The sequence below is a fragment of the Clostridiales bacterium genome, assembly GCA_017569285.1.
Classification (GTDB): domain Bacteria; phylum Bacillota; class Clostridia; order Christensenellales; family Aristaeellaceae; genus Aristaeella.
Genome location: CP069419.1, coordinates 1,786,585 through 2,247,957 on the forward strand (window position 1 = coordinate 1,786,585; position 461,373 = coordinate 2,247,957).

The window sequence follows — 461,373 nt, forward strand, 5'->3', positions numbered from 1 at the left end:
AGTACCTGTCTGCCTGGGCAGAACATGAACCCACCCTGACGAAGAGCATTCCTGAGCTGATGGCCACCCTGGCTGCCAACCTGGAGACGATCGCCCGGAACTTCGAAGAGGCAGACCGGACCTGATTTTCCTGACATCGAAGGAAAAATGTCGGGAAACAGTTCAATTATATTGATGGCCGGAGATGATTCTCCGGCCATTAATTATTCTGTTTCCGGGGCTCAATTGTCAGGTAGTGTCTTCTTAACAACTCCAGCAGACACTGCTTTTTCTGCAGGTGTTTTTTCATTTGCTGCATAGCGACTGTCTAAGTATAACTAATGATTGCATAGACTTACGACAGAGGGTTCCGGACGGCTGGTAAAAGCTGTCCGTTGGCAAGCCTGCCCACAACATTGACATTTGAAATGAAAAATGATAAATTCATAATGATAAGCAGATCGTGAGCCATTGATTCTGCATTGGTTTCTGTCAAAAGTGAAAAAAATCCTGAAAAGGAAAGAATTAGCAGGCATTCAATTTCTGGTCATTGGTTATTCTGTCATATGAAGCAGCAGCTGCCACTGTTCCGGGATGGCTTTTCAGATACAACCCGGATGATGCAGGATTGCTTCTCTTCAGATGCCGGAACAATATCCTGTATCTGAGAAGAAATTAAACGATGAAAGGCGCTTGTGTTTATAGCTGATTCACATGGGTTTGCTGCTTCGGATGTTTAAAAGCATCTGGATTCAGAATACCTGGTATTTTGAATGGATATGGTACCACGGAATTGAGTACTGATATCGCGATTTGAAAACAGATAGGGGATGAATACATATGGCGTCATATGAAGGATGGTCTCGTGATGCCCTTGAGAACTTAATGAGCGGTGTTTTGAGGAAGCAGAACAATGCCGGAGGTAAAAGAGACCGACTGCAGAAGGCCTACAATTCCCTGAAAAGCCCGAAAAGCACCATCAAGGATTACCGGAGCCTGGATGAAGGGGAAAAACTGGTTGAAAAGCACGGAGTATGGAAGGGCGACCTGAAAAAGAAATTCAACAAGGATATGGGCCAGATTACCGAACGGGTGAAAAAGACGTATAACCGGATGGATGAATACCATGATGACATCCAGGACGAGATCAATCGGGCGCAGAGGGAATCTAACCAGTATATTCCGATTCTGACAGATATAAAAACAGCGCTTACAAAACTGACTAACTGAATAAGGGGGAGTCAGCAGATGGCTGGCAATGTGCATTCAATCATTGCAGTACATAACGGGGCTTTGAATGGAATAATCATTGCCCTGAAACGTATTGAACTGGATGGAAAACTGGATAACATCAAACAAAAAAGCGAGTTCCTCGGTGGATCGCTTATAGGCTATGTGGCCAATGCTGCTGTCAGCGGCGCGGTATTTCATGCGCTTGGCGGATCCAGTCTGAATGCGGGAACGAATTTGGCCACCGGAGTGCTGGAAAGCGCAAGATCAGCGCTTGGTGTTTTGCCGACCGTTACCGGATATGCGGAGAGGATGGAAAGGCTTACGAAGCTGATGGGAGTCTTTGGCACAACGGTGCAGCGGGATATCGCAAGAATCCGGACGGTTGCCGAAGGGCTTGAAAACGCGGATAAAACCTAAGTGTGCATGAACGACCGACATTTCGATTGGAAATGGCAGGGTGTGGGAATATGAGTGAGTATCGGGTCGATATGACATCTCTCAGGGATCAAAACACGAAATATTATTCGTCCAGCGGAAAAATGCAGGAGGACGGCGCGGAATTCATGAGTGCGGTAGGCGCACTTTGGAGCAGTAAGTGCTTTGAGGGAAAAGCGGCTACGAAAATCCATGACTATATGGATGCCACCTATCAGAATTCAATCGATCTGATCGGACAGACCATGCAGCTGATTGCCTCGAATTTTACAGCCTATGTCGGGAAATACACTGCCATGGATGAAGATTATGGCGCAATCATCCATACCATGGTACTGAAGGATATTGCCGGTGAACTGAAAGATAAATTAAAGAAGGATTTCGAGAATTCAAACGGAACGTTTGTTACAACCAGTACCAACTTGCTTAATTCCGGCGATATGAGGGACAGTTACGATTCCGGAAAGGGATCGGAACTGGTGACAAAAACAGAAGAACTGATTAAGCAGGTTGAGAAATGGGAACAGGATATCCGAACCATTGAAGAAGTTGATTACAAAAACGAATTCTCGGAAATTGACGCTTGCCTTGACAAGCTGGAAAGTATGCTGCAGTTCCAGCTGGACGGGGATCCGGAGAAGTTCAACAAAGCCGGATACCAGGCAAAACTGAACGATGCGGGGAGCGCGTTCCTGGCCCTGGCGGATAAAACCCAGCAGAAAGAAAAGCAGATAGAAACAGCGCTGGAAACGCTGCAAAAGCAGGAAGAAACCAAACAGGCTGATATACAGCGGGAAAAGGAAGAACGGCAAAAGAAAGCTGCATTCTGGGGCTTTGTAACCGACGTGGTCTGCACCGTGGTTACCGTAGCGGCTACGGCAACACTTGGTCCGGTCGGCACCGTGGTAACCGGCGCGATTACCGGAGCGGTCAAGAGTGCGATTCATGAAGGCCTGGATCAGTGGGCGGAAACCGGCGCGAGTTTTGGCAAGCTGGACTGGGGCAAGATTGCGCTTAAGGGTGCGATCGGAGGTGCAGCCGGTGCGGCGACTTCCTTCATTGGGGTAAAGGCAGACGGCGCATTAAGGGGACTGGCTGGATCCGCACTGAAACAGGCCGGGAAGAAGCTGGCGATCAATACGATCAAAGGGGTTGCAGAGACAGGTGTATCCCATCTGGAAACTGGCCTGAATACACTGGTGGATTCCAGGTATGCCGGCAAGAGCTGGAAGGATTCATTCAAGGATGCCGGAAAGGCTGCTGTTTCGGACCTGGGGAAAGACCTGGTCACATCGGTCGGATCCAACATGCTGGATTTCGGAACCGGCCGGATGAAGGATGGATTCCTCAAATCAACGATAAAAGTTGGTGGAAACGCAGTGGTCGGAGCAACGGCATACAGTTTAGAATGTGCTGTGAATCCCGACAAAAAGTGGGATAAGATGGAAATGTGGGGTGCAGCCGCAGAAAGCGGATTCAGCTCGCTGACCAACGAATTGGGTGATGCTCTTGGAAACAAGACAGGATACAAGCAATGGATCAAGAGCAGTGACGGGAACAAGGCGGGCCAGTATATTTCCACGGCACTGACCGGCGGGTTTACGAATGTCATCTCTTCCAGCGGCAGCAAGCTGTTCGGCACATTTGTCAGCGAAGGTGTGGACGGAGTCAAGGAAAAGCTTTCGGACGATGATTTCTACTATTCAATGGGAAAGGATTTTGTCAAGGGCGGAAGCAAGAACGTTGCCGGAAAATACAAGGCCGACCATACGGGCGGCAAGACAAAAACGGTAAAAACAGAGACGCGCACAGATGAAAAAACCGGTGAAAAGTATGAAGTGAAAACAGAACGGATTTATTATGACAAAGACAGGACATATAAATACGTTGAAAAGGAAACTGAGACCAGAACCGTGACCGGAGAAGGCAGAGCGCAGACGAAGGAAGGAAAGATCACATACCGGGAGAACGGCGAAGTTGTCGGCGAAGGAGAAGTAAGATCTTCTGTAGACGCGAAGACGAAGAAAGAAACGGTTGAATATGAGCGGTCCAGCTATGACTATGGCAAGGGCGATGCAGCCGCCGGTCACACATATACCAAAACTGTTACGGATGAGAACGGGAATGTAACGAAAAAGGAATATTCAACCAACAGTACCCGCGGGAAGTATTCAACAAAGGAAGAAAATATCACAAAGAACGAAGACGGGTCCTCGGTCAAGGAAACGCATAAGACATCCAAAGAATACGATGAGAAGGACCCGAGCTTCGGGAAACATACGACAACGGACGAAAAAACCACAACGTATAAAGATGAGCGCCGGGTTAAGGAGACTGAGAAGAGAACCCGGGAAGAAGATCAGACAATTACCGGAAGAGGCCGCGTGAAGACAGAATACTCAGAGTCAACCACGGAACGGGATGCCGGGAAGGTTCGGGAAAAAACAACCTATGGCAAGGAAACCGAAACGGTTCAGAAAACAAGAAGCAGCAACCCGAACAGCGGATGGGAAACTACGAAGGAATCTCATAAGACAGGCCGGACAGAATATCAGTGATCATAAAAAGCGGAATGGATTCAATTGAAGCGAACCTCAATAATCATAAAGGAGTGACTTGTTATGGCACGGATCAATTATCTTCCCCTGGGCAGCGTGGTATTACTGAATGGCGGTTCTCAGAAACTGATTATCATCGGTCGGGCGCTCAGCGTTACGCGCGGCGGAAAAGAATTCTATTTTGATTATGGCGGAGTGCTTCATCCGCAGGGCCTGATCAATAATGAGATGGCGTACTTCAACCATGATGACATTCATACGGTATACTTCACCGGGTACAACGATGAGGGAACACGGGACCTGACAGAGGTCATCAATGACTATGTGGAGAGTCATCCGGACCTGAATCGCTGTACAATCGAAGAGTGGGAAGAGGCCGGAGCAGCAGAAGAATAACCGGAGGCAGAAAAACCGCGGGAAACCACGGTTTTTTTGTTTGCAGTTATAATATTGAAGGATGCAAAATCAAGCTCGGTCTGACGGAAAACACCGAAAAATGGACTGGCTTGTCGAGGACGAATAATACCGGGTGGAAATACAGCCGGAATCATGGGAAAAAGCCGCCTGAACATTGACATTCAACGGGAAAGATGGTAGAGTTTTAACGATTAAGAAGATTGCGGGTTGAGGTGCTTTCTTTTTTATTCAGCCCGTGCCAAACCTGAAAAATAAAATAATACCTGAAGAGGGGAAAACCATGGCAAACATTCATTTCTGCCCATTGGGCAGCATTGTGATACTGAATGACAGCGACCGTAAATTTGTGGTGATGGCCCGTGGGCTCAATGTCCGTCGTCACAATAAGGTTTTCTTCTTTGATTATGGCGGCGTTCCGTATCCGGAAGGTCTGACCGGCGACCAGATGATGTATTTCAATCATAACGGGATCAAAAAAATCGTATTCCGCGGATATGAAGACAAAGATGATAAGACCATACAGGATGCCCTGAACCGTTTCCTGGCGGAGCATCCGAATATTGAACGTGCCGACGCTCAAAACTGGTGAATAACCTGCGAACGGAGGATATAAGTGAATGTTCTGGAAAAAAGAAGAAGCCCCTTATGAACCGATTGTCCAGGTTCAGAAGAAGTTTGTTCCCGCGCTGTATATCTGCGGGATGAACACGCCGGAATGTACGCAGCTGCTGATTGACAAAGAGACATTCACGATCGGAAGCGGCCGGGACAATGACGGCGTGCTGGAATTCCCGGGGCTTGGACTGAGCCGGCAGCACTGCCGGATTGAATGCGGAGATGACGGGTATACGCTGACAGACCTGAAATCAACCAACGGCACCTATGTGAACGGGAAACGACTGCTTCCGGGGGTCGAGACTTCCATCAAAAGCGGTGACCAGATCCGGCTGGGTATGTCGGTATTCACCGTGGAGGAAATCATTCAGGAGGATATCTGACATGAATACGTCCATCGTTGTATTGCATCTGCCGGACGGGAGCATACGGGATGTGGAGATCCCGATGGATATCAGTGCTGAACAGCTGATCAACGCGCTTCATCAGGGCCTTGGGCTGACGGGAAGAAAACCGGCAGCCCTGCGGGCGGAAAACCCAATCGCGTATCTGAGCGGAAACACCAAGGTAGCAGATTACGGAATTCATAACGGAACCGCACTGTACTATTAAAGGAGCAGCCTGGAAATGAAACAGATACGATGGACGATCGCAACGCCTGATACAGAGACATCATTTACGCTGCCGCAGCCCTGCCGTCTGTTTACAATCGGCAGGGACCGGACGGATATTGCCGTTTACAGCAAAGCCGGTGTAAAGCTGACCTGTATGGTATCCGAAGAGCAGGTTGTACTCCGGGGTGAGGGCGAAACCCGGATTCAGAACGGGGACGGGGAAGCCCAGACGCTGACGGTTTTCGATGATACAACGGTGACTGTGACTCACCGGGATGCCGGCACAGTGTTTACGCTGACTGTGACATTTGCGGAAGAAGATCAGCCGGTGTATGACAGGCGGATTGAACTGCTGGACGGAACGCATTCATTTGGCAGCGACCTGGACGCAACGGTGACTGTACCGACAATCGGGCAGGGCCAGACGGCGTTTTTCCTGATTCATGAAAACGATCATACATTCATTCAGCCCGGAGATGTTCCGCTTGGCGTATATGTCAACGAGAGCCGGGTAATGGAAGGCCAGCAGGTTGAGCTGAATCCGTATGATTTTATCTTTACGGCAGGAAGTACGTTTGTGTATACCGGGAACCGGATGCTGATGACCACGAATGACATCCAGGTGAATGCCCTGAACTACCGGGACCGGACGGATTCCATCAGCCACCTGGAATATCCGCATATGATCCGGACCAGCCGGTATCACTATGTGATTCCGTCCGAAGAAATTGAAGTGCTGGATCCGCCGAAGCTGCAGGACAAGGGAAAACAGAATATCCTGATGACGCTGATGCCGCTGATTGCCATGGTGGCCCTGGTGCTGGTGATGAACCGGACCGGCGGCGGCGCGGGGTCCATGCTGATGAGCGTTGGCATGATGGGTGTCGGTGCGATTACAAGTGTTTATACAATTCTGCGGGACAAGAAAGAATACCGGGAAAAGGCCGCGAAGCGCCTGACGGACTATTCCGAATACCTGCAGGAGCGGGAAACATATATCCAGGCCTGCCGGGAAGATGAACGGGAAGTGATGAAGAATATCTACATCAGCCCGGAACAGGAACTGCAGAATGTACGGGAATTTTCCCCGGAGCTGTTTGACCGTACAGCTGCGGATGAAGATTTCCTGCATATCCGGCTGGGATACGGCCGGCTGCTCAGCAGGCGCCAGGTCAAACGGACGCCGCATAAGGAACTGAGCGAACAGGATCAAATGATCCATGAGCCGGAACGGCTGCAGGAAAAATACCGCTATAATGATAACCTGCCGGGTGTGATCGATGCAACGAAAGCGAACGCGATCGGCGTCCTGGGAGACATGACCAGCCTTCGCGAGACCATGAATATCGCGACGCTGGACCTGGTTACCCGGCACCTGCCGGAGGATGTGGAGCTCTACCTGCTTTGCGACCGGGATTTTGATGACCAGCTGAATGCCTACCGGATGCTGCCCCATGTCTGGAACGGCCAGATGAACCGACGGAATATCGCCAATGACATGGAAAGCCGCAACCTGATGCTGGAGGAGCTTTACAAGCGCCTTGCGGATCGGGAGGCTTCAGAAGGAGCGGCGGGATCCTGGATCGTGATTTATGTGCATTCCGACAGTGAAGTGATGCAGCACCCGCTGATGAAGTTTATTCCCCGGGCGGCGGAGCTTCACGTGGTGTTTGTTTTCTGGTCCGAACAGCGGGAAGACCAGCCGATTGGCTGTACGGTAATGGTCCGCTTGTTCAATAACCAGATGGGCGGGGTTATTGTCGACATGTATGACAAGAATCCGGACCAGCCGTTCCAGTACCAGGCAGTGCCGGATGAGGTGCTGGAAGAAGTCGGGCGGCATCTGTCGCCGGTATATGTCAGTGAGATCAGCCTGGCCAGCCAGCTGACCGATAAATATACCCTGTATGATACGCTGAAGATCAGCGAACCGAAAGCAGAACAGGTGCTGGAGAACTGGAAGGCGCATTCTCCCCAGAAATCGCTTTCGGTACCAATCGGCATTGCCAGCAACAATGCCCTGCAGTACCTGGACCTGCATGAAAAAGCCCATGGACCGCACGGACTTGTGGCAGGTACAACCGGTTCGGGTAAGAGCGAGGTCATCATCAGCTACCTGATGTCCCTGTGCTGGCATTTCTCTCCGGAAGATGTGAATATTGTGGTGATTGACTTTAAGGGCGGCGGTATGGGCAACCAGCTGGAAGGCCTGCCGCACCTGACGAGCGTGATTACCAACCTGGGAGCGGGTGAATTACTGCGTTCCCTGGCGTCCATCAAAGCGGAACTGATTGTACGCCAACAGATGCTGGCAGACGCCAAGGTCGGCAATATCAGCGATTACACCCGGGAGTATAAGGCCGGACGGCTGGAAAAGCCGCTGCCGCATCTGCTGCTGGTGGTGGATGAGTTTGCTGAACTGAAGGCGCAGCAGCCGGAGTTCATGGATGAGCTGATTTCTGCGGCCCGTATCGGCCGAAGCCTGGGGGTGCACCTGATTCTTTCCACCCAGAAGCCCCATGGTGTTGTGAACGACCAGATCCTGAGCAATATGGACTTCCGGATGTGCCTGCGTGTGCAGACCCGGGAGGACTCCAACGAAATGCTGGAATCCCCGCTGGCGGCGGAAATCCGGGAGCCGGGCCGCGCTTACATTAAAGTGAACCGGGCGGAGATGTTCCAGCTGTTCCAGTCTGGCTACAGCGGCGGTTCCATCGCGACGACCGGGGACAAGCAGAATGCGTTCCAGGTGAACGAAGTATCGCTGACCGGCCGCCGGAAGATCCTGTTCCGGTATGCTCCGCCGAAGAAGAGCGAGGACGAAAAGGCGAAAATCATTACCCAGTTCATGACGGTGCGGGAAGCGATTATCGACGCGTACAAGCAGTCCGGGATTGCGGAACCCCGGAAGCTTTGCCTGCCTCCGCTTCCGAGCGAAAAGGAATGGGAGCCCGCTGAAACGGAATCCAGGTACCAGGTGCCCATTGGCCTGGTGGATATTCCGTCTGTCCAGATCCAGGTCCCCCTGACGGTTGACCTGACGGGCAAAAACCTGATGATTGTCGGCGGAAGCCAGATGGGTAAGACGACCATGCTGCAGACGATCATCCGGGCTGCGGCTGAAAACATGACTTCCAAAGAGGTCGGCTTCTATGTGATGGACTTCAACTCCGGTGTCTTCAAAACCATGGAGAAGCTGAGTGTGATCGGCGGTGTGGTGACACTGGATGATGAAGAACGGATGAAGAACCTGATCAAGATGCTCCGCACGGAGATCGCGGTCCGGAAGGAAAAACTGCTTGAGGCCAGCGTGCTGACATTCCCGGCGTATCTGGAAACAGGTGCGGATGACATGTCGGCAATGGTGCTGATGATCGACAACTTTGTCGTCTTCAAGGAAGTATATGATGAAAAATATGGCGGAGAACTCCTGCAGATTCTCCGGGACGGTCCGGCAGTCGGACTGTCGGTGATTGTGACAACCGCCCAGGCAAGCGCGCTGGGATATAAACGGATCTGCTACTTTGATAACCGGATTGCTTTCCATTGCTCGGATACATCTGAATACAGCTCCGCACTGGAAGGATGCCGGCGGACACTGCCGGAAATCCCCGGCCGTGTTTTGCTGCGCATGAACAAGGAACTGGTGGAGGCGCAGGTGTACCAGCCGTTTGCCGGCGAGAATGATCAGGAGAGATCCGCCGACAGCAAGCGGTTTATCAGTGAACACTCCGCGGGAGAACGGACCCAGATGATTCCGGAGATTCCGACTGTGCTGACTCCGGATGTGGTGACGGGAATGTTCGGAAGCAAGTACGGCGGCCAGAGCATTCCTTATGCGCTGAGCTACAGCGAAGTCGAGCCCATGTGGCTGGATATGACAGCTGATTTTGAAATCTCCCTGATCGGCACACCCAAGGTGGGCAATGGCGACAAGACGATGCTGCGCTTCCTGATGGAATATGCCGTCAAGTATCCGGATGCGATCAATATCCGGGTGGTGGACGGATATGAGAAGGCGTTGCGGCAGTACAGTGAAGCGGACAATATTACGTATTCACTGGAAGCCGCGGACGCTCCGGTGTTCGTGGGTGAAGTTGCGGAGATTGCCCGCGACCGGTTTGACCAGGTGGATGACAACGGAATGGGTATCCTGGATGACATGCCGGCGGAGGTTGTGGTTCTGAATTCAATGGAAGCAATCACCGCTGTTTCCGAGGATAAGGAAGCGATGCGCCAGTTTGAGCGGATGAGCCAGAGATACCGGCGGATGAGGATCTTCTTCGTATTTGCCGGAATTGACAATAAGGCGGTTTCCTACAGCGGACCGGAGCTGCTGAAGCATATCCGTGATACACGCCAGGCAATTATCTTTGAAAATGCAGGTCAGATCAAATTCTTTGATATCGGGCTGATGGAAATCCGCGCCAATGCGGAAAAACTCGGCCGGGATGATGCGTTCTTCGTATCTGAGGAAAAACTGCAGCGTATCCGCCTGGTTTCACCGGGGTCACAGGAATAACAGGAGGGAAAGGACATGGCTGACGATTTCACCGCAATCGAAAAACAGTTTGGTTCTGTGTTTGGATCCTGGCATATCGTCCGGATTATCGGCCGGGGAAGCTACGGGACGGTATATGAGGTCCAGAAGGAGTCCGGAGGGCTGGTTGACAAAGCCGCCATCAAGCATGTTTCTTTTCCGCTGGACCAGCAGGACCTGCGGAGAATCTGCGAGGAGGTCGGAACGACCAACGAAGCGGTGATCCGGGATTATGTGTTCCAGTCTGTAAAGGAATACCGCGGTGAATATGAATTCATGCGGGAGCTGAAAGGCCAGACGCATATTGTTTCCTGTGAAGATTTCCAGGTGCTGGAAAAGGCAGATATGCCCGGATACGATATTTTTATCCGGATGGAACTGCTGGAAACAGTCGCGAACCGGGCAATGGCCGGCCGGATGACCCAGGATGAAGTGGTCCGGATGGGAATTGATATCTGCCAGGCACTGGAGCTGATTGCCAAAAAGAATATTATCCACCGGGATATTAAGCCTGAGAATATATTTGTCAATGAAAACGGCGACTATAAACTGGGAGACTTTGGATCCGCGCGCAGCCTGGGCGGGCTGAAATCTGTTGTTACCGCCAAAGGTACGCCGGCATATATGGCTCCGGAAATCATGCAGATGAAGGAAGCCGGTGCATATACGGATATCTATTCACTCGGCCTGGTGATGTACCGTTACACAAACGGAAACCGGCTGCCGTTTATGGAAAGCCTGGCCAGTACGACTATGCGGCGGGATGAAGCAGCAAGCAAGCGGATCAGCGGTGAAAAGATTCCGGCGCCGGCGGATGCAGACCCGGCACTGGCCCGGATTATCCTGAAGGCATGTGAATATAAACCGGAAGACCGGTATCAGCAGGCGGTGGAGCTCCGCGAAGCACTGGAAAGATTCCAGCGGGGTGAAACGGAAGAACCCCCGAAACCCGTGAAAGGGATACTGGGCCGGACGACTTCTGTCCGCCCCACCGTTATCAATGCAGACAGGATAGCAAAAGACGGGAATTCTCTGCATTCCATCGGTTCTGAGGGGACACGGAAAACCGTGCTGACCCCGGAAGAGATTGCAGCGATCGAAGCGATGGAGAAAAAAAGGGAGGAAGAAAGAAGACTGCAGGAACTGCTGAAGAAGCAGAAGGAAGAAGAAGAGCGGAAAGCAAGAAACAAGAAAATCCTGATCGGATCAATCTGCGGAGTTGCGGCGGCGATTATCCTGCTGGTCGGGGGAATCCTGATTCACCGGAGCGAGGAGAAGAAGAGAGCCTATTCAGCCGGAATTGAACTGCTTGAAGCCGGAAATTATGACGAGGCGCAGAAAGCCCTGGAAAACTTTGAGGACGGCTATCAGGACGCGAAGGAAAGAAAAGAAGAACTCAGCAAGAAGATCAAGGAAAGGGATAACAACTTTAGGCAAGCGGAATATTTACGGAAGAACGGCAGTACTGTGGAAAACTTCAACGATGCTGTTAACCTGTACAAACAGATTCAGCCTTATTATCCGGAGGATACCCGGAAAGAGATTGACCAGTACATTGAGGAAAGCCAGAAGAGCGGAAAGCTCCGGGAAGCGGAAAACCTGATGCAGGCAGGCGATTATGACGGAGCGGCAGGCATTTACAATGCATTGGGAGAAACACAGCTTGAAAAAGAAGCTGGCCTTGAAAAGAAGTACCAGGAAGCTTTGGTGCTGATCAATGAGGGTACTGCGGAATCATATGAAGCTGCGGTGAACGACCTCGATGAACTGCAGACGGAAAAGTACCGGGAAACCATTGTGGCGGAGCTGCTGGAAGAAGTACAGATGCGGGCTGCTTTTAAGGGAGTATTGGCCATCTACGACCAGAAGGAGTACGCAACAGCGGAGGATCTGTTCGGCCAGCTGAAAGGCTTCGAATTTGAAGACAATACCGGATCATACAGCGCAGCCGATATGGCAGCGGCATCCAGAAAATGGGACATCTATACCCGCGCCCGGAAGGCGTACGGGGAAAATGACTTCGAAGGCGCTCTGGAGTTGTTCAGGCAGATTCCCGGTCATGAAGACGCGAACTCGATGGTGAGTACAATCCAGAAAGATATTGAAAACCGGGACAGATTTGATGAAGCGATCGGCAAAATGAAGGAAGCCGAGCCGTTCTATAAAAGCAGCAACAATAAGGAAAACCTGAGCACGGCAATCAGCCGGTTCACGGACGCGAAAAATACGTTCGATTACCTGCCGGCCGGATATACCTATCCCGGAGAAGGTACCTCCGCCAGTGAAAAGGCGAAGGAATGCGAACAGTGGATCAATTTCCTGACGGGCAGGATTTACCTGCTGGACAGGAGATATGATGAAGCGCAGCCTGTCTTTGAGGCATTGGATGATTCGTTTGCCGGCGGGGAGGCGCTGGAGCGGAAAGCCGAAGCAAAACGGGGCGAAGCGGAAACGCGTGCCCAGGCGGAAATCATCAGCGGAAATTATGAAGCCGCTGAAAAAATCTATGATGAACTTGGGAAAGATGCCAATCAGGCAGAAGCTGTAAAAGCCGGGAAGGAAAAAATCCAGGAATGGCGTGATTATGACGCCGCGGTCGGACTGCTGCAGGCTGCGGTGGAAAATGACGCGTACGATGAGGAGATGTTCGACCAGGCAATCCAGGCATTCAGCGCCCTGCAGAATTTTGTCCGGACCGGGACGGAAGACCGCAGTGCCAGGGCCATGGTGACGGAAGCCATGAATGCCAAGGAATACAGGCGGGCAGAGGCACTGGAGGCAAAAGACGATTACAGCAGTGCCCTGGAGATTTACCAGAGACTCGGTGACTATGGGGATTCGGCAGAAAAGGCCATGAATGCACAGGGCCGGCTGAGCGACCGGGACAGTTATGACATGGCGGTTAAAAAGCTGGAAGAGGGGATCAAAGATATTCACATTGTCCGTTCCCAGGTCTGGGGCCAGAGAATTGAAACGATTTCCGGTGCGAAAGAAACATTTGATGTGTTGGGAAACCGTGGATATGTGCATCCGGACGGAACACGGGCATCGCAGAGATCGAAGGAATGCCAGAACTGGATTGACTACCTGGAAGCGAGAATTTACCTGAGCCAGTCCGAACCGGACTATGTCAACGCCCTGCTTCTCCTGGAGCCCCTGGACACCGGATTTGCGGATGGATGGGCTGGATACTATTGTGCCCAGGCGATGGAAAAGGACGCGGAAATCCGTGCGGAAGCAGAGATGGCCAAGGGCGATTTTGAGGCTGCCGGAAAGATTTACGCGGAACTGAGCGAGAAACTGCCCAATGTGGCGGAAGCAGGAAATACGGAAGTCCTGAACCGGCAGAAGTATACAGAGGGAACCCAACTGCTGGAAAAGGCACAGCAGGCAGAGGAATACAACGAAGCTGATTTTGAGCAGGCGATTGCGATCTTTGATGAGCTGGGGACCTATAACGGGAAAGGCCAGGTAACATCCGGCAAGGAAATGGCGGCGACTGCCCGGAAAGCACGGGATTACCGGATCGGACTGAATTATGAAACAGCCGGGGATTACCAGGGTGCGCAAAACACATTCAGCAGCCTTGGCGATTATGAGGATGCCAGGGACCGGCTGAAAGTGGTCCGGACGATCCGGGAAGCAAGGACCACCATGGATACGGACCGGGATTATGAAGGCGCCCTGAGGCAGCTGAACGCGATCAGCGCATATAACCGTCCGGAAGAAGCAACGATTCAGCAGATGCAGAAGGAATGCAGCCAGCATATTGACTACAGCAACGCCCTCAGGGAGGTACAGAATGGCGACTTTGAAAGTGCCGGCCGCCGGCTGAGGAAGCTCTCTGAAGAAGGATACAGCGATGCGGATGTGCTGATCGGTCACATCAATACGTACAATGAAGCACAGAGCCTGATGAACATTTCCAATTACCAGGCGGCGCATGACAAGTTCGCATCCCTGCCGGAAGGCATCTACATTGCTGCCCAGAGAGCCCGGGAATGCCAAAATGAACTGGATTATGCCCAGGCCAAGAACATTATGAAGGAAAATCCCAGGGAAGCGGCAAAGATCTTTGAACGACTGGGCTCCCTCCATGACAGTCCGAGCAGCCTTGTAACCTGCAATAAAATGATCCAGTACGCGGATGCGGTTGCGATGATGAACGCGGGGAATCCGGACGGTGCGCTTGCCCTGCTGCGGGATCTGAATTCAAACGGCGGATATGAGAACAGTGTGCAGCTGGCAAATGAATGCAACCAGATTATCAATTACCGGACAGCCAAGACTTATATGAACCAGGGAAACAGCTATAAGGAGGCATATAATCTGTTCGTTTCCCTGGGCGAATATAACGACAGCAAAGCCCTGGCGCATGAATGCGACTTTGAGCTGTTCTGCAGCGAGGTTGCTTCCGGCGGGGCCACGTATAAAATGACGAAGCGGGCATACCGGTATATCTTTGAACAGAAAGACCTGGACCGCAACAACAAGGTGCAGTGGGCCAGGGAGATTGAGGTCAATGATGTGACAGGCGCATCGCTTGCGACCAGCTTTGCTATGGCACCTCGATTTGCCAACAGCAACCTGACCAACCGGCAGCGGGTGGGCGTCCTGTTTGCGGTTCTGATGAACAGGGAAATTAATTATAATTCGGATTATAAAGCGACCCTGGAAAAGGAACCGTATCAGGGATCGGAGAACAGCGTGGAATACCTGAATGTGGGAATGACGGTAAACGCGGTCCTGTGGAACATTATCCATACTCCTGAATTCGCGAATATCTGCCGGGATGACGGCCTGGGCATCGGGGATATTCCCCTGGAAGAAACCCGGGACCAGAATTACCAGGTCACCCGATTTATTGTAAAGAGCTATCGGGCAGCGCTGAACCGGAATGCTTCCGGATATGAGTTGAATCTGTTCACGGATTATTACCTGAACCAGAATATGAACATGGAGCAGATCCTGATGGAGTTCCTGACATCCCAGGAAATGCAGAACCGATACCTGAACGATCCGGATTATGTAACGATGCTGTTCAGGCTGATGTTCGGCCGGGATCCGGGCGCGGATGAACAGGCCAACCGGGTGAGGGAACTGACGGAAGGCAAGGAACGGCTGGACCTGGCGGAGGAACTGATCAGGAGTGTCGAGTGTGCGGAATACCTGGATCAGTTCCGTCTCACAAAAGCGGAACGGGAGAAATACGGCGGAAGCCGCCTCGGAAAGTACAATGAAGCGCTGAAGGCAATGGAAGAAGGCCGTTACAGCGATGCGCTGGCCGGGTTTAACCAGATGCAGGACTACCTGAACAGCGCGGAAAAAGCGGATGAATGCGGAACAGCGCTTTTCAGCCGTGAGATTTCCGGCGGCAATCAGGTGAACAACTGTGTTCTCCGGGCATATAAAGAAATTTACCATATGACCTGGCTCAGCGAAGGTGATCGGAAGGCTTGGGCGCAGCAGATCCCGAACAGCACGGTGATGAGCGACATCGTGGAAGCGTATGTGTATACGGACGCGTTCCGCAGCGGAAACATTTCCAACAAGGAGCGGGTTGCTTCCCTCTTCCGGATTATGCTGGGCAGGGGACCGAGCGATGACGCGTACCTGATTGAAATACTGGACAAAGGATTCAGCGGAGCTTATGTGGCAAGCCAGCTCCTGGTCAGTCCGGAATGTATGAACCTGTGCGCGCGGGAAGGGCTGGAACAGGGTTCCATTACGCTGAAGGAAGCCCGGGATAAAGACCAGAACCTGACGTGGCTTGTCCGGCGCTGCTATCAGTTCGCACTGAACCGGGAACCGGGAGCAGGCGAGTATAATATGTGGTGCGACCTTTACCTGAGTGGAAGCACGGACGGAGCCGGACTGATCCAGATGATTATCTGCGGTCCCGAAGCAAGTGCATATCTGCAGGATGATGAAGCTTTCTACGATACTCTGTTTGAAATGTCTACCCAGCTGAAGATATATCCGGCGGTTCTTGAACAGCTCAGGTCAGAACGCTATAACGGCAAGAGCCGGGAGGAAATTGCCGGAATCGTCACAAGTATGGATGAGTGCCGGATTTTCCTGGACAGGAACGGAATACGCTGATAAAAGGAACCCGGATCCCCGTATTACCTGACACAGGGACCGTTGATACCGCAATCGGGGGACAGGCCGGAAGTGCCTGTCCCCCTTAATTGTGGGGTGTCAATGTTGTCAAGGGGAACAGAAAAGTGTATAATAATTCAAACGATGAACGTTTCCGGAAAGAGGTGAACATCTTTGGCCAAAGAGCGGATGCTGGTGACCGGCGGCCATGCGCTGGAGGGACAGGTCCGGGTCAGCGGCGGCAAGAACACGGCCGTGGCGGTGATCCCGGCGACCCTGCTGAGCAATGAACCGTGCACGATCGAGAACCTGCCGGATATTGAGGATGTTCACGCCCTGGCGGATATCCTGAAGGAACTCGGGGCGGAAGTGGATTACGAACCTGGCCGCATGATGCGGGTGGACCCCCGTCCGGCGGAAGGAACCAGCATTTCCTATCACAACGCGCAGCGCCTGCGGGCAAGCTACTACCTGCTCGGCGCGCTGCTGGGTCGCTGCGGCCTGGCCAATGTGCCCACCCCCGGCGGCTGTGAAATCGGCTCCCGGCCGGTGGACCAGCACCTGAAGGGCTTCCAGTCCATCGGGGCGGAAGCGGGGGAAATCGGCGGCATGCTGACGGCGAAGGCGGACGTCCTCTCCGGCGGCGATGTCTTCTTTGATATGGTCACCGTCGGCGCGACGGTGAACGTCATGCTCGCCGCCGTCAAGGCAAAGGGCAATACCACGATCTACAACGCGGCGAAGGAGCCGCATATCGTTGACCTGGCCAACTTCCTCAACAGTATGGGCGCGAAGATCCGCGGCGCCGGTACGGATATCATCCGCATCCGGGGCGTGCAGTACCTGCACGGAAGCACCTACGCGGTCATCCCGGACCAGATTGAGACGGGCACCCTGATGATCGCCGCGGCGGCGACCGGCGGGGACGTGGTCATCAACGGCTGTATCCCGACACATATGGACGCCCTGAGCGCGAAACTGCTGGAAATGGGCGTGAAGGTCACGGATTCCGACGATGCGATCCGCGTGCGGGTGGTCGGCCCCCGGCGGGCGATCAACGTCAAGACGCAGGTGTATCCCGGTTTCCCGACGGACCTGCAGCAGCCGATGAGCGCGCTGCTGACCACGGCGAAGGGCACCAGTATCGTGCAGGAAACGATCTTTGAGCAGCGGTTCCGCCACCTGGACGAAATCCGCCGCATGGGCGCGCACGTCCGCGTGATGGAGCGCACCGCGATCATCGAGGGAGTGCCGGAGCTGTACGGCGCGCCGATGACGGCGACGGACCTGCGGGCCGGAGCGGCGCTGATCATCGCGAGCCTGATGGCCCGCGGAACATCCGAAATCTACGAGCCCCACTATATCGACCGGGGCTATGAGCACATTGAGGACAAGCTCCGTTCCCTGGGAGCGGAAATCAGCCGGGAGACCGTGCTGTAACCGGAGGGGGCAGAGATGAACAATCCGTTCGAGGTGCTGGGCCTGAAGGGCTGGGCGGACCAGGACGAGATCCGGGCGGCGTACCGGACGCTGGTCAAGCAGTGCCATCCCGACATGATCCAGGACCCGGTGCAGAAGCAGGAAGCGCAGGACCGCATGGTGGCGCTGAACCTGGCCTATGAGGAGGCGCTTCGCCTGGCGTCGCCGAAGGCGGCCGCCGCGATCGCGTCCCCCATGGCCGAGATTCCGGCCCCGGCCGCCGTGCTGATGGCGGAGCGGGCGCTGGCCCGGGACAACCCGGAGGGTGCGCTGCGCCAGTTGATGAAAAGCGACGTGCGGGACGGCGACTGGTACTACATGCAGGGCCGTGTGCTGATGGCCATGGAGCAGTACGAAAGCGCGCACCAGTCCTTCCGGGAGGCTGTGCGCCGGTGCCCGGACAACAATATCTACCGCAGCGGCGCGCTGGCTGCGGTGGTCGCCCAGCGGGAAGCCTCCACGCTGCAGGGGAAATTCAAAAAGGCATTCCGGAAAATCGTAAAGAAATGAACCGCCGCAGGATGCGGCGGTTCCGTTGTTTCAGGGGCTGCTTCCACAGGCGGAAGCGGGTTTTTGTTTTTACATATCGGCCAGGCGGTGGTAGCTGGTGCCGTGGATGTGCCTTCCGTCATTGCCCAGCTCCAGGCAGGGCAGCGCGGCGGCGCCGGGGTTCCGGTCCATCCGGATAATGGTGATGCCGGTGAACTCCAGGTGCAGCAGCGCGCACACATACGGGAACGGCAGGTTCAGGATATGGCCCATCGCCGCGGCGGAGGATCCCCCGTGGCTGAACAGCGCCACCGTCCGCTGCCGGTTGTCCGGCAGGGTGCTCCGGTAGTAGAAGCCGTCCCGGACGTATCCGAGTCCTTCCAGCCACTTGTCGATGCCCTCTTCGACCTGGCGGACGTTCTCCGTTACGATGTTGTTTTTGAAATACGGGTGCTCCGCCCAGTCCGGCCGGTTTAGGTTCCAGTTCTGCCGGGCCAGCTCATCCGCGATGTCCCACGGGTGGCCGTTCGAAAAGATCGGTTCTCCATCGGCACTGCCCCAGTTCAGCTCGTGCATGAAGTCCAGCGTTTTCACCGGCAGGCCCAGCTCTTCCGACGCGGCGGCCGCGGTCTGCTGCGCGCGGCCCATGGGGGAAGACCAGATTTCCTCAATCCCTTCCTCCCGGAGGCGGACGGCGGCCTGCTTGGCTTGGATGAGTCCTTTTTCCGTCAGGCAGTCATGGGCGTAATCCGGGTCTCCGTGGCGGACAAATACAATGCGCATATATTCCCTCCGTGGGTGCGGTCTTTACCCGCCCATTGTATCCGCCGGTAAACCGGATGTCAACCGCCGCCGGACAGATGCCGGATATTGCCTCAAAGCCTTGATTTTTCTTGCAATCAGCCGGGCGTTTTGCTATAATGTCCGGGTACGTTTGAAGATCATTCGGGTCTTGATCCGGAAGGAGTTTGAGTATGAAAGGTATTACTTCCAAGGAACTGCGGAACGCCTGGATCCGTTTCTACGAGGAACGGGGCCATATCAATATCGGCGCGGTGTCGCTGATCGGCGACGGGAGCACCGGCGTTATGTTCAACGTGGCCGGCATGCAGCCGCTGATGCCCTACCTGCTGGGCAAGGAACATCCCTCCGGAAAGAAGCGCCTGTGCAACGTGCAGGGCTGCGTCCGTACGGTGGATATCGAAAGCGTCGGCGACCCGACCCATTTCACCTTCTTTGAGATGATGGGCAACTGGTCCCTGGGCGACTACTTCAAGAAGGAGAAGACCCAGTGGAGCTACGACCTGCTCACGCGGGTCTTCGGCCTGGACGGAAACGAGATCTGCTCCACCGTCTTCGAGGGCAACGACGCCGCTCCCCGGGATGAGGAGACCGCCAGCCTGCTGAAGGAAGTCGGCATCAAGCCGGAGCATATCTTCTACCTGCCCAAGAGCGACAACTGGTGGGAGCTGGAAGGTACGACCGGTACGCCCTGCGGCCCTGACAACGAGTGGTTCTACCCGCGGCACAACAAGGCCTGCGGCCCGAACTGCGGCCCGGCCTGCGGCTGCGGCCGGTATGTCGAGATCGGCAACGACGTGTATATGCAGTATGTGAAGAACGCCGACGGGTACGCCCCGCTGGCCAACAAGAACGTGGACACCGGCTTCGGCCTGGACCGCATGCTGGCTTTCCTCAACGGCCTCACCGACGGCTACAAGACCGACCTGTTCTGGCCGGTTATCGAGCATCTCGAGGAGAGATCGGGGAAGAAATATGACGAGGATCCCGAAGCGCAGAAGGCCATGCGCATCGTCGCGGACCACATCCGCACCTCCACGATGCTCATCGGCGACGTGAACGGCATCCTGCCGTCCAACGTCGGCGCCGGCTATATCCTGCGCCGCCTGCTCCGCCGCGCCATCCGGTACACCCGGCAGCTGGGCCTCGAGTCCTCCGTGCTGGCGGAGGTCAGCAAGATCTTCATCGAGCAGATCTACGACGAAGCGTATCCGCTGCTGGTGGAGAAGGAAGCCTACATCCTGGACGAAATCATGAAGGAGGCCGCCCGCTTTGAGGCGACGCTGGTCACCGGCATGAAGGAGTTCAACAAGTGCATCACCGGCATCCGCCGCAAGAATGAGTTCATGGCCCAGAAGGATCCGGCCTACCAGCCGGAAACCGAAATCAGCGGCAAGCAGGCCTTCCGCCTGTACGACACCTACGGCTTCCCGCTGGAACTGACCGAGGAACTGGCGGCCGAGGAAGGCCTCACCGTGGACGCGAAGGGCTTTGCCGAAGCGTTCAAGGAACACCAAGCCATCAGCAAGCAGGAAGGCGCGGCCAAGGGCGGCCTGACCGAGCGGAACGAAGAAACCGCCAAGCTGCACACCGCGACCCACCTGCTCCAGGCGGCCCTGCGCAAGGTCCTGGGCGACGAAGTGGCCCAGAAGGGTTCCAACATCACCACCGAGCGCCTGCGCTTCGACTTCAGCTTCGGCCGGAAGATGACTCCCGAAGAGATCGCGGAAGTGGAACGTCTGGTCAACGTGGCGATCGACGCCCATGTGCCGGTGGTCTGCGAGGAAATGACCGTGCAGGAAGCCAAGGACAAGGGCGCCATCGGCCTGTTCGAGAGCAAGTACGGCGAGAAGGTCCGCACCTACAAGATGGGCGAGTATTCCTTCGAAATCTGCGGCGGCCCCCACGCGGCCAACACCGGAGACCTGGGCTCCTTCAAGATTCAGAAGGAAGAATCCTCCTCTGCCGGCGTGCGCCGCATCAAGGCGACCATCGCGCCGAAGGCGTAAGCCGGGAAGGCATGTCCCATGTATTTTGATCCTGAGAAAGAGAATGCCCGCCTGCGGGAGGTGCAGGCTTCGTCGGAGGATATCTTTGACGGAGTGGTCCTCCATGTGAAGCGGGATATGGTGACCCTGCCGAACGGCGCGGAAGCCGTGCGGGAAGTGATCCGCCACATCGGCGCGGTCTGCGTGATTCCCGTGCTGGACAATGGCGACGTGATCATGGAACGCCAGTTCCGCTATCCGCTGGACCGGGTGATCCTGGAGATCCCCGCCGGCAAGCTGGACGCGGCGAATGAGGACCGGCTTTCCGCCATCCAGCGGGAGCTGCGGGAAGAGACCGGCTACACCGCCGACAGCTGGCAGGAGATCGGGCCCTTCCATCCCGCCCCGGCATACAGCGATGAGTACATCACCATGTACCTGGCCCGCGGGCTCCACCGGGGCGCGCAGGACCTGGACGCGGATGAATTCCTGGATGTGTACACGGTCCCGCTGAAGGACCTGGTGCAGGACGTCATGGACGGAAAGATTTCCGATGCCAAGACCCAGGTGTGCGTGCTGAAAGCCGCTCGGATCCTGGGCATATAAGGAGAAGCGATGAGCGAAGAGAAGAAAAAGGGATTGTTTGCCCGCCTGCGGGAAGGCTTGAGCAAAACGCGGGGCAACATGACCGAGAAAGTCGACGATATGGTCCGGGAAAACCGGAAGATCGACGAGGATTTCTATGAGGAGCTGGAGGACATCCTCCTGATGGCCGACTGCGGGCTGAAGGCGACGACCGTGATGATCGACGACCTGCGCAACCGGGTCAAGGCTGGCAAGGTGAAGGATGCCGCCGAAGCCCGGGAGATGCTCAAGCAGATCATGGTGGAGCAGATGGATATTCCGCGCCCGCCGCTGAAGTGGCCCATGGTCATGCTGATGGTCGGCGTCAACGGCGTCGGCAAAACCACCACGATCGGCAAGCTGGCCCTGCGGTTCCAGTCCATCGGGCGCAAGGTGATGCTGTGTGCGGGCGATACGTTCCGCGCGGCGGCGGCCGAGCAGCTCACCGTGTGGGCGGAGCGCGCGCGGGTGCCGATCATCAAGCACGCGGAAGGCGCGGATCCCGCGGCAGTCGTGTTTGACGCGATCCGCAGCGCGAAGGCGCAGCAGGCGGACCTGCTGATTATCGATACGGCGGGCCGGCTGCACAACAAGAAGAACCTTATGGATGAACTGAGCAAGATGCGCCGGGTCATCGACCGGGAGTACCCGGAAGCGGATACCCGCTGCATCCTGGCCCTGGACGCGACCACCGGCCAGAACGGGCTGATCCAGGCCCGGGCATTTAAGGAGGTCGCCGAGATCGGCGGCATCATCCTGACGAAGCTGGACGGCACCGCCAAGGGCGGCATCGCGCTGGCGATCCGGCAGGAGCTGGAGGTGCCGGTGTGGTATATCGGCGTCGGCGAGGGAATTGACGATTTACAGCCCTTCAACGCGAAGGACTTTGTGGATGCACTATTCTGATACTGGAGAAAGACGGAGGAATACGACAATGGCTGAACTGACCATGGACAAGCTGGTAGCGCTGTGCAAAAACCGGGGATTCATCTTCGCGGGAAGTGAAATCTACGGCGGCCTGGCCAACACCTGGGACTACGGCCCGCTGGGTGTGGAATTCAAGAACAACGTGAAAAAGGCCTGGTGGCAGAAATTCGTGCAGGAAAGCAAGTATAACACCGGACTGGACTGCGCGATCCTGATGAACCGGGAAGTCTGGGTGGCCAGCGGCCATGTGGGCGGCTTCAACGATCCCCTGATGGACTGCAAAGCCTGTAAGGCCCGCTTCCGTGCGGACAAGCTCATCGAGGACTTCACCCAGGGCGCGGAAACCGGCGACGGCTGGACCAACGCGGAGCTGGAAAAGTTCATCGCGGAGCATGACATCGTCTGCCCGGTGTGCGGCAAGAAGGACTTCACCGGCATCCGGCAGTTCAACCTGATGTTCAAGACCTTCGCGGGCGTGAACGAGGACAGCGCCAACGAGATCTACCTGCGTCCGGAAACGGCCCAGGGTATCTTCGTCAACTTCCAGAACGCCATGCGCACCACCCGGAAAAAGCTGCCGGCCGGTATTGCCCAGATTGGCAAATCCTTCCGGAATGAAATCACCCCCGGTAACTTCATCTTCCGCGTCCGTGAGTTCGAGCAGATGGAACTGGAGTTCTTCTGCAAGCCCGGCGAGGACCTGGAATGGTTCAACTACTGGCGCTCCTTCTGCCGCGACTGGCTGCTGAGCCTGGGCATCAGGGAAGAGAGCCTGCGCCTGCGCGACCATGAGCCCGAGAAGCTGGCCTTCTACAGCAAGGCGACCACGGACTTTGAGTTCCTGTTCCCCTTCGGCTGGGGCGAGCTGTGGGGCGTGGCGGACCGGACCGACTACGACCTGACCCAGCACCAGAACCACTCCGGCAAGAGCATGGAGTACCTGGATCCGGTGACCAACGAGCGGTACATCCCGTACTGCATCGAGCCGTCCCTGGGCGTGGACCGGATGGTCCTGGCCTTCCTGTGCAACGCCTATGACGAGGAAGAGCTCGAGGGCGGCGACGTCCGCACCGTGCTGCACCTGCATCCGGCGCTGGCGCCCTTCAAGGCGGCGGTCCTGCCCCTGCAGAAGAACAAGCTGGGCGAGCTGGCCGGCCAGATCCACGCTGACCTGGCGAAGTACTTCCCCGTGGATTACGATGAAACCGGATCCATCGGCAAGCGGTACCGCCGGCAGGATGAAATCGGCACGCCCTTCAGCATCTGCGTGGACTTCGAGACGGAGGAGACCCAGAGTGTCACCATCCGCGACCGCGACACCATGCAGCAGGAGCGCGTGAAGCTGTGCGACGTGCGCAAGTACATCGAGGACCGGATGCGGTTCTGATTCCCATAACAATCCCGGCCGCAGGCATTTGCCCGCGGCCGTTTTCGTTAAACACAAGGGGACGGTCCTTTTGTGTTGACGATGCAGGCGCGATACGGTACAATTGAGTGGGTGATGAGGAATGGCACGAACTGCAAGAAAACTTTGTGAAAGCAATATTTATCATGTGATGCTTCGGGCAGTCAACCGTCAGCAGATCTTCCTGGATGAGGAAGACAGGGAGTTTTTCCTTCATATCCTGGTACAATGCAGGGAGATCAGTCAGTTTTCCGTTTATGCATACTGCCTGATGGGAAACCATGTTCATTTGCTGCTGCAGACAGGGGAGGAGCCCCTTCCGCAAGTCATGAAAAGAATCGGAACAAGGTTTGTCGTATGGTACAATGCGAAGTACTCCCGGACAGGTCATCTTTTCCAGGATCGCTACAGAAGTGAGCCTGTACAGGACAACGCCTATTTTCTTACTGTGCTTCGTTATATCCTGTATAATCCGGTGAAAGCGGGTATCTGCAAAGCTGCGGATCAGTATCCTTTCAGCAGCGCACGGGATTATTTCAATGGTGGTGGAATTACGGATACTTCCTTTGCGGAAGAAATGACCGGAAAGCAGGCGCTGCTGGATTTCCTGAAAATGCCGTCAGATGATGCTTGCATGGATGAAACACCTTCAAGATTGAATGAGAGGGATGCGAAGGATATTATTCTGGAGACTGCCGGCGGGAAAGACATGGCTGACTGCCAGCGTATAATCGCAAGCCATCCGGATCATTATGTGCCGATCCTCCGGAAATCCGGATTATCGATACGCCAGATCAGCCGCTTAACAGGGTTAAGTATCGGGATCGTCAGAAAATAGAGAACAACGAACAGCAACACAGCAACACAGGGGGACGGTCCTTTTGAACAGCACAGGGGGACGGTCCTTTTGTGCATATGTGCACAAAAGGACCGTCCCCCTGTGCTGTTGCTGTTGCGTCCCCCCTGCATTGTTTCGGGAAAAAAAGTGGGAACGGACAGGTATGTGTCCGTTCCCGGGGTTTATAGGAGGTTTCCTCTTACTTCATGTAGCGGTCGTAGGCAGCCTGGTAAACCGCCAGTACGTCGGCCAGGCCCATCTTTTCCACCTGGGCGGCATAGTCTTCGAACTTGTCCAGCGGCTCGACACCCATGATGAACTTGTCGATCATTTCGTTCACGTAGGTTTCGATTTCGGTGTACTTCTCGTTGATGATGCCCTGTTCGTCATTGGTGAAGGCCAGCGTCGGGAACGCGTCGCCGATGTGTCCTTCCTGCTCGTAGATATCGCGGATGCGGTTGACCTCGTCGCTGACGAAGGCGCGTTCATAGCGGGCGTCCTGCAGCAGGGTCAGCATGCTCTGGATCCCGAAGGAACGCAGCGCGTCCTGGGGAGACAGGCCGTCGGGGTTGTTCATGATCAGGTCGGAGTACTTGTAGTCGCCGTCCACGATGTTGAAGTGCTGGCCTTCCACGCCGAAGTTCATCAGGATCATGCCTTCCTCGCTGTAGACGTAGTCCAGCAGCTTCAGGGCCGCCTTCTTCTGCTCCTCGCTTGCGCCGACGTAGATACCGGCGTTCCAGTCTTCATCCACGGTGATGGGCTGCAGCTGGTCGCGGGTCTCGCTGATTCCGGTGGGGCCTTCCGGGGGCACCGCGCCGACGATGTTGATGTCGCTTTCCACGTTCTTGAACAGGTTGCCGACGTTGTCAATGTAAGCGCTCCAGTCATAGCTCATGAACACCTGGTTGTTGGTCCATGCGCTGTACCAGGAAGTTTTGTCGCGGGTGAGGTATTCCTTGTCGAGCAGGCCTTCCGCATAGCAGCGGGCCAGCCATTCCAGCGCGTCCTTCATCCGGGGATCTGTCGCGCCGAACTTCACTTTTCCGTCCTCCGCGAAGAAGGTTTCGGCGATTCCCCAGTTGTCGATGAAGTGGATCACATTCTCGCGGTTGGTGCTGCCGTTCTTGCGCACGGCGAAGGGGATTTCATCCGCTTCCCCGTTTCCGTTGGGGTCGCCTTCCTTAATGGCCTTGAAGACGTTGTACAGGTCCTCGGTGGTCTTCGGGGTTTCCAGGTTCAGCTTGTCCAGCCAGTCCTGGCGCCAGAAGAAGAGCTTGCCGGCGGTGATGGCCGTGCGCTGTCCGATGAACCGCATGTTGCCGTCCGCGTCGGAGACCTTCCGGCGGATTTCCGGATCGCTGTACACCTTCCACAGGTTCGGCGTGTCGGTCTCGTTGACCAGCTCATTCAGCGGAATCCACGCGTCCTTGTAGAGCAGCAGGTCCTTTGCCTTGTACTGCACGATGGTGGGAATATCGGTGCTGGCCATCAGCAGGCCGTATTTCTCCGCCAGGTTCTCGGTCGGTGCGGAGATGATGTTGATGTTGATCCCCAGTTTTTCCTGCAGGATGTCAATGGTCATCAGGCCGTTGCGGAAGGGCATGTTCTCGCGGTCGGAACCCCAGATGGAAATCGTGACGGGTTCATCCGCGGATGCCGTGGCGGCAAAAGCCAGCGGGAGCAGGGCGACTGCCAGGAGCAGCGCCAGGAGACGGGAAATGTGTTTCATGGTTTCTCCTCCTTTTATATTGGTGAATATCAAAACCCCAGCCTCCGGGGGTCAGACCGAAAGGAAGGTCACTCCTTCACGGAGCCGATCAGCACACCCTTCACGAAGTAGCGCTGCACAAAGGGATAGATGCACAGCATCGGCAGCATGGCCACCACGATGGTGGCGTATTTGATTCCCTCTGCCATCACATTTTCCGTGCTGCTGGAATTCTCCACAATCTCATTCAGCAGAACCACCTGCCGCAGGATGATCTGCAGCGGATACAGCTCTGGCTTGCTCAGGTACAGCACCGCGGTAAAGTAACTGTTCCAGTGGGCAACGGCGTAAAACATGCCGATGGTCATCAGGCTGGCCAGGCTCAGCGGCAGCACGATGCGGAACAGCACGCCGAAGTCCCGGCACCCGTCCAGTTCCGCGGCTTCCACCAGGCTCTGGGGAATCTGCATGAAGAACGTGCGCATCAGGATCATGTTGTAGGTGCTGACCGCGCCCGGCAGCAGGATGGCCCAGATGGTGTTCAGCAGCCGCAGCTCCCGGATCACCAGGAAGGTCGGGATCATGCCGCCGTTGAAGAACATGGTGAAGGTGCACATCAGGGTAAAGAAGCGGCGGCCCACCATCTTTTTCTGGCTCAGCGCCCAGGCGCCGAACACGGTCAGGACCAGGTTGATGACGGTTCCGAGACCGGTATACAGCAGGGTATTCCCGTAGCTCTGCCACAGCAGCGGATACTGGAATACCTTCTGGTAGGCTTTCACATGCGCGTCTACCGGGATAAACACCACGTCCCCCCGCAGGATGGCCGTTTCCTCGGAGAAGGAGGCGGCGATCACGTAAAGCACGGGGTACAGCATGATGAAGCTGATCGCCAGCAGGATGATGGTATTGGCGGCCAGGAATATCCGCCGGCTGGCCGAAACCCGAATCCCGTGGGGATGGTATGCTGATATCTGATCCATCTGTATCTCCTCCGCATCCTCTGCCTGCGCGGCGTTCTCACCAAAGGCTTGTTTCGCTGTAGCGGCGGCTCAGCCAGTTGGCAAAGATCACCAGCGCGAAGCCGGTCACGCTCTGGAACATGCCCACGGCGGTCGCGTAGCTGTATTCCCCGCCCTTCAGGCCGCGGCGGTAAACATAGGTGCCGATGACGTCACTGGTTTCCAGGTTCGCGTTGTTCTGCAGCAGCAGGATGGTTTCATACCCGGCGTCCATCATATGGCCCAGCCGCATGATCAGCAGCACCACGATGGTTCCGGCAATCCCGGGCAGCGTGATATGCCACATCCGGCGGAGGTATCCGCCGCCGTCCACCATGCAGGCTTCGTACAGCTCGCCGTTGATTCCGCTGATGGCAGCCAGGAAGATGATGGAGTTCCAGCCGATGTTCTTCCACAGCTGCATCAGGGTATAGATCGGGCGGAACGCTTCCGGCTGGACCAGGAAATACTGCCGTTCCCCGCCCAGGGCCGCGATCAGGTTGTTGATGATTCCGCTGGAGGGAGACAGGAACTGGACCACCATGCTGGCGATCACCACGCTGGAAACAAAATAGGGAAGGTAGGTAATCGTTTGGGTGACCTTTTTGAACCGGCGGTTCTGCACCTCGTTGAGCAGCAGCGCGAGGATAATGGACGCCGGGAAGTTGAACAGCAGGTCATACAGGTTGATCAGCAGGGTGTTGCGGAGCAGCCGCCACAGGTAAATGGAATTGAAGAACTGCCGGAAGTATTTGAACCCCACCCAGGGGCTTTTTTCAAATCCGAGGAAGGCGTTGAAATCCTTGAAGGCGATGGAAAGGCCCAGCATCGGCGCGTAACGGAATATGACATAATAAAGAAAGACGGGCAAAAACATCAGGTACAGGTATCTGGACGCCCAGATCCTGCGCCTCAGCAGCGCGCCTTTTGATCTATGCATTTTGCCACCTCCATGCTCTGAAGGTAGCACATGTTTTCCGGCCGGACTATCCGCAATTCCGCCAAACCGGTTTCAGAAATGATGAAAGGGGATCATCCATTCTGCGAATGGATCGACTGATCTGCCACACGGTATTGGCCGGGCGTAATGCCTTCCGCCTTTTTGAACGTGCGGATCAGCGTATTCTGGTTTTCGATTCCGACCCGCAGGCCGATTTCCCGCAGCGTCAGGTCGGTGGTCCGGAGCAGGCGTTTGGCTTCCTCCATCCGGATATCCGTCAGGTACTTCAGGAAGCTGGTTCCGCCCACCTTCCGGAAAATGAGGCCGATATAGCTCGGGGACATTTCCAGCGCTTCGCTTGCGCTGTCCAGGGAGATATCCCGCATAAACCCGTTCCGGATATATTCGGTCAGCCGGGCGTAGTGCTTCTCTTCCTGGCTGCTGACGTCCATGTTCATGCAGCCGGCCAGTTCCGTCACCACCCGGCACAGGCGGTCTTCCGCGTCCGGCGCGGCGGGCATCCGGTCCGGCTGGAAACCGCATTCCAGGAGGATCTCTTCCATCCGGTCTTCCATATTGGCCTGGCGGGCGGCCCGGCGGACCGTAAACAGGAGCGCCCGGACCAGCTCCGTCCGGGGAATGGCGCTGCCCTCTTCCGGGGAACAGAGCATGCTGACCAGCGCGGAGGCTTCCTTTCCCCGCCCGCTCAGGATCTGGTTGATCAGCTGCTGTTCTGCGGTCAGCGTATATTCCGTGTTCGGGATATCCGGGATTTCCTCGGCAAAGGAGATGTCCCGGTTCTTTTCCTCCCCGCTGCGCAACGCGAGCATTGCGTCCACCAGGGAGTCCGATACGCGGTCCTTTTCATAGGCGCGCCCGACGCCGATTGCGCAGGCGGTTCCGCCGAAAATCTCCTCCCGGCAGGTCTGCAGGTACTGGTAGATCCCTTCCGGCGCGGGGTGCCGGGAATCGATGTTGAACAGGATCAGGATCCGGCCGTCCGTGCGGCGGGCACACCATATTTTCATGGGGCCCCGGTCCTCGGCGGCAGCCAGCTCTTCCATGCGGTCGGCTGTGTTCATGCCGCTGTTCATTTCCAGGCGTTCCAGGTCCCGCGGGGACATTTCCGCCACCGCGGCCTGGACCCGGTCGTAGGGGAGGTCCACGCCGGCTTTTCCGAGGGTGTCAGCTGTGCTGCCCCGCAGGCGGCCTTCCATCCAGTCGTTCAGCAGCCGGTTTTTCAGCAGGCGGTTTACTTCCCGGTTGGACAGCGTCAGCTCATGGTTCTCCGCGGTGATGGTGTGGATCGCGTCATCCAGGATTTTGTATTCGTTCCCGCGCGTTTCCTCGGGCAGGCTGTGGCACATCTGCCGGACGTTGCCGATCAGCCGTTCCAGCGGGGCATACAGGCGCTTGCTGGCCAGCACCGCGCCCAGCAGGCCGATCACCATGCAGGAGCCCATCACGAGCATCACCACGTCGCGCAGCCGGAGGCTGGGCTTCAGCAATTCGCTGTAAGGAATGACTGCCATGCAGAACAGCCCGTCCGAGGCGGTTTCCAGGCCCAGCACGCCGTATTCACTGCCGCCGATCCGGATCCGGTTCTGCTTTTCCCGCATATATTCCCGGCAGGCTTCCCCGGAATCCGGGGTGTCCGCCGCCAGTACAGGATTGCCTTCCGCGTCCGTCAGCAGCAGCGTGCCGGCGTCGCTTTCCGGCAGGCAGGCGGCCAGCTTGTCCGCGTTCAGGTGAAAAAAGGCGTAGCTTTCCCCGGCCTGCGTATTCAGCGGCAGGCTGCTCACGAAGGCCAGCACCGGTTCGGTGCTCAGGATCCGGCTCACGGTGCCGCGGCCCGCATAGCGGCTCAGCGCCACGGAGCCCGGGATGGAGCGCTTTTCCTCCATATCCTGCCGGGTGATGCCGTCAATCCGGGCGTAATAGTCCGCGGAATGGTAGCTGCTTTCCCCGGTAATGATGATATCCAGCCCTTCCGCATAGATGCCGATATCGGCCATCGTATTGCTGAAGGCTTTCATCTGCTGCAGTTTTTCAATGATATTGCGCTTCGCCAGGATGTCGGTCGGCGTTTCCTCGGCCAGGTGCAGGTACCGCTGGACTCCGTTGTCGTTGCCCAGCTGCCAGGAGAAGGTCCGGACCTGTTCGATTTCCCGGTTGACCGCGGAGCAGGCGCTCCGGACCAGGGCTTCCTGCTGCTGCCAGGTATCGCGGATCACCTGGTCGGAAGTCCGGTCATAGAGGATCCAGCCGGTCAGGAGGGTCGCCAGCAGGGTAAAGAGCAGCAGTAAAACAACCATCTGCAGCTTTACCCTGCGATGATGTGTTTTTTTCCCTTTCCTGCGCTCCATATCGATCCTTCTGCCTTATTTCAGTTTGATAAGAGTATATCATTTCCTTGCGAATAATGCATCCCATAAAAAACCGGGTTCCCGTTTCCGGGAACCCGATATATAAATGACTGCCTGTTATGGATTTTCGCGGATGACCCGGCGGAAGCTTTCGATCAGGCGCTGGGTTTCATCCCAGGTCATATTCTGGGTATTCAGCGTAATCCATCTGTCGTCTGTTGCCCAGTTGGCTTCAATCGTTGAAGGATTCTGCTTTTCGATGACATGCACAACGTAGCCGTTGATTTCGACTTCCCTGACTTCACCATTATTGGTGAATGCACCGACTCCTTCAGAGGATTCAGTAATGGAGAAGGACCTTTCGTTTTCGCCGGTGTATTCGATGAATGCCATATCGGGGTCAGGAAGTTCAGCTGTAATGGTGAAATTATCCGGAATGGCGGTGGGGAAGTATATGCCCAGCCAGCTTTCCGGAACGTCAAATGCGGCTTCTGAATCCTTCATGAAGCTCATATTGATGACGTTGTTTTCGGCATCCTCAGTAATGAACAGCCTGTAAACGGCGGAGCGGAAGGTGCTGTTGGTGGCAACGGCAAATCCGGCGCCGATCATGATGAGAACCGCCAAACAAGCGGCAACCCGGCTGAAATTGACCAGGACGGACTTCACGGTCCGGTTCCGGCGTTCTTTCTTTTTCCGGTTATTGATCTCATCCATTCCGGCCAGCGCCTGGGACCAGATCCGGTCCAGCCGGCTCTCTTCCTCAGGCGTTACCGGCTCCCGGCTCAGCTTCAGGATTTCTTCCGTTTCCCGCATACGTTCCCGCTTAACGGCCAGCCGGATCAGGTCGTCCATATATTCGTCTTCCAGACCGTGCAGTGTGGTATCCTGATTAAGATTCATGCACGTATCTCCTTTCGGCGCGTTCCCTGATGTGCTCCCTGGCACGGTTGATATACCGGTATACACTGTTGGTGGAAACATTCAGAATCTGTGCAATCTCCTCATTGTCCAGCCCGTCCTCAAATTTCAGGAAGATCACTTCCCGTTCCTTTTCGGGCAGGTCCCGGACCACGTCGCGGACCATGTCCAGGTCGTCCCGGCACAGGACCAGGACTTCCACATTGGATTCATCCGCCATGTTCTCCTTCACGCTGTCGGACACATGCAGGAAATGCAGGTTCGTCTGCTTGGTTTTCCGCATGTGATTGAACGCGGTATTCCGGACCGTCCGGATAATGTAATACCGCAGGGCATTCTCATCGATGGAACGTAGGGTGTCCATTTTCTGGAACAGCGCGACCAGGCTGTCCGAAACCACGTCGTCAGCATCCTGGCGGGAGGGGAGGTAGTATTCCGCGGTCACCATCATCAGCTTCCGGTGCTCGATATAAAAGTTGTGAAACCATTCCCGGTCGGATTCATCCGGTACGACGAAAACCACTAAAGAAATCATCGCCAGTTCCCTCTCTTTGAACAGGATATTTGTATATACCGATGGATGGTCCGCTTATACGCACAAATCATCATCTTGGACAAACATCATATCACAAATCACAGGGGATGTCACATGCCGGGACTCGTTTTTCCCGCAAACGATTCAATTTCTATGTTCTGGATCTGTTTGCAGCAGCTTCACCGAGCTCGAACTTTACTTGCTTGCAGTGACGGTCAGCCGGTCCACCTGGACACCGTTGCGGTATACCGTCAGGACCGCGGTAGCCCGGAATTCCGTAGCGCCGCTGGTAGAGCCTGTCGCGGTAGCCGTTTTCGTTCCGCTGCCGGAGGCAGCGTACTGCCATACGCCGTCCACTTTCTTCTGGACGGAGATTGTCGTGGTGGAGGTGCAGCCGGCATCGACCGTTGCGGCACAGGTACCTTTCACGGTTCCGCCGGAGACGGTGATGGTGGCCCGGATACCGTTGGCCAGGGCGGGCACTGCGGACAGGACAAAGAGCAGGACACAGATAACCAGGCAGAGTACTTTGGATCGGGACATGGGCTTCATTTCTCCTTTATTCTGGATTGTTCTCCGGCAGGCAGCAGGAGTTTGTAGGGCTGTCTGTCGGCCAACCCATATATATAAACACAAAACCGGCCAAAAGTGGACAGCCTTTTTGGCTTTTTTGAAAATTTTCCTATATTTTTTTTCAAAAACGGGTAGATCAATAGAAAAACCCGCAAAACAGCAAGCTTTGCGGGAGAAAAAAATGATCAGTTTATGCTTCCGGGAAGATTTCCCGTTTGCGCTCGAGCATCTCATCCGTGCGGCGGATGTATTCCTCAATGTTGCTGACGTTCGGCGCGCGGGTGATGTGGCCTTCCTCCGGCCAGATCCGCTTGGAGATTCCGCCGGCGCCCATGGCGAGGACGTGGGAGGTTTCCTCCATCATGTCCACATTGTACAGGCAGGCATGTCCGGGCAGGGCATAGCCGGTATTTTCCAGGTTGCCGGCCATGTATTTCTGCCGGTACATATAGTAGGGAACGAGGCCCAGCGAGCGGGCAGTCTCCATGCCCATGGCGACCATGCGGGCGGTCATTTCCCCGTCCGGCAGGGGCGCGTTTTCAAGGCTCATGCGGGAGGAACGTTTGATGGCCAGGGTATGCACAGTCAGGCTTTCCGGCCGCAGGGCGCGGGCCGCCTCCATCGTGCGGGCAAAGTCCTCCTCGTTTTCCCCGGGAAGCCCGGCGATGACGTCCATGTTGATATGCGGGATGCCTTCCTCCCGGGCCAGCCGGTATGCGTCCACCACCTGCGCGGCGGTATGCGCCCGGCCGATCACGCGGAGCGTCCGGTCGTTCATCGTCTGGGGATTGATGGAGATCCGGCTGACGCCGGCGTCCAGGACGGCGCGCAGCTTTTCCCGGGTAATGGTGTCCGGCCGTCCGGCTTCCACCGTGTATTCCAGCGCACCGGGGAAGCATTCCGCGATCAGCGCCATCAGACGGCGGAAATCATCCTCCGGCAGGGCGGTCGGCGTGCCGCCGCCCACATACAGGGCGCGCAGCGTCCGCCCGCTGCGGCGGAGGATCTGCGCACAGCCGCGGATTTCCTTTTCCAGCGCGTCCATATACGGCGGGACGAGGCGCCCGTTCCCGATCTCCCCGGAGGAGAAGGAGCAGTAAGCGCAGCGCGTGGTGCAGAAGGGGATGCCGATGTATACGTCGATCCACCGGTCCCCGGGCACGGGAAGCTTCCGCTGGGTCAGCGCGATCTCCGCCAGCAGCTCCGCCTTCGGGCGGAGGACGTCAAAGCGCTCCACCATCCGGTTGATGGCTTCTTCCGGCGTGAGGCCTTCCGCCAGGGCTTCGAGCATCAGGTGGGTCGGGCGGACGCCGGTCATGCTGCCCCATGGGGGATGGATGCCGGTGGTTTTGCGGCACAGGTCGTACAGCGTCTGCTTGCACAGCCGGCGCGCAGCCCGGCGGCGGTGCAGCGCCTGCACCCGCGGATCCGGGTCGGAGGGGATTTCCGTTTCCCCAGTGGCGGAATCCGTGCCGTCCGTGAAGGTGACAATATACTTTTCGGGGGTTTCCGTTGTGCTCATCCGGTAGCGGACCGGTTCGTCCCACACGCTTTCGGGCAAGCCAAAAAGCCGGGTGACGTTCATCAGCTCCGGCCGGATGGTTTCGAGGGCGGAGGTCAGTTCAGGCATACGGGAAACTCCTATAATTTACGCGTCATGGCCCGGGTGGAAGGGAATCTGCTGGTCCCTTACCATGGGAATCAGGCGGCGGAGGGACGCAAACAGCGCGTGCTCATCCCCGCCGGGGAAATCGGTGCGGCCCCAGCCGTGCTCAAACATCGTGTCCCCGGTAAACAGGTGGCCTTCAATGAGGAAGCAGACCCCGCCGGGGGTGTGCCCCGGGGTGTGCAGCACCCGGATGCCGAGTCCGGCTTCGGTCAGCTCCTGCCCTTCGCGCAGCAGGTCGGTGGGCTTCGGCGCCGTCACAGCCGGACCGCCGAACAGCAGGGAGACGTTGCGCTCCGGATCGCTGAGCAGCGGCGCGTCCAGCTCATGGACCATCAGGCGGGTGCCCTCGTCCATCAGCGCGCCGGCGACGGCGATGTGGTCAAAATGGCCGTGGGTCAGCAAAATGGCGGCAATCCTTTTGCCGCCGGCCGCCTTCCGGATGCGTTCCGCCTCATCGCCGGGATCGATGACGATGCAGTCGTCCCGGTCCTCTTTGGAGAGGACGTAGCAGCAGGTGGCGACCCTGCCCACGGTCAGTTCCTTGATGATCATATGCTCAGAATGCCTTTTCACTGTCGATGAGGATGGTGACGGGGCCGTCGTTGACGAGGGAGACCTTCATCTCCGTCCGGAACCGGCCGGTTTCCACATGGATGCCTTTGGCGCGCCATGCGGCGACCAGGCGCTCGTACAGGGCGTTGGCCTCATCCGGCTTCGCGGCGCGGATGTAGGAGGGCCGGCGGCCGCCCCGGGTGTCGCCGTACAGCGTGAACTGGGAAACGGCGAGGATGCTGCCGCCCACGTCGATCACGGAGCGGTTCATCACGCCGTTTTCATCGTCGAATATCCGCAGGTTTGGAACCTTGTCCGCCATGTACTTCAGGTCTGTGTCGGTGTCCTCCGTGGACACGCCGATCAGCACCATCAGCCCCGGTCCGACCGCGCCGACGGTTTCCCCGTTCACGGTCACAGAGGCTTCGGTTACCCGCTGGACAACACAACGCATGGGCAGGTTCCTTCTTTCGGTTTACTGGTTGGAACGGTAGACATCCAGGATGTCGCTCTTGTTCCGCAGGGCGCTGATGACCCGGTCCATTTCCTCGCGGGAGTGGACGTCGAGCGTCAGCTTCAGGGTGGAGATCTTGGTTTTGTCGCTGGCCTGGATGGACGCGGCGCGGATGGAGACGTTGTTTTCCCCGATGGTGTTGGCGATTTCGCCCAGCAGGTTCATCCGGTCATACGCCAGGATCGTGATGTTGGTATAGAATGTGCTGCCTTCGTTCTCCATGGCCCATTCCACGGGGATGCGGCGCTCCTGCTCGCCGGCTGCGACGTTGGCGCATTCCGCCTTGTGGATCACGACGCCGCGGCCGCGGGTGATGTACCCGACAATCTCGTCGCCCGGAACGGGGCTGCAGCACTTGGCGAAACGGACCGGGATATCCAGGTCCTCGTTGCCGGTCAGCACGATGCCGTGGTTGGCTCGGCGCTGGCTCAGCCGCTGTTCGGTGGATACGATGTCGTTGACCGATACGGGCGGCGCGGCCGTCTCCTCGCCGGCCTTCTGCTCCTCAATCAGGCGGGAGACCACGTAAACCGCGGCCATTCCGCCGTAGCCGACGGAGCCGCAGATATCGTCGAATTCCTGGAAACCGTACTTTTTGAGCATTCCGTCATAGTATTCCGGCTTGACGATATCGCTCATATGGACGCCGCGGCGGGCGCATTCCTTTTCAATCATGCTCCGGCCGAGGGCGATGTTCTCTTCCTTCAGTGTCTTTTTCAGGAACTGGCGGATCTTCGCTTTGGCCTGGGGCGTCTTGCAGATGCGGAGCCAGTCGGTGCCCGGGCCCTTGGACGAGGCGGAGGTCATGATCTCGACCCGGTCGCCGGTGGCCAGGGTGGTGTCCAGCGGCACCATGCGCCCGTTCACGCGCGCACCGACGCACTGGTTGCCGACGGCAGAGTGGATCCGGTAGGCAAAGTCCAGCGGGGTGGCGCCTTTGGGCATGGAAATGACGTCGCCCTTGGGGGTGAAGAGGAAGACCTCTTCGGAGAACAGGTCGGTTTTCAGCGTATCCAGGAACTCGCGGGAGTCGCGGGTTTCCGTCTGCCAGTCCAGCATCTGCCGCACCCAGAACAGCTTGTGGTCCAGGTTGTCCTCGCGGGAGGAGCCTTCCTTGTAGCGCCAGTGGGCGGCGATGCCGTATTCCGCCACGCGGTGCATCTCCCAGGTCCGGATCTGCACCTCGAAGGGGAAGGGGATCTTGCGCCCGCCGACCACCGTCGTGTGCAGCGACTGGTACATGTTGGCCTTGGGCACGGAGATATAGTCCTTGAACCGGCCGGGCACCTGGTTCCACAGGGTGTGCACGATTCCCAGCACGGTGTAGCAGTCGGGAATGGTGTCCACGATGACGCGGATGGCCATCAGGTCATAGATCTGGTCAAAGGACTTCTGCTGCAGCACCATCTTCCGGTAAATGGAATAGAAGTGCTTGGACCGGCCGTCGATATCGTAGTGGATATGCTGCTGGTCCAGCCGCTCAGACAGCTCGTCGATCACCAGGCGGATGCTCTCCTCGCGCTCGGTCCGCTTCTGGCCTACCAGGTGAACGATCCGCTGGTAGCCTTCCGGATCAATGTACTTGAGGGAAAGGTCCTCCAGCTCCTGCTTCACGGCGTAAACGCCGAGGCGGTGGGCCAGCGGGGCATAGATATCCAGCGTTTCCCGGGCAATCGCCAGGCGGCGGTCTTCGGGCTGGAAGCGGAGGGTCCGCATGTTGTGCAGCCGGTCCGCCAGTTTGATCAGCACGACGCGGATATCCCGGGACATGGCCAGGATCATCTTGCGCAGGGATTCGGCCTGGGCCTCTTCGCGGTTGGCGAAGTCCAGCCGGTTCAGTTTGGTTACGCCGTCCACCAGGTCGGCAACCTCTTCGCCGAATTCCGTGCGGATGGTTTCCAGCGTGATGCCCTCGCAATCCTCCACAGTATCATGGAGCAGGCCCGCGGCAATGGTCGGCGGGTCGATCATCAGGTCGGTGAGGATCGATGCGACGATGCACGGGTGGGTAAAGTAAGGCTCGCCGGATTTGCGGACCTGGCCTTCATGGGCTTTTTCCGCAAACTTCCACGCCTTTTCCACCAGCTGGTATCCTTCGCCCGGGTGGTATTTCCGGACGCGGTTGAGCATTTGCTCCAGGTTCATGGGTTCATTTTGTGCGAATGCCATCGTGCGAGCCTCCTTTCATCATAAATTCGGGGAAAATAACTATTTCGACGGACGCAGGGCGGTTACCTGCGCTTCCACGGAGATTTTTCCGCGGAACTCGTTCAGCACGGGTTTGTAGAGGATATCGATCTCCTGCCAGCCGGTGTCCGCGGCGGCGCCCATGGAGAAGCCGATGCCCTTGAGCATCGTATCCCCGGACAGCAGCTGCATCTGCAGGTGGGTCATATCCTTTCCCACGCGCCGCATGGCCTGCACCGATACGCTGGTGAGCAGGAACACGGGCGGCGGATTGCCGCAGCCGGAGGGCTCCAGGGCGGAAAGGCGGGTGAGCGCGGCGGGGGTCCATGTGCGGAAGGGCAGCACCAGGTCGTATTCCTTCACCTGGTCAAAACAGGCGGGATCGCTGTTTTCCCGGACCACCCTGTCCAGCTTTTCCCGGAATGCCTCGATGTTTTCCGTCTTCAGCGTCAGGCCGGCTGCCTGGGCATGGCCGCCATAGCGCTCCAGCAGGTCTTCGCAGGCCTTCAGCATCTCGAAGATATTCACGCCGGGAACGGACCGGCAGGAGCCGGTGGCCGTATCGCCGGATATGCTCAGCGCCACCACGGGGCGGTGGTATCTCTCGCACAGGCGTCCGGCCGTCAGGCCGATCAGCCCGGGGTTCCATTCCTCGCCGGAAACAACCAGCACGCGGGAAGTATCGAAATCCGCCCGTCCCTGTGCCTGTTTGTCCGCTTCAGCGGTGGTCGCCCGCTCCATCTGCTGGCGCCGGCCGTTCAGGTCTTCCAGGTGATGGGCAAGGATCTCCGCTTCCTCTGTGTCCCGGGTCAGGAGCAGCTGTTCGGCGATATCGGCGCTTTCCAGCCGGCCGGCGGCGTTCAGCCGCGGTCCGATACGGAAGGCGAGATGATCCGCGCGCAGCGGCGGGTTGGTGGCGGAAACGCGCAGCAGCGCCTGCAGTCCGGGCCGCGCGGAGCCTTCAATCCGCTTCAGCCCTTTCGCCACGATAATCCGGTTTTCATCCAGCAGCGGCACGACGTCCGCCACGGTGGCGATTGCCGCAAGGTCCAGCCGTTTTTCCACACCGGCCATGCCCTGCAGCGCCTGGCAGATCTTCAGCGCCACGCCCGCGCCGCACAGGTTCGGGCAGGGATATCCGCCGAGCAGGGGATTGGTCACGGCATCCGCCTCCGGAAGCTTTTCCGGCAGGGCGTGGTGGTCGGTTACGATCACCTTCAGCCCCAGGGATTTTGCGAGGGCAACCTCGTCCACCCCAGCGATACCGCAGTCCACGGTAATCAGCATGCCGCAGTCCCGGGCAGCTTCCCGCACGGCGGCTTCGTTCAGGCCGTAGCCTTCCGCGTGCCTGGAGGGCAGGCGCCAGGTGACGTCCGCGCCCTCTTCCCGCAGTGTCTCATAGAGGATTGCGGCGGCACAGATGCCGTCGGCGTCATAGTCGCCGAAGACCATGATCCGGGTGCCGTTGGCCGCTGCCTCCCGGATCAGCGATACGATCTTGTCCATGTCCTGCAGGAGGAAGGGGTCGTACAGGTTTTCCAGGCGCGGGTGCAGGAAGGCTTCCGCCTTTTCCGGCGTGTCGATTCCCCGGATGGCCAGCAGCTCATCCAGCCAGTCCCCGCCGGGACGGGATTCGGCGCCTTCCGGCGCGGGACGCTTTTCAAATCGCAGCATGTGTAATCCTTTCAGGGGGTAATAGAGGGGGTAATGGTACTTCTCGTTCGGAACTGTACCCGAAATTCCGGAGGTACAAGCTGCATTAGTCCGGACCAGTGCCGGTTGTTCCGACCGAAGACGTTATGAGGCCGCCGGTGCTTGGCGATTGGCGAGCCGCAGGCAAACGAGAGAAGCGTCAGCCCAGTGGGCTGTCTGCGAAGCAGAAGCGACTCGAGTTTGTTAGCGCGAAACGAGTACAGACGACGCTCCAAGTCGTCTGTACGACGATTGAGCGAACGGAGAAGACAGAGCTTAGCACCGCTGCGTGACGAATACAGCGAGAGCGTGTCTGAGGCGGAATTACAGACGGCGTCCGGCCGAACATTGTCGGTCTTGGAAAGCTGCAAGCTAAGGCAACTGATGTAAATTCATGCCTGAAGCAATACAATCAAAAACAGAAGGAGGGACTGCGCGTACACAGCCCCTCCGGATGGACAGTCAGAATCAGGCTTTTGCCGCCTTGCGGGCCTTGCGCTTTTCTTCCAGCCAGGCCCAGATATAACCGTTGATCATGTTGGCACTGTAGACGCCGGACAGGATACCGACGATGATGGGCAGCGCGAACTCGCGGATGGAGGCGACGCCCAGGATGCACAGGGCCACGATGGTGATCAGGGTGGTGACGGTGGTGCAGATCGTGCGGCCCAGGCTCTCGCGGATGGAGACGTTGGTAACCTCTTCCTTCGGGGCGGTGGGCATCTTCTTCGCATTCTCACGGATGCGGTCGAAGATCACGATCGTGTTGTTGATGGAGTAACCGACGATGGTCAGCGCCGCGGCGATGAACGAGGAGTTCATCTGGATGAAGGAGCGGAAGATGACCATGAAGCTCAGCATGATCAGCACGTCATGGATCAGGCCGAACACGGCGGAGAGGCCGGAGTTCAGGTCGAACCGGATGGCGATGTAGATCAGCATCAGCAGGGAGGCCAGCAGCACGGAGACCACCGCGTTGCGGACCAGGGTGGCGCCGGCCACGGGTCCGACGTAGCTCACGTCGCCGATGGATTCGGCTTCGGGATACTCGGCCTTGATCTCGTTTTCAAACGTGGCCTGGAGGTTCTGGATGTCGTCCTTCGCGACGTCCTTGATGCGGACGTTGATTTCGTTGTCCTTTGCGCCCTGGACGTTTACCACATAGGAGCCGACGTCCATCTTGTCGAGCGCGGTTTCGATCACGGCCTTGTTGACCGCGGTCTTCACATCATACTGCATGGACAGGCCGCCCTCGAAGTCGATGCCGAGGTTGATGCCGTGACCGAAGACGGTCAGCAGCAGGGCTGCGATGATAATTGCCGCTGAAATGAGCAGGCAGATGCGGGAGCGATTCTTGATCACCATTACTGCTCACCCTCCTTTTCAGCATTCACTTTGGTATACAGGTTGATGCCGGTGAAGCCCGCGTTGACGAAGCGGTTCATCAGGAAGCGGGTGATCAGGATGGCGGAGAGCATGGATACGATAACGCCCAGCAGCAGCGTCCGGGCGAAGCCCTGGATGGAGCCGGTGCCGAAGATCAGCAGCACGATGGCGGCGATCAGGGTGGTGACGTTCGCGTCCAGCACGGCGGACATGGCGTTCTTGAAGCCGGCCTTCACGGCAGCCTTCGCGGAGCGGCCCTTCCGGGCTTCCTCGTTGAAACGCTCGAAGATGATGACGTTGGCGTCAACGGCCATACCGATGCCGAGTACCACGCCGGCCAGGCCCGGGAGGGTCAGCTGGATCTTGAACAGGGCAATCAGGAAGAACAGCACGATGATGTAGATGCACAGGGCCCAGGAGGCGATCACGCCGTTGAGCCGGTAGCGGAGGATCATCAGCAGCATGATCAGCAGGATGCCGATGAACGCGGCGGTAACGGAGGTGGACACCGCATCCTGGCCGAGCGTGGCGGACACCTTGTCCACCTTCTGCTGGGTCAGTTCCAGGGGCAGGGCGCCGGACTGGATCTTCGCGGCGGTGTTCATGGCCTCTTCAGGCGTGTAGTTGCCGGAGATCTGGCCGTTTCCGTCGGGAATCGCCGACTGGACGGTGGCGTTGACCAGGGTCACACCGTCAAGCTCGATGATGAGGTTTTTGCCGATGTTGGCGGCGGTCATTTCGCCGAAGATCTTCGCGCCTTCATCCGTCAGGGAGAAGGAGATAACCGGCTTGCCGTCTTCGTCATACACGGCGCGCGCGCTCTTGACCTTATCGCCGGTCATGAACTCGTTGCCTTCGGGATCCAGGAACCGCATCTTGGCGGCGGCGCCGATCAGGTCCAGGACGGAATCGTCCTGCACGCCGGGAACCTCCACGCGGATGCCGTCCGTGCCGATGCGCTGGACGTTGGCTTCGGTGAAGCCGCGGTCGGTCAGGCGGGCCCGGATGATGCTCATGGAGCCTTCAACCAGGTCGTCAAAATTGGCTTCGCTGCCTTCAGGCGCGGCGCCGGAGTATTCCACATACATACCGCCCCGCAGGTCCAAACCCAGGGACAGGGATTCGGGCCATTTTTCCGAATCGGCGGTGGGCAGCCAGGAGCGTACCTTGTACAGTCCCCTGGGGGGAATCGCAAGCCCCGTAAACCCGATCACGCCGATAAGGATCGTGAGTACGAGCACGACACACAGCGCAGCGACAGCGCTTTTTTTACTGCCGGTACGCTTATTACCAGATTTCATGTCGATCGTATCCTCCTTCGAAACACAGATGAAGTAATTATAGCCTTCCGCCCTTTTTTCGTCAATACTTCATGCGCAAACGAAAGGCATAAAAAAACCGCGCGGAAACGGACTCCGCGCGGGGTAAAACACAATCCGGCTTCTCAGTTGAGATACATGCCGGGGAAGATCATATTCACGCCGATCACCCGGGCGCCGAAGTCGTTCATCAGGCGCTGCTGGGGGATACTGCGGCTCATGGTGCGGGCGGTCACCCGGGTGACGCCTTCCGCCGCCATGATGGCCAGCGACCGGTGGAGCAGGGCTTTGCCCATGCCCTGGCCGCGGCTGGACGGCTCGATGTAGATGGCCGCGAGCTCCGCGTCCTGTCCCTGGCCGGCCAGGATTGCCTCGCCGATCAGCACGGCGTTGCGGTACAGCCCGAGCGTCAGGAAGCGGGGCATGCGCATCATTGAGTTGAGGTAGTTCATGTCGATGAAGGAAATATCGTTCATCTGGAGGCGGTAGATCAGGCTGTTCTGCTCGTCCCAGGTGTGCAGCGGCGTCATCGCGACGGTGCAGCTCATGGGGATCCGCCCGTCCCCGTAGGGGATGGACAGCTCGACCACCTGGTCCGTCTCGTCGCAGTCGAACCCGTTGTGCAGGTAGAAGTCCTTCAGCTGGGTGTCATCCGGCGCAATACCGGTGTACAGGCGGGCGCGGAGCTGCGGATTCACGTTCTGCAGCACCCGGGCGCGGGCTACCAGCGCGCCGAACAGCAGGTACCGGGCGGAAGGATCCCCGGCAATGGAAAAATACATGTTCACAGGGCAGTCCGGATACAGCCCGGGCTGCTGCTGGTACAGGATAAAGCCATAGCCGGCCTGCGCGCCGAGATCATCTATGGCGTAGAACACGTCTTCCGGGTTCAGCCCGTTCACGGGCGCCTGGGGATGCACAATCATCATGGCGGGGAAAGTCCTTTCCTGGCACGGTCGGTACCGGTTCAAAAAGCGGATTACATTATAGCGGCTTTCCGGACGGTTGTCAAAATACTTGCCACGCGCGGGAAATACGCATATAATAGATATATTCCACCGGTGCAGAAGGAGGCACTTTGCAATGGCGCAGAATCCGGTATTTACCATCACGATGCGTAACGGCCGCGTGATGAAAGGCGAGCTGTATCCCGAAACGGCGCCCCAGTCCGTGGGGAACTTCGTTGCGCTGGCGAACAGCGGCTTCTATGACGGCCTGATTTTCCACCGGGTGATTCCCGGCTTTATGATCCAGGGCGGCGATCCCAAGGGAATGGGCTTCGGCGGCCCCGGGTACTGCATCAAGGGTGAGTTCGCCGCCAACGGCGTGCCGAACCCCGTGAAGCACACCTACGGCGTGCTGAGCATGGCGCGGAGCATGGCGCCGGATTCCGCGGGCAGCCAGTTCTTCATCATGACCAGCGACAGCCCGCATCTCGACGGGCAGTACGCCGCCTTCGGCAAGGTGCTGGAGGGAATGGACGTGGCGGAGGATATCGTCAACACGCCGCGGGACCGGTCCGACAAGCCCCTGGAGCCCCAGGAAATGGCGTCGATCCGGGTGGACACCTTTGGCCAGGTGTATCCCTTTGACCAGATGTGACGAACCGAGAACCAGCGCGGAAGGGGGCAAGCCCTTTCCGCGCTTTTCAGTACAGGCAGGAGCGTGAAAACCATGGAGAAGCGGAAGTATACAGTGACGGTGGCGGGAAAGCCCTATACGCTGGTGTCGTCCGACGGCCCGGAGTATGTGCGCCGCATCGCGGAGTATGTGGACCGGCAGCTGCGGGAGACCGCGGCGGTCACGAACCTGCCCTCCGGGCAGACCGCCGTGCTGGCCTGCTTTAACCTGGCGGAAGAGCTGATGAAGGCCCAGGACGAAAACCGCGCCCTGCGCCGGCAGATGGAAAAGCAGCAGGAGAAATAAGCGTATGGAAAATCTGGCTCCCGCGGGAAGCCGGGCGGCGCTGGAAAGGGCGGCGGCCGCCGGGGCGGACGCGGTCTATCTGGGGTATGCCGCCTTCAGCGCCCGGGCGGGCGCCGGCAACTTCGACCGGGAAGCGCTGACCGATGCGGTCCGCTATGCCCATGCGCGCCATATCCGGGTTCATGTGACGCTGAATACCCTGGTGAAGGACGGGGAGCTCGCGGAGGTGGCGGAGGTCATCCGCCTGCTGCGCGAGGTGAAGGCGGACGCGGTGCTCGTACAGGATATGGGTATCCTGCGCATGATCCGGCGGATGTGCCCGGATCTCACCGTGCACGCGAGCACGCAGATGGCCATCCATAACCGGACAGGCGTGGAATGGTGCGCCCGGCAGGGAATCCGCCGCGCTGTGCTGGCGCGGGAGTGCTCCCTGGCGGAAATCCGGAAGTGCGCGGAAGCCGGGATTGAGATTGAGGTATTCGGCCATGGGGCGCAGTGCGTCGCCGTCAGCGGCCTGTGCCTGATGAGCGCCATGGCGGGGGAGCGGAGCGGCAACCGGGGACGGTGCGCCCAGCCCTGCCGCGGTGAATATGTGTACCGCGGAAAGCGCGGCGCGTGGCTGAGCCCGCGCGACGTGTGCCTGCGGGATGACCTGGAAAAGCTGGAGGCCGCCGGGGCGGTCTCCCTGAAGATTGAAGGCCGGCTGAAGCGCCCGGAGTATGCCGCGGTGGTTGCCGGCTCCTACCGCCGGGGGCTGGACAGCCTGGCGGCGGGGAACTTCCGCCCCGCGGGTTCCGCGGAGCGGGAAGGCCTGCTGCAGATTTACAACCGCGGCGGGTTCATGCGCGGGTATGCCTTCGGCTGCGAAGATGCCGGGGTGATCGACCCGTCCTCTCCCCGCCACAGCGGCGTGGAGATCGGCGTGGTGGAGCAGGCGGACAAACGCTTTGCCCGCATCCGCCTCACAAAGGACCTGCATGACGGGGACCAGCTGGCCGTCCGCCGGGAAACGACCGGGCCGGACATGATTTATTCCGGGAAGGATACGCCGGCCGGCGGTACGGCGTCGCTGCGCCTGCGGGAGGACGTTTCCGCCCGGGCCGGGGACCGGGTGGTCCGCCTGACGGACGCGGTGCAGATGCGCGAAGCGGCCGGCATTCCGGAACGCCGTTTCACGGCGGACCTGTTCCTGCGGGCCGTGCCCGGGGAACCGCTTTCGCTGACGGCGACAGACGGGGAAGTGTTTGTGACCGTATCCGGGGAACCGGTGCAGGCGGCGCGCACCCGTGCGGCGGAAGCCGCGGAGCTGGAACGCAGCCTGCGCAAAACCGGGGAAACGATGTTTGACCCCGGCCGGATTGAGATTGAAACGGAAGGCGCGTTTGTGCCGGTGTCGGAAATCAACCGCGTCCGGCGCGAGGCGCTTGCGGCGCTGGAGGAAAAGCGGGCGGAAGCGTTCGCCCCGGACACCGGCGCAGCCGGGGAGATCCCGGCGGTTAACCTCCCGGGGCGGGAGATCCCGCCGATGGTCACCGTTCGGACGGATGCCCAGGCGGAAGCCGCCGCGGCGCGCGGATTCCGGGTGATCCGGTATCCGGAGGACTGGAGGCGTGAAGCGCTGGAAGCCCTGCTGGACGGAATGGCGCCCGGCGAATGGCTGCGCCTGCCGGATGTGTGCGAACAGAATACGCTGGAGATGATCCATGCTGTTGTGGAACAGTACCGCGGAAAGCTGGGCGGCGTTGTGCTGGGCACGGTGGGCCAGCTGGGCATGGATTGGCCGGTGCCGTACGGCGCGGGCAGCGGTATCCCGGTGATGAACCGCCAGGCGGCGGCGCTGCTGCTGGAGGAAGGGTGCGAATTCGTCACGGCCTCCCCGGAGCTTACGGGGAAGGAACTGGCGGTGCTGTGCGCCGGGAATGCGCCGATTGCGGTGAACGTATACGGCCGGACGCAGCTGATGCTGCTGCACCACTGCCCGGCGCGGACGTACCTGGGCCTGGACCGGGGGCATCGGGACTGCCGGATGTGCGATACCCGCAGCGCGGACGCGCTGGCCGGCACGTCGCTGGAGGACCGCCTGGGCCACAGCTTCCCGCTGCTGCGCCTGCTGCTGCCGGAAGGGTGCCTGGTACGGCTGCTGAATATGCTGCCGGCGGAGAATACCGACCGGCGGGAGGTTCACTTCCGCTGCGCGGAGCTGACGGATGAAACCCCGGAGGAAGCGGGGCGCGTACTGGACGCCTTTGCGGAATACCGGAAAACCGGAATGAAATCCACCGCGGGCCATTGGGCCCGGCCGGTGGAATAACGGAGAGGAAATATGATTGCTGAAAGAACCATGCGGGTGCTGGAGTTTACCCGGATCCGCGAAATCCTGGCGGAGGGTGCACTGACGGAAAGCGGCGCGGAGCTGTGCCGCGCCCTCGTGCCGTATGACGAACTGCCGCAGGCGGAAAACGCCCTGGCGGAAACCGAAGAGGCCGCGGTGGTGCTGCAATACGTCGGCGGCCACCCGATGGCGCCGTTCCCGGATATCCGCCCGGCACTGTCCGTGTGCGCGAAGGGCGGAACGCTGTCCGCCGGTATGCTGCTGAGCGTAGCGGAAACGCTGCGGGCTTCCCGCACCGCGCGGGACGCGCTGGTGACTGACCGGGAGAATACCCCCATCCTGAAGCAGAAAGCCGAGGGGCTGTTCATCGCGCGCAACCTGGAAAAGGATATTACGGACGCGATCCTGTCCGAGGATGAGATCGCGGACCGCGCGAGCTCCGAGCTGATGAATATCCGCCGCCACCTGCGCGGCGCCCAGGACCGGATCAAGGACAAGCTGAACCAGATGATCCGCTCCGCCGCGATGCAGAAATACCTGCAGGATCCGATCATCACCATGCGGGGCGACCGGTATGTACTGCCGGTGAAGGCGGAATACCGGGCGAACGTGCCCGGCCTGGTACACGACCAGTCGTCCTCCGGGGCCACGGTGTTTGTGGAACCCATGGCTGCGGTGGAAATGGGCAACGAGCTGAAGCAGTGGGAGCTGAAGGAACAGCAGGAAATCGCGCGGATCCTGGCGGCGCTGAGCGCGCAGGTCGCGCCCTATGCTGATTCGCTGGCGGAAACCGTATCGCTGCTGTCCGAGCTGGACTTCATTTTCGCCAAAGGCCTGCTGAGCCGCCGGTGGATGTGTGTTTCCCCGAAGATGAACAGCCGGGGCTACCTGCACATCGTGCGCGGACGCCATCCGCTGATCGATCCGGAAAAGGTGGTGCCGGAGACCCTTTGGTTGGGCGAACCTCTGTCGACCGCCGGTGGCGGAAATTCCGACAGAGGTGAGGTCAGCCGAAGCAAGCGAGCTCCGCGGGGCGGAGTCGCGCCGACTGAGGCTGCGGATACTCCCGAAGATGAAAAGAACAAGGAAGAAGGCTTCAACACCCTGGTGGTCACCGGTCCGAACACCGGCGGCAAAACCGTTACGCTGAAAACCGTTGGCCTGTTCACCCTGATGGCCCAGGCCGGGCTGCAGGTGCCGGCGGACCCGGGCACCGAGCTGGCGGTATTCGAGCAGGTGTTCGCGGACATCGGCGATGAGCAGAGCATCGAGCAGAGCCTGTCCACCTTCTCCGGCCACATGACGAACATCGTGAAGATCATGCGCGAGGTGACCCCGCGGGACCTGGTGCTGTTTGATGAGCTGGGCGCCGGAACGGACCCGACCGAGGGCGCGGCGCTGGCGCAGAGCATCCTGACCCGGCTGCTGCACATCGGGGTGCGCACCATCGCGACCACGCACTACAGCGAGCTGAAGGTGTTCGCGCTGACCACCAAGGGCGTGGAGAACGCCTCCGTGGAATTCGACGTGGAAACCCTGCGGCCGACGTACCGGCTGTCCATCGGCGTACCGGGCAAGAGCAACGCCTTTGAGATCAGCCGCCGGCTGGGACTGCCGGAAAACCTGATCGACGCGGCGAAGAAGCTGCTCAGCGGCGACGCGGTACGTTTTGAGGACGTGATCGCCAACGCGGAATACCACCGGCAGATCGCGGAGCGCGAGCGCCAGATTGCCCAGGAGGCCGGAAAGGAAACGATCCGCTTGCGGGATGAGGCCGAGGCGCTGCGCCGTGAGATGGAGGCGAAGCGCACGGAAACCCTGCGCAAGACCCGCGAGGAAGCGAAGCGGATCCTGGAGCAAGCCCGCCGCGAGAGCGACAGCATTATCTCCGAACTGAAGAAGATGAAGAAGAACGCCGCGGAGGGCGGCCTGTCCGCCGCGGAGCTGCAGCGGAAGCTGGACCGCGGCATCGACGACCTGTCCGAGGGCATCCGCCCGGCGGACGACGACGGCAACGAGGCGCCGAAGACCGTGAAGGCGGGCGACCGCGTGCGCATCCTGACGCTGGGGGCGGAGGGCGTGGTGCTCGCGCCGCCGGACGAAAAGGGCGAGGTTTCCCTGCAGGCCGGCGCGATGAAGTTCAAGGCGCCGCTTTCCCAGCTGCGCATGGCGCAGGAAGCGCCGAAAAAGGAGCGCACCACCGTGAAGGCGAAAACCGGCATGATGACCCGTACGGTTTCCTCCGAGTGCGACGTGCGCGGCATGAGCCTGGAGGAAGCGCTGACCGCAGTGGGCCTGTACCTGGACGAGGCGGTGCTGGCCGGGCTGAACGAGGTGTACGTCATCCACGGCAAGGGCACCGGCGTGCTGCGCGCGGGCATCCAGCAGGACCTGCGCAAGAACCGCCATGTGAAGAGCTTCCGCCGGGGCATGTACGGTGAGGGCGAGGACGGAGTGACCGTGGTCACGCTGAAGTGAGGCAGGAGAGCATATGAAGGACAGACCCGAAATCCTGGTTGTGGATGACGATCCGAATATCAGCCGCCTGGAGCAGCTGTACCTGGAAAAGGAAAATTTTGAGGTGCGCACCGCCGCGGACGGAAACGCGGCCATCGCGGAGTTCAAACGGCTCCCGCCGGACCTGATCCTGCTGGATGTGATGCTGCCCGGCGCGGACGGCTACGAGGTGCTGAAGACCGTGCGCCGCAGCGGGAATATCCCGGTGATTATGGTCACCGCCCGGGGCGAAACCTTCGACAAGGTGCTTTGCCTGGAGCTGGGCGCGGACGACTATATCACCAAGCCCTTCGACGGCAAGGAAATGGTGGCCCGCGTGAAGGCGGTGCTGCGCCGGGCCCAGGGCGGCGAGGAAGAGAAGACGACCGACATCTCCTTCCCGGCGCTCACGGTGAGCATTGCGGAATACGACGTGCATTATGAAGGAAAGAAGATCGAGATGCCGCCGAAGGAGCTGGAGGTGCTGTACTTCCTGGCCTCCCATCCGAACCAGGTGTTCACGCGGGAGCAGCTGCTGCGGCAGGTATGGGGCTTCGAGTTCTTCGGGGACAGCCGCACGGTGGACGTGCATATCAAGCGCCTGCGGGAAAAGCTGCCGGACAGCGAAAAGTACGGCTGGACGATTTACACCGTGCGCGGTGTGGGATACAAGTTTTCAGCGTAAGGAAATGAAGGAAGGGGGCGGAACGCTGTGTTCGCGCGGATTATGGCGGTGGTGCTGGCAGCCATCCTGCTGACCACCATCGGGCTGTCGGCGGTGTGGTATATCACGCTGCGCAACCAGCAGATTGACGCCCGGCTGGACTACCTGATCTCTGAGGCGCAGGACATCGCGTACCTCGCCTCCAATTACAGCGACTCCAGCGATATCTGGAATTACTTTTCGGTGTACGGCAGTACCACCGGCAACGACATGGTGCGCGTCATCATGGACCGGAAGGCGGACAAGATCAACCGGGAGTTCGGCGCGTACATCGCCGTGGTAGACCGCAGCAGCAATGTGATGGATAACCTGCCGGCCGCCTACCGGGAGGATCCGGAATTCGTGGCCTCCCTGAACAGCGAGGAGATCAACAGCGCACTGAACAAGATTATCGGCGGGGAAACGATCCGCCTGCGTTCGAATACCGGGCCGGACCCGACCTTTACCGTGGGTGTTCCGTTCACCCGGCGGGGATTTATCTACGGCGCGGTATTTATCCAGACCAAGGCCCAGCGGATTGAGAGCGGGCTGAACGAGATCCTCCTGAAGGCCGGCCTGCTGGCGGCGGGCGTGATGATCCTGTCCGGCGTGGCGGTGTTCCTGTTTGTCCGCGGCGCGATGAAGCCGGTGCGGAGCCTGTCGGCGGCGGCAGGCGCCATTGCCGGGGGGGATTTCACTCCCCGCCTGGCGGAGGACAAGGGCGGCCGCGAGATGCGTGAGGTCAGCCGCACCTTCAACCATATGACGAAAACACTGGCGGACGTGGAGGAAGGCCGGCGGGAGTTTGTGGCCAACGTGAGCCACGAGCTGCGCAGCCCGATCACCAGCATCCGCGGCTTTGCCGAGGGCATGGCCGACGGCGTGATTCCGCCGGAGGAGCAGCCGAAATACCTGCGCCTGGTGGCGGACGAGAGCAAGCGCCTTTCAAACCTGGTGAATGACCTGCTGGCCTTGTCCCGCCTGGAACGCGAGGACGCGAAGCCGGACTGGTCGGTTTTCGATATCAATGAGATGCTGCGCCGGGCGATCATCCGCCGGATGGATGACCTGGACAAAAAGCGGATCGAGGCCGAGTGCGACCCGGCGGTGGATCCCTGCCCGGTGCGCGCGGACAGCGACCGGATTGAGCAGGTGATCATCAACCTGCTGGACAATGCCCTCAAGTTTACCGGGGAGGACGGGAAGATCCGCCTCAGTTCCGCCGTGAACGGGAATACCGTGGAGGTCACCGTGTGGGATAACGGCCCCGGCGTACCGCCGGAGGACCGGGACCGGATTTTCGACCGGTTCTTCACCGGCGACCGGGCGCACACCTCCGGCAAGGGAACCGGCCTGGGCCTGAGCATCTGCCAGCGCATCATGGAAATGCACGGGCAGACGATCCGCCTGCTGGATACGGCGGAGGGCGCCGCGTTCCGCTTTACGCTGGAGTACGCGCCGGACGGGAAGAACTTGACGGAAACGGAAAAAAATGCATAATTGCTGAGGAACAAAAATACGGAAGGAGGGGACGCCATGCCGGACCGGCACATATTCCTGATCGGAATGCAGGGCTGCGGCAAGAGCAGCCTGGGCAAGCGCGTCGCCCGGGAAACCGGACTCTCCTTTATGGATACGGACGCCATGGTGGCGGCCAGCGCCGGATGCACGGTGAACGAATTCTTCGAGAAATACGGGGAGGAAACGTTCCGCCGGGCGGAAACCGGCGCGCTGTCCCTCCTGACCCGGGAGCGCCCGATGATTATCTCAACCGGCGGCGGCACCATCATGAACCCGGTGAACCGGCATATCATGCGCGCCTGGGGCGCCATCGTGCTGATCGACCGGCCGCTGGAGGAAATCCTGTCCGATATCAAGCTGGACCGGCGGCCCACGCTGCGGGACGGCGGCCTCGCCGAGGTGGAACGGGTTTACAACGAGCGCATCGGCATCTACCGGGACCTGGCGGACATCACCGTGCGCAACGACCAGGGATACCACATGGCGGTGTATACATTAACCAGGCTTATACGAGAGAGATTCTGAGCACTTGTCCAAATCTCTGATTTGGGTAACAAGTATCCGCAATCTCAATGGTCGCAACTGTCCACAGGACAGCTTGCTCCCTTTCGATTGATCTCAGCACCAATGAATATTCCGCCACTGGCGGTCATTGGTGCTTCGTCCATGCTACAGCCGTCGGGGCAATAATCATCCGCTGGAGGAATGGGGATATGGAATACGAATTTGATCTGGTGGGCAAGATCGGCTCCATGGCGCTGATCCGGAAAGAGGACCAGGACATCGATTACAATATTTTTTCCCGCCTCGGCGCGGAGCTCCGGCCTGGCATGATCTGGGTTACCAGCGGCGCGACGGAGATCGGCCGCCTGGATTACCTCAAGCGCACCGGCTGCGAGCTGTGCGGCGATCCGGAGCAGGACAAGGCGGACTACTCTTCCCAGGGCCAGGCCATCCTGATGCAGAACTACCGCCAGTTCATTCCCCAGGAATACGGTATCCGCCAGATCCTGGTGGAGCATACCCATTTCAATGATCCGGAAAAGTGCGAGCATATCCGCCAGCTGCTGATCCGCTCCGCACGCCAGAAGACGATTCCGATCGTGAACTACAACGACCCGGTGTCCGACGAGGAAAACCGGAAGATGGAGCTGGCAGCCCGCCGCGAAAAGGGCGGCGAGGTCCATGAGTGCGTGGATAACGACGAGACCGCGGCGGTGATTGCCGGGCTTGTGAAGGCGAAGACGCTGGTGCTGATGACCTCCACCGAGGGCATCTACCGCGAGAGCGGAAATCCGGACACCCTCGTGCGCGAGGTGACCGGAAAGACCTATGAGGAAGTGGAGCGCCAGGTGCGCGAGCTGCAGAAGGGCTGCCACGGCACCAGCCGGGCCGGCTCCAACGGCGCGGCCGCGAAGCTGGAATACGCGCTGGGCTGCGTGCGCGGCGGCACGACCGTGATCATCGGCCATGCGCGGCACCACCTGTCGGACCTCACGGAAGGCCGGGTACCGTGTACCCGCATCGGAGTGGAAAAATGAGCACGGCACTGACACAGGGCATCCGGTTTTTCACCCGGGAGACAGGCATCCTGTCCGCCCTGGCCGCGGCATGCGGCACGGAAAGCCGGACGGAAACAGCGATGGATGGTGACTGCACATCCACGTCCGTGTTCGACCTGGCCAGCGTGACGAAGCTGTTCACGGGCCTGTGCCTGATGAAACTGAAGGAAGACAGCCTGCTGGATTTCAGCAGGCCTGTTTCTTTTTACGATCCGCGCTTTGAAAACCTGAAGGACACCCCGGTGGACGCGCTGGCGAAGTTTGCCTTCACGCTCAAAACCCCTTGCCGGCTGGATGCCTGCGGCAGCCGGGAGGAAGCGCTGGCGGCGCTGTTTGCCGCCTTCCCGGCGGAAAAGCCGGACCGGCGCATCTATTCGGATATTCCCGCGATGGTGCTCAAGTATGTGATCGAGGCGGCGGCCGGTATGCCGTTCATGGACTGCGTGCGCAAAACCGTGCTGGAGCCCGCGGGCATGCGGGAAACCTGGGCGAAGGTGCCGGAAGGCCGGATCGCGGACTGCCAGGTGTACAGCCCGGAATACCGGATTGAAAACGGAAAGCGGATCGTGCGGGCGGGTCTCCGGCCGGGTGTTCCGCATGACCCGAAGGCCGCCGTGCTGCAGGGGGATACGGGCGACCTGTGCGGCCATGCCGGGCTCTTTTCCACCGCGGCGGACATGGAACGCTTCTGCCGGGCGGTGCTCGCGCGGAAGATCGTGGGGGAGGAATCCCTGCGGGAAACCGCGGTCAACCGCACGGGACGGCTGCTGGAGGACGGGACTTATACCCAGTACCTCGGCATCCAGTGCTATGTGCGCCATCCGGTGCAGTACTGGTCGGAAATCCCGGCGTACATGGGCAGCCGGGCGTTCGGCATCGGCGGATTTACGGGCAACCATGTGTCTATGGACCCGAAACGGAATATTTTTACAATTTTCCTCGGCAATCGGGTGCGGGACCGGCTCACGGTGCTGGTGCCGGAGGCGGGGAAAACGCTCACGGATTACGGCCTGAACGCGGACGGAAGCGGAACCTTCCCCTGGGAGGAAGGGCTGGTTCTCCCGTCCTCCGTGAAGTATGTGCACCAGAAGGACGCGCACCTGCACAGCGCGGTGATGGAAACGCTGAATCTCCCGGCGGTACCGTTCGGGGAAGAATAACTTGCATTCAATGAAAAACTGTGATACACTTTAATGGTCAAAGAAAGTCGAAGTATTCTTTGGCCTGAAAAGAGGGGGATCCGTATGCGACTGAGCGATTCGATTGAGAGCTTTATCAAAGAAATGCTGGACGACGGCTCCGCCGAAGTGGAGCTGAAGAGGAACGAGCTGGCGGAGTATTTCCGCTGCGCGCCGAGCCAGATCAACTACGTCCTGGCCACGCGTTTCAGCCCGGACCACGGGTACCTGACGGAGAGCCGCCGCGGCGGCGGCGGGTACATCCGGATCGTCCGGGTGGTGCAGAGCGGCAGCCAGCGGCTGATGTACCTGGTGAACGAGCGCATCGGCGATTCGCTGACCGGGGAGGAGTGCATCCGCCTGATCAGCCAGCTGAAGGAAGCGGAAGTTGTCACCGCGGACGAGGCGTCGCTGATGGCCGCGGCGGTCAGCGCCCGCGCGCTGAGCGTCCCGCTGACCGATGAGCTGAAAAACGCCATGCGCGCCCGGATTATGAAGAGTATGCTGATGACCATTGCGGCCCGGAACAAGGGCTGACCCGGAACGGAGGAGTGCCGGATGCTGTGTGAGGAATGCCACGTCAACGAAGCGAGCTTTACCGTTTCGGTCGTGACGGGCGAAGAGACGACGGTCCGCCATCTCTGCGCGGACTGCATGAGCCGGATGAACGCGGACCTGATGAAGGGCAACGTGCGCAGCCTGCTGAATACGGTGCTGAGCGCCATCCAGGCCTCAGCCGAGGAGAGAAAGGAATTTTCCATGCCGATTTTCGGAAGATTTACCCAGCGGGCGCAGCAGACCCTGCTGCTGGCCCAGCGGATTGCGGCGGAGCTGCAGCAGAGCTACGTGGGAACCGAGCACCTGCTGCTGGCCCTGCTCAAGAGCAACGCGAACGTGCCCGAGGCGGTTTCCGCCCGCATGAGCTATGAGTCCGTGCTGGACGAGCTCAAGCGGGAGATTGCCGCCCTGAACGATCCCGAGGCGGGCAAGGGTACCGGCCGGATCGAGCTGAGCCCCCGGGCAAAGAAGACGCTGGAAAACAGTGTGCTGGAAAGCCATAAGCTGGGGCAGAACTATGTGACCGTGGAACACTTCTGGCTGGCGCTGCTGGGCAATGACGACGGTGTGGCCGGCGGCCTGCTGCGGCGCGCCGGGGTGGACCTGTCCGCCGCGCGGGAGGAAATCCTGCGCCAGATGCGGGAGAATGCCGATGCCGGCGAACCGGCCCGGCCGAATGTATGGCCGCCCTTCGCGGCGGTGCGCAACCGCGGCGGGAACAGTGCAGCACCGGAGAAGACGCTGCTGGACAAGTACAGCCGCGACCTGACGGCTGCCGCCGAGAAGAATGAGCTGGATCCGGTCATCGGCCGGGAAAAGGAAATCCAGCGGATTATCCAGATCCTGATCCGGCGGACGAAGAACAACCCCGTGCTGATCGGCGAGCCCGGCGTGGGCAAGAGCGCCGTGGCGGAAGGCCTGGCGCAGCGCATCGTGCAGGGCAACGTGCCGGAAATGCTGCTGGGCAAGCGCGTGCTGAGCCTGGATATGGGCAGCATGGTGGCAGGCACCAAGTACCGGGGCGAGTTTGAGGAGCGCATGAAGAACGTCATGGACGAGCTCCACAAGGCCGGGAATGTGCTGCTGTTTATCGATGAGATCCACACGATTATCGGCGCGGGCAGCTCCGAGGGCAGCCTGGACGCCGCCAATATCCTTAAGCCGGCGCTGAGCCGCGGGGAGATCCAGTGCATCGGCGCAACCACGCTGGATGAATACCGCAAGCATATCGAGAAGGACGCCGCCCTGGAGCGGCGGTTCCAGCCCGTGATGGTCGGCGAGCCGACGGCGGACGAGACGCTGAGCATCCTGTTCGGCCTGCGCGACCGGTATGAGGCGCACCACAAGGTCCGCATCACGGACGAGGCGCTGAATGCTGCCGTGCGCCTGTCCGACCGGTACATCACCGACCGGTTCCTGCCGGACAAGGCGATTGACCTGATGGACGAAGCGGCCAGCCGCGTCCGCATCCAGGCCTGCACTGCACCGCCGGACGTGCGCGAGCAGGAGAAGCGCCTGGAAGCCGTGGTCATTGAAAAGAAGGAAGCCATCTCCCACCAGGATTTCGAAAAGGCCGCCGCGCTGCGGGACCAGGAACGGAACCTGAACCGTGAGATTGAGGAGAAGCGTGCGGAGTGGAGCCGTTCCCAGACGAACGCCCGCGACGTGGTGACCGAGGACGATATCGCCCAGGTCATCTCCCAGTGGACGGGCATTCCCGTCAGCAAGATGACGGAGCAGGAAAGCCAGCGGCTGCTGCACCTGGAGGAATCGCTGCATAAGCGCCTGATCGGCCAGGAGGAAGCGGTGAGCGCGGTGGCGCGGGCCATTCGCCGGGCCCGGGCCGGGCTGAAGGATCCGCGGCGCCCCATCGGCAGCTTCATCTTCCTGGGACCGACCGGCGTCGGCAAAACCGAGCTGTGCCGCGCCCTGGGCGAGGCGATGTTCGGGGACGAGGACGCTGTGATCCGCCTGGACATGAGCGAATATATGGAAAAGCACACCGTATCCCGGCTGGTGGGTTCGCCGCCCGGCTATGTGGGATATGAGGAAGGCGGCCAGCTGACAGAAGCCGTCCGCCGCAAGCCCTACAGCGTCGTCCTGCTGGACGAGGTGGAAAAGGCGCACCCGGATGTGTTCAACATGCTGCTGCAGATCCTGGAGGACGGGCGGCTGACGGACAACACCGGCCGTACGGTCAGCTTCAAGAACACGATCCTGGTCATGACCTCCAACGCCGGCGCACATACGATCAGCACCCACCGGGCCATGGGGTTCGGTGCGGCGCAGAAGGATGAGGCCCGCGACTACGAGGCGATGAAGGAATCCGTGATGAAGGAGGTCAAGGACCTGTTCCGGCCGGAATTCATCAACCGGGTGGATGAGATGATCGTCTTCCATGCCCTGACCGAGGAAGAAATCCGGAAGATCACGGAGATGATGCTGAAGCAGGTGGCGAAGCGCCTGGAGGAACAGGAAATCCGCCTGACTTGGGACGACGCTGTGGTCGAGAAACTGGCCGCGGACGGATACGATCCGAAGTTCGGCGCCCGGCCGCTGCGCCGGCTGATCCAGCGCACCGTCGAGGATACGCTGAGCGAGGAACTCCTGCAGGGCCATATCCGGCTCGGCCGCGGGGTGGCGCTGACCGTGAAGGACGGCGCGGTTGCCCTGGAGGAAGTGGCGGAAACGGAACCCGCGGAGGAGAAACTGGCGGAAAAGGTATCCGCGGAAACAGAACCTGCCGCCGCCGCTCCGGAAGAAGAATAACCCCCAAAAGAAAACAATGCCGGCTCAGGATGAGCCGGCATTTTCATGTGGATTTACAGCTTTTCCTTGTGCCCGTTTACGGTGAGGAAAACCGGGCGCTCCAGCAGGTGCTCGTTCGGGCGGTGCAGGGCGAGGCGCACCTCGCCGTCCTTGTCGCGGAAGAGCATGCCGTGGCCGCCGTCCCGGGAGAACAGAGGCGCCAGCTGGCGGAAGGGACCGGTGATCTCGCCGCTTTCGGAGAGGGCGAGGCCCTGGGTATAGCCCGTTTTCGAGAACGAGGACCAGAGGCAGAGCAGGCCGCCCTCCTGGTCCCGCCACAGGAAGGGACCGTCGGTCACATAGCCGCTGATCCCGCTGGAATGCTGGACCGGGGTGGCCCATTTCGCTTCCGAGGCGCGGAAGAGCAGGCGGGGTTCTCCCGCGGGGGCACGCAGGTCATCGGTGAGCGGCATGGCCTGGATCTCCCCGTCGCCGACCTGGACCCATTCATGGCAGAACACGATCCAGGGGCGGCCTTCATGGTCGGCGTAGAAGGTGCCGTCCAGGCATTCCCAGTCCGCCGGGGTGACCGGTCCGTCCGACCAGGGGACGAAGGGACCTTCGGGCTTGTCTGCCCGCAGGATGGCGGTGCCGCGGCGGCGCTTGTCGCTCTTGAAGCTCGCAAACATGTAAAACGCACCCTGCCAGGGATGCACTTCCGGCGCCCAGTAGTTGCGGTCTGCCCAGAAGGTGCCGTCGTTTTCAAAGCAGGGGATGGGATCCGACCAGTTCTCCAGGTCGGTGCCGGTATAGACGTCAAAGCCCGTGGCTGGTCCCCAGCAGGTGGGGCCGCGGGTCCCGTAAAGATAGTAGACCCCGTCATGCAGGAGGACGAAGGGGTCTCGGATGTTGATTTCATTCCTCTTCATTGGTCGATTCCTTTCCCGGGCGCCGTGTGCGCCGGTACTGCAGCGGAGTCTCCCCGGTGACCTGCTTGAAGCGGCGGATGAAGCTGCCCGCGTCGTAGTAGCCGACGAGGGTGCTGATTTCGCGGATGGTCTGGTCGGTGTTTTCGAGCAGGTCCCGCGCGCGCTCGCAGCGCAGCAGCGTCAGGTAATCCGAAGGCGTCATCCCCATCCGCTCCTTGAAGGAAAGGCTCAGGCGGGTGGTGGACAGGTCAATGGATTCGGCGATCGCCGTCATGGAGATTTCCGGATCAGTAAAGTGTGTGTCGATATAGCGGATGGCCTGGTCGATTTCGTCGCCGGCCGGTTCGGCAGCCGGATCCTCCGCAGGCGTTTCGCCGGACAGCAGGTGGTCGCACAGGCGGCGCAGCAGCTCATCCAGGTCGTCGATGGACTGGCAGGAGGTCAGGCTGAAAATGTCGTAGAAATCCCGGGCGTCATGGCCGGCCAGCTTGGCGGCCTGGTCCCGCGTCAGGGTATCGATGACGTTGTTGTAGATCATCCGGAAGGCGAAGGGCGACATGTTCGTGTTCTTCAGGAAATGCAGCAGCTCCGAGATCCGGCTGTCCAGCAGCTCGCGGTTGTTCAGCGCGAGCGCCTGGCTGATGGAGTTGGTAATCTTCTGGGCCCGGGGCAGGGTGCCCTCCAGGCTGGAGGAAATATCGGTATAGGCAAGCACCTGGGAATGTCCCATCACGAAACGGTTGTCATAGGCGGCAGCGGCCTCCAGGTAAGCCGCCGGGGCTTCCTCCGGCTGGGAATGCACTGCGGAAATCGCGGTGACACAGGCGGTTTCGTCATTGCCGGACTCCCGGCGGATCATTTCCGCAAGTGCGCTCAGCATATCCGGATCATTGGCAAAGGCCAGGTACAGGATGGCCTTCATGGCGACCAGCTCCACGCCCGCGGCGGTCACATCCGCCAGGGAGGAGAACGGCTCCCGGCTCATCTCAAAAGGCCGGTCCTGGTCGGCGGAGGGGGAGCAGAGGATCGCGGCGTAATACTGCTTCCGGATATCCAGGCCGATGCGTTCCGCCGCGGCAGCCGTATCGGCCGGGGAGGCAAAGCGCCCCTTGAAGAAGCGGAGCACGAAATCGTGCCGCTGCATCGGAAGGGATTCATCCAGCCGGCTGCTCAGCTCGCTGTTGGCGCGGGTCAGGTGGCGGATTCCGGTGGAAATGCGCGTCAGTTCATCCTTGCGCGCGTCGTCCCCCGGGGCTAGCAGGCCGGAAATCGCTTCAATGGGCTTGGCATGATGGCGGGCGACCCAGAGGATCAGCAGCACGGAGACCAGCAGCAGGGACATCAGGAACAGGAGCAGCTGGCCGAGGCTGGACCGGATGGCCGCCCGGACGTCCGCCATCCGCAGGACCGTGTCATAGCGCATGCCCCAGCTCCGTCCCGGCAGGGAAACGGAAAGCCAGCTGTCGTTGTTCCGGCTGAAGACGCGGCTGTATTCCCCGTCCGGCGCGGTTTCCATGTCTGCCGGGGAAAGGGGAAGGTCTTCCGCGGAGGCAATCACCTGGTCCCCCATGCGGATATACGTGTTCAGGTCGGTGTCGATGGCGTCGGCAAACAGATCCCGGTATACGGATTCCTTGATCAGAAAGAACACGGAGCCCTTGCTCCTGGCCGGGCTGGCGCCCAGGGGCAGGATAAAGCCGACCATGCGGGAGTCCGTTCCGTCGATCAGGTTGGAGATGACCCGCTGCGCGGGCAGCACGGTCAGCCGGTCCGCGGTGCGGAGCAGGCCGGCCAGGTCTTCCGCGGGAGTCTGTTCAAACTGCGTCATGCGGGAAAACCGCTCCAGCGTCATGGATGCCGAAGAGGAATAAAGCCGGTCATCCTCCGGGAAGTACAGGTACAGTTGGTCGCAGAAGGAGTTGGTGGCCGTGTAGGGAATCAGCTGGAGCTGCAGGTCATAGGCCTTCCACGGCTCCTCGTCAAACCGGAACGGCTCGATATGCGGCGACAGGCCGATTTCCTCGGCAGTGCTGAGCATGGTGGAAATATAATCCTCATGCCGGATGGCGATCCGGGTCAGGCGGTTGACCTGGCCGGTGACGATATCCTCCTGCACCTGCCGCTGCGAGGTGTGGATCATGTAGAAGGTGACGCCCGCGAACAGCAGCAGCAGTACGAGCGTGTAGGACAGGGCATATTTGATAAAGACCGACCTGCGCATCGGGGCGCCTCCTTTCTTTGCTTATCGTTCGCTGATCCAGCGGTCATAGATTCCCTGGTAAGTGCTGCGGTATTCCTCCCATCCGGCGTCGCGGATCTTCGCGGCGTATTCAGCGGTGGATTCCTCGGTGACGCCTTTGGTGATCATCTCCACGATGGTGGCATCGACGATGCTCTTGAGCCGGTTGCGGAGAAGGTTGATGCGGGCGTCCTCTTCCGGAGCCCTGGACGCTACGGTGGTGAGGAGCTTGCTGCTGGTGGATTCCAGCACACCGGCTTCCTCATACAGGCGGCAGTAGCCGGCCTTTTCCTGCCGGTGGGCGGCAGGCACATACACGGAAGCATAGTATTCAGCGGGGGCGAAGAACTGGCCGCAGATGACGGGCACCGTACGGTACAGCTCGTTGTCCGGCGGCACGTAGGAAACGGCGTAGCGGCCGTCCTCCTGGCGGATCAGCGTATCGCCCACGGCGCCGTTCTGGGAAACCAGCATGGTTTCGGTTTCAAACTGGGCATCCAGCCAGCGGAGGCTGGCCTCCACGTCCCGGTTGTCCACGGTGAGGGCGGCGCCGAAATCGATCAGGTCGATCAGGCGGGGCAGGCAGGCCCTGCAACCTTCGGCATGCACCGGCTTCATCACCCGGTACATGGAGACCACGGAGGGGGACAGGGCGGTGTTCTGCAGCCGCCAGTAGCTGAACATGCCGACATTCCCCTGGTTCACCTTGTCCGCCCAGATATTGCTGCCCTGGCTGATAAAGCCGATGTCCAGCAGGTCTTCGGCATACAGGCTGTGCAGCCATTTCAGCGTTTCGAGGAACGCGGGATCCGCCGGGGTAAAGACCACCTTTCCGCTGTCATCCAGGGAGATGAAGTCCTCATTCAGCGGCAGGCCGTAGAAGGAGAACAGGTTGTAGATCCCGGTGTTGTTGTCATCGAAGGTGAATTCCATGGGAACTTCATCCTTCTGCCCGTTCCGGTTCGGGTCATCATTGCGGAAACGGCGGAGCACCTCCGTCAGCTCATCCACCGTGGAAGGCACCGGCAGGGACAGCGTGTCCAGCCAGTCCTGGTTGATGAAAAAGTGGCCGTCCGTATTGACGCCCTGGGAAATCAGGAAGCCAAGCTCATAGATATGCCCGTCCGAGGCGGTCAGCTGGTTCTTCAGGCCGCTTTCCTCCAGCCGCTGGGTGTAGTTGGGGAGGAGACCGCGGGCCATATAGTCATCCAGCGGAAGCAGCTGGTGGCGGGAAACGCCGTACTCCTCCACGTCGAGCTTCCCACGGATGATCAGGTCCGGCAGGGTGCCCTTGGCGAAGGTCAGCGAAACAGCGCTGCTCCATTCAGCCTCCTTGACGTCGCTGAAGGTCACATGGACGCCCGTCTGCTCCTCAATCTGCTTGTAGAACCAGAGATTGTTGAAGTCGACGGCCATATTTTCAATTTCATACTGAAGGGCGGTCAGGGAGACGGGCTTTGTGGCGGAAGGCGGTTCCGGCGCAGGACCGGAACAGCTGCCCAGCAACAGCGTGGCAGCCAGCAGGATCAGGAAGAGCGCTCTCCGTTTCATACAAATCCTCCGACGGAATAAACGGCAAAGCCGGAGGATCGGTCTGACGGATCCTCCGGGGTTTGGGAAAATCTCCCGGCAAGGCGATTATAGCACCTTGCCGGGAGCGCTTTCAAGGAAACAAAATGGTTAACAAATTACTTGGCAAGGAACGCGTCATACGCATTCTGGTACAGCTCGATGTAGCGGTCGACGCCGATGCTCTTGGTCTGGGCCTGGAAGGCATCCCAGGATTCATCGGTCACGCCTTCACGGACGAACTTCGCGAACGCTTCATCCACGGCCTTTTCCAGCTCGGTATAGATGTCGGAAGCTTCGATGGAGTCATCGTTGTTCATCTTGCACAGGTCACGCAGGTACTGGTAGCTCTTGTATTCGAGCACGCCGGCTTCCGCATAGGTCTTGCTGTCTTCATAGCGTTCCACGCGGTGGGGCGCCATCTGGTAGATCTCGGTGTAGTAGTCGCCGGGGGCGAAGAACTGACCCATGATCACCGGAACGAAATCGTACAGGCCGTTGTTCTCGGGCACATTGATGACTTCGTACTTGCCGGCGTCATTCTTGATGATCTGCTCGCCGACCTTGCCGTTACCGGCCACCATCATCATTTCGGTTTCCAGCTGGGCATCGATCCACTTCAAGGCCGCGACGGGGTCCTTGCAGTTCTTGGTCAGGTAAGCGCCGACTTCCGGAACCTCCAGGATGGAGGAAACAGAAACCTTGTAGCCGTCCGCAACGGGGGGCAGGATGGACTTGAAGTTGCCGATGTTGTCCGCGGTGATGGCGGTGTTGATCAGGCGCAGGTAGGTGAAGTAGCCGACCTTGCCCTCATTGACCTTGCTGGCCCACAGGTTGGAGTCCTGGGTCAGGGATTCGGGATCCAGCAGGCCTTCTTCGTACAGCTGGTGGAGCCATTCCACGCAGGCACGCCAGCCGGGCTGGGCGCCGGTGAACTGCACCTTGTCGTTTTCATCGATGAAGTAGTACTTCTGGTTTTCCGGAACACCGAAGGAAGCGAAGAAGTTCAGAATGCCTTCGGGACCGGTCTTGCTGGAGGAAGCGGACATCGGGAACTCAAAGCCGTCCGCCTTCATCTTGCGCAGCATTTCGGTCACTTCGTCAATGGTCTTGGGGGCTTCGAGGCCCAGCTTGTCCAGTTCGGTCTGGTTCACGTACCAGGTGCCGTTGTGGTTGACGTTCTGCGCCATCAGGTAGCCGATGTAGTAGGTCTTGCCGTCGGAGGCGGGGATGGAGTCGCTGGCGTGGTTCAGGTTCATGCGGGAAACATAGTTGGGCATGATTTCTTCCGTCAGGTACTCATCCAGGGGCAGCAGCAGGCCCTGGGATACGCCGTACTCTTCCACGTCCACCGCATGGCGGAGGATCATGTCGGGCATCTGGTCCGGGATGGAGAACATCAGGTTGGCTTTGGTTGCCCAGTCGGAATCCTTGACCATGTCAAAGGTGACGTGGGTGTTGGTCTTCTCTTCGATCTGCTGGAAGTACCAGAAGTCGTTGTTGAAGTCGCAGTTCTGGTTTTCCAGCGCATACTGGAAGGCGGTCAGCTCGACCTTGTCGTCGGCCAGAGCGGCGCCGATGCCCATTACGAGGCACAGCGCGAGAAGCAGGGAAACGATTTTCTTCATGGGGTATTCCTCCTTTTTATTTTAAGGGACTCTGCCCTTAATTACACGACAGTTGACACAGTTTGTCCGCAGCCTCAATCGGTGCGACTGTCCACCGGACAGATCGCTTGTTTCGGCTGAATTCACATCCGTCGAGATTCCTGCCACAGGCAGTCGATGGATGTTCATCCTTTTAAGCTGCCAATCATAACGCCCTTGACAAAGTACTTCTGCATGAAGACGTAGAGCAGGATAGCGGGAACCGTGGCTACCACGATGCAGCAGTACTTGGCGACTTCGGCCTTCCGGAGGGCTTCCTGCAGGCCGCCCAGGTTGTCGGCGTAGGAAGCGAAGAAGGTGTCGGAATTGCCGGTGGTCAGGGAAGCCAGGATTTCCTTCAGGATCAGCTGCAGGGGGAACAGGTTCCGGGACCGCAGCATTACCAGGCCGGTGAAGTAGTCATTCCAGCGGGCAACGCCGTAATATACGGACAGCACCGCGACGATGGTTCCGGAAAGCGGCAGCACGCACTTGAAGAAGTAGGTGAAGTGACCGGCCCCGTCCATGACGGCGGCTTCGTACAGCTCTTCGGGAATCGTGGTCTGGATATAGGTGCGGGCGACCATCAGGTTCCACACGGACACCAGGTTCATCAGGATCATGACCGCGCGGGTGTCGTACAGTCCCAGGTCCTTGATGTTGATGAAAATCGGGATCAGGCCGCCGCTGAAGAACATCGTGAAGGTGATGACCAGGCTGACCACCTTCCGCCCGGCGAACTTCCGGGACAGGGTGTAGGCCGCGGCCAGCGTGATGATGACGCTCATTGCGGAACCGACCAGGGTGTAGAAAATGGAGTTCAGGTAGCTGTTCCACAGCTCGCTGTGCTGGAAAACCGCCTCATAGCCCATCAGGGAGAAGTCCACCGGCCAGATCAGCACTTCAGCCCGGCGCACCGCGTCCGGATCGGAAACGGAGGAGATGATGATCAGCCACAGGGGGTACAGCACGATAAACAGCACAATGATCCAGAAGATCAGGTTGATGGCATTGAATACCCGGTCTTTCCCGGTTTCCCTGATGCGCGTTTTCCGGCGCGGGAGTACGATATCTGACATGTTTCTTTTCCTCTCTTTCGCTCCGGATCAGAACAGGCTGATCTTGCCGACCTTGCGGGAAATGTAGTTCACCGACATGACGATCACGAAGTTCATCACATTCAGGCACAGGCCGATCGCGGCGGCATAGGACGGCTGGGCTTTGGCGCCCGCGATACCGACGGTGTACTGGTAAACGCCCAGGATGTCCGAGGTGGCCAGGTTGCCGGAGGTCTGCAGGAGCAGCACCTTGTCCGTGTTGGATGCGAGCAGCGAACCGCAGTTCAGGATCAGCATCATGACCGTGATCGGGATCAGGTGCGGGATATCGATGTGCTTGATCTTGTCCCAGCGGGTGGCGCCGTCGATGGTGGCGGCTTCATACAGCTGGGGATCGATACCGGTCAGGGTGGCGATGTAGAGGATCGTATTCCAGCCGGCGTTCTGCCAGATGTCCGATCCGATATACAGCGGACGGAACCAGGCGGGCTCCATGATGAAGTAGATGGGCTTTCCGCCGGCTGCGGTGATGATGTGGTTGATGATGCCGTTGGTCGGGGAGAAGAACAGGTAGATCATACCGGCCAGGACCACGGTGGAGATGAAGTGCGGCACATAGATGGCGGTCTGGGTGAAGCCCTTGAAGCGTTTGTGGTTCAGCTGGTTCAGCATGATAGCCAGGATCACCGGGATCGGGAAGCCGAACAGCAGGCCCAGGAAGTTGAGCAGGAAGGTGTTCGTGAACATCCGCCCGCAGTAATACAGCTTGAAGAACTTTTCAAAGTTGGCCCAGCCGACCCAGGGGCTGCCGGTGACGCCGAAAGCGGCTTTATAGTTCCGGAAAGCGATCTGCGCGCCATACATCGGGAAATAGCAGAACACAATGAAGAATGCCAGCGCGGGGATCAGGAGCACCCACAGCTGCCAGTCCCGCTTCATGGTGAGGGAGAAGCGGTAGCCCAGGCTTTTGCGGGGTCGGACAGAAGGGATGGTTGTCATAAAATGCCTCCGGAATCAGGATAAATTCGGTTGTTTGGTCACGTCTCGTTCACACCCTGAATTCTACCGGACGCATCCGGAAGGGGGAAGAAGCGAAAATTTCGTGAATCGGGGTCCGTAAAGCGAAAAGACACCGCGTTTCGTGAAAACCAAAATATGCCGAATTTTTGCGAATGGGTTTTCAGGGGCCAAAATGGTATGATAAACTCATTCAAAAGGTTGAATATGAAGAGGGAAGGGAATACGAATGAACCCGGAAACCATGGTTTCATTCCGGTGCGATGATCCGGCGCTGATGAAACTGTATAATGAAGCGGAATCCCGCTGCCGGCGGAACCTGAAGGATTTCGGCGGGGACACCGTGCTGGTGGAGGGCGGCGGCTACCGCAAGATCTGGCTGGAAACCCAGCCCATGGGCGGGGAAATGTACGCCCTGCGGAATCTGCAGGTCGGCCTCAACAACTCGCTGATGTTCATGCGCCACCAGCGGGAGGATGGGCGCCTGCCGGGCTCCGTCCGCGCGGACGGGAACAAGGTAATTCCGGAATACAACAAGGTGCAGGGTTTCTGCTTTCCATGGCACGCGCTGAACCTGTATTACCTGGCGGGGGAGGACAAGGCCTTCCTGGAGGAGCTGCGGGATACGCTGGTCCGCTTTGAGGGATGGCTCCGCCGCACCCGGGCGCTGGAGGACGACGGGCTGCTGCGCTCCTTCTGCGTTTACGACACCGGTGAGGACCGGGCGGTCCGCTACGGGGATGCCCCGTGCTGGTGGACGGAGGATACTGCGCCGGAAGGATATGGGGTTGTGCCGATGGCCAGCATGGACGTGACCAGCTGGAGCTATGCCTGCCGGGATACGCTGCGGCGGATTGCCCGGATCACGGGCGATACGGCCGGAGAAGAAAAATGGTGGAAGCAGACGGAGGAAACCGCCCGCGCCATCCGGAAGGGCCTGTGGAATGAGGCGCGCGGCGCGCTGTTTGACCGGGACAGGGCCGGAAAGCCGGTGGACGTCCTGTGCCATAACACCCTGCGCTGCATGTACTGGGGCTCCGTGTCCCCGGCGATGGCGGACCGGTTTGTGCGGGAGCACCTGATGAACCCGGATGAATTCATGACGCCGTTTCCGCTGCCGAGCGTGGCGGCGAACGATCCGGCCTTCCGGAATGCGCCGGAGAACAACTGGAGCGGGCAGCCGGAGGGACTGACCTACCAGCGGGCAATCCGCGCGCTGGAGAATTACGGATATGAACCGCTGGTGACCCGGCTGGGCGACGCGCTGATGCGCGCGGTGATCGCGGGCGGGTACCGGTTTACCCAGCAGTTTGACCCCTTCACCGGGAAGCCGTCCCTGGTGCACGCGGATACCGGCGCGGTGCTTGCGCCGGACGATACCGCTTCTCCTGTGCAGGACAGCTACGGGCCCACCATGCTGGCGGTGCTGGAGTACATCGCGCACCGGTGGGGAATCCATCCGCACCTGGATGCGGTGTGGTTCTCGCTGGGCAGCGGGCCGGCAGTTGAATACCGGGCGGCGTTCCGGAACCATGACTGCCGGATTGAGAGCGACGGCCGGAAGGCCCGGGCGGAGATGGACGGGAAGACCGTCTGGGAGGGCGCCTGCGGCGTCCGGATCATCACCGGGGACGACGGAGCGGTCCGCGGGATTTTGCCCATTGAAACAGGACGGGAAGGATGGACGGGATATGGTGAACCGGCAGACGCCGCAATGGTGTGAGGAAATGAAAAAAAGCCTGCTGGCGATGGCCGGCGGGCTGGAAAAACGGGAATGCCGGTGGACGGGCGCGGAAACGCGCTTCCGGCCGGAGGATTACGGATATGAACCGGGTACTGTCGGCACCCGGGCGATCCAGCAGGCTATTGATGCCGCCGCGGAAAACGGCGGCATCGCCTGCCTGGAGAACGGGGAATACTTATCCGGTACGCTGGTGCTGCGGTCCGGCATCTGCCTGTACATTGGCCCGGGAGCATGCCTGAAGGCGTCCACGGACCTGCGGGATTTCCCGGAGATGCATGCGAAGCGGCTGACCGTGCAGGATACCAGCATGGGCATGCACCAGTCCCTGATCTTCGCGGAGGACTGTGAGCACATTGCGCTGTGCGGCGAGGGCGTGCTGGACGGACAGGGTTTCCCGGATAACTTCCCCGGGGAGGAAACGGCCCAGGGAACGCCCGGCCGGCCGTTCCTGATCCGGATGATCGACTGCCGGGATGTGCTGGTGAACGGGCTGACAATGAAGAACTCTCCCTGCTGGATGCAGAATTACCTCAACTGCGACCGGCTGACGATTTCCGGGATCACGGTGCGCAACCACGCGAACTACAACAACGACGGCATGGATATCGACGGATGCCGGGACGTGCTGATCCGCCGCTGCCGGGTGACCAGCGGGGATGACGCGCTGTGCTTCAAGGGCGCGTCCATGCGGCCGCTGGAGCGGGTGCTGGTGGAGGACTGCGATTTCTATTCCGCATGCAATGCCGTCAAGGTCGGCACGGATACCCAGGGCGACTTCCGGGATGTGCTGATCCGGCGGTGCCGCATCGGCGGGCTGGCGGAGGACCCCTCCGGGCTCAAGCATGCCTGCGCGGACAGCGGGGTTTCCCTCGAGAGCGAGGACGGCGGTACGGTGGAGCGCTTCTGGCTGGAGGACATCGAGATGACCCGGGTGTGGAGCCCCTACTTCCTGCGGCTGGAAAACCGCGGGCGGGTACGCCCCGGGGATCCCGCCCCGGGCCCGGGCGCCATCCGGCAGGTGCTTTTTGAGCATATCCGCGGAACCGGCAACGGGCCGCGGGGATCCTACATCCTCGGTATTCCGGAAGCGCGGATCCGGGATATCCTCTTCCGGGATATTGAGCTGCGCCAGAAGCCGTATACCGGCGAAGTCCGCCCGGCGGCGGAATACCCGGAGTTTACCGGCCTGTATCCGGACGCGCATATGATCGACAGTTTCGGCCCCGCGCCGGCGTACGGCCTGTGGGTCCGGCACGCGGACGGGATCGTCCTGGACCGGTACCGGATCATTCCGGAGGGGGAGGATACCCGGCCGGGCATCGTGATGGAAGCGGAATAAGCCCTGTGTGCCTTGAAGTTCTGCCGGAATTCAGTTACAATGATCGGAGAAAACCGACAGGAGATGAATTTCATGCTGGAAGAACTGAAACAGAAGGTATACGAGGCGAATATGCTGCTGCCGGCATACCACCTGGTCACATTCACCTGGGGCAACGTATCCGGGATTGACCGGGAGCGCGGCCTGTTTGTGATCAAGCCCAGCGGTATCCCGTATGAAAAGCTGAAGCCGGAGGATATGGTCGTGATCGACCTGGCGGGCAACCGCGTGGAAGGCACCCTGAATCCCTCCTCCGATACTCCGACGCACGCGGAGCTGTACCGCCGTTTCCCGGAAATCGGCGGCGTGGTGCATACCCATTCCCGGTGGGCAACCATCTGGGCCCAGAGCGGGCGGGATATTCCGGCATACGGAACCACCCACGCGGACTATATCTACGGCAACGTTCCCTGCTGCCGGGACCTGACGGCGGCGGAAGTGGAGGAAGCCTATGAGCTGAACACCGGCAAGGTGATTGCTTCCCACTTTGAGCAGGCGGGACTGAATCCGAAGCATGTACCCTGCGTGCTGGCGCGCCACCACGGGCCCTTCGCCTGGGGCAAGGACGCGATGGAAGCGGTGCACAACGCCGTGGTGCTGGAAGAGGTCGCCATGATGGCATGGCATACCGAAGCGCTGCCGCAGGCCCAGACCCGGGAGAACCTTCCCGAGTATGTGAAAGAGAAACATTTCATGCGCAAACACGGCCCGAATGCGTATTATGGCCAAAAAAATACCTGAAATTCCTTAAAAAATACTGTATTTTTCCTGCATTTCATCTTGAATCAAATATTTGTTCTTGTCATTTCAATCATATTTGGTTTATAATGCGTGCGGTTGAGTCCTTCGGGTCTGTGGTTGAAAGCCGATGCCAGTCGCAGGCAAAACGGTCCACGTAATCCGCTCAAAGCGGCGGGGAGCATGGTGCGGTCTAGATGTAAGTCCGTCCGGGGCATGACCCCGAGAGGCGGGAGTGAGGGCGCGGACAGCGCAGAGCAAACGTCCGGACGGCGAGTGTGGGGTCAAAAACCAGGTCAGCCGGGGGAATCGCCTATCAACATTTTGGGGGTTGCCTGATCATGTACGAAGACAAAACGCTGGTATGCAAGGACTGTGGTGCTGAGTTCGTTTTCACCGCCGGTGAACAGGAATTCTACGCCGAAAAGGGATTCCAGAACGAGCCCACCCGCTGCAAGGCCTGCCGTCAGGCCCGGAAAGCCAGCCGCGCTGCCGGCGGTCCGCGTCAGATGTTTGATGCAGTCTGCGCCGAATGCGGGAAGCCCACCCAGGTTCCCTTCGAGCCGCGGGAAGACCGCCCCGTTTACTGCAGCGAGTGCTACGCCGCCCGCCGCGGATAATCGGACGCCGCAAACAGAAAGCCCGGAAGAGCATTGCTCCTCCGGGTTTTCTGTATTTTGGGTTTTCCGGTGGACCGGCCAAAGGGCTTTCCGTAAGGAATCGCACGCGCACCGCGGACGGAATTCCCGTCCCGCGCACCGCGCGCGACAGCGCCCAACCTTCGGTCCGGATCTTTCTGCAGCGTCAGATGTTCTCAAAGAACGGGGTGCCGTCCTCGTGGCAGAGCACGTCATCCACAAACTTCAGGGGCGTCGGGACCGTCAGCATGTACTTCAGGATTTCATCCATCCGCACGCTCTCCCGGAAGGTGACCAGGGAGAAGCTGACGCCGTGCTTGTGCGCCCGGCCGGTGCGGCCGATGCGGTGCAGGTAGTACTCGTTCTCGTTGGGCAGGTCGTAGTTGATGACCGCCTCGACGTCGTCCACGTCGATCCCGCGGGCGGCCACATCCGTGGAAACGAGGATCGGGAACTTGCCGCGCTTGAAGTCGCTCATCACCACGTTGCGCTTCGCCTGGGGGATATCCCCGTGGAGGCACTGGGCGTCATAGCCGTCGCGGACCAGCTGGCGCGTGAGCTTGTCGGTCATGAACTTCGTGTTGCAGAAGATCATCACGCGCTGGTACACGTTCGCGTCCAGCAGGTACATCAGGTGGTCCGTCTTCTTTTCCTGTTCGACAGCGATGACGTACTGGGTAATCTGGGGCCGGTCTTCCTTCGTGGCTTCCACGGTGATCTCCACCGGCTCATGCTGGTATTTCCAGGCGATGGTCAGCACGTCCTGGTTCGTCGTGGCGGAGAAGAGCACGAGCTGCCGTTCCGGCGGCGTGGCCTCGATGATCTTCGTCACATCCTTGACGAAGCCCATGTTCAGCATCTCGTCCGCTTCGTCGAGCACCATGGTGTGAACCGCGTCCAGGCGGATGTTGCCGCGCTGCATATGGTCCAGCATGCGCCCGGGCGTGGCGATCACGATCTGGGGCTTGCGCTTCAGGGCGTTGATCTGCTTGGAGATGGACTGGCCGCCGTAGATCACGGCGATCCGGACGCCGGGAATGAACTTCGCCAGGCGGGTCAGCTCTTCGCCGATCTGCACAGCCAGCTCCCGGGTCGGGGCCAGCACAACCTCCTGGATCCGGCTGTCCTTCAGCTGGACGTACTCCAGCATCGGGATGCCGAAGGCGCAGGTTTTGCCGGTGCCCGTGGGGGCGATGGCGTTGATATCGGCGCCGGACATCATCAGCGGAATCGTCCGGGCCTGCACGGTGGAGGGCTCCTGAAAGCCCATCTCCTGTACCGCCCGGAGGATTTCCGAGGAAAGGTCCATGGATTCAAAGGATACCGGGGTTTCTGTTTCTGCGGACAAGGGGAATCTCCTTTCGGGGTTCAGTCATGATACGCGCGGATGGCGCGGGAAAGCTGGTCCGGGCAGGAAGTATCGCCCCGGCAGGGAATGCCGGCGAGCTTTTCCGCCACTTCGTCCGCTTTCTGGCCGGTGACCATCTTCGCGAGGCCGGCGGTGTTGCCCCGGCAGCCGTTGTTGATTTTGCAGTAGGTGATCACACCGTCCCGGATCTCCAGGTCGATTGAGGTGGAGCAGGTGCCGCGGCATTTGTAGCTGAACATAACGCATTACCTCCTGAACAAAACGAAACGCTCCCGAAAGGGGAGCGTTTCGGTAAGGGATTCAATTACTCGATGACCTTCGCCACAACGCCGGAACCCACGGTACGGCCGCCTTCACGGATAGCGAAGCGCAGTCCCTGTTCCATAGCGATGGGGGTGATCAGGGTGATTTCCATGTCGATGTTGTCGCCGGGCATCACCATTTCAACGCCTTCGGGCAGCTTGATGTTGCCGGTAACGTCCGTCGTCCGGAAGTAGAACTGCGGACGATAGCCGTTGAAGAACGGGGTGTGACGGCCGCCTTCTTCCTTGGTCAGCACGTACACCTGGCCAATGCAGTGGGTGTGCGGATGGATGCTGCCGGGCTTCGCCAGAACCTGGCCGCGCTCGACTTCGTTCCGCTGAATACCACGCAGCAGCGCGCCGATGTTGTCGCCGGCTTCCGCCTGGTCCAGCAGCTTGTGGAACATTTCAACACCGGTAACAACCGTGCTGCGGGGCTTTTCCATCAGGCCGACGATTTCAACCGCGTCAGATACCTTCACGGTACCGCGCTCAACACGGCCGGTAGCCACGGTGCCGCGGCCGGAAATGCTGAACACGTCTTCAACAGGCATCAGGAAGGGCTGGTCCGTCGCACGGGCGGGTTCCGGGATGTAGTTGTCAACAGCGTCCATCAGTTCCCAGATGCACTTGCACTCGGGAGCGTTGTCCACATCGGTGCCGCCGTTCTGGATGTACTCCAGGGCCTTCAGGGCGCTGCCCTTGATGATCGGGATGTCATCGCCCGGGAAGTCGTAGCTGCTCAGCAGTTCGCGGATTTCCATCTCGACCAGCTCCAGCAGCTCTTCGTCGTCCATCATGTCCGTCTTGTTCATGAACACAACGATGTAGGGCACGCCAACCTGACGGGCCAGCAGGATGTGCTCACGGGTCTGGGGCATCGGGCCGTCGGGAGCGGAAACAACCAGAATCGCGCCGTCCATCTGCGCGGCACCGGTGATCATGTTCTTAACATAGTCAGCGTGGCCGGGGCAGTCCACGTGAGCATAGTGACGCTTCTTGGTCTCGTACTCAACGTGAGCGGTGTTGATGGTGATTCCACGTGCTTTTTCTTCGGGCGCCTTGTCGATTTCGTCGTAACGCATCGCCTGCGCTTCGCCCTTCAGGCTCAGCGTCATGGTGATCGCAGCGGTCAGGGTCGTCTTGCCGTGGTCAACGTGTCCGATCGTCCCGATGTTTACATGGGGCTTTGTCCGTTCATAATGTCCTTTCGCCATTGGGGTTTCCCTCCTTAATTATGTCTCGCTCAAAAGCGAATGTGGTAATTGCTTCCGAGTCATTGATGCGGTCTGGAGCAGGTGATGGGAATCGAACCCACGTGACCAGCTTGGGAAGCTGGAGCTCTGCCATTGAGCTACACCTGCATGCTCCGCATCAAGCCCTTGAAGACTTGCGAACAAAGTGTATTTTATCCGTTTTTTCAATGCATGTCAAGCCTTTTGCGGAAAGGGTTTTCGGCTGATTCCGGATTCAGTCGATAAACATCGCGTCGCCGAAGGAGAAAAAGCGGTATTTTTCGGAAACGGCTTCCTTATACACACGGAGGGCTTCCTCCCGTCCCATGAAGGCGCTCACGAGCATCAGCAGTGTGCTCTGGGGCAGGTGAAAATTGGTGATCAGGGCGTCCACCGCCTTGATTTTCACACCGGGATAAATGAAGATGGAGGTGTCCCCGTCGCCGGGATGGATGATCCCGTCCGGCGTGGACATGGTTTCCAGCGTGCGCACGGACGTGGTGCCGACGCAGATGATGCGCCCGCCTTCCCGGCGGATGCGGTTCAGCGTTTCGGCGGCTTCGGCGGAAACGGCGCAGTACTCACTGTGCATCACGTGCTTCTCCGCGTCCTCCACCTTCACGGGACGGAAGGTGCCCAGCCCGACGTGCAGCAGCACGGGGACCACGGTCACGCCTTTGGCGCGGATGCGGTCCAGCAGCTCCGGCGTGAAGTGCAGCCCTGCGGTCGGGGCGGCGGCGGAACCCTCCAGCCGCGCGTACACGGTCTGGTACCGGCTGCCGTCCTCCAGCTTTTCATGGATGTATGGCGGAAGCGGCATCTCGCCCAGGCGGTCGAGCACCTCCTCAAACACGCCGTCGCAGGAGAAGCGGACCATGCGCCCGCCGATCTCCTCCACGTTGCCGAGGATTTCGCAGCGGAGCAGCCCGTCCCCGAAGGAACAGGTGGTGCCGGGCTTCAGCCGGCGGCCGGGGCGCACCAGCGCCTCCCAGTCCGTGGCGGTTTTCCGGCGCAGCAGCAGCACCTCCACCGGGACGCCGGTGTCGTCCTTCACGCCGAGCAGGCGCGCGGGAATCACCCGGGTCTCATTGATGACCAGGGCGTCCCCGGGATTCAGTTCATCGATGATGTCGTAGAAATGCTTATGTTCAATGGCACCGGTTTTCCGGCGGTAAATGAGCAGCCGGCTGTGGTCCCGGGGTTCCACCGGGGTCTGGGCAATCAGCTCCTCCGGAAGCTCGTAATCAAAATCGGAAGTTTTCATCGTACGGTCAGATCTCCATCCTGATCTGCTCCTCGGCAGAGGCAGGCATCTTTTTCTTCATATGGGCCCATGCGGCAGGCGTGCACATCCGGCCCCGCGGGGTCCGCATCAGGAAGCCGAGCTGCATCAGGTAGGGCTCGTACACGTCCTCGATGGTCACGGCGTCCTCGCCGGTGGTGGCGGCCAGGGTATCCAGGCCGACCGGTCCGCCGGAGAACTTGTCCATCATGGTGTTCAGCATGTTCCGGTCCACCTTGTCCAGGCCCAGCTCATCCACGTCGAGCATGGCCAGAGCCTCCCGCGCGACGTCACGGCTGATGTGCCCGCCGGCACGGACTTCGGCGTAGTCCCGCACGCGCTTGAGCATGCGGTTGGCAATCCGGGGAGTGCCGCGGCTGCGCCGGGCGATCTCCAGCAGGCCTTCCTTGTCCGCGTCCACGCCGAGGATTCCGGCGCTGCGTTCCACGATCTGGCTGAGCTCCTCGGGAGAGTACATCTCCAGACGGAACAGCATGCCGAACCGGTCGCGCAGGGGGGCGGACAGCTGCCCGGCGCGGGTGGTCGCGCCGACCAGGGTGAATTTCGGCAGGTCGACCCGGATGCTCCGGGCGGTCGGTCCCTTGCCGATCATGATATCAATGGCGTAGTCCTCCATGGCGGGGTACAGCACTTCCTCCACCTGGCGGGAAAGGCGGTGGATCTCATCGATGAACAGCACGTCCCCGGCGTTCAGGTTGCTGAGGATGGAGGCCAGGTCGCCGGGCCGCTCGATGGCGGGACCGCTGGTGACCCGGATGTTCTGCCCCATTTCGGCCGCGACGATGCAGGCCAGGGTGGTTTTTCCCAGGCCGGGCGGGCCGTAGAGCAGCATATGGTCCAGCGCGTCATGCCGGGAGAGGGCGGCCTCGATGTAGATGCCGAGGCTGTCCTTGACCGCTTTCTGCCCCACGTAGTCACGCAGGTTGTGCGGCCGGAGCGTCTGCTCCACCGCGCCGTCCTCCGCGAGGAAGGTTCCGTTCATCAGTCTGTCATCCATGAAAGCGTCTCCTCAAATCACATACCGGCCATCGCGCGGAGGGCGAGCCGGATCAGTTCCTCCGGCTTGTCGCTCTGGTCGCGGACCTGGCTGACGGCGTTCCGGGCTTCCGTGGAGGAATAGCCCAGCGCGGTCAGCGCCTCAATCGCCTCGGCCACGCAGTCCGCGGCCATGGAGGCGGCGGGAACAGCGGCAGCCGATCCGGCGGAAGCGGCGGAAACATCCGCCTGGGATACTTTGTCCTTGAGCTCCAGCGCGATGCGCTGGGCGGTCTTCTTGCCGATACCCGGCGCCCGGGACAGGGCGTTCACGTCGCCCAGCAGGATGGCCAGGTTCAGGTCCCGCAGGGGCATGGCGCCCAGCACGCCCAGCGCCGTCTTCGGCCCGATGCCGGAAACGGAGGTCAGCTGGAGGAACATCTCCTTTTCCTCCCGGGTGGCGAAGCCGAACAGCTCCAGCGCGTCCTCCCGCACGGAAAGGAAGGTGAAGCAGCGCATGGTTTCTCCCAGTGCGGGGGCGGCCATCAGGGTGTTGTTGGAACAGCTCAGCTGCCAGCCGACGCCGCCAGCCTGCAGCACCAGGCAGCCGTTGGTTTTTTCGCATACGGTGCCTTCGATAAACGCGTACATGGTAAGCCTCCTTCCGGGATTATTTCATCAGGAACTGGGTTTTCGCGATGCCGGCCTGGCAGTGTGTGATCGCGCAGGCGATCGCGTCGGCCGCGTCATCCGGCTTCGGGATTTCGTCCATTTTCAGCAGGAGCTTGACCATCTGCTGGATCTGCTTTTTATCGGCCTTTCCGTATCCGGTGATGGCCTGTTTGATCTGCATCGGGGTGTATTCGTAAAGGTTTTCCGTATATTCGGCGGCAGCGATGATCGCCGCGCCGCGGGCGGCGCCGACCATCAGCGCGGTGGTGACGTTCCGGGCGAAGAAGAGCTCCTCAAACGCGACGTCATCCGGGCGGTAGATATTCAACAGGTCCCGCACGCCCAGCTGGAGCGTGCGGAGGCGGTTCTGCATCGGTACGCCGGCCTTGGTTTCAATGCAGCCGTAGTTGATCAGCTTCATCCGGCTGCCCTCGGATTCGACGACGCCCCAGCCCATCAGGGCATAGCCCGGATCGATGCCCAGAACGATCAAAAAAACCGCCTCGCTCCTTATTTTTTCCGTGTTCCATGGTAAACGTACCGCCTGAAAAAGTCAAGGCGAACAAAAAAACAAATGATGCTCAATCCGGGCCTGTGAAAGTATTGCGAAACAATGCGGAAGGTGAGATAATATAAAGGATGCGCGGCCTGCCGCGCGACACGAATGAAAGGGGCTTTCACCATGGCAATGCATCTGACGGATGAAGGACTCATCAATAAGAAGGAATGGGAAAAACACGGGGTCCGGCTCCCGGAATACGACCGCGCGGCAATGCGGCGGAAGACGCTGGAGGCGCCGGTATGGGTGCACTTCGGCGCGGGCAACATCTTCCGCGGGTTCATCGCGGGGCTGCAGCAGCGCCTGCTGGACGCGGGCCTCACAGACCGGGGCATCATCGCGGCGGAAACCTTTGACGACGAGATTATCGACCGGATCTACAAGCCGTTTGATTCCCTCACCCTGATGGTCTCCCTGCGGCCGGACGGCGGCACGGACCGTGAGGTGATTGCCTCCCTGGCGGAGGGTGTGAAGGCAGGTCCGTCCTTCCCGGAGGACTGGGACCGGCTGAAGGCGTATTTCGCTTCCCCCTCCCTGCAGATGGCTTCCTATACGATTACGGAAAAGGGATATTCCCTGCGCGATATGAAGGGCGAGCTGCTGGGCGCCGCGAAGGCGGACATGGAAAACGGCCCGGCGCAGGCGCGCCACGCGATGGCGGTTACCGCAGCCCTGATGCTGCACCGGTACCAGAACGGCGCGGCGCCGATGGCCCTGGTGAGCATGGACAACTGCAGCCACAACGGCGAAAAGCTGCGCGCCTCCGTGATGGAGATCGCCGAAGCCTGGGTGAAGAACGGCTTTGCCGATGAGGGCTTCCTTGCCTGGATCAGCGATGAGGAAAAGGTTTCCTTCCCCTGGTCCATGATTGACAAGATCACCCCCCGCCCCGCGGAGTCCATCACCCGGACGCTGACAGATGAGGGATTCGCGGACATGGCACCCATCCAGACGGCGAAACATACCTACATCGCGCCGTTTGTGAACGCGGAGATTCCGCAGTACCTGGTAGTGGAGGACCGCTTCCCGAACGGCCGTCCGGCGCTGGAAAAGGCCGGCGTCTACATGACCGACCGGGATACCGTCAACAAGACGGAGCGCATGAAGGTTACCACCTGCCTGAACCCGCTGCACACGGCCCTGGCGGTATACGGCTGCCTGCTGGGCTATACCCTGATCGCCGATGAGATGAAGGATCCGGACCTGAAGCACCTGGTGGAGCGCATTGGCTACACCGAAGGCCTGCCTGTGGTCACCGATCCCGGAATCATCCGGCCGGAAGCCTTCCTGAAGGAAGTGCTCGAGCAGCGGCTGCCCAATCCCTTCATGCCCGACACCCCGCAGCGCATCGCCTGCGACACGAGCCAGAAGGTGCCGATCCGCTTCGGCGAAACGGTCAAGAGCCGCATGAAGGACGGCACGGCGGATATCCTCGAAGGCATCCCGCTGGCGATCGCGGCCTGGCTGCGGTACCTGCTGGCGGTGGACGACAACGGCCAGCCGATCCCGGTATCCCCGGATCCGCTGCAGGCGGACCTGCAGGCGGAGCTTTCCGGCGTCCGCTTCGGAGAACCGGAGACTGCGGAAGGCGCGCTGAAACCCATCCTCTCCAATCCCGTGATTTTCGCGGTGAACCTGTATGAAACGCCGCTGGCGGAGAAGATCGAGCGGAACTTCCGCGAGATGCTGGTTCCCGGCGGAGTCCGGGCTTCCCTGAAAAAGATCTGAACGAAACGAGGATACTGTCTATGAAACTGTGGGGCGGACGCTTCGAAAAGGCAACCGACGGCCTGGTGGATGATTTCCATTCCAGCATTTCCTTTGACCAGCGGCTCTTCGAGCAGGATATCACCGGGTCCATCGCCCATGCCACGATGCTGGGCGAACAGGGCATCATCCCGCAGGCGGACGCGGACAAAATCGTGGCCGGCCTGAAGGATATCCTTGCCGACGCGAAGGCCGGGAAGATCGAATGGATGGTGGATGCGGAGGATATCCACATGAACGTGGAGACCCTGCTGACCCAGCGGATCGGGGAGGCCGGCAAACGCCTGCATACCGGCCGCAGCCGGAATGACCAGGTGGCGCTCGACACCCGGATGTACGCCAAGGCGGCCTGCCGGGAAACGGAAGCCATGCTGGAGGACCTGCTGGAAGCGATCCTGGCGATTGCCCAGGACAACCTGCATACGATTATGCCGGGATACACCCACCTGCAGAAGGCACAGCCCATCACGCTGGCCCATCATATGATGGCCTACGCGCAGATGTTCCTGCGCGACCGGGACCGCTTCCGCAGCGCGTACCGTGCGGCGGACGTCATGGTGCTCGGATCCGGCGCCCTGGCCGGAACGACCTATCCGCTGAACCGGGAACGGGTGGCGGAACTGCTGGGCTTCTCAAAGATTTCCGAAAACAGCCTGGACGGCGTGGCCGACCGGGACTACATGCTGGATTACCTCGCCGCCGCGTCCATCTGCATGATGCACCTGAGCCGGTTCTGCGAGGAACTGATTCTATGGAACACCAATGAGTTCCGCTTTGTGGAAATGGACGACGCCTTCGCGACCGGCTCCTCCATCATGCCGCAGAAGAAGAACCCGGATGTGGCGGAGCTGATCCGCGGCAAGACCGGGCGCGTCTACGGCCACCTGATGGGCCTGCTGACGGTGATGAAGGGCCTGCCGCTGGCCTACAACAAGGACATGCAGGAGGACAAGGAAGCCTTCTTCGATACCCGGGATACCCTGGTGAAGGGCCTGACCGTGTTCACCGCCATGCTGAAGACCGTGACCTTCCGCAAGGATGTCATGGAGCGCGGCGCTTCCGGCGGATTCACCAACGCTACGGACTGTGCGGACTACCTGGTGAAGAAGGGCGTTGCCTTCCGCGATGCCCACAAGGTCGTCGGTGAACTGGTGGCCCACTGCCTCAACGAGAACAAAGCCCTGCTGGACCTGACGCTGGATGAGCTGAAGCAGTTCCATCCCGCCTTTGAGCAGGACGTTTTCGATGACCTGAGTATGATCTCCTGTGTCGAGAAACGGAAGATTCCCGGCGCTCCGGCGCCCGAGATGGTGCAGCGTTCGATTGACTCCGCGCGGGCAAAACTGAAGGAATAAACGGTCTGAAAACAGGCCGAAAATTCATGCTGGACAAACATGAGGGGCTTTGATATAATACCCGTTGCTGGTTGTGCCGATGTGGCTCAGTTGGTAGAGCAGCCGATTCGTAATCAGCAGGTCAGGGGTTCGAGTCCCCTCATCGGCTCCAGTGACGAGGTGTAGCGCAGTTTGGTAGCGCGTTTGGTTCGGGACCAAAAGGCCGCGGGTTCGAATCCCGCCACTTCGACTCCCCGGGACATTGTAAATCAATGCTCCCGGGGTTTTGCTTTTCCTGCTGGTTTTCCGCTTTTTTCCGGTTTGCAACGACCCGGCAAGGCACGGATTTCCGCCTCAAAAAAAACACTTCCGTAAATTTCCGTAAATTTCCGGTTTTTTCCGCTTTGAAAATGTCCACTTTGAAAATTTTTCTGACCACAGACTCCGTTGAACCGGGTTTTTCGCGGAGGAAGAGCTAGAAGTTCCCGCTGTGGATCAGAAACACACACTTTGCGGCTGAATTGAGCCGGATGGACACAGGCCGGCGGGTTTGGTAATATAACTATGAACAATACTTACGATGGAGAAAACGATGATGGAAGAACAAAATATTCAGCAGCGCCTGGCTGAATTCATCAGCAGGGAGACAGAATACTGGGATTTCTGGGGCAGCATTCGCATTGTAAAAGACGGAAAGATTCTCTGGGAGACCAGCCGGGGATACTCCTGCGCTGAGTTCGGCGTGAAGAACACCATGTCCACCCGGTTTACCATCGCATCGGTGTCAAAGCAGTTTACCGCTTTTGCAGTAATGCTTCTGTATGACAGGGGCCTTTTATCCCTGAACACGGATGCGAATCTGTATCTTCCGGAAGATATGCGGATCCCCGCCGGAATTACCGTTCATGATCTTCTTGCCCATACCTCCGGACTGTATAACTTCTACAACTTCGAGGATGACTTCTATATCGGGGAGGACAGACTGCCTTATGACCGAAAAGCATTCCTCAGCAAATGGATCCTGAAGCAGCCGATGAACGCCCCGGGAGAATCGTTCAATTACAACAATTCAAATTACAACCTGCTGGCCTGGATCATTGAATATGTATCAAAACAGTCCTACGCGGAATTCCTGCATGAAAACATATTCCTTCCGCTGGGGATGACCGGCACCGTGTTTGATGACGGCCTGGCGGTCCGCGAAAACAAGGCAAACAATTATATGCATGATTACGGGCGGATTGTTCGTGTACCGTATGTCAACAATCTGTTTCTGACAGGAGCCGGGGCATTGGTTTCGAACTGTGACGATCTGCAGAAGTGGTATGACTGCCTGAAGCGGCGGAAGCTGCTATCCGCACCGGCGTATGAAAGGTTCTTTACTGAAAACATGAATCATTACTGCTATGGGCTGGAACGGCATGACCGGAACGGCGTAACGGTGTATGCCCACGGCGGTGACGCCAACGGGATTGCGGCCTATACGCAGTACTTTTTTGAGGACGATCTATGCATCATCATTCTTTCCAACAATGAATCGCTGAACCAGTACCGGCTGGGGGAAGGCATTGCCGGCATTCTGTATGGAAAAGAACCGCAGCATGCTGTCAGACCGGATGCAATACCGGTTACGGAAGAGGAACTCCGGAAGTTCACCGGCACATATCTTCCCGGCAAAATCCATATTGAAGTAAAAAACGGAAAACTGTATCTGGTACGTGTCAACCAGAACATCCACATTGAACTGTACTGCATCGGCCCCAATACATTTATCCGCAGACATGAGGAGCAGAGCTATACGCACGATCTGCTGCCGGAAGGCGCGGAAAAACCGACTGTATGGGGATATGAACTGGTCGGTAAAGATTTTATGTAATCGTGGGAAAGCAGTGAAGACCGGACAAAAGCCGGCATTTACGGAGGGAATCATGCTTCAGCTGATCAGGAGGTGCCCGGAATTCGCGGAGGGATACAAAGCATACTGCCGGGAATTATATGATCACAATGTTGTGTTTTTCAGGCCCTCGAATCCGAAGTATCTGGAAGGCGACTGGTTTGAACGCACAAAGGACTGGTATGACCGGAAGGAAAAGGGACTTTTGGAGGGCCAGCCTGTAGGCTTTCATTACTGGGCGGTGGATGACGGCAGGTTCATCGGAGAGTTTCAGCTGAGGACAGAGTTTCCCCCGAAGGTAATGCTGGATATCGGAAGCGTAGGCTATGCGGTCAGGGTATCGGAATGGAACAAGGGATACGGAACGCAGATCCTGCGCTTCGGCCTGGCAATCGCAAGAGAGCATGGCATGGAAAAAGTGCTGCTGAACATCAACGAAAAGAATGCGGCGTCCATTCATCTCTGCGAAAAGATGGGCGGGGAGCTTTGGGATACCATTGAGAGGCATAACGAAGCAGAAGGCAATCATCTTGTCAGACGTTACTGGATCATGCTGTAAGCTGCAAAAAAGATATAACAGCCTGCCGGATCAGTCTCCGGCGCTGACAGATACGGCCGCCAGCCGGCGCTTCGGACTTGCTTGTTGAAGTATATGCGATATGCTATAATTTGATCGGGAATGAATCAATACCGGTTATGCGTTTTCGATAACCGGATGATCGAAATACAGACGGAGGAAAAGACAGTGAAACATACCAGGTGGGGGATATCGTTAGCCGCAGATGTTCCGGCTCCGCGCAAGGTCTGATAAAGGACGAAACCTGCACGGAGCGATCGGGACCTTTTCGTCCGGTCAGGCTTTGCGCCGCATGAAAACAAAAACATGTAAGGAGCAAAGCCATGAAAAAACATTCATTGAAACAACTTCACAGTTTTCTTCTGCTGTGGGGATCACAGACCGTATCCCAGCTTGGGACGGCCATGACGGATTATGCGGTGATTATCTGGGTATACAGCCGGAGGGGAACCGCGTCCAGTGTGACCCTGTTGACAGTATGCACTTTCCTGCCGACGATCTTTTTCCGCTTCCTGGCCGGAAGCATGGTGGACCGGCAGAACAAAAAGCGGATCATGCTGATTGCGGACCTGGTAGCAGCCTGCGGAACGCTGGCTGTGTTTGTGCTGCATTCCGCGGAGGTCCTGGAGATCTGGCACCTGTATGTGATCAATTTCCTGCTCAGCCTCATGAACGCCTTCCAGGAACCGGCGTCTTTTGTCGCTGTCAGTATGCTGGTGCCGAAGGAACACTATGCCCGGGCCGGCGGCCTGCAGGGATTCAGCGGAGCCGCCGTATCCATCCTGGCCCCGGCGCTGGGCGCGCTGCTGCTGGCCTGCGGCGGGCTGGAACTGGTGCTGGTGATCGACCTGGCGACATTTGCTGTTGCCTTCCTGATACTGCTGTTCCTGATCCGGATTCCGGAGTCGGAACGGCAGGCAACGGAAGAGGAATCCTTCTCAAAAACCTGCTTGGCAGGGATCCGCTATCTGAAAGATCATACGGCCATCCTGCGGATTACGCTGTTCCTGGCGGTGATCAATTTCCTGGCGAAGCTGGGTAACGACGGAATGCTTTCTCCCTTTATCCTGGGCAGGACGGGCAATAACCAGTCCGTGCTGGGCATGGTGGAAAGCTTTACGGCCCTGGGCGTGCTGGCCGGGAGTTTACTGGCAACGCTGGTGAAACCGGCAAGGAAACGGGCCCGGTTAATCTTTATTGCCACAGGCCTGGTCTTTTCCGGAAACATTATCCAGGGCCTGGCGCAGCAGCCGTGGCTGTGGTGCGCGGCGGCGTTCGGCAGCTATCTGATGGCAGCCGTAATGAACGTGAACATGGATATCCTGATGCGGGAGAAGGTTCCGGTGGAGATGCAGGGACGGGTGTTCTCCGCGAAGAGCACCCTGCAGAATTTCACGATCCCGCCTGCCCTCCTGCTGGGCGGCCTGCTGGCGGACACGGTGTTTGAGCCGTTTATGATGAAAGAATCTCCGGCACAGCAGGCACTGTCCGGACTTTTCGGGACAGGAAAAGGAACCGGCATCGGGCTGATGTTCTTTATCATCGGGATTGCCGGGATGCTGGTCAGTTTCACCCGGCTGCGGAAGCCGGTCTACAGGGAACTGGACCGGACGGAAACAGAACCATTACAGGAAAAGGGAATGGAGGTAACAATGATGAACAATAAAGCAATTGCTTTTTTCAGCGGATTCCCGGACCGCAGGTTTACGGATGAGATTGCCGGACGCCTGGCAAAAGAGCTGCCCGTGCGCCGGTGCATTGTGTTTATCACCGCCTGCCCGGTGGACTATCAGCAGAATGACGAGGACTCTGCCGGGATGCACGGGATGTTTGAGGAATACGGCATCGGCTTTGACCGGTTCTGCGTGGTTGACGCCAGGATGGAGCCCGCTGACGCGCAGCAGTGGGCCCGGGAAGCAGACTGCTTTTTCCTGATGGGCGGCGGAGTCTGCGCCGAGCAGATGCAGCTGATGCGTGACAAAGGCATCTATGATATTGTCCGGGACGGACCGGCCATGGTCCTGGGCGTCAGCGCCGGCTCCATGAATATGGGAAAAACCACGGTGGATATCTGGGAATCCCTCGAGCCGTATGAAGGGCTCGGGTTTGCCGATATTACGATGATCGGCCACTTCAGTTATGACGACACGGAACGGCTGCGCCTCATGAAGGCGGTTTCCATGGAGAGGCCTGTCTGTGCCATGGAGGATGAGAGCGCGATCTTCATCAAAAACAGCAAGGCTGAAATCATTGGAATTATTCATCGGATTGACAAGGGTGAGATCAGGCCGTTTACAGAAGAAGATGTACGGTTCTGAAGAACGGACTTCGGATATGCTGCAACAAATCCAGTTGCAGCCTGGGTTGCACTTCTAGAATTGTCCGGAAAGGCAGAATTGTACCTTAAAAAATGAATGGTCAGACCTGGTCAAATGCGGTAAACAAGGCTTTTTGATAACTTAACCGGAAAAAGCCGGTCACTGTAAGCGGAGCGAGGTTGGAATTCATAAATCTCGATTTCGGGACCAAAAGGCCGTGGATGAGCGAGCCGAACGTCAGCACAGCGTGCTGTCCGCCGCAGGCGGAAGAGAGGCGAACGAATCAATCGAAACGAGCAATGCGACCGCTCCAAGGGAGCAGTGCGAAGATTGAGATTGCGTTTCGAATCCCGCCACTTCGACGATTCCCCAAAGGGGAATCATGACTATTGAACCGTATCGAATCCCGCCACTTCGATTTCCCGGGACATTGAAAATCAGTACTCCTGGGGTTTTTGCTTTTGTTGAAATACCGCAACCGCACCGCAACGGGATTTTGCTGATGAACAAAAAAACGGGAATTGCCACATTCCCGTTTTTCCTGGAGTAAAAAACATATGCTTTGATTTCACTGAATTAACTTCCGATATCGTCGGCTATCATGTAAAGCTCTTCACTATAATTATCCTTCCGTCCACATTGATGGAAGCATAAGCCGTGAATCAAAAGACAAATCATCCACGGATATGAGCCAACCGTAATACGATTGGCCTCCTACGGGGATCTCGCATGATACCCAGACGGTGCTTTCTGTCAGGTATTGGCCCCACCCGGTTCTCTGACCGTCCTGGTCAAGGCTGGTCAGTATCTGCACTTCCGTTCCTTCCGGTATCAGGCCGAGTTCATTGTCGGGAACGATTTTTCCGCTTCCATCAAAGTGATAAGCCTGAGTTCCGCCGCTCTTTTTCACACGGGCCAGGGTTGAAATACTTCCTTTTCCGCTTTCTTCCACAAAAGACTGCTGGATATAAAAGGGGAATGTTTCATATGTTTGCTCATCCACCCAAGTTCTTCCCTCGCAGAAATACAGGGGCATTTTTTTGCTCCCTGTGATTCCGAGAATAAACAGCGGGTCATTCTGATATACTTCACCGACACTGCTGCCGGAAACGATGGCGCTGGGCTGTTTGAGCATTCCCCATTGCGGAATGAGTAACGGTTCTCCTCCGGTTGAAAAGTCAAGATAGTCATCCCGGACATATCCGCTCACGCTTGCGTTTCGCACCCTGTGCCATCCATCTGCGGAATTATGCCAGTCAAAGATCAGGTCTACAACTGTGCCCGGATAGAGTTTACATACAGAGGCAGATTTGATATCTGTATCTGCCCGAACATTAATTGGCAGATCTGCCCGGTCAGAATGTATTCTTGCGTGTCCAAGATTATCTGTCCAGGAAATTTTCTCCATGATGCAGTCGCCGTACAGGATTTCATTATCCTGAAGATGTGCTTCCACATGAACGTAGGTTTCGTCAATTGTACCCAGAACATACAAAAGCGTATTCTCGGGAATCTGGTGTTCCTTACCTTCCAGATCAATCAAAGAGATTTGCCCATCTGGATCAGGATAAGCAATTCTTCCGTATGGTGCGTTTACAGCAACCGGAATGCCTTCCTGCAGATAGGATTTCATCATCCAGCCTGTACGTCCGCCGATGGTTATGTGTACCCAGCCATCTTTTTCTTCATCAGCGGTATAATGAGCACCATTATAGTACTGGCCGATGATTTTACCTTTGGGTGTCTCACGCAGCTTCACCCTGGCATCGATGTCCTTACCAGCGACGGAAACAATGCCCTCCGTAGTTGAACTTGCCTGAGCCAGCGAAATGCCAGCCAGCAGTAAAAGTATGAGACAGAATATAATTTTCTTGCGCACAATCAATGACCCCCTTTTACCAAGATAACGATCCTGAATGTGATTTCTGTTCCGCATCACAAGAAAATCAAAATATTTCTTCTGGGTTTCTTTTCAATCAGATATCCCGGCAGACCGGAACTACCGGCACATTATTACCTAAACACAAACACGATATCATCTGAAGCGGCATCACTAATTCCGCCTGCTTTCCCGTAACACCTGCATGCGGAAACATTGTGTTTATGAGTAAGCAGAAACATTTTGCGGCAGCCCAGGGCTTTCGAATGTTCATGAATAAACCGGACCAGTTCCGTTCCGTAACCCTGATTCTGCCATCCTTCCATAATGTCAATTGCATGCAGATAGTATACTTTTTGCCCGTCCGGCTCATTCAGGACATAGCCGTAGGCAAATCCGACTGCTTTTCCATTTTCTTCGGCAATATATCCGTATGCGTTCTTTTCATTCAAAAATGCCTTCAGTACCGCTTCATCGTATTTCGTATTCTCATCATCAACAAAGTCGAGCATCAGCGCAAGATTATGTTCGGCCAGCAGTTCACATTTCATATCATCCGACCTCAACTTCCGTTTTTTTGTGCAAGATCACCAAAGGTATTCAGAGCCTCAGCTGCCCTGCATATTCATCATGATCTGTTCAATCGCCAGGGCGGCTTCATACAGCCTGTACTCATCCTTTCCGTACAGGATTACCGTTTCATTCACGCCGTTCGGATCCTTTTGTTTTCCCGCCACCGTCACAGTCGGCAGGCCGCAGAAATGCATGATGCTTGTCGGTCCTGTCATCAGGACAGCGTCATAATGCTCAATCTCAGCCGTAACCCGTGCGATGGCTTCCCTGCGTACCTCCAGGGCATCCAGATAAGGCTTCCCCTGAAGTCCGCCCGGTGTCTCATCCAATGCCGCGCGCAGCAATTTGTCTCCGTACTTCATCATGGTATCCGGATTGGCTTCGTAGTACGCGACGATCTCGGCCAGGGTTTTCCGTTTCGCTGTGGATTTTGCCAGATAGTCTTCCAGCATCGGCCGGAATTCCCACCGCATGATCGTTACCATTTCAGGTGCCGCACCCTGATCCACTTCCCCGATCACAGCCCCGCCCGCTTTCAGCTTCTTGAGCAGGCTGTCCAGGAAGCGTTTCCGACTTTCTTCAAACGCCTCCTGGTTGGCCCGGTTTACCGCAATGCGAAGTCCTTTCATCTTGAGGGGCTTCAGTTCCGGCAGCGGCTCATCCCGCATGGCGGAATATAGTTTCAGCGTGTCGGTCAGGTTCCGCGCCATGGCTCCCGCACTGTCCAGCGTTCTTGCAATGGGAATAATCCCCTCTGCCGACAGCGTGCCAACCGGCGGTTTCAGTCCGCAGATGCCGTTGAACATCGCACAGCCGGTAACGGAGTGGGACGTATCTGTTCCTACTGCCATCGGTACAATTCCCGCTGCAACCGCCACAGCCGATCCCGAGGAAGAACCGGTGGGCGAAAGCTTCGGATTCACCGCGTGAATCACCTGCCCGCCCCGGGAACTGTATCCGCCGGGCATATTTTCGGTTGTGAAGTTGGCAAACTCCGTCATGTTGGTTTTTCCCAGGATTACCGCACCGTTTCTGCGCAGGTTCCGGATCACCGGTGCATCCTCCCGGGCAATATTGTCTGCCAGTGCCAGGCTGCCCGCTGTGGTATGCAGGCCTTTCACGTCAATATTGTCTTTCACCAGCACCGGTATCCCGGCCAGTAATTTGTCCTGTCTGGCCGCTTCCTGTGCTTTGGCTTGTTCCGGCGCGGTTTCATCCAGTTCCGCGATGCAGTTTAGCCTGTTTTTTCCGCCGATGCTTCCTGCAAGAGCCAGTGCGTTTTCTGTCTGATTCATATCCTCCACATACCCTTCTGATGCTCAGGAAATTATGAGATAAACTGACAAGGGAGAATTATCTCCAGATGGATTAAATATACTTCTGCATCCAGGCGGCGCTGTCCTTCCGTATATTCTCCGATACATGGCCGTATACATGAAAGAGGTTTCCATGGAACGGCCGGTCTGTGCCATGGAGGATGAGAGCGCCATTTTCATCAGGAACGGCAAAGCTGAAATTATTGGGGCCATCCATAAGATTGACAAGGGAGAAATCAGGCCGCTTACGGAAGAAGATATCCGGCTTTGAGACATGATTTATGGGATTGCTGCAGCCTAAACGGTTGCAGCAATCCCTTTCAGTAAAAAAGCAGCGCAACCCGCAGTTGCGCAATTTCCTGAAACAGCATCTGTGAGTTGGTGGGAAAGCTGCCTGTTTTATGTTAATCTGTCCTTGCGACGCGGAGCAGAAAACTGTCAGGGACGACAAATACAGAATAAGAGGAGAAGCAACATGAGCTTTGGAAAAAACCTTCAGTATTTAAGGCAGCTGAGTGCGAATATGACCCAGGAAGCACTGGCGGAAAAGCTGAACGTCAGCCGCCAGACCATCTCAAAATGGGAAATGGACGCGGCAAATCCGGAAATGGACAAAGCGCTGGAAATCTGCAAAATCTTTAGCTGTACCCTGGATAATCTCTTCCGGGAAGAAATGGATAAGCGCAGCGACGCTTATTCAAATCTCCGCACGGAGACAGTCGAAGGATTCCTCTATGTGGAGTATACGGTGATCAGCCGGGAACCGGAAGCGGATACCATCGGCAGGATGTACAAATGCGCGGAGGAAAACGGAATCGCGAATCCGAGAGTCATCGGATGGGATTTCCCGAAGCTGTCGCAGGAACAGGTGAATGTGTTCAATATGCACGGATATACCGCGGCGTTGATCCTGCCGGAGGGCGTTACGCCGGAAGGATACGAAATTAAGGAACAGCCAGCCCATCAGTATGCTGCGATCCATATTGACAGGCCTTTTGACAATCCGTTTTCCACCATTCCGGGAGCCTATCACACCCTCGGGGATTATATGAGGACGAACGGGCTGACATTTGTGGAAAATGAAGTCATTCCGTGTTTTGAAACGGATGGGGAAGGCATGGACGTTTACATGGCCTGTAAATGATGAAGATCCGGAAAGCGGAGGCAGCTGATGACTTTACAGTTCATGAAAGCGGGTACTTCGGACGCCCTGGTGCTGAATGCCATATCCAGGCTTGCTTTTGACAGCGATACGGAGGTGGGGGCTCCTTCCGCAGGAGGACCGCCCGGGTATATGTCGCTGAAATACCATATAAAAATGGCGAAATCAGGCCATCTGTTCAAACTGACGCAGAATGGCCTAATCCTTGGCGGGGCGGTCCTTTTCCGGAACGGGGACACGCTGAATATCGGAAGGATATTCATTGATCCGCAGCACTTTCGGAAAGGTTACGGCACTTGTATGATGCGGGAAATCGAAGCACTGTTTCCGGATGCAAGGCTTTTTACGCTGGACACTCCCGCCTGGAATACCCGGACGAACGCCTTCTACACCAGGCTGGGGTATTTGGAAGTGAAGCGTGACGGTGATTTTGTTTACTATTCAAAGAACCGCTGACGGAGACACAAAACAGGTGTACCGGATGGATTCGACCCACAGGGCTGAAATATTCAGCACCGCGGGTCTTTTTTCATCTTTGCCGACATGGTATCATTTCTGATGAAGAAACCGGACAAAACAAAGCAATCCATGACAGGCTTTTTGCCGTGAACAGCCTTATGATCAATTGTGAAAGGAGGGAGACTGGATGAACTGGGTCAAAACAATCAACGACGCGATCGGGTACATGGAGAATCACCTGACGGATGAGATTGCGCTGGCGGATATTGCGAAGCATGTAAACCTTTCCGCGTTCCATTTCCAGAGGGCGTTTTCCCTGCTGACGGAAATGTCCCCGGCGGAATACCTGCGGAAAAGGCGCCTTTCTCAGGCTGGGGCGGATCTGGCAGGCGGAGATGAAAAAGTTATCGATGTGGCCATGAAGTACTGCTATGATTCGCCGGAAAGCTTTACCAAAGCGTTTACACGGTTCCATGGGTTTTCACCGATGCAGGTGAAAAAGGGAAGCCCCATTCAGTTCATGAACCGGTTTACCGTCCACATGACAATTGAAGGAGGCAGCATCATGGAGTTTACAGTTGAAAAATGGGAAGCGATGGACCTTCTCATGCATGCGAAAACTTTTCATGCCGAAACAAGCGAAGATGAGATTCCGAAGTTCTGGGACGAGTATTACGCCCATGAGGAATACCGGAAGATTCCGGGATATCTCGGACTCTGCGCCCAGCAGAAAACCGACAGTGATGAATTCCGGTACGGCATCGGCTGCAAAGCTTCCGATGTGGAAGGTATCCCGGAGGGGTTCGAGATCATCCATATTCCGGAATACACCTGGGCGGTTTTCAAATGTGTCGGACCGACGCCCGGGGCGATCCAGGCTATGTGGGAAAAGATCTACAAGGAATGGCTGCCGGTTTCCGATTATGAACTGATCCCCGATTATGACATTGAGAACTACCTGCCCGGAGATCCGTCTGCCCGGGATTATGTCAGCGAGATCTGCATTCCTGTCAGGAAAAGCAAGTGATGGGGAGGGAATGAACCATGCCGAAAAATGATAATCCCCAGGCGATCCGGTTTCTTGCCAGTATGGAAGAGCACGGAGAGCGGGAAGCCGGCATCCGGTTTTCCGAAGAAAACCCGCTGTCAAAGTCTGCTGATGCAGGCAAAAAAACCAAATGGGCCAAAGAGCTATGCGCTTTCCTGAACGATCACTACGATGATGAAACGATCAAAAAGATCAGGATGGACTGCGCGTGCGGACCGAAATACGGATACGGCGGCAGTAAACTTAAAGCGGTTTATGACAGGAACCGGGATCCGAATTCTTTTGTGGAACAGGCAAATGCCCTGGACCTTGGATTTACGCTGGAATATGATGGAACGGCCTATTACCTGATCTATCCGCAGTGCTACTGTTCATGCGTGAACCGGACCGATGACCTGCTGCCCGGGACATGGTGCTACTGTACGCTTGGGTATTCCAGGAGAATGTTTGGATATGTATTCGGAAAAGAAGTCAGGACGGAGCTGATCAGCAGCGTTAAGCAGGGAGACGCTGTATGCAGGATCAGGATCACGGTACAGGACGCATGACTGGTATCTGCGATGGAATCGCTTCGGCTGCTGAAAACAGGCACTCTTCACGGGTGCCTGTTTTTTCATGCGTTTCCGGTTTTGCGGATCGGAATGCCAATTCAGCATGTTTCTCTTTCAATTCCAATTATTTCATAGTAATGGGTTTTGACGGAATGATCTGTCAATTGCCGGTGAGGATGCTGTTCAGGAGTTCGACATACTGCCGGAAACTGTCCCGGCCAAGCGGTGTCAGTTCACAGGTGGTCAGCGGTTTTTTGCCGGAAAACTCCTTGCGGACAATAATATAGCCCGCATCCGTAAGCTTGCTGATCTGGACACTGAGATTGCCGTCGGTTGCTCCGGTCAGATGTTTCAACGCAGTGAACGAAAGGGGCTGTTTGATTAGTCCGCTGACGATCATCAGCCGAAGTTTCGACTGGAACATCTCCGGGATATTATTCATCTCCATAGACAGACCCTCTCTGCTTTTTCATGGAAAAGATACCCATGCCGATATACACGAATGGGAGCAAAAGGGAGATTAGATTCGCTTTCGCGGTCAGAAATGCATACAGCTGAACCGCAGTTGTGGTTCCATTGAGGTCCACAGCGGTGACATAAGGCAGCGGAATGATAAACAGAACGGGAAACAGAACAGAGAGTACAGCAGCGATAATCTTCATGATCCGGCTGCTGATATAGTGGCCGGTAAAGAAAATGCAGATACATACGGCACCGTATTTCATGCAGCTGAGGACTGTGTTCCCGATTGCTGGATTCGAGGATGGGACAGCCAGCCCGATGAGCTGCGTGATGAGCTCCAGGACAACCGGAGCGAAAAGTATTACACCCCACATATCAAACAGACGCATGGTATATACATTCTCGCTCTTTCCGATTTCCCTGCGTTTGCGTATAAACAGGACGAAGAGCACGATACTGACAACATACGACAGGCCTGTCAGGATAAGGGACAGGGTGGCGACGTTCTCCAGGCGGGATGTACGGGCGGTATAAAAGGTGAGAACGATCTGGAATACCAGGAAGGCGAGCGTGGCTGAACCATATACCAGGAAGAGCCAGCCGAGGCGGCGCAGATTGATTTCCGTATGGTTGATAATGCGCTTGATGAGCGCAATATCCTCCATGGCGGTTTTGATGTTTTCCTCACTGCGCTGGTTTTCGGAAGCAGGTATCTGCTGTGTCATACTCATTTCTCCTTTGGAATGGATTCGGAAATCCGGTGGTGTTTTCCGGATGCTTTATAATATAAAGTACTTTATAACAGATGTCAACCCTTCTTTCCGGTTCTTTCAAAAAGATTTCAAATCCCGGCAGTTTGACAGTTAAAAAACCCTGTAGTCATAACGGCTGCAAGGTTTTTTAACTGTCATAATTTGAATGTTTGTGTGTAAAGAACTGCCTGATTATATTGCCCGGGACCTTTGTTTCAGCTCCCGGAATTGCCGGGTTTCAGCGTTTCCGGGTTTTTGTTTCCTAAATCATGCTTTACGGAAACTTTGGGGACATGGTATTCCACGCCCTGGTCAAAGCGCACTTCTTCCGGCGGAACCTCCAACTCTTCCGGATGATCCATGAAATGAATGACGTCGAAAAAGAAGCCCGCGTAGTGCGCGCCGGAGCAGACCCGTTCATCCGCCGTGATGCCGATGGGCAGGATGCGCTTCATCCGGGCTTTTCCGTCCTCCACAACCGCTTCCTTCTGGATGCTGCCCATGCCGAAGAACAGGCTGACATTGCCGAAGTTATAGATGTGGTGCAGGGGGTTGTGCAGCCCGATGGAACCGTTGTTGGTAATAAACAGTCCGCTGTAGAAAGGAAGCTCGCGGATCAGCACGGGCGGCGCGATTCCGTAACGGTCCAGCAGGCGGACCAGTCCGACCACCGTTGTGGCCAGGCCGGGTACAGCCAGCAACGCGCTGGCCAGCTTGATGACAAACCCGCCCTCTTTTGTGCTCCGGCTCTTTTCCACTGCCGCGTTCATGCGGTCCCGGACGTCGAAAATCGTGTCGGTCAGGTCAAAGAGGATGCGGACCGTATCCTCGTTGCTGTGGATGTCCTGCGGGTTTTTCAGGACCGTATAGGAAATGGAGCAGTTGTTCCGCGCAAAGAACTGCTTGTTGAAGATAAACCGGTTAACTTCCGGATTGCGGCTGACAGCACGGACGTAGGCGGCTGCCAGGATCTGCATGAAGGTGATCTTCTGGCCTTCCCGGCTTTTCTGGGCGATATACCGGCTCAACTTCTCATAGTCCGCCTTGTGATCCAGGAACACCTGCGCGTCGCAGCGCATCGGCATGAGGTAGGGGGTCATCTGAATAATGGGATCCAGCTTCTTCACTCGTTTTCCGTCAGGTCTGCGTCCGAACATGGAAAGGGCCTCCTTTTAAATTAATCGTCCTGATGAGACAGGAGTTTTACTGAGAACAAATTAACAGATGACGGCTTCGGCCTGAAGACCGTAATTCTGTGCATAAATATACAATTCGTCAAAGGGCGGGGGACTCCTGTCAGAAGGATCCTTTCATCTGCGGGGAATGCTTCCGGCCGGCAGGATCCGGCGTATTTGCCCTTTATTTGTAGAAAACATGTTTGTTCCCCTTTTCTTTCTCCGGTCCGGCAAGTAAAATGCAGATACAGAAAATCGCACATACAGGAGGAGTAAACCATGCGCCTGATGCTGACATCCTGCGGACTGGAAACGGAAAAGATCAAAGGATACTTCCTGGAGATGTTGGGGAAGGATCCCTGCCATGCCAAAGCGCTTTTTATCCCGACCGCCGCGATTGACGCGGATGCTGTCGAAGTGCTGCCGAAATGCATGCATGACCTGCTGAAATGCGGCTTTCCGAAGGAAAACATCCGGGTATATGACCTGCATGCCGATATGCCGGCGGACGAGCTTGGCACTTTTGACGTGGTTTATTTCTGCGGCGGAAGAACCTCCTACCTGCTGGAGCGGATCAATGATTCCGGTTTCCGGGGAACGCTGCTGAACTATATCCGGGAGGACGGATTTGTGATCGGGGTCAGCGCGGGGAGTATCATTTTCGCGAACAACCTGCCCGGCAATCTGGGTTTTATTGATACAAAGCTGGATGTCCACTGCGACAGGAGCAGTTTTGCCGGCCGGGTCACATTCCCGCTGGCGGACAACCTGAAACTTTCGAATACAGCGGCGATGCTGATCCGGAATATCCCGGATGATACGGAAATCATTGATGACTGATGATACGGGGACCGGAAGAAGGCGGAACGGAGCGGATCTGTATGCCGAATGAAATCACGAAGGTTATTCAGTGCATGCTGGCCATGCAGCGGTATCCATGGGAACAGGGAGTCTGCGCCCAGGCTCTGCTGGAAGCCGGGCGGGAAGAACTCTGGATTCCGATGGCGTATGATGCCATCCGGCGCCAGTCCCCGGACGGGCGGCTCGCGATGGCCGGCGGCGGTCCGGCGGTTTCCGATCCGGCGGCAAACGGAGAGGTCTGCCTCCGTGCCTGGCAGCGGACCGGCAATCCGTTTTTCCTGGACGGCGCGCAGCGCATGCTGGACTACCTGGATCATTCCGCGCCGCGTACGGCGGACGGAATCATCTGCCATAATGACGTTTCCTTTGAGGCGGGCTTTTCTGCCGCCCAGCTATGGATTGACGGGCTGTATATGGTTCCGCCGTTCCTGGCGGTGATGGGCCGGATTGAAGATGCCGCGGAACAGGTCCGGGGTTATATCCGGCATCTCTTTGATGAGGAAACCGGCCTTTTCTTCCACATTGTGGATACGGCAGGCGGAAGGTTTGTCCGCAGAAAGCACTGGGCGACCGGAAACGGCTGGGCCCTGATGGGCCTTGCCCGGATAACCGAAGCGGCCGGGGAAGCCGACCGCCTGGAGATCCGGGATGAGATGTCCGGTTTCCTGAACCGGCTGCTGGATTCCATGCTTGCGTACCAGGCAGCGGACGGGCGCTTTCACGATATCCTGGATGACCCGGAAAGCTTTATGGACGGCACTTCTTCCGCCATGATGGCGGCAACGGTCTTCCGGGGAATCCTGCACGGATATGTCAGCAGGGAATACCGGGACGCGGCGGAGGCCGCTTACCGGACCGTGATGGAAAAAACAGACGGGATTGGCCTGGTCCGTGAAGTATGCGGATGCCCGGATTTCGTCTCTGAGGGAACGTCAGCAGAAGCCCAGGCGGCCCTGGTGATGGCGGATGCCTGGCGCAGAAAGCTGAATATGGAATAACCGGGCGGTATCCGCCCGGTTATCTGCTTCGGTCAGTCTTTCTTTTGAAACGGGGATACGGAAGGATCCAGGTGCCCGTCCCGGAACATGGAGAACTGATCCATCGGGTAATTCTTCAGGTTTTCCAGGATCTGCCGTCCGTCCGCCCGGCTCAGCAGCTCCTTCCGGTCACGCAGGACCTGCGCTTCCGCCTGGTGCTTGGAGGGACCGCCGATACAGCCGCCGGGGCACATCATGCCTTCGACAAAATCCTCCTGCAGTTTTCCGGCCTTGAGCAGCATCATGGCCTTTTTGCATTCATCCCCGCCGGAGCACTGCAGCAGTCTGATATCGGAAGGATCTTCGCCCAGCTCTTTCATCACCTGCAGGACCGCTGCGGCCACGCCGCCGCTGCCGGCAAACTGCTTGCCGAAAAGGGAGGCTTCCTGGTAGGATTCCTCCACCGGTTCGGGGGTGATTTCCCGGGAATCCAGCATGGCAACAATCTCGCCGTAGGTCAGCGCGTAATCCGGCCGGTCCGCGATGAACTCATTCAGGGTTTCTCCCTTCTTGGCGATGCACGGCCCGATAAACACGGTGACGCAGTCCGGGTCCCGGTGCTTCAGGTACCGGGATACCGCGACCATCGGGCTGACCGTGTTGGACTTGTATTTCTGGTATTCTTCCGGGAAATGGTGGCGCAGCATGGAGATAAACGCGGGGCAGCAGGAGGTGGTCATCTTGCGGCCTTCTTTTCTGGCTTCGATCCACTCCAGCGCCTCATACGCGGCCGTCATATCACCGCCGAGGCCGACTTCCACCATGTCCGCGAAGCCCAGCTTTTTCAGGGCCGCGCGGATGGAAGCCATGGATACATCCTTGCCGAACTGGCCTTCCGTGGCAGGCGCGCACATGGCATAGACTTTTTTTCCGCTTTTGATTTCCCGGATGATATCCACCGCGTAGATCCGGGAACCGATCGCGCCGAAGGGACAGCTGTGGATGCAGTGGCCGCAGTGGACGCATTTCTCATCGTCAATCATGCACAGCCCGTTTTCGGTATATGTGATGGCGCCGACCGGGCACGCCTTTTTGCAGGGCCTTTCCGTATGAACAATCGCGCCGTAGGGGCAGGATTTTGCGCACATGCCGCAGGACTTGCACTTGGACGGATCAATATGCATGCGGGTATCGCCGGGGGTGATGGCGCCGAAACGGCATGCGTTCAGGCAGGCCTTTCCCAGGCAGAAACGGCAGATATCCGTGATCATGTAATCCTGGATCGGGCAGTCATCGCAGGCGGCGGGGATAACGGCCACCACATTGCGGGATTCGCTGTTCACATCCGGATTCTGTCCCATGGCCAGGCGGACCCGCCCGCGGACGATCTCGCGTTCCTTGTAGATACAGCACCGGTACTGGGGCTGCGGGCCAGGAATGATCTCCAGTACCAGCCGCTCACAGTTATCCGTTGTCAGCTTGTCTTCCCATGCCAGGCGGCATACCTCCCGCAGGATATGGTGCTTTAATTCCACAATGCCCTTATCGTTTGTAATCATTCCCAAGACTCCTTCTGGACTATTCGGTTTTTGTAGTAAGAAAGTGCCGGGACAGTGCCCATCTGCATTTATTATACCCAAAAAAGCGCAGAACGGCAATCCCGGTCCGGAAAGGATTCCTTCGCCCAAATGACGAAATACTTACCAGGGAGGAAGCGGAGGAACATATGGATAAGCAGTATGATCCTTTGTCGGAGCCGGAGAAGGAGGAAACCCCGCAGGACCGGGAGGAAGAGCCGATCCTGATCAGTACGGATGACTTTTACGACCTGCTGATGGAGCAGCAGGAGCAGATGTAATATCATGAAACGGAGAAGAACGAGATGGACGGTTGCATTTTCTGCCGGATTGCGTCCGGTGAGATTACCGGCCTGAGGGTATACGAGGATGAGGCCACCCTGGCGTTCATGGATGTCGCGAAGGATGTGGATGGGCATATCCTGGTGATTCCGAAGGCACACTGCAAAAAAATCCTGGACTGCGAGCCGGAGACACTGGATGCCATTTTCCGGACGGTGCGGAAGGTGTCGCAGCACCTGGTTTCCGACTGCGGGTATGAGGGGGTCAACCTGCTCAATGCCAGCGGCGAATGCGCCGGACAGTCGATTCCGCATTTCCACATTCACATCATTCCCCGGAAAGGCGGGGACGGGATTGACGCCTGGCCGGAGTTTGCCGGTGCAAAGGAAGACCTCCAGGCGGTATATGACCGGGTGAAGATGTAAAAACACAGGGAAGTGGAAAAAAGGACGGCCCCGGATATGCGGGGACCGTCCTTTTGGGTTGCTTATACGATTTCTCCCCGTGCAAAGAGGTTGTCCTTGCCCATTCCACAGACATAGGGACTGCGGTCATACAGGTAGCAGAATTCCAGGAAATCCTTTTTCTGTGCGGGGTCGTTCATGATTTTCACCAGGATCTCATTGGGAATGGTCCGGGCGAAAGCCCCCGGGCCGGCCAGGGAGATCTCCCGGACCCCGTTTTCGGCCAGGATCCGCTCCAGCTCGTCCGGCATGAAATGATAGGTAATGCTCCATGGCGCCTCGCCCCGGTCATAGGCAGCCCGGGCTTTCTCCACATCCCCCATGAGCCCGGTTTCCAGTGTTTCCAGCAGGGATTTCTTCCGGAAGGAAAAATCCCGGATCATCTGCTCCCGGCTGTTCAGACACCACTGGACCCATCCGTCCGGACTGCTCCGGTCCAGGATGAACTGGTTCTTCTGGATGGGATTGGCCAGGTAGGGGAGCGCTCCCAGGCGGCTGGAAACGCTGAGCATGATGCGCTTTTTCGCGATGCGCACCAGTTCCCGGATGGTTTTCTCCTGCTGCGGATACGTATAGGAGACCGGCGCGTCAAAGGAGATCACCAGGTCAAAGCTCCGGTCCGCATAAGCGGAAAGATCCTCCAGGGCACCCTGCACAAAGGTGATCCGGTCCAGGACGCCGGCGGCTTCGGCCAGCTCCCGGGCCTTGTCAATCATGGGCCGGGAAATGTCGAAATGGGTGACCTGCAATCCCTGCCGGGCCAGCAGGATGGAAAAGCGGCCGCACCCGGCGCCGCCGTCAAACACCGTGTGAATCCCGTCCAGGTGATCCAGGAGCTCATGCTCGATATGGCTTTTCTGCACGATGTCGTCAATAAAGGTCTGCTCGCGTTCTGCTTCCCGTTCTCCCTTGTCGGGAAGGTTCCACATCCTTTCGGAAATCCGGGTGCTGTAATCCATTGTTCTTCCTCCTTCCGGTGTGCCATAAACGAAAACGCCCCAAATAATACCCCTCCGGGCACTATCTGCGGCGTCGCTCAAAACGTACATCACACACAAACTGTACTCAATATATCATAAATGCGGGGCTTGTCAAGCGGATGGCCGGACCCGGTGAAAAAAACTTCTGTTCCCCTTTCTTCCGCGTGGCGCTCATGGTAAGATGAAGCAGGTAAAACCAGGCCGTTCCGGCAGGAGGGAAGACGCATGAAGATCTATGATATTTCCCAGGAGGTTTTCGGCTGCGCGGTGTTCCCCGGGGATCCGCATCCGGAAAGGGAAATCAAACTGAGAATCAGCGAAGGCGCCATGTGCAACCTGAGCGCTTTCAGCATGTGCGCGCACAACGGCACCCATGTGGATGCGCCGCTGCATTTTATCGACGGAACGGAAAGCGTTGACCGGGTGGATCTGGACAAGTTCATCGGGTATGCCTATGTGGCGGAGCATGACGGTCCGGTCCGGGCGGAGGACGCGGAGCGGATCCTGGAAACGGCTGCGGCGTTTGATCCCCGGGCCGCGGAAAGGATCCTGGTCAAGGGGAAAGCCACCGTTACGGCGGAAGCAGCCCGGGTTTTTGCGGGCCGGGGGATCAAACTGTTCGGAAATGAATCCCAGACGGTCGGCCCGGAGGATGCGCCAATGGAAGTGCACCTGATTATGCTCGGGGCAAAGGTCGTCCTGCTGGAGGGCATCCGCCTGGGGCATGTGCCGGAAGGGGTATATGTCCTGCACGCGGCGCCGCTGAACCTGGGCGGCGCGGAAGGCGCGCCCTGCCGGGCAACGCTGATCAGCACCGATCTGTGAAGAAGGGGAGTTTTCAGATGAAATACGCATACCGGGAAATGCCGGAAAACCTGAAAGGAACTTATGCCGATATCTCCAGGAACTGGGGCTTCTGCTGGAAGGAATTTGTGATGAGTGTGCCGTCGCCGCTGTTCCTGGTAACCACCTATAAATCGAACGGCCTGCCGAATGCGAGCATGCAGTCCTGGTCCACGTTCACCTGCGCAAACCGCGGCAGCGGTTACTACGCGCTCCTTGGCAGCGTGAACAAAAACGGCCATCTGTACCGGACACTGCAGGAAACAAAGGAAGCCGTGATCAATTTCATGTCGGCGGAAGCACATGCCGCCTGTATGGCTACCATCCACAACAATGAATTTGATAAAGATGAGATTGCCGCATCCGGGCTGACCGCGGAGAAGGCGGACTGGGTGAATGCTCCGACGGTAAAGGAATGCTTTATGAACCTGGAATGCCGGTATGTATGGGAGAAGGAAATCGTACCGGGGGATGACCATGTGATAATCTGCCTGGAAGTGCTGGGCGGACACATTGATGAGGAGCACCTGGCGGACCGGATCGGCGAAAACGGCCTCCTGTACAATATCCACTACCAGATGAATCCCGAGCATCCCGGGAAAACGGGGCATGATTACGCGGCGGTTCTGCAGCGGAAAGTCGATGTCGGGGAATACTGAATTCAATCGGAAGGCAGCAGGAAAGAATGATCAGCAGGGCAAAGCCTGAACAGGCCGGGGAGATCCACGACGTTGTGGTTTCCACGATATCGGAGATTTACCCGAAGTATTACACCAAAGAAGTGGTGGAGTTTTTCATCGGTTACCACAGCCCGGAACGGATCCGGGAGGACATTTCAGCCGGAAAAGTATATATCGCCGAAGAGAACGGCAGGATCGCCGGCACCGGGACGATTAACGGGGACAATATCGAGCGGGTATATGTGCGGCCGGAGTACCGGGGAAAAGGAATCGGCTCCGCCCTCATGGATTATATGGAAGGCGAGATCCTGAAGGACCATGAGGCGGTGGTGGTGGAATCCTCCCTGCCGGCCGGAGAGTTCTACCGGAAACGGAAATATATCCAGGTAAAGCATATGGACTATCCCGTCGAAAACGGGAAGATCCTGTGCTATGAGGTGATGCGGAAAACGGGGAAACCGTAAACTGGCCCTATTCTTTTTTCATATTCTGGCTATTTCGTGAAGACCACTTTCGGTTTATACTTCCTTCCTGAAAGCGGTTGTACCGCGGCTGTGCGCATGCGCACAGGAGACAGGGGGAAGAAACACATGAAACGGATACTGACCATTCAGGATATCTCCTGCTTCGGGAAATGTTCCCTGACGGTGGCGCTGCCGCTGCTGTCTGCCATGGGAATTGAAACGGCGATCCTGCCGACCGCTGTGCTCAGCACGCACACGCTGTTCAAGGGCTTCACCTGCAAGGACCTTTCCGACCAGCTGGTGCCCATCACCGACCACTGGAAGCGGGAGGGGATCACTTTCGACGCGATCTATACCGGATACCTGGGCACGGAAGAGGAAATCGACACGGTGATCGGCATCATCCGGGAATTCCGGAATGAGAACACCCTGGTGATCGTGGATCCGGCGATGGGGGACAACGGCCGGCTGTATGCCGCCTTTGACGAGCACTACGCGAAAAAGAACGCGGATCTCTGCGCGGTGGCGGACATCATTGACCCGAACATTACGGAAGCCGCCTTCATGACCGGGCTGCCGTACCGGGAGGAATATTCTGAAGACTATATCCGGGAGATGCTGCTGGCGCTGGCGAAGCTCGGAACGAAAACGCCGATCCTCACCGGGGTTTCCCTGGGGGAAGGCAAAACCGGCGCGATGGGGTATGATTCCGAAACGAAGACGTTCTTCAACTACCAGAACGACCGGGTTCCGGCGGCGTACCACGGGACGGGGGATATCTTCTCCAGCGTCCTGGCCGGCGCGTTTGTGCTGGGGATCAGCCGGGCAGAGGCCCTGAAGATCGCCGCGGACTACACAGCGCTGACCATTGCGGAAACGCTGAAGAACCCGGGGAACCCCTGGTACGGGGTGGACTTTGAGGCCACCATTCCGGCACTGGCGGATATGCTGAAGCAGGCCGGGAAATAACCGTTTTTCACGGATGGAAAGGAAGATATGGAATGGACGGGCAGGCGCCGGAGCAGGCACAGATGACACCGGAGGAAAAGAAACGGGAGCTGTACCGGAAGCAGAAGGAGCTGCTGGACACATTCCTTTCGCACGGCGCGATCAGCCGCGCGCAGTATGACAAGTCGCTCGGCGACCTGACGGTGAAGATGGGCTTCGGCCCGGAAACACCCGGACCGTAAAGCGGTATATGGCATGAAGGGCATCCCGGAGCGGGGTGCCCTTTCCTTTTCCTGCCGCTTCATGGTAAGATGAATCCCGGAGACCGTTCCAAAAAGGAGGAATGCATGCATGGACAGCTGGGTGGAAACGAAGCAGCTTCCGGTGCACTTTGTATCGGCCGCGGGGCTGGTATGGAAGGACGGCAAGGTCCTGCTGATCCGCTCGCAGCGGCGGGGATGGGAGATCCCCGGCGGCGTGGTGGAGCAGGGGGAAATTATCCTGGACGGCCTGAAGCGGGAGATCCGGGAGGAAAGCGGCGTGGAAGCCGAACCGCGGTGCCTGGGCGGCATCTACCAGCGGCTGAACCTGAAGCCGGGATTCGGCCCGCTGGAGGGAATGATGATCCCGACCACGGTGAATCTGTTTTTTGTCTGCGATTATGTCGCCGGAACGCCAGGCCCGTCCGAAGAGGCCCTGGAGGCGGGATGGTTCACGCCGGAGGAAGCGCGGGAGCGGGTGACTTCCCCGCACATCCGGAAGGCGCTGACGGATATGCTGGACTGTGACGGGAAGGTGTCTTTCAGCGCGTTCATCCGGAATGAGGACGGATCCAATACCCAGGTCAGCGAGGAATATATCGGATAACGCGCGGCGGCCGATGTTTTTTTGCCGTATCCCCTTGACGGGGAAAGGGAATATGATATCATATTGCCAATGCTCCCCGGGAGAGGCGGGGAGAAGGAATATTAAGACAAGGTGACCTGTCATCAGCGTCTTAAGCAATTTACGGGACCACTCCGAAAAGGAGTCAAGGCCATACGGACAGCCGGGTCCACTGCCGATGGGCGGTTTCCGCCCCTATTGATTGAGTTAAAAGCTCAGTTTTATAAGTTGGTTACTTTATAACCGAAATGCGTAATCTGCGCAAACTTGTGAAATGGTCAATAAGAGTAGTAAAAGTAAGTATTGCTATATAGACTCTGTATGCCGAGCACCACAGATATTCCGTTCCGGACCTCTTTACCGTGCCATGGCGGGGCAAGGGAGAATGCCCGTATGCTGAAGGACGGTACAGGAACCTGGTTTTATGTGGACTGATACGCAAGTTGTGAGATTACAGCTTGCGTTTTTTGTTTGAGGTGGAGGAAATGGGGAAGTACTTGTACGACCAGTCCCGGGCGCCGATCTATGAGGCGCTGGAGCGCTTCCGCGGGATGCGGGTGGTGCCCTTTGACGTGCCGGGACACAAGCATGGCAAGGGCAATCCGGAGCTGACGGCTTTCCTGGGAGAGAAGTGCGTCGGCGTGGACGTGAACAGCATGAAGCCGCTGGACAACCTGTGCCATCCGGTATCGGTGATCCGGGAGGCGGAGGTCCTGGCCGCGGACGCCTTCGGCGCGGCAAATGCCTTCCTGATGGTGGGCGGAACCACCAGCTCGGTGCAGAGCATGGTGCTCTCCTGCTGTAAGCGGGGGGACAAGATCATCCTGCCGCGAAACGTGCACCGCAGCGTGATCAATGCCCTGGTGCTGTGCGGCGCCGTGCCGGTGTATGTGAACCCGGACGTGGACCGGCAACTGGGCATCTCCCTGGGCATGAGTGTGGAGCAGGTGCGGAAGGCGATCCGGGAGAACCCGGACGCGGTGGCCGTGCTGGTGAACAATCCGACGTATTACGGCGTCTGCAGCGACCTGCGGACGATTGTGAAGCTGGCGCATGAGGCCGACATGATGTGCCTGGCGGACGAGGCCCACGGAACGCACTTCTATTTCGGCGACGGCATGCCCGTGACTGCCATGGAAGCGGGGGCGGACATGGCTGCGGTTTCCATGCACAAGAGCGGCGGAAGCCTTACCCAGTCCAGCCTGCTGCTGACCGGGAAGCGTGTGAACGCCGGGCATGTGCGGCAGATCATTAACCTGACGCAGACCACCTCCGGCAGTTACCTGCTGATGTCCAGCCTGGATATCAGCCGGCGGAACCTGGCGCAGCGCGGCAAAACCGTGTTCCGCAAAGTGGCGGAGATGGCGGAATACGCCCGGGAGGAAATCAATGCGGTCGGCGGGTACTACGCCTACGGCCGGGAGCTGATCAACGGGGATTCCATCTTTGATTTTGACCCCACCAAGCTGAGCGTGCATACGCGGAACATCGGCCTGGCGGGCATCGAGGTATATGATATCCTGCGGGATGAGTATGATATCCAGATCGAGTTCGGGGATATCGGCAACATCCTGGCGTACCTGTCCATCGGCGACCGGATGCAGGAGCTGGAGCGGCTGGTGTGCGCGCTGGCGGAGATCAAGCGGCGGTATATGAAAGACCCCAACGGCCTGCTGAGCCAGGAATATATCGCGCCTGAGGTGGTGTACAGCCCGCAGGACGCGTTCTACGCCGACAAGAAGAGCGTCCCGCTGGCGGAAAGCGCCGGGTATATCTGCAGTGAGTTTGTGATGTGCTACCCGCCGGGAATCCCGATCCTGGCGCCCGGCGAGCGGATTACCGGGGAAATCCTGGACTATATCGTCTACGCCAAGGCGAAGGGATGCTCCCTGACAGGCCCGGAGGATCCGAACATTGAGCATATCAACATCATCCGGGAGGAGGCGAAGAGCACATGGAACTCTGGTTCAGTGAATGCCACGCTCCGGACGTCAAGCATAGCCTGAGGGTGAACCGCCACCTGTATTCCGGGAAGAGCGAGTACCAGCAGATCGATATCTTCGATACCCCGGAATTCGGGCGGGTGCTGGCCCTGGACGGCAATGTGATGCTGACGGAGCGGGACGAGTTTATCTACGACGAAATGATCACGCACATCCCGATGTCCGTCCATAAGAACGTAAAGGATATCCTGGTGATCGGCGCCGGGGACGGCGGCGTGGTGAAGGAGCTGACCCGGTATGATACCGTGGAGCGGATCGACCTGGTGGAGATGGACGGCCAGGTGATCGAGGCCTGCCGGACCTACCTGCCGGAGAACGCGTGCAAGCTGGATGACAGCCGGGTACACATTTACTTTGACAACGCGCTCCGGTTTATCCGCCGGTGCACGGATGAGTACGACCTGATCATCGTGGACTCCAATGATCCCTTCGGTCCCTCCGAGGGCTACTTCACCCGGGAGTTTTACGGTATCTGCTACAACGCCCTGCACGAGGACGGCATCATGGTGAACCAGCAGGGCAGCCCGTTCTACAAGCATGACGCGGAAGCCATGCAGCGGAGCCACAAGCGGATCGTGAACACCTTCCCGATCAGCCGGGTGTACCAGGCGCATATCCCGACCTACGCGGCGGGCTACTGGCTGTTCGGCTTCGCGAGCAAGAAGTACCATCCGATCGATGATTTCGATGAGGAGCACTGGAAGAGCCTGCACCTGAGCACGAAGTACTACACGACGAAGCTGCACATCGGCTCGTTTTACCTGCCGGCCTACCTGGAGAAGATGCTGGAGGAGGTGGAAGCATGAAGAAGAACATTGAAACCTTTATAGGCTGCGACGCAGATTACGAAAGCGCGAAGATCGCGGTGTTCGGCGCACCCTTTGATTCCACCACCAGTTTCCGGCCCGGCGCGCGGTTCGGCTCTTCCGCCATCCGCCACGAAAGCTTCGGCCTGGAAACCTACAGCCCCTACCAGGATAAGGACCTGGCGGATATCCGGGTGTTTGACTGCGGGGACCTGGAGCTGTGCTTCGGCTCGGCGGAAGCGGCTCTGCGGGACATTGAGGAAAAGGCCGGGGAAATCCTGGCGGACGGCAAGCTGCCGTTCCTTATCGGCGGGGAGCATCTGGTGACCCTGGGCGCAGTGCGGGCGGCGGTCCGGAAATACCCGGACCTGCACATCATCCACTTTGATGCACACGCGGACCTGCGGGATGACTACCTGGGTGCGCAGCTCAGCCACGCCTGCGTGATGCGGCGGTGCCACGAGCTGACCGGCGACGGGCGGATCCACCAGTTCTGCATCCGCAGCGGGGAGAAGGCGGAGTTCACCTTTGCCGCAGCGCATACGGACATACATAAGTTCACCTTTGACGGCCTGGAGGAGCTGGCCGGGAAACTGGCGGCGGAGAACACGCCGGTGTATCTGACGGTGGACCTGGACTGCCTGGATCCGTCCCTCTTCTGCGGAACGGGCACGCCGGAAGCCGGCGGCGTCCGGTTCACGGAGCTGCTGGAGGCAATCCTGGAAGTCAGCAAAACCAACATTGTGGGCGCGGACGTGAACGAACTGGCGCCCATGCTGGACGCCAGCGGCGCGTCCACGGCGGCGGCCTGCAAAGTCGTGCGGGAAATGCTGCTGGCAATTTACAGATAAGAACAGAAAACGGAGGATAAAGATATGAGCAGGGTACTGGTAATCGGATGCGGCGGGGTGGCCAGTGTGGCCATCCGGAAGTGCTGCCAGGCGGATGATGTGTTTACGGAGCTGTGCATTGCCAGCCGGACGAAGTCCAAGTGCGACGCGCTGGCGGCGTCCCTGGTGGGAAAGACGAAAACGAAAATCACCACCGCGCAGGTGGACGCGGACGACGTGGAACAGCTGAAGGCGCTGATCAACGGTTATAAGCCGGACCTGGTGATGAACATCGCGCTGCCGTACCAGGATCTCACGATCATGGATGCGTGCCTGGCCTGCGGCGTGAACTATATGGATACCGCGAATTATGAGCCCGAGGATACGGACGATCCGGAATGGCGCGCCATCTATGAGAAACGGTGCAAAGAGAAGGGTTTCTCCGCCTATTTCGACTACAGCTGGCAGTGGGCGTACCGCGAAAAGTTTGAGCAGGCCGGCCTGACCGCCCTGCTGGGCTGCGGCTTTGACCCCGGCGTCACGCAGGCATACTGCGCCTATGCGAAGAAGCATGAGTTCGACACCATCGACACCATCGACATCCTGGACTGCAACGGCGGCGACCACGGCTATGCCTTCGCTACCAACTTCAACCCGGAGGTTAACCTGCGGGAGGTGTCCGCGCCGGGCAGCTATATGGAAAACGGCAGATGGGTGGAAATCCCCGCGATGAGCATCAAGCGGGAATATGACTTCGAGGACGTGGGGCCGAAGGATATGTACCTGCTGCATCATGAGGAGATCGAGTCCCTGGCTGTGAACATCCCGGAGGTGAAGCGGATCCGCTTCTTCATGACCTTCGGGCAGAGCTACCTCACGCATATGCGCTGCCTGGAGAACGTGGGCATGCTTTCCACCACGCCCGTGAACTTCGAGGGCCATGAGATCGTGCCGATCAAATTCCTGAAGGCGCTGCTGCCAGATCCGGCCAGCCTGGGCCCGCGGACCCACGGCAAGACCAACATCGGCTGCATTTTCACCGGGAAAAAGGACGGGCAGGAAAAGAAATACTACATCTACAACGTCTGCGACCACCAGGAATGCTACCGCGAGGTGGAAAGCCAGGCGATCAGCTACACCACGGGTGTTCCGGCCATGTGCGGCGCGATGATGCTGCTGACGGGCAAGTGGAACAAGCCCGGTGTGTACACCGTGGAAGAGTTTGATCCCGATCCCTTCCTGGACGCGCTGGACCGCTTCGGCCTGCCCCGCCGGGAGAACTGGAATCCGGTGCTGGTGGACTGATGGAAAACAAAGAAGTATTCAAAGGCCTGGCCGGCCGGAACGCGCCGGCATGCTTCGCCCCGCTCCGGACGCCGTGCTATATTGTGGATGAGAAGCGCCTGGAGGAAAACGGGGAAATCCTGGCCGCGGTGGCGGAGCATACCGGGTGTCGGATCCTGCTGGCCCAGAAGGCGTTTTCCAATTATGATTTCTATCCACTGCTGGCGCCGTACCTGGCGGGCACCGAGGCCAGCGGCCTGTATGAAGCCCGGCTGGGCGCGGAGGAAATGCCCGGGAAAGAGGTGCACGTTTTCTGCGCCGCCTACCGGGAGGACGAGTTTGAAGAACTGCTCCGGTATGCGGACCATATCGTGTTCAATTCCGTGAACCAGCTCCGGCAGTTCGGGAAAACGGCCCGGGAAGCCGGAAAGAGCGTCGGGCTCCGGATCAACCCGGAATGCTCCACCCAGGAAGGCCATGCGATCTATGATCCCTGCGCGCCGGGCAGCCGCCTGGGCGTCACGCGGGAAGTATGGAACCGGGAGATGACGGACGACCTGCTGAGCCTGCTGGACGGATTGCATTTCCACACCCTTTGTGAGCAGGACGCGGACGCGCTGGAAACTACCCTCGCGGCAGCGGAAATCCGCTTCGGCGACGTGCTGCCCCGGATGAAATGGCTGAACATGGGCGGCGGGCACCATATCACCCGGGAGGATTATGATATTCCCCGGCTGGAAAACCTGCTCCGCCGCACCCGGGAAAAGTGGAACCTGCAGGTATACCTGGAGCCCGGGGAAGCCGTGGCGCTGAACGCGGGATACCTGGTTGCCACCGTGCTGGACGTAACGGAAAACAGCGGTATCCGGACCGCGGTTCTGGATGCCAGCGCGGCCTGCCATATGCCGGATGTGATCGAAATGCCCTATACCCCGCCGCTGCTGAACGGGGAGGCGGAGGGCCCGGAGACCGGCCGGTTCCGGCTGGCCGGCCCGACCTGCCTGGCGGGTGACGTCATCGGGGAATACAGCCTGGATGCGGAACCCCGGCCGGGGGACCGCCTGGTGTTCGGCGATATGGCGATCTACACCACCTGCAAGAACAATACGTTCAACGGAATGCCCCTGCCGGACATCTATGCCATGAACCGGGACGGGGAATTCACGAAGCTGACCGGATTTGGCTATGAAGATTTCAAAGGAAGGCTCGGCAGCGGAAAAAGGGAATAAACCGGAAAGACACCGGCAGGCCGGATATCCAGGCGCCATGATTTATGATACAATCGGGTGGAAACGGAATCTGTGCCTGCCGGTTTTTGATATCCGGCGGAATACCGGATCCGGAGTATCCCGGAGGTTATGATATGAAGTATTCGGATCTCAGCCATATCTGGAAGGAAATATATCAGGCGGAATGGGAGTCGGTATGCCGCGGCAGCAAAGCGATTGCCGCGATGATCACGGATGAAAACGGGGAGATTATTTCGTCGGGCAGGAACCGGATTGCGGAACAGGACATCCTGAATCCGCGGGTCCTGCACGCGGAAGTCGAAGCGGTCCGCGGCCTGGATGTCGCGAAGTATCCGTTTGTCAAATCCTATACGCTGTACGCGGCGCTGGAACCGTGCCCGATGTGCCTCGGAACGCTGGTGATGGGCGGAATCCGGAACCTGGTGGTCGGCGCCCGCGATGATCACGGCGGTGCGGTTGAGCTCCTGGAAAAAAGCGCGTTCCTGGCATCCAAGCATGTCCGGGTGACCTGGATGCCGCAGGAATACGGAGACGTCCAGCGGGGCCTGCAGGCTATCCGGGAGCTGCTGTTCAATGATGAACCGGACCGGCTTGCGAGGATGCTGGCCGACTTTTCGGTTTATAACGGCCGGGGAGTCCGGGCGGCCCGGAAGATGGTGGAATCCGGAATGTTCCGGGAGAAAGAACCCCGGGATTATGATGCTTCGTTTGTTTTTGACCGCCTGTGTGAACTGATTGCGGAGGGAGATGCGGATGATGAACCGGGAAATCAATAAGGAAAAGATCGAAACGCTGTATGAAAACCGGTTTCTGAAATGCTTTGACCTGCAGTACGCGGAGGGAAAGCATTATTATGTGGCTTCGCGGCGCGGGAAGGAAGACCTGGTCGCGAAGAAGGCGGACGATGAATTTCGCTCCATGCTGCCGGATGCCGTCACCATTGCGGTGGTGCTGCACCTGCCGGGGAATGAGACGTGCCTGCTGATGTCCTATGAATACCGCTATCCGGTGGGGCAGTTCCTGCTCAGCCCGGTGGCCGGCCTGCTGGATCCGGAGGACCGCGCGGCGGAAGATCCCCTGGTGACCGCGGCGGTCCGGGAGATCCGGGAGGAGTGCGGCCTGCAGGTGAAGGATACCGACCGGGTGTATGTGCTTAACCCGTGTGCGTTCTCCACGCCCGGCATGACGGACGAGAGCAACGCCTTCCTGTGCGCCGAAATCACGCTGGACAGCCTGGACGGCCTGAACCAGAACGGCGCGGAGGGCTCCGAGCTGTTTGACGGCTTTGAGCTGCTGGATCGGGAGCAGACCCTGGAAATTTTCCGGACCGGCCGGGACAAACACGGCAATTTCTTCTCGCTGGCCGCATGGATGGTGCTCGGCATCTTCCTGTCCCGGTTCTGATTCCGGGAAAGCGCATACAGATCGGGAAACAAGGGGATATGGAAGATGGAAGCAATGGAAATCCGGGCGCTGGAGGAGATGGCGGCCAACGCCCATGTGGCACTGAACGTGATGCAGTATGATGGGTGGCTGCTGCGGTTTTCCGCGGGACATACCAACCGGGCCAATTCGGTCAGCGTGCTGTATCCTTCTACAATCAATACTGATGAAAAGATCGGATACTGCGAGCGGCAGTACCGCGCGCAAGGCCTGCCGTGCGTATTCAAGCTGACGGATGCGGACGGGGAACTCGGCGCGCTGCTGGAGAAGCGGGGATACGGGATCGTTACGCCGACCGATGTGATGATCCTGGACCAGCCGGAAATGGAAATGCCGGATGGGGAGATCACCTTCACTGACCTGCCGGCGGAGGAATGGCTCCGCGCTTATTTTGACTTCGAAGGGCTCACCGATCTGGCCCGGCGGGATATATTCCGCCGGATGCTGGAGAAGGTGCTGGTCCGGACCCGCTATGCGGCCCTGAAGCTGGACGGCCGGATCATTGCCTGCGCCTCGTCCGCAGCGGAGCGGGGGTATGCGCTGCTGCAGAATATTGTGGTGGATCCGGAATACCGGGGCCGCGGTTTCGGCCGGACGATCTGCCGCGCGCTGCTTGCGGAGGCGGCGGGGGCCGGAACCGGGCATGCGTACCTGCAGGTGGTGCAGTCCAACATACCGGCCATGCGGCTGTATGAAAGCCTGGGATTCCGGAAGGTATATACCTACCGGTACCTGAAACAGGGGACCTGACTGCTGCACTGCAGAGGAATGAAAAATATTTCCATTAATTTGTATAAAACGGGGAATACAAAACAACGCTGCATCGTATATAATAGCAGGGACGGACAAATGTCCCTGATGACCGACTGAGGAGGAAGGAAAATGATGAAGCGCTGTCTGTTGTTTGTTGTAATGACCGTGATTCTGCTGGCTGCCTGTGTCTGCACCGTGTACGCAGAGGAACAGCTTCCGGCGGAAATCCGTGATAGTCTGTCCGGTGTAACGATTACCGATGCCGATTATGTGGGCGGGAAAGCGGAAGAGAGCGCCTGGTTTGTGCTGGGCCGCACCGGAAACGGAACCAATACCCTGTACTGCTTCACCCTGAAGAACGGCAAATGGGCGAAAAGCTTTTCCACCAACAAGGCTGTTCCGCAGGGAAAGAAAGCGGTCAGTATCTATGTGATCGACCAGTACCAGGATGCCGCGACGGACAAAAAGGTCAAAGGCCCGGTGCTGATCATCAACCAGGAGGAGGAGCACGGCGAGTATTCCGATCTGATTACCGCTTACCAGCGTTCTTCCAAAGGGACCTGGAACCTGTTCCGGATCCTGGGTTATGCTGATTTCGAGAGCATGGAAATCGGCGACGGATATATCACCTATTACAAGGATCCGGATGAAGCACGCGTGAAGGGAACCGTCCGCGGGACGTTCCAGCGGGATCTCCGGTATATCAACCTGTCTTCCTTCCCGAAGACCTACAAGCAGGCCCAGCAGAAGCTGACCGTGGCGCCGGATATGCCCCGGGGATCCGAGCTGGAGGCGACCGAGGTCAAGTTCACGGGCGGAAAGAACTATGAGGTGTATTCCGCGCCGGATAAGAACTCCATCCGGGGCGGAAACGGCAAGGCCAAGGTTTCCACTAACGGCTGGATCCAGGTGTTCGGCCGGGAAGGCAGCTGGATCCTGATCCAGTACTCCATTGACAGCGACCATTACCGCTTCGGCTATATTGACGCGGCTTCCCTGCCGAAGAAGACCAGTGTGAGCAGCCTGGACTTCCACCGCATCAGCGCGATGGCCGGCACCCGCGTCAGCGTAACGGATGACCCGCTGTATTCCCGCAGTGTGCTGACCACCCTGGAGGCCGGAACGGAAATTACCTGGCTGGCCACCGTGGGCGACTGGGCATATATCGAAGGAGCGAATTATCGCGGCTTTATCCCGGTATCCGCAGTTGCCTTCCCGGAACCGGCGGGACAGGAGAACTTTGAAGTTTTCACGGGAAGCGACGGGGAAAAGTATGACCTCTTTGAGGTAAAGAAGCTTTTCTATGACGCGAACCACAAGGTGTACGCGGTGTACGGCACCTATGAGCGGGTGGCGGAGGATGATGAATGCTACTACGGAAAGCTGGCGCAGGACGGCAGCTTCACCTATGTGCTTGCGCCGGATTTCACAGCGGACATGATGAATCCTGAAACGATGGATCCCCTGGATTCCAATTTACCGGTGAAAGATCTTTACGCGTGGTATATTGACGCGTATCTGGGAGGAGAAGCGCCGGCAAACGGCGAACTGGTCTTCCAGTGCGACATTCCGGCGGACCAGCTGGAAACCACGCAGGCGGACTTCTGGTTTGTCACCACACGCATCCGCCTGAATGCCGCGAATGAAATTGAACACATGGAATACTATTACGTGCCGTGGAACTGACAGGGATGATTCCGGATCAGTTTCCCGGCGGGAAGGATACCGGATCGGATGAACAGGGAAGAACGGATTGCGCGCTATGAGCAGATGCTGGACCGGGCAGCCGCCGCGGCCCGGCAGATGGAGGAGGCGCGGGAAGCCTTTGAAAGCGTCCGGGGAGACCTGGCGGAGCTGGAAAAGTATTATACCGGCCCGGAATGGAAAGAAGACTTTGAAGCCGATGAAGCAGGACTGCTGCCTCCCGGCCTGAAGCGCGGTGTACTGTCGGAGGACGGGATCAGCGATGTGCTGGACACCTTCCGGGAATTGCGGACCCGGCGGGTGCGGACGTCGGCCAAGGCGCTGGTGATCAAAGAAGGGCGGATGCTGGCCATTAAACTGCGGGACGCGGACGGCGTGTTCTATATCATGCCCGGCGGCGGACAGCACGCGGGCGAGCTGCTGCCGGACGCGGTGGAACGGGAGGTCGCGGAAGAGGCGGGCATCCGGGTGAAGGCCGGGGACGCCGTGCTGGTGATTGAAGGCGCGGAGGGTGAACCGGACCACCGGGTGGACATCGTCTTCCGGTGTGAGTATATCGGGCCGTGCGACGCTGAAGCCCAGTATGACTGGAACCAGATCGGCACCGAATGGCTGCCGCTGGATACGCTGAACCGGGCGCCCCTGTATCCCTCAAAGCTGAGAAGGGCGATCATGAATCTGGCGCAGGGGAAGGGAAACCCGGTTTATCTCGGCAATGAGAATGCCGGCGATCCGGAAATAACGGACTGACCATTGCAAGGAGGCGGAAGCCTCCTTTTTCTTTGCCCGGAAAACGTTTGTTCCCCTTTCTATTCAGGGAGTTCCATAGTAAAATGATTTATCAGAAGAAATGAAAGGGGGATCGGTTTGTACCTGAGCGCGTTTTACTTTCCGGGAGAAGAAGCAGAATCTGATTTCATGTTCGGGCTGAAAACCACTTATGACCAGTCCGTTTATCCGTACGGCATCCTGCCGAAAGTCGGATTGAATGAAATCCTTTTCCGGCCGGTAACCATCCTCTACGGCGGGAACGGAAGCGGAAAAAGCACCGCCCTGAATGTGATTGCCGAAAAGCTGCGCCTTACGCGGAACAGCGCGTATAACCGCTCCCGCTTCTTTGAGAATTTTGTGGACCGTTGCTCGGTAACGCTGGAGGAAGCGGTTCCGAAAAACAGCCGCATCATTACCAGCGATGACGTTTTCGATATGATGCTGGATATCCGTACCATCAATGAGGGCATCGACCGGAAACGCTCAGATCTTTCAGATGAATATTTCAGCCTGAAGCATGAGAAGTTTCAGCTCAAATCACTGGACGACCTGGAACACCTGCAGAAGATCAACCAGGCAAGGAGCAAAACCCTGAGCCGGTTTGTGGCCAAAGAATCCGGGGACAGCATCCGGGAACGGTCCAACGGGGAAAACGCGCTGATATTCTTCCAGGGCAAGATTGAAATGGATACCCTCTGCCTGCTGGACGAACCGGAGAACAGCCTGAGCCCGGAGAACCAGATGATCCTCGCGGATTTCCTGATGGATTCCGTGCGGTACTGCGGCAACCAGCTGGTCATCAGCACCCATTCCCCGTTCCTGCTGGCGTTCCCGGGGGCGAAAATCATCAACCTGGATGATCATTCCCGGGTGGCGGACAGCTGGACGCAGCTGAAGAACCCGCGGGTTTACTATGAGTTTTTCAAAAAGCACGCAGATGAGTTTGAACAGGAGCAGTAACGCAGATGCATTTTGTGGATGCGAAGGGAATCCTGACCGGCGGAAAGGGCCGCTACGGGATGAATATCTACCGCGGGTGCTCCCACGGGTGTATTTACTGTGACAGCCGCAGCCGGTGCTACCAGTTTACCCACGCGTTTGAGGATATCGAGGTAAAGCGGAACGCGCCGGAACTGCTGGAGCAGGCCCTGCGCTCCAAACGGGAAAAGTGCATGATCGGAACAGGATCCATGTCGGATCCGTACATGCACTGCGAGGAAAAGCTCGGCCTGACGCGGCAATGCCTGGAGATTATCTGCCGATACGGGTTCGGCGCAGCGGTGCAGACCAAATCCGACCGGATCCTGCGGGATATCGATCTCCTGGAGGAGATCAACCGGAAAGCCAAATGCGTGGTCCAGGTCACACTGACCACCTGGGACGATCAGCTGTGCGGGATCCTGGAACCGAATGTGTGCAATACCCGGCGGCGCGTGGAAGTGCTGGAGGAGATGCGGAAACGCGGGATTCCCACGGTTGTGTGGCTCACACCCATCCTTCCGTTCATCAACGACACGGAGGAAAACGTCCGGGCCATCCTGGAGGCCTGCGCGCAGGTACAGGTGAAAGGAATCATCTGCTTCGACATGGGGCTGACCCTTCGGGAAGGGGACCGGGAATACTATTACGCGGCGCTGGACCGGCACTTCCCCGGACTGAAGGAGAAGTATATCCGCACCTACGGGAATGCCTATGAGCTTCCCAGCCCGGACAGCGCAAAGCTGATGAACCTGTTCCGGTCCTTCTGCCGGGAGCACGGCATCCTGTACCGGCCGGATGACTGCTTCAGCTATATGCAGGAGTTTCCGGAAAAGTATCAGCAGATCTCATTTCTGTAATCAGTGAAAGTTACACAGGCCGCCGGTTTTCCGGCGGCTTGTTTCTGTCCGGAACGACGGGAAACAAAGGTTTTCCGCTTTTTTTGTTTTTGGGGGTTGACATGACAGGATAATCGTGATAATAATATGTCACAGATATTATTTCAGAAATAATATATTAGGACGAATATCGAAAGGAGAATGAAAAATGAAGCAGGAAAGCAAAAAGTGGCCGATCACAGTGGAGGACCACCAGGAACAGGGACGGATTCACGCGGAGAAGCAGAGCGCAGTCAATGCCGCGCTGAAGTTCCCCACGGGCAGCGCATTCGACGAGGACCTGGGAGAAATCCTGGCGTCCGATGCCGAGGCAAACGGCGAGGTGGTGGCCATCGCGCTGATCGACTGCGACAAGTTCGACCATATCAATAAGGATTTCAGCCGGGAAGCGGGAGACAATGTGCTGATCAGCGCCGGCGGATATATCCGGGATAACCTGCCGGAAGGCGCAAAGGTTTATCGGATCGGCGGGGATGAATTCGGCATCATTTTCCGCGGAACAATGGAGCGGGAGGAAATCTTCCTGTTCCTGAACGACCTGAAGAACAACTACAGCGTTGCCACGCCGGACGGCGTGCGGCAGACGGTCACCATCGGCATGGCAACCGCTTTTGAGGATGCCAGCCGCTGCGCGGAGCTGGTCCGGAAGGCGGACGGTGCGCTGTTCCGGGCCAAGGTGGCCGGCGGAAACAAGGTGGCCATGGCGAAGGAGGAGAAGATGGTTCCCAAGACCAGCCACTTCACCCAGGACCAGCTGCAGCGCCTGGCCAAGCTGGCGAAGCGGGAAGGCGTGGGGGAGGCGATCCTCCTGCGGGAAGCGGTGGATCTTCTGCTGAAGAAATATGACATCTGATCCGATATGACACTGACCGGCCCGGCGGGAATCCGCCGGGCTGAATTTATGCCTGTATGGAAAGAAAGCCATGCTTGCAAAGCGGACGGTTCATGGTACAATAAAACCCGGAAAAACTTCCGGAAAGAAAACCGAATACCGGGAAAGGAAGAGAAAGATGGCATATCTTCGGATTGAATACTATTCCCAGGCACTGCACCGGACAACCGCGTTTGAGATGCTGGTTCCCAATGACCCGCGGGAGGGAATGCCGGAACCTTCACAGCCGATGAAAACCCTGTTCCTGCTGCACGGGTATACGGGAAAGGCGGGCAACTGGGTGCCGGAAGACCTACCGGTGAAATACAATTTCGCGATCGTGATGCCGAACGCGGAGAACTCCTTCTACCTGGACGGGCTCTCCTCCGGCCACGCGTTCCAGACAATGGTGGGCGTTGAGCTGGTGGACTATGTCCGGAAGACGTTCGGCCTGGCGGAACGGCCGGAGGATACCTATATCGCGGGCCTTTCCATGGGCGGCTTCGGCGCACTGCATACCGGCCTGGCGTATCCGGACCGGTTCGGTAAAATCGGAGCCCTTTCCTCAGCGCTGATTGTGCATGAGGTGGCCACGATGAAGCCCGGGCAGGGCAACGCTGTCGCGAATTATGAATACTACCGCGAGTGCTTCGGCGATCCGGCCACCGCGGCGGAACGGGACTGCAACCCCGAACTGCTGGCCCGGAAGCTGAAGGCGGATGGGAAAACGATTCCCGGGATCTATATGGCCTGCGGAACGGAGGACTTCCTGATCGAGAACAACCGGGCATTCCACCGGTTCCTCGTGAATGAAGAAATCCCCCATGAATATCATGAGGGAAAGGGAATCCACGATATGGTGTTCTGGACGGAACACATCCGGAACGCGGTGGAATGGATGTTCGATTCCTGACGGGCGGGATTATTCATCGTCCGGTTTTGCGGTCATCTGCTGCCGGATGGCATTGGCGAGATTCATAAAGCCGCTGGCTTTCATGATGGCCAGGCCCTGGCCTTCGTCCCCCAGGACGACAAGCTGGTCGCCGGGGGAGATGTCAAAGATCTTCCGGGCCCGGGCCGGGATGATAATTTGTCCCTTGTCACCGACGGAAACAATCCCGAACAGGTGCTTCCCCTTGGGCGGTGTGTAAAGGTTCATATTGGTTTCGGATTCAAAGCTGACCAGCATATCGAGGGAAACGTCGAAAAGCTGCGCCAGCTTTTGTCCTGTTTCCAGGTCGGGCATGGAATCGCCGGCTTCCCACTTGGCAACGGCCTGGCGGGTGACGCCGACCTTTTCGGCGACTGCTTCCTGGGTCAGGCGGCGGGCTTTCCGGAGATGGATCAGGTTTTCACTGAACATGGGGTTCCTCCTTCTTATGCGAGGTCGGCCTTCATCCGGGAACGGAAGGCCAGGGAAGAAAGCACAATCAGAAGTATAGCACATCCGGTGACAATCAGCAGCGGAATCCAGCACGCGGAGGCAGAAAAATCCAGCCGGACCGCAGCGCGGGCGCTGCGCGTGCAGTAGTAGAAGGGCAGCGCTTTGCAGATATCCAGCATTGTGCCGCCGGTGGCGTCCGCGTCAAACCAGATGCCGCCCAGGAAGGAACCCAGGGAAATGATGATGGAGCTGACGCCGGGCGCGGCCTTGTCGTTGAACAGGGAACCGAACAGCATGCCGAAGCCGATGAACATCGCCGCGGAGGGAACGAGCACCGGGATGGACGCGATCAGTCCGAGCGGGTTCAGGCGGTCCGGGGTGAAGAACGAAATCACAAAGGATACCACGTAGATCAGGATGCTCTGCAGGACGCAGATCACCAGCATGGGCAGCATGTATCCGATAATGAAATCCGTGGAGGTCATCGGCGTGGCATACAGCCGGACCAGGAAGGAGCCGGCGCGGTCCTTGGACACGGTCAGCGTGGTGAACAGCATGACGAACAGCTGGCCGAACACCGCAATGCCCGCGCACAGGTTCTGGATATGGAATACGGTCATGCCGGATTCCCGCGGGATGCTGGTATCCACCAGCGTCATCACCACGAGCATCACCAGCGGGAAGGCCAGGCAGAAGACATAGCTGAGGGGATCCCGGAGAAGCTCCTTCCGGTTCCGGTCCGAGTAAGCAAGGATGCGGTTCATTCTTCGGTCACCTCTCCTTCCGCGATGGCCACAAAGGCGTCTTCCAGGGTGGTTTTACCGGTCATCTCCAGAATTTCCGGCAGCGTTCCGCAGGCGGCGATCCGGCCGGAGATCATGATGCCGAGCCGGTCGGACAGGTGTTCCGCCTCTTCCATGTAGTGGGTGGTGAGCACAATCGTGAGGGAACCCTTCAGGGATTCGATCACGCGCCACAGATCCCGCCGGGCGAGCACGTCCAGGCCCAGGGTCGGTTCATCCAGGAAAAGGACGGAGGGCTCGCCGATCAGCGCCATGGCGATGGAAAGCTTCCGCTTCCAGCCGCCGGACAGCGTGCCGGCCCGCTGGTCCAGCACTTCCTCCAGGTGGAAATCGGCCACGGTCCGGGTCACCCGTTCGGCGGTTTTTTCCTGACCGAAGCCGTAAATCCGGGCCATGAATTCCAGGTTCTCCCGCACGGTCAGGCGCTCCGCCACGGCGGTGTCCTGCGTGGAGATGCCGATCATGGGCTTGATCTTCGCACTTTCCCCGGTGCAGCTGAAGCCGCCGACAAACGCTTCGCCGGAGGTCGGCGCGGACAGGCAGGTCAGCATCCGGATGGTGGTGGTTTTGCCGGCGCCGTTGACGCCCAGCAGGGAGAACAGCTCGCCCTTCCCGATACTCAGGGAAAGGCTGTTGACGGCGGTTTTCGGGCCGTACTGCTTGGTCAGGTTTCTCGCTTCAATCATGTTCACGGGCATTCCTCATTTCCTTTGGGCGCGGATGGGGAACAATTCCCACATTCGCAACTGATTCGAACATATTGTAGGTCCGGAAGCGGGGGGAAGTCTACCAACCGGAGATGACATTCGGGGCCAATTGTGTTAATTCTGGTTGCGAAAGTGGGAAAAGGGGCCGTTTTTTCCGCAGGGAAGGATTGACAGGGAGCCGGGAATCGAATATGATAACCGCATAACGAAGAAAGGACGGTCTTTCGCGACTGATGAGAATCCGCAACTGATAATCGGCTGCATGACGCTCCGGGGCGGTTGGCCCGGGGGGATCGTTTTTGTTGCCGTTTGGAGGTTGCGTTACGCGAATGCCAAACGTCTTTTTATATGTGCGCGTCGCTCCTCCACGGCATCGGGAGGAGTTGTTTTTTATGCCTAAGATGATACTGGAAGCGACGGATCTCCGCCTGTTTTTCGGAGACCGTGAAATACTCAATACGGACCGGCTGGCGGTATATGACGGAGAGCGTATCGGCCTGATCGGGGAAAACGGCGCCGGCAAGACCACCCTGCTGCGGGTGCTTTCCGGCGAACTGGCGCCGGATGAGGGAATCGTCCGCTGCCGGACAACCGCGGCGCTGATCCGCCAGCACGGAAGCGCCGGGGCTGGGGAGGACCCGGAAACCCGGGCGCGTTTCCGCGCGACAAAGGAACGGGAAGGCCTGTCCGGCGGCGAGATGACCCGGAACCGGATATCTTCCGCCCTGTCAGCCCGGCCGGGACTGCTGTTTGCGGATGAACCCACCACGGACCTGGACCGGGAAGGAATCCGGGTGCTGCGCGGGGAACTGGAAGGTTTCCCGGGCGCCATCATCCTGGTATCCCATGACCGGGCGCTGCTGCGGGCGCTCTGCACGCGGATCTGGTACCTGGAAGACGGAAAGATCCGGGATTTCCCCGGCGGATATGACGATTTCGTCCGGGAACAGACACGCGAGCGGGAACGGGCGGCGTTTGAGTACGAGCAGTATAAAGCGGAAAAGAAGCGGCTGAAGGAATCCGCGCAGCGGATGACGGAATGGGCTTCATCCGTCAAAAAGGCGCCGACCCGCATGGGCAACAGCGAGGCGCGGCTGCATACGCATGAGTATACCAATTCCGTACTGCACCTGAGCGCGATGAAGCGGACCATCCAGAACCGGATGGACCACCTGGAGGTGAAGGAAAAGCCCCGGGCGCTGCCGGAAATTACAATGAAGCTGGGTGTCGCCCATCCGGTGGAGGCGCGGAACGCGCTGGAAGTCTGCTGCGACAGCCTGCAGGCCGGCAGTAAAACGCTGCTGTCAGATACAACCTTCTGCCTGCCGGCAGGATCCCGTACGGCGCTGACGGGGCTGAACGGCTGCGGGAAAACCACCCTGCTGCGGGTGCTGGCCGGAAACGCGGAGGCGGGCGTCCGGTTTGCCGGAAACGTGCGCTTCAATCCGGCCGTGCGCGCGGGCTGGTTCGACCAGCACCACGAGAAGACGCTGCGGATGGACAAAACTGTGCTGGAGAATGTGATGGAAGGTTCCTCCTGTCCGGAGCACTTTGCCCGGACCGTCATGGCCTGCCTGGGTATCGCCGGGGACAATGTGTTCAAGCCGGTGCACCTGCTGTCCGGCGGGGAACGCGTGAAGACGGCGCTCGGAAAGCTGCTGCTGGCGGACTGCAACCTGCTGGTGTTGGACGAGCCGACCAACCACCTGGACCTGTTTACCCTGGAGGAGCTGGAAAAGCTGCTGGCCGGATACGGCGGCACGCTGCTGTACGTCAGCCATGACGAGGAGTTCATCCGGAAAACGTCCACCCGGATTGTCCGCTTTGAGAAGGAAAAGCTGGTAACGTTCGAGGGCGGCTGGGAGGAAATGCAGAACGCCGGAAAGCGCAACGTTTCGGCGGAGGAACGCAAAATCGCCATCAGCACGCTGGAAATGCGGATGGCGGCCCTGTCCGCCCGGATGTCCAGTCCGAAGAAGGGCGACCGCCCGGATGAACTGCAGGCGGAATACCTGCGCCTGGCCGCGGAAGCGAACGCGCTGAAAAGGCAGGCCTGAAACCGCTGCGCCGGCTGTTTCCCTGCCGGTTGGAAGCTTGCAAAACCGGCGATGGATATGGTATGCTTGCACGAGACAGGAGGAACCGCATATGACGAAAAAGACAACCACAGTCCAGATTGTGATGCCCCAGCATTGCAACGGATATGCCATTCCCCGGCTTTTCGGCGGCCAGATCATGGCATGGATTGACGTAATCGGCGCCGTGGCGGCCCGGCGGTATACCCATGCCGCGGTTACCACCGTGTGCATCGACAACCTGACGTTCCTCAAACCTGCCCACCTGAACGATACGGTGGTGCAGGAAGCCTGCGTGACCTGGACCGGGCGCACGTCCCTGGAGGTCCGGGTGGACAGCCTGGTGGAGAGGCTGGACGGATCGCGGGAGCTGATCAACCGCGCCTACCTGGTGTTCGTCGCGATTGATGAAAATGAGAAACCGATCCCGGTGCCTCCCTTTGTCCCGGAAACCCTGGAGGAAAAGAAAGAATACGCGGCAGCCGAAATCCGCCGCAAAAACCGCCTGAACAACGGCTGAACCGCCGAGGCGAAAATGGAGAGGAGAACCCTATGAAACCCGGAGAAATTCTGCACGGCTTTAAACTGGTTTATTCCCAGCCCATGCCGGACCTGAAGGCCACCCTGTACCGCTTTACCTACTGGAAGAACGGCGCGGACGTCATCTGGCTGGAGCGTGACGATGTCAACAAAACCTTCGGAATCGCCTTCCGGACGGTTCCGTCGGACCATACCGGTATTTTCCATATCCTGGAGCACTCCGTACTGAACGGATCGGAAAAGTATCCGCTGCGCGAGCCCTTCGTGGACCTGCTGAAGAGCTCCCTGGCCACGTTCATCAACGCGTTCACGTTCCCGGACAAGACGATGTATCCGTTCTCTTCCCGGAATGACAAGGATTTCCTGAACCTGATGGACGTCTATATGGATGCGGTGCTGCATCCGCTGTCCCTGCGGGATCCACACTCCTTCCGCCAGGAAGGCTGGCACTATGAGCTGGACAACCCGGACGGTGAGCTGACGATCAACGGCGTCGTGTTCAATGAAATGAAGGGCGCCTATACCTCCCCGGACAGCCTGATCCGCGATTATCTGGACCGGCAGCTGTTCCCGGATACCTGCTACGGCAAGGATTCCGGCGGCGATCCGGATCATATTCCGGAACTGACGTATGAAGATTACCTGGCGAACCACCACCGCTTCTACCATCCGTCCAATTCCTATATCTGGCTGGACGGCAGCATTGATACGGACGCGGTATTCGCCAAGCTGGATTCCTTCCTGCAGGACTATGACCGGATCAATCCGGATTCCGATATCGCGCTGCAGGAACCCATCACCCCGGCGGAAAAAACTGAGTATTATCCGGTCGGCCCGGAAGATGACAAGGGCAGCAAGGCGATCATTGGTATGGGCTGGGTTTACGGCACCTATGCGGATACCCTGAAGAACCTGGCGGTCGGCGCACTGACGGAAGTGCTGGCCGGATCGAACGATGCTCCGCTGACCAGCGCGCTGCTGGAAGCCGGCCTGTGCGAGGACGTCTCGCTGGAACGGTCCGACAGCACCAAGCAGATGTATGTGGACCTGGTCCTGAAGAACTGCGACCCGGCGAAGAAGGATGAAATCCGTTCGCTGGTCTATGAAACGCTGCGGAAGCAGGCGGATGAAGGAATCGACCGGAAGCGTCTGGCCGGCGTGCTCAGCCGGATGGAATTTGTGAACCGCGAAAAGGATTACGGCCGGTTTCCCCGGGGTCTGGCCTACGGTATCGAGAGCTTCACGACCTGGCTGTACGGCGGGGATCCCGCCGATGCCCTGAGCATTGAAAGCCTGTTTGCCCCGCTGGCGGAAATGGCGGAGAACGGCGGCTTTGAGCAGCTGATCCGCGAGGTGTTCCTGGACAGCCGCCACCATGGCGATGTGATCATGCTGCCTTCCGCCACGATCGCGGAAGAAAAGCGCGAGGCGGAGAAGAAGCGCCTGGCGGAGATCAAAGCCGGCTGGACAACGGAACAGGTGCAGCAGGTAATTGATGAATTCCGTATCCTGCGGGAGAAGCAGAGCCGGGCGGATACGCCGGAACAGCAGGCGAAGCTGCCCCGGCTGACGCTGGAAGACCTGCCGGCCCAGCGGACACCGGCGCCGAATACCGTTTCCGAAATCGACGGAACGGTCCTCCTGCACCAGGATGTGGATACCGCCGGTATTTCCTACCTGACGCTGTATTTCTCCCTGGCGGATATGCCGGCGGAGGAGCTGAGCCGGATTTCCATTCTGGCCCACCTGATGGGCGATGTGGCCACGGAAAACTACGACGTGGCCGCGCTGCACGCTGAAACGAACGAGAAGCTGGGCCGCCTGAATATCTTCCCGCAGATTCATGCCGGACGGAAAAAGGCGGAATCCTTTGTCACGGTGAACGTGGCGGTGCTGGAAAACCGGAAGCCGGACGCGGTACGCCTGCTGGATGAAATCCTGAACCGGTCCGTGTTTACGGATGAAGCATATATCCTGAACATGATCCGGCAGGACCGGATCAACACGGAACAGGGCATCATGATGAGCGGCAATGCCTATGCGGCGCGCCATGCGGCAGCGGCCCTGTCCCCTGCCGGCGCGATGAACGAAGCCATGCTGGGCATCGGCTTTACGCGGGTCCTGCAGAAAACGGAAAAGGAATTCGGCAGGGATACCCTGGCCTGGATGGCGGAAATGGCGAAGCGCATCTTCACCCGCGGCCGGGTAACCGTCAGTGTGACCGGCGAACTGGATGAAGCGTGGGTCCGGCAGGTGCTGGCAGTCCTGCCCGCCGGTGAAAAGGGAGAAGCGGCGGTTTATACGCCGGCCGAACGCCGGGCGGACGGCTTCACCATCCCCTCCGAAATCGGCTTCGCGGCCCGCGCGGCGGCGCTGCAGCCGGAGAACCGGGGCGCGGCGCTGGTGGCAGCCAATTTCCTCACCCTGGATTACCTGTGGAACACGATCCGCGTGAAGGGCGGCGCCTACGGCACCAACTTCCGGATTTCGGAAACCGGCAACATGGAAATTACCTCCTACCGGGATCCCAACGCGGCGCAGTCGCTGGACAGCTTCTGCGAAACGGGACGGGTGCTGCGTGAATTCTGCGACAGCGACAATCCCCTCACGCAGTATATTGTCAGTACGATCGGGGGAATCGATCCCCTGCGGACGCCGCGGTCTGTCAGCAATGAGGCAGCGTGGATGTACTTCTCCGGAACCACCGAGGAAGACTGCAACCGGGAGTGGAACCAGGTCCTGCATACCACGAAGGATGAGCTGCGGGAGCTGGCGGACGCGATCGGGAAGGCCTGCAATGAATCCGTGGTCTGCGTGGTCGGCGGCAAGACGGCGCTGGATGCCTGTGGCAGCAGGCTGGAGCACATCGAATCCATCCAGTAAACAAAGAAGAACAGATACAAAACGGGCGTCCGGTGATCCGGACGCCCGATCTTTATGCTTTCGAAACTGCTCAGCCGTGAGCCTGCAGCCGGCGCATGATTTCCTGGTACGCGTCTTCCACGCCGCCCATATCCCGGCGGAAGCGGTCCTTATCCAGCTTCATGCCCGTTTCGCTGTCCCACAGGCGGCAGGTGTCGGGGCTGATTTCATCCGCCAGCACGATGGTGCCGTCAGACAGCCGGCCGAACTCAAGCTTGAAGTCCACCAACGTAACGCCGCAGGACTTCCAGAAGGCTTTCAGCTCTTCGTTCACCTTGAAGGCGTACTTCTTGATGGTGTCAATTTCTTCCTGGGTGGCCAGGCCCAGCGCGAGGGCATGGTAGTCGTTGATCAGCGGATCACCCAGTTCGTCATTCTTATAGGAGAATTCAATGGTGGGTGCCTTCAGGAGGGTGCCTTCCTCCACGCCGTAGTGCTTGCTGAAGGAACCGGCAGCGATATTGCGGATGATGACTTCCAGCGGAACGATCTGCACCTTCTTCACGAGGGTGTCGCGGTCATTGATCTCCTCCACGTAATGAGTGGGGACACCTTTCTTTTCCAGGTACTGCATGAGCGCGTTGCTCATCTTGTTGTTGATGACGCCCTTGCCAGCGATGGTGCCCTTCTTCAGGCCGTTGAAAGCGGTTGCGTCGTCCTTGTAGGAAACGAGCAGAAGCTCCGGATCATCCGTTGCAAAGACCTTTTTGGCCTTTCCCTCGTACAGCTGTTCACCCTTAACCATATGAAATCCCCTCCATCATCTGAATCGGTTTTCCGGTCCCCCGGAAAAGAGAAAGAGCGTTTTCCACCAACCCTTTCGGAAACGCCCAAATCACATTGCATGTATACACCCAAACCGCTTATCTGTCAACCCTCAAAGCATTTTCCCAAGCGGATTCATACAACAAAAAAACGGCGCCTGGCGCAGGTGGGTTTTCCCTGTGTACAACCTCCACAGGACGGGACACTGCCCCTGCGGTTCAGCGTTTTCCTGCCTGAAACCTCCGGGCGTGTTCCTGCGGCTGTGCCCAAACCCCGTATATAGAGGATCTGGTACTGGATTTTGAAGGAAATATGCAATATCTATTTTTCTGTTCCAAATGAAAATTCCAAAAATCGGCGTATTCTGTTGTGCAATTTCTGCGTTTTTTGCAAGAATTGCGAATTATTTGCCACAAAATGCGGATTTTGTTCACCACCCAATGCGATAATTGGTTGGATTTTTGATGTTTTTATCATGGATGTAAACCTTTGCACCCGAAACGCCTGGTTTTTTCGTGATTCCCTTTGTGCAGAAATTGCATAGTAATGAGCAAAATTTGCATAGCAGCCTGAGAATGCGTGTTGTTAGAATACGGGTAGAAATACGTGGTTTCAGACATAGTTGACGGCGCAGGGTTTTCCAGTTTCGGAGTCCCCGTTCCTCGCAACCCCATTGTCCGATCCGACCCGACGGAATGGAGGAATCAGGTTTGACGACCAAGGCTAACGAAATTGCCCCGACAGTAAACCGCCGGATGGGTTTTTCCTGGAAAACCTATCTCAAGCGGTACTGGACGCTGTACCTGCTGCTGCTGCTCCCGGTTGCGTTCTTTCTCATTTTCCGGTACTACCCCATGGCCTACGTCCTGCTGGGCTTCAAAAAGAACAACATCCTGATCCCGCCGTGGCAGGTTGAATGGGCCAAGAACAATGGCTTCCAGTGGTTTATCCGGGCTTTCAGCGACAAGAGCTTCATCAACGCCCTGAAGAATACCATTTTCCTGAACCTGCTGGACCTGTTCATCGGTATGCCGATGCCAATCATCATGGCCCTGCTGCTCAACGAACTGGCTTTCCCGAAATACAAGCGCATTACCCAGACGGTACTGTACCTGCCCCACTTCCTGAGCTGGGTTATTATCTCCAGCATCACGCTGCGGCTGTTCGGTACGCACGACGGTATCATCAACAAGCTGCTCGGAACGGAATTCCCCTTCATCAGTACGGAGGGAACCTGGCGCGGCACTTACATCTTCCTGGGCATCTGGAAGGAATGCGGCTGGAACACCATCATTTACCTGGCGGCACTCACCGGCATCAACCCGGAACTGTATGAGGCTGCCGAGGTGGACGGCGCGACCCGCCTCCAGAAGATCTGGCACGTTACGCTGCCGGGCATCCGCTCCACGATCATTGTTCTGCTGATTATGAACCTGGGCCATATCCTCGGTTCTGAATTCGACCGCCCCTTCACCCTGAGCAACAAGCTGGTACAGGGCGCAAGTAAAACGATCTCCATCTTCGTTTACGAACGCGGCATCCAGGGCCAGCAGTATTCACTGAGTACTGCAGTCGGCCTGTTCCAGAGTGTGGTCTGCGTAATCTTCCTGCTCCTGTCGAACTCGCTGGCGAAGCGGTTCGGCGAGCGCGGTGTATGGTAAGGAGGCGAAGGATATGAGTACTGTTGCGAAATCCGAGTTTCCCGCCAAGAAGAAGCTGCGCGACGGCATGATCAAATCCCGGAAAACCCGTACCGGCGACCTGATTATCGCGGGAATCTGCTTCCTGCTGATGCTGCTCTGCCTGCTGCCCATGGTTCACGTTCTCGCTTCCAGCCTGTCCTCCGCGGATGCACTGGTCCGGAACGACGTGTTTATCTGGCCCAAGGGCTGGAACATCGAAGCATACAAAACCGTGCTGACTACGGAGAAATACGTCCGCTCCCTGGGCTGGACCGCGATCCTGACCGTCATCTGCACGCTGCTTTCCATCTCCCTGACGATTATGGCCGCCTACCCGCTGACCTATACCAACCTGAAGGGCGGACGGTTCATCAACTTCATCATCCTGTTTACGATGTATTTCAGCGCCGGTACGATTCCGTACTACCTGCTGCTGAGCCGGCTGGGAATGCTGAACACGCCGTATGCGCTGATATTCCCGAACTGTATCGGGGTATTCAACGTCATCATCATGCGAAGCTTCTTCTTCGGAGTCCCGGACAGCCTGAAGGAAGCCGCAGAGATCGACGGCGCCGGCCCGATCCGGGTCCTGATCCGGGTTTACCTGCCCCTGAGCCTCCCGGTGATCGCCACCCTGAGCCTGTTCTATGCTGTCGGCCGCTGGAACGGTTTCTCCGATGCGCTGATGTACCTCAAGAGCTCCGATTCTGAAAAATACTGGCCCATCCAGCTGCTCCTGTACAACGTGATCAAGAATTCCACCCAGACCACGGAACAGGCGGCGCAGGAAGGCTTCTTCGACAACGGCGTTTCCAAGACCATCCAGATGGCGACTGTTATGTTCGCCACCGTGCCGATCCTGCTGGTATATCCCTGGCTGCAGCGGTACTTCGTTGCCGGTGTCACGATCGGTGCCGTAAAAGGGTAATCCTTTGATGACCGCCGGTGGCGGGAATTTCATCAAAGGATTACTCAACCGAAACGAGTGATCTCCGCGGTGCGGAGTCACGACGATTGAGGTTGCGGAAGTAATTCGGGGTAATAATACCCTGGAAATATAAAGGAGGAAAAACCTATGAAACGCATCCTGTCCCTGGTGCTGTCCCTGGCACTGCTGTTGACTGTGTTCGCGACCGTGGCTTTCGCGGACGTGACCGATGACGGCTTTGTGGATGGCAAATTCACCGAAACCCGCTCCATCACGGTTGAAATCTACAACCGCAACAACGATGGCGGCACCGATCCCACCGACAACGTCTGGACCAAGTGGATCAAAGAGCAGATGCTCGAAAAGTACAACGTGGATGTGACCTTCGTGTCCGTCGGCCGTTGGACTGAAACCGATGACATGAACAACCTGCTGGCTGATGGCAAGGCTCCCGACGTGAGCTACACCTACGGCGGCAACATGGTCATCTCCTACGCGAACATGAAGGATGCCAACGGCAACCCCGGTGTTATCGACCTGGCTCCCTACATTGAGGCGTACAAGGATCAGCTGGGCGACCTGACCGCGCTGCTGAGCGAAGATGACCTGTACTATGACAAGGATCCCGAAACCGGCGCCCTGTACATGATCGAAGGCCGCCGCGCGGACGTGTCCCGTATCACCACCTTCATCCGTAAGGACTGGCTGGATGCCCTCGGACTGGCCGAGCCCACCACCGAAGAAGAGTTCTACAATGCCCTGGTTGCTTTCCGCGACAACGCTGAGAAGCTGCTGGGCGCCGATGCTGACAAGATGGTTCCCTACGCCACCTCCACCGATATCGGCTGGCGGAATGACCTGATGGCTGTCAGCTATGTTCCCACCGATGTGTCCGATGAACAGCTGTTTGTGTATGGCTACGATGATCGTCACCTGCTCTACCCCGGCTACAAAGAAGGTATCCGGACCCTGAACAAGTGGTACAACGAAGGCCTGGTCTGGAAAGACTTCGGCGAACACAACGATTCCACCGATGAAGACAACATGATGAAGGCCGGTTATGTCGGCGCCTTCATGCACAACTGGGATTACCCCTTCCGCAATGGCGAAGACTGCATCAACCTGAATCTGCAGCGGAACGTTGGCGAGAACGCCATGTTCGTCCCGATCGACTGCTTCCCGAACGCGGATGGCGTGACCAAGAAGTTCATGGGCGCGGCTGTCGGCAGCGACCGGAAGATCTTCTTCCCGTCCACCAACAAGGAGCCCGTTGCTTCCCTGATGTATGTCAACTTCATCTCCAGCGCCGAGACCATCAAGTACCTGCAGACCGGTCTGGAAGGCACCAGCTTCGAAATGGAAGGCGATGCCTATAAGATCCTGCCCGCGACCGGCGAATGGGTCAAGAATTCCGGCAACAACATCGACTACACCATGACCTGCAACGGCCTGTACCTGGGCGAAGCCACCGGCGCCACCACCGCGCTGAGCTATCCGGGCATCCCCGCTGACATCGTCATCAAAGCGAACGAGTTCGGCAAGAACAACGGCTACTTCGTGAAGCACTTCAACGTCGGCACCATCGAGAGCGAAACCGAAGTCGGTTCCTCCCTCACCAGCCTGCGTGACGAAATGCTGACCAAGGCTGTGACCGCTTCCGTCGCTGACTTCGACAGCGTCTGGGACAGCTACATGGATCAGTACCTGGCCCTCGGCGGACAGGACATCATCGACGAGCGCATCCAGAAGCTGGCTGATGTCTATGGCATCACCATCGAGAAGTAATCCTTCTCCTTAATTGGTACACTCCTTCGGCGGGCGCCGGCTCCGGCCGGCGCCCGCTTTTGAAAAACACGGAAAGGAGGGCATGCCCGTGGAACGTTCGGAATCCCTGATCCGGGGAGTAACCGCCTATATTGACGCCAACTATACCCAGTCAGTTCGCGGTGATGACCTGGCCAGACGCTTCGGCGTCAGCGTCAGTTACCTGAGCCATGAGTTTACCCGGATTACCGGGCGCAGCATTTACGATTACGTTCTGTCCCGCCGGATTGAACTGGCGCGGGAGATGATGCAGACGGACATGCCTTTACAGGAAATCGCGGTCCGCTGTGGTTTCCGGGATTATTCCAATTTCCTGCGGGTATTCCGCAAAGCCGCAGGCGTCTCGCCAAGCGAATTCCGCCGGCAAAGCCAGGCAGCCGGAGCCGGGATGCAGGAGGCGTAAATAAATGCCATCCGGCCGGGATGGCTGAAAGAGACCGGAACAACCGGATTATGAAAGCCAGGCACTGAAAAGTGCCTGGCTTTATTATGTCTATGGAACTGTATGGTCCGGTTAATAACAATGGGAGCAGTCTGTTTTGGACTGCTTTTTGCATCTTTTTTGTTTCTCCGGACGGACGGATGACAGGCCCGACCTTTGCGGAGCAAGCAATCTCCGGGGCCTGCCGCAGGAACGCCGTCCGGCTGCTGTTTGAAAACATGCATTCCGTATGATATAATTCCACCATCATCAACAACAGGATCCCCCTGTGAAACGGAGGCAATCATATGGGCATGGCATCCAGGCCGGAAGTATCGGAACTGCCGGGAGGCGGGAAGTTCTGGTCGAATACCTTCAGCTCTTTCAGCGCCCTGGTTTATGTTCCCCTCGGGCAGCCGGATTCCGCTGTCATCAATTACGGCTACAAGGCGCCCTACCTGCTCGTGTTTGATGACCAGGACCGGGATGTAGGACTTGCGCTGGATTATGCGGAGCGATCCGGCCTGGCGGATATCGCCCGCAGCTATTCCACCTCCGTCGTGTTCATCCGCCCCATTGCCCCGGAGGGCTGGGCCGGCGCGCCGGATACCCTGTTTGCCGACCTGGCGGCGGAGAGCAAAATCGGCCAGTATTACCAGGACGGGATCATTACCCCGAAAAACTTCTTCACCGGTGAAATTGGTGAGAGCTTTATCCGTGGTTCCCTGTTCCGCACGGTGCTCTTCGGATGCGGTGAGTCGGCGGACTATATTGCCCGCTGCTGCCTGAAGACGCTGGAGGGCCAGTACCTGTGGGGCCCGGGCGAAATTACGCCTATGGCCGCCGTGCTGGAAAACCTGTCCGTGATTCCTTCGCCGGAGCGCCGGGATATCCCGGTGGTTTCCATTGGAAACAGCGCCCGGGTGAACGATGCGCTGCGCGAAACCTGTGATTTCCTTTGCGTCCGGGATGAGGCGGACTTCCGTGCCGATCATGATGAATTCTGGTGCCGGATGAAGCGCTGGTGCGGTATGCTGTCCCGGGACGAGGACCTGTCGGCCATGAACATGGCGGAAGAACCGGTGGTCACTGAGCTGGTTACTTCCCCGGACAACCAGGGTGATGATGCCGGCACCGACATGCATAAGGTGGGGTATGTTGCCTATTATCCGACGCCGCTTTCGGAGGACAGCCCGCTTCCGCTGGTGCTCGCTTTCCACGGCGGCGGCGATTCCGCTTTCCATATTGCGTGGGTTTCCGGCTGGTGGCGCGTTGCCATGCGGAACCGCTTCCTGCTGGTGTGCCTTGAAAACCACCTGAACGTTACGGCCACCGAGGTCATGTCCCTGATCGGGCAGCTGAAGGAAAAGTATCCGATTGATTCCTCACGGATCTATGCCAGCGGCTTCTCCATGGGCGGCTGCAAGTCCTGGGACCTGTTCCAGGAATATCCGGAATCCTTCGCGGCGCTCGCGCCGATGGATGCGACCTTCGAGGTCGGGCTGAACCTGTACGGCCAGCCGGCGCCGAAGCCCATCAACCGCGACATCCCCGTGCCGGTGTATTACGCGGCGGGCGAGAAGACCCCCCTGCCGGAAATGCCCTGCCAGGCGGACAAGTGTATGGAACGCGCCCGGTATGTGTTCGAAGTCAACCAGGTGGTCAAACCATACAATCTCGTATTCGATGACCGGGAAAGCTGGGAGGAACCCTTTTGGGGTGTTCCCGGTGACCGGGTTGAGAAGATCCCGGACCTTTCCCGGGGCGCCATCCTGACCGAGCACCGCTATGTGAGCAAAGACGGGGTATACCGTACCGTTTTCGCCGGCGTGGACAACCAGGGCCATGAATGCCGGGAGCACACATGTGAACGGGCGTGGCAGTTCATGAAGGACTTCACGCGGTAACCATTCCGATATAACTGATTCGGCCTGCAGATCCTGCAGGCCGGTTTTTTATGCGGATTGCAGGAAATGATTGACATACGGCGGATTCCGGATATAATTGAGAACGGTTCTCATTTTCGGGAGGGGGGTTGTTTGCGGTGGCAGGCAAGACAGGATACCGGACAAAGGCCCAGGCGGAACTGCTGGAATACCTGCAGTCAACGCCCGGGGTGCATCATACGGCGGCCGGGCTGAAGGAGCATTTTGCCGCGGAGGGAACGCCCATCGGCACCGCGACGATTTACCGCCGCCTGGAACAGTTTGTGGATGAGGGGAAAATCCGGAAATACGTGATCGGGACGGGTGAAAGCGCCTGCTACACGTATGAGGAGGAATCCAGCCACTGTGCGGAGCATTACCACTGCAAATGCGAGCGGTGCAGCCGCCTGATCCACCTGGACTGCGACGAGCTGGATGAGATCCGGACCCATATGCTGGCGCACCACGGTTTCGCGTGGAACGCCGGGAAAACGGTTTTTTACGGCATCTGTGAGCAGTGCCGGAAGGAAATGGCGGTCGGGAGCCGCATAACCAATCCCCGGGGAGAGTAAGAATGGCATTATTGACCTGTAAGGACCTGGTGCTCGGATATGACGGACATCCTGTGCTGTCCGGCATCAGTTTTGAAGTGTGTGCGGGGGACTACCTGTGCATTGTCGGCGAGAACGGATCGGGCAAGACGACCCTGATGAAGACCGTGCTGGGCCTGCAGAAGCCGCTCGCCGGGAAAATCACCTTCGGCGACGGGCTGAAGCAGAACGAGATCGGCTATCTGCCGCAGCAGACGGACGTACAGCGGGATTTTCCCGCGACGGTGCGCGAGATCGTGCTGTCTGGCTGCCAGGGGCGAATGGGGCGCCGGCCGTTCTACAACCGGGAAGACAAAAAGACCGCCGCGCAGAATATGGAACGCCTGGATCTGGCTGCCTTTGCCGGCCGTTGCTACCGTGAACTGTCCGGCGGACAGCAGCAGCGTGTACTGCTGGCGCGGGCCCTGTGCGCGACGCAGAAGCTGATCGTGCTGGATGAGCCGGTTTCCGGCCTGGATCCGCACGTCACCTCGGAGATGTACGGCCTCATCCGGAACCTGAACCGGGAGGACGGCATCACCGTCATGATGATTTCCCATGATATTACCGCTGCCCTGCAGGAAGCCACCCATATCCTGCATGTGGGTGAGGAGCTGTTCTTCGGTACGAAGGCGGATTATCTCGCGTCCCCGCTGGCAGCCCGCTTCCTGGCGCTGAAGGGAGGGGAGCCGGTATGATCGAAACCCTGCGGATGTACATGCAGTATGACATGGTCCGGAATGCGCTGATCGTTGGGGTGCTGATTGCCCTGTGCTCCTCGCTGCTGGGCGTGACGCTGGTGCTGAAGCGGTTCTCCTATATCGGGGACGGACTGTCCCATGTGGCGTTCGGCGCGATTGCGATCGCGGCCGTGCTGCACCTGTCGGACGACATGGTGCTGGTGATGCCGGTTACGATCCTGTGCGCGGTGCTGCTGCTGCGGACGGGCCAGAAAACCCGGATCCGCGGCGACGCAGCGATCGCCATGATCTCCGTCGGCGCGCTGGCGGTCGGATACCTGCTGATGAATATCTTTTCCGCCTCCTCCAACCTGTCCGGCGACGTATGCTCGACGCTGTTCGGCTCCGCGTCCATCCTGACGCTGACGAAGGCAGAGGTGTGGCTGAGCATTATCCTGTCCGTTGTTGTGGTGGTTATTTTCCTGCTGTTCTACAACCGGATTTTCGCGGTGACCTTTGACGAGAACTTTGCCCGGGCCGCCGGGACAAAGGTAGAGGCATACAACCTGCTGATCGCGGTGGTGATCGCGGTGATCATCGTGCTGGCCATGAACCTGGTTGGCTCCCTGCTGATCTCCGCGCTGGTGATTTTCCCGGCGATGTCGGCCATGCGGCTGTTCCGGAGCTTCCGCGCTGTAACGATTGCTTCCGCGGTGCTGTCGGTTTTCTGTGCGCTCATGGGAATCCTGGTCGCGATCCTTGCTGACACACCGGTCGGTTCCACGATTGTGGGAATGGATATTCTCGCTTTCCTCATCTGTGCGGCGGCCGCCCGGCTGCAGGGAAGGACATCCAAATGAGAAAAACCGGACGAATCCTGCTGTTTCTGGTGCTCCTGCTCGCTGTGATACGGGCGGGAAGCGCCGCCGCGGAGAAGCACAGCCTCCTGCTGCGCTGCACCGGCGGAGGGCAGGTCGGCCGGATCAATGAAAAGGCGGTCAGCGTCATCATTGAACCCCGTGGAACGTTCCTGGATGCAGGGGATGAAACCTGGACGCCGGAAAAGCTGCGGAGCCTGCCGGGATTCCGGCTGGTGAGGGCCGCCCTGCGCTTTACGGCGGCGGAAGCCATCGGCAGGGGATCGGTGCTGTATTCGCTGGCATGCGGGAATCAGGTGACCCAGCCGTGCACGGTGCCGGACGGACACGTTCTCTGGGATGTGACGGACGCTGTCAGAACCTGGCTGGAAACCGGGGATGCGCTGAAGCTGATTCCGGTGAACCGGGGAAACGGTGAATATATCCGGGTGGAGGAAGATTCGATTTACCTGCAGCTGACCTTTACCGCGGACGGGGAGGTTCCGCTGTTTCCGCTGGACCGTGCGGAACAGCAGGAATGGCTGGATGAGGCGCTGGGCATGCTGGAGGAGGGAAATCCCGTGCTCCGGCAGTACCGGGAGGTGGCCGGCAGCCTGGTTTCCGCGGAATATCCGCTGGGCGTTCCGTATTTCTTCAGCGGGGAAACCGGAAACGGCATGCTGAAGCCGCGCGTTCCCAATCCCAATTCCACCACGCGCTATTTCCGCGCGGAGCGGACGTACCTTTACGGCCTGGACTGCGCCGGATACCTGAACCTGGTGCTTTCCCGGAATAACCTGGGGCATGTTTCCATTGCGAAGATGATCCGGGATGGCCAGGGCGGGAAACTGCTGGCCGCGGATCCGTCGGAATGGCCGGAATTCCTGCTCCCCGGCGACCTGATCGGTATGGACCACGGCCGGTATAACCATATTGTGATGTATATCGGGACCATGCGTACCTTCGGCTGGACGGAAGAAACAGCCGGGGAGGCGCTTCCCGTGCTGGATATGCCGTTGGTGATCCACTGCGGCAGCAATCCCTTCTACTACGAACGGTATACGGAGTATATCCGTGAGTGCGGATACCGCAACACCTATCCGCCGGACGGAGGCGTAACGGTGTCGGTGGTGCTGCCGGATGCAAAGAGCGTGCCGTACAGCATGAGCCCGCCGTGGGGATGGGGAGACGATTTCCACTGGTACCTGCTGGACGGCAGCCCGCTGCTGGTGTTTCCGCTGGATACAGCCGACAGCCTGGTCTGGACCGGCATCCGGTAAGCTGTCCCGGATTTACCGCGCAGTGGAGGGCGGTTTCCGCGGGAAAGGAATGATCACCTGCCGGGTCGGCAGGATATATGGAGGTATATGGAGATGACCGGAAAAATCCCTTATTACAGGGCAACGGAGATTGCCGAAAAGAGCTGGAAGATTGAGAATGCGTGCTGCGAAAGCTCCTACGCGCTCTGCTACCTGGTGGAGGGGCGGGATTACGCGCTCCTGATCGATACGATCCTCGGCATCGGCAACCTGAAGGCGTTCTGCGAAACGCTGACGGACAAGCCGATCCGGCTGGTGAACACGCACTCGCATTCCGACCATGTCGGCGGCAATTTCTTCTTTGATCACTGCTATATGCATCCCCGGGATATCGGCTCCTTCCAGGACAGCATCGGCATTCCGAAGGAGAAAGTCCTGGAGATGGCCAGGGAGATGGTCCTGCCGGAATACCGGGATTTAATGGAGCCGGACGACAACTTCTCCGACTGGCATCCGATGAAGGTGTATCCGGTCAGTGACGGCGATGTGTTCGACCTCGGGGACCGGCAGCTTGAGGTGGTGGAGGTCGGCGGGCATACCCTCGGCTCCATCGTGCTGATTGACCATAAAACCCGGATCGCGTATGCCGGGGATGCCTGCAACGGCAATACCCTGCTGGAGTTTGACAACTCCCTGCCGGTGATTGCCTACCTGCGGGCCCTGCTGCATCTGAAGGACCACCAGGCGGAATTCGACATGGTATACGGCGGGCATGAAATCTTTGACGCTTCCATTGTGGACGAGGGGATTGAAACCGTGGCGAAGGTGGTCGCCGGAACGGACGACCGCTGCGAACGCACCGGCATCATGGGCGGCCCCGTGTTCTATGCCGCGGAAAAGGTGGAAGGCGGATATGAACGCAAGGACGGGAAGCATTTCAACATGAGCTATATTCCCGGGAAAGTCCTGGGCCCGGACGAGCCAAAGCAGGTTTTCCGGATGGAAAACAGGTAACCCGGAGGCAGAAAGAATCACCGGCGCGGTTCCGCGCCGGTGATTTGTATACCGGAAAAGTTATTTTACCGGACGGATGGTGAGATCGCCGGAAGTGGTGCCGATGGTGATCTTCGCGGATCCGTCGCCGCAGGTGTAACTGCCTTTGCTGCCGGCCAGCGGGATATCCGTGGTCATCTTGCCGCTGGTGGCGTTGTGCTTCAGGGTGAAGCCGGGCTCGGCAGGCAGCTCCGCAGTCACGTCGCCGGAGGTGGCGCTGACCGCCGCATTGTCAAAGCGCTTCAGGGCAAGATGGATATTCCCGCTGGTGGAACCGGCCGACAGGTCCCCGACCCGATCCGCGGTGATGCTGATTCCGCCGGAGGTGGAATGGGCGGCAACCTTCTCCGCTTCATCCAGGTCGGCGCTGAGGGATCCGGAAGTGGAATCCAGGCTCAGGGTACGGACTTTTCCGCGAACGATCAGCTTCACATCACCGGAGGTGCTGTGGGCGGTGACAGCCGGAGCGGTGACCGAGGCGGTCACATCGCCGCTGGTGCTGTTCAGGGATACGCTGTCCGCGGCAATGGACGGGATGTCGATTTCCGCGCTGGTGGCGCCGATCACCGCGTTCTTCAGCACGGTGCCTTCCGGCAGGGTGATCACCAGGTTCTTCGCCGGGGTGTTCAGGCGGATACCGGGCTTGTTGTACTGCACCTTCAGGGTGGTGCCTTCCAGCTTCCACTGCAGCTTGTCATCCTCGCTGATGGAGCGGCTGGCGGTTTCATCAAGGGTTACGGTGCTTTCCGCGTGATACGCGATTTTCACGCTGCCGGCAGTCCAGCTGATATCCAGGTTTTCAATTTTATCGGTAATCACGGCGTTGCCGCCCTTGAAATTGCCGCCGGTGATACCGGAGACAAGGGAATTGATTTCGGCACAGCCGGACAGGATCACGGCGCAGAGCGCCAGGGCCAGGACCAGGGCTATCTTTTTCATTTCAGGATACCTCTCTTTTTCAGTTCGGGAATAATCACATAGAAGGCCAGTCCGCAAAGCAGGGCGGCCAGGAGCAGCAGGCGCGTCAGGCCGAGACCGTTGTTCCGGATATCGATCGCTTCCATCATGAGGCCGAACAGGCCCAGGTCCACCGCGATCACCGTAACGGCTTTCCGCTCCGGCACAAACGGCCGGATCGGCTTTGCCTTGATGACAAACGGCAGGAAGAAGACCGACAGCCCGAACAGCGTCGCGGCGGTCACCACGAAGAACCAGTCGCCGCCGGTGCACAGGCAGATTACGGCAAAGAGCATGACCACTGTGGCAGTAAATGCGCAGAAGGTCCAGAACAGCTTGTTTTCCGGCACCATCAGCGGTACCACTGTGACGGACGCGGCCACCGCGACCGAGGCGAGCGTGATCAGGAACCAGCCCATCCCGCCGCCCTGCAGGCGGTTGATGAACAGGCAGATCACCACGGGGATCAGGAATATCCACGCCAGCACGCTGCCGATTGCGGCGCTGCGGCGTCCCATCTGTTTTTTCTGTTTCCGGATGACATCCTCCCGCTCGGCGCCGAGGCGGTCTTCAATCTCGCTTTTCCGGAGATTGACCAGCTCCTCCAGGCAGTCCGGGCATTCCTGCAGATGTTCATCCACCAGGGCACGGCTTTCCTTGCTGCACACGTCGTCCGCGTACAGGGGCAGCAGGTCCCGGATAATATTGCAGTCAGTTTTCATCCGCATTCATCCTTTCCTGTAGTTTCAGCCGGGCCCGATGATATGTGACACGCGCCCAGTTTTCCGTTTTGCCGAATATCGTTCCGATTTCCCGGAAGGACAGTTCCCCGAATACCCGCAGCTCGAAGGCTTCCCGGTAGGGTTCATCCAGCGCGTGCAGGGCCATGTGGATCCGGAAGGAGGAATCCCTGTCCATGGTGAGCTGCTCGGGGGTTTTCTCCTTCGAGGGGATTTCCTCAGGCATCTGTTCCGTTCGGGTCTGCCGGCGTTTTTCATCGAGGAACAGATTCCGGGCGATCGCACACAGCCAGGTCACTTCGTCCGATTCATTCCGGAAGGAAGCGCTCTTGGACATTGCCTGGCTGAAGGTTTCCTGGGTGACATCCTCCGCCAGGTTCTGATCCCCGCAGAGCGTCATTGTGAAGGAGTACACCCGCATGTAGTAAGCATCGTACATCTTTTCCCAGGCCTGATCGTTCACACATCATCACCTCCTTCCCGGCTGAATTCCATGGATTAGACGGACAGGATCCGTTTTCGTTACAGGAAAATACAAAAAAAACTAAAAAAGTTTTCCGGACCCGGAATGCGGGCCCGGAAAAACGGTTATTCCGGCCGGCCTGTCGGCCTGCGGGATCAGTTGCTTCCCGAAGAGGAGGACGAGGATGAAGAGAAGGAGGACCGGGCTTCCCGGTCTTTGATCATATGCTGCAGGGTGACCAGGATCGCAACCACTGCCTGCTCGTGCTCCGGCTGGTAGATATCCACGCAGTATTTGTCATGCAGGGACAGGAACTTCTGGCTGATGACAGCGATGACCTGATCCCTTTCGTCATACAGTTCAAAATTCAGGGCGGCGATATTGCCCCGCAGCTGCCAGCCAAGGCCTTCGATATTCGTGATATCGCGGACAATATGGAACAGCTCGTTGGAGATCTGGAACGAGGTGCCGTTTTCCATGGTCACGAAATGGCGCTCATGGAGGGTCAGCAGCTTCCGCTCGATATGGGCCACGCGGTTTCCGGATGCGTCCAGCACGTCGGTCTTGTCGTGCAGGGAGGGGAACTTGGTCTGCGCGTGGTACACAACCTGCTCATGCTCATCGGTAATGTCCGTATGCCTGTGCAGGGAAATGACCTTGGATGTTGTGAACAGGGAACGCACCGGCTCCCCGAACCGCTCCACGTTGTTGACATTTGCCTGTTCGCCGGCTTCCCGGAAACGGAGATATTTTGAAAAAACGCCCATACGCATCCTCCTTCTGTACCGGCCTGCGGCGGCAGATGCCGGCGGCCATGGGTATTATACCATCCCGGGGCCGGAAAGGACAGATGTTTTTGGGCGTTTGCGGAAAACGGAAGGAATCAGAAGCGGAAATCGCGCCGGTTGGAGGAGCGGATCTCGGCGATATGCTCCCGGGTGATTTCCCGGACCTTGTCCTTCGGAATCTTCTTCAGCTCCTCCTCAATCATGCGGTAACCGGTCTCCTTCGTTTCGGGGGAGGCATAATCCTCCAGGTATTCGGCCAGCGTCATCAGCGCGTTGGGGTGGCAGCAGTTCAGAATCTGGCCGTTCTTGCACAGGGCCATGAACCGGTCGCCGGTGCGGCCTTCCCGGTAGCATGCGGTGCAGAAGGACGGGATATGCCCGCTTTCCATCAGCCAGCGAACCACCTCATCCAGCGTTCGCTGGTCGGATACGTCAAACTGCTCGGTGTCATGGGGGCGTTCCTCCTCGGTATAGCCGCCCACGGAGGTGCGGGAGGCGCCGCTGATCTGGGAGATGCCCACCTGCAGCATCCGCTTGCGCACCTGTTCGCTCTCCCGGGTGGAGATGATCATGCCGGTATAGGGTACGGCCAGCCGGATGCAGGCAGCGATCTTCGTGAAGGTCTCATCATCGATTCCGTTGTCGAACATGTCCGGATCGATATCGTCCGCGCGCTTGACCCGCGGAACGCTGATCGTGTGCGGACCGACACCGTGCACGGCTTCCAGGTGCTCGGCGTGCATCAGCAGGCCGGCAAACTCATACCGGTACAGCTCCAGCCCGAACAGCACGCCCAGGCCGACGTCATCGATGCCGCCCTCCATGGCGCGGTCCATTGCCTCGGTATGGTAGGCGTAATTATGCTTCGGTCCGGTCGGATGCAGCGTCTCATAGCTCTTGCGGTGGTAGGTCTCCTGGAAGAGAATGTAGGTGCCGATGCCGGCCTCCTTCAGCTTCCTGTAATTCTCCACGGTGGTGGCAGCGATATTGACGTTCACCCGGCGGATGTCGCCGTTTTTATGGTGCACGCTGTAGATGGTATGGATGCAGTCGAGGATGTACTCGATGGGGTTGTTCACCGGATCCTCGCCGGCTTCGATGGCCAGCCGCTTATGGCCCATATCCTGCAGGGCGATGACCTCCGCCCGGACCTCATCCTGCGTCAGCTTTTTCCGGGCGATATGCTTGTTCTTCAGGTGATAGGGGCAGTACAGGCACCCGTTCACGCAGTAGTTGGACAGGTAGAGCGGGGCGAACATTACGATGCGGTTGCCGTAGAAGGCCAGCTTGATCTCTTCGGCAATCTCGTACATCCGCTGCACCTTTTCGGGAATGTCGCAGGCCAGCAGCACGGAAGCCTCCCGGTGGGTCAGCCCGGCGCAGACGCAGCCGGTTTCCGTTTTTCGAGGCCGGGCCTTCTCCAGGATCCGGTCGATCAGTTCCACATCGTTCTTGTGCGCGTCGGCATAAGCCAGGGTTTCCAGGATTTCCCCGTCGTTGATAAACTCGTCCGCGACCATGGACTTGGGATTGTAAACAGCCATTTTCAGTTACCTCCTTTTATTCTTCCCGGACCGCGTCACCGCGGGCGGTAACGGTCCGGTACCCGATGCTTTCCATCCGCGTTTCCAGGCAGCCGCGGCACTGCGCGGATTCCTCCCCGGTGCAGATCTTGTTGTCGTACAGTTCATATTGCTTCCGGACGCTCCGGGGCGACAGGTTCGGCATTACGACGTTGGCGCCGGCGAGGATGCCCATCTCCCGTCCGCGCGGGTGGATGGTGCCGAGCGCCGTGGTGGCCGGCAGCAGGACCGCCGGGAGCATCAGCCGGATGACCGACAGCAGGAAGCAGGTCAGCTCCGCGCTGCCCGCCGGCATATTCCGGAAGGGTGTCTGGTGATGCGGGATGAACGGCCCGATGCCGCACATATCCGGCCGGAAGGTTTCGATGAACTTCAGGTCCTTTGCGAGTTCTTTCTCCGTCTGGCCGGGGGAGCCGACCATGAACCCGCAGCCCACCTGGTAGCCGATTTCCTTCAGCTCCCGGAGGCACTGTATCCGGTGGTCAAAGGACATACCCGGCGGGTGCAGGCGGGCGTAGTGCCCGCGGTCCGCCGTCTCATGGCGCAGCAGGTACCGGTCCGCACCGGCATCGAACAGCGCCTGGTAACTTTCCCGGCTGCGCTCCCCCAGGGAGAGGGTTACGGCGCAGTCCGGGTACCGCTTTTTGATTTCCCGGATTACGGGGATCAGCACCTCATCGGTGAAATGCCCGTCCTCGCCGCCCTGCAGTACAAAGGTGCGGAAGCCCAGAGCGTATCCATCCTCCGCGCAGGAGAGAATCTCCTCCGGGGTGAGGCGGTAGCGGACCAGCGCGGTGTTGGACCGGCGCAGCCCGCAGTACAGGCAGTCATTCCGGCAGATATTGGTGAATTCAATCAGGCCGCGGATGAAGACGTCATTGCCGTAGATCCGCTTTCGCTCCGCCACAGCGAGGTCTGCCAGCAGCCGCGCGGATTCCGGTGTGCGCTGACGGATCAGCTCCGCATATTCCGCTTCCTCCAGGCTGCGCGTTTCCTGCAGCTTCCGGATGAGGGATTCCGGATTTCCGTTCATTCAAATCCCTCCCCGAGCAGCGCGTGGATTTCCGGGAACAGGCGGAGGCTCCGCTCCAGCACGCCGGTGATATGCGCGATCACCAGCCCGTAATTGGTGAAGGGTACTCCCTGGGCTTCCGCCATTTCCCGCCGTGCCTGCACTTCCTTTTCGGTGATCATGCACCCGCCGCAGTGGATCACCGCGGCATACGGGGAAAGGTCCTCCGGAAAATCCGGCCCGGAGCAGGTATCGATTTCGATTGTGCGGCCGGTATGCTCCCGCAGCCAGCGCGGGATTTTTACCGTGCCGATATCATTGCACTGGCGGTGGTGGGTGCAGCCCTCGGCCATCAGCACGCGGCTTCCGTCCCGCAGGGACCGGAGCGCCGCGACGCCCCGCACCGCGGTTTCCAGGAAACCCCGGTAACGCGCCATGAGGATGGAAAACGAGGTCAGGGGGATTTCTTCCGGTACCCGGGGGGCAACTGCGCGGAATGCCTGGCTGTCAGTTACGACCATGCGCGGCGGTGAAGCGAGTGCGGACAGCGCATCCGGCAGCTCCGTTTCCCGGGTGACCAGGGGCAGTGCCCCGGCCTCCAGCAGGTCGCGGATGGCATGCTGCTGCGGCAGGATCAGCCGGCCCTTCGGTGCGGATTCATCGATCGGGCAGACCAGCACCACGCAGTCGGCCGGACGGACCAGGTCCGCGATGAGGCACTTATCCGCCGCACGCCCCGGCAGCAGGCGGGCCATGCGTTCCTTCAGTTCCCGGATGCCTTCGCCGGTGAGGGCGCTGACCGCCACGGTCCGGTCATCTTCCGGAACTGTCCGGCACAGGTCCTGCTTGTTCATGGCCACCAGGAAGGGGATATTCCGCTCCCCGAACAGGCGCAGCAGCTCCCGGTCGGTCTCCTGCAGGCCGGCGGTACTGTCGGCCACCAGCACGGCCAGGTCCGTCCGCCGCAGAATCTGCCGCGTACGCTCCACCCGCAGGCTGCCCAGGCCGCTCGCATCGTCGAATCCGGGCGTATCGGTGATGACCACCGGGCCCAGCGGCAGCAGCTCCATGGTTTTCGAAACCGGATCCGTGGTGGTGCCCTTCACTTCGGATACCACCGAGACCGCCTGCCCGGTGACGGCGTTCACCAGGCTGGACTTCCCGGCGTTCCGGCAGCCGAAAAAGCTGATGTGCACCCGCTCGGCTGCGGGCATCTCATTCATGGACATCGTGTCACCTCCGCAAAGAAAAATCGCCGTGATCCCTGACGGAAACACGACGACAAAAAACAAAGCCTTTTATCGCATCGGTTCTTTCGCCTCAAGTTTCGTTTCGGCGTCAGGGGATGCCTTGGAAAATATTCAGTTCACCGGAATCCCGGAAAGATCAGACGGCGGAGTAGGTGGCCTTGGCCCGGAGACCTTTGATCCGGCCCAGCGCGCCGGTCAGCGCGTTGATCCGGTCGTTCGGCGCGTCAATCGCCAGGCAGATGATGCTGATCTTCCGTTCCCGATAGGGAATGCCCATTCTTCCGATGATGTACTGGCTGTAATCGTGGAGCAGGCTGTTCAGCTCGGTGACGGCGTCCCCGTCCTCGACGATGATGCTGATGACCGCAACCCTGCTATCCATCCGAACCCCTCCAGACATTACCGGTGCGTACCGGGCAGGCTCATTGTACATCACACCCGGCGGGTTGGCAAGGGAAATTCCGGAGGGGGAGAAAAGTCAATATTTTGTATTTTTTTGAAATTTTCCTGAAATGGATATTGTATTTTATCTCTCCTGGCTGTACAATCTGTGGTAGTTCTGACAGAAGAAAAGGGAGTGTCGACCGATGTTCGAGGAAACGCAGGAAGCGCAGGCACCGCTGTGGGAAGATTCCCATCCATGGCTCGTCAGTATCCCCTCCGCGAAGGAAGAGGAAGACTCGGTGGATGAGATGCTCCGCTATTCACTCGACGAGATTCGTTTCACCTGACAGGGGAAACTGTCTCCGGATGACAGAATCGGAAATGACCTGATGATACGCGGCAGGGGGAGATGATCCCGCTGCCCGGTTTCTTTTTTACGGGACCTTTGGAGGAACAGGCATGCTCTACATCATGCGGCACGGAAGAACCGACTGGAACGACCTGCGGAAGCTGCAGGGGCGGACGGATATCCCGCTGAATGACGCGGGAAGGGAAATGGCGGAAGCCGCCCGGAAGGAATACGCGGACGTCCATTTCGATATCTGCTTCTGCTCCCCGCTCATCCGGGCACGGGAAACCGCGGAAATTGTGCTGCGGGACCGGAATATCCCGATTGTTCCGGATGACCGGCTGAAAGAGATGTCCTTCGGCGAGTGCGAGGGGCTGGAGAACAGCTTCGGTATTTCCGACTGCAAGGTCAATGTGCTGTTCCGGGAACCGGAAAAGTATACCGACCTGCCGGAAGGCGCCGAAAGCCTGGAGGAACTGTTTGCCCGCACCGGGGAATTCCTGCGGGAAAAGGCGGATCCCCTCCTGGCGGAGGGAAAAGACGTGCTGATTGTCGGCCATGGCGCCATGAACTCCAGCATTGTCTGCCAGCGGAAGGGACTTCCCGTTTCACAGTTCTGGAGCGCCGGAATCGAAAGCTGCCGGCTGATGGAGCTGCCGTAGGGAAATATTGCAGAACCGCCCTGTTCTTTTGAACAGGGCGGTTCTGTATGGGATTGGCGCATGGTTATTCCTGTGAGGGATGGATTACTGCAGATCCGGATTCGTATGATTCTGAAAGAGGGATATACAGCAGTTCATCGGAGGAATCTGCAGCCGCAGGATGGTATTGGCCAAAGTGGAGGCAGATTGCTTCTGCATCCCGGGGAAGATTCAGGGACAGTTCATCGATTCCGCTGATGCGGTTCGTTTCCGGATCCGGATAATAATCAGGCGGGTTTTTATCGAGAACAGCCGGGACAGGCTGCAGGGAATCAGGCATATAAGCACAGAAACTACACCCGGTCAATGTTTCCGGATCTTCCGAATGGAGGATGTCCGCGTGAAAACTGATCACTGCCCGGGTTTCCAGGGAAGACCGTTTCAGCGTCAGGGTGTCCACGATTACCGGACCGGTCGGTCCGGTAATCTCCTGATTGACCGGAATCGTTACGGTTTCCAGATCGGAGACCGGGAGCGTGATGGCTGTTCTTTTGCCACTGGCATACACAGCCTCCCAGTCGGGTTCCTCTTCACTTTCCGGGAGCACATAGGATATCCAGTCCAGGTCGATGGCCTGTTCGTTATCTGCCGGGGTCCAGAAAGCTTCGGATACGAAGATGGCTTTGGTATCATCCACGCACCACAGCATATCCTGCCATCTATTACACTGCGGGTTTTCCAGCTCCACATATACGGGAATCACAGGAAGCTGCTTTTCATCCGCATAATCCTGAACAGTCCGCGGGTCATCTGTGCCGCGAAGGTCATACAGGTAATTTCCGAGCGGGGTCTGATCCGCAGGATCGGACCAGTGCCGGAACAGCGCCGGGCTTCCGTCCTTCATGCTGATTTCCGTCATCACGATTGCGCGGCCGGGAGTCGCGTATGCGTCCACAATGCGGAACAGAACGCCGTCCAGTTCCGTTTCCAGGTTCTGGTCAAATCCGCTTTCAAAGTTTTCCGGAACATCCTGGTCGCCGTAAAAGCGGGAAAAACTACCGATATTCCATCCGCTGAGCGTGGCGGCGACAGCCGTCAGGGACAGCAGGGCGAGTACAATGGCAAAGACCAGGCCGACAGATTTTTTCTTCTTCATTTGGGGTTCCTCCTCAATCATCAGCTTTGCGAGCTTGGCTTCGCTCCGCGCGTCAAAGCCTTCAGGAGGTTCAGGCAGGTTCATCTGCAGCTCTTTTTTCAGTTCGTTCTGATTCATAGCGTTCAGTCCTCCTTCCTGACATCAACCCGAAGCATATTCAGGGCTCTGGTGATGCGGGTGGAAACGGTTCCCCGGGGAATCTGCAGGATTGCGGCGATATCTTCTTCCCGCATATTTTCCTGGTATTTCAGGATCAGCGGAGTCCGGTATTTCTCCTTCAGCCCGGAAACATATTCCCGGACGGATGTGCCGGCTTCCGGTGCGGCCAGGGTATCCTGGTAATCCTCCAGCGGTTCGGTTTTCCTGCGTTTGCGCAGTTCCGCCCGGGCTGCGTTGACTGTGCAGCGCATCAGGTAGACCGGCAGGCGGTCTTCATCCTGGATGCGCGGCAGGGCTTTCCATGTCTGCTCTGTTGCGGTGGAAACCGCGTCTTCCGCATCGGCCGGGGACCGCAGTATGCTCAGGGCAACGCGGTACAGCCGGTGCCGGTTCAGGCGAACCGCGGCCACAAACGCGTTCTCAAGCTCCCGTTCCATTCCATCACTTCTCCTTGTTTCGTATCCGGATACATAAATATAGATGCACCGGCGATGCGTTTTTGCTTCATTTCCGCAAAAAAAATTTTTTGCGTACCGGGCATTATAACAGATGGTGCCCGGATGTAAAGCATATCATGCTTCCGGGGCCAGCGTCTTGACCGGGGCAGGGGGTCCGGTGGTACAATGAAAGCCATCCCGGAAAACCCGGACTGAAAAAACAGGAATACGGAGAAGGCAGATATGAATATTCAGTACAGGAAAATGACGGAGAATGACCTGGAAACCTTCATTACGATGCGGATCACCCAGCTGCGGGAGGAAGGCGCCACGGAGGACGTGGACCTGGTGCCGCCGCTGATGGACTATTACCACCGGCACCTGGCGGACGGAACGTTTGTCTCCTGGCTGGCGGTGGACGGCGAAAAGATTATCGGCACCAGCGGTATGTCCTTTGTGGAGAAACCGCCGTATTTCAGTTGTCCTTCCGGAAGGATCGGCCTGCTTTCCAGCATGTATACGGATCCCGGATACCGCCGGATGGGCATCGCAAAGGAGCTGCTCCGCCGGGTGGTGGAGGAAGCGCGCGCGTACGGCTGCGGAAACGTGCAGATTACGGCGTCCGATATGGGCGTGCTGCTGTACACGGACTTCGGTTTTAAGAAGAACGGGAACTTCATGCAGTACAAACTGTAAGGAAATTTTTCATCCGGGCCGGAAAAGGGTTGACACGGCCTGTCCTTTTGATGTATAGTCACCCCAATATTTTCCGGAAAGGAGCTCGTCCCATGATCCGGTGCGGATACGTCCATGAACTGCCGGCGAACAACGAACACGTTGTCCGTTACTTTGTCGTATCCGTTATTTCCGTCCAGAAGGTCAGGGAAGAGTAGTCCGGTATATCTTTACAGCCAGCCGGCCGCTTATCCCTGACGGATAAGCGGCTTATTTTTTATATATCCAAAGGAGGGGATTCCCATGAGGTTTGCGGAGAAAACCATCACCCTGAAGGACGGCAGGACCTGTATCCTGAAGCCGCCCGCGCCGGAAATGGCCGAAGAAATGGTCGGGATCCTGAAGCAGGTTGCCGCGGAAACGCCGTTCCTGTCCCGGTATCCGGATGAGGTGGACGCGACACCGGAAGGTGAAAAGGAGTTCCTGCTCGGATCCCTGGAGAGTACGGATTCCGCGCTGGTGATCGCCACGGTGGACGGTAAAATCGCGGGGCATGCCGGCGTCCACGGGAGCCGCGTCCGGCGGAAAACCCGCCACCGCTGCACGATGGGGATTTCCCTGCTGGAGGAATACTGGGGACTGGGAATCGGCACCGCCGTCATTGGGTACCTGGGTGAACTGGGAAAACAGATGGGGTATGAGCAGATGGGACTGATCATGGTGGCGGAAAACGAACGGGCCGGGGCCCTGTACCGCAAATGCGGGTTTACTGAATGCGGAAGGCAGTACCGCGGCATGAAGTTTGACGACGGAACCTACCACGATGAAATCCTGATGGTGAAGATGCTGTAAAGGAGGGACAGAAATGAGAGTCTGCCTGGAAACGGAGCGGCTGATCCTTCGCAACCTGGTGCCGGAGGATTATGAGGCGGTGTTCCGCTGGTGCGGCGATCCGGACGTCGCGCGGTATATGGTTTATCCGGTCTATACGAAGGCGGAGGATGTCCGGACCTGGATTGAATCCCTGGATCCGGATGACCCCGATGAATATGACGTGGGAATCGTGCTGAAGGCGACGGGCGAACTGATCGGCGGAGGCGGGATCTTCTACCGGCCGGAGCGGGATCTCTGGACGATCGGCTATAACCTCCGGAAGGACCAGTGGGGAAACGGATATGCCGTGGAGCTGATCAAAGCCCTGCTGGAGCATGCGGGAAAGACCCGGGACATCCGGGGAATCGAGGGAACATTTGCCAGTGAGAATGCCAGGAGCCGGCGGGTGATGGAGAAGCTCGGCATGGAATATGTGGAGGATGTGACCCTGACCAAACTGGACGGGAGCGAAAGCTATCCCGGAAAACGGTACGGGAGGATGTTCAGATGATTACAGAATCCTTTGACAACACAAGCGAAGCGATCATTTCCCCGAGGATCCTTTTCGGTGAGCAGAACCGGATCTGTGACCTGGCCATCGGCACCTTTTCCCGGGAGATCTGGCCGGCGGTGCTGGAAAAATACCCGCATGAGCAGATTGCGGAAATCCGCGCGGCAAACAGGATCAAGCCGATTTACCTGCTGACAGTGGACGGAATGAAGGTGGTATTCTACCTGTCTGAGATCGGTTCGGCCATGGCGGCCACGGACGTGATTGAAATCAACTGGAAGACGGGAGCGGAACGCTTTATCCTGTTCGGGTCGGCCGGGGCGCTGGACCGGGAGGCAACTGCCGGAAAGTATGTCATTCCGACCGAGGCGTACCGCGATGAGGGAATGTCTTATCACTATGCTCCGCCGGCAGACTATATCACCGTTCGCAATGCGGATTTCCTGGAAAATGTTTTTGCCCGGCACCATCTTCCGTATGTAAAAGGAAAAGTGTGGACCACGGATGCCCTGTATATGGAAACACGGGAACTGGTCCGCCGGCGGAAGGCGGAGGGATGTATTGCCGTGGAAATGGAACTGGCCGGCGTCCAGGCAGTCTGCGACTACCATGGGCTGGAGCTGTATGATTTCCTCGTCACCGGGGATGTGGTGGACCAGCCGGAATACACCCCGGACGGCCTGACGGAGGCCAATCATTCGCAGGACAAGTTCGATGTGGCAATCGCCATTGCGAAAAACATCAAAGGCCTTGCCTGAGAAAAGCGGAGGATGCGGGGATGGAATGGAAGTACATGAGGATCCAGGGCCGGGAGGACTCCTGGGTGACGAAGTACCCCAAGGGGATTTTCGGCATGTGCTGGCGGATGATCATGGACGGGCAAATGGAACCGGAAGACGAGAAGCTGTTCCGGGAGATTGTTGATTGGTTTATCGCAAACCTGCCCCAGCCGGAGCCGTGCAGAAACGGGGAGAAGGTCATTACCTTCTTCAAGACCGGGACGACAGGGGAGATGCTGCGGAAGATTGAACCGGCGGTCCGTCTGCTGGACAAGTATGAGCACCCGTACGACATCGTTTATACCAACTTCATCGGTACGGTCATCTATGAGGATGAATGGCAGGTGGCCGTCCGGGTGGAAAACGGAAAAATGATCTGATATGATTCTATGGAAGAAAGGGGCAGGAAACATGATCATTCCGGAAATCGCATTTACCCTGAAGGACGGGCGGAAGGCGGTCCTTCGCAGCCCGCGGGATGAGGATATCCCGGGCATGCTGGAGTGCCTGTATGTGACGGCCGGGGAAACTGAGTTTATCCTCCGGTATCCGGAGGAGTGCGGCAAATATACGCCGGAAGGCGAGAAAGCGCTGTTTGACAGTCTCAATGCTTCCCCAAACGATGCAATGCTCCTGTGCCTGGTGGACGGAAAAGTGATCGGGAACTGCCAGATCGCCTGGAAGAATTCCATCAAGACGCGGCACCGGGCCAGCGTGGCGATCGGGCTGATGAAGGAGTACTGGAACCAGGGAATCGGGACCCGGATGTTTGAGGAAATGATCCGGATTGCGGAGGAAAACGAAAACATCCTGCAGATGGAGCTGGAGTTTATTGAAGGGAACAGCCGTGCCCGGGCCTTGTATGAGAAAATGGGCTTCCGGATTACCGGGGTCAAGCCGAACGCGGTCCGCCTGAGGGACGGGACGCTGCTGAATGAATATTCCATGATCCGGGAAATCAAACGGTAAGAAGAAGGAGAGGGGAAAAGAAGATGCGGGAGGAAACGGATACGATCCGATCCCATTATGATATCAATCCGCAGAAGGAATGGGACCGCCTGAAAAGGAGGTTCCCGTATGAAAAATACATCACGATCCATATGATGGACCGGTATATCCGTCCGGGAGATACGATCCTGGATATCGGCGGTGGACCCGGGCATTATTCTGTCCATTATGCCAGGCAGGGGCATGATGTCACCCTGCTGGACCTGAGCGGTGAAAATGTCCGTTTCGCAAAAAAGAAAGCCCGGCAGTACGGAGTGAAGATCACGGCGCTGCAGGGAGATGCGCTGGATCTTTCCCGCTTTGCGGAAAACACATTTGATATTGTTTTTCTGATGGGTCCGCTGTATCATCTGATGAATGAGGAGAACAGGCTTCAGGCTGTCCGGGAGGCAAAGCGTGTGCTGAAGCCGGGAGGAATACTGTTCAGCAGTTTTATCCTCATGTTCGGCGGTGTGATCTATGGGATCCGGGAAGTTCCGGAAACCATTACCTGGGACCGGCAAAAGGAAATGATGATCTATGAAAACGCGGCGACAGAAGAAAGCGCGTCTTTTCATTCATTTACCTATGCCTGGATGACGACGGTCCGGGATGCGAAAAAGCTGATGGCGTCCGTTCCGGGACTCAGGACGAAAAATGCCTTCGGGCAGGAGAGCATCCTTTCCCCGTATCGGTATGTCCTGGCCGGCATGCCGAAAAAGACCCGGATGGCCTGGTATGATTACGCACTGAAGTTCTGCGATAAGGAAGACTATCTGACCCATACCGAGCATCTGATGATTGTTTCAGAAAAGGAGACCTAACCTATGTCCGCTGAAATCTGGGACCTGTACGATGAGCAGGGCAACAAAACCGGGGAGACCTGGGAGCGCAGCCGTGCCGGGGAAATACCCGAAGGGCGGTGCCATATCGTATGTGATATCCTGATCCGCCATCGGGACGGGGAGTTCCTGCTGACGCGGCGGGATCCGAACAAGAAACCGTATCCGGGCTGCCTGGAAGCCAGCGCCGGCGGATCTGCCCTGGCCGGGGAAACGGCGGAGGAAGGCGCCCGCCGGGAAATGAAAGAGGAGACCGGGCTGGAAGCCGGGCCGCTGGAACAGATCAGCGTGACGCACTGGCCCGGGAGCAAGTCCGTGATCTACGCATACCTGGCAGTGGTGGACTGCGCGAAGGACGCGGTCGTTCTCCAGGAAGGGGAAACGGTGGATTACATGTGGGTGGATTATCCGACGCTCATGAAACTGATTACTGAAGACGAGGTGCTACAGGTTCAGTATCCCCGTTATAAGCCTTACCTGGATCAGCTGGAAAGCTGATCCGGTTTTCTTTTTTCAGATCTCAATGCAGTCACCGGTTCCCAGGTAATGGAGACGGTCCATGTGATCCTGCATAAACCTGTACTGTGCTGTTCCTGTGCAGTGGCAAGTATAGCAGACTGCCGGATATGTGTTCAGTTCCCGGGCATAACCGGCCAGTATATCATCCAGGGGCAGTTTGGACATATGGAATCCCCCGATCAGGATATCCGGACGGAACCAGTGCATAATATTCAGGATCCCCCGATGCGAACACCCGCTGAAGAGGATCCTTTTTCCGTTTTCTTCCGCCAGCAGGTAATGCTCATGCCGGAAATCCTCCGGCAGAAGGCGGCCGTCCCGGACCATGTTCAGCCCGGAAGAACCGAAGTCCATGATCTTTGGGGCATCGGGACAGTTGTGCAGGGAGATGCCTTCGGCAATTGTTTTTTCTGAGTCGATGAATACAAGACGGCCGGATTCCTGCAGTTCCGGATCCAGCCCGATATATTTTTCAGTTCCGTTGTAATGCGGTTCAAAGGCATACCGGCTGAGGTAAACCGGCGCATGACTGTTCAGCGACAGGAAGGTTTTCAGTCCGCCGCCGTGGTCATAATGGCCGTGGGACAATACTGCAAAATCGGCTGTGTCCAGATCAATGCCCAGGGCCTCCGCGTTTCGGGCAAACAGGTCCGTCTGCCCCATATCGAAAAGGAAACGGATTCCGTTTGTTTCCACGAACAGGCTGAGCCCGTGCTCTGCGGGAAGCCCGCAGTCGGAAGTGTTTTCCACCAAAGCTGTAATCTTCATTTCCGGCCTCCGGTTTTTGAACTGATATTGATTATACCAGAATACCGGGACCGGAAAAAGGACGGCAGGCAGCAAAAAAACAGGGCCCCTTCCGGGACCCTGCGGGTATCAGGCGGAGTATACGGTCAGTAGTTTTCAGCATTGACTTCGAAGTAGCTCTGCGGATGGGCGCATACCGGGCAGACTTCCGGGGCTGCGGTGCCGACAACGATATGCCCGCAGTTGCGGCATTCCCAGATTTTCACTTCGCTCTTTTTGAACACTTCCTGCATTTCCACATTCTTCAGGAGGGCGCGGTAGCGTTCCTCATGATGCTTTTCGATTGCAGCCACCATGCGGAATTTGGCGGCCAGGGCCGGGAAACCTTCCTTCTCGGCGGTGACGGCAAAGCCTTCGTACATGTCGGTCCATTCATAGTTTTCGCCGTCCGCGGCCGCAGCGAGGTTTTCCGCGGTATCGCCGATCCCGTTGAGCTCTTTGAACCAGATCTTGGCGTGCTCCTTTTCGTTGTCCGCGGTTTTCAGGAACAGCGCGGCGATCTGCTCAAAGCCTTCCTTTTTGGCCTTGGAGGCAAAGTAGGTATACTTGTTCCGGGCTTGGGACTCGCCGGCGAAGGCGGCTTCCAGGTTTTTTTCGGTCTGGGTTCCGGCATAGGGATTCTTCTTCGGCGCTTCCGCTTCCACCTTTACGAATTTGGAGGCAGGCTGTTTGCATACCGGGCAGGTAAAGCCCTCGGGCAGGGGGCCTTCGTGAACATAACCGCAGACAGAGCATTTCCAGGTTTCCATTTTGGTTTCCTCCTTTATTGTTTCGGGTTCATTGAATGAAAGGGTATTGAGCAGCTTCTCCGCTTCTTCCGCGGGGAAGCCGGGATCTTTGATTTCGGACAGGAGCTTTTTCAGGAGTCCGCGGGCGTTTCCGCTCTGCGGCAGCATATAGCCGGCTTCGCGGAGCAGGTCTTCCGCCATGATCCGGTTTGATTTTTCCAGCGCCCTGGCCAGCTTTCCGGGAAGCCGGGCGGCCATCTGCTCCTGCTCCATTTTGGACGCGGCCAGACCGCGGAGGGCGGCGATCACTTCGGCTGCCTTGGCCTGCTGCGGGGGATATTCCCTGGGAACCAGGCTGATGGCGCCGGAAGGGCAGGCATCCGCGCAGGCGCCACAGCCAATGCACTTATCAGCGTCGATGATGCTGTTCTCGGTATCAGACGCGCCGGTGGGACAGACATAGAGGCAAAGGCAGTCCTTGCTGCACAGCCGGATATTCCGGATGGCGATTTTTCCGCTCATATGCTTTACCCTCCTATCTCTTCGAATTTGCGGTTCGGCACCTTGCATACCGGGCAGACCTCGGGCAGTTCATCGCCGATGTAGACAAAACCGCAGATTGTGCAGACGTATACATGGGAGTTTTGCAGCATCGTGTCTCCCTCCTGCGCATACCGGGCCAGCAGGGAGCGGAGGATCCGGGACACCTTCTCGCTCCAGACCAGGCTCCGCTGTGCGCCCCGGTCGCCATACTGCCGGGCAGCGGCGTTCACTGCCGGGAAGCCGGTTTCCAGGTCCGCGTTGATTTTACCCAGCAGCCGGTCAAAGGACGCGTCCACGGCGCTGCTCCGGGAACCGAACCACTCCGCCAGGCGGCTGAAGGCGGCTGCGGATTCCGGCAGGTACTGCTTTTCACAGCCCTTGGCCAGGTTGGAGCACAGGACGCTGACCTCGATGGCGGTCAGCTCCCGCATATCGCTTTCTCCGGTCGGGACCGGGACGGCTTCGGCTGCCGGGACAGCCGGGCCTTCCGGAACGAAATCGGATTTGGACGCACCGCACAGCGGGCATTTCCAGTCCGCCGGCAGTTCAGCCCAGGGGATTTTTTCTTTCTCCTCATCATATACATAGCCGCAGATGGAACAGGTATACCTCATTCGGGCCCTCCTTTCACGGGGATGCACAACAGACTGCCGGACCGGGATACTGGATTGCGCCGGAACCGATACAGTCAGGTATGCAGCAGATATCTTTGATGATAGATATATTAGACAACAAAGTGTACATTAAGTCAAGCGGTAAAATTTTTCGGCCGGTATTTCCCCAAAAAGACTGTTCAGAAAGTCCGGTACGTGATATATTCTCTTCCGGTTCATGACATGAACCGTGCCTGATCGGAAGGCAGACCCGGAAAAGGAAGCGCAGAGATGAAGAAGGTATTCGGTTATTTCAGAAAGGAAATGATGCTGACGCTGTCGCTGCTGGCGGCAGTAGTGGCTTTGATCATCACACCGCCGTCGGAACGGCTGCTCCGGGATATCGACTGGCGGACGCTGGGCACCCTGCTGATGATGCTGTGCGTGCTGGAGGGCTTCAAGAAGGAGAATATTTTCCGCCCGCTGATCCGCCTGGCGGCCCGGATGAAGCGGATGACCACGCTGACGCTGTTCCTGGTCTTCGGCGTTTTCTTCACGTCCATGTTCGTGACCAACGACGTCTCGCTGATTATCTTCGTGCCGCTGACAATCCTGCTGTTCGGGGCGGCCGGGAAAGAAAAATACATTCTTCCCGTGCTGACGTTTCAGAATATCGCGGCGATCCGCGGTTCCCTGCTGATGCCCTTCGGCAGCCCGCAGAACCTGTTCCTGTACGGGCAGGCCAGTGTTTCGGCCTGGCATTTCATGCTGCACATGCTGCCGCTGTGCGTGATGTCCGCCGCGCTGCTGATCGGCTTTATCTTCTTCCTGTACCGGAAGGATCCGCGCGAGGCGATTGATGCCGGCACGGTGGACAAGCCGTGGACGCCGGAGGGAAAGACCCGGCGGATTGTGTACCTGGTTCTTTTCGCGCTGATCATCGCGGTGATCGTCACGCGCACCACCCTGTGGCCCTGGGCGGTGGCGGTGGTCATCGGTGCCATCCTGCTGGTGGACCGGAAGCTGCTCCTGCAGGTGGACTATGTGCTGATTATCACGTTCCTGTGCTTCTTTGTTTTTTCTTCCTCCATCGCGGCGCACCCGGGCATCTCCGGCGTGCTGACAAAGGCGGTGGCGGGCAATGAATACTGGTGGGCCATCGGCCTGAGCCAGCTGATTTCCAATGTCCCGGCAACCATTGTGCTGTATCCGTTCACAGAGAACTTCGCCGGGCTGATCTACGGCGCGGATACCGCTGGCCTGTGTTCCCTGATCGGGTCGCTGGCTTCGGTGATCAACTACCGGATTTATGTGCGTTCCTATCCGGGCAAGGGCGGAAAGTTCATCAAGGTGTTTACCCTGATCAGCTGGGCGTTCTTCCTCATTGTGGTGATTCCCGGCTTCCTGCTGAGCGGCTGGCCGTTTTTCTGATACGACAAGCCATGAAGCCCGGTCCGGTGAATCCGGACCGGGCTTTTGTTGTCCACGGCGGATCCCTCCCGGATGCCGGCAGGAAAAAAAGGACCGGAACATGAATTCTATATGCAGGATATTGCGGTTCCCGGACAGGGAGGGGTAAAGATGAAACACGAAAAATCCTGCGGCGCAGTTGTTTATACCATCGAGGACGGCCGGCTGCTGTTCCTTGCGGAGCATATGCGGCTGGGGCACATCTCCATTCCCAAGGGGCATGTGGAAGGAAACGAGACGGAAGAGGAAACCGCCCGGCGGGAGATTAAGGAGGAAACCAATCTTGACGTCCGGATGGATACCGCCTTCCGGCAGGAGGTTTCCTATTCCCCCGCGGCAGGAATCATGAAGCAGGTGGTCTTTTTTGCGGCGGAGGCGGTTTCCCGGGAAATGAAGAACCAGGAATGTGAAGTTTCCGGGCTGGAATGGCTGCCGGCGGATGAAGCAATCCGGGCCATGACCTATGATACGGATAAGGAAGTGCTGGCACGCGCGGTGGAATACCTGGGCCGGAAGCACGGGCTGGATGCCTGATGCGGCATGGAGGAAAACAGGAATGAACAGCATCCGGATTGCCGATACTACCCGAGAAGAGCGGGAGCAGATTGTTGCGGAATCCATCGGGAATACCGACGGCCTCTGTGACGGCTGCAGCCCGGGAATCATTGAAATGTACCAGGATTATATCGACGGGAAACGGGAGCTCCGGGAGATCAACGCGGAATTCCGCGCCCGGTATATGTCCGGCGCGCAGGGCCCGGCCCGGGGCGGTTGCGTTTTTGCCGGCGGGGAAGGCTGAAACGGAGGAGACAGATGAAGAGAACCGTGGAGGAACTGCTGGAGGAAAAGTATGTGCTCGTGGATATCCTGCCGCGGCGGGTGCCGGCCGGGAGCCCCGGGCAGTATTTCGCGGTGGAAGGATACCTGCTGCGGGAGCCGCAGCTTTCCGCCGTCAAACAGAAGCATATTGACCTCATCCTGAAGCTGAACTGCTACCGGGACATATCGGCAGATGAATGGAAAACCGTGAATCCGCCGCCGGAAGAGCTGGCTGAAGCGATGCGTCGGGAACCGGTGATGATTATGACCGGGGATTCCATGTTCTTTTCCGAGCCGGATGACCTGTGCATGACGCTGTATCATCCGGACGGGGAACTGCTTTCCCTGGTGCGGACGCTGGCCGCCGGGGAAGGACTGTATGTTTGGGAACCGGATCCGGAAACGGATAACGGATAAGGAGGAAGGAACATGCTGAATATCGGAACAACCGCGCCGGATTTCGCACTGCCGGACCAGAACGGGGAAACCCGGAAACTGTCGGACTTCAGCGGACAGCGCGTGATCCTGTATTTCTATTCAAAGGACATGACTTCCGGATGCTCAAAGCAGGCCTGCGGGTTTGCGGAGCTGTACCCGCACTTCCGGGAGAAGGGCGCGGTGGTCATCGGCGTCAGCAAGGATACAGTGGCCAGCCATAAAAAGTTTGAGGAGAAGTACAGCCTGCCGTTTATCCTGCTGTCCGATCCGGAACTGGACGTGATCAAAGCCTATGACGTCTGGCAGGAGAAGATGAACTACGGCAAGCCGACCATGGGCGTGGTGCGGACCACCTACCTGATTGAAAACGGGAAGATCATCAAAGCCTTCGGCAAGGTGAAGGCGGCGGACAATCCTGCGCAGATGCTGCAGGAACTCGGATAACAGAAAATCAATGCTTTGGAGGAACACCCGGAATGATCACGGATTCTTTTGACAACCGGTCGCCGGCCATCATCAACCCGGTGCGCAGGGAAAACGCGCCTGAGGTGGATGCGTGCATCGTTACCTTTTCCCATGAAATCGAGAAGTATGTCGCGGAGAAGTACGCATCCGGGGAGATCGCCGCGCTCTGGTGTGCCAGCGGGAAAACCCCGGTGTACCTGATTGAGCGGAACGGCAGGCGCTTCGCGTTCTACCGGACGTATGTCGGCGCGCCGATCACCGTGGGCCTCATGGAGGATGCGATGACCGAGCTGAAGTGCGACCGGTATATTCTGTTCGGCGGCGCGGGCTGCCTGAATAAGGAGATCGCGCACGGCAAGGTCATGGTGCCGACCGCCGCGTACCGGGATGAGGGAACCTCCTACCATTACGCCCCGGCCGCGGACTATGTGGACATGAAAAATGCCGCGGTTGTGGCGGAATGCATGAAGGCGAACGGAATCCCGTATGCGCTGGGGAAAACCTGGACAACGGATTCCTTCTACCGGGAGACGCGGAACAACTTTGAAAAGCGGAAGGCGGACGGGTGCATTTCCGTGGAGATGGAAAGTGCCGGCGTTCAGGCGATGTGTGACTTCCGGAATATGGACCTGTACGCGTTCTTCACCGGCGGTGATCTGCTGGACGCGCCGGAATGGAATGCGCGGCAGAATGAGAACAATGACGGCGGACAGCACGACGTCGGGCATTTCAGCATCGCGCTGGCCCTGGCGGAGTATGTGGCGAGTCTGCCGGATCAGCATGTCCGGATTGAACCGTTTGACATGAAATACCTGGATGAGTACTATACCGGCTTCAACCGCGAGATCACGAAATACCAGTGGCCGGATCCCTTTGAAAGCCGGGAGGCGGCAGAGGAACTGCTGCAGTCCTTCCTGGATGAGATGGAGCGCGGGGAAACCCTGCTGTTCTCCATCTTTTCCGGGGACGACCGTTTCCTCGGCAGCGTGGAGATCCACGGCGTGGACGGTGACTGCCCGGAACTGGGCATCTGGGTAAAGGAGCCGGAACAGAACAAGGGCTACGCATACAGGGCGCTGGGTGAAGCGCTCCGCTATGCCCGGAAGCATTACGGGAATGTTGCGTTCTACTATGAAGCGGATGTCCGGAACATGGGAAGTCTCCGTCTGCTGGACAAGTTTGCAGATGAATATGAAATCATCCCGTATGAGCCGGAAAAGGTCACCACGGATTCTGGCAAGGAGCTGGAGCTCCGGGGATATGAACTGCGGGTGAAATAACCCCGCCGGCATAAAAAGATGCGGTCCGTACTGACACGGACCGCATTTTCTGTTAAATGAAGGATCAGCCGAGCTCCACAGCCAGGCAGGGAACATACTCGGTGGGAAGCTGCTCCGGCATCTTTACCGTGAGGACGCCGAACTGGTGGACGAACGGCACCTCGCCCACGCCAAGCAGGCGTACGGAGCGGACCTGCTCCCCTTCGCCGAAGCTGCGCAGCACGGCGCTTTCGCCGGCCTTTGCGCCCATCATGAAGGCATATACAGTATTGCCTTTGCAGGTGAAGCGGTAGTCGGACGGAGCCCAGGTGATCGCGTCCTCGCGGAAATCCTTGAATTCGAGGGCGGATGTGCCTTCGCTGACGGTTTTCCAGGGACGGGTTTCGTAGATGGCCTCGCCATGGACGGCGAACCACTTGGCCAGCTCGTCCAAGATGAATTCCGCCTCATCGTCGATGGAACCGTCCGGCTTCTGCAGGATGTTGAGCAGCAGGCAGCCGTTCTTGGAAACGACGTCGATGAGGATGTCGATGATCTCCCGGGGCTTTTTGTATGTCGCTTTGGCATCGTAGAACCATCCGCCGATGCAGGTGTCCGTCTGCCATGGATACTCGCTGGCACCCTTCAGCAGGGCACGCTCCATATCCAGCACACCGACGCGGTAGATGTCGGCAAAGCGGCTCTTCTGGGTATAGACGGCCTGGTTGGTGCCGTGCACTTCAGCGGATTTGTTGTACAGGCGGGCGACGACTTCCAGCCCTTCCCTGTAGCGGTCATCCAGCACATAGTTTTCATTTTCCAGCCAGGTGTCGCAGAAAGGCAGCGCACCGTCGGAGTAAAGGAAGTCCGGCGCGTAATTGTCGATCAGCTCGAACATGCAGCGCTTCCAGTAATCATGGAATTTCTCGTTGGCGGTATACCAGGGGGTGTAGGGCCAGTCGTTGATGGCGTCGGAATATTCATAATTGTCGTGGTAGAAATCCCGCCAGGCCGGATCGTTGCCGTCATACGGGACGCCCTTGTACGGACCGTAGGAATCGCAGCCCTTGTTGACGCGCCACCAGCTGAAGGACGCGCCCAGGTGCTCGGTTACACCGAAGGGCAGGTTGTATTTCTGCGCGGCGGCCTTCCACATGCCCACGATATCCTTGTGCGGGCCGACGTTCATGCTGTTCATGCGGTTCAGTTCCGATGGATAATTGAAGAAGTGGTCATGGTGCATCGCCTGGGATACGAAATACCGGGCGCCGGCCTTCACGTATTTTTCCATCAGGCGGTCGGGATCAAAGTTCTCCGCCTTCCACAGGGCGCAGATGTCCTTGTAACCGAATTTGGACGGGTGGCCGTAATGCCGGATATGATAGAGATACTGCGGGGAGCCCTGTACATACATGTTCCGGGCATACCAGTCGCCGCACATCGGCACGCTCTGCGGGCCCCAGTGGCTCCAGATGCCGAATTTCGCGTTGCGGAACCATTCGGGATACTCGTGCTGCCAGAGGGATTCAAATGTCGCGTCAAACATCGGTCTGAAAGACCTCCTTATTTTATTCATGGGAATCTGTTACCGGTATTATATCGGACATCGTAAACGTTTACAAGCATGATTTTTCCATATTCGCCTTGAAGAACAGGCGCCGATTGGGTACAATCGGATGAAAAGGGGCGCCGGAACGGACGGGGAGAGGTCCGGAAAGACCGGCAGACCGGAAACAATGGATGGAGGATGAACATGAAACTGCTGGAACCGATCCGGACACCGAGACTGGTGATCCGGTCCTATACAAACGCGGACAGGGAGTTTCTCCTGTCCACCTGGGGTGACCGGGAAAACGGAAAATACATGGTCGATCCCGCAAGGGAGAACCAGGATGAGCGGTATCTGTCCCTGATTGACAAAATGGAAGATGAGCCGAACGGATACTACCTGATCGCAGAGCTGCGGGAGGACGGGTCGCGCGTCGGCACCTGCTGTGCGTTTCCGGAGAACGGGAATTACGATATCGGCTACTGCATTGCCAAAGACCACTGGCGGGAAGACCTGGGAACCGAGATGATCGGCGCGCTACTGCAGTGGATCCGGGCGCAGGGCGGCACGTCCGCCAGCGGCGAGATCGCGGACCGGAACGCGGGTTCAGTCGCGCTGGCCCGGAAGCTCGGGTTTATGCCGGATGAGGAAACCCGGTATAAGAAGTGGGGCGAAGAGACGTATTTCGACGCACATATTTACCGGGTGGACCTGACAAAGGAAGGCAAGTAACCGGCAGGGGGAGAAAACAGATGGAACGGACGGAACGGGTAACCCTGACCAACCTGTGCATGATCGTGAACGGTACCAAAATCCTGGTGCAGGACAAGGTCGGCGGCGATGCGGGCGGGATCATCCTGCCCGGCGGCCATGTGGAGGAGCATGAGCCGGTGGTGGATTCCGTGATCCGCGAAATGAAGGAGGAAACCGGGCTGGATATCCGGAACCCCCGCCTGTGCGGAATCAAGGAATGGATCAACGAGGACGGATCCCGGTATGTGGTGTTCCTGTTCCGGGCGGAGGAGTTCTCCGGGGAGCTGGTTTCCTCGGAGGAGGGCCGCGTATTCTGGATGGAAAAGGAAGACGTGCTGAAATCCCGGTGGATCTGGCATATGGACTGCCTGATGAAAATCATCGCGGACGGGGAATATACGGAGCTGTACCTGGATTCCGCAGACGATTGGAAGCCGGTGCTGAAATGACGGGCATGATGGAAACCGCCCGGCTGGTGATCCGGCCGATGGCGGATGCGGATGAAGACGCGTTCATCCGGGGAATCGGCGACCGGAATCTCCGGGTGATGTACGGATTCCCGGCGGAGATGGACGAAAGCTTTCCGCCCCGGATATTCCGGCAGTTCCGCAGCTTGCCCGGTGCCTGCGCGCTCGAGGAAAAGGAAACCGGGGAGATGACCGGCTTCCTGCTGGACGTGGCACCGGAGCTTCCGGAAGAGATTTCCGCCCGGCTGCCGGGAAAGGGCAGAACGCTGGCATACGCGGTATATCCGAAATACCAGCGCCGGGGATATATGCGGGAAGCCCTGCGGGAATATATCCGCCAGGCTTTTGTAATGACGGATACGGCGTACATCCACTGCGGCCGTTTTCCGGAAAACCTGCCGAGCGAAAAGCTGCTGCGCGGCCTGGGTTTCCGGGAGTTTTCACGGCATACGGCGGGGAAAAAAGAGATCGTGGATGAGGTTTTCTTCCGCTGAAAAATTTTTTTCAAAAAGGTGTTGACCTTGCACTGAACTGCAATGATACCCTTCAGCCAGGGAGGTAAGAGATATGATCACAATCCAGGGATTCGCCCGGCTCTGCGGATGCAACACCCAGACCCTGCGTTACTATGACCGGATCGGCCTGCTGGCCCCTGCGAAGGTGGACCAGTGGACGGGCTACCGGTACTATGAGGAAGACCAGGCGATGATGTTCGTGAAGATCAAGAACCTGCAGCAGGCTGATTTTTCCATCGAGGAGATCAAAGGACTTCTCGGGAAGGAAGACAGTTTCCTGATGGAGGCGCTGGAGCAGAAGATCACCGAGCAGGAGCAGAAGCTGGAGCAGATCCGGAAAATACAAAGATCGTACCTCGAAGAAACCATGAATATGCAGAACATCGTGGACACAATTACCGGTTATGTGGGAGAACGGCTGGACAATCCGGCAATGTGGGAAGAATTCGGACTGGGCAAGGATGATGAAACGGAAATCACGGCCAAAGTGCATGAGCTGCTGGCGGACTGGCTGCTCGAGTGCCGGAAAACGGGCGATGAGGTTTCCCTGACGGCGGACGACAAAACGATCAGCGGACTGAAGGATATCGCGAAAAAGGTAAAGAAGGGTCAGCTGGATGACGCGGAAGAACTGATGCTGACCCGCGGGAAGCAGGAAATCGAAAGGGAAATCCCCGCCGGCGCGGAAAAGGTGCTCGAACGCAGCGGATGGGACCACATTTCAGACTTTATCGGTGAACTGCCGGATCTGGGGAACGGAAAACAGAAATACTTCCTGTTCTGCGTCCGCGAAGGCAGCCCGGTGATTGACTTTGGCTTCCCGACGATGGTGCTGGCCGTAATGGCCGCGAAGTTCAACGCGATGGACGGCGGGATGACCTGCAAAACCGCGCTGAGCGATGACGGACAGAACCATTTTGAACTGTACGTAAAGTAAAGAATTTGAGGAGAGAAAACCATGCTGCGCCTGGGATTTGCAGAGGTGGATATTACGCCGGATCGGCCGGTGGAGCTGGTCGGTTTTCACCGGAAGGACAACCGCTCAAAGGGTGTCCTGAAGCCTTTGCTTGCCCAGGCGGCTGTATTTGAAGCGGATGAGCGGTGCTGCCTGGTCACGGTCGACAGCATCGGCTTTACGAAGGAACTGACCGACGGGCTGCGGGAACGGGTGTGCCGGATCCTGGATGTGGCGCCGGAAAAGGTGATGGTCTGCTTTTCCCATACGCATGCCGCGCCGGAAGCGGACTTTGAACGGGAATACTATGAGGAAACCTGCCGCCGGATTGAGGGTGCGGTTTCCCGGGCAAAAGGGAATATGGAACCGGCTGCCGCTGGTTGGGGAAACGCGCATGCATCCATCGGGGTAAACCGCCGGAAGGTTTCCGACGCGACGGATAACCGGATCGGAATCCTGAAGGTATGCCGCGCGGCGGACGGGACGCCGAAGCTGCTGGTGCTGCGGGTTACGGCACATGCGAATGTGCTGAAGCGCGACAACTGTCGGATCTCCCCGGATTATTTCGGAAGTCTCCGGGAAACGGCCGGAAAGAAATTCGGCTGCCCGGTGATGGTGGTCCAGGGCGCGGCCGGCAATACGGCGCCGAAGTATTTCTGCTCCGACGAGACCCCGGTGGACACGACGGGCAGCCAATATATCCGGAGTGACACTGCCCTGGAGGATATGGCGGATGTGATTACCGGCAGTGTGGAGGAAGTGTACGGGAAAATCCGGTTGCAGGAGGACTGCGGTGTCCGGGTGTATTCCCGGTGGATCCGGCTGGAATCGGATGTGCCCGGCCGGGAAGAGGCGCTGCGTGTGGCCGGGGAGGCCCGGACACTGTGCGGGATTACGGATTCAGGCTGGGCGGACAAAGTCGCCCGCCTGAATGCAGCCGGGGTCCATGTCCAGGAGGAGGACGTGGAGGTCCAGTACCTGGCGGTCGGGGACGGCTGCCTGTGCGGCGCCCCGTATGAGCTGATGGTCGGCTTTGCGCTGGAAACGGAAAAGCTCCTGGAGAATGAGTTTTTCTACGCGAACGGCTATACCAACGGAAACCTGCTGTATTTCCCGACGGAAGAGGAATTCGACGTCGGCGGGTACGAGGTGTTCTGGTCCATGCTGATTTACTGGCCGTATGTGGACCGGGTATATCCATTCCGGCGGGAATCCGCGTCAAAGCTGATCCGGTTTATGGCGGAAAACGCACCGGCGGGTTTTGACCACAGCGGAAGGAATGTCCCGGACTGACGGTAAATTTCCCTTGACTTAGAGGCGGCTTCAAGGTTTAGCATAACCGTGAAGCCGCTTTTCTTTTATGGACATAACGCCTGATGAAGGAGGAATCATCATGAACGAGACCCTGAAGACCCTTGAGGAACGCCGCAGCTGCCGCAGCTACAAGCCCGATCCCATTCCGGCGGAAGTCATGGACCAGATCCTGGAAGCCGGCACCTATGCCGCGACCGGCATGGGCAAGCAGTCCCCGATCATGATTGCCGTGACCGATAAGGCCATGCGGGACCGCCTCTCGAAGATGAATGCCGCGGTGATGAGTGCAAACAACGATCCTTTCTATGGCGCTCCGGCGCTTATCATCGTGCTGGCCAACCGTGCCGTGGGCACTTACCTGTATGACGGAAGCCTGGTCATGGGTAACCTGATGAACGCTGCCCACTCCCTGGGAATTGCCAGCTGCTGGATTCACCGGGCGAAGGAAGAGTTTGACAGCGAGGAAGGCAAGGCCATCCTGAAGGACCTGGGAATCGAAGGCGATTACGAAGGCATCGGCCACTGCATCCTGGGTTATGCCGACGGGGAAATCCGGCCGGCGGCGCCGCGGAAGGAAAACTACATCTACCGGATCTGATCCTGAAACCGGATCAGCAGAAGCATCACTTCGGTGGTGCTTTTTTCATGGCGGAACGGTGCGGAAGCCTATGATTGCGGGCTTGTCCATGGTATAATCAGAAGAACGGAAAGGAGGCGGGGAGATTGCCGGAACGGCTGATTTTTCACTGTGACTGCAACAACTTCTTTGCCTCCTGCGAATGCCTGGAGCGGCCGGAGCTGAAGGATGTCCCGATGGCGGTGGCCGGGGATCCGGAAAACCGCGTCGGAATTGTGGTGGCAAAGAACGAAATTGCCAAGAAGTACGGCGTGAAGACCACGGACACCGTATGGCAGGCCCGGAAGAAATGCCCGGATATCGTTTTCGTGCCGCCGCGGCACTGGTACTACAAGGAAGTGTCCGACCGGGTCAACGCGGTTTACAGGGATTATACCGACTATGTGGAGCCGGCATCCATCGACGAATCCTACCTGGATCTTTCCGGCACACTGGAGTACTACCGGATGACGGCCCGGGAGCTGGCGGATACCATCCGCGCCCGGGTCAAAAGGGAAATCGGAATAACGATCTCCGTCGGTGTAGCGAACAACAAGATCTTCGCGAAGATGGGATCGGATTACAAAAAGCCAGATGCAACCACTGTAATCCTGGGGGAGGATTACAAAACCATCCTCTGGCCGCTGCCGGTGTCCGACCTGATGTTTGCAGGGAAGGCATCCGTCCAGCTGCTGAACCAGAAGGGCATCCATACCGTCGGGGACCTGGCAGTGCAGCCGAAGGCGCATGTGGTTTCCATGCTGGGAAAGGGCGGCGAATCCCTCTGGATCTTTGCCAACGGACTGGATACGGAACCCGTGCGCAAATGGGGTGATGTGCCGGAGGTGAAGTCCGTTTCCCACGGGATGACCTTCCGGCGTGACCTGGTAACCCGGGAAGAGATTGAAACCGGCGTGGCGGTACAGGCGGACCGGATTGCCATGAGCCTGCGCCGGCAGGAGCTGAAGGGGTCTGTGATCACCGTGCAGATCAAGACGCCGCAGCTGGTAACCATCTCCCGGCAGGTATCCCTGAATCACTATACCTGGCTGGAGCATGAGATCCGCGAGGTGGCGATGAAGCTGATTGAGGAGCACTGGCATATCGGCGATCCGATCCGGGCAATCACCGTTGGGGTCAGCAAGCTGGTACCCGGGAGTGAAGCGGCAGAGCAGCTGGACCTGTTTGACCTGATGGGGAGCGGGAACGGGAACGGCAGCAAAGACCGGGAACGGCAGGACAAAATGGAGGCGGCGGTGGACGCACTCCGCCGGAAAATGGGGAATACGGCGGTGACGCTCGGCGTGCAGCAGAACAATGAGATCGGCATCCGGCGGGAGTGGAAAAAGAAAAAGGAAGACAATGGAGGAAAAGACAATGGAGAAGGAACAGATCCAGGCATTATTTGACAAATACTGCCGGAAACTGAGAATCACACCCCAGTGGGATGTGAAGCTGGAACTGGTGGAGGATCCCGACTGGCCGAAAACCGGGGATTTCAGGATTGACTGTGAGGATCGGAAAGCAATCCTGATGCTGAATGCGAGGAACCCGAGGCAGGACAGCATGGAGGAAGTGATCATCCACGAGCTGATGCACATCAAGCTGTATCCGCTGGACCAGATGACGGAAAGCATGATCCTCAGTACCTTTCCGGAGGAATCTCCGGCGCAGGATTTCGCCTATCGCCAGTTTTTTACCACGCTGGAGCAGACGGTGGAAGAGCTGGCCAAGTGTTTCCTGCTGGAGTTCGGGGAAGACCGGGAGCTCTCCTACGGACGGTGCAGGACGAAAAAGTCCTTCAACGACCTGTATGACGGGCTCAGGAACCTGGAATAAAAAAGAGATAGATTTGGAGGAAAACCATGGCGATTATTGTAAAATCGTATACGGAGGACCGGATTGATGACGTTCTCCGCTTTGAACACGATATCCGCATTGAGGAGGAATGGGGCTGGGAGATCAATGAGGAATACCTGAAGAGCGTCCGGGCATGTTTCCGGGACGAATCCTTCCGGGATTCCATTTCCCTGCTGGCCTATATGGATGGGAAGGTGGTCGGCCGGATTGACTCCACCATGATCAAAAGCCGGTTTGATGGCTCCACCAAGGCATACCTGGACTGGATCTGCGTGGTGAAGAATTACCGCCACCGCGGGGTGGCCCAGGCGCTGATGGCGGAGCTGCGGAAGCAGCTGAAGGAGCGGGGAATCGATACCATGATTGCCCTGACGGCGTCCAACGAGGAAGCCCAGCGCTTCTACAAATCGGTCCCGGACTCATCGATGCATGATATCGGGATCTGGATTGATATCAAGTAAATCAATGATTGGCAAAATTCCTCCGGTATTTTCGGCCGGAGGAATTTTTTTGCTTTTGCCGGATTTTTTCTTTTTGTAAGCTATTGACATATTAGACAAGTTTAACTATAATACCGACCGGAGTTAGGAATTGCTAACTAATTGGGAGCAGCAATTCCCATGGACGGGAGGAGACAGGATGATGCCATTGAGCTATGCGACACCGGGCGAGGAGAACGTGATCCGGAGGATCGGCGGCAGCCCGGAGGTGAAAAAACACCTGGAGAACCTTGGTTTCGTGGCAGGCGGTACGGTGAAGGTGATTACGGCGCTGGACGGCAACGTGATCGTGAAGGTGAAGGAAGCCCGTGTGGCCATCAACGATGATATGGCCCGCAAGATAATGATCTGAGGAGGCGGCAGGAAATGAACAATCTGAGGGAAATCCCGGTGGGCGGAACGGCAAAGGTAGTCAAAATCCACGGCGAAGGCGCGGTGAAGCGCAGGATCATGGACATGGGAATTACCAAAGGCGTGGAAATCTATGTGCGCAAGGTAGCGCCGCTGGGGGATCCGATTGAGATCACTGTGCGCGGATATGAGCTGTCCCTGCGGAAAGCGGACGCGGAGAGCATTGAGGTCGAATAATTTTTTTGCGTTTATGTTAGGTATATCTAATTAGAAATGTGTAACAGAAGGAGCGAACGACCATGAATATCCGAATTGCCCTGGCGGGCAACCCCAACAGCGGTAAAACCACCCTGTTCAACGCGCTGACCGGCTCCAACCAGTTCGTGGGCAACTGGCCCGGCGTAACGGTGGAGAAGAAAGAAGGCAAGCTGAAGAAGCATGACGGCGTCACGGTGACGGACCTGCCGGGCATTTACAGCCTGTCCCCTTATACGCTGGAGGAAGTTGTTGCCCGGAATTACCTGATCGGGGAACGGCCTGACGCGATCCTGAATATCATCGACGGCACGAACCTGGAGCGGAACCTGTACCTGACTACCCAGCTGGTGGAACTGGGGATTCCCGTGGTGGTGGCCATCAACATGATGGACGTGGTCAAGAAGAACGGGGACAAGCTGAACACGGCGGACCTGGCGAAGCAGCTGGGCTGCAAGGTGGTGGAGATCTCCGCCCTGAAGGGCACCGGTGTCATGGAAGCGGCGGAAGCGGCAATCGAGGCGGCGCAGGGCGGAAAGACCGTGCCGCAGCACACCTTCTCCGGCCCTGTGGAGCATGCCCTGGCCCATATTGAGGAAGCGGCCGTGCACGGCCTGCCGGATGAGCAGCAACGGTGGTACGCCATCAAGGTATTTGAGCGGGATGACAAGGTGCTGGAGCAGCTGAATATCGCGCCTGAAACGATGAAGCATATTGAGTCCGACATCGCCGCCGCCGAAAGGGAGCTGGATGATGACGCGGAAAGCATCATTACCAACGAGCGCTATGTGTATATCGCCCAGGTGATCAAATCCTGCTACCGCAAGCACAACGCGGGCAGCCTGAGCGCTTCCGACAAAATCGACAAGGTGGTTACCAACCGCTGGCTGGGCCTGCCGATCTTCGCCGCGGTGATGTTCGCGGTGTACTGGATTGCCATGGTGGCTGTGGGCGCTCCCGCGACCGACTGGGCGAATGACGGCCTGTTCGGCGACGGCTTCCACCTCTTCGGAAACGGAACTGCCCAATATGAGGAAGCGGCGGAACGTTACGGCGATACGGACGCGATTATCGAAGCGTTCGCGGAGCAGTATGGTGTGGAAATCGACGAGGAAGAACCGGAAGGTTCGCTGAAGGCCCTGCTGGAAGCGGTTCCGGAAGACGCGAGCGTGACCTACATCACGCAGGATGAGGAAACGCTGGAAACCGAGGAACACCCGGAGACCGGAAAAGCGGACCTGCAGGCCGCGGTGGATGAGTTCCTGAGCACCGAGGAAGGCTACAAGACTGAAGCGGGCGCGCCGGATCCGGCAGCCTACGGTACCTGGGTGCCCGGTATTCCCGTCCTGGTGGAACGGGGACTGGATGCGGCGAACGCGGCGCCCTGGCTGAAGGGCCTGATCCTGGACGGTATCATTGCCGGCGTCGGCGCGGTGCTGGGCTTTGTGCCCCAGATGCTGGTGCTGTTCTTCCTGCTGGCGTTCCTGGAGGCCTGCGGTTACATGGCGCGTATCGCCTTCGTGCTGGACCGGATCTTCCGCAAGTTCGGCCTCTCCGGCAAGTCCTTCATCCCGATGCTGATCGGCGTCGGCTGCGGCGTACCCGGTATCATGGCCTCCCGGACTATTGAAAATGAGCGCGACCGGCGCATGACCATCATGACGACGACCTTTATTCCCTGCGGGGCGAAGGTACCGTTCATCGCCATGATCGCCGGGGCGATCTTCGGCGGATCCCCCTGGGTATCCACCAGCGCGTACTTCATCGGCATGGCGGCGATCGTCATCAGCGGCATCATGCTCAAGAAAACCCGCCGGTTTGCCGGTGAACCCGCTCCCTTCGTTATGGAGCTGCCCGCCTACCACTGGCCGACGCTGGGGAACGTCCTCCGGTCCATGTGGGAGCGCGGCTGGAGCTTCATCAAGAAGGCCGGCACCATCATCCTCCTCTCCACTATCCTGGTGTGGTTCCTGAGCCGCTTCGGCATCGTGGACGGCGCTTTCCGGATGCTGGAGGAAGAGGAACTGGAGATGTCCATCCTGGCCAGGGTCGGCAGTGTGATTGCCTGGATCTTCGCGCCCATCGGCTTCGGCACCTGGCAGGCCACGGTGGCTTCCATCACAGGCCTGATTGCCAAGGAGAACATTGTCGGCACCATGGGGATCCTCTACGGCGGCACCGAGGCCTATGCCAACCTGGCGGCGTCCTTTACCGGCATCGCGGCATACTCCTTCCTGGTGTTCAACCTGCTGTGCGCTCCGTGCTTCGCGGCGATCGGCGCCATCCGGCGGGAGATGAACAACGCGGGCTGGACCTGGTTTGCCATCGCGTATCAGTGCATCTTCGCCTATGCGGTCAGCCTGATGATCTACCAGTTCGGCGGGCTGTTCACCGGCAATGTCAGCGTGCCCGGCCTGATTGCGGCGCTGGCGGTTCTCGGCGGAATCATCTATATGCTGTTCTTTAAGAAGTATCAGGAAGCGACCAGACTGACCCGGAAGGTGTGAGGATATGCTTCAGGGAATCGCGGATAACGCCGGAACGATCATCATCAGCCTGGCACTGCTGGGCCTTGTAATCGGGATTATCATCCGGCTGCGCAAGGATAAAAAGCAGGGGAAATCCTCCTGCGGCGGCAGCTGCGGCCATTGCCCGATGGCCGGAACCTGCCATAAAGCGTCATAACATGCGGGAGGCGCGGGTATTTTTGCCCGCGCCTCCTGTTTCGTGAAAGGAGAAAACAGTCATGATCAAAACCACCGTGCAGGTATCGGGGATGACATGCGGTATGTGTGAGGCGCATATCAACGATGCCGTCCGTTCCGCGTTTTATGTGAAAAAGGTGACTTCTTCCCGGGCCAAAGGGGCCACTGAGATCCTGACGGAAACACCGCTCAGCCACGAAAAGCTCCGCCAGGCGATCAGCGCGACGGGATATGTGGTCCTGGGCATCAGCGAGGAAATCGTTCAGAAAAAGCCGCTGTTCGGATTCCTGCGCGGAAGGAATTCCTGAAAGAGAAAGCCGGAATAACCGGCTTCTTTTTATGACAGTTTCAGCAGGATGTGTTCCTGCGTGAGGTCATGATACAGCTCGCAGTTCCGTCCGCTGACATCGGCCAGGCGGACCACATCCTGCAATTCTGTTCCTCCGGGAATGCCGGTAATGAGATTCGGCGCCTGCGTCAGCAGCTCCGGCCGGAAATGAATGGTTTTGTCTCCCGGGAATACAGCCATATACAGGATCTGGGCTTCCACGAGGTCCTGGAAAATATGACTGCCGTAGGACAGCTCGGGATTGTAGCCCGCCCGGGTTTCCGCCATCTCACAAACGGCATCAAAGCCGCTGATATCGGCAAAGGAAGTCGGAACACCCAGTTCCGGAGAGGAGGTCCCGATCCGTCCGGGTACCATCAACAGCATGTGTTTTCCCTGCTCCCGGTATCTCCAGTTGACCTGCCCGATCAGTGCCGCGACAGCGGCTTTTTCCATATAGGGGAGATGGTAATACCGGATCGGATCGACATACGCGATCATGTCCAGTTTCACTTTCCGGGAAAGTCCCATGGATGCGCCACGAGTTTCCAGAAGGATTTCTCCTTCCGGCACATCCTCCGGAACCGCAACACCGCCGGTATCCTGGAAAACCTGCAGCGGACGGCACTGCAGCAGGTTGATCATGTACTCCCGGTCTTCCGATACGTTGATGGTGAATTCAATATCCACCGGTTCGCCGTATTCCTGCTGGATCAGGTGCATCATGCGCTGCATGCGTTCCATCATCTCCCGGTTGCGGACCAGTCCGAGGCAGGAGATAAAGCTGATATCCCGCCAGATTCCCCGCTCCCGCAGGGATGCTTCCGCTTCGGTGTCATGTTCCAGGACCTGGTTTTTCAGGTAACGCGGAAGGAACGGTTCCAGCTCCTCAAGCGGCACCCGGTTCAGGCAGCGCCCTTTCAGGTCCACTGCTTCAGCGCGGCGTTGGGAGAATTGGTGCTTCTCCGCCACGGTGGTGAAATTGGTGGCTTCCGGCTTATCGAGACTGACCAGCCGCGGATAGGAGCCTTCCGTCCGGTCCACGGCGGAAGTGCCCAGGCCCATCACCAGGCGGAGCATGCCTGCGGAGGAATCGATATCATTCAGGAACTTGTAGGGACTGAAGGAGTAGCCGACACCGGCGGCGCAGGGCATATAATAGGGGCCGTAGGCGGAGCCGGATACACGCATGACCAGCAGGGCCATCTGTTCATCCCGGTGTTCCAGGCCGTGCCGCTTGCGGTAATCCAGCGCGGAAAGTCCCGCGGAGCTGGCGTAGACGGTACGGACTGCGTTTTCGAATTCCTCCAGCCGTTCTTCCGGTGTGCCGCGGTTTGCGCAGAAAACGGATTCGTATTTTCCAGCAAAGGCATTCTCGAACCCGTCCTCCAGGATGCTGCTGGAGCGGACAATATACGGATCCTGCCCGTAATATTCCAGGATGTGCATAAACTGTTCCTGCGTCTCCCGGGAAAAGGCGCCGGTTTTCAGGCGGTCTGCCAGCTCCGATGCCAGGGTGAAGTATCCTTCATCCGTGCGCTGCCGCACCCGGAGGTCCCAGAAACCGTTGTCCACGATATAGGTGTAGAAAACGTCTGAACCAACGTAAAAGGAATCGTGGGGTTCCAGCACGCTGCTGATATCCGGGGCCAGGTTCCGGATGATGGTCCGGGCCAGCAGCATGCCGCAGGTTTTCCCGCCGACCATTCCGGTGCCGACCATATGGTCCCGGACACGGAAGTAGTCCTCGGGCCGGAAGTGCTTTTTGACGAGTATCCGCAGGCGCTCGTCGCGGGTCATCATGATATTGCACATCCGGCTGCACTGCTCGTCCACGGGGATCCGGTTTTCATGCAGTACCTTTGCCTGGTTGAAGAACCGGTCCCAGGAATCCACATACTGTTCTTCCAGCGTTCGCTGGAAGCTGTCCATCACCTGGTAGAACCGGCTGGACTGTACACCGTCCCGGATCGGAAGGACGGTTCCGTCTGCCGGACGGTAAAGGTGGGGAAGGAACATGGTTTCGGAATTGCGGTTCCAGACCTTCTGGGGCCGGATATATACCGTATCCCGGTCCGGGTCAGAGTATACGTCCAGGAATAGCTGGGTCGTATTCATGATTTTGGTGATCGCGTTGAACGAATGCCTTCCGCGGATGATCGGGAAGAAAGCGACCGTATCGAGAATGAACAGGAACGGGCAGGTGACCCGGAAGAAATTGCCCATCATCAGGTCGGTGGCCCAGGCAGTCTGCAGCTCAGAAAGGCAGTCGAACACATAGAAGGCATCGCGGCCTTCCGCTTCGATATGCCGGTGGATTTCCACCGTAAACGTTTCGAACCGGTGGGAAAGTGGTACGATGATTCGTTTCACTTCCGGACATTCGAGTACCAGCTCGGGATGGCTGGCAAACCGGAAGTAGATGATCTTCCGTCCGTCCCTTTTTGCCTGTTCCACAAACGGGTCCGCGAAACGGCGGAACTCGCTGAGCTCCGATACCCGCCAGACCACGTTATCGCCCATCCGGATAAAATCCAGCGCCTTGTCCAGCGCGGGAATGCCGGAATATACCTGATCAAAGGCAGCCATGGGGATCCCTCCTGTTGCCTGTATGGTCATTTCTTGGAGCATCTGCCCGGAAAACAACAAAGGAGTCCTTTCCGGACTCCTTTGCCTCTTAACCAAAGTATATCATGTTCCAGCCGGATTGTATACACCGGATTTCCGGCGCCCTGCCGGAAATGAAAGAATGGATCTGCGATGTGCTGATCCATTCGTAAAAAACAGGATTTGCTGAATGATTTATGTACGGCTCCGCCACAGGTCCAGGCCGGTTTTGAGGCGGTTCAGCCCGTCTTCCAGCATGCTGCGGGGGCAGGCGGTGTTCAGGCGCAGGAAAAGGTTCCCGTTTCCGTTGTATTCCGCGCCGGGCATCACAAACAGCCCGGTTTTTTCGCGGATAAACTGTTGCAGCGCTTCGGAGTCATCCGTGTACCGGCTGACATCCAGCCACATCAGGTAGGTGGCGTCCTGCGGAAGGGCGTAAACGTCCGGCAGTTCCTTTTCAAGGAAGGAGCGGACGGTGTTTTTGTTTTCCTCAATGTAGTTGCGGAGGGCAGTCAGCCATTCCCACCCCTCATCGGAGAAGGCGGCAACCGCGGCATCCACGGCAAACGCGTTGGGCTCGGCTACCTCGTCGGTATTCAGCGCGCGGTTCATCCGCTGCCGCAGGCCCTCCTCCGGAACGAAGACCGCGGCGGTGTTGATTCCCGCGATGTTGAAGGTCTTGGTCGGGGCCAGGGCGGTGATGCTGTTCATGCGGCAGGTTTCATCCACCGAGGCGAAGGGCACATAGGCACAGCCCGGCGCAGTCAGGTCGCAGTGAATTTCATCGGCAAAAACCAGCACATGGTGCTTCTTGCACAGGGCGCCGACCTGGGCGAGCTCCTCCCGGCTCCAGATTTTTCCGGCCGGGTTCTGCGGGTTGCAGAGGATCATCATGGTGGCCAGCGGATCGGAAAGCTTTTTTTCCAGGTCCTCAAAGTCCATCTCATACTTTCTGTCCCGGTAGATGAGCGGATTCTCGAGCACCCGGCATCCGTTGTTGACGATGGAATTGACGAAGGTGTTGTAAACCGGCGTCTGGATGATGACCTTCTCCGCGGGGGTGGTGAATTTCCGCACCGCTGTGGACAGGGCGGGAATGACCCCGGTGGTGAAGATCAACTCCTCATTGCGGATTTCCAGGCCGTGGTGCTTTCCCCACCAGTTCCGGTAGGCGTCGAACAGCTTGTCCGGAAGGATGCTGTAGCCGAAAACCCCGTGGGCGGCCCGATTCTCAATTGCCCGGCGGACACAGGGTGCGGTGGGGAAATCCATATCCGCCACCCACATGGGCAGTTCATTTTCCGCAACGTCCCATTTCAGGGAACCGGTTCCGCGCCGGTCGATAACTTCATCAAAACGGTAATCCATTTTTTCAGTACCTTCTTTACCAGAGCGTGTCGGGAGAGTCCAGCGTCTCTCCGATGTCATTGCAGATGATCTTCGTCAGGGAGGGATCGATCCGGTCCTTCTGGATGACCAGGTGGCTGATCTTATCGGCCTTGATGCAGCCCTTTCCGGGATTGAACACGCTGTCCACGGTGCCGCGGATATCCGCCTGCACATCGGAATACTCAAAGGCGAGGGTGGTATTGATCAGCCGGCAGTTTTTCATCACCAGGTTGTCCACGTAGCACATGCCCTGCAAGCTTTCGATCGTGCAGTCCTCCAGGGTCAGGTTCTTTCCGTTCCAGCCCAGGTATTCGCCGGTGATGAACGAGTTGCGGACCACGACGTTCTCCGTGTTCCAGAAGGCGTCCTTGCTGGCCAGGTGGGAGTTGGAGATTTCCATATTCACAACGCCGTCAAAGCTGTAGTCGCCGATCAGGTCCAGGCCGTCCACTTTGACATCCCGGCAGTTCATGGCGAAATACGGGCCGCGGGCCTTGACGTTTTCCATGGTGACCCCGGTACAGCTCCACAGGGTTTCCAGCGCGTTGGAGAATAGGACGTTGGAAAGCTTTACGTCATGGCAGCGGCGGAAGTTCTTCGGCCCCTCGATAATGGAGTTGCTCACGAAAATATGGTCGGTATACCAGATGCCGGCGCGGGCCATTTCAAAGAAGGTAACCTGGTCAAGGCTGATGTTCTTTCCGTACCAGAAGGGGTACTTGTAGCGGAACAGGCTCTCGGTTGCCGTAATATTCTGGCATTCCTTGCAGGGCGATTCGCCGCTCTCAAACACACAGCCGTTGATGACGGCGTCCTGTTCACCGAAAAGCGCCCGCTCCCCTGTGAATTTCATATCCTTATATTCCATTGAAATCTCCTCCGTACGGTCTGCCGGCCGCTGTCAGTCGTTTATTTTTCCCGGAATCCGGGGAACAGGAATATTATAAGACTTAGAGTGAACTTTAAGTCAAGCATTCCCGGCCTGCCGGGCCAGATAATCTTCCCGCGTCAGGAGGCAGGACTCGATATCCTTCACCTGGCCGTCCCAGGGGCGTGTCAGCGGATAGGACTTGTCGAAGCGGAACCCGAAGGAAGCGGCCAGCCGTCTGGAAGGGGTATTGTCCGGGTCGTATCCGTAGCGGAAGTCCGCGGCCCCCAGCTTCCGGAAGGCAAGGTCCAGCAGCAGCGCAACGATTTCCTTCCCGTAGCCGCAGCCGTGGTATCTGGTGCCGATGCAGATTCCGCATTCATCAAAGTGCCCCGGGTCGGATTCCGCGATCGCGCACATGCCGATGGCTTCATCGGTCTCCTTCAGCGCCACAAACCAGGCGAAGTGCTCCTTCTGGAAGGCGATGCTCCTCCGGCACCGGTCGATGGCTTCCTCTTCCGTCCGGGTGGGCGGGAACAGCATCCACCGGTAAACGGCCTCATCGCCCCATACGTTCTCCAGCATGGACCGGTAATCGGTTTCCTTTGCCTTCCGCAGGATAATATGTTCCCCGCAGAGTGTACTGTACATCTCTTCCCTGTTCATCTTTCAGCATCCCCCTGTGTCCTGTCAGTTTACACGGCTTTTGCCGGCTTGGTCAATACCCGTTCCGGCCATACCGGGGCCGGTGCCGGGCCGGGACAGACCTTGTGTGCCGGAAGCATTTCCGCGTCACACAGGCCTTCCCGGCCCAGCAAATCCACCACCTGTTCCAGGTCCTTCTCCCGGACCAGGACGCCCCATCGCTTGTCTTCCGCCGGTGTATGGAATATGCTCGTGAAGAATACGTCCGAAAAGGGCATTTTATGGGGGATATGTTCACATTTCAGGATTTCACGGACCCGGAAGACATCTTCCGTTTTCCATTCCGGGCCGATCTGTTTCCATTGACTCATTCTGATCTCCTCTTTTCTTCCCGGCCCGCGGCATCGCGGGCGTTTTTCTCTTTTTTGGGTAAACGAAGCCCACCGGCTTCATGTTCGGCCGGGGATCCTGCCTGCTGCCACAGCAGGATCCGCCTGCCCCGAAGGGTACAAAAATACCGCCCGTCCATTTCCGGACGGGCGGCCGATCGGACTGAACAAAGCCGGCGGGATTACGCCGCGGAGCTCTTCAGCCAAATGGACACGGGTCCGGCAGTGATGGACTTATCGGTAGTCTGTACCTGGGCAATACGGGTGCGGGATGCGGTAATACCAACGGTCCTCATACGAAGAGCTCCTTTCCTGAAAAAGATTGGGACGACTATACAACGAATCAAAACCGGTGTCAAGGGGGAAATTACCATTTTTGACATCTTTTTTTCGATGCTTACTGAACGGGCTGATTTCCCGTTCCGGTTTTCCGGAATCCATGGTATGATGGGAAACAGCAAAAAGAATGAACAATGGGGAATGCGGCATGACACAGGAAACAATCGCGAAGCTTCTGGATACTCGGGGACTGGGAAAACCTGTTTCCCCGGCTGTTCCGGTTTCCGGCGGCCTGGTGCACCGGATGTTCCGGGCGGAAACAGCGAAGGGTGTGTATGCCGTCAAATGCCTGAACCCGGAGATCATGAAACGCCCGGGCGTGATGGAAAACTACCGGCGGGCGGAAAAGCTGGAACAGGTCCTGGAGAATGCCGGCATTCCCCTTGCGCCGGCACTGGCGCTGGACGGGCAGAAGATGCAGGAGCTGGACGGGGAATACTTCTATGTTTTCCGCTGGCAGGAGGGCCGGATTACAGACTGGCAGAACATCACGGCGGAACAGTGTCGGCAGGCCGGGAAAATCCAGGGCCGGATCCACGCGCTGCAGCCTGCGGAAAAGCATACAGAGCCGGATATGAGCCGGATTGACTGGCATGCGTATACGGAAGAAGCAAACCGGCAGGGCAGTCCGGTGGCGGAACTCCTGCGGGAGAACGAACAGCTGCTTTACAGCGCCCAGAAAGAGCTGAACCGCGCGCGGCGGGCGCTGCCGGATATTGTCTGCATCACCGACGAGGATATGGATCCCAAAAATGTGATGTGGCATGACGGGAAGCCCGTGGTGATTGACCTGGAGTGCCTGGACTACGGCAATCCGGTATCACACGCGCTGCAGCTGTCCCTGCAGTGGGCGGGCATCACCACCTGCAGCCTGGATCCGGAAAAAATGGAAGCGTTCTTTGACGGATACCTGGAGGCATATGACAACGGCTTCCGGGATTACGCGGGAGTGCTGGGCCTGGCGTATACGTGGATTGAGTGGCTGGAATACAATATTACCCGGGCGCTGGGAAAGTGCCGGGATGAAAGCGAACGGGAAACGGGCATTTCGGAGGTCCGGAATACAATCAGCCGGATCCGGTACATCCGCGAAACGGAAGACCTGATCCGGCAGCAGCTGATTCACCTGTCAGAAAAGAACTGAAAAACGGGATTACCAGGGATAGGGCTCGCCGGTGTGGGTGATGAACACCGGACCGTCCTTGTCGTGCCGTTTGGTCTCGAACAGCTTGCGCAGGGTCTCCGCGTGCTCGTAGGGATCCAGCGGCGCTTCGGTGTTGCCCGGGTTGGTCCGGATCCAGCCGGGATGAATGCAGATGATGTTCAGGTTCGGATCATCCTTAATGTAGTTGCGGACGGTCATGGTCAGCATGTTCAGCGCGGCCTTTTCCGTGCCATAATCCAGGTAGAAGGTCCGGTAGCATTTGCCGATGGAGCCGGCTTCGGAGGAGATGTTCACCACCAGCGCGCCGATCTGGCTCTTTTTCAGCAGCGGCATGAAAGCCTTGATGACCCGGATCGGGCCGACCGCGCCGACGTTTACCGCCGGGGCGATGAGGTCCAGGTTGAAATCCGGCAGTTCCTTCATCGTGTCGGCTGAAGCCGTGGTGGCATTGTTGATGATCAGGTCCAGGTGGGTTATGAGGCCTTCCGCTTCCTTCGCTGCGGCGTTCACGGACTCCGTGGAGGAGATATCCATGGTGAGGATATGCAGGCGGTCGGGATATTCCTTTTTCAGCTCTTCCAGCGCCTCGGACGGGCGCCGGATGGACGCGAATACGCAGTCACCGTTTTCCAGATAACGTTTCACCAGGTTGAAGCCCAGGGCATAGGGCCTTCCGGTACCGGTAATCAGTACAGTCTGCGGCATATTCAATTCCCCCTTCTTTATTTTCATCATAAGCCCTTGAGTTCACTCTAAGTCAACAGAGAAACAGGAGAACTTCTGTGTGCCGGGTTGGTTTTTTGTTGCAAAAATAAACAGTTGACAAACGCAACTAAAGTGAGTATCCTGTCCGCATAAGGAGGACGGGCATATGGATCGTGTGAAGCTTTTCCGGGAATATACAAGGGAACTGGAATTCCACCTGGCAGTGCTGAACCAGTCGGACTGCTGCCAGTGCGGGATCAATGAATCCCAATGTTTCCTGATTGTGGAGATCGGCCGGAAGCCCGGAATCTGTGTGAAGGAGCTTGCGGAGATTGTCGGCCTGGATAAAAGCGGCATCAGCAGGGGTGTGGAGGAACTGGTCCGGAAGGGCTATGTAAACCGGGAACCGTCCCGGGAGGACCGCCGCTGTGTCGTACTGTCCCTTACGGAGAGCGGGCAGGCCCGGTTTGACCGGATCGAAAATGATATGCACGCGAAGTTTGCGGCTGTCCTGTCCCAAATTGATCCGGAAAAGCAGCAGCAGGTACTGGAAGCCCTGGAAATCTACAACGATGCATGCAGGAAGGCGGAACGGGCTTAAGATGACAAGAAAAGAAAAAGCCCTGGACTATTTCAGCCGGGGTTTCCACTGCTCCCAGGCGGTCCTGGCTTCCTGCGCGGATTTATGTTCCCTTACCGAGGAGCAGGCGCTGAAGCTGGGTGCCTGTTTCGGAAGCGGTATGCGGAAGGGCGAGGTGTGCGGGGCGTGCTCCGGAGCACTGATGGTCCTGGGTTCCCTGTACGGACAGCACGATATTTCCGATACGGAAAGCCGGCAGGCCGCCAACGAGGTGAACGACGCGATGATGCGGGGATTTGCGGAAGCCTGCGGCTCCTATGTGTGCAATGACATCCTCGGCTGTGACGTTTCAACGCCCGAAGGCGTACAGTATGCCCGGGGAAACAATCTTTTTAAGGAACGCTGCCCGAAGATGGTGGCAGCGGCCATGGACGTGCTGGAAAAGATCCTTCGGGAAAGAAAATAGTTTGATCTTCAGGAAACCGGGACAGAGAAACGCTCAGAGTCTGTCCCCGGGAACGGCAGTATCCGGGTCATCCTGCTGTTCATTCCAGAGCGCATAGGCCTTTTCCCATGTATCCAGGGCAAAAGGCCTTCTTTCGTCCCCGATGCTTTTCGCGTATTCCGCCACCGAGGACAGGAAATAATAGATGTGTTCCCGGGACAGGGCAAGCTCCCGGATGATGACCCGGCTCCAGATATTGGCTTCCCGGAACTGCCCGGTCTGCGTCAGGCCGCGGATGTAGGCGGCCTTGTCAAACGGTACCCGGATTTCCTCGATACTGACCTGCCCGGCGTCCGTGATTTCCAGGACCGTGTAGGGTACACTGTTCCGGAGTCCGTCCAGCGGCAGGCCGCAGGAGCCGGGATTGATAAGGTATATTCCCGCGTCCCCGTCCAGATAGGACCACTGGATATGGGAATGCCCGAAGATATACACTCCTTTTTCAAGCTTCGAGACGGATTCCAGGAAGGCGGGATCCCGGTCCCGCTCTTCGGCCATGTCCGCCAGGATTCGGACCGGATCGGCATCCGGCATCTTGTTCCGCTCCGCTACGGTGCAGGAGTTCCAGGTATAAAATGTGTGTGTTCCGATAAAATCCACGGAGGAGTGGGCCATATGGACCTGGACTCCGCCGCATTCAAAGTCAGCGGTATGCGGCAGGGAAAGTACATATTCCAGGTTTTCCCGCCGGACGTTCCGGTAAGTCCAGTAGGAAATCTGCATCTGGCCGTCCGTCCACTGCGACGGGTCTTTTTCCTCCAGGTCTTCGAGGTATTTCTCCTCATTCCCGCGGATGACAGTTTTTTCCGGAATCTCCCGGATCATGGTGAGGCATTCGTCCGGCCTGGGACCGCTGATGCAGTAATCCCCGGCAAATAGGAAATGCGTGATTCCCCGGCTGTCAGCGTCTTTCAGCACGGCCTGCAGGGCCGGGCAGTTTCCATGGATATCGGCAATAACGGCGTATTTCATGCTCCCTCCGGGTGCGTGTTTTTTATTCTTCTTCGGAATTCTTCCGACGCTCGGTACTGTTGAGCCAGCTGCTGTACCGCCATTGGGCTTCCCGGCTTTCCGCTTTTTCCCGCCAGGCTTCGGTATCCGCGCAGATCGCGAGCATTTCATCCACGATCATTTCCACGCTGCCGGGCTTTGCCTGGTACAGGTAGGAAGCCATGCGGTCAATGGCTTTGGGGCTTTTCAGCTGCTGCGCAAGCAGGCCGGCGAATTCCTCCGGAAATCCCAGTGATACCACCGCTGAGGCCAGCCGGTCCCTGGCCCGGGCCCATATCCGCTGATTCTCTGTCATTGTCTGTCCTCCGGGGTATGGTTCAGTACCCATGCGAATGCTTTTGCAGTCCGGATGTCCGCGTCCCGGAAATGATTTCCGGGATTCCATTCCAGGGTGCAGGGGATTCCCTGCGCTTTCAGGATTCCTTCGGCTTCCCGGATCCGGCTGCCGACAGCGGCCATCACCGGGTTCTTCGCTTTTTCCTCCCGGTCGCCCAGGCTCAGGTAAACCGCTTTGCTCTGAATCCGGTTTGCCTGCATGAAATCCGTAAAGCCTGGGAACCAGACGGACGGCGATGCGGCGGCCACCCCAGCGAAACGGCCGGTCCGGTATGCTGCCCACAGGGCGAACAGCCCGGCCAGGGAATATCCGCCGATATAACAGGTCTTGCCGTCCGGACAAAGCGGCAGGATTCCCTCCAGGAAATCCCCTGCGCCGTCGCCGAAACTTTCCTTTCCGAATACAGCCGGGGCTGTCCAGGGGGAAAGATCCCGGTTCCAGTCCGGCACCCGGACGGCAATCATCCGGAAATCGGCATTCGTCAGTTCCGAGATGGTTTTCACCTCATTCTCGATGCCTTCCAGGTCATGGCTGTCCACCGGCTGGATCAGGACATTCGGCGCGGAGTCGCTGCCAAACAGATATGTTTCCATGAATGCTTCCTTTCCGTCGGAATCACATGCGATTAGCTGGTGCAGGATTTTCCTGCCATGGATTATACCCAAAGCCCGGAGGCAGATAAAGCACTCCGGAATGGAATTCAGGGTTCAGGCAGATCCTGCGGGGCCGGGGAATCCGTTTTCCGGATTTCGCTTATCATCGCGGAACCGATAATCATCACGGCGCCGAGGATGTTCAGGGGAGTCAGTGGCTCCCGGAGCAGGAACGCGGAGAACAGCAGCGCGGAAACGGGGTCGATATAGCTCAGGATGGCGACGGTCTGCACGCGCAGCCCGTCCATGCTGCCGAAGTACAAGGTGTAGGCGGTTCCCGTGTGGACGATGCCGACCACCAGGACCAGGGCAGCCGCGGAAAGGCTGAACCCCTCTGCCTGGAAACCGCCGGTCAGGAGCAGGTACGGCACCATGGCCAGCCCGGCGGAAAGCAGCTGGACGGAGGTTTTCTGGTACGCGTCGATCCCCGGGATTTTCTTGTTCAGGATGACAATGAACGCATACAGCACCGCGGCGCCGAGCCCGAGGAGAATTCCGGGAATGCTGACTTCATTTCCTCCGCTGCCGCCGGCCGCGCCGGAAACCAGCACCATGCCGGCAATCGCAACGGCGGCGCAAACGGCTTTTTTTGCGGTCATCCGTTCCCGGAAGATCACGGGGGACAGCAGGATCACGATGGTCGGTGCCATGTAATAGCAGAGCGTGGCGATTGCGACTGTTGTGTGGTTGTATGCCTCGAAGAGCAGCATCCAGTTGGCGCCGATCATCGCGCCGGAAACCACCAGGATCAGCAGATCCCGGCGCGCGAGCTTTTCGGTATTCCGTTTTCCCTTCAGCCGGACCAGGAGCAGGATGCACAGGCCGCCGATGATTCCGCGGGTGCAGGCCAGGAAGGCGGAGGGGAGCGGAATGAACCGCCGGAAAACGCCGATGGTGCCGAAAATCAGCATGGAGCAAACCATCATCCATATGGATCTGTGATCGTTGGCTTTCTGCTCCATGCTTTCCTCACCGCTTTCCCCGGCTGTTTTTGGTTTCTCTGAGAGCATCATCTTACCAGAATTCATCCGGCAAAAAAAGATGCCGCTGCCCGGGGTGCAGCGGAAAAACAGGCCGGGTTATTCCCGGAAAGGCTGAAAAGTCCGGTTTTTGTTTCAGTTTTCACCATTTCATGATATGATGATAGCCAATAACCGGCATGAATAAACGGAGGTCAGGATGATCAGGCTGCTGCAGGACAAAAAAGTACTCTTTTTTGATATCGGGTATACGCTGGATATGCCTGCTTCCGGGGACTGGATGTTTACCGGCCTTTTCCTGCGGGAAGCAGGGGAAAAACTGAAGGAGCATACCGGGGAGGAGATCAGCTGCGCCCGGAATGCCGGTTTGCGCTTCCTGACTCAGAATCACCTGGTGACGAGTGTGGAAGCGGAGTGCGCGCAGTTCCGGCAGTATTATTCCATTATTTCAGATGAACTGGGATTGGGACTGTCCGGGGAGCAGCTGGACCGGGCTGCCCGGGACCGCTCTTACAATATGGACAACTATATTCCTTATCCCGGAATCCGGGAGGTGCTGGAAACGCTCAGCAAAACACACCGGCTCGGCCTCATTTCCGACACCTGGCCCAGCGTGGACAAACAGCTGGAGCATATCGGCGTGGACCGGTATTTCTCCTTCCACACGTACAGCTGTGAGCTGGGAGTATTCAAGCCGGACCGCAGGATGTACCTGGATGCGCTGGCAAAGGGCGGCGTTCCGGCGGAAGAAACGGTTTTTATCGATGACAGTGTGCGGAACCTGGACGGGGCCGCGAAGCTGGGCATCACGCCGGTCCTGATCGCGGCCAATCCGGCGGCGGATGTGGAGACCTGCCACCTGAAGATCCACGATTTGCGGGAACTGATCGGGGATTAGGGGAGATATCATCCCGGATACGGATGACCCCGGGAGGGAGGAAATATGGAGAAGTTCTATTTTGAAATTCCGGGAATCAGCCGGAAGGAAGACGCGATTGACTATATCCGGGAGTTCCTGGAATACGGTTCCGAAATCAACGGAGCCGGCGGACTGCACCGCTTCCTGGACGACTATGAGGGCTGGCTGAAAAAGCTGGACCTGGATTATATACAGGTTCCCAACGAGGAGAGGGTACCGGCCCGGACGTATTTCCTGGTGCGGGAAAGCGATTCCAGGATTGTCGGGATGATCAATATCCGCCTGGCGCTCAATGAGCGGCTCAGCCACTATGGCGGACATATCGGATACAGCATCCGGCCGACGGAACGGGGAAAGGGATACAACAACATCAACCTGTACCTGGGCCTGAAGGTCTGCCGGAAATATGGAATTGAGCGGATTTTTATGGACGCCGACCTGGAGAATCCTGCTTCCTGGAAAACGATGGAAGCCTTCGGCGGAGTGCGGATCCGGGAATACGATGACGATGTCAACGCGCACTGCACTGTAGTGGATTACAACATTGACGTCAGCCGGGCGCTGGACAGCCACCCGGAATATGAGGAGCGGATTATCCCGAAGGATTTCGAGTGATCCGTTTCGCGGCGAACGATCAGGGATCAGGATGGAAAACGGAAATGGAAAACATATTTGAGCAGGTCGAGAAGAATATCGACAATCTTGTGCTGAACAACGTGAACTGGACGGCATCCGCCACAAAAGAGGAGCTGGATGCGGCCAGGGACGGCCGGCTGGTTCTGCGGTTCTGGGACCGGGAAGTTCCGAGCGAATGGCTGAAGGATATCCGGGGAAAGCGGGTGCTCTGCCTGGCAGGAGCCGGCGGCCTGCAGGCGCCGCTGTTCGCCTGCGCCGGGGCAAAGGTAACGGTGATTGATATTTCCGCCGGAATGCTGGAAAAGGACCAGGAAATCGCGGCCAGGGAGAACCTGCCGATTGAAATCGTGAAGGGGAATATCTGCGACCTGTCCATGTTCGCGGATGAATCCTTTGACCTGATATTCAACCCGCCGTCCCTGATGTATATTCCGGACGTCAGCGTGGTTTTCCGGGAATGCTTCCGGGTACTGGCCAAAGGCGGGGAGTTCATCCTCATGGCGCCGGCGCCCATCAACTACGTATGTGACTGGGTGGAGGATGAACAGGGCGGTTATTATAAAGCCGTTAATCGGATGCCCTGGTGCTCCAGGGACTTTGACGATTCCGGCTGGATTGAGTACGGGCACACCATGGAGGAATACCTGGGCGGCCTGACCGGCAGCGGGTTTGCGGTCACCGGGTACCTGGAATGCCAGGCGGAGAATATCACCGAACTCAATTTCCTGGCCCGGGCAGTAAAACAGACTGGAGAATAAGGAGAAGCCGGATGATTTGCTTTCTGACCAGCAGGACGGATACACCGACAGGAGAACTGGATCCTGCCAATCACTTTGTTGAGGAAATGCGGCGCTGCTTTCCCAGCCCGTGCCGGGCGCTGGACATCTGCTCCAATCCCGACGGATGGGCAGGCATGGACTATTATTCGGGCCTGATCCGGACAAGCTTTGAGGACGCGGGTTTTCAGTTTGAAAGCTTCCGCACACTGGACAGCCGGAATGAGGAGCAGGCGGCGGAGCTTGTGCGGGATTCCAACTTCATTGTGCTCAGCGGCGGCCATGTGCCGACACAGAACGCTTTTTTCCGGAAAATCGGCCTGCGGGAACTGATGAAGGACTATGACGGAATCGTTGTCGGGATCAGCGCGGGAAGCATGAACAGCGCGGACGTTGTTTATTCCCATCCGGAAGAGGAAGGCGAGGCGGTGGATCCGGATTACCGGCGGTTCCTGGCAGGACTGAATCTGACGAAGGTCATGCTGCTTCCGCATTATCAGGATGAGAAGGATGTTGTGCTGGACGGACTGCGGGTGTATGAGGATATCGCCTTCCCGGACAGCATGGGAAGGACATTCTATGCCATCCCGGACGGGAGCTACCTGTTCATTGATTCCGGACGGGAAGAGCTGCGGGGTGAGGCATACATGATCCGGGACGGCGTACTGAGCCGGATTGCGCCGGAAGGCGGCATTACCCGGCTGAATTAAGGGAGAAGAAAAGGTTATGCAGAAGATTTATTTTATTTCCGGACCGTGCGGCAGCGGGAAGACCACATTCGCGAATGCGTTTGCCGTGCACCTGGTCCGGCAGGAGCATAAAACGGTTTATCTGATCCACGGGGATGATTTCCACCAGGGATTTATTGAACCGGAGGACAAAGGGTATTTCTTTGTCGGCGGTGAGGCGCACAACCGGGTACTGTGGGAGGATATCCTGCGCTTCAACTGGGACTGCATCCTCATGACAGCGGAAAAGGCCCTCGCGCAGGGAATGGATGTCGTGATCGATTACGTGATCGAGACGGAGCTGCCCCGTGTCCGGGCACTGGCGGAAAAGAAGGATGCGGCGCTGTACTATATTGTGCTGACCGCAGAGGAGGATGAACTGGAAAAGCGCATCCTGGAACGCGGCGATGCGGACCTGGTGGAACGGGCAAAGTTTCTGAAAAGGGAGCTGGAAGCGATGCCGGAAAACCAGGGCCATCTGGTGGACAACACCGGGAAAACCGCGGATGAACTGATCCGCGGCCTGGACCCGGAACAGTTCCTTGTAGACCGGAACAGCGGGAACGTGGATTGATCGCTTTCCGGAAAGCGCATATAATGGACAGGTAAGATTCCGGGTCTGATATTTCTGAGAGAAGGGCATATTGTCATGAAAGAACAGTCGCTGAGCATTCTTTTTCCCCGCCAGGATGAGGTGGTTTACCGCCAGCTGCCGGATACGGTGTGGCATGACCTGGGGCTGGATGCTGTTACGGACAAAGTGGCGCAGCGGCCGGAGGAAGCCGAGCTGATCCGCCGGGTCATGACGAGCCTGACGGCGGATCCCGCCGTCAGCGCCTTCCGCTGCGATGTGTTCCGGGATATCCTGAAGCATCCGGAAATCCGGGAGCGGATGATGAAGCTGCTGCAGCAGGTGAAGACGTTCTATGACTATGGCATCGTCAACCGCGGTGCGGGGGATGAGACGGGCCTCTGGGACCTGATGCACCGGCTGGAGGAGTATCACGACTATATCCTGACGGTGGAGGCCCTGCGGGAATGCCTGTCCGACAAGGATCTTTCCTCCGAAGGGCTCCGCGGCCTGTGGACCGAGGTGGACCGGATCTGCCGGGACAACGGGTTTGCCGCGCTGAAGAAGGACGTGGAGGAGATGCGGCTGACCGCCTCCGACCTGAAGAGCATTACTGTGGGAATCAACCTGAATGACCGCTTTGAGGCGGTGAACATGGGGCTGGTTTCCGTGAACAAAAAGCCGTTTACCCGCTCCAGCCTGCTGAAGAATTTTATCAGCGCAGTCTCTCCCCGGGATGATATCCGGGAGGAGGCGGACTGGAACGGCAGCACCTCCTACTATCCGGCCAACGGGGAGAACGGCATCCTGGCAAATGCCGGGAAGGCAATGGAAAGGGCGATCCTGGTACGCAACCCCATCGCTGCGATGTCCATGGCCCGGATTCCGGATGCGGACGGCCTGGCCGGGGTTCCCCGCCAGATGGATTCCGCCGCTTCCATGCTGGCCGGCCGGATCACCCGGCGGCTGAAGGACATGCTGGGCAAATACCTGAATGTGAGCGTGCGGGAAATCGCCGCCCTGATTCCGGAACTTGTGTACTATACCCGCTGGGCGGAATACATCGGAAAATGCACGGAAAAGGGCTGGACCTTCTGCAAGCCGGAAACCCGGCAGGAACCGGGGAGCGCCGCGGGAATGGCGGCGGAGGGCTTCTGCAACCTGAAGCTCATCGGCTCACTGACGCCGGCGGAGGTCACCTTCAACGACCTTTCCTTTGATCCGGAAAAGCGGATCTTCATCCTGACCGGCGCGAACCGGGGCGGCAAGACTACCATTACCCAGGCGGTCGGCCAGCTGTTCCTGCTGGCGCAGGGCGGTATCTCCGTGCCGGCGCAGCGGTTCTCCTTCTCCCCGGCGGATCAGGTGCTGACCCATTTCCCGGCGGACGAGGACAAAACCATGGATCTCGGGCGGCTGGGCGAGGAATGCCAGCGCTTCCGGGAAATGTATTCCGCCTCCACCGGGAACAGCCTGCTGCTGCTCAACGAGACGTTTTCCACCACCTCATTCGAGGAAGGTTACTATATCGCGGTGGACGCGGTGCGCGCCCTGCTGGACCGGGGCTGCCGCGTGATCTACAACACCCATATGCACAAGCTGGCCTATGACCTGGATTCCGCCATCAACCAGCCGGGCCGGACCGGGAAAGCGGTTTCCCTCGTTGCGGAAACCACCGGCGGAAAGAACTCATTCCGGGTGCGCGTGGCGCCGCCGGAGGGAAAATCCTTTGCCCGGGATATCGCGGAGAAATACGGGGTCACCTATGAATCCCTGACGGCGGCGAAGCCGGAGCAGGCCGGGGAAAAGGCATGAAGACAGCGCTGATCATGGAAGGCGGCGCCATGCGCGGCATGTTCACCTGCGGCGTCATGGATGTCCTGATGGAGAACGGCATTACCTTTGACGGTGCGGCCGGGATTTCCGCCGGGGCCTGTTTCGGCTGCAATTTCAAATCCGGCCAGGTCGGCCGGCCGCTCCGCTACAACAGGGAATACTGCCGGGATCCCCGGTACTGCAGCTTCCGCTCCCTGATCCTCACCGGGGATCTGTACAACGCGGATTTCTGCTACCGGGAATTGCCGGAGGTGCTGGACCCGTTTGACCGGGAAGCCTTCGCGCAGAATCCCATGGCGTTTTACGTCGGCGCCACGGACGTGGAAACCGGCGAATGCGTGTTTCACCGGTGCACGGACGGCGGCGGGGAGGATATGCTCTGGTTCCGGGCATCCGCATCAATGCCGGTGGTTTCCCGCCCGGTCAAAATCGGAAACCGCTCCTACCTGGACGGCGGCATCGCGGACGCGGTGCCGTACCGGTATATGGAGCAGCAGGGTTATGACCGGAATGTAATCGTGCTGACGCAGCCCAGGGGCTACCGGAAGAAACCGGAAAGCATCCCGGGTATGAAACTGTTCCTGCGCCGGTATCCGAAGATCCTGGAGGCGATGGAACAACGGCACGGGATGTACAACCGGCAGATGGAAGAGCTGGACCGGATCGAGGCGGAACATACCGCGCTGGTGATCCGGCCGCCGGAAAGCCTGGGGATCGGGCATACGGAAAAGAACCCGGAGGAGCTGGAACGTGTTTACCGGATCGGACGGCTGGAGGCGGAAAAGCGCCTGCCGGAGATCCGGGAATACATCGGGATATGAGAAAGGGGAGGCAGACGATGGGTGAACAGAGAATGCCGGCGGCTATGGGCCTGAGCCATGTGGCCATCCGGACCCGGGATATCCTGGAAAGCATCCGTTTTTACACCGAGGTTCTCGGCCTGCGGGAAGCCTTCCGCATGCACCGGGAGGACGGCTCGCTGGCGACGGTGTATATGTATTTCGCGCCCGGGCAGTACCTGGAACTGTTTTCCGGCGGTACCCGGGAGGGAACGGAAGGAAAAGACGTCATCGGCTTCTGCCATATCTGCGTGATGACGAAGGATATCCACCGTTCCTATGAGGCGGTGAAGGCCGCGGGCGGTCCGGTGGACCGGGAAATCCAGAGGGGAAAGTCCCAATGCTGGATGTTTTGGACCCATGATCCGGACGGAACGCAGATTGAAGTGATGGAAATGCCGCCGGAATCCCTGCAGGCCCAGGCGGACGCGCGGCTCGGGACAGGTGCCTGATATGAAAGTGATTGTCATCAACGGTTCGATGGGTGTGGGCAAGACCACCGTCGGGAAGGCCATTGCGGAGCGGTATCCGGGAACCGCATTTATCGACGGGGACTGGTGCATGGATCTCCATCCCTTTGTGGGCAGCGCGGAGACCCGGGCCATGGCGGTGGACAATATCCTCCACATGACCGGCAACTACCTGCGCTGCTCTGCCTGCAAAATGGTGGTGCTGGTGTGGCTGATGGATGATCCGCGGGTCTGCCGGCAGATTACGGACGGGATTTCCGCCATGGGAGCGGAAGCGCAAAGCGTGACGCTGGTCTGCGACCGGGAAAGCCTGGTCCGCCGGTGGAAGGGCGACCGAAACTGCGAATGGCGGACGGACGAATGGCTGGAGGTCAGCCTGAAATCACTGCCCCGCTTTGCGACGATGGAAAACACGATCGATACCGGTCACCTGACGGTGGACGAAATCGTGGAACGAATTGTGCCGGAGAACTGAAAATGCCAGGACAATATATCTGCAGGATCGCCTCCCCGGAGGACATGGAACGGAAATGGGATTACGAAATCAGCCGGAATGCGGATGACCGGGAGAACTGGATTGTCTGGAAAAACGAGGCGATCGCCAATCTCCGGGAAGGCAGGGCAATTCCGTATTACGGAATCCTGGACGGGGGAATCATCTGTGAGGCAACGGCCATCATCGATCCGGATGCCGCGCAGAACAGCAGCGGCCTCATTGACAACCGGACGGCGTACCTGTGCGCCTTCAGGACCAATGAATCATTCCGGGGGAAGGGATATTTCTCCGGGCTGTTCCGGTTTATGACAGACGACCTGCGGAGCAGGGGATACACACGCCTGACCCTGGGCGTGGAACCGGAAGACCAGGTCAATAGAGCAATTTACCGGCATTACGGGTTTACGGAACTAATCAAAACAGATACCGAAAAATACCCGGATGGAACCACCATAAATGTGGAGTATTACGTGAAGGAATAACAGGAGCGGGAACGATGACTGCCAGGAAAGCGTCCGGAGAAGAAATGCTGCGGCTGTGGGGATACCGGGACGGCGAGGTGCCGTCACCCACTGCACGGTTTTTCCGGGATAATATCGCCTCCGGGAACGCGGATTTCTGGACGATGGACCATAACGGGGAACTGATCGGGGAACTGTACACTTTCCGGGATATCCCGGAGGACCGGGATTTTGCGGACGGGAGGACGACTGCGTACCTGTGTGCCTTCCGGATCCGGGAGGATTTCCGCGGGCAGGGACTGGGCACCCGGCTGATGAAAACGGTCCTGGCCAGCCTGAAAGCCGAAGGCTTCCGGCGAGTGACCATCGGGGTCGGTCCGGAGGAGGAACAGAATGTCCGGCTGTACCGCCGCATGGGCTTTACCGGAAAAGTCAAGGACTGTTATATGGACCCATGTGCCATGGATGAGAATATGCGGCCGCGGGCGGATGACTGTTACTGGCTGCTGGCAAAGGATTTATAATCCCGGGAATGAAAAACAGGCGCTGCCATGATGGCGGCGCCTGTTGGTTTTGGGGATCAGAAGCACTTGCCCTTGCGCTGTTTCTTGCACTGTTCGATATTCCCGTAGCGGTAGCACAGCTCATTGTCGCACGCCCCGTCCTTCTCAAAGCAGGACAGGATGTTGTTTACGGTGGTTTCCGCAATGTTGTTCAGCGCCTCCTCCGTCAGGAAAGCCTGGTGGGAGGTGACGATCACGTTGGGCATGGAAATCAGCCGGGACAGCAGGTCGTCGTTCAGGATATGCCCGGACCGGTCCTCAAAGAACACGTCCGCTTCTTCCTCGTATACGTCCAGGCAGGCCGCACCGATCTTCCGGGCCTTGATGCCTTCCAGCAGGGCTTCCGCGTCAATCAGGCCGCCCCGGGAGGTGTTCACGATCACAACGCCCTTCTTCATCTTTCCGATGGCGTCCGCGTTGATCATGTGGCGGGTTTCATCCGTCAGCGGGCAATGGAGGGAGATGATATCGCTCCGCTCCAGCAGCTCATCCAGGGAAACGTATTCGATTCCGCTGTCCTTTGCCGGGAACAGGTCGTAGGCGATCACGTTCATCCCGAAGCCGCGGCAGATGTCGATGAAGATCCGCCCGATCTTGCCGGTACCGACCACGCCCACGGTCTTTCCGTGGAAATCGAAGCCGGTCAGCCCGTTCAGGGAGAAATTGAACTCGCGCGTCCGGTTATATGCCTTGTGGATCCGGCGTACGGAAGTCAGCAGCAGCGCGATGGCGTGCTCTGCCACGGCATACGGGGAATAGGCCGGGACATGGACCACATGGATTTTGCCGAAAGCGGCCTGCAGGTCCACGTTATTGTAGCCGGCCGAGCGCAGCGCAATCAGCCGGACACCGTATTCATACAGCTTTTCGATGATCGCCGCGTTGACGGTGTCGTTGACAAATACGCATACGGCTTCACAGCCCTTTGCGAAATCCACGGTGTCTTCATTGAGCTTTGCCTCCAGGTATTTGAACCGGATGCCGTGCTCTCCGCCGTACAGTTCAAAAGAGGGCTTGTCATATGCCTTTGCGTCGAAGAATGCCACTTTGATCATTTTGCCGCCTCCTTATCGGGTTGGGTAGGATAGGTTCAGTCTTTGGCCTTTCGGCTGAGCAGTACCAGGGCGATTACCAGCACCAGTGGGAAGATGCTGCCCACCAGCATGCCGGACTGCAGGTTGTCCCCGGCCTGCTGGGTGACCGTTCCGACCAGGCTAGGGCCGAACGCGCCGCCCAGGTCACCGGCCATGGCCAGCATGGCAAAGAGGGCGGTTCCGCCCTTGGGAATCCGGGGTGAGGTGATGCTGATGGTTCCCGGCCACATGATGCCGACGGAGAAGCCGCAGAGAATACAGCCGACCAGGCCCAGAACCGGGCTGGAGGACAGGCTGGCCAGCAGATAGCAGCACAGGCACAGGATGCCGGAGCCGATCATGAACTTCGTCAGGTCCATCCGGGGACCGAACTTGCCGTAGATCACCCGGCAAATGCCCATCGTTACGGCAAACAGGCACGGGCCGGCCAGGTCGCCCACCGTCTTGGTAAAGCCGAGCGCCGCTTCCGTAAAGGCGGAAGCCCACTGGGCCATGGACAGCTCGGAGGCTCCGGCACAGACCATCAGCAGGATGGCCACCCAGAAAAGCGGCAGCCGGAACAGCTCCCGGATCTTCATGCCCTTGCCTTCCTCCGTCAGGCGCTCGATGGGGCAGGTGGCGAAATTGAAGATGTTGTACAGCGGAACCAGCGCCCAGATGCAGGCCAGCCATTTCCAGTGCTCAATTCCGAACACTGCGAAGAACAGGGTGGAAAGCAGGATCACGCCGACCGAGCCCCAGCAGTAGAAGGAATGCAGCAGGCTCATTACGGCATCCTTGTGTTCGAAGGGGCAGGCCTCCACAATGGGGCTGGCCAGCACCTCGATCAACCCGCTGCCGATGGCGTAGATCACCACACAGATCATGATGCCGATAAACGGATCGGCAAACAGGTCCGGAATAAAGGCCAGGCCGGCGAGCCCCAGGCCGGAGGCAACCTCGGAGGCCACCACGCTGCGCCGGTAGCCGATGGAATCCACAAACCGGGCGCAGAAAACGTCCACCAGCAGCTGGGTTAGGAAAAACGCCGTGGGAATCAGTGCGATCTGTCCCAGGGAGATCGAATAGTCCGTATGGAATTTCAGGAAGAGCAGCGGGGCAAAGTTTGCCGTGATGGCCTGGGTGATAAACGCCAGGTAACAGGCGATGAGCGTTTTCCGGTAATTCTTTTCCATGGAATCCTCCGGGAAAGATAACAAAATGGAACTGCCGGATATCAGTATACCAGAAAAACCGGAATCCGGACCGGGAAAAAAGATTTTGTCAGTTTTCCCCGTCCAGCTTCCTGATCAGCTCCACGGTGGCCCGGTAACAGTTTTCCAGGGCTTCCGCGTTCAGGTTGTTCGCGGTGTCGCGCCGGGTATGGTAAATGCGTTCCAGCTGATGGCTCATTCCGGTAATCCCGACGGAACGGAAGCCGCCCTGCGTAAAGGCCGCGCTGTCGGTTGCGCCGCCGAACAGCGGCACCCGGCCGCTCCGGCAGGGCACGCCGGCGGCTTTGGCTGCCTGCAGGAAAGCATTGCACAGGCCTTCGTCCGAACGGACCGTGGCGTTCAGGTCCTTTCGGTTGACCATCAGCCAGCGGGGATTATAAATGGTGTCATAGCAGATAATGGAGGTCGGCACATCCCGGTAATCCTTCCGGTGCGCCCGGCACCAGGCTTTCGCGCCGCGGAGGCCGGCTTCCTCGGAACCGGTCAGGATTACGCCAATTTCTGTATGCTCCGGCCGGATTCCATGCTTTTCCATTTCCCGGAGCAGGCCGATACCCATCATGCAGCCGGAAAGGTTATCATTGGCCCCGTCCACAATGCGCTGGGGATTGTAGGTGATACTCAGCAGCAGGAAAAACGGAACAAATGCCAGTCCCCACAGTCCGGCAGTCCGGACCCAGTCCCCCGCGCCGCCCAGCGCGCAGGCGGCCAGGAAAAGATAGAAGAAGACACCGGCGGTTGCCATGAGTCCCGGGATTTCAAAGACGATTCCGCCAAACCGGTAATTCAGGGGGAATTCCCAGGCGGCGTCCGTATGCCCGTTCAGGAAGATCCGCTGCCGGACCTCCCCGCTGCACGGGCGGACGGCGGTGACATTGGTCCCTGTCCGGCGGGGGAACAGGCGGTCGATCACCGGCTTGTACATCACAAAATGGAACAGGAACAGAAACAGGCCCATACATCCGAACAGGATGCTGAGCCAGGGACGGATAAAGAAGAAAACCGCGCAGAGCGTATCACAGACTGTTGAAAAATAGAAATATCCGTAGAAAGAATCGGGATGCTCCTCAAAGCTTTCCACCTTCAAATCGGTACATCCGCATTCATCCCGGAGAAGGCCGGCCATATACTCCGCCGCTTTCCTTTCGCTTTCGCTTCCCGGGGAACGCCGCCGGAAATCCCGACAGATCCGGGCAATCTCCTGCCGCATGCCGGAAACACATTTCCCGCTGTTTTCAGCAAGGAGATCAAACGGATTCCTGCCTGCCTGTTTTTCGAAACCGCGTTCCAAACTTCAGCACCTCCCGGAATTCAGTATCAGCCTGCCCGGATGATCAGGGGAAAACGGCCTGGATCAGGATCATATAGATCACCGTTCCGCCAAGAATGCTCAGGAGGGAATTCCGCTTCCATACCTGCAGCCCCACGACCGAAAGCCCGGCAATGAGTTCCGGGGCGCCGAAGGGAGCCCGGGTGATCACGGTATCCTTCAGGCAGTAGATGACCAGCAGTCCGATGATGGCGGCCGGGAGCACCTCGCCGAGGTAGGAAATATATGCCGGCGTCTGTTTCCGGAAAACCAGGAACGGCAGGAACCGGAGCAGGATGGTGACGGCGGCCATCACGATGACCAGGATTGCGGCATGCGTGTTCATACGGCCTTCCTCCCCAGTCTGCCCCTCAGCAGGGTGAGGATCAGCGTAATCAGCAGCATGGCGGGAATCAGGAAATTCTCCGGGCCGAGTACCACCAGGCACAGGAGTGTGGCCAGGAGCCCGGTAAGCGCCGGGATATGGTCTTTTGTGCGGAGCCACTGCTCCGTAAAAGACGCGATAAACAGTGCCGTCATGGAGAACTCGATTCCGGCGGTGGAGAAGGGAAGAACCGCACCGAGCAGGCTGCCCAGGATACAGCCGGTAATCCAGTACAGGTGGTTGAACAGGGAAACAAGGAAACGGTATAAATCCGCGTATCCCGGATCCGGCGTTTCCCCGTCGCACAGTAGGGAGTAGGTTTCGTCTGTCAGGGCAAAGATCATATAGGGCTTGTACCTGCCCGCGTTTTTGTAGCGGTCGATCATGGAAATGCTGTAGAACAGGTGGCGGGCGTTGACCATTACGGTGGTCAGGACCGTGGTGAGGATTCCCGCACCGCCGGCCAGCAGGCTGATGCCAACATACTGCATGGAGCCGGCATAGATAAGTATGGCCATTGCGGCGGACCAGAGCACACCATACCCGGCGTTCCGCAGCAGGATGCCGAAACCGATGCCCAGCACAACATACCCGGCCATTACGGGCAGGGATTTCAGAAATGCCTTGCGGACAATCACGGATTTTGCATCCGTGCGGCTCTGCGTCTGCATCAGGTCCACCTCATCATCAAATTCGTGCCGATTATATCAGAAACCCGGGAATGAAAAAAGCCGGAAAGGCCGCAGGACAGGGGAAAAACAAAGGAACCGGCCCGCAGGACGCGGACCGGCACCGGAAACAACCATGAGGATGTTCCGGAATTCCGGAAATCATGGTATGATGGGAGGCAACAGACCGGCAGCGGAGGAGCATATGGGCATCATTATCAGAAAGATGGAGACGGACGAAGAAATCCGGGGCAAGGCATATGTCCACTGGCAGTCCTGGCATGAGGCATATCCCGGCCTGGTCAGTCCCGGATACCTGGAGAAGCTGACGCTGGAGAAGTGTGAGAAGATGGCGTTCACCTGGCCGCAGAACACCCTGGTTGCAACGGATGAGGGCCGGGTAGTTGGATTTGTGTGCTGGGGCAGCTGCGGAGAAGATTTACCGGAGACAGGAGAGATCATCGCGATCTATATCCTGGCGGATTATTATGGCACCGGACTCGGCCGCCGGCTGATGGAAGCGGGCCTGGAACAGCTGAAGGAATACCCCCGGGTGTGCCTGTGGGTGCTGAAGGAAAACCGGCGGGCAGTCCGCTTTTATGAGAAATGCGGCTATAGGGCGGACGGGGAGGAAAAGTACCTTTCGTCGGTGGAAGCCGCGGAGATCCGGATGGTATGGGAGCGCCCGCAAAAGGAACAGGAAGGACGGAAGCAGATGAGGATTGATACGGAACGGCTGGTGATCACGGAGTTTACGCCGGACATGGCGCAGGCGGTCCATGAGAACTCGCTGGATGAGGATAACCGGAGGTTTGTTCCGGATGAAGTTTTTGAGACAGTGGACGAGGCCCGGGAAGTGATCAGTTTCCTGATGTCCCGGTACGGCGGGACGGAAGGTCCGCTGACTTATCCGGTGATCACCAAAGCCGGAGGAGAGAATATCGGGTATGTCCAGATGGTTCCGCTGGAAGACGGTACCTGGGAGATCGGCTACCACATTGCGAAACGCCGCACCGGAAACGGCTATGCCACCGAAGCGGTCCGGGCATTCCTGCCGGTGATGGCGGAGACACTCGGAATCGGTACGGTATACGGGATCTGCCTGACGGAGAACGCGGCGTCCCGGCATGTGCTGGACAAATGCGGATTCATGCCGGAGTCCGAAGGCACCGGGGATTACCAGGGTGAGCAGCGGGAAGTATACAGAAGCGTCTGGAAAGCGGGTGCGGCGGAAAACAGGACACTGGACTGGTACCGGGAAAACGCGGAGGCATTTATCGCCAACACGGGCAAGGTGGATATGTCAGCGCATTACAATTCGTTCCTGGAGCTGGTTCCCTCCGGCGGATATGTCATGGACCTGGGCTGCGGAGCCGGAAGCGCTTCGCTGTACTTCACGCAGAACGGATACCGGGTACTGGCGGTGGACGGGTGCGCGGAATTCTGCGAGCATACCCGGCAGCGTGCGGGATGCGAAGCCCGCAATATGCGGTTTGATGAACTGGATTACACAGACACCTTTGACGGAATCTGGGCCTGTGCTTCCCTGCTGCATGTGCGGAAGGCGGACCTGCCGGGGGTGCTTCGGCTGATTCACCGGGCTTTGAAGAAGGACGGTGTGTTCTACGCGTCGTTCAAATACGGGGAAGATGAAAGAAACAAAAACGGAAGGGAATTCTCCGACTTTACGGAGGAATCACTCCGGGTCCTGCTGGATGAGGCAGGCGGATTCCGGATCAAAAGCATATGGCATACCCATGACGCCCGCCCCGAAAGGGCGGATGAGCTCTGGGTCAATGTGATCTGCCTGGCGGAGAAGGATGCGTAATTCTGAGGTGAATGATGATGGTACAGCTGGAGCAGGTAACCAAAGAGAATATTGACGCGGTGCTTGCGCTGGATGTAAATGAGGACCAGAAGGGCTTTGTTTCCTCCACGGCCGAATCCCTGGCCCAGGCATACGCATATTCCTTCACGGCGTTCCCGTTTGCGGTATCGGATGACGGGAAAATTGTTGGTTTTATCATGATGGGATTCTATGAGGAAAAGAATTATTACACCCTGTGGAAGCTGCTGATCGACCGGAAATACCAGCACCGGGGTTACGGCCGGAAAGCACTGGAGCTGGGCATTGCGTTCCTGAAGGAATGGTATGGTGTTTCGGCAGTCTTTACAGGTGTGTCGCCGGGGAATACCGCGGCGAAGAACCTGTACCGGTCCATGGGGTTCCGGGAAACCGGGCTGTTTGAGAACAACATGGAAGAAATGCGCCTGGACTGCTGAAAAAAATAACGGGAGAAATTTCTGTAAAAAACGCTTGACCCTGACGCTGCGTCATACTTTATGATGGGTTCACCACGAGGAAGGGAGGCAGGCACTATGATGACGGTTCATGAGGTCAGCTGGCTGACAGGCGTGAGTATACGCACCCTGCAGTACTATGACCGGATTGGCTTGCTGCCGCCGGCGAAATATACGGATGCGGGCTACCGGCTGTATGACGATGCGGCCCTGGAAACCCTGCAGCAGATTCTCCTGTTCCGGGAACTGGAGCTCCCGCTGAAGGACATCGGGCGGATCATCCACAATCCGTCCTTTGACCGGCAGAAGGCACTGGACCAGCAGATTGAACTGCTGGAGCTGAAGAAGGAGCACCTGGACAGCCTGATCACCCTCGCACGTGTAATCAGGACATCAGGAGGAAAATCAAAGATGGATTTTTCAGCATTTGACACAAAGAAGCTGGATGAGTATGCTGCCCGGGCCAAAGAGGCCTGGGGAGATACCCCTGCGTATCAGGAGTATGAGCAGAAGGCCGGGGGAAGGTCTGCGGAAGAAAATGCGGACCTGAACCGGCAGATGATGGATATCTTCGCGGAGTTCGGCGCGGTCCGGGATACGGATCCCGCTTCCGGAAATGCCCGGGCTTTGGTCCGGAAACTGCAGGATTTCATCTCCGCCCATTACTATACCTGCACGGACCGGATCCTGGCGGGACTGGGACAGATGTATGCCGCCGGAGGAGAGATGACGGAAAACATCGACCGCGCCGGCGGGAAAGGCACGGCGGAGTTTGCTGCCCGGGCGATCCGTCTGTACTGCGGGAAATAAGAACCATATGAAAAGCGGGACACTGTCGATGCGGCAGTGCCCCGCTGGTTTTTTTACGGATTATTTATAATATTTTTCAATTCCGCCGTAGCCGATGATCAGCTTGTTTTCCCGGGTTTTCCGGATGAAGTTGTCCAGGCGCTTCCGAAACTCCTCCGGCCGTTTCCGGGCATCATCAATATAGGCGATCCGGATTCTCCGGTAGGATTCCGTGAAGGAATTGTAATGGCACCATGCAGTATCATCCCGGCGAATCTCGGAGAGGATGTCTTCCGGGAAAACATATTCAGCGGTGAGAATCTTCTCCACGGAAGGACGGACCTTCGGGTGGATCAGTCCCCGTGCGTCCAGCCAGATCAGGCGTTCGATGTTCGGCCGGGAATAGGAGCTTTTCGGGTTCCGGGGCGTGAAATGCCGGCCCTGGTGAAGTGAATCGATTCTCCTGGCGGTGCTGTCAATCCAGCCGAAGCACAGGGCTTCCTCCACCGCGTCATTGTAGGAAAGGCTGGCTTCACCCGATGCTTTCGTCGGGAATACGAACCAGACATCCGCGGCGGTTTCAAAATGGGATGACAGCCAGTTCCGCCATTCCTGCCGGTCCGCGGTATAAAACAGGTTTTCCGCTTTCAGGTCCGCCATATTCTTCTCCGATCATTCAGGGTTCAATGATACTTGACCGGATATCCGATCCGGGTGGTACAATAGCATTGTATTATGAAACATGCGGAAAAACAATCCAGCCGGCAGATCATGCGGCCGCCCCGCATTCCGGCGGAAAAAAGGCCTGTTTTCCGCATAAAACCGGCAGTTGCAACCAGCGGTTGCGGAATTTCAAGCTCCGTTTGATAGCCTGCAACAGCCCGATCGGGTAATCTGGCCCTGCACCCGGAAAGCGAACCGCACCGGTTCGGAAACCGGGACATGACCAAATTGAGAAAGGCGGAACCCCCTATGATTTTTGCGGACAAATTAATGGATCTCAGGAAAAAGAACGGTTGGTCCCAGGAGGAACTGGCGGAGAAGCTGAACGTCAGCCGGCAGGCAGTATCCAAGTGGGAAAGCGCACAGTCGGTGCCGGATATGAGCCGGATTATCCAGCTGTCAGAGCTGTTCGGTGTCAGTACGGATTACCTGCTGAAGGATGAAATGGAGCAGGCGGAGGTTTCCCCGGAAACCGCACCGGACAGCCTGATCCGGACTGTGGATATGGAAGAAGCCAACGCGTTCCTGAAGACCAAGGAAGAGAACTCCCGCCGGGTGGCCCTGGGCGTGCTGCTCTGCATCCTCTCCCCGGTCGCGCTGATCCTGCTGGGCGGCGCGCAGGCGATGGGCCTGCTGGACTGGTCAGAGAATATGGCAGGCGGAATCGGACTGGTGGTGATGATGCTGATGATCATCCCCGCGGTCGGGATGCTTGTGGTATCCAATCTCCGGATTTCCCGCTTTGAATATATGGAAAAGGAACCGTTTGAAACCCTGTACGGCGTTACCGGAATGGTGAAAGACCGGAAGGAGAAATTCCAGCCGGTCCACACCCGGTACATGATGACCGGTATCATGCTGTGCATCGCGTCCACCATTCCGCTGTTCATCAGCCTGGTTTTCGGCAACGGGGAGAACTTCCTGCAGGTGGTGGGAATCGCATCCATCCTGCTGCTGGCGGCCATCGGCGTGATGCTGATCATCCGCGTGTCCATCATCTGGGGAAGCTACCAGCAGCTGCTGGAAGAGGGCGATTACACCCGTGAGAACAAGGAAAGCAACGGAAAGATCGGCCTTATCAGCGGCGCTTACTGGTGCGTGATTGCCGCGGCCTACCTGGCCTGGAGCTTCATCGGAGACAGCTGGAAAATCAGCTGGGTGATCTGGCCGGTTGCCGGCGTCCTCTTCGGCGCGGTGATTGGCATTACAAAAGCGCTCCGGAAGCGGTAAGCCTCCGGAACGCCATGGCATACAAACTGTTTTGTACCGATCCGGTTACGGATCGGTTTTTTCTCTGCCGCTGCAGAGGAAGGTCGTGAATCCCAGGTTATATACGGTGATCTGCCGGCCGAAGAATTCCGTGGGTTTTCCCTCCGCTTTCCCGTCTACAATGGCCTGCGCTCCTTCGCGAAGCCGCGGGATGCAGTCCGGGGAAAGGGGAATATCCGAATGGGAAGGCCAGATTTCATCAAACCCGCCGGTCATTTTCTCCAGTTTTTCCAGACTGGCAATATAATCCTTCATATTCCGGCGCTCACCGAACATGAAGATCCGTCCGTGCTCCTGGATCGGGTCCCCGCTGATCAGTATCCGGCGGCTGATATCCAGCACCGCGATGCTTCCGGGAGTATGCCCGGGGAGATGGATGATCTTCAGCTTCCGGCTGCCCAGGTCGATTTCATCGCCGTCCTGTACCGGGATCACCCGGCCGCTTTTCCCGGACTGGTGGTAGTGCGGTTCATCCGCCGGATGCATGTAAACCGATTCAAACTCATCATTGCCGCCGGTATGGTCCTGGTCCGCATGGGTATTGAGCAGCATCACCGGAAGGCCGGTCAGCGCGGACGCGATTTCCTTCGCGTGGCGGACGGTCATCCCGGTATCGATCAGCAGCGCTTTTTCGGTGCCCTTCAGCAGGAAGAACCGGACCATTCCGTTCTCGATCCGCCAGGTATCCCCGTCCACCGGAACGACGACCGCGCCGTACTGCTTTCCGCAGCCGCTGCAGATCCCGGTATGGACGGAGACGATATGGCCGCATTCGCTGCAGGTCCACTGGTCCCGTTCGTTTTCCAGGAAGGCTTCCATGCCGAGCTCCCGGATATCCCGCAGGTTTTTCGCGGGGGATTCGTACAGCGGATATTTGGAAGTGTAGCGGTTCTGCTTTTCCATTACGTCTTCGCAGGGATAATCCGGGCATTCATCGCAGAATTCATAGCCGTTCTTCTTCCGCTTTTCGCAGAAAATGATGCCGCATCGGTACGCGCAGAACTCCGGCTTGTTCTCGTTGGGGCCATGGCATCCCGGGCAGGGGTTTTCTTCCGCCTGCGCGCGCTTGCACAGGCTGCAGTCCAGGCCGCAGGGGGCAATCATATCAGCGGTAATAAAAGCCGGTTTCATTTTTCCACACTCCTTGCTGAAAAAGATTATACCAGAATGCCGGGCAGCAGAAAAGCGGCAGGAAGACGGTGTTCTTCCTGCCGCTTGCTGTATGTTTCCGGTGCGGTGATTACTTCCCGGCTTTTTCCTTCCGATGGATCCGGATGAGATTGAGGACGTTGCCCAATGCGACGAACAGCAGGCCGAAAGTCAGGAAGGTCCGGGATGCATTTTCATCCAGGATGGAAACGAGGATAAAGGCGATGCCGGCAATCCCGAGGACCAGAATGGCAATCGTCATGGAGGTTTTGTACAGTTTCCCGTTCATTTCTTTTTCTCCTTATATGGCGGCTTATTCGTGCAGCAGCCGTTCTTTTTCCAGGGATTCCTTCTTGCCGTGGATCCGGCCCAGCGCGTACATCAGCAGGGTCGCGCACAGCAGGTTGATCCATCCGGCCCGGGACGGGCTGAAAACATTCATGAAGCCGATGAGCAGGTTCGCACCGCCGATGGCTGCGAGGACCTTGCCGATCTTGTCCAGGTGGCCGATCCTGGAATCGATGTCGGAGAACAGGTCAAACGGGCCGTCCTCCGTCTTTTTGCGGAAGTAGATCCACATCATCATCCGGCCGATGTATTCCGCGCCGGTTTCCTCCATGAAGGAGACGTAGGACTCATCAAACGCGTGCATTTCCGTCCGCACGTTGTACTCGCCCGGCTCACAGCGGACAAAATGGTAGGAAGCGAATCCAACGCTTTCCAGCACCCAGCCGTTCATAGCCATTTCGTTCAGCCAGTCCTCTTCCTTATCAAACTCCCATACCCAGAACCATTTCCGGACTGTTTTCCTGCTTTCCATCTCTTTATTCCTCCGCCAATACTCTCTCTCCGTTGTCCGCAAGCTCCCGCAGGCGCGCCACCTCTCCGCGCAGTACCTGCATCCCTTTCTCCGTCAGTTTATATTCCTTGCGCCGGCTTTCATCCTCTGCCGGGAGCTGGATAATCCAGCCCTTTGAGCACAGCGCGTTCAGGGCGCCGTACAGCGTTCCGGCCGCCAGGTGAACCCGCCCACGGGACAGCTCCTCCGTCAGCTGCATAATGCCGTAGCCATGCCGGGGCCGGACCAGGGACAGGAGAATGTAGTAGGTGGATTCTGTCAACGCAAATCCGTCTGCCATGTTCTCACCTCATTCATTGGTTGATATATCGTCAACCGATATATCGTAATTGGATTATATCGCCAGCCGATATAAATGTCAAGCATTTTATACAGGATTTTTTCCGGCGCGCGGCGAATAACAGAAAAATTCATATTCCGGCGCTGCCGGGAGGATCCGAGGTGAAGGGAAATGGCGAACCTGATTGTGGTATGCGGCCCCCAGGCGGTGGGAAAGATGACCGTGGCGGAGAGCCTGCGGGACAAGCTCCGGTATAACATGATGATGAATCACGACAGCATTGAACTGTCGGACCGGATCTTCGGCTTTGCCACGCCGGCCCAGAAGGAACTCAACGAGGATATCCGGGAGAAGGTATTCGCACTGGCGGTCAAGCATAATGTGGACCTGATCTTTACTTATGTCTGCGCGTTTGACGAGCCGGAGGAGCGGGAGTACCTGACCGGGCTGAAGGACATGTTTGAGAAGGACGGCGGTCATTTCTACTTCATTGAGCTTTCCGCCGATCTTGAAACCCGCATCGCACGGAACGAGACGCCGCACCGGATGGAGCGGAAAGCCTCCAAGCTGGACGTGGCCTGGAGCAGGGCAGACCTCCTGAGGAGCGACGCACGGTACCGGCTGAATACATCGGAGGGTGAAACCTGGTTTGAAAACCACCTGAAGATCGACAATACCCGTCTGGAACCGGATCAGGTTGCGGACAGGGTGATCGAGGAGTACCACCTGGTGCCGAACGAAAAGGATGAGAAGGAATACCGCTACGGCGTGTGAGGAATGAAATGAAAAACGCGATTGACGCGATGGTGAATGAGATCGTCCGGATCATGGACGGGGATGTATACGGCATCTGGCTGTACGGAAGCGTGGTGATGGATGATTTCCGGGCGGGATGGAGCGATATTGATTTTGTCGCGCTGACTTGCGGGGAAATCTCCGAAACCCGGGCGGAACAGCTGCTGACGCTCCGGCAGCAGATGCTGGAGAAAGAACCGGACAACCCGTATTACCGTTCTTTTGAGGGGGTCATTGCAAACCTGGATGAATACCGGGAAGGAAAGTTCCGCCGGCTGGTCTACTGGGGAACCAGCGGCCAGCGGGTGACGGACCGGTATGAACCGGATACCTTTTGCGCCTTCGAACTGGCGAAGTACGGCAAGCCGGTCTATGGCGGAAAACCGTGGATCCTGCCGGCACCCGGCCGGGAAGAACTGATCCGGGCGGTCCGGGCACATTATGAATCCATCCGGAAGTACGCGGCGCAGACGAATGAATCGCTCTATTCCTGCGGCTGGCTGCTGGATATCGCCCGGTGTATCTATACGCTGCGGACCGGGAATGTGGTTTCCAAGACACAGGCGGGCATCCGGGCGCTGGAGGAGCACCTCTTTCCGGATGAGGCGCCGCTGCGGAAGACGGTTGAAATCCGGCAGGATCCGCAGGCTTTCAGGGACCGGGATGACGTGAAGCAGTGGCTGAAGGGCCTGGGACCGGTGGTGCAGCAGTACGCGGACGTACTGGAGGCGGAACTCCACAGCGTATCCGCCTGCGGGTGAGCCGGATGCTTCTGTGAAGGGAACCGGGAATTGTTTGAACGGCGGTATCGGGACAGGACTCCCGGTACCGTTTTTTTGTGCCGGATTTTGTTTTCAGTTTCCGGGGATTCATGGTATGATGGAAAAAAGAAATGAACCGCATGGAACAGGATCAACAACCGGCACAGGCCGGAGCAGGAACAAGGGAGTGGATGGAAATGTCCGGCAGATTATCCGGAAGGCTTCCGGCTGTTTTACTGGCGGTGCTGCTCCTGGCGGGCGGCATGAATGTTTCCAAAGGAGAATCACAGATGGAAATACCGATCACTGATATCCGGCCGGTCCGGATCGGGCAGGCGGAGAACACCGAAGCGGGCACCGGATGTACGGTGCTGATCTGTGAAAACGGAATGGCGGCCGGCCTGGATGTGCGGGGCGGCGGCCCGGCATCCCGGGAAAGCCAGCTCCTGAACCCGCTGATGGCAGCGCAGACCGTCCACGCGGTGGTCCTTTCCGGGGGAAGCGCCTACGGCCTGGGCACAGCCAACGGCGTGATGCAGTACCTGGAGGAAAAGGGATACGGCTATGATACGGGATTCGCGCTGGTGCCCCTGGTGGCCCAGGCGGATATCTATGACCTGTCCGTGGGCGACGCGAAGGTTCGTCCTGATGCCGCCATGGGATATGAGGCGGCCCGGAATGCCTTTGAAAACCCGAACTACCGGGACGGCAATTACGGCGTTGGCTGCGGGGCAACGGTCGGGAAGATTGCCGGAATGGAAACCTGCATGAAGTCGGGAATCGGCAGCTATGCCATTCAGCTGGGTGAACTGCAGGTCGGGGCAGTGGTCGTTGTGAACGCCCTGGGCGATGTATACGACTGGAAAACCGGGGAACAGGTTGCCGGCCTGCTCTCGGAAGACCGGAAGTCCATGCGGAGCACGTCGGAATATATGAAACAGTCCGTCGCGGCGGTGGAGAACAAATTTACGGGAAACACCACCCTGGCGGTGATCATCACCAACGCGAAGTTCAATAAAACCCAGCTGTGCAAGATCGCCGGCATGGGCCATGACGGGATGGCGCGGGCAATCCGGCCGGTCCATACTTCCGCGGACGGGGACAGCATCTACGCGCTGTCGGTTGGGGAAGTGGAAGCGGACCAGGACCTGGTGGGCCTGCTGGCGGCGGAAGTGATCAGCGAGGCGATTATCCGGGCGGTGGAGAACGCGGAAAGCGCGTACGGATATCCTTCGGCCGCGGAGCTGAAGTGAAACAGGACAGGCCGGAAAGCAGCGGAGATGGACAAATGCTGAATAAAACGGGACAGCCGGTCATCAAAACCATGGAGCATGGAAAACCGGACCGCCGGAGAAAGGTGCGTGAGGGCGAATGAACCAGCAGGAAAGATGCCTGTGGCTGATCCGCACCCTGCTGGATGAAACGCCGCAGTACAGGGACATAGCGGTTCCGCTGGGTGCCGAACGAAGATGGCAGCTGCTCCGCAGCCTGATGAACGTCCGTCCGCCGATGCCGGTAACGGATGAGTTCCTCTGTGTACAGGATGAATTCCTGAAGGAAATGACCGCGGAGAAAGGTATTACGGACGGGGAAAGCCTGCATGCATGCCCCGGCGATCCGCATCTGGTGCTCTGGCAGGGGGATATCACGACCCTCCGGTGCGATGCCATCGTCAACGCGGCGAACAGCCGGATGCTGGGCTGCTTTTCCCCCTGCCACGGCTGTATCGACAATATCATCCATACCATGAGCGGGGTGCAGCTCCGCCTGGCCTGTGATGAGCTGATGCGCGCACAGGGGTATGAGGAACCCACGGGACAGGCAAAGATCACCCCCGGGTTCAACCTGCCGGCCCGGTATGTGCTGCATACGGTCGGCCCGATTATCGACGATGAAGTGACCGCGGGGGATGAGGCGCTGCTGGCTTCCTGCTACCGTTCCTGTCTGGAGCTGGCGGGACAGAACAGCCTGCAGTCCGTCGCGTTCTGCTGCATTTCCACCGGTGTCTTCCGCTTCCCACCGGACCGCGCGGCCGGAATCGCGGTTAGGACGGTAAAGGAATTCCTGCAGGGAGAGACAAGCGTCCGGCGCGTGATTTTCAATGTGTTTAAGGATAGCGACCTGGCAATTTACCGGGAACTGCTGGCACAGGGAGAATAATATGGATGAAAAAGTATTGCGGCTGAAGGAAGCAATTGAAACGGCGGATGCCGTGATCATCGGGGCCGGCGCGGGGCTTTCCACCGCCGCCGGGTTTGTGTATACCGGCGAACGGTTTGACCGGTACTTCAGCGATTTCAGCCGGAAGTACGGTTTCCGGGATATGTATTCGGGCGGATTCTTCCCGTATCCGTCCCCGGCGGAATTCTGGGCATACTGGAGCCGGTATATCTGGATCAACCGGTATATGGATGCGCCGAAATCCACCTATAGCGACCTGTACCGGCTTGTGAAGAACAAGGATTATTTTGTCCTTACGACCAATGTGGACCACTGCTTCCAGAAGGCCGGCTTTGACAAGAAACGGCTTTTCTACACCCAGGGGGACTACGGCCTTTTCCAGTGCACAGAGCCCTGCTGCCGAAAGACCTGGGACAATGAGGACACGATCCGGAAGATGATCCTCGCGCAGGGATATACCATCGGGGAAAACAATGAACTGAGCCTCCCTGAAGGCACGGAAGCCGGAATGGCTGTTCCGGAGGAACTGCTGCCGAAGTGCCCGAACTGCGGGCGGCCGCTGACCATGAACCTCCGCTCGGACAGCAAATTCGTGGAGGATGAAGGCTGGCAGGCGGCGGCTGTGGAATATGAAGCCTGGCTGACACAGCACCGGGACCGGAAGGTGGTTTACCTGGAGATCGGCGTCGGCTACAATACGCCCGGAATCATCAAATACAGCTTCTGGCAGGAGGTTTACCGGAACAAAAACGCGGTGTATGCCTGCCTGAACATGGAGGAAGACCGGGTACCGGAGGAAATTGCCGGGCGGTCGATCCTCATCGGCGGGGATTCGGCCCGGGTCATTGCGGAGCTGGTATCATGATCATCAATACAGGACAGCGTACGGATATTCCGGCCTTCTATTCGGAATGGTTTGCCAACCGGCTGAAGGCCGGTTTTGTGCTGGTCCGCAATCCGTACAATCCCATTTCCGTAACCCGGTACCGGCTTTCCCCGGACGTGGTGGATCTGATCGGTTTCTGCACGAAGAACCCGGCGCCCATGCTGCCGAAGATGGACCTGCTGCGGGATTACGGGCAGTACTGGTATGTCACCATTACGCCGTACGGGAAGGAAATCGAGCCGCGGGTTCCGGACAAGCGGGAAGTACTGGAAAGCTTCCGGCAGCTCTCGGAAATCGTCGGGCCGGAACGCATCGGGTGGCGGTATGATCCGGTGTTCATCAGTGATGCGTACCCGGCGGAAAGGCATATCCGGGCTTTTGAGTATATGGCCAAAGCCCTGGAGGGATATACGCATACGGCGGTGATCAGCTTTGTGGACCTGTATGAGAAAACAAAGCGGAATTTCCCGGAGGTGCGGCCGGTGGATCCGGAGCAGCGCCTGCTGCTGGGAAAAGCGTTTACAGAAACCGGCCGGCAGTACGGCATGACGATCCGGCCCTGCGGCGAAGGAGACGAGCTGGCACAGTTCGGCGCGGACTGCGGGGGATGCATGACCGTTGCCATGTATGAACAGGCGCTGGGCCGGCGCCTGAAGGTGCCGAAATTCGTCCCCGCCCGGAAGGAATGCGCCTGCTATCTCGGTGGGGATATCGGGGCATACAACACCTGCGGCCACCTGTGCCGGTATTGCTATGCGAACTACGACGCGGAAACCGTGCGCAGGAACATGGCGGCGCATGATCCGCAGTCCCCGATGCTGACCGGACACCTGATGCCGGGAGACCAGGTGCATGAGGCCCGGCAGGAAAGCTGGATTGATCCGCAGATCTCCATGGACGATATGCCGGGACTGTGACCGAAAAAAAAATTTTTTGAAAGGGCCCTAACCGATTCCCTCATCCGGACATTATACGTATGGAAGCTTCCAGAAAAGGGAAAGGATTTTGAACATGACTGCCGGAATGAATGACGAACAGATCGAACGGATGTCCAGGACGATGTTCCGCTTCTGCCTGTCCAGGACAGGCTCCTACCATGATGCGGAGGATCTCGCCCAGGAAATCCTGCTCATCGCCTGCAGGGCGGATCATCATTTTGAGGATGAGAAGGCCTTCTGCGCGTTTGTCTGGAAAACTGCCGGGAATATCCTGAAGAGCTGGTACCGCCGTCAGGCCGGACAGCACACGGAGGAGCCGGATGAAAACCTGCCGGATCACCGGGCTGAGGAGCTGGAGGAGCAGGCGCAGGACCATGAGCAGGTGCAGAAAATCCTCCGTGAGATGACCCGGCTTTCCTCCGATTACCGCCGCGTCATGGTGGCGTATTACATGGACGGAAAACCGGTCCGGGAGATCGCCGCAAACCTTTCCCTGTCCGAGAGCATGGTGAAATACCTGCTGTTCCAGTCGAGAAAGCACATTCGGGAGGGAATCAATATGGAAAAAGAACTGGGAAGACTGAGCTATGACCCTGTGGACCTGACCCTGATCTTCTGGGGCGGAAAATGCCGGTATTACGAGATCTTCCGGAATAACCGCCTGAGGCAGAATATTGTGATGGCCTGCTATTATGACAGGCTGACCGAGGAGCAGCTGAGCCTGCAGCTCGGCGTTCCGACCGCCTACCTGGAGGAAGACCTGAAAAAGCTCCTGGAATACGACCTGCTGAAGAAAAAGGGCCTGGCGTACCAGAGCAATATCGTGATTATTACCCGGAAGGAACTGGAAGCGGTCCGCCGGTACAACGAGGCGGACCTGAAGGAGATTGCATCCGGGATCCGGGAGTTTGTGGACGGAAACATGGAGAAAATCCGCGCGCTGGGATTTTACGGGAGCGACATGCCTGCCAATTCCATCAAGTGGATGCTTGTTTCGCTGATCCTGCGCTTGGCCTATGTGGATATGCTGCAGGGCGATATGAAGCTGGATTATCCGACGGACTGTTTCGGTGATGCCTGCTTCCGCTTCCTGATGGAGCTGGAAAAGGATGATCCGTATTTCATGGGCATTTCATCCTGTGTGGTTGACGGAAACGCCCTCTTCTTCTGGGATGTGCCGCTCAACGGGGAAATGCTGCACCCGGCGGCCAGCACCTCCCGGGCCAATATGCTGATGTCGCTGACAGATTCACAGCCGGAAACGGACGGCGACCGGCTGATCTGCGCGGAGCTGGTGGAAGCCGGCCTGGCGAGGAAAACGGATGCAGGAATCCTGCCGAACTTCCCCTGTCTGGACGCGGCGCAGGGCAGCACACTGAACGAAATGATCCGGCCGGTCGCATGGGAGATCTGCGGAAACGCGAAGCGCCGTGCCGGCGGTATTGCCGGGATCATGGCGGAGCATGCACCGGAGCACCTGGCGGATTACGCCGCGAAGCTCCCCGTGCTGTGCCAGATGCAGGAGGCGGAGGAAATCATGCGGATGCTCTGCGAAAGCGGATGGCTTCTCCCGGCGAGGGAGGGCATGTCGGCCACTACCGTGATCATGAAAAACAAATAAAGCCGTTGAACCGGGTATGCGGCGGGGATTGTGAATCCCCGCTTTTTCTGATATGATCGGAGCACGACAGTTGTCTATTTTTTTATACTCCGGAGGATATAATGGAATTCTATCCCACAGATGACCTGAAGGAATCCCGGGCGGGATCCGGTATCAATGACCGGGAAACGGTCAAAGCCCAGTATAAAACGGCGGAAAAGCTGGATATCCGGATTTCGATCCACAGCAGGTATTCCACCAACAAGCAGGGCTTCGGAAACTGGATTGCCTCGCATTACGATATCCGGGACGGGATGTCCGTGCTGGAGCTGGGATGCGGAACGGGGGATATGTGGACCGGAAAGCAGGAAACCATCCGCCGCTGCTCCCGGCTGATCCTTTCGGATTTTTCCGAAGGCATGCTGGAGAAGGCGAAGGAAACGCTCCGGGATTATGAGGGAATCGAATACCGGGTGATTGATATCCAGGATATTCCGTTCAAAGACGGGGAATTCGATCTCGTGATTGCCAATATGATGCTGTACCATGTGCCGGATCTGCAGAAGGGACTCCGGGAGGTCCGGCGGGTGCTGAAGGAAAACGGAACATTCTGCTGCGCGACCTTCGGCGAACACGGGATGATGGAGTACATCTCCGGCCTGTTCAGCGCCGGCAGCAATCCGGGCGGAAGCGGCAGCAGCTTTACGCTGCAGAACGGCGGGGAGAAGCTCCGGACGGTGTTTCCGGACGTCCGGGAGCTGCGGTATGAGGATTCGCTCGAGGTCACGGATGTGGAGGACATGGTGGACTATATCAAGTCCCTGACCGGGATGTCGGAACTGAGAAAGCTTCCCCGGGAGGAAATCCGGTCGGTGCTGGAAGCGAACATGCGCGACGGAATCCTGCATGTGCCGAAGGAATACGGAATGTTTATTGCCTGCTGAGCGGGGATACGGAAAGGAAACGGAGGATTCAGGATGCGGGAACCGGATATGGATACGCTGGTATTCTTCAGCGGACATCCGGATGCGCTGGAATTGTACCGGGTTTTTGAGGATCTTCTGTACCGTGAATTTCCCTGTGTCAACCGGCGCGTACAGAAGACGCAGATCACCTTTTACAACCGGCATGTTTTTGCGTGTGTTTCCTTTGCGCGGGTGAAGAAGAAGGCGGAGCTGCCGGAAGGGTACCTGGTCATCACGATCGGGCTGCCTGCACCGCTGGAGTCACCGCGCATCGCGGTGAAAACCGAACCGTATCCCAACCGGTGGACGCATCATATTGTCATCAGCCGGCCGGAGGAACTGGACGGGGAACTGACAGACTGGATCCGGGCGTCCTATGATTTTGCGGAAGCAAAATGAAGGATTGCTTCCGGACGGAAATAAAGGAGTCGGAGGAAAGAACCATATGATCTATCCTGCGGAGAACATGACACTGAAGGACGGAAGGCAGTGCGCGATCCGTTCGGCGGAGCCGGAAGACGCGCCGCGCATGACGCGGTATATGAAGATCATGCTGGGCGAGACGCCGTTCCTCCTGCGCACCCCGGAGGAATTTACCATTACGGAGGAACGGGAAGCGGAAATCCTGGCCGGGCGCCGGGACGATCCCCGCAGCCTGATGCTGGTGGCGGAAGTGGACGGGGAGATTGCCGCCTGTGCCGATGTGCAGTCCCATGGCGCCCAGAGCCGCCGGTTCCACCGTGCGGAGCTGGGAATTTCCGTACGGAAGGATTACTGGCGCCTGGGAATCGGCTCCGCGATGATGGAGCGGCTGATTGCTTTTGCCCGGCAGGCCGCCTTCGAGCAGATCGAGCTGACGGTGGAATCAAAGAACTACCGGGCGCTGCCCCTGTACCACAAATACGGGTTTGTGATCTACGGAACCCGGCCGCATGGGCTGAAATATCCGGACGGCAGCTATGACAATGACTACCTGATGATCAAAATGCTGTAACCATGCCGGCAATGCCGGTTCCTGCGCGACACGGTAAGGAAGTGGAATACGGTGAATATTTACGTGGATTTTGACGACTGCCTGTGTGAGTCCGGGAAGTTTTTTTCCGGACTGGTCCGGGAGATGTTCGGGCTGGACGTGCCGTATGAAAAGATGCGGTACTTCAACCTCCAGCAGGCTTTCGGCCTGACGGATGAACAGTACCGGCAGCTGCTGGTGAAAGGCCATGAGCCGGAGCTGCTCCTTTCCTATGAGGAGACGCCGGGAGCATCGGACGTAATCAATGAGTGGATTCGGAAGGGACATGACGTATCGATTATCACCGGCCGCCCGTACAGCTCGTATGAGGCATCCCGCCTTTGGCTGGACCGGCATGGAATGCAGGATGCCCGGATGCTGATCATGGACAAATACGGCCGGGAAACCGCCGCCCGGAAAGAGGATTACATCCTGGATCCCGAAGACTATTACCGGATGAAGTTTGATTATGCGGTGGAGGATTCGCCTTCGGCCTTCCGGTTTTTCGACCACCTGCCGCAGCTGAAGGTGCTGGTGTTTGACCGGCCGTGGAACCGGACGGCGGAGCTTCCGGACAACTATACCCGGTGCCGCGGCTGGGAGGAAATCCGGGCGAACGCGGCGGGGTAAACGTAACGGAAGATGTTTTGACAGACGAGTGTTGATCGGGGGAGGAAACGGAAATGAAAAATGGCTGGATTGCATTTGTTCTCGCGCTTTGCCTGGCGGCTGGCGGGATTGCTTCCGCTGCGGCACAGGCCCCGGTGCAGCCGCTGATTGAGCGGGTGGTGGTTTCCTACGCGGATTCCGGGACGATCGATGAGAAGGCGCTGGCAGAACTGACCGCCCTGGACCCGGAACTTGGGAAGAAATGGACGTTGATCATGCACCTTTGGGAAGCGCCGGTGGATGTCTGCCCCCGGCTTTCGGACGACCTGCCCGGTGATGATTCACTGTGCCTGGTGGCACTGGGTTTTCAGCTGAACCCGGATGGTACCATGCGGGAAGAACTGATTGAACGGCTGAAGGTGCTGCTTGCGGCAGCCGAACAGTATCCGCAGGCGCTGATCGTATGTACGGGCGGCGGGACGGCGGCCGATGATCCGGCTGCCACCGAAGCGGGGCGGATGGCCGAATGGCTGAAAGCGCAGGGAGTGGATCCTGCCCGGATCATTGTGGAGGATCATTCCCTGACAACGGCCCAGAATGCCATCTTTACCTTTGACATCCTGGAGGAACGGTTTCCGCAGGTAAAACAGCTGGCAATCATTTCCAGCGATTACCATATCGCGACAGGGGCGCTGCTGTTCGGCGCGGAAATGATCCTGCGGGACAGCGATATTGAAATCGCCGGGAATGCCGCCTGGAACGCGCCGTCCGGCACACTGTCCGCCATGTTCCAGGCCGGAGCGCTGATTGAGCTTTCCGGGGACGTGGAAACCGCCTTTGAAATCTATTATGATACGTATGATATTCATGAACTCCCGCCGCTGCCCGCGGACTGAAGATGAAATGGGAAGCACGCCGGCAGAACGGGTGCCTGACCGTCCGGCAGGGGTAAGATTAATGATGTTTAATCGGAGGAATATATGGATACTTTTGTCAATGAAAAGGACTTTGAGCTGCTGGCACAGGACCGGTATACCTTCGCGGTGCTGGACCGGATTCTGCGAGGCAGCTGTGAACTGATCCGGACCAACCACCGGGACCTGATCATGTGCCATTCGGAGCATCCGTATCCGGTATGGATCTGGACCCCGGACGGATGCGCGGATGCGGTGAAGGAACAGGCATGGGAACAGGCAAAGGAACTGCGTCCGTTCACGTCCGGGAATAAGTACAATATCAAGCATGAGCTGGCTGAATACTTCCTGGAAAAAGCCGGGAAGGAGAACCTGGATATCGGAATCTCCATGCAGCTGTTCGCGTATGACTGCCCGGTTTCTGTCCGGCCGGACTGCCCGACAGACGGGGAACTGTACTGCTGCACCCAGGAGGACCTGGAAGAGGCGGTGTCCATCATGTCGAGCTTCCATGATGCGATCGGAGAGAAACCGGCAACGGAAAACCGCATCCGGGAAAAGGCGCAGATGTTTATTGACGATCATGCGTTCTTCTTCTGGAAAAACGCGGAGGGACAGATTGCGGCCTGCTGCTCCTACCGCTGCAACCAGGGGCTCGGCTGCATAGGCAGCGTATATACCCGGCCGGAATACCGCCGGAGGCATTACGCGCAGCACATGGTTTATGAGGTTACCGAAAAGATCCGGGAGCGGGGATTTATGCCCATGCTCTATACCGATGCGGGGTACGCAGCGTCCAATGCCTGCTATGAGAAGATCGGGTATGTGCTGCGGGGCCGGCTGTGCACCGTGGCGATGGCCTGAAACACAAAAAATACGCCTTCGGGGCCTTAACCCCTTTTGGATTCCGTCATTTCGTGGTATATTGGCATGGTCATCTTTTCAATCGGATTATCTTTCTTGGAGGAATGAAAATGAAGAACATTATCCTGACAGGGGATCGTCCCACCGGGCGGCTGCACCTCGGTCATTATGTCGGCTCCCTGAAGCGCCGCGTGGAACTGCAGAATTCCGGAAAGTTCGACGAGATCAATATCCTGATCGCGGACGACCAGGCGCTGACGGATAATGCCGACAATCCCGGCAAGATCCGGGAGAATATTATCAACGTGGTGCTGGATTACCTGAGCGTCGGCCTGGATCCGGAAAAGACCACCATCTGCGTGCAGAGCGCCCTGCCGGCCCTGCATGCGCTGACCTTCTACTACCTGAACCTGGTGACCACCGCCAGGCTGAGCCGGAACCCCACCGTGAAGGCGGAAATCCAGATGCGCGGCTTTGCCGATGAAGGCCTCCCGGCTGGATTTTTCTGCTATCCCGTGTCCCAGGCGGCGGACATCACCGCCTTTGACGCGACGGTCGTGCCGGTGGGCGAGGACCAGCTGCCGATGATTGAACAGACGCGGGAAATCGTGGAGAAGTTCAACAAAATCTACGGCGAGACCCTGGTGCTTCCCAAGGCGATGATTCCCGAAAACGAAACCCAGCGGCGCCTGCCCGGTGTGGATGGCAAGGCGAAGATGAGCAAGAGCCTGGGCAACTGCATTTACCTGTCCGACGACGCGAAGACGGTGAAGAAGCAGGTCAACGGCAAGATGTTCACCGACCCGCAGCACCTGCAGATTTCCGATCCCGGCCATACGGAAGGCAACGTGGTATTCACCTACCTGGACGCCTTCTGCACGGATGAGCACTTCGCGGAGTTCCTGCCGGATTACGCGAACCTGGAGGAAATGAAGGAGCATTACCGCCGCGGCGGCCTGGGAGACGGCACCTGCAAGAAGTTCCTGATCAATATCCTGGAAGAAACCCTGAGCCCCATCCGCGCGGAGCGGGCCAAATGGGAAAACGATATCGACTCTGTGTACGATATCATCCAGGCCGGTACCCTGAAAGCGCAGGAAACGACCAACGCCACGCTGGCGCGGGTCCGGAAGGCGATGCGGATCAACTATTTCGATGACCGTGGGATTATCAAAGAGTGGGATAAAATGCTGAAGGCCGCGAAGCAGTAACCCCGGAAGGGACTGCCGGAACGCAGCAAAAAAGACCGCCGTGGAAACGGCGGCCTTTTTGCATGTTTGTTTTTACTGCGCCACGTCGAAGTCCTGGTGGATCCGCACGATCTCCAGGTTTTCATTCAGCTCGATGATGGTGGCGTAATAATCAAAGCCGATGCTGGTCTCTTCCTTCTCCGCCTTGATCTTCAGGATATCCGCCAGGCCCTGGGTGACCACGGCTTCCGGGTTTTCCGGGTCGGAGGCGTCCTCATACACGATGCCTTCGGCTGCGGGAAGATACAGCAGCGCGAACGCGTGCATGAAGCGCCGGTCATCATCCGTGCTCATGGCGATCATATCGTCATCACCGACCTGGGTGAACACGATTTCGGTTCCGTCTTCCGTGGTGACCAGGATATCCCCGGTATCTTCCTCCTCGGTCTTTTCCTTTACCGTGTATACCTGCCCGCCGGCCAGGAGCGTGTCTCCTGCGGCCAGCTTTTCGACATCCTCAATATCGAAGCAGTCATCCGTGTACAGGAGGACGGCAAATGTTCTGTCGGTTTCATTGTATTCGCCGACGGTCGCGTTGACCACCATGCCGGCAAGGCCTTCAAATTCATCCTGGTCCGGCAGAACCGTCTTCGCGAGCGCGGCGGATGCGGACAGGGCAAGTGCAAGGATCAGGATCAGGGAAATCAGTTTCTTCATGGGAAAGCCTCCTTCGGTTTCAGTGTTCCGGACAAATAACGACAGGGGCAGGCGGTTTGTTCCCGCCCGGCGGGACTTTGGTCCTGCCGGCGTCCTGATTATATACCCTCCGGCCGGAAAAATTAACTTTGGCACAAGGTTGCGGCCCGGGGATAGAAGACAGGAATACCGTCTTTTTTTGTCTATGGGAATATGGTATGATTTGGAAGTATATTCTGATGAACACCGTATTTCCGGGGGGAAGACTGCCTGCGCAGGCTGACCGAGCCGGTCGGTTTCCGGAGCAGCATGGAATACCGGCTGAAGACGGCGTATTCAGGAAAAAGGAGGGTGGAGCGGAATGAGCAGCAGGGAAGAAATCGTATGCGGCTTTTACGGACAGGGAGATGAGGACAGCCGACTGAAACGGAGCCGCCACGGCCAGCTGGAGTACTTCACCACCATGGCATATATCCACCGCTATGCAAATCCGAACTCCAGGGTGCTGGAAGTCGGCGCGGGCACCGGCCGGTATTCCATTGCGCTGGCGAAGGAGGGCATGCGTGTTTCCGCGGTGGAGCTGGTGGAGGAAAACCTTGCGGTCCTGCGGGAAAACAGCCGGAGAATGGACAATATCGAGTCCTTTCAGGGCGATGCCGTCGACCTGGGCCGGTTCGCGGACAACACCTTTGATGTGACGCTGGTCCTGGGTCCCATGTACCACATCTATGAACCGAAAGACGTAAACAGCGCCCTCGATGAAGCCATCCGCGTGACAAAGCCGGGCGGAGTGATCCTGTTCGCGTTCATTTCAGTGTTCGGCATCATGTACGCGAACTATTTCCAGGGCAACTGGGCGGCCGGCCAGGAGGAGAACTTCGACGCGGATTACAGGATCCGCCATTTCAAGGAACAGCTGTTCACCGGATATGACGTGCCGGAGTTTGAACAGCTGTTTGAAAGCAAGCCTGTTGAATGGATCACGACGGCAGGAACGGACGGAATGGTGGAATCCATCGAAGACCGGGAGGATTTCCGGATTCCGGATGAGGACTTTGAGGCGTTTGCCGCCTGGTACCTGCATTTTGCCGAGAAGCGGGAACTGCTGGGAGCGACGAATCATCTGCTGTATATCTGCCGGAAGAAATAAAAAACCGAACGGAGGGACGGTTCCTTTCGTTCGGTAAAACCACGCAGGCGGAAAAGATTATTCCGCCTGTTTTCTTTTTCCCCGGATATTCAGGAGGATGACGGCGGAGAGGATCAGGATGATTCCGATCCCGGAGACGAGGGTCAGCTTCTCGGAGAAGAACAGGATTCCGACCAGGGTTGCCACCATCGGTTCAATCGTCGCGAGAATGCCGGCCCGGCTGGCTTCCACGGTGTTCAGGCCGAGCGTGTAGGCCAGGAAGGGAATGACGGCGGTCACCAGGGCGGTAAGGCCGCAGTCGAGCAGCAGCGGAAGCAGGTCCGGCGCGGCGCTGAATTTCGCGGTCATATCCGCCGGTCCGCAGACCAGCCAGGAACCGGCGGCCGCAAACAGGAAAGCATAGGCGGTCACTTTATAGGGGGAATACTTCCGGAGGGCAACTGTCCCTAGGATACTGTACAGGCCGTAGCCGATACCGGAGCCCAGGCCGACCAGCAGGCCGGTGAGGGTGATCCCTTCGCCGGAAATCCCGGAAACCAGCACACAGCCGGCAAAGGCCAGCGCCAGGGCCAGCAGTTTTTTTCCGTTCAGCTTTTCCCGGAAGAACAGGACGGACATCAGCATGATCCAGATCGGGGAGGTATAGAGCAGGATGGCCGCGGTGGACAGCGGCATCATCGTGATGGCGGTGAAGTAGCAGACTGTAAAGAAAAGGATGCTTCCGAAGCCCAGGGCCAGGAATAGGGGAAGGTCCCGAAGCGCGATCCGGAAGCCGGAACGGTCTTTGATCAGCAGCAGGATGCTGAAGAACAGCGCAGCAAGCGTCACGCGGATGCAGACAATCTGGGCGGAGGTGAAGCCGTATGTTCCGAGCTGCCGGACAAAGATTCCCATGCTGCCCCAGAAGCAGCCCGCCAGGATAATCAGCAGGGGACCGATATTCCGTTTGTTCTTCTCCGCCATTTCAGCAATCACCGAAACCTTTCATTACATTCCCGGATATTATGCATGAACCGGTTACCGATTTCAACTGTGAAAAAAGCAAATTCCATTGATGCCGGAATGCCCGGCAGCCGCGGCTTCCGCTTGTACTCCTATAAAATCCATGGTAATATTGGGTTACAGGATTGCGAGGTAATGCATATGAAGATTTCCACCAAAGGCCGCTATGCCCTCCGCATGCTGCTCGATCTCGCGGAGCATCAGCAGAACGGCTTTATTTCCCTGAACGAGGTCGCGAAACGCCAGGATATTTCCAAGAAATACCTGGAGCAGATCATCCCGATTTTCAACAACACCGACGTGCTGCGGACCAGCCGCGGCCCCCAGGGCGGCTATATGCTGGCCAAATCTCCCGACAAATATACCGTCGGAGAAATCCTGCGCATTACGGAGGGCTCTCTGGCCCCGGTGGACTGCGCCGCCCAGGATCCGGTCGAGTGCGCCCGCGGCGCTGAATGCGTGATGCTTCCGGTATGGCAGGGACTGAACAAGGTGATTAATGATTACCTGGACAGTATCACCCTGCAGGATATCCTGGACAGGGAACAGGACCGGTACGCGAACGACTATATCATCTGACCGGGTTCTGGGACATTATTCATTTGTTTTCTTTTCCATTTCAGAGATCAGCCGGTGAAAAACACCGGCGCTTTTTTCTGCCCAAAAAGAGAAGAATGTGGTATGATAGGGGATAGAAACTGACTGGAAAACAACCATCGTCCATTTCTGCGACGCGCGGGGTTCCTGGTTCTGCGAATCGGACTGGATGCTGAAAAGGGAGGTTTATATGATGACGGAGGAAATGAAAAACTGCTCTTATTGCTCGGAGGGCGTGCTGCTGGACGCGTTCGGAATCAAGATCGGCGAACTGCCGATGTCCAAGGTGATCCTGTTTAAGGAACAGAGCCACCGCGGCCGGGTGATCGTTGCCTGCAAAAAACACGTGGACGATATCACCATGCTGACCGGGGAAGAACGGAAACAGTATATGGATGACGTCTCCCATGTGGCGGAGATTCTCCATGAGCTTTTCCATCCGGACAAGATCAACTTCGGCGCGTACGGCGATACCATGCATCACCTCCACTTCCACCTGGTTCCGAAATATAAGGACGGCTTTGAGTGGGGCGGCGTGTTTGCCATGAATCCCAAGGCGGTTACGCTCACGCAGGAAGAGTACGATGAGCTGGTCCGCATGATCCGGGAGAAGCTGTAATACAGCATGCCGCGGAATAATCGGCAGCACGATCCATACAAGGTTGAGCAGCAAGGGAGCATCTGGATATGAAAGTACTGGTTCTGAACGGATCCCCCCGTCCGGATGGCGATACGGCCTGTATCCTGCAGCTCCTGAAGGAAAAACTGCCATGTGATACGGTTTTTGAATTCCTGAATGCTTTTGAAGCCGATATCCGGCCATGCGATGACTGCAGGTATTGCTGGGAAAACGAGGGCTGCCGTATCCATGACCGGATGGATATGATCTGGAAAGATGATTACGATGTTCTGGTACTGGCCTCGCCCCTGTATATGTCTTTCGTGACCCCGCCGCTCTTTTCGATTATCAGCAGGCTGAATGTGATCTGGAGCAATCGGTATTTCCTGAAAACTCCCGGCAGACTGAAACCGAAGAAGGGTATCCTCATCCTGACAGGCGGAGGGGACGGGTCCCCGGATCCTGCGATCCGTATTGCAAAGACAGCATTCAGATTCCTGAATGTACAGTTCGATCCGGCTTTGGATTATATACGGTCGCTCCATACAAACCGTGTCCCGGTCCGGGAAGACCCGGAAACGGCCGGACAGGCAGATGCGGCGGTCCGGCATTTGATTGGGGAGGTGCATGGATCATGATTGCGCTGGCTTGTGACCATCATGGAATTGCCCTGAAGCATGAATTGATGAAAATGCTGGATGAGATGGGGCTGGAATGGAAGGATTTCGGCACCTTTGACGTGAACAGCAAGGATGATTATCCGGTGTACGGATATAAAGCGGCCAAAGCGGTGGCGTCCGGGGAATGCGACCGGGGGATCCTGCTCTGCGGCACCGGGATGGGAATCAGCATTGCAGCCGGGAAAGTCCCGGGGATCCGGGTGTGTACCTGCAGCGACGTATACAGCGCTGAGATGAGCAAGCGCCATAACAACAGCAATGTCCTGACGATGGGGGCCTTGGTTGTGGGCACAGAGCAGGCGAAAATGATCGCCCGGCACTGGCTGACGGCTGAATTTGAGGGCGGCCGCCATCAGCGGCGGATTGATATGATCACCCGGATCGAGAACGGGGAAGAACCGGAAGCATAATATCAGCCGGTCAGCAAACCGGTATTTCAGGAAGGCATCGGATGAATAACGAAAAAAACTTTGGGGCGACTTTTGATACCGTAGCAGCGGACTACGATCAAATCCGCCCCGGATATGTCAGCGATATTTACAGCACAATCTTCGATTATATTCCGATCGGAGAAAACTCACGGGTTATTGAAGTCGGAAGCGGAACCGGCCAGGCCACAGAGCCTGTGCTGAAAACCGGCTGTGAACTGACGGCAGTCGAATACGGCGTGAACCTGTCGGAAGTACTGAAGGCGAAGTTCAGGGATTATCAGAACTTCCATGTTGTGACTGCCAGGTTTGAAGATGCTGAACTCGAAGAGGATGCATACGACCTTGTTTTCTCTGCAACGGCATTCCACTGGGTGCCGGAAGAGATCGGATATCCAAAACTGTATTCGATCCTGAAAAAAGGCGGTGCTTTTGCCCGCTTTGCCAACCGCCCCAGGAACTGCAGGGACAATCCGGAGCTTGGCGCGGAGATCCAGGAGCTGTACAGCGATTACTATGACCGGCATCACGGAGCCAGATCAGGAACCAAAGCCTGGTTTACGGAGGAAAAAGCAAAGGAGATCTCCCGGATTCCCGAAAAATATGGTTTTACAGATATCCGGTACCATCTGTTCTATCGGGAAAGAGTATTGACGGCCCGGGAATACATTCAGCTTCTTGGCACCTACTCGGATCACATCGCAATCGGGGAGGAGATCAGGAACGAATTCTTCTCGAAAATCGGGGAAGCGATCAACCGCCATGGGGGAACAATTACCATCAACGATACACTGGACCTGGAACTGGCAAGAAAGTAAAAAAAATGCTGAGCAGGAAGAAGGTTGAACAATGACGGTTGGTTTTGTCATCTGGAGCATTGTGTTCCTGATGCTTGTGGGTATCGGAATCTGGACGTGGAGATCAGATAAGGCCGCAGGCTTTTTTGCCGGCACAAAACCGCCGGAAGTTACGGATATCCGGAAATATAACCATTCCGTGGCGGTCCTGTGGTTTGCCTATGCGGTTCTGTTTGAACTGCTTGGGCTTCCGCTCCTCTTCCTGAAGCAGAATTCAGCGGGGTTCCTGGGATCCATTCTGGGTGTGCCGGTAATCTCGATTGCGCTGATGATCGTTTATCACCGGATTCTCCGCAAATACGAAAAGAAAAAGTGAGGAATCCATGGGAATCCTGATATGCGGGCTGAACGGAGCCGGAAAAAGCACCCTGGGCAGAATACTGGCGGACCGGATGGGATATGAGTTCATCGACAATGAGGATCTCTATTTCCCGAAGGAAGATCCAAACTATATGTTCTTCGGCCCGAGGAGCGAGGAAGAAGTGGTCCGGCTCCTGGAAGAAAAGATCACCGCGAACAACCGGTTCATCTTTGCGGCTGTCCGGGGAAATTACGGCGATAAGCTGGTATCGTCGCTGGATCATATTGTTTATATTGAGGTTCCGAAGCAGGTCCGCGGACAGCGCGTCCGGGACCGCTCGTATCAGAAATTCGGAGACCGGATGCTCCCCGGCGGGGACCTGTTTGAAAAGGAAAACAAGTGGTTTTCACTGACGGACAGCAGAACCGATGACTATGTGACGGACTGGCTGGAGCAGGCGGATTGTCCGGTAATCCGGATTGACGGGACGCGGCCGGTCGAAGAGAACGCGGATTATCTGGTTTCGGTGCTGTCAGAATGATCTGCCGATTGGATTATCGGCATTTGCAGCAGGAGGCATAGTCACATGAAGCAATGGGCGAAAAGGGTTGTCCTGTTCGGCGTGGACGGAGCCGGCACTTTTTTTGAGCAGACTCCCACCCCCAACATTGACCGTATCTTCCGCAACGGAGCCGTCTGCCGGCGCGCGCTGACCGAACTGCCGTCCATCAGCGCGGAATGCTGGGGAAGTATCCTGCACGGGGTGGACTGCCGCCGCCACGGGCTGACCAACTGGGCCACGGGCAAGCGGACATTTCCGACCGATTCGCCCTATCCGTCCGTGTTCCGGGTAATCCGGGAAAACCGGCCGGATGCGGAAATGGCTTCCTTCTGCGAATGGGGAAACGTCAACTACGGCATCATTGAGAACAATCTCGGCGTATATGAGGTCAACGCTGAGGGCGATGAGCTGATCCAGGCCGCCGTGGACTATATCAACGGGCACGATTTTACCCTGATCTACTTCCATTTCGATATTCCGGACGGGGCGGGCCATGCCCACGGTTACGGCTCGCCAGAGCACCTGGCTTCGATCACGCTGGCGGACAGCTGGATCGGCCGGGTCACGGAGGCAATTGAAAAGCGCGGCTGGCTGGAGGATACCCTGCTGCTGGTAGAGCCTGACCATGGCGGTACCCCGCCGGACGAACACGGCCGGGGCAGCCACGGCGGAGACAGTGACGCGGAGAAGTATGTGTGCTTCTTCGCCGCGGGCGGAGGCGCGCAGCACACGGAACTGCACGACATGCTGACGCGGGATACTGCGCCGGCTATCCTGCATGCTCTCGGCCTCCCGATTCCCGATACCTGGAACAGCCGGGTGCCGGGCGGCCTGTTTGCCGATGTGCCGGAGAACCTGCCCCGCCCGGAGGGACTGCCCGTCCAGGTGGAGGAGCTGAAGCTGAAGAAGGAGTACGGGCGCTTTGAGGAAGAGCTGGCCGGGCTGAAACCCGCACTGCACCTTCCGTTCTCCACGCCCGACGCCCTTCCGGAGGGTACGGAACGCATGGGCAAGCTGTACCTGGTGGACGGCCTGCGCGAAAAGGCCATGCGCTTCGATGACGGCGCGCTCCGCATCCCCTGCCCGCTGGAAGGCGGCAGTGTTTCGTTTACCGCCTGGCTGCGCCTGGACGCGGTGGAAAACAGGATGCCCGTGCTGAGCGTCCGCTGCGCGGAGGACGGGTCGTCCTGGATCTGCATCGCGGCAACGGGTGAGGACCATCTGGTGCTGTCAGTCAAGCTGCGCGGCGTCAATAAACCCCGGCATATGGAGGTTGCCCTTCCGGCCAAAAGGACAGGAACCTGGATCTTTGCGGCGGGCTCCTTTGACGCGGAAGCGGGAACCGCGGGCTTCTCCATCAACTTTGAACCCGTCATGCACCAGCTGCTGCCCGGCAGGGAGATCATGGGCGAAGGCGAAAAAGCACAGCTCCTGCTGGGTATTGACGACCTCAGCACGGATGAACAGCGCTTCCCGGGTGAGCTGGAGGACGTGTGCGTATACAACAAAGCGCTGACGGATGAGGATATCGCGAAGCTGAAGGCATATTATCTGGGGTAAAACTATGCGAATTGGATTGGTTTCATATCGGTGTGAAAACCGGAACATTGCATTCAATATGAGCCAGATTGAGCTTGCAATGAAACGCGCGGAAGGAAATGCGGAAATGCTTTGCTTCGGCGAGGCGTTTCTGCAGGGCTTTGACGCTCTGTGCTGGGATTATGATGCCGATAAGGAAATTGCGCTTGAGCTTTCATCGGAAACCATAACCCGGCTGAAGAACTGGACGGTTCAATACGGTATTTCCCTGGCAACAGGTTATATTGAGAGGGACGGGGAAAAGCTGTATTCATCCTGCGTTGTCATTTCGGAGGGCAGGATCATCCATAACTACAGGCGCATCTCAAAAGGCTGGAAAGAATACTCCAGGACAGACGGACATTATTGCGAGGGTGATCAGACGGGAACATTCCGGCTCCACGGGAAAGAAATGATGATTACACTTTGCGGCGATCTCTGGGACTTTCCGGACCGGTTTCGGACAGAACATCTCCTGCTCTGGCCTGTATATGTCAACTACACGGTTGAGGAATGGAATTCCGGCGCGCTTGATGAATATGCGGTACAGTCGGCGCTGGCAGCGAACGACGTTCTGATGATCAATCCGATTGACAATGATCCTGTAAATCACGGCGGCTCCTTCCGCTTTCATCACGGAAAGACCATTGCAAGGATCCCGTTTGACCAGGAAGAAATACTGATAGTGGATATTCCGTAGCAAAACTGACAGGTGCTGTCCTGATCGCTACTGGTTGATTATATTGAACAAGGAGGCATATTGATGGAAATTGCATTCCAGGTTGTCAGCGTGATCCTGATTATCGGAGCGGTACTTCTGTTCTGGAAAAAGAATTCCGGGAATTCCGTGATTACAAACTTCCAGAAAGCACTGGTTGTTTTCCAGATTGTACTGTGCGGCGGTTTCTTTGCCCTGTGCGTTTCCGACGTGCTGGATATCCGGGTGAATTTCTCGGCTGTACGCGTGTCCCTGAATGTTTTTTATGCGCTGGTGTTTCTTTCCCTGACAGCATTCGCCCTGTCGGGTTTGGAACAAAAAAAGCAAAAGTATATGCGGTTGATTGTCTGCTTATGTGCCGCATTGATTGCGATGCAGTGCTTTGTTTTTCCGTATGATGCGAAAAATGAGTTTATGCGGATTTGCGAAGCGGTTGAAGGGATTGCTGTTTTCACCATGCTGATCGTGCTGGCAACACAGATCAACAATGAGAAATATGGCCAAAGCGCCCTGTTTGTGATCATTCTTCTTGAGATTGCAGTCGCTGTATTCAACACCGTGCAGCCGATGGCCTCCATCACAGAGGATATCCAGAGCATCGATATCCCGATGAATTATCTGGCGCTGTATATGCGGCCTGTCATATTCGCCTCTCTTGCGTTGGTTTACCGCACCTGGATGGATCTGTACAAAGCCGGAAAACCGGAAGCGGAAATGTGACAATCCTGCCGGGTATGAAGACCGGGAAACAATAAGGTGGCTGTTGCCGTGAATTCGGTTATGAAGGATGTATCGGGTCTATGTGGGATGGACGGCGCGCCTGCCGGATACATTAAGGGGATTAGAAACGATGTCGAACCGTAAAGCAGTGGTTCTGGATATGACAAAAGGAAACGCCGTCAGGATGATCCTGACTTTCGCGATTCCGCTGTTTATCGGAAACATCTTCCAGCAGGTCTATTCCATGGTGGATACCATGGTGGCCGGATACTGCCTGGGGGATCAGGCGATTGCTGCGATCGGATCAACATCCTCCCTGTACGGGCTGGTGATTGACCTGGCATGGGGATTGAACAGCGGCTTTGCGCTGATCGTGACGCAGGCCTTTGGCGCCCACGAGCGGTGGAAAATCCGAAAAGCCATCGGGCATATGATGGTACTGGACGGAATTATTGCGGCTGCTCTGGCAATTCCCGCACTGATCTTCCTCCCGTCGTTGATGCGGCTGATGAATACGCCTGAAAGTATCTTTGATCAGGCATACAGCTATATGGTGGTGATTATTGCGGGCTTGCCGGCAACCATCTGCTATAACATGTTTGCCGGAATCCTGCGGGCCTTCGGGAACAGCAGAACACCGCTGTATTTCCTGATATTCTCCAGTGTTCTGAATATCGCTCTGGATCTGCTTTTTGTGGCGGTGTTCCAGATGGGTGTGGGCGGCGCTGCGTTGGCAACGGTTGCGGCGCAGGTTGTTTCAGGCGTTCTGGCAGGCATCCATGTATATCACAGCTACTGCGATATGCTGCCGGCGAAGGAAGATTTCAGGCTGGAAAAAGGACTGACAAAAGAAATGCTGGCCACCGGCACAGCGATGGGATTTATGTACAGTCTTGTGGATCTGGGCTCCGTGGTATTCCAGGGGGCGTCGAATGCCCTTGGCGATATATATATTGCGGCTCATACTGCTGCCCGGCGGATCATCAACATTCTGATGCAGCCCATGAGCGGCTTGATGAATGCTTCAGGCACCTTTGTTGGTCAGAATTGGGGCGCGAAGCAGAAGCAGAGAATCCGGGACACACTGAAAAAAATCATGGGGATGCAGATTGCCTGGGGATTGTTTTCCTGCCTGATCGTATATCTCTTCGGACAAGCAATCATCCGGTTTGTGACCGGAACGCAGAGCGAAGAAATCCTGGACAACGCAGTCATGAGCCTGCGCATCCATTTTCCCTTCTTCCCGGTATTGGGCGTTTTGCTGGCAATGCGGGTCAGCATGCAAAGTATGGGGCAGAAGACTGCACCGGTGGTCTCCAGCGTTATTGAACTGCTGATGAAGATAATTGCTGCCCTGTGGATGATTCCTGCATTCGGGTTTGTCGGGGTCTGCGTGACAGAGCCGGTCACCTGGGCGATTATGACAGCTTTCCTGATAACTGTTTATCTGGTGAAAACCCAAAAGATACTGGCAGACTGATGGTAAGAACCAGGGTGTGTAAAAACCAGACTGATGCAGGGAGAACCGGAACATAAGGGCGCTGCACCGGTGGGTATTGACCATAAAGTGGAGGATAAGGGATGACAGCAAAAGACTACATTACCAGACCAAAGATGATTCTTTTTGACTATGGTGGAACACTGCTATGTGAACCTGAATGGGATATGCTTCGAGGTGAGAGAGCCATTTTTGAACATATTGTTGCCAATCCGCATCACTATACACCAGAAGAACTTTGCTCATGGGAAAAAGAATACTTTCAGTCACTTCAAAATGTCAGAGACTTAGGGGCAGAGCCTACAGAAATTCAGATGCTGCGACTCAAATATGAGCTTCACGGAATAAAACTGGATATCCCATATGATGAAGCTGAATATATCTTCTGGGATCATACGGCTCCGATGTCAGAAAAATGCTTGTACCCCAATATTCGTGAATTGTTAATCTATCTACATGATAACAGTATTCGCACGGGAGTTATAAGTAATATCGGCTGGACAGGATCAGCATTACGACGGAGAATCAACACACTTCTTCCGGATCATCATTTTGAGTTTATTCTTGCTTCCAGTGATTACGGATTGAGGAAGCCAGATAAAAGACTGTTTCAGGTGGCCTTGGAAAAGGCTGCGCTGAAACCAGATGATGTCTGGTTCTGTGGAGACACATTCGATAAGGATATAGAAGGCGCTCATGCTGCTGGGATACACGCTGTTCTCTATCAAGGATCTGCTGATGGCAGTGCGAGGCGGCTTTTTCAAAATAATAGTAATACACATATTCCAATGATTTTGGACTGGAACGATTTCATTGAGATTCTAAAAAGCATTATGTAGAACTATTTGAGCGGCATTTACCGAGGTGATTGTTGTGAAAGTATTAAGCTTGACAGAGCCATACGCAACATTGGTCAAAAAAGGATTCAAAACCATAGATACACGGAGTTGGAAAACAAGATATCGAGGTAAATTATATATTCATGCCAGTTCAACGCGCATACCCAAGGATTACCGTGAAAATCAGGAACTGATGTCCCTTGTTGATCTACAGGAATTGAATTATGGGAATATTATCTGCGTTTGTGAACTGAATGACTGCATTTTGATGACAGATTCTTTCGTTGAAGAAATCAGAAAAAACCAAAGCGAGTTTGTTTCAGGAGTATATGCACCAGGAAGATATGCTTGGATTTTTAAAAACATTACTGTTCTGGATCATCCAATTCCTGCTAAGGGGCATCTTGGCTTATGGGATTTTGATTATTTGTGATAAACTTGACAAACATAAATACCATGATTTGAGGTTTTTCGCCACCCTGTTTACATCGAATCCGCCACCTCGTTTACATCGAAAGTTTGGGATATTAGGTGAACCGTCACTTTGCCCGCGCCGAACTTTGTGTACGGCAAATGAGTACCCCCGGACGCGGGCAAAAAGAAAGAGAAGCCTGATTTCTCAAGCTTCTCGTGTGGTGGTGACAGTTGGACTCGAACCAACGGTCTCCCTTCGGTCGGTCAGCTTCGCAATCAGGTCGAACCAACGTCCGCAACCTCAATGGTCGTGACTCCACACTGTGGAGATCACTCCCTTTCGGTTGAGAAAGCCACCGACGAGATTCCCGCCACTGGCGGTCGTCGGTGGCTTTCCCCCATGATGTGAACCTGTTCACATCATGGGACCGTTCGTTCGGAACCAAGATGCGATCATACAAAAATCAGGACCGCCATAAAGGCGGTCCTGATTTTTGTGTGGTGACAGTTGGACTCGAACCAACGACCCCATCGATGTGAACGATGTGCTCTACCGACTGAGCCATGCCACCGGGAACAGACGATATTATACACGAAGGGGAGGGATTGGTCAAGGCGAAATTTTCAGTTACGCGTTCTGGAAAACGTTGGAGTAAATCCGGCCGCGGACGGGGGTGACGCCGCACTGCTCGAAAAGCTGCGGGACGGTGAGGAATTCAAAGCCGCGCTTCTTCAGTTCGGGGATGACCACCTTCAGGGCTTCCACGGTGTTGACGTTGCCGGTCATGTCGTGCAGGAGGTAGATGACGCCGTCGGCGGCGATATTCAGCATCCGGCGGATGCGTTCTTCGGCGGAAACTTCGGGAACCCAGTCCTCACAGCCGATACCGGAAATGAAGGTAAGGTCCACCGCGTCAAACAGCGAAGGGCTGATGGAGATGAAGGGCGGACGGAAGAAGCGGGGGCTTTCCCCGGTCACGGCGGCGATCTTCTCCGAGCAGACGCGGATCTCTTCCCGGACTTCTTCGGCCGGCATATCGGCCATCGGCCGGTGGGTGATGGAGTGGTTTTCGATATCACAGCCCAGCGAAACGGCACGGCGGATCTGGCCTTCCGTTTCCGGGGAGATGTTGTTTGCGATCAGGAAAAATGACGCGGGAATATGATGCTCCTCCAGGAGATCCAGCACCTGGGGTGTGGTGATGTTGTTGGGGCCGTCGTCGAAGCTCAGCGCGATACGCACGGGGAGCACCTCCTCGGAAGGTTGCTTTCTGTTATTATATGTCGGTGTGCGGCAACATGGGGAATTATATCGGACGGCATGGAAATTGTAAAGGCGCTTTCTTGACAGGGAACGGGCGGAACGATAGAATGTTAGGGCACTCAGGAGCCGGATAGTCCGGCACAGACGAAAGAAACGGGGTGAACGGGATGAAAGCGGATTTTCGGAAGACGATGGAAGCGCTGGACAGCGTTTCCACGGAGAAACTGCTTTCCTGTGCCCATTCCTGCCCGCCGCCGGACCGGAGGAAGATCGTCCGGGTGATCAAGGATTTCCAGGCGGTTCTTTTCCCACTGTGCTTCCGCCGGGATGATCCGGATATGGCGGATGAGGTGCTGCTGGGAAGGGGCCTGCATGCCCTGGAACAGCAGATCAGCGTCGCCCTGTGCTTTTCCGGGAAAGAACGCCAGGAGGCTGTGGAGGAAGCCGCGGAAGCATGCGAAACCTTTGCGGCCCGGCTGGCTCCGGTGAAGGAGTTGCTGCTGAAGGATATCGAGGCACTGTACGAAGGCGACCCCGCGGCGAAATGCCGGGAAGAGGTCATGATTTCCTATCCGGGCTTCTACGCGGTTTCCATCTACCGGATGGCGCATGAACTGTACAGCCTGAAGATTCCGCTGATTCCCCGTATCATGACAGAGTTCGCCCATGAGAAGACGGGAATCGATATCCATCCGGGCGCGACGGTGGGAGAGTTCTTCTGCATTGACCACGGTACCGGTATCGTCATCGGGGAAACCACGGTGATCGGCGACCATGTGAAGCTGTACCAGGGCGTGACGCTCGGTGCGAAGAGCTTCGAGCTGGATGAGGACGGAAATCCCGTGAAGGGGATCAAACGCCATCCGAACATCGGGAACCATGTGGTCATCTACGCCAACGCGACAATTCTGGGAGGGAACACGACGATCGGGGACAACTGTGTGATCGGCGGCAACACCTGGCTGACGCACTCCGTGAAGCCGGGGACCACGGTAGCCTACACCGCGCCGGAGAACCAGAAGCAGGAATAAGTTTTTGACAGATATGAAAACAGCAGCCTTCGGGCTGCTGTTTTGGGTTACCGCTGGCTGCTCAGGATCAGGTCCGTGAATACGGGGTCCTGTTCCATAAGCGCCCGGGTTTCCATATCCACCTGGCAGGTCTGGTGAAGGCCGTTGTCTTTCTGGTACTGCTTCAGGGCTTTCACGGAGTTTTCCGTGATTTCCTCGATGACCTGCCGCTCGTTCAGGTAACCTTGCAGGAACAGGTAGCGGTTGATAACGGGGCAGTCATCGCCCCGGCTGCACAGCCGGAGGGACCGGGTGGCCTTCCGGATGGGAGTTCCGAACCCATAGATCCTTCCGTCGGCGGCGCCATATACAGCCCGCTGGACCCGGTCCGGGTTGTTGCCTTCGATCACGTGAATCAGCAGGGATCCGTCCGGATCCTGCGAAACGCCTTCAACGATCGCCACATGGTCGGTCCCCTTTTTGGGGTTGTAATACGAAAACCACATGTAATCCCCGGGGTCAGGGATGTATTCATGGTTCTCCAGGTAGGTATCCGCCCCGTTCAGCCACATCCGCTCGTCCGTGGCAGGTACCCGGGAATGGGCGGAGATGAAACGCTCCCGTTCCAGGAACCAGGGTGCGCCGTCCTTGGGGTGGCCGTAATGGGGAAAGATATTGTTCATCAGGGAAGTGCCGTAGCGCTGGTCCGTTTCGTTTACACACCAGGTGAGGAACTCCGCACACCAGGCGCAGTACTCGTCCCCGATCCATTTTCCGTATTTGGACTTGTTGTTCGGCCCTTCCACATAGCCGATCTCCTCCTGGGCGGTTTTCAGGACGAGAAGCCACGGGGCGTTTTCCAGGGCGTCCGTCTCGTCAATGACCGGAGGAACCCATTCCTCCGTGGGTACCCAGGTTCTGCCGGACGGGGCCTCCGCGAGGCATACCGGGACCAGGGCAGACAGGAAAACCATCAGCAGCAGGAATCCGAATATTCTCTTTTTCATGCTCAAGCCCCCTGAATTGTCAGGTTAATGACATACAAATTATATAGCATATTTTGAAATCTGTCATCCTGCTGACTGAAGCGCTTCCTGCGGGGGCGCTTTCTTGACAGGAATCGCGGACAACATATAAAATAGATCAGTTATATGATGTGCAGAAATGGGATCCCGGACAGCTTTGGGAGAAAAAGGGGGAGCAGTTTACATGAAACGGATGATCAGCATTCTTCTGGCATTGCTTTTCCTCTTCGGAGCTTTCGGAGCCGGAGCGGAAACCAATGAGGAACTGATGGCTTCTTCCTTTGTGCTCCGCCATGCGGACCGGAGCATCCCGAAGGTAGCCATCACGGTGGATGACTGCTACCAGAGCGCGACGGAATGGATCCGGCGGGACGTGGAGCTGTGCCGGAAGTACGGGATCGCGATGACGTTTTTCCCGCTGGTGTATACCGGGTGCCTGGAAGAAAAATACCGCGACCTCTGGCAGGAAGTGCTGGACAGCGGGTGCGAGATCGGTACGCATTCCAACCGCCATGTCAAATTCGGCAACCGGGACGCGATCGGGATTATCGGGGGACTCGGCCGGGCCCAGGAAGCCCTGGACAAGACCCTGGGATACCATTATGAGGTCCGGTGGCTGCGCCCGCCGTACGGGAGTGTTGACAAAGGAAAGCGCCTGAGCAGCCAGTCGGTGATCAAGGCCATCCAGAAATACGGTTTTGAGCATATTGTGGACTGGGACGTCAGCGAAACGGTGGACCTGAAAAAAGCGCTGAAAGTAACGCAGAACGGAAGCATCCTGCTGTTCCATTCCAAGAAGAAGGATACGCTCTTCCTGGAGAAGCTGATTCCGGAACTGCTGGAGCGTGGGTTTGAGCTGGTGACGGTCAGCGAGCTGTTCGGCTTTGAGCCCCCGGAAACGGGCGAAGAGCTGTATGTGTACAACAAGGCGGATTACCAGTAACCGCCTGCGGGATCCGGAGACAGCATGGGCTGCGTGAATTTGAGTACGGAAGAGGGATGCTTGCCGGATGATCAGGAAAGGGCTTTCCGTATTTCTGGCGCTGATTCTGCTCCTGCCGGCAGCCCTTGCGGAAGGGACGGCAGGAAAAGACCCGGAAACCGGGCTGGAATACTTTAAGGTCCGGCATGGCAGCCGTGAAAGCCGGAAGATCGCAATTACCATGGACGACGTGAATGAGCGCCAGTGGGTGTGGAAAGCGGTGGAACTCTGCCGCGAATATGGAATCGCGATGACGTTCTTTCCGAACGGATCCAGCCTGAAGGAAGCCGACCGGGAAGGATGGCTGGACGTGATTGATGTCGGCTGCGAAATCGGAAACCATGGCAACGATCACAAAAGCATGAAGGAGCAGGGCGCGTGGGCGGTCCTGTACAAACTGGGGATTTTCCAGCAAAAGCTGGACAGCGTGCTCGGGGTCCATTATCCGGTCCGGTGGTTCCGGCCGCCGTACGGTGATATTGCCGACAGTTCCGGGAATGAGAACCCCCATACCCGGACCATCCGGATGTACGGGTATGACCACGTGCTCCTCTGGGATGTCAGCGAAACAAACGCCCGGAAGGCTGCTGAAAAGGTTCAGAACGGGAGTATCCTGCTGTACCATGCCCGGAAGAAGGACTATGAGTGCCTGGCGGAACTGATCCCCATGCTCCTGGATGCCGGATATGAACCGGTGACGGTCAGCGAACTGTTCGGTTATCCCCTGCCTGAAACCGGCGGGGAGCTGTATACTTTTGACAAGGATCTGTATCTGGAAAAGTAAGGCGTTTATGCCGGCGGAGGTGGATGATTCGGATGATCAGAAGATGGAGCCTGATACTCCTGGCGCTTATGCTTTTCTGCTCGGCCGCCATGGCGGAGGGGGAACTGCGCGGTTACAGCGAAGGAAACGGCTATATCTATGTGACCTTCGGGCGATATTTCCAGAGCATCGACGGCGGAACCCCGGACAACGGAAAGCAGGCCTGGCAGTGGAGCACCCAGGCGAAAACGGAGCGGAAAGCCGCCAAGAAGGCAAAGAAGGAATACGATCCGGGAGAAGCCCGGAAAGACCCGATCCTCTGGCGGGTGATGTCCGCGGACGGGGAAAAGGTATTCCTCCTCAGCGAGTATGTGCTGTTTGCTTCCGTAATGCACAGCAGCATCAAGGAATTCCGGGACTACGGTTCGGACTTCACGATAACGGACCTGAGCCGGAAACTGAACGGCGAGTTTATGGCGGACGCCTTTTCCGAAACGGAACAGGCAGCCATGCTGGAGCGGGACGGGCTGGGAAAGGTATTCCTTCCGGATTCCCGGGAACTGGAAGACCCGGCAATGGGCTTCAGCAAACAAAAGAGCCAGAACAAGCTGCGGAAAGCCTGGGCGACGGAGTACGCCATCCGGGTGACCGGGGCTTATGTATACCAGCCGAAGAACGGAAACCATACGCCGTACTGGCTGCGGGAGCAGTCCACGACGGATAAGCGGCAGGGCCGGTCCATCAAAAGCACCGGGGCAATCGGCCGCCTCGGCGTGACCGGGGAGGATGTCGGCGCCCGCCCCGCGATTGACCTGCGGCCGGATGCCATCCGGATCGAAGGCGGCAGCGGGACAAAGGATGATCCCTACCGGCTGGTGCCTGTTTCGGAAGAAGCCGGACAGCCTGAAGTGACAACGGAAGAACTGGAATAAACGAAGGGGACAGCAGACACATGAGAAAAGCTATCGGAGCCCTGGTCCTGGCGGTGGTGCTGGCCGCGGGCATACTGTGCGGCGCGGGAGCGGAGGTATTCCTGAACAAGGAAAAGCCCGCGGACTGGGAAGAACGCGACCTGCTGAAGATTACCGCCATGGATTTTGTGCAGAATGACGCGTTTATCCTGCAGTGCGGCGGGGAAAGCATGATCATCGATGGCGGTTCGAAGAAGTACTGGAAAACCATGATGGACTATCTTGAATCCCTTGGGCTGTCCCATGTGAATATCCTGTTCAACACCCACCCGCATGACGACCACCTGGAAGCGCAGATCCAGATGGTGAAATCCGGCCGGCTGACGGCGGACCGGTTTGTATCCCCGTTCTTCATCGATTACGGCGTGGGATATGACAAGGTGAAATACCAGCGGGAAATGGTGAAGGTGCTGGAGGATAAGGGCATTCCGTTTGTCCAGATCCTGCCGGATGAGGAGCTGACGCTCGGCGGCGCCCGGATGGTGCTGTACCGGTACCCGGACGGGAAGGACGCCAACCAGCTCAGCGGTGTGCTGTGGCTGCACTACGGGGATGCCACGATCCTGCTGCCCGGTGACCTGACCGGCGACGGGGAAAGATGGTTGGTGAACCATTACGGAGCGGAAGGCCTGAAGTCCGATATCCTGAAATCCCCGCACCACGGAATTGTGCGGATGGTTCCGGAATTCCTGGAGGCGGTGGATCCCGCGCTGACGGTGATTACCAACCGGCGGGATTCCAATCAGAAAGCCCAGCTGGACGCGCGGAAGTACGCGAACATCTGGACTTCGATGGGGAAGGTTTTCATGGAGACAGACGGGAAAGACTGGTATGTGACCCAGGTAAAAAACCCGTAAGGATAAAAGGAACGGCGGCTGGTCAGGTCCAGCCGCCGTCGAGTTTTACGATGTTGCCGGTGAAGTAATCCGGCATTTCCAGCAGGCGGAGGACCGCCTGCGCTACCTCATCCGGTGAGGCGATATATCCCGCGGGGATCTGGTTACGGATCTCCGCGGTTTCTGTTTCCGACAGGTGGGCGTTCATCCGGGTATCCGCCATGCCCGGCGCCAATGCGTTCACCTGGATGCCGGAGGGCGCGAGCTCCCGGGCCAGCGCCTGTGTAAAGGCGTTTACCGCGCCCTTGCTCGCGCTGTAGGCCACCTCGCAGGAGGCGCCGCACAGGCCCCAGACAGAGGAAATGTTCAGGATTTTCCCGTGTCCGCTGCGGACCATGTCCGGCACATAGGTGTGGCAGGTATTATACACGGAGGTCAGGTTGGTGCGGATCACCTCGTCCCATTCGGCGGGCGGCATATCCGTCAGCAGCCCGGTGCGGGAGATGCCGGCGTTGTTGACCAGCACATCCACCGGGCCGAACTGCCTGCGCAGGGATTCCACGTAGGCGGCATCGCCCGCATCCCCGAGAGAAGCGGCACAAAGAAGATCCCCCGCCGCGGAAACGAGGCGGGAGGTTTCTTCCAGGGCGGCGGCATCATGGCCGCCGTTCAGTATGATTTTGGAATATTTTCCGGATCCGGCGCAGGCCAGCGCGATGGCACGGCCGATGCCCCGGGAGGCTCCGGTAATCAGGATTGTGCTCATTCGAATTCAAACACCGTAATCACAGCGCCCATGTTGTCCAGGGAGGAAATGTGGGAAGCCGAGGGCGTCAGCAGGACATCAAACTCGTTCGCGTCGCCGACGAACTGGCGGTAGATCTCATACTTCCGGTTGCCGTTTTCGTACACCACGATGTGCGGATGCTCCTGCAGGTATTCGATGTATTCTTCCAGGCAGAAGTCCATCAGGTGCATGACAGCGGCGCTGCCCCGGCCTACATAGCGGTAAATGCCCAGCTTCATGGAGATGCCGGTCTTAAAGGTCTTGTCCAGCGTGCCGACGGTCGGCCAGTCCTGCAGCGGGAAGCGGAAGACGATGCCGTACTTCCAGCTGTTTTCATTCATCCACGCGGCCTGCGGGGTGGTGTGGTACTTCGGCGCGGCAACCTCGGCGTCGTTCCGGTCATACAGGCGGAGCGTGAAGGCCAGGCCGGAGTTGTACTCGCTGGTGCCCGGATAGTTGACTTCCTTCATCGCGGCTTCCTTGCGGGCGTTTTCATCCTTGTATTTGGAGGAAAGCGCGTCCATCTTCTTGTTAAACAGCGCTTCCTGCGTGGAGTAGGAACGGTAGCCTTCGTCCACCATATAGTGCTCCATGCCATCGGCCTTTGCGGCGGTGATGGCTTCCAGCAGGGCATCTGTCGCAACCTTGAACAGGTTGACGTTGTAGTCCTTCACCTGGATTTTGGAGTTGCCGCCGACATAACGGCCGATGCTGACGATGTTGGGGTCGGCATCGTTGAAATCATCCGGACGGGCGTGGAACGCGTTCACCAGCAGAAGGCCGTTGTTCATCACGTCCGCGCGGGTCTTGTGCTCCGCGGTGGCGTGCTCCAGCGGGAAAGTGGATACATCGATGATTTCCCAGCCTTCGGTCTTCGTGGGCTTCGGCCATTCTTCGGGCTCGGTGGGCTGCATCGCCTGGTTCCGCAGGTCAATCAGCTGCTGCTGGTAGGCCTGCATGTTTTCCTGGTTCTGCTTGTCCACCGCCGCATACTGCTCGGCCATTTCCTTCGCGGCAGTCTGCCGGATCGGATCGGTGACGATCGGTCTCAGCAGGAAACCGCATGCGGCCAGCGCGGCGACCAACAGGGTAATCACCAGGACAACCGGTACCGCCTTGCTCTTCTTTCTGTTGCTCATTTCCAGACACCTGCCTTTGAATCAAATCTTTCCAGACAAGGACTCTGACATATAAACGAAACTCATTCTATAAAAATTTCGTTACGAAATTTTAAAATTCCTTCTTTTTTCGTAAATGTTGACATTTACGGACCGGGTAAGAAGCAGAATTGATGAATGTAAACTGCTTTTGCGATCGCCGTTACCCGCTCAGGCTTCGCCAGGGCTCGCCTTTGCGGACGGCTGTAGCATGGCAACTGTTACCCATTTTTGCTTCGCAGCTGCTTGCAAAAATGGACAGTTGCTCACATCCTCTCGGGCGCTTCAATCCCGATCAGGTAAAGGCCGGTTTTGATGACCTGGCGGGTGGCATCGGCCAGGGCGATACGGGCGGCTGCCTGCGCGGGTTCGCCGTCCAGGATGCGGTGCTCGTAGTAGTACTTGTTGAACGCCTGGGCGATGTCGGTCACCGCGCGGGTGATCATGCTGGGCTCGTACTTGTCGGCGGCTTCGCGGATGACGTCCGGGAACCGGCTCAGCAGGCGGAGCAGCGCCTGGGCTTCATCGTCCGTCAGGGCGGACCAGTCGGGTTCCGCCGTGATGCCTTCCGCCTTGCGCAGCAGGCTGCAGCAGCGGGCATGGGTGTACTGGACGTAGGGGCCGGACTCGCCGTCGAAGTTCAGGGCACGGTCCCAGCGGAAGTCGATATCCTTGATCCGGTTATTGGAAAGGTCGGTGTAGACCACGGCGCCGATACCCACCTGGCGGGCCACCTCGTCCTTGTTCTCCAGGTTGGGGGACTTCTCCTCGATAATCGCACGGGCTTTTTCCACGGCCTGGTCCAGCAGGTCCTCCAGCAGGACGACATTGCCCTTCCGGGTGGAGAGGGCTTCACCCTCAAAGCTGATCATGCCGAAGGCCACGTGCACGCAGTCCTTGGCCCACGGATAGCCCATCTTTTCCAGTACACGGAACACCTGGCGGAAATGCAGGTCCTGCTGGTAGGCGACGACATACAGGCACTTGTCGAAGTGGTAGGTGTTCTGGCGGTATACGGCCGCGGCCAGATCGCGGGTGGCATAGATTGTGGCGCCGTCGCTCTTGAGGATCAGGCAGGGAGGCATATTGTCCTCGCTCAGGTCCACGACCTGGGCGCCCTGGCTCTCGGTGAGCAGGCCCTTGTTCCGCAGTTCCTGCACCACGGGTTCCATCTTATCGTTGTAGAAGCTCTCGCCGGCGTAGCTGTCGAAGCTGACTCCCAGCTTCGCGTAGGTCTTCGCGGCATCCTTCAGGGTCACTTCCTTGAACCAGCGGAAGATCTCCATGGCTTCCGGATCGTTGTCCTCAATCTTCTTGAACCAGGCGCGGCCCTCGTCCTCCAGCGCCGGATCGTTTTCCGCTTCCTTGTGGAAACGGACATACAGCTCGGTCATCGCGTCGATGCCGCGCTCCTCCACGTCTTCCTTTTTGCCCCACTTTTTATAGGCGCAGACCATCTTGCCGAACTGGGTGCCCCAGTCGCCCAGGTGGTTGATGCCCACGGTCTCATAGCCCAGGAAGTCGAAAATCCGCTTCAGGCTGTGGCCGATCATCGTGGTGGACAGATGGCCGATGTGGAACCGCTTGGCGATATTGATGGAGGAGTAGTCCAGGCAGACGGTCTTTCCCTTTCCGATATCGGAGGAACCGTACTTTTCACCCTGTGCCCGCAGCGCGGCCATGGTTTCGGCCGCGAAGTTCTCGCGGTTCAGGAAGAAGTTCATATATCCGTTGACAGGCTGCACGGAGGCAACGTCCTCGTGCGTCCAGGCAGCGCAGACCGCTTCGGCAATTTTCGGCGGGGCCATGCGCAGGGGCTTCGCCAAGCGGAAGCAGGGGAACGCGTAGTCGCCCAGCGCGGGATCCGGCGGCACGGCCAGCAGGCCCTTGATATCATCCGCGCCCGGCAGGCCTTCCGCCTCCGGCCACAGGCTCTTTATGCATTCCGCCGCCAGCGCGGCGATCTGACTCCTGGTATCCATGTTCATTCATCCTTCCGGCATCAAGTATTGCAAAGTCCGCGCCGAGAGCTTGCACGCCCCGGAATCACGCGGAACTATCCCTAATCATATCATAGGAAAGGGAAAAAACGCAACACAGGGCGGGTTTGCGCCGGTCTGTCTGATTTGTTTGAAAGATAAAATACAAATTTATTCTTGCAATACCGGGGTTTTCCGCGGTTCCGGTGGCTTTCGGGGCGTCAAAATCCCTGCCGCATTGATTGACATCCGCCGGGCCGGTGCTTATAATATAAGAATACTTGATGAATATCAGGAGGGGTTATCATGTCCATCAAACTGACAATCGACGGTAATACCGCCGTCAGCCATGTTGCGTACGCATTCAGCGACGTGGCTGCCATCTATCCCATCACGCCTTCCTCCCCCATGGCGGAAGTTGCCGACGAATGGGCTGCCCATGACCGGAAAAACCTTTTCGGCCAGACGGTCCGCATCGCTGAGATGCAGTCTGAAGCCGGCGCTGCCGGCGCTGTGCACGGCTCCCTTTCCGCCGGTGCCCTGACCACCACCTTCACTGCTTCCCAGGGTCTGCTGCTGATGATCCCGAACATGTATAAGATCGCCGGCGAACTGACGCCCGCGGTGTTCCATGTCAGCGCCCGCGCCCTGGCGTACCACGCGCTGAACATCTTCGGTGACCACAGCGACGTCATGGCCTGCCGCCAGACCGGTTTTGCGATGCTGGCCAGCAACTCTGTCCAGGAAGCGCACGACATGGCGCTGGTTGCCCACCTGGCGACCCTGAAGAGCTCCGTGCCGTTCCTCCACTTCTTCGACGGTTTCCGCACCAGCCACGAAATCCAGAAGATCGACGCGATCGACACCAAGAACAACTACGAAGAGATCAAGGCCCTCGTTCCGTGGGACAAGATCGAAGAGTTCCGCGCCCGCGCCCTGAATCCGGAACATCCGCACCAGGCCGGTACCGCGCAGAACAGCGACATCTACTTCCAGGGCCGTGAAGCCGGCAACAACTTCTACGCCGCGGTTCCCGCCATCGTGGAAGAGTGCATGGACGAAGTCGCCAAGCTGACCGGACGGGTCTACAAGCCCTTCCAGTATGAAGGCGCTCCGGATGCCGAAAAGGTCATCGTCTCCATGGGCTCCAGCTGCGACGTTGCGCACGAGACCATAAACAAGATGCTCGAGAGCGGCGAAAAGGTCGGTATCGTGAAGTGCCACCTGTATCGTCCCTTCTCCGTTGAGTACCTGATGAAGGTGCTGCCGAAGACCGTGAAGAAGATCGCCGTCCTCGACCGCACGAAGGAATCCGGCTCCCTGGGCGAGCCCCTGTACCTGGACGTTGTGTCTGCGCTGGCGGAAGCCGGACGCGGCGACATCAAGGTTGTCGGCGGCCGCTACGGCCTGGGCAGCAAGGAATTCACCCCCACCATGGTGAAGGCCGTGTTCGCCAACCTGGACGGCGAAATGAAGAACCACTTCACCGTCGGTATCGATGATGACGTCAGCAACACCAGCCTGAAGCTGGGCGAAACCTTCGCCGCGGCTCCCGCCGGCACTGCTGCCTGCATGTTCTACGGCCTTGGTTCTGACGGTACTGTCGGCGCCAACAAGAACAGCATCAAGATCATCGGCGACCACACCCAGAAATACGCGCAGGCCTACTTCTTCTATGATTCCAAGAAGTCCGGCGGCCTGACCGTTTCCCACCTCCGCTTCGGCGACACGCCGATCCAGAGCCCCTACCTGATTGATGTGGCTGACTTCATCAGCTGCTCCAACCCCGCCTACGTCACCATGTACGACATGGTGTCTCCGCTGCGCGAGGGCGGCACGTTCCTGCTGAACTGCCAGTGGAGCGTTGAGGAACTGAACGAGCGCCTGCCCGCCAGCATGAAGAACAAGCTGGCCGCCAAGAAGGCGAACTTCTACATCATCAACGCCATCGACCTGGCCCGCAAGGTGGGCATGGGCGGACGTACCAACACCACCATGCAGGCTGCCTTCTTCAAGCTGGCCGACATCATCCCCTACGAAGATGCCGACAAGTACATGAAGGAAAAGGTTGTCGCTTCCTACGGCAAGAAGGGTGAAGACGTCGTCAAGATGAACTTCGCCGCCATCGACGCCGCCCTGACCGGCCTGGTCAAGGTCGACATCCCCGCCGACTGGGCGACCACCAAGGAAGGCGCTGTTCCCGCCAAGGTTCCGGGAACCACCGAATACTTCGATGAATTCATCGCTCCCGTGCTGGCGCAGGAAGGCAACAAGCTGCCCGTCAGCAAGCTGGATCCCCGCGGTATCGTGCCCACTGGCACCACCAAGTTCGAGAAGCGCGGTATCGCCGTCATGGTTCCTGAATGGGAGCCCGACATCTGCGTCGGCTGCGCGATGTGCTCCATCGTCTGCCCGCACGCCGCGATCCGCACCATCTACACTGCGGAAGACGCCAAGGTGCCGGAAGGCTATGTGACCAAGAAGGCCATCGGCAAGGAATTCGCCGGCCTGCAGCTGCGCGTACAGGTCAGCCCGCTGGACTGCACCGGCTGCGGCAACTGCGTGGACGTCTGCCTCGGCAAGAAGAAGGACGATCCGACCCAGAAGGCGCTGGTCATGAAGCCCCTGGATACCCAGCGGAAGGAAGAGGCCAACTGGGAGTACGCGATGACCGTTCCGGAAATCGCGGACCGCATCGAGAACAAGGCCTCCATCAAGAACAGCCAGGCCCTGAAGCCCCTGTTCGAGTTCTCCGGCGCCTGCGCCGGCTGCGGCGAGACACCCTACGTCAAGCTGGTTACCCAGCTGTTCGGCGACCGGATGCTGATCGCGAACGCGACGGGCTGCTCCTCCATCTACGGCGGTTCCGCCCCGACCTGCCCCTACACCACCAACGAGAAGGGCTTCGGACCTGCCTGGTCCAACTCCCTGTTCGAGGACAATGCCGAGTTCGGCTTCGGTATGAACCTGGCGACCCAGCAGCGCCGCGCCAAGCTGGCTGAAGTGATCGCGGAAGTGGTCGAAGTCGGCAAGGACGAGAACATCGTCGCGGCTGCCAAGGAATGGCTCGAGAACATGGACAACGCCGAAGGTTCCCGCAAGGCCGGCGAAAAGCTGGTTGCCGCGCTGGAAGCAAAGGACGGCGGCGCCGATAAGAAGGCCTTCATCCTGGCCAACAAGGACCTGCTGACCAAGAAGTCCATCTGGATCTTCGGCGGCGACGGCTGGGCCTATGATATCGGATACGGCGGAGTGGACCACGTGCTGGCCCAGAACCAGGATGTCAACATCCTCGTGCTGGATACCGAAGTGTACTCCAACACCGGCGGCCAGGCCTCCAAGGCGACGCCCACCGGTTCCGTGGCCAAGTTCGCCGCGGCCGGCAAGCGTACCAAGAAGAAGGACCTGGGCATGATGGCCATGAGCTACGGCTATGTGTACGTGGCACAGGTCGCCATGAGCAACCCGCAGCAGGTCGTCAAGGCCATGCTGGAAGCGGAAGCTTATCACGGCCCGTCCCTGATCATCGCCTACGCACCCTGCATCAACCACGGCCTGAAGGCCAAGGGCGGCATGGGCAAGGCCCAGGCGGAGATCAAGAAGGCTGTGGACTGCGGCTACTGGCAGCTGTACCGCTACAACCCCGAACTGGAAAATCCGATGACCGTCGACAGCAAGGATCCGACCGGCGATTACCAGGAATTCCTGAAGGGCGAAGTGCGTTACACCTCCCTGGCCCAGCAGTTCCCGGATGCCGCCGCCAAGCTCTTTGTGCAGCAGGAAGAGGACGCCAAGGTGCGCCGCGAATCCTACAAGAAGATGGCTGGCCAGGCATAATTTACCCCGGTTTTTACGGACCGCCGCGATTCCGCGGCGGTCCGTTTTGAACATCACGGAAGGAGGCGGAAAGCATGATCTGGTTCCAGCAGTTTTTCCTGGACCGGGAGCAGGATATTGTGGTGGACCTCTATATGGAGGGGGACCGCCTGTTCCATGTGATCCGCACCCCGAACCACCATACCGGCAACCTGATCACCAACCTGGCCCGGCTGTGCGGGCTGGAAACGGAGACCGGGGAGCAGGGGCTGCTGGTGATCCGTGGGGAAGTTCCCTGCTATTTCGACGGGGAAAACCGGCGGATGTATATCTTCCGCCTGGGCAATACCAAGGTGGCCAACATCTACCCGGACGGCCGGGTGGAGGTAAAGGCTTCCATTCCCGCGATCTCCAAAACCCTGATGAGCCAGACCAAGGACTACCGCGCCGGGGAGCAGAAAACAATCGTCAAGACGTATATCCGCGCGGAGTGCAAGTTCCATACCGACCTGCATACCCACATGAACGGCAACCTGCCGCCGGACGCGCTGATCGCCCTGGGCATCGTCCACCAGCTGCGCTATCCGCTTTACTACATCAAGAAGCTGGGGCTGAAGGTCACCCCGGCGCAGGCGGAGCTCCTGGCCGGACGCCGCGCGCGGGCGGAGGCGGCCATGCAGGACAGCCTCACAGACGGAAAGCACCGGGACCGGCAGATTGATGACCAGGTATTCATCAACTTTGCTGACCTGATCCTCGGCAATCCCGCGGACGCGGCGGAGAACATCAGCCGCATCCGGAACTCCCTCACCATCCCGAAGGACGGGCAGGCGGTATTTGCCAACCTCGAAAAGGTTTACCTTTACCGGTACGTGTTCACCAAGGGAATCCCCGTAGAGGATCCTTTCAGCGGCCTGAACCCGGACAACATTCCGGACCGGGTGACCCGGGACTATGTGCTGCGGATGCGCCGGGACCGGGAAGACGAACGATACGCGCGGAACACGCTGTTCCAGGACCTGCTGCTGTGGATCGCGCGGGAGTACCAGCGTCAGGGCATCCAGTACACGGAGATATCCGACACGGCGCTGGTGAACGCGGCGGACGCGCCGGCCCGCCTGCGGGAAATCCATGAAATCATGCCCGCGGTCACCCGGGAAACGGGTGTGCTGATCCGCTTCCTCGCTGGCATCCGGCGGATTCCCCTGACCATCGTGAAGAGCCGGATCACCCCGGCGGACTACCTGGCCGAAAACCTGCGCGTGCTGCGGGCGGTGGCCATGGATCCGTACGTGGCCGGCAGCGATATCATCGGCGAGGAAGTCAACGATATCCTCGAACTGCGCCCGACCATCCGGGAACTGGTGAAAATCGCCGGGGAAAACCCCGGGTTTGTGCTGCGGATCCACGCGGGCGAGAATGACGGCCTGCGGGACAACGTGGCCAACAGCATCCGCTGCGTGAAGGAAGCACTGGCGCCCGGCCAGCCGATGCCGGATGTGCGGCTCGGCCACGGGCTGTACACCTGCGACCTGCGCAGCGCGAAGGGAAAACAGCTGCTGGAGGAGATGCGGGAATCCGGGGTAACCCTGGAATTCCAGATCACCTCGAACGTTCGCCTGAACAACCTGTCTTCCATGGGGCGTCACCCGCTGCGCAGCTACCTGCGGGCGGGCGTCCGCTGCGTGCAGGGCACGGACGGCGGCGCGCTGTACGGCACCAACTCCATCGATGAGGAGCTGTCGCTGGAAAAGCTGCTGGGCCTTACGGTGCCGGAGCTGAAGCAGATGGCGGATACCGACCGGGAAATCCTCGAGAAGAGCCGGGAGCTGTTTGCCCGCCGCGAGGCGGACTTCCGAGCGCGGTGTGCCGGAAAGGACGTGGAGGAATACTATATCCGCCGCCTGGCCGGGCTGCGGCCGGTGGAAAGCCGGCTGTGGAAATCCTCCGGCAAACGGGACGCCGAGGCAGCCCTGAAGGACCGCGTCGCGCCGCTGCCGGCCGGAATGACCCCGCTGGTCATTGCCGGCGGAAGCTTCTCCGCCGGACGGCGCCGCCCGCCCATGCGGGAGGAGGACCGGGCGCTGATCAATGACCTGCTGGCGAAGGCGGACCCGGAAAAGGTGTTCCTGGTCATCGGCCACCGGCTGACCGGGCAGGAGGGATACCTGGCCGCGCAGAACCGGGGGCGCTTCCGGATTTTCGCGGTCGTTCCGCGGGAACTTTCCCAGGCGGAAATCGGCCGGCTGCAGGAAAGCGGCGTCTCCGTCCGGATTTCGGACGAAAACGCCGCCATGGGGCTGTATAAGACTTTCGCGGATGAGATATTCGACCGGTATGAGGCCGCGCTGCTGGCATTCGACGGAAACTCCGCCGCAATGAACCTGATCCAGGAGGCCAAGAACGGCCGGAAGAAGGCACGGATCTACCTGAATACACGCTCCCGGGACCTGGCGGCCAAGGGGAGCGTGCTGGAAGGCTATGTGCGCCCGCTGGGTGAAGCGCGGCGGGAGTGGGAAGGCTGACCGTCAGCGCCTGCGGCGGTCATGGCCGGACTGCCGGTAGTAAGCGGATTTGTTTTCATACATCCTTTGGTCGGATGCCCGGATTACTTCGTTCAGGTCATCACGGTTTTCCCGCATCGCGTATCCGGCGGCAACGCTGCCGGACGCTTCGGCAATCTCCCGGGTCATCACTTCCAGGGCGGACGATACGTCCGCCTCTGTTTTTTTCAGGAAGAGGATCATGAACTCATCCCCGCCGATCCGGTAGGGAATCACGGTGTTGTCCGCGCGGGCCGCCATGCAGCGGCCGATCATGCGGAGCGCTTCATCTCCGGCATCGTGTCCCTTTGAATCGTTCAGGCGCTTCAGGCCGTTCATATCCACGGAGGCCACGGCGGTGATGAACCGCTCCTGGTCCACCAGGTCCGCGTAGAAGGCCTGGCGGTTCCGCAGGCCGGTCAGCGCGTCCAGGTCCGCGTCCTGCTGGTTGATGAACATATAGTAGAAGATCACGCCGATCAGGATAAACGCGGTAAGGTGCTTGCCGCCGATCTCGATATCGAACACGGCGGCCAGGACACAGGAGATTCCGCACAGCATCAGTACGCGGACCTCATTGGTCTTGCCCACCCGGTAACGCTGGTAGGTGACGAAGAAAAGCAGCAGCAGGTAAAGCCCGGCGACAAAGAAGCCGAGGTAGTTCAGCGGCCCCCGGGCAAAGGCGTAGCTTTCCTCATCAAACCAGAAATAGATTCTCGAGAAGAAGGCGGAAAAGGCGAGCAGTGTGTTGAAAACGGCGGGCACCCAGAACAGCCAGACCCGCTTTCCGGCTCTTTCCCCGATGGCTACCAGCAGCATGCTGAGCGCGGCGGCCGGGCGGAGGGAATACCCGAGGGAGGAAAACAGGATCCGCCAGAAACGGCGGGAAGGATCCTGCGCGGCATATTCCTCCAGCAGCTCCGACAGGATCAGGAGCGCGCAGCAGAAAACGGCCGTATAGAAATGGCGCATCCGGCGGTCGGTGATCCGGCTGCGCAGTTTCAGCCGCAGGAAAAAACCGACGACCAGGAAAATGGACACCAGCTGTTCGTTCAGGAATTGGGCGAGCATATCAGGTCCTCCGTATAAACGGGATTGATTCTGTATCCAAAACTTTTCGGTTATTCTACCATATCCCCGGCTGTTTTGTCGACAGGGGGAAGGAGAAAGACATATAGACTGAAACTATAGCTCCATATTGTTTTCATATATTGGACAAACAGATATCGGGATGGTAGGATTTATCCATCAGAAACGAAGGAGGGAGACGCCGTGACAGCTTACCGGACGGACTGGACCATGCGAATGTGTTCCGCTGTGGGTGGAGCCTGTCGCGAAATCGTTTTCCGAATGTGACGCGTGATACAACGCTGCAATGTTTTTGACGGGAAGCGAATCGCTTCTCTATTTATTTTCCCTGAATGACGAAAGGAGATATCCCCATGAAGAAACTGATTGCCCTGCTGATTGCCTTGGCTCTGACCCTGTCCCTGACGGCTGCCCTGGCCGATACGATTACGATCGCGGTTCCCAACGACCCCACCAATGAAGGACGCGCCCTCCTGCTGCTGCAGAGCCAGGGAGTCCTGACCCTGAAGGAAGGCTCCGGCCTGGAAGCCACCAAGGGTGATATCGAATCCTCCATCGTGGACATTGAACTGGTTGAAGTCGAAGCTGCCCTGGTTCCCGAAATCAAGCAGGATGTGGACTACGCCATCATCAACAACAACTACGCCCTGCAGGCGGGCCTGAATCCCGTAGAGGACTCCCTGCTGATCGAAAGCGCGGATTCCCCCTACGTCAACGTGGTCAGCGTGAAGGAAGGCAATGAGAATTCCGATGAGGCCAAGGCGCTCGCCGCTGCCCTGCAGAGCCAGAAGGTCGTTGACTTCATCAACAACACCTATGCCGGCGCCGCGGTCGCGACCGTGACGGAAATCACTGACGGCTTTGACGCGACCGTTGACTATGAAGCGCTGAACGGCAAGACCATCACCATTGCGGCTACGCCCGTTCCCCATGTGGAAGTGCTGAAGATCGCCGCGGAAATCCTGGCTGAAAAGGGCATCACCCTGGATGTCAAGGAAGTAACCGACTATGTGACTCCCAACGAGTTTGTTGAGAATGGCGACGTGTTCGCGAACTACTTCGCGCACCAGCCCTACCAGGATTCCTTCAACGCCGGCAACGGCACGCACCTGGTCACCATCGCCGGCATCCACGTGGAGCCCATGGCCCTCTACGGCGGAAAGCAGGCGGACCTGGCTGCCCTTGGAATCGCCAAGTAATTGACATCTTAAGCGGGAACGGTTATCATCATACCTGTGGAATATGACACACCGGCAGCGCCTTTGCCGCCGGTGTGCTTTCGTGTTTTGAGAAATATGGGGAGACTGCCATGATTGAGCTGCGGAACCTGAGTAAGAACTTCGTCACAGCGGACGGGCCGGTGGATGCGCTGAAGCATGTCAACCTGACCATCCGGGACGGGGACATCTATGGAATCATCGGCATGAGCGGCGCCGGGAAAAGCACCCTGGTCCGCTGTATCAACATGCTGGAGCGGCCGACGGAAGGCTCGGTCGTCTGGGACGGTACAGACCTGGGCTCCCTGAGCGAGAAGCAGATCCAGCAGGTACGCCACCAGATCACGATGATCTTCCAGTCCTTCAACCTGCTGATGCAGCGTACCTGCCTGGAAAACATCATGCTGCCGCTGAAGCTGATCCATATGCCCCGGGCGGAGGCGCGGAAGCGGGCCATGGCCCTGCTGGAAACCGTCGGCCTGCCGGACAAGGCCAACTCCTATCCGGCCCAGCTGTCCGGCGGCCAGCAGCAGCGAATCGCCATCGCGCGGGCGCTGGCAACGGATCCGAAGGTGCTGCTGTGCGATGAGGCCACCAGCGCGCTGGACCCGAAAACCACCCACGCGATCCTGGAGCTGATCCGCGAGATCAACCAGAAAATGGGGATCACCGTCATCGTAATCACCCACCAGATGAGCGTGGTGCAGGAGATCTGCAACCGCGTGGCAATCCTCGAAAACGGCAGCGTGGTCGAGGAAGGCGAGGTCAGCGATATCTTCAGCAATCCCCGGGCGGAGGCGACCAAGGCGCTGGTGTATCCGGACATGGCAGAGGGCATGGATTCCTTCGGCACGGCGCACCAGCAGATGGTGCGGCTGGTCTTCCAGGGCGCCGGCGCGGCGACAACCCCGCTGATTGCTTCCATGGCGATCGAGTGCGGCATCGCGGCGAACATCCTGGCTGCGACCACGCGGACGCTGGGCGGTAAGGTATACGGCAATATGCTGCTGAACATTCCCGGCGGGCCGGATGAGCTGGCCACCGCGGTCAAATTCCTGAAGAAGACGCCGAACGTCACCGTCCAGGTGGACGTGGAATACGATGCGGAATCGGCGGAAGGAGAGGAGGCGGAGCCGCGTGGGTGATTATATCGCGACATACTATAACCCGGATAAAATCGCGAAGGCATGGAGCGTGATCCAGGCCGACTTCCTGCGGGAAACCGGCGTCACGCTGTACATCACGCTGATGGCGACGCTGTTCGCCATCATCATCGGCCTGCCGCTGGGTGTGATCCTGGTGACGGGCGACAGCAAGGGAATCCATCCGCTGCCCAAGCCCCTGATGGCTTTCCTCAACGGGATGATCAACCTGCTTCGTTCCGCGCCCTTCATCATCCTGATCGTGGTGCTGATGCCCATCACCCGCGCGATCGTGGGGAAAGCGGTCGGAAACGCTGCGGTCATCGTTCCGCTGATCATCGCCGCGTTCCCGTTTGTGGCGCGGCTGGTGGAGGGCTCCCTGCGTGAGGTGAACCCGAATATCGTGGAGATGTCCCTGTCCATGGGCGCGACCACCTGGCAGACGGTGATGCATGTGATGCTGCCGGAGAGCGTGCCGAGCCTCATTACGAGCTTTACCACAGCGATTACCACCATCCTCGGCTACACCGCAATGTCCGGCGCCGTCGGCGGCGGCGGACTGGGCAACCTGGCCATCACCCAGGGCCAGCAGCGGTACAACCAGGCGGTACTGCTGGCAGCGCTGATCGTACTGGTGATCCTGGTCCAGGTGTTCCAGAGCGTCGGTACCCACCTGGCGGCGAAGGCGGACAAGCGGCTGAAAAACAAATAAGAAGAAAAATAAACGGCTGTATTTTTCCCCAAACGGCCTGTTTCCGCGGGCGGGACGGGGATATACTGTGCATGTACCGGGAAGATCGGTACGAGAACTGTTTTCAGGAGGACATGAACATGAGCTGGATTTTTACGGTTGCACTGGGAATCGGTATCGGATATTTCGCCGTTCAGGCGCTGAAGAAGAATAACGACGCGAGCCGGGAAGAAGGGTTCGAGGCTGCGGAGAGTACCGAAGCGGCGGAAACCACTCGTTCTGCCGGGACAAAGCGCCTGCACAAGAGCGCGGCGGACAGGAAGCTGGCCGGCGTGTGCGGCGGTATCGCAGAATACTTCGGCGTGGATTCCACCATTATCCGCCTGGTGTTCGCCCTGCTGGTCGTCGGCTGGGGCACCGGCATCCTGGCGTACATCGTGGCCGCTCTGGTCCTGCCTGAGGCAGATAAGGCCTGACGGATTTTCCCAAAGTGCAGAAACACAGCCCGTACCGGCATCCGGTGCGGGCTGTTCCTGTTGTGCGGCAGATGGATTATGTGGTATACTTCCCCCGATGGAGGGCGGACCGATGAGCAAGACAAAAGAACGAATCCGGGAGGGAAACCTCCGCTACAAGCAGTCACTCGGGCAGAATTTCCTGTACGATGAGGAACTGCTCGCGTCGCTGGCGGACGCGGCCGGCATCCGGCCCGGGGAAGACGTGCTGGAGATCGGTCCGGGCTGCGGCAGCCTCACAAAGCACCTGTGCCGCCGGGCGGGGCATGTGCTGAGCGTGGAGCTGGACGAGCGGCTGATTCCGCTGCTGAACGCCTTTATGGCCGAGGAGAAGAACCTTACCGTGCTGCAGGGGGACATCATGGCGGTGGACCTGCCGAAGATCACGGAGCCGCTGTCGAAACCCTTCGCGGTGGTGGCCAATATTCCGTATTATATCACGACGCCGCTGATCACGCGGCTGCTGACCTCCGGGCTGGATATCAGCCGCCTGGCGCTGATGGTCCAGAAGGAAGTGGCGGACAAGATCCTGTCGTCCCCCGGGGATGAAGGCTGGGGTCCGCTGGCCATCCGCTGCCGGTATATGTGCGAGCCGTACCGGGCCATGGAGGTGCCGGCCGCCTGCTTCACGCCGCCGCCGAAGGTGGACAGCACCTTTATTGTGTTGCCGGTCCGTGAAAAGCCCGCGGTGGAGGTAAAGGACGAGGAGATGTTCTTCCGCGTCTCCGCGGCGGCCTTTGCCCTGCGGCGGAAGACGATGGTCAACAACCTGTGCGCTACGTTCCGGGCGGAACGTGCGCAGGCGGTACAGTGGATGACGGACGCCGGGCTGGATGAGAAGGTGCGCGGCGAACGGCTGTCGCTGGAGGAACTGGCACGCCTGGCCGACGTAATGGCGGAAGGAAAGGAAAGCATATGACGATCGCGAAATTCGGGCATGTATCCGCACAGCAGTATGCGGAAGCGATGGGCACCCGTCTGGACGGCGCGATGGCGGTGGAGGAGATCCCCATGCCGAAGCGGGCGACCGCCGGCAGCGCGGGATATGATTTTGTTTCCCCGCTGGACGTGACGATTGAACCGGATGGAACCGCCCTGATCCCCACCGGGATCCGCGCGGAAATGGAACCCGGCTGGGTGCTGGTGCTGTTTCCCCGCAGCTCGCTGGGCTTCAAGCACGGTATCCGCCTTAGCAATACGGCAGGCATCATCGACAGCGACTATGCCTTTGCGAAGAACGAGGGGCATATTATGGTCAAGCTGCGGAATCCGTCCGCGGCGCCAGTCACTATCGGCCGCGGCGAGCGCTTCTGCCAGGGAATCTTCCTGCCCTACGGGCTGGCGGAGGAATCCGGGGAGTTCGCGGAGCGGGAAGGCGGATTCGGAAGCACCGGGAAATAAAACCATGATCGGGGGGCGGCCGGAGAACCGCCTGCGGGGAGGACGAAAGCCATGGAACTGATCAAAGCAACAGCGGGCGACCTGCCGGAGCTGCTGGACCTGTATGAGCGGGTATCCGATGAAATGGAAAAAAACGGACTGCGCCAGTGGCACTGGGGCGTGTATCCGACCGAGGAAATGATCCGCGATGACGTGGAGCAGGGCCTCATGTACATCCAGCGGGCAGACGGGGTGATTGCCGGCGCGGTGGCCATATTTGATGGGGCCGATGAGCCGGAGTACGCGGAGGTTCCGTGGACCGGCGGGGTGAACCCGGGATACTTCCACCGCCTGGCGGTGGATCCGGCCATGCAGGGCATGGGAATTGCGGGCGGTATCCTGGATGACGTGCAGCAGATCCTGCGCAGCGCCGGATGCGACTGCGTCCGGTGCGATACGAACGATCAGAATGCCCGGGCCCGGCGGCTGTATACGAAGATGGGCTTCTCCCCATGCGGCCCGGTGACCTGGGACGATACGCCCGGGGAGGCTTATACGGCCTTTGACAAAACCCTGCGTCGGGAAACGCCCATGTGGCCGATCCGCATGACGCCGGCTTTCCGCAGCGGAAAGGCGACCCCCTGGGGCGGCGGCAGGATGAAGGAGATCTATGGCAAGGAGATCCCGGAAACGCCGACCGGCGAGAGCCTGGAGGTCAGCTGCATTCCGGGACTGGAAAGCCGGGACCCGATGGGCCGGACCCTGCCGGAGCTGATTGACCGCTACCGGGAAAAGCTGGTCGGGAAATATGCCGATAAACCGTTCCCGCTGCTGCTGAAGCTGATTGACGCGCGCCTGCCCCTGAGCGTGCAGGTGCATCCGAACGACGCGTATGCCCGCCTGCATGAGGACGGGAAGCTGGGCAAGAACGAGGCCTGGCTGATCCTGGACACGCCGGAAGGCGGCGGGGAACTGGTGTACGGCATCCAGGCGGGCACCAGCATGGAAGAACTGCGCGCGGCCTGCCTGGAGGGAAGCGCGGTGGAGCCGCTGCTGCGCCGGGTGCGGGTGAGGGCCGGGGATATCTGCAATATTCCCGCCGGATGCGTGCATGCCATCGGCGCGGGGATCATGCTGTATGAAATCCAGCAGTCCTCGGATGTGACCTACCGCTTCTACGACTGGGACCGGACCGATGAGAACGGGAACCGGCGGGAGCTGCACCTGCGGAAGGGACTGGAGGTCACGAACCTGAAGCTTGCGCCCCGGCCGCTGCATGTGGAGAGTGCGGACGGCGTGCGCCGCATGCTGGATGAGGATTACTTTACACTGGACGTGATCCGGACGCACAGCCGTGTGAGCCTGCCGCCGGTGAAGCACTTCGGGATGATTACGCTGCTGGACGGGGAACTGAATATGACCTGGGCAGGCGGAAGCGTAAAAATGAAGAAGGGCGAAACCTTCTTCCTGCCGGCGAGCGCGCCGGAGATCACCGTGCGGGGCGAAGGCACCGCGGCGGTGTCCATGCCGAAATAAGACGATACGGATAAGGAAGGACAAATGAAGTTTAACGTTACGGGAAATATTGAAGGAATCCGGGAGGCGATCCTGGCCCGGCTGGATGAGCTGTACAGCTATGAGCTGGAGGACGGGGAGTTCCTGCCGCGGGAGCTGATGAAGATCCTGGCGGAATGTTCCTGCGCCGTCAACCGGGAAATTGCCCTGTACATCACGCGGGATGGCGAGATCGTCAGCGTTTCCGTGGGAACGGACTGCGACGTGGAGCTGACGGACTACCGGCTGCGGCGGAATGTGAACCGGCTGAGCTATGTGCGGTGCGTGCATACGCATCCGGACGGCGACGGCCGGCTGAGCGACGTGGACCTGAGCGCTCTGAAGATCTTCCGCTACGACGCGATGACCGCCGTGGGCGTGAAGAACGGGGAGCCGACGTTTGTGCAGACCGCTTTCCTCGTGGAAAACGCGGAGGTCCTGCTGTCGGATACGGCGCGCTGGTATAAGCTGCCGGACGCCGAATGGCTGAACCAGATCGACCTGAGCGACGAGCTGGTGGGCCGCGAGGAAACAAAGCAGGTGGAGGATGAGCGGGAACGCGCCGTTCTCATGGGCATTGAGAACACGGAATCCCTGGAGGAACTGCGCCGCCTGGCGGAAACCGCCGGCGCGGAGGTGGTGGGCGCCTTCCTGCAGAAGCGCGACAAGCCCGACGGGGCGATGTTCATCGGCAAGGGCCGGGCGGAGGAACTGGCCCGGGACTGCCAGGCGCTGGAGGCGGACGTATGCATTTTCGATGAGGAGCTCACCGGAATGCAGGTGCGTAACCTGGAGGAAACGCTGCGCGTGAAGGTGATCGACCGGACCGCGCTGATCCTGGATATTTTTGCCCAGCGCGCTTCCAGCGCCGAGGGCAAGCTGCAGGTGGAGCTGGCACAGCTGCAGTACCGCTCCGCGCGGCTGATCGGCCAGGGCTTGGTCCTGAGCCGGCTGGCCGGTGGTATCGGTACCCGGGGCCCCGGTGAAAGCAAGCTGGAAATGAACCGCCGCCGCATCCGGGAACGGATGACGGAGCTGCGCCGGAAGCTGGATGAGCTGGAGAAGCAGCGGAATATCCGCCGCAAAAGCCGGGAGCGGAACGATGTCCCGGTGGTGGCGCTGGTCGGCTATACCAACGCCGGAAAATCCACCCTGCTCAATGCCCTCACCGGGTCGGACGTCTATGTGCAGGACCAGCTGTTCGCCACGCTGGACGCGGTGTCCCGCCGCATGGAAACGGCGGAGAAGACGCCGTACCTGCTCACGGACACCGTCGGCTTTATCCGGAAGCTGCCGCATACGCTGATCAGCGCCTTCCGCTCCACCCTGGATGAGGCGGTGCTGGCGGATGTGCTGGTGATCGTGTCGGACGGTGCGAGCCCGGATATGCTGAAGCAGCATGACACCGTGGAACAGGTGCTGGATGAGCTGGGAGCGACTGCACAGAAGCGCATTGAAGTGATCAACAAGTGCGACGCGGCGGATCCGATGCCCTCCTTCCCGGGTGCGGTGATGATCTCCGCGAAGACGGGCGAGGGCCTGGAGGACCTGAAGGCGGCCATCGCGTCGGCCCTGCAGGAAACCTACGCGCCGGTCTCCTTCCTCATTCCCTTCAGCCGTTACGGCATCCTGGCGGAGATCCGCGGCATGGGCCGCGTGATCACCGAGGAGCATACGGATGAGGGCACTGCGGTCACCGTGATGATTGCGCGGGAGGACGTGGAAAAACTGGTGCGGAAGCACGGCGCGGATATTATCCGGCAGAAGGACTGACAAAGGGGGATACCGGGATGGCGAAGCAGCTGGTCATCGGCCTGGCGGCCCATGTGGACGCCGGCAAGACCACCCTGTCCGAAGCCATGCTGTATCTTTCCGGCGCGGTGCGCAGGCAGGGCCGGGTCGACCACGGGGATACGTGGCTGGACACCGGGGAGATGGAGAAGGAACGCGGCATCACGATCTTCTCCAAGGAAGCCCGCCTGACCTGGAAAAAAACCGATATTACCCTGATCGACACCCCCGGGCATGCGGACTTTTCCGGGGAAGCGGAGCGCGCCGTCAGCGTGATGGACGCCGCTGTGCTGGTGATCAGCGCGCCGGAAGGCGTGCAGCCGCACACCCGCTCCCTGTGGAATATCCTGCGGGAAAACGGTGTGCCGGTCATTTTCTTTCTCAACAAAACCGAACAGTTCCAGGGCAGCCGGGAGGAGCTGCTGGCCTCGCTGCGGCGGGAGCTGGCGGACCCGGTGGTTCCTTTTCCGGATCTCGATCCCGAGCGGATTGCCCTGTGCGATGAACGCTGCCTGGATGTGTTCCTGCGGGAAGGGGAGATTCCGGACCGCATGATCCATTCCCTGGTTGCCTCCCGGCGGCTGTTTCCGTGCTTTTCCGGCGCGGCGCTGCGGAACGAGGGCGTGACGGAGCTGCTGGATTTCCTGGCCGCGCTGGACCTGGGGAAACAGTACCCCGCGGAGTTCGGCGCCCGGGTGTACAAGGTGGCCCGCGACGCGCGGAACGCGCGCCTGGTGTTCATGAAGATCACCGGCGGTGTGCTGAAGGCGCGGGACATGCTGGCGGTCCGGGGCACGGACGGGGAAACCCGGTCGGAAAAGGCGGCGGAAATCCGCCTGTATTCCGGCGCACGGTATACCGCCGTACCGGAGGCGGCGGCCGGGCAGGTCTGCTGCGTTTCCGGGCTGTCCATCGGAATGCCGGGCGACCGGCTGGGAGCCGACAGCGGCACGCCCACCCGGATGATGCGCCCGTGCTATGCCTGCCGCCTGGTACTCGCGCCGGGGACGGACATCCATTACGCGCTGGACTGCATGAAGGTGCTGGAGGAAGAGGAACCCCTGATCCAGGCGGAATATATCGAGGCGAAGCGGGAGATCCGGGTGCACTCCATGGGGGACGTGTACCTGGAGGTGCTGGCCCGCCAGCTGAAGGACCGCTTCGGAATCGAGGCGTCCTTTGCGGACAGCAGCGTGCTCTACCGGGAGACCATTGAGGCGCCGGTGGAGGGCGTGGGACACTATGAACCCCTGCGCCATTACGCGGAGGTCCACCTGCTGCTTTCGCCGCTGCCCCGCGGCAGCGGGCTGCAGTTTGACTCCGCCGTGCATGTGGACGACCTGGCGCTCAACTGGCAGCGCCTGATTATGACCCACCTCCGGGAGAAAACGCATGTGGGTGTGCTGACCGGAAGCCCGATTACGGATATGCGGATTACCCTGGTGGCCGGCAAAGCGCACCTGAAGCATACCGAGGGCGGGGATTTCCGCCAGGCAACCTACCGTGCCCTGCGGCAGGGCCTGATGAAGGCAAAGAGCATCCTGCTGGAGCCGTGGATGCGGCTGGAGATTACCGTGCCGGAGGAAAACACCGGCCGGGTCATGAGCGACCTGACCGCCATGGGCGGAAGGTTTGACGCGCCGGAGGACGCGGGCGGCACCCTGCGGCGGCTGGAGGCCGCGGCGCCGGCGGGCGCCTGTGCGTCCTATGGGCGGGAAGTGAATATCTTCACCAAAGGGCGCGGCAGCGTATCCACCTCCTTCCTGGACTGGGAACCCTGCGCGGACGCGGAAAAGGTGATTGCGGAAAAGGGCTACAACCCGGAACGGGATACCTGGAACAGCGCGGATTCCGTATTCTGCTCCCACGGCGCCGGGGTCACCGTGCCCTGGCACCAGGTGGAACAGTATATGCACCTGCCGCTGCTGGACGAACGGGAGAAGGCGGGAAAAACATCCGCAGTCTCCGGCGGCGCGGTGTCCGCCTACCGGGGAACCCGGGAAGAGGACGAGGCGCTGGAGCGGATTTTCGAAAAGACCTACGGCCCTGTGAAGGCCCGGGAGCTCACGCGCCCGGCACCGGTGGTCATCAGCGCCGGGACACCGGAAAAGAAAGCCGCCCCGCGCGGGGAAATCATTCTCATCGACGGGTACAATGTGCTCAATGCCTGGGAGGAATGGAAGCCGTACCTGGCGGACAACATCGAGGGCACCCGGTACGCGCTGATGGACCTGATGTGCAATTATGCCGGAGCCACCGGCAAAAGCGTGATCCTGGTATTCGACGCATACAAGGTTCCGGGCAATCCCGGTTCGGCGGAGCGGTATCACAACATCTGGGTGATCTACACCCGGGAGGCGCAGACAGCGGACGCGTTCATCGAGCAGACGACGTACCTGGCCCGGGGATGCGCGGTGCGCGTGGTCACGTCCGACCGGCCGGAGCAGCTGATTGCCGCGGGCAACGCGGCGATGCGCACATCCGCCCGGGAGTTCCACGCGGAGGTCAACCGCGTCCGGGGCGGGATTGCCGCCTTCCTGGCGGAAAACAACCGCATCCGGCCGGACCGGAGCATCGAGAAAGCCTACAAGGAAGCCTGGATCAAAAAACAGCGGGAAGATCAGTAAAGATCTTCCCGCTGATGCGTTATCCCGATGTATCAGTCGCCAACGTCGAAGCTTTCCAGCTTTCCGGCGGGGATCGGCCTGCTGTCACCGTGGCGGACGAAGAGCATCGTCACGGAGGACAGGAAGACGAACACCGCGGCGTAGGGGAACAGGGAGGTCATGCCGGCCTTGTCCATCAGCAGGCCGGACAGGTACGGTGTAACTGTCTGCGCCGCCATGCTGGCCGTGTAGTAGAAGCCGGTGTACTTGCCGACGTCACCGCCGCGGGAGAGCTCTACCACCATCGGGAAGCTGTTGACGTTGATGGTGGCCCAGCCGATGCCGGCCAGGGCGAACATCGCGTTCATCAGCATGATCGGGCTGCCCTCGCGTACGAACGCGGCCACGATGAACGAGGCGGTCAGCATGGTGATGCCGATCAGGATGGTCTTCTTGCGGCCGATTTTGCTGGCAATGATGCCGACCGGCAGGTAGGCGACGATGGCCGCGGCGTTGGCGATCATCAGGGTGGTGTTGTAGTCCAGGGACAGCACCTTGCCGGCGTATACGGAGTACTTGGAGGTTACCGCGTTGTAGCCCATGAACCAGAAGACCACACTGGCGAGGATCAGGATCAGGGAGCGCTTCTCCGCGGCGGAAAGCTTCCGGGAAGCGGGTTTGTCGTCAACGTCATCGTTTTCGTTCAGGTCCAGATGGAAGCGGCGGCTCTGCGCCTCCATCTCCTCCACAAAGCGCGGCTCGTCCACCTTCCAGCGGAAGATGGCCAGGCTCACCAGCATGATGCCGGCGATGATGGCGAAGAAGGTGGTGTAGCTCATCAGGGAGTTCTTCACCGCGCCGGTGGAGAACACGATGCCCAGGCCCAGCACGATGATGCCGCCGAAGGTGCCCATCAGGTTGATAATCGCGTTGCCCTTGCTGCGCAGCGGCTTGATGGTCACGTCCGGCATCAGGGCAACGGCCGGGGAGCGGAAGGTGGACATGGCGATCAGCAGGAGCAGCAGCACGGCAATAAAGATAATCAGCGTCGTCGGGTTTTTGTGGGTGACCTGCTGGGCGTAGTGCTGCCGGGCGGGAACCACATAGTTCAGGTATTCATCGGAAGTGGAGGTTTTGCCGGTATCCGGGTTGGTGACCTGGGACCGGATGGCGGTGAATTCCTCCTCGGTGAATTTCTCACCCAGGACAAAGGACTCATTTTCCGTTGTCTGCAGCGTCTCATCCTTCTCTGCGTTGTACAGTACGGACAGGGCGGCGGGATCGTCGATCTTCGAGACGTCGGAGATGTTCTTCAGCTGGGCGTTGTCCGTAAAGGAAAGGCCGACCAGCAGGACCGCAGCGCACAGCGTACCGATGACGATGAACGGAGTGCGGCGGCCGCGTTTGCTTTTGCACCGGTCGCTCAGCGCGCCGAACAGCGGCAGCATGAACAGTGCCAGGATATTGTCCAGCGCCATGATGATGCCGGAATTCGCCTGGTTCATGCCGAATTTGTCCGTCAGGATTTTCGGGATGATGGTATCATACGCCTGCCAGAAGGTGCAGATGAGGAAAAACGCGAATCCAACAAAGATCGTCCGTTTGTAATTCAGTTTCATACATATGCCTCCACAGATATATCATACAGAGAACATTCTTTTTTGCTATTTTACCGTATTTTGCGTATAATCTCAATATCCGCAGGGATATGGATAATTTTCGGGGAGGCCTTTGTATGATCTGGATACTGATTGCGGTTGTGCTTTTCCTTGCCGTGTGGATTTACCTGATTATGCCGCGTACGGGCCGGGAACGGCGGGCGCCGTTTACAGGCCGCGCCTTTGCCCACCGGGGGCTGTATGAGGCGGACCAGTCCGTGCCGGAGAACTCACTGCCGGCGTTCCGCCGGGCGGTGGAGGCCGGGTATGGCGCGGAACTGGACGTGCAGATGACAAAGGACGGGGAAGTCGTCGTTTTCCACGATGACGACCTGAAACGCGGGTGCGGCATCGACGCCCGGATCTGCGACATGACGCTGGAGGAAGTGCGCGCGCTGCGCCTGTTCGGCACGGAAGAGCAGATTCCGCTCTTCGCGGACGTGCTGGAAATCTTCAGCGGGAAACAGCCGCTGATCGTGGAACTGAAGTATGCGCCGAACTGGAAGCCGCTGTCTGAAAAGACCCGGCAGATGCTGGCTGCCTACAGCGGGCCGGCCTGCATTGAGAGCTTCCATCCGTCCATTGTCCGGTACTTCCGGCAGGAGGATCCGGAACGGGTGCGCGGCCAGCTGGCGCAGGCGGCCCGGGCATACGGGAGTTCCACTCCGAAGCTGTATGCGTTTGCGGTCAGCCGCGTGCTGACCAATGTGGCAACCCGGCCGGATTTCATCGCCTACGGCCTCGGGCCGAAGCCGGTTTCCGTCCGCCTGTGCGAAGCAATCGGCGCGATGAAGGTGTGCTGGACCGCCCGCGGGGCAGAAAACCATGCCCGCCGTATGAAGGAAAACGACGCGGTGATTTTTGAGCATTACCGGCCGTAACCCGGCAGATGCATATAAGGAAAGCCTTCCGGAAATTTCCGGAAGGCTTTTTTGACTGCCCCTTGAACGCGTCAGCGCATGCCCTTGTCGTAGGGAATACCTTCCGCCTTGGGCGCCCGACTCTTCTTGCTGGTCAGTGCCAGGACCACCATGGAGGCAATGAAGGGCATCATGTTATAGATTTCTTTCGGCCAGTGCAGATCCTGCAGCAGCGGGAAACTGTCGGCGATGTTCGCCATGGCGCGGAACAGGGAGAAGAACACCGCAGCCAGGGCGATGCGGAACGGCTTCCACTGGCCGAAGATCATCACGGCCAGGGCCAGGAAGCCCATACCGGTCACACCCTGTTCGAAGTTCCACTTGGAAATGGCGGGGACGATGTACGCCATGCCGCCGATGCCGCCCAGGAAGCCGGAGAACATCACGCCGGTATACCGCATCCGGTAGACGTTGATGCCGACGCTGTCCGCGGCCTGCGGATGCTCGCCGCAGGAACGCAGGCGGAGACCCAGGCGGGTCTTGTACAGGATAAAGTAGGCTGCCAGCAGGAGGACGATTCCGACCGGGAGGAAAACGCTCAGCTCCAGTCCGCCGATGGAGAACAGGTAGGGAAGGTTGCTGAAATCCAGCTGCGCGGAGTTACCGCCGGCAACCCGCTTGGCGATGACCATCGCGATGGCGGTGGCCAGGATATTCAGGGCGGTACCGCCGATGGTCTGATCAGCTTTCAGGTTGATGGATGCGAAACCGAGCAGCAGCGCGTAAATCAGTCCGGCGCCTCCGGCGATCAGGATGGACAGGATGATGTTGACAGCCGGGGAGAAGGTGAGGAACTTGGCCGCCAGCACGCCGGCCAGGCCACCGATCACCATGATACCTTCCAGCGCGATATTGATAATACCGCTGCGCTCGGAGAACATGCCGCCCAATGCCACCAGCATCAGCACCACGGAATACAGGAAAGTAAATTTGATCAGCAGCAGCATCAGATGATCCCTCCCTTCTGCTTCCGGGTAAAGAGCCGGGCAATCCGGTTCTTGAACAGCATCATGAAGGCGCACAGGTAGATGATCACGCCGGAGATGATACTGGCCACTTCCTTCGGGAAGATGCTCTGGTCCATCTTGGTACCGCCCATCGTGATATGGGAGATGAACAGTGCGGAGAAGATGGAGCCGATCGGATGACTGGATGCCAGCAGTGCTACGGAGATACCGTTGAATCCGACGGCGGGAAGCGCGGTGGAATCCTGCGGGTTCCACTGCACGCTGCCGGACAGGCAGTACAGTGCGCCGCCCAGGCCGGCCAGCGCGCCGGCAATTGTCATGGACAGGATGATGTTACGCTTTTCGTTAATACCGGCGTACCGGGCTGCGGTTTTGGAATGGCCGCAGGCCTTCAGTTCATATCCGAATGTGGTCTTGTTCAGCATCACCCACAGGATGACTGCAATGATCACGGCGAAGAAGATCGCGATGGTGGCGGGCTGGACAAAGTACCGGGAGCCAAGCTCGCTCAGGTCGGGAATCTTCGACTGCGGGGAGATTACATCCAGCCGGAACGTCTTGCTGTCGTTCGTGGAGAACATGATGCTGTTTCCGCCGCCGTACATGATTGTATTCACACCGTACAGGCCGATCCAGTTGAACATGATCGAAGTAATGACTTCATTGACGTTGAAGTATGCCTTGAAGAAGCCCGGGATCGCACCCCACACGGCACCAAAGAGGATCGCTGCCAGCATGCAGATGTACCACGGGAGCTTCAATACAAGGGAGAACACCAGCGCTCCGAATACGCCCAGGGTGAACTGGCCGGCGGCACCGATGTTGAACAGGCCGGTTGTGAACGCAAACGCGACGGAAAGGCCGGTCATGATCAGCGGAGCCGCATCGGCGATTTCATTCCGCGGGCCCAGCGGTTCATCGCCCATGCTGTACCAACCGCCCTGCAGAACGGCTTTGAAGCCTTTGTTATAGGCGTCGGACAAGACGTCACCCAACGTAAACTCGTAGCGCTTGAGCATGACGCTCCGGATTGCGTCTGTAAACAGCGCAACGCTCTCTTCACTGCTGTTTTCATCCACTGCGGCAGCTGCTGCGGTGATCTGCTCGTCTGTGTAGAACTTGACGCCGCTGGGATTGTCATTCAGGATATGCAGCACCACATCGGTCAGTTCACCGGCGCCGTACTGTCCTTTCAGGTGGGAAAGGACATCGTCCCCGATTTCTCCGCCTTCCAGGTATTTCCTGACGCGCAGCATATCCGCCCGCGGATACTGGCCTGAGGTGTAGGCTTCCGCATTTTTCTGGTAGGTGTTGTTCTTATCGATATAGGCCAGTGAGAACAGCACCACAAAACCGATCACCAGACCGATGAGCACGCACAGCAGGGCAGACAGGATTGTGCGGCTGCTGGCACGCAGTTTACTGAAGAACATCGGGCTGCACCTCCTTATCCTGCCGTTTGGCGCCTGCCATATACAGGCCCAGTTCCTGTACGGTTGTGGTACGGGGATCAAACTCGCCTACGATCTCGCCTTCATACATCACCAGGATCCGGTCGGAGAGGTTCATTACTTCGTCCAGTTCCAGGCTGACCAGCAGCACGGCTTTTCCGGCATCCCGCACGCCGACGATCTGCTTGTGGATGTACTCAATCGCGCCGACGTCCAGGCCGCGGGTCGGCTGGACTGCGACCAGCAGGTCGGTGCCCCGGTCGATTTCCCGGGCAACAATGGCTTTCTGCTGGTTGCCGCCGGACATGCTCCGCACGATGGTGATGGGTCCCTGGCCGCTGCGGACGTCATACTGCTCAATGAGCTTTTCAGCATAGCGCCGGACCTCGTCTTTTTTGATGAACCCGTGCTTCTGGAAAGCCGGTTCCCAGTACCGCTGGAGCACCATGTTTTCCTCCAGCGTGAAATCCAGCACCAGACCGTGCTTGTGCCGGTCCTCCGGAATATGGCTGACGCCTGCTTTCGAACGGTCCCGGATAGACATATGCGAGATGTCCTTCCCGTTCAGCAGGATGGTGCCTTCACTCATGGTGTCCAGTCCGGACAACGCGGCAACGAACTCGGTCTGCCCGTTCCCCTCAATGCCGGCCAGGCAGACGATTTCGCCTTCCCGCACCTCAAAGGACACGTCGTGCACCACGTTTTTCTTGTGGATTTTGCTGGGGACAGTGACGCCTTGTACACTCAGGACCACCTTTCCCGGCGTGCTCTCTTTCTTGTTCACGGCGAAGGATACGTCACGGCCGACCATCATCCGGCTCAGTTCTTCCTTGCTGGTTTCGGAGATGTTCACCGTGCCCATGTATTTGCCCTTCCGCAGTACGGTGCAGCGGTCGGATACTGCCATGATTTCGTTCAGCTTATGGGTGATGAAGAGGATGGACTTGCCTTCTTTGGCGAAGTTCCGCATGATCTCCATCAGTTCGTCGATTTCCTGGGGAGTCAGCACGGCGGTGGGCTCGTCGAAGATCAGGATATCGTTGTCCCGGTACAGCATCTTCAGGATTTCCACGCGCTACTGCATACCAACGGAAATGTCCTCGATCAGGGCGTCCGGATCCACACGCAGGCCGTACTTCTCGCTGAGGCTGATCACCTTCTTGCGGGCTTCCTTTTTATTCAGGATTCCCATCTTTGTATCTTCCGCGCCGAGAATGATATTATCCAGCACGGAGAATACCTCCACCAGCTTGAAGTGCTGGTGGACCATGCCGATGCCGAGCGCATTGGCATCGTTGGGGTTCCGAATATTCACCTTTTGCCCGTCCTTGTAGATTTCACCGCTGTCCGGCTGGTACAGGCCGAACAGGACGCTCATCAGTGTGCTCTTGCCGGCGCCGTTTTCTCCCAGCAGCGCGTGGATTTCCCCGCGGCGCAGCTGCAGCGTGATGTTGTCATTGGCTTTGATGCCGGGAAAGGTTTTGGTGATATTCCGCATCTCTATGACGAAGTCGTCCAACCGAAGCGCCTCCCGTTCCGGAACATTTCCGAAGATTCAATTGCCTGGGATATAAAGAAAAAGGCCCGCAGTGAGAACGCTGCGGGCCGGGAAACCGGATTACTGGATGTAATTCACAGTGGCGTTGGTCACAGCGGGAGCGTTTTCCGTATCGTTGCTCACAACCACTTCACCGCTCTGCACGGCGCCGTAGATCGCAGCGTAGTCTTCCGCAGTGAAGGTGGCAAAACGCCAGGACGCTTCAGCAGTGGGCAGGCCGACATAGTCGCCTTCCTGCAGGGAGTAGTTCCGGACCTGGCCGCCGACAGCTTCCCAGTTGCCGTTGAACAGGTCAGCCAGCAGGGACTCGGTCACGTTCTGCAGGCCCTTCATGGCGGAGGTCACGATGCAGGGATCGATGTAGTACTGGTCAACGTCAACACCGATGACCTTGCCGTTGTACTTGTTGGCAGCTTCAACAGCGGAGGTGTAGATGCCGCCGCCGCAGGCGAACACGATTTCGGTGCCGGTGGAGTACCAGCCTTCCATTTTGGCCGTGATCGCGGCGTCACCGAAGAACTGGCCGCCGTAGGTGTAGTTGATCTCGATCTGCTTGTCGAGCTCGGCAGCCGCCTTGTCAGCGCCCTGCACGAAGCCGTAGCCGTAACGGATAACAGCAGGAACCGCCATGCCGCCCAGGAAGCCCAGCTTGGTGTAGCCGTCCTTCACAGCCGCGTAGCCGGCCAGGAAACCAGCCTGCTCTTCGGAGAAGGTGACGCATACAACGTTTGCAGCGGGCTCAACATAGTTGGTATAATCCACGGTCAGGTCACCGGCGGAAACGTCCACAGCGATGAACTTCACGTCCGGATATTTGTCCTGCGCGGTCACCAGCGTGGCGCCGAACAGGTAGCCGGGCATAACGATGACGGAAGCGCCTTCGGTCACAGCCTGGTCAATGCTCATCAGGCGGGCGTCAAGGCTGTCAGCGTTGGGCTGATAGTAGGTGTATTCCACATCGTTCTCGATTGCGAAAGCTTCGACAGCCTGCCAGCAGGCCTGGTTGAAGCTTTCATCATCGATGGTGCCGACGTCGGTAACCAGGGCGATCTTCTCACCTTCCGCCAGGGCGGAAACGCAGCCAAGGATCATGACCGCGGCCAGAAGAACAGCAAAGAATTTTTTCATATAAGAGATCTCCTTTCGATATTCGGCTTTTCGCCTTTTGGTACAGGTATTATACCAAAAACCGCCTGTCAATAAAAGACATTTTGTCAAAATGATTTATTTTTGTTTTTTCGCAAAACTTTTGCAACAATTAGCGTTCCGCCTTTTCGATGGCTTCCCACAGGCCGTTCAGGTAGGCGGCGCCGAGGGCGCGGTCATACAGGCCGTAGCCGGGGCGGCCCTGTTCGTCCCAAATCATGCGGCCGTGGTCCGGACGGATGTAGGTATCCGGAATCGTGTCGTGGATTGCCTTCATGATCTCATACAGGTCCAGGTCGCCGGTTTCGGACAGGTGGGACGCTTCCCGGAAGTGGTGGTAGCCCAGGTACTTCACGTTGCGCACGTGCATGGCGCCGATGCGGTCCATTTCGCCGAAGTGGCGGATGATGGCGGGAATATCGTTGTCCGGGTTGCTGCCCAGGGAGCCGGTGCACAGGCACAGGGTGTTGGCGGGGCTGTCATGCAGCTTCACCATCTTGTCGAAATCCTCCTGGCTGTGGGTGATCCGGGGCAGGCCGAAGATCGGCCAGGCGGGATCGTCCGGGTGGCAAGCCATGCGCACGCCGACCTCCTCGCACACCGGGATCACGGTGTCGAGGAAGTACTTGAAGTTCTTCCGCAGGTCGTCCGGGCCGATGTTCTCATACTGCTTCAGCGTGGTTTCCAGCAGGGCCAGGCGTTCCGGCTCCCAGCCGGGCAGGGTGAATCCCTTGCTGCCCGCGGCGGTGCGCTTCACGATTTCCAGCGGGCCCATTTCGCCCAGGTCTTTCTCGTCGAAGTACAGGCTGTTGCTGCCGTCCTCCGGGATGATCCGGGCCAGGTCGGTGCGCAGCCAGTCGAACACCGGCATGAAGTTGTAGATGATCACCTTCACCCCGTGCTTCGCGAGCATCCGGATGGTGGAGATGTAGTTGGCAATGTACTCGTCCCGGGAGGGAACGCCGAGCTTGATGTCCTCATGGACGTTCACGGACTCGATGACCTCGATCTCCAGGCCGGCCTCATTCACTTCCTTTTTTAACGCGGCGAATTCCTCTTCCGGCCAGTCCACGCCGGCGGGCTTCTCCAGCAGGCCCATCAGGCCGGTCATGCCCGGGATCTGTTTGATGTACTTCAGCGGGATCGGGTCGGTTTTGCTGCCGTACCAGCGGAATGTCATTTTCATGGGGATATTCCTCCTTATATTCCTGGATTGTATGGAATGATTATATACCCCGCGGGAGGGGGTCGTAAATGGAGAAAAAGCATGAAAATATGCGCATCTTGTCTATTTTGGCAAATCGTTGTATCATTCTGGGGAAGGAAAAAACCGGAATATGGGAAAAGGAGACGGGAATATGCGCAGGGTCATCTGGATTGTGCTGGACAGCGTGGGCATGGGCGAGGCGCCGGACGCCGCGGATTTTGACGACGTCGGCTGCAACACCATCGGCCATATCATGGAGGCGTATCCGGACCTGAAAATTCCGAACATGCGCCGTATCGGCTACGGAAATATCGACGGAATGCAGGGTGTGAAGCCCGTGGAAAAGCCGGAGGGCGCCTTCGGGCGGCTGAAGGAAATGAGCGCCGGCAAGGATACGACCATCGGCCACTGGGAGATGGTGGGCATCTATACGCCGAAGCGCCTGCCCGTATATCCGGAAGGTTTCCCGCAGGAGATTATCGACGAGTATATCCGCCGCACGGGCGTGCCGGGCATCCTGTACAACGGCGTCGCCTCAGGTACGGCGATTATCAACGAGCTGGGCGAGGAACACCGCCGGACGCGGAAACCGATCATCTACACCTCGGCGGACAGCGTGTTCCAGATTGCCTGCGACGAAAGCATCTATCCGCCGGAGGAGCTGTACCGGCAGTGCCGCATCGCCCGCGAAATCCTCACCGGGGACCATAACGTGGCGCGGGTCATCGCCCGTCCCTTTGTCAGGGAAGGCGATACGTTCGTCCGCACGGCCAACCGCCGGGACTTCTCCCGCAAGCCGGAACCGGATAACCTGCTCACCCGCCTCGTGGAAGCCGGGCAGACGGTGTACGCCGTAGGCAAGATCGAGGACATCTTTGACGGCGAGGGAATCACCGAAGCCATCCACACGAAGGACAACATGGACGGCATGGACCGGACGGCCGCGGCCCTCGGTTTTGTGGAGCAGGGCCTCATCTTCACCAATCTTGTGGAGTTCGATTCCGCCTGGGGCCACCGGCGGGACGTGAAGGGCTACGCGGAAGGCCTGGAGGCGTTTGACTGCCGCCTGGGCGAGCTGATGGCGCTGATCGGTCCGGAGGATATGATCCTGATCACCGCGGACCACGGATGCGACCCGGCCTTCAAGGGCACGGACCATACCCGGGAATATGTGCCGCTGCTGCTGTATGGCGCGGGAATCAAACCGGGCGTCAACCTTGGGACCAGCGAAACCTTCGCGGACGCGGGCGAAACCGTGCGCGTGCTGCTGGGCCTCAATGAATGCGGGAAGGAATACCCCGCCAGCCCGCTGCCGGTCGGACGGGACCGGAGCGCGGATATCATCCGGGAGTGATCGGCATGGCATTTTCGTTATTTAAACGGAAAGACCCGGCGCCGGCGCAGCCGGCCTATGACCGGGAAAAGCTGAAGCCCATGATCCGCTGCAGCATCTGCACCGGGGAACAGGTAGCCGGTTTCCGGCACCTGGAGGACGGCCGGTTTGAGGAGGTCATGCTGATCCGCGGAACGGAGGATCTCGTGACGTTTAAAATGAAGTATGGCATCACGGGCGAAATTGAGAAATTCTACTGACCGGCGGAAGGAGAAATGCGATGGGACTGTTTCACAGAAAGCCCCGGGAGGAACGCAGGCGGCGGGGACCGACCCGGCTGCTGGGCTTCCTGCTGGTGCTGGCAATCGCCGCCGCGGTGCTGCTGGGCACAGGCATGATCCGTACCGGCATCACGGCGAATATCACGGCGTTCGGACTGAAGGATATCGGCGAACTGGCCACCCAGTCCGGATACTTCACCAGCGTGCAGACAATCCAGTCCAACCGGGAGCTGTTTGGAATTGAGATTCCCCTCAGCCGCAGCAACTATATCTTCAGCTATGACGGCACCATCAAGGCGGGCCTGGACTTCGGCGATATTGACGTCTCCGTGGACGACCTGCAGCGGAAAATCCGCATCCGGCTGCCGGAAATCAAAATCCTCAGCACCGAGATCGATGAAAGCAGCTTCAAGCTCTACAACGAATCGGAAAACATCCTCACGCCCCTGCGCATGTCGGATGTGAACCAGGCCCTGGCTGAGTTGAAGCTGAAAGCCCGCGAGACCGCGGAAGCCCACGGCATCATGGATAACGCCCGGGAAAACGCGAAGGTGCTCATCCGGGGTTTCCTGGCCGGCTGCTATGACCTGACGCTGTACTCGGTGGAGTTTGAACAGGCGGAGGGAGGCACAAAATGAGAAGGCGGGAAGAATACCAGGGCAGGCACGCACGGCCGCACCGCCGTCACCGCCCGTTCCGGAAGCTGAAGCTGATCATCGCACTCCTCGTGATCGCGGTTGCCCTGCTGTACCTGGCGCTGCTGCTGAACCGGGACTGGGGAAGGCAGTCGACCACCTCGGCCATTCCGGTACTCTGGACTGCCGCGGAATCCATCCTGCACCGTATTGCCTGAAGGGCATGAAAAAAGACCCGCGTAAAACGCGGGTCTTTTCATGTGCTCAGAAGAAGAAGGTTCGCCGCAGGTACGCGGACAGGGGCGGAATGAAGCTGGCGATGAACAGGAACAGTCCCACCAGGCAGAACCCGGCCACGCAGTACAGGCTCCACAGGAACATCGGCTGGCCGAAGGTGATGTGCGCGAAGAACTCGATGAGCATGAAGCTCAGCCCGATGGCGATCACCAGCAGGCTCATCAGCCGCAGGCGGCCCTGGGTAAGGTACCGCATCAGCGCCACGCCGGTCAGCGTCATGATGGCGACGATTCCGGTAACCGGGAAGGCGAAGGACAGGAACCAGTTTCCGCCGGTCTTTGCGTTCATGTACAGCAGGAAGCCGGCAATGCAGGCAAAGTCGATCGGCAGGAAGATCATCGGGCGCCAACGGGGGAACTGCAGCGGCAGGAACACCAGCACCCAGACGAGCGCCAGGCTCATCAGCACGATACCGGACCAGGAGGCTTCTCCGAATTTGTTCAGACAGTAGATCAGGCAGCTCAGGCCCCCGACGACCATGATGGTTGTCAGCAGCCAGAGGATCAGGTACCGGCCGTGCCGCGGTTCCGGATCCGGGTACCGGTCGGAATATCGGGCCCGCACCGCGTTATCCGGCATCGGGGTGGTGACCACCGGCGTATGGCACAGCGGACATTCAGTCACACTTTCTGATAATTTAACCCCGCAATGTATACAGTACATACTTACTCACCTCTGTAAGCAATCATCGCTTTGATATGTTTAGTGCGATCGTATGCTTCTCATTTCCGTTCATTGTCTTCAATTTCCACCGGGATGCCCAGCTCCACCAGGCGGGAGAAGAACAGCCGCTCCAGCTCCGATTCCTGGATGCCCCGGATCATGCTGATGTAGGTTTTGCCTTCATAGCTGACCACGGAGCAGTTGTTCGGGTAGGAGTACTGTACGCCGATGATGAACTCAAATCGCTCGATATACGGGCGGATGGATTCCGGCACGGTCAGCTGCCCCATGCTCGACAGGTTCAGGCAGCCCTTGCTTTCGCCGCTGAGCGCGTAGACGATGCGCATCGGAATGCGTTTGATGCACAGGGGAATCAGCCGGATCAGCGTGTTCCGCTGCAGGACCACGTTGGTGGTCACCCGCCCGGCCATCCGCTGGGGAATCGTCTCCGCCGCGAGCTGGTGGTACATCAGGCGGCAGATTTCCTCGTGGCTGTATTCGCCCAGCTTCGGGTCGAACCCGATGTTCACCGCCAGGGCGAAGTTGCGCATGGTGTCCAGCCCGAAGGTCTTCCGCAGGTTCACGGGAATTGTGATCTTCACGGGCTTCAGGCGTTTGGGCGGTTTTCCTTCCATATCCTGCCGGTCGCGGACGGCTTCCGCCAGCACGGCGGCCAGGTAGGCGGTAATCGTAACGCCCTGTTCCTTTGCCTTGGCCTTCAGCACGTCCGTGGGCACGATGCCCATCACAATATGCCGGTACTGGTCCGTTTCCGGGTTACCGCTCAGGCGGTAGGCGTTGGCTTCCGCCCGGCCGATGGCGCCGGGAGCGTCGCACAGCAGGAAGCAGTCCCGGGTTTCCTCCGGCTTCGGCGGTTCCTGCCAGTCCACGATGACGCCTTCCGCCGGGATTTCCTTTCCGGTTTTCAGGGACAGGTACCGGGCGGTGAGGTTCTGCAGGAAATTGATGCCGCCGGTTCCGTCCGTCACGGAATGGAAGAACTCTACGGCAATGCGGTTTTCATAATAGAAGATTCGGATGCAGCAGGTTTTCAACTGTTTCCGGCTCATGTGCGTGAGGGGATAGGCGTAGTCCAGCTCGGCCTTCGGGGCTTCCGGGATGGTTTCGAGGTAATACCAGAAAAAACCGGCTTTGAGGCGCACGAAAACCGTCGGGAATCGGGGCCTCAGGTCTGCCGCCGCCTGGCTGAGCAGGTCCGGATCCACCGGTTCCTTCAGGGTGACCGCCACCCGGAACACGTTATTCCAGTTCTTTCGGATAATGGCCGGAAAAATCAGCGCCGCGTTATCCAGCCGGTACCACTGCCGTTTCATTGCACCCTCGGATCAGACATATTTGCGTTTCCAACGCTGCCTGGATTATACCACATCCGCGGCGCGGGAACAACAAAGGCGGCTTTTCGGCCGCACAGGTGGCGGAAGCGCCGGAAACATGATAGAATAAACAAAAAAAGGAATACGGGGGACGAAAAGATGGGAAAGAAGACCTGGAAAAAAACGGTTTGCGCCCTGCTGGCTGCAATCCTGCTGCTGGCCTCCATGCCACTGGCCGACGCGGAGGAGCCCCACGGGGACGGAAACGGCATCCTGTCCCGGCCGCTGCTGGCTTCGCTGTATAAATGGCTGGACGGCATGGACGGGAACTTCCGGGCTTTGCTGACGTTTGACGAGATCAGCAACGCGGTCGGGAAATGGGGCTGCCTGAAGGAAAAATCCGGCGAGGATACCCATGCCGCATACTGGACGGACGGGGAGGACTATGTGACCGTCACCTTCCGGAACCGGGACGGATACTGGGGCGTTACCTCGATCGCAACGGACCTGCCCCGGGAGGTATATCTGGCGGCGGATGCTTCCTTCCTCCCGCCGGTGGGCAACCGGGAGGCGGGCAGCAGCCCGGCGGAGCCGGTGACGATGGCCACCCAGGTCAAATCCTCCGGGGAGGAAGCGAGCGTGACGGTGCAGCTGCCGGCGGAAAACTGGTTCGCGAAGGAAAGCTTCGGGGAGCTGCGGTACCTGAACGCGCCGGATGAATCGAAGGTCAGCGGCAATTCCTCCGGGCTCCGGCTGTCCTTCTGGTCGGACGAAGAAGCCCTTCGGGCCGAACAGGAAAAGGGCGCGGAGAACCTGGCGGACGCGGAGAGCCTGTACATCCTGGGCATGGAGATGAAGGGAACCACCTATACGAAATACGGGATGGACATGACGGATTACACGGCACAGCTCGGGGAGAACCTCTTCCTGCGCATGAGCGTGTACCAGATGGACCTTTATCCCGGCAGCGAGGCGGAGGCGATTGTCCGCAGCCTTTCGGTGCAGTGCGGGGATTTCAGCTTTTCCTATGAGCCGCTGGGCTGGGATGATGATCCCGGGGCAGAACCGGTATTGGGCGGTTCCGCGTTTTCCATGGACTATATTACCGGCAGCAAGTGGGCGGCCGACGGGGTGATCCGGCTGGAGGAAAAGCCGGGTGCGATGATGGTCTACAACAATTTCAGCGTGGAGGAACTGGCGTTCTCCCACGATATGGAATCGGACAAGTACTACAGCTACCTGGATTTCGATATCCGCGTGGCGGACGTTGGAACGGATACGCAGTTTCCGTTCCTGCGGATGTGGATTACCATGTACACACAGGAATCGTTCATGGATATTACTTCTGTCACTTTTACCACGGGCGGCCGGGACTATACTTTCTCCGGGTTGTCGGATGAGGAGAATTTCATCGAGGATGAAGGTGAATTCCAGCAGGACATGCTGATCCTGTTTGATGACAGCAGCCTGCCATTCCTGTATGACCTGGAGATCAGCAAGCTGCTCGGGGAGGAAAGCTTCAAAGCGGTGTTCCACGGAAGCCGGGACATTGAAGCAGAGCTGGGCCCGAACTTCTGGAATATCTTCTCCGTATACTGGGACCTGTACCAGAACAGCGGGGCCGCGGAATGCCTAGACGGCTTTGAGGGAACGGAAATGAAATCGGAGCTGGCTTACTGAGGCCTGCCCGATACCGGAATATTCAGGTGAAAAAAGAAAAATGAGGCGGTTCCGCCTCATTTTTTGTCGTGGATGTTTTTGAGCGTGAATCCCAGCACCGATCCGGTGATTCCGCCGATGATGTGGGACATCTGGGAGATACTGTCTTGTTGGGTAATGCCCTGCCACACCTGCTGGCCGATATACAGCAGTGCCACCAGGATGAATGTGACCGGGATTTTGTGATCCTCTTTCGCGGTGATCGAGCCGATCAGGATGAAAGCGAATACGACGCCGCTGGCGCCGAGCAGCATGACCCGCGGGAAGAAGATCATCGAGACAATGCCGGTGACCGCGGCGGTCACGAGAATGATGATTGCGGTGTTTTTTGCGCCGTACTTCTCCTCAATCATGGGGCCGAGGATCAGGATGTACATCAGGTTGCCGATCAGGTGGTCCCAGCCAGCATGACCGAACACATGCCCGATGCAGCGGACCCAGGTGAGCGGGTCCAGCAGGGACGCGCCGTACACGCTGAAAACCGCCCGATTGGATGCTCCGCCCGTGATGACGTTCAGGATCTGCGCGATTACGCAGACGGCCGCAAAGCCCAGGATCACCGGTGCGTTGAACGAGATGCCGATCCGCTTTTTCGGGGTGCTGTACATTTCCGATTCCTCCCGGAATTAAGAAACGAACTGGTAAATGGTGAACGCGGCGTAGATGGCCAGCAGCAGGATGCCCTGCCATCTCTGCAGCCGGCCCTTCAGCAGGGTCGGGATGCACAGGATGCCCATCACGCCGAGCATGACCGGCAGGTCAATGATCAGCGAGGAGTTCATGCCGGCAATGGTTTTTTCCGCGGGAACGGCGAAGGGCGAGATCGTGATGGCCGCGCCACTCACCAGGATGATGTTGAACAGGTTGGCGCCGATGACGTTGCCGAGGGACAGCGCGCCGTGGCCTTTGGCCAGGCTCGTAATCGCAGTGATCAGCTCCGGCAGGCTCGTGCCCAGGGCCACCATGGTCAGGCCGATAACGCTGTCCGGTACGCCCAGTGCCTGGGCGATCAGGGTGCCGTTGTCCACCAGCAGGCGGGCGCCGAAGGCGATGGCCGCCGCACCGATGACCAGCAGCAGGATTTCCTGCCACAGGGGCTTCTGCTTTTCCTCCGCCGCTTCCGTTTCCGCCCCGCCGGCGTCATCCGCCGAATCGGGGTGCTTTTTCATATACAGGACCGACCAGGTCATATATCCGGCGAACACGCACAGGTACGCGATGCCGATCCAGCGCTCAAAGGCGCCGTGGGTCCAGGCAACCAGTGCGTAGGAAATCGCGGCAGCGAAGAAGAATACGGTGGGCAACAGGAAGGATTTCGCGTTGACCTTGCCGGGGCGGATGGCCACGGTGAGGGCAGCGATGAGGCTCGTGTTGCAGATGATGGAGCCGATGGCGTTTCCGTAGGAGATGCCGGCGTTATGTTCCAGCGCGGCCTGGGAGGAGACCATGACCTCCGGCAGCGTCGTGCCAATGGAAACCACCGTCGCGCCGATCAGCAGCTCCGGCAGGTGAAACCGGCGCGCGATGCCGACAGCGCCGTCCACAAACCAGTCGCCGCCCTTGATGAGCAGTGCGAAACCAACCAGGAAAAGGAGTACGGGTACAAGCATATTCATTCCTCCGTCCGGCCCCGCGGGGCCAATTCCGTCCATGGGTGAGCATAGCGGCCTGCGGGCAAACCGTAAACCGCTGAATCCGCAAAATAAACCGGCTTATTTTCTCTGAATCGGGGGATCAGTCTGCCGGCTCGTCCCCGGGATGGGCGCCCCAGATATACTGCTCCAGCTCGCTGACGACGCTGCTGTCGTCCGCGCTGCCGGAGGGCAGGTCGCCCGTGAGCGCCTTGGAGAACTGGGTTTCATACAGCTCCTGGTATACACCGCCGGCGCACACCAGGTCCTTGTGCTGGCCGCGCTCGACGATCTGCCCGTCGCGCACCACCAGGATTTCGTCCGCCGCGAGGATCGTGCTCAGCCGGTGGGCGATCAGGATGCTCGTGCGGCTGCGGATGATCGGGTCGATGGCGTCCTGGATCTTCTGCTCTGAGATGGAATCCAGGGCGGAGGTGGCCTCGTCGAAGATGAAGATTGTGGGATTTTTCAGCAGCACCCGGGCAATGGACAGGCGCTGCTTTTCGCCGCCGGAGAGCTTGAGGCCGCGGTTGCCGACCATGGAATCCAGCCCCTCCGGCTGGTTCTGCACAAACTCCCAGATATTGGCCTTCTTCAGGGCTTCCTCCATGTCCGCCTCGGTGGCGTCCGGGCGGGCATAGAGCAGGTTGTCGCGGATGGAGCCGTTGAACAGGTAGGTCTCCTGGGAAACGACGCCGACCTGGGAGCGCAGGTAGTCCAGGTCCAGCTTCCGCACGTCCGTTCCGTCCAGTGTAACGGAGCCGGAGCCGACGTCATACAGGCGCGGGATCAGGTTGATGATCGTGCTCTTGCCGGAGCCGGACGGGCCGACGATCGCGATGCTGCGGCCGGCCTTCAGCGTGAAGCAGATATCCTTCAGCACCGTGCGTTCCGGCTCATACCCGAAGGTGACGTGGTCGAACACCAGGTTGCCCTCGGTATGGGCGGGGATCACCGCGTCCGGCGCGTTCTGGATTTCCACCGGGATGTCGAAGTACTCAAAGATGCGCGTGAACAGCGCCATGGAGCGGATCCAGTCCACCTGGATGTTCAGCAGGCTGTTCACCGGCATGTACATCCGCCCGAGCAGCGCCACCAGCACCGTGATATCACCGATGGTGAGGTTATGCCCGTATTTGATCATCAGCAGGCCGCCGACAAAGTAGATCAGCATCGGGCCGATGCTTGTGAACGTGGACAGGATCACAAAGAACCAGCGGCCGGCCATGCGCTCGCGGATGTTCAGCTTAATCATCCGGCCGTTGGCGTTTTCATACCGCTCGTACTCGTATTTCTCCTTGCCGTAGAGCTTGGAGAGCAGCTGGCCGGAAACGGACAGCGTTTCGTTCAGGATGCCGTTGATCTCGTCGTTGCAGGCCTGGGATTCGTTGGCGTATTTCCAGCGGGTTTTGCCGGCCCTGCGGGTGGGCAGCGTGAACAGCGGAACGACCACGATGCCGATCAGCGCGAGGATCCAGTTTTTCTGGAACATGGCGATCATCGCGATCACCAGCGTGATGACGTTGGAAAGGATGCTCGTGAACGTATTGGTGATCACCTGCTGCACGCCGTCGATGTCGCTGGTCATGCGGGTGATGATATCGCCCTGGTTGTTGGTGGTGAAGAAGCGCTGGGACATCTTCTGCAGGTGGGAGAACATCTGGTTGCGCATGTCGAAGGTGATGTGCTGCGCAATCCAGGTGTTGATGTAGCTTTCCGCCACGCCGATCAGGTTGGACCCGAGGGTGACCGCCAGGGACATCAGGATGTAGAACACCAGCGCCCGGAGGTCGCCCTTCACCAGGCCTTCGTCGATGATTTTACCGGTGAGGATCGACGGAAGCAGGGAGCAGAAGGACGCCGCCGCGATGCATACGATCACCAGCAGCAGGTGCTTCCAGTAAGGCTTCAGGTAGGAGAACACCCGGATCAGCAGTTCTTTGGTTACCTTCGGCTGCTGCTGTTTCTCCTCCTCGGTCAGGAATTTGCCCATCGGCCCGCCGCGCATTGCCCGCGTCATGCGAATCCCCCGTTTCATATCAGTCTGTTTCTTTCAGCCATCAATATAAACCGGACGGGACTTCGCGTCAACACTGAATCCGGAAGCCGAAGACGGACGGGAACTGTACAAACCCGCCGGAAACCCATATAATATAGGGAGCAATCCATACAGAAGCGCGAATAAAGGAGACCCGTTATGAACGAGATCAGATGCCCCAACTGCGGCAAGGTTTTCCAGGTGGACGAGGCCGGCTATGCGGCCATCGTGGCGCAGGTGCATACCGAGCAGTTTGACAGGGAAGTGGCCGAACGCCTGAAAGCCGCGCAGCGCGAGCTGGAGGCGCGCCGGCAGGCGGACGCCGCGGAGGCGGCCAGCCGCCACCAGCAGGAAGTGGCGCAGAAGGAGCAGGAGATCGCCCGGCTGCAGGAGCAGGCGAAGAGCCTGAACGATGCGAAACAGAAGGAAATGGAAGCGCTCCGCGCCACGGAAGAGATGCGCCGCCAGCGGGAGCTGGATGAAAAGGAACGGCAGATCATCGAACTCCGGAACAGCGCGAAGGCCTTTGAGCTGGACAAGCAGCTGGCCGTGAACACGGCGGTGCAGAAAAAGGATACGGAGATCGCCGAGCTCCGGGTGCAGATTGAGCAGGAAAAGCAGAATGCCGCCGGAAAACTGCAGACGATGCAGGAAAACCACCGGCATGAGGTGACCCGCCTGGAGGAGGAAATCGAGCGCTACCGGGATTTCAAGCTCCGCCAGTCTACCAAGATGATCGGCGAGGACCTGGAGCAGCACTGCCTGAACGCCTTCAACCAGGTGCGCATGATGGCGTTCCCGCGGGCGTATTTCGAGAAGGACAACGAGGTCATCGGCGGCACGAAGGGCGACTTTGTCTACCGCGAGGAAACGGAAGACGGAATCCCGCTGCTGTCCATCATGTTCGAGATGAAGAACGAGGCGGACGCGACGGAGAAGAAGCACGCCAATACCGACTTCCTCGACAAGCTGGACAAGGACCGGCAGAAGAAAGACTGCGAGTACGCCGTCCTCGTCACGATGCTGGAGCCGGACAACGAGCTGTACAATGGCGGCATCGTCACCGCCTACCAGTATGAGAAAATGTATATCGTGCGCCCGCAGTTCTTCATCCCGCTGATTTCGCTGCTGCGGAACGCGGCGCTGGCGAACCTGCAGACGCGGCGGGAGCTGATGCTGGTGAAGCAGCAGAACCTGGACGTGCAGCAGTTTGAGGCGGCGCTGGTGGATTTCCGGGACAAGTTCGGCCGGAACTATGAGCTGGCCAGCAAGCATTTCTCTTCCGCCATCGATGAGATTGACCAGACGATCAAACACCTGGAGAAGGTGAAGGATTACCTCACCAAGTCCGAGAACCAGTACCGCCTTGCGAACGACAAGGCGCAGGACCTGTCCATCCGGAAGCTGACAAAAGGAAACCCGACCATGCAGGAAAAGTTCCGGCAGGCCGGGATCGAACCGGACAAATAATTCACTTCAGTCCTGTCAGGGGCGTATTCCGAGCAGCTGCTCCGCTTCGGCGCGGGTGATCAGCTCCGCGCTCAGACGGTGGGGCAGGCAGATCACCATGTTCCAGAGGGCGCGCTCCTCGCGGTTGGAGAGGGTGACCTCGCCTTCGCCGATGCAGTCATGCCCCTCGCAGTTGGCCTCTTCCATCCAGAACCCTTCGGGGGTCAGGTGGAGTACATTGATATATTCAGAGCCGTCCGGCAGTACCTGCCGGATGGTTTTTGTATACTCACCCTCCGGCGGCAGCGGCAGCAGCCCGGCGGAATATGACAGGGTCACCAGCACATAGGCGATGGCCGGGTCATCCTCCGCAATCTCATACAGGAAGGGATGTTCGTCCTCCGGGGCCGCGGTTTCCGCGGGAGCTGCGGTCTCCGCCGCGGCAAAGCAGCCGGATAGCAGCAGGACCAGCGCGAGCAGGACGGTGAAAATGCTTCGTTTCATCATATAGGCTCCGTTCAGGGGATCAGCCAGTCACCCGCGCCGGAGGTTTGGATGACCTGGCGGTCCCGGGTGATGAAGACGGCTTCGATGCCGTCCAGGCTTTCGATCAGGTTCACGCCGTCCGTTTCACCCAGGACAAACGCCGCCGTGGAGAGCGCGTCGCCCTCCATGGAGCTTTCCGAGAAGATGGTGACGGAGGCAAGGGAATTCTGTACCGGCCAGCCGGTTTCGGCGGAGAGCAGGTGGTGGTACCGGACGCCGTCCAGGTCAAACCCCCGCTCGTAGATACCGCTGGTGACGGTGGACCCGCCGGTGTTGCGGGCTTTCAGCATGTAGGCGCCCTGCGCCCCGCTGATATCCTGGATGCCGACGGTCCAGTCAGACCCGTCCGGCTTCCGGCCGATGGCCACCACGTTGCCGCCGAAGGAGAGGATCGCGTGCCGGATTCCGCGCTTTTCCAGGTATGCTTTCACCTGGTCGGCGATATATCCCTTGGCGATGCCGCCCAGGTCGATCATCATGCCTTCCGGCAGGGTTACGGTGTTTCCGTCCAGCGTCAGGCGGGTCCAGTCCACGAGGGCCGCGGCCTTCGCGATTTCACCGGCGTCCGGGAGGACCGCCTCCCCGGACGTGAAGTTCCACAGGGTGGACGCCGGGGCGATGGTGACGTCAAAAGCGCCGCCGGTCTTCCGGGCGATATCCAGCGCGCAGCGCAGGATTGCGGCGGTGTCGTCGGACACCTCCACGGGCGCGCCGTTCGCGTGGTTGATGCGCCATACGTCGCTGCCTTCCACGGTGCGGGAGAGGATCTGCTCATACCGGCCGCACTCCTCCAGCGCGTCCTTCAGCGCCTGGACGTCCTCCGTATAGGCGGACAGGGTGATGACCGTATCCAGGTAGAAACCCACCTGGGAGATCCGTTCGGGTGTTTTTTCCGCGCTGCAGCCGGCGCACAGCGCCAGCATCAGGGCGGTCACCAGCGCGAGGAACGCGCGTTTTCGGTTCATGTGTTTTCCTCCGGGTCCTGGTTTGTATGAATATGAAGCGCCTTGAACACCCGCTCGGTGATGATGCCGGTGAGGCAGCCGACGGCCGCGCCGATGCCGGCCAGGATGGGCAGGTAGGTGGTCAGCAGCATGGGGGTCTGCATCATGAGGCTCGCCATCAGGATCTGTCCGGCGTTGTGGGAGACCGCGCCGCCCAGCGAGGTGCCGGTGATTCCGCGGATTTTGCCTTTCCGGATCAGGACGTACAGCACGGCGGAGGCGATGCAGCCCAGGGAAATCAGGATGACGGCCAGCAGGCGCTGCCCCCGGGGATTCGGCGTCCGGATCAGCAGGAAGATAACCGACGCAAGGGCGATGACGGCTGCGGCAAGCGCGCCGCGGCCCGGCTTTTTCCGCACCAGCAGCATCACGGCCAGGCTCAGCACGCCGCCGGCCAGGCTGTACAGGATCGCGGAGAGGGAGCCGAACAGGAAGCCGGAAAGCAGCACTTTGGTCAGCATCAGCAGGATGCAGCTTTTGACGTCCATCAGGTACACGGCATACAGCAGCACCGTGTTGGCCAGCCCCAGCTTGATGCCGGGAACAAAGCCGCCGAGGAGGGCGGAAAGCGGGATTGCGCGGTCCATCAGGCCCAGGATCAGCGCCAGGGCAGTCAGCAAACCAAAGCGGGCGATCCGCTGCGTCTGGGGTCTCACCGGGGTCCCTCCTGTCTGTTTTTCGTGTTCTGTTATTATATCTGTTTTGACGGTTTCCGGCAACCGATGACCAAAATGACAATAATTGAGCAGCAAATGTTTGCAATTGATCAATAATTGCGAAATAACAGTAATTGCATTGACCGCCCTGTCAAAATAGCAGTAAAATATTCCGCACAGAAAAAATACATTCTGTCCAATTTCCCAATTTCATACCAGAAAGGATGAGGAATCCCATGAAAAAACTGGTAGCTCTGTTCCTGTCCCTCTGCCTGGTGCTGGGGATGACGGCCTTCGCGTCCGCGGAAGCGAAGACGGCGTCTGCCCAGGGCTTCGGCAGCGAAGTCAAAGTGGAAGTCACCGTGGAGGACGGCAAAGTGACCGCCCTGACCGTGGATGACTCCGGTGAGACCTATACCCTGGCCGGCTTTGTCCGTGCCGAGACCGTTGAAAAGCTGATTGACGCCATCGTGGCGGCGGGCGGCGTGGACGGTGTCGACACCGTAGCCGGCGCGACTGTTACCCAGAAGGCTGTTCTGGAAGCTGTGGGCAAGGCCCTGGCGGACAACGGCGAACCCGCCGCGGAACTGGCTTTCACCCCCGGTGAATACGAAGTCACCGCTTACGGCTACAACGGAAACGTGACCGGCAAGGTTACCTTCTCTGAGAGCAAGCTGGAAAACGTTGAAATCGTATCCTCCATGGAAACCGGCCATGTGGGCACGGATGCGTTCAGCATCATGATCCCCGAAATGATCGCGGCCAACGGCTCCGGCGTGGACGGCGTTTCCGGCGCGACCTTCTCCGGCCGCGCGCTGCGCGAGATCGTGAACGGCGCTGCGGAGCAGGCTGGCTGCACCAACCTGGATGCTTTCAAATCCAACAAGATCGAGCATACCGCCGGCGAACCCATTGAAAAGACGGCGGATGTGATCGTTGTCGGCGGCGGCGGCGCCGGTATGGCGGCGGCGGCCCAGGCGACCCAGAACGGCATGTCCGTGCTGGTGATCGAAAAGAACGCGGAAGTCGGCGGCAACACGCTGGTTTCCGGCGGCCAGTTCCAGTCCGTGATGCCCTACCTGGTATGGGATGCCAATGATCCCGATGCCACCGAAGGCGTATACGGCCGCACCGGCGAGGCCCATGAGAAGATCAAGGCCAAGCCGGGCACCATCGACGTGCTGAAGAACATCCTGAACTGGAGCGAAGAGCCCTTCGATGAAGAGTTCTACAAGACCAATGAATTCGTCGCCGGCGACGATGTGGAGCTCGCCAAGCACGGTGTGCATGCCGAGTACCTCCCCGTCCTGCAGGACCTGAAGAAAGAAATCCAGGCGTATCTGGACTGGGCGCAGCCCAAGCTGGATGCCGGCATTCCGGAAGACCAGCTGACCCTGTTCTCCACCCTGAACCTGCACATCTTCCAGACCTACTACGGCGGCCTGCGCCAGACTGCGGACAAGTCCGAATGGATCTACGGCAACGTGGACCTGGTGAAGCAGTTTGTTGAAGACGGCCAGGGCCTGAAGGAGTGGCTGGAAGATATGGGCGCTGACTTCAAGCACACCCAGCCCACCCTGATCGGCGCGCTGTGGTATCGTGAAAACGAATACACCAGCCCCGACGGCAACTGGACGCCCTACTTCAAGGGACCGCTCTCCGTGATCGGCGAGGAGAACGTCATGACCCGGACCACCGCTACGGACCTGATCGTCGAGGACGGCAAGGTCGTCGGCGTGAAGGCTGAAATGTATGACGGCACCCAGGTGACCGCCCGCGCCAACAAGGGCGTTGTGCTGGCCACCGGCGGTTATGCCGCGAACATCGACCTGGTCCTGCGTGACAACGCTTACTGGGATTCCGCGTACCTGACCAAGTCCACCAAGACCACCAACCGTTCCTCCCAGATGGGTGACGGTATCACGATGGCCCAGGCGGTCGGCGCGGATGTGACCGGCATGAACTTCACCCAGCTGATGCCCATCTCCTGGGTGGACAACGGCAACCTGGCCTTCGGCAGCGGCACCTATGCCTGCTGGGTCAGCCCCATCGACGGCCAGCGCTTCGTGGACGAAGGTTCCGAACGTGACGTGCTGTCCCTGGCGGAATTCCGCAACGGTATGGAACTGAACGGAACACCCGGTGTGTTCATTGAGTTCTTCCGCGCGGATCAGTACATTCCGGGCCCGCCCACCGCGCAGCTGCCCCTGGACGAGTTCCCCGGCCGTTACTACAAGATCAAGTGCAACGAAGAAGAGCTGAGCAAGGTTCTTGCGAAGCCCGAATTCGCGAACGTCCAGACCGATGCCGCTACCATGCTGGCGACCGTGAAGGCCTATGACCAGGCAGTTATCGAAAAGGCCAACACCGGTTCCGCGGACTACGGCAAGGTCGGCAAGCAGGTTGCGGACTATCCGATCGGCAATACCGAGAAGGATGAGAACGGCAAGTACCTGCCCGAGACCTACGACCTGGACAACACCGTTGTGTTCGTCCGCCTGATGGCGCCTTCCACCCACCACACCATGGGCGGTATCGTGGTTGATACCGAACGCCATGTGCTGGACACCGAAGGCAACATCATCCCCGGCCTCTACGCCGCGGGCGAAGTCACCGGCGGTATCCACGGCGGTAACCGCCTGGGCGGCAACGCGATCGTTGAGATCTTCGTTTCCGGCCGGACTGCCGCGAACACCATCGCTGAGGAAAACAAGTAATCCCGGTTTCCCGTCCCCGCCGCGAAAGCGGCGGGGACTTTCTTTGTTTCCGGGGAAATTGTCCTGATATCGACATTTCCCCGGACGGACTTGACACAGGGGAAAACCGGGTGATATCATCCAGGTGTTATATAAGTCTAACTACGCTGCCCAGTGAGCGGAGGAATCTCACGGGCAGCATAATTTGGGCAAAATGGTTAGATGCATATAACAAGAAAGGGAGGATGGAAAAGATGAAAAAGTTCCTGAGCCTGGTTCTTGCCCTGTGTATGTGTGCCATGATGACCGTTGCCGGACTGGCGGAAAGCCGGATGCCGGAGGAGCTGAACGGCACCTATATCGACCTGTTCCCGGAATTTGCCAAAGAAGAATACAAGGACTTCTGGATGGAGAACATCGGCGCGTACATCACGGACGCTGAAGCCGCGGAGGGCACCTACACGGCCATGACCCAGGGATTCATGGGCACCCTGAAGGGCCAGGCCGCGATCGACGCTTATGCTGCCGATCCCACCGCGACGGTCTTCAACTGTTCCCTGGAGAACGGCCTGAAGAAGGTGACCGTGAACAACGGTGAGATCTCCGGTACGGACGCGGAAGGCAAGGAAGTATTCCGCCACACCTACCGCTTCCTCGAGGATGCGGCCATCACCTACATGGGCATGGACGCGGGCGCGCAGATGCATGTTTACGTGACGGATGACGCTGACGCGGGTGACTACACCTACTTCGCCTTCGCGGACGATACCATCGCTGATACATACCATGTGGAATTCCGCTACGGAGCGGACAAGGAAGGCATCGGCGACTTCACCGACGGAGCGTATGCCTACTGGATGGCCGGCGCCATCAACGAGGATTACACGAAGGAACAGATGGAAGCGTGCATCGCCCTGTTCGTGGGTGAAAACCTCGGCGAGGAAGATGAAGCACCCGCGGAAAGCGCGCAGGTGATTGAAATCTCCACGGCCGAAGAACTGGCCGCAATCAACGACAACCTGTCCGGCAGCTATGTCCTGACCGCCGATATCGACCTGGAAGGGAAGGAATGGAAGCCCATCGGCACCTTCGTTCCCACGGGCGAGACCGAGGAAGAACAGGTGGTTCCGCCATCTGAGTACGCGTTTACCGGCTCTTTCAACGGACAGGGCCATAAGATCTCCAACCTGGCCATCAACCAGCCGGAAGGCTTCGCGGTCGGCCTGTTCAGCGTGACCTCCGGCGCGGACGTCGGAAACTTCACGCTGGAAAATGCCGACGTAACCGGCACCACCATGGCGGCGGACGCAGTCGGTTATGCCTACATGTCCAATGTGCATGACATCACGATTGTCAGCGGCAAGGTGACCGCGAACATGACGGAGCTGAGCGCGGAAGGCATGTACGGCAGTGTTGCCGGCGCATGCATGGGCTCCCTGATCTCCGGATGCACCGTGCAGGCGGACATCTCTGTCGGGGACAACACCGGCAATATCGGCATCATCGGCGGCGGCCTGCAGCTGACCAGCGTGGTGGACTGCAGGGCGGAAGGCACCGTGACCGCGGGCAATAACTGCTACGGCCTGGGCGGCATCAGCGGATGCGGCTTCGGCGCGGAACAGTTCACGAACGACGTGGCGGAAAACGTCGTGATCACCGCCGGGGACAACTGCTTCTGGATCGGCGGCATCACCGGCTATGCCGGCGGCTATGAGGATCCGGAACTCGGAACGCCCGTGACCTCCGTGACCGGCTGCAAGGCCAATAACGTGGTGATCATCACCGGCATCAATTCGGACGGAGCCAATGCCCTGGTCGGCGCGGGCTTCTTCCGCGAAGGCATGGAAGAGGAAATCGGACCGGCAGGTGCGGCTCCGACGATCTTCACCGTGAATGAATGCAGCGCGGAAAGCGTCACGATCAACGGCGCCGCTGCACAGTAAACCAATACCCCCTCCTTGATTGAATGCGGACAAAGGCCCGCTGCCGGAAGGCAGCGGGCTGTCTTTATATCTGCACCGCAAAAGAGGACTATTGCCTTCCGGCGGCGAAATAAATAAGCAGAGAGATAAAGAGCGATGCATATATACGCATAAATGAACATATGCCGAACAAAAAAGCAGGGGAGGCGAAATCGTGAGCGAGCGCAAGTACAAGCGGGCTGAAGAGTGGACCGACGATATCCCGGATCCCGAAGAGGAAGCTCCCGAGGATAACGAGCAGGTATACCGCGACGGCAGCAGCAAAAACGAGTGCTGGAACGAAGAACAAAGATAATACCGGACCGGGGCCGTAATCCGGCTCAAAACCCCGGATCCCGCCGGCTGCAGGCATTGCAACCGGCGGTTTTTTTCTTTATAATGGGTACCGATTTGTGTACCTGAGGGGGCATGAAAATGAGCGCGCTGACAATGGAGCGGGCCTGGGAACTGAACCGGGACCAGGTAACGGAAGAGCACCTGATTATCCATTCGCTGAACGTATGCTACGCCATGGGCGCCATGGCGGAGCATTTCCATGAGGATCCGGAGCACTGGCGTGCGGTGGGATACCTGCATGATTATGACTATGAGAAGTATCCGGAGGAACACCTGCAGCACACGGAGACCCCGCTGCGGGAGGCCGGTGTGGACGAGGCGGATATCCGCGCGATCATGAGCCACGGCTGGTCCATCTGCACGGACGTGGAGCCGCTGACCAATATGGAAAAGAGCCTGTTCACGGTGGATGAGCTGACGGGCATCATCCAGGCCTGCGCCCGGATGCGGCCCAACGGCATCCAGGACCTGGAGGTCAGCAGCTTCATGAAGAAGTTCAAGGATAAGAAGTTCGCCGCCAAGTGCAACCGGGAGCTGATCCTGAAGGGCTGCGAGCTGCTGGGAATGGACGTCCGCGAGGTGGCGGAAATCTGCATCGCGGGCATGAAGCCGCACGCGGCGGAAATCGGACTGGCGGGAGGAAACGCATCATGCTGAACATCTTCAAAACGCTCTTTTCCGTGCTGGGCGGCACGGCAGGCCTGATCCTGCGGTTTATGCTGATCATCGCGCTGTGCGTCATCGGGGTTTTCTGCCTGGGCTCCATGCTGTTTGAGGCATTTATCTGGGGCGGCGTGATCCGCCTGGTGATCGGTGCTGCGTGCGGATACCTGGTTTACCTGATGGTCCGCGCGAAAAAAGATGAGTGACGGGGCGATGACATGGAATATGAACTGAAATCCGCCCGCTACCTGGCGCGGGAAACGCTGGCGCGGGCGGTGACTCCCGGGAGCACCGTGGTGGACGCCACCATGGGCAACGGGCACGATACCCTGTTCCTGAGCGAGATGGTCGGAAAGGGCGGAAAGGTATATGCCTTCGATATCCAGCCGGAAGCCCTGGCTTCCACCGAACGCCTGCTGAAGGAATACGGAATCGAAGACCGGGCGGAGCTGATCCTTGCCGGTCATGAACGGATGGCGGAATTTGTGAAGGAGCCGGCGCGGGCCATTGTGTTCAACCTTGGCTGGCTGCCGGGCGGGGACCATTCGGTGACCACCCGCTGGGAAACCACCCGCACGGCGGTGGAGAGCGCGCTGAACCTCCTGCAGCCGATGGGCGTGCTCATCATCTGCGTTTATCCGGGCCACCCGGAAGGCAGCGTGGAGCGGGAACAGCTCACGAAGATGCTGGCCGGCCTTTCCAACAGGGAATACAACGTCCTGCACGAGCGCTTCCTGAACGCCACCGAAGGCGCCCCGGAATGCTTTACGATCCAGAAACAGCGCACTGCGCGCTGAGATATGAAAAACCCCTCTCCGGAATGGAGAGGGGTTTTTGCATCCGGTATGATTATTTCTGTGCGGCCAGGGTCAGGATCATTTCCGGGAGCACGGTCAGCCGGCCGTAGTCGTACTGCCGCTGCTCCTCTTCCGTGCGGCCGACCAGAGCCGTTCCTGTGGCTGAGTTGTCGGAAACCACCAGCAGGGAGATGCCCGGTTTTTCAAGCAGGTCCACCATGAGGGTGAAGGAACTGGTTTCCATTTCAATCAGGTCCGCACCGAAGGAACGGATCTCGTCCAGGTGGGTGTACTCCGTTGCAATGGAGGGTGTGCAGAATACGCCGGCTTTGCGGATCGTGAGGCCCTTTTCCGCGGCGGTCCGGATCACTTCATCCGTGAACCGCATGTCGGGAACCACTTTCTCAAAGAGCATGCTTTCCCGGATGGAATCCTTCATGAGCCAGGTATCCGCGGCGCTGCCGGAAATGGAGTATGCTGGCGTGCAGACGTCGCCCACATGGAAATCCTCCTTCAGCGCGCCGACGGCACCGATGAAGATGACCTTCCGGAAGGACAGCTCCGCGCACACCGCCAGGTGGTCGATCAGGTTGCCGGCGGAGGAACCGATTTTGACCCACGCGATCCTCAGCCCGTCCTTTTCCACCAGGTATCCGGCAATATACGCGCCTTCCCGCATGATGGTGACCCGGCAGGTCTGGTTCATCTTCAGTTTGTACGGGGTAAAGCTGGGCGCGATCACCATCGCGTCATATTCGGCCTCATCGCTCAGGCCAAAGGCCTGCATCGCCATATGTTCGGAATTGTAGCGGTGGATGGCATCCATAATCCGCCTGAGTTTCTCTTTCATGGTTCCTCCGGAGTGCCTGGATTATTCCACACCGCGCCAGCTGTCGAACGGATACAGGACATGCCGCACATGGCCGACGATCATGTTCCGGGAAATGGATCCCAGGGCGCGGCTGTCGTTGGAGTTATTGCGGTGGTCGCCCATCACGAAGAACTCACCTTCCGGCACGGTGTACGGGCCGAAGGAATATCCGTTGCTGCCGCCGCGGACGCGGTAATCGTCATCGATGTAGGCTTCCTCGTACTTCTCGCCATTGACGTACAGGTAACCCTCCCGTATTTCCACCACGTCGCCGGGCAGGCCGACCACCCGCTTGACGAAATTGGTGTCGCCCCGGCCGGGATACCGGCAGATGACGATATCAAACCGCTCCGGGTCCCCGCCGAAGGTAAAGCGTGCGGCGCTTTCCTTCGCGGCGCTGTCCTGCCAGGGGAGGCAGAGCCAGGTGGAGGAGTAGTCATACTTGGTCACCAGCATGATTTCACCGTCCGCCAGGGTGTTGTCCATGGAATGGCCGTCCACGCGGACGAGCTCAAATACGAATGAACGGATGACCAGCGCGATCAGGAGCGCGGCCAGGATCGTGGCAACCCATTCAATGATGTTGCGCAGCAGGCTTTTCTGTTTCTTTTCCTTCTTGTTCTTCATGATGGTTCATCTCCGTCAGATCAGTATTGTAATGGCCTGGGCGGCGCTTACCGCCGGGTAGAGGACGCTGAAGATGCCCAGGGCAGCCGCGAGGATCCATTTGCCAGCGGACGCACGCTCCGGCAGGACAGCCGCGGCCCGGTCGAGCAGGGCAATTTCGCCTGCGCGCTGAAGCACATTCTGCAGGTACTTTTCCTTCATATCAGCGGTCATCTCCTTTTCTCAGCCGTTTCCGGATCCGGTGGAGCCGGACCCGGACCTGTCCTTCCGTCATGCCGGTTTCCGCGGCCAGTTCCCGGGTGGATTTTCCCTCCAGGGAAAAGCCGAGCAGCAGCCGGCGGTCCTTTTCGTCCAGTTCGGCCAGGCGCCCGATCCGGTTTTCCCGCTCCCATCGGGTGATGTATTCCGCTTCCGCGGAATCCGCCGGGAGGTCGGGCAGTGTTTCCTTTGCCAGCAGTGCCGGCCTTCGCCGGGCGCGGCGGAGCTCGGAAACGCAGATGCGCCGGACGATCACATACAGGTAGGTGCTGAACGCGTACCGGGTTTCATACTCCGCCCGGGCGGCATAGATCCGGGCGAAGGCTTCCATCACCGCGTCCTCGGCCAGGTGGGGATCGTGCAGGATACTGACGGCGTAGGATTCGGCGCGTTCCCGCCACCGCAGGATCAGCTCCTCCAGGGCATCGGTGTCATCCGCCTTCATCCGCTCCATCAGTTCCCGGTCCGAATCCATCCGCCTCACCTGCCTTCTTCATGGGATTATACGCCCGGAAAAGGGAAATGTTACAGGTATCATAGATATTTTTCAGGAAAAAGTCAAAGCATGAAAACATCCGGCTGTTTGGCCGGATGGATATCAGATGGTTCTTTGGATTACAGGTATTCCGGCAGGCGGGCGACCGACGTCTCCAGCGCCTGCACGGTTTTCGTCTCCAGCACGCAGCGGCAGTTCTTTTCCTTTGCCAGGCGCAGGCGGGCGGAAAGGTCGATTTCCCCGTCGCCCAGGGCCAGGTGGTTCTTCGGCGGCTGCTCCTTCCCGTCGTGAATGTGGAAGTGGACCAGCCTACCGGCATGCTCCAGGATGAAGGGCACGTCCTTTTCGCCGGTGGCTTTGGAATGGCCGATATCCCAGGTGAGGCCGAAGCACGGGCTTTCCAGGTACATGTCGATGGCCTTCATCTCATAGGAGCGGAAACCGTCCGTGTTCTCCAGGGCGATCAGCAGGGGATCATCCCCGATCCATTCATCGCACAGGTCCCGGAAACGGCGGCAGGAGGCGATGTAGGTATCGAAATCCCGCTCGTACATCTGCACCTTCCGGTCCGGCAGGGTGATGAAGATGCCGTGGTGCAGGTGCATGTTGATAATCAGCGGCTGCGCGGGATCGCCGTATCTGTCCCGCAGGGGCAGGAGGCGTTTCGCCGCGGCAATTGTCCGGCGCACGGTTTCCAGGTACGCGTCTGTGACCAGGTGGTTGAAATCGGCGATGTTCAGGTTTTCATCGAGATGGACGGTATAGTAAATCCCGGCCTTATCGGCAGCCGCCAGCAGGTGGTCCGTCTGCTCCAGGGCTTCCGTTCCGTATTCCGGGAAGTTCATGTTCAGCTCAATAAAGCGCAGCCCGAGCCGGCTGCACAGGCGAATATTTTCCTGCAGTGTTCTGTTTTCGATCAGGGTGGGCATTCCGAACTGAATGGCCGGTTCCATCTTTCTCCTCCTGTATATGCGGCAGTCGCAGATATTATACAGGAAAAGGGAAAGGAATGGAACCGGCGGACGGGTTTTATTCGTCTGTAGACGGCGGGGCGGACGGGCGCGCCTGCCGACGGTACTGGCCGGGGGTGACGCCGGTCTGCTGCTTGAAAAAGCGGATGAAGGACGAGACGTTGGGCATGCCCACGCGTTCGCCGACGATCTGGACCGGTTCGTCCGTCCGGGCCAGCAGGGAAGCGGCTTCCTTCCTGCGCAGCGCCTGGACGTATTCCAGCACGCCCTGTCCGGTACAGTTCTTGAAATAATGGGAGAGGTTGGACGGCGTGAGGCTGAAGAAGTCCGCCATGGCCTGCAGGGAGAAGTTCTCGTCGAAGCAGTTCTCCGCGATATAGTCCTGCATTTCCTGCGCGCGGTTGTCGCGCGCTTCCGGCTGCGCCTGCATGGAGGCGCAGGTTTCTTCCACAAAGGTTTCCAGCATGCCGAGCAGCTCGGGCACGGTGTCGAAGCTGATCAGCTGCTCCAGCATCTCCGGCTGTACGGCGGGGGCGCTCCGGCTGTCGCGGCCGGTGTTCAGGGTGCGCACGGTCATGTTCACCACGTCGAAGCACACCATGCGCGCGAAGTTGAAGGATACCTGGCCTTCCTGCAGGCTGCCCAGGATCCGGTGCAGGATCTTTCCGGCGTTTTCCGCGTCCGCCTGCAGCAGGTACCACTGCAGCTGCTCCATCTGCGCGGAGGGATAATCCTGCAGGGAAGCGGATGCGTCCAGGTCCGGGGAATAGGTGACGAGGCATCCGCTGCCCCGTACCAGGCGGAACTGCAGTGCCTGGACCGCCTGGCTGTAGGCTTCGCCGATGGCGGAGGCCGGGCAGGGCAGGCTGAGGCCGGCGGATACCGGCGCGCCGCAGGCGCCCTCCAGGCGGGACTTCAGGCTGAGCAGGGCCTCCTGGGCGCCGTCATCCACGCCGGCAGCCGGGAAGAGCACCGCGAAGGTTCCTTCCCCGGGCAGGGAGGAGCAGAGCACGGCGTCCTGCCGCTCAAAGGAGAGGGAGGCCATCCAGTTGTCCGCGGTCTGCCGCAGGTCGGACAGCCGGCCTTTTTCACATTCCAGCACCCCGACCCGGTACTGTCCGTCGGGGGAGAGAGTCAGTCCGTGCTTTGCCAGCTCTTCTGTCAGGGCTGGGCTGTATTCCCCGGCCAGCAGCCGGTGCAGGCCGCTCTGCAGCAGCACGGTACGGCTTTCCTCCAGGGCCAGGCGGCTGGCGCGGCTTTCCTGGGACAGGGCGTCCAGCACGGCCTCCACCTGGCTCATTTCATCCGCCGCGCCGGTTTCCGGCACATGGCTGTTCAGCGCTTTTTCCGTCAGCTTCTTCAGCGGCTTGTAATGCCGGTAGGAGAAATAGTAGACCGCCGCGCCGCCCAGCAGGGTCAGCGCCACCAGCAGCAACACCAGATTCCGCTGCACGCGGTGCATGGGCGCTTCCACGATGCGGGCGGGAATCAGCGCGGTATAGTCCCAGCCGACGGTTTCTGAATGGACGGTGGAAAGAAAATGCGGCTCAGAATCGATGAGGAGTTTTCCGTCATCGGTTTTTCCGGCCTGCAGGGTTTTATCCCGGGAAACGGCGCCGATGCCCAGCAGGAGGTTTCCGCTCTCATCGGTAATCTGCACGGAGCCGCCGCAATCCTCCGTGATGCGGCTCATCAGCGAACGGATCCGGGAGGCGGGAATCAGGAACACGGTGCACTGCCGCGGTGTGTGGACGCCGGTGGTATAGGAAACGAAGAAGGTCAGGTATTCCGTTTCCTGTCCGCCGTACTGGCGCACGGTATCCACAGGCCATACGCTGACCTTTTCCGGGCTGTTCACGGTGGCATAGAAATCCGCTGCGGTATGCGCGGAGTAGACCAGCTGTTCGCCGAACAGCTTTTCCGGTGTGATCCGGGAGGAAGAGGTAAAGCAGTAATCCGTGCCGGAACGGTAGGTGAACAGGAAATCCGACAGGGAAGATACGGAATTGAGAACAGACAGGGTCGTTGTAGCCTTCCGGGCCGCGACGACGTCGCCCTCATTGGTGCGGAGGTTCAGCACCGCGTTGTTCTGCACCATGTAGGCGATATTGACCAGCTGATCCAGGCGGGTGTCCAGGTCTTCCTGCGCCTGCGTCAGCAGTCGGGTGTTGCTGTCCGATATTTCCTGGCTGTAGCGGTCAATCAGGTAGGAATAGGACATACCGAAAAGAAGCGCGACCGGCAGGATGAGCACGAGCGCATAGGAAAGGATATACCGGTAGAAGGTTTTGCTTCTTTTTTTCATATAATCACGCCTTTTTCAGGATGCCGGGGCTATTATACCATTCCCCCGGCGGGCAGCACAATGCCGAACCGGGCGTTTTTGGCCTTCCGGCGGGCAGTTTCAAAAAATGTATATTCCATGTCAAAAAACGTCAATTTCAAGAAATGCACACCCGTTCAAAAACTGAAGATTGACGATCTGGCACGAAAACAATAAGATTTAGACAACAAATGGACGAAAATCAGATAAAGACACCCAAATTTGCAAGAAAGCGAGCCAGGACGATGCTGCAGACGACTGCAAAATACCCGGGCGGGGAAAGGGATCTTCGCTGCAATTACAGGAAAACGCTGACCAGGCGGATCTGCCGCAACTGGCAGCTTTACCTGTTCCTGCTGCCGGCAGTGGCCTATTTCCTGCTGTTCCGGTATTACCCGATGCTCGGTCTCCAGATCGCTTTCCGGAAATACAAGGCTACGCTGGGAATCTGGGGAAGCCCCTGGGTCGGCCTGGACAACTTCACCCAGTTCTTCAGCACCCCGGCTTTCAAGCGTGCACTGCCCAACACACTGGCCATCAGCGTCGGAACCCTGATCATTTCATTCCCGATCCCGGTGATCCTGGCGCTGCTGCTGAACCAGCTGACCTCCAAGAGATATAAGAAGATTGTACAGACCACCCTGTACGCGCCGCACTTCATCTCCACCGTGGTCATGGTGGGTATTGTGACCCTGTTCTTTGCCCTGAAGTCCGGTATTGTGAATCATCTGATTGAACTGCTGGGCGGGGAACGGATCCACTTCATGGCGGAGCCGTCCTGGTTCCGGCCTTTGTATATCGGATCGGAAATCTGGCAGTCCGCCGGATGGGGGAGCATATTGTACCTGGCCGCGCTTTCCGGCATCAACCCGGAGCTGCATGAGGCGGCCATCATGGACGGGGCGAACAAGTTCCAGCGGGTTTGGCACATCGATATCCCCGGCATCCTGCCGACCATCGTGATTATGTTTATCCTCAATTCCGGCAAGATCATGGCGGTGGGCCAGGAGAAAGCCCTGCTGATGCAGACGTCGCTGAACCAGTCCACTTCCGAGATTATCTCCACATATGTTTACAAGCGGGGCCTCCAGAACCACCAGTACAGCTTCGCCACGGCGGTGGGCATGTTCGAGTCGGTGGTCAACATGGTCCTTCTGTGCACGGTCAACTTCGTTTCCAGGCGGCTGACCGAGTCTTCGCTGTTCTGACCTGAATAAACGGGAAAGGAGGAAGCATCCATGACAGCAGTGGCAAAAACCGGCGGACGGATCCGCAGGACCCGGGCGGACAAGGTGTTCGATATCCTGAACTATGTGATCCTGACCTTCTGTTTCCTGATCGTGGCGTATCCGCTGTACTTTATCGTCATCGCTTCCATCTCCGACCCGGTGGACGTATACGCCGGCAAGGTATTCCTCTATCCCGTCAACGCTTCGCTGGACGGATACCGGCGCATTGTTGAGTACAAGTCTTTCTTCACCGGATACCGCAATACGGCAGTCTATACCATCGTCGGAACCCTGGTAAACGTGGTGATGACCATTCCCGCGGCGTACGCGCTGTCCCGCAAGGACCTGGTGGGCCGGAACGCGGTGATGATGATGATCACCTTCACGATGCTGTTCTCCGGCGGTATGATTCCGAGCTACCTGCTGGTGAACGACCTGGGAATTGACAATACCATGTGGGCGCTGATCCTCCCGGGTGCGGTCAGCTCCTGGAACCTGATCGTCGCGCGGACGTTCTTCCAGCAGACGATTCCGGATGAACTGCTGGAGGCGGCCCAGCTGGACGGCGCGACAAACAACCAGTTCTTCCTGCGGGTGGTACTCCCGCTGTCCAAGCCGATTATCGCTGTGATGGTGCTCTTCTACGCGGTGGGACACTGGAACAGCTACTTCTCCGCGATGATTTACCTGAGCGATCCGAACAAGTATCCGCTGCAGCTGGTGCTGCGCAGCATCCTGTTTGAAAACTCCTTCGGCGACATGGTGGAGGACGCGGCAAACCTGGCAGCCCAGCAGCGCCTGGGCGATATGATCAAATACGGCATCATCATCGCCTCCTCGCTCCCATTGCTCATCTTGTATCCATTCCTGCAGAGATACTTTATCCAAGGCGTCATGATAGGAGCGGTAAAAGGCTGACGCCTTTTACCGCCCCGGAATTGAGGGAGGTATTAAGGGCTGGCTGCCCTGAAATATTATTTCATTATTCTTAAGGAGGAAGGAAACATGAAACGGATCCTGGCTGTCATGATGGCCCTGGCAATGCTGCTGACATGTGCGGCGGCCCTGGCCGAGAACACCTATCCCCTGACGGATTCAGGGGAGACCTTCAAGCTGATCATCCGGATGCGCCCGCTTCACAGCGACGCCAACGAGATGGAACTGTTCCAGCGGATGGAGGAATACACCGGCGTGCATATCGACTGGGAACAGATCCCGCAGGCGGAGTACGATGAAGTGAAAGACCTGCGGCTCGGCTCCAACAAGAACCTGCCGGAAGGCTTCTTCGGAAAGTTCTCCCTGAGCACCTCCGACCTGGTGGTCTACGGTTCCCAGGGCGTCCTGATCCCGCTGAATGACCTGATTGACCAGTATGCCCCCAACCTGAAGGCGCTGTTCGAGCGCCGGCCGGACATCAAGGCTATGGTCACCGCTCCTGACGGCAACATCTACTCCACCCCCTATGTGCAGGAAGGTGAAGACGGCACCATCGCTTCCAACATCATGATCAACGTAACCTGGCTGGAGCGGCTCGGACTGCAGAAGCCCACCACCCTGGTGGAGCTGGAGGAAGTGCTGACCAAGTTCAAAGAGGAAGACGCGAACGGCAACGGCGACCCGAACGATGAAATCCCGATGACCTTCAAGTTCCTCGGATCCCAGCGCGATATCGGCGGCTTCTTCGGCGCGTTCGGCTACGCGGATACGCTGGCCCAGGGCAACAACCATATCGTCGTGGGCGAGGGCGGACAGCTGGTGTTTGTGCCGGCCACCGAAGGCTACAAGGAAGGCTGCAAATACCTGTATGATCACTTCTTCGCGAAGGGCCTGATCGATCAGGAAGGCTTCACGATGGACAAGAAGACCTACAATGCCCAGAACCAGGGCGAGATCGCGAACATCGGCGTGTTCATGTGCTGGAACAGCTTCGACCTGGGCACCGTGCATGAGCTGGAATACGAACCCATCTCCCCGCTGCTCGGACCGAACGGCACCACCTCCTGGGGCACCTCTCCCGACTCCACCATGGCGGCGACCGGCTTCTCCATCACCAACGTCTGCCACAACCCCGAATTGCTGATGAAGTGGGTGGATACCTTCTATGATCCCATCTGGTCCATGCAGTGCGACCTGGGCCCGATCGGCATCAACATCGAGGACAAGGGCGACGGCACCTATGACTACCTGCCCACGCCGGACGGCATGAGCTACGACGAGTTCCGCTACAGCGAAGCGTTCGCTTCCGACGGCCCGATTGCGCTGACCAGCGACTTCTTCGGCAGCAAGATCCCGCGTTCCGCCGGCCACCAGGCGAAGTTCGACCGGAACGAGAATTACTACCGCAAGTACGCGACGTCCGTGTATATGCCCAGCATGATGTTGACCGAGGAGGACAATGACGCGCTGAGCATGATCAAGACGGACCTGATCAACTACACCGAGGAAATGCGTGCGAAGTGGCTGTCCAAGGGCGGCGTCGATGAGGAATGGGACGCTTACCTGCAGCAGCTGAACGAGCTGGGTCTCGAACAGTTCATGGAGATCTATCAGCGGAACTACACCGCGACCCACAGCAACTGATCCGAAACCGCAAAAGAGGGGCTGCCCGATCGGGCAGCCCCGTTTCATATGCTTTTTTATTCCCATTTTCCCGTTTGAATATACCGGTCCGCCCGGTCATGGGCGGCGGTGACGATATCGCTGTCAAAGCCCATCAGCTTCAGCAGGTGGATGGCATTGCGGGTTTCGGCCGGGCCGGGCTTCAGCGTGTAGTCAAACAGGATTCCGGTGTCGGTGACGGTTTCCTCAAAATGCGCCAGCTGGTATTTGCCGCCGGACAGCGCGTTCAGCTCGGAATCGTGGGTGGCGATGAGGCAGAGCGTGCCGGGACGGGAAAGCGCCTTCAGGACTTCGGCGGAGGCGGAAATCCGCTCAATGGTGTTGGTGCCCCGCAGGACTTCGTCCACCGCGCAGAGCAGGAAGCCTTCCCCGTCCTGCGCGTCCAGGATGCGCTTGAGGGATTTGATTTCCGTGATGAAATAGCTTTCACCGGCCAGCAGGTCATCCGCCAGCGCCATGGAGGTGTACATCCGGAAGGGGCTGGCTTTATAGCTCCGGCATGCGCCGGTGCACAGGCACTGGGCCGTGAGGGCGGTGATGACCGCCGTGCGCAGGTAGGTGGATTTGCCGGAAGCGTTGGAGCCGGTGATCAGCATGGATTTTTCCGGCATGAGGTCGTTGGGTACCGGCTTTTTCAGCAGGGGATGGACGATGCCTTCTGCCCGGATATACGGATGGTCCGCCTCGAAATCGATCTCCGGGTCGCACCGGGTTTCCAGCCCGGCCCGCCAGGAAGCCACGGCAATTGCCGCGTCCAGCCGCCCGATGGCTTCATGCACGGCCAGGAAGTGGTCATGGTACTTCGCCAGGCGCTTTTTGAGAATCTCGAAGGCGATCATGTCGGTCATGCAGGTGACCATCATGAGGGACTGGAACACATCACCGTTCATGGTGGACATCACCGGGCCGGAACGCAGGATGCGCTTCATCGGCGCCAGGTGGCTGTATGCCTCCTCCAGGTACGGATCGATTCCGGGCAGCTTCAGGCTGCGGATCCGGTTCAGGGTCAGGATCAGGGCGACACAGTAATTGACCCGGTTGATCTCATATTCGCATTTCAGCCGCCGCGACTGGTGGACAAAAATGTTCGTGAAGAGCGCGGCCAGCATGGGAACCGGTCCCAGCACGCCGGCCAGGAATAAGGCTGCCACCAGCAGCGCACCCATCGAGATGTAGATGATCAGCCACAGCGGGGAAGAATCCTTCGGATGGAAGGCCGTGGTCAGGTCGATGGTCCGGGGGCAGCCGATTCTGCGGAACAGCAGCTGCAGGCTCTTCCGTGTATCCGGGTCCTTCTCCATCAGGCTGATCAGCCCGTGCTGGTATTCCCAGGTTTTCCGGTCCATCGGGCGGCGGAGCATGTAATACAGGTACTGCTCCCCGGCGGTGCACTGGCAGGCGTTGATCCGACGGTATACCTTGTCCATATCCAGGTCGTTCCAGGTGGTGTCGTCCACGTAGAACGGGTCCAGGCGGTTGTCCCGGCAGGCGTCATAATACGTCCGGATCCGGTCCATGTCCCCCGCAAAATAGTCTTTCTCCGGCTCCTGCCCGAATTCGCTGTCCAGCAGCGCGAGCAGTTTTTTCCTTTTCCATGGCAGCATCATATGTTTTCCCTCCAGATATATCCGTAAGGAACTCTCCATGTTCCTGAGCATATCATATCTGTATATGAGCGATAGAAAAACAGCGTATTCGGAAAAATAGATCAGGCTGGCTGCAAATAATGGAAAATAAATGAATATTTGGAACGAATTTTCCGTGAAAAACGGTATATCCCGGCAGGAAGAAAGGCGCCGGCTGTGGAATTTTTTTCCAATGGCATTCTGCGACAATATCATAACAAGGGGGAAACAACTATGTGGAGCAACATCGGGCACAAGATCAAGACCCTGGCGAAGGTAATCTGCTGGATCGGAATCGTTCTTTCCGTCCTGGTCGGAATCATGGCAATCGCCACCAACGGTACGTTACAGTCGTACGGATATACATACAATACGGGCAGCAACATCCTGACCGGAATCCTGGTCATCGTCCTGGGCGTGCTGGGATCCTGGCTGGGCAGCCTTACGATGTACGGTTTCGGCGAACTGGTGGAACGCGCCATGAATATTGATGACAAGCTTTCCGCCAAAAAGCCGGAATAAGGCACGGCAGGGGAGAAGAAAGATGTTCAGCAATATCGGACGGAAAATCAAAATCCTCGGCATGGTGATCTTCTGGCTGGGGATGGCACTGGTTGCGATCATTGCCGTGTACGGCATGTATAACGGCGGAGCCGGTGTGGGCCTGCTGGCGGTTATGCCGGCCATCCTCCCGATGATTCTGTGTGTCCTGGTCATCAGCTATATGGTGGCCGGCCTCGGCGAGCTGATTGAGCATGTGCAGAGCATTCATGGGAAGATGAAGGATGGGGCACAGGAATAGGGATTTCGCGTCTGCGGACGCGATCCGCAAACTCTATAGTCGCAACTCCACACTGTGGAGCTTGCTCCTTAGAGTTTGACCTCAGTTCTGATGAGAATTCAGCCACTGGCTGTCATCAGAACTTCGCCCAGGGCTTCGTGGCGAAAGCGCCCTGAACCTTCGGTCCTTACATAAGAAAAAAGAAAACCCCGAGCTGAATCGGGGTTTTCTTTTTTGGGGGTTGGGCGCCGGATCAGAACGCCCAGGTACCGTTGCGGAAAACCGGAACGGTTTTGCCGTCGCGGGTGATCGCGTCGATGCTCATATCCTCGCAGCCGATCATGAAGTCCACGTGGATCATGGAATCGTTGATGCCCATCTCGCGGCACTCCTCGAGCGATTTATGCTCGTAATCGCGGATGGTATCGGCGAAACCGGCGCCCAGCGCCAGGTGGCAGGCCGCGTTCTCATCAAACAGTGTGTTGTAGAACAGCAGCCCGGACTCACGGATCGGGGAGTTGAACGGCACGAGTGCACACTCGCCCAGGTAGCCGGCGCCATCATCGGAATTGATGATGTTGGTCAGCAGCTGGTCATTCTTTTCCGCTTCCCATTCCACGGCACGGCCGTTGTGGAAGCGGATCCAGAAGTTTTCAATCAGCTGGCCGTCGCGGCTCAGGGGCATGGTGGCAACCACCTTGCCTTCGGCTTTCCCGCGCATCGGAGAGATGAAGCACTCCTCAGTCGGGATGTTGGGATTGAAGAAGATGCCCTGCAGGCTCAGGTCGCCGCCACCCTTGAAAACGGCTTCCGGAATCATACCCACGGTGAGGTCGGTTCCGTTGGACGAGGTGTAGTGCAGCTTTTCAATTCCCAGGGAGTTCAGGTACTTGCACCGGGACATCAGATCGGCGTTGTGCCGGTCCCAGGCATCCACGGGATCTCCGTACTCGGTCACACGGCTGGTGGCGAGGATGGCATCCCACAGTTTCTCCATAGCCTGGCGCTTGGTGGTGTCCGGGAAAAGCTTCTTGGCCCACGCGGGACCCGGTACCGCGGCGATACACCACTGGTACTTGTTTTCCATCTCATCGCGATAGCCCTTGATGAGCGGATAGCGCATCTGCTGGGCGCGCAGCATTTTGTGCTGGTTGATGCCCTTCAGGCCGTCGGGATCATCCGACTCCAGGTAGATGCGGCAGGGAAGCTTTTCGACGTAGTGCTCGAAGCGGGCTTTCTGGTAATCCGTCAGCCCTCCGAGCGTTTCCAGGGAGCAGTACTTCACGTGAAGCTTCGTCAGCGGCTGGTAGTCGAAATCGACCACCACACGGGTCGCGCCCAGCTTGTAGCATTCCTCGGCCACCATTTTCACGAAATCCGGCTGATCCAGGCCGGCTGTGATGAAGACCTCCTGCCCCTTCTGGACGTTCACACCGCACTGGGCGATCAAACGCGCGTACTTTCTCAGGGTCGTTTTTTTCACTTCTTGTCCTCCATAAACAAAAATGCCCGGAGCCGTCAAGGGGCGGTTCCGGTGAAACCGTTTCCGGAAACGTTACCATTATAATCAAAAAATCCGCATTTGCAAGTACTAATTTTTGTATACAGTGTGAAATAAACGTGAAAGTTTTAAAATATACCAAAGCATGCAAACGAATGCAAAACCAGATGAAGCAAATGCAAAAATGTCTGCCGGATTACGGCCTGCAGGTGATTCGAGCGGCCATGAGATCGTTTTCGCCTGAAAAAAACAGGAAGGATTTCAGGAAACAACGGGCGAAATAACAATACAGGCTGATATGCCGGACAGGAGATGGAGAAAAATGGAGAAAAGAATGGTCAGACTGGTATGTGCGCTGGCGGCGCTGCTGCTTTGCTCAGTTTTTGCGCTTGGATGCGCGGCGGCGGACGGTGACCAGGGAGGAAACGAAGTGGAGCGCCTGCTGGCGGTGGAGGACTTCAAGTTCCAGCAGGTGGAAAAGGGAATCGGCTACGGCGTGCTGGCGGTGTATTCCGCCCCGTCCACGGACGCGCTGCGCGGCGCGAACGGGAAGGCTGCCGTCGACACGAACAAGAAGATGGCGGAAGCCGGATACGACGAGAGCGGATGGCTGCTGGTGCGGTATGAGAAGGACAACGGCGGCTACCGGGTCGGCTACGTCGAAAAGCGGAAGGTGAAGGACTACAAAGCCCGGATGGCCACGCCGGCGTTCGACCGGATTCCGGTGACCGCGGCGGAGGCGATTGATGTACTGGACGATCCGCACGAGCGGGGCAACGTCCTCGGAACCCTGCCGGCCGGGGAAGAATTCACCGTGCTGGGGAAGTACACCTATTCCGGCAGCTGGTGGTATGTGGAATGCACGCTGGAAGGGAAGACAGCCCGCGGCTTTATCGCGCGGGAAGGCTCCGCGTTCTACGCCGGGGACACCCTGGTAAAGAGCGTCCTGGACCTGGGCGATCCGGCGGTTTCCCCGCGGGGCGGCGAGAAGATCGGTACGGCGGTCATCGGGGAAGGCGAACGCAAGAACGTCCGCAAAACGCCGGACGCGAGCGGAACGATCATTTCCAAGGTGTATCCCGGAATGGAATACCCCGTATATGAAAGGAAGGTTTCCGAACGCGGCCTCGAATATTTCTACGTATTTGTGGAGGATGACAGCGAATGGGGCTGGATCTCCTCGGGTGTCGCGACGCTGGTGGAATGACCGGGAATCAGGCAACAAAAAGAAGGGGCTGCGATTGCAGCCCCTTTTGATATACCGTGGAATTATTCGCCGGCTACCGTGATACGGCCCTGGCCGTAGGGCTGGTCGTATCCGTCGCTGACCACGCCGCCGAGGGTTTCGGTGATGTAGTCGATCAGGACCTGGTTGTCCAGCTTGACGCTCTCCTGCAGGACGTTGGCACCTTCGAACATGGTGTAGCCGTCGCCCTGGTTCAGCAACTGGTAGTCATGGGAAGCGACCTTGTAGATCCTTTCGGGATCGATCGGTTCGCCGCCGACCATGACGTTGCTCACGCGGCGGGCCATGGTCTCATCCACATGGTCAAACATCTTGTCCGCGGTTTCCACAACGGGCGTCGGGATGGTCGGATCCACGGTGAAGGTGATGCCGGCAACCTGGTCAAAGCCGCCGAACTCGCCGGGCAGGGAGTGCACGGACCACTCGAGGGCGTCCAGCACCTGCTGGCCGGTGATCTCGATGACGGTCAGGCTGTTGCCGAAGGGATGGACACGCAGGATGTCGTTCAGGGTCAGGTCGCCCGCGTTCAGCTGGACGCGGATGCCGCCGCCATTGACGAAGGCGATGTCCGCTTCGCCGGACTGGTTCAGATAGGCATCGGCGCACAGGTCACCGAGGTTGGTTTCTGCACGGCGGATGATCCGGATGGATTTGCCGTCTTCGGTCTTCGCAACGGGGTCATTGATGTACAGGTCCACCGCGGTGGAGGCAACCACCTGGTTCAGCTTCTCATCCAGGGCGCCCTTGGCAGCCTTGATGGCCTCCAGGCCGGCGTTTTCCAGGCCCAGCAGGTTCACAGCGGAGACATCCTGTGCCCAGGTGTAGAGTCCGGTCGCCATGGAACCGTCGGTGCCGATAGTGGCATAGCCGACATTCGCCAGCTTTGTGCCGCAGCCGGAACGGAGAACGGGGTTGCCGTCCTTGTTCTGGGTGACCACCTGCTCGGTGTCATGGCTGTGGCCGTCGAGCCACAGGTCGATGCCGGTGGTGTTGGCGATCACTTCGTCATACCGCCAGGGGGAGCACTCGGCTTCGTTGCCCATGTGCGCCATGACGACGACGTAGACAGCGCCTTCGGCGCGGACTTCGTCCACAGCCTTCTGCACAGCCGCGTAGACGGCTTCGCCGTTTTCATCCTGCATGAAGTTGTAGATGAAGTTGCCTTCCTCATCCTGGAAATACCGCGGGGTGGAGGAACGGAGCGTCATAGGCGTGGTGACGCCGACGAAGCCGATCTTCACACCGTCGAATTCCTTGATGATCCAGGGCTGGAAGATCAGCTCCCCGTTCTTGTTGAAGTTGCAGCTGAGGTAGGGGAAACTGGCCTTTTTGGTCAGCTCAAGGAAGTTGTCCATGCCGTAGTCGAATTCATGGTTGCCGGGGATCGCGATGTCGTATCCGACGGCGTTCATGATGTCGACGATGGCTTCGCCCTTGGTCATGGTGCCGACGGGCTCACCCTGGATGGCGTCACCGTCGTCCACGAGCAGGACGTAGTTGTCCTTCGCGAGGGATTCCTTCATGGCATACAGGCCGGCGTACGTCCAGCCCTGGTCGATTCCGCAGTGGACGTCGCTGGTGAACAGGATCACGAGATTCTTCTGCAGCGCGGGAGCGGCAGGCTCTTCCGCGAAGGCGGCGCAGGACAGCAGCAATGCAAGCGCCAGCAGGATACCAAGCAGTTTTTTCACAATCAAAGACCTCCTTGACTTATATAAGTTGATATGGGGTTTTCCTGTCCTTTCATTATATCAGAGAGGCGGAGGTTTTGAAAGGCGGAATCGGAAATGTAAAGATTCTGAAATATGTCACCGGTAACAGGGACGTCCGGCACGGCTGCATTACCACGCGGCAGCGGGACGGGCGGATTTCCGGGCCGGATCATTGATATCGATGGGCTGAACCGGCAGGATGAAGCGGGAGAGGGCGGCTTCATGCCGAACGCGCACTGTGCTGCGGCTGATATGCAGCGATTCGGAGATTTCTGCCCAGGTCATGCGCTCCAGGTACCGGCAGGAAAGGACCTGGCGGAGTTTCTCCTCCTGCATGGTGGAGATGGCCTGCTCCATCTGGTCCTTCAGGTCCAGCAGGAGGTCCAGGTCCGCGGCGGCCTGCTCCTCCAGGGATTCCGCCTTTTCCAGGGCGCGGATGAAGGGCGCCTCCCCGGAGGAGAAGGAAAGGACGCGGACCGCGTCTGCGGCAGGGGAGGAGACCGAGGCGGCCAACGCGCGCATGGCTTCCGCCCGCCGCATAGCCCCGGCGATGCGCTGTTCCAGCTGGCCTGCCTGGCTGAGGTATTCCCGGGCAGTCATCCACCTTCTCCTTTCAGCCGTTCCAGGATCTCCTTTCCGTCCAGCCCGGTGAGGCAGGAGAACCACACCGAGCGGAAAAACCGTTCCACGTCGCGGGCCATGAGCCGGGCGGATTCCCGGTCCGGCCGGCGGCGGAGGATCCGCCGGGCGCGGCGGTAATCCTCCAGGGCCTGCAGCACAACGGCCCGTACCAGGACCTCAAATCCATCTTCCATGCGGATGCCTCCTGCGGGTTATCATGATATGCCCGGAGGGAGCGGCCTTGCGTATAAGATGATACCAAATGGTATCACAACAGGTAAAATAAAATGCCGGCTTCCGGGCAGCCTCATTATACCGGAATCCGGTTTTCCATGTCAATACCGAATGGTATCAAATTCATTAACAAATGATGACAAAAGGAAATTCCCCGGAGGGGGCGTCAGATATCCATCACCAGGAACTCGGACATCGGCACGGGACGGGAGAAGTAGTAACCCTGCAGGTAATCGCAGCCGATGCCCTTCAGGATTTCCGCCATCTCGCGGGTTTCGATGCCTTCGGCGGTAATGCTCAGGTTCATTTCCTTGAAGCCCTGCACCAGCGCGGGCAGCAGGGGATCCCGGTCCTGGCAGTAGTTGTGCACGACTTCCATGTCGATCTTGATGTTGGTGAAGGGGTACTGGCGGACGCGGGTCAGGTTGGAATAACCGGAGCCGTAGTCGTCCAGGGAGAACTCGAAGCCGTTTTCATGCAGGCCGATGATCTGCTCCCGCAGGAGGGAGAAGTCGATCATGCTCTGCTCGGTGATCTCCAGGTGGATCATGCTTTCATCCACGCCGTACTCCTGCAGGATTTCAGAGAAGGTGGACGGAATATCGCGCGACATGAACTGCACCGGCGACAGGTTGACGTTGATCCACTTGATGCCGATCTTTTCCATATCATTGTCGCGGATGAACTCGCACACATGGGAGAGCACCTGCTCGCCCAGGCGGACGATGTGGCCTTCCTGCTCCGCCATACCGATGAACAGGTCCGGCCGGATCAGGTCGCCGTTGTCATCCCGCAGGCGCACCAGCGCCTCTGCGGCCACGCGCTTGCCGGTGGAGCAGTCCATCAGCGGCTGCAGGAACACCTCCAGCTTGTCCTGGTCCAGCGCCTTCTCCAGGCAGCGGCGGATATCCAGCTTGCGGTTGATTTCGCCGATGGAGTCAGTGAGGGAGCAGCTGGCGTCCGGCTCGGAAACCCGGCTGATTTCATCCTGGGAGATCATCAGGGTGTTGACCAGGCGGTCGGAGGGGCAGTCGAGGATTTCGGTGTCGGCTTCCACAAAGGAGACGCTCAGGCGCAGGTCACCGGCGCCGGTGATCCAGGAACGGCCGAAGCGCTCGCGCACCCGGTCCCGCAGGGCGGTGAGGTCCATGTAATTGGAACCGACCAGCGCGAAGGAGCCGTTGCGCAGGTAGAAGGCGCTCAGGTAGGGGAAGGATTCGGTCATGAACTTGTTGATCTGGGTGAGGGCTTCGTCCATCTGCTTGCCGCCGAAAATCTCGCGGTGCTCGTTGTAGTTCTGGATGGCGAAGCCGAGAATGCGGCAGGGCTTGTGGCGCCGGTGGTACTCATCCAGCAGGGCGCGGAAGGCCGTGAAGTTGTAGGCATATCCCCGGTCGGACAGGTACAGGTCTGGATTGAGGAAGGACATGAAGATCACGATGATCCCCATGATGCAGAACGTATCGATGACGATGTACTGCGGCAGCAGCGCCCGGGCGATGTTGCCGGCCAGCAGGATTCCCTGCAGGGCCAGCAGGGAGATGACGCCGTGCACGCTCAGCTGGCGGATATGGCGCAGCACGCCGATGGTACCGAACAACAGGTAGCACCCCGCGCAGAAATAGGTAATTCCGCTCAGCGGGCCGGGATGGTATCCGTTATCCACGCGGAAAAGCCAGTGGGTAACAGGATTGATGAGCACCAGGGCAACGCAGGGGAAGAAAACAACGGGGTAATATTTCCGCAGCGGATGGCTGACCAGCACATTGGAGTCCAGCACGCTGATCGTGAACACGAAGAACATATAGGAACTGGAAAGGCAGAAGATGTAGAAGAGGGTGTTGAAGATGATCAGGAGGGCCGGGTCGTGGGACTGCCAGGTTTCATTCAGGAGGGAAGCGACGCACTCAAACAGCTGCAGACCGATATTGATGATCAGAATCGCGAGGAAGGCGCGGTTCAGCCGGATCTGCAGCCGGGGCCTGAAAAAATAGTAGCCCATGATGATGAATAAAACCAGAACACCCGGAACGATGAAACTGTAATTCATCTCTTCACATCTTACTTCTCATACAGAGAACCCTTTCGTATAAGATGGCAAAGTTACTGTCATAGAGGTGCAAAAAAAGTTACACGGTTTGACAAATGAAATATAACACAAGTTACATCTTGTGTCAATAAAATGTTGCAGAATTGTTAAAGCAATTTGCGGCGCAGATTTGCAGTATTTGCGCGGAGGAACAGAAAAAAAACACATCGTTGAAAAGCCCCGGGCCTTCTGATATAATGGGTGCAGGTTTTTCGGCGATACATTCATGAAAGGAGCTTACAGAAATGAAGAAACTGATTTCCATGATCCTGGTGCTGTGTATGGCCGCCGCCCTGGTTCCCGCATTCGCGGAGGACGATATCACCGGCGTATGGTATCTGAACCATGCGGTTACGCAGGGGATCAGCATGCGGGTGATCAGCGATGAGATCCAGATGACCATGACCTTCCGGGAGGACGGCACAGCCACGCTGTTTTCCGCCCTGCCCGGCCAGGAACCCCAGAACGCGGAAGCCACCTGGACATATGCGGACGGTGTGGTGACCGTTACGGAGAAGACGGAAGAAGCGCCTGTGACGGAAGTGAAATATGAAAACGGCGAGCTTTCGGTGGAAGCCGGCGGGGCTACGATGTTCCTGACCCGCGAAACGTATACGCCCTATGAGATGCCGGCGGCGGTGAAGGCGGAATCCGTGGAAGCTTTTTACGGCACCTGGTATCCGGAAGTTTCCTTCCAGTACGGCATGATGGCCTTCCTCGGCGACGCGCTGCCGGTGGAACAGCGGTCCAGGCTGGTCGTCTCGGCCGAAGGAATGACGGAGACGGCCAGTGACGGGACGGTCACAGCCTATAAAAACGCCGCCGTGGATCCGGAAACGGGCGTCCTGAGCGCCACGTTTGACGTGCAGGGCTATGAAGCGACGATCCGGCTGACCCTGCTGGAGGACGGCACCATGCTGGTGACCGGCACCGTCTTTGATATGGAACTGATGCGGTCCATCTATTACCGCCTGGCGGATTAAGACGTCCGGAGCCTGGAGCGGCAGGCCCCGACCGGCCTGCCCGGCAGTTTTGCAATGGATTGCACCGGCCTTTCCGACGGAAAGGCCGGTTTTTTGTTTTAATCCGGAAATGGTTATTTCTCAATATGAAGATTTAAAAGTATGATGTAACTAATACAACTCAGCTTTCCGTCATCAAAACATGCAAAATGTGTTCCGAATCCGGCCATTTTATGTATATATAGCTGCAAACCGCACTTTTTTTCCGGGGAAGGGTTGACAGGCGGGAAAAAGTGATGTACAGTAATACCTACAAAACCGATAGGCGATTGTAGAAAACGGTCGCGGAAGAGGAGGAACCGGTTATGAAGATTTATGAACGGACAACGGACCTGATCGGCGGAACGCCGCTGCTGAAACTGACGAACTATATTGCGGAGAACGCCCCCGGCGCGACCATCCTTGCCAAGCTGGAGTATTTCAATCCCGCCGGCAGCGTGAAGGACCGCATCGCGAAGGCCATGATTGAGGACGCGGAGGCGAAGGGCCTGCTGAAGCCCGGCAGCGTCATCATCGAACCGACCAGCGGCAACACCGGCATCGGCCTGGCTGCCGTGGCGGCTTCCCGCGGATACCGCATTATCCTGACCATGCCGGAGACGATGAGCGTGGAACGCCGCAGCCTGCTGAAGGCCTACGGCGCGGAAATCGTGCTCACCGAAGGCGCTAAGGGCATGAAGGGCGCCATCGCCAAAGCGGACGAGCTGGCGGCGGAAATTCCGGGCAGCTTTATCCCCGGCCAGTTTGTGAACCCCGCGAACCCGGCTGTCCACCGCGCGACAACCGGTCCGGAAATCTGGAATGATACGGACGGCACCGTGGACATCTTTGTGGCGGGCGTCGGCACCGGCGGCACCCTCACGGGCGTCGGCGAATTCCTGAAGAGCAAAAACCCCGCCGTGAAGGTTGTGGCGGTGGAACCCGCAGGATCTCCCGTGCTGAGCAAAGGCACGCCCGGCCCGCACAAGATCCAGGGCATCGGCGCCGGCTTTGTGCCCCAGACGCTGAACACGAACATCTACGACGAGATTATCCCCGTGGAAAATGAGGACGCCTTCGCGACCGGCCGCACGCTGGCCCGGAAGGAAGGCCTGCTGGTCGGTATCTCCGCCGGTGCCGCGGTATGGGCGGCGACCGAGCTGGCGAAGCGGCCGGAGAACAAGGGCAAGGTGATTGTGGCGCTGCTGCCGGATACCGGCGACCGTTACCTGTCCACCCCCATGTTTGCGGACTGAATTGCACACCATCCGGGGACCGGGCGCAAAAACAGCGTCCGGTCCTTGTTTTTTCGCGGATTCCGTCTTTTCATATTGATGGGAAACATGATATAATCAATAAATAGGAAATAAACGCGGAAAGGGGGACCGGAAAATGGGAGTGGACAGCAATCTGCTTCGCGAGATGCTGATGACACCGCAGATCTTCCTGCTGGTCGGCCTCACGGTTGCCGTTTTTACCGATACCTACCTTTCCCGCAAGCATAAAATGCTCATGCAGGTGATCTTCATCCTGGCGATGAGCCTGGTGGTGCAGAATGTGGTGGAGGACTGGCTCGCGTGCGAGCATCCGAACATCCAGATGCGCACCGGCTTTGCCATGTACGGATATATTGTCCGGCCGCTGTTCCTGCTGCTGTTCTGCCATATTGTAGCCCCGGACCGGAAGCATACCGCCGGCTGGATCCTGCTCGGCCTGAATACCGCAATCTACCTGCTGCTGGTGCCGATGACGAAACTGGTGTTCTGGATTGCGGCGGACAACCATTACCAGGGCGGCCCCCTTTCGAAGACCTGCATTATTACCAGCTTTATCCTGCTGGGACACCTGCTGTACCTCACCGTGGCGGAAAACCGCAAAACGCGGAAGCGGGCGCTGTGGCTCCCGATCACGATCATCATATTCATTTTTGTATCCATTTTCCAGGATTATGAAATCGGCGGGGAGCAGCAGCCGGTCGCCTTCCTGACGATGGCGATCGTCGGCGGCTCCGTGTTCTACTATATCTGGCTGCACATGCAGTTTGCCTGGAAGCATGAGGACGCGATGCACGCGCAGCAGCGCATCCAGATCATGATGAGCCAGATCCAGCCGCACTTTATGTACAACACGCTGGCGACCGTACAGGCGCTCTGCTATTCCGATCCGGAACAGGCGGCCGGGACGGTGGAGAAATTCGCACGGTACCTGCGGCAGAACCTGGACTCGCTGAGCGAGACGAACCTGGTGCCGTTCCGCAAGGAGCTGGAGCATACCCAGATCTACGCGGATATTGAAATGGTCATGTATCCGTCCGTGCATGTGGAGTGGGATATCGGGGAGGACGATTTCCTGCTGCCGGCGCTGACGGTGCAGCCGATTGTGGAGAATGCCATCCGCTACGGGGCGCGCTCACGCTCCGAGGGGAAGGTGGTCATCTCCACCCGGCGGGAAGACGGCGGCGTGATGATCCGCGTGACGGACAACGGAAAGGGCTTCGATCCGGACGCGGTGCCGCTGGATACCAACCGGTCGCACATCGGCCTGAAAAACGTGGACGAGCGGCTGGAGAAGATGTGCAACGGCTCCCTGGATGTTAAGAGTGTGATTGGCGAGGGTACCACCGTGACCCTCTGGATTCCGGATCCTCCCCCGGAGGCCGAAGACGGGAATAAGCCCGGACGGAAGAAACTGCCGGATAAAGCGAGGAACGACGGATGAGAGTTATTTGTGTGGACGACGCTGCGGTGATCCTGCAGCACACGCTGAAGCTGCTGGAGGAAATGCCGCAGATTGACGAGGTGAAAGGCTTCACCAATCCCCTGGAGGCGCTCGATTTTGTGAAGGAGAACCCGGTGGACCTGGCGCTGCTGGACATCGAGATGCCGGAGATGAACGGCATCCAGCTGGCGGGAAAGATCAAGGAGGTCCGCCCGGGAGTCGCCATCATCTTCCTCACGGCCTATTCCCAGTACGCGGTGGACGCCTTTTCCGTACGCGCGGCCGGATACCTGCTGAAGCCCGTGACCGCGGAGGCGCTGAAGAAGGATATCGCCTATGTGCTGTCCGCCCGGCCGAAGAAGGTGGAAGGGGATATCGTGATCCGCACCTTCGGCAATTTCGACGTGTACGTGAAGGGCGAGCCGGTACGGTTCAAGTCCGCCAAGGGCAAGGAACTGCTGGCCTACCTGGTGGACCGGCGCGGCGGGAACGTCACCCGTGCGGAGGCCTTCTCCGTGCTGTGGGAAGACCGGGATTACGACCGCGGCATGCAGAAATCGTTCGACGTGGTGATCCGCCGCCTGCGGGAAACGCTGCGGGAGTACAAGATAGAAAAAATATTCGAGATGAAACAGGGCACCATGCGGGTGTGCCCGGAGACTTTCACCTGTGACGCGTACCTCTTCTACGACGGGGACGTGGATGTGATCAATACTTATCCCGGCGAGTATATGAGCGCCTATTCCTGGGCGAGCATGACGGAAAGCTTCCTTACCTGGAAACTGACCGGGGAACGGTAAAAAAACATAGAAAAACAAAAATCCCCCATAAAATTTTTAAAAATCTATAAAATTGCACAGTTTTTGTTGGACATTTGTTGGACTTTATATGGTATTTTGTTCTTGCGGAAAGCAATCAGCGATCTGCCGGGGCCGTGGGACATCCCTCCGGATGTTCCCTCCAGGATTCACCCGGAGCAGGAACAAACCGGACGGAACAGGAGGCGGCACAGTGAAATTCCGGAACGCGGCGCGGGGCGTCAGGACCATCTTCATGGCGGAGAAATTCGAGCTGACCACAGCTCTGATTATGGCCGCCATGGTGATTGCGGTCCAGTTTGCCCGGGTGACCGAAACGTACGGATATTCCGCTGAAACCGATGCCCTCCGGATCGAGTCCATCGGCCTGATGATGATCGGCGGTGTGATCGCGATTATCGGTTTCATCTTCGCGGTGCAGGGCACACAGGATGCCTCCCGGAACGAACCGGTCTTCCGGAACACGCTGCCCTGGCTGATTGTCGGAATCGTCGGCATCCTGGCCGGCTGCGTGCTGAAGACCCTCGGTACCCACGCTTTCTCCTTCTGCTTCACCCTGGGGCGGATCGGCAACGTGATGGCTGCCTACTATGTGCTGACCGGGATCTCGGCCATTGCATCGAGGATGGGAAGCACTGAAGTGAGCCGGAAAACGAAGAGCACGATCAGCCGGGTGGTGACGCTGCAGGTGATCGCGTTCGTGCTGGAGCTCTTTGCCGGAGTGACCATGTTCGCCCGGAAACCGGTGGAAGGCGCTGTGGATCCCCTCGGATTCGTTCTCGGCACCTGCTCGCTCGTATCCATAATCCTTTCCGTTGCCGCTTACATCATTTACCTGAAGGCGCTGTCCAGCGCGCGGAAGATGCTGGGCGAGTAATGAGGTTATCCGGGATGAACACGAGACCGAAACCCGCTGAAGTGAAACCGGCTTCCGGCACGAAGTACGGGGAGTATACTCCCGGGCCTTACGCCGAGGAAGCCAACCGGTTCCTCCAGCAATGCCTCCGGCAGATCTGGAACGAAGATACGTTCCGGCAGGCCGAGCAGAAAAAAATATTTACGACAACTCCTTATGTCACTGCCAGGCTGTTCCTCAGTTCAGACGACTGGAACCGCTATCTGTGGATCCTCCACCACGGATCGCTTGAGGGATGTGCCTTGTGACATACTCCAGAAAAGGAGCGCCGGACTTTCTCCACCCGGCGCTCCATATTTTTTGTCTATTCAGCTGTGCGACCAAAGCGGCTGCTTTTTTTATTCCTTAAGGATCCGGACAATCGCGTCCCCGACCTCCCGCGTGGAGGCGGTTCCGCCGATATCCGGCGTGAGGACCTGCTTTTCCGTGAGCAGGCGCTCGATGGCGTCAATCACCTTGCGGCCCCATTCCTCATAGCCGAAGAAGTCCAGGATCTGGGATGCGGACCAGACGGCCGCCAGCGGATCGGCAATTCCCTTGCCGGCGATGTCCGGCGCGGAGCCGTGGATCGGCTCGAACATGGAGGGGAACTTCCGCTCCGGGTTCAGGTTGGCCCCGGCAGCCAGGCCCATGCCGCCGGCGATGGCGGCGCCCAGGTCGGTGAGGATATCGCCAAAGAGGTTGGAGGTGACGACGATCTCAAACCGCTTCGGGTTTTTCACCATGAACATGCTCGCCGCGTCCACCAGCAGGGAGTAAGTCTTCACATCCGGGTATTCCCGGCCGACTTCGGAAAAAACCTGGTCCCAGAAGACCATGGAGTAGTTGAGCGCGTTGCCCTTGCTGATGCTCGTCAGCGTTTTGTGCTCCTTCCGGGCCAGCTCATAGGCGTAGCGGATGACCCGCTCGCAGCCATGGCGGGAGAACACACCGTTCTGGATCACCACTTCGTTCGGCTGGCCCTTATACAGCCACGCGCCGCTGCCGGCGTATTCGCCCTCGCTGTTCTCGCGGACGAAGGTCATGTTGATGTCCTCCGGCTTCGCGTCCTTCAGCGGGCAGGGCGCGCCCTGCAGCAGCTTCACCGGCCGCAGGTTGATATACTGGTCAAAACCTTTGCGGATTTCCAGCAGCAGCCCCCACAGGGAGATATGGTCCGGCACGCCGGGGGCGCCGACCGCACCGAGGTAGATGGCGTCGAACTGCTTCAGCTGTTCGATGCCGTCGTCATCCATCATCTTCCCGTGCTGCAGGTAGAAATCGCAGCCCCAGGGGAATTCCGTCCATTCGAAACGGAAACCGCCGTCCAGCGCGGCCACCGCGTTGAGCACTTTGATCCCTTCGGCAATGACCTCCGGGCCGATTCCGTCCCCGGGAACGGAAGCCATTCTGTACGTTACCATGCCGACACCTCCTGATTCTGTATCCGGTTTTTGATGAAGGGGAAACCCATGTATACATTGTACATCTTTCGCGTGTGATTGTCCAGAAACGTTATGGTACTTGACTTGCAACCATTTCGGGACTACAATGAAAACGATGGAAACGAAAGGCATTTCGTTTGGAAAAAATAATAGGAAGATCCCGGAATGTTTTTTGCATGGACCGACCACAGGAAGGAGCTTCACCATGAACCAGCAATTACGCAGTGATGCCGATCAGATTATCCGGAAGGCGATTGCCGCCGTCCAGCCGGACGCCGCGGTGCAGCGTGCCCTGAGGGGAAAGGAATTCCCGGGCCGGGTGCTGCTGGTGGCCGCGGGCAAGGCCGCGTGGCAGATGGCCAAAGCCGCTTCCGACTGCCTGGGCGACCGGATTGAGAACGGTGTCGTGGTAACGAAATATGACCATGTCATGGGTCCCATCGCCAACTTTACATGCTTTGAGGCCGGGCACCCGGTGCCGGATGAGAATTCTTTCAGAGGCACCCAGGCGGCGCTGGACCTGGTGGCGGACCTGACGGAAAAGGATACCGTGCTGTTCCTGCTTTCCGGCGGCGGCAGCGCATTGTTTGAAAAACCCCTGATTCCCGCCGCGGAGCTGCAGGACATTACCGGCCAGCTGCTGGCCTGCGGAGCGGACATCGTGGAGATCAACACGCTGCGCAAGCGTTTTTCCCAGGTGAAGGGCGGCCGGTTTGCCCAGCTGTGCTGGCCGGCGAAGGTGGAGGCCGTGATTCTTTCCGATATTCTCGGCGACCCGCTGGATATGATCGCTTCCGGTCCCGCCTGCCCGGATACCGCCACCGCGGAGGACGCGCAGCGGATCCGCCGGAAATACAGCCTGCGCATGTCGGAAGCAGCGGAGAAGCTGCTGGATATTGAGACGCCCAAAACCCTGGACAATGTGCATACGCAGATCAACGGCAGCGTGCGCGAGCTGTGCTCCGCAGCGGCTACGGTCTGCCGGGAACTGGGCTATGAACCCGTCATGCTGACGGACCAGCTGTGCTGCCAGGCACGGGAGGCGGGAAGCTTCCTGGCTTCCATCCTGAAGACCCATGCTTCGGACACCCGGGCGCTGGCATTCATCGCCGGCGGCGAGACGGTCGTGAAGCTGACCGGGCACGGCAAGGGCGGACGGAACCAGGAGATCGCGCTATCCGCCGCGGCTGGGATTGCCGGCCTGGAACGGGCGGCTGTGTTCTCGGTGGGCAGCGACGGGACGGACGGCCCGACGGACGCGGCCGGCGGCTATGCCGACGGCGATACCTGCCGGGAACTCCTGGAACAGGGAATCACCATCGATGCTGTGCTGCAGGACAATGACGCGTACCACGCGCTGGAGAAAACCGGCGGCCTGATCATCACCGGCCCGACGGGAACGAACGTCAACGACGTGGCGGTTGCCCTGCTGAACTGATCTGGATTCTGTATCCATTGAAATAAAACGCTTTCAGCCATAAATGTATTGACAGTGCAAAACAACAGAGTATAATGTATACATAAGACATTGCAATTTCATATTACAGGAGGCTGTTATTCGTGAAAACGATTCAGATTCCGTATTACACATCGACCATGGATCTGCATGTGGAAGAGGAAAACCTGAAGGCGGTCATCTATTCCGGAACGGACGAGTACAAAACGGACAAAACCGAGGCGGAACTCGTGGAAGAAGCGCTCCGGAATCCGATCGGCACGCCTCCGCTGCGGGAACTGGCGAAGGGGAAGAAGAAGATCGTCCTGATTACCAGCGACCATACCCGCGCGGTGCCCAGCAAGCTGACACTGCCGATCCTGCTGCGGGAAATCCGGGAAGGGAACCCGGAGGCGGACATCACCATCCTCATCGCGACCGGTCTGCACCGCAAGACCACCGAGGAAGAACAGCGCCGGATGTTCGGCGACGCAATTGTGGACAATGAAAAAATCGTGGTCAACGAAGCCTTTAAACAGGAAGACTTCGACTTTGTCTGCGGCCTGCCCTCCGGCGCGGAGCTGTGGGTGAACAAGCTGGCGACGCACTGCGATCTGCTGATTTCCGAAGGCTTTATCGAGCCGCATTTCTTCGCGGGCTTCTCCGGCGGGCGCAAGAGCGTGCTGCCGGGCATCTGCAACGCGGCGACGGTGAACGAGAACCATTCCTACAAGGCGATCGCGAGCCCCTTCTCCACCACCGGCGTGCTGAAGCACAACCCGATCCACGAGGATATGGTCTATGCGGCGCGCAGCGTGCACCTGGCCTTTATCCTCAACGTGGCGCTGAACTCAAAGAAAAAGGTGATCGCGGCCTTTGCCGGCGACATGGAGGAAGCCCATGAGAAGGGCGTGGAGTTCGTCCGTTCGCTGGCCCAGTGCCCGGGGATTACCGGGGATATCGTGGTGACCTCCAACGGCGGATATCCGCTGGACCAGAACCTGTACCAGAGCCCGAAGGCTGTGGCGACCGCGGAGGCCTGCTGCAAGGACGGCGGCGTGATCATCATGTGCTGCAGCTGCGTGGACGGAATGGGCGGCACCCACTTTGAGAAACTGATCGTCAAAGGCACGGTGGACGAGATTGACGCGTACCTGTCCAAAATCCCGCCGAAGGAGAGTATCTCCGAGCAGTGGTGCGCGCAGATTTATTCCCGGATCCTGAAGAAGCACAGGGTGATCCTGGTGACCACCTACCTGGACCACGACCTGGTGCGCAAGGCCAACATGATCCCGGCCTCCAGCCCGGATGAGGCGCTGGCGATGGCCTATGACATGATGGGGAAGGACGCGAAGGTGGTTGTGATTCCAGACGGTGTGGCGGTCCTTGCCGTGAAGGAGGAAGGAAAATGATGAAAGGCCTGGCGCTCCGGGTGGATGACCTGGACAACGTGGCAACGGTGTTTGCCAACGGCGTGACCGCCGGAACGGAAATTGACGTGCGCGACAAGCGCGGGAATACCGACCGCATCACGGTGCATTCCGACATTCCCTACGGCCACAAGATCGCGGTGACCGATATTCCGGCCGGGAGCCATATCATGAAGTACGGTGAATCCATCGGCGAGGCAGAATGCGATATCCGCCGCGGGGACTACGTCCACGTTCATAATATGAAGGCGCTGCGCGGGCGCGGCGACCTGGAAGGGGAGGCTTGAAAATGGCATACACATTCCAGGGATACCGCCGTCCGGACGGCAAAATCGGCGCGCGGAATCTCGTCGCGGTGATCCCCAGCGTGATCTGCGCCAATGACGTGGGGCAGGCCATCTGCCGGCAGGTGCAGGGCACCATCGGATACTTCCACCACCAGGGCTGCTGCCAGCTGCCGCTGGACCTGAAGCGGGTGACGGATACGCTGTCCAACCTGGGACAGAGCGCGAACGTCGGCGCGGCGCTGATTGTGAGCCTCGGCTGCGAGGGAACAGACCATGAGCGCATTGTGGAAGAGATCCGGGCCACCGGCAAACCGGTGGAAATCATCCGGATCCAGGAGCTCGGCGGAACGAGCCGGGCGATCCAGGCGGGCATCGACGCGGCCCAGCGCATGGTGCAGGAGATTTCAGGCATGCAGCGGGAAACCGCGGACATCTCCGAACTGACCATGGCGATCAAGTGCGGCGCCAGCGATACCACCAGCGGCATGGCCAGCAACTGCGTGATCGGCTATGTGGCGGATAAGCTGGTGGACCTGGGCGCAACGGTGATCTTTGGCGAGACGACGGAGTTCCTGGGCGGGGAGCATATCCTGGCCCGGCGCGCCGTGGGCGGCGAGAACGGCCCGGTCGGACAGAAGATTTACAGAATCGTGGATGAAATGGAAAAGCGCGCGATGGCCATCGGCGAGGATATGCGCGGCGGCCAGCCGACGCCCGGCAACATCGCCGGCGGACTGAGCAGCATCGAGGAAAAGAGCCTCGGCGCCATCGTGAAATCCGGCCACCGGCCGATCCAGGGCGTGCTGGAATACTGCGACCGCGCGGACGGGAAGAAGGGCCTGTGGATCAAGGATTCCCCCGGACGCGAGCCGGAGATCCTCACCGGCATGGCGGCCACCGGCGCGCAGGTGATGATGTTCTCCACCGGGCGCGGCGCCCCGCAGGGATTCCCCTCCATGCCCGTGATCAAGATCTGCGGCAACCCGAACACCTATGAGCGGATGCAGCATGATATGGACCTGAACGCCGGGCGGATCATCACCGGCGAGAAGACGATCGAGGAGGTCGGCGAGGAAGCCTTCGCGCTGCTGCTGGAGGTCCTGAACGGAAAGATGACCAGGAATGAGGCGCTGGGCTATTACGGCAGCATGGATATCTTCTGCCTCGGCCCGGTGATCTGACCAGACGGCTTTTTCACCCGGATGGGTGACAAAATAAAGCAATATTGAAGGAGGAAACCAATCATGATGAGCCCTGTACTTGCCATGGCAATCGGTATTGTGGTCATGCTGCTGCTGATCATCTTTACCCGGATGCACGCATTCCCAGCCCTGATTATCTCCGCGGTCCTGATCGCCATCCTGGCGATGCCGGTCGGTGACGTCATCAACACGGTGACCACCGGTTTCGGCAACACGATGAAGAGCATCGGTATCGTCATCGGCTTCGGATGTATCATGGGTATTTTCCTGGAGAAATCCGGAGCTGCCAAGCGGATGGCCCTGACCATCCTGAAGCTGGTCGGCGTCAAGAACTGCGACGTCGTGCTCGGCCTGACCGGTTTTGTGGTATCCATCCCGGTGTTCTGCGATTCCGGTTTCGTCATCCTGTCCTCGCTGGCGAAGGAATTCTCCCGCCTGACCAAGAAGAGCATGGTCTGGCTGGGCGGCATCCTCGGCATGGGCCTGTATATCACGCACTTCATGGTGCCGCCGACCCCCGGCCCGCTGGCGGTTGTCTCTACGTTCAATGAGAACGGCCACGGCCTGGACCTCGGCCTGTACATCATCTACGGCCTGCTGATCTCCATCCCGCTGTTCATCGCCGCCGTGTTCCTCTTCCGGTACTACGGCAAGAAGTATCCGGACCTGGTCGTCCGCGATGAGGAAATCGACCGCTCCAAGTACACCCCGGCGCAGCTGGCCGTCCTCGACCGCATCGCCCAGAAGTCCCGCGAGGGCAAGGAACTGGAGAACAAGGACTTTGAAGACCTGCTGGCCGCCGAGAAGCTGCCGAGCGCGTTCATGTCCTTCTTCACCCTGCTGTGCCCCATCGTGCTGATCTTCGCCAACACCATCGTCGGCCAGATCCCCGCGCTGAACGGAACCACCTTCAAGGGAATCGTGCAGCTGATCGGTAACCCCGTGATGGCGCTGTTCATCTCCCTGTGCATCGGCGCGTTCTTCCTCTGCAGGGAATTTGACCGCAAGACCTGCGTGAAGCTGATGGGCGATGCCTGCAAGGACGCCGGCCCCATCGTGTTCATCACCGCCGCCGGCGGCGCGCTGGGCGCTGTCATCAACAATATCGGCGCTGCCAAGATCATGGCGGACTGGCTGGTTGCCACCGGTATCCCCGGCATCCTGGTCCCGATCCTGATCGGTGTGATCATGCGGTTCCCGCAGGGCTCCGGCACCACGGCCATGATCACCGGTTCCGCGATCGTTGCTCCCATGGTTGCCACCCTGGGCATCAACCCCTACCTCGCGGCGCTGGCACTGTGCCTTACCACGATGTGCCCCAGCTACCTCAACGACTCCTACTTCCATGTGGTGACCAACTTCTCCGGCATGGACATCAAGACCAGCCTGAAGACATGGTCGGTTTCCACCTTCATTATCCCGGCGGTAGGATCGGTCATCCTGATTCTCCTCTCGCTGGTTATCCACTGATTCCCCTGCCCGCAGCGCGGGCGCATAAAAAAGCACCCTGCGGCTTCGTGCCGCAGGGTGCTTTCTCATTTTCCCCGGTTTATTTTTCGGAATTCATTCCCCGCAGGATGGCGTCCCGCGCCAGTTCCAGGTGGGTGCGGTTGATTCTGTCCGCCTGCTCCGGATTCCCCGTCAGCAGCGCGTGGACGATTTCCCGGTGCTCATCCAGCGATTCCCGGAAGCGCTGCGCGTCCATCAGGGACAGGATGCGGAACTGCTGGTTCATGGAGCGCACCCGGTCGTAGGTGTCGTTCACCAGGCTGTTGTCAGCCAGGTGCACGATCTCCTCGTGCAGCTTCTCGTCCGTGGCGGTATAGGCCTCCACGTCGCCGTCTTTGAAATGCTTCTCCAGATCTCCCAGCAGCCGCAGCAGGCGGTCCCGCCGGGCGGAGGTCTGGTGCCCGGCGCTGTGGTAAATCGCGTAGGCCTCCAGCATCACCCGCAGGTCGAAGATTTCCTCAATATCCTTCGCGGTGAATTCCTTGACGTATACGCCCTTGTTGGGGATTTCCAGCAGCAGGCCGTCTGCCGCCAGCTGGCGCAGTGCCTCGCGCACCGGGCTGCGGCTCACGTCCAGGCTCTCCGCGATGTCCAGTTCCTGCAGGCGGGTGCCGGGCGCGTATACGCCCCGGCAGATATTGTCCCGGAGGATCTGGTAGACCTGCTCGCGCATGGTCGTAATGGTTCTTTTCGCGGCCATTGTTTTCTCACGCCCCGTTATGAAATGGGTGGTTTTCCATTCAATCCATTATAGCAGAAAGATCTTCCGCCTTCAAGGAACCGGCTTCCCGGAGAACGACGCAGCCCGCGTCCGGCAGGCCGAAGGCGGCGAAGTAGGCATCCTCCAGCGGAATCCAGCGCTTGCGGAACATCGCGAGGCTTTCGGGGGATTCCCGCGCGATGAGCCGCGCCTCCCGGATTTCCGGCGCGGTGGCCAGGAAGAACCGGACGTCCGCCGTATCCCGAATCACGGGGATATTGCAGTAGCTGCCCTCCAGGATCAGCGCGCGGCATTCCGGCAGCGCCTCCGGGGGCAGCAGGCGGTCCGCCCGGCAGTCATACCGGGAGAACAGAACGGGGAGGCCGGCGCGCCAGGGCGCGCAGACCTCCCGGGCCAGGCGTCCGGAATCGCAGTTGCCTCCCGGAACCGCCAGGCGTTCTTCGGTTTTCAAAGCATGGGGAATCACATAATCATCGGTATGGATGACCGTGGCGTCCAGCATTTCCGCCAGGCGGGAAGCCAGCGTGGTCTTCCCGGAGGCGCACGGCCCGTCGATGGTGATCAGCGGGCGGTCCATCTCCCGGATTTTCCGTACGGCATCCCGGAGGATCAGCAGTTCGTCATCCATATATAACACCCGTCAGTCCCTGTTGGCGTTCAGGCCGGCCTTTTCCAGCGCGTAGACAATCACCGGAATCAGCACCAGCTGCACGATGATGCCCGGGATGGCCGTGGTGATCGCTCCGGACAGGAACGCGGCAAAGGTAAAGCCGTTTCCGGCGATGCCGGCCAGCACCAGACGGACGATTCCCCATACCACGCGGCCGAGGATCATGGCGATCAGCAGGGAAGCATAGATCCCCGGGATGGTCTTCGGGAACTTCCGGTACAGGAATCCGGCCACACCGCCGTATACAGCCAGCTCAAAGGCCATGGCTACGGCGCCCGGGAACATGGGCGGCATGCTGAACAGCACGGAGCGCAGCAGCGGGGCGATAAAGCCCACAGCCAGACCCCAGGGCCAGCCGCACAGGAAACCGCACAGCAGCACCGGGATGTGCATCGGGCACAGGGCGGAGCCGATCTGCGGGATCTGGCCGGTGAGGAAAGGCAGCACCAGGGCGAGGGCGAGGCAGATGGCCGCGTAGGTCAGGCGGCGCACCTTCAGGGAATTGGCGGATGATGTGTTGCTCATTTTTTCTCTCCTTCTGTCAGCTGGCGGATGTACTGCATCGCGTCGGACAGAATCGCTGCGGAGCCTTTGACGGTGCCGGCCACGTAGGTGCTGCACAGGTTCATGGGAATCAGGACCCGGCGGGCCAGGCTGGAAGCCACCGCGTTGGCCATGGCCGGGGAGATTTCCCCCATCATGGCGTCCGCCATGGTGATGCCCAGCGGCCCGACGATAACATCCGCCGTACGGCAGGCCACAATGACCGCGTTCTCCCCGGTGGCATAATGATCGGCACAGTCCGCCTTCATCATGTTCCCGGTGGCGATACTGTTGGTCCCCACCGCGGTGATCTCCGCCCCGGGGCAGATCTTCCGGATCTCCTCGGTCAGCGTTTTTCCCATCCGGCCGCCCTGGCCGTCCAGCACCAGGATATTCACACGGATCCCTCCTGCCTTCATTTCATATCATATCAGCACAGGCGGAAGCGCGGACCCGCTGCCGGCCACAAAAAAAGCCGGCAGCTGTCTTCAGGCAGCTTCGGCATCTTCTGATACCGGCTATTGCAACGATTCTTCGCGGATACAGGCTGCTTGTGCAGCTCCCGCCAGTTTGTACTGACAGGGGGATTTTACCATGAATTGTACAGGCGCGTCAATGCATTTCCACCGCCACAGACTGACTATGGCGTATCATATATTTTTATGGTAGAATATCGAAAATGACAGGTGCAGACCGTACAACCTGGAAGGAGGGTTACCGGATGATTTTTATCGGCATCTGCGGAGCCAGCGGAAGCGGAAAATCCACGCTGGCCCATGCCCTGGAGGAACGCCTGGGCAGCAATCGCTGCCTGGTGCTGCAGCAGGACGCGTATTACCGGGACCACCCGGATCTCACCTTTGAACAGCGTGTGAAGCTGAACTACGACGAGCCGGAGATCTTCGACCACGACCTGCTGCTGGAGGATATCTGCCAGCTGGAACGGGGCGGCGGCATCTCCCGCAAGGTATACAACTTCAGCGAGCACCGGCGGGATGACCGGCCGGATGAGATCATCCTGCCCCGGGACGTCGTGATCCTCGAAGGCATCCACACCTTCCATGACCGGCGGCTGACGGAAAAGATGTTCCTCAAGCTCTACATGCAGGTGGAGCCGGATATCTGCCTCCTGCGCCGGATTGAGCGCGACATCGTGGAGCGCGGGCGGGACATCCAGGGCATCAGCACGCAGTACCTCAACAGCGTGAAGCCCATGTTTGACAAGTATATCCGCAACTACATCAGCGACGCCGATGTGATCGTCGCCAACGGCGGGAAGAACGCCCGCATCGTGGATATCCTGGCCGGATATGTGCAGGATGCCCTGCGCGGCGAATAACCGCAGAATCCGGTAAAAACCCGTAACCGATATTCCGACGGCACGAAGCCGATACAGGAGGGGGAAACCCGCCATGAAGAACCAGCCGGGCGACAGGAAAATATTCAATATTTTCAGGCTCTGTTTCCTCATGCTCCTGGCTGTCTCCGCAATCGGCGCCGCCGTCTACACCGTGACCAACCCGCAGATTGAAACCTGGGGCAGCGACGTCATCTACCTGGACGGGCTGCAGGCGCGGGACAAAGACGGGAATCCCATCGAAATCACCGCGAATCAGCGGTATGAATACGACGAAAACAACATACTCGAAGTGAACGGAACGCTCCCGGACCGTGTCCGGGACGGGGACTATATCTGCTTCCTGACATGGTATGATACCGAAATCCTTGTCAACGGGGAAGAGATCAACCGCTTCAGCGCGTCCGCGGTGACGCTGCCCGGCGGGCTCCTCAAATCCGTGTACTTCTTTACGCCCCTGCAGGCGGAATACGCCGGGCAGCCGGTCACCATCCGCTACCACCGGGGCGAGGATTCCGACACCTGCCGGGTATTCGAGATGACGGTAGGCACCCGGGCGGACCTGTACCGGATGATCGTGGAGAAATACGGCACGACCTTCTCCCTGGGACTGATCATCCTGGCGATTGCCGGCCTGGTGCTGCTGATCGGCCTGTTCCTGCAGATCGGCCGGAAGAACGTCCTCAGCATCATCGATATTTCCCTGGGCGTGGGCGTTACCGCGGCGTGGATCCTGCTGGACTCCTATTTCTATCCCTTCGTGTTCGGCAGCAACCATATTGACGGCATCGCATCCTACCTGGTCTGCCTGCTGCTGCCGTTCCCGTACATCGCCTATATGTCCTCCCTGCAGAAGGGGCGCCACCGCCGGACCTACATGGTGATGAACATCATCACCCTGGCGATGTTCATCCTGTGCACCCTGCTGCATTTCACCGGCCTGGTCAAATTCTACGATACCCTGCCGTTCATCGACTTCATGCTGGCCGCGTTCATGCTGGCCGAGCTGTGGATCCTGGTGGGCGAATACCGGCAGGGCTACCTGAAAACCTACAGGTATACCGCCATCGGCTTTATCGGCATGATGCTCTTCGGCATGGGCGAGATCGTGATGATCCTCCGGCCCACCGCGTCCAACGACGGTTCTTTGATTCTCGTGGGCCTGCTGTTCCTGCTCATATTTGCAATCACCCAGCAGCTCCGGGATATGCGGAACACCGAGCTGGAAAAGCAGCGCGCAATGGAACTCTCCCGGACCAAGACGGACTTCCTGGCCAGCATGTCCCACGAGATCCGCACCCCGATCAACTCCATCCTCGGCATGAATGAGATGATCCTGCGCGAGAACAAGGATCCGGAAATCGAAAACTACGCCAACACCATCCAGCGCTCCGGGCGGATGCTCCTGGGCCTGGTGAACGACGTGCTGGACTTCTCCCGCATTGAGGCCGGCGTGCTGGAGATCACCCCGGCGGATTACCGCCTGACCGAGCTGCTGACGGATATCGCCTTCATCACCCGGGAACAGACGGACCAGAAGGGCCTTGCCTTTGAAATCTCCGTAGCTCCCGGCGTTCCGGACGGCATGTACAGCGACGAATTCCGCATCAAGCAGATCCTGCTGAACCTCATCAGCAACGCCGTCAAGTACACCGACAAGGGCAAGGTAACCATCCTGGTCGGCGGGGAATATGAGACCCCGATCACAGAAAAGGAAAACGAAATCTACCGCCTGAAACTGACCGTGCAGGATACCGGCCGCGGCATCCGCGAGGAAGACCGCGACCACCTGTTTGAGGCCTTCCGCCGCAGCGACCTGAAGGTCAACCGCAGTATCGAGGGAACCGGCCTCGGCCTGGCCATCGTCAAGAACATCGTGGACAGCATGCACGGCACTGTCAGCGTTGAATCCGAATACAATGAGGGCTCCAGCTTCACCGTGGAGCTGCCGCAGGAGGTCACCGACAAAACCCCGGTGCCTGCCAACCCGGAAGCTGTCCGGCAGCCCGTCCAGCCGGATGCCGTCCGCCGCACCGGCACCTTTACCGCGCCGGAGGCGCGGATCCTGGCTGTGGATGACAACCGCCCGAACCTGAGTATTGTCTCCGCCCTCCTGAAGGAAACGGAAATCAAAATCGACCTGTGCTCCGACGGCCGCCAGGCGCTGATCCAGTGCCGCCGCAACCAGTATGACCTGATCCTTCTCGACCATATGATGCCCGAACCGGACGGCATCCAGACCCTGGAGATGATCCGCAAGGATCCCCACTCCAAAAACCGCAGCACCCCTGCCGTCGTCCTCACCGCCAACGCGGTGGCCGGCAGCCGGGAGATGTACATGAAGGCCGGCTTTGCCGACTACCTCACCAAGCCCCTGGACTCCGCCCTCCTGGAGAAGACCGTCCGAAACTACATCCCAACAAACAAAATCCATGAAATTCCCAAAGAAACCAAGCAGGATCCCGGAGAAGAAAACGAGATCTTCGAATTCGAGCCGGAAGGGGAACCCGAACCGGAAGAAGAAAAAATCCAGAACACAGTAAATCCCATCAGCACAATCGAAGGAATCGACTACCAATCCGCCCTGGCCAACACCGGCGGAAGCGAGGAATTCCTCCGGCAGATCATGCTGGACATCGCCTCCGAAGCCCCGGACAAAGTGGGAGCCCTGCGCCGCTCCGCCAGGGAAGGCGATCTTAAGGCCTACCGCATTGCTGCCCACTCCATCAAGGGACTGATGGCCACCATCGGCGCCAGCCAGCTGAGCGATAAGGCAAAGATGCACGAATATGCTGCCACAGAAGGCCGGAAGGACTACATCACCGCCCACGTGGAAGAGCTGATCCAGGAATATGAGCAGATGACCAGCTGCATCATCGACGCACTAAAATAACAGCCAACAAAAACAATAAAAGTACAAAAGAAAACACAAAAACAGACCACTCAAAGAACCGGCTTCCTGCAAACGGAACATAGCAGGATTGTCCGGTTTTTTGGTATATGTGCCGATTTTTAGAACCATGTATACAATAATATGTAGGGTAAATTCAATATATTTTCATTTTCGGAACCCTGAAAGGCAATCAGCAAGCCGTTTACAGCCGAAAAAATACCTGTGGACGGAATGAACGAAAGATGATATGATATACAATGGTTACATGGAAGATGGAAAAGAGTTACTTATAAACCTGCAAATGGTTACTTATATGCCCTGAAGGAGTTGAAAGCCATGGAGAACGGATCCCTGCGGATAGATTTTAAAAAACTGGCTGTTTACCTTCTGAAACGGTGCTGGCTGATTATCCTTTGTGCGGCCATCGGGTTTGCGGGAATGTACTGGTATTCGAATAATTATGAGCAGGATACTTATACTGCTTTTGCGACGGTATACGTCCTGAATGGTAATCCTAATCTGGTAAATTACCAGTATACAAATATGAATGACCTTAGCTCTGCGGTTGCGCTGCTGGATACCTATACGGTGGTGATTAAGAGTACTAAGGTGATGTCTGTTGTTACAGAACGTTTGGCATCAGAATATCCTGGTATAAGTGCAGGGTATATTGCCAATACGCTGACTATGGGGTCTGTTGCTGAAACTGGTGTGCTCAAAATCATCAGTACAACACCGGATGCAAAACTGTCCGCGGACATTTGTAATGCAGTGGTAGATGTAGCTCCGGCAGAAATAATTCGCGTGGTCAATGCCGGCAATATTGAAGTGATAGACTATGCGGAAACTCCAAGATATGCAGATGAACGATCTCCAATGAAGAAGGGAATCATTGGTGCATTGGCAGGAGGTATCTTGGCTGCCATGCTGCTGATACTGTTATTCCTGCTGAACCGAAAGGTGACGGATACAGAAGATCTGACGGACAAATATACCCCGCCGGTTCTGGCTGAAATCCGGCGAAAGAATGTGAAAGGTTCAGAGCCTGCCCGGCTTCTGCTGGACAGCGGCAGTCTGGTAGAACAGATTGAAAGTTATGCAAAACTGCGGATGAACCTGTTATATACATTAGCAGGCAAAGAGAAAAAAGCGATTGTTATTTCGAGTGCGATTTCCGGGGAAGGCAAATCTACCATTGCGGCGAACCTTGCGATTTCATGTGCGATGAGTGGAAAAAAGGTGTTGCTGGTGGATGCAGATATCCGCCGGGCTTGCCAGAAAGATCATTTTAAATACGAGATAGAAACACCTGGCCTGTCTGAAGCACTGATCGGAGAAGGCAACTGGTGGGACATGGTGATTCCATCCGGACGGGAGAACCTGAGCATTCTTCCGGCTGGTCATGCGGCACCGAATCCCGCGGAACTGCTTAGCTTACCGGCGTTGCCGGCCATGCTGTCAGAGATGGAAAAGGAGTTTGACCTGGTTCTGTTCGATACGCCGCCGATGAATGTGGTCTCTGATCCGCTGGCACTTTCGTCTTATGTGGCAGGCTGCATTCTGGTGATCCGGCAGAATTACTCGGATCATCGGGAAATCCGTAAAGCTTTGGTATCTGCGGAAATGGCAGGCATGAGTGTTCTCGGCTTCGTGTTTTATGGAGAAAAACTGAAGCAGGGTCAATATTATGGAAAAAAGTATTACAAGAAATATTATAGCCGGTACGAAAAACAAGCGGAGAAATAAGAGAATTGTTATCTGCGAAAATGCTCTGACAGTGATGGAGGAAAACTGATGGAGATGTTCAAGATGAAACAATGGAGAAGACTGATTCTGGTAGTTACCCTGCTGATGGCAATCTGCATTTCTGGTGCAATGGCAGACGAGGCAGGAAGCATTGCTTTCCCGGAACTGACGCAGGCAGATTGTGTCTGGGACAGTAATGGATGTCTGGTCAGCGAAACCGTTCATGATCTGGATGGGAAACCAGCGTTGAACAGCCGGGGATTCTACCGGGCGGAATATACCTGGGATGAGCATGGAAATAAGCTTTCTGAGGCTTATTTTGGATTGAACTGGGAGCCGGTGAATAATACGGATGTCGGTTATGCTCGCGCATTATTTACGTATCTGTCATTCGGGGATGAATCTGTTGTTTTGACAGAAGACCGTTATGACGCATCCGGCAAACGGGCGGATATTCCAGGAAGCTACAGTTATCGCCGGGATACTTGGTCAGATAATCATTCTTTGATTTCAACAGAATATTTTGATGCGGATGGCAATCTGACACGGCCGACTGGCGGATATGCACAGGTCTTAAACCAGTACGACATGGGTGAAGAATCATATACGATTACCGAACGCTATCTTGACGCCGATGGTTCGCCGTTGATTGGCGGAGAAGGCGGAGAAGTCGTCAAATATGTTTTTACGACAGCAGACTATCTGATTCATGGAATCCATATTGAGAATAATGCCCTGGACATGATGGTTCCGGAAGCTGAGCAGCAGGGTGGAACAGAAAAAGGGCAGTTGATGCTCTCTGAAGAGATATTTGACGCAACAGGTAAAAAAACGTTGGGATCTGACAGATGGCATAAACAGGTAAACACCTATGATGAACATGCCAATCTGATCCGGTCGGATTTCTTTGATACCAATGGTGACCCGATCCTGAACATGTCCGGATACGCTTCTGTGACTCATGCATATGATGAACGGAATCGGGTTATCGAGACAGCCTATTATGGCTCGGATGGGAACCTGGTAAAGGTGCTCACCGGTTACGCCAAGGTGACTTATGAATATTATCCGAATATGGACCGGATCCATTATGAAAGGTACTTTGGTGCGGACGATCAGCGGACGATGACCACTTATGGTTATTCAATGGCTGAATATGAATATGGTGGACCAGGATATAACTATCGTATTACGTATTATGATACAGTGGATGAATACACGATGAGTCTGTCTGGCCTTGCCAGGGTTGAGTATATTTTCAGCCTGAATAACAACCTCTCTTTGGATCATGAGATGTGGGATGTGTATAATAACAATGTGATCCAGGAGAAGTACTATGGTACAGATATGGAACTGATTCAGATCAAGGCAGGATATGCCGGACTGATCAATACACGCAATGGCTCCGGACAGGTACTTGATACCACGTACTACGATGCCAATTGGAAACCGGTGCGCAATGATGAAACCCAATACGCAACTATTAAATACCGGTATGCCAGCAACGATCCAGAAGCGGCTCCGGTTTATGAAGCATATTTTGATAAAAATGGAAAACCTGTCGAGAGTACAGATGGTTGTTATGCCCGGCGGATGATCTATGGCGGACCGCTGGATAATATGTTGCTGTCAGAAGAATTCCTGGATGAAAACGGAAGGCCGGATACATCTATTTCGACCGGCGCGCATCGGACTACATATAATTATGATGGCAACATGATGCAGACGGCGGTTCAGTATTTTGACGAAAATGGCAATGCGATCAAAGGCAATACCGGATATGCGACACTGCTCAGGGAATATACTGCTGCCGGAAGTCTGCTGTGGGAAGTGACATTGGATCCGGAAAAGAATCCGGTAACGGTTGGCGCCAAGTTTGCCGCACAGGCGCATACCTATGATTATTCCGGACATCATACTGCAGAGAAGTATTTTGCTGCGGACAAATCTGTTCTGACACAAGCGGGAGGTTATGCTTCCATACATTACAGTTATGACCTGGACGGTAATATTATTTCTGTGTCATATTACAATGCTGCGGATGAATTGGTACCGGTCAATGGCAGTGCCCGGATTGAAAGGGAATATGACCGGAAGCACCATATGACTTTAGAAGCGTATTTTGATACCAATCTGCAGCCGGTGCTGATTGGTGAGGGGTATGCCGCCCATCGGATGGAATACGATGAGTTGACAGGACTGATGAGTCGGACAACATATCTGGATACAAGCGGAGTACCCGTGTTGCTTTCCACAGGGTATGCCTCTTTTGAACAATGGTATGATGTAACAGGTACCCTGCTGGTACGTGCCTATTATGATGAGAAGGGGAATCCCATCGTACCCGCTTCTGCCGGATATGCCCGGTTTGAGCGCAAGGTGGATGTACTCGGCAATATACTCGAAGAAGCCAGTTATGATGCGGACGGAGTGCTGATCATTAATCGGGATGGATATGCCGTGCTGGCACAGACATTTGATGACAGCGGGGACTTGACCTCTGTGACATATTTGGGTCAGGAACGTGAACCGGTAGTTACATCTCTTGGCTATGCCCGGACGGAGATTACCTATGATTATGCCGGAAACAAGACCGGGGAAGCATTCTTTGACGAGAAGCTACAGCCGACAAATGTCTATGACGGATATCATCGGGCAGCCTATTCCTGGGATTCGGAAGGCCGCATGCTATCTGAGGAATACTTTGATGCTGAAGGCGGACGGACAGAGTGCCGTCAGGGATATGCTTCCTTTGTATGTGAATATGATGTAAAAGGAAATCTTATTCGTGAGGTTTACTACGATCATAACGGCAAGATTACAAACGTGCTGGCAGGTGCTGCGCGGATAGAGCGGGAATACGATCTGGAAAACCGGTTGCTCAGTGAGCAGTACCTGGATGAAACCGGTGCGCCGTATATGCTTCGTGGTGATTACGCTTCTGTAGTTTATACCTATGACTATATGGGCAATGTCCTGACGGAGTCGTATTACGGACTGGACGAAAAGCCGGTGGTTTCCTCCAAGGGATATGCTAAACGTGTATGCACCTATGATGAATTGGGCAATATGCTGACCGAAGAGTTTTATGATGGTGATGATCACCTGCTGATGCAGACGCTCGGCTACGCCCGGAAAGTCCAGACATTCAATGAGCAGGGATATCTGACCAGTGAAGGATATTTTGATGCGGATGGACGATTTGCTTTGCAGGCGGGCAGGCGTCACAGCTATATTACTTATGAACGGGATATCAATGGTAACTGCACGGAGCAAGCGTGGTTCATCTTCGAAGGCCAGCCGACGATTATGCTGGAAGGCTATAATCGGATTACCCACGAGTATGATGATGCCAATAACTGCATTCTGTCCGTCTATTATAATGACGATGATATTGTGATGCTTGAGGATGGCTATGCAGCCATCAGTTATACTTATGATGCTCGGCACAGGCTGACTCAGGAAAACTATCTGGATGAAAACCTGAAGCGGATTATGACGGGAAAAGGCTTCTCAGCAATTGGCTATACTTACGATAATGCAGGCAACACATTGCAAGTTCGTTACCTGGATGAGAAGGACAACCTGGTGCGTGTTCCGGAAGGCTTCAGCGTCTGGCAGCGGGAATATGATAAATATAACCATGTCATCCTGGAACAATACCTGGACGAGGAAGAACGGATTGCATCTCTTACAAACCGCCAGGTTTCTTTCCGTATTTCCTATGATACCCGGGGCAATCGGACGCGGATTGAATATCTGTCGGCTGCAATGCAGCCGGTGGAGACCGCAATGGGTTATTCTTCCATCGTATATACTTATGATATCCAAGACCGGTGTACCAGTGAGACCTATCTGGACGAAAATGGGAAACCGCATCTGATTTCCGCCGGATATGCCGGTATCAAGTATGAATACGGCAGCCAGGGTAAAGTCTGGCGGACTACATATGTGGACATATCCGGACAGCCGATCCTGTTCAAGGACGGCTATGCAGCATCTGAGTATCTGTATGATGAAAATCTATATATTACTCGCATCAATTACCTGGATGAACAGTACAAACGGATTTATCTCAGTGCCGGATATTCCGCTGTGCTGCGTACTGTGGATAAAAATGGCAGCATACTGACGGAGACGTATCTTGACCTGAATGATTCACCTGTGAAGTGCTCTTCCGGCTATGCTACTCAGCGGAATACATGGGACACGCGGAAACGAATTGTAAAACAGGAATACCTGAATGAAGAAGGTTTGCCTATTGCGCTGCCAACTGAATACAGTGCGGTTGGTTATCAGTATGATAACAGCGATAATCTGATTCGTAAGTCATTCTACAACACAAAAGGCAATCTGACCTGGTGCGAATATGGATACAGCGAGATAACTTATACTTATGATGACCGTAACCACTGCATTGAAGAACATCTCCTGACATCTGCAGGAAAGCCTGCGATTCATACAGGAACCAATTATTCCTGGCTGCGGCGTGAGGTGAACCGGGACGGACGAATTCTTTCCATAAAGTATTACGATGCAGCTGGGCAGCCGGTGTTCTATGCTGGACAGTATGCAGAGATCCGCTATACTTACGATCTGGCCGGTCGGGAAACATCCATCAGTTATTTTGATCGTTCCGGTAATCCATATATGAGCCTTCGCGGATATTCGAAAGCGGAGATGAAGTATAATACGCTGGGTAATCTAATCGAAGAAGCATATTATGATACGGAAGACAATCTGGTGAATACAACAATGGGTTATGCCAGTGTGGTTTACACCTATGATGAACTGGGCAATCTGGAGTTGGAGCAGTATTATGATACTCAGGCACTGGGCGTTGTTCCGAAGGATGAGACATATGCGACTGTGTATGTAGATCATGACGAGCAGGGCCGTACCATCAGTGAGATGTACTTTGATGTTAATAATAATCTGGTCAAAAACCGGGATGGCTATGCGGAACGCACCATCAGTTATTCAGAAAGCGGATTGATTGCTGAAGAACAATATCTGGACGATATGGGAGCACCTGCGGCAGTGGATGGGGCGAATGATCGCTCTGATAAGATTTCAGGTATTCAGGATGAGGCAGAGGGCAATACTGCCCCGGTGTTCAAATACAGCCGCCGTACACTGATCGCAGAAGATGCAGAAGCAGAAACTTATCAGATGCGGGTTGAGGACGAAACAGCCGGAACGGATGCGGCATATGCAGTAATTCTCCAGACATATGACCGCTATGACCGCCCGACTGAAAGCATCTACTGTAAAGCGGATGGCACACCGGCGATTGGTCCGGAGGGCTGCAATAAGGTGGTCCGGGAATATACCAGCCGCGGCCAGGTGTCTCTGATTCGCTACTATGACGAGAACGGCAATGCCACCCAAGTGGACGGAGTATACGGCATCGGCAGGGAATACAATGCATATGCCAACCTGGAAGTCAAAACCTGGCTGGATGCGGATGGAAATCCGATGAAGAATCAGGAAGGATACGCAAAAATCCGGTTTGACTATGATTTGAGTAATATCACTTCGGCAGAGAAGTACTTCCGGTATTATCTGGATGAGGAAGGTCATCCGACTCAGGCACTGAATGATGCCTGGGGTCAGACGACTGTCTATTATCCGGTGACTCAGCTTCACACCCTGACTTATGTCAACCAGAGTGGATATCCGATGATGACGAAGGACGGATACGCCACATTGGAATACAAAGAAGATGACTATGGTAACCGGATTCAGGAATGGTATTACGATGAGAGCCATGTCGCAGTGAATTGTGCGGATGGTTACGCTTCTGTGGAGCGTGGATTCGACAGCGAAGGACGGCTGATCTCCGAGCGCTATTCGGATCGTTACAACAAGCGGACCAACAATGCAGAAGGTGTTGCCAGCTGGAATGGTTACTATGACAACGAAGGCAATCTGGTCATTACCAACCGTTATGACCAGGATCTGAACCAGCTGCCCGTGGAATAACTGTTAATCATTTGAATATGGGTAATTATGGGACAGGACAGAAATCCGACAGAGGTGGATTATGAGGAAAATGATGAAACTGATTGCGGTACTGCTGACAGTATGTCTTCTGATTCCTGCAACAGGTATGGCGGTTGAGGCACGGGAGGATGAACGCGGATGGGTAGATTTCATCCTGGTGTGCAATGAGGGTATGAACAATTCCGGCGGAAATGCGGGGAACACAATGATGGTGGTGTCCATGAATCCGGATACCGGCAAGATCCGCCTGCTGATGATGGCTTGGGATACGTTTATCGATTATCCCGGTTATGACCTGCCACAGAAGATTGATATGCCTTACCGGAATAATGGACCGGAAGAAACCGTAAAGGTCTTCAATGCCAACTTTGGTATGGATATTCAACTATTCATGTCTCTGAATTACCTGAACCTGGCGTCCATGATTGATGAATACGGCGGCGTTACCGTTGATGTCTCCATGGCGGAGCGCAATGCGTTGAACGCAATGGTTGCCTCGAAGAAGGAAGCTATTCTGTCCCAGGTAGACCTTGGATTGCTCAGCCAGATGTTTGTGGATAACCTGGCCCAGGAGAACTACTTGACCGAATATGGTCCCAATACCAAACTGAAAGGCCTGCAGGCAGTCGGATACGGATGGCTGCAATATGACTCAGTATATAATTGCTGCCTTCGCGAAGTGGAAGTCATAGCTTCCCTGTTTGCGAGCGTTGGTAATACCATCCGGGAGAAGGCGGTTCTGTATACTGATGAATATGGTGCTCCGGAGAACCTGAATGGCCGCCGGGCCATCAACCTGGACAATTTGACAGACAGCGATTATTCTTTCTTCCGTGCACAGATGGATCCGATTTTCCAGATGGCGTACCATAATCTTTCTGAGGATGATATTCACAATATTTCTTTGGCGCTTGCCCGGGCTTCCTATACAGGTTCCAGGCAGGGATTCGATATTTTTGACCATCTGGAATACCGGATTTTCCCGTTGGAAGCCAAAGATCCGTATAACTCGGTTGCCGGTACCAAGGGGCATCTCGTGGATTATGCCGCCAATAAAAAAGCTATGGAGGATTTCCTGTTCTCAGAGGAAATGCTGACAACAGAGGAAAAAGAGTGACATTCCGGAAAGCCGCAGTACTGACCGGAATGGCAGGCTGCGACTCCGGGAAACAATAGCCGTTAGGTTTACATGAATCCTTCCCGTGAATCATGGAGAGATTCGTGTATAGCGGAGCTATGCGCAAAAGCACATGAAATATGGCTTTTGATCCGGCTATAATGGAGATGATGCAGGTGTATGCCTACTGTTTCTTCTGTGAAACACAACGCTGTAAGGTAATTGCGGAACTGATTCGAATGAATTATGGATACATCTGTTTTGCACCTCAGATCATCCAGAGGAAATGGATGAAAGGAATACCGACTGAAGAAGCCCATGATTGGCTTCCGGGTTATATATTTATTTATTCTGATGAGAAAATCAATCCGCGCTTTGCGATTGACGGAATTATTCGTTGTCTCGGGAATGAGGAACTGCATGGTCGGGATCGCGAGTTTGCGGAAATGCTGTATCAGCAAAATGGAATAATTGGCAATGCCCCTCTTGTTCAGGAGGGGGATCTTTGTATTTTATCGGATCCATCCTGGCAAGGAATGCATGGAACAGTAATCAAGATGGATCGCGGCCGGAAAAGATGCTGTATAGAATTTGAGTTTGACGGGATTGCCAGAACGATTTGGGTGGGGTATAATCTTTTGGAACCGGATAAATCAACAGAAAACTCATAATAACACAGAGTCGGGTGGTATTCATGACAAAAAGAAAGACGCTTCCGCTTAGCATCATAAAGATTTTGAATACTCTTTTTGTGATGATTCCCTTTTTGCTCTGTTGGTTTCTGTATTATGAACCCATAACGAACACGGCTGAATCCAGGCAGGTTTCCGCCTTGGTTCTTCTTGTTTATTTCTTTATTTTTTATACACTGTGCCTAAAGCTGGATGGATTTCGTGCTTCAGTCATGCGGGTGTCAGAAATGATTTATTCCCAGATTATCGCAGCAGCACTGACAGATGTGTGTGCCGCGGTTGCAATCTGGATGCTGTCCGTTCATTTTCCCAACCTGTTTCCTGGATTCCTTTGTTTTGTAATCCAGTGTGTAATTGTACCGATAGTATGTTTAATAAACCATTCAACATATTACAAAAATCACAGGCCGCAGAAAACACTTGTGGTATATGATGTACGTCAAGGCGCGGAAAACCTGATCAGTGCGTATGGGATGGAGCAGCGCTTTGAAGTAATCGGGGTTTCTCCCATTGAAGAAGTACTCGAGAACATCAGCATCCTTGATCAGGCAGAGGTTGTATTCCTCTGTGGCATTCACAGCAGCGATCGAAATCAGGTGTTGAAGGAATGTATGTATCGGGATCTGCAGGTATATATTATTCCCCGGATTGGTGATGCGCTGATGAGTGGAGCAGAGCAGATGCACATGTTCCATCTGCCTATGCTGCGCAGTAAGCGATACCAGCCCTATTCTGAATACAGGGCGGTAAAGCGTTTTCTGGATATCGTATTTTCTGGAATCGCGCTTGTGCTGTTTTCTCCGATCATGCTGATAACCGCAATTGCGATCAAAACTGACGGCGGTCCGGTATTCTACAAGCAGACCAGGCTGACGATAAATGGAAAGGAATTTAAAATATTGAAATTCCGCAGCATGTGTGTGGATGCGGAGAAGAAGACAGGTGCTGTCCTGAGTTCCGGGAAGGATGATCCTCGGATCACCAAGGTTGGCAAGATTATCCGTGCGTGTCGTGTGGATGAAATGCCCCAGCTGATCAACATTTTTAAGGGGGATATGAGTATTGTGGGCCCCCGCCCGGAACGGCCGGAGATCGCAGCAATTTACGAAGAAGAACTTCCTGAATTCAAACTGCGCCTGCAGGCAAAAGCTGGCCTGACAGGCTACGCTCAGGTATACGGAAAATACAATACAACGCCATATGACAAGCTGCTGATGGACCTGATTTATATTTCATGCGCTTCTTTATTTGTGGATCTGAGAATCGGAATTGAAACACTGCGTATTCTGTTTGATAAGCGTAGTACAGAAGGCCTCGATGATGAAAGCGTAATGCTGATTTACAGCGAAAGAAGAAACAAAAAAAGTGAATAATGATAAGATAATTTCAATTCAAATGGATTTGTTTACAAAACAGTGGGATAAATAATTCATTTCATCCTATAAGTGATAAATCAATTATGAAAGGCGATTCATTATGCCCAAAGTAACAGTGATTATCCCGGCATACAATGCGGAACCTTATATTGAACAGTGTGCAAATTCTATTTTGCATCAATCATTATCTGACATTGAAATCATCTTCATTGATGATGGCAGCACGGATCAAACGGGTTCTATTCTTAACAGGCTAACAATGGGATATCCTAACGCCCGCGTTATTCACCAGGAAAACAAAGGACTGTACAAGACAAGAGAAACAGGCTTGTCATTAGCGACAGGTGACTATATCGGCTGGGTTGATGCAGATGATTATGTAGAGAAAGAGATGTTTGAAATTCTTTACATGGCTGCAGTTGAAAATAACAGCGAGCTTGTCATTTGCGATTATTCTTGGTTCCCGGAGAAGATAGCCACCAAAGAGAAATGGTTCAGACAATACAGGGGCAAAGCTGATACGACATTTGTTGAACGCAATTCCCAACCCTGGAATAAGATTGTAAAGCGTGAATTGATGGAGCGACTGGGGATTGGACAATATTTCACTACCTGTTTTGATGAGATTTACATTCGCATTCTGATGGAGGCGAAGAATCCTGTTACAATCGATCAACCGCTTTATAACTACAGAGTCGGTGGGGGGACAATGAGTTCCTCCTATAAGAATGTGGCTCACTATCGGCGTTTTGTGGTTGCTTCTGAAAACTTGCAAAAAGTGATGCGACCAATTGTCAAAGATAAGTATTGGCAAGATTACTTTGACTATCGTGTCGCTTATTATCTTCTTATGACAATGGTTGTTGCTGCAAATTCGGGAGATAAAGCAGCATATACGCAGAACAGAAGAGAATTGCTCGGGTTAAAACCTGCCTATAACAAGAACCAACACTATTGGAGAATTCTTAAGGAAAACTACGGCTTCCTGAAAGCAACCGTCATCGGCGGTGTAATCCCAATGGGATACACAATTGCTCATTGGGCATGCCGGATTGGAATCAAATAAATCGGAGTGATCGGATGCGTTTATTGTATTTTGTGCAGTATTTTCCACCTGAAAAAGCATCGGGATTACCGTTGGTCACAGACATGATTGAAGGCTTTGCGCAGCATGGCTGGGATGTTGATGTATATATACCAACTCCGACAAGAGGAGTGACGGATGAAGTCCGCAGGGAGTATGCCAGGAAGCGGAAGGAAATACTTTGTAACGGAAAACTGAAGATTCATCGTATGCATCTGTACCGGGAAGGGACAGATATGCTGCAAAGGACGATTCGTTATTGTCTGTTTAGCCTGCAATGCCTTGTGCGGGGTCTTTTCCTTCCGGCTGATGCCATTTTTACAGGGGGCGGACCACCCACACAGGGCCTGATTGGCGGATTGATTCATAAATGGACAAAAAAGAAATTTATCTTTAATCCACAGGATCTGTTTCCGGATTCATTGGTTGTTGCGGGGGAGGCAACAGAAGACTCCAGGATTGTAAAGCTTGGCCGGAAGATGGAACGCTTTGCCTATAAGAACGCGGACGTGATCATTACAATCACTGAAGATATGGCGGAGAATATCCGATCAAAGACGGAAGACAAAAGCAAGGTACATGTTGTCAGGAACTGGATTGATACGGAGAAAGTCAGGCCAATCAGCCGGAATGACAATCCATTATTCGATGAACTTCAGCTGGATCGGAACAAGTTCTATGTAGTCTATGCAGGAAATATTGGGAAAATGCAGGGCCTGGAAGTAGTTGTTGAAGCTGCGGAACTTCTCCAGGATAGAGAAACCGTTGAGTTTATAATCTTCGGTAACGGAAGTGAAGAAGAGAATATCAGGAAGATGGTGAAAGAAAAAGGATTACACAATCTGCAGATGTTTCCGCTGCAGCCCCTTGAACGCGTTTCTGAAGTATATAGCCTTGGCAATATATCGGTTATTACCTGCAAGGCTGGTACCGGCGGTGCCGGAATGCCGAGTAAGACATGGACGATTATGGCTGCGGGGACAGCGGTTCTTGGATCTTTTGATACGGATGGTGAGATGGATAATACTTTGCGGGAAGCGAAGTGTGGATATTGTGTTGATGCCGGTGATGCCGGCAAACTGGCACAATCTGTTATGCAGCTCTGTGCCGAACCTCAAAAAGCTGTGATTATGGGAGAAAATGCACGTCAGTATGCTGAGAAGTATGTTGGGAAAGAGAAAGCAGTGGCCCAATATATTGATATCATTGAGCAAACGGTTCGATGAGTCTGTTTTCTGATATTCATTACTCAAACGAGGTAGAGAAAATGCGGGTATGTATAATAGCTGCGAATAATATCCGGTATTCACCTTACATTTTCTTTTATACCAAGATATTGGACAGCATAGGAGTCCAATATGAATTGATTGTTCCTGATCGAAACGGGATACAGGAAGAGTTTGAAAAACCTTTACATATATTACCGTGGGATCAGAATCGTGGAACACTTCAGAACTATATTACCTATACGAATAGGGTAAAGAAGAAACTGAATAAGAGAAACTTTGATATTATTATTGTTTTAACGGGTGTTATTGCTGCATTCCTTGGCTTATGGCTGAAGAGGAACTATTCCGGAAGGTACATCGTTGATATCAGGGATTATTCACATGAGAATATTTACCCCTATTTTCTTCTTGAGAAGAAAGCTGTTGAAAACTCACTGATGAATGTAATCTCATCACAGAGATTCACAGCTTTTTTACCGAAAGCGCAATATTATGTCTGCCATAATACCAACGTTGATACTTCCGTGGAGAAACATTCTTTTCAGCGCGCAGAAGAGCCTATCAGGATTGGATATGTTGGCAGTCTTTTCTATGCTGAACAGTGTAAAAAACTCATGCGGTTGGTATCAAAAGACAATCGATTCCGCTTTGACTTTTATGGAACAAGTGACCAGGAAAGCATCCTGAAAGAAGCAGCAAATGAGTTGCAGACTGACCGGATTGCGTTTTATGGCGCGTACGAACCGAGACAGAAGGGTGAGATTATCCGGAAGGTGGATATCCTGTTCAATGCATACGGTAACGGATGCCAGCTGCTGGACTGCGCCTTGTCAAACAAACTGTATGACGCATTGATATACCGGAAGCCAATTCTTACGAGCCCCGATACATATATGACAGAGATGGCCGGGCCGCTGGCGTTTCCCATTGATCTGTCCGATGATAAGGCGCTGGATCAACTGTATAACTGGTATCAGAAGATCGATGGACAGGAAGCAGACAGTTATGCGGCCAGAATGATGGACAATATCGAAAAAGAAAATTGCGAAACAAAAAGAAAGATTGCGGACTGTATTTTGGGTATGGTCCGGAAAGACTCAGGCAAATAACCAATTCATATATCTGAGAAGCATACCGGGTGGTGATTTGAATGGCGGAACTGCAAAAGCAGAAGGTCCTGGTTTCAGTCGATACGGAAGGCCCTGACGGAGCATTGCCTGTAGAACGAATGATCTACAGCAGAACTGCGGACGGTAAAGAATACGGCATTAATTTCCTGATGGATTATTTTGACAAAGAAGGAGTCAGAGCATTATTCTTTGTTGATATTCCGGAAATCGTGGATCATGGGGAAGACAAAATCACCAAAGTGATGCTGGATATAGCATCGAGAGGACATGATGTCGGGGTGCATGTACATCCGGACCATATGTCGGACATTAATCGGCGTTATTTGTGGCAGTACTCTTATGATGAGCAGTATGAGATTATTGCCAGGTCTACAGAATTCTATGAGAAAGTGCTGAAGAAATCCCCGCTGTCTTTCCGGGCTGGAAGATACGGAGCGAATAATGATACGATTGAGGTTCTGAAAAAGCTGGGTTATCTGTATGATATGAGTCATTTTTATGCCAGCCGGTATTGTCTGATTGATCCGCCTGTGACATGGAACAGGGTGGTCAGGTACGGGAACAGCCAACTGAAGGAAGTTCCCGTGACTACATTAAGAAGCTTCTCTACCCCCTTCTATCAAAGGAATGACCAGATAGATTCGGGGTTGATTCCGGGTGAATTCAGGCGATATATGAAAGAAATAATGAAGACAGGATCAGTTGATGTTGTCTCCATGTTTTTTCATAGCTTCCAGTTTATTGATTGGAGAGTAAATCCGGACAATCCCAAGTTTTCGAAAGGAAAGTATAATCGGGTTATTGCCAACATGAAACATTTGAAAGAACTGGGAGTAGATTTTATTGCGGAAAAAGACCTCGCCGGTCTCGTGGAAAATTCTGATGATAAATTGGGCCCGGTTGACGTATCTAAAGGTCTGAGTGCGTATTATTATTTTGTTATCCGTGCTGCAGGTGTGCTTAAGTCCAAACTGATCCGAAATATCTGATTCGTACCTCAGGATGTATTGACTACGAATGGTAAAAGGGAGAACAAATATGAGTTCATTTAACGGAGCCACACTAATGATCACCGGCGGTACCGGTTCTTTTGGACATACCGTCCTCAAACACTTTCTGACCTCCGACATCGGTCAGATCCGGATCTTCTCCCGGGATGAGAAAAAGCAGGATGACATGCGCCATGAACTGCAGGCCAGATTTCCGGAATATGCTTCCAAGGTGAAGTTCTATGTAGGAGATGTCCGGGATCCGCGCTCTGTTGCGGATGCCATGCCCGGCGTGGATTACATCTTCCATGCTGCGGCCCTGAAGCAGGTGCCGTCCTGTGAATTTTTCCCGATGCAGGCGGTGAAGACCAATGTGGAAGGAACGGACAACGTCCTGCATGCGGCGATTGATGCCGGTGTAAAACGGGTTGTTTGCCTTTCTACCGATAAAGCAGCATACCCGATTAATGCCATGGGCATTTCCAAAGCCATGATGGAACACGTGATTACCGCCAATGCCCGTGTGGCCGCGGAACGCGGCGGCACGGTGATCTGCTGCACACGGTACGGAAACGTCATGTGCTCCCGCGGCTCTGTAATTCCGCTCTTTATTGACCAGATCAAGGCCGGCAATCCGATTACTATCACAAATCCTGCCATGACCCGGTTCCTGATGAACCTGGATGAAGCGGTGGAACTGGTGCGGTTTGCCTTTGAACATGCGAATCCCGGAGACCTGTTCATCCAGAAGGCAGACGCTTCCACAATCGGAGACCTGGCCAAGGGCGTACAGCGGCTCTTCGGCGATACGGGCACCAACATCATCGGTACCCGCCATGGTGAGAAACTGTACGAGACGCTGATGACCCGTGAGGAACGGCTCCGCTCTGAAGATATGGGGAATTACTTCCGTGTCGCCGCAGATAACCGCGACCTGAACTATGACAAATACTTCGTCAAGGGCGAAGTGGTCACGGAAGCGGATGACAGCTATACCAGCCACAATACCAAGCTGCTGGATGTGGATGGTGTTGTTGAAAAGATCCTGACCACGGATTATGTGAAGGAAGCACTGGAAAACAAGTGAGGAAATGAAAATGGCTGAATGGAAGAATAACGGCAAGATCAAACTCCTGATTATCGTCGGGACCCGGCCGGAGATTATCCGGCTGGCTGCGACGATTAAGCGGTGCCGGGAGTACTTTGACTGTATTGTGGCGCATACCGGCCAGAACTATGACAGGACACTGAACGATGTGTTCTGGAGTGATTTTGACCTCGGCGGACCGGATATCTATATGGATGCGGTGGGAGAGAACCTCGGCCAGACCTGCGGGAATATCATTGCGCGTTCCTATGAGCTGATGGTCGACATCAAGCCGGAAGCGCTGCTGATCCTGGGCGATACAAACTCCTGTTTGTCTGCCATTTCCGCCAAGCGCCTGCATATCCCGATCTTCCATATGGAAGCCGGGAACCGCTGCAAGGATGAGTGCCTGCCGGAAGAAACCAACCGCCGGATCGTGGATGTGATCTCGGACGTCAATCTTCCGTACAGCGAGCCGGCCCGGAAGTATCTGCATGAGATGGGGATGCCAAAGGAGCGGACCTATGTAACAGGTTCTCCCATGGCGGAGGTGCTCCACGGGAACCTGGACAAGATCCTGGCCAGCGATGTGCTGGACAGGATGGGATTGGAACCCGGAAAATATATCCTGCTCTCGGCTCATCGGGAAGAGAATATCGATACGGACAAGAACTTTACTTCTCTTTTTATGGCAATCAACAAGCTGGCAGAGAAGTATGACGTGCCGATTCTGTATTCCTGCCATCCAAGGTCCAGGAAAAAACTGGAAGCGACAGGTTTCAAACTGGATCCCCGTGTGCGGGTGAATGAACCGCTGGGGTTCAATGATTACAACAAACTCCAGATGAATGCCCTGGCTGTGGTTTCGGATTCCGGGACCCTGCCGGAGGAAAGCTCCTTCTATCTTTCCATCGGGCATCCGATCGCGGCGGTCTGCATCCGCACTTCCACTGAACGTCCGGAAGCACTGGAAGCTGGCGACTTCATTCTTGCCGGAATTTCCACGAAGGAACTGCTCCAGGCAACGGATATGGCCATTGAAATGAAACAGAAGAATGTGCTGGGACATCCCTGTATTGATTATACTGATGAATGCGTCAGCATGAAGGTGGTCCGGATTATCCAGGGATACGTCAATGTGGTCAACAGGATGGTTTGGAGGAAAGAACTGTGAATATTTTAGTCACAGGCGCCAAAGGAATGGTTGGCACAGCGCTTGTCAATAACTTGAAGAATATCCGGGACGGGAAGAACCGCACCCGTCCGGGAATTCAGATTGATGAGATCTATGCCTATGATATCGACAATACTCCGGAGGAACTGAATGAGTACTGTTCCAAAGCAGATTTCGTATTCAATCTGGCCGGCGTGAACCGTCCAAAGGACCAGAGTGAATTCATGGCCGGGAACTTTGGCTTCGCGTCCACCTTGCTGGATACCCTGAAGAAGCATAACAACAAGGCTTCGGTGATGCTCTCTTCTTCCATCCAGGCAACGTTGATTGGGCGCTACGGGCAAAGCGATTACGGAAAGAGCAAATTGGCAGGGGAGGAACTGTTCTTCCAGTACGGGAAAGAACAGAAAGTTAAGATTGCGGTTTACCGTTTCCCGAACCTGATGGGACACAGCAGGCCAAACTACAACTCTGCCGTGTCAACTTTCTGTAATGCAATCGCTAATGACCTGCCGTATACCGTATCGGACCAGAGCAATGAAGTGGAACTGCTTTATATTAATGACCTGGTGGAAGGCATGTTGGATTTGCTGGAAGGCAAGGAACAGCATTGTGAGTACGACGGACTGAAACCTGTGGCGGATCCGAACGGGAAATACTGTTATGTTCCGGTAACCCATAAGGTAACACTGGGTGAGATCATCGATCTCCTGCAGGAATTCAAGCAGCAGCCGGTGTCCCTGCTGATGCCGAAGATGCCGGAGGGCTCGTTCGCGAAGAAACTCTTTTCTCTGTATCTGACCTACCTGCCGAAGGAAGCGTTCAGGTACCAGCTGAAGATGAACTGTGACAACCGCGGCAGCTTCACGGAACTGGTTCATACAGAAGACTGCGGGCAGGTATCGATCAATATTAGCAAGCCGGGAATCACCAAGGGCCAGCACTGGCACAACAGCAAGTGGGAACAGTTTATCGTGGTCCACGGCCATGGCCTGATCCAGGAACGGAACATCAACACGAACGAGATGGTGGAGTTTGAGGTCTCTGGGGACAAGATTGAAGCCATTTACATGATCCCGGGGTGGACGCACAACATCATCAATCTGTCGGAAACCGAGGACCTGGTTACTGTGATGACCTGCAATGAAGTATTCAATCCAGGGAAACCGGATACGTTTGGAGAACCGGTATAAATCCAATACTTAGAATCAGGAGAGAAGCATGCTGTTCTCAGTTATTATTCCTGTGTACAACGTGGAAAAATATCTGGATGCCTGTGTCCAGTCGGTATTGGATCAGGATTGTTCCGATTATGAACTGATTCTTGTGGACGATGGCAGCACAGATCGTTCCGGAGAAATCTGCGACGAATATGAAAAGAAGGATAACAGAGTGAAGGTTATCCATCAGGAAAATGGCGGATTATCCTGTGCAAGAAATACAGGGATCAGGGCAGCAAAAGGCGATTACCTGGTTTTTATTGACAGCGATGACTGGATTGACAATAATTCTCTGGATGCATTTGAGAAGATTATCGCGAAATCACGCCCTGAAATCATTGAAACGAAACTTGTCGAAGAATATGAAGGTAGGACGGTTATTAAGGATCAGCACTATTCAGCCTACCTGAAACAGCCGTTTACCCGGGAACGGGCATTGAACTGGATCTTATATGAAACAGAGGATACCTGGCCGGCACCCAAACGGATCTGCAATCGTGAGTTTATCATGAACAATGATCTATTCTTTGCTGAAGGTCGCTTACAGGAAGATATTGACTGGACGACCAGACTATGCTGCTGCGCAGGATCCTTTGAGGGATATGACGCGTCCTGGTATCATTACAGGATGAAGCGGGAAGGATCTATCACCAATAATATCCACGCCAAATATATCACAGATGTGATTGAGATGGCGGCGGCAGACAGGGAACTGTGCGATTCGGGCGATGAATTCTCGATCAAAGCATTTATTGAAATGATCGGTTCGGTGTATATTGCCATTAATCTGTATAAATACTGCAGTAAGGGAGACAAGAAAAAAGTCAGTTCATGCATTAAGCAGAATAAATGGATCTTTGACTATACGCCTGCATTGAAGTATAAGATTTTTGCTGTAGTTGCCAGGTGCCTGGGAGTAGATATTTCATTGGCATTGTTGTCTATTGCGAAATAACAACCGGGAGACAGGAAAAAGAGATATCACATGAGCAGATACATTAAAGAGAAAGCAGATATACAGAGCAGCTTTTTCTGGAAAACGGGCATTGCGGTTATATTTTTGTATCTGGCAGCTGCTTTTCCGGGAACAACGCTATTCGGATCGTTTCCGATGCAAAGAGTTAGCCTGTTATTGCTGCTGGGGCACGGGGCCATTACAATTGCGTTTACTATCAGGCAGGGTTTTAAACTGTCGAAGCATATGATATGGTATGGTGCTTTTGCCGCGCTCTGTTTTCTTTCCCTTGCAATCTCAGGTGGAAAGCTTGATAATAGTGACATCTATTCCGTTGCGATTTGTTTTACCCTTACGGTTATTCACTCCTTTTATATCAAGAGCAAAGCGGCGTTCAACAGTGTATGCTGGTGTTATGTGATTGTTTGCATAATCAATACGATTCTCCTTTTGGCAAGCAACTCGCTGGTTCTAAGGACAGGCGAACGTCTTGGAGATAATTTGTCGATTAATGCCAATGTTTTAGCTTTGTATTTTATGTATGGAACGGTCTATGCGATCTGGCTGTTCTTCTGTGAGAATAACCGACGCATGAGACTGGTTTTGTTATGCATTATTGTTTTTATTTCATATCCGCTGATCCTGACAGGCGGAAGGAAATTCTTTATTTGCCCTATTCTGTTCATAATCATTGTGCTTTTAATGAATTCTGATGCAGGCAAAAAAAACCACAGGATGAGGAATGTCTGTATAATCGGCGTAATATTGCTGGTTTCATGGATCTTGGTTATGAATGTTCCGGCTTTATACAGTGCGTTGGGGAAACGGATGGAGGGACTGTTTAATTCATTTACAGGCAAGGGAGAAGTGGAAGAATCCGCCCAGGCACGTGAACAACTGAGGAAACTGGCTGTTTGGGGATGGTTGGATAGTCCGATTTGGGGAAACGGATTTGATACATTCAAATATTACAGCTATAAAAATGGTATGCCTCTGTTTTATTCTCATTGCAACTATACAGAATTATTATTCAGTGGAGGTGTTATCCTTTTTGCAGCCTACTATTGGTTCTTTGGGATGATACTATGGAAATGCTTTACGGATAAACGTATCCCGATTAAGCAAAGATCATTATGTGCTGCGGGAATTTTAATGCAACTGATGTATGATTATGGCGGTGTGTCATATAATGAGTATCATAACCAATTGTTTATGTATATGTTATTCTGCACCCTGAGTGTAATAAAGAATAAAGACAGTCACATGGCGGAGGAAAGCTTGTTGAATCACAGTGATTCACATTATCTAATCAAATAAACTATAATATTTGACTGCCTCTGAAAGGATTGCTTTATGAAAGTAATGTTTGCTGCATCTTCACTTTCGTATGGTGGAGCCGAGAAAATGCTCGCATTTGTGGCTAACGGTTTGAGCAAGAGGAATCATGCTGTCAGCATTGCCAATCTTCTTGAAGAAAAAGAAGAAGTACAGTCGCTGGATCCGAACATAAAGGTGGGACATATTCAGACCCGAGATGTACGTTATGTAGAAAAGATAGACAAGATTCTCAAACTGAGGGAATTCATCCAGTCCGATAAGCCGGATGTTATTGTCGCGTTTAAAAGCACACCGGCATGGATTGCCTGTCTCGCTGCAAAACATTTGCGCATACCGGTGGTTTTTTCCGAACGTGGTGATCCGTATGTGGAAAACTTAAAGAGATGGCGTACATATCCATACTGGAAACTGATCAATCATGCCGCAGGTGCCGTTTTTCAGACCTATGGAGCAAAAGAATACTTTGAGAAGGGGCTTCAGGAACGTTCAACTGTAATTCCAAATCCGGTCACTCTGGTATCTTGTGATGATCAGAAAGACGATTTGGAAGACAAAGCGGTTGTTTCCTTCGGCAGATTTGAAAACTTTCAAAAACGATATGATGTGATGATAGATGCCTTCAGCCTGTTTCATAAAACTCATCCGGAGTATATATTAAAACTGTACGGGACAGGGGAAGATGAACAGGCAGTCAGGCAGTGGGTAAATGATAAAGATCTCCAGGATACTGTTCAGTTCCTTGGGTATGCGGGTAAACCATACAAGGAAATGAAACCGGGGAATATCTTTTTGATCACTTCCGATTTTGAAGGAATATCCAATGCCATGCTGGAAGCGATGGCAGCTGGATTCCCGGTGGTTTCCACAGACAGTTCTCCCGGTGGGGCAAGGATGGTAATCCAGAACAGGGAGAACGGCCTTCTGGCACCGGTCGGTGACAGTAAAAAGGTAGCGGAAGCCATGAGTGAGTTTGCCGATGATAAACAGCTTCGCGATAAGTGTGCGATGAATGCCAAAGATGTTGTCATCAGATTTGCTCCGGAAAAGATCATGGATCAGTGGGAGAATTATCTGTTGCGTGTTTGTGATAAACACAATGTACCCGGCAGCAATTGAACAAAGGATGGAAAGCCTATGATTCCTAAGAAATTGAAGACATTCACGAAACTTGCCACCAATCCAAGGCAGTTGGTTGTTTTTTTAGCCAGCAACAGATGTCTGGATTGGATTCCCGATAAACCATATTTAAAGATGTTTTATTGGGGAATGGTAGGGAAGAGACTTGATCTTAAGAATCCCAAAGGGTTCAATGAGAAACTGCAATGGATGAAGCTGTATTATCACAATCCGGACTATGTACAGATGGTTGATAAATATGCTGTGAAGACCTATATCGCGGAGAAATATCCGGATATTAAACTGATCCGCACGCTTGGCGTTTGGAATAATGCGGATGAAATTGATTTTGATGGCCTTCCGGATCAGTTTGTTCTAAAATGTACTCACGATAGCGGTAGTGTGATTATTTGCAAGGACAAATCCGGATTCGATTTTGAAACGGCAAAGAAAGATCTGCAGCGTGCACTGAATGCGAATATGTATCATTATGGGCGTGAGTGGGTCTATAAAGAAGTTCAGCCAAGAATCATTGCTGAAGAGTATGTTCAGGATGATGATTCTGATGAACTGAAAGATTACAAATTCATGTGTTTTGACGGTGAAGTCAAGTGCATTTTTGCCTGTACTGACCGTTTTTCTTCGCAAGGGCTGCATATAACTTTTTTTGACCGGGATTGGAATATGTTGCCGTTTACGCGTCATTATCCCAGGAAAGAGGAGGGGGTACCTAAGCCGGCGACACTCAGCAAAATGATTGAATATGCAGAGCGGATGTCAAAGGGTATGCCGTTTGTCAGAATTGATTTTTACTCAATAAAAAGCGAGATTTTCTTTGGAGAATATACCTTTTTCCCGGGCTGCGGATTTGAAGAGTTCACTCCGGATGAATGGGATTATAAACTGGGCGACTGGATTAAACTGCCGGAAAGGGACGTGTAATAATGATCATTATCGGCGCGGATATTGTTCCAACTGCATCAAATATTCATCATTTTGAAAATGGTGCAATAAATGAATTGATTGATGACCAGATACAAACTCTTATAAATAATGCAGATTACAGGATTCTGAATCTTGAGGTCCCGCTGACAGACAAAAAAGATCCAATTACCAAATGCGGTCCGAATTTGATTGCTTCTACCCGTAGTGTGGAAGCAATCAGGAACATGAAGATAGATTTGCTAACCCTTGCTAACAATCATATTATGGACCAGGGAATTCAGGGCCTGTCATCTACGAAAGAGACATTGAATAAAGCCAATATTTCATATGTGGGTGTTGGCAATAATGTGGAAGAAGCTTCAAAGCCTTTCTTCTTTACTGTAAATGGGATAAAATATGGTGTGTATGCGTGTGCGGAACATGAGTTTTCCATCGCTAGGGAAGATTATCCCGGCGCAAATCCTTTTGATCCGCTGGAATCGCCAGATCATATTGAGCAATTAAAAAACGAATGTGATTATGTAATCGTTTTATACCATGGAGGCAAGGAGCACTACAGATATCCGTCTCCCGAATTGCAGAAGACATGCAGAAAACTGATTGAGAAAGGCGCGAATCTCGTTGTTTGCCAGCATAGCCACTGCATAGGTTGCAAGGAAGAATATCTGAATGGAACGATTGTTTACGGCCAGGGTAATTTCCTGTTTGACAGTCAGGATAATGAATACTGGAATAGTGGTTTGCTTGTTTGTATTGAAAACAATGGAGAAATAGATTATAAACCCATTGTAAAGAATGACCATAAAGCAAGATGTGCTTCTGATGATGAAGTTGAATCAATATTGAATAGTTTCCATTCCCGGAGTGATGAAATAAAAGACGATACTGTTATTGCAGCTAAATACCGGAATTTTGCTGAAGACAATCTGGCGAATTATGTAATGCATTTTAGCGGGCTGGAAGATAACATTGCGTTTAAGGCATTTAACAAACTATCGGGTCAAAGACTAAAAAAGATGTTTATTAAGAAATATACTGATCATTATGGCACTGTTATCAGGAATTTTATCGAATGTGAAGCTCATAGGGAATTGGTGTTGCAGGCATTGAATAATAAAGTGGACAATGAATGATTTCACAACAGAAAAGGAAGAGAATGATATGAACGACAAAAAACCGGAAGTATCAGTGACGATTATCACTTATGGTCATGAAAAATATATAAGGCAGTGTCTTGACAGCGTGTTGACTCAAGAGACATCTTTCCCGTTTGAAGTTATAGTGGCGGAAGATGCATCGCCAGATAATACACGGCAGATTCTATTGGAGTATAAAGAAAAATATGGCGATCAGTTAATTCTCATATTGCATGATGAAAATTTAGGCCCAAGTGCTAACAGTGCAAGTATACGGCCGTTCATAAAAGGGAAATATGTAGCAATAGTTGAAGGTGATGATTACTGGACGGACAAGCATAAACTGCAAAAACAATATGATTTACTTGAAAAGCATCCTGAATATAGTGCAGTATGCAGTGATAATATGACGGTTGATCCATCTGGTAACATTATTGCAAATACAAATCTGGATTTACAGGAAGATATAATTAAAACAATGAAAGATTGGCAGAATGAGCCTTATTCTGTCCATACATGTACAATCTTCAGGAGAAATATCTTTCCGAATAATGATCCAAGATATATTGAACTAAGGCGAAAAACTCCAACCATGGGTGATATTATATCATTTTCTGTTTTATATGATTATGGACCAATTTATGTGATGAAAGATGTAATGGCTGCGCATAGAATAGCTGGGAAAAGTGACAGCTCAAGTTTTACAATTCGAAATAAAAAAGACCCTTTAAAATACACAAAACTCTTTATTCAAATCTTTACAAATGTCGAAGATTATTTTGATAACAAATATGATTTTTCAAAAAGAAAATGTATAAAAGTAGCGTTGGTAAAAATCGGGAAGATAACAGGATATTACCAATATGCAGCAGATGAAATGAGAACGATAACAAATACTTTTTCATTTGGGCAAAGAATATACATTGACTTCTTGGTATTAAAAGAGTTGGTGAATATGGTGACAAGGAAAATTAAGAAGATTTGGAGAAAAGCCTAATGGAGAAGAATGGAGATACCAAATCGAAGGTAGTCAGTGGGTTAGTATGGCGGTTTGCAGAACGAATAGGTGCTCAGGGGGTTTCTCTGATTGTATCTATCGTTTTAGCCAGGCTCCTTGAACCTAATGTATATGGAACAATTGCATTGGTAACGGTCTTTACGACTCTTCTCAATGTGTTTATTGATAGCGGCCTGGGAAGCGCATTGATTCAGAAAAAGGAAGCAGATGATCTGGATTTTTCCAGTGTTTTCTATTTTAATGTGGTGATCTGTTTAGTACTATATCTTATTATGTTTTTGGCATCGCCGGCTATTGCGCAATTTTATAACAATTTATCACTGGTTCCCATTATTCGGGTATTATGTTTGACTGTGGTGGTTTCTGGAATAAAGAATATTCAACAAGCTTATGTTGCTCGTACGATGCAATTCAAAAGGTTCTTTTTTGCCACATTGGGTGGAACCATTGGAGCTGCAATCATTGGTATTTATATGGCCTATAAAGGTTATGGTGTATGGGCATTAGTGGCGCAGCAACTCTTCAATATCACTATGGATACTATAATTCTGTGGATTACAGTCAAGTGGAGACCTAAAAAAATGTTCTCTTTTGACAGACTGAAGGGTTTGCTGTCGTACGGATGGAAATTATTAGCTTCAGCTTTAATCGATACAGGATACAAAGAACTAAGACAGTTAATAATCGGGAAAATGTACACATCTGAAGATTTGGCTTTCTACAATCGAGGACGACAGTTCCCTAGCTTAATCATGGACAATGTTAACACATCCATAAACAGTGTATTGTTTCCAACCATGTCTCAAGTACAAGACAATAAAGGAAGAGTAAAAGATATTACTAGAATTGCCATCAAAAATGGTATGTATATTATGGCACCACTTATGATAGGAATGGCTGTTTGCGCAGAACCAATTGTTCGGTTGGTATTAACTGATAAATGGCTTGATTGTGTGCCGTATATGCGCATTTTCTGTATTACCTTTATGCTATATCCCATACATACAGCTAATTTAAATGCAATAAAAGCGATGGGACGAAGTGATATTTTTTTAAAGCTTGAAAATATAAAAAAAGCAATAGGTTTATTGCTACTGTTTTCAACAATGTGGTTTGGAGTTATGGCAATGGCTTATAGTTTATTAGTTAGTGCATTTTTGGGACTTGTAATTAATTCATGGCCAAATCGAAAACTTCAAAACTATACACTAAAAGAACAGGTAAAGGATGTTCTTCCTAATATAAGTTTGGCAACAGTAATGGGACTATGTGTTTATTTGTTAACATTTCTTGGGTTAAGTGACTTCTTAACGCTTCTTATTCAAGTTCTGCTTGGTATAATAATTTATATTGCAGGTTCAAAAATCCTAAAAATTCAATCTTATGATTATTTGATGGAGATGATCAAACATAACTTTCATAAAAAGAAAGAACTTGCGATAGATCAGGATCAAACAGAGTAAAAGACAAAATTTCATTATGCCATCATGCTTATCTAAAAGGATATATAGTTCACCCAATGAAATATTAGCATAAAGGAGAAAAGCATATAAAGGATCAATATATGCGAACGTGTATGGATAAAATATTGTTGCTAGGAGGTTCTTCTCAGCAGGTAATTGCTATTGAAACAGCTAAGCGCCTGGGATTATATACGATACTGTGCGATTATCTTCCGGATAATCCCGGGCAACATTATTCTGATAAGTTTTATCAGGAGAGTACAACCGATAAAGAAGCAATTTTGAGGATCGCCCAGCAGGAAAAAATAGATTATATTATTGCCTACGCATCAGATCCAGCAGCTCCTACCGCTGCATATGTAGCGGAAAAAATGGGTTTACCAACGAATCCTTATAGCGCTGTGAATACGTTGTGCAATAAGGACATGTTTCGGATATTTTTGAAGAAAAATGGTTTTTGTACTCCTAGAGCTGTTGGATACAATGATAAAAAGAAAGCGTATGCTGATATTATTAATTTCTCATTTCCAATAATAATAAAACCAGTGGACTCCTCAGGGTCAAAAGGAGTAACAGTTTTAAAGGCTTTGGATTCGTTTGAAGAAGCAATTGATACAGCATTTTCATTTTCGCGTTCGCATTGTATCATTATTGAAGAATATATTGAGAAAAAGCATCCATATTTAATTGGTGGAGATATTTTTGTATCCAAAGGACAAATAATTCAATGGGGGTTAATGAATTGCCATAGGGATGCCAGTGTGAATCCGCTTGTCCCTGTCGGGAAAAGTTATCCTCCAATTATATCGGAATCTGATATGGAGAATGTGAAGTGTACGCTTCAAAAATTGGTTTCGTTATTGAAAATTAAATTTGGGCCAATGAACGTCGAGTTGGTGATTGATAAAGACGATAGGGCCTTTTTGATAGATGTAGGTCCACGAAGTGGTGGCAATATGATTCCGGATTTGTTGGGATTAATATTTGGATGTGATATGGTAGAAATGAGTATTCGTGCAGCCATGGGTCAAACTATACGTCCTATTATGAAGGTGGGAGAACCATATTATGCCACACTGAATATCCACTGTGATCGATTTGGCTTACTTAAACGTATTGAGTTTAGTAAAGAAATAGAACAATATATTGTTTTCAAAAAAATATATAAAAAGCAGGGAGATGAAATACACTATTTTTCAAATGCTTCAGAAACTTTAGGAATTGTGTTCTTTAAATTCCCCAGTATGCAATGTATGATTGAGATGGAAAAAAACATGAATGAACACGTCAAAATTGTACTTCAGGGAGAAAATTAGATATGCAATTACAAGTAGGGGAAAAAATTATCTAAGAAAATAAAAAGAACAAATCTATATAGGGGAATGGGGGAATAATACATGAATAAATATGATGGTAAAAAATTGCTGATACTTGGGGGAAAACCAATTGGCTCGTGTGAACTTGTCAAAAGAGCAAAGCAAATGGGCATTTATACTATTGTAACAGACTATTTGAAAGAATCAGAATCTCCTGCCAAGATGATAGCAGATGAGACTTGGGATATAAGCACATCTGAAATAGATCAATTGGAAGAGAAGGCTAGATATGCAAAGGTTGATGGAGTATACACAGGTGTTCATGAGTTCAATATAAGAAAAATGATACAACTGTGTCCGAAGTTGGGATTGCCTTGCTATTGTACTGAAAAGCAATGGAATCAGCTGGAAAATAAACAGGAATTCAAAAGAGCTTGTATAGAACATGGGATTCCTGTTAGCAAAGAGTACAAAGAAAAGGATATACAGAGCAACAATATAGGAGAAAAGGAATTTCCTGTTATAGTTAAACCTGCTGATGGCAGTGGAAGCAGGGGCTTTTCAATATGCAGCAATGCTCATGAATTAGAAGAGGCCTATCAAAAGGCTAAGCAATTCACACCAACAGGAAGCGTTTTGGTAGAGCAATTAATGGATTACAGATATAGCGTAATTATCAATTACACTGTGATTGATGGTTTAGTATTATATAGTGGAATGTCAGATAAACGATCAAAAAAGGTGTTTGATGATGGCGCTCCAATAATGTCATTTCAATGCTATCCTTCTGAACATGAAAATCAATATCTAAGCACTATAAATGATTCTGTTAAGCGCATGTTGACTGATCTAAAAATCAAAAATGGAGTGGTGTGGATTGAAGCTTTTTACAATAATGGAACATTTACTTTTAATGAGATGGGGTATAGGTTTGGTGGATCTTTAACATATTATCCTGTTGAGTATTTTTATGGCATAAATCAATTAGACATCCAAATTGAGTATGCTTTGACAGGTCAAAATGCGACATATGAGGAAAGAAAAATCGACAGAGATCATCTGTATTGTATTCTTCCTATTCATGTGAAGCCAGGGGTCATTACTCGAATCGAAGGTGTAGAAAAACTAAAGCAAAAATCCTATTTGCGCAATATTGTTTCAGTGCATTATTTGGGAGACACAATTAAAAACTGGGGGTCTGCACAACAAGTTTTTGCGTATATTCATTTTGTTGCGAAAGATAAAGAATCTATAATAAATATTGAATCAGACATAATGCGAACTATCCATGTATATGATGAAATGGAGAATGAGCAATTATTTAATTTGTTTGATAATAATTGTATAAACTGACTATTTTGTTGAAGAAATAGGAGATAATCTTAAGATGGAAAATAATATGGAAATACACCTGATATCGCAAAAAGATCAAATATCTGCTGGATGTGTGAATTATAAAGACATTTTTGCTGTTATTGAAGAGGCTTTTAGGCAATATCACAGAGGTAATATCATACTTCCTGAAAAGATATCTCAAATATTTAATAACGAAACTCAAGACAGAATCAACTGCATGCCTTCGACATTATTAGAGAACAATATATGTGGTGTAAAATGGGTGTCCGTTTTTCCTAACAATCCTAAACGATATGCAATATCTAATGTTTCTGGGATAATAGTGCTTTCTGAAATTAAAAGAGGTTATCCTTTTGCTGTAATGGACGGGACATTAATTACAGCATTAAGAACAGCTTGTATGGGGGCAATAGGGGCAAAATATTTGGCACGAAAGAATAGTACCATCTATGGATCAATTGGTGCTGGAGTACAAGCCCGAGCGCATTTTAAAGCGATAAAATATGCCATTCCTAACATAACAACATGTTATGTTGCTTCTCGTACAGAAGAGAGCGAAAAAGACTTTATTAGTGAGTTATCCACTGATTATTGTGATGTTGAGTTTATTCCATGCCATTCGGATTACTTTATGGCAACGAACAAAGCAGATATAATCGTTACAGCTGTTAGTTGTCAAAAGCCATTGCTGAAATCAGAAGCAATAAAACCGGGGGCATTTTATTGCCATGTTGGGGGATGGGAAGATGATTATTCGGTACCTTTGAAAGCAAAAAAGATAATTTGTGATAATTGGGATGCCTTGAAGCATAGAGGTTCACCAACAATAGCAAGGTTATTCAAAAAAGGGGAGCTAAAAGATGATGATATATATGCTAATCTTGATGAAATAATCTGTGGTGATAAACCAGGGAGAGAATCAGATGAAGAATTTATTTATTTTAATTCTATAGGCCTTTCATTTGTTGATATCGCAGTTGCATATTCATTTTATAAAAAGGCAATAAGTAAAGGATATGAACAATTATGGGAAATGATTTAAAAGGGAAAATACTTGTTACCCGTTCTTCCATGCCGTCCTTTGAAGAGTATTGCGAGGAAATTCGAAAGCTCTGGGACAGTCATTGGCTTACTAACATGGGTGTGGAACACAAGGAATTACAAAGACAGCTTGAGGAATACCTGGAGTGCCCTCATGTAATTCTGTATACCAATGGGCATCTGGCACTGGAAAATGTAATAGCTGCCATGAAGTTTCCTCTGAGATCTGAAGTGATTACCACTCCATTCACATTTGCATCGACAACGCATGCAATTGTGCGGAATAATCTTGTTCCGGTGTTCTGTGATGTACGGCCGGATGACTATACATTGGATGCAGATAAAATTGAGGGACTTATCACAGAAAGAACAGTGGCGATTGTTCCCGTTCATGTGTATGGCAACATGTGCGATGTTGAAAAGATCAAAGCAATAGCAGATAAGTATCATCTGAAAGTGATCTATGATGCAGCACATGCTTTCGCTGTGAAATATAAAGGTATCTCTGCTGCAAATTTCGGAGATGCCTCCATGTTCAGCTTTCATGCTACGAAAGTCTTTAACACAATAGAGGGTGGCGCTGTCTGCTTTGCGGATGATGATCTGGTTCGTACCATGAATGACATGAAAAACTTTGGTATCCGCGGTCCGGAAAGTGTTATGTTTGTTGGCGGAAACGCCAAGATGAATGAGTTCCAGGCGGCCATGGGTATTTGCAACCTGCGGCATATTGACGAAGAGATTGAAAAACGCCGAAAAGTTGTGGAACGTTACAGGGAAAGGTTGGAAGGCATTCCTGGTATTCGTTTATGTAAACCTCAGGATGACGTCGAACCAAACTATGCATATTTTCCTGTTGTATTTGATGGCTATGCGTATAGCAGAGATGAAATATATCAAAAACTGAGAGAACAGGATATCACTGCAAGAAAGTATTTTTATCCGATTACGAACGCCTTTGAATGTTATCAGAATTATCCAACTGCAGGAGCGGAAAGGACGCCAATAGCTGCATACCTGGCAGACAGGGTGCTGACATTGCCGCTTTATGCGGATTTGTCTTCTGAAAATGTAGACAGGATTTGCGATATAATACTGAAGGGGTAAAGGAATGTCTTCTGTATTTGATGTAATAAAACTGATATTCTGGAACAGTGAGAAAGTAACTGTGGACCGGGATACATATGATGTGCTGGCATATCATATGATTGATGCCCTGGCAGCATCTGCACTTTCACGGATTGAAATGCCTGACGATTTGCGGATGGAATGGAAGACCAGCATAATGCGGCAGGTTGTGTATAATGCACAGGTTAATTATGTGCAGAATCATCTACCCATTACTGTGCCTTATGTAGTCTTAAAAGGATCATCTGCCGCTCAGTATTATCCCTATCCGGAATACCGGATAATTGGCGATATCGATATTATTACACGAAGAGAGGATTTTGATCAGGCATATCAGGAATTGCTGCAAGGTGGATTTGTTATTTCCAAAGAACTGGACCGGGAAGTGGGCTTTCTTAAAAACGATGTGTTGGCTGAGCTGCACCGGTTTTTCGCGTCACTGAATGATCCGAAACAGGCGAAGTATATGGATGATCTGATTATAGAGAACATTGGTTCATCTCATATGCTTCCTGATGATATCAACGGACTTGTTTTGTTGGAACATATCAATCAACATTTGGAACGTGGTCTTGGGCTTCGCCAGATTATCGACTGGATGATGTTTGTTGATAAATGTTTGCCGGATGAAAAATGGCTGTCGTTTCAGAATTATGCGAAAGCAATAGGGCTTGATTCGCTGGCAATTGTTGCGACCAGGATGTGCGAATTGTATCTGGGGCTTCCGCACAGGGAATGGTGCAGCCGGGCAGATGAAAAACTGTGTAAGCAGTTGATGGATTATATCCTGGCTTGCGGAAATTTCGGGAATGTGCGTTCTGAGAATATTGGTACAGGAGAAAATGTCTTTTACTTTGGCAGTACTCCCAAATCCATGCTTGGTCTTCTGACAGATCGGGGCATGGCGAACTGGAAAGCGGCTCAGAAGCATGCAATTTTACGGCCGTTTGCATGGATATATCAGACGGTCAGATACATCAAGAGAGGCCTGAGCAGGGCGGATGCAACGGCAGAAATAAAGAAGGAGCATAAAGCAGCAAAACAAAGAATCAAGATGTTTAAAGCATTAGGTGTAAGGCAATCCACCAAAGGACTTGCTGTGTACAAAAACGGGAAATATATTAAAGAATAGTTTCTTTGAGGCGGATTCTTATGAAGAATTGCATAGAGATAAAGAAGCTGTTATTGCCGGCAATAATGATTCTTTTTGTAATTGTTTCAATCATGATATTGATGCTACAGGCAGCTCCGGGGAAATCGCAGGACAGAGCAGTTACTCTGAAACAAAGAATAACCAGGGAAGATAATACAGAAAGAATAGATTATCTAGATGAGAACGGTAATTTAACAGTAGCGGCTGATCTTGGGTATGCGACAATAATCAAATTCAAAGGCGAAAAATACAGAGTTGAACATTTCTACGATGATCAAGGCAAGCCGGTCAGTTTATATCCGGGTTATTATGCACTGCGTAAGGAAATCAATGAGGCAGGGTATATCTATCATATAACATATCTCGATCAAAATGATATGCCTGTAATAACAAAAGAAGAGTATTCTGATAAGTATCTAACATTCTATGATACGGGGAAGATTAAGACTGAAAAGTATTATGACACATCAGGGAATCCTGTATTTACTTCTACATTTGGCTGCGGATACCTGAATGAATATGATGAAAATGGGAGAAACTATAAAACCACTTATCTGGATGAAGAAGATCGTCCGGCTGTTGTGGGTTTGGGGTATGCGATGATTCTCAGAAATTTCTACGAAACTGAAAGTCCGTACTATGGAAAACCAGAGAGTGAGTTCTATTTTGATGAGAATGGGAAACCGAAAGCACTCTCCCTGGGACAGTATGGAGTGCATAAAGAATACGATGAAAACGGCCAGATGGCTGTTCTGACATATTTGGATGAAGAAGGGAAACCAATTATTACCAGAAAAGGATATACGACAATTGTCAGAAGCTACCACGCTGATAACAGAGTGGCTACCGAGCAATATTATGATATTGATGGCAATCCATTTTCGCTTAGTGAAGGACAGTATGGAATAAAGCAGGAAGACAATCAGTTGTCATATCTGGATCAGAATGGAAATGAGGCATTCAACCTCAAAAGATTTCTGTATAACAAAGCGTGGATTATTATCCCCGGTGCATTGGTTATAGTGATTCTTTCTGCAATGATGAACCGTAAACTGAACGCTGTTTTACTCCTGCTGTATATTACTGTTATCATCTATATGACGCTGGTTTATCGGGAGAATGCAAGAGGACAGACAGGCGGTTTGCTATGGCAGTATAGAAGATTGTTGACGGATCATGATGCCAGAACAGGAATTATTCGAAATATCTGGCTGTTTATTCCTCTCGGGGCAATACTGTATCGGATTAAACCAAAGGGCTGGATGTTATTGGTTCCGATTGTGTTCAGTATTCTGATTGAAGTGATACAAAGTTTGTTAGGAATTGGATTTTGTGAACTGGATGATATTTTCAGCAATTCCCTTGGCGGGCTTATTGGGTTTGGAATGGAAAAACTGTTATTCGAACAAAAAGACATTTTGTTCAATAAAAGTTTAAAATTTGGAAAATGAAATAACAGGGATGGTTTGATAAGAAATGAAGACACCGATTGATCTGAATGGCAAAACGATTCTGGTAACCGGAAGTCCCGGATTTATTGGGGCGAATCTGGTGCTTCGCCTTTTGCGGGAAATGACAGGCGGAATGATCATCAGTTTTGACAACATGAATGATTATTATGATCCGCAGTTGAAAGAATATCGGCTTGGTCTGATTGAGAAAGCCGCAAAGAGTTCACGGGTCCAGCATGCTTTTGTCAAAGGGTCGATTGCGGATAAGGAACTGGTTGATCATGTTTTCGAAACCTATCATCCGGCGGTTGTGGTCAATCTGGCGGCCCAGGCGGGTGTGCGCTATTCTATTGATCATCCGGATGTATATATCGAAAGCAACCTGATCGGATTCTTTAACATTCTGGAAGCCTGTAGGCATTATCCTGTGGAACACCTGGTATATGCTTCTTCCTCTTCTGTTTACGGTGGAAACAAGAAGGTACCGTTCAGCACAGATGACAAGGTAGACAATCCGGTATCACTGTATGCAGCGACTAAAAAGAGCAATGAATTGTTGGCACACAGCTACTCGAAGCTATATAACATTCCTTCTACCGGCTTGAGATTCTTTACGGTATATGGACCTGCCGGTCGTCCGGATATGTTCTATTTCTCTGCGACGCAGAAGCTGGTTGCGGGAAAAACAATCCAGATATTCAACTACGGTAACTGCAAGCGGGACTTTACATTCGTGGATGATATTGTCGAGGGAGTATACCGCGTAATGCAGGGCGCTCCGGAAAAGACGACAGGGGAGGACGGACTGCCCATTCCGCCTTATGCCGTGTATAACATTGGCGGAGGGACACCGGAAAACCTGTTGGATTATATTTCCACACTCCAGGAAGAACTGGTCCGGGCGAAAGTTTTGCCGGAAGATTATGATTTTGAAGGGCATCGGGAATTGGTTCCCATGCAGCCGGGGGATGTGCCGGTGACTTATGCAGACTCCACAGGCTTGGAAAAAGACTATGGCTTTAAGCCGACAATCGGAATCCGGGAAGGCCTGAGGGCGTTCGCAGAGTGGTACAAGGAGTATTACGGTAAAGAAAAAGCATGAAGAGATAATCTTCATGCTTTGAGATAACGTTGGGATTGCTTTAGTCACGGCGGAACAGATCACGGGTGTAGACCTTGCTGACAACATCGTCCAGGCAGGTGTCATAGCGGTTGGCGATAATGGCATCGCTCTGCCGCTTGAACTTCCGGATATCATTAACTACCTTGCTTCCGAAAAATGTAGTACCGTCTTCCAGGGGTGGTTCGTAGATGATGACCGTGGCGCCTTTTGCCTTGATCCGTTTCATGACACCCTGGATGGAGCTCTGGCGGAAGTTGTCGGAATTGCTCTTCATAGTGAGGCGGAATACACCGATGACCACTTTCTTTTCCTTGGATTCATCCCAGGAGTCATTGGCTTCATAGGCGCCGGCCAGTTCCAGCACACGGTCCGCAATGAAGTCCTTCCGGGTGCGGTTGCTTTCCACAATGGCAGTCATCATGTTCTGCGGAACGTTTTCGAAGTTGGCCAGCAACTGTTTGGTATCCTTAGGCAGGCAGTAACCGCCGTAGCCGAAGGATGGATTGTTGTAATGAGTCCCAATCCGGGGATCGAGGCAGACCCCCTGGATGATATCCCGGGTATTCAGACCCTTGGTTTCAGCATAGGTGTCCAGCTCATTGAAGTAGGAAACACGCAGGGCCAGGTAGGTATTGGCGAAGAGTTTGACAGCTTCTGCTTCCGTAAGGCCCATGAGCAGGACTTCGACTTCACGCTTCAGGGCAGCGGCCCGTAGCAACCCAGCGAAGATTTCTGCCTTTTCACGGGTGGCTTCGTCGCATCCGACAATGATCCGGCTGGGATACAGGTTATCGTACAGGGCTTTGGATTCCCGCAGGAATTCCGGAGAGAACAGGATGTTCTGTGTATCGAACTTTTCACGTACGTGGGCCGTGTACCCAACCGGAATAGTACTTTTGATGACCATCATGGCATTGGGATTGGCTTTGAGAACGGTTTCAATGACATTCTCTACAGCGGAGGTATCGAAGAAATTCTTCTTCGGGTCGTAGTTGGTCGGTGCGGCGATCACCACAAACTCTGCGTTCCGGCAGGCGGATTCTCCGTCTAGTGTGGCGGTCAGATCCAGATCGGCCTTGGCAAAATGTTTTTCAATGTATTCATCCTGGATCGGACTGATGCGGCGGTTGACCATGTCTACTTTCTCCGAAACGATATCCACCAGTTTCACGTGGTGATGCCGGGCCAGCAGGGTGGCGATGGATAAACCGACGTATCCCGCACCGAAAACCGTGATGTTCCTTGGAACAACATGATTGAACACGGGGGGATTATATTCGATAAAAACATCGGTCACATCAAACTGAAGGGTGTTGGCCAGACGGGTGAGCTGGTCCAGGGAGGGAACATAATCCTGGTTTTCCAGGCGGCAAAGCATGGAACGGTTGATGCCTGCTTTGTCCGCAAGCTCTTGCTGCGTAAGGTTCAGCGCCTTTCGCTGAGCAAGAATGATCTCCGCCAGTTTAGAGATGGAGAAGTTTCTCATATTGCACCTCCATAAATGTTGCGAATAACAACAAAAAAAGGATAAAACATTATTTACTTTTTGTCAATAGGACCGTATAATGTTTTTGTCCGGAACATAAGGGAAGGAACGGGCTGATGAAAGAACCGGTTAACGCATTTGAACTTCTGGATATTCTTCGGGAGCAGAATGGGAAAGAAATACAGCGCTTTGATAATGTTACTCGTTATCTGAGCATTAAAGCCCGCGAAAAAGGCGTTCCGATCAGTGGCCAGTTTGAGCTGACACCGCTGTGCAATTTCAGTTGCAAGATGTGTTATGTGCACCTGAACGTTGATCAGTTGAATGATCGGAAGATTCTTTCTGTAGATACCTGGAAGGATCTGATGCATCAGGCCTGGGAAGCCGGAATGATGAATGCATCCTTGACTGGCGGAGAATGTCTGGCTTATCCGGGTTTTGATGAGCTGTTCCTGTATCTGCACAGTCTGGGATGTCAGGTTCTTGTTCTGACAAACGGATTCTTGCTGGATGACAGAAGAATTCAGTTTTTCAGGGAGCATTGTCCAGCTGAGATTCATGTCACGCTGTATGGGTGGAATGACGATGTTTATGAACGTGTGACCGGAAAGCGCGCTTTCAGCAGGGTGATGGAGAATATCCGCAAGGCTATCGATGCCGGACTGCCAGTATCCATCAGTGTGACCCCCTGCAGTTTTCTTGGAGAGGATGTACTGGAAACAATTCGGGTTGCCAAGAGTCTGAAAAGAGCTGTAGCGGTCAACAATTCCATTTTTTCTCCACGGGCGGATACTGGGCGGGCTGAACAGAAGGATGATCCGGAAACGGATATGTACATCCGGATTTACCGGTTGATGAATGAAATGAACGGCAGGGAAATCCGGGAGATTGCAGCGGAGATGCTTCCCCCTGAATGTGGAAAGGACGTTGATGGAGAGAAACGAGGCCTTCAATGCGGCGGCGGACGATCCGGATTCGTCATTAACTGGGAAGGCACAATGATGCCATGTAACCAGTTAGATATGATACAGGCATTCCCGTTGCAGGTAGGGATAAAGAAGGCGTGGGAAAAGGTAAACTTTGAAGCAAATAATTGGCCACGGTATTCCGGCTGCGATGGTTGTGCTTATGCCGAAGTATGTAACAAATGTGCAGGGAATCAGCTACGATTCGCAGAACCCGGGAAAAAGCCGGAGCAACTATGCGAACAGACAAAGCGATTTGTTTGTAACGGTGTACGATATCTTCCGGACTTGGAATGCGATTAAAGGTTTTGAATTGGCAGTTAACAAATTGTGATTCATCAGACTGGATTTCCAGGCTTGTGAATATATAAAAAATTATCGGAGGACAAAAACATGAAAAAAACGTATGAAGCTCCCAAGGTTGAAAAAGTGGTGTTTGACTACTCTGATGCTGTAGTAGCATCTAATACCAGCCTTTGCCACGATTTGGTTACCAGGACGGATGTAGCCAGGATTGGTGAGCCCAAATGTGAATCTACTCCTGTTTATTCTACCACTAATAATCTTGCGACCTAATAATCTATTTAATGTTAAGCGAAAGCGAAGAATCGAGAATGAAGAAGCAGTACGAAGTGCCAAAGGCCGAGAAACTGGTATTTGACTATTCGGAATCGGTTGTGGCTTGTTATTCTCCCAAGCATTATTGCAATCAAGATCAGAACAATAATGTTAATCCCACGAATCCACCGACAGAAGGATCATTAAAATACAACAATGATCCGAATGGACAATATTTTAAATGCCTGGCAACGTATTATTATAATTGCTGACATTAAGAGACTGATGGATGAGTCAGGGAATCTGATGTATTAATTTGGATTGCAAAAAGGCATCTCTTTACGGGGATGTCTTTTTGTGTATAATAATATAATTAGGTGATTATGAAATGAACAAGTCTTTGCCCATTCCGGAGTGGCATCAGATGGCGATGGAGGGAAATGCACCTCCGGTTCGGATTCCATTGAACGGATACAGTATGTTTCCGCTGATTCGTAAGGGTATTGATTACGTAACAATTGTTCCAGTGGACCGGCAATTGGTATTAGGAGATATTGTACTGTTTGCTGAGCCGGATAAGGGACGATATGTCATGCATCGTGTATGGGAAATCCGGGATGGGCAGGTGCTGACCTGGGGAGATCATTGTGAAAAACCGGACAGATGGTGTAACACAGAGATGATCTGGGGCCGGGCAATATTGATTGAAAGAGATGGTAAGGAAATCCATCCAAATCCGAAATGGGGACTGAGATGGGCAAAATTCTGGCATAAGGCCAGAAAAGTATATGAGCGGTATGAAAAATTCAGGGGCGGAATGAATCGTTTGTTTAAAAAGTAATCAGGTGAGGTTTCAGGTGAAGATCAATCTTGAAGATTTCCAAAAACTGAAAAAGATTTTCAAGAGCCCTGCCATGGTTCAGGTGTTCCGGTGGTCGAAATGTGTCCACAGCAAGGTCGTCTGGATCTGTATTTTGCAGGTGACAATGGTTTTATGTTCACTTGCTTTAACCCTTGTAACAAAAGAACTGATAGATGCGGCAGTTTCCTCCAGACCGGATGGGTTGTGGAAGTTTGGAATTGCGTTGCTGTTGCTGATGCTGGCTGAAATTGCAATCAGCTATATTTCTTCATTGGTACGGGTGCATGCTTCTGCCAACCTGCAGCGCAGTTTGCAGGGAACGTTGATCCGGGACATCCTGACCAAAGAATATGCTTCGCTGAAAACCTATCACAGCGGAGAATTGGTAAACCGGGTATTCTCCGATGCGGGAACGGTTCGCGGCGGGGTACTTGGAATTCTGCCAAGTATTCTCAGTATAATGGTCAGTTTTATCGGTGCGGCGGCGATTCTGATTGCACTGGATTGGCGCTTTGTGTTGCTGCTGGCAGTGGCTGGCGTGATTGGTATCATTATCGTGCTGCTGTTCCGGAGACCCATGAAGGATCGATATAAGCGGATGCATGAAGCGGAAGATAAGCTGCATGCCGTGATCCAGGAATCTTTCGGAAATATCCGACTGATCAAAGCAAGCCTGTCGGAAGGACGTATCATGCGCCAGATTGACAGCCGGCAGGAAACGATGGAAAAAGAACAGATCCGGCAAGGGAAGTTCTCCGCCATCATGAATAACAGCATGGGTGTGATGTTCGATTTTTCCTGGTTGTTTTGTATGCTGTGGGGCTGCGCGGCAATCTTCCGGGGAGAATTGACATATGGATCCCTGGCAGCTATGATCCAGCTGATTGGCCGGGTTCAGGGCCCGATTGCCAGTGCGGTTGGGATTGCAACTGAAGTCTATGGAGTAACGGCTGCAGCGGAGAGACTGATGGCATTAACCGATCTTCCGTCGGAAACAACCGGTGAGACGCTGAAAGATTTTGATGAAATCAATGTGGATCATGTGACATTCCGGTATGATGATGGAATGGATGATGTGCTGCGGGATATCAGCTGCAAGATTCAGAAAGGTGAATTTGTTGCATTAACCGGAACCTCCGGCGGTGGGAAATCCTCCCTGTTCCAGCTTTTACTGGGAATTTATAATCCAACTTCCGGTAAAGTGGCTTACCGGACCGGAAGTATGGAGACACCAGCCTGTAGGGAAACTCGTTCCTTGTTTGCATATGTACCTCAGGGGAATACATTGTTCTCAGGCACACTTCGTGAGAACCTGACCATGTTTACAGATGATGCCACAGATGCCGAGATTGATCAGGCACTCCGCACCGCCTGTATTGATGATATGGCGGCGGAAATTGGACTTGACGTGGAACTTGGCGAACGTGGTGTTGGAATTTCCGAAGGTCAGGCACAACGTGTGGCTGTTGCCAGGGCTTTATTGACCCGGGCACCGATTCTGTTGTTGGATGAATCTACCAGCGCCCTGGATGAAGACACGGAAGCACGGATGCTGCAGAATATCTCCGCAATGCGGGAAAAGACTTGCTTGATCGTCACACATCGCCGGGCGGCACTTTCCATCTGTGATTATCAACTGCACCTGAAAGAGGGTAGAATGGAGAAAAGGGCAGCGCTGGCATCGGATAAGGAGGAACTATGTATTACTACAGAATTGCAGAAGTAACGCTTCAGTCTGCTTACCAGTTGAAATGTTTTGAAGCGTTTGCCTGTGAACCGGCAGAGGCTGACATATTCCTGGAAGGAACAGATGAACTGCCGGCACAAGGCAAGGAACTGCGTTCGGGGGCTGTTGTACATCGGAAATTGCCAGAAGGATGGTATTTCTTTCCCCCGAATTATGAACAGTCTGGGTTGTTTATCAGCAACGATTATTCGCATCTGAGGATACGGAAAATTCCAAAGGATGAAATTGTTGCAGGGATGGCAGAATGGTTCGTTCGTATTGCAGTGGAATGTATGCTGGCTCGCAGGGGATATGTATCATTGCATTCTGCATCTGTGGAAGTAGATGGGATAGCTTATGCTTTTACTGCACCTTCCGGTACCGGCAAGTCTACCCGGGCGGAGGCCTGGATTGACGCATTGGGAGCGAAATTGATAAGCGGCGACCGTCCGCTGATTGATGTGCGAAATATGGAACTATATGGTGTTCCGTGGGACGGCAAAGAGCAATGCTTCAGGAACGTTCATTATCCGCTGAAAGCAATCTGTGAGGTGCGTCGTGCCGGATCAGTGTATATTCGTGAAATGAGTTATGCTCAGCGACGCAAAGTGCTTATGCAGCAGTGCTTTATCCCGATGTGGGATACAGAAACCGCAGCGCTCCAAATTGCCAATATAAACAAATTGGCAATGAAGGCCAATATGGTTCGCATATTCTGCGGACCAACAACAGAGGATGCTCAGGCACTGTATAGTGACCTTCAAAAGCATGAATACCTGAAGGAGGAAAAGGACATGAAAGCAAATCCTGGATTTATTCTCAGAAATGTGGTGGACGAGTATATCCTGATGCCCACAGGGGACAACATCGGTAAGTTCAATGGCACCGTCCTGCTGAACGAAGTTTCTGCCCTGGTATGGGAGAAACTGCAGAATCCCATTTCCCGGGAAGACCTGCTGAAGGCGATCCTGGATGAGTTTGAAGTGGAGAAAGCAGTTGCCGCGGCAGACCTGGATGCGCTGCTTGCGAAACTGAAGGAGTACGGCGTAATCTCGGAAGACTGACCGGATGCGTCTGCTCTGGCAACAGAGTTAAGGCATGAGAACAATTATCATTGGTGATATACATGGGTGCCATTCGGCACTTCTACAGCTGCTCGAACGGGTAAAACCGGAAGTGGGGCAGGACTGTTTGGTTTTGCTGGGAGACCTGTTTGATCGCGGACCGGATTCCCGGGAAGTGTTCCGGGATGTACAGCAACTGGCGTCTGCCTTCGAGGATAACTTTGTCCTGCTGCTGGGCAACCATGAGGATTATTTGCTGCAGTCGCACCTGACACTGCGGCAGAGAAAGATCTGGGAGGCTGTAGGACGGCAGGCAACGGTACGTTCTTTTGATGAAGCCGGGGAAAGAATGGAAGACGCGGCTCCCTGGCTGAAGGAACATTGTCAGCTTTTCTGGAAAGCCGACAGGTTTCAGTGCATCCATGCCGGAATCCTGGTGGATCCTCCGGAAGTGAATGATCTGCAGACACTGGTGCATGACCATGGAATTGTACTGGAGAATCGATATACCGGCCCGCTGACGATTACAGGGCATATTGCCTTGGAGAAGGCAACATGGTTTGCCGGGGATGGAGAAACCGTTGTGGAACTGGAAGACGATCTGGTATATCGTTTGCCGGATACCGGGGTGATCTGCATTGATACCGGGTGCGGAAAAGGCGGACGGCTGACTGCCATGGTCATTGATGGTGAAGAATATACATTGATGAGTGTAGATGAACAAGGTATGCACTGATTGAACAGCTGCATATCAAAAAGCTATGGAACAGTAGTTCCATAGCTTTTTTGTTGCCATTTTCGTTTTATTCTTCTTCTTTCGTTTTATTGGCCAGTGCTTCAGTAAGGTTCTTCTGCAGCCGTGCAAGCTCGAGAACGTGCTGGACACGGAGGACCAGAATCTCGGGGGAGAAGGGCTTCTGGATGAAGTCCACGGCGCCCATTCGCAGGCACTGGGATTCGGCTTCCGGCCGGGATACGGCGGTCAGGATGATGACCGGGGGAACCTTGCCGGCCATTTCACGCTTTAGCTTGCGGAAGGTTTCAATACCGTCCATATCCGGCATGATCAGATCCAGCAGGATCAGGTTCGGAGTACGTTCCTTGACCAGTTCCAACAGTTTCTCGCCGGAGTCGAGAGTGACAACGTCCAGGTCCTGTTCGGTCAGGAAATGCTCCGCCAGCTTCAGGCTGGCTGGGTTGTCATCCACAACAACCACCAATTCATTGCCATCTTTGCCGTCGGGAGATTTGGTAGTGGGATGAACCGGGGCGTATTCGGTAGTGACGGTTACCTCAGCTGCCAGTTCGGATTTGTTCCATTTATCCATCAAGCGGTTGATGACCTTCTCGATGTTATATTCAGTCACTTCCGGCAGGAGAAGGAACAGCTGGTGTTCTCCGCATTCCATCATGACGTCGCTGTTGCGCAGGGAATTCCGAATCGTGGACTTGAATGCCACGATGATTTCCGCCCGCCTGGCGTCATCCAGTTCCGGACCGGCCTTGACGGTCAGCAGTGCCCGGTAGGCACAGTTGTGATACCGGTTGATATAGCGGACCATGTACTTGTAGATGCTGCCGAATACTTCACGGCCCATCCACATGGCACTGGGAGCTTCAATCCGTTCCTCCAGGATAGCGGTGATCGTCTCCAGGTCCATTTCCTTGTTGTTCTGGTTCTGCTGGCCTTCCGAAGTGGAATACAGCCGGCATCCATGTTTCCCATTCCGCTTGACGATATACAGGGACTGGTCAGCCAGGTGGAACAGTTCGGCGTAGTCCCGGCCGTATGTGGGAACAAATACCGCACCAATGGATACGCCAATGGAGAAATTCAGGCGGTCACCGAGAATGAGTTTCGCACCGGCAATATATTCCTCATTGATTTTCTGGGAGAACCGGGAAAGGTCTTCGCTTCGTTTCTGGTTACGCAGGAAGACAATGAATTCATCTCCGCCGATCCGGCCGCTTTCGGACGGGTATTCCAGGTTATTGGCAATGATCTTGGCAAACATGACCAGGATCCGGTCGCCCACATCATGGCCGAACACGTCATTGACAGACTTGAATCCGTCCAGGTCCAGCACGCACAGGAAACCGGTTTCCTGCAGGCAGAGACGGGTCATGGTGGCTTCGGCGGCAGCCTTGTTCAGGCAGCCGGTCAGCGGGTCGGTTTCTGCTGTTTTGACGATCTTGTTCATCTGGGACTGGACGTCCAGGATTTTCTTCACACGGCTGACAAGGACTTCCGGGCTGAAGGGTTTCCGGATATAGTCCATGGCACCGGATTCCAGTCCCCGGGCTTCCTGGTCATTCCGTTCTTCTGCAGTGAGGAAAGCAACCGGGACTTCCTTGCCGGGTTCCATTTCCTTCTTCAGCAGGTCCAGGGTATGGAAACCGTCCAGATCCGGCATATTGATATCCAGCAGGAACAGATCGGGAACACCATGCTCCTTCACATAGTCCAGTGCCAGACGGCCGGACTGGAGCGCAGTCACCCGGAAACCTGCTTTGCTCAGGAAATGTCCCGCCAGCTTCAGGGTGCTGACGTCATCATCCACAACGATAATCCAGTTTGCCATTTGTTATGATCCTCTCTGTATTGCAAGTCGTGTCTGGGAAGAATCATGGAAAAGGCTGAAAGCCTTAATCTGTCTGAATTATATCATACATAATGAAAAACAGGCAATACAAGGCCAGATGGTTTTCGTGGATACAATCCAGTGTTATTCGAATGAGGATGAAGATGATACTCTGAGCAACAAAATGAGAGATAGAACGTCTATGTGTATAAAAATCAGAATTTTATTAAATAAATGGATAGTAGAACACCAAAAAACAATCTAAATACAAAACGAGAAAAATCGAAGGGCTAGTGTTTGATGAAAATGATTGCATTTATTGTAGTTGCGGCACAAAGACCTTTTGGTATTGTTGGAACAATAATGAAAATTGCGATAGCGAAAGATGAAATTGTCATATAAACAATCACATAATGTGCTTAATAGCAACAAATTAGAGCTAAGTAACCGTTTACTTTTGGCGAAATAACCTATACAATGTCATCATGGAGAACAAAACGGGAAGGAAATATAGATGGGGCAGCCGGCAAACGGTCTCGAATATCTGGCTCAATTACGAGAAGAATATGGTATACAAACGCCAAATTATCAGGATGTTTCCAGTTTTCTTGAAGCGAAGGCCCAGAAAAAGGGAGTTCCGTTTTCGGGAATATTTGAACTGACTCCCCTTTGCAACCTGAACTGTAAGATGTGCTATGTTCACATGATGCCGGAGCAGTTCAAAGGACATTCTGTTCTTCCTGTTTCAGTCTGGAAGGATCTGATGCATCAGGCTTGGGAAGCGGGCATGTTTAGGGCAACTCTGAGTGGGGGAGAATGCCTGGCTTATCCGGGCTTTGAGGAACTGTATCTTTATCTTCACAGCCTCGGGTGCGAGGTGAAAATCCTGACGAACGGACTCCTGCTGGACGACAAACAGATTCAATTTTTCAAGGAGCATAGGGTTGCAGATATTCAGGTTACGATATACGGATGGAACGATGAAGTATATGAGCGGGTAACGGGCAAGAGAGCCTTTGAGAGTGTTTCCCGGAATATCAGGAAGGCTGTCGAAGCTGGACTTCCGGTGAGAGTCAGTACAACTCCCAGCATATATCTTGGTGAAGATCTTCTGGAAACGATTCGGGTTGGAAAAACACTTTGCAGGAACATGGAGTTTAATAGTGGATTGCTTGTACCAAGAGAAGAGACGGGTCGGTCAGAACAGCAGGATGATGTTGACCTGGATCTTTATATCCGGGCTTATCGTCTGATTAATGAACTGAACGGGAAAGAGAACCGGGAGATTTCTCCTGATCTTCTTCCGGTTCCGGGAGGACCTTCTCATGACTGTTCGGAATGCGGCCTGAATTGCTCGGCCGGTCGTTCGTTTTTCGCTATTGACTGGAAAGGAACCATGCGGGCCTGTGTACGGCTTGATATGGTTCTGGGGTATCCCCTGGAAGAAGGCTTTACTGCCGCATGGAAGCGAATGAACCAATGGGCAACCGGTTTTCCGAAAGTACCAGAATGTGATGGGTGCGCATATGAAGAAGTCTGCGGGAACTGCGTTGGAGATATGCTTCTATATGCTGAGCCCGGAAAACAGCCCAAGGGCCTTTGTGAACGGACCAAACGGATGGTTCAGAACGGGATATGGCGTATTCCGGAGTGCGAGTGAAGTGATTTGTGCCGGATGGCATAAGAAAAGAGGACACTCTTCGGTGTGATCTGAGGATCTCCCGATTTGTGAATAAAAAAATAGGAGGAAAAGCCAAATGAAAAAACAGTATGCTGCCCCTGAAGCTGAAAAGGTTATGTTCAGCTACGAAACGAATGTGGTCGCTTCCGGTTACGTGAAATGTCCCGGTGTTACCAAGTACAATGGCATTCCGAATCCGCCCGTCCTGGAAGAAGCTTGCCCCAAAGACAAGAAGTATAAGGGATAATCAAGCATTAATGTAAAAGCCCCCTGGAATCTGAACTGAAAATGTATTTAGTTCTGATTTCATGGGGGCTTTTTAGCGCCTTGGATAAATGAGTTTACTATTGGGTTTTCTTTACAAAATCCCGGAAACAATGTACATTGAAGTGGTTCCTGTGGAATATGGAGGATATGGAAAGATATGGATAGAGAATTGATGCATAATGGCATGATACTGCAGCAGGGAGAAGGTATCATTGATGCTGAGCCGTGGTACGTGGCAGCAATGAGCAACCTGTCCGCGCTGATCATGGAATCCTTTGATAATCTCAACTGGGCAGGGTTTTATCTGTTCCGGGATGGGAAACTGGTGGTGGGTCCGTTCCAGGGAAAACCTGCCTGCATTCATATTCCAGTTGGACGGGGTGTATGTGGGACTGCTGTGGCGGAGGACCGGATGCAGGTGGTACCGGATGTACATCTGTTCCCCGGGCATATTGCCTGCGACTGTGCTTCGGAATCGGAGATTGTGATTCCGATTCACCGGGATGGGAAGATCATGGCGGTACTGGATATTGACAGCCCGGTGAAGAACCGGTTCTCTGATGGAGATGCTGCCATACTTTCGAACCTGGTACGGCTGATGGAACAGAAGCTTTGCTGGGAATGATTGGTGGATAAATCTATTGTTGGTTATGGAGTTGTTATATGATTCAGAAACTGAAGTCCTTGGATCCCTGTATGGATTTTATCAGGGATGTAAATCAGGATCCGGAGTTTTCGGATCCGATGCTGGTGACGGATGAACAGTGGAGACTCAATCTGTTAAGATCTGTGGAAAGAACAGACGAAGATGTGCTGGGTGTATATCGGGATGGAATACTGATTGGTTTCTTTGTATTCATGGTTTCTGTGGAAGACCGGAATCTTGAAATGACCGTTGGCCTGTCCCGTTGTAAAGAGGCATATGAGGAGATCCTGAATTACCTGCAGGAGAACTATCCGGGTTACCAGGCGGACTTCGTGTTTAATCCCGGGAATTACCTGCTCAGGGAACTGCTGGAGCAGAAAGGTGCTGAGTTTGATCCGGAACAACAGAAGATGGTGTTTTCCGGGAGAGCACCTGAAGTGAATATGGAGGGAATTGTTCCGCTGTCAGATCAGTATATGGAGCAGTATGCTGCTATGCATAATACAGATATGTTCTGGACGGCGGATAAGGTGGCAAAGAGGCCGGACCGTTTCAATGTTTTCCTTGCAGTGGATCAGGGCAATGTAGTCGGCTATATTGATGTGACAAACTGTTATGAAGAAAACGAGCCGTATGACATTTTGGTCAAAGAGGAATACCGCAGGAGAGGCTGGGGCCGGAAACTGCTGGGAAAGGCACTGAAAGAGAATGAGCCCAGCTCCATGATGCTGTTGGTCGATATTGACAATGAACCCGCGTTGACACTGTATGAATCCATGGAATTTGTGAAACGCCAGGGAGAAAATAATATCACGGCATTCTGGAAAATGCCGTGAGAGAACCCGCCGGTTATTCCGGCAGGTTTTTGTTTTTGGGGTCAGAAGGTGAAAAAGTTGGGAAAAGATTGACTTAGAGTTCACTTGAGGGTTTAGGATAGGAGCATATTCAGAGAGTAAAGCAATGGGAGGTTATTTCCCTATGAAAATGCTGTGGAGACTGAGCCGTGAGGCTATTCGGTATAAAAAGCTCTATGTGATTGCAATTCTGTCCACACTGGGACTGACTGCAGTGAATCTGGCGGCACCCAAGGCGCTTTCCGCTATGACAGGGATTGTGGAACGCGGTGTGGATGAAGCAGGCCTGCACCGGATTGTGATCCTGACTGCGGTACTGGTAGGGTTGTATTTGCTGCGGATCCTGTTCCGCTTCCTGAGCAATTATCTGGCCCATAAGGCAGCATGGTACCTGGTAGGGGATCTGCGTACCCGGACATATGACAAGCTGGAACGGATGCACCTGGGATATTTCCATGATAAGCAGACAGGTGACTTGATGAGCCGGGTGGTGAATGATACCCGGGACTTTGAACTGCTGTATGCCCATATGATTCCGGAGACGATTACCAACCTGGTGACATTCCTGGGTGTACTTATTGTGCTGCTGACCATTAATGTGAAACTGGCACTGATTACCTGCGCGCCGATTCCGCTGATTCTCATTTCCGGGGTCATTTTCTCCAAGAAAGTGCGCCCGTATTTTCGCATTTCCCAGAAGAAGATGGGTGAACTGAACGGCAAACTGCAGGACAACCTTTCCGGGATTCATGAGATCCAGTCTTTCGGGCGGGAAGAGTATGAAACTGAAAAAGTGGATGAGAAGAATTTCGAGCATATCCGCGCCATGCTGCAGGCACTGAAAAACAGCGCAATCTTCCATCCTTCGGTGGAGTTTATCTCTTCCCTGGGGACGATCCTGGTGGTTGGATTTGGCGGCTACCTGGCCTATCTGGATGGCCTGCGGGTAGAAGATATTGTAGCCTTCCTGTTGTATTTGGGCTTGTTCTACGGGCCGGTAACGGGCCTGGCGAATCTGCTGGAGAATATGCAGCAGTCCATGGCCGGGGCAGAGCGTGTACTGGCCATCCTGGATACTCCGTGTGAAATCCAGGATAAGGAGAATGCTGTTCCGCTGAAGGATGTCCGTGGAGGGATCTCCTTTGACCATGTGAGTTTTTCCTATGACAACAATATCCCGGTACTCAAAGACGTATCCTTTGACTGTACGCCCGGCAAGATGCTGGCACTGGTGGGACCAACGGGTGTTGGCAAGACGACGCTGACCCAATTGATTTCCCGGTTCTATGAGCCCACGGAAGGGCATATCCGGATTGACGGGCAGGACATCAGTGATGTGACGATGGAGAGCCTGCGGCGGTGTATATCCCCGGTGCTGCAGGATACATTCCTGTTCAATGGATCCATTGCGGAAAATATCGGATATGCAGTGCCGGATGCCACCATGGAGGAAATCCAGGAAGCAGTGAAAGCGGCGAATATCCATGAGGATATCCTGGCGATGCCGGATGGGTATGAAACCCAGGTAGGAGAACGCGGACTCCGGCTGTCCGGCGGACAAAAACAGCGCGTGGCCATTGCACGCGCGATTCTGCGGAAGACTCCGATTATTATCCTGGATGAAGCGACTGCCTCAGTGGACGTGGAAACAGAACAGCAGATCCAGAAAGCCATTGCCGGGATTGCGGGAACCAGGACGATTATTGCCATTGCACACCGGTTATCTACCATCCGGAATGCGGATAAGATCCTGGTGATTGAGGAAGGCAGGGTTACTGAAGAGGGGACCCATGCGGAATTGGTGGAACTGGGCGGCAGCTATGCAAGGATGAACAAGATCCAGAGTGCTGCGACAGGTGGGATTGCGTGAGAGGATGACAGTAGTTTTTGATTAGTCTATTTTTACGGTAAAATCTTTTGACTTCGAGCCATACCACATATCCAGGGTTGCAATTCCCTTTTCCAAGGCTCTATTATATGAATCCTGACCTGATTGAGAGACATAAACATTTGTCAGCCAAGATGTATATTTGAACATCTGACTCAATCCTTCAAAGCCTTCTCGGCTATTGCCGGTTTCATAATAGATTCCACGGCCTGCACCATCCCATAGATCATTAGTAATAGAGTCAAAAGTCCATCCGGAAAGATCAATAATGCGCACATGTGTGCTTGAAAACATCTCTCCGGCTGCTTTCAAGTTACTGGTATCCCATCCGGAAAGATCCAGGGTACCAGTATTATCACCTACGAATGCATGACATTCATTGAGCCAGCCACCTGCATCAATGAGATTGGATGTATTCCAATTAGAGACATCTCCAATTGTTGTGAGTTCATAATTATCATCAAACATATTGCATATAGTCTTTAAGCTTGAAACATCCCAATTGGAAAGATCGAGGGATCTTAGACTGCGATTGTCACAGAACATATGATTCATGGACTCGACCTTGGAGACGTTCCATCGGGAGACATCATAGTATGTCATTTGCGCGGACCCATAAAACATACACGTCATATCCCGGACATTTGAAACGTCCAGATCTCCAAGCCCGAGGATTTCTGTCAATTGGCCGTTGGCTGACCAACTGTCTCCAACCTGGAACATACATGTCATGTCTGTAACTCTGCTTGTATTCCAATTGGAAACATCTACAAACATCAAAGATGTGGCACTGGAAAACATATAGCTCATGTCTGTTACATTGGAAGTATCCCAATTTCTCAAGGCTAAAGCATCCGGCAGACTTTTTGCACCGCAGAACAACCCGCTCATGTTTGTCACATTGGATGAATCCCAATTAGCAATGCCGGAAATATCGGTCAAGGCCTTAAAGTCAGAAAACATATACCCAGAATACGGATTCATGGCAATCGTATTGGCCGTTGTGTAAAAATATATAATAGCGGCATCATTATCGTTATCGAAAAAGATATATACAGGATATTTGGAACCAGAGGAAGAAACAGTATTAGCATCAGACGGGATGAAACCATCCGGAAGCGAATCGGCCATGTGAATTGCCTTGATTTCAACTACTTCTTCTGTATGATCCGGGTCTGTATTTATTGCAAGGGATTTCATTTTATATTGTACCATTGGTCCGATATCCAACATGGCTTCGACAGAATCAGAATGATTTGCTGCACAGGCGAGAGGGATTGAGAGAAGAGCGCCAAAAATGAAGGTAAGGGCGAGAATCAAACCCATTGTCCTAATTCTTGATCTATGTGCCATATTCTTCTTCTCCCTTCTTATTTTATCTGGCAGTTTATGAGTAGTTCGTTTCTTATTACATTATCACAATCAGTACTTTTTCTCAATATGTAAGCACCCGGTAGGTTTTATACTCCTGCCGGGTGTACTATGAGAAAAGAAGTGAGCATTGTTCTTATGGCACTTGCAGATAGGACAGGTTCCAGTCATAGAGCTGGGGAGTCTTATACGGTACTGTTTCGTTGCGCTCTTTTGCGTTTCCACGGGTTTTCAGGAGATTCAGGGCTTTGGCTTTGGCGTTGAGGTTTTCGATCTTTTCAAAGGCGGGGTAGTAGTCCGGGCTCCAGTACTGGTCGGAGGCCAGGGATGAGATGCGTTCTGTCCAGTAGTCTTTGTCTTCTTTCATGGAGTTCCATGTTGTATTTCGGGTTTCTTCGTTGAAACGGGCGACCTGGTTTTCCGCTACGATGCGGTCAATGTTAGTGAAGTTCAGCCCGATCCAGGTGGTAAGAACGACTGCCGCCAGGAGGGGGCAGATTTTTGTCTGTGGCCGGATGGATTTGACTGCTGCGGCCAGCAGGGCCAGGAGGATAATTCCGATGCCCCACAGGGTCACAATGCGCAGGGTGGTCAGGCCATAGGCACTGATGTACAGGTGCATCCGGTAGAAGGCGGAGATATCGATGATGATGGTGAGAGCAGCAACCAATGTACACAGGATGCGTACGGGTTTGTCTTCCCGGCAGAGAATCAGGGAGGGGAGAATCAGGCAGAGGGTCAGCAGGGCAACCAGTACCAGCTGGAAGAAGCCGCTGCGGGCATAAGCTGCGTATCCGCCGCTCATCTGGATGCTTTCTGTTCCGGCAAACAGGTAACGGACCTGGACCCAGGCGAAGAGAGCGTAAACGAGGGCCAGGGCAGCCAGGACCATGCGGACGACTGTGGGATTCTGGGATCTGGCAGTTACCGGGCGGACTTCCATGGGAGCCTGGAGCAGGCTGGTCCGGTGAGAGAAGAGCAGCAATGCCAGCGGGAAGGCGAGGAACAGTTTGGCGATAAAGATACCGTCGATTTTCTGCAGTTCCCGGATGGCATGGTCCATCATGCCGGCGAACATCTCATCCGCACTGGAGAGAATGACCAGGGCCAGGATGGCGGCGCCGAGAGCGGCAAAGATACCGAAGAAGATATGCTCTGTATTGTTTTTTTTGCTTTCCCGGTTTTTCGGGGAAAGGGCACGGAATGGAATTGGCCAGCAGTGGAAAAGACTCATGAAATAGCGGCGGAAGCCTTCCCACAGCCCCTGGCCGGACAGGGGAGAGAATTCGTTGTGGCCGGTCAGGATAAAGAGCGCCTGGGCGCTGAGGAGCAGGAGCACCGGCAGGTTCAGCAGTTTCATGACAGTGTTGGCGTAGATTCCGTAGACTGCGCTGAGAAGCAGGGACAGGGCCAGCAGGAAGATGCCGGCTGGGCTGAGCTTGAGGGTGTTACGTACCTTGGCCAGGATGAGTGCGGCAGCAGTCAGTACCCAGTGGGAGACGGTCAGTCCGATGCCCATGCCGTGGTAGGCAACCGTACCGGAGAAGTCCGCATGGCCGAACCAGTACCAGAGGGAGGCCAGGAAGGCCAGTGCCAGGAGGATTGCGGCTTCCCAGGTAATGGGCTTCTTTCCGGTTTGGGTTGTTTCTTCCGGGATGGTTTCCTTTTCTGCTTCTGTGGGTTGTGAAAGGGATTGTTCATTGGCTTCAGTCATGGGGGCGGCCTCCTTTTTGGCATCAGCAAACACAGGGTATAGTGCAGGACTTGGGGGCTGGGACTATGGCTTGTTTTTTGATTGTGTCCTTTGGCTTGGTGTTTTCCGGTTGTCAGTCGTTTGCGGCTGGAGTTGTGTCTTCGCGAATGAAAGACCAGACGAGGGTTGTTCCGTCATTGCGTTTGTAGTTCCAGATGAGCAGATCTCCGGCCTGCTCCCATTCACGGGCGGGGAATATCTCGGTATCGGTATTGATGGTCAGCAGGATAAAACCGCTTTTGCGGACTTCTGCGGTTGGAACGGGGATGCTGTATTTCTCGGATAAACTTTCCGCCGTCATGATTGTGGACGGGGAGGAAGAATCGGAATCGGTTCGGAATTCCAGGTCTTTCATTACCCATGGACCGACGTTGGCCGGATCCACTTCGGATGTGCCTTCCCGGCCGGGAAGGCTGCTCCGGACATAGTGCATGGTGGTGCCGGGAGCATCTGCAACAGCGAGGTATATTTCGTCTCCTTCCAGGTGGCTGCCGTCTGGTAGGACATTGTCCGCAAGATGGTTGACGTCATAGACTTCAACCTGTGCAGCACCATCCAGGATCCAGAGGCCGTCCGTGGTGAATTCCATGGTCATGGGTTTTCCGCTGGCCCGGAGGATATCTTCTGCAGAGAATACGGTTTCTCCGTTGAAGTATACCCCTTCCAGTTCCCATACACCGAGGACGGCTTCCAGGGGAACGGGGATGACGGATTCCGCTGCGGCACCGGTGAGAATAGTGAGGTAGAAAACGGATACGAGCAGGATAGCCAGGGCGGGCATACGGCCCCGGGATGCGGCGGGATGTTTCATTGTCGTGGACTCCTTATTGCTTATGTTTGAGGATGGTTTGAATATCTATCTGTTATTGTTTATGCGGTTGGAATAATAACACTCAGCTGCCTGTTTTCCGGTATTCCAGAAGGTCGCCGGGCTGGCAGTCCAGGGCCTTGCAGAGGGCGGCCAGGGTGGAGATTTTGACGGCTTTGGCCTTGCCGGTTTTCAGGATGGACATGTTGGCCAGGGTAATGCCGACTTTGTCAGCCAGTTCGGTGACGCTCATTTTGCGTTTGGCCAGCATGACGTCAATGTTGAAGATGATTTCGCCTTCCATGTTCTTCCCTCCTTACACCGTAAGGTCGCTCTGCTCCTGCAGGTCGGCTGCCTTGCGGACCAGGTGGGACAGGCAGGCTGCGGCGATGGCAATAGCGATGCCGATCACGCAGATGAGCAGGGAAACCAGCAGGATGCCGGGGTGGTTCATGCTGAGGAAGAAGAATACCGCGTTCCCCAGGAAGAAGAACAGGATATCGCCGGCAATCAGCCAGGCAATGTACTGCAGGAGGTTGGCGTTATCCGCCGAGAAGGAACGGTCCTCCCCGATGTTGGTGGCAATCTTCCAGGCCAATACGAGGATAGTGTAGCAGGGGATGGCGGTGATCCACAGGAAGATCAGCCAGGGCCAGTGCCAGGAAGCGAATTCGGGGTACTGGGTGTGCATGGCATCTCCGAAATTGGGCAGGATGCCGAAGTAAATAATCAGTCCGCAGATGCCGACTCCGATGATAATGGCCTTCAGCCAGAGAGAAAGCTTTTTCTGGTTCATGGATGATACCTCCCAGGTTCGTTTTCGGGGATATCATACAACGGAATTTTGCGAAAGTCAATAATAAATTATTGTAAAACGATAAAAAATTTTCGAAAGACGGGATGAAATAAAGAATGGAGCCCGAACTTCGGGCCCCATGGCTTAATTGCAAGCTTAATTGCAATTCGAGAAGCATTTTTGTAAAGCGAGGTGCATGTTTGTAATCCGAGAAGTAGTTTTTTGTAAACGAAACGCCAGTTTTGTACACGAGAATCCGGATTTGTACACGAGATGCCAGTTTTGTAAACGAAACGCAGCCTTTTCAAAAGGGTTTTTGTCGTGTATGATGTAAAAGACGGCACAACAAAGAGGAGGTTAACTCTCTCTCGACTGAATTGTAATCGGAGAATCAACCCCTGAACATTCAGTTGAAAATGTTGGCGGCTCAGTCGAATTACATTACTTTTTCAGGAGAGCAGGTTTAAGCAGGATCTGATCAGCTGGCACTGATTCATATCCCAAAATGTAAAGGACTTCCTCTCCGAAGTGAAAGCTGAACGTTTCGTAAGGACTGCGATTGTTCAGCTTTTTCCTTTTGTAAGAATTAATGTGGTTCATCATCCGGATGATATCTTCCTGAGTCAAAGAGTCAAAGCTTGATCCTTTAGGCAATACCCGGCGAATCAATTCATGGTTGACTTCAATGGCTCCTTTCTGGTGCGGAGAGCCGGCATCGCAGTAGAAGACATGCGTTCGATGAATGCTGTATTCGTCAGTGGTATGTTCCCGATCCTCGATCTTTTTCGGGTTGGAGAATTCACTTCCGTTGTTGGTCAGGATCACCGGGAATAAACGACTGAAAACTTTCGGTCCGAGCTGTATATCCAGAGTGTTGAAGATATCAATCACTGACTGGGAAGTATTGGCATCTCTGAGGAAAGCCAACATGAAGCTGGACTGTACAAAGTGAATGGTCAGCAGACATTTTCCACCAACAGAGCCAATGACAGAATCCATCTGGACAACCGCAGTATCCGGATTTTTCCCAATGAAAGCCTCAAAATCGTTGTAAGTGCGCCCAATGCGGCATGCTTTATCCACTTTGAACTCCGGCTTATGCCGGCGAACCCTGAACCTTACCTTGCGGGGAAGGTCGATGTTGCGGACATCCAGAAGGCAGTCGTCAATATAGTTGTAGATCGTCTTTTCGCTGCACATGAGTTCATCCCGGTGGGTAATGTAAATCTCATGGATAGAGTGTCCCTGCTTTACCAATGGAGAGATAATCCGATTCAGTCTGGCAATTTCTTTCTCATTGATTGAAAGGCCGCTGCGCGAGTGTGAAATAGTCTGATGTGCTTTCAGGTGGGCTTTTTCCGCATCGTAGAACGTTTTCAGCAGAGTGCATTTGCCGATGGAAGGACATGCGTTACAAACATATGGGGCGTGCATCCGGGCAGTGCAGATTTCCTCTATGAAATTGAGGCAATGTTCATTGCAACGGCAGTTCCTGCAATGCAGAACCTGGGAGTGCTTCCGGGAACATTCTTTCCCACACAGTGAAGGGGCCTGTATCATGCAGCTCATCCGATTCTTGCAGGCATTGAATGAGAAACCGGATTTCCCAGTAGCGATTTCTACTGAGTATTTTCGAACTTCACGGGAAATTGTAGATGGATCCTTTTGCAGCATGGCAGCGATTTTCTTAAAGGAAAGACCTTCCTTTAAGTGCTTCTGCAGCAAAAGGCGCTCTTCGTAAGTGAAGAAACCTGACATTTCGTCCTCCGTTTCTGCCGCCAACAGGATGAGAATAGCAGAATTGGAAACACATGCCAAACAAAAGGTGTCCCTTATTATTCAAGTGGGGAAGAAGAGATATGTATTGTACTCCGAGATGCAGCCACCTGCGGAGTACTCAAAATCCATTGTTTAATTCCGAATTGTTACCGTTTAGTGTTGCATTTTATTTTTCAATTCAGATGCGTGAATTGAGGATGATCAATTCTTGATCAGATATACATATTTCCGGAACAGTTTGATTTTGGATGTAATAAGGATGATCAGCACTGATAAAGAAAATGATACGGTTTCCAGCACAAGGAATCTTGGAAAATGGTAAAAGTTCGGTGCTGTTTTGTTAAACCATTCGTTCATGCCGTACATGATGCAAATATGGAGAAAATAGATACCGAAAGCAATCTTTGCCAGTCCGGTAATCGGCTTGGACAAAACCGAAGAAGGATTTGCCTTTCTGCGAATGATCTCAAACATGGGGACAACGATCATTATAATTCCGAAGTCAGCAACATTGAGGAAATAATCACTGGGTGTTGAATAAATCCAGAATTGGAAGAAGGTGGTTATAAATATTGAAACAGCAAGAACAATCCATAACCAGCAGCTTTTTACATTCTGCAGTTTTCCGGTGCTGATCCAGTAACCCGCAAGGATGAACAAGAAATAAATAGAAAAAATGTTTGTATAATTGACTTCCCATGAAATGAAAGACGATAAACCGCAAGCATACAGGATTTCATTCAGGTTCGGTACGATTACACCGCCAATCAGCAGAATGGCGGAAAGCGCCAGGATATATTTATCGCCAAGCTTTCTGAGGGCGATTGCAATAACGGGAATCATGAGGTATATACAAAGAATCATTGGCATATACCACATATTGGGTAGGGTTACCTGATTAAAAAACAATGTTGTGCTGACCAGGTATATAAGCGCTTTAAAAACCCCATGAGCTTTCAACATGGAATCATCAAATATCTGAAGGAAGCAGAACATAATGACCAGCCAAATCAGTGTGGTGCGCAAAAGCCCCCACCAGTTATGCTTAATAAATCGTTTGGTGACGTCTTTGTTTTCATAATCGCGGGGGATCAGCAATGTACCTGAAATCATGAGAAACAAAGGAACACCAATTCGGCTGAAAACATAGAGCAGGGCTTTGATGAAAGATGCCGCTGTGGGCATGAGAAAAAACTCTTCCAATGTTTCACTTCGTGTATGGAAACTCCTGCTCAGCGCATGATTGAATGTAATGGAGATAATGGCAATAGCCCTGGCAAAATCCAGCCAATACACGCGCGGTGCAGTGTTCCGTGCGGAAGACTCCTTGATGTCTGTCATGTGTAAGTCACCTTCTGTCTGATGGGTCAATTTGGACTGAGAATAATATATCATTCCTTAATGACCAGAGTTATTTGATTTTTCTGAATTTAGCATTTTTTGAGGACGTTTTATCCCAACTCTTATGTCAAATAGAAACGGAAGGAAATGCGTTATAATCGAAACTACAATACATGCCAGAATGAAAGAAGCAAAGAAACCTAACAACATGTATGGAAGATTCGCTTTGGGAAGGAATTTGGGCATGATTATTGTCAGGGCTTTAGGTATTGCACCGCAGACAAAATAGAATCCAATCGTGTTCTGGCCAATAGAATTAAGAAGATTTGTTGCTTTATTGCTTTTTCTTATATATTTGCACAAGAATACAAGAATAATAATCCCTATTGTACTGATGATAACACCCAATATGTTTACTCTATTCATTGAGACTAAAACTTTTATGTTGTGATCAAATAAGAATAACGCCAATAAATATACGAATAATCCACATATGATGATGATTGGTTTAGACAAATATCGGTCTATTTCTTTTTCATATTTCCAATAAATTCCCCCGATTACAAGGAACAAAATGGAAACTAATCCTGCATCAAAATGCCACGGATTTGATTCAAAAATGTTGACTAAGATAAAATTGTTGTTAAAACAGATCAAACCAATAGAAAATAATCCTATACCTGAAAAGAAATAGAACCAAATATTCTTAATTTTTGTTAAGAATAAAAGAAATAGTATTATTTCTGCAACTACTAAGGCAGAAATGAACCAATACGTATGTCCCCAAATTGTTTTCTCAACAAACCATTGAATTGTTATATCCCTGGATTGAAATATACTATTTGGAATAAATTCGATGACGGAAAAAATGAGTGTTGGAATTATAAGCCTAAAAAGGATGTTTTTAAAAAATTGTTTTCCGTGCTCATGAAAATTTGTGCTTCCAATGAGCGGAAGAAACTTTTTGAATAATAAATAACCGGAAACAAAAAAGAATGCATTAACATAGACGGGAGCGATATATTTTGCTAAGCCGGGAACATAGAATTCAAAGTACTCTTCAGCATGCATGTAATAAATCAATATAATGCAGATAGCTCTTGCATAATTAATCCAACGAATATCCTTTTTTGTTGCTTTTGCTTCTTGCATGATATCTCCTCCAGATGTCTGCTTATTCCTCCGGGTCGAATTCGATGATTCCGTCGTTGACTTCCGGGAGGATGTTGTCCCCGGTGCAGAAGGAGCGGACGGCGCCGGTGGTGCGGCGGTAGAGGGAGAGGAGCTTCTGGTGGTCCTGTTGGATGCGGGCTTCGTCTTCGCTGTGGGCGGCGGCTTCCAGGACGGCGGCGGTTTCGGAGAGGGCCGTGGCGCCGATGGTGCCGGCAGTGCTCTTAAGGGAGTGGGCCAGGAGGGCGTAGTCCTTCCAGTTTTCTTCTTTGAAACTGGTCTGGAGGCGCTCTTCCTTTTCTTCTGCGTTGGCTGCGAACTCAGCCAGGAGGGAACGGTACAGGGTCTCATCCTGCTGGCAGTAATACAGGCCGCGGGCGGGGTGGATACCTGCCTTCTCAAGCGGGACAAAGGGGTTTTCGGCCTTTGCCTCTTCGGCAGTATTGGCACTTTGCGGGGCGTTCTGCGACGCGGTCTGTTCGTCTTCCTTCAGGAGGACGACCTTGTCCTTCGGCAGGTGGCGGAGCAGGGTGCGCTTCAGGGCCAGGCTGTCGATGGGTTTGCTGAGGTAGTCGGTGAAGCCTTCCTCCAGGTATTTCTCCCTGACGCCGGCGATGGCGTCGGCGGTGAGGCAGACGATGGGCGTTTCATGGTTGATGCCGTCTTCCTGCTCCCGGATGCGGTGCATGGCTTCGGTGCCGTCCATGCCATACATCCGCTGGTCCATGAGGATGACGTCATAGGGAATCTGCAGGGTGAGGGCCAGGGCTTCCTCGCCGCTGAGGGCGGTGTCGATCTTCAGTTCGGTTTTTTTGAGGAGGCCTTCGACCACGGTCAGGTTCATGCGGGTGTCATCCACGACAAGGATTTTTGCATTGGGGGCACGGAAGAGCTCCCGCGGAAGCACTTCGGTTTCCGTGCCGGGTTTTGCCTCGATATCGAATTCCCCGATGCGTTCGGTCGAAACCACCTTCTGCGAAAGGGTGACGGTGAACAGGGATCCCTTGCCGTATTCGCTTTCCACCTGGATGGTACCGCCCATCATATCGAGGAGGTTTTTGGAGATGGTAAGTCCCAGGCCGGTGCCTTCCACCTGCTCGCTGCCGGCGGGGCCGACGCGCTCGAATTTTTCAAAGAGGCGGGAAAGGTCCTTCTGGAGGATACCGATGCCGGTATCCTCCACGGTGAAGGTCAGGTTGACACGCTGGCCAGGCATATAGCCGGAGACCGGGGTGCCGGTGACGGTGAATTTGACGAAGCCATGGTTGGTGTACTTCACAGCGTTGTTGAGCACATTGAGGATGACCTGGCGCAGGCGGGATTCGTCCCCGTAGAGGTTGTCCGGAAGGCGGGGATCCACATCTGTGCGGAATTCCAGGTTCCGGGCCTGGGCCCGGAAGCTGATCAGGCGGCAAAGGTCGCTGAGGAATGCACGGAGGGAATAGTTGTCCTCCCGGATTTCCAGCTTGCCGGCCTCGATCTTGGAGATGTCGAGGATATCGTTGATGATGGCCAGCAGGTTCCGCCCGGCGGAATCGATGATGCCGGCATATCCGCTGATATCGCTGAACACCGTGCGGAGATCCCCGGCAGTTTCCGGGTTGTCGCGGGCCTGCAGGCTCTCGCGCAGGATGATCTCGTTCATGCCCATTACGGCATTGATCGGGGTGCGGATCTCATGGCTCATGTTGGCCAGGAACTCACTCTTGGCGGCATTGGAACGCTCGGCAATCTGCCGGGCCTCGCGCAGCTTGTTGTTCTCCGCAGCGCGCTGGCCGAAATAGACCACGAAGATTGTGGCGACCATGAAGATAACCAGGATCAGGGAGATGACGAAGAGCACAACGGGAATGATGTTGTAGATATTGGAGGCAAACGCGTCGCTCGCGTGCTCCAGCATCTGGTCGCGCATCCAGGCGCCCAGCAGGATGCCGCCGAGCGAGAAGCCCAGCACCACCACCAGGCAGGCAATCTTGAGCAGGGTCTGGTACTTCGGGTCAAAGCTGGCGCTTTCATCCGCACCGAAATATGTGCGGCGGATCGCCCACACCATGAGGAGATAGCTGAGGCTGCACAGGAAGGAGAAGGGATAATACATTTCGCCCAGCAGACCGTCCATGCAGGAGGAGGTCCACATGCCGAATTCACAGAAGACAAACACGAAAGCAGCCAGGGCGATATACGGCTTCGGGCTGCTTTCTGCCCGGTGCTTCCGATACCAACAGAAGCTCTGGATGCTGTAAACAGCGATGGCCGTGCAGATGGCCACCTGGTAGATATTGTTGAGCGGGCGGCCGTAGGGCAGGTAGAGGATCAGCTGGACAATGTTAAAGGGGATGGGAATGAGCATCAGGGGATGGAAGAAGCGCCGCTCTTCCGGGGTTTTCATGTTCAGCAGGAAGACCAGCAGGATCATGTAGGCGCCGTTCCAGCCAAAGTAGGACATCGCATCGGAAACCTGCGGGTAAGTCCCCATGATGATGAGGTAGGAAGTCCAGTAATAGGAGCTCAGCAGGTTGCTGAGGAAGAACAGGATGGAGAACGCCCAGCCCTTCTGCTTGACGCTGATATAGTAAAAAAGGCACAGCAAAAGAGCGACCAGGTTCATCAGAAGCTGGACAATGCTTTCCGCGTACTCTAATGCCATGGGGGTACTCCTTTTCCTGCGGGGTGATTCCGTGGATGATATGCGTTATAAATCAGATGTCTCCCGTTATTTCGGGCCTGTTTTTTATTATAATCTGAAATGATGGAAAAAACAATGACTATGCGCAGTTATTGCGCTTCCGTCCGGTTGTCCGTATTTTTTTCGGCCTGAGTTGTGCGGTTTGTACCGGAATTTTCAGTTTTTGGTCCATAATGTTCATATGCAAACGTACTTTTTTCGGATATGATAATACTGAACCAGGGCAGGATTCCGCGGTAGGGCCGCAACAACGCGCACCTCCTGCAGACCCGGACGGCGTTCCCTCACTCCAGGAACGCCGGGCCGGGCCTTTTTGTTTATCGTGCTGATGCTTTCCCAAAGCCGCGCGCCATGGTATACTTCTGCCGAAGGAAGAAAACCAAAGACTGCCGGCTGGCCAGGGAGGGATCCGCATGCCGATTGCTGCCGCGTATATGGTTCCGCATCCGCCGATGATCGTTCCGGAGGTGGGGCACGGAAGTGAAAAACAGATCGAAAAGACTATTGCCGCGTACCGGGCGGTGGCGGCGGAGATCGCCGAAATCCGGCCGGAGACGATTATCGTGACCAGCCCGCATACTGTGCTGTACGCGGATTATTTCCACATTTCCCCCGGGGAACATGCGTCCGGGGATTTCGGGAGCTTCCGCGCACCGGGAGTGAAATTCCGGAAGGAATATGACACGGAGCTGGTGAGCGCTGTCTGTGCCCTGGCAAAAGGAAAGGATTTCCCGGCCGGAACGCTGGGTGAGCGAGACCGGCACCTGGACCACGGCACCATGGTGCCGCTGTATTTCGTGGACCAGGCGTATATGGATTACCGGCTGGTACGGATCGGCCTGTCCGGACTGCCGCTTCCGGACCACTATGCCCTCGGGCAGATGATTCGGAAAGCTGTGGAGCAGACCGGAAGGCGAGTCGTGCTGATTGCCAGCGGGGACCTTTCGCACAAGCTGCAGGATTACGGCCCTTACGGCTTCGCGAAGGAAGGCCCGGAATATGACGCGCGCATCATGGACGCGGCCGGGCGGGCGGCCTTCGGGGAGATGCTGGAGTTTGACGAAAGCTTCTGCGACAAGGCCGCGGAGTGCGGCCACCGGTCGTTTGTCATCATGGCGGGAGCGCTGGACGGGCTGGACGTGGAAGCCAAGGTATATTCCCATGAGGACGTGACCGGGGTGGGATACGGCATCTGCTCCTTCCATCCCGGCGGGGAGAACCCGGAACGGCGGTTCCTGCTGAAATACCGGGAGACCCAGGCGGAACGCCTGCGGAAACGCCGGGCGGCGGAGGATCCGTACGTCCGCCTGGCCCGGGAAACGGTGGAAAGCTGGGTGCTGGAGCGGAAGACACCGGACGTGCCGGAATGGGCGGCGGAGGAAATGAAGCGGGACCGCGCCGGGGTGTTTGTTTCCATCCATGAGGACGGCCGGCTGCGGGGATGCATCGGGACGTTCCTGCCCACGCGGGAGAACATCGCGCGGGAGATTATCTCCAACGCGGTGAGCGCTTCCACCCGGGACCCGCGGTTTGACGCGGTGCGCCCGGACGAGCTGGATAAGCTGGAAATCAATGTGGACGTCCTTTCTGCGCCGGAGAAGATTTCCGGCCCGGAAGAGCTGGACGTAAAACGATACGGGGTCATCGTGAGCAGCGGTTCGAAACGGGGCCTGCTGCTGCCGGATTTGGACGGCGTGGACACGGTGGAGGAACAGATTGATATCGCCCGGCGCAAGGGCGGAATCCGCGACGGGGAACGCATTGCGCTGGAGCGGTTTGAAGTGGTGCGGCATGTCTGACCGGAGGAGGAATATGTACAATGGCACGATGTGACGTATGCTTCCGGCACTGCGAGCTGAAGGACGGGCAGACCGGCCCCTGCGGCGCAAGGGCGGCGGAAGGCGGCGAGGTCCGGCCGGTGTATTACGGGAAGGTATCCGCCCTGGCGCTGGACCCGATTGAGAAAAAGCCCCTCGCAATGTTCCACCCGGGCAGCCGGATCCTGTCCGTGGGCATGCTCGGGTGCAACCTGCACTGCCCCTTCTGCCAGAACCATGAAATTGCCCAGCGGGAGGGCGCGGAGTTTCCGGCGGATACGCGGGAACTGTCCCCGGTTGTGCTGGCGGAGATGGCGGACAACTGCCGGGACATGGGGAACATCGGAGTGGCATTCACGTACAATGAGCCGCTGGTGTGCTGGGAGTATGTACACGATACGGCAAAGCTGGTGCACGAAAAGGGCATGCTGAACGTGATGGTCACCAACGGCTGCGCGGACCTCGGCATCCTGGAGAAACTGTCTCCGTATATCGACGCGATGAACATCGACCTGAAGGGGTTTACCGACCGGTATTACAGGGACGTCCTCGGCGGTGACCGGAAGATGGTGATGGACTTCATCCGGGAGGCTGTGAAGCGGTGCCATGTGGAGCTGACCACGCTGGTGGTTCCCGGGGAGAACGACAGCGAGGAAGAGATGCGGGAGCTGAGCGGCTGGGTGGCCGGCCTGCAGGACGTGTACGGAGGAAAACCGGGGAGCGAAATCCCGCTGCATATTTCCCGCTTCTTCCCGCGGTACCGGATGACGGGGAAGAAACCGACGGATGTGGGAAAGGTTTATTCGTTGGTCAGGATAGCAGAGGAAAATCTCCGGTATGTATACCCGGGAAACTGCTGAGCATGCGTGTGCTGCCGGTCCTGCTCCGGGTTTATTTTTTCCCGTTTCCGGCTGCCGGGAAGGACATGGTGATCACGGCGCCGTCGTCGTTGCAGATGGACATGCGCATGGCACCTTTGCTGTAGTAATACAGGCGCAGGCAGGTGTTAACCAGGCCGATATGGCCGCCGGTGGATTCGATGGAGACCTTGCCGTCCTCAATCTCCCGGATCCGTTCGCGGAGGCTGTGGAGCATCTCCTCCGAGAAGCCGGTGCCGTTGTCCCGGATTTCCAGCACCAGGGAATCCCCCCGGACATATCCGGAGACGGAGAGCACGCGCCGGATGTTCGTGCCGTTGAAGCCGTGGGTCAGCGCGTTTTCCACCAGGGGCTGCAGCGTCAGCTTGGGCACGGTGATCTCGTTCAGGGTTTCAGGCACGTCGATGGTATATTCCAGGTCGTCCTCATACCGGGCTTTGGCTAGCATCAGGTAATTGCGGACGTTATCGATTTCCTCCGCCAGGGTGGCGGTGCGGGAGCGGGTGTCTGTGGAATATCGGAGCATGGAGGCAAACCGGTCACAGATTTCGATAACGTCATAGTTGCCGCTTTCCATGGATTTGGCGCTGATGATATTCAGCGTGTTATAGATGAAGTGCGGGTTGATCTGGGTCTGCAGGGCGCTGAGCTGTGCCTGCAGCGCACCTTCCCGCAGGGACATTTCTGTGCTGGCCTGCTCCCGCAGCTGGTGCATCATCTGGTTGAATACATTCTCCAGCTCATACGTCTCATAGTCGGCGGGCGAGGTGACGGTTTTCCGGAAGTCTTCCACCTCATCGTCATCGCCCAGCAGGACCCGGCCTGCCGGAACCTGCTGAACCTTCCGTGTCAGCTTCCGGATGGACCAGGTGAGGCCGATGGCCACCAGGGTAATCAGGACGAGAGCCGGAACCAGGATGGACAATGCCCGTGTCAGGATGTTCCGGCGGAGGGTCTCCTGCATTGCCGTTATTGCGGCTGAATCCTGGGCGATGGTCATGCTCAGCCCATACTCTTCCAGCTGGATATGATAGGCGTTGTACTGCTTGTCGGAATTTTCCGGGGAGATCAGGACAAACTTATCCTGCGGCATATCTTCCGGAAGAACCAGATGGTCCGGCACACTGGAGTACAGCAGCCGGCCGTCATCCAGGAAAACCTGCAGGAGGATATCTTCTTCATCGGTATATTCCATCAGGTGTTCCAGGCGGGAAAGCTTCAGGTCCACCTCCAGGCAGCCGATGACCCTGTCTCCCTGGCGTACCGACTGTGCCATGCCGAATACCAAGTCTCTTTCCGCATCGAAAAAGGGAATTCTGTACGGTAACAGAATATACGGTTCATTGCTTTTCTCCACAATATCCAGCCAGGGGCAGGCGGAAACGATATCCAGCCGGGTGTTCAGGCGGTTTTCCGCTTTCGCGCCATCATTACCGGTAAGTTCCGGCCAGGTCAGGAATATTCCATCCCGGGTATAAAAGGAAACGCGGTCGCAGGCATTGGCCAGGGGAGAACGGCGGAACTGGACCATGGCAGTATTTTCAGCACGGATACCGAGCTTATGATCATCCGAATCATCCCGGACGATCTGGTTCAGCGCGGTGATCAGCACGGAGTTTTCCGAAAGGTCCCGCATGGTCATCCGCATCATGGAGAAATCTTCCTGCAGTTCGTGGGAGATGTTTTCGGCCATGTTGTGGAAGCGGGCCACGGTATATTCTTTGGATCCTTCCCGGGTGATGTCCATGGCATAGGATGACAATAACAGCATTGCCAGAATCATCATCGCGGAGAATATCAGTACGATTTTAACGCTCAGCCGCATGGGATCACCGTCCTTCTGTGCGCCCATCATATCACAGGAGGCGGTTTTCCGAAAGGAAAAGTGCTGTTTGTGCCGGATATTCCATTACACCGTGCCGGATTTTCGCATGAATCAGGCGGATGCTTTCTTTTTTCTCATTCCCGTTTTGTATCTTAACGTGTGGAATATCCGCAGAATCGCTACAATGACGGTAACAGAACGGGGAATATCTGCCCGTAAGAGTTGATTGAAACAAAGGAGGAATCTGAACATGAAGAAACTGATTGCCATCCTGATGACGCTGGCCCTGCTGGCAGGCGTTTCCACCACCGCGCTGGCATATTCTGACAAAAACCTGGAAGCTCCCAAGGCCGGGGAAGTCGTGATTGACGGCGACCTGGGCGAGTGGGATACCACGAAGTGCCTGAAGATCAATGCGCAGAACCAGATCATCGACCAGATTGAGCACTGGGACGGCGAGGCGGACTGCTCCATGGAAACCTACGTGATGTGGGATGAGGAAAACCTCTACATCGCCATGAAGATCCTGGACGACACTCCCCTGGTCTACCGGGAAGGCTTCCCGCTGGATGAGCTGGACGCCGTGATCTTCTTCCTCTCCACTGATCCGGAAGCGGATCCCGCCCGCACCGAGTACACCGCCACCGACTGGCGGATCGTGCAGAGCGCGTACGGCTATAAGGGAGAATATGAATTCTTCAACTACATCGACCGCGACATGATCGCTGACACCCAGGGCTGGGATACCCAGGGTGAATACGGCGATGAGGTGGTCTTTGACGACTACGAGGCAGCCATCGCCTCCATCGATGGCGGCATCGTCTGGGAAAGCAAAATCCCGCTGCATAACCTGAGCAACAAGAACATCCCGCAGCTGGTGCCCGAAGCCGGCAAGACGGTCGGATTCGATGTCTCCATCCTGGACGTGGACCTGCCGTGCCCCGGTATCCACAGCCTGCGGATGCAGTACTCCTCTGAACTGGACGGACGCGACCGCAAGCCGGAAATGCATGCGGTGGATACCAATCCGAGCCTGTGGGCCACGCTGACTTTTGTGGATTAACCCGGGAAGTGGGAACGGACAAGAGAAGGGGAGGGACCGGAACATGAAAAAAATGATTGCCCTGCTGCTGGCTGTGCTCCTTACGGTATCCTGCACCGGCGCGCTGGCAGCCAAGAATCCCAAGATCAACGCGGATGACCTGAATTTCGAAGCAATCATTGACGATACCGAAGCGGAAGGCACCGTGAATGTCTATCACTGGTGGACCGCCGGCGGCGAGAAGGATGCCATCGAGAGCGTTGTTTCGGAATTCAATTCGGTTTACCTGGAAGACGAAGCGGACAAGCCGGCCAAATCCAACGCGATTCCCGGCGGCGCCGGCGGCGCGATGGTCATGAAGGTGAAGGTGCTGCAGCAGACGGGCAAGAGCCCTGAAGCGTTCCAGGCCCATCCCGGCCAGGAAATCCAGCCCTACCTGGATTCCGACCTGCTGCTGAACCTGAACCAGGTATGGGAATACGGCGAACTGGAAGACCGGATTATTCCCGGCCTGGCGGAAATGTGCACCGCGGCGGACGGCAACCACTATGTGGTGCCGATCGGCATCCATAAGACCAACATCATCCTCTACAATATCCACGTATTTGAGAAGTACGGCGTGGCCATCCCGGATCATGAGGACATTACCTGGGACGAGTTCTGGGCCATCTGCGACGAGCTGGCTGCCAAGATGCCCGAAGGTGAATATCCGCTGGACCTGGGCGACCAGAAAGGCTGGCCAGCCAGCCAGGTGTTTGAGAATATCCTGCTGGGCACCGATCCGCAGATTTACGAGAATTTCATCAACGGCGAGTACAGCGTGGAAGACCTGACCCGCGTGATGGAGACCTATACCAAACTGATGGACTACGTCGCGCCGGACCATAACAGCCGCGACTGGTACCATGCCACCGGCTCCATGGTGAACGGCACCTACGCCATGCAGATCATGGGCGCCTGGGCGCAGCCGCTGATGACCAACATGGAACAGGTGTACGGCGTGGACTACGGCGTATTCACCTTCCCCGGCACCGAAGGCTGGTTCGGCATGTGCGTGGACGGATTTGTGGTGAGCAACAATTCCGCCAACGTGGAGGGCGGCGTCCGCTGGGCGTACAGCGTGTGCACCCAGGACGTGCAGGAATATTTCTCCGCACGGAAGGAATCCATCTCCCCCTACAATGATACGCCGGATGACATATACAACGAACTGACCCTGCATTTCAAGGAGCAGCTGCTGGATCCCGCCACAAAGGTGTATCCCAGCATCACCCACGGCACGGCGATTCCGTGGAGCGCCTCCACGAGCCTGCAGACCCAGATCCAGGAGTACGCCACCTCCACCGACCATGACGCGGAATACTATGCGAACCGTATCGTGAATATCCTCAGGGAAGCCAATGTGAAAGGAGACTGGAACCTTGTTGACTAAGAATCATTTCAGACGGGGCCTTGCGGTCCTTGCCGCGCTGATGATGGCGTTCAGCCTGGTCAGCGTTTCCGCGGCGGAAGAAACCGCCTATGAACAGCCGGTACTGAATCCCCATGTGAAAACCATTATTGAAGCCGACGGGTACCGGTTTATCGACCTGAACGGCAACGGCTCCCTGGACGTTTATGAAGACTGGCGCCTGGACGCGGACACCCGCGCCGACGACCTGGTGGGCCAGATGACTGTGCGGGAAAAGATCGCGCAGATGCAGCACCCGACCTACCTGCCCCGGGCTGACGGCAAGATTGCCCCGTACCTGCAGAAGTACTGCACGGACTACGGCATCGGGATGCTGCTGATCCGTGAACTGAACAGTGTGCAGACGGCGGCCGAGACCATGAACGTGGTGCAGGAATACGCCGAAGCGAGCCGCCTGGGCGTTCCGGTCCTGGTATCCATGGACTCCGTGCACGGCCTGAGCTACGTGTCCGGCGCGACCGTTACCGGGCATAACCTGGCCCTGGCCGCCACCCGCGATGAAGAACTGGTGACGAAGCTGGCTGAAATCGCCCGCGAAGAGCATATCGCCATCGGCGTCCGCATGACGCTGAGCCCCGAATCCGACATCGCCTCCGAACCCCGCTGGGGCCGCGTGATGGAGACATTCGGTGAGGATCCCGACCTGGTTACCCGCATGGTCCGGGCACAGATCGTGGCGTTCCAGAACGGGACCATGGGCGTCAACAAGGACGGCATCGTGGCGTGCATCAAGCACTTCCCCGGCGCCGGCCCGCAGATGGAAGGCAAGGACACCTCTCCCATCGTGGCGGATGAGGAAACCCTGCAGATTCACCTGAAGCCCTACTACGCCGCCATCGAAGCGAACGTCGGCTCCGTGATGCCGTATTACTCCGTGCCGCTGGCCCTGGATATGGAAAACAGCGCGATCGGCTCCAAGGCCGCGCTGCAGGACCTGCTGCGGGACCAGATGGGCTTTGACGGAATCATCCAGACCGACTGGGGTATGATCTGGGCCATCCAGGAAGCCCTGGGCACCATGACCGGCGAAGAAATCTCCGATGAGGAAGCCATCATCATCGGCGTGACCCAGAGCCGCGTGGACGGCATCGGCGGTGAATCCATCCGCCTGATCGACCAGATGGAAGAAATGACCGGCGAAGGCAAGATCGACGAAGCGATCCTGACCGCCGCGGCTTACCGCATTGTCCGCGCGAAGTTCGCGCTGGGCGTGTTTGAGAATCCCTACTGCGACGTGGAATACGCCGTATCCTTCGTGGGCAACGAAGAGCATACCGCGCTGAACCTGGAAGCCGCGCGGAAGGCCATGACCCTGCTGAAGAACGACGGCGCCCTGCCGCTGACGGCGAACGCCGGCCAGAAGATCCTGGTCTGCGGCCCGCGTGCCGGCGACATGGACTCCCTGGTGGGCGGCTGGTCCTCCCAGCAGGAAGGCCTGACCATCGCTGCCGCGATTGAGAAGTATGCCGGTGAGAACGACACGGTGACCTTCATCGCGGACGACGTGACGGCGATTGCCGAAGCGGCAAAGGATGCCGACGTCGTGATCGTTTCCGTCGGTGAGCCCAGCTACCAGCATGACCCGCCATGGGGCTATGACACCCTCGAAATCACCGCCTCCCAGCAGGAGATCCTCGAAGCGGTGAAGGCCAATACCCAGGGAAAGATCATCACGGTGGTAACCGGCGGACGGCCCTACATCCTGACCTGGTGCGACGAAAACACCAACGCGATCCTTGAAGCCTACTATCCCGGCCAGCAGGGCGGCATCGCAATTGCCGAGACGATCTTCGGGGAGAACAACCCGACCGGTAAGACTCCGCTGCAGTTCCCGCGGGATATGGCTTCTGTGAACGACCAGTCCGGCGACGTCTCCTTCGACCTGGAGAACCCGCTGTACGATTACGGCTGGGGCCTGAGTTACGAGTAAGCACTAAAGACGACCTGCGCAGGCCCGGTTTTCCGGCGCCTGCGCAGGCTTTCCTGAGAGGAAGCGCTGCTTATGGGAAAGATCCAATTATTCCTGAACAATTTCTACAAGATGACGTTTGAGGGCAAGGGCGCCTTCTGGGGCATCATCCTGGCAGTCCTGCTCCTTGTCCTGGTCTATCTCTGCGCGGAAAACCTCAGGAACAAGCTGAAGAGAAAGGAATGGTTCCTGCTGGCTGTTCCGGCGCTGCTGCTGGCTGTGTTCGCGCTGGTGCTGGTCAACTCCTGCAACTACGTTCCGATATCGGAACGGGCGGAAGGCACCCCGGCTTACGCCTGGGAGCAGACGACCAAGAAATCGGAAAACACCCTGGAGTATGTGTCGGACGTGAAGGATCCCGCCACCGGGGCGGCCTGCACCCAGACATATACCTTCAGCGATATCCTGGGCCGGCTGACCACCCGCGAGACCTCCGACCATGTGGCGGAGGAATTCACGGTGACCGGATCGGACGAAACCTCCGGAATCACTTTCTACCCGGACGGAACCTACAGGTTCAGCACAGCCGACGGCAGTGCTGAGGAGACCGGAAAATATACCTATGCGGACAAGGCGCTGACGCTGGTGAACGACACGGACGGCACCGAGACCAAGGTGGGCAAAACCAGCTCCAAGCTGCGGTACACCTCCGCGGTGACGGATCCCGCCACCGGCGAGGCGTACAAGGCGGAATACGGCATCAAAGGCCTCAAGGAAATGTTCGTCATTGAGGAAAGCGCCGAAGCTGTGCAGGAAGCCTATACAGCGGAAAGTACGGACGGAGCCACCTCCATCACGTTCAATCCGGACGGCACGTACACCTTCGCGGCGGCGGACGGCAGCGTGCAGGAGAACGGACACTACGCCTACCGCGGCGGCGAGCTGGTGATGGCCAACGCCGAAGGCGCGGCCGCATTCCGGAAGAATTTCAGCGCGCAGTATATCTGGCTGATCTTCGCGGCGGCGGTCGCAGCGGCGATGGTGCTGATCTATGTGTTCCATGACAGGATCAAGGCATTCCTGAACCGGCACCCGATGATCTGGCTGCTGATTCCCGCGGCCCTGCTGATCTACTTCGTGTATGTGGCCATCGGCTGGAACGTGTGGGTGTCCGTGTCCGACTGGCCGGACCACAGCCAGACAGCCTCTTACGGCTGGGGCGGTTTCGGGCAGTATGCGAAGATGTTCGCCGACAGCTCCTTCTGGAATTCCGTGTGGAATACGCTGAAGCTGTTCCTGATCATTCCGGTCTGCCTGCTGCTGGGCCTGGGCCTGGCGCTGGTGATGGACCAGGGCCTGAAAGGAACCCCGGTATTCCGGACGCTGATCCTGCTGCCATTTGCCCTTTCCTTCGTGGTGACGGGCCTGATCTGGCAGCAGATGTTCAACGGCAACGGCGGTATCCTGGTGGAATTCTTCCGGCTGCAGGGAATTAACCTGAATATCAACTGGACCAGCAACGAGATGGTCATGTTCTCGATCATGCTGGTGATGGTATGGCAGTTCTCCGGCTATGTGGCGGTGATCTTCCTGGCGGCCATCAAGAATGTGCCGACCAATATTGTGAACGCCGCCAAGCTGGACGGTTCCTACATGCCCCGCATCTACCGGAAGATGATCCTGCCGCAGATGACCGGCGCAATGGGCAGCTGCATCACCATCCTGGCCATGTACGCGCTGCGTTCATTTGACCTGATCTACTCACTGACCAGCTACACGAATCCGGCATCCGCGACACTGCCGATCATGATGTACAACGAAATGTACGCCCATGACAACTATGCGTACGCCGCGGCTATCAGCTGCTTCCTGCTGGTGATGGTACTGGTGCTGATTCTGCCGCTGACTTACCTGACGAACAGGAGGAAGAGATAATATGCAGGACAACATGATTGCTGAGCGCAGCAAGGCAGGGCAGGCGGCACAGACGCTGCGGGTCAAGCCGAAATGGCATATGACCGTGCTGCATATTGTCTACTACCTGATCCTGGTCCTTTTCCTGGTATTCTACATGCTGCCCTTCTGGGGCGCGCTCGTATCCTCCTTCAAGAGTAATGCCGAGGCGATCAGTACGTCGCCCATCGCGCTGCCGCAGAACTTCTCCATGGAAGGTTACAGCGGCGCTATGGACCTGCTGGCGGTCTCCCTGCTCAACAGCCTGGTGGTTACGGTATTCGGCGCCGCCGGATCCGTGTTCCTGGGATCGATCTGCGCGTACGCGCTGGGCAAATGGAAGTTCAGGCTGAACAACGTGTTCTTCATCGCCCTGATCGCGGCCACGTACCTGCCTTTCCAGGCGATCCTGATCCCCCTGCTGAGGAATATAACCAGTTACGGGCTGTACGACAATATATGGGGTATTGTGCTGGCTCACTCAATTTTCGGAATGCCGATGTGCACCACCATGATGCGCGGCTACTATGCCGAGGTGCCGGACGCACTGATCCGCCAGGCCATGATCGACGGAAACGGCATGTGGCAGATTTACCGGAAAATTGTGGTGCCCAACACCAAGCTGGCGACGATTACCACGTTTGTGTTCCAGTGCACATCCATCTGGAATGAGATGCTGTTCGCACTGGTCCTGGCAAACCAGGGCGAGGGCGCGCAGGCGCCGCTGGCCACGATTGTGCTGAACAGCTTTGTGGGTTCAACGGGTGTGGAAATCAACCAGCTGATGGCCGGCTCCATGATCCTGGCCCTGCCGATGCTGATCATCTACATCTTCATGGGTAAGTACCTGATCAGCGGCCAGATGAGCGGTGCGGTTACCGCGTCGTAAGGCGGAAAGGAGTTAACAAAATGAAAACATTCAAAAAGATTGCATCCCTGGTCCTGGCCGCCCTGCTGGCGCTCGGCGTGATGCCCGCCGCGGCAGAAGACGCGCCGGTACAGCCGGAGCTGGGAGCCCGGGTGAAGGACATCATTGAAGTGGACGGATACCGGTTCAGGGACCTGAATGACAACGGCGAGCTGGATCCCTATGAGGACTGGCGGCTGACCGCCGAAGAGCGGGCGGACGACCTGCTGGGCAAAATGGATATTGACCAGCAGGCAGCGCAGATGGTGCACCTGACGCTGGTAACGATGAAGGACAGCTGGTTTACCAAAAACAACGTGGGGTTTGCCCTGGTTTACGAATACATCTTCGAAACGGAAGAACCCGATGAGGATGAAGAGGAAGACGAAGAGGACGAGGACGAGGATGAGGACGAGGACAAGGAGCCTGAAGGACCTGTATCCAACGCCCGGAACGCCGCGCGCCTGACCAATGAGATCCAGGAGCTGAGCGAAGAGTCCGATTTCGGTATCCCGGTCATCTTCTCCATGGACACGGAAGCCGGCGCGGCCTTCGTGAAGGACGCAACCTACCTGCCGGATGAAATCAACCAGGGCGCTGCGAATGACGCGGAGCTGGTGGCGAAACTGAACCGGGTGCTGAAGGAAGAACTGATGGCGGTGGGCGTCCGCATGGCGTTGTCCCCGGATGCTGACCTGATTACCGATCCCCGGTGGGGCCGGAACCAGGAATGCTATTCCGAAGACACCGAAGTGGTGCAGAACCTGATCAAGGCGGCGGTCAAAGCCCTGCAGGGCGAAAACGGGGTAGATGAAAACTCTGTGGTCGCGACTGTGAAGCACTTCCCCGGCGCAGGCGCCCAGACGGGCGGCGTGGACGGAACCCCGCTGACGATCTCCGAAGACTCCCTGGAGCTCCACCTGGCCGGATTCAAAGCCGGTATGGAAGCCGGGGCGGCCGCAGTCATGCCGTACGGCTACTCCACGGTTCCGTACCTGGGCGGCGACGCGGTGGACAACTCCGCTGACCAGAGCGCTGTGGTCATGACCGACCTGCTGCGCGGACAGCTGGGCTATGAAGGCATCATCCAGACCGACTGGGGCCTGAACTTCTCCGGTGCGGCAAATGCCGGCGCGGATATCCTGGGCGGCGCGGGCGTACGCTCCACCCGGCAGGTGGTGGATGAGGTGCCGGCGGAAAAGATCACTGAAGCATGCCGCCGGATCCTGGTGCTGAAGTTTAAGATGGGCCTGTTTGAGAACCCCTACGTGGACGAAGACGCGGCTGAGGAAATCATCGGCAGTGAAGCGCACCGCGCGGTCGCGAAGGAAGCCGCGGCGAAGTCCTTCACGCTGGTGAAGTACGAGAACGCCGTATCCCTGGAAGGACAGAAGTTCATCGTGGCCGGCACCCTGGCGGACGACCTGCGCTGCCTGAGCAGCGGCTGGACCGCCAAGGAGCCGGTGGAACTGAAAGGTACCACCATCCTGCAGGCGCTGAAGAACAAGGCCGGTGAAGAAAACGTAACGTATATCGCCGATGCCGCGGAAGTTCCCGCGGACCTGAGCGGTGTGACCGCCGTGGTCGTGATGGGCGAGAAGAGCGGCACCCATGATCCCGCGTGGGGCGCCTCCACCCTGGAATTCCCGGAGGAACAGGTGAAGCTGATCAACGCGCTGGACAAGGCAGGCGCCAATGTGACAGCCGTCGTGGTGATGAACCGCGCCTACGTGCTGACCCCAGTTACGGAAGCAGCGGACAGCGTGCTGCTGGTATACCGCCCCGGCGTAACCTGCGGCGCGGAGGCCGTTGCGGACTGCCTCTTCGGCGAGACCGAGATCACCGGCCGGCTGCCGTTCCAGATTCCCGCCACCATGGAATCAGTGCTCGCGCAGCGGGAGGATATGCCCAAGGATATCGAAAACCCGCTGTATGAATACGGCTTTGGTATCGACGCTGAAGGCTTCGGGAGGTAAAAGACATGGCTTCGATTACGATCAAGGATATGTGCGTAAGCTACAACAAGGGCAAGACTTACGTACTGGATAAGCTGAACCTGGATATCAAGGACGGCGAGTTCTGCGTGTTCCTGGGGCCCTCCGGCTGCGGCAAATCCACGGCCATGTATTCCATCGCCGGCCTCCTGGAACCCTTCTCAGGCCAGATTTATTTCGGCGATACGCTGATGACGGAAACGGAAAACGGCAAAAAGAAGACCTTCGTTCCGCCGCAGGAGCGCAACATCGCCATGGTGTTCCAGGAATACGCCCTGTACCCGAACATGACCGTGCGGGAAAATATGGGCTTTTCCCTGAAGACCAAGAAGGTGCCGAAGGATGAGATTGACCGGCTGGTGAACGAGCAGGCGGCCAAGCTGGAACTGACGGACCTGCTGGACCGGCGGATTGCCCAGCTTTCCGGCGGCCAGCGCCAGCGTGTGGCCCTGGGCCGCGCCCTGGTGCGCAGCCCCCAGGTCTTCCTGCTGGACGAACCGCTGGGCAACCTGGACGCCAAGCTGCGTGACCAGGTGCGCTACGAGCTGAAGAAGATCCAGAAGGAACTGAATGTGACCACCATCTACGTGACACATGACCAGACGGAAGCCATGACCATGGCGGACCACATCGTGCTGCTGAGCGGCGGCCACATCATGCAGGAAGGCACCCCGAACGACCTGTACGACCATCCGGCCAACGAGTTCGTGGCGGGCTTCCTGGGCACCCCGCAGATCAATATCTTCCCCTGCAGCGTGAAGGAAGAGAACGGCGCATATATCCTGGACGCGGGCACATTCCGGCTGAAAGCGCCGGACCATGTGAAGGCATCCCTGGCACCCTATACGGGCAAAAAGGTGGACCTGGGTATCCGGCCGTCCGACTTTGAGATCGCGCAGGAAGGTGTGAATTCCATTCCGGCAAAGCTGGATTCCATTGAGCCGCTGGGTGACGCGTACCTGCTGTATGTACGGATCGGCGAAAAAGTGGTAGTATTTAAGTACGCCGGAGAAAAAGCGCCCACAGAGACGGAAATGCTGCTGAAACCGAACATGGAAAAGCTGCATCTTTTCGATCCGGAAACCCAGAAACGCATCAACGCATGACAAGCGCACACATTCCGGGGGAAAGCTTTGTTTCCCCCGGGATGCCTTTCCGGCAGGGACGGCGTGTTCCGCCCCTGCCGGAAGGGCAGCCGAAGCTGATCGGCGTGCTGCACCAAGAACAGGGGGGTATCTGGCATGACCGATATGGAAAAGCTGCTTGCGGCACTGGCGGAGGTCCGCGACGACGTGGACTTCGCCGGCGAGGACGCGCTGGTGGACGACGGGCTGATCGACTCCTTCGACCTGACCCAGATCATCGCCGCCCTGGACGAAGCCTTTGACATCCATATCATCACCGGCGATATTGAGCCGGAAAACTTCAACAATGTGCGGTCCATGCTGGAGCTGGTGCACAGGTACCAGGGAAAATGAGCACGCGGAATATTCTGGACTGGCTGGAAGAGGCAGCGGATGCCGCGCCGCAGTCCACGGCCTGTGACGGGCCGGGCGGAAGCTATACCTGGGGTGCCCTGCGGACGAGGGCCCGGGAAACCGGGACCTTTCTTTGCGCGCTGACGGGGCGGCAGCAGCCGGTGCTGATCCTGATGGAGAAGAGCCCGGACTGCCTGTGCGCGATGTTCGGGGCGGTGTACGCGGGGTGCTTTTACACGCCGCTGGACTCCTCCATGCCCGAGGCGCGGATGCGGATGATCGCGGAGACGCTGCAGCCGGCGGTCGTGCTGTTTGAGGAAAAGTTCCGGGATATTGCCGGACGGATCGCGGGGGACGCAAAAACAGCGTGCTTCGCGGAGATTCCCGGCGGGGAAGACGCGGGAAAGCTTGCGGAACGCCGCGCGGGACATATCGATACGGACCTGCTGTACGTGCTGTTTACGAGTGGGTCCACCGGCGTGCCCAAGGGTGTATCCATCACACATCGGAGCGTGGTGGACTTCGTCGAGTGGGCCTGCGGCGCGCTGCGGCTGCCGGAAGGCGTACGCTTCGGAAGCCAGGCGCCGTTCTATTTTGACAATTCCGTGCTGGACATCTACTGCGCGATGAAGATGCGGGGCAGCCTGCACCTGATCCCGCGTGGTGATTTTATGTTCCCCAAAAGGCTGATGGAACGCATCAATGCCGAGAAGATTGACACGCTGTTCTGGGTGCCGTCGGCGCTGACGGCGCTGGCGAACGCTGACGTGCTGGCCCCCGGATCGCTGCCGGGCGTGAAGCGCGTGTTCTTCTGCGGGGAGACGATGCCCTGCGCGACGCTGAACCGCTGGAAGCAGGCCCTGCCGGACGCGGACTATGTGAATATGTACGGGCCGACGGAGATTACGGATGTGTGCGCCTGGTACCGGGTGGACCGGGACTTCGCGGACACGGACAGCCTGCCGATCGGGTTCCCGTGCGGCAATACAAGGATTGAGCTGATCGACGGGGAGATCTGCGTGGGGGGCACCTGCCTGTCGCCGGGCTACTACAACGCGCCGGAAAAGACCGCTGCCGCCTTTGTGCAGAATCCGCTGCGGCCGCAGATCCGGGAAATCCTCTACAAAACCGGCGACCTGGGCGAGTACAGCGACCGCGGGGAGCTGATGTTCCTGGGCCGGCGGGACAGCCAGATCAAGCGCAGCGGATACCGCATCGAGCTGGGTGAGGTGGAGTGCGCGCTGAGCGCGGCGGAGGGCGTGGAGCTGGCATGCTGCTGGTATGATGCTCCGAACGAAAAGATTATCGCGGCCTTTACGGGGACCGCGGATGAAAAGGATATCCGGAAGGCGCTGAAGGCGGCGCTGCCCAAGTATATGCTGCCGGACAGCCTGCTGCGCCGGGATACCATGCCCCGGACCGGCAGCGGAAAGATTGACCGGGCAGCGCTGAAACGGGAGGCGGAACTTGAGCATACTGACCGTTGAGTTCCTGGCCTTCGCGGCATGTACGCTGCTGCTGTACTACCTGATGCCGCTGAAGGTCCGCTGGCTGGTGCTGGTATGCGCCAGCGCGGTTTTTGTATGCCTTTCCGGCTGGTACAGCGCGGCGCACCTGACGGCAGCAGCCCTGGTGATGTGGGGCGGCGGCCTGCTGCTGCGGAAAAAGAAGAGCCGCCTGCTGCTGGCTGTGCTGTTGGTACTGGACCTGGGCGCCATGGCTTTCCTGAAGTATTATCCCGCCTTCTCCGGGGCGGACCTGATCCTGCCGCTGGGCCTGAGCTATTTCACGTTCCAGAGCGCGGGATACCTCATTGACGTATACCGCGGCAAGGCGGAGGCCCGGAAGAACCCGCTGGAGGCGTGGCTGTTCATCGGATACTTCCCCCAGCTGGCACAGGGGCCGATTTCCACCTGGAAGGAGCTGGGCAGCCAGCTGCGGACCGGGCACCCGCTGGATCCCGACAATTTCGTATCCGGCTTCCAGCTGCTGCTGTGGGGCTACTTCAAAAAGCTGGTGATCGCGGACCGGCTGGCGGCGGTGACGGATGCCCTGCTGAAGGGCGGGGACCTGCCGGGCTGGTTTGTGCTGGGTGGTGTGACCTTGTACGCCATCCGGCTGTACCTGGATTTTTCCGGCGGCATGGACGTGGTGCGCGGTTTCTCCCGGATGGCGGGAATTGAGCTGCCGGAGAACTTCCGCCGGCCGTTCTTCAGCCAGAGCGTGGCAGAATACTGGCGGCGGTGGCACATCACGCTGGGTGCGTGGTTCCGCTCGTATCTGCTGTACCCGCTGACGACCTCGAAGGCAGGCATCGGGCTGGGCAAGGCGGCATCGAAGGCATTCGGGAAAAAGACGGGGCGCATGGTGCCCAGCGTGCTGGCGACGATGCTGGTGTTCCTGCTGATCGGTATCTGGCATACCGCCAACTGGAACGCGGTGGTGTTCGGCGCTTACTTCGGCATCGTAATGGCAGCCAGCATGCTGCTGGAACCGGTGTGGAAGAGCATGCGGACCGCGCTGAACCTGCCAAAGGATGGCTGGATGAAGCCCTTCCGGCTGGTGCGGACGTGGATCCTGATCCTGATCGCGCAGTACTTCGCGTTTACGGCCGGCCCCGGGCAGGGGCTCAGCCTGATGGCGCAGACGGTGCAGCCGTGGAGCTTTGCCGGCTTCGCCGAAAAGATAACCGGCGTGATGGAAATGACGGAGTGGATGATCATCGTGGCGGGATGCGTGATCGTACTGATTGTGGACATCCTGTGCGAGAAGAATATCGACGTGTGCGGCAAGCTCGCGAAAACACATTTCTGGATCCGATGGCCGGTGCTGCTGGCGCTGATCCTGGCGACTGCGGTACTGGGAATCTACGGTTCGGGTTATGACGGGGCGGCGTTCCTGTATACGCAGTTCTGAGGGCGGAAAGGAAACGAAGATGGCAAAGGAAGCAACAGGCGGGAAGAAAAAGGCGGGCTTTTTGATCCGGCTCGCCTGCTTTGCGCTGCTCACTGTGCTGATGCTTGCTTTTGCCACCTATGTGCTGACCCCCAAGCATGACTACGGAATCTGTTCCATGATCAACCTGTACCGCCAGCCGGAGAACAGTGTGGACGTGCTGACGGTCGGGACCTCCCTGGCCTATGCCGGGGTGAATACCAATGTGCTGTGGGAGGAATACGGAATCGCCTCCTACAACCTGTGCAGTGCGGAACAGCCCTTCTGGGTAAGCTACTACACGATTAAGGAAGCGCTGAAGACGCAGCACCCGAAGGTAATCCTGCTGGATGCCAAGCCGGCTATATATAGCCGGGATTATTCCAAACGCGGACGGACGATCCTGTCAACCTTCGGTATCCGGGGAATTGAAAACCGGATTGGCGCGATCCTGGCCTGCGTGGAAAAGCCGCAGGATGCGATGGGATATATCCTTGGCCTGCCGGAGGTCCATAATGGCTATGCGAAACGGACCTGGAATGATTTTGCTTTCCCGCCGGACAACGGGGGACGCGGCGTGTCCTGGAAAGGGTACATTGAAAGCGACGTCACGGAACACCATGACCGGCCGTCCCTGGTGTGGAACCGTGTGAAGCGGAACATGAATGACCGGGAAGAGGAATACGCGCGGAAAATTTTTGAGATGGCCCGGGATGAGGGAATCACGATCATGCTGGTGGGCTTCCCGAATCCCGACTACGCGAACGATCATATGTATTACAACACCCTCTGGGCTGTTGCTGCGGAATACGGGGTGGAGGGGATCAACTACAACGATCCGTCACTCCGGTTCGGGCTGCGGTATTCCTCTGATTTTGCCGACTGGCAGCACCTGAATGTGAAGGGGAGCATTACCTTTACCCGGAAGCTCGGGGCAGACCTGAAACAGATGTTTGACCTACCGGACCGCCGGGGGGACGCGCATTATGCCTCCTATGACACATGCGCACAGCTGTGGGCGGAAAAATACCCGGACTTCGAGTCCTCCGGCGCGGAAGGCCGTCCGCTGGATTGGTTCCCGGAGCCGGCGGAACAGGAACCAATGGACTTTTAGCCAACAGGAGGTTTAACCGTGAAATCCAATATGCTGGAATTCCTGGAGGAAACCGCGCAGCGGCTGCCGCAGAAGGTTTCATTCTACGATGACCGCGAAAGCCTGACCTATGCGCAGCTGACGGAAAAAGCACAGCGGATCGGTTCATGCCTGGCGGCAGCGGTTCCCGTGCGCACACCGGTGGCGCTGCTGCTGGAAAGCCGCAGCATCCGCAACGTATCCGCCATGTACGGTACGCTGTACGCCGGGTGTGCCTACGCGCCGCTGGATATCGCGATGCCGCCGGAACGCCTGAAGCTGCTGCTGGATCTGATGCAGCCCTCGGCGGTGCTGGCGGATGAAAAAGGCGCGAAGGCTTATGAAACCCTGGGGATGAATATACCGCTGATCCGGTACGCGGACGCGGAAGCGGCGGATACTAACGCGGGAAAGCTAGCGGCCATCCGCCGGCAGGCCAGCGTGTACGACCCGATGTCCGTGCTGTACACCTCCGGATCCACGGGCATCCCGAAGGGATCCATCCAGACGCATTTCAGCTATGTGAACTGGACAGACGCAACCAACGAGGTATACAGCTTTACGGAAGATATGGTATTCGGCAACCAGTCACCGTTCTTCTACGCAAATTCCGTGCTGGACGTAATCTCCCCGGTTTCACTGGGCGCAACGGTGTACCTGCTGCCAGCAGGGGTGCTGGGATTCCCGAAAAGGCTGCTCTGCTGCCTGAAGGAACAGCATGTGACCTGCCTGTGCATGACGCCGAGCAGTTTCATCAGCATTGTGAATGCAGGCGTGCTGGCACCCGGCTGCCTGCCGGAACTGAAGTGGGGCATTATGAGCGGCGAATCCATGCCGTGGCCGCCGCTGAAAGTGTGGATGGACGCGACGCCGAACGCCGGCTGGTGGCACTACTACGGCAGCACGGAGATGTTCTCCGTGGCGGTAGGCAAGGTACCGCATGAGTATGACGCGGGCAGCCGCCTGCCGGTGGGCCGGCCGTTCCGGCTGGCGCATATTCTTTTCCTGGATGAGAACGGGAACGAGGCAAAGCCCGGAGAGCCGGGTGAAATGCTGCTTTCCAGTCCCTGGATTGCCTGGGGGTACCACCGGGATCCGGAACGGACGATGGCCTCCTGGGTGGTGGACCCGCTGGAACGCGGCTGGCAGGAACGTTTCTTCCGCAGCGGGGATATTGGTTACCTGCAGGAGGACGGCCAACTGATGGTGCTGGGCCGCCGGGACAACCAGATCAAGCATATGGGCTACCGTATGGAACTGGGCGAGGTGGAAGCTGTGCTGCGCGGCCTGGAAGGCTGGAAGGAAGGCTGCGTGCTGTACAATCGGGAGAATGATGAAATCTGGTGCTTCTGGTCGGGCACACTGGATGAGAAGCAGCTTCGGGCCGGGCTGAAGGAAAGCCTGGCGCGGTATATGCTGCCGGACAGATATGTGCACCTGGAAAAAATGCCGCACACCCCATCCGTGAAGGTGGACCGCAATACCCTGAGTCAGATGATGAAATAAAAAAGAGTCATCGGGATTTGTTCCCGGTGACTCATCCTGTTTTGGGTCAGCCGCCCGATGTGAACTGGGACGGGGTCTGACCGGTGTACTGGTGGAACACTTTGGTGAAATAGCTGGAATCCTCATAGCCGACGCAGGCAGCCACGTCGCGCAGCAGCAGGTCCGGCTTTTCGGTGAGCAGTTTCTTGGCTGCCTCCATGCGGCAGCGGGTGAGCCAGGCGTTGAAGGTGGTGTCGCTGTACTTACGGAAAAGCCGGCTCAGATATGTCTGGGAGATGCCGATTTCATCGCAGACGCTCTGCATGCTCAGCGGCTGGGCGTAATTGTCCCTGATGTACTGGGCTGCGTAGTCGTACAATTCCCGCGGGGAAAGCTTGCGGTCCGACATGCTGCCGCCGTCAAACAGCATGGAATAGGCGGAAGCCATCAGGTCACCGGTGGAGGAGGCACTGCGGATCAGGTCATTGAACCCGGTGAGCAGATCCTCCTGCCGGGCGCCGATGGACGGGCTGACGGCGGAGGCATGGTGAATCAGCTGGCGGCCAAGGTGCCACACCTCACGCTGGGGAAGCTGATCCTTCTCCCAGGAAGATGCCAGGGACATAAAGTAATCCTTGATCATGCGGTACTTGGCGGATGTAATGAAATATGTGTACTGGTTCATCTCGGAGGTGGGAAGGCGCATATGCTCCTTCGGCATGGCACCGCCGGTAAACTGGATGATCTGGTGACGGCCGATGACTGTTTTCCGATACAGCAGGGTGAGGGACCACTCGATGAATGCCGGCAGGAATTCAATTTCCCGCTCTGCCGGGGTATATACCGCGGTCCAGGTGCTCAGCGGGCCCTTGCGGGTCATGTATACGCTCAGGTCGGTAAGGAATTCCTCCACCGGGCCTTCCGGGGCGATGAGAATCTGTTCATCATCATCCCGCCCGCGCAGGACCTGGAAGCGCTCCTGCTTCGGCAGTACCAGGGAGGAGGCACTCAGCACCCGGGGCAGCGTCATGTCCTGGTTGCCCCAGCGGATCATCGCAAAGCGGAAGCGCCGGCGGCTGTACATCTGGGCGGCTGTTTCCACGGAGTAGGGTTGGCCGCAGGCAATAGCCGGGAGGAGGGAAGCTTCAATATCGGTGTTCTGGGATGTCAGCTTTTTCTCAATCGACTGCAGGATGGCGGACATCTTGCTGATGCTGACCGGCTTGAGCAGGTATTCATCCACTCCCGCCTCGATGGCACCCTGCGCGTATTCGAACTCCCCGTAGCCACTGATGATCACGATACGGATATTGGGCTGGAGTGCACGGGCAGACTTGGCCAGCTCGATACCGTTCATGCCGTGCATGCTGATATCGGTAATCAGCAGGTCCACGTTTTCCCGCTGCAGGAAATCCAGGGCCTGCTCGCCGCTGGAAGCGGTATCGGCCACCTGGAAGGTGGCGGAAAACTGTTCGATAATGCTCCGGACAAACCGCTGCGCCGGCAGCTCATCATCCACGATCAACACCCGGTACATAGCGAAACCTCCAGATTGTGATTATATATTTGTATGTATTATAACATATCAATTTGGAAAATCCAGCACATGACAGATATCTCCATTGATTTGTGCAGGATATTTCCAAAAACGGGGAAGATGCGGTTTTTTTTCGGAAAGAGTTTCAAATCTTTCGGATATCCGGCCGGCAATTCATACTATATTTGTATCAGAAACGCAGGACAAGTATGGGAAGACTGCGGAATAAAAAAGGAGGATTATTTACCATGAGGAAACTGGCTTTGCTGACGGCACTTGTTATGCTGCTCACGTCTGTGGGTATCACAGCATTTGCGGAAGATGAAGCAATCGTGGAAAGCGCTTCCGGCTTCTACTACATTGAAGCAGAAGGCAGCCGCCCCCGCCTGAGCGCAGCGTCCAAGGATGTATTTATCCAGGTGGACGGCGAGTGGTTCAAGGACCTGAACAGAAACGGTACCCTTGATGTGTACGAAGACTGGCGCCAGGATGTGCCGGCCCGTGTCGCGGACCTGACGGCCCAGATGACGATGGACGAAAAGGGAGGCCTGCTGCTCTTCGCATGTATCGCCGGCCAGAACGGATCCACCGTGACCAACTTCAACGCTGAAATCGCCGGATTCGGCGGAGGCGGAAGTGATGCGGCAACTGCGGCTAGCGCGGCGGTAGTTGACCTGGAGAGCCCGGCGATCAATGACCCGGACAATCTGACTGTGGATGTCAACGGTAAGGTTTACCAGTCCACACGGTACCAGCTGCAGACGATGCATGTGAACACCTTTATCGCGGCCCTGACCGGTGTTCCGAAGGACCAGCTGGATGTTTTCAACCGCCTGCAGGGCTATGCGGAAGATACGCGGCTGGGTATCCCGGCCACCTTCTCCGGCGACCGTACCTACAACACCTGGGGCGGCATGATTGACGCCCCGCACTATGCGTTCGGTGTTGCCAGGGATCCCGAACTGCTGTACAACCTGATGAGCGAATATGCCAAGGAATCCGTTGCACTCGGATACCACCAGGTATTCCACGGATACGGCAATGAAATCGGATCCTGGTACGGCGATGATCCCAATTACATCGCCAAGATGGCGGCTGCCGAAACCAAGGCCTATGAGGACAACGGTTTCCAGTCCCACTCCAAGCACTTTATCGCCCGCGGCGGACGGAATTCCTACATGGCGGCAAAGTCCCCCGCCAACCTGATTGACTCCTGGAAGATCGGCTGGAAGGCGGTTGTGGATGCCGGCACGCAGTACATCATGACGAACAACAACGAGGGCGTCACCCCCGGTGTGCAGGGCTATATGGACAAGGATACCTACGATATCCTGCGCAACGAACTGGGCTATGACGGCGTTGTGTGCCTCGACTGGCCCCTGGGCGACTCCAGCCTGATGACGAAGACCGGTATCCTGGCCGACGGAACGGACATCTCCAAGCTGAGCCTGGTGGAACGGTACGCCCTGATCCTGAACGCGGGCGTGGATATGTTCTCCTGCTCGGTCGGCGTTCCGGGTACGGATGTGAACGATGAAACCTATGCCAGCATCTTCATGCACGCCCGTCCCCAGGTTGTGGTCCAGACGGTAACGGACGGCCTGGTAACCGAGGAAGACCTGAATGTGCATGTGGGCCGCGTGCTGAAGACCAAGTTCGCGTACGGCCTGTTCGAGAATCCCTACCGTGACTGGGGCGAACTGCTTGAGCTGATCGGAACGGATGCCTATAAGGCGGAACAGACCATCCCGCTGAGCACCGAGACGATCGATACATACCGCCGCCCGGAAATCATTGCCATGGAAGAAGAACTGATGGTCAAGTCCACCATCGTGTACAAGAACGACGGCGTCCTGCCCCTGAAGGCGGATGCCAAGGTGTACATCGACTCCAATGCCGGCAGCCGGGAAGCCATCGCGGCGGCTGTCGCTGAGAAGGCAACTGTGGTGGAAGACCTCGCGGAAGCGACGGCAGCCGTGTTCCATGTGACCAGCTTCAACGATGCCTATGAGGCCATGATTGAGGATGCCCAGGACGAGAAGGTGCCGGTTGTGCTGATCTATGAGGGAACCAACAGCAATGAACCTGCCCTGCAGCAGTTCATTGATGCCAATGCCCTGGTGATGCAGACCTACCGCAACACGCCGGACCATGGCTCCTCTGTCGGATCCTTCTACCGCTATGTGACACCGTCCGTGACTGCGGCGATGCTCTTCGGCGAGAAGGAACCCACCGGCAAGACGCTGTTTGAACTGGCGTACAACCCGGATGACAAGGCGCTGTCCTGGGGCGAACTGCAGGATGATATCGGTGTGAGCGATGACGTACGGCTGTACATGGCCATGCTGGCCAAGCGCAACCCCGCAGTCGAAATGCCCAACAACCTGGGTGATGTGATCGTCACGGACGGCTTCGGCATTGAGCTGAGCAAGCCTGCTGATATCCACCTGAGCCTGCTGACCGTTCCGCGCACTGTAAAGAATGAAGAAGTGGAAACCTCTTCCGGCATGCAGATGCAGACCACGGTCAATACCAGCATCCTCAAGGCGGGTGAGCCCTTTACAATCCGCTTTGTGGCTGAGAACACCGGCGCCGGTGACGGCCTGATCACGGTTCCTGTGCTGGACAACGGCGAGGCTGCCGCGGAGAAGGTTGTGGGCGTGACTGCCGGACAGTTCCGGGTGATCAATGTGGACCTGGTCCTGGAAGCCGGCGAGCATACCATCACTGTGGGTGATCTGTCCGCAACGGTTACCGTTGAGTAATCAAAAGGAAAACCATCCGGCCGGGAGGCGCTGCGAAGCCGCCTCCCGGCTTCTGCAATGAAAGATGGTGAAGAAATGAAAAGGTTACCCTGGCTGATCCTGCTCCTGGCAATCCTGCTGGCAGTTCCTTTCGCAGCACATGCGGATACGCTGTATGCTGCCCCGGGGCAGATGTCACTGACCGAAGCCCTGGCTGCCTGCAAAGACGGCGATGTGATTGAACTGGCGGAAGGAACATATGCGGAACCGGATGAGGTGTTCCCGCTGACGGTGACGAAGGCAGTGACCATCCGGGCGGCGGAAGGCGCCAGCCCGGTCATTGAATCGCCGGCATTCAAGGCAGCGATCCGCGTGGAGGCAGGCGGCGTTACCCTGCAGGGGCTGGACATCCGCTTCCTGCGCACCGGAATCTATGCCATCGGCAGTGACATGACGCTGGAGAACTGCAAAATCATCCTGGCAGATCCTGCCTGGCGGACTTCTTCCTGCGGCATGTGGTGCGGCGGAATATACCGCATGACTGTGCGCGGATGCGCTTTCACAGGCTGCGGAATTTCCCTGGCCGGCCCGCCGCTCAGCGAACGGAGTGCAGACCTTCCGAAGCTGACGGGCCTGTTCGAGGTGGGAGAGGATATCGATTACTTTACCACCCACACCATTGAAAACTGCACGGTGAACGGAAAGCCGCTGTTCTATGCGGCACTGCTGCCGGAAGTGAACGCCCCCGCGGATGCGGGAGAAATCATCTGCTGCGGCTGTGGGAAAGTGACCGCAGAAGGGGCGGATGTGTCCGACTGCTCTATGGGCATGGTGCTGGCCTATAACGAGGAAGTGCGGCTGACCGACTGCAAAGCGGACCGGTGCGGCGTGTTCGGCATCTATGTGGCCAAGTGCGGCGGCGGCGAAATGCTGCGCTGCTCTGCCCGGGAAACCAATCACGGCCTGGATATCCGGGCGACGGACCATATGATCCTGCGGGAATGCTCCGCGGCGGACTGCGACCAGGGGCTGTTCTTCTCCCTGGTGAGGGACGGCGCCATGATCGACTGCACGGTGACCGGCACCGGCCAGGGATACTTCATGGCGGCCGGAAGCGGGAATGCGCTGCTGAACTGTACCGCATCTGCCTGTGAGAATGGCTTTAACCTGCAGAAGGAAGGCCATGTACTGATGACCGGATGCACGGCGGAAGCCTGCACCGTATGCGGGGTGCGGCTGGATGCCACGCCCACGGCGTTCTTCGGCAACACGCTGAAGGATAACTGGACCGCGGTGATGGCCTATGGCGGTACATCCTTTGATATGGCGAAGAACCGGTTTGAGAATTCCGGCTGCTGCGCGCTGTACCTGCGGGATATCGGATACAGCCGGTTCATCGGCAATGTGTTTACCGGCAGCGCAATCAAGAGCGTGGAGGCTGCGGGCACAATGGGCGGCAGCCTGTGGATCGGGAACGAACCGGACAAGGCGCCGGACATGTCTGCCGCGTCAGACGGCTTTATACCGAATTTTCCCATTGCCTGTTCGGAATAATCCTGCTTTCCGGCTTCAGGTGCATGCTATCATATCATTGCAGTCAGATTATTATCCGCATGTGAAAGGGGTATGCAGATATGAAAAAATGGATGAGTATTATCATCGCGGTCCTGATGGTTATGACGCTTGCAGTTTCCGCCGCGGCGGCTGAGCGCCCCGGAATTGTTGCGCATAAAGCTGATGGAATCGTGATAGACGGAAAATTGGAGGACTGGAACCTCGACTCTCCCGCCGTGGTGGAAGCCCCTGAACAGGTTATCCGGGACCTGGTATTCTGGCAGGGTCCGAACGACTGTTCCGTGAAATTCTACCTGGCCTGGAACGAAGAAAACCTCTATGTGGCCGCGGACGTTACAGAGGATACTCCCCTGGGAGCCATCGAGATGCTGCCAATCGACGGGGAGGACAACCTGAAGCTGTTTATCTCTACCGATCCCGCGGCGGATCCGGAACGGACCGAATACGGCTCCAATGATTTCCAGATTTATTTCGTGATGAACGAAGGCTACTGGGATACGGCAATCGACCGTTCCATGGTGCCGAAGGACAGCCGCCTGCGCTTTGTCAGCCTGGGCATGGACGGCGGCGAGAGCGTGCTGCCCGGCTATGAATGCGCTGTGGAGAAAACGGTAACCGGCTTCACCTGGGAAGCGGTGATCCCGTGGGCGGACCTGTCCAGTGAGAACACCATGGCCAAGAAAAACAAGATTGAGCTGTATACCCCCAAGGCCGGCGACGTACTCTCCTGCGACTTTGCCATTACCGACATCAGCTATCCCTGCCCCGGCACGGAATACATTCCGCAGATGGCATGGTGCGGCAGCCAGAAAATCAACAGCAGCCCGGCCGAGTGGGGCAGCGTAACCCTGGGCGAATAACAAAGCAGAAAAAGCCAATCCGGACAGGATATCCATCCTGCCCGGATTTCTTATCCTGATTGTCCATACGCAGTACGGAAGCGTGGATTTTCCCGATGATTGTGCAATTTATTCATGAATACGGGAGGGAAGTTTGTGAGATAATGAATCCAGCAGGTAACCCATAACAATTCCATGACTGTTTCGACCGGAGAAAGGAGCAAAACCCCATGAAGAAACTGGCACTTTTACTGGCGGTGATTATGGCGTTTTCCGTCTGCACGGTATTCGCCGAGGAACCTGCCGGCCCCACGGAAGCTGAAATCCTGGCCCAGACCTGTGAGTTCGCCTTGATTGAAGCGGATGAAACCACCGGGCAGCCCCGCCTGACCTATATGGAAGGCGTCACCCCGATCCTGGAAGTGGACGGACTCAAGTTCAAGGATATGAACGGAAACGGCGAGCTGGACGTTTATGAAGACTGGCGGCAGGAGACTGACGCCCGCGTGAACGACCTGCTGGCCCAGATGAACGACAAGGAAAAGGCCGGTACCCTGTTCTGCGTCAGCGCGAACCTGGAGACCGCGCGCTCCCTGATCCCGGACTTTGCACTGACCTGTATGCTGTTCAACCTGAACGGCGCGCCGGTCCAGGTGGTCAACACCCTGAACAACCTGCAGGCGACTGCGGAAGCGGAGCGCCTGAGCATGCCGATGATCTTCACCTCCGACCGCGAATACAACGCGTTCGGCGGCTACATTGACAAGGCGCACATCGCGTACGGCACCGCGAATGATCCCGAACTGGCTTACAAGCTGAGCTACTTCTACGGTAAGGCGATGGTCGCCATCGGCGTCCATGTCACATTCGAGCCCTATGCCAATGAAATCGGCGCCCAGTACGGCGAGAACCCCGAGCACATTGCGGCAATCGTTTCCCAGGAAGTCAAGGGCATGGAAGACGCCGGGTTTGCCAGCTGCGTCAAGCACTGGATCGGCCGCGGCGGCGACAGCAACTTCGGCAATGCCCGTTCGGTAGCCCAGAACTTTGACAACTGGATGGTCGGCTGGAAGGCTGCACTGTCCGGCGGAAATGAGTGGGTGATGACCAACTGCGGCGGCACCGGCATCACCAACACCACCGACGTCAAGTGGGACAAGGTGACCATGAGCTACCTGCGTGACACCCTCGGTTTTGACGGCATCGTCGTGACCGACTGGTGGGCCCTGGGCATGGGCGGCCAGGTTTCCGGCGTCACCAACGAAGGAATCGAACTGAGCGAGCAGACCGGCGCATGGCTGTACAATGAAGCACTGCTGAACGGCACCGATATGTTCGGCGCGGGCGGCATCGGCCATGGCACCGACATCACCGGCATCGACAACGGCGACGGCACCAAGACCGGATCCACCATGTGGAACTGGCCGGACTGCATTATTGAAGGCCTGAAGGACGGCCAGGTGGACCAGGCGAACGTGGACCGCTCCGTGGCCCGGATCCTCAACTTCAAGTTCCGCAAGGGCCTGTTTGAGAATCCTTACCGCGTGCCGGAAGAGGCGCTGGCTGTTGTGGCGTCTCCCGAATACCAGGCGGAACAGTGGCCGCTGGACACCAACGAAGCGCTGCGCAAAGCCCGCACCGCGGAGGAAGTGGAACTGGCCGAAAAGCTGCAGGCCAAGAGCGCTGTCCTGATGAAGAACGACAACGCTGTGCTGCCGCTGGCCAAGGGCACCAAGGTTTATATCGAATCCTCCTCCAATGAAACCCTGGATCATTACAAGCAGTATATCGCGGAGTATGGCGAGATCGCGGAAACACTGGAAGACGCGGACGTAGTCATCGGCTATTACGGTGACATCAATGACGCGGGCGAACTGCTGATTGAAGACGCGCAGGATGCCGGCAAGCCTGTTATCCTGACGCTGACCAACAAGGCGACGGAGTACGCACTGACTAATTCCGACGCGCTCATCTACATGCCTTTCAGCCAGCAGCCCGACCATGGCTCCGGTGAAGCCGGCTTCATCTACGGCACGGAGCCCTGGGTATACGCGGACCTGCTGTTCGGAGTCCGTGAACCGGAAGGCATCATCCAGAAGGAACAGGCCCGCAATAACATTGAGGAAGCGCTCCAGTGGAAGGACCTTGCGGGTGACCAGGGCGCGTCCCCCTATGTACGGCTGATCGTCCAGGCCCTGATGATGGCGGATACGGAAAACCATGCTTCGCCCAACAACTACGGCGATCCGCTGGTCATCTATGATTACAGTATGCGTTACGGCAAGGCGGGAGACTTCGCTTACAGCTGCCTGATCCTGCCACAGAGCGTGACCGAAGAGGAAGGCGAGAACAGCTGGGGCAGCAAGACGGTAACCACCACCGTGACCAACACGGCGAAGGGCGGAGAACCGTTCCATGTATACTGCCTGCTCCACAACAACGGCGCGGATGACATCACGACTGTTGTGGCGAAAGCCAACGGAGAACCTGTTGCCGAGAAGATCTACACCGTCCAGGGCGGATCCTGGCGCGTGGTGGATATGGAACTGACCCTTGAAGCCGGCGAGTATGATATCGAAGTCGGCACGGTGAAGGGCCATATGACAGTCGGCGAGTAAGAATTTCCCGCTTTCCGGCGAGCTTCCTCCGGAAGGCATACTCCCCGCACCCGCCGCGGCATCTGCCGCGGCGGGTGTTTCGTTTTTCCCGGGATATACGGAGGCTTTCCCAAAGCTTCGCGCCATGGTATACTGAACGGCGGAAAAGAAAGGCGGTGCGAATGGAGATGGCAGGAACGGAATTCGGATACAGGGGGTTCATGCTGGATGTGTGCCGCCATTATATGCCGGCGGATGAAATCCGGAAGCTGCTGGACGCGGCGAAGATCCTGGGGCTGAACCGGTTCCACTGGCATCTTTCGGACGACCAGGGCTGGCGGATTGAAATCCGGAAATACCCGAAGCTGACGGAGATTGGCTCCGTGCGCGGGGATTCGTATTTCGGCGGGACGCCGGAGAAGGAACGCAACTGCGGGTACTATACGCAGCGGGAGATCCGGGACATCGTGGCTTACGCGAAGGCCCTCGGAATCGAGGTCATTCCGGAGATTGAGATTCCCGGCCATGCCGCGGCGATGCTGGCGGCGTATCCGGAGTTCAGCTGCCGGCGGGGAGAAAACGGCCGGTGGGAGAACCATGTGGAGATTTCGGGCGGGATCTTTCCCTCCCTGCTCTGCGCCGGGAATGACGCGGCGCTGGATTTCATCCGGGATATCCTGGACGAGGTGACGGAGCTGTTCCCGTTCCCGGCGGTGCATATCGGCGGGGACGAGGCACTGAAGCTGCGCTGGCGCCGCTGCCCGGACTGCCAGGCACGGATGAAGCAGCTGGGAATCCCCTCCGAGGACGCGCTCCAGCGGTGGCTGGTGCTGGAAATCGGGAAATACCTGGCGGGCAAGGGAAGGAATACCATCGTCTGGAATGACGTGCTCGCGGGCGGCACGCTGCCGGATTACTTTATCGTGCAGCAGTGGGCGGAAGGCAGGGAAACGACCCGCGCTTTCATGGAAGGCGGCGGGCATGTGATCCGCTCCGATACGGATTATTTCTACCTGGACTATTCCTATGGCCGGATCGACGTGCGGAAGATCTGGGAAATGCCCCGGATCCCGGCCTATGCCGCGGAATATGAAGGACAGTTAATGGGCATCGAGTGCCCGCTGTGGACGGAGCGGATTGCGAGCCTGGACCGGGCGGCGTTCCAGCTGTTCCCCCGTCTGGCGGCAGTCGCGGTGCGGATGCGGGAGGCGGATATGCCCTGGGAGGCTTTCCGGGACTGCGTGGCGGAACTGACGGCGGAGATTGAACGGAAGACCGGCCTGAAGGGCGCCCCGGAGGAATTGTGGGATCTTTCCCCGGAGGAAGCGAAACAGGTCCGGATTGCGGAACGGGAACGGATCCGCCTGCCGGAGACAGCTCCGGTACCGGATGAAGGCACAATGAACCTGCTGGATGAGGCGGAGCGCCTGGCACTGAAGCTGGGCATCCCGCGGGAGTTTACCCTGAAGGCCGGGGACAGCGTGCTGGCGGAGCTTTCCGGGCAGGGCGCGCCGGAGAACGACCTGGGCGCCGGCATCCTGATGCACCAGCTGATGGAAGCCATGGAAAGCCGGAAGTGGGGTGCCTGGAAGCGGATTCCGGAGGAGATCTGGATCGAAACCATGAAGGCGTTCCCGCGGTTTATCTCCGAGCACCGGCGGTCCTACGGCTATGATGGGTTTGACCGGTATGAATGGACGGTGCGCCAGGCCGGCGCGCGGCTGTTCCGCATCGGGGAGCTGGAATATGAGCTGGCGGAGAACGAGCCCGTAAAACGGGAAATCGGCGTGCATATCCCTTCGGACGCGAAGCTGGAGCCGGACCGGATGAATGAATCCCTCGCCCGGGCGGACGCGTTCCTGCGGGAATACTTCCCGGACTGGGCGGACCTGCCGAAAACCTGCGAAAGCTGGCTGCTTTCCCCGGTGCTGAAGGAACTGCTGCCGCCGGATTCCCGGATCCTGCGCTTCCGGGAGGCGTTCGACATCCGGGAGGACCTCCCGGAGAACGACGCGGCCCTGGAGTGGGTGTTCCATGTGGCGGGCGGCCAGCGGGAAGGCCTGGACCTTTCCGCACTGCCGGAGGAAACCTCCCTGCAGCGGAAGATGAAAGCCCTGCTGCTTGCCGGCCGGAAGCCCGGCGCCGCGTACGGCGTGCTGGTACGCTCGTTCCGGTAATTCAACTGTGAAATGTGAGGAAGTCAGATGACTGCATATATCTGGGACCTGGACGGAACCCTGCTGGATTCCTATGCCGTGATCGTGAAGGGCGCGAAGGCTGCCGCGGAGGAAGCCGGGCTGCATGATACGGAAGACGAAGTGCTGAAGGGCGTGAAGGGGGAATCCGTGACCGCGTACCTGCGAAACGCCAGCGCCCACGCCGGAATTCCCTTTGAGCAGATGAAGGAGCGGTACCGCTTCTTCGCCCACTCGCTGGATGATAAAATCACGCTGATCGACGGCGCGGCGGAAACCCTGGAACGGCTGCGGTGTGAAGGCGCGGAGCATTTCGTGTATACCCACCGGGGCGCGTCCTCCCGGCCGATCCTCAGCCGGCTGGGTATCCTGGACTGTTTCCGGGATATCGTGACGGCGGAGATGAAGTTCAAACCCAAACCCTCCGGGGAAGGCGTGAAGTACCTGCTGGAGAAGTATGGCCTGGACCCGGCGGACACCTGGTATGTGGGGGACCGGGCGGTGGATATGTACTGCGCGAAGGACGCGGGGGTCAACGCCCTGCTGTACCTGGAGCCGGATCCCGTGGTGACGCCCACGGGTGTGGAGGACCGGATTGTCCGTTCCCTCCGGGAAATCTGAACTGTTTCCTGTTAAAACGACATTGAAAATCAGACAGGGACAGGAAAGCTACATGGCTTATGAGAAATGAGGTTGATTCATTGAAAATCAGGGTTGAAGGTTATATACCTACCAGAAGCTTTACCACGCGTAAAGTTCATTCGGACCATGATTTATACTATATTTTTGATGATCTTCGATATGGACCCATTCATGAAGAGGGTGAATTGAGCAGAGAAGATATGGTTAAAGAGTTCCAGACGCTTTTCCCGAAGTTTCATGATGACGATTGCCGGATTATTAAAGTTGGAGATGAACGGAAGATCGATTAATACCTATAACCATTGTCAAAAGATTGGCCTGGTATATCGGATATCATAATTTCTGCAGGAACGATCTCAATGTGGAAAGAACATCCCGGGGATTCTCAGCCAGCCAGTTATGTCTGCTTGCCGTAAGGTTTTTAACATAGCTCTCATTTTCGAACGTACGCTTTATTCTTTTATTCACATCTTCCATACTGTTTTCCCGCATTCCCGGATCAGCAAAAATGAATTCGTGTATGCATTCCTTCAGCTTTGAGACATCAACGTATTCCGAAAGGTAGTACATATCAAAAATATCTTTATAGCGAGTGGAGTTTGGCCCGAATTTCAGCAATGACCGGAGCTTTTCAGCGAACATCTGTTCTTTTGTATTGATTAATAAATTGGCGCCGTTGTCATAGCATCCAATATCAAAGCAGTATTCTTCCTGCTCGATCTGCAGATGCTTGTGAACGCCAAGATCTATTTTGCTTTCAATGGCATCTCCTGTGTGATCTGAAATCCTGATATGGACCCGCTTTCCATGATAGTCCTGTTGTTTCAGTTCAGTGATTGTGCCTGTCTGGACAATTTGAATATCCGGAAGACAATCAAGCGCCATAATGAAAGCACGAATCGAATCATCACTGATGGAATAGCGAATAAAATCAATATCCATATCCTGTGTGGCACGCCTTGAATCGTGGGTGATGCTGCGCATGACCACACCTCCCTTGATTGTTGCGTTTCTGCAAAGTGAACTTTCTGAGAGTGCCTTCAGAATAATATCCTGGCATACCTTTGATTCGGCATTGTCATCCAGAAAGCCCTGTGCACGAGCCTGTCGTATCATTTCTCTGATTGAAGCCATTAAAACACCTCTGCCGACAAGGCTTCGCTGATCATTTTATGCTTTGGGAAACTTTCAGCGTAGTCCTGAATCCGTTCAATATCGAGTTCATGAATCTGATTCCGGTAGTTCCCGAGAATCTCTTTATAGTAATCGTAGGGAATGCTGTTTTTACGGCTCAGCAACTCAATCAGCATCCGTTCTTTATCATATATTCTGAACATGGCGTCTCTCCGATACATGACGATAACGCCCAGGTTCAGGATCTCATCCGGAACAAAAATCTGCTTTATTCTTGAATCACGGAGTTTCCTGGCATGTTTGGAAGTGGCGATATAGTATTCATCCGGAATCACATCGGTTAATCCATGATAGTAAAATGCAGAATCCAGCGTAATAATCGCTTCCGGATATTTTGTGGAAATAACAGCCAGAGTGGTTACATCCCTTGTATCCGCATATATGCCTTTTTCGATCTGATACAGCTCGCCGGCCTTTACAGCCTTTTGAACCTGATAGTCGCTTCCTTTTTCTTTCAGGCATTGTTTGTGGGTGCAGATCATTATTTATCACTTCCTGAATGTAGGCAGAATTCTATTTTTAGCCTACAATCGATTAAATTATAGATAAGGATCACAGCGTTGTCAAGAGAACATAAAATATGATTTTCCGGAGAAATGCTTTTAGCTTTTCCCGCATGAAGAAAGTATGCTGCAGCGTGGACTACGGCCCGGTTCTGCACTCTCCCCGGGTTGTCAAACTGTAGGAAAAGTGGTTTAATCAAACCAGAATTCAGGGGGAGGATTCCCGATGCAGAAACTGTATACGACCGCCGGAGAAGCGCTTTCCGGCATCCCGTGGGACGTATATCCCAGGCCGCAGATGGTCCGGAAGGACTGGCTGTGCCTGAACGGGGAATGGGATTTTGAATACCGGGGCACGAAGACGGAAATCCGGGTGCCCTTCTGCCCGGAAAGCCTGCTTTCGGGCGTGGAAACGCAGATGGAATACGGCCGGGAGATGACGTATACCCGGCGCTTTACGCTGCCGGAAGGCTGGAAGGGAATGCGGATCCTGCTGCACTTCGGCGCGGTGAGCCGCATGGCGGTGGTCCGCGTGAACGGGAACGGCGCGGCGGTTCACGGGGAAAGCTACCTGCCGTTTACCGCGGACATCACGGAGCTGGTGCACGAGGGGGAGAACGAGCTCTCCGTCACTGCCGTCAACGACCTTTCCCACCGGCATCCCTGGGGAAAACAGAAAGAAAAGCGCGGCGGCATGTGGTACACGCCGGTGTCCGGCATCTGGCAGACGGTGTGGCTGGAGCCGGTGCCGCTGTGGTATATCCGCTCCCTCTCGATCCGCACAGAGGGGGACACCGCGGAGATCACCGCGGAAGGCGCGGACGCGGGCACGGTGGAACTGGAAGGTAAGCGGTATCCCCTGGTCGGGGGAAAGGCGCGCATCCGGGTGGAGAACCCGGAGTACTGGTGCCCGGAGAACCCGCGCCTGTACCGCTTCACCGTGGAGGCCGGGCAGGATCGGGTGGAGTCCTACTTCGCCCTGCGGACGCTGGAGATTCGCACCGTGGCGGGGAAGCCGCGGCTGTGCCTGAACGGGAAGCCGTACTTCTTCCACGGCCTGCTGGACCAGGGCTACTGGAGCGACGGGCTGTACACGCCCGCTTCGCCGGAATGCTATGAGGCGGACATCCGGGCCATGAAAGGCCTGGGCTTCAACATGCTGCGGAAGCATATCAAGATTGAGCCGGAGCAGTTCTACTACGACTGTGACCGCCTGGGCATGGTGGTTTTCCAGGATATGGTCAACTGCGGGGAATACCGCTTCCTGCGGGATACGATCCTGCCGACCGCGAGGCTGGGGCCGAAGAAGGATACCCGGCTGAACCGGGATCCGGAAGCGCGGGAACACTTCCTGGAGGCGATGGACGAAACCGTGCGCCTGCTGGGGAACCATCCCTGCATCTGCCTGTGGACGATCTTCAACGAGGGCTGGGGACAGTTCTGCGCGGATGACGCCTACCGCCGCCTGAAGGCGCTGGACGGGACGCGGTTCATCGACAGCACCTCCGGCTGGTTCAAACAACGGGAGAGCGACGTGGAGAGCCTGCATATCTACTTCAAACCCCTGCGGATTGGGGAGGAAAACCGCCCGCAGTTCCTGTCGGAATTCGGCGGCTGGTGTCTGAAATACCCGGAGCACAGCTTCAACCTGGAAAAGACATACGGGTATAAGAAGTATACGGACCGGGAAACCTTTGTGCAGGACTTGCGGAAGCTGTACCTGGAGCAGGTGCTCCCGCTGATTCCGAAGGGACTTTCCGCGGCGGTGTATACGCAGGTGTCCGACGTGGAGGACGAAACCAACGGCCTGGTGACCTTTGACCGGAAAGTGCAGAAAATATCCCCGGAGGAATTCCGGGACGTATCGGAGCAGCTGCTCGCTGCCGTTCCGGGCGGGAGCGCTGAATGAACCAGACAGAACCGAGGTGCTTTGCATGAAGAAAAACAGGAAATTCTGGATTGCGCTGATCATCTTCTCCCTCACCGGGCAGGTGGCCTGGGTGGTGGAGAACATGTACTTCAACGTGTTCATCTACAAGATGTTCCGGGCGTCCGCTTCGGACATCGCGCTGATGGTCACCGCCAGCGCGGTGGCGGCCACGCTGACCACCATCCTGATGGGCGCACTGTCCGACCGCATCGGGAAACGGAAGATCTTCATGTGCGCCGGGTATATCGCCTGGGGCGTCTCGATCATCGCGTTTGCCCTGATCCGGGCGGACGTGATCTCCGCTGTGTTCGGCTCGGCGGTGGCCGCGGCATCTGTCGGAATCACGCTGGTGATCATCCTGGACTGCGTGATGACCTTCTTCGGCTCCACGGCCAATGACGCGGCGTACAACGCCTGGCTCACCGATTCCACGGACGCGGGCAACCGCGGCGCGGCGGAGGGCATCAACTCCATGATGCCGCTGATCTCCATCCTGGTGGTGTTCGGCGGGTTCATGGGCTTTGACCTGGACCAGGCGTCCAGCTGGACCACGATTTACTGCATTATCGGCGGCCTGGTGCTGCTGATCGGCATCCTGGGGTTCTTCCTCGTGGAGGAGGCCCCGGTGAAACAGCCGGACAGCCTGGGGTATTTCGCCACTATCCTGTACGGCTTCCGGCCGGACGTGATCCGGAAGAACACCACCCTGTACCTGTCCATGATCGCTTTCATGGTGTTCAATATCTCCATCCAGATCTTCATGCCGTACCTGATCATCTACTATGAGCAGACGCTGGGCATGGCGGACTATGTACTGATTATGGCGCCGGCCATCATCCTGGCGGCTGTGGTTACGTTCTGCTTCGGCCGGCTGGTGGACCGCTTCGGTTTCCGGAGGATGGTGCTGCAGGCGATGATGCTGCTGATGACCGGGTTTATCCTGCTGTGGCTGGTTCCGTCCCGGATCCCGGCGGAAGGCCTGGGGATGAAGATCCCGGTGTTCATCGGATCCCTGCTGATGATGTCCGGTTACCTCAGCGGTATGGCGACATTCGGTACCCAGCTGCGCAACTACACGCCGGAGCATATGGCCGGCCGGTTCCAGGGCCTGCGGATTCTCAGCCAGGTGCTGATTCCGGGCATCATCGGCCCGCAGATCGGCGCCTGGGTACTCCGGGACGCGCCGGTGATTGCCAACAGCGACGGCACCACCTCCTTCCTGCCCAGCGCGGATATCTTCCAGGCGGCGATGATCGTGCTGTCTGTCGTGATCGCGGGACTGGCGGTATGGCTGACGCGCGCCAATTTCCAACCGGAGGTTGGAGAAAATAATAAAAATCAACCAACGCGTCATTGATTTCAATGCCTGCCATGGATATACTTCAGATACCGGCCGGAGTTGACGAAGGGAGAGATATCCATGAACGGAATCAGAATCAATGAACAGATCGCGTTCCTGCGGCGCGAAAAGGGCATCACGCAGGAGACGCTCGCGAAGCACCTGAACGTGACCAACCAGACGGTTTCCAAATGGGAAAGCGGGCAGTGCTATCCGGATATCCAGCTGCTGCCGGAAATCGCGGATTTCTTCGGGATTTCCGTGGATGAACTGCTGGGTCATGCCGCGAACAGCGGGCTGGAATCCCTGTGCCTGGCGCTGAAGAACCATTTCACTGCCCTGCCGGCTGAAGAATGCTTCGACCATGCGTACCGCCTGGCGGCGCAGCTGCATGAGGCTGTGATGACCGGCGGATATAAGCAGAGTGTCCCGTGGGAGGAAAAGGATTACGCGAAGGAACCGGCAGCCCGGTGGGGACTGTCTGCCTGGAACGAGGCGGAGGGAAGCTCCGTGCGCTGCGGGGATACGGTCCTGTTTACCGGCAGCCGGGCCTGGAGCCGGATGAAGAAATCCGATATCCGGAACGTCGCGAGGGAGCTGGAAACGCTGTCCGACGAGGACGCGCTGAAGGCGCTGTTTGCCCTGCAGGACCTGACCGTGAACGATCCGGACCGCTATGTATCCGCGGCAGAGATTGCGGAAAAGGCCCGGATGACCCCGGAAGCGGTGGAACGGATCCTGGGTGACCTGCCGCTGGCCGTCCGGGAGGACGGAGACGGGGAACAGTTCCGCATCAGCGGCGCGGCGGCATGGCTTCCGTCGGTGCTTGCGCTGCTCCGCGGACCGCTGCCGGAGGATATAGAAAACAGTTGACGGTGTACGGAAAATCATAGTATACTTGCTATACACTGAACTGAAAGGGGGGCTCTTCGAATGCGGAAGAATGAGATGACGGTTGCTGTTATGAATATCCGCACTGGCTTTGTGTCCGATCATCCGAAGGGCCCGCAGGCATAACCTGCGCATATATTTCGGTTGACCGGCCGCTTATCCATGACGGATAGGCGGCTTTTTTGCGCCTTTGCGGACCAGAGAAAGGGGCGATTGTGATGGAAAAAACGAAATGGGAAAAACTTGCAGGAAACCCGGAATACCCAAACATTTTACCGATACCGCATATTGATGCGGAAAGAAAAGGGAGGAATACCTATTACAGGGAATATTTATCGTGTTGTACAGGTTCGGAGAGAACGGTATCTGGTACGGAATGAAGAAAAGGAACTTTACTGTGTGCTGACCGGCAGCCTGCGCTTCCGCGGGGATTTCCCGGTGGTCGGGGACTATGTGGAGATTACGGAAAACCCGTATGGCGACAGCCTGATCCGGGAGGTCTGCCCGCGCAGGAGCGTATTCCGGCGGCCGGACCGCGGCGGGCACGGGGACGCCTTTGTGAAGAACCTGATGATGGAACCGCTGATCGCCAATATGGACTATGTGTTTATTATCACATCCCTGAACCGCGACTTCAGCGTCAACCGGATTGCCCGGTACGCGGCCATGGCGGTATCGGGCGGCGCGGTGCCGGTGGCGGTGCTGACCAAGGCAGACCTGTGCAAAGACCCGCAGGAAAAAGAAGCGGAGGTTGCCGCACTGAGCAGGGACCTGAAGGTGGTCACCATCAGCTCGGTGACCGGATACGGCCTGGACCGGCTGCGGGAATACTTCAGGCCGGGCGTGACCATCGCCCTGCTGGGCTCCTCCGGCGCGGGAAAATCCACCCTGGTCAATACCCTGGCAGGGCGCGAAATCATGGATACCGGCGGGATCCGGGAGGAGGACTCCAAGGGCCGGCATACGACCACCCACCGGGAACTGATTGACCTGGACGGCGTATCCATCATTGACACGCCCGGACTGCGGGAGCTGGGTGTGGCGGACGCGGACGAAGGCCTGGCCGGCACCTTCACGGATATCGCGGAACTGATCAGCCTGTGCCGCTTCTCGGACTGCACCCACGGGAACGAACCGGGCTGCGCGGTCCGCCGGGCACTGGAGGACGGCTCCCTGCCGCCGGACCGCTGGGAGACGTATCGCCGGCTGGAGGCGGAAAACAACTGGAGCAAGCGGATGAAAAACAAGCAGGAAATGAAGATTGCCATGGCCCGGCAGCGGATGGGACGGGGAAAATAAACCACCCGGTAGCCGGAAGCAGGATCCCGCGGCGCCCGGAAACGGGCGCCGCTTTTCTGTGCCCCGGGGCGGCGACATTGACATTCCGGGCTGTCCGGGCATACAATAAACAGAAAAGAAAAAACCTCAGAAATACCCATCTGTTTCCGGAAAATATGCCGGGAGGAGTGAAAATATATGCCGGAATCCGAAGGAAGGAAAGCATTCCTGCGAAAACAGTTTTTCCGCCTGCTGCCGGTGCAGATCCTGCTGATCGCCATCGGCTGCCTGAACAGCGTGATCGACGGCGCGGTGGCTTCCTCGCACCTGGGCGCGGACGCCATGGCGGTGATCGGGCTGTACTCGCCCCTGGCGAAGCTGGTGGACGCGTCCATCGCCGTTTTCCTCGGCGGCACGCAGATCCTGTGCGGCCGTTTCCTGGGGAAGAACGAGGTGGAGAATACCCAGCAGGCCTTCTCGCTGGATATCGTGGTGACATCGTGCTTTTCCGGCCTGCTGATGGTGCTGTGCCTGGCGGCGCCGGGCGCGGTTGCCGGCGCGCTCGGCGGCAGCGGAGAAATCCGGAATGACCTTTCCATGTACCTGCTGGGGATGTCCTTCGGGATTCCCTGCCAGATGATCGGATCACAGCTGTCCGCGTTCCTGCAGCTGGAGCGGCAGGAGAAGCGGACGTATACGGGAATTGCGGTGATGGTCGTGCTGAACGTCGGCCTGGACCTGCTGCTGGTTCCCGCGCTGGGTTTCCTGGGCCTGGGGCTGGCGACTTCCGCCAGCAACCTGGCGTTCTGCGCCATCCAGATTTACTTCTTCCTGACGGATAAGGCAACGATCCGCTTCCGGTTCAGGAGCGCGCGGCTGAAGCACCTGAAGGAGATCCTGCATCTCGGCCTGCCCGGCGCGCTGGTGCAGGGCTGCCTGATGGTCCGCGGACTGGTGCTGAACCAGATCCTGCTGAACTTCTGCGCACCGTACGGCCTGCCGGCTTTCTCGGCGGTGAACGCTTTCGGCTGCCTGTACTGCGCCGTATACCTGGGCATGGGCTCCGCCACCCGCCTGCTGAGCAGCGTTTATATTGGGGAGGAAGACCGCGCAAGCCTGGCGGATACGCTGAAGACCGCACTGACGTGGGGCCTGCTGATGGTGACCGCGGAGGCGGCCTTGACCTTTGTGCTGGCCGTTCCGTTCGCTTCGCTGTTCTTTACGCCCGTGGACGGGGCGTGGGATCCGGCGGTGCTGTTCTTCCGGGTCTTCCCGCTGAGTGTGCCGCTCAGCGCTGTGTTCATCGTGTTCAACAACTATTACCAGAGCCTGGGCCGGATGAAGATCGTTAACGTCCTTTCGGTGATGGACGGCGCTGCCGGAATGTGCCTGTTCAGTATCCTGCTGGCGCCCTCCCAGGGATCCACGGGCGTATGGGCAGCCCAGGTGCTCAACGGGGTTGCGACGCTGCTGCTGATTCCGGTCTGCGTGTGGGTGACCCTGAAGCGCATGCCCCGGAACCTGGAGGATATGATGCTGCTGCCGGAGGGCTTCGGCGTTCCGGACGGGGACCGGATGGATATCGCGGTCGGGAGCGAGGCGGAAGCGCTGCAGTTCTCCGACCGGGTGATTGCCTTCTGCCTGGACCACGGAATTGAAAAGAAGCGGGCGTACGCCGCGGGCCTCTGCCTGGAGGAAATGGCGGTGAACGTTATCCGGCACGGGTTCCGTGGGGAAAAGAACGAAAACGTGATCGTCCGGGTGGTGTACAAGGGCGGGGAGCTGATGATCCGACTGAAGGACAGCTGCCCGCCGTTCAACCCGAAGGAACGGGCGGAGCTGTTCGATCCGGAGGACAAGGCGCACAACATCGGCATCCGGATGGCCAGCCGCCTGAGCCGGAAAATGGAATACCAGTTTATCCTGGGACTGAATGTGCTGACGCTGACGCTGTAAGCAAGGGCAGGCGCAGGACGGAGAGGAAAAAGAAACATGCGGACAGAATGGACGGGCGTTTTTGGCGGCATCCACCTGCGCCTGCGCGCCCGGGAGGACGGAATCCTGCAGGTAACCCGGGACCTGAGCGGACAGTTCCGGGAAAACGAATATTCCCCGGTGACGGAGTGCCCGGAAGGAGCCTGGATCCGCCGGACGGAAGCCGGCAGCGAGGTGTTTGCGCTGCCCGGACTTTGTGTGCGGGTAAACCGGGGAACCGGCGCCCTTTCCTTTGAGGACGGAAGCGGGAAGCTGCTCCTGCGGGAACGCCCGGACTGCTCGGCAGAACTGCAGGAAGCGGAAATCCGCCGGAGCGTTTTTTCGGAGGAGACCCGGATTACGGAAAAAACCGGGGCGGACGGCGCGCGTTCCTCCGCGGACCCGGCGGCCACGGAAACCGATCGTACCGGCGTGCGGGGCCGGCAGTATTTCTGCTTCCGGGAAAATGAGGCATTGTACGGCCTCGGCTCCCACGAGGAGGGAATCGGGAACCTGCGCGGGCATATGCGGCTTCTGTACCAGCACAACCTGAAGGCAGTGGTGCCGGTGCTGGTTTCCACCGCGGGATGGGGCATCCTGTTTGACATGGGCTGCGGGATGGCGTTCCACGATGACGAAGAAGGCTCCTTCATGGAGATTGACTGCGCGGATTCGCTGGACTGGTATTTTGTGTACGGAAACGGGACCTATGAATCCCTGATGGAAAAACTCCGCGGGCTGACCGGCCCGGCGCCGATGCTGCCCCGGTACGCGCTGGGGTTCATCCAGTCGAAGGAACGGTACGTCAACGCGCAGGAACTCGAGGATACCGTGGCGGAATACCGCCGGCGGAAGATCCCGCTGGATGTGATCGTGCAGGACTGGCAGACCTGGCCGGAGGGACAGTGGGGACTGAAGCAGTATGACCGGAGCCGCTATCCGGAGGGCTTTGCCGACCGGCTGCACGCAATGAACGCCCGGGTGATGCTGTCCATCTGGCCGCATATGCAGGGCGACCGGAACAGCAATAAGGATGAAATGATCCGGGAAGGCTGCATGCTGGGCAACCGGTCCACCTACGACGCCTTCAGCCCGAAAGGAAGGGCGATCTACGGACGCCAGATCCGCGAAGGCCTGATGACGGAGAAGATCGACGCCTGGTGGTGCGACTGCACGGAACCGTTTGAAGCAGACTGGAATGGCAGCGAGCGGCTGCCGGACGGGGAACGGATGCGGGTGAACACCGGGGAAGCCCAAAAGTACCTGGACCCGGCATCCATCAGCCTGTACAGCCTGCTGCACTCCCGGGGAATCTGGGAGGAAATGCGCCGGGATTCCGGTGCGCCGCGGGTGCTGAACCTGACGCGCTCTTCCTGGGCGGGGCAGCGCCGGTACGCGGCGGTCACCTGGAGCGGGGACGTGTGCGCCACGTGGGAAACGCTGCGGCGCCATGTGCCGGAAGGCCTGAACTTTATGGCAGCCGGCGAACCGTTCTGGAACTGTGACGTGGGCGGATTCTTTACCAGCTGCCGGGAACCGTGGTTCTGGCGCGGGGAATTCCCGCGGGGAACGGAGGACCCGGGATACCGGGAGCTGTTTGTGCGCTGGCTGCAGTATGCATGCTTCCTTACGATGATGCGGGCCCATGGGACGGATACGCCGCGGGAGATCTGGCAGTTTGGCGGTGAAGGCGGCCGGTATTATGAGGCGATTGCCGCGTGCATCCGCATGCGTTACCGCCTGCTGGCATACCAGTATTCGCTGATGGCGGAAACCCGGGAGAAGGGAATTCCCGCCGTCCGCGTTCCGGCGCTGGTGTTCCCGGAGGACTCGTGCCTGCGGAAGACTGACAATGAGATGATGCTGGGCGACGGGCTCCTGGTGTGCCCGGTGACCCGGCCGGTGGAATATCTCCCCGGCGGGGAAAAGATCGCGGATCCGGACGAAAACACGGAGGTCTACCTCCCGGCGGGATTCCGCTGGTACGAAGCGGATGGAGACGGGGTATACGACGGCGGACAGGCGGCCATGGTGAGGACGCCGCTGGAAAAGGTGCCGGTGTTTGTGCGGGAGGGAACCATCCTGCCGCTGTCCCCGGCGCGGCAGTATACGGATGAAGAAACCGCGGAACCGACGGAGATCATCATCTTCTCCGGCCGGGACGGGGCGTTCGCTTTCTACGATGACGACGGCATCTCCTATGACTATGAGCACGGGGAATACCAGCGGATCCCGATGCGGTGGAACGACCGGGAACGGGCGCTGACCCTGGGCGCGCAGGAAGGGCGCCTGCGGCGGGAACAGCGCTTCGTGGTCCGGCTGCGCGGCGGGAAGGAAACCCGGGAAATCGCATATACCGGAGAAGAAATGACCGTCCGGTTCTGAGATCCCAACCGGCAGGAAACCATTGATCACGGAGGAGAACACCGGATGAAAATCCTGAACTTCGGCTCGCTGAACCTGGACTATGTATACCGGGTGGACCATTTTGCCGGCCCCGGGGAAACGCTCAGCGCGCTCTCCCGGGAGGTGAAGCCCGGCGGAAAGGGACTGAACCAGTCCATCGCGCTGGCGCGGGCCGGCGCACGGGTATTCCACGCAGGCTGCCTGGGGAAAGGCGGCGAAATGCTGCGGGAACTCCTGGAGAAGGACGGGGTGGATACCTCCCTGCTGCGGCCGGTGGAGGAGATGCAGGGGCATACGGTGATCCAGGTGGACCCGGAAGGGGAGAACAGCATCCTGCTGTACGGCGGGTCCAACCGGTGTGTAACGGAAGAACAGGTGGATGAAACGCTGGCAGCCTTCGGACCGGAGGACTGGCTCCTGCTGCAGAATGAGATCAGCATGAACGGCCGGATTGTGAACCGGGCGTATGAGCGGGGTATGCGGATTGTGCTGAATCCGTCCCCTTATGACGGGCGGCTGGCGGAAGTGGATTTCGCGAAGCTCAGCTGGGTGCTGGTGAACGAGGTGGAAGCGGAGCAGATGACCGGCACGCAGGATCCCGAACAGGCATGGGAAATCATGCACCGCCGCTGGCCGGACCTTTCCGCGGTGATCACCCTGGGCAGCCGCGGCAGCGCGGCCTTTGCCCGGGGAGGGAACGGGACCGAGACGGCCCGGCAGGAAGCCGTGAAGGTGCAGGCAGTGGATACCACGGCGGCCGGGGATACTTTTACCGGATACTTTATCGCGGGGCTGGCAGCGGGAAAACCGCTCTGCGAATGCATGGCGCAGGCGTCGCTGGCGGCGGCCATCAGCGTGACCCGGCCCGGGGCCGCGGATTCCATTCCCCGGGCGGAAGAACTGGAGAAGGGAGAGACCGGACGATGATGATTCAGCAGGCATCCTGGATTGCCATGGACGGCGCTGCCTCCACGGTGGTGCCGGTGTTCCGCAGGAAATTTTCCGGCGCGAAGGGGATATGGTCCGCTGCACTGGAGGTCACCTGCGACGGCGTGTATGAGGCCCGGCTGAACGGGGAGCGGATCGGAAACTTTATCCTGGCCCCGGGCTGGACGGAATACCGCAAGCGCCTCCAGGTGCAGCGGTACGATATTTCGGACATGCTGCAGGAAGAGAACGTCCTGGAGATCACCGTTGCCAACGGCTGGTACCGCCGGACGAACGCGCCGTGGACCGGCACGCACAATCCGGATGAGTTCCTGCCGGCCATGGTGATCGCCGCCCTGCAGATGCGGGGAAAGGACGGCATCGTGGAGACGATCCTGACGGATGAAAGCTGGGAAGTCTCCGAAAGCAATGTCACGCTCAGCGGGATCTTCATCGGCGAGGACGTGGATATGACCCGGGAGCCGCGTTTTGTGCCGGCAAAGGTATGCGACTATCCGAAATCCATGCTGATTCCCCAGGAAGGACCGGAGGTGCACGAGCAGGAAACGGTGTATCCCCGCGCGTCCTTCCGCACCCCGAAGGGGGAATGGGTGATCGACTTCGGCCAGAACCTGGCGGGCTATATGGCCTTTGACCTGGATGCGCATGCCGGGGAACGGCTGTCCGTTTCCACGGCGGAGGTGCTGGACCGGGATGGAAACTTCTACACGGCCAACTACCGCTCCGCCCGCAGCCAGCTGCATTACACCTGCCGGGAAGGGAAGCAGAGCTACCGGCCGCGGTTTACCTTCTTCGGGTTCCGCTACCTGCGGATTGACGAGGCGCCGGAAGGCTTTACGGCAGACCAGATCCGCGCAGTCGTGCTGCACTCGGAGATGACGCGCACCGGTTGGCTGGAAAGCAGCGACCCGATGCTGAACCAGCTGTTCAGCAATACGATCTGGAGCCAGAAGAGCAACTACCTGGATATCCCGACAGACTGCCCGCAGCGGGATGAGCGCTACGGCTGGACCGGCGACGCGCAGATCTTCTGCCGGGCGGCCACTTATCAGTTTGACGTGCGGCAGTTCTTCCGCAAATGGCTGGCGGATATGCGGGCGGCCCAGCATGATAACGGCTGGGTGCCGGACGTGGTGCCGAGCCTCACGGCCTACCGGCCCGGCGGCGGTGCCTGGTCCGACGCGGTGACGATCATCCCCTGGCAGCTGTATGAAACCTATGGCGACCTGTCTTTCCTTTCGGACATGTATGAAGTCATGGAAAAATGGATCGCGTATATCCCGACGGTTTCCGCCACGGAGGACCTGTGGACCGGCTGCTGGACCTATGGCGACTGGCTGGCGCTGGACTGGCCGGAGGATTATGTGCCCGCGAACATCGAGCTGGCCAAGCGCGGCGCCAGCAATGACGACCTGCTGTGCAGCGCGTTCTACGCCAACTCAGTGGATATCGTGATCCGCAGCGGAAAACTGCTGGGAAAGGACGTTGGCGAATATGAGGCACTGCATGCCCGGATCGTTTCCGCGTTCCGCAAACGCTTCGGCGGGCAGCTGAACACCCAGACGGAAAAGGTGCTGGCGCTTCATTTCAACCTTGCGGAGAACCCGCAGGAGACGGCGGACGCCCTGGCCGCGCAGGTCCGGGACTGCGGTATGCACCTGCAGACCGGCCTCGTCGGTACGCCGTACCTGCTGCACGAGCTGACCCGGTACGGGCATACGGATATCGCCTGGTCCCTGCTGCTGCGGAAGGAATACCCGGGCTGGATGTACTCCGTTTCCCGGGGCGCCACCACCACCTGGGAGCACTGGGACGGCATCAAGCCGGACGGCACCTTCTGGGATGAAGATATGAACTCCTATAACCATTACGCCTACGCCTCCGTGGCGGATTGGGTGTTCGGGGAAGCCTGCGGCATCCGACCGGCGGAGCCCGGCTTTGCCCGCGCGCGGATCGCTCCGCAACCGGATGACCGCCTGGACAGCCTGTGCGGAGTGTTCGATACCGTGCACGGGCGGATCCGCTCCGCGTGGAAGCACACGGAGGGCGGAATCCGCTATGAGATCGATACGCCGGTGCCGGCGGAGATCGTAATCGGCGGAAAGACATACCATGTGGAAAAGGGAAGCTACCTCTTCGGGGAAACAGGCGCCTGACGCCGGCCCCCGGGGACAAAAAGAAGGAAGCTGCCGGGGAAACCCGGCAGCTTTTGCCTGCCATAGCCGGAATGTACATAAAAACAGCCGAAGAAAGCGATTGCGCGCCCGGCGGAAAAGTGGTATAACTTCGCAGGCGAACCAGGCGGTTCGCGGAAGGAGTACCAGTTCGGATGTCACGCACCATGACCCGCGATTTAACGGAAGGGAAGCCGCTGAAGCTGATCCTTTCCTTTGCAGCCCCGCTTCTGTTCGGGATGCTTTTCCAGCAGTTATACAGCTTTGTCGATACCGCGATTGTCGGCCGGTACCTGGGAACTGAAAAACTGGCGGCGGTGGGCGCCACCGGTTCGGTGAACTTCCTGGTGATCGGCCTGTGCCTGGGCTTCTGCTCCGGCTTTTCCATCCCGATTGCCCAGGCCTTCGGCGCGAAGGATGAGCATGAAGTGCGCCGCAGCGTGTGGCACGCGGCAGTGCTCAGCGCGGGCCTGGCCATCATATTTGGCCTGGCGGCCACGCTGCTGTGCAAACCGCTGCTGCGGCTGATGAACACGCCGGAGGAGATCCTCGATTCCTCGGCCAGCTATATCCGCATCATCTTCGCGGCCATCCCGTGCTGCGTACTGTACAACATGGCCAGCGGCATCCTGCGGTCCCTGGGGGACAGCAAAACGCCGGTGCTTTTCCTGGTGCTGGCCTCGCTGGTGAACATCGTGCTGGACCTGTTCCTGATCATCGTCTGCAAAATGGACGTGGCCGGGGCGGCGGTGGCGACGGCGGTGAGCCAGCTGATCGCCGGCATCGGCTGCCTGGTGGTGATGATCCGGCGGTTCCCGATCCTGAAGCTGACGGCGGCGGACCGGCGGTTCTCCGTGAAGCGGTCCTGGAACATGCTGGGCATTGGCCTGCCGATGGGCCTGCAGTTTTCCATCACGGCCATCGGCTCGGTGGTGGTGCAGTGGTCCGTGAACGGCCTGGGCGTGGACGCGGTGGCCGCGGTCAGCGCCGCCCAGAAGCTGAGCATGTTCTTTGCCTGTGTGTTTGACGCGCTGGCTTCCACCATGGCGACATACGCCGGGCAGAACACCGGCGCGCGGAAGCTGGACCGGGTGGGCCAGGGCCTGCGGTGCGCCTCGGTGGTCGGCACCGTCTACTGCGTGCTGGCGCTGGGTGTGGTGATGCTCTTCGGCGACAAAATGCTGGGACTGTTCATCGACGGCGGATCGGCGGAGGTGCTGGAGCTGGGCTTCCGGTACCTGAAGATCAACGCGTCGTTCTACATCCCGCTGCTGTTTGTAAACATCGTGCGGCTGAGCATCCAGGGTATGGGCTTTACCCGGGTGGCGATGTTCGCCGGCCTGTGCGAAATGGTCGCCCGGACGGCGGTGGCACTGCTGATTGTGCCTGCGGCCGGGTTTGCCGGAGCCTGCTTCGCGAACCCCGCGGCCTGGGTGCTGGCGGACCTGTTCCTCTTCCCCTGCTACTTCCGGGTAATCCGGTCCCTGCACGGGCGGTTGATGCCCGGCACGGAGCCCTCGGAAGAAAACCCCAAAATCAAAAAAATCCGGAGAGCCGCATGATGCGGCCCTCTTTTCATATGGAAACAGGCTGGAACGGGATTTTCTGAGAAAGGAAATTCGTTTGTTCGTCTTTTCTTCCGGAAACCGGAATGATAAAATGAAGACAGAGTATGAAATGCCTGATTTATCATATATGAAGGGAGGAGCCTTATGCCTGCAGCAGTCAAAAGGGGCACAATTCATGCCGGCGGACTGGATATCGGCATCTATACAACGGATTACAGGAATGAATATATCTCCCTGACAGATATTGCAAAATACAGGAGTATTCAACCTGCCATTACAGTTCATAACTGGCTGCGCGGAAGGGATATTGTTGAGTTCCTCGGTTTATGGGAGGTTTTGCATAATCCGGGTTTTAAAGTTATCGAATTCGATAACTTTAAAGAGAATGCCGGTACAAATGCTTTTGTGTTTTCCATTAAGGACTGGACAGAGAAACTGGGCGCTGTCGGACTGCTGACAAAAGCAGGACGGTACGGCGGCGGAATCTATGCACATACAGATATAGCGTTTGAATTTGCTTCCTGGATCTCACCGGAATTCAAACTGTATATTATCAAGGATTATCAGCGCCTGAAATATGATGAGAACAGCCGGCTTTCCTTATCCTGGAACCTCAACCGGGAAATTGCGAAACTGAATTATCGGATTCATACAGATGCAATCAAAGAGAATCTCCTTCCACCGGATCTGACACCGGAACAGATATCCTGCACCTATGCCAATGAGGCGGACCTGATCAATGTGGCCCTGTTCGGAATGACAGCAAAACAATGGCGGGAAGCCAATTCCGGCGTAAAGGGCAACATGCGTGATTATGCCAGTCTGAACCAACTGCTGGTGCTGGCCAATATGGAAAGCTACAACGCATTGCTGATCGAACAGAAAAAGGAACAGGCCGAACGGCTGACGCTGCTGCGGGAGCTTGCCGTGCGTCAGATGAAGACCCTTTCAGGCATCAGCCTGGAAAAACTGCCACGATTAACAGAAGAAATGTAATATTGGATGGACAGATCCTGCCCGGCACGGAGCCGTCGGAAGCAAACCCCAAAATCAAAAAAAACCGGAGAGCCGCATGATGCGGCTCTCCGGATTTGATCAGTCGTAATCGCCTGTGATTCCGTACTCGAGTCCGGGAGCCCCGTTCTCGGCGGAGACATAGATGTAACTCATGCTTCCCTGGAAATGATCCTGAATGACCTGCCCATCCGCAATGACCTGCATTGTTTCATGGAATTCCCAGGCGGGGATCAGTTCCCATTTGCTGGTCATGAACATCACCAGGCGTCCGGTATCCTCCTCCAGCACGGTTTCAGCATGGGTGGACGACCGGCCCAGTTCCTTCAGCAGGGCGTCATAGACACCGGGTTCGCCGACATAAGCCCCCCAGTCGTACCCGTAAGCGGTCGGCTTATCCGTTTTCTCCTTCGCAAACTGGTCCCGGGCAATGCGGAGCGCATCCTCCTTTGAAACGGTGATTTCAGTACCCTTTACGGGTTCCACGGTGAAACCGCCGCCCATGTCGGCGTATATGATGCGGTTGTTCCCGTCAAAGACAAAGGTGGTTACGCAGCCGTAATTGTTACAGTACCGTTCACCGGGCCAGATGTATATGCTGACGGGCAAGCCGCCGACGGGAGCCGGATGGTAATGCAGGATGATCCAGGAGGGATCTGTCTGTTCGGCCTTATCCCGCTGGTATGCCTGAAGCAGACCGGCTGCCTTCAGGGCGCCTTCCATCCCATGGGTGATCGGCGAACCCAGGTAGTACCACTGACCGTCTTTCAGCTCCATATTGCTGGTTTCCGCCAGTTCACGGAGGCAGTAATCCCGGTAAGACATGGCGGAAAGCAGTTCCGGTTCGCAGCCGGGATAGACAGCCCGGTACAGCTTTTCCGCGGTTTCACGGCAGACCCGGATCCTGTCATTGTCTTCAATTTCCTGGTAAAAGGGGTAGGAGGCTTCTCCGCTCATGATCAGGTCCGGGCACCAGGCGCGTCCTGTGTCATAGTCAACCTTGTAACCCGGCGCCATGTATTCGGTGAACAGTTTCTTCATGGTCTTTTCCGGGATTTCATTGAACATACTGGCTTTATACCGGTTCGATGCGGTTGGGGTTCCTTCCGCCAGGCAGGCGGAGACAGCCATCACCAGGCACAGCGCGCAAAGAATCAGTCGTTTCATCATGTCAGTTCCCTCCTTCCGTGAGGCGGACGGCGAATTCCACCTGCCCGGTTGTTCCGCCGGTATACAGGACTTCGTCATCCATGCCTTCCGTATACTCCACAAGCCGGTACTGCAGGACACAGGGGATTCCTTCGGCCAGCTTTTCACGGGCAGCCTGCGCTTCCGCGATCTTTCCGTCCGTATATTCCTTCATATTCGGATATTCTTTGCCGAAGGCTTCCTGCTGCCGGTCGTATTCCGTGCTGATCCATTCCGGCGTGTATTCCAGCACATAGACGACTTCGCCTTCCGGCGTGCGGAACTCATCCAGGGAAGGATAACCGAGTACGTGCACTCCTTCCGGTGAGGTGACGCCGGTGCACTCGATGAGCAGCAGGCGCTTTGTATTGTCATCCATCACCTGCAGGACCGGCCCGCGGCGGGATTCTCCTTCACCGGTCGGATCGCTCACCCACATCCAATGGACGCCGCGGTCTTCCCCGTCCTCCTCCGGGTCGGGATCGCCGCCCGGCCCCATATAGGAGCCGTCCACATCCAGCGCGTAGGCACTGTGGAGTTCATCGTGCTCCGGATCCTTCACGGATGCCTGGATCAGGACGTCCAGCGTTCCGGATTCGGGTACCAGGGAAATCTCCCGGATGGATACGTTCACCAGGCTGTCTTCCGCCTGCTGCTGTTCCGGGTTTTCCACCCGATGGTCCATCATGGCCTGGACCGCGGCCGGATCCACTTCACCGTTGCGCTCCGTATACCACCATTCCAGGTTATAGCCGATTCCCGCAGCGATGGCAGCCACCGCGAGCAGAACCAGGACCAGCGCGAAGACCAGTCCGGCCGATATCTTTTTCTTCATGACTTTTGCTTCCTTTCCCGGAGAGGCCGCCGAAAGGAAGGCACGGTGCGTTTCCGCCGGGATTTCACCCGCCAGGTTTTCCAGCCGGCTGCGAAGCTCCTGCTCTGTCATTTCGACTCCTCCTTTCCGTTCCATTCCACACGAAGCGCTTTACGGGCCTGGTGCATCCGGTATTTTACCAGGGCCAGGGAAATGTGCTGCACCCGGGCAATCTCCTCCAGTGAGAACCCTTCCAGGTAGTGAAGCACCAGCGGAACGCGCTGCTTCTCCGGCAGGCTTTCCAGCATCAGCCGCGTCTCCTGCTCGCCGGAATCCGGTGCGGGCCGGTCCGGCAGTTCCTCTGCGGAGACGTATCGGCTGTTTTTCCGGTGCAGGTTATGGCACTCATTCACCATGATCCGGGAAATCCAGGTTCTGAAATACTGTTCCTCCCGCAGGGAAGCCCGGTTTTTCCAGGCCTTCAGTGCGGTTTCCTGCATGGCGTCCTGCCGGTCGGCTTCCGACCGGAGGAGCGCGCAGGCGATGCGGTACAGCATCGGCTCGCTCTCCAGCAGCTTCTGTGTAAACGGACGTTCTTCCATCATTTCATCGGTACCTCTTCGAAGGGGTTTTGTCTGTCATGACATCTATTAGACGGCCGGGGAAGGGAAAAAGTTAGGATGATCCAGAATACTGTTTTCCCGCCGGGAGTGTCAACGGGCATAAGGAAAACGGACAGGAAATTCCTGTCCGTTTGCTGTGCGTCTGCGACGCGGGCCTGCCCGGTTTACCGGAGGAGCGCGATCAGTTTGTCCCTTTGGGCGATGATTTCGGAAAGCAGGGGCGCATAATCCGCCTGCGCGCGGGCCCGGAGCAGCTCCGTGATTTCCTGCACCGGCGTGCAGATCGGGGTCAGGGCCAGGTTGCCCATGGTGCCCTTGAGGGCGTGGGCCAGTTCAAAGCCGCGCTCCAGGTCCCCGGCTTCCACGGCCTCCTTCAGCTTCCCGATGGAATCGTCCTGCATGGCGCGGGAGACCAGGCCCAGGTAAAAAGCCTCGTTGTTCATGCAGCGCCGGAGCGCCTCTTCCGTGTTCGCGCCCCAGGCGCGCAGGTTTTCAATGGTCAGCATGCCATTCCCTCCTTACCAGATACGGTTCAAATTCCCCCGCGGGCATGGGGCGCGCGAAGCAGTAGCCCTGAACCACGTCGCACCCCATCTGTTTCAGGACGTTCATCTGCTCCATGGTTTCCACGCCCTCCGCAACCATGGGCACATTCAGCAGCCGGGCGATGTCCAGCACGATTTCCAGCATGCGGGTACTGCCGTTTTCGCTGAAGGCGGTGCGGATAAACTGCATATCCAGCTTCAGCACGTCGACCGGCAGCGTGGAGATCATGTTCAGGGAGGAATACCCGCTGCCGAAGTCATCCATTTCAATCACAAAGCCCATATCGCGCAGGGTGTTGACGGTGCTGATGATCTGGGCGGTGTCCCGGGCATAGGCGGATTCCGTTACCTCCAGGTGCAGGTCGGAGTATTCCAGCCCGCTGCCTGCGACCAGGCCGCGAAGCGTTTCGGGAAGCTTCGGGTCCAGGATATCCACCCGGGACATATTCACGGATACGGGGACCGTGAACCCGAGGCGGCGCTTCCATTCGCCCAGCTGCGCCGCGACCTCGCGCCAGACGTAGTTGTCCAGCTCCCGGATGAGCCCGTTGCCCTCAAACAGCGGGATGAAGACGCCCGGGCTGACCATTCCCAGCTCCGGATGCTTCCAGCGCACCAGCGCCTCGGCACCGCACAGCACCGGGGTATCCGGGCGGATACTGTACTTCGGCTGGAAATAAACGACGAACTGCTTCTGCTCCAGGGCGGCCTGGAAGCTGTCCAGCAGGTGTTCGGCAAAGATTTCTTTTTCATGCAGCGTGTCGTCATAGAAGGCGACAGCGCTCTGGAAGCTCCCGCGGATCTGGTCCGCGGCGTTCTTGGCATGGTCGAAACGCTGGGAGATATCCATGGCCTTGTCCACACAGGAGTATACGCCGATCCGGACGCGGATGCGGTTCCCGCCATCCCCGCCGGCCGCCGCGGACACGCTGTCCGCGATCGCGTCATAGTCCTCCCGGTGCGGGCAGTACACCTGGAAGGTATCCGCCTCCCGGCGGCAGACAATCCCGCCGGAGGGAGCGACCAGGCGGCGGAGCTCCCGGCCGATCCGCCGGAGGACCTCGTCCGCGTAGGCTTTCCCGTAGCGTTCGTTGATCATATGGAAGTGATATACGTCCACAATCAGCGCGTCCGTCGGCTCATCCTTATGGAAGACGTCGTACCGGCCGGCGTAGCGGTAGAAGTAATCCCGGTTGTACAGGCCGGTGAGCTGGTCGCGCTCCGTCCAGCGGATCAGGTCCCGGTTTTCGGAAAGCTCGATGGTACGGCGGATCCGGGCGCGGATGATTTCGTTCATCGGGTAGGGCTTGGAGATGAAATCGCTGGCGCCGGAGTTGAGGCTTTCCACCTCGGCCTCCTTGTCGGAGGTGAGCACGATGACCGGGAGCCGGGAGGTGAGTTCATCCTCCTTCATTTTCCGCAGGATATCCAGGCCGTGGCCGTCCGGCAGGTTCAGGTCCAGCAGGACCAGGCTGAGCGTCTCCCGGTTTTCCCGGATGAACGCCATGGCTTCCGCGCCGGTTTCCGCGACCGCGGTTTCATAGTCCTGCTCCAGGATCATCCGGAGGATCTCCCGGTTGACAAACTCATCCTCCACGATCAGGATCAGGCGCCTCCGGTCGGCGGAGGGAAGATCCGGCATGGTACTGATGAATTCCCGTTCAGTCATGCACAGTTTCTCCTTTGTTGGTTGGGTCGGAAAGAAACAGGCAGGCGGCGGACGGCACCGCCGTGAACTGCCGCTGATATGCTGCGCTGTTTCGCATTGTGCTATATTGATAAGAAATTATATCATAAAAGAAGTACAAATAAAAGCACCGGTTTCATCAAACTGCCGGAAGGCCGCTTTTGCAATGTCTGGTACCGTTTCTGCCCTTTTTTGACAGAAATTTGAAAAAAGTTTTGAAATGGGCATTGACAACTGACTTGCCGTGAGGCTATAATATACACGAAGTTTAGCGTTAAACCAACTGCATAAATATGACCCATAAAGATCAGGAGGCGGAAGAGATGAACCGGATATTCAGGATGGTATCGCTGCTGCTGGTTTTGTGCGTTCTCTGCGGAATGACGATGGCCGCCGGGGCGGAAGAAGTGATCGACGCGGACCTCACCTGCACGATCACCCTGGGCAACTGGCCCGCGGACACCGCGCCGGAAGCGGAGAAGGCCCTGTTTGAAGGCTACAAGGCTACGATGGCAAAACAGTATCCAAACGTGACGCTGGTGCCGGACTACTACTCCTACACGCTGAGCAACTACGTTCCCATGGCGAAGGGCGGCACGGCCCCGAGCATCTTCCAGCCCCCGTTCACCGATCCGCAGCTGCTGATCAGCCAGCACCTGGTGGGCGACGTGACGGACGCGCTGGAGCAGTTCGGCGTGCTGGAGCAGTTCAGCCCCTCCTATGTGGAGATGCTGGCGGATGAGAACGGCCGCATCTACGGCCTGCCCCGCGACGGCTACGTGCTGGGCATGCACATCAACATCGCGCTGTTCCGCGAAGCCGGGCTGATCGATGACGAAGGCCTGCCGATCTATCCGAAGACGCTGCAGGAGCTGGCGGAATACGGCCAGATCATCCGCGAAAAGACCGGGAAAGCCGGCCTGGTGTTCCCGGCCAGCGAAACCTACGGCGGATGGCTGTTCACCAACATCGCGTGGAACTTCGGCTGCGTCGGCGACAGCGCCCTGGAATACCAGGACGAGGACGGCCGCTGGATTTGCAACTTCACCTCGCCGGAGTGTATCGCCGCGATGGAATACATGCGGGACCTGAAGTGGAAGTATGACATCCTCAACGCGGACGCCACCACCACAGACTGGGCGGGCGCCCACTCCCTGCTGGGCACGGGCGAGGCGGCCATGAACTTCGCGGCGGACGACTCCGTGGACCAGCCGACGGCCAACAAGGGCCTGCCGGTGGAAGACTTCGCGCTGATCCCGTTCCCGGCGGGGGACGCGGGCCGCTACGCGCTGGCCGGCGGTACCTGCTACATGTTCGCCCCGAACATCACCAACGACCAGGCGGTCGCCCTGATGGCCTACCTGAAGATCCTGGGCAAGCTGCCCTTCCTGGATGACGCGATCATCGAGGGCATGCGCGCGGACTACGCGGCCAAGCGGGACCGCGGCGCCCCGGTTATCCCCGCGATCAGCGCGTGGACGGACGAAGCGTACAACAATGCCAAACAGGCCATCGTGGACGAGTTCAGCAATGTGGATATGCGCCTGTACGCGGACTTCTTCGACTCCCTGAGCGAAGGCACGATTACCCTCAAGTCCGAGGAGCCGGTGTTCGCCCAGCAGCTTTACCGGGAACTGACTGCCGTGGTACAGCGGATGATCACCCGGGAAGGCGCGGATGTGGAAAAGGCGCTGCGGAAGGCGGAAGAATCCTTCCAGGAATACCTGGACGATGAAATCAACGATTATTGACTGAATGAGCACTGAAGTCATGCCGGCCGGCGGTCCGGCCGGCATGTTTTTTGACAAGGCAGGAGATGATTCCATGAACGGACAAGAGACCCGGATCCGGACCCACGCGAAGCTGCGGGGCACCATCCAGTCCTGGCTGATTATGCTGCCCGGACTGCTGCTGATGACCTTCTTCGTATGGGAGCCGCTGTTTGAGAGCATCCGGATGAGCCTGTACAAGACCCGGAACGTGGAGCTGGTCCGGTTCATCGGGCTGGACAACTTCATCAGCGTGACCGGGAAGGACGATTTCCTGCAGGCGCTGCAGAACACCTTCTCCTATACGTTCTGGTCCCTGCTGATCGGCTTTGTGCTGCCGATCCTGCTGGCGATGCTGATCGGGGAGACCACACGGGGAAAGGGCTTTTTCCGCACCGCGGTGTACCTGCCCAACATGCTGCCGGGCCTGGCGGTGATTATCCTGTGGTCCGCGTTTTTCAGCGGCGAAAAGTCCGGCGTGATGAACATCCTGCTGAGCCGGCTCGGCGTGCCGCAGCAGTCCTACCTGACGAAGGCAGAGCTGGTGATCCCGATCATCATCGTGATTGCCACCTGGAAGGGTGCAGGCGCCACCGCGCTGATCTATATGGCGGGCATGTCGAGCATCAGCCCGGAGCTGTACGAGGCGGCGGCGATTGACGGCGCGTCCGTATGGAAGCGGATCTTCCATATCATGCTTCCGGCAGTCCGGAAGCTGGCGGGCACGCTGCTGATCCTGCAGATCATTTCCGTGTTCCAGATTATGTACGAGCCGATGGTGCTGACCAAGGGCGGGCCGGATAACGCGTCCCTGTCCCTGATGCAGCTGATGTGGCAGTATGCCTTCGGCGGATCCATGAACTACGGCAAGGCCTCCGCGGTGGCGGTGATCGTGACGCTGATCCTGCTGGTGATGACCGCAATTTACTCATACTTCAACCGCAAGGAATCCGACTGGGACTGAAAGGAGGGGAATGAAAATGAAAAAGCCGCTGCATACCGGCGTGATCCGGGAATACGACCTGCATTCCCCCTCCGTGAAGGCGGGGTACGGATTCATTATCTTCCTGTGCTGCCTGGTGGTCCTGCTGGCGGTATTCCCGCTGGTGTGGGTGATCCTGGCGGGCTTCAAAAACCTGAAGGAATTTGTTTCCAGCACGACCATCATTCCGGAATCCTTCAACCCGGAACCGTTTGTGACTACCTGGAACCAGCTGGGAATCGCGCGGAATTACCTGAATTCCCTGATCTCTGTGTTGGGCAGCGTGGCCTGCGCGCTGATCTTCAACGGCCTGCTGGGCTACGGCATCGGCATCCTGAAGCCGAAGGGGCACGGGGCGGTCCGGAAACTGGTGATGATCTCCCTGCTGATGCCGCCGACAATCAGCATCGTGCCGCTGTTCATGAACATCCAGAAGCTGCAGATGGGCAACTCCTTCCTGCCGCTGTGGCTGTCCTTCGGCGCCAACGCGATGTACGTGATCCTGTTCGCGCAGTTCTTTGAATCCCTGCCGTCCTCCATTATCGAGGCCAGCCGGATCGACGGCTGCAACCAGCTGCAGACCTTCTTCCGCATCGTGCTGCCCCTGTCCAAACCGATCTGCGCGGTGATTTCGATCTTCGCGGTCAACGCGGCGTGGTCGGACTTCCTGCTGCCGTACCTGGTGCTGCGCGGCGCGGACAAGCAGACGGTGATGGTCCGCCTGTTCGTGTTCAGCACGGAGCAGACGGTGAATGCGGACGCCATGATGCGCTCCGTCGTATTCGCGATGGTTCCCCCCATTATCCTGTTCTTCATCTTCCAGAAGCAGCTGACGGAGAACGCTGTTTCCGTGGGTATCAAGGGCTGAGCAGGGCAGAAAGAGGTTTTCAGGCATGGCAAAGACAGCAGACCGGTATTTTGCGGTGGACCCGTGGAAGATTATTGAGGAGGGATTTGATCCCGCCTATTCCCGGGTGAGCGAATCCGTTTTCTCCCTGGCGAACGAGACCATGGGCGTGCGCGGATGTTTTGACGAGGGCGGCAGCGTGGACAGCCTGCGCGGCGCCTACGTCAACGGAATTTATGATATTGAAGAGCTCCGGCGGTCCTACCGGGGGATTATCGACCATACCCATTTCATGATCCCCGCGGCGGACTGGCTGATGACGGATATCACGGTGGACGGCGAGAAGCTGGACCTGGGGAAGGTACGCTTCCGCGATTTCCGGCGGGTGCTGGACATGCGCGCCGGCACGCTGGAGCGGAGCTTCGTATGGGAAACCAAAGGTGGGAAGGAACTGAAGCTTTCATTCCTGCGCTTTACGGATATGACGCGCCGGGAACGGGCGTACCAGCGGATTACCCTGGAGGCGCTGAACTTCTCCGGGAAGGCCGAGGTATCCTGCGGCCTGAGCTTTGACGTGATCCACGAGGGATACAAAAAATGCTTCTGGCAGGAAACGCGGGCGGAAGCGGAGGCGGATAAGCTGATGCTGCAGTCCCGCACGACGCTTTCCGGGCAGGAGGCGTTTGCCGGCGCGATCCTGGACATCCCCGGCGGATTCACCGCGGAAACCGGCGGAAAGACCGCCCGCGGAACCGGCACGGCGGCACTGGCGCAGGGCGTACCCTGCGTGATTGAAAAGCGGGTGGTGATCCTGTTTGACGGAAGTTCAGGGGAAGAACTGTGGGCCCGGGGCTTGAAAGCCCTGAAGTCCTGCGCCCGGACCTCCCTCAGCGGGGCACTGGCTGAGCAGAAGAAATACTGGGCCGCATACTGGAAGATCTCCGATATCCGGATCGAGGCGTCCGGCGCGGATACGCGGGACGCGGTGGAGGCGGAAACCCAGGGCATCCATTTCTGCAGCTTCCAGCTGGCCCAGACCTACAACGGCGGCAGCATGCGCCACAACATCGGCGCGAAGGGAATGACGGGCGAGGCGTACAACGGGCATGCCTTCTGGGATACCGAAGCCTGCTGCCTGCCGTTCTACCTGTTCACAAATCCGGAAGCGGCCAGGGACCTGCTCCTGTTCCGCTACAACACGCTGCCGATGGCGCTGGAGCGCGCGAAGATGCTGGACTGCAAAGGCGCGTGCTACCCGATCGCCACACTGAACGGCGACGAGGCCTGTTCGCTCTGGCAGCATGCCAGCCTGCAGCTGCAGCCGAGCACGGCGGTGGCCTACGGCATCTGGCACTACGTGCACCTGACGGCGGACGAAGGCTTCCTGTGGGAATACGGCGCGGAGATGCTGCTGCAGATCGCCCGGTTCCTGGCCAGCCGGGCGGCCCCGGGCGGCATGAGCGGGAAATACGGCTTTTACGGCGTGATGGGACCGGATGAGTTCCACATGATGGTGAACAACAACGCGTATACCAACTACATGGGCAAGCGCACGCTGGAGTATGCCGCGCAGGTTGTGGGACGGATGCGGCTGGAAGAGCCGGCGGCATTTGCGGCGCTGGCGGAAAAGACCGCCCTGGATCCGGACGAGCCCGGCACCTGGACGCGGATCGCGGACAACATGTATATCCCCGGCGGGGAGAACGGCCTGATTGAACAGCATGACGGCTTCTTCGACCTGCCGCATACGGAGATCAACGATGTGCCGGTCAGCGAATTCCCGCTGTATGAGCACTGGTCCTACGACCGGATCTACCGCACGGATATGATCAAGCAGCCGGACGTGCTGATGTTCCTGTACCTGTACAACTCCTCCTTCAGCACGGACGTGAAGCGCGTGAACTATGAATACTATGAGCCGAAGACCATCCATGAATCCTCGCTTTCGCCGGCTATCCATTCCATCCTGGCGGCGGAACTGGGCAAAATGGACGACGCGGTGCGTTTCTTCGGGTTTGCCACGCGGCTGGACCTGGACAACTTCAACCGCAACACCCGCGAAGGCCTGCACACCACCAGCATTGCCATGGCCTGGGCGAATATCGTGTACGGCTTTGCCGGCCTGCGCAGCGACGGGGATATGCTGTCCTTCGCGCCGCGGATGCCGGAACGCTGGAAGACGCTGGAATTCTCGCTGGTGTGCCGCGGCCGGGTGATCCGGGTACGGATGGAAAAGGAAGGAACGACCTTCTCCCTGGTGAAGGGCGAACCGCTGAACATCCAGGTGTACGGCCGGCAATACCTGCTGGGCAAAGGGGAACTGCCGGTTCCCCGGGATGACTGACGGGAGGACCGGTGGAATGGAGAACCGGATTCTGAAAAAAACCGGATACGATCCGGAAAACATGGCTTCCGACGGAAACCGCTTCCTGTGCGCCAACGGGTACATGGGCATGCGGGGAACGCCGGAGGAGGCGGGACCGGAACAGTTTGCGGCGGTCACCCTGGCCGGTGTGTACGACCGGAACGGCGACCGCTGGCGGGAGCCGGTGAACGCGCCGCACGGGCTGACGGTACGCCTGCGCTTTGACGGCGAGGCACTGGACTGCGCCGCGGCCGGGAAGCATGAGACGGCGCTGGACTACCGGTACGGGCTGTACAGCCGGGATACGGACTTCGGCCCGGTGCGCCTGATGAGCGAGCGCTTCCTGTCCATGGCCCGGGTCCACCTGATGGCAGGCCGCCTGCGGATCGAAGCGAAGCGGGACGGCATGCTGGAAATCCGCGCGGGCATTTCCGCGGAAATCTGGGATATCAACGGCCCGCACCTGTTCCGCATGCAGGCAGAGGGCGGGGAAATTCTGCGCTGCGGGGCAGTAACCGGGGAAAAGGGAATTGCCGTGGAGACTGCGCAGTGCGAAACGGCCGGCTTCAGCGGGGAGGAAAGCTGCGAAACCGGGCCGGAGGGTGCGTTCCGCGTATGGCGGAGGGCGGTCCGGCAGGGGGAAGCGCTGGCGCTGGATCTTTTCTCTGCGGTGTATACCTCCCTGGACGGGGAGGACCCGAAAGGGGCCGCCGCGGCGGAATGCCGGGAGGCGGAACGGAAAGGCTATGACGCGTGCCTGTGGGAGCATATGCAGGCATGGGACGATATATGGGAAAAATCCGAAGCGGTGCTGGAAGGGGACGACGCGGCGGCGTTCGCGCTGCGGGCCAGCCAGTACCACCTGAACTGTATCGCGCCGCGGCACGCGGGGAACATGTCCATTCCGGCCCGGGGACTGTCCGGGCAGACGTACAAGGGCGCCATCTTCTGGGATTCGGAAATTTTCTTTTTCCCGATGTTCGCGCATACCCAGCCGGAGATCGCGCGGTCACTGCTGGTGTATCGGATTGAGACGCTGCCGGGCGCGCTGCGGAAGGCGGCGGAATACGGATACCGCGGCGCGTTCTATGCCTGGGAAAGCCAGGAAGGCGGCACGGAGGGGTGCACGAACTTCAACGTGGTGGACGTATTTACCCACCGCCCGGTGCGGACGTATTTCCGCGATAAGCAGATCCATATCAGCGCGGATATCGTGTACGCGCTGCGCAGCTATTATGAGATGACCGGGGACCGTTCCCTGCTGGAAAACGGCGGGGCGGAGGTGATCCTGCAGTGCGCCCGGTTTTACCTCAGCCGGGCAAATGCCCACGCGGACAGCGATGAAGTGGATTTCGCGGACGTGATCGGCCCGGATGAGTACCATGAGCGGGTGACGAACAACGCGTTCACCAACCGCATGATCCGCCACTGCGTCGAAAGCGCCCTGCGGCTGGAGGACGTCTTCCGGGACCGGCCGGAATGGTTTGCCTCGCTGCTGGAAAAGCTGGATTACCGGAGGGACTGGCAACTGCTTCGCGGGCTGGTTTCCCGGATCCGCGGGGTTCGGAAACACGGGGAAATCATTGAGCAGTTTGACGGGTATTTTGACCTGGAAGACTGCCCGCTGGACACCGTCCGCAGCCGGCTCGTCCATCCGAAGGAATACTGGGGCGGCGACCACGGCGTGGCGGGAACCACGCAGGTGATCAAGCAGGCGGACGTCATCGCCATGATGGCGCTGTTCCCCGGGGATTTCACTGACGAAGAGGTGGACGCGAACTGGGCGTTCTACGAGCCCCGGACGGAGCACGGCTCCAGCCTCTCGGCCTGCATGTATGCCCTGGCGGCCTGCCGGACCGGAAGGCTGGACGCGGCCTGGGACCTGTTTGTCCGCACGGCGTCCATCGACGTGACCGGCGGCGGCAAACAGTGGGCCGGGGAAATCTATATCGGCGGAACGCATCCCGCCTCCAATGGCGGGGCGTGGATGATCGCCGCGCTGGGCTTTGGCGGCCTGCGGGTGGTGAACGGGGAGGCGGAGCTGCACCCCATGCTCCCGAAACAGGTGAAACGACTGGCTTTCCCCTTTACGGCCCGCGGAAAGCGGTTCATGGCGGAGATCACGCACGAAGGCGCGGAGATCCGGGAACGGTAAACAAAAAAAGAACGGCAGCTGCCGTTCTTTTTTCTATATCCGGTTTTTTACCGGAAGGTCATCACACTTCCGCGTTCCACCAGGTAGACCGGAAGGATGATGTTCTTTTCGTCAATGGGTTCCCCGCGCAGCTACTTCAGGATCAGGTCCGTGGCCAGGACGCCCTTGCGCTTGGCATCCTGGTGGATGGTGGTGAGGCTGGGGATGGTCAGCTGGGCCAGGTAGTTGTCATCGAAGCCGATGATGGATTTGTCCTCGGGGATCCGGACGCCGCGTTCGCTGAGGCCGGACATGATGCCGGCCGCCAGGATGTCGGCGGAGGCGAAGATCGCGGTGATATCCGGCCGGGAGGCCAGGGTGACGCCGAGCTTTTTGCCCTCGTCCACGGTGATTTCCTGGGTGAAGACCTTCGAGGCGTCGAAGGGGATTCCGTATTCCTCCAGCGCGCGGCGGTAGCCGATGAAGCGCTTTTCAATAACGCCGCCGGGACGGATGGACGGGGAGGCGAAGGCCACGGAGCGGTGGCCCTTTTCCAGCAGGTGCTTGGTGGCGATATATCCGCCGGTTTCATCCTCCAGGCCGATGCAGCAGGCTTTGGGATCTTCCACATAGCTGTCGATCAGCACATAGGGAATGCCCAGGCTGCTGGCGGTACGGAAGAAGTCATCCTGGAACATACCGGTGAGGATCAGGCCGGAAAGGCGCCAGCTGCGGCTGAGCGAATCCAGTTCCGCCGCGTCCTCCACGGCGCGGATCATCAGGTAGTACCCTTCCTCCCGCACGCGCTTCTCGATGCTGTCCACAAAGGAACTCATGAAGGGGTCGCCGATCGTGCTGCCGGGGTTCTGGGGGGTGATATGCGAAATGACGCCAATGATGTTGGACTGGTCATTGGCCAGGGAACGGGCCGACATGCTGGGGGCGTAGTGCTCCCGCGCGATGATTTCCTCGATTTTTGCCACCATCTCCGGTGACACGCGGCTCTTCCGGTTGTGCACCACATTGGACACCGTGGTGATGCTGACCCCGGCTTCCGCGGCAATATCCTTCAGTGTGACCATGTTTTTCTCCGACATTTTCAGTGCCTGTTCTCCCGCAGGGAAGGCCCCCGGCGGAATTCATCCTATTTTACCTTTTCTTTTTTGATTTCGCAATATTCGGATACAGGAAAGGCGGAGGCAAAATGGATTGCCTCCGCCCGTGAAAGCCTTGATTATTCGAGCTCAGCCAGGTAGTCCTTGATCGGCAGGTCGCCGGGCTTGCCGGTTTCCGGCGCGGTCAGGCCGGCGAGGATGGTATCGGAGCCGGAGGCATCGATGGGAGCGACCGCCTCGGAGAAGGAGATCTCATCCAGCCAGATGACGCACTTCGCGAAAGCGCGGATGTGGAAGGCGTTGGTCATGCCCGGGAATCCGGAGGCTTCCAGGTCGATCACCAGGTCCTGCCACTCGGTCGTGATGGCCGGATGGGAACCGTCCGCCAGCACCAGGTCGGAGAAGCGGGCTGCGTAGTACTTGGAATCTTCGGGATGCCAGTCCATGATCAGCTTGTTTTCTTCGCCGCCTTCAGCACCCTTGATGCGGATGTTGAGGTACTTGCAGTAGGAGATGTTTTCCAGGGCCCACATGTTGACGGCTTCGCCCCAGTTGGCCATCCAGTCGGCGGCATGGGCGAAATAGTCTTCTTCGCTCTCGTAGTCTTCGGGATCGAAGTCCTTGGGACGCATGTCGAGCTTGATGGCGCCGTCTTCATTCTTGGCGCGCAGGTTGGCCCAGTTGTCCCACCAGAGGTTGGCGCCGTTGGGGGCCAGGTCCGGCTTGGCGTTGGGGTCACGGTCGTCGAAGTTATCCCAGAGGAAGGTTTCGCCTTCGGCCAGGACGGAGGCGGTCATCGCGAACAGCATGATCGCCGCGAGCAGGATAGACAGGAACTTTTTCATGAAGAGGACCTCCTTATTCGTTTGAATCAGGTTTAACGCTAAACCCTTTCGTTGGCTCGATTATAGCAGACAGAAAAAACACTGTCAATAGCCATTTGTAAAAATTTGTGAAAATTTACCAATTTTTCTATTTTTCAAAAATCGCGTCTTGCAAAGAAAGGAAAAAAGTGTATAATGAGCTTGAAAAAGTTGAACGTTAAACTCCAATAAATGAAAGGAGAAAAGTCATAATATGAAGGGAAAGGGAATCCTGGCTGCCGTGCTGGCGGCGCTGCTGTGCCTGGCGGCGGCCTTCGCGGCCGGAGCTGAAGGGCAGCCGAAGAACACGCTGACGATCTACGAGGGGCCGAAAACCATGGAAAGCTCGAAGACCGCCTCCGTCCGTGTGAACGGGTATGAGCTCTTTGTATATGATGTGATGGTGAACCATGAGCATATCTGGAACGCCAACACCATTCCTTCCGATACCCCGATGACCTATTTCGACTTCAGCGGGAAGGTCCGGGTGGAAATCGAAATGCCCGGCCTGGGGCATCCGGTGGAAAGCGCCGCGGTGCTGCCCACCGCCGCGGGGATTGTGCCGGAGGTGGAAGGCGGTATCGTCCGCTTTGAGATTTCCGAACCGGGGCAGTACACGGTGGTGTTCAACGACAATGTGAACAAGGCGCTGCACCTGTTCGCGAATCCGCCGGAGGAGAACGTACCGAATCCAGATGATCCCGGCGTATATTACATCGGCCCCGGCGAGTGGGTGATGGACGCCATCGCGCTGAAGGACAATGAAACGCTGTACATCTCCGGCGGCGCGGTGCTGCATTCCATCGTATCGGTGACCAACGCGAAGAACGTGCGGATCTGCGGGCGCGGCATCCTGGACGGCAGCGACTATCCGGCCTGGAACCAGCCCGGCTCCTATGCCCGGGTGCCGATCAACCTGGACCATTCCAAGGACCTGAGCGTGGAAGGCATCATTGTGGCGAATTCCAACTGCTGGAACGTGAACTCCTATTCCAGCAAAAACGTGGAGATCCGTAACGTGAAGGTGATCTCCGGCCGGCAGAACGGCGACGGATTCACCTTCCAGAGCTGCACGAACCACACCGTGACGGACTGCTTCGCCCGGACATGGGACGACAGCCTGGTGCTCAAGAACTACTCCGGCTCCACAAAGGGCATCACCTTCCGGAACTGCCAGATCTGGACCGACCTGGCCCAGAGCATGGAAATCGGCTATGAAACGGACAAGGGATACACGCTGGACCCGGAAATCAGCGAGGTGCTGTTTGAGGACATTACCGTGCTGTACAACTTCCACAAGCCGGTGATCAGCATCCACAACAGCGACGACTGTTTCGTGCACGACATCACCTACCGGAACATCATGGTGGAGAACGCCTTCATGCAGGGCGACAACGGCAACAACAAGGAACTGATTGAGATGTCGCTGGCAAAGTCCTCCTGGACCACGGTGCGCGACGAATTCGGCACGATCGACAACGTGCTCATCGACGGGCTGACCGTGGTGAACACGGCCAACGGCAAGGTTCCGCGTTCCCGGATCGCCGGGCAGGATGAAGGCCACATGATCACCAATGTGACGCTGCAGAACGTGACCATCCTCGGAAAGCCCATGACAGATCTGGACGAGATGAAGATCGACGTGAACGACTTCTGCGACGGAATTACCGTCCGCTGAGAAAGGAGCCGGAATATGAAAATGAAATCCTGGATGATCATCCTGGCGGCCGTGCTGATTGCGGCGCTTCCGGCATTCGCGTGCGCGGAAGCCGATGAGGACACGGTAGTCACCATTGTGAAGGCGCCGGAGCAGGAAAAGGCGGAACGGCCCCCGTGCTTCCCGGACCCATCGGACAACTTTATCCGGCTGCCGGAAACGGAAAACATCGCGGAAGGCAAGCCAATCCAGGCCAGCGCCCACAACGACGTGTATGTTTCCTCCAACCTGAACGACGGGAAAACGACTACCTACTGGGAAAGCAAGGGCTTCCCGGCGGAAATGACGGTGGACCTGCAGGGAACCTTCACGGTTTCCACCGCGGCGTTCTGCCTGAACCCCGCCTCCATCTGGGAGCCGCGGACCCAGGAGATCGCGGTGCTGGTGAGCACGGACGGGGAAAACTTCACGGAGGTTTCCCCGGCAGCGGCGTATACCTTCGACGCGGAGACCGGCAACCGGATCCGCATCGATTTTGAGGCGGTGCAGGCTTCCCACGTCCGGGTCATCATTACATCCAACACGGCGGCTCCCGCCCACGCGAAGGGCGCACAGGTGGCGGAAATCTGTATTTACGGGGAATAAGGCAGTATGAAGTACAAGGGAATCATTTTTGACCTGGACGGAGTGATCTGCTCCACGGATGAATACCATTACCGGGCCTGGAAAGCCCTGGCGGACAAGCTGGGAATCAGCTTTGACCGGGAGCGGAACAACCTGCTGCGCGGCGTGAGCCGGATGGCGAGCCTGGATATCCTGCTGGGCGACCGGTGGGATATTTACAGCGACCGCGCGAAGCAGGAAATGGCGGAGGAGAAGAACGACCTGTACCGGCAGATGCTGGGGCAGATGTCCCCCCTGGACCTGGAGAAGGAAGTGCGGAAAACGCTGTTCATGATCCGGAAATCCGGCATGCGGATGGCGATCGGCTCCTCCAGCAAGAACACGCCGTATATCCTGGACCGGATCGGCCTGGAGGAATTCTTCGACGCGGTATCGGACGGGAACAACATCACCCGGTCCAAGCCGGACCCGGAGGTGTTCCTGAAGGCGGCGCAGATGATCGGCCTGCAGCCGGCGGAATGTCTGGTGGTGGAGGACGCGCACTCCGGCGTGGAGGCAGCCGTGGAAGGCGGGTTTGACTGCGCAGCCATGGGCGACGCAAAGGAAGACACCCGGGCGACCTACCACCTGGGCGGCTTTGCGGACCTGCAGCGGATTGTGCTGCCGAGCTGAAAAGACGGATGACACGAAAAAAAGACGACCGGAAATCCGGCCGTCTTTTGCATACCCGTTTACTGGCTGTAGCGGGAGAGGAACTGGCGCGTCCGCTCCTGCTGCGGGTTGGCGAAGACCTCTTTGGGATCGCCTTCCTCGCAGATCTTTCCGCCGTCCATGAAGATGACGTGGTCCGCCACATCCCGGGCGAAGGCCATCTCGTGGGTGACGATGATCATCGTGGTATTCCGGGCGGCGAGGCCGCGGATGACGCGGAGGACCTCGCCGGTCAGCTCCGGGTCCAGCGCGGAGGTGGGCTCGTCAAAGCAGAGGATATCCGGATTGAGCGCCAGGGCGCGGGCAATCGCGACGCGCTGGCACTGGCCGCCGGACAGCTGGAAGGGATAATTTCCCATCCGATCCTGCAGGCCCATGTCCGCGAGCAGGCTTTCGGCGTGCTCCCGGATTTCCTTTACGCGGGCGGATTTGTTCTGCTTCCAGTCCGGCTGCTCTTTGGCCAGCAGTTTTTCCGCCAGCATCACATTTTCCAGCGCGGTGTACTGGGGAAAGAGGTTGAAGGACTGGAACACCAGGCCGAAGTGCAGCCGCTTGAGGCGGATGCTCCGCTGCCGCTCAGCGGCGGGGACGGAGGTGTCCAGCAGCGTTTCGCCGTTGACCCTGATGACGCCGGCATCCGGCGTCTCCAGGAAATTGAGGCAGCGCAGCAGGGTGGTTTTGCCGCTGCCGGAGGAACCGATCAGGGACAGGACGGATCCTTTCTCCATGGAGAAGGAGATATCGTCCAGCACGAGCGTGGAACCGAAGGATTTGCGGATGTTCTGTACTTCCAGGATCGCCATGGGACCGTACCTCCTTTCTCAGCAGAAATATCCGAGCTTTTTCTCAATGCGGCCGAACACCAGCGTGAGGATGCCGGTGAAGACCAGGTAATAGACGCCGGTGAAGAACAGCGGCCAGATGACGCCGGAGATTCCCTGGCTGCCCTTCAGGAAGGACTGGCCTGCCCAGATGACCTCCTGCAGGGCGATGATCCGGGCCAGGGACGTATCCTTGATCAGGGTGATAATCTCATTGGAGATGGGCGGCATGATCGCCTTGACCACCTGCAGCAGCTTGACCCGGAAGAAGATCTGGACCGGCTTCATGCCCAGCACCAGGCCGGCTTCCTCCTGCCCGGCGGGGATCCCCTGGATGCCGCCGCGGAAGATCTCGCAGAAATAGCAGGCATAGTTGATGATGAAGGCGACGCCGGCCGCGGCGAAACGGCCGCTTTCCCCGCTGGGCCACAGCGGCGTTTTGAACACGAGGCCGGGGAAGTAGAAGATGATCAGCAGCTGGATCATCAGCGGGGATCCGCGGATAATCCATACCAGCGTTTTAACGACTGCCCGCAGCGGCTTGAAGCGCGACATCTCCGCGACCGCCAGCAGCATTCCCAGCGGGAGCGCGCCAGCCAGCGTGACCACGAACAGGCGCAGCGTCTGCAGGAAGCCCGTGTTCAGGGACGCGAATACAATCGGGAACTGTTGGCCAAAGTTCATGGGAACCTCCGGATATTTCAAACAAAATAGCCGGCAGGCGGAGCTTCCGCCTGCCGGAAAGGAATCAGGGGGATTATTCCGCGATCAGGGCAGCCTGTACGCCGTAGGCTTCGGCCAGCTGCTGCAGCACGCCTTCTTCCGCGGCGGCCGCCAGGAAGGCGTCCAGCTCAGCGGCCAGGTCGGAGCCGGTGCGGAAACCGACGCCGTACACTTCGGAGTTCAGGGGCAGGGTGTAGCCCAGGTCTTCATAGCTGGTGCCTTCGCCGATCATGGCGGCGGCCATCAGGGCGTCGATGACGGCGGCATCGGAGGTGCCGGCCTTGACTTCCATCAGCGCGGCGGCCTGGTTCTGCACGGCGTTGGCCTGGTAGCCCAGGGCGCTGATTTCGGCTTCACCGGCGCTGCCGGCTTCCACAGCGAAGACCAGCTTGGACAGGTCTTCGATGGTGGCGAATTCCGGAATCCGGCTCATGGGCAGGACAACCACCTGCGCGTTGTTCATGTAGGGCTGGCTGCAGGCCATGGCGGCGAGCACTTCGTCCGTCAGGGTCATGCCGTTCCACACGCAGTCGATGCTCTTGCCGTTCAGCTCAAGGACCTTGTTGTCCCAGTCGATTTCCTGGAACTCGATTTCCACGCCGAGGTATTCGGCAAAGGCGCGGGCCAGGTCGGCATCGAAGCCGATCCACTCGCCGTTTTCATCCTTGTAGTCCATGGGCTCGAAATCGGTGATACCGACAATCAGCTTGCCTTTTCCGACGACATAATCCTTGTCGCTTTCGCCCTCGGCGAACACGGCAACGGAAACAGCGGCCAGCACCAGGCACAGCAGCAGGGCAATGATCTTCTTCATAATAAACGTCCTCCTGTGTTGAAAAAATCATAACGGACAGCTTCCTCGTCCGTCTTCTTTGTTACAATATCACTTTATCACGCTAAAGTCAAGAGAACTTTATGGGAATTCTAATCCAATTCTCATGTTGTTTTCACCGTTCCCAAAAGATCAGGACGCGGGAATATGCTAAGATACGTTTGCCGCCGGAGAGAGCGGCACGAGAGGAGAGAGAATGGAGATGGGTACTTTTATGACAATCGCGGCAGGAGCGGCAATCGGATATTTCCTTTATCAGTATTTCACCGGAAAGAGCAGCGCGAAGTTCAGCGGAAAGCTGCACAAAAGCGCAAGTGACAAAAAGCTGGCCGGCGTATGCGGCGGCCTGGCGGAATCCCTGGGGATTGATTCCACGATCGTCCGCCTGGTATGGGCGCTGATGATCCTCGGATGGGGCATCGGTGTTCCGCTGTACATCATCTGCGCGATCATCCTGCCGGAAGAATAATCCGGCCGGGAACCGGCAATACAGGAAATGGACTGCCACAGCGGCAGTCCATTTTGCGTGCGCTCTTATTCTTCCACCGGCAGGAATTCGATGACCCCGCTGTAATCCGGCAGGGCGGAATCCGCATCTTCGCGGAAGGCGCGGACGGCTTCCCCGATCTGCCGCCAGAGGGCGATCAGCGGTGCATGGCCGTCCTGCAGCGCAGCGGTATCCCCCTCCCGGGCGGCGGTTTCCATGGCAGCAGCCGCCAGTGACAGGCGCACGGCGCCGATGGTGCCGGCCGTGCCCTTGAGCGAATGGACCAGCAGCGCGTAGTCCTTCCACGCGCCGGTGGTGAAGCTCTTCTCCAGCTGCAAGATCTTTCCGGGTGCCTCGCCGGCGAACTCCGCAAGCATGGTGCGGTACAGGTTCACGTCCTGCTGGCAGTATCCCAGGCCCTGGGCGATATCAATATCCTCCGCGCGGAGCTTCGCAAGGCCGGGATCCTTTTCGGGGGACAGGAGGGCATCCGGCATGCGGAGCTGTTCATCCAGCTCGGAAAGGCGGGTGACCTTCTGCCGAGGGAGGTAGGTGAGCAGTTTGCGCCGGAACGCCTGGATATCGATGGGCTTGCTGAGGTAATCCGTGAAGCCCTCGGCCAGGTAGCGCTTTTTCGCGCCGGCCACAGCGTCGGCGGTCAGGCAGATGACCGGGGTCCGCAGGTTGGCGCCGCCCTCCTGCAGGCGGATGCGGTGCAGGGTTTCGATTCCGTCCATTCCGGGCATGCGCTGGTCCAGGAGGATCAGGTCGTAGGGGATGGAAAGCGTTTGTTCCAGGGCAGCTTCCCCGCCGAGGGCTGTGTCAATCTGCATGTCGGTCCGCTTCAGCAGGCCTTTCACCACGCTCAGGTTCATGCGGGTGTCATCCACGACCAGGATCCGCGCCGACGGCGCACGGAAGAGCTCCTGCGGGACGTCCATGTTTTCAGCACTCTGCGCGAACCGCTCCTGGAAATTGCCGACCGGCTCCGGGGAGACCACTTTCTGGGGAACGGTGACGGTGAACACGGAGCCTTCCCCGTAGCGGCTTTCCACCCGGATGGAACCGCCCATCATATCCAGCAGGTTTTTCGTGATCGCGAGGCCCAGGCCGGAGCCTTCCGACGCGCTGCCGGAATCGTCCGGGTCGATGCGCTCAAACTTGGCAAACAGCTTGCCCATATCCTCCCGGCGGATGCCGATGCCGGTATCCTGCACGGAGATGACCAGGTTCATCACCTGGTCCTTCTCAAAGGACGATTTGCCGTCCGCGTAGACGGACAGGGTCACGGAGCCCTGCTCCGTATATTTCACGGCGTTGACCAGGACGTTCAGCATCACCTGCCGGACGCGGACTGCATCCCCGTACAGGCTGTCCGGGAGGCGCCGGTCCACATTCACGCGGAAGGACAGGTTCCGGGCCATCGCGCGGACGCTGACCAGGTTGCAGACATCGTTCAGCAGGGAGCTGAGCGTGTAGTTTTCCTCCCGGATTTCCATTTTGCCGGACTCGATCCGGGAAATATCCAGGATATCGTTGATGATGGACAGCAGGTTTTTGCCGGCGGAGTTGATGATTCCGGCATAGCCGCAGATATCGCCGAACAGCCCGCGGATCTCGTCGCTGCTGTCCGGAAGGGCTTCATGGGCCTGCCGGCTTTCGCGCAGGACGATCTCGTTCATGCCCAGCACCGCGTTGATCGGGGTGCGGATTTCATGGCTCATCGCCGCCAGGAATTCGCTCTTGGCCGCGCTGGAACGCTCGGCGACCAGCCGGGCCTCCCGCAGGCGGCTGTTTTCAGCGGCGCGCTGGCTGGAATAGACCACAAAGATCATGGTGATGATAAAGATGATCAGCACCAGGGAGATGATAAACAGCACAATCGGGATGATGTCATAGATGCCGGAGGCGGAAGCGGGATCGATGTGCAGGACGATTTTATCGCGGATCCACGCACCCAGCAGGACGCCGCCGCCAGAGAGGAGCAGCACGACCCCCAGGCTGGCCGCCTTCAGGGTATTCTGGAAGCGCCGGTCGTCTGCGGTGAGCTCTTCCTTCTCCGCGGGCCCGACGGATCTGCGGATGCAGTATACCAGGAACAGGTAGGACAGGCTGCACAGGAAGGAGAAGGGATAATACAGGAAGGTGGACGGCTGGTCCACACCGGCGGTGATCCACATGGCAAAAGACATCAGCGCCGTGACAAAGCCGCCCAGGGCAATCCAGGGTTTATCCGCGCCGTCGGCCCGGTGCTTCCGGTACCAGCACAGGCCCTGCACGCTGACCGTGCCCGTGAGGGTGACGATGATGACCAGCCAGATATGGTTGAGGAAATAGCCGGTCCGGGAGGAGAACAGCTGCCCCAGCTCGCTTTCCCCGGAGGGGGAGAAGAGGATTACCGCCAGAATGGCGGCATCCAGGGCCAGCGGAAACAGCATCAGGGGATGGATGAACTTCCGTTCCTCCGGGGTCTGCGTATACCGGAGCAGGAGGAACAGGAACAGGTAGGCCAGGTCCCAGCCGGAATAGGTCATCAGGGTAAAGCCGGTCGGCCAGGTGTCCATGATGACCAGGTGGGTGGTCCAGTAATAGGTGCTCAGCAGGCCGCACAGGAAAAAGAGGAGGCCGTAGATCCATTCGCGGCGTTTATGAGTGATATAGAAGAAAAGGCACATCAGCAGCCCCAGCAGGTCTGCCAGCAGCTGGAAGATGTTCTCCGCATAATCCCAGGCCATCGGGTTACTCCTTTTCGGGCGTTTATCTGTGATCCAGCTGATCCGTTTTCTATCAATGCGATCGCCGGCTTCCATTATACGCACGGAAAGCCCAAAACACAAACACAAATTCGGTTTTGCGCGTCCTGACAGAGATGTATATATACTATCAAACAAATCGTTTGTCATCTGTGGAAATCCATGCTATACTGATAAAAAACCAATCAAAATGTCCGGAATCCGGAAAGGGGAAACGGCTCCTTTCCGCAAACGGATATTGTTCCCCGGCCGGCGGCGCCGGGAAGGCGAGGTGACATCGTTGAGAAAATTCCGGAAACTGGTGATCGGCGGGATTGAGAGCAAGATCGTCCTGCTGATTATTGCGGCGATGCTGCTGCTGGCCGGGGTATTCCTGGCCGTGACGCAGACCCAGAACAAGCTGCTGGTGGACCTGAGCGGGGAAACGAACGAGCGGCAGCTGGCCGCCATGAGCGGGA

General features: G+C 56.9%; 418 protein-coding genes, 4 tRNA genes and 1 pseudogene (2 of these 423 cut by a window edge). 281 read left to right on the top strand and 142 right to left on the bottom strand.

Annotation, left to right across the window (positions count from 1 at the left end; genetic code table 11):
• The 12 genes from JNO48_07615 to JNO48_07670 form a co-directional block, all read left to right on the top strand.
• On the top strand, nucleotides 1–125 hold the 3' end of the coding sequence (locus JNO48_07615) for a WXG100 family type VII secretion target (GenBank protein QTE67088.1). It extends 148 nt beyond the left edge of the window; only the last 125 of its 273 coding nucleotides appear in the window; its start codon lies beyond the left edge, outside the window; the stop codon is at nucleotides 123–125.
• A gap of 751 nt (nucleotides 126–876) precedes the next feature.
• Nucleotides 877–1,209 carry a DUF5082 family protein gene (locus tag JNO48_07620; GenBank protein ID QTE67089.1) on the top strand — a complete coding sequence of 111 codons (333 nt, stop codon included), beginning with the start codon at nucleotides 877–879 and terminating at the stop codon, nucleotides 1,207–1,209.
• An 18-nt stretch (nucleotides 1,210–1,227) separates the two neighbouring features.
• Entirely contained in the window at nucleotides 1,228–1,629 is a 402-nt protein-coding gene (locus tag JNO48_07625; GenBank protein QTE67090.1) for a hypothetical protein, read from the top strand.
• 146 nt (nucleotides 1,630–1,775) lie between these two features.
• Nucleotides 1,776–4,205, top strand: coding sequence for a hypothetical protein (locus tag JNO48_07630; protein QTE67091.1), 2,430 nt, complete (start codon nucleotides 1,776–1,778; stop codon nucleotides 4,203–4,205).
• A 63-nt stretch (nucleotides 4,206–4,268) separates the two neighbouring features.
• Nucleotides 4,269–4,601, top strand: a complete 333-nt coding sequence (locus JNO48_07635) for a DUF4176 domain-containing protein (protein ID QTE67092.1) — start codon at nucleotides 4,269–4,271, stop codon at nucleotides 4,599–4,601.
• Between the two features lie 301 nt (nucleotides 4,602–4,902).
• Entirely contained in the window at nucleotides 4,903–5,211 is a 309-nt protein-coding gene (locus JNO48_07640) for a DUF4176 domain-containing protein (GenBank protein QTE67093.1), read from the top strand.
• 28 nt (nucleotides 5,212–5,239) lie between these two features.
• Nucleotides 5,240–5,620 carry an FHA domain-containing protein gene (locus JNO48_07645; GenBank protein QTE67094.1) on the top strand — a complete coding sequence of 127 codons (381 nt, stop codon included), beginning with the start codon at nucleotides 5,240–5,242 and terminating at the stop codon, nucleotides 5,618–5,620.
• A 1-nt stretch (nucleotide 5,621) separates the two neighbouring features.
• A complete protein-coding gene (locus tag JNO48_07650; protein QTE67095.1) occupies nucleotides 5,622–5,849 on the top strand; it encodes a hypothetical protein in 228 nt (75 codons plus the stop codon).
• A gap of 15 nt (nucleotides 5,850–5,864) precedes the next feature.
• Nucleotides 5,865–10,373: a type VII secretion protein EssC gene (gene essC, locus JNO48_07655; GenBank protein QTE67096.1), complete on the top strand. Its 4,509-nt coding sequence runs from the start codon at nucleotides 5,865–5,867 to the stop codon at nucleotides 10,371–10,373.
• Between the two features lie 15 nt (nucleotides 10,374–10,388).
• Nucleotides 10,389–16,493 carry a protein kinase gene (locus tag JNO48_07660; GenBank protein ID QTE67097.1) on the top strand — a complete coding sequence of 2,035 codons (6,105 nt, stop codon included), beginning with the start codon at nucleotides 10,389–10,391 and terminating at the stop codon, nucleotides 16,491–16,493.
• A gap of 189 nt (nucleotides 16,494–16,682) precedes the next feature.
• Nucleotides 16,683–17,933 (top strand): UDP-N-acetylglucosamine 1-carboxyvinyltransferase, encoded by a 1,251-nt coding sequence (locus JNO48_07665; protein ID QTE69711.1) that lies wholly within the window; start codon nucleotides 16,683–16,685, stop codon nucleotides 17,931–17,933.
• Nucleotides 17,934–17,948: 15 nt separating this feature from the next.
• Nucleotides 17,949–18,482 (top strand): DnaJ domain-containing protein, encoded by a 534-nt coding sequence (locus tag JNO48_07670; protein QTE67098.1) that lies wholly within the window; start codon nucleotides 17,949–17,951, stop codon nucleotides 18,480–18,482.
• A 69-nt stretch (nucleotides 18,483–18,551) separates the two neighbouring features.
• Here the strand turns inward: JNO48_07670 and JNO48_07675 are convergent, their stop codons facing one another.
• Nucleotides 18,552–19,244 (bottom strand): histidine phosphatase family protein, encoded by a 693-nt coding sequence (locus tag JNO48_07675; protein QTE67099.1) that lies wholly within the window; start codon nucleotides 19,242–19,244, stop codon nucleotides 18,552–18,554.
• 200 nt (nucleotides 19,245–19,444) lie between these two features.
• Here JNO48_07675 and JNO48_07680 point away from each other — a divergent pair, with 200 nt between their 5' ends.
• The 5 genes from JNO48_07680 to JNO48_07700 all read left to right on the top strand — a co-directional run bounded on the left by JNO48_07680 (nucleotide 19,445) and on the right by JNO48_07700 (nucleotide 25,044).
• Nucleotides 19,445–21,271, top strand: coding sequence for an alanine--tRNA ligase (locus JNO48_07680; GenBank protein QTE69712.1), 1,827 nt, complete (start codon nucleotides 19,445–19,447; stop codon nucleotides 21,269–21,271).
• 18 nt (nucleotides 21,272–21,289) lie between these two features.
• Nucleotides 21,290–21,856 (top strand): NUDIX hydrolase, encoded by a 567-nt coding sequence (locus tag JNO48_07685; protein QTE67100.1) that lies wholly within the window; start codon nucleotides 21,290–21,292, stop codon nucleotides 21,854–21,856.
• 9 nt (nucleotides 21,857–21,865) lie between these two features.
• A complete protein-coding gene (gene ftsY / locus JNO48_07690) occupies nucleotides 21,866–22,780 on the top strand; it encodes a signal recognition particle-docking protein FtsY (GenBank protein QTE67101.1) in 915 nt (304 codons plus the stop codon).
• A 28-nt stretch (nucleotides 22,781–22,808) separates the two neighbouring features.
• On the top strand, nucleotides 22,809–24,188 hold the full coding sequence (locus JNO48_07695; protein QTE67102.1) for a glycine--tRNA ligase: 1,380 nt from the start codon (nucleotides 22,809–22,811) through the stop codon (nucleotides 24,186–24,188).
• Nucleotides 24,189–24,309: 121 nt separating this feature from the next.
• Entirely contained in the window at nucleotides 24,310–25,044 is a 735-nt protein-coding gene (locus tag JNO48_07700) for a transposase (protein QTE67103.1), read from the top strand.
• Nucleotides 25,045–25,243: 199 nt separating this feature from the next.
• Here the strand turns inward: JNO48_07700 and JNO48_07705 are convergent, their stop codons facing one another.
• The 15 genes from JNO48_07705 to JNO48_07775 all read right to left on the bottom strand — a co-directional run bounded on the left by JNO48_07705 (nucleotide 25,244) and on the right by JNO48_07775 (nucleotide 43,339).
• Entirely contained in the window at nucleotides 25,244–26,776 is a 1,533-nt protein-coding gene (locus tag JNO48_07705; protein QTE67104.1) for an extracellular solute-binding protein, read from the bottom strand.
• A gap of 68 nt (nucleotides 26,777–26,844) precedes the next feature.
• Nucleotides 26,845–27,738, bottom strand: a complete 894-nt coding sequence (locus tag JNO48_07710) for a carbohydrate ABC transporter permease (GenBank protein ID QTE67105.1) — start codon at nucleotides 27,736–27,738, stop codon at nucleotides 26,845–26,847.
• Between the two features lie 37 nt (nucleotides 27,739–27,775).
• Nucleotides 27,776–28,696: a sugar ABC transporter permease gene (locus JNO48_07715; protein ID QTE67106.1), complete on the bottom strand. Its 921-nt coding sequence runs from the start codon at nucleotides 28,694–28,696 to the stop codon at nucleotides 27,776–27,778.
• 92 nt (nucleotides 28,697–28,788) lie between these two features.
• Complete coding sequence (locus tag JNO48_07720) at nucleotides 28,789–31,062, bottom strand: helix-turn-helix transcriptional regulator (GenBank protein QTE67107.1); 2,274 nt, start codon at nucleotides 31,060–31,062, stop codon at nucleotides 28,789–28,791.
• 117 nt (nucleotides 31,063–31,179) lie between these two features.
• Nucleotides 31,180–31,965, bottom strand: coding sequence for a DUF4367 domain-containing protein (locus tag JNO48_07725; GenBank protein ID QTE67108.1), 786 nt, complete (start codon nucleotides 31,963–31,965; stop codon nucleotides 31,180–31,182).
• Complete coding sequence (locus JNO48_07730) at nucleotides 31,955–32,518, bottom strand: sigma-70 family RNA polymerase sigma factor (GenBank protein ID QTE67109.1); 564 nt, start codon at nucleotides 32,516–32,518, stop codon at nucleotides 31,955–31,957. Before JNO48_07730 ends, JNO48_07725 begins: the two co-directional genes overlap by 11 nt.
• A 195-nt stretch (nucleotides 32,519–32,713) precedes the next feature.
• Nucleotides 32,714–33,061 (bottom strand): hypothetical protein, encoded by a 348-nt coding sequence (locus tag JNO48_07735; protein ID QTE67110.1) that lies wholly within the window; start codon nucleotides 33,059–33,061, stop codon nucleotides 32,714–32,716.
• A 220-nt stretch (nucleotides 33,062–33,281) separates the two neighbouring features.
• Nucleotides 33,282–34,721, bottom strand: a complete 1,440-nt coding sequence (gene hemZ / locus JNO48_07740) for a coproporphyrinogen dehydrogenase HemZ (GenBank protein QTE67111.1) — start codon at nucleotides 34,719–34,721, stop codon at nucleotides 33,282–33,284.
• 18 nt (nucleotides 34,722–34,739) lie between these two features.
• Nucleotides 34,740–35,312 (bottom strand): MBL fold metallo-hydrolase, encoded by a 573-nt coding sequence (locus JNO48_07745; protein ID QTE67112.1) that lies wholly within the window; start codon nucleotides 35,310–35,312, stop codon nucleotides 34,740–34,742.
• Between the two features lie 4 nt (nucleotides 35,313–35,316).
• A complete protein-coding gene (dtd, locus tag JNO48_07750) occupies nucleotides 35,317–35,766 on the bottom strand; it encodes a D-tyrosyl-tRNA(Tyr) deacylase (GenBank protein ID QTE67113.1) in 450 nt (149 codons plus the stop codon).
• A 21-nt stretch (nucleotides 35,767–35,787) separates the two neighbouring features.
• A complete protein-coding gene (locus JNO48_07755) occupies nucleotides 35,788–37,971 on the bottom strand; it encodes a bifunctional (p)ppGpp synthetase/guanosine-3',5'-bis(diphosphate) 3'-pyrophosphohydrolase (protein ID QTE69713.1) in 2,184 nt (727 codons plus the stop codon).
• A 63-nt stretch (nucleotides 37,972–38,034) separates the two neighbouring features.
• A complete protein-coding gene (gene recJ, locus JNO48_07760) occupies nucleotides 38,035–39,687 on the bottom strand; it encodes a single-stranded-DNA-specific exonuclease RecJ (GenBank protein ID QTE67114.1) in 1,653 nt (550 codons plus the stop codon).
• Between the two features lie 486 nt (nucleotides 39,688–40,173).
• Nucleotides 40,174–41,070 carry a protein translocase subunit SecF gene (gene secF / locus JNO48_07765; protein ID QTE67115.1) on the bottom strand — a complete coding sequence of 299 codons (897 nt, stop codon included), beginning with the start codon at nucleotides 41,068–41,070 and terminating at the stop codon, nucleotides 40,174–40,176.
• Nucleotides 41,070–42,392 (bottom strand): protein translocase subunit SecD, encoded by a 1,323-nt coding sequence (gene secD, locus JNO48_07770; GenBank protein QTE67116.1) that lies wholly within the window; start codon nucleotides 42,390–42,392, stop codon nucleotides 41,070–41,072. The genes secF and secD overlap by 1 nt, the downstream gene beginning before the upstream one ends.
• 143 nt (nucleotides 42,393–42,535) lie before the next feature.
• Entirely contained in the window at nucleotides 42,536–43,339 is an 804-nt protein-coding gene (locus JNO48_07775) for a GNAT family N-acetyltransferase (GenBank protein ID QTE67117.1), read from the bottom strand.
• 154 nt (nucleotides 43,340–43,493) lie between these two features.
• Between JNO48_07775 and JNO48_07780 the strand changes: the two genes are divergently transcribed.
• The 11 genes from JNO48_07780 (at nucleotide 43,494) to JNO48_07830 (ending at nucleotide 57,455) form a co-directional block, all read left to right on the top strand.
• A complete protein-coding gene (locus JNO48_07780; protein QTE67118.1) occupies nucleotides 43,494–44,012 on the top strand; it encodes a peptidylprolyl isomerase in 519 nt (172 codons plus the stop codon).
• Nucleotides 44,013–44,084: 72 nt separating this feature from the next.
• Nucleotides 44,085–44,336 (top strand): cell division protein ZapA, encoded by a 252-nt coding sequence (locus JNO48_07785; protein QTE67119.1) that lies wholly within the window; start codon nucleotides 44,085–44,087, stop codon nucleotides 44,334–44,336.
• Between the two features lie 4 nt (nucleotides 44,337–44,340).
• Nucleotides 44,341–46,647 carry a U32 family peptidase gene (locus JNO48_07790; protein QTE67120.1) on the top strand — a complete coding sequence of 769 codons (2,307 nt, stop codon included), beginning with the start codon at nucleotides 44,341–44,343 and terminating at the stop codon, nucleotides 46,645–46,647.
• Between the two features lie 12 nt (nucleotides 46,648–46,659).
• Entirely contained in the window at nucleotides 46,660–49,146 is a 2,487-nt protein-coding gene (locus tag JNO48_07795) for an endonuclease MutS2 (GenBank protein QTE67121.1), read from the top strand.
• A gap of 13 nt (nucleotides 49,147–49,159) precedes the next feature.
• Nucleotides 49,160–49,849, top strand: coding sequence for a response regulator transcription factor (locus JNO48_07800; protein QTE67122.1), 690 nt, complete (start codon nucleotides 49,160–49,162; stop codon nucleotides 49,847–49,849).
• A gap of 27 nt (nucleotides 49,850–49,876) precedes the next feature.
• A complete protein-coding gene (locus JNO48_07805; GenBank protein QTE67123.1) occupies nucleotides 49,877–51,367 on the top strand; it encodes a HAMP domain-containing histidine kinase in 1,491 nt (496 codons plus the stop codon).
• Between the two features lie 36 nt (nucleotides 51,368–51,403).
• Nucleotides 51,404–51,913, top strand: a complete 510-nt coding sequence (locus tag JNO48_07810; protein QTE67124.1) for a shikimate kinase — start codon at nucleotides 51,404–51,406, stop codon at nucleotides 51,911–51,913.
• Nucleotides 51,914–52,101: 188 nt separating this feature from the next.
• Complete coding sequence (locus tag JNO48_07815; GenBank protein QTE67125.1) at nucleotides 52,102–52,929, top strand: uridylate kinase; 828 nt, start codon at nucleotides 52,102–52,104, stop codon at nucleotides 52,927–52,929.
• Complete coding sequence (locus JNO48_07820; protein QTE67126.1) at nucleotides 52,926–54,110, top strand: beta-lactamase family protein; 1,185 nt, start codon at nucleotides 52,926–52,928, stop codon at nucleotides 54,108–54,110. The genes JNO48_07815 and JNO48_07820 overlap by 4 nt, the downstream gene beginning before the upstream one ends.
• 84 nt (nucleotides 54,111–54,194) lie before the next feature.
• Nucleotides 54,195–54,665 (top strand): CtsR family transcriptional regulator, encoded by a 471-nt coding sequence (locus JNO48_07825; protein ID QTE67127.1) that lies wholly within the window; start codon nucleotides 54,195–54,197, stop codon nucleotides 54,663–54,665.
• A gap of 222 nt (nucleotides 54,666–54,887) precedes the next feature.
• The gene (locus JNO48_07830; GenBank protein ID QTE69714.1) at nucleotides 54,888–57,455 is read left to right on the top strand and encodes an ATP-dependent Clp protease ATP-binding subunit; all 2,568 of its coding nucleotides are present in this window, start codon (nucleotides 54,888–54,890) and stop codon (nucleotides 57,453–57,455) included.
• 53 nt (nucleotides 57,456–57,508) lie between these two features.
• Here the strand turns inward: JNO48_07830 and JNO48_07835 are convergent, their stop codons facing one another.
• The 6 genes from JNO48_07835 to JNO48_07860 all read right to left on the bottom strand — a co-directional run bounded on the left by JNO48_07835 (nucleotide 57,509) and on the right by JNO48_07860 (nucleotide 65,874).
• On the bottom strand, nucleotides 57,509–58,363 hold the full coding sequence (locus JNO48_07835) for a family 43 glycosylhydrolase (protein QTE67128.1): 855 nt from the start codon (nucleotides 58,361–58,363) through the stop codon (nucleotides 57,509–57,511).
• Nucleotides 58,350–60,584 carry a helix-turn-helix transcriptional regulator gene (locus tag JNO48_07840; protein ID QTE67129.1) on the bottom strand — a complete coding sequence of 745 codons (2,235 nt, stop codon included), beginning with the start codon at nucleotides 60,582–60,584 and terminating at the stop codon, nucleotides 58,350–58,352. Before JNO48_07840 ends, JNO48_07835 begins: the two co-directional genes overlap by 14 nt.
• Before the next feature lie 21 nt (nucleotides 60,585–60,605).
• Complete coding sequence (locus JNO48_07845) at nucleotides 60,606–62,153, bottom strand: extracellular solute-binding protein (GenBank protein QTE67130.1); 1,548 nt, start codon at nucleotides 62,151–62,153, stop codon at nucleotides 60,606–60,608.
• 137 nt (nucleotides 62,154–62,290) lie between these two features.
• Entirely contained in the window at nucleotides 62,291–63,799 is a 1,509-nt protein-coding gene (locus JNO48_07850; protein ID QTE67131.1) for an extracellular solute-binding protein, read from the bottom strand.
• A 164-nt stretch (nucleotides 63,800–63,963) separates the two neighbouring features.
• Complete coding sequence (locus tag JNO48_07855; protein QTE67132.1) at nucleotides 63,964–64,896, bottom strand: carbohydrate ABC transporter permease; 933 nt, start codon at nucleotides 64,894–64,896, stop codon at nucleotides 63,964–63,966.
• Nucleotides 64,897–64,923: 27 nt separating this feature from the next.
• The gene (locus JNO48_07860; protein ID QTE67133.1) at nucleotides 64,924–65,874 is read right to left on the bottom strand and encodes a sugar ABC transporter permease; all 951 of its coding nucleotides are present in this window, start codon (nucleotides 65,872–65,874) and stop codon (nucleotides 64,924–64,926) included.
• Between the two features lie 247 nt (nucleotides 65,875–66,121).
• Between JNO48_07860 and JNO48_07865 the strand changes: the two genes are divergently transcribed.
• The 4 genes from JNO48_07865 to JNO48_07880 all read left to right on the top strand — a co-directional run bounded on the left by JNO48_07865 (nucleotide 66,122) and on the right by JNO48_07880 (nucleotide 70,372).
• Nucleotides 66,122–67,615, top strand: coding sequence for a hypothetical protein (locus tag JNO48_07865; protein QTE67134.1), 1,494 nt, complete (start codon nucleotides 66,122–66,124; stop codon nucleotides 67,613–67,615).
• A complete protein-coding gene (locus tag JNO48_07870) occupies nucleotides 67,584–68,975 on the top strand; it encodes a hypothetical protein (GenBank protein ID QTE67135.1) in 1,392 nt (463 codons plus the stop codon). The genes JNO48_07865 and JNO48_07870 overlap by 32 nt, the downstream gene beginning before the upstream one ends.
• A gap of 75 nt (nucleotides 68,976–69,050) precedes the next feature.
• Nucleotides 69,051–69,755: an L-ribulose-5-phosphate 4-epimerase gene (locus JNO48_07875; GenBank protein ID QTE69715.1), complete on the top strand. Its 705-nt coding sequence runs from the start codon at nucleotides 69,051–69,053 to the stop codon at nucleotides 69,753–69,755.
• 338 nt (nucleotides 69,756–70,093) lie between these two features.
• Nucleotides 70,094–70,372, top strand: coding sequence for a zinc-ribbon domain containing protein (locus JNO48_07880; GenBank protein QTE67136.1), 279 nt, complete (start codon nucleotides 70,094–70,096; stop codon nucleotides 70,370–70,372).
• A 184-nt stretch (nucleotides 70,373–70,556) separates the two neighbouring features.
• Here the strand turns inward: JNO48_07880 and JNO48_07885 are convergent, their stop codons facing one another.
• The 8 genes from JNO48_07885 to ruvC form a co-directional block, all read right to left on the bottom strand.
• Nucleotides 70,557–71,699 (bottom strand): DEAD/DEAH box helicase, encoded by a 1,143-nt coding sequence (locus tag JNO48_07885; GenBank protein QTE69716.1) that lies wholly within the window; start codon nucleotides 71,697–71,699, stop codon nucleotides 70,557–70,559.
• Between the two features lie 59 nt (nucleotides 71,700–71,758).
• The gene (locus tag JNO48_07890; GenBank protein QTE67137.1) at nucleotides 71,759–71,998 is read right to left on the bottom strand and encodes a TIGR03905 family TSCPD domain-containing protein; all 240 of its coding nucleotides are present in this window, start codon (nucleotides 71,996–71,998) and stop codon (nucleotides 71,759–71,761) included.
• 65 nt (nucleotides 71,999–72,063) lie between these two features.
• On the bottom strand, nucleotides 72,064–73,278 hold the full coding sequence (gene tuf, locus JNO48_07895) for an elongation factor Tu (protein QTE67138.1): 1,215 nt from the start codon (nucleotides 73,276–73,278) through the stop codon (nucleotides 72,064–72,066).
• Nucleotides 73,279–73,351: 73 nt separating this feature from the next.
• Nucleotides 73,352–73,425 (bottom strand) — tRNA-Gly (locus JNO48_07900).
• A gap of 106 nt (nucleotides 73,426–73,531) precedes the next feature.
• Nucleotides 73,532–74,560 carry a tRNA preQ1(34) S-adenosylmethionine ribosyltransferase-isomerase QueA gene (gene queA, locus JNO48_07905; GenBank protein QTE67139.1) on the bottom strand — a complete coding sequence of 343 codons (1,029 nt, stop codon included), beginning with the start codon at nucleotides 74,558–74,560 and terminating at the stop codon, nucleotides 73,532–73,534.
• A gap of 7 nt (nucleotides 74,561–74,567) precedes the next feature.
• Nucleotides 74,568–75,596 carry a Holliday junction branch migration DNA helicase RuvB gene (gene ruvB, locus JNO48_07910; protein QTE67140.1) on the bottom strand — a complete coding sequence of 343 codons (1,029 nt, stop codon included), beginning with the start codon at nucleotides 75,594–75,596 and terminating at the stop codon, nucleotides 74,568–74,570.
• Between the two features lie 17 nt (nucleotides 75,597–75,613).
• Complete coding sequence (gene ruvA, locus JNO48_07915; GenBank protein QTE67141.1) at nucleotides 75,614–76,225, bottom strand: Holliday junction branch migration protein RuvA; 612 nt, start codon at nucleotides 76,223–76,225, stop codon at nucleotides 75,614–75,616.
• A gap of 19 nt (nucleotides 76,226–76,244) precedes the next feature.
• A complete protein-coding gene (gene ruvC, locus JNO48_07920) occupies nucleotides 76,245–76,739 on the bottom strand; it encodes a crossover junction endodeoxyribonuclease RuvC (protein QTE67142.1) in 495 nt (164 codons plus the stop codon).
• A gap of 195 nt (nucleotides 76,740–76,934) precedes the next feature.
• Here ruvC and JNO48_07925 point away from each other — a divergent pair, with 195 nt between their 5' ends.
• The 7 genes from JNO48_07925 to JNO48_07955 all read left to right on the top strand — a co-directional run bounded on the left by JNO48_07925 (nucleotide 76,935) and on the right by JNO48_07955 (nucleotide 84,695).
• The gene (locus JNO48_07925; protein ID QTE69717.1) at nucleotides 76,935–78,533 is read left to right on the top strand and encodes a mannitol dehydrogenase family protein; all 1,599 of its coding nucleotides are present in this window, start codon (nucleotides 76,935–76,937) and stop codon (nucleotides 78,531–78,533) included.
• Nucleotides 78,534–78,553: 20 nt separating this feature from the next.
• Complete coding sequence (argH, locus tag JNO48_07930; GenBank protein QTE67143.1) at nucleotides 78,554–79,927, top strand: argininosuccinate lyase; 1,374 nt, start codon at nucleotides 78,554–78,556, stop codon at nucleotides 79,925–79,927.
• Between the two features lie 75 nt (nucleotides 79,928–80,002).
• Nucleotides 80,003–80,078: transfer RNA gene (locus JNO48_07935), tRNA-Thr, on the top strand.
• 4 nt (nucleotides 80,079–80,082) lie between these two features.
• Nucleotides 80,083–80,156: transfer RNA gene (locus tag JNO48_07940), tRNA-Pro, on the top strand.
• A 345-nt stretch (nucleotides 80,157–80,501) separates the two neighbouring features.
• Complete coding sequence (locus JNO48_07945; GenBank protein QTE67144.1) at nucleotides 80,502–81,782, top strand: beta-lactamase family protein; 1,281 nt, start codon at nucleotides 80,502–80,504, stop codon at nucleotides 81,780–81,782.
• A gap of 52 nt (nucleotides 81,783–81,834) precedes the next feature.
• Nucleotides 81,835–82,359, top strand: a complete 525-nt coding sequence (locus JNO48_07950; protein ID QTE67145.1) for a GNAT family N-acetyltransferase — start codon at nucleotides 81,835–81,837, stop codon at nucleotides 82,357–82,359.
• A 341-nt stretch (nucleotides 82,360–82,700) separates the two neighbouring features.
• On the top strand, nucleotides 82,701–84,695 hold the full coding sequence (locus tag JNO48_07955; protein ID QTE67146.1) for an MFS transporter: 1,995 nt from the start codon (nucleotides 82,701–82,703) through the stop codon (nucleotides 84,693–84,695).
• A gap of 622 nt (nucleotides 84,696–85,317) precedes the next feature.
• Here the strand turns inward: JNO48_07955 and JNO48_07960 are convergent.
• The 3 genes from JNO48_07960 to JNO48_07970 all read right to left on the bottom strand — a co-directional run bounded on the left by JNO48_07960 (nucleotide 85,318) and on the right by JNO48_07970 (nucleotide 88,442).
• The gene (locus JNO48_07960) at nucleotides 85,318–86,574 is read right to left on the bottom strand and encodes an SH3 domain-containing protein (protein QTE67147.1); all 1,257 of its coding nucleotides are present in this window, start codon (nucleotides 86,572–86,574) and stop codon (nucleotides 85,318–85,320) included.
• Nucleotides 86,575–86,708: 134 nt separating this feature from the next.
• Nucleotides 86,709–87,125: a GNAT family N-acetyltransferase gene (locus tag JNO48_07965; protein QTE67148.1), complete on the bottom strand. Its 417-nt coding sequence runs from the start codon at nucleotides 87,123–87,125 to the stop codon at nucleotides 86,709–86,711.
• Nucleotides 87,126–87,182: 57 nt separating this feature from the next.
• On the bottom strand, nucleotides 87,183–88,442 hold the full coding sequence (locus tag JNO48_07970) for an amidase (protein QTE67149.1): 1,260 nt from the start codon (nucleotides 88,440–88,442) through the stop codon (nucleotides 87,183–87,185).
• 154 nt (nucleotides 88,443–88,596) lie between these two features.
• Between JNO48_07970 and JNO48_07975 the strand changes: the two genes are divergently transcribed.
• The 5 genes from JNO48_07975 to JNO48_07995 all read left to right on the top strand — a co-directional run bounded on the left by JNO48_07975 (nucleotide 88,597) and on the right by JNO48_07995 (nucleotide 91,680).
• On the top strand, nucleotides 88,597–88,734 hold the full coding sequence (locus JNO48_07975; protein QTE67150.1) for a hypothetical protein: 138 nt from the start codon (nucleotides 88,597–88,599) through the stop codon (nucleotides 88,732–88,734).
• A gap of 204 nt (nucleotides 88,735–88,938) precedes the next feature.
• Complete coding sequence (locus JNO48_07980) at nucleotides 88,939–89,607, top strand: helix-turn-helix domain-containing protein (protein ID QTE67151.1); 669 nt, start codon at nucleotides 88,939–88,941, stop codon at nucleotides 89,605–89,607.
• Nucleotides 89,608–89,634: 27 nt separating this feature from the next.
• Nucleotides 89,635–90,081, top strand: a complete 447-nt coding sequence (locus JNO48_07985) for a GNAT family N-acetyltransferase (GenBank protein ID QTE67152.1) — start codon at nucleotides 89,635–89,637, stop codon at nucleotides 90,079–90,081.
• Between the two features lie 190 nt (nucleotides 90,082–90,271).
• Nucleotides 90,272–91,111, top strand: a complete 840-nt coding sequence (locus tag JNO48_07990; GenBank protein QTE67153.1) for an AraC family transcriptional regulator — start codon at nucleotides 90,272–90,274, stop codon at nucleotides 91,109–91,111.
• Between the two features lie 17 nt (nucleotides 91,112–91,128).
• Nucleotides 91,129–91,680 carry a hypothetical protein gene (locus JNO48_07995; GenBank protein ID QTE67154.1) on the top strand — a complete coding sequence of 184 codons (552 nt, stop codon included), beginning with the start codon at nucleotides 91,129–91,131 and terminating at the stop codon, nucleotides 91,678–91,680.
• A 163-nt stretch (nucleotides 91,681–91,843) separates the two neighbouring features.
• On the opposite strand, the gene JNO48_08000 is transcribed toward JNO48_07995, so the two are convergent.
• The 3 genes from JNO48_08000 to JNO48_08010 all read right to left on the bottom strand — a co-directional run bounded on the left by JNO48_08000 (nucleotide 91,844) and on the right by JNO48_08010 (nucleotide 94,054).
• Entirely contained in the window at nucleotides 91,844–92,131 is a 288-nt protein-coding gene (locus JNO48_08000; protein ID QTE67155.1) for a transcriptional regulator, read from the bottom strand.
• On the bottom strand, nucleotides 92,118–92,870 hold the full coding sequence (locus tag JNO48_08005; protein ID QTE67156.1) for a hypothetical protein: 753 nt from the start codon (nucleotides 92,868–92,870) through the stop codon (nucleotides 92,118–92,120). Before JNO48_08005 ends, JNO48_08000 begins: the two co-directional genes overlap by 14 nt.
• A gap of 242 nt (nucleotides 92,871–93,112) precedes the next feature.
• Complete coding sequence (locus JNO48_08010) at nucleotides 93,113–94,054, bottom strand: 2-oxo acid dehydrogenase subunit E2 (GenBank protein QTE67157.1); 942 nt, start codon at nucleotides 94,052–94,054, stop codon at nucleotides 93,113–93,115.
• 297 nt (nucleotides 94,055–94,351) lie between these two features.
• Between JNO48_08010 and JNO48_08015 the strand changes: the two genes are divergently transcribed.
• Nucleotides 94,352–94,912, top strand: a complete 561-nt coding sequence (locus JNO48_08015) for a Type 1 glutamine amidotransferase-like domain-containing protein (protein QTE67158.1) — start codon at nucleotides 94,352–94,354, stop codon at nucleotides 94,910–94,912.
• Nucleotides 94,913–94,953: 41 nt separating this feature from the next.
• Nucleotides 94,954–95,931: a glycoside hydrolase family 88 protein gene (locus tag JNO48_08020; GenBank protein ID QTE67159.1), complete on the top strand. Its 978-nt coding sequence runs from the start codon at nucleotides 94,954–94,956 to the stop codon at nucleotides 95,929–95,931.
• Nucleotides 95,932–95,963: 32 nt separating this feature from the next.
• On the opposite strand, the gene JNO48_08025 is transcribed toward JNO48_08020, so the two are convergent.
• Nucleotides 95,964–97,469, bottom strand: a complete 1,506-nt coding sequence (locus tag JNO48_08025) for a 4Fe-4S dicluster domain-containing protein (GenBank protein ID QTE67160.1) — start codon at nucleotides 97,467–97,469, stop codon at nucleotides 95,964–95,966.
• Nucleotides 97,470–97,792: 323 nt separating this feature from the next.
• Between JNO48_08025 and JNO48_08030 the strand changes: the two genes are divergently transcribed.
• Nucleotides 97,793–98,194, top strand: a complete 402-nt coding sequence (locus JNO48_08030) for an HIT domain-containing protein (protein QTE67161.1) — start codon at nucleotides 97,793–97,795, stop codon at nucleotides 98,192–98,194.
• Between the two features lie 62 nt (nucleotides 98,195–98,256).
• On the opposite strand, the gene JNO48_08035 is transcribed toward JNO48_08030, so the two are convergent.
• Nucleotides 98,257–99,192, bottom strand: coding sequence for a class I SAM-dependent methyltransferase (locus tag JNO48_08035; protein ID QTE67162.1), 936 nt, complete (start codon nucleotides 99,190–99,192; stop codon nucleotides 98,257–98,259).
• A 246-nt stretch (nucleotides 99,193–99,438) separates the two neighbouring features.
• On the opposite strand from JNO48_08035, the gene JNO48_08040 reads away from it, so the two are divergent.
• From JNO48_08040 to JNO48_08135, 20 genes are all read left to right on the top strand, one after another.
• Entirely contained in the window at nucleotides 99,439–100,038 is a 600-nt protein-coding gene (locus JNO48_08040) for a cyclase family protein (GenBank protein QTE67163.1), read from the top strand.
• Between the two features lie 17 nt (nucleotides 100,039–100,055).
• Complete coding sequence (locus tag JNO48_08045) at nucleotides 100,056–100,715, top strand: flavin reductase family protein (GenBank protein QTE67164.1); 660 nt, start codon at nucleotides 100,056–100,058, stop codon at nucleotides 100,713–100,715.
• 26 nt (nucleotides 100,716–100,741) lie between these two features.
• Nucleotides 100,742–101,200: a GNAT family N-acetyltransferase gene (locus tag JNO48_08050; GenBank protein QTE67165.1), complete on the top strand. Its 459-nt coding sequence runs from the start codon at nucleotides 100,742–100,744 to the stop codon at nucleotides 101,198–101,200.
• A 126-nt stretch (nucleotides 101,201–101,326) separates the two neighbouring features.
• Nucleotides 101,327–102,169, top strand: coding sequence for a pyridoxamine kinase (locus JNO48_08055; protein ID QTE67166.1), 843 nt, complete (start codon nucleotides 101,327–101,329; stop codon nucleotides 102,167–102,169).
• Nucleotides 102,170–102,201: 32 nt separating this feature from the next.
• Nucleotides 102,202–102,390, top strand: a complete 189-nt coding sequence (locus JNO48_08060) for a hypothetical protein (protein ID QTE67167.1) — start codon at nucleotides 102,202–102,204, stop codon at nucleotides 102,388–102,390.
• Nucleotides 102,391–102,499: 109 nt separating this feature from the next.
• Nucleotides 102,500–103,015, top strand: coding sequence for an NUDIX domain-containing protein (locus JNO48_08065; protein ID QTE67168.1), 516 nt, complete (start codon nucleotides 102,500–102,502; stop codon nucleotides 103,013–103,015).
• 503 nt (nucleotides 103,016–103,518) lie between these two features.
• Nucleotides 103,519–105,039, top strand: a complete 1,521-nt coding sequence (locus tag JNO48_08070) for an aminotransferase class I/II-fold pyridoxal phosphate-dependent enzyme (protein ID QTE67169.1) — start codon at nucleotides 103,519–103,521, stop codon at nucleotides 105,037–105,039.
• Nucleotides 104,988–105,842: a polyamine aminopropyltransferase gene (gene speE, locus JNO48_08075; protein ID QTE67170.1), complete on the top strand. Its 855-nt coding sequence runs from the start codon at nucleotides 104,988–104,990 to the stop codon at nucleotides 105,840–105,842. Before JNO48_08070 ends, speE begins: the two co-directional genes overlap by 52 nt.
• Nucleotides 105,839–106,693, top strand: a complete 855-nt coding sequence (gene speB, locus JNO48_08080; protein ID QTE67171.1) for an agmatinase — start codon at nucleotides 105,839–105,841, stop codon at nucleotides 106,691–106,693. The genes speE and speB overlap by 4 nt, the downstream gene beginning before the upstream one ends.
• A gap of 24 nt (nucleotides 106,694–106,717) precedes the next feature.
• Nucleotides 106,718–107,977 (top strand): saccharopine dehydrogenase family protein, encoded by a 1,260-nt coding sequence (locus tag JNO48_08085; protein QTE67172.1) that lies wholly within the window; start codon nucleotides 106,718–106,720, stop codon nucleotides 107,975–107,977.
• Entirely contained in the window at nucleotides 107,977–109,185 is a 1,209-nt protein-coding gene (nspC, locus tag JNO48_08090) for a carboxynorspermidine decarboxylase (GenBank protein ID QTE67173.1), read from the top strand. Before JNO48_08085 ends, nspC begins: the two co-directional genes overlap by 1 nt.
• Nucleotides 109,186–109,319: 134 nt before the next feature.
• On the top strand, nucleotides 109,320–109,982 hold the full coding sequence (locus JNO48_08095; protein ID QTE67174.1) for a nucleoside deaminase: 663 nt from the start codon (nucleotides 109,320–109,322) through the stop codon (nucleotides 109,980–109,982).
• Nucleotides 109,963–110,610, top strand: a complete 648-nt coding sequence (locus tag JNO48_08100) for an NUDIX hydrolase (GenBank protein ID QTE69718.1) — start codon at nucleotides 109,963–109,965, stop codon at nucleotides 110,608–110,610. Before JNO48_08095 ends, JNO48_08100 begins: the two co-directional genes overlap by 20 nt.
• 45 nt (nucleotides 110,611–110,655) lie before the next feature.
• Entirely contained in the window at nucleotides 110,656–111,399 is a 744-nt protein-coding gene (locus JNO48_08105; protein ID QTE67175.1) for a GNAT family N-acetyltransferase, read from the top strand.
• 132 nt (nucleotides 111,400–111,531) lie between these two features.
• Nucleotides 111,532–113,088 carry a hypothetical protein gene (locus tag JNO48_08110; GenBank protein ID QTE67176.1) on the top strand — a complete coding sequence of 519 codons (1,557 nt, stop codon included), beginning with the start codon at nucleotides 111,532–111,534 and terminating at the stop codon, nucleotides 113,086–113,088.
• Nucleotides 113,089–113,205: 117 nt separating this feature from the next.
• Entirely contained in the window at nucleotides 113,206–113,856 is a 651-nt protein-coding gene (locus JNO48_08115) for a DUF4298 domain-containing protein (GenBank protein ID QTE69719.1), read from the top strand.
• Between the two features lie 168 nt (nucleotides 113,857–114,024).
• On the top strand, nucleotides 114,025–114,837 hold the full coding sequence (locus JNO48_08120; GenBank protein QTE67177.1) for an AAA family ATPase: 813 nt from the start codon (nucleotides 114,025–114,027) through the stop codon (nucleotides 114,835–114,837).
• A gap of 5 nt (nucleotides 114,838–114,842) precedes the next feature.
• Nucleotides 114,843–115,715 carry a radical SAM protein gene (locus JNO48_08125; GenBank protein ID QTE67178.1) on the top strand — a complete coding sequence of 291 codons (873 nt, stop codon included), beginning with the start codon at nucleotides 114,843–114,845 and terminating at the stop codon, nucleotides 115,713–115,715.
• 187 nt (nucleotides 115,716–115,902) lie between these two features.
• Nucleotides 115,903–116,607 carry a diguanylate cyclase gene (locus JNO48_08130; protein ID QTE67179.1) on the top strand — a complete coding sequence of 235 codons (705 nt, stop codon included), beginning with the start codon at nucleotides 115,903–115,905 and terminating at the stop codon, nucleotides 116,605–116,607.
• 157 nt (nucleotides 116,608–116,764) lie between these two features.
• Nucleotides 116,765–117,538, top strand: a complete 774-nt coding sequence (locus JNO48_08135; protein ID QTE67180.1) for an esterase — start codon at nucleotides 116,765–116,767, stop codon at nucleotides 117,536–117,538.
• 9 nt (nucleotides 117,539–117,547) lie between these two features.
• On the opposite strand, the gene JNO48_08140 is transcribed toward JNO48_08135, so the two are convergent.
• From JNO48_08140 to JNO48_08150, 3 genes are read right to left on the bottom strand one after another with little or no spacing between them, the layout of a single operon-like run.
• On the bottom strand, nucleotides 117,548–117,988 hold the full coding sequence (locus tag JNO48_08140) for a helix-turn-helix domain-containing protein (protein ID QTE67181.1): 441 nt from the start codon (nucleotides 117,986–117,988) through the stop codon (nucleotides 117,548–117,550).
• A 14-nt stretch (nucleotides 117,989–118,002) separates the two neighbouring features.
• Complete coding sequence (locus JNO48_08145; protein QTE67182.1) at nucleotides 118,003–118,773, bottom strand: ABC transporter permease; 771 nt, start codon at nucleotides 118,771–118,773, stop codon at nucleotides 118,003–118,005.
• The gene (locus tag JNO48_08150) at nucleotides 118,770–119,504 is read right to left on the bottom strand and encodes an ABC transporter ATP-binding protein (protein QTE67183.1); all 735 of its coding nucleotides are present in this window, start codon (nucleotides 119,502–119,504) and stop codon (nucleotides 118,770–118,772) included. The genes JNO48_08145 and JNO48_08150 overlap by 4 nt, the downstream gene beginning before the upstream one ends.
• Before the next feature lie 407 nt (nucleotides 119,505–119,911).
• On the opposite strand from JNO48_08150, the gene JNO48_08155 reads away from it, so the two are divergent.
• The 3 genes from JNO48_08155 to JNO48_08165 all read left to right on the top strand — a co-directional run bounded on the left by JNO48_08155 (nucleotide 119,912) and on the right by JNO48_08165 (nucleotide 125,017).
• Nucleotides 119,912–121,576 (top strand): ABC-F family ATP-binding cassette domain-containing protein, encoded by a 1,665-nt coding sequence (locus JNO48_08155; GenBank protein ID QTE67184.1) that lies wholly within the window; start codon nucleotides 119,912–119,914, stop codon nucleotides 121,574–121,576.
• Nucleotides 121,577–121,667: 91 nt separating this feature from the next.
• Nucleotides 121,668–122,114: an acyl-CoA thioesterase gene (locus JNO48_08160; GenBank protein ID QTE67185.1), complete on the top strand. Its 447-nt coding sequence runs from the start codon at nucleotides 121,668–121,670 to the stop codon at nucleotides 122,112–122,114.
• A gap of 32 nt (nucleotides 122,115–122,146) precedes the next feature.
• Entirely contained in the window at nucleotides 122,147–125,017 is a 2,871-nt protein-coding gene (locus tag JNO48_08165) for an insulinase family protein (protein QTE67186.1), read from the top strand.
• A 70-nt stretch (nucleotides 125,018–125,087) separates the two neighbouring features.
• Here JNO48_08165 and JNO48_08170 read toward each other — a convergent pair whose 3' ends face one another.
• Nucleotides 125,088–125,801 (bottom strand): phosphoribosylaminoimidazolesuccinocarboxamide synthase, encoded by a 714-nt coding sequence (locus JNO48_08170; GenBank protein QTE67187.1) that lies wholly within the window; start codon nucleotides 125,799–125,801, stop codon nucleotides 125,088–125,090.
• A gap of 775 nt (nucleotides 125,802–126,576) precedes the next feature.
• On the opposite strand from JNO48_08170, the gene JNO48_08175 reads away from it, so the two are divergent.
• From JNO48_08175 to JNO48_08220, 10 genes are all read left to right on the top strand, one after another.
• A complete protein-coding gene (locus JNO48_08175) occupies nucleotides 126,577–127,482 on the top strand; it encodes a sugar ABC transporter permease (GenBank protein QTE69720.1) in 906 nt (301 codons plus the stop codon).
• Between the two features lie 67 nt (nucleotides 127,483–127,549).
• The gene (locus JNO48_08180; GenBank protein ID QTE69721.1) at nucleotides 127,550–128,431 is read left to right on the top strand and encodes a carbohydrate ABC transporter permease; all 882 of its coding nucleotides are present in this window, start codon (nucleotides 127,550–127,552) and stop codon (nucleotides 128,429–128,431) included.
• Nucleotides 128,432–128,578: 147 nt separating this feature from the next.
• A complete protein-coding gene (locus JNO48_08185; GenBank protein ID QTE67188.1) occupies nucleotides 128,579–130,216 on the top strand; it encodes a sugar ABC transporter substrate-binding protein in 1,638 nt (545 codons plus the stop codon).
• A gap of 88 nt (nucleotides 130,217–130,304) precedes the next feature.
• The gene (locus JNO48_08190; GenBank protein ID QTE67189.1) at nucleotides 130,305–130,658 is read left to right on the top strand and encodes a helix-turn-helix transcriptional regulator; all 354 of its coding nucleotides are present in this window, start codon (nucleotides 130,305–130,307) and stop codon (nucleotides 130,656–130,658) included.
• 326 nt (nucleotides 130,659–130,984) lie between these two features.
• A complete protein-coding gene (locus JNO48_08195; GenBank protein ID QTE67190.1) occupies nucleotides 130,985–132,583 on the top strand; it encodes a hypothetical protein in 1,599 nt (532 codons plus the stop codon).
• A 137-nt stretch (nucleotides 132,584–132,720) separates the two neighbouring features.
• Nucleotides 132,721–133,173 (top strand): transcriptional repressor, encoded by a 453-nt coding sequence (locus JNO48_08200; protein ID QTE67191.1) that lies wholly within the window; start codon nucleotides 132,721–132,723, stop codon nucleotides 133,171–133,173.
• 2 nt (nucleotides 133,174–133,175) lie between these two features.
• Nucleotides 133,176–133,889, top strand: coding sequence for an ABC transporter ATP-binding protein (locus JNO48_08205; GenBank protein ID QTE67192.1), 714 nt, complete (start codon nucleotides 133,176–133,178; stop codon nucleotides 133,887–133,889).
• On the top strand, nucleotides 133,886–134,731 hold the full coding sequence (locus JNO48_08210; protein QTE67193.1) for a metal ABC transporter permease: 846 nt from the start codon (nucleotides 133,886–133,888) through the stop codon (nucleotides 134,729–134,731). Before JNO48_08205 ends, JNO48_08210 begins: the two co-directional genes overlap by 4 nt.
• Nucleotides 134,728–136,008, top strand: coding sequence for a hypothetical protein (locus JNO48_08215; GenBank protein ID QTE67194.1), 1,281 nt, complete (start codon nucleotides 134,728–134,730; stop codon nucleotides 136,006–136,008). Before JNO48_08210 ends, JNO48_08215 begins: the two co-directional genes overlap by 4 nt.
• Nucleotides 136,009–136,101: 93 nt before the next feature.
• Nucleotides 136,102–137,001: an MBL fold metallo-hydrolase gene (locus tag JNO48_08220; protein ID QTE67195.1), complete on the top strand. Its 900-nt coding sequence runs from the start codon at nucleotides 136,102–136,104 to the stop codon at nucleotides 136,999–137,001.
• Nucleotides 137,002–137,061: 60 nt separating this feature from the next.
• Here the strand turns inward: JNO48_08220 and JNO48_08225 are convergent, their stop codons facing one another.
• The 8 genes from JNO48_08225 to JNO48_08260 form a co-directional block, all read right to left on the bottom strand.
• Nucleotides 137,062–137,979 (bottom strand): DUF4097 family beta strand repeat protein, encoded by a 918-nt coding sequence (locus JNO48_08225; protein QTE67196.1) that lies wholly within the window; start codon nucleotides 137,977–137,979, stop codon nucleotides 137,062–137,064.
• The gene (locus JNO48_08230) at nucleotides 137,976–138,719 is read right to left on the bottom strand and encodes a zf-HC2 domain-containing protein (GenBank protein ID QTE67197.1); all 744 of its coding nucleotides are present in this window, start codon (nucleotides 138,717–138,719) and stop codon (nucleotides 137,976–137,978) included. Before JNO48_08230 ends, JNO48_08225 begins: the two co-directional genes overlap by 4 nt.
• Complete coding sequence (locus JNO48_08235) at nucleotides 138,709–139,176, bottom strand: RNA polymerase sigma factor (GenBank protein ID QTE69722.1); 468 nt, start codon at nucleotides 139,174–139,176, stop codon at nucleotides 138,709–138,711. Before JNO48_08235 ends, JNO48_08230 begins: the two co-directional genes overlap by 11 nt.
• Before the next feature lie 179 nt (nucleotides 139,177–139,355).
• Nucleotides 139,356–139,967 (bottom strand): LURP-one-related family protein, encoded by a 612-nt coding sequence (locus JNO48_08240; GenBank protein ID QTE67198.1) that lies wholly within the window; start codon nucleotides 139,965–139,967, stop codon nucleotides 139,356–139,358.
• A 116-nt stretch (nucleotides 139,968–140,083) separates the two neighbouring features.
• Entirely contained in the window at nucleotides 140,084–141,532 is a 1,449-nt protein-coding gene (hydG, locus tag JNO48_08245) for a [FeFe] hydrogenase H-cluster radical SAM maturase HydG (protein QTE67199.1), read from the bottom strand.
• A gap of 16 nt (nucleotides 141,533–141,548) precedes the next feature.
• On the bottom strand, nucleotides 141,549–142,604 hold the full coding sequence (hydE, locus tag JNO48_08250; GenBank protein ID QTE67200.1) for a [FeFe] hydrogenase H-cluster radical SAM maturase HydE: 1,056 nt from the start codon (nucleotides 142,602–142,604) through the stop codon (nucleotides 141,549–141,551).
• Nucleotides 142,601–143,812 (bottom strand): [FeFe] hydrogenase H-cluster maturation GTPase HydF, encoded by a 1,212-nt coding sequence (gene hydF, locus JNO48_08255; GenBank protein ID QTE67201.1) that lies wholly within the window; start codon nucleotides 143,810–143,812, stop codon nucleotides 142,601–142,603. The genes hydE and hydF overlap by 4 nt, the downstream gene beginning before the upstream one ends.
• A 157-nt stretch (nucleotides 143,813–143,969) precedes the next feature.
• On the bottom strand, nucleotides 143,970–144,215 hold the full coding sequence (locus JNO48_08260; GenBank protein QTE67202.1) for an iron-only hydrogenase system regulator: 246 nt from the start codon (nucleotides 144,213–144,215) through the stop codon (nucleotides 143,970–143,972).
• A 205-nt stretch (nucleotides 144,216–144,420) separates the two neighbouring features.
• On the opposite strand from JNO48_08260, the gene JNO48_08265 reads away from it, so the two are divergent.
• Together JNO48_08265 and JNO48_08270 are read left to right on the top strand one after the other, a co-directional pair.
• Nucleotides 144,421–144,564, top strand: a complete 144-nt coding sequence (locus tag JNO48_08265) for a hypothetical protein (GenBank protein ID QTE67203.1) — start codon at nucleotides 144,421–144,423, stop codon at nucleotides 144,562–144,564.
• A gap of 112 nt (nucleotides 144,565–144,676) precedes the next feature.
• Nucleotides 144,677–145,228 carry a histidine phosphatase family protein gene (locus tag JNO48_08270; GenBank protein ID QTE67204.1) on the top strand — a complete coding sequence of 184 codons (552 nt, stop codon included), beginning with the start codon at nucleotides 144,677–144,679 and terminating at the stop codon, nucleotides 145,226–145,228.
• Nucleotides 145,229–145,292: 64 nt separating this feature from the next.
• Here the strand turns inward: JNO48_08270 and JNO48_08275 are convergent, their stop codons facing one another.
• Nucleotides 145,293–146,480: a hypothetical protein gene (locus JNO48_08275; GenBank protein QTE67205.1), complete on the bottom strand. Its 1,188-nt coding sequence runs from the start codon at nucleotides 146,478–146,480 to the stop codon at nucleotides 145,293–145,295.
• A gap of 5 nt (nucleotides 146,481–146,485) precedes the next feature.
• Nucleotides 146,486–146,959 (bottom strand): sigma-70 family RNA polymerase sigma factor, encoded by a 474-nt coding sequence (locus JNO48_08280; GenBank protein QTE67206.1) that lies wholly within the window; start codon nucleotides 146,957–146,959, stop codon nucleotides 146,486–146,488.
• Between the two features lie 243 nt (nucleotides 146,960–147,202).
• Here JNO48_08280 and JNO48_08285 point away from each other — a divergent pair, with 243 nt between their 5' ends.
• From JNO48_08285 to JNO48_08320, 8 genes are all read left to right on the top strand, one after another.
• Nucleotides 147,203–147,655: a GNAT family N-acetyltransferase gene (locus JNO48_08285; protein QTE67207.1), complete on the top strand. Its 453-nt coding sequence runs from the start codon at nucleotides 147,203–147,205 to the stop codon at nucleotides 147,653–147,655.
• Between the two features lie 282 nt (nucleotides 147,656–147,937).
• On the top strand, nucleotides 147,938–148,486 hold the full coding sequence (locus JNO48_08290) for a GNAT family N-acetyltransferase (GenBank protein ID QTE67208.1): 549 nt from the start codon (nucleotides 147,938–147,940) through the stop codon (nucleotides 148,484–148,486).
• A 13-nt stretch (nucleotides 148,487–148,499) separates the two neighbouring features.
• Nucleotides 148,500–149,018, top strand: coding sequence for a GNAT family N-acetyltransferase (locus JNO48_08295; protein ID QTE67209.1), 519 nt, complete (start codon nucleotides 148,500–148,502; stop codon nucleotides 149,016–149,018).
• On the top strand, nucleotides 149,015–149,776 hold the full coding sequence (locus tag JNO48_08300; protein QTE67210.1) for a nucleoside phosphorylase: 762 nt from the start codon (nucleotides 149,015–149,017) through the stop codon (nucleotides 149,774–149,776). The genes JNO48_08295 and JNO48_08300 overlap by 4 nt, the downstream gene beginning before the upstream one ends.
• 20 nt (nucleotides 149,777–149,796) lie before the next feature.
• Nucleotides 149,797–150,177, top strand: coding sequence for a hypothetical protein (locus JNO48_08305; protein QTE67211.1), 381 nt, complete (start codon nucleotides 149,797–149,799; stop codon nucleotides 150,175–150,177).
• 31 nt (nucleotides 150,178–150,208) lie between these two features.
• Nucleotides 150,209–150,766 carry a GNAT family N-acetyltransferase gene (locus JNO48_08310; protein ID QTE67212.1) on the top strand — a complete coding sequence of 186 codons (558 nt, stop codon included), beginning with the start codon at nucleotides 150,209–150,211 and terminating at the stop codon, nucleotides 150,764–150,766.
• Nucleotides 150,767–150,789: 23 nt separating this feature from the next.
• On the top strand, nucleotides 150,790–151,608 hold the full coding sequence (locus tag JNO48_08315; protein QTE67213.1) for a class I SAM-dependent methyltransferase: 819 nt from the start codon (nucleotides 150,790–150,792) through the stop codon (nucleotides 151,606–151,608).
• 3 nt (nucleotides 151,609–151,611) lie between these two features.
• The gene (locus tag JNO48_08320) at nucleotides 151,612–152,124 is read left to right on the top strand and encodes an NUDIX domain-containing protein (protein QTE67214.1); all 513 of its coding nucleotides are present in this window, start codon (nucleotides 151,612–151,614) and stop codon (nucleotides 152,122–152,124) included.
• 15 nt (nucleotides 152,125–152,139) lie between these two features.
• Here JNO48_08320 and JNO48_08325 read toward each other — a convergent pair whose 3' ends face one another.
• The 3 genes from JNO48_08325 to JNO48_08335 all read right to left on the bottom strand — a co-directional run bounded on the left by JNO48_08325 (nucleotide 152,140) and on the right by JNO48_08335 (nucleotide 154,837).
• Nucleotides 152,140–152,913: an MBL fold metallo-hydrolase gene (locus tag JNO48_08325; GenBank protein QTE67215.1), complete on the bottom strand. Its 774-nt coding sequence runs from the start codon at nucleotides 152,911–152,913 to the stop codon at nucleotides 152,140–152,142.
• Between the two features lie 125 nt (nucleotides 152,914–153,038).
• Nucleotides 153,039–154,202: a 4Fe-4S binding protein gene (locus JNO48_08330; protein ID QTE67216.1), complete on the bottom strand. Its 1,164-nt coding sequence runs from the start codon at nucleotides 154,200–154,202 to the stop codon at nucleotides 153,039–153,041.
• Between the two features lie 5 nt (nucleotides 154,203–154,207).
• A complete protein-coding gene (locus JNO48_08335) occupies nucleotides 154,208–154,837 on the bottom strand; it encodes a rubredoxin (GenBank protein ID QTE67217.1) in 630 nt (209 codons plus the stop codon).
• 270 nt (nucleotides 154,838–155,107) lie between these two features.
• Between JNO48_08335 and JNO48_08340 the strand changes: the two genes are divergently transcribed.
• The 6 genes from JNO48_08340 (at nucleotide 155,108) to JNO48_08365 (ending at nucleotide 159,288) form a co-directional block, all read left to right on the top strand.
• On the top strand, nucleotides 155,108–156,247 hold the full coding sequence (locus JNO48_08340) for a hypothetical protein (GenBank protein ID QTE67218.1): 1,140 nt from the start codon (nucleotides 155,108–155,110) through the stop codon (nucleotides 156,245–156,247).
• Between the two features lie 150 nt (nucleotides 156,248–156,397).
• Nucleotides 156,398–156,820, top strand: a complete 423-nt coding sequence (locus tag JNO48_08345; protein ID QTE67219.1) for an NUDIX domain-containing protein — start codon at nucleotides 156,398–156,400, stop codon at nucleotides 156,818–156,820.
• Between the two features lie 22 nt (nucleotides 156,821–156,842).
• Nucleotides 156,843–157,085: a purine biosynthesis protein PurH gene (locus JNO48_08350; GenBank protein ID QTE67220.1), complete on the top strand. Its 243-nt coding sequence runs from the start codon at nucleotides 156,843–156,845 to the stop codon at nucleotides 157,083–157,085.
• A gap of 14 nt (nucleotides 157,086–157,099) precedes the next feature.
• Nucleotides 157,100–157,522 (top strand): hypothetical protein, encoded by a 423-nt coding sequence (locus JNO48_08355; GenBank protein QTE67221.1) that lies wholly within the window; start codon nucleotides 157,100–157,102, stop codon nucleotides 157,520–157,522.
• 12 nt (nucleotides 157,523–157,534) lie between these two features.
• Nucleotides 157,535–157,987: a peroxiredoxin gene (locus tag JNO48_08360; GenBank protein ID QTE67222.1), complete on the top strand. Its 453-nt coding sequence runs from the start codon at nucleotides 157,535–157,537 to the stop codon at nucleotides 157,985–157,987.
• 32 nt (nucleotides 157,988–158,019) lie between these two features.
• The gene (locus tag JNO48_08365; protein QTE67223.1) at nucleotides 158,020–159,288 is read left to right on the top strand and encodes a GNAT family N-acetyltransferase; all 1,269 of its coding nucleotides are present in this window, start codon (nucleotides 158,020–158,022) and stop codon (nucleotides 159,286–159,288) included.
• A 64-nt stretch (nucleotides 159,289–159,352) separates the two neighbouring features.
• Here the strand turns inward: JNO48_08365 and JNO48_08370 are convergent, their stop codons facing one another.
• The gene (locus JNO48_08370) at nucleotides 159,353–160,813 is read right to left on the bottom strand and encodes an alpha-L-fucosidase (GenBank protein QTE67224.1); all 1,461 of its coding nucleotides are present in this window, start codon (nucleotides 160,811–160,813) and stop codon (nucleotides 159,353–159,355) included.
• 207 nt (nucleotides 160,814–161,020) lie between these two features.
• On the opposite strand from JNO48_08370, the gene JNO48_08375 reads away from it, so the two are divergent.
• From JNO48_08375 to JNO48_08440, 14 genes are all read left to right on the top strand, one after another.
• Nucleotides 161,021–161,548, top strand: coding sequence for a GNAT family N-acetyltransferase (locus JNO48_08375; GenBank protein QTE67225.1), 528 nt, complete (start codon nucleotides 161,021–161,023; stop codon nucleotides 161,546–161,548).
• Nucleotides 161,549–161,568: 20 nt separating this feature from the next.
• On the top strand, nucleotides 161,569–162,018 hold the full coding sequence (locus JNO48_08380) for an 8-oxo-dGTP diphosphatase (GenBank protein QTE67226.1): 450 nt from the start codon (nucleotides 161,569–161,571) through the stop codon (nucleotides 162,016–162,018).
• Entirely contained in the window at nucleotides 162,015–162,530 is a 516-nt protein-coding gene (locus JNO48_08385; protein QTE67227.1) for a GNAT family N-acetyltransferase, read from the top strand. The genes JNO48_08380 and JNO48_08385 overlap by 4 nt, the downstream gene beginning before the upstream one ends.
• 73 nt (nucleotides 162,531–162,603) lie before the next feature.
• Entirely contained in the window at nucleotides 162,604–163,488 is an 885-nt protein-coding gene (locus tag JNO48_08390) for a MerR family transcriptional regulator (protein ID QTE67228.1), read from the top strand.
• A gap of 21 nt (nucleotides 163,489–163,509) precedes the next feature.
• Entirely contained in the window at nucleotides 163,510–164,799 is a 1,290-nt protein-coding gene (locus JNO48_08395) for an alkaline ceramidase (protein ID QTE67229.1), read from the top strand.
• Nucleotides 164,800–164,899: 100 nt separating this feature from the next.
• On the top strand, nucleotides 164,900–165,418 hold the full coding sequence (locus JNO48_08400; protein ID QTE67230.1) for a nitroreductase: 519 nt from the start codon (nucleotides 164,900–164,902) through the stop codon (nucleotides 165,416–165,418).
• A gap of 125 nt (nucleotides 165,419–165,543) precedes the next feature.
• Nucleotides 165,544–166,845 (top strand): DNA polymerase IV, encoded by a 1,302-nt coding sequence (gene dinB / locus JNO48_08405; GenBank protein ID QTE67231.1) that lies wholly within the window; start codon nucleotides 165,544–165,546, stop codon nucleotides 166,843–166,845.
• A complete protein-coding gene (locus JNO48_08410; GenBank protein QTE67232.1) occupies nucleotides 166,814–167,275 on the top strand; it encodes a hypothetical protein in 462 nt (153 codons plus the stop codon). The genes dinB and JNO48_08410 overlap by 32 nt, the downstream gene beginning before the upstream one ends.
• A gap of 26 nt (nucleotides 167,276–167,301) precedes the next feature.
• A complete protein-coding gene (locus JNO48_08415) occupies nucleotides 167,302–167,757 on the top strand; it encodes a GNAT family N-acetyltransferase (GenBank protein QTE67233.1) in 456 nt (151 codons plus the stop codon).
• A 178-nt stretch (nucleotides 167,758–167,935) separates the two neighbouring features.
• Nucleotides 167,936–168,148, top strand: a complete 213-nt coding sequence (locus JNO48_08420) for a ferrous iron transport protein A (protein QTE67234.1) — start codon at nucleotides 167,936–167,938, stop codon at nucleotides 168,146–168,148.
• A 14-nt stretch (nucleotides 168,149–168,162) separates the two neighbouring features.
• A complete protein-coding gene (locus tag JNO48_08425; protein QTE67235.1) occupies nucleotides 168,163–168,384 on the top strand; it encodes a ferrous iron transport protein A in 222 nt (73 codons plus the stop codon).
• Between the two features lie 62 nt (nucleotides 168,385–168,446).
• Nucleotides 168,447–170,909, top strand: coding sequence for a ferrous iron transporter B (locus JNO48_08430; protein ID QTE67236.1), 2,463 nt, complete (start codon nucleotides 168,447–168,449; stop codon nucleotides 170,907–170,909).
• Nucleotides 170,910–170,913: 4 nt separating this feature from the next.
• Entirely contained in the window at nucleotides 170,914–171,087 is a 174-nt protein-coding gene (locus JNO48_08435; protein QTE67237.1) for a FeoB-associated Cys-rich membrane protein, read from the top strand.
• Between the two features lie 61 nt (nucleotides 171,088–171,148).
• Entirely contained in the window at nucleotides 171,149–171,415 is a 267-nt protein-coding gene (locus JNO48_08440) for a cation transporter (GenBank protein ID QTE67238.1), read from the top strand.
• A gap of 29 nt (nucleotides 171,416–171,444) precedes the next feature.
• Here JNO48_08440 and JNO48_08445 read toward each other — a convergent pair whose 3' ends face one another.
• The 5 genes from JNO48_08445 to JNO48_08465 all read right to left on the bottom strand — a co-directional run bounded on the left by JNO48_08445 (nucleotide 171,445) and on the right by JNO48_08465 (nucleotide 177,315).
• Nucleotides 171,445–174,024 (bottom strand): phosphoenolpyruvate synthase, encoded by a 2,580-nt coding sequence (locus JNO48_08445; GenBank protein QTE67239.1) that lies wholly within the window; start codon nucleotides 174,022–174,024, stop codon nucleotides 171,445–171,447.
• Nucleotides 174,025–174,237: 213 nt separating this feature from the next.
• Nucleotides 174,238–175,410, bottom strand: a complete 1,173-nt coding sequence (locus JNO48_08450; GenBank protein ID QTE67240.1) for a pyridoxal phosphate-dependent aminotransferase — start codon at nucleotides 175,408–175,410, stop codon at nucleotides 174,238–174,240.
• Between the two features lie 16 nt (nucleotides 175,411–175,426).
• Complete coding sequence (locus tag JNO48_08455; protein ID QTE67241.1) at nucleotides 175,427–176,299, bottom strand: DUF3737 family protein; 873 nt, start codon at nucleotides 176,297–176,299, stop codon at nucleotides 175,427–175,429.
• A 99-nt stretch (nucleotides 176,300–176,398) separates the two neighbouring features.
• Entirely contained in the window at nucleotides 176,399–176,965 is a 567-nt protein-coding gene (locus JNO48_08460; protein QTE67242.1) for a GNAT family N-acetyltransferase, read from the bottom strand.
• A 29-nt stretch (nucleotides 176,966–176,994) separates the two neighbouring features.
• Entirely contained in the window at nucleotides 176,995–177,315 is a 321-nt protein-coding gene (locus tag JNO48_08465; protein ID QTE67243.1) for a hypothetical protein, read from the bottom strand.
• Between the two features lie 505 nt (nucleotides 177,316–177,820).
• Here JNO48_08465 and JNO48_08470 point away from each other — a divergent pair.
• The gene (locus tag JNO48_08470; protein QTE67244.1) at nucleotides 177,821–178,816 is read left to right on the top strand and encodes a phosphotransferase; all 996 of its coding nucleotides are present in this window, start codon (nucleotides 177,821–177,823) and stop codon (nucleotides 178,814–178,816) included.
• A gap of 9 nt (nucleotides 178,817–178,825) precedes the next feature.
• Here JNO48_08470 and JNO48_08475 read toward each other — a convergent pair whose 3' ends face one another.
• Entirely contained in the window at nucleotides 178,826–179,542 is a 717-nt protein-coding gene (locus tag JNO48_08475; GenBank protein ID QTE67245.1) for an SDR family NAD(P)-dependent oxidoreductase, read from the bottom strand.
• A gap of 166 nt (nucleotides 179,543–179,708) precedes the next feature.
• On the opposite strand from JNO48_08475, the gene JNO48_08480 reads away from it, so the two are divergent.
• Together JNO48_08480 and JNO48_08485 are read left to right on the top strand one after the other, a co-directional pair.
• Entirely contained in the window at nucleotides 179,709–180,143 is a 435-nt protein-coding gene (locus JNO48_08480; protein ID QTE67246.1) for a MarR family transcriptional regulator, read from the top strand.
• Between the two features lies 1 nt (nucleotide 180,144).
• Nucleotides 180,145–180,588, top strand: a complete 444-nt coding sequence (locus tag JNO48_08485) for a C_GCAxxG_C_C family protein (GenBank protein QTE67247.1) — start codon at nucleotides 180,145–180,147, stop codon at nucleotides 180,586–180,588.
• 33 nt (nucleotides 180,589–180,621) lie between these two features.
• Here the strand turns inward: JNO48_08485 and JNO48_08490 are convergent, their stop codons facing one another.
• The 4 genes from JNO48_08490 to JNO48_08505 all read right to left on the bottom strand — a co-directional run bounded on the left by JNO48_08490 (nucleotide 180,622) and on the right by JNO48_08505 (nucleotide 183,590).
• Nucleotides 180,622–181,599, bottom strand: coding sequence for a metallophosphoesterase family protein (locus JNO48_08490; protein ID QTE67248.1), 978 nt, complete (start codon nucleotides 181,597–181,599; stop codon nucleotides 180,622–180,624).
• Nucleotides 181,600–181,621: 22 nt separating this feature from the next.
• Nucleotides 181,622–181,966: a hypothetical protein gene (locus JNO48_08495; protein ID QTE67249.1), complete on the bottom strand. Its 345-nt coding sequence runs from the start codon at nucleotides 181,964–181,966 to the stop codon at nucleotides 181,622–181,624.
• Nucleotides 181,930–182,568, bottom strand: a complete 639-nt coding sequence (locus JNO48_08500; protein QTE67250.1) for an esterase — start codon at nucleotides 182,566–182,568, stop codon at nucleotides 181,930–181,932. The genes JNO48_08495 and JNO48_08500 overlap by 37 nt, the downstream gene beginning before the upstream one ends.
• A 107-nt stretch (nucleotides 182,569–182,675) precedes the next feature.
• On the bottom strand, nucleotides 182,676–183,590 hold the full coding sequence (locus JNO48_08505; protein QTE67251.1) for an EamA family transporter: 915 nt from the start codon (nucleotides 183,588–183,590) through the stop codon (nucleotides 182,676–182,678).
• A gap of 217 nt (nucleotides 183,591–183,807) precedes the next feature.
• Between JNO48_08505 and JNO48_08510 the strand changes: the two genes are divergently transcribed.
• The 11 genes from JNO48_08510 to JNO48_08560 all read left to right on the top strand — a co-directional run bounded on the left by JNO48_08510 (nucleotide 183,808) and on the right by JNO48_08560 (nucleotide 191,864).
• Entirely contained in the window at nucleotides 183,808–184,506 is a 699-nt protein-coding gene (locus tag JNO48_08510) for an HAD-IA family hydrolase (GenBank protein QTE67252.1), read from the top strand.
• Between the two features lie 45 nt (nucleotides 184,507–184,551).
• Nucleotides 184,552–185,142, top strand: a complete 591-nt coding sequence (locus tag JNO48_08515; GenBank protein ID QTE67253.1) for a GNAT family N-acetyltransferase — start codon at nucleotides 184,552–184,554, stop codon at nucleotides 185,140–185,142.
• Nucleotides 185,143–185,186: 44 nt separating this feature from the next.
• On the top strand, nucleotides 185,187–185,921 hold the full coding sequence (locus JNO48_08520; protein ID QTE67254.1) for a class I SAM-dependent methyltransferase: 735 nt from the start codon (nucleotides 185,187–185,189) through the stop codon (nucleotides 185,919–185,921).
• An 11-nt stretch (nucleotides 185,922–185,932) separates the two neighbouring features.
• Nucleotides 185,933–186,649, top strand: coding sequence for a Type 1 glutamine amidotransferase-like domain-containing protein (locus JNO48_08525; GenBank protein QTE67255.1), 717 nt, complete (start codon nucleotides 185,933–185,935; stop codon nucleotides 186,647–186,649).
• Between the two features lie 16 nt (nucleotides 186,650–186,665).
• Nucleotides 186,666–187,241, top strand: coding sequence for an AAA family ATPase (locus JNO48_08530; protein ID QTE67256.1), 576 nt, complete (start codon nucleotides 186,666–186,668; stop codon nucleotides 187,239–187,241).
• 75 nt (nucleotides 187,242–187,316) lie between these two features.
• Nucleotides 187,317–189,053, top strand: a complete 1,737-nt coding sequence (locus JNO48_08535) for a DNA mismatch repair protein (GenBank protein QTE67257.1) — start codon at nucleotides 187,317–187,319, stop codon at nucleotides 189,051–189,053.
• Complete coding sequence (locus tag JNO48_08540; GenBank protein QTE67258.1) at nucleotides 189,050–189,895, top strand: patatin family protein; 846 nt, start codon at nucleotides 189,050–189,052, stop codon at nucleotides 189,893–189,895. The genes JNO48_08535 and JNO48_08540 overlap by 4 nt, the downstream gene beginning before the upstream one ends.
• A 17-nt stretch (nucleotides 189,896–189,912) precedes the next feature.
• Nucleotides 189,913–190,365, top strand: a complete 453-nt coding sequence (locus tag JNO48_08545; protein QTE67259.1) for a VOC family protein — start codon at nucleotides 189,913–189,915, stop codon at nucleotides 190,363–190,365.
• A gap of 1 nt (nucleotide 190,366) precedes the next feature.
• Complete coding sequence (locus tag JNO48_08550) at nucleotides 190,367–190,858, top strand: hypothetical protein (GenBank protein ID QTE67260.1); 492 nt, start codon at nucleotides 190,367–190,369, stop codon at nucleotides 190,856–190,858.
• Between the two features lie 2 nt (nucleotides 190,859–190,860).
• On the top strand, nucleotides 190,861–191,361 hold the full coding sequence (locus tag JNO48_08555) for a GNAT family N-acetyltransferase (GenBank protein ID QTE67261.1): 501 nt from the start codon (nucleotides 190,861–190,863) through the stop codon (nucleotides 191,359–191,361).
• A gap of 14 nt (nucleotides 191,362–191,375) precedes the next feature.
• Nucleotides 191,376–191,864, top strand: coding sequence for a GNAT family N-acetyltransferase (locus tag JNO48_08560; GenBank protein QTE67262.1), 489 nt, complete (start codon nucleotides 191,376–191,378; stop codon nucleotides 191,862–191,864).
• A 56-nt stretch (nucleotides 191,865–191,920) separates the two neighbouring features.
• Here JNO48_08560 and JNO48_08565 read toward each other — a convergent pair whose 3' ends face one another.
• The 5 genes from JNO48_08565 to JNO48_08585 form a co-directional block, all read right to left on the bottom strand.
• Nucleotides 191,921–192,955, bottom strand: a complete 1,035-nt coding sequence (locus tag JNO48_08565; GenBank protein QTE69723.1) for a 2-hydroxyacid dehydrogenase — start codon at nucleotides 192,953–192,955, stop codon at nucleotides 191,921–191,923.
• Between the two features lie 38 nt (nucleotides 192,956–192,993).
• Nucleotides 192,994–194,172, bottom strand: coding sequence for an MFS transporter (locus JNO48_08570; GenBank protein ID QTE67263.1), 1,179 nt, complete (start codon nucleotides 194,170–194,172; stop codon nucleotides 192,994–192,996).
• Nucleotides 194,173–194,260: 88 nt separating this feature from the next.
• On the bottom strand, nucleotides 194,261–195,502 hold the full coding sequence (locus JNO48_08575) for a M20/M25/M40 family metallo-hydrolase (GenBank protein QTE67264.1): 1,242 nt from the start codon (nucleotides 195,500–195,502) through the stop codon (nucleotides 194,261–194,263).
• A gap of 43 nt (nucleotides 195,503–195,545) precedes the next feature.
• Nucleotides 195,546–195,866, bottom strand: coding sequence for an AzlD domain-containing protein (locus JNO48_08580; protein ID QTE67265.1), 321 nt, complete (start codon nucleotides 195,864–195,866; stop codon nucleotides 195,546–195,548).
• Nucleotides 195,863–196,576 carry an AzlC family ABC transporter permease gene (locus tag JNO48_08585; protein ID QTE67266.1) on the bottom strand — a complete coding sequence of 238 codons (714 nt, stop codon included), beginning with the start codon at nucleotides 196,574–196,576 and terminating at the stop codon, nucleotides 195,863–195,865. The genes JNO48_08580 and JNO48_08585 overlap by 4 nt, the downstream gene beginning before the upstream one ends.
• Before the next feature lie 202 nt (nucleotides 196,577–196,778).
• Here JNO48_08585 and JNO48_08590 point away from each other — a divergent pair, with 202 nt between their 5' ends.
• The 3 genes from JNO48_08590 (at nucleotide 196,779) to JNO48_08600 (ending at nucleotide 199,684) form a co-directional block, all read left to right on the top strand.
• Nucleotides 196,779–198,401 carry a GNAT family N-acetyltransferase gene (locus JNO48_08590; protein QTE67267.1) on the top strand — a complete coding sequence of 541 codons (1,623 nt, stop codon included), beginning with the start codon at nucleotides 196,779–196,781 and terminating at the stop codon, nucleotides 198,399–198,401.
• A gap of 14 nt (nucleotides 198,402–198,415) precedes the next feature.
• Nucleotides 198,416–198,856 (top strand): GNAT family N-acetyltransferase, encoded by a 441-nt coding sequence (locus JNO48_08595; protein QTE67268.1) that lies wholly within the window; start codon nucleotides 198,416–198,418, stop codon nucleotides 198,854–198,856.
• A gap of 96 nt (nucleotides 198,857–198,952) precedes the next feature.
• Nucleotides 198,953–199,684, top strand: coding sequence for a MerR family transcriptional regulator (locus tag JNO48_08600; protein ID QTE67269.1), 732 nt, complete (start codon nucleotides 198,953–198,955; stop codon nucleotides 199,682–199,684).
• 60 nt (nucleotides 199,685–199,744) lie between these two features.
• On the opposite strand, the gene JNO48_08605 is transcribed toward JNO48_08600, so the two are convergent.
• Nucleotides 199,745–200,323 carry a YdeI/OmpD-associated family protein gene (locus JNO48_08605; GenBank protein ID QTE67270.1) on the bottom strand — a complete coding sequence of 193 codons (579 nt, stop codon included), beginning with the start codon at nucleotides 200,321–200,323 and terminating at the stop codon, nucleotides 199,745–199,747.
• A 312-nt stretch (nucleotides 200,324–200,635) separates the two neighbouring features.
• Here JNO48_08605 and JNO48_08610 point away from each other — a divergent pair, with 312 nt between their 5' ends.
• Nucleotides 200,636–201,616, top strand: coding sequence for a helix-turn-helix transcriptional regulator (locus tag JNO48_08610; protein ID QTE69724.1), 981 nt, complete (start codon nucleotides 200,636–200,638; stop codon nucleotides 201,614–201,616).
• Nucleotides 201,617–201,661: 45 nt separating this feature from the next.
• Here JNO48_08610 and JNO48_08615 read toward each other — a convergent pair whose 3' ends face one another.
• From JNO48_08615 to JNO48_08630, 4 genes are all read right to left on the bottom strand, one after another.
• Nucleotides 201,662–202,786, bottom strand: coding sequence for an MBL fold metallo-hydrolase (locus JNO48_08615; GenBank protein ID QTE67271.1), 1,125 nt, complete (start codon nucleotides 202,784–202,786; stop codon nucleotides 201,662–201,664).
• A gap of 109 nt (nucleotides 202,787–202,895) precedes the next feature.
• Complete coding sequence (locus tag JNO48_08620; GenBank protein ID QTE67272.1) at nucleotides 202,896–203,093, bottom strand: hypothetical protein; 198 nt, start codon at nucleotides 203,091–203,093, stop codon at nucleotides 202,896–202,898.
• A gap of 24 nt (nucleotides 203,094–203,117) precedes the next feature.
• Nucleotides 203,118–203,624, bottom strand: coding sequence for a DUF2812 domain-containing protein (locus JNO48_08625; protein ID QTE67273.1), 507 nt, complete (start codon nucleotides 203,622–203,624; stop codon nucleotides 203,118–203,120).
• A 4-nt stretch (nucleotides 203,625–203,628) separates the two neighbouring features.
• Complete coding sequence (locus JNO48_08630; protein QTE67274.1) at nucleotides 203,629–203,943, bottom strand: helix-turn-helix transcriptional regulator; 315 nt, start codon at nucleotides 203,941–203,943, stop codon at nucleotides 203,629–203,631.
• A gap of 171 nt (nucleotides 203,944–204,114) precedes the next feature.
• Between JNO48_08630 and JNO48_08635 the strand changes: the two genes are divergently transcribed.
• The 14 genes from JNO48_08635 to trpS all read left to right on the top strand — a co-directional run bounded on the left by JNO48_08635 (nucleotide 204,115) and on the right by trpS (nucleotide 216,679).
• Complete coding sequence (locus JNO48_08635) at nucleotides 204,115–204,717, top strand: AAA family ATPase (GenBank protein QTE67275.1); 603 nt, start codon at nucleotides 204,115–204,117, stop codon at nucleotides 204,715–204,717.
• A gap of 8 nt (nucleotides 204,718–204,725) precedes the next feature.
• Nucleotides 204,726–205,499: a nucleotidyltransferase domain-containing protein gene (locus JNO48_08640; GenBank protein ID QTE67276.1), complete on the top strand. Its 774-nt coding sequence runs from the start codon at nucleotides 204,726–204,728 to the stop codon at nucleotides 205,497–205,499.
• A gap of 290 nt (nucleotides 205,500–205,789) precedes the next feature.
• Nucleotides 205,790–206,752, top strand: coding sequence for a P1 family peptidase (locus tag JNO48_08645; GenBank protein ID QTE69725.1), 963 nt, complete (start codon nucleotides 205,790–205,792; stop codon nucleotides 206,750–206,752).
• Nucleotides 206,753–206,870: 118 nt separating this feature from the next.
• Entirely contained in the window at nucleotides 206,871–207,659 is a 789-nt protein-coding gene (locus JNO48_08650; protein QTE67277.1) for a protein-ADP-ribose hydrolase, read from the top strand.
• A gap of 1 nt (nucleotide 207,660) precedes the next feature.
• On the top strand, nucleotides 207,661–208,545 hold the full coding sequence (locus JNO48_08655) for a Sir2 silent information regulator family NAD-dependent deacetylase (protein ID QTE67278.1): 885 nt from the start codon (nucleotides 207,661–207,663) through the stop codon (nucleotides 208,543–208,545).
• The gene (locus tag JNO48_08660; GenBank protein ID QTE67279.1) at nucleotides 208,542–209,483 is read left to right on the top strand and encodes a DUF1848 domain-containing protein; all 942 of its coding nucleotides are present in this window, start codon (nucleotides 208,542–208,544) and stop codon (nucleotides 209,481–209,483) included. The genes JNO48_08655 and JNO48_08660 overlap by 4 nt, the downstream gene beginning before the upstream one ends.
• Nucleotides 209,484–209,577: 94 nt before the next feature.
• Nucleotides 209,578–211,125 carry a sigma-70 family RNA polymerase sigma factor gene (locus JNO48_08665; protein ID QTE67280.1) on the top strand — a complete coding sequence of 516 codons (1,548 nt, stop codon included), beginning with the start codon at nucleotides 209,578–209,580 and terminating at the stop codon, nucleotides 211,123–211,125.
• 101 nt (nucleotides 211,126–211,226) lie between these two features.
• Nucleotides 211,227–212,048: a class I SAM-dependent methyltransferase gene (locus JNO48_08670; protein QTE67281.1), complete on the top strand. Its 822-nt coding sequence runs from the start codon at nucleotides 211,227–211,229 to the stop codon at nucleotides 212,046–212,048.
• Nucleotides 212,049–212,096: 48 nt separating this feature from the next.
• A complete protein-coding gene (locus JNO48_08675; GenBank protein ID QTE69726.1) occupies nucleotides 212,097–212,468 on the top strand; it encodes a hypothetical protein in 372 nt (123 codons plus the stop codon).
• 46 nt (nucleotides 212,469–212,514) lie between these two features.
• A complete protein-coding gene (locus JNO48_08680; GenBank protein ID QTE67282.1) occupies nucleotides 212,515–213,063 on the top strand; it encodes a GNAT family N-acetyltransferase in 549 nt (182 codons plus the stop codon).
• A 51-nt stretch (nucleotides 213,064–213,114) separates the two neighbouring features.
• Complete coding sequence (locus JNO48_08685) at nucleotides 213,115–213,711, top strand: 2-dehydropantoate 2-reductase (protein QTE67283.1); 597 nt, start codon at nucleotides 213,115–213,117, stop codon at nucleotides 213,709–213,711.
• 53 nt (nucleotides 213,712–213,764) lie between these two features.
• Nucleotides 213,765–214,586: a YdcF family protein gene (locus JNO48_08690; GenBank protein ID QTE67284.1), complete on the top strand. Its 822-nt coding sequence runs from the start codon at nucleotides 213,765–213,767 to the stop codon at nucleotides 214,584–214,586.
• Between the two features lie 84 nt (nucleotides 214,587–214,670).
• Nucleotides 214,671–215,468, top strand: coding sequence for a GNAT family N-acetyltransferase (locus JNO48_08695; protein QTE67285.1), 798 nt, complete (start codon nucleotides 214,671–214,673; stop codon nucleotides 215,466–215,468).
• A gap of 110 nt (nucleotides 215,469–215,578) precedes the next feature.
• Nucleotides 215,579–216,679 carry a tryptophan--tRNA ligase gene (trpS, locus tag JNO48_08700; protein QTE67286.1) on the top strand — a complete coding sequence of 367 codons (1,101 nt, stop codon included), beginning with the start codon at nucleotides 215,579–215,581 and terminating at the stop codon, nucleotides 216,677–216,679.
• A gap of 72 nt (nucleotides 216,680–216,751) precedes the next feature.
• Here the strand turns inward: trpS and JNO48_08705 are convergent, their stop codons facing one another.
• Nucleotides 216,752–217,375 (bottom strand): hypothetical protein, encoded by a 624-nt coding sequence (locus tag JNO48_08705; protein ID QTE67287.1) that lies wholly within the window; start codon nucleotides 217,373–217,375, stop codon nucleotides 216,752–216,754.
• Between the two features lie 340 nt (nucleotides 217,376–217,715).
• Between JNO48_08705 and JNO48_08710 the strand changes: the two genes are divergently transcribed.
• A complete protein-coding gene (locus JNO48_08710) occupies nucleotides 217,716–218,504 on the top strand; it encodes a class I SAM-dependent methyltransferase (GenBank protein QTE67288.1) in 789 nt (262 codons plus the stop codon).
• Between the two features lie 57 nt (nucleotides 218,505–218,561).
• Here the strand turns inward: JNO48_08710 and JNO48_08715 are convergent, their stop codons facing one another.
• Nucleotides 218,562–219,467, bottom strand: a complete 906-nt coding sequence (locus JNO48_08715; protein ID QTE67289.1) for an EamA family transporter — start codon at nucleotides 219,465–219,467, stop codon at nucleotides 218,562–218,564.
• A gap of 180 nt (nucleotides 219,468–219,647) precedes the next feature.
• Between JNO48_08715 and JNO48_08720 the strand changes: the two genes are divergently transcribed.
• The 13 genes from JNO48_08720 (at nucleotide 219,648) to JNO48_08780 (ending at nucleotide 229,336) form a co-directional block, all read left to right on the top strand.
• Nucleotides 219,648–220,085: an Rrf2 family transcriptional regulator gene (locus tag JNO48_08720; GenBank protein ID QTE69727.1), complete on the top strand. Its 438-nt coding sequence runs from the start codon at nucleotides 219,648–219,650 to the stop codon at nucleotides 220,083–220,085.
• 223 nt (nucleotides 220,086–220,308) lie between these two features.
• Nucleotides 220,309–220,722, top strand: a complete 414-nt coding sequence (locus JNO48_08725; GenBank protein QTE69728.1) for an HIT family protein — start codon at nucleotides 220,309–220,311, stop codon at nucleotides 220,720–220,722.
• A 68-nt stretch (nucleotides 220,723–220,790) separates the two neighbouring features.
• Nucleotides 220,791–221,360 carry a flavodoxin family protein gene (locus JNO48_08730; protein QTE67290.1) on the top strand — a complete coding sequence of 190 codons (570 nt, stop codon included), beginning with the start codon at nucleotides 220,791–220,793 and terminating at the stop codon, nucleotides 221,358–221,360.
• Nucleotides 221,357–221,812, top strand: coding sequence for a ribose 5-phosphate isomerase B (gene rpiB, locus JNO48_08735; protein ID QTE67291.1), 456 nt, complete (start codon nucleotides 221,357–221,359; stop codon nucleotides 221,810–221,812). The genes JNO48_08730 and rpiB overlap by 4 nt, the downstream gene beginning before the upstream one ends.
• A gap of 41 nt (nucleotides 221,813–221,853) precedes the next feature.
• Nucleotides 221,854–222,648, top strand: coding sequence for a methyltransferase domain-containing protein (locus JNO48_08740; GenBank protein QTE67292.1), 795 nt, complete (start codon nucleotides 221,854–221,856; stop codon nucleotides 222,646–222,648).
• Nucleotides 222,649–222,679: 31 nt separating this feature from the next.
• Nucleotides 222,680–223,003: a hypothetical protein gene (locus JNO48_08745; protein ID QTE67293.1), complete on the top strand. Its 324-nt coding sequence runs from the start codon at nucleotides 222,680–222,682 to the stop codon at nucleotides 223,001–223,003.
• Between the two features lie 7 nt (nucleotides 223,004–223,010).
• Nucleotides 223,011–223,529 (top strand): AAA family ATPase, encoded by a 519-nt coding sequence (locus JNO48_08750; protein QTE67294.1) that lies wholly within the window; start codon nucleotides 223,011–223,013, stop codon nucleotides 223,527–223,529.
• 45 nt (nucleotides 223,530–223,574) lie between these two features.
• Nucleotides 223,575–225,110: an alkaline phosphatase family protein gene (locus tag JNO48_08755; protein ID QTE67295.1), complete on the top strand. Its 1,536-nt coding sequence runs from the start codon at nucleotides 223,575–223,577 to the stop codon at nucleotides 225,108–225,110.
• Nucleotides 225,111–225,168: 58 nt separating this feature from the next.
• Entirely contained in the window at nucleotides 225,169–225,828 is a 660-nt protein-coding gene (locus JNO48_08760; protein QTE67296.1) for a carbon-nitrogen hydrolase family protein, read from the top strand.
• Between the two features lie 63 nt (nucleotides 225,829–225,891).
• On the top strand, nucleotides 225,892–226,566 hold the full coding sequence (locus JNO48_08765; GenBank protein ID QTE67297.1) for a hypothetical protein: 675 nt from the start codon (nucleotides 225,892–225,894) through the stop codon (nucleotides 226,564–226,566).
• Nucleotides 226,567–226,696: 130 nt separating this feature from the next.
• Nucleotides 226,697–228,046: an MATE family efflux transporter gene (locus JNO48_08770; protein QTE67298.1), complete on the top strand. Its 1,350-nt coding sequence runs from the start codon at nucleotides 226,697–226,699 to the stop codon at nucleotides 228,044–228,046.
• A 101-nt stretch (nucleotides 228,047–228,147) separates the two neighbouring features.
• Nucleotides 228,148–228,903 carry an HAD family hydrolase gene (locus JNO48_08775; GenBank protein ID QTE67299.1) on the top strand — a complete coding sequence of 252 codons (756 nt, stop codon included), beginning with the start codon at nucleotides 228,148–228,150 and terminating at the stop codon, nucleotides 228,901–228,903.
• A gap of 34 nt (nucleotides 228,904–228,937) precedes the next feature.
• Nucleotides 228,938–229,336 carry an ASCH domain-containing protein gene (locus JNO48_08780; protein QTE67300.1) on the top strand — a complete coding sequence of 133 codons (399 nt, stop codon included), beginning with the start codon at nucleotides 228,938–228,940 and terminating at the stop codon, nucleotides 229,334–229,336.
• Between the two features lie 480 nt (nucleotides 229,337–229,816).
• Here the strand turns inward: JNO48_08780 and JNO48_08785 are convergent.
• Nucleotides 229,817–229,889: transfer RNA gene (locus tag JNO48_08785), tRNA-Val, on the bottom strand.
• A gap of 56 nt (nucleotides 229,890–229,945) precedes the next feature.
• On the bottom strand, nucleotides 229,946–230,569 hold the full coding sequence (locus JNO48_08790; protein ID QTE67301.1) for a polysaccharide deacetylase family protein: 624 nt from the start codon (nucleotides 230,567–230,569) through the stop codon (nucleotides 229,946–229,948).
• Between the two features lie 179 nt (nucleotides 230,570–230,748).
• Between JNO48_08790 and JNO48_08795 the strand changes: the two genes are divergently transcribed.
• Nucleotides 230,749–231,612, top strand: coding sequence for a serine acetyltransferase (locus JNO48_08795; protein ID QTE67302.1), 864 nt, complete (start codon nucleotides 230,749–230,751; stop codon nucleotides 231,610–231,612).
• Between the two features lie 47 nt (nucleotides 231,613–231,659).
• Here JNO48_08795 and JNO48_08800 read toward each other — a convergent pair whose 3' ends face one another.
• The gene (locus tag JNO48_08800) at nucleotides 231,660–232,598 is read right to left on the bottom strand and encodes a CHAP domain-containing protein (GenBank protein QTE67303.1); all 939 of its coding nucleotides are present in this window, start codon (nucleotides 232,596–232,598) and stop codon (nucleotides 231,660–231,662) included.
• A gap of 202 nt (nucleotides 232,599–232,800) precedes the next feature.
• Between JNO48_08800 and JNO48_08805 the strand changes: the two genes are divergently transcribed.
• The 4 genes from JNO48_08805 to JNO48_08820 all read left to right on the top strand — a co-directional run bounded on the left by JNO48_08805 (nucleotide 232,801) and on the right by JNO48_08820 (nucleotide 236,189).
• The gene (locus JNO48_08805) at nucleotides 232,801–233,559 is read left to right on the top strand and encodes a polysaccharide deacetylase family protein (GenBank protein ID QTE67304.1); all 759 of its coding nucleotides are present in this window, start codon (nucleotides 232,801–232,803) and stop codon (nucleotides 233,557–233,559) included.
• A 67-nt stretch (nucleotides 233,560–233,626) separates the two neighbouring features.
• Complete coding sequence (locus JNO48_08810) at nucleotides 233,627–234,382, top strand: polysaccharide deacetylase family protein (protein ID QTE67305.1); 756 nt, start codon at nucleotides 233,627–233,629, stop codon at nucleotides 234,380–234,382.
• A 32-nt stretch (nucleotides 234,383–234,414) separates the two neighbouring features.
• Nucleotides 234,415–235,293 (top strand): hypothetical protein, encoded by an 879-nt coding sequence (locus JNO48_08815; protein ID QTE67306.1) that lies wholly within the window; start codon nucleotides 234,415–234,417, stop codon nucleotides 235,291–235,293.
• A gap of 20 nt (nucleotides 235,294–235,313) precedes the next feature.
• Complete coding sequence (locus JNO48_08820) at nucleotides 235,314–236,189, top strand: hypothetical protein (GenBank protein QTE67307.1); 876 nt, start codon at nucleotides 235,314–235,316, stop codon at nucleotides 236,187–236,189.
• A 22-nt stretch (nucleotides 236,190–236,211) separates the two neighbouring features.
• Here JNO48_08820 and JNO48_08825 read toward each other — a convergent pair whose 3' ends face one another.
• From JNO48_08825 to JNO48_08835, 3 genes are all read right to left on the bottom strand, one after another.
• On the bottom strand, nucleotides 236,212–236,934 hold the full coding sequence (locus tag JNO48_08825) for an SDR family NAD(P)-dependent oxidoreductase (GenBank protein ID QTE67308.1): 723 nt from the start codon (nucleotides 236,932–236,934) through the stop codon (nucleotides 236,212–236,214).
• The gene (locus tag JNO48_08830; protein QTE67309.1) at nucleotides 236,931–238,094 is read right to left on the bottom strand and encodes a D-alanyl-D-alanine carboxypeptidase family protein; all 1,164 of its coding nucleotides are present in this window, start codon (nucleotides 238,092–238,094) and stop codon (nucleotides 236,931–236,933) included. The genes JNO48_08825 and JNO48_08830 overlap by 4 nt, the downstream gene beginning before the upstream one ends.
• A gap of 284 nt (nucleotides 238,095–238,378) precedes the next feature.
• Nucleotides 238,379–240,094: an arginine--tRNA ligase gene (locus JNO48_08835; protein QTE67310.1), complete on the bottom strand. Its 1,716-nt coding sequence runs from the start codon at nucleotides 240,092–240,094 to the stop codon at nucleotides 238,379–238,381.
• A gap of 303 nt (nucleotides 240,095–240,397) precedes the next feature.
• On the opposite strand from JNO48_08835, the gene nifJ reads away from it, so the two are divergent.
• Both nifJ and JNO48_08845 read left to right on the top strand, forming a co-directional pair.
• Entirely contained in the window at nucleotides 240,398–243,928 is a 3,531-nt protein-coding gene (gene nifJ / locus JNO48_08840) for a pyruvate:ferredoxin (flavodoxin) oxidoreductase (GenBank protein QTE67311.1), read from the top strand.
• Between the two features lie 74 nt (nucleotides 243,929–244,002).
• On the top strand, nucleotides 244,003–246,432 hold the full coding sequence (locus JNO48_08845) for an adenosine deaminase (GenBank protein QTE67312.1): 2,430 nt from the start codon (nucleotides 244,003–244,005) through the stop codon (nucleotides 246,430–246,432).
• 3 nt (nucleotides 246,433–246,435) lie between these two features.
• Here JNO48_08845 and JNO48_08850 read toward each other — a convergent pair whose 3' ends face one another.
• Nucleotides 246,436–247,521: a GGDEF domain-containing protein gene (locus tag JNO48_08850; GenBank protein QTE67313.1), complete on the bottom strand. Its 1,086-nt coding sequence runs from the start codon at nucleotides 247,519–247,521 to the stop codon at nucleotides 246,436–246,438.
• Nucleotides 247,522–247,892: 371 nt separating this feature from the next.
• Here JNO48_08850 and JNO48_08855 point away from each other — a divergent pair, with 371 nt between their 5' ends.
• The 9 genes from JNO48_08855 to JNO48_08895 all read left to right on the top strand — a co-directional run bounded on the left by JNO48_08855 (nucleotide 247,893) and on the right by JNO48_08895 (nucleotide 258,456).
• Nucleotides 247,893–248,738, top strand: a complete 846-nt coding sequence (locus JNO48_08855) for a hypothetical protein (GenBank protein ID QTE67314.1) — start codon at nucleotides 247,893–247,895, stop codon at nucleotides 248,736–248,738.
• Nucleotides 248,739–248,848: 110 nt separating this feature from the next.
• Nucleotides 248,849–249,901 carry an ATP-binding cassette domain-containing protein gene (locus JNO48_08860; GenBank protein ID QTE67315.1) on the top strand — a complete coding sequence of 351 codons (1,053 nt, stop codon included), beginning with the start codon at nucleotides 248,849–248,851 and terminating at the stop codon, nucleotides 249,899–249,901.
• Nucleotides 249,858–250,610 carry an ABC transporter permease gene (locus JNO48_08865; GenBank protein QTE67316.1) on the top strand — a complete coding sequence of 251 codons (753 nt, stop codon included), beginning with the start codon at nucleotides 249,858–249,860 and terminating at the stop codon, nucleotides 250,608–250,610. Before JNO48_08860 ends, JNO48_08865 begins: the two co-directional genes overlap by 44 nt.
• Before the next feature lie 119 nt (nucleotides 250,611–250,729).
• Nucleotides 250,730–251,065, top strand: a complete 336-nt coding sequence (locus JNO48_08870) for a PspC domain-containing protein (protein QTE67317.1) — start codon at nucleotides 250,730–250,732, stop codon at nucleotides 251,063–251,065.
• Nucleotides 251,066–251,177: 112 nt separating this feature from the next.
• On the top strand, nucleotides 251,178–252,023 hold the full coding sequence (gene rsmA, locus JNO48_08875) for a ribosomal RNA small subunit methyltransferase A (GenBank protein QTE67318.1): 846 nt from the start codon (nucleotides 251,178–251,180) through the stop codon (nucleotides 252,021–252,023).
• Nucleotides 252,020–252,505 (top strand): dUTP diphosphatase, encoded by a 486-nt coding sequence (locus tag JNO48_08880; GenBank protein QTE67319.1) that lies wholly within the window; start codon nucleotides 252,020–252,022, stop codon nucleotides 252,503–252,505. The genes rsmA and JNO48_08880 overlap by 4 nt, the downstream gene beginning before the upstream one ends.
• A 51-nt stretch (nucleotides 252,506–252,556) precedes the next feature.
• Nucleotides 252,557–254,020 (top strand): GNAT family N-acetyltransferase, encoded by a 1,464-nt coding sequence (locus JNO48_08885; GenBank protein ID QTE67320.1) that lies wholly within the window; start codon nucleotides 252,557–252,559, stop codon nucleotides 254,018–254,020.
• 24 nt (nucleotides 254,021–254,044) lie between these two features.
• A complete protein-coding gene (gene hflX / locus JNO48_08890; protein ID QTE67321.1) occupies nucleotides 254,045–255,811 on the top strand; it encodes a GTPase HflX in 1,767 nt (588 codons plus the stop codon).
• 17 nt (nucleotides 255,812–255,828) lie between these two features.
• Nucleotides 255,829–258,456, top strand: a complete 2,628-nt coding sequence (locus JNO48_08895; GenBank protein QTE67322.1) for a TetM/TetW/TetO/TetS family tetracycline resistance ribosomal protection protein — start codon at nucleotides 255,829–255,831, stop codon at nucleotides 258,454–258,456.
• Nucleotides 258,457–258,488: 32 nt separating this feature from the next.
• On the opposite strand, the gene JNO48_08900 is transcribed toward JNO48_08895, so the two are convergent.
• Nucleotides 258,489–260,054 (bottom strand): MFS transporter, encoded by a 1,566-nt coding sequence (locus JNO48_08900; protein ID QTE67323.1) that lies wholly within the window; start codon nucleotides 260,052–260,054, stop codon nucleotides 258,489–258,491.
• A 116-nt stretch (nucleotides 260,055–260,170) separates the two neighbouring features.
• On the opposite strand from JNO48_08900, the gene JNO48_08905 reads away from it, so the two are divergent.
• On the top strand, nucleotides 260,171–260,974 hold the full coding sequence (locus JNO48_08905) for a glycerophosphodiester phosphodiesterase (GenBank protein QTE67324.1): 804 nt from the start codon (nucleotides 260,171–260,173) through the stop codon (nucleotides 260,972–260,974).
• 71 nt (nucleotides 260,975–261,045) lie between these two features.
• Here JNO48_08905 and JNO48_08910 read toward each other — a convergent pair whose 3' ends face one another.
• From JNO48_08910 to uxuA, 5 genes and pseudogenes are all read right to left on the bottom strand, one after another.
• Nucleotides 261,046–261,960 (bottom strand): ABC transporter permease, encoded by a 915-nt coding sequence (locus JNO48_08910; protein QTE67325.1) that lies wholly within the window; start codon nucleotides 261,958–261,960, stop codon nucleotides 261,046–261,048.
• A complete protein-coding gene (locus tag JNO48_08915; protein ID QTE69729.1) occupies nucleotides 261,960–263,000 on the bottom strand; it encodes an ABC transporter permease in 1,041 nt (346 codons plus the stop codon). Before JNO48_08915 ends, JNO48_08910 begins: the two co-directional genes overlap by 1 nt.
• A gap of 400 nt (nucleotides 263,001–263,400) precedes the next feature.
• Nucleotides 263,401–264,930, bottom strand: a pseudogene (locus JNO48_08920) (ABC transporter ATP-binding protein).
• A gap of 120 nt (nucleotides 264,931–265,050) precedes the next feature.
• Nucleotides 265,051–266,118, bottom strand: coding sequence for a BMP family ABC transporter substrate-binding protein (locus tag JNO48_08925; GenBank protein ID QTE67326.1), 1,068 nt, complete (start codon nucleotides 266,116–266,118; stop codon nucleotides 265,051–265,053).
• Nucleotides 266,119–266,248: 130 nt separating this feature from the next.
• Nucleotides 266,249–267,322 (bottom strand): mannonate dehydratase, encoded by a 1,074-nt coding sequence (gene uxuA, locus JNO48_08930; GenBank protein ID QTE67327.1) that lies wholly within the window; start codon nucleotides 267,320–267,322, stop codon nucleotides 266,249–266,251.
• A 172-nt stretch (nucleotides 267,323–267,494) separates the two neighbouring features.
• Here uxuA and JNO48_08935 point away from each other — a divergent pair, with 172 nt between their 5' ends.
• Genes JNO48_08935 through JNO48_08950 form a run of 4 tightly spaced genes read left to right on the top strand, consistent with a single transcriptional unit; the run spans nucleotide 267,495 to nucleotide 269,810 of the window.
• Nucleotides 267,495–268,697, top strand: coding sequence for a phosphopentomutase (locus tag JNO48_08935; protein QTE67328.1), 1,203 nt, complete (start codon nucleotides 267,495–267,497; stop codon nucleotides 268,695–268,697).
• Between the two features lie 5 nt (nucleotides 268,698–268,702).
• Nucleotides 268,703–268,936, top strand: a complete 234-nt coding sequence (locus JNO48_08940) for an aspartate dehydrogenase (protein QTE67329.1) — start codon at nucleotides 268,703–268,705, stop codon at nucleotides 268,934–268,936.
• 20 nt (nucleotides 268,937–268,956) lie between these two features.
• Nucleotides 268,957–269,595 carry a DUF4230 domain-containing protein gene (locus JNO48_08945; protein QTE67330.1) on the top strand — a complete coding sequence of 213 codons (639 nt, stop codon included), beginning with the start codon at nucleotides 268,957–268,959 and terminating at the stop codon, nucleotides 269,593–269,595.
• Nucleotides 269,592–269,810 (top strand): hypothetical protein, encoded by a 219-nt coding sequence (locus JNO48_08950; GenBank protein ID QTE67331.1) that lies wholly within the window; start codon nucleotides 269,592–269,594, stop codon nucleotides 269,808–269,810. The genes JNO48_08945 and JNO48_08950 overlap by 4 nt, the downstream gene beginning before the upstream one ends.
• Nucleotides 269,811–269,856: 46 nt before the next feature.
• On the opposite strand, the gene JNO48_08955 is transcribed toward JNO48_08950, so the two are convergent.
• Both JNO48_08955 and JNO48_08960 read right to left on the bottom strand, forming a co-directional pair.
• Nucleotides 269,857–270,513 (bottom strand): hypothetical protein, encoded by a 657-nt coding sequence (locus tag JNO48_08955; GenBank protein ID QTE67332.1) that lies wholly within the window; start codon nucleotides 270,511–270,513, stop codon nucleotides 269,857–269,859.
• A gap of 98 nt (nucleotides 270,514–270,611) precedes the next feature.
• The gene (locus tag JNO48_08960) at nucleotides 270,612–271,886 is read right to left on the bottom strand and encodes a hypothetical protein (protein QTE67333.1); all 1,275 of its coding nucleotides are present in this window, start codon (nucleotides 271,884–271,886) and stop codon (nucleotides 270,612–270,614) included.
• A 159-nt stretch (nucleotides 271,887–272,045) separates the two neighbouring features.
• On the opposite strand from JNO48_08960, the gene JNO48_08965 reads away from it, so the two are divergent.
• A complete protein-coding gene (locus JNO48_08965) occupies nucleotides 272,046–273,566 on the top strand; it encodes a hypothetical protein (protein ID QTE67334.1) in 1,521 nt (506 codons plus the stop codon).
• 56 nt (nucleotides 273,567–273,622) lie between these two features.
• Here JNO48_08965 and JNO48_08970 read toward each other — a convergent pair whose 3' ends face one another.
• The 3 genes from JNO48_08970 to JNO48_08980 form a co-directional block, all read right to left on the bottom strand.
• Nucleotides 273,623–274,213 (bottom strand): rhomboid family intramembrane serine protease, encoded by a 591-nt coding sequence (locus tag JNO48_08970; protein QTE67335.1) that lies wholly within the window; start codon nucleotides 274,211–274,213, stop codon nucleotides 273,623–273,625.
• Nucleotides 274,214–274,231: 18 nt separating this feature from the next.
• A complete protein-coding gene (locus tag JNO48_08975) occupies nucleotides 274,232–275,215 on the bottom strand; it encodes a calcium/sodium antiporter (GenBank protein QTE67336.1) in 984 nt (327 codons plus the stop codon).
• Nucleotides 275,216–275,339: 124 nt separating this feature from the next.
• Nucleotides 275,340–277,244: an ABC transporter ATP-binding protein gene (locus JNO48_08980; GenBank protein ID QTE69730.1), complete on the bottom strand. Its 1,905-nt coding sequence runs from the start codon at nucleotides 277,242–277,244 to the stop codon at nucleotides 275,340–275,342.
• Nucleotides 277,245–277,433: 189 nt separating this feature from the next.
• Between JNO48_08980 and JNO48_08985 the strand changes: the two genes are divergently transcribed.
• Complete coding sequence (locus JNO48_08985; protein ID QTE67337.1) at nucleotides 277,434–278,744, top strand: DUF2130 domain-containing protein; 1,311 nt, start codon at nucleotides 277,434–277,436, stop codon at nucleotides 278,742–278,744.
• A gap of 15 nt (nucleotides 278,745–278,759) precedes the next feature.
• Here the strand turns inward: JNO48_08985 and JNO48_08990 are convergent, their stop codons facing one another.
• The 3 genes from JNO48_08990 to JNO48_09000 are packed head-to-tail and all read right to left on the bottom strand — an operon-like array spanning nucleotide 278,760 to nucleotide 280,929.
• Nucleotides 278,760–279,227, bottom strand: coding sequence for a hypothetical protein (locus JNO48_08990; protein QTE67338.1), 468 nt, complete (start codon nucleotides 279,225–279,227; stop codon nucleotides 278,760–278,762).
• A 14-nt stretch (nucleotides 279,228–279,241) separates the two neighbouring features.
• A complete protein-coding gene (locus JNO48_08995; protein QTE67339.1) occupies nucleotides 279,242–280,234 on the bottom strand; it encodes an FAD:protein FMN transferase in 993 nt (330 codons plus the stop codon).
• Nucleotides 280,231–280,929 carry a Gx transporter family protein gene (locus JNO48_09000; GenBank protein ID QTE67340.1) on the bottom strand — a complete coding sequence of 233 codons (699 nt, stop codon included), beginning with the start codon at nucleotides 280,927–280,929 and terminating at the stop codon, nucleotides 280,231–280,233. The genes JNO48_08995 and JNO48_09000 overlap by 4 nt, the downstream gene beginning before the upstream one ends.
• A 236-nt stretch (nucleotides 280,930–281,165) precedes the next feature.
• On the opposite strand from JNO48_09000, the gene JNO48_09005 reads away from it, so the two are divergent.
• The 6 genes from JNO48_09005 to JNO48_09030 all read left to right on the top strand — a co-directional run bounded on the left by JNO48_09005 (nucleotide 281,166) and on the right by JNO48_09030 (nucleotide 287,403).
• Nucleotides 281,166–283,646, top strand: a complete 2,481-nt coding sequence (locus tag JNO48_09005) for an FAD-dependent oxidoreductase (protein ID QTE67341.1) — start codon at nucleotides 281,166–281,168, stop codon at nucleotides 283,644–283,646.
• 233 nt (nucleotides 283,647–283,879) lie between these two features.
• Nucleotides 283,880–285,568 carry a hypothetical protein gene (locus tag JNO48_09010; GenBank protein ID QTE67342.1) on the top strand — a complete coding sequence of 563 codons (1,689 nt, stop codon included), beginning with the start codon at nucleotides 283,880–283,882 and terminating at the stop codon, nucleotides 285,566–285,568.
• Nucleotides 285,569–285,761: 193 nt separating this feature from the next.
• The gene (locus tag JNO48_09015; protein ID QTE67343.1) at nucleotides 285,762–285,902 is read left to right on the top strand and encodes a hypothetical protein; all 141 of its coding nucleotides are present in this window, start codon (nucleotides 285,762–285,764) and stop codon (nucleotides 285,900–285,902) included.
• 119 nt (nucleotides 285,903–286,021) lie between these two features.
• A complete protein-coding gene (locus tag JNO48_09020; protein QTE67344.1) occupies nucleotides 286,022–286,600 on the top strand; it encodes a hypothetical protein in 579 nt (192 codons plus the stop codon).
• The gene (locus JNO48_09025; protein QTE67345.1) at nucleotides 286,594–286,812 is read left to right on the top strand and encodes a hypothetical protein; all 219 of its coding nucleotides are present in this window, start codon (nucleotides 286,594–286,596) and stop codon (nucleotides 286,810–286,812) included. Before JNO48_09020 ends, JNO48_09025 begins: the two co-directional genes overlap by 7 nt.
• Nucleotides 286,813–286,824: 12 nt before the next feature.
• Entirely contained in the window at nucleotides 286,825–287,403 is a 579-nt protein-coding gene (locus JNO48_09030) for a methyltransferase domain-containing protein (protein ID QTE67346.1), read from the top strand.
• 52 nt (nucleotides 287,404–287,455) lie between these two features.
• On the opposite strand, the gene JNO48_09035 is transcribed toward JNO48_09030, so the two are convergent.
• The 6 genes from JNO48_09035 to JNO48_09060 form a co-directional block, all read right to left on the bottom strand.
• Entirely contained in the window at nucleotides 287,456–288,253 is a 798-nt protein-coding gene (locus JNO48_09035; protein ID QTE67347.1) for a hypothetical protein, read from the bottom strand.
• A 21-nt stretch (nucleotides 288,254–288,274) separates the two neighbouring features.
• Nucleotides 288,275–288,901 carry a signal peptidase I gene (gene lepB, locus JNO48_09040; GenBank protein ID QTE67348.1) on the bottom strand — a complete coding sequence of 209 codons (627 nt, stop codon included), beginning with the start codon at nucleotides 288,899–288,901 and terminating at the stop codon, nucleotides 288,275–288,277.
• A 15-nt stretch (nucleotides 288,902–288,916) separates the two neighbouring features.
• Nucleotides 288,917–289,102 carry a hypothetical protein gene (locus tag JNO48_09045; protein ID QTE67349.1) on the bottom strand — a complete coding sequence of 62 codons (186 nt, stop codon included), beginning with the start codon at nucleotides 289,100–289,102 and terminating at the stop codon, nucleotides 288,917–288,919.
• Nucleotide 289,103: 1 nt separating this feature from the next.
• Complete coding sequence (locus JNO48_09050) at nucleotides 289,104–289,634, bottom strand: sigma-70 family RNA polymerase sigma factor (GenBank protein ID QTE67350.1); 531 nt, start codon at nucleotides 289,632–289,634, stop codon at nucleotides 289,104–289,106.
• 140 nt (nucleotides 289,635–289,774) lie between these two features.
• Entirely contained in the window at nucleotides 289,775–290,596 is an 822-nt protein-coding gene (locus JNO48_09055) for a sugar phosphate isomerase/epimerase (GenBank protein ID QTE69731.1), read from the bottom strand.
• Between the two features lie 88 nt (nucleotides 290,597–290,684).
• Entirely contained in the window at nucleotides 290,685–292,931 is a 2,247-nt protein-coding gene (locus JNO48_09060) for a helix-turn-helix domain-containing protein (GenBank protein ID QTE67351.1), read from the bottom strand.
• A gap of 263 nt (nucleotides 292,932–293,194) precedes the next feature.
• Between JNO48_09060 and JNO48_09065 the strand changes: the two genes are divergently transcribed.
• The 3 genes from JNO48_09065 (at nucleotide 293,195) to JNO48_09075 (ending at nucleotide 296,758) form a co-directional block, all read left to right on the top strand.
• Nucleotides 293,195–294,157 (top strand): sugar ABC transporter permease, encoded by a 963-nt coding sequence (locus tag JNO48_09065; protein ID QTE67352.1) that lies wholly within the window; start codon nucleotides 293,195–293,197, stop codon nucleotides 294,155–294,157.
• 30 nt (nucleotides 294,158–294,187) lie between these two features.
• Nucleotides 294,188–295,096: a carbohydrate ABC transporter permease gene (locus JNO48_09070; GenBank protein ID QTE67353.1), complete on the top strand. Its 909-nt coding sequence runs from the start codon at nucleotides 294,188–294,190 to the stop codon at nucleotides 295,094–295,096.
• An 87-nt stretch (nucleotides 295,097–295,183) separates the two neighbouring features.
• Complete coding sequence (locus tag JNO48_09075) at nucleotides 295,184–296,758, top strand: extracellular solute-binding protein (protein ID QTE67354.1); 1,575 nt, start codon at nucleotides 295,184–295,186, stop codon at nucleotides 296,756–296,758.
• Nucleotides 296,759–296,814: 56 nt separating this feature from the next.
• Here the strand turns inward: JNO48_09075 and JNO48_09080 are convergent, their stop codons facing one another.
• Nucleotides 296,815–298,404 (bottom strand): hypothetical protein, encoded by a 1,590-nt coding sequence (locus JNO48_09080; GenBank protein QTE67355.1) that lies wholly within the window; start codon nucleotides 298,402–298,404, stop codon nucleotides 296,815–296,817.
• A gap of 252 nt (nucleotides 298,405–298,656) precedes the next feature.
• Between JNO48_09080 and JNO48_09085 the strand changes: the two genes are divergently transcribed.
• Nucleotides 298,657–298,944 carry a hypothetical protein gene (locus JNO48_09085; GenBank protein QTE67356.1) on the top strand — a complete coding sequence of 96 codons (288 nt, stop codon included), beginning with the start codon at nucleotides 298,657–298,659 and terminating at the stop codon, nucleotides 298,942–298,944.
• A gap of 22 nt (nucleotides 298,945–298,966) precedes the next feature.
• The gene (locus tag JNO48_09090; GenBank protein ID QTE67357.1) at nucleotides 298,967–299,224 is read left to right on the top strand and encodes a hypothetical protein; all 258 of its coding nucleotides are present in this window, start codon (nucleotides 298,967–298,969) and stop codon (nucleotides 299,222–299,224) included.
• Between the two features lie 232 nt (nucleotides 299,225–299,456).
• Here the strand turns inward: JNO48_09090 and JNO48_09095 are convergent, their stop codons facing one another.
• The gene (locus JNO48_09095; GenBank protein QTE67358.1) at nucleotides 299,457–300,686 is read right to left on the bottom strand and encodes an aminopeptidase; all 1,230 of its coding nucleotides are present in this window, start codon (nucleotides 300,684–300,686) and stop codon (nucleotides 299,457–299,459) included.
• A 340-nt stretch (nucleotides 300,687–301,026) separates the two neighbouring features.
• Between JNO48_09095 and JNO48_09100 the strand changes: the two genes are divergently transcribed.
• Nucleotides 301,027–301,911 carry an SH3 domain-containing protein gene (locus JNO48_09100; protein ID QTE67359.1) on the top strand — a complete coding sequence of 295 codons (885 nt, stop codon included), beginning with the start codon at nucleotides 301,027–301,029 and terminating at the stop codon, nucleotides 301,909–301,911.
• Between the two features lie 62 nt (nucleotides 301,912–301,973).
• Here the strand turns inward: JNO48_09100 and JNO48_09105 are convergent, their stop codons facing one another.
• The 4 genes from JNO48_09105 to JNO48_09120 form a co-directional block, all read right to left on the bottom strand.
• Complete coding sequence (locus tag JNO48_09105) at nucleotides 301,974–303,641, bottom strand: bifunctional metallophosphatase/5'-nucleotidase (protein ID QTE67360.1); 1,668 nt, start codon at nucleotides 303,639–303,641, stop codon at nucleotides 301,974–301,976.
• A gap of 150 nt (nucleotides 303,642–303,791) precedes the next feature.
• Nucleotides 303,792–304,262: a DUF1492 domain-containing protein gene (locus tag JNO48_09110; GenBank protein ID QTE67361.1), complete on the bottom strand. Its 471-nt coding sequence runs from the start codon at nucleotides 304,260–304,262 to the stop codon at nucleotides 303,792–303,794.
• Nucleotides 304,259–304,477: a hypothetical protein gene (locus tag JNO48_09115; protein QTE67362.1), complete on the bottom strand. Its 219-nt coding sequence runs from the start codon at nucleotides 304,475–304,477 to the stop codon at nucleotides 304,259–304,261. The genes JNO48_09110 and JNO48_09115 overlap by 4 nt, the downstream gene beginning before the upstream one ends.
• Nucleotides 304,478–304,683: 206 nt before the next feature.
• A complete protein-coding gene (locus JNO48_09120) occupies nucleotides 304,684–306,567 on the bottom strand; it encodes an EAL domain-containing protein (GenBank protein QTE67363.1) in 1,884 nt (627 codons plus the stop codon).
• A gap of 284 nt (nucleotides 306,568–306,851) precedes the next feature.
• Between JNO48_09120 and JNO48_09125 the strand changes: the two genes are divergently transcribed.
• The 6 genes from JNO48_09125 to JNO48_09150 all read left to right on the top strand — a co-directional run bounded on the left by JNO48_09125 (nucleotide 306,852) and on the right by JNO48_09150 (nucleotide 312,307).
• The gene (locus JNO48_09125) at nucleotides 306,852–307,589 is read left to right on the top strand and encodes a hypothetical protein (GenBank protein ID QTE67364.1); all 738 of its coding nucleotides are present in this window, start codon (nucleotides 306,852–306,854) and stop codon (nucleotides 307,587–307,589) included.
• Between the two features lie 344 nt (nucleotides 307,590–307,933).
• Nucleotides 307,934–308,863 (top strand): cysteine synthase A, encoded by a 930-nt coding sequence (cysK, locus tag JNO48_09130; protein QTE67365.1) that lies wholly within the window; start codon nucleotides 307,934–307,936, stop codon nucleotides 308,861–308,863.
• Between the two features lie 136 nt (nucleotides 308,864–308,999).
• The gene (locus JNO48_09135) at nucleotides 309,000–310,325 is read left to right on the top strand and encodes a histidine kinase (GenBank protein ID QTE67366.1); all 1,326 of its coding nucleotides are present in this window, start codon (nucleotides 309,000–309,002) and stop codon (nucleotides 310,323–310,325) included.
• Complete coding sequence (locus JNO48_09140) at nucleotides 310,322–311,125, top strand: response regulator (protein QTE67367.1); 804 nt, start codon at nucleotides 310,322–310,324, stop codon at nucleotides 311,123–311,125. Before JNO48_09135 ends, JNO48_09140 begins: the two co-directional genes overlap by 4 nt.
• A gap of 211 nt (nucleotides 311,126–311,336) precedes the next feature.
• Nucleotides 311,337–312,020 carry a hypothetical protein gene (locus JNO48_09145; protein QTE67368.1) on the top strand — a complete coding sequence of 228 codons (684 nt, stop codon included), beginning with the start codon at nucleotides 311,337–311,339 and terminating at the stop codon, nucleotides 312,018–312,020.
• A gap of 14 nt (nucleotides 312,021–312,034) precedes the next feature.
• Nucleotides 312,035–312,307, top strand: coding sequence for a hypothetical protein (locus JNO48_09150; GenBank protein ID QTE67369.1), 273 nt, complete (start codon nucleotides 312,035–312,037; stop codon nucleotides 312,305–312,307).
• A 90-nt stretch (nucleotides 312,308–312,397) separates the two neighbouring features.
• Here the strand turns inward: JNO48_09150 and JNO48_09155 are convergent, their stop codons facing one another.
• On the bottom strand, nucleotides 312,398–313,462 hold the full coding sequence (locus JNO48_09155; GenBank protein ID QTE67370.1) for a tartrate dehydrogenase: 1,065 nt from the start codon (nucleotides 313,460–313,462) through the stop codon (nucleotides 312,398–312,400).
• 226 nt (nucleotides 313,463–313,688) lie between these two features.
• Here JNO48_09155 and JNO48_09160 point away from each other — a divergent pair, with 226 nt between their 5' ends.
• The 5 genes from JNO48_09160 to JNO48_09180 all read left to right on the top strand — a co-directional run bounded on the left by JNO48_09160 (nucleotide 313,689) and on the right by JNO48_09180 (nucleotide 319,307).
• Nucleotides 313,689–314,921: a glycerate kinase gene (locus tag JNO48_09160; protein QTE67371.1), complete on the top strand. Its 1,233-nt coding sequence runs from the start codon at nucleotides 313,689–313,691 to the stop codon at nucleotides 314,919–314,921.
• Between the two features lie 122 nt (nucleotides 314,922–315,043).
• Nucleotides 315,044–316,330 (top strand): nickel-dependent lactate racemase, encoded by a 1,287-nt coding sequence (gene larA / locus JNO48_09165; GenBank protein ID QTE67372.1) that lies wholly within the window; start codon nucleotides 315,044–315,046, stop codon nucleotides 316,328–316,330.
• Complete coding sequence (locus JNO48_09170; GenBank protein QTE67373.1) at nucleotides 316,327–316,635, top strand: UxaA family hydrolase; 309 nt, start codon at nucleotides 316,327–316,329, stop codon at nucleotides 316,633–316,635. The genes larA and JNO48_09170 overlap by 4 nt, the downstream gene beginning before the upstream one ends.
• A 2-nt stretch (nucleotides 316,636–316,637) precedes the next feature.
• Complete coding sequence (locus tag JNO48_09175) at nucleotides 316,638–317,816, top strand: UxaA family hydrolase (protein QTE67374.1); 1,179 nt, start codon at nucleotides 316,638–316,640, stop codon at nucleotides 317,814–317,816.
• A 63-nt stretch (nucleotides 317,817–317,879) separates the two neighbouring features.
• Nucleotides 317,880–319,307, top strand: a complete 1,428-nt coding sequence (locus JNO48_09180; GenBank protein ID QTE67375.1) for a GntP family permease — start codon at nucleotides 317,880–317,882, stop codon at nucleotides 319,305–319,307.
• A gap of 79 nt (nucleotides 319,308–319,386) precedes the next feature.
• Here the strand turns inward: JNO48_09180 and JNO48_09185 are convergent, their stop codons facing one another.
• From JNO48_09185 to JNO48_09200, 4 genes are read right to left on the bottom strand one after another with little or no spacing between them, the layout of a single operon-like run.
• Nucleotides 319,387–320,046, bottom strand: a complete 660-nt coding sequence (locus JNO48_09185; GenBank protein QTE67376.1) for a GntR family transcriptional regulator — start codon at nucleotides 320,044–320,046, stop codon at nucleotides 319,387–319,389.
• Nucleotides 320,047–320,086: 40 nt separating this feature from the next.
• Nucleotides 320,087–320,695 (bottom strand): (d)CMP kinase, encoded by a 609-nt coding sequence (locus JNO48_09190; protein ID QTE67377.1) that lies wholly within the window; start codon nucleotides 320,693–320,695, stop codon nucleotides 320,087–320,089.
• Nucleotides 320,696–320,707: 12 nt separating this feature from the next.
• Nucleotides 320,708–321,262 carry an ECF transporter S component gene (locus JNO48_09195; GenBank protein ID QTE67378.1) on the bottom strand — a complete coding sequence of 185 codons (555 nt, stop codon included), beginning with the start codon at nucleotides 321,260–321,262 and terminating at the stop codon, nucleotides 320,708–320,710.
• Nucleotides 321,259–321,678 carry a DUF3842 family protein gene (locus tag JNO48_09200; GenBank protein ID QTE67379.1) on the bottom strand — a complete coding sequence of 140 codons (420 nt, stop codon included), beginning with the start codon at nucleotides 321,676–321,678 and terminating at the stop codon, nucleotides 321,259–321,261. The genes JNO48_09195 and JNO48_09200 overlap by 4 nt, the downstream gene beginning before the upstream one ends.
• A 323-nt stretch (nucleotides 321,679–322,001) precedes the next feature.
• On the opposite strand from JNO48_09200, the gene udk reads away from it, so the two are divergent.
• The 28 genes from udk (at nucleotide 322,002) to JNO48_09340 (ending at nucleotide 360,898) form a co-directional block, all read left to right on the top strand.
• Nucleotides 322,002–322,619 (top strand): uridine kinase, encoded by a 618-nt coding sequence (gene udk / locus JNO48_09205; protein QTE67380.1) that lies wholly within the window; start codon nucleotides 322,002–322,004, stop codon nucleotides 322,617–322,619.
• Between the two features lie 73 nt (nucleotides 322,620–322,692).
• On the top strand, nucleotides 322,693–325,530 hold the full coding sequence (locus JNO48_09210; protein ID QTE67381.1) for a response regulator: 2,838 nt from the start codon (nucleotides 322,693–322,695) through the stop codon (nucleotides 325,528–325,530).
• 336 nt (nucleotides 325,531–325,866) lie between these two features.
• Entirely contained in the window at nucleotides 325,867–327,276 is a 1,410-nt protein-coding gene (locus JNO48_09215; GenBank protein QTE67382.1) for a polysaccharide biosynthesis tyrosine autokinase, read from the top strand.
• 48 nt (nucleotides 327,277–327,324) lie between these two features.
• On the top strand, nucleotides 327,325–333,261 hold the full coding sequence (locus tag JNO48_09220; GenBank protein ID QTE67383.1) for a hypothetical protein: 5,937 nt from the start codon (nucleotides 327,325–327,327) through the stop codon (nucleotides 333,259–333,261).
• Between the two features lie 70 nt (nucleotides 333,262–333,331).
• Nucleotides 333,332–334,399, top strand: coding sequence for an LCP family protein (locus tag JNO48_09225; GenBank protein ID QTE67384.1), 1,068 nt, complete (start codon nucleotides 333,332–333,334; stop codon nucleotides 334,397–334,399).
• Between the two features lie 140 nt (nucleotides 334,400–334,539).
• The gene (locus JNO48_09230) at nucleotides 334,540–335,070 is read left to right on the top strand and encodes a hypothetical protein (GenBank protein ID QTE67385.1); all 531 of its coding nucleotides are present in this window, start codon (nucleotides 334,540–334,542) and stop codon (nucleotides 335,068–335,070) included.
• 23 nt (nucleotides 335,071–335,093) lie between these two features.
• On the top strand, nucleotides 335,094–336,464 hold the full coding sequence (locus tag JNO48_09235) for an exopolysaccharide biosynthesis polyprenyl glycosylphosphotransferase (protein QTE67386.1): 1,371 nt from the start codon (nucleotides 335,094–335,096) through the stop codon (nucleotides 336,462–336,464).
• A 103-nt stretch (nucleotides 336,465–336,567) separates the two neighbouring features.
• Nucleotides 336,568–337,533, top strand: a complete 966-nt coding sequence (locus tag JNO48_09240; protein QTE67387.1) for a glycosyltransferase — start codon at nucleotides 336,568–336,570, stop codon at nucleotides 337,531–337,533.
• A gap of 14 nt (nucleotides 337,534–337,547) precedes the next feature.
• Nucleotides 337,548–338,777, top strand: a complete 1,230-nt coding sequence (locus tag JNO48_09245) for a glycosyltransferase family 4 protein (protein ID QTE67388.1) — start codon at nucleotides 337,548–337,550, stop codon at nucleotides 338,775–338,777.
• A 137-nt stretch (nucleotides 338,778–338,914) separates the two neighbouring features.
• Nucleotides 338,915–339,889 carry a hypothetical protein gene (locus JNO48_09250; protein QTE67389.1) on the top strand — a complete coding sequence of 325 codons (975 nt, stop codon included), beginning with the start codon at nucleotides 338,915–338,917 and terminating at the stop codon, nucleotides 339,887–339,889.
• Nucleotides 339,890–339,930: 41 nt separating this feature from the next.
• Nucleotides 339,931–340,899: a polysaccharide deacetylase family protein gene (locus JNO48_09255; GenBank protein QTE67390.1), complete on the top strand. Its 969-nt coding sequence runs from the start codon at nucleotides 339,931–339,933 to the stop codon at nucleotides 340,897–340,899.
• 49 nt (nucleotides 340,900–340,948) lie between these two features.
• Entirely contained in the window at nucleotides 340,949–341,986 is a 1,038-nt protein-coding gene (locus tag JNO48_09260; protein QTE67391.1) for a polysaccharide biosynthesis protein, read from the top strand.
• 4 nt (nucleotides 341,987–341,990) lie between these two features.
• The gene (locus JNO48_09265; protein QTE67392.1) at nucleotides 341,991–343,160 is read left to right on the top strand and encodes a UDP-N-acetyl glucosamine 2-epimerase; all 1,170 of its coding nucleotides are present in this window, start codon (nucleotides 341,991–341,993) and stop codon (nucleotides 343,158–343,160) included.
• Nucleotides 343,079–344,353, top strand: coding sequence for an NAD-dependent epimerase/dehydratase family protein (locus tag JNO48_09270; GenBank protein ID QTE67393.1), 1,275 nt, complete (start codon nucleotides 343,079–343,081; stop codon nucleotides 344,351–344,353). The genes JNO48_09265 and JNO48_09270 overlap by 82 nt, the downstream gene beginning before the upstream one ends.
• Nucleotides 344,354–344,381: 28 nt before the next feature.
• Entirely contained in the window at nucleotides 344,382–345,335 is a 954-nt protein-coding gene (locus tag JNO48_09275; protein ID QTE67394.1) for a glycosyltransferase, read from the top strand.
• Nucleotides 345,336–345,365: 30 nt separating this feature from the next.
• Nucleotides 345,366–346,652, top strand: coding sequence for a hypothetical protein (locus tag JNO48_09280; protein ID QTE67395.1), 1,287 nt, complete (start codon nucleotides 345,366–345,368; stop codon nucleotides 346,650–346,652).
• 36 nt (nucleotides 346,653–346,688) lie between these two features.
• Nucleotides 346,689–347,789, top strand: a complete 1,101-nt coding sequence (locus tag JNO48_09285) for a glycosyltransferase (GenBank protein ID QTE67396.1) — start codon at nucleotides 346,689–346,691, stop codon at nucleotides 347,787–347,789.
• 18 nt (nucleotides 347,790–347,807) lie between these two features.
• Nucleotides 347,808–348,731: a glycosyl transferase gene (locus JNO48_09290; protein ID QTE67397.1), complete on the top strand. Its 924-nt coding sequence runs from the start codon at nucleotides 347,808–347,810 to the stop codon at nucleotides 348,729–348,731.
• The gene (locus JNO48_09295; GenBank protein ID QTE69732.1) at nucleotides 348,731–349,867 is read left to right on the top strand and encodes a CapA family protein; all 1,137 of its coding nucleotides are present in this window, start codon (nucleotides 348,731–348,733) and stop codon (nucleotides 349,865–349,867) included. Before JNO48_09290 ends, JNO48_09295 begins: the two co-directional genes overlap by 1 nt.
• Nucleotides 349,868–349,895: 28 nt before the next feature.
• A complete protein-coding gene (locus tag JNO48_09300; GenBank protein QTE67398.1) occupies nucleotides 349,896–350,867 on the top strand; it encodes a glycosyltransferase in 972 nt (323 codons plus the stop codon).
• Nucleotides 350,867–352,351, top strand: coding sequence for a lipopolysaccharide biosynthesis protein (locus tag JNO48_09305; protein ID QTE67399.1), 1,485 nt, complete (start codon nucleotides 350,867–350,869; stop codon nucleotides 352,349–352,351). The genes JNO48_09300 and JNO48_09305 overlap by 1 nt, the downstream gene beginning before the upstream one ends.
• A 113-nt stretch (nucleotides 352,352–352,464) precedes the next feature.
• Nucleotides 352,465–353,667, top strand: a complete 1,203-nt coding sequence (locus tag JNO48_09310) for an ATP-grasp domain-containing protein (protein ID QTE67400.1) — start codon at nucleotides 352,465–352,467, stop codon at nucleotides 353,665–353,667.
• Nucleotides 353,668–353,748: 81 nt separating this feature from the next.
• Nucleotides 353,749–355,020 carry an ATP-grasp domain-containing protein gene (locus tag JNO48_09315; protein ID QTE67401.1) on the top strand — a complete coding sequence of 424 codons (1,272 nt, stop codon included), beginning with the start codon at nucleotides 353,749–353,751 and terminating at the stop codon, nucleotides 355,018–355,020.
• Nucleotides 355,021–355,054: 34 nt separating this feature from the next.
• Nucleotides 355,055–356,065, top strand: a complete 1,011-nt coding sequence (locus JNO48_09320) for a hypothetical protein (protein ID QTE67402.1) — start codon at nucleotides 355,055–355,057, stop codon at nucleotides 356,063–356,065.
• Nucleotides 356,050–357,171 carry a DegT/DnrJ/EryC1/StrS family aminotransferase gene (locus tag JNO48_09325; protein QTE67403.1) on the top strand — a complete coding sequence of 374 codons (1,122 nt, stop codon included), beginning with the start codon at nucleotides 356,050–356,052 and terminating at the stop codon, nucleotides 357,169–357,171. Before JNO48_09320 ends, JNO48_09325 begins: the two co-directional genes overlap by 16 nt.
• A gap of 4 nt (nucleotides 357,172–357,175) precedes the next feature.
• The gene (locus JNO48_09330; protein ID QTE67404.1) at nucleotides 357,176–358,324 is read left to right on the top strand and encodes a nucleotidyltransferase family protein; all 1,149 of its coding nucleotides are present in this window, start codon (nucleotides 357,176–357,178) and stop codon (nucleotides 358,322–358,324) included.
• A 20-nt stretch (nucleotides 358,325–358,344) separates the two neighbouring features.
• Entirely contained in the window at nucleotides 358,345–359,796 is a 1,452-nt protein-coding gene (locus tag JNO48_09335; protein QTE67405.1) for a VanZ family protein, read from the top strand.
• A 43-nt stretch (nucleotides 359,797–359,839) separates the two neighbouring features.
• Complete coding sequence (locus JNO48_09340) at nucleotides 359,840–360,898, top strand: GDP-mannose 4,6-dehydratase (protein ID QTE69733.1); 1,059 nt, start codon at nucleotides 359,840–359,842, stop codon at nucleotides 360,896–360,898.
• 40 nt (nucleotides 360,899–360,938) lie between these two features.
• On the opposite strand, the gene JNO48_09345 is transcribed toward JNO48_09340, so the two are convergent.
• On the bottom strand, nucleotides 360,939–362,405 hold the full coding sequence (locus JNO48_09345; protein ID QTE67406.1) for a nucleotide sugar dehydrogenase: 1,467 nt from the start codon (nucleotides 362,403–362,405) through the stop codon (nucleotides 360,939–360,941).
• Nucleotides 362,406–362,521: 116 nt separating this feature from the next.
• On the opposite strand from JNO48_09345, the gene JNO48_09350 reads away from it, so the two are divergent.
• From JNO48_09350 to JNO48_09375, 6 genes are all read left to right on the top strand, one after another.
• Entirely contained in the window at nucleotides 362,522–363,673 is a 1,152-nt protein-coding gene (locus tag JNO48_09350) for a radical SAM protein (protein QTE67407.1), read from the top strand.
• 90 nt (nucleotides 363,674–363,763) lie between these two features.
• On the top strand, nucleotides 363,764–363,946 hold the full coding sequence (locus tag JNO48_09355) for a hypothetical protein (GenBank protein ID QTE67408.1): 183 nt from the start codon (nucleotides 363,764–363,766) through the stop codon (nucleotides 363,944–363,946).
• Between the two features lie 406 nt (nucleotides 363,947–364,352).
• Nucleotides 364,353–364,769 (top strand): hypothetical protein, encoded by a 417-nt coding sequence (locus JNO48_09360; GenBank protein QTE67409.1) that lies wholly within the window; start codon nucleotides 364,353–364,355, stop codon nucleotides 364,767–364,769.
• A 16-nt stretch (nucleotides 364,770–364,785) separates the two neighbouring features.
• Nucleotides 364,786–366,516 carry an ABC transporter ATP-binding protein gene (locus JNO48_09365; protein QTE67410.1) on the top strand — a complete coding sequence of 577 codons (1,731 nt, stop codon included), beginning with the start codon at nucleotides 364,786–364,788 and terminating at the stop codon, nucleotides 366,514–366,516.
• A complete protein-coding gene (locus JNO48_09370; protein ID QTE67411.1) occupies nucleotides 366,489–367,580 on the top strand; it encodes a PqqD family peptide modification chaperone in 1,092 nt (363 codons plus the stop codon). Before JNO48_09365 ends, JNO48_09370 begins: the two co-directional genes overlap by 28 nt.
• A 34-nt stretch (nucleotides 367,581–367,614) precedes the next feature.
• Nucleotides 367,615–368,316: a serine/threonine protein phosphatase gene (locus tag JNO48_09375; protein ID QTE67412.1), complete on the top strand. Its 702-nt coding sequence runs from the start codon at nucleotides 367,615–367,617 to the stop codon at nucleotides 368,314–368,316.
• Between the two features lie 67 nt (nucleotides 368,317–368,383).
• On the opposite strand, the gene JNO48_09380 is transcribed toward JNO48_09375, so the two are convergent.
• On the bottom strand, nucleotides 368,384–370,162 hold the full coding sequence (locus JNO48_09380; GenBank protein QTE67413.1) for a response regulator: 1,779 nt from the start codon (nucleotides 370,160–370,162) through the stop codon (nucleotides 368,384–368,386).
• 514 nt (nucleotides 370,163–370,676) lie between these two features.
• Here JNO48_09380 and JNO48_09385 point away from each other — a divergent pair.
• From JNO48_09385 to JNO48_09405, 5 genes are all read left to right on the top strand, one after another.
• Nucleotides 370,677–371,822 (top strand): radical SAM protein, encoded by a 1,146-nt coding sequence (locus tag JNO48_09385; GenBank protein ID QTE67414.1) that lies wholly within the window; start codon nucleotides 370,677–370,679, stop codon nucleotides 371,820–371,822.
• A 97-nt stretch (nucleotides 371,823–371,919) separates the two neighbouring features.
• Complete coding sequence (locus JNO48_09390) at nucleotides 371,920–372,090, top strand: hypothetical protein (GenBank protein QTE67415.1); 171 nt, start codon at nucleotides 371,920–371,922, stop codon at nucleotides 372,088–372,090.
• A gap of 177 nt (nucleotides 372,091–372,267) precedes the next feature.
• Nucleotides 372,268–372,735: a GAF domain-containing protein gene (locus JNO48_09395; protein ID QTE67416.1), complete on the top strand. Its 468-nt coding sequence runs from the start codon at nucleotides 372,268–372,270 to the stop codon at nucleotides 372,733–372,735.
• Nucleotides 372,736–372,773: 38 nt separating this feature from the next.
• Nucleotides 372,774–373,592: a GNAT family N-acetyltransferase gene (locus JNO48_09400; GenBank protein QTE67417.1), complete on the top strand. Its 819-nt coding sequence runs from the start codon at nucleotides 372,774–372,776 to the stop codon at nucleotides 373,590–373,592.
• Nucleotides 373,593–373,734: 142 nt separating this feature from the next.
• A complete protein-coding gene (locus tag JNO48_09405) occupies nucleotides 373,735–375,480 on the top strand; it encodes an ABC transporter ATP-binding protein (GenBank protein QTE67418.1) in 1,746 nt (581 codons plus the stop codon).
• A 21-nt stretch (nucleotides 375,481–375,501) separates the two neighbouring features.
• On the opposite strand, the gene JNO48_09410 is transcribed toward JNO48_09405, so the two are convergent.
• From JNO48_09410 to JNO48_09450, 9 genes are all read right to left on the bottom strand, one after another.
• Nucleotides 375,502–376,851, bottom strand: a complete 1,350-nt coding sequence (locus JNO48_09410; protein QTE67419.1) for a BspA family leucine-rich repeat surface protein — start codon at nucleotides 376,849–376,851, stop codon at nucleotides 375,502–375,504.
• A 154-nt stretch (nucleotides 376,852–377,005) separates the two neighbouring features.
• The gene (locus tag JNO48_09415) at nucleotides 377,006–378,583 is read right to left on the bottom strand and encodes a DUF4173 domain-containing protein (GenBank protein QTE67420.1); all 1,578 of its coding nucleotides are present in this window, start codon (nucleotides 378,581–378,583) and stop codon (nucleotides 377,006–377,008) included.
• 112 nt (nucleotides 378,584–378,695) lie between these two features.
• Nucleotides 378,696–379,433, bottom strand: coding sequence for a hypothetical protein (locus JNO48_09420; GenBank protein QTE67421.1), 738 nt, complete (start codon nucleotides 379,431–379,433; stop codon nucleotides 378,696–378,698).
• An 82-nt stretch (nucleotides 379,434–379,515) separates the two neighbouring features.
• A complete protein-coding gene (locus tag JNO48_09425; GenBank protein ID QTE67422.1) occupies nucleotides 379,516–379,734 on the bottom strand; it encodes a helix-turn-helix transcriptional regulator in 219 nt (72 codons plus the stop codon).
• 12 nt (nucleotides 379,735–379,746) lie between these two features.
• A complete protein-coding gene (locus JNO48_09430; GenBank protein ID QTE67423.1) occupies nucleotides 379,747–380,226 on the bottom strand; it encodes a DUF2975 domain-containing protein in 480 nt (159 codons plus the stop codon).
• Nucleotides 380,227–380,667: 441 nt separating this feature from the next.
• Complete coding sequence (locus JNO48_09435; protein ID QTE67424.1) at nucleotides 380,668–381,984, bottom strand: IS30 family transposase; 1,317 nt, start codon at nucleotides 381,982–381,984, stop codon at nucleotides 380,668–380,670.
• Nucleotides 381,985–382,206: 222 nt separating this feature from the next.
• Nucleotides 382,207–383,346: an acyltransferase gene (locus tag JNO48_09440; GenBank protein QTE67425.1), complete on the bottom strand. Its 1,140-nt coding sequence runs from the start codon at nucleotides 383,344–383,346 to the stop codon at nucleotides 382,207–382,209.
• A 57-nt stretch (nucleotides 383,347–383,403) separates the two neighbouring features.
• On the bottom strand, nucleotides 383,404–384,498 hold the full coding sequence (locus tag JNO48_09445) for an acyltransferase (protein QTE67426.1): 1,095 nt from the start codon (nucleotides 384,496–384,498) through the stop codon (nucleotides 383,404–383,406).
• A 22-nt stretch (nucleotides 384,499–384,520) separates the two neighbouring features.
• Nucleotides 384,521–387,163, bottom strand: coding sequence for a response regulator (locus JNO48_09450; GenBank protein ID QTE67427.1), 2,643 nt, complete (start codon nucleotides 387,161–387,163; stop codon nucleotides 384,521–384,523).
• Nucleotides 387,164–387,615: 452 nt separating this feature from the next.
• Here JNO48_09450 and amrA point away from each other — a divergent pair, with 452 nt between their 5' ends.
• Both amrA and amrS read left to right on the top strand, forming a co-directional pair.
• On the top strand, nucleotides 387,616–389,001 hold the full coding sequence (amrA, locus tag JNO48_09455; GenBank protein ID QTE67428.1) for an AmmeMemoRadiSam system protein A: 1,386 nt from the start codon (nucleotides 387,616–387,618) through the stop codon (nucleotides 388,999–389,001).
• A 20-nt stretch (nucleotides 389,002–389,021) separates the two neighbouring features.
• Nucleotides 389,022–389,879 carry an AmmeMemoRadiSam system radical SAM enzyme gene (amrS, locus tag JNO48_09460; GenBank protein QTE67429.1) on the top strand — a complete coding sequence of 286 codons (858 nt, stop codon included), beginning with the start codon at nucleotides 389,022–389,024 and terminating at the stop codon, nucleotides 389,877–389,879.
• 31 nt (nucleotides 389,880–389,910) lie between these two features.
• Here the strand turns inward: amrS and JNO48_09465 are convergent, their stop codons facing one another.
• Nucleotides 389,911–391,722, bottom strand: coding sequence for a histidine kinase (locus JNO48_09465; protein QTE67430.1), 1,812 nt, complete (start codon nucleotides 391,720–391,722; stop codon nucleotides 389,911–389,913).
• Between the two features lie 250 nt (nucleotides 391,723–391,972).
• Between JNO48_09465 and JNO48_09470 the strand changes: the two genes are divergently transcribed.
• The 12 genes from JNO48_09470 (at nucleotide 391,973) to JNO48_09525 (ending at nucleotide 408,048) form a co-directional block, all read left to right on the top strand.
• The gene (locus JNO48_09470; protein QTE67431.1) at nucleotides 391,973–392,785 is read left to right on the top strand and encodes a hypothetical protein; all 813 of its coding nucleotides are present in this window, start codon (nucleotides 391,973–391,975) and stop codon (nucleotides 392,783–392,785) included.
• 43 nt (nucleotides 392,786–392,828) lie between these two features.
• Nucleotides 392,829–394,196: a carbohydrate ABC transporter substrate-binding protein gene (locus tag JNO48_09475; GenBank protein ID QTE67432.1), complete on the top strand. Its 1,368-nt coding sequence runs from the start codon at nucleotides 392,829–392,831 to the stop codon at nucleotides 394,194–394,196.
• Complete coding sequence (locus tag JNO48_09480; GenBank protein QTE67433.1) at nucleotides 394,186–396,165, top strand: glycoside hydrolase family 3 C-terminal domain-containing protein; 1,980 nt, start codon at nucleotides 394,186–394,188, stop codon at nucleotides 396,163–396,165. Before JNO48_09475 ends, JNO48_09480 begins: the two co-directional genes overlap by 11 nt.
• Nucleotides 396,166–396,237: 72 nt before the next feature.
• A complete protein-coding gene (locus tag JNO48_09485; protein QTE67434.1) occupies nucleotides 396,238–398,079 on the top strand; it encodes a sugar ABC transporter permease in 1,842 nt (613 codons plus the stop codon).
• A 1-nt stretch (nucleotide 398,080) separates the two neighbouring features.
• Nucleotides 398,081–398,986: a carbohydrate ABC transporter permease gene (locus JNO48_09490; GenBank protein QTE67435.1), complete on the top strand. Its 906-nt coding sequence runs from the start codon at nucleotides 398,081–398,083 to the stop codon at nucleotides 398,984–398,986.
• A 20-nt stretch (nucleotides 398,987–399,006) separates the two neighbouring features.
• Nucleotides 399,007–400,980, top strand: coding sequence for a glycoside hydrolase family 3 C-terminal domain-containing protein (locus tag JNO48_09495; GenBank protein QTE67436.1), 1,974 nt, complete (start codon nucleotides 399,007–399,009; stop codon nucleotides 400,978–400,980).
• 5 nt (nucleotides 400,981–400,985) lie between these two features.
• The gene (locus JNO48_09500; GenBank protein ID QTE67437.1) at nucleotides 400,986–402,104 is read left to right on the top strand and encodes an ABC transporter ATP-binding protein; all 1,119 of its coding nucleotides are present in this window, start codon (nucleotides 400,986–400,988) and stop codon (nucleotides 402,102–402,104) included.
• A 135-nt stretch (nucleotides 402,105–402,239) separates the two neighbouring features.
• Nucleotides 402,240–402,476 (top strand): acyl carrier protein, encoded by a 237-nt coding sequence (locus tag JNO48_09505; GenBank protein ID QTE69734.2) that lies wholly within the window; start codon nucleotides 402,240–402,242, stop codon nucleotides 402,474–402,476.
• Entirely contained in the window at nucleotides 402,473–403,963 is a 1,491-nt protein-coding gene (locus JNO48_09510) for an AMP-binding protein (GenBank protein QTE67438.1), read from the top strand. Before JNO48_09505 ends, JNO48_09510 begins: the two co-directional genes overlap by 4 nt.
• Nucleotides 403,944–405,392, top strand: a complete 1,449-nt coding sequence (locus JNO48_09515; protein ID QTE67439.1) for an MBOAT family protein — start codon at nucleotides 403,944–403,946, stop codon at nucleotides 405,390–405,392. The genes JNO48_09510 and JNO48_09515 overlap by 20 nt, the downstream gene beginning before the upstream one ends.
• A gap of 19 nt (nucleotides 405,393–405,411) precedes the next feature.
• Nucleotides 405,412–406,524, top strand: coding sequence for a hypothetical protein (locus JNO48_09520; GenBank protein QTE67440.1), 1,113 nt, complete (start codon nucleotides 405,412–405,414; stop codon nucleotides 406,522–406,524).
• 18 nt (nucleotides 406,525–406,542) lie between these two features.
• Nucleotides 406,543–408,048, top strand: a complete 1,506-nt coding sequence (locus tag JNO48_09525; GenBank protein ID QTE67441.1) for an AMP-binding protein — start codon at nucleotides 406,543–406,545, stop codon at nucleotides 408,046–408,048.
• A 46-nt stretch (nucleotides 408,049–408,094) separates the two neighbouring features.
• On the opposite strand, the gene JNO48_09530 is transcribed toward JNO48_09525, so the two are convergent.
• Entirely contained in the window at nucleotides 408,095–409,564 is a 1,470-nt protein-coding gene (locus JNO48_09530; protein ID QTE67442.1) for a response regulator, read from the bottom strand.
• 248 nt (nucleotides 409,565–409,812) lie between these two features.
• Between JNO48_09530 and JNO48_09535 the strand changes: the two genes are divergently transcribed.
• The 6 genes from JNO48_09535 to JNO48_09560 all read left to right on the top strand — a co-directional run bounded on the left by JNO48_09535 (nucleotide 409,813) and on the right by JNO48_09560 (nucleotide 420,135).
• Nucleotides 409,813–412,329: a glycoside hydrolase family 3 protein gene (locus JNO48_09535; GenBank protein ID QTE67443.1), complete on the top strand. Its 2,517-nt coding sequence runs from the start codon at nucleotides 409,813–409,815 to the stop codon at nucleotides 412,327–412,329.
• A 75-nt stretch (nucleotides 412,330–412,404) separates the two neighbouring features.
• Nucleotides 412,405–413,862, top strand: coding sequence for a right-handed parallel beta-helix repeat-containing protein (locus JNO48_09540; GenBank protein QTE67444.1), 1,458 nt, complete (start codon nucleotides 412,405–412,407; stop codon nucleotides 413,860–413,862).
• Between the two features lie 80 nt (nucleotides 413,863–413,942).
• A complete protein-coding gene (locus JNO48_09545) occupies nucleotides 413,943–414,743 on the top strand; it encodes a hypothetical protein (GenBank protein QTE67445.1) in 801 nt (266 codons plus the stop codon).
• Between the two features lie 209 nt (nucleotides 414,744–414,952).
• A complete protein-coding gene (locus JNO48_09550; protein ID QTE67446.1) occupies nucleotides 414,953–417,340 on the top strand; it encodes a glycoside hydrolase family 3 protein in 2,388 nt (795 codons plus the stop codon).
• A 161-nt stretch (nucleotides 417,341–417,501) separates the two neighbouring features.
• Nucleotides 417,502–419,496, top strand: a complete 1,995-nt coding sequence (locus JNO48_09555) for a family 20 glycosylhydrolase (GenBank protein ID QTE67447.1) — start codon at nucleotides 417,502–417,504, stop codon at nucleotides 419,494–419,496.
• Between the two features lie 27 nt (nucleotides 419,497–419,523).
• A complete protein-coding gene (locus JNO48_09560; protein ID QTE67448.1) occupies nucleotides 419,524–420,135 on the top strand; it encodes an HAD-IA family hydrolase in 612 nt (203 codons plus the stop codon).
• Nucleotides 420,136–420,489: 354 nt separating this feature from the next.
• Here JNO48_09560 and JNO48_09565 read toward each other — a convergent pair whose 3' ends face one another.
• Together JNO48_09565 and JNO48_09570 are read right to left on the bottom strand one after the other, a co-directional pair.
• The gene (locus JNO48_09565) at nucleotides 420,490–421,290 is read right to left on the bottom strand and encodes a nucleotidyl transferase AbiEii/AbiGii toxin family protein (protein QTE67449.1); all 801 of its coding nucleotides are present in this window, start codon (nucleotides 421,288–421,290) and stop codon (nucleotides 420,490–420,492) included.
• Nucleotides 421,290–421,832 carry a hypothetical protein gene (locus JNO48_09570; GenBank protein QTE67450.1) on the bottom strand — a complete coding sequence of 181 codons (543 nt, stop codon included), beginning with the start codon at nucleotides 421,830–421,832 and terminating at the stop codon, nucleotides 421,290–421,292. Before JNO48_09570 ends, JNO48_09565 begins: the two co-directional genes overlap by 1 nt.
• Before the next feature lie 247 nt (nucleotides 421,833–422,079).
• On the opposite strand from JNO48_09570, the gene JNO48_09575 reads away from it, so the two are divergent.
• From JNO48_09575 to JNO48_09620, 10 genes are all read left to right on the top strand, one after another.
• A complete protein-coding gene (locus JNO48_09575) occupies nucleotides 422,080–423,762 on the top strand; it encodes a glycoside hydrolase family 2 (GenBank protein QTE67451.1) in 1,683 nt (560 codons plus the stop codon).
• A 25-nt stretch (nucleotides 423,763–423,787) separates the two neighbouring features.
• Nucleotides 423,788–425,140 (top strand): MFS transporter, encoded by a 1,353-nt coding sequence (locus JNO48_09580; protein ID QTE67452.1) that lies wholly within the window; start codon nucleotides 423,788–423,790, stop codon nucleotides 425,138–425,140.
• A gap of 63 nt (nucleotides 425,141–425,203) precedes the next feature.
• Nucleotides 425,204–425,995, top strand: coding sequence for a helix-turn-helix transcriptional regulator (locus JNO48_09585; GenBank protein QTE67453.1), 792 nt, complete (start codon nucleotides 425,204–425,206; stop codon nucleotides 425,993–425,995).
• A gap of 417 nt (nucleotides 425,996–426,412) precedes the next feature.
• Nucleotides 426,413–427,312, top strand: a complete 900-nt coding sequence (gene rsgA, locus JNO48_09590) for a ribosome small subunit-dependent GTPase A (protein ID QTE67454.1) — start codon at nucleotides 426,413–426,415, stop codon at nucleotides 427,310–427,312.
• Nucleotides 427,313–427,489: 177 nt separating this feature from the next.
• Nucleotides 427,490–429,247, top strand: a complete 1,758-nt coding sequence (locus tag JNO48_09595) for an ATP-binding protein (GenBank protein ID QTE67455.1) — start codon at nucleotides 427,490–427,492, stop codon at nucleotides 429,245–429,247.
• Between the two features lie 36 nt (nucleotides 429,248–429,283).
• Entirely contained in the window at nucleotides 429,284–431,650 is a 2,367-nt protein-coding gene (locus JNO48_09600; protein ID QTE67456.1) for a DUF5110 domain-containing protein, read from the top strand.
• 45 nt (nucleotides 431,651–431,695) lie between these two features.
• Nucleotides 431,696–432,598 carry a ribokinase gene (locus tag JNO48_09605; GenBank protein QTE67457.1) on the top strand — a complete coding sequence of 301 codons (903 nt, stop codon included), beginning with the start codon at nucleotides 431,696–431,698 and terminating at the stop codon, nucleotides 432,596–432,598.
• Complete coding sequence (locus tag JNO48_09610) at nucleotides 432,598–434,775, top strand: family 78 glycoside hydrolase catalytic domain (GenBank protein ID QTE69735.1); 2,178 nt, start codon at nucleotides 432,598–432,600, stop codon at nucleotides 434,773–434,775. The genes JNO48_09605 and JNO48_09610 overlap by 1 nt, the downstream gene beginning before the upstream one ends.
• A 185-nt stretch (nucleotides 434,776–434,960) precedes the next feature.
• Nucleotides 434,961–436,355 carry an MATE family efflux transporter gene (locus JNO48_09615; GenBank protein QTE67458.1) on the top strand — a complete coding sequence of 465 codons (1,395 nt, stop codon included), beginning with the start codon at nucleotides 434,961–434,963 and terminating at the stop codon, nucleotides 436,353–436,355.
• A 150-nt stretch (nucleotides 436,356–436,505) separates the two neighbouring features.
• Nucleotides 436,506–437,357 (top strand): KilA-N domain-containing protein, encoded by an 852-nt coding sequence (locus JNO48_09620; protein ID QTE67459.1) that lies wholly within the window; start codon nucleotides 436,506–436,508, stop codon nucleotides 437,355–437,357.
• Between the two features lie 99 nt (nucleotides 437,358–437,456).
• Here JNO48_09620 and JNO48_09625 read toward each other — a convergent pair whose 3' ends face one another.
• From JNO48_09625 to JNO48_09645, 5 genes are all read right to left on the bottom strand, one after another.
• Nucleotides 437,457–438,545: a hypothetical protein gene (locus tag JNO48_09625; protein QTE67460.1), complete on the bottom strand. Its 1,089-nt coding sequence runs from the start codon at nucleotides 438,543–438,545 to the stop codon at nucleotides 437,457–437,459.
• A 1-nt stretch (nucleotide 438,546) separates the two neighbouring features.
• Complete coding sequence (locus JNO48_09630) at nucleotides 438,547–439,509, bottom strand: hypothetical protein (GenBank protein ID QTE67461.1); 963 nt, start codon at nucleotides 439,507–439,509, stop codon at nucleotides 438,547–438,549.
• Nucleotides 439,506–439,982, bottom strand: coding sequence for an RNA polymerase sigma factor (locus tag JNO48_09635; GenBank protein ID QTE67462.1), 477 nt, complete (start codon nucleotides 439,980–439,982; stop codon nucleotides 439,506–439,508). The genes JNO48_09630 and JNO48_09635 overlap by 4 nt, the downstream gene beginning before the upstream one ends.
• Nucleotides 439,983–440,164: 182 nt before the next feature.
• Nucleotides 440,165–440,506, bottom strand: coding sequence for an Hpt domain-containing protein (locus JNO48_09640; GenBank protein ID QTE67463.1), 342 nt, complete (start codon nucleotides 440,504–440,506; stop codon nucleotides 440,165–440,167).
• Nucleotides 440,493–442,214 (bottom strand): EAL domain-containing protein, encoded by a 1,722-nt coding sequence (locus JNO48_09645; GenBank protein QTE67464.1) that lies wholly within the window; start codon nucleotides 442,212–442,214, stop codon nucleotides 440,493–440,495. Before JNO48_09645 ends, JNO48_09640 begins: the two co-directional genes overlap by 14 nt.
• A 341-nt stretch (nucleotides 442,215–442,555) precedes the next feature.
• Here JNO48_09645 and JNO48_09650 point away from each other — a divergent pair, with 341 nt between their 5' ends.
• The 5 genes from JNO48_09650 to JNO48_09670 all read left to right on the top strand — a co-directional run bounded on the left by JNO48_09650 (nucleotide 442,556) and on the right by JNO48_09670 (nucleotide 450,350).
• Nucleotides 442,556–443,983, top strand: a complete 1,428-nt coding sequence (locus JNO48_09650) for an extracellular solute-binding protein (GenBank protein ID QTE67465.1) — start codon at nucleotides 442,556–442,558, stop codon at nucleotides 443,981–443,983.
• Nucleotides 443,984–444,056: 73 nt separating this feature from the next.
• Nucleotides 444,057–444,965 (top strand): sugar ABC transporter permease, encoded by a 909-nt coding sequence (locus JNO48_09655; GenBank protein QTE67466.1) that lies wholly within the window; start codon nucleotides 444,057–444,059, stop codon nucleotides 444,963–444,965.
• Nucleotides 444,966–444,975: 10 nt separating this feature from the next.
• The gene (locus JNO48_09660) at nucleotides 444,976–445,851 is read left to right on the top strand and encodes a carbohydrate ABC transporter permease (GenBank protein QTE67467.1); all 876 of its coding nucleotides are present in this window, start codon (nucleotides 444,976–444,978) and stop codon (nucleotides 445,849–445,851) included.
• 25 nt (nucleotides 445,852–445,876) lie between these two features.
• A complete protein-coding gene (locus JNO48_09665; GenBank protein ID QTE67468.1) occupies nucleotides 445,877–448,174 on the top strand; it encodes a family 65 glycosyl hydrolase in 2,298 nt (765 codons plus the stop codon).
• A 16-nt stretch (nucleotides 448,175–448,190) separates the two neighbouring features.
• Nucleotides 448,191–450,350 carry a glycoside hydrolase family 65 protein gene (locus tag JNO48_09670; protein QTE67469.1) on the top strand — a complete coding sequence of 720 codons (2,160 nt, stop codon included), beginning with the start codon at nucleotides 448,191–448,193 and terminating at the stop codon, nucleotides 450,348–450,350.
• A gap of 131 nt (nucleotides 450,351–450,481) precedes the next feature.
• On the opposite strand, the gene JNO48_09675 is transcribed toward JNO48_09670, so the two are convergent.
• Nucleotides 450,482–451,411: a LacI family DNA-binding transcriptional regulator gene (locus JNO48_09675; GenBank protein QTE67470.1), complete on the bottom strand. Its 930-nt coding sequence runs from the start codon at nucleotides 451,409–451,411 to the stop codon at nucleotides 450,482–450,484.
• A 152-nt stretch (nucleotides 451,412–451,563) separates the two neighbouring features.
• Nucleotides 451,564–452,289, bottom strand: coding sequence for a hypothetical protein (locus JNO48_09680; GenBank protein QTE67471.1), 726 nt, complete (start codon nucleotides 452,287–452,289; stop codon nucleotides 451,564–451,566).
• Nucleotides 452,290–452,521: 232 nt separating this feature from the next.
• Here JNO48_09680 and JNO48_09685 point away from each other — a divergent pair, with 232 nt between their 5' ends.
• From JNO48_09685 to pgmB, 3 genes are read left to right on the top strand one after another with little or no spacing between them, the layout of a single operon-like run.
• Entirely contained in the window at nucleotides 452,522–453,985 is a 1,464-nt protein-coding gene (locus JNO48_09685) for a hypothetical protein (GenBank protein QTE67472.1), read from the top strand.
• A gap of 15 nt (nucleotides 453,986–454,000) precedes the next feature.
• Nucleotides 454,001–454,609 carry a discoidin domain-containing protein gene (locus tag JNO48_09690; GenBank protein QTE67473.1) on the top strand — a complete coding sequence of 203 codons (609 nt, stop codon included), beginning with the start codon at nucleotides 454,001–454,003 and terminating at the stop codon, nucleotides 454,607–454,609.
• Nucleotides 454,610–454,615: 6 nt separating this feature from the next.
• On the top strand, nucleotides 454,616–455,260 hold the full coding sequence (gene pgmB, locus JNO48_09695; GenBank protein ID QTE67474.1) for a beta-phosphoglucomutase: 645 nt from the start codon (nucleotides 454,616–454,618) through the stop codon (nucleotides 455,258–455,260).
• 59 nt (nucleotides 455,261–455,319) lie between these two features.
• Here pgmB and JNO48_09700 read toward each other — a convergent pair whose 3' ends face one another.
• The 3 genes from JNO48_09700 to JNO48_09710 all read right to left on the bottom strand — a co-directional run bounded on the left by JNO48_09700 (nucleotide 455,320) and on the right by JNO48_09710 (nucleotide 457,657).
• Nucleotides 455,320–456,096: an amino acid ABC transporter ATP-binding protein gene (locus tag JNO48_09700; protein QTE69736.1), complete on the bottom strand. Its 777-nt coding sequence runs from the start codon at nucleotides 456,094–456,096 to the stop codon at nucleotides 455,320–455,322.
• Between the two features lie 24 nt (nucleotides 456,097–456,120).
• On the bottom strand, nucleotides 456,121–456,804 hold the full coding sequence (locus JNO48_09705; protein ID QTE67475.1) for an amino acid ABC transporter permease: 684 nt from the start codon (nucleotides 456,802–456,804) through the stop codon (nucleotides 456,121–456,123).
• A 73-nt stretch (nucleotides 456,805–456,877) separates the two neighbouring features.
• Nucleotides 456,878–457,657 (bottom strand): transporter substrate-binding domain-containing protein, encoded by a 780-nt coding sequence (locus JNO48_09710; GenBank protein QTE67476.1) that lies wholly within the window; start codon nucleotides 457,655–457,657, stop codon nucleotides 456,878–456,880.
• 232 nt (nucleotides 457,658–457,889) lie between these two features.
• Here JNO48_09710 and JNO48_09715 point away from each other — a divergent pair, with 232 nt between their 5' ends.
• On the top strand, nucleotides 457,890–458,144 hold the full coding sequence (locus JNO48_09715) for a PspC domain-containing protein (GenBank protein ID QTE69737.1): 255 nt from the start codon (nucleotides 457,890–457,892) through the stop codon (nucleotides 458,142–458,144).
• Between the two features lie 65 nt (nucleotides 458,145–458,209).
• Here the strand turns inward: JNO48_09715 and JNO48_09720 are convergent, their stop codons facing one another.
• Entirely contained in the window at nucleotides 458,210–460,897 is a 2,688-nt protein-coding gene (locus tag JNO48_09720) for a response regulator (protein QTE67477.1), read from the bottom strand.
• Between the two features lie 289 nt (nucleotides 460,898–461,186).
• On the opposite strand from JNO48_09720, the gene JNO48_09725 reads away from it, so the two are divergent.
• Nucleotides 461,187–461,373, top strand: the start of a protein-coding gene (locus tag JNO48_09725; GenBank protein QTE67478.1) for a SpoIIE family protein phosphatase. The gene runs 1,982 nt beyond the window's last position; 187 of the gene's 2,169 nt are visible here — the first part of the coding sequence; its start codon is at nucleotides 461,187–461,189; its stop codon lies beyond the right edge, outside the window.

Excerpts from the sequence above, each read along its gene's own strand:
- JNO48_07625 (QTE67090.1), top strand. The coding sequence starts at position 1,228 with ATGGCTGGCAATGTGCATTCAATCATTGCAGTACATAACGGGGCTTTG.
- JNO48_07630 (QTE67091.1), top strand. The coding sequence starts at position 1,776 with ATGAGTGCGGTAGGCGCACTTTGGAGCAGTAAGTGCTTTGAGGGAAAA.
- JNO48_07635 (QTE67092.1), top strand. The coding sequence starts at position 4,269 with ATGGCACGGATCAATTATCTTCCCCTGGGCAGCGTGGTATTACTGAAT.
- JNO48_07640 (QTE67093.1), top strand. The coding sequence starts at position 4,903 with ATGGCAAACATTCATTTCTGCCCATTGGGCAGCATTGTGATACTGAAT.
- JNO48_07645 (QTE67094.1), top strand. The coding sequence starts at position 5,240 with ATGTTCTGGAAAAAAGAAGAAGCCCCTTATGAACCGATTGTCCAGGTT.
- JNO48_07650 (QTE67095.1), top strand. The coding sequence starts at position 5,622 with ATGAATACGTCCATCGTTGTATTGCATCTGCCGGACGGGAGCATACGG.
- essC (QTE67096.1), top strand. The coding sequence starts at position 5,865 with ATGAAACAGATACGATGGACGATCGCAACGCCTGATACAGAGACATCA.
- JNO48_07660 (QTE67097.1), top strand. The coding sequence starts at position 10,389 with ATGGCTGACGATTTCACCGCAATCGAAAAACAGTTTGGTTCTGTGTTT.
- JNO48_07665 (QTE69711.1), top strand. The coding sequence starts at position 16,683 with ATGCTGGTGACCGGCGGCCATGCGCTGGAGGGACAGGTCCGGGTCAGC.
- JNO48_07670 (QTE67098.1), top strand. The coding sequence starts at position 17,949 with ATGAACAATCCGTTCGAGGTGCTGGGCCTGAAGGGCTGGGCGGACCAG.
- JNO48_07675 (QTE67099.1), bottom strand. The coding sequence starts at position 19,244 with ATGCGCATTGTATTTGTCCGCCACGGAGACCCGGATTACGCCCATGAC.
- JNO48_07685 (QTE67100.1), top strand. The coding sequence starts at position 21,290 with ATGTATTTTGATCCTGAGAAAGAGAATGCCCGCCTGCGGGAGGTGCAG.
- ftsY (QTE67101.1), top strand. The coding sequence starts at position 21,866 with ATGAGCGAAGAGAAGAAAAAGGGATTGTTTGCCCGCCTGCGGGAAGGC.
- JNO48_07695 (QTE67102.1), top strand. The coding sequence starts at position 22,809 with ATGGCTGAACTGACCATGGACAAGCTGGTAGCGCTGTGCAAAAACCGG.
- JNO48_07700 (QTE67103.1), top strand. The coding sequence starts at position 24,310 with ATGGCACGAACTGCAAGAAAACTTTGTGAAAGCAATATTTATCATGTG.
- JNO48_07705 (QTE67104.1), bottom strand. The coding sequence starts at position 26,776 with ATGAAACACATTTCCCGTCTCCTGGCGCTGCTCCTGGCAGTCGCCCTG.
- JNO48_07710 (QTE67105.1), bottom strand. The coding sequence starts at position 27,738 with ATGGATCAGATATCAGCATACCATCCCCACGGGATTCGGGTTTCGGCC.
- JNO48_07715 (QTE67106.1), bottom strand. The coding sequence starts at position 28,696 with ATGCATAGATCAAAAGGCGCGCTGCTGAGGCGCAGGATCTGGGCGTCC.
- JNO48_07720 (QTE67107.1), bottom strand. The coding sequence starts at position 31,062 with ATGGAGCGCAGGAAAGGGAAAAAAACACATCATCGCAGGGTAAAGCTG.
- JNO48_07725 (QTE67108.1), bottom strand. The coding sequence starts at position 31,965 with ATGAATCTTAATCAGGATACCACACTGCACGGTCTGGAAGACGAATAT.
- JNO48_07730 (QTE67109.1), bottom strand. The coding sequence starts at position 32,518 with ATGATTTCTTTAGTGGTTTTCGTCGTACCGGATGAATCCGACCGGGAA.
- JNO48_07735 (QTE67110.1), bottom strand. The coding sequence starts at position 33,061 with ATGTCCCGATCCAAAGTACTCTGCCTGGTTATCTGTGTCCTGCTCTTT.
- hemZ (QTE67111.1), bottom strand. The coding sequence starts at position 34,721 with ATGCCTGAACTGACCTCCGCCCTCGAAACCATCCGGCCGGAGCTGATG.
- JNO48_07745 (QTE67112.1), bottom strand. The coding sequence starts at position 35,312 with ATGATCATCAAGGAACTGACCGTGGGCAGGGTCGCCACCTGCTGCTAC.
- dtd (QTE67113.1), bottom strand. The coding sequence starts at position 35,766 with ATGCGTTGTGTTGTCCAGCGGGTAACCGAAGCCTCTGTGACCGTGAAC.
- JNO48_07755 (QTE69713.1), bottom strand. The coding sequence starts at position 37,971 with ATGAACCTGGAGCAAATGCTCAACCGCGTCCGGAAATACCACCCGGGC.
- recJ (QTE67114.1), bottom strand. The coding sequence starts at position 39,687 with ATGCTGCGATTTGAAAAGCGTCCCGCGCCGGAAGGCGCCGAATCCCGT.
- secF (QTE67115.1), bottom strand. The coding sequence starts at position 41,070 with ATGGTGATCAAGAATCGCTCCCGCATCTGCCTGCTCATTTCAGCGGCA.
- secD (QTE67116.1), bottom strand. The coding sequence starts at position 42,392 with ATGAAATCTGGTAATAAGCGTACCGGCAGTAAAAAAAGCGCTGTCGCT.
- JNO48_07775 (QTE67117.1), bottom strand. The coding sequence starts at position 43,339 with ATGATGATTGTGCATCCCCAGGCGCCCGTGAACGGGCTGAACCCGGAA.
- JNO48_07780 (QTE67118.1), top strand. The coding sequence starts at position 43,494 with ATGGCGCAGAATCCGGTATTTACCATCACGATGCGTAACGGCCGCGTG.
- JNO48_07785 (QTE67119.1), top strand. The coding sequence starts at position 44,085 with ATGGAGAAGCGGAAGTATACAGTGACGGTGGCGGGAAAGCCCTATACG.
- JNO48_07790 (QTE67120.1), top strand. The coding sequence starts at position 44,341 with ATGGAAAATCTGGCTCCCGCGGGAAGCCGGGCGGCGCTGGAAAGGGCG.
- JNO48_07795 (QTE67121.1), top strand. The coding sequence starts at position 46,660 with ATGATTGCTGAAAGAACCATGCGGGTGCTGGAGTTTACCCGGATCCGC.
- JNO48_07800 (QTE67122.1), top strand. The coding sequence starts at position 49,160 with ATGAAGGACAGACCCGAAATCCTGGTTGTGGATGACGATCCGAATATC.
- JNO48_07810 (QTE67124.1), top strand. The coding sequence starts at position 51,404 with ATGCCGGACCGGCACATATTCCTGATCGGAATGCAGGGCTGCGGCAAG.
- JNO48_07815 (QTE67125.1), top strand. The coding sequence starts at position 52,102 with ATGGAATACGAATTTGATCTGGTGGGCAAGATCGGCTCCATGGCGCTG.
- JNO48_07820 (QTE67126.1), top strand. The coding sequence starts at position 52,926 with ATGAGCACGGCACTGACACAGGGCATCCGGTTTTTCACCCGGGAGACA.
- JNO48_07825 (QTE67127.1), top strand. The coding sequence starts at position 54,195 with ATGCGACTGAGCGATTCGATTGAGAGCTTTATCAAAGAAATGCTGGAC.
- JNO48_07830 (QTE69714.1), top strand. The coding sequence starts at position 54,888 with ATGCCGATTTTCGGAAGATTTACCCAGCGGGCGCAGCAGACCCTGCTG.
- JNO48_07835 (QTE67128.1), bottom strand. The coding sequence starts at position 58,363 with ATGAAGAGGAATGAAATCAACATCCGAGACCCCTTCGTCCTCCTGCAT.
- JNO48_07840 (QTE67129.1), bottom strand. The coding sequence starts at position 60,584 with ATGCGCAGGTCGGTCTTTATCAAATATGCCCTGTCCTACACGCTCGTA.
- JNO48_07845 (QTE67130.1), bottom strand. The coding sequence starts at position 62,153 with ATGAAACGGAGAGCGCTCTTCCTGATCCTGCTGGCTGCCACGCTGTTG.
- JNO48_07850 (QTE67131.1), bottom strand. The coding sequence starts at position 63,799 with ATGAAGAAAATCGTTTCCCTGCTTCTCGCGCTGTGCCTCGTAATGGGC.
- JNO48_07855 (QTE67132.1), bottom strand. The coding sequence starts at position 64,896 with ATGTCAGATATCGTACTCCCGCGCCGGAAAACGCGCATCAGGGAAACC.
- JNO48_07860 (QTE67133.1), bottom strand. The coding sequence starts at position 65,874 with ATGACAACCATCCCTTCTGTCCGACCCCGCAAAAGCCTGGGCTACCGC.
- JNO48_07865 (QTE67134.1), top strand. The coding sequence starts at position 66,122 with ATGAACCCGGAAACCATGGTTTCATTCCGGTGCGATGATCCGGCGCTG.
- JNO48_07870 (QTE67135.1), top strand. The coding sequence starts at position 67,584 with ATGGTGAACCGGCAGACGCCGCAATGGTGTGAGGAAATGAAAAAAAGC.
- JNO48_07880 (QTE67136.1), top strand. The coding sequence starts at position 70,094 with ATGTACGAAGACAAAACGCTGGTATGCAAGGACTGTGGTGCTGAGTTC.
- JNO48_07885 (QTE69716.1), bottom strand. The coding sequence starts at position 71,699 with ATGGACCTTTCCTCGGAAATCCTCCGGGCGGTACAGGAGATGGGCTTT.
- JNO48_07890 (QTE67137.1), bottom strand. The coding sequence starts at position 71,998 with ATGTTCAGCTACAAATGCCGCGGCACCTGCTCCACCTCAATCGACCTG.
- tuf (QTE67138.1), bottom strand. The coding sequence starts at position 73,278 with ATGGCGAAAGGACATTATGAACGGACAAAGCCCCATGTAAACATCGGG.
- queA (QTE67139.1), bottom strand. The coding sequence starts at position 74,560 with ATGAAAACTTCCGATTTTGATTACGAGCTTCCGGAGGAGCTGATTGCC.
- ruvB (QTE67140.1), bottom strand. The coding sequence starts at position 75,596 with ATGGATGACAGACTGATGAACGGAACCTTCCTCGCGGAGGACGGCGCG.
- ruvA (QTE67141.1), bottom strand. The coding sequence starts at position 76,225 with ATGTACGCGTTTATCGAAGGCACCGTATGCGAAAAAACCAACGGCTGC.
- JNO48_07925 (QTE69717.1), top strand. The coding sequence starts at position 76,935 with ATGCATCTGACGGATGAAGGACTCATCAATAAGAAGGAATGGGAAAAA.
- argH (QTE67143.1), top strand. The coding sequence starts at position 78,554 with ATGAAACTGTGGGGCGGACGCTTCGAAAAGGCAACCGACGGCCTGGTG.
- JNO48_07945 (QTE67144.1), top strand. The coding sequence starts at position 80,502 with ATGGAAGAACAAAATATTCAGCAGCGCCTGGCTGAATTCATCAGCAGG.
- JNO48_07950 (QTE67145.1), top strand. The coding sequence starts at position 81,835 with ATGCTTCAGCTGATCAGGAGGTGCCCGGAATTCGCGGAGGGATACAAA.
- JNO48_07955 (QTE67146.1), top strand. The coding sequence starts at position 82,701 with ATGAAAAAACATTCATTGAAACAACTTCACAGTTTTCTTCTGCTGTGG.
- JNO48_07965 (QTE67148.1), bottom strand. The coding sequence starts at position 87,125 with ATGAAATGTGAACTGCTGGCCGAACATAATCTTGCGCTGATGCTCGAC.
- JNO48_07970 (QTE67149.1), bottom strand. The coding sequence starts at position 88,442 with ATGAATCAGACAGAAAACGCACTGGCTCTTGCAGGAAGCATCGGCGGA.
- JNO48_07975 (QTE67150.1), top strand. The coding sequence starts at position 88,597 with ATGGAACGGCCGGTCTGTGCCATGGAGGATGAGAGCGCCATTTTCATC.
- JNO48_07980 (QTE67151.1), top strand. The coding sequence starts at position 88,939 with ATGAGCTTTGGAAAAAACCTTCAGTATTTAAGGCAGCTGAGTGCGAAT.
- JNO48_07985 (QTE67152.1), top strand. The coding sequence starts at position 89,635 with ATGACTTTACAGTTCATGAAAGCGGGTACTTCGGACGCCCTGGTGCTG.
- JNO48_07990 (QTE67153.1), top strand. The coding sequence starts at position 90,272 with ATGAACTGGGTCAAAACAATCAACGACGCGATCGGGTACATGGAGAAT.
- JNO48_07995 (QTE67154.1), top strand. The coding sequence starts at position 91,129 with ATGCCGAAAAATGATAATCCCCAGGCGATCCGGTTTCTTGCCAGTATG.
- JNO48_08000 (QTE67155.1), bottom strand. The coding sequence starts at position 92,131 with ATGGAGATGAATAATATCCCGGAGATGTTCCAGTCGAAACTTCGGCTG.
- JNO48_08005 (QTE67156.1), bottom strand. The coding sequence starts at position 92,870 with ATGACACAGCAGATACCTGCTTCCGAAAACCAGCGCAGTGAGGAAAAC.
- JNO48_08010 (QTE67157.1), bottom strand. The coding sequence starts at position 94,054 with ATGTTCGGACGCAGACCTGACGGAAAACGAGTGAAGAAGCTGGATCCC.
- JNO48_08015 (QTE67158.1), top strand. The coding sequence starts at position 94,352 with ATGCGCCTGATGCTGACATCCTGCGGACTGGAAACGGAAAAGATCAAA.
- JNO48_08020 (QTE67159.1), top strand. The coding sequence starts at position 94,954 with ATGCCGAATGAAATCACGAAGGTTATTCAGTGCATGCTGGCCATGCAG.
- JNO48_08025 (QTE67160.1), bottom strand. The coding sequence starts at position 97,469 with ATGATTACAAACGATAAGGGCATTGTGGAATTAAAGCACCATATCCTG.
- JNO48_08030 (QTE67161.1), top strand. The coding sequence starts at position 97,793 with ATGGACGGTTGCATTTTCTGCCGGATTGCGTCCGGTGAGATTACCGGC.
- JNO48_08035 (QTE67162.1), bottom strand. The coding sequence starts at position 99,192 with ATGGATTACAGCACCCGGATTTCCGAAAGGATGTGGAACCTTCCCGAC.
- JNO48_08040 (QTE67163.1), top strand. The coding sequence starts at position 99,439 with ATGAAGATCTATGATATTTCCCAGGAGGTTTTCGGCTGCGCGGTGTTC.
- JNO48_08045 (QTE67164.1), top strand. The coding sequence starts at position 100,056 with ATGAAATACGCATACCGGGAAATGCCGGAAAACCTGAAAGGAACTTAT.
- JNO48_08050 (QTE67165.1), top strand. The coding sequence starts at position 100,742 with ATGATCAGCAGGGCAAAGCCTGAACAGGCCGGGGAGATCCACGACGTT.
- JNO48_08055 (QTE67166.1), top strand. The coding sequence starts at position 101,327 with ATGAAACGGATACTGACCATTCAGGATATCTCCTGCTTCGGGAAATGT.
- JNO48_08060 (QTE67167.1), top strand. The coding sequence starts at position 102,202 with ATGGACGGGCAGGCGCCGGAGCAGGCACAGATGACACCGGAGGAAAAG.
- JNO48_08065 (QTE67168.1), top strand. The coding sequence starts at position 102,500 with ATGGACAGCTGGGTGGAAACGAAGCAGCTTCCGGTGCACTTTGTATCG.
- JNO48_08070 (QTE67169.1), top strand. The coding sequence starts at position 103,519 with ATGGGGAAGTACTTGTACGACCAGTCCCGGGCGCCGATCTATGAGGCG.
- speE (QTE67170.1), top strand. The coding sequence starts at position 104,988 with ATGGAACTCTGGTTCAGTGAATGCCACGCTCCGGACGTCAAGCATAGC.
- speB (QTE67171.1), top strand. The coding sequence starts at position 105,839 with ATGAAGAAGAACATTGAAACCTTTATAGGCTGCGACGCAGATTACGAA.
- JNO48_08085 (QTE67172.1), top strand. The coding sequence starts at position 106,718 with ATGAGCAGGGTACTGGTAATCGGATGCGGCGGGGTGGCCAGTGTGGCC.
- nspC (QTE67173.1), top strand. The coding sequence starts at position 107,977 with ATGGAAAACAAAGAAGTATTCAAAGGCCTGGCCGGCCGGAACGCGCCG.
- JNO48_08095 (QTE67174.1), top strand. The coding sequence starts at position 109,320 with ATGAAGTATTCGGATCTCAGCCATATCTGGAAGGAAATATATCAGGCG.
- JNO48_08100 (QTE69718.1), top strand. The coding sequence starts at position 109,963 with ATGAACCGGGAAATCAATAAGGAAAAGATCGAAACGCTGTATGAAAAC.
- JNO48_08105 (QTE67175.1), top strand. The coding sequence starts at position 110,656 with ATGGAAGCAATGGAAATCCGGGCGCTGGAGGAGATGGCGGCCAACGCC.
- JNO48_08110 (QTE67176.1), top strand. The coding sequence starts at position 111,532 with ATGATGAAGCGCTGTCTGTTGTTTGTTGTAATGACCGTGATTCTGCTG.
- JNO48_08115 (QTE69719.1), top strand. The coding sequence starts at position 113,206 with ATGGAGGAGGCGCGGGAAGCCTTTGAAAGCGTCCGGGGAGACCTGGCG.
- JNO48_08120 (QTE67177.1), top strand. The coding sequence starts at position 114,025 with ATGTTCGGGCTGAAAACCACTTATGACCAGTCCGTTTATCCGTACGGC.
- JNO48_08125 (QTE67178.1), top strand. The coding sequence starts at position 114,843 with ATGCATTTTGTGGATGCGAAGGGAATCCTGACCGGCGGAAAGGGCCGC.
- JNO48_08130 (QTE67179.1), top strand. The coding sequence starts at position 115,903 with ATGAAGCAGGAAAGCAAAAAGTGGCCGATCACAGTGGAGGACCACCAG.
- JNO48_08135 (QTE67180.1), top strand. The coding sequence starts at position 116,765 with ATGGCATATCTTCGGATTGAATACTATTCCCAGGCACTGCACCGGACA.
- JNO48_08140 (QTE67181.1), bottom strand. The coding sequence starts at position 117,988 with ATGTTCAGTGAAAACCTGATCCATCTCCGGAAAGCCCGCCGCCTGACC.
- JNO48_08145 (QTE67182.1), bottom strand. The coding sequence starts at position 118,773 with ATGAACCGCATCCTTGCTTACTCGGACCGGAACCGGAAGGAGCTTCTC.
- JNO48_08155 (QTE67184.1), top strand. The coding sequence starts at position 119,912 with ATGCCTAAGATGATACTGGAAGCGACGGATCTCCGCCTGTTTTTCGGA.
- JNO48_08160 (QTE67185.1), top strand. The coding sequence starts at position 121,668 with ATGACGAAAAAGACAACCACAGTCCAGATTGTGATGCCCCAGCATTGC.
- JNO48_08165 (QTE67186.1), top strand. The coding sequence starts at position 122,147 with ATGAAACCCGGAGAAATTCTGCACGGCTTTAAACTGGTTTATTCCCAG.
- JNO48_08170 (QTE67187.1), bottom strand. The coding sequence starts at position 125,801 with ATGGTTAAGGGTGAACAGCTGTACGAGGGAAAGGCCAAAAAGGTCTTT.
- JNO48_08175 (QTE69720.1), top strand. The coding sequence starts at position 126,577 with ATGGGTTTTTCCTGGAAAACCTATCTCAAGCGGTACTGGACGCTGTAC.
- JNO48_08180 (QTE69721.1), top strand. The coding sequence starts at position 127,550 with ATGATCAAATCCCGGAAAACCCGTACCGGCGACCTGATTATCGCGGGA.
- JNO48_08185 (QTE67188.1), top strand. The coding sequence starts at position 128,579 with ATGAAACGCATCCTGTCCCTGGTGCTGTCCCTGGCACTGCTGTTGACT.
- JNO48_08195 (QTE67190.1), top strand. The coding sequence starts at position 130,985 with ATGGGCATGGCATCCAGGCCGGAAGTATCGGAACTGCCGGGAGGCGGG.
- JNO48_08205 (QTE67192.1), top strand. The coding sequence starts at position 133,176 with ATGGCATTATTGACCTGTAAGGACCTGGTGCTCGGATATGACGGACAT.
- JNO48_08210 (QTE67193.1), top strand. The coding sequence starts at position 133,886 with ATGATCGAAACCCTGCGGATGTACATGCAGTATGACATGGTCCGGAAT.
- JNO48_08215 (QTE67194.1), top strand. The coding sequence starts at position 134,728 with ATGAGAAAAACCGGACGAATCCTGCTGTTTCTGGTGCTCCTGCTCGCT.
- JNO48_08220 (QTE67195.1), top strand. The coding sequence starts at position 136,102 with ATGACCGGAAAAATCCCTTATTACAGGGCAACGGAGATTGCCGAAAAG.
- JNO48_08225 (QTE67196.1), bottom strand. The coding sequence starts at position 137,979 with ATGAAAAAGATAGCCCTGGTCCTGGCCCTGGCGCTCTGCGCCGTGATC.
- JNO48_08230 (QTE67197.1), bottom strand. The coding sequence starts at position 138,719 with ATGAAAACTGACTGCAATATTATCCGGGACCTGCTGCCCCTGTACGCG.
- JNO48_08235 (QTE69722.1), bottom strand. The coding sequence starts at position 139,176 with ATGTACGATGCTTACTACATGCGGGTGTACTCCTTCACAATGACGCTC.
- JNO48_08240 (QTE67198.1), bottom strand. The coding sequence starts at position 139,967 with ATGGGCGTTTTTTCAAAATATCTCCGTTTCCGGGAAGCCGGCGAACAG.
- hydG (QTE67199.1), bottom strand. The coding sequence starts at position 141,532 with ATGGCTGTTTACAATCCCAAGTCCATGGTCGCGGACGAGTTTATCAAC.
- hydE (QTE67200.1), bottom strand. The coding sequence starts at position 142,604 with ATGAACGGAAATCCGGAATCCCTCATCCGGAAGCTGCAGGAAACGCGC.
- hydF (QTE67201.1), bottom strand. The coding sequence starts at position 143,812 with ATGTCCATGAATGAGATGCCCGCAGCCGAGCGGGTGCACATCAGCTTT.
- JNO48_08260 (QTE67202.1), bottom strand. The coding sequence starts at position 144,215 with ATGGATAGCAGGGTTGCGGTCATCAGCATCATCGTCGAGGACGGGGAC.
- JNO48_08265 (QTE67203.1), top strand. The coding sequence starts at position 144,421 with ATGTTCGAGGAAACGCAGGAAGCGCAGGCACCGCTGTGGGAAGATTCC.
- JNO48_08270 (QTE67204.1), top strand. The coding sequence starts at position 144,677 with ATGCTCTACATCATGCGGCACGGAAGAACCGACTGGAACGACCTGCGG.
- JNO48_08275 (QTE67205.1), bottom strand. The coding sequence starts at position 146,480 with ATGAATCAGAACGAACTGAAAAAAGAGCTGCAGATGAACCTGCCTGAA.
- JNO48_08280 (QTE67206.1), bottom strand. The coding sequence starts at position 146,959 with ATGGAACGGGAGCTTGAGAACGCGTTTGTGGCCGCGGTTCGCCTGAAC.
- JNO48_08285 (QTE67207.1), top strand. The coding sequence starts at position 147,203 with ATGAATATTCAGTACAGGAAAATGACGGAGAATGACCTGGAAACCTTC.
- JNO48_08290 (QTE67208.1), top strand. The coding sequence starts at position 147,938 with ATGAGGTTTGCGGAGAAAACCATCACCCTGAAGGACGGCAGGACCTGT.
- JNO48_08295 (QTE67209.1), top strand. The coding sequence starts at position 148,500 with ATGAGAGTCTGCCTGGAAACGGAGCGGCTGATCCTTCGCAACCTGGTG.
- JNO48_08300 (QTE67210.1), top strand. The coding sequence starts at position 149,015 with ATGATTACAGAATCCTTTGACAACACAAGCGAAGCGATCATTTCCCCG.
- JNO48_08305 (QTE67211.1), top strand. The coding sequence starts at position 149,797 with ATGGAATGGAAGTACATGAGGATCCAGGGCCGGGAGGACTCCTGGGTG.
- JNO48_08310 (QTE67212.1), top strand. The coding sequence starts at position 150,209 with ATGATCATTCCGGAAATCGCATTTACCCTGAAGGACGGGCGGAAGGCG.
- JNO48_08315 (QTE67213.1), top strand. The coding sequence starts at position 150,790 with ATGCGGGAGGAAACGGATACGATCCGATCCCATTATGATATCAATCCG.
- JNO48_08320 (QTE67214.1), top strand. The coding sequence starts at position 151,612 with ATGTCCGCTGAAATCTGGGACCTGTACGATGAGCAGGGCAACAAAACC.
- JNO48_08325 (QTE67215.1), bottom strand. The coding sequence starts at position 152,913 with ATGAAGATTACAGCTTTGGTGGAAAACACTTCCGACTGCGGGCTTCCC.
- JNO48_08330 (QTE67216.1), bottom strand. The coding sequence starts at position 154,202 with ATGAGCGGAAAAATCGCCATCCGGAATATCCGGCTGTGCAGCAAGGAC.
- JNO48_08335 (QTE67217.1), bottom strand. The coding sequence starts at position 154,837 with ATGAGGTATACCTGTTCCATCTGCGGCTATGTATATGATGAGGAGAAA.
- JNO48_08340 (QTE67218.1), top strand. The coding sequence starts at position 155,108 with ATGAAGAAGGTATTCGGTTATTTCAGAAAGGAAATGATGCTGACGCTG.
- JNO48_08345 (QTE67219.1), top strand. The coding sequence starts at position 156,398 with ATGAAACACGAAAAATCCTGCGGCGCAGTTGTTTATACCATCGAGGAC.
- JNO48_08350 (QTE67220.1), top strand. The coding sequence starts at position 156,843 with ATGAACAGCATCCGGATTGCCGATACTACCCGAGAAGAGCGGGAGCAG.
- JNO48_08355 (QTE67221.1), top strand. The coding sequence starts at position 157,100 with ATGAAGAGAACCGTGGAGGAACTGCTGGAGGAAAAGTATGTGCTCGTG.
- JNO48_08360 (QTE67222.1), top strand. The coding sequence starts at position 157,535 with ATGCTGAATATCGGAACAACCGCGCCGGATTTCGCACTGCCGGACCAG.
- JNO48_08365 (QTE67223.1), top strand. The coding sequence starts at position 158,020 with ATGATCACGGATTCTTTTGACAACCGGTCGCCGGCCATCATCAACCCG.
- JNO48_08370 (QTE67224.1), bottom strand. The coding sequence starts at position 160,813 with ATGTTTGACGCGACATTTGAATCCCTCTGGCAGCACGAGTATCCCGAA.
- JNO48_08375 (QTE67225.1), top strand. The coding sequence starts at position 161,021 with ATGAAACTGCTGGAACCGATCCGGACACCGAGACTGGTGATCCGGTCC.
- JNO48_08380 (QTE67226.1), top strand. The coding sequence starts at position 161,569 with ATGGAACGGACGGAACGGGTAACCCTGACCAACCTGTGCATGATCGTG.
- JNO48_08385 (QTE67227.1), top strand. The coding sequence starts at position 162,015 with ATGACGGGCATGATGGAAACCGCCCGGCTGGTGATCCGGCCGATGGCG.
- JNO48_08390 (QTE67228.1), top strand. The coding sequence starts at position 162,604 with ATGATCACAATCCAGGGATTCGCCCGGCTCTGCGGATGCAACACCCAG.
- JNO48_08395 (QTE67229.1), top strand. The coding sequence starts at position 163,510 with ATGCTGCGCCTGGGATTTGCAGAGGTGGATATTACGCCGGATCGGCCG.
- JNO48_08400 (QTE67230.1), top strand. The coding sequence starts at position 164,900 with ATGAACGAGACCCTGAAGACCCTTGAGGAACGCCGCAGCTGCCGCAGC.
- JNO48_08410 (QTE67232.1), top strand. The coding sequence starts at position 166,814 with ATGGAGAAGGAACAGATCCAGGCATTATTTGACAAATACTGCCGGAAA.
- JNO48_08415 (QTE67233.1), top strand. The coding sequence starts at position 167,302 with ATGGCGATTATTGTAAAATCGTATACGGAGGACCGGATTGATGACGTT.
- JNO48_08420 (QTE67234.1), top strand. The coding sequence starts at position 167,936 with ATGATGCCATTGAGCTATGCGACACCGGGCGAGGAGAACGTGATCCGG.
- JNO48_08425 (QTE67235.1), top strand. The coding sequence starts at position 168,163 with ATGAACAATCTGAGGGAAATCCCGGTGGGCGGAACGGCAAAGGTAGTC.
- JNO48_08430 (QTE67236.1), top strand. The coding sequence starts at position 168,447 with ATGAATATCCGAATTGCCCTGGCGGGCAACCCCAACAGCGGTAAAACC.
- JNO48_08435 (QTE67237.1), top strand. The coding sequence starts at position 170,914 with ATGCTTCAGGGAATCGCGGATAACGCCGGAACGATCATCATCAGCCTG.
- JNO48_08440 (QTE67238.1), top strand. The coding sequence starts at position 171,149 with ATGATCAAAACCACCGTGCAGGTATCGGGGATGACATGCGGTATGTGT.
- JNO48_08445 (QTE67239.1), bottom strand. The coding sequence starts at position 174,024 with ATGGCTGCCTTTGATCAGGTATATTCCGGCATTCCCGCGCTGGACAAG.
- JNO48_08450 (QTE67240.1), bottom strand. The coding sequence starts at position 175,410 with ATGGATTACCGTTTTGATGAAGTTATCGACCGGCGCGGAACCGGTTCC.
- JNO48_08455 (QTE67241.1), bottom strand. The coding sequence starts at position 176,299 with ATGGAATATAAGGATATGAAATTCACAGGGGAGCGGGCGCTTTTCGGT.
- JNO48_08460 (QTE67242.1), bottom strand. The coding sequence starts at position 176,965 with ATGAACAGGGAAGAGATGTACAGTACACTCTGCGGGGAACATATTATC.
- JNO48_08465 (QTE67243.1), bottom strand. The coding sequence starts at position 177,315 with ATGAGTCAATGGAAACAGATCGGCCCGGAATGGAAAACGGAAGATGTC.
- JNO48_08470 (QTE67244.1), top strand. The coding sequence starts at position 177,821 with ATGACACAGGAAACAATCGCGAAGCTTCTGGATACTCGGGGACTGGGA.
- JNO48_08475 (QTE67245.1), bottom strand. The coding sequence starts at position 179,542 with ATGCCGCAGACTGTACTGATTACCGGTACCGGAAGGCCCTATGCCCTG.
- JNO48_08480 (QTE67246.1), top strand. The coding sequence starts at position 179,709 with ATGGATCGTGTGAAGCTTTTCCGGGAATATACAAGGGAACTGGAATTC.
- JNO48_08485 (QTE67247.1), top strand. The coding sequence starts at position 180,145 with ATGACAAGAAAAGAAAAAGCCCTGGACTATTTCAGCCGGGGTTTCCAC.
- JNO48_08490 (QTE67248.1), bottom strand. The coding sequence starts at position 181,599 with ATGAAATACGCCGTTATTGCCGATATCCATGGAAACTGCCCGGCCCTG.
- JNO48_08495 (QTE67249.1), bottom strand. The coding sequence starts at position 181,966 with ATGGGTACTGAACCATACCCCGGAGGACAGACAATGACAGAGAATCAG.
- JNO48_08500 (QTE67250.1), bottom strand. The coding sequence starts at position 182,568 with ATGGAAACATATCTGTTTGGCAGCGACTCCGCGCCGAATGTCCTGATC.
- JNO48_08505 (QTE67251.1), bottom strand. The coding sequence starts at position 183,590 with ATGGAGCAGAAAGCCAACGATCACAGATCCATATGGATGATGGTTTGC.
- JNO48_08510 (QTE67252.1), top strand. The coding sequence starts at position 183,808 with ATGATCAGGCTGCTGCAGGACAAAAAAGTACTCTTTTTTGATATCGGG.
- JNO48_08515 (QTE67253.1), top strand. The coding sequence starts at position 184,552 with ATGGAGAAGTTCTATTTTGAAATTCCGGGAATCAGCCGGAAGGAAGAC.
- JNO48_08520 (QTE67254.1), top strand. The coding sequence starts at position 185,187 with ATGGAAAACATATTTGAGCAGGTCGAGAAGAATATCGACAATCTTGTG.
- JNO48_08525 (QTE67255.1), top strand. The coding sequence starts at position 185,933 with ATGATTTGCTTTCTGACCAGCAGGACGGATACACCGACAGGAGAACTG.
- JNO48_08530 (QTE67256.1), top strand. The coding sequence starts at position 186,666 with ATGCAGAAGATTTATTTTATTTCCGGACCGTGCGGCAGCGGGAAGACC.
- JNO48_08535 (QTE67257.1), top strand. The coding sequence starts at position 187,317 with ATGAAAGAACAGTCGCTGAGCATTCTTTTTCCCCGCCAGGATGAGGTG.
- JNO48_08540 (QTE67258.1), top strand. The coding sequence starts at position 189,050 with ATGAAGACAGCGCTGATCATGGAAGGCGGCGCCATGCGCGGCATGTTC.
- JNO48_08545 (QTE67259.1), top strand. The coding sequence starts at position 189,913 with ATGGGTGAACAGAGAATGCCGGCGGCTATGGGCCTGAGCCATGTGGCC.
- JNO48_08550 (QTE67260.1), top strand. The coding sequence starts at position 190,367 with ATGAAAGTGATTGTCATCAACGGTTCGATGGGTGTGGGCAAGACCACC.
- JNO48_08555 (QTE67261.1), top strand. The coding sequence starts at position 190,861 with ATGCCAGGACAATATATCTGCAGGATCGCCTCCCCGGAGGACATGGAA.
- JNO48_08560 (QTE67262.1), top strand. The coding sequence starts at position 191,376 with ATGACTGCCAGGAAAGCGTCCGGAGAAGAAATGCTGCGGCTGTGGGGA.
- JNO48_08570 (QTE67263.1), bottom strand. The coding sequence starts at position 194,172 with ATGGAAAAGAATTACCGGAAAACGCTCATCGCCTGTTACCTGGCGTTT.
- JNO48_08580 (QTE67265.1), bottom strand. The coding sequence starts at position 195,866 with ATGAACACGCATGCCGCAATCCTGGTCATCGTGATGGCCGCCGTCACC.
- JNO48_08585 (QTE67266.1), bottom strand. The coding sequence starts at position 196,576 with ATGCAGACGCAGAGCCGCACGGATGCAAAATCCGTGATTGTCCGCAAG.
- JNO48_08590 (QTE67267.1), top strand. The coding sequence starts at position 196,779 with ATGGGCATCATTATCAGAAAGATGGAGACGGACGAAGAAATCCGGGGC.
- JNO48_08595 (QTE67268.1), top strand. The coding sequence starts at position 198,416 with ATGATGGTACAGCTGGAGCAGGTAACCAAAGAGAATATTGACGCGGTG.
- JNO48_08600 (QTE67269.1), top strand. The coding sequence starts at position 198,953 with ATGATGACGGTTCATGAGGTCAGCTGGCTGACAGGCGTGAGTATACGC.
- JNO48_08605 (QTE67270.1), bottom strand. The coding sequence starts at position 200,323 with ATGGCGGACCTGAAAGCGGAAAACCTGTTTTATACCGCGGACCGGCAG.
- JNO48_08610 (QTE69724.1), top strand. The coding sequence starts at position 200,636 with ATGATTTTTGCGGACAAATTAATGGATCTCAGGAAAAAGAACGGTTGG.
- JNO48_08615 (QTE67271.1), bottom strand. The coding sequence starts at position 202,786 with ATGAAACCGGCTTTTATTACCGCTGATATGATTGCCCCCTGCGGCCTG.
- JNO48_08620 (QTE67272.1), bottom strand. The coding sequence starts at position 203,093 with ATGAACGGGAAACTGTACAAAACCTCCATGACGATTGCCATTCTGGTC.
- JNO48_08625 (QTE67273.1), bottom strand. The coding sequence starts at position 203,624 with ATGGAAAGCAGGAAAACAGTCCGGAAATGGTTCTGGGTATGGGAGTTT.
- JNO48_08630 (QTE67274.1), bottom strand. The coding sequence starts at position 203,943 with ATGGCAGACGGATTTGCGTTGACAGAATCCACCTACTACATTCTCCTG.
- JNO48_08635 (QTE67275.1), top strand. The coding sequence starts at position 204,115 with ATGGCGAACCTGATTGTGGTATGCGGCCCCCAGGCGGTGGGAAAGATG.
- JNO48_08640 (QTE67276.1), top strand. The coding sequence starts at position 204,726 with ATGAAAAACGCGATTGACGCGATGGTGAATGAGATCGTCCGGATCATG.
- JNO48_08645 (QTE69725.1), top strand. The coding sequence starts at position 205,790 with ATGGAAATACCGATCACTGATATCCGGCCGGTCCGGATCGGGCAGGCG.
- JNO48_08650 (QTE67277.1), top strand. The coding sequence starts at position 206,871 with ATGAACCAGCAGGAAAGATGCCTGTGGCTGATCCGCACCCTGCTGGAT.
- JNO48_08655 (QTE67278.1), top strand. The coding sequence starts at position 207,661 with ATGGATGAAAAAGTATTGCGGCTGAAGGAAGCAATTGAAACGGCGGAT.
- JNO48_08660 (QTE67279.1), top strand. The coding sequence starts at position 208,542 with ATGATCATCAATACAGGACAGCGTACGGATATTCCGGCCTTCTATTCG.
- JNO48_08665 (QTE67280.1), top strand. The coding sequence starts at position 209,578 with ATGACTGCCGGAATGAATGACGAACAGATCGAACGGATGTCCAGGACG.
- JNO48_08670 (QTE67281.1), top strand. The coding sequence starts at position 211,227 with ATGGAATTCTATCCCACAGATGACCTGAAGGAATCCCGGGCGGGATCC.
- JNO48_08675 (QTE69726.1), top strand. The coding sequence starts at position 212,097 with ATGGATACGCTGGTATTCTTCAGCGGACATCCGGATGCGCTGGAATTG.
- JNO48_08680 (QTE67282.1), top strand. The coding sequence starts at position 212,515 with ATGATCTATCCTGCGGAGAACATGACACTGAAGGACGGAAGGCAGTGC.
- JNO48_08690 (QTE67284.1), top strand. The coding sequence starts at position 213,765 with ATGAAAAATGGCTGGATTGCATTTGTTCTCGCGCTTTGCCTGGCGGCT.
- JNO48_08695 (QTE67285.1), top strand. The coding sequence starts at position 214,671 with ATGGATACTTTTGTCAATGAAAAGGACTTTGAGCTGCTGGCACAGGAC.
- trpS (QTE67286.1), top strand. The coding sequence starts at position 215,579 with ATGAAGAACATTATCCTGACAGGGGATCGTCCCACCGGGCGGCTGCAC.
- JNO48_08705 (QTE67287.1), bottom strand. The coding sequence starts at position 217,375 with ATGAAGAAACTGATTTCCCTGATCCTGATCCTTGCACTTGCCCTGTCC.
- JNO48_08710 (QTE67288.1), top strand. The coding sequence starts at position 217,716 with ATGAGCAGCAGGGAAGAAATCGTATGCGGCTTTTACGGACAGGGAGAT.
- JNO48_08715 (QTE67289.1), bottom strand. The coding sequence starts at position 219,467 with ATGGCGGAGAAGAACAAACGGAATATCGGTCCCCTGCTGATTATCCTG.
- JNO48_08720 (QTE69727.1), top strand. The coding sequence starts at position 219,648 with ATGAAGATTTCCACCAAAGGCCGCTATGCCCTCCGCATGCTGCTCGAT.
- JNO48_08725 (QTE69728.1), top strand. The coding sequence starts at position 220,309 with ATGAAAAACTGCTCTTATTGCTCGGAGGGCGTGCTGCTGGACGCGTTC.
- JNO48_08730 (QTE67290.1), top strand. The coding sequence starts at position 220,791 with ATGAAAGTACTGGTTCTGAACGGATCCCCCCGTCCGGATGGCGATACG.
- rpiB (QTE67291.1), top strand. The coding sequence starts at position 221,357 with ATGATTGCGCTGGCTTGTGACCATCATGGAATTGCCCTGAAGCATGAA.
- JNO48_08740 (QTE67292.1), top strand. The coding sequence starts at position 221,854 with ATGAATAACGAAAAAAACTTTGGGGCGACTTTTGATACCGTAGCAGCG.
- JNO48_08745 (QTE67293.1), top strand. The coding sequence starts at position 222,680 with ATGACGGTTGGTTTTGTCATCTGGAGCATTGTGTTCCTGATGCTTGTG.
- JNO48_08750 (QTE67294.1), top strand. The coding sequence starts at position 223,011 with ATGGGAATCCTGATATGCGGGCTGAACGGAGCCGGAAAAAGCACCCTG.
- JNO48_08755 (QTE67295.1), top strand. The coding sequence starts at position 223,575 with ATGAAGCAATGGGCGAAAAGGGTTGTCCTGTTCGGCGTGGACGGAGCC.
- JNO48_08760 (QTE67296.1), top strand. The coding sequence starts at position 225,169 with ATGAGCCAGATTGAGCTTGCAATGAAACGCGCGGAAGGAAATGCGGAA.
- JNO48_08765 (QTE67297.1), top strand. The coding sequence starts at position 225,892 with ATGGAAATTGCATTCCAGGTTGTCAGCGTGATCCTGATTATCGGAGCG.
- JNO48_08770 (QTE67298.1), top strand. The coding sequence starts at position 226,697 with ATGTCGAACCGTAAAGCAGTGGTTCTGGATATGACAAAAGGAAACGCC.
- JNO48_08775 (QTE67299.1), top strand. The coding sequence starts at position 228,148 with ATGACAGCAAAAGACTACATTACCAGACCAAAGATGATTCTTTTTGAC.
- JNO48_08795 (QTE67302.1), top strand. The coding sequence starts at position 230,749 with ATGAAAGCGGATTTTCGGAAGACGATGGAAGCGCTGGACAGCGTTTCC.
- JNO48_08800 (QTE67303.1), bottom strand. The coding sequence starts at position 232,598 with ATGAAAAAGAGAATATTCGGATTCCTGCTGCTGATGGTTTTCCTGTCT.
- JNO48_08805 (QTE67304.1), top strand. The coding sequence starts at position 232,801 with ATGAAACGGATGATCAGCATTCTTCTGGCATTGCTTTTCCTCTTCGGA.
- JNO48_08810 (QTE67305.1), top strand. The coding sequence starts at position 233,627 with ATGATCAGGAAAGGGCTTTCCGTATTTCTGGCGCTGATTCTGCTCCTG.
- JNO48_08815 (QTE67306.1), top strand. The coding sequence starts at position 234,415 with ATGATCAGAAGATGGAGCCTGATACTCCTGGCGCTTATGCTTTTCTGC.
- JNO48_08820 (QTE67307.1), top strand. The coding sequence starts at position 235,314 with ATGAGAAAAGCTATCGGAGCCCTGGTCCTGGCGGTGGTGCTGGCCGCG.
- JNO48_08825 (QTE67308.1), bottom strand. The coding sequence starts at position 236,934 with ATGAGCACAATCCTGATTACCGGAGCCTCCCGGGGCATCGGCCGTGCC.
- JNO48_08830 (QTE67309.1), bottom strand. The coding sequence starts at position 238,094 with ATGAGCAACAGAAAGAAGAGCAAGGCGGTACCGGTTGTCCTGGTGATT.
- JNO48_08835 (QTE67310.1), bottom strand. The coding sequence starts at position 240,094 with ATGGATACCAGGAGTCAGATCGCCGCGCTGGCGGCGGAATGCATAAAG.
- nifJ (QTE67311.1), top strand. The coding sequence starts at position 240,398 with ATGTCCATCAAACTGACAATCGACGGTAATACCGCCGTCAGCCATGTT.
- JNO48_08845 (QTE67312.1), top strand. The coding sequence starts at position 244,003 with ATGATCTGGTTCCAGCAGTTTTTCCTGGACCGGGAGCAGGATATTGTG.
- JNO48_08850 (QTE67313.1), bottom strand. The coding sequence starts at position 247,521 with ATGCTCGCCCAATTCCTGAACGAACAGCTGGTGTCCATTTTCCTGGTC.
- JNO48_08855 (QTE67314.1), top strand. The coding sequence starts at position 247,893 with ATGAAGAAACTGATTGCCCTGCTGATTGCCTTGGCTCTGACCCTGTCC.
- JNO48_08860 (QTE67315.1), top strand. The coding sequence starts at position 248,849 with ATGATTGAGCTGCGGAACCTGAGTAAGAACTTCGTCACAGCGGACGGG.
- JNO48_08865 (QTE67316.1), top strand. The coding sequence starts at position 249,858 with ATGCGGAATCGGCGGAAGGAGAGGAGGCGGAGCCGCGTGGGTGATTAT.
- JNO48_08870 (QTE67317.1), top strand. The coding sequence starts at position 250,730 with ATGAGCTGGATTTTTACGGTTGCACTGGGAATCGGTATCGGATATTTC.
- rsmA (QTE67318.1), top strand. The coding sequence starts at position 251,178 with ATGAGCAAGACAAAAGAACGAATCCGGGAGGGAAACCTCCGCTACAAG.
- JNO48_08880 (QTE67319.1), top strand. The coding sequence starts at position 252,020 with ATGACGATCGCGAAATTCGGGCATGTATCCGCACAGCAGTATGCGGAA.
- JNO48_08885 (QTE67320.1), top strand. The coding sequence starts at position 252,557 with ATGGAACTGATCAAAGCAACAGCGGGCGACCTGCCGGAGCTGCTGGAC.
- hflX (QTE67321.1), top strand. The coding sequence starts at position 254,045 with ATGAAGTTTAACGTTACGGGAAATATTGAAGGAATCCGGGAGGCGATC.
- JNO48_08895 (QTE67322.1), top strand. The coding sequence starts at position 255,829 with ATGGCGAAGCAGCTGGTCATCGGCCTGGCGGCCCATGTGGACGCCGGC.
- JNO48_08900 (QTE67323.1), bottom strand. The coding sequence starts at position 260,054 with ATGAAACTGAATTACAAACGGACGATCTTTGTTGGATTCGCGTTTTTC.
- JNO48_08905 (QTE67324.1), top strand. The coding sequence starts at position 260,171 with ATGATCTGGATACTGATTGCGGTTGTGCTTTTCCTTGCCGTGTGGATT.
- JNO48_08910 (QTE67325.1), bottom strand. The coding sequence starts at position 261,960 with ATGCTGCTGCTGATCAAATTTACTTTCCTGTATTCCGTGGTGCTGATG.
- JNO48_08915 (QTE69729.1), bottom strand. The coding sequence starts at position 263,000 with ATGCTCAAGCGCTACGAGTTTACGTTGGGTGACGTCTTGTCCGACGCC.
- JNO48_08925 (QTE67326.1), bottom strand. The coding sequence starts at position 266,118 with ATGAAAAAATTCTTTGCTGTTCTTCTGGCCGCGGTCATGATCCTTGGC.
- uxuA (QTE67327.1), bottom strand. The coding sequence starts at position 267,322 with ATGAAAATGACATTCCGCTGGTACGGCAGCAAAACCGACCCGATCCCG.
- JNO48_08935 (QTE67328.1), top strand. The coding sequence starts at position 267,495 with ATGCGCAGGGTCATCTGGATTGTGCTGGACAGCGTGGGCATGGGCGAG.
- JNO48_08940 (QTE67329.1), top strand. The coding sequence starts at position 268,703 with ATGGCATTTTCGTTATTTAAACGGAAAGACCCGGCGCCGGCGCAGCCG.
- JNO48_08945 (QTE67330.1), top strand. The coding sequence starts at position 268,957 with ATGGGACTGTTTCACAGAAAGCCCCGGGAGGAACGCAGGCGGCGGGGA.
- JNO48_08950 (QTE67331.1), top strand. The coding sequence starts at position 269,592 with ATGAGAAGGCGGGAAGAATACCAGGGCAGGCACGCACGGCCGCACCGC.
- JNO48_08960 (QTE67333.1), bottom strand. The coding sequence starts at position 271,886 with ATGAAACGGCAGTGGTACCGGCTGGATAACGCGGCGCTGATTTTTCCG.
- JNO48_08965 (QTE67334.1), top strand. The coding sequence starts at position 272,046 with ATGGGAAAGAAGACCTGGAAAAAAACGGTTTGCGCCCTGCTGGCTGCA.
- JNO48_08970 (QTE67335.1), bottom strand. The coding sequence starts at position 274,213 with ATGTACAGCACCCCGAAAAAGCGGATCGGCATCTCGTTCAACGCACCG.
- JNO48_08975 (QTE67336.1), bottom strand. The coding sequence starts at position 275,215 with ATGCTTGTACCCGTACTCCTTTTCCTGGTTGGTTTCGCACTGCTCATC.
- JNO48_08980 (QTE69730.1), bottom strand. The coding sequence starts at position 277,244 with ATGCGCGGCGGGCCGATGGGCAAATTCCTGACCGAGGAGGAGAAACAG.
- JNO48_08985 (QTE67337.1), top strand. The coding sequence starts at position 277,434 with ATGAACGAGATCAGATGCCCCAACTGCGGCAAGGTTTTCCAGGTGGAC.
- JNO48_08990 (QTE67338.1), bottom strand. The coding sequence starts at position 279,227 with ATGAAACGAAGCATTTTCACCGTCCTGCTCGCGCTGGTCCTGCTGCTA.
- JNO48_08995 (QTE67339.1), bottom strand. The coding sequence starts at position 280,234 with ATGAACCGAAAACGCGCGTTCCTCGCGCTGGTGACCGCCCTGATGCTG.
- JNO48_09005 (QTE67341.1), top strand. The coding sequence starts at position 281,166 with ATGAAAAAACTGGTAGCTCTGTTCCTGTCCCTCTGCCTGGTGCTGGGG.
- JNO48_09010 (QTE67342.1), top strand. The coding sequence starts at position 283,880 with ATGAAAAAGTTCCTGAGCCTGGTTCTTGCCCTGTGTATGTGTGCCATG.
- JNO48_09020 (QTE67344.1), top strand. The coding sequence starts at position 286,022 with ATGAGCGCGCTGACAATGGAGCGGGCCTGGGAACTGAACCGGGACCAG.
- JNO48_09025 (QTE67345.1), top strand. The coding sequence starts at position 286,594 with ATGCTGAACATCTTCAAAACGCTCTTTTCCGTGCTGGGCGGCACGGCA.
- JNO48_09030 (QTE67346.1), top strand. The coding sequence starts at position 286,825 with ATGGAATATGAACTGAAATCCGCCCGCTACCTGGCGCGGGAAACGCTG.
- JNO48_09035 (QTE67347.1), bottom strand. The coding sequence starts at position 288,253 with ATGAAAGAGAAACTCAGGCGGATTATGGATGCCATCCACCGCTACAAT.
- lepB (QTE67348.1), bottom strand. The coding sequence starts at position 288,901 with ATGAAGAACAAGAAGGAAAAGAAACAGAAAAGCCTGCTGCGCAACATC.
- JNO48_09045 (QTE67349.1), bottom strand. The coding sequence starts at position 289,102 with ATGAAGGAAAAGTACCTGCAGAATGTGCTTCAGCGCGCAGGCGAAATT.
- JNO48_09050 (QTE67350.1), bottom strand. The coding sequence starts at position 289,634 with ATGGATTCGGACCGGGAACTGATGGAGCGGATGAAGGCGGATGACACC.
- JNO48_09060 (QTE67351.1), bottom strand. The coding sequence starts at position 292,931 with ATGAAAAAAAGAAGCAAAACCTTCTACCGGTATATCCTTTCCTATGCG.
- JNO48_09065 (QTE67352.1), top strand. The coding sequence starts at position 293,195 with ATGCTGCAGACGACTGCAAAATACCCGGGCGGGGAAAGGGATCTTCGC.
- JNO48_09070 (QTE67353.1), top strand. The coding sequence starts at position 294,188 with ATGACAGCAGTGGCAAAAACCGGCGGACGGATCCGCAGGACCCGGGCG.
- JNO48_09075 (QTE67354.1), top strand. The coding sequence starts at position 295,184 with ATGAAACGGATCCTGGCTGTCATGATGGCCCTGGCAATGCTGCTGACA.
- JNO48_09080 (QTE67355.1), bottom strand. The coding sequence starts at position 298,404 with ATGATGCTGCCATGGAAAAGGAAAAAACTGCTCGCGCTGCTGGACAGC.
- JNO48_09085 (QTE67356.1), top strand. The coding sequence starts at position 298,657 with ATGTGGAGCAACATCGGGCACAAGATCAAGACCCTGGCGAAGGTAATC.
- JNO48_09090 (QTE67357.1), top strand. The coding sequence starts at position 298,967 with ATGTTCAGCAATATCGGACGGAAAATCAAAATCCTCGGCATGGTGATC.
- JNO48_09100 (QTE67359.1), top strand. The coding sequence starts at position 301,027 with ATGGAGAAAAGAATGGTCAGACTGGTATGTGCGCTGGCGGCGCTGCTG.
- JNO48_09110 (QTE67361.1), bottom strand. The coding sequence starts at position 304,262 with ATGACTGCCCGGGAATACCTCAGCCAGGCAGGCCAGCTGGAACAGCGC.
- JNO48_09115 (QTE67362.1), bottom strand. The coding sequence starts at position 304,477 with ATGGAAGATGGATTTGAGGTCCTGGTACGGGCCGTTGTGCTGCAGGCC.
- JNO48_09120 (QTE67363.1), bottom strand. The coding sequence starts at position 306,567 with ATGAATTACAGTTTCATCGTTCCGGGTGTTCTGGTTTTATTCATCATC.
- JNO48_09125 (QTE67364.1), top strand. The coding sequence starts at position 306,852 with ATGAAGAAACTGATTTCCATGATCCTGGTGCTGTGTATGGCCGCCGCC.
- cysK (QTE67365.1), top strand. The coding sequence starts at position 307,934 with ATGAAGATTTATGAACGGACAACGGACCTGATCGGCGGAACGCCGCTG.
- JNO48_09135 (QTE67366.1), top strand. The coding sequence starts at position 309,000 with ATGGGAGTGGACAGCAATCTGCTTCGCGAGATGCTGATGACACCGCAG.
- JNO48_09140 (QTE67367.1), top strand. The coding sequence starts at position 310,322 with ATGAGAGTTATTTGTGTGGACGACGCTGCGGTGATCCTGCAGCACACG.
- JNO48_09150 (QTE67369.1), top strand. The coding sequence starts at position 312,035 with ATGAACACGAGACCGAAACCCGCTGAAGTGAAACCGGCTTCCGGCACG.
- JNO48_09155 (QTE67370.1), bottom strand. The coding sequence starts at position 313,462 with ATGGTAACGTACAGAATGGCTTCCGTTCCCGGGGACGGAATCGGCCCG.
- JNO48_09160 (QTE67371.1), top strand. The coding sequence starts at position 313,689 with ATGAACCAGCAATTACGCAGTGATGCCGATCAGATTATCCGGAAGGCG.
- JNO48_09170 (QTE67373.1), top strand. The coding sequence starts at position 316,327 with ATGATGAAAGGCCTGGCGCTCCGGGTGGATGACCTGGACAACGTGGCA.
- JNO48_09175 (QTE67374.1), top strand. The coding sequence starts at position 316,638 with ATGGCATACACATTCCAGGGATACCGCCGTCCGGACGGCAAAATCGGC.
- JNO48_09180 (QTE67375.1), top strand. The coding sequence starts at position 317,880 with ATGATGAGCCCTGTACTTGCCATGGCAATCGGTATTGTGGTCATGCTG.
- JNO48_09185 (QTE67376.1), bottom strand. The coding sequence starts at position 320,046 with ATGGCCGCGAAAAGAACCATTACGACCATGCGCGAGCAGGTCTACCAG.
- JNO48_09190 (QTE67377.1), bottom strand. The coding sequence starts at position 320,695 with ATGGATGACGAACTGCTGATCCTCCGGGATGCCGTACGGAAAATCCGG.
- JNO48_09195 (QTE67378.1), bottom strand. The coding sequence starts at position 321,262 with ATGAGCAACACATCATCCGCCAATTCCCTGAAGGTGCGCCGCCTGACC.
- udk (QTE67380.1), top strand. The coding sequence starts at position 322,002 with ATGATTTTTATCGGCATCTGCGGAGCCAGCGGAAGCGGAAAATCCACG.
- JNO48_09210 (QTE67381.1), top strand. The coding sequence starts at position 322,693 with ATGAAGAACCAGCCGGGCGACAGGAAAATATTCAATATTTTCAGGCTC.
- JNO48_09215 (QTE67382.1), top strand. The coding sequence starts at position 325,867 with ATGGAGAACGGATCCCTGCGGATAGATTTTAAAAAACTGGCTGTTTAC.
- JNO48_09220 (QTE67383.1), top strand. The coding sequence starts at position 327,325 with ATGGAGATGTTCAAGATGAAACAATGGAGAAGACTGATTCTGGTAGTT.
- JNO48_09225 (QTE67384.1), top strand. The coding sequence starts at position 333,332 with ATGATGAAACTGATTGCGGTACTGCTGACAGTATGTCTTCTGATTCCT.
- JNO48_09230 (QTE67385.1), top strand. The coding sequence starts at position 334,540 with ATGGCTTTTGATCCGGCTATAATGGAGATGATGCAGGTGTATGCCTAC.
- JNO48_09235 (QTE67386.1), top strand. The coding sequence starts at position 335,094 with ATGACAAAAAGAAAGACGCTTCCGCTTAGCATCATAAAGATTTTGAAT.
- JNO48_09240 (QTE67387.1), top strand. The coding sequence starts at position 336,568 with ATGCCCAAAGTAACAGTGATTATCCCGGCATACAATGCGGAACCTTAT.
- JNO48_09245 (QTE67388.1), top strand. The coding sequence starts at position 337,548 with ATGCGTTTATTGTATTTTGTGCAGTATTTTCCACCTGAAAAAGCATCG.
- JNO48_09255 (QTE67390.1), top strand. The coding sequence starts at position 339,931 with ATGGCGGAACTGCAAAAGCAGAAGGTCCTGGTTTCAGTCGATACGGAA.
- JNO48_09260 (QTE67391.1), top strand. The coding sequence starts at position 340,949 with ATGAGTTCATTTAACGGAGCCACACTAATGATCACCGGCGGTACCGGT.
- JNO48_09265 (QTE67392.1), top strand. The coding sequence starts at position 341,991 with ATGAAAATGGCTGAATGGAAGAATAACGGCAAGATCAAACTCCTGATT.
- JNO48_09270 (QTE67393.1), top strand. The coding sequence starts at position 343,079 with ATGCGTCAGCATGAAGGTGGTCCGGATTATCCAGGGATACGTCAATGT.
- JNO48_09275 (QTE67394.1), top strand. The coding sequence starts at position 344,382 with ATGCTGTTCTCAGTTATTATTCCTGTGTACAACGTGGAAAAATATCTG.
- JNO48_09280 (QTE67395.1), top strand. The coding sequence starts at position 345,366 with ATGAGCAGATACATTAAAGAGAAAGCAGATATACAGAGCAGCTTTTTC.
- JNO48_09285 (QTE67396.1), top strand. The coding sequence starts at position 346,689 with ATGAAAGTAATGTTTGCTGCATCTTCACTTTCGTATGGTGGAGCCGAG.
- JNO48_09290 (QTE67397.1), top strand. The coding sequence starts at position 347,808 with ATGATTCCTAAGAAATTGAAGACATTCACGAAACTTGCCACCAATCCA.
- JNO48_09300 (QTE67398.1), top strand. The coding sequence starts at position 349,896 with ATGAACGACAAAAAACCGGAAGTATCAGTGACGATTATCACTTATGGT.
- JNO48_09305 (QTE67399.1), top strand. The coding sequence starts at position 350,867 with ATGGAGAAGAATGGAGATACCAAATCGAAGGTAGTCAGTGGGTTAGTA.
- JNO48_09310 (QTE67400.1), top strand. The coding sequence starts at position 352,465 with ATGGATAAAATATTGTTGCTAGGAGGTTCTTCTCAGCAGGTAATTGCT.
- JNO48_09315 (QTE67401.1), top strand. The coding sequence starts at position 353,749 with ATGAATAAATATGATGGTAAAAAATTGCTGATACTTGGGGGAAAACCA.
- JNO48_09320 (QTE67402.1), top strand. The coding sequence starts at position 355,055 with ATGGAAAATAATATGGAAATACACCTGATATCGCAAAAAGATCAAATA.
- JNO48_09325 (QTE67403.1), top strand. The coding sequence starts at position 356,050 with ATGGGAAATGATTTAAAAGGGAAAATACTTGTTACCCGTTCTTCCATG.
- JNO48_09330 (QTE67404.1), top strand. The coding sequence starts at position 357,176 with ATGTCTTCTGTATTTGATGTAATAAAACTGATATTCTGGAACAGTGAG.
- JNO48_09335 (QTE67405.1), top strand. The coding sequence starts at position 358,345 with ATGAAGAATTGCATAGAGATAAAGAAGCTGTTATTGCCGGCAATAATG.
- JNO48_09345 (QTE67406.1), bottom strand. The coding sequence starts at position 362,405 with ATGAGAAACTTCTCCATCTCTAAACTGGCGGAGATCATTCTTGCTCAG.
- JNO48_09350 (QTE67407.1), top strand. The coding sequence starts at position 362,522 with ATGAAAGAACCGGTTAACGCATTTGAACTTCTGGATATTCTTCGGGAG.
- JNO48_09355 (QTE67408.1), top strand. The coding sequence starts at position 363,764 with ATGAAAAAAACGTATGAAGCTCCCAAGGTTGAAAAAGTGGTGTTTGAC.
- JNO48_09360 (QTE67409.1), top strand. The coding sequence starts at position 364,353 with ATGGCGATGGAGGGAAATGCACCTCCGGTTCGGATTCCATTGAACGGA.
- JNO48_09370 (QTE67411.1), top strand. The coding sequence starts at position 366,489 with ATGTATTACTACAGAATTGCAGAAGTAACGCTTCAGTCTGCTTACCAG.
- JNO48_09375 (QTE67412.1), top strand. The coding sequence starts at position 367,615 with ATGAGAACAATTATCATTGGTGATATACATGGGTGCCATTCGGCACTT.
- JNO48_09380 (QTE67413.1), bottom strand. The coding sequence starts at position 370,162 with ATGGCAAACTGGATTATCGTTGTGGATGATGACGTCAGCACCCTGAAG.
- JNO48_09385 (QTE67414.1), top strand. The coding sequence starts at position 370,677 with ATGGGGCAGCCGGCAAACGGTCTCGAATATCTGGCTCAATTACGAGAA.
- JNO48_09390 (QTE67415.1), top strand. The coding sequence starts at position 371,920 with ATGAAAAAACAGTATGCTGCCCCTGAAGCTGAAAAGGTTATGTTCAGC.
- JNO48_09395 (QTE67416.1), top strand. The coding sequence starts at position 372,268 with ATGGATAGAGAATTGATGCATAATGGCATGATACTGCAGCAGGGAGAA.
- JNO48_09400 (QTE67417.1), top strand. The coding sequence starts at position 372,774 with ATGATTCAGAAACTGAAGTCCTTGGATCCCTGTATGGATTTTATCAGG.
- JNO48_09405 (QTE67418.1), top strand. The coding sequence starts at position 373,735 with ATGAAAATGCTGTGGAGACTGAGCCGTGAGGCTATTCGGTATAAAAAG.
- JNO48_09410 (QTE67419.1), bottom strand. The coding sequence starts at position 376,851 with ATGGCACATAGATCAAGAATTAGGACAATGGGTTTGATTCTCGCCCTT.
- JNO48_09415 (QTE67420.1), bottom strand. The coding sequence starts at position 378,583 with ATGACTGAAGCCAATGAACAATCCCTTTCACAACCCACAGAAGCAGAA.
- JNO48_09420 (QTE67421.1), bottom strand. The coding sequence starts at position 379,433 with ATGAAACATCCCGCCGCATCCCGGGGCCGTATGCCCGCCCTGGCTATC.
- JNO48_09425 (QTE67422.1), bottom strand. The coding sequence starts at position 379,734 with ATGGAAGGCGAAATCATCTTCAACATTGACGTCATGCTGGCCAAACGC.
- JNO48_09430 (QTE67423.1), bottom strand. The coding sequence starts at position 380,226 with ATGAACCAGAAAAAGCTTTCTCTCTGGCTGAAGGCCATTATCATCGGA.
- JNO48_09435 (QTE67424.1), bottom strand. The coding sequence starts at position 381,984 with ATGTCAGGTTTCTTCACTTACGAAGAGCGCCTTTTGCTGCAGAAGCAC.
- JNO48_09440 (QTE67425.1), bottom strand. The coding sequence starts at position 383,346 with ATGACAGACATCAAGGAGTCTTCCGCACGGAACACTGCACCGCGCGTG.
- JNO48_09445 (QTE67426.1), bottom strand. The coding sequence starts at position 384,498 with ATGCAAGAAGCAAAAGCAACAAAAAAGGATATTCGTTGGATTAATTAT.
- JNO48_09450 (QTE67427.1), bottom strand. The coding sequence starts at position 387,163 with ATGGCATTAGAGTACGCGGAAAGCATTGTCCAGCTTCTGATGAACCTG.
- amrA (QTE67428.1), top strand. The coding sequence starts at position 387,616 with ATGCCGATTGCTGCCGCGTATATGGTTCCGCATCCGCCGATGATCGTT.
- amrS (QTE67429.1), top strand. The coding sequence starts at position 389,022 with ATGGCACGATGTGACGTATGCTTCCGGCACTGCGAGCTGAAGGACGGG.
- JNO48_09465 (QTE67430.1), bottom strand. The coding sequence starts at position 391,722 with ATGCGGCTGAGCGTTAAAATCGTACTGATATTCTCCGCGATGATGATT.
- JNO48_09470 (QTE67431.1), top strand. The coding sequence starts at position 391,973 with ATGAAGAAACTGATTGCCATCCTGATGACGCTGGCCCTGCTGGCAGGC.
- JNO48_09475 (QTE67432.1), top strand. The coding sequence starts at position 392,829 with ATGAAAAAAATGATTGCCCTGCTGCTGGCTGTGCTCCTTACGGTATCC.
- JNO48_09485 (QTE67434.1), top strand. The coding sequence starts at position 396,238 with ATGGGAAAGATCCAATTATTCCTGAACAATTTCTACAAGATGACGTTT.
- JNO48_09490 (QTE67435.1), top strand. The coding sequence starts at position 398,081 with ATGCAGGACAACATGATTGCTGAGCGCAGCAAGGCAGGGCAGGCGGCA.
- JNO48_09495 (QTE67436.1), top strand. The coding sequence starts at position 399,007 with ATGAAAACATTCAAAAAGATTGCATCCCTGGTCCTGGCCGCCCTGCTG.
- JNO48_09500 (QTE67437.1), top strand. The coding sequence starts at position 400,986 with ATGGCTTCGATTACGATCAAGGATATGTGCGTAAGCTACAACAAGGGC.
- JNO48_09505 (QTE69734.2), top strand. The coding sequence starts at position 402,240 with ATGACCGATATGGAAAAGCTGCTTGCGGCACTGGCGGAGGTCCGCGAC.
- JNO48_09510 (QTE67438.1), top strand. The coding sequence starts at position 402,473 with ATGAGCACGCGGAATATTCTGGACTGGCTGGAAGAGGCAGCGGATGCC.
- JNO48_09520 (QTE67440.1), top strand. The coding sequence starts at position 405,412 with ATGGCAAAGGAAGCAACAGGCGGGAAGAAAAAGGCGGGCTTTTTGATC.
- JNO48_09530 (QTE67442.1), bottom strand. The coding sequence starts at position 409,564 with ATGTACCGGGTGTTGATCGTGGATGATGAGCTGCCGGCGCAGCGGTTT.
- JNO48_09535 (QTE67443.1), top strand. The coding sequence starts at position 409,813 with ATGAGGAAACTGGCTTTGCTGACGGCACTTGTTATGCTGCTCACGTCT.
- JNO48_09540 (QTE67444.1), top strand. The coding sequence starts at position 412,405 with ATGAAAAGGTTACCCTGGCTGATCCTGCTCCTGGCAATCCTGCTGGCA.
- JNO48_09545 (QTE67445.1), top strand. The coding sequence starts at position 413,943 with ATGAAAAAATGGATGAGTATTATCATCGCGGTCCTGATGGTTATGACG.
- JNO48_09550 (QTE67446.1), top strand. The coding sequence starts at position 414,953 with ATGAAGAAACTGGCACTTTTACTGGCGGTGATTATGGCGTTTTCCGTC.
- JNO48_09555 (QTE67447.1), top strand. The coding sequence starts at position 417,502 with ATGGAGATGGCAGGAACGGAATTCGGATACAGGGGGTTCATGCTGGAT.
- JNO48_09560 (QTE67448.1), top strand. The coding sequence starts at position 419,524 with ATGACTGCATATATCTGGGACCTGGACGGAACCCTGCTGGATTCCTAT.
- JNO48_09565 (QTE67449.1), bottom strand. The coding sequence starts at position 421,290 with ATGGCTTCAATCAGAGAAATGATACGACAGGCTCGTGCACAGGGCTTT.
- JNO48_09570 (QTE67450.1), bottom strand. The coding sequence starts at position 421,832 with ATGATCTGCACCCACAAACAATGCCTGAAAGAAAAAGGAAGCGACTAT.
- JNO48_09575 (QTE67451.1), top strand. The coding sequence starts at position 422,080 with ATGCAGAAACTGTATACGACCGCCGGAGAAGCGCTTTCCGGCATCCCG.
- JNO48_09580 (QTE67452.1), top strand. The coding sequence starts at position 423,788 with ATGAAGAAAAACAGGAAATTCTGGATTGCGCTGATCATCTTCTCCCTC.
- JNO48_09585 (QTE67453.1), top strand. The coding sequence starts at position 425,204 with ATGAACGGAATCAGAATCAATGAACAGATCGCGTTCCTGCGGCGCGAA.
- JNO48_09595 (QTE67455.1), top strand. The coding sequence starts at position 427,490 with ATGCCGGAATCCGAAGGAAGGAAAGCATTCCTGCGAAAACAGTTTTTC.
- JNO48_09600 (QTE67456.1), top strand. The coding sequence starts at position 429,284 with ATGCGGACAGAATGGACGGGCGTTTTTGGCGGCATCCACCTGCGCCTG.
- JNO48_09605 (QTE67457.1), top strand. The coding sequence starts at position 431,696 with ATGAAAATCCTGAACTTCGGCTCGCTGAACCTGGACTATGTATACCGG.
- JNO48_09610 (QTE69735.1), top strand. The coding sequence starts at position 432,598 with ATGATTCAGCAGGCATCCTGGATTGCCATGGACGGCGCTGCCTCCACG.
- JNO48_09615 (QTE67458.1), top strand. The coding sequence starts at position 434,961 with ATGACCCGCGATTTAACGGAAGGGAAGCCGCTGAAGCTGATCCTTTCC.
- JNO48_09620 (QTE67459.1), top strand. The coding sequence starts at position 436,506 with ATGCCTGCAGCAGTCAAAAGGGGCACAATTCATGCCGGCGGACTGGAT.
- JNO48_09625 (QTE67460.1), bottom strand. The coding sequence starts at position 438,545 with ATGATGAAACGACTGATTCTTTGCGCGCTGTGCCTGGTGATGGCTGTC.
- JNO48_09630 (QTE67461.1), bottom strand. The coding sequence starts at position 439,509 with ATGACAGAGCAGGAGCTTCGCAGCCGGCTGGAAAACCTGGCGGGTGAA.
- JNO48_09635 (QTE67462.1), bottom strand. The coding sequence starts at position 439,982 with ATGATGGAAGAACGTCCGTTTACACAGAAGCTGCTGGAGAGCGAGCCG.
- JNO48_09640 (QTE67463.1), bottom strand. The coding sequence starts at position 440,506 with ATGCTGACCATTGAAAACCTGCGCGCCTGGGGCGCGAACACGGAAGAG.
- JNO48_09645 (QTE67464.1), bottom strand. The coding sequence starts at position 442,214 with ATGACTGAACGGGAATTCATCAGTACCATGCCGGATCTTCCCTCCGCC.
- JNO48_09650 (QTE67465.1), top strand. The coding sequence starts at position 442,556 with ATGAACCGGATATTCAGGATGGTATCGCTGCTGCTGGTTTTGTGCGTT.
- JNO48_09655 (QTE67466.1), top strand. The coding sequence starts at position 444,057 with ATGAACGGACAAGAGACCCGGATCCGGACCCACGCGAAGCTGCGGGGC.
- JNO48_09660 (QTE67467.1), top strand. The coding sequence starts at position 444,976 with ATGAAAATGAAAAAGCCGCTGCATACCGGCGTGATCCGGGAATACGAC.
- JNO48_09665 (QTE67468.1), top strand. The coding sequence starts at position 445,877 with ATGGCAAAGACAGCAGACCGGTATTTTGCGGTGGACCCGTGGAAGATT.
- JNO48_09670 (QTE67469.1), top strand. The coding sequence starts at position 448,191 with ATGGAGAACCGGATTCTGAAAAAAACCGGATACGATCCGGAAAACATG.
- JNO48_09675 (QTE67470.1), bottom strand. The coding sequence starts at position 451,411 with ATGGTCACACTGAAGGATATTGCCGCGGAAGCCGGGGTCAGCATCACC.
- JNO48_09680 (QTE67471.1), bottom strand. The coding sequence starts at position 452,289 with ATGAAAAAGTTCCTGTCTATCCTGCTCGCGGCGATCATGCTGTTCGCG.
- JNO48_09685 (QTE67472.1), top strand. The coding sequence starts at position 452,522 with ATGAAGGGAAAGGGAATCCTGGCTGCCGTGCTGGCGGCGCTGCTGTGC.
- JNO48_09690 (QTE67473.1), top strand. The coding sequence starts at position 454,001 with ATGAAAATGAAATCCTGGATGATCATCCTGGCGGCCGTGCTGATTGCG.
- pgmB (QTE67474.1), top strand. The coding sequence starts at position 454,616 with ATGAAGTACAAGGGAATCATTTTTGACCTGGACGGAGTGATCTGCTCC.
- JNO48_09705 (QTE67475.1), bottom strand. The coding sequence starts at position 456,804 with ATGAACTTTGGCCAACAGTTCCCGATTGTATTCGCGTCCCTGAACACG.
- JNO48_09710 (QTE67476.1), bottom strand. The coding sequence starts at position 457,657 with ATGAAGAAGATCATTGCCCTGCTGCTGTGCCTGGTGCTGGCCGCTGTT.
- JNO48_09715 (QTE69737.1), top strand. The coding sequence starts at position 457,890 with ATGACAATCGCGGCAGGAGCGGCAATCGGATATTTCCTTTATCAGTAT.
- JNO48_09720 (QTE67477.1), bottom strand. The coding sequence starts at position 460,897 with ATGGCCTGGGATTATGCGGAGAACATCTTCCAGCTGCTGGCAGACCTG.